The sequence below is a fragment of the Pseudomonas sp. KnCO4 genome (genome assembly GCF_045344305.1).
In the GTDB taxonomy this organism is placed as follows: domain Bacteria; phylum Pseudomonadota; class Gammaproteobacteria; order Pseudomonadales; family Pseudomonadaceae; genus Aquipseudomonas; species Aquipseudomonas anuradhapurensis.
In genome coordinates this window covers 5,149,343-5,602,731 of the sequence record NZ_CP174199.1, presented here as the reverse complement: position 1 = coordinate 5,602,731, position 453,389 = coordinate 5,149,343, and the positions used below count along the sequence as shown (strand labels likewise).

Sequence of the window (453,389 nt, the reverse complement as noted above, 5' to 3'; positions counted from 1 at the left end):
TACCAACTGCGCGAAGGCCGCCGCCTGATGGCCCAGGGCGTGACCCTGCGCGATCCGGCACGCTTCGATGTTCGCGGTGAAGTGACCGTCGGCCGTGACGTGCTGATCGACATCAACGTGATTCTCGAAGGCAAGGTTGTCATCGAGGACGACGTCCAGATCGGCCCGAACTGCGTGATCAAGAACACCACCCTGCGCAAGGGCGCGGTGGTCAAAGCCAACAGCCACCTCGAAGGCGCCGTGATGGGTGAGGGCAGCGATGCCGGCCCGTTCGCCCGCCTGCGCCCGGGCAGCGTGCTGGAGGCCAAGGCCCATGTGGGTAACTTTGTCGAACTGAAGAACGCGCACCTGGGCGAGGGGGCCAAGGCTGGCCACTTGACCTACCTGGGCGATGCGGAGATCGGCGCACGCACCAACATCGGTGCCGGTACCATCACCTGCAACTACGATGGCGCCAACAAGTTCAAGACCGTGATGGGCGAAGATGTCTTCATCGGTTCGAACAATTCGCTGGTTGCGCCTGTGGATATCCAGGCGGGTGCGACCACTGCAGCCGGCTCGACCATCACCCAGACTGTCGAGGCTGGCGACCTGGCGGTAGCACGTGCCCGCCAACGCAACATCTCGGGCTGGAAGCGGCCGGAGAAGATCAAGAAGAGCTGAGTTATACACAGCTGATTCGGTCGAGAGCCGACTTATGTGAATAAGTCGGCTTTTTTGTGGGCGGCCCATCCATTTTGGATAGGTTTTGCACAATTCCTGTAGGAGCGGCTTCAGCCGCGAACACCAGCAAAGCCGGTGCCAGCCACAGGTGGATCTTCGCAGGCGAACCCACTTCCAGCGGTTGGCTATTTATCTTGGGCTTTTATCCACAGCTTGACGAACCGCCCATCTTAGGTTTTGATTGCAAGCATTATCTTTCGAATCGAAACTTAAGCGCGCATGTCGAAACGAAACACACCGCAACGGCGACACAACATCCTGGCACTGCTCAGCGAGCAGGGCGAGGTGAGTGTGGACGCGTTGGCCAAGCGTTTCGCCACCTCGGAAGTGACCATTCGCAAGGACCTGGCCGCCCTCGAAACCAACGGCCTCCTGTTACGCCGTTATGGTGGCGCAGTCCCGGTGCCGCACGAGCTGCTCGCAGAACCCGCCCAGCCCGTGTCTTCCTATAAAAAGGCCATTGCGCGTGCCGCCGTCGGCCGTATTCGTGAACATGCACGCATCATCATCGACAGTGGCAGCACCACGGCGGCGATGATCCCTGAACTGGGGCGCCAGCCTGGCCTGGTGGTGATGACCAATTCGCTGAACGTCGCCCGCGCCATCTGCGACCTGGAACATGAGCCGGTGCTGCTGATGACGGGCGGTACCTGGGACCCCCATTCCGAATCGTTCCAGGGCCAGGTGGCCGAGCAGGTATTGCGTTCCTATGATTTCGACCAGCTGTTCATCGGTGCCGATGGCATCGATCTCGGCCGGGGTACCACCACCTTCAACGAGCTGCTCGGGCTGAGCCGGGTCATGGCCGAAGTCGCCCGAGAAGTGATCGTGATGGTCGAGTCGGACAAGGTCGGGCGCAAGATCCCCAACCTTGAGCTGCCCTGGGGCAGCGTGCACACCCTTATTACTGACGAACGCCTGCCCGCAGCGGCACGCGAACAAATTCAAGCCCGCGGCATCAACCTGATCTGCGCCGCGATCAGCCAGGAGCAATAAACCATGTGTGGAATCGTTGGTGCCGTCGCCGAACGCAACATCACAGCCATCCTGATCGAAGGCCTCAAGCGTCTTGAGTACCGCGGCTACGACAGCGCCGGCCTGGCCGTGCTCACCCAGAACGGTGAACTGCAGCGCCGCCGCCGTATCGGCAAGGTCAGCGAGCTGGAAGCTGCGGTTGCCGCCGAGCCACTGTCCGGGCAGCTGGGCATCGCCCATACCCGCTGGGCTACCCACGGTGCGCCGACCGAAGGCAACGCCCACCCGCACTTCTCCAGCGACACGGTGGCGGTGGTACACAATGGCATCATCGAGAACCATGAAGAACTGCGCGAGGAACTGAAGGGCCTTGGCTACGTCTTCACTTCGCAGACCGATACCGAAGTCATCGTCCACCTGATCCATCACACCCTCAAGCGCGTTCCCGACCTCACCGATGCCCTCAAGGCCGCGGTGAAGCGCCTGCATGGCGCCTACGGCCTGGCGCTGGTCAGTGCCAACCAACCCGACCGCCTGGTGGCGGCACGCAGCGGCAGCCCGCTGGTCATCGGCCTGGGGCTGGGTGAAAACTTCCTGGCCTCCGACCAGTTGGCGCTGCGCCAGGTCACCGACCGCTTCATGTACCTCGAAGAAGGCGATATCGCCGAGATCCGCCGTGACCAGGTGAGCATCTGGGACCAGGCCGGGCACAAGGTACAGCGTGAGACCGTGCAGTACCACGAAGGCGCCGAAGCGGCCGACAAGGGCACCTATCGCCACTTCATGCTCAAGGAAATCCACGAGCAGCCAAGCGTAGTGCAGCGCACCCTGGAAGGCCGCCTAGGCAAGGATCACGTCATGGTCCAGGCCTTTGGCCCACAGGCTGCCGAGCTGTTCGCCAAGGTGCGTAACGTACAGATCGTTGCCTGTGGCACCAGCTATCACGCCGGCATGGTGGCCCGCTACTGGCTGGAAGAACTGGCGGGCATACCTTGCCAGGTGGAAGTAGCCAGCGAATTCCGCTACCGCAAGGTTGTAGTGCAAGCGGACACCCTGTTCGTCTCCATCTCCCAGTCCGGCGAAACCGCGGACACCCTGGCAGCGCTACGCAACGCCAAGGAGCTGGGCTTCCTGGGTAGCCTGGCGATCTGCAACGTAGGCATCAGCTCGCTGGTGCGTGAATCCGACCTGACCCTGCTGACCCTGGCCGGCCCGGAAATCGGCGTAGCCTCGACCAAGGCCTTCACTACCCAGCTGGTTTCGCTGATGCTGCTGACCCTGGCCCTGGGCCAGGTGCGCGGTACCCTGCAAGCCGGTGTCGAGGCCGAGCTGGTGGAGGAGCTGCGCCGCCTGCCGGCCCGCCTGGGCGAAGCGCTGGCGATGGACGCCATCGTCGAGAAGACCGCCGAGCTGTTCGCCGACAAGCATCACACCCTGTTCCTGGGCCGTGGTGCCCAGTACCCGGTGGCCATGGAAGGAGCGCTCAAGCTCAAGGAGATCTCCTACATCCACGCCGAAGCCTATCCGGCGGGCGAACTCAAGCACGGCCCGCTGGCCCTGGTAGACAACGATATGCCAGTGGTTACCGTGGCGCCGAACAATGAACTGCTGGAAAAGCTCAAGTCCAACCTGCAGGAGGTGCGCGCCCGTGGTGGCGAGCTGGTGGTGTTCGCCGACGAGCAGGCCGGCATGAGCAACGGCGAAGGTACCCACGTGATCAAGGTACCGCACATCATCGATGCCCTGGCGCCGATCCTCTACACCATCCCGTTGCAGCTGCTGTCGTACTATGTGGCAGTGCTCAAGGGCACGGATGTGGACCAGCCGCGTAACTTGGCCAAATCGGTAACTGTGGAGTAAGGCGCTGCAGTTTCTGCAGCTGTTGGTTTCTGATAACTGAAGCTGTCGCAAAGGGAGGGAGCCACCCGTGGCTCCCTTCGGCGACAAGCACTTCCTGCCTCTGTTGCGCTCGCCGCAACCCGCTTCGCCTCTCGTCCACGCCTTTTCCAATAGCTCGTCTCCTGCCACAGCGTCCTGTTGGCGATAGCTTTTCACCTGTCAAAGCCGCCTGGGCCCGATGCCGGCGACACGCTATAGCACTAGCAAATCAGCGGCAGTGCCAGCTGGGAAAGGGGATAGGTGTCTAATTAAGTCACAGCAGAGGCGCAATTAAAGCGTTTGTAAGCTTGTGTGCTTCACGCCAATCTAAAGGTCGCACCTCTGTGGGGGCGATGGTGGCTGCGCTGTCACAGCCTGCAGCTGTCACTGCACGTGGTCGGTACTGGCTCGTTGTTAACCGGGGCTGCTTGGCAGTACAGGTTGTGGACGCCCGGAAGCTGTTGAGTTGATTGCCAGGAGGCACCTTGCATGGCCAGTTATGGACTGTTTCTCATCCTCGCGACCCTTACCGTATTGAGCCCCGGCCCCGGGGTGGTGCTGACCCTCTCCAATGCCCTGCGCCATGGCTGGAGCGGTGCCCTGCCGGGGATCCTCGGTATCGCCTTGGGCGCTTTCATCGTCGCTGGGCTCTCGGCCAGTAGTGTGGGGTTGGTTCTGGCGACCTCGGCAACGGCGTTCACCGTACTCAAGTACGTCGGCGCGTTGTACTTGTTGTACTTGGGCGTGAAGATGTGGCGTACCCAGCGCTTCATCCCGGAGCTCGCCGTGACCGCCACGCAACCCTGGCGGCGCTTCGTCGAAGCGTTGTCGATCCAGCTGCTGAATCCCAAGGCCGGATTCTTCTTCCTGGCGGTGTTTCCGCAATTCATCAGCCCGCAGGACAACTACTACCGGCAGTTCTTCCTGTTGGTTTCGTCCTATGCCTTGCTCGTCGTGTTGGTGCACACCGGCTACGCGCTGATGGCCAATGGCGCCAGGGGCTGGTTGTCGACCAACCGTGGCGCGCGAATCGTTGGCAAGCTCTCCGGAATCACCTTCTTTTGTTTTGGTATTCTGATGGCGTCGGCTAGCAAATAAGACGCTGAATGGAACTTATCCGAAAGTCGCAATCTATATGTCACATGCGACACGTACCTTGGTCGTAATCGCGATAGCCACGACAAACGGATAAACAGAGTTCCAGCATCCTCATTGACTTACATTTTGATATCTCCGACTATCACGCCTGCGCGGTAATCCGAGGCTCACTATTTTTTGAGCAACAACTCTAAAATGATTTGCACGGCGCAATGGCTTTGCCAATTTATCGCGCCGTTAGAAACGGCAGGAACACGACATGGACAGTCGAAACCGGGACGCAGCCACGACATGCGATAAAAACCACCCCATCAAATACCTGCACGACGAGCTGCAGCTTCAATTGTGTGATTTGAAAGATTTGAAATATGCGTACTACGCCGCTACTCATAATCGCAATGTAGAGCCGATTATCATTTCAAATTACCCCCCGAACTGGGTTAAAAGCTATAAAGACAACAAGAGCTACCTGATCGACCCAATCATCAAGCATGGGCTGAGAGAGATCACACCCTTCTCCTGGCACGAAGCCCTTGCCAACAGCGGTCCCGAAGGCGTGGACTTTTTCAGGCGCGCTACCCGTTATCGAATCTGCTCGGGTACCACGTTTACCTTGCGCGATGCGTCCGGGACCTTCTGTGCCTTGAGTGTGTGCGATGCGGGTTCGCAAGTAGATTTTGATCGGCGTATGGCCAAGCAGCAAAGCCAGCTGCAAATGCTGCTGATCAAATTTCATAGTTGGCTGATGACCTCGCGCACAACGGATCAGCTGTTTTCCAGTGCAGCCGATGGGCCGCTTTCCACCCGCGAACTGGGCGTGCTGCAACTGGTCATGCGCGGCAAGACCTACCGCGAAATTGCCACGGACTGTGGAATTTCAGAGCGTACAGTGAAATTCCACATGTCGAACATTTCTGGCAAATTGCAGGTCGGCAACGCCAAGCAAGCCGTCTACGAGGCCAAGCGACAGGGCATCATCTGATCAGGCGATGTGGTTGTCGGATACATCGTGCAACTGCAGGCTCAATGGCCACTGCTGGGTCTGCAGTGATGACAACGGTTGCTTGCGCGCAATGCTTTCGAGCAGTCGCAGGCGGTTGGACGAACTGATCGGCATGTCCAGCAAATGCACCGTCTCACCCGGCGATGCTTCGCCGCTGTCGAGAATCTGGTAGTGCCAGCCGGCCTGTCGAACGATGCGCGCCATGGCATCGCTGACCACGGTGACGATCGATTTCAAGCCGGTCAGTTCGCCGTGGTCATGCATGCTGAAAAGCAACATTTCGGTCAATGGCAAGTGCGCCAGGCCCAACTTGCGTGAACGCGTCTTATCGACGAAGAAGCGGCTGGATTCAGCCATCAAGGCCCGCTTGGGCGGTGTGCAACTGAAGAACTCGCGGAAGGGACCTTCAACCATATAAGGGTGCAGCGTGTTGATCAGGCGCAGCCCCGCCAACGGTATGCCTTGGCAAGTGCCAACCAGATACGTCGTGTTCCAGTTGTCATATTCATCCAATTCAATGCCATTTCTCACCGTGACTTTCCAATTAAGGCGATCACAGAAGACATGCTTGCGTAAGCCGTACAACTCGGCAACCCAGGGATGTGGGTCACGACGGTATTCAATCTTGTGAAAGTCGATAGTTATCATATTGGGCTGTTCCCTTGCCTCAGGTATGGCGGTCGCGTGGGCGTTGGTATACAGCATGCCCTTCGAACTACAACCTGCTGATTCTATCAACTGTCGGCGCTGAGCAACCTGTACTTAAGTGCATGCAGCCCGTCGGTATTTCGGCAAATACCGAGCGCCTGTACCTAGATACAGTTGTTGCCATCGCAGAATTGGGCACACTTCCCGGGTCGTTGTGTAGGACGCCAGTTTTCACAACTTACAAGACGTTATTTGCCAGGCACACGGTTGCGATGGGTATTGATAACCCTCGTACGTTCGGCCCTGGCAGTTAGCGCCTGCACTCAATGCCGCCCTTGTTCATACAAGGGTTGTCACGCCAGCACATCAATCAGGGAAGACCATGGAAAAGCCAGCCTCTCCAGCACCTCGCCGCGTCGTCGTTACTGGTTACGGTGCGATCTGCTCGCTCGGCCAGAATGCCGATGCCATCTGGGACGCGATGATGGATTACCAGATCGGCTATCGTCTGCACCGTTTTGATGACCCGACTATCCATGCGCGCTTCTTCGGCTTCATCGACGACTTCGGCCGCGAAGCCATGCGGCCGTTCTCGAAGAAGATTTCCAAGATGTTGCCTCTGTTCGCCAAGTACAGCTTGGTGGCGGCCCATGAAGCACTGCACATGGCTTATGGCGACACACCACTGGATGACGTGGTCGCACCGTTCGACCGTGGTGTCGTTCTCGGCACCGGTTGGGGAGGGCTGGACACGGCGAACTTCAACAACAACGAATACTGCCAACAAGGCATTTCCACCTCGTTCGCCACGGTCATGTCGATGTGCAATGCGGCGACGGCGGCCATCACCATGAACTGGAACATGCGTGGTGTTCAAAACAGCCCGGTGGCAGCGTGCGCAACCGGCACCATCGCCATTGGCGAAGCTTATGAAGCGATTCGTGCCGGTCGCGCGAAAATGATGATCGCCGGTGGCAGCGAATCGTTGAAAGAGCAGTTCAACGTCTGGTCGATCGACGTCATCCAGGCTCTGAGCAAAGAGCAGGAAAACCCGCGCCTGGCTTGCTGCCCGTTCAGCAAAGGGCGAAGCGGTTTCATCCTTTCCGAAGGCGCGGCGGTACTGTGCCTTGAGGATTATGAGCTGGCCAAGGCCCGCGGCGCCAAGATCCTTGGCGAAATCACCGGCTACGCCAACTACTCGGACGCTTTCGACATGACGGCCCCGGCCGAGGACATGCAGGCTCGCGTGCGGGTGATCCAGGAAGTATGCCGGCAAGCCAGTGTCGATGCGCCGCGCATCGACTACATCAACTTGCATGGCACCTCCACACCGCTGAACGACGTCAATGAAGCCCGCTCCATCAAACTGGCGCTGGGCGAGGCTGCCCATGGCATTCCGATGTCCAGCACCAAGTCGTACACCGGCCACCTGATTGGTGCAGCAGGTTCGATGGAAGCGATCTTCTGCCTCAAAGCCATGGCCCGTGGCACGATCCCGGCAACCATCCATCTGGATGAAGCCGATCCTGAGTGCGACCTGAACTTCGTACCCAACGAGCACTTGCACGGGCAGCAGCTGGACAACGTGCTGAACCTGAGCTTCGGCTTCGGTGGCGCCAATGCCGGCATCATGCTGCGCAAGGTGCATTGATCATGCAGTGGCAATTTGGCCCTGAACAGATCGAAGCGTGGGCTGATCTTTCCGGCGATCGCAACCCTATTCACTTTGACCTGGAAGCGGCGCGGCGCATGGACGCCGAGGATGTCGTGGTGCACGGCATGCTGGCGCTGCTGCCAATCAAACATCAAATGGGGCGTGCCGCCGACGGCCGCGATGAAGACTGGGTACAGTTCAAGGCGCTGCTGAAGGCGCCGGTTCTGCGCAATCGCCCTGTCGCGCTTTCCACCCGCCCGCGCAGTGCAAGCACGGCATTCACGCTGCGTTCCAAGAACAGTGACAGCGAGCACGTGCTCGGCCATGTTTCGCAAGTTGCGCCGCCAACGTGGGCGTCGAAATCCCCAGGCTTCGCCCTTGACCGGGAATATGTCGAGGCTTGGCTCACCCAGTTTCGTGAAGGGTTGGGCAAGGATCTGGATGACTGGGTGGCACTGGATGCGCTGATATTTTCCCACTTCATCCGCAACCATCTGGGGGTGATCTTCGAGCGCCTGTCCGGGCAATTTGCCCAACGCCAGGTTCCTGAGCGTATCGAGGACATCACCAATCATTTGGTCGTGCAGACCAGTCACCAGATCACGTTCTGCACGCAACTGCGTTCGTTGGGCAGCTTGCAGTCCGATATCAGCTGCGAGATCGACAACATTCTCTTGATTGAAACACCAGGCAAGGCCGTCGGCACCCTCGACCTGGGAGTCGTCGTCGGCGGCCGCCATGTAATGACCATAACCCTCGGCTTGATGATTAAAACCGTTCTCACCCCCACTGGAGCGAAACAATGACCACTGTTGACCAAGTATTCACCATCGTTCGTGATCTGATCCTGGACCTCAAGGATGTCGATGAAAGCGAAGTGACCCTCGATACCACCATTGAAGCGATGGAGTTCGACAGCCTGGACTTCGTCGAGATGCAGGTGGTCGTGCAGAAGAAGATCGGCGTGGCGATCAACCCGGATTCGTTCGTCACCCGCAAGATCGCCACGTTGCGCCAGCTCTGTGAATTCATCGTTGAGCTCAAGGAATCGACTGCCGTCGAAGCCTGAGCCGCTGGACCCAATTCATGGAGGAGCAGGAAATGTCTACGCTGAACAATAGTGTGCTCGCTATTTCCCCGGCGAGGGAGTCGAAGGTTCGCAAGTTAAGCGAAGTGTCGCATCACAAGACGATGGACCACGCGACCGTACTGCCATGGGACCAGGACATCGATCGAAGCCTTTACCCCAAGGATCCCGAGCATCTGTGGATCAATGGAACACGCTATTGCGAAGGCTTGAGCGACGCCCAGAAGCTGGAACTGGCCTGGCTCGAGACGGGCCGTGACATTTCCATGTTCATCTGGCTCGAGCAGACCATTCCGCCGTTGTACATGGGCTACATCACCCAGTTCCATGACCGTATTTCGCCGGACCTGCAGGAATACCTGATGATCTTTTCCAAGGAAGAGATCGTTCACACCCTCACCTTCAAGCGCTTCATGGCCAAGGCCGGCCTGAAGATCTGGAACCCACCGGTCGGGCTCTATGAGTTGCTGACCCAGACACTGCCGAAAATGGAGCCGGCGGTCGGCGTGTTGTTCACGCTGTTGATCGAATGGGTTGCCGAAATGGGCGCCATGCACACCTCCCAGGGCGCAGCGGTAGAGCCGATGACCCGCACCCTGTTCCGTGAGCATCACTATGACGAGGCTCGGCACATCGCCTTTGGCCGCTGGATCAGCGAGTCCTTCTTCGAAACTGCCAGCCGTGAATCGATCGACCAGGTCAAAGCCATGAGCCGGAAAATCATTCCGGCGCTGATCGACATGTTCACCTACAACCCCGAGATCGCGTTGCACACTTCCTTCGAGTTCCCGATTGCAGTGGATGACAAGGCGAAGATCGAAGAGGTCTGGCGTTCACCGAACAATGCTCGACTGAACGACGCCCGATTCACCGAAATTTACGCCTGGATCGACAAGTTGGGGCTGCGGCAATGAGTTCTTCGACCTGGGACGCGATCTTCGTGGGTACCGGGATCACGAGCCTGGCCTGCGCGGCCATGCTGGTCAAGCGTGATCGCGGTGCACGCGTCCTGATGCTCGACAAGCATATTGTGGTTGGGGGTTATGCCTCGACGTTCAGCCGGCCCAAGCAATCGGCGATCTTCGATTGCAGCCTGCACAAGCTCAGCGGCATGGCGGAAGGCGGCAACCTGATCCGCATCCTGCGGGATCTGGGCCTTGAGGATGAACTGAACCTGGTCTACCCCAACGACTATTTCTGCGCCTACCAGAACGGCACGGCGCTGCCATTGGCTAACGATGCCGACCAGGTCGAACGGCAATTGATCGAACGGTTCCCTCATCAGGCAGAGCCCTTGGTGACCTTTTTCACTCAGGTACGCACCTATGGGCGCAACGGCTACTACCAGTTCCAGATGCTCGATGGCAGTTTCGAGCCTGACATGGCGCAGTTGCGCTGGGCCCATCGTAACCTCAAGCACAAGACCGTGCGCGAGGCGTTGCACGAGTTGTTCGATGACCCCTACCTGATTGAAATACTGGCAGCCCCTGGCATTTATGTCGGTGGCTACTCGGAGGACCTGGGCTACCTGTATTACCTGCACGTGGTGTATGCCACGCTCAATCGCGGTAACGCCTACGTTGCAGGCTCGTCCCAGCGCCTGTCCGACCTGCTGGCGCAGCAGGTCGAACAGGCCGGGGGCAAGATCATGCTCAGTACGCCTGTAGAAGAAGTGACCACCGACAGCAAGGGCAACGTCACGGGGGTACGCACCCGGGCCGGTGAGTTTCATGCGCCACAGGTGTTCATCAATACCTCACCCCATTACGCGGTGGAGCACTTGTTCCAGGCGGATGTGGACCTGACGAGCACCCGAGAGAAACTAGCCGCGTTGAAGCCGGCACGCTCGACCACCACGGTGTACCTGACCACCGATCAAGCACCCGCAGAGCTGGGGCTGCGGCATAGCGAGTCGATGCTGTTTGCTGCAGACCCCGCGTTGGCAGCCGAGCTGCGGATCAACGCCGAGCGCAGCGGTTTTCAGCCAGAGCTCTGCGAACAGGCCTTCTGGGCCATGTCGCCGATCGAGGTCACCAACTATCACGCCCTGGCACCCGCTGGCGGCAAGGTCGTGTGTATCAACGTGCTTGATTCCATCGCCCATTGGCCTGCCCGGCGTACGGCGCAATATCGCGCGAAAAAGCAACGCGCGTGTGAGGTGCTGGTGGAGCGGCTGCTGGTTCAGGTTCCTCAGCTGCGTGGCCACATTTTGCATACCGAAGTGGCTACCCCGCATACCTATGTGCGCTTCACCAACAACACCGATGGCTCTGGCTACGGGGCGATGGTGGGTACCGACCTCAAAGGGCATGTCTTCCACCATGGCTTCCCGGTGCAGGGCGTGCAGTTTCTCAGCGCTTGGGTCGCGGGCCCAAGTTATGAAGCCGCCTTTGGCTATGCCGAGATGAAAGCCAGGCAATGGAGACGGGCATGACAACGCATGCACACTCGCCCAGCTGGTTTGGGATCGCCGTTTCCAAACTGTTCATTCGCGTGATGTTCAGGCAGGTACAAGGGTGGAAGCGCGACGTGCCCAGCCGGGCCGAGGGCTTCGTCGAGACGGCCAGCGATGGCAGCAAGCTGGAAGGGGCGGTATTGCTGGCCAACCCGGCCAAAGCCAAGGGTGTCGTGCTGCTGTGCCATCCGTTCTTGAAATATGGCATGCATTACTTTTTCGAGAACGGCATCGATCAGGCCTTCCTGGAACAGGGCTACCACGTCGTTGCCTTCAACTTCAAAGGCTTCGGGCGCAGCACCATCGGTGGTCATGCATTCGCCGATGACGTCTTGTCCATTGCGCGAAAGATCGCACGGGAATACCCAGGCCTGCCGATTCACCTGGTCGGCTGCTCATTCGGTGGCTACCACCTGTCACATGCCTTGGCACGTGACGCCTCGCCCTTCACCTCGGCCGTCCTGGACAGTGTGCCTGTCTCGGTTCGCAGCTATTTCACGCGTGGTCCGTTGCGCCTCGCCATGCGCTGGATCAGCGGGAGCCGTCTGGCAGTGCCTACCGGTACCTGTGCGATCGACCATTCCCTGAAGCATGTTCAGCACCTGCCAATTGCCTACTTCTACGGGTTGAGTGACCGCTATATCCCAGAGGCGAGCGTGGCAAGGCTGAGCCTGGATTGCACATCCCTGCATGTGGTCGGCTTCGAAGCGTGTCGCCACCTGGAAAACCACAAGAAGCATCGGGATCAGTACTTCCAGGAGATCTTCGCGTTCTTCGCCCGTGCTGAATCTCATAAACCCGTTGTAACGGCCTGACTACGGGCTCTTTGACTTAAGGAAACAGAACATGGATGTCCAACAGCTCGGCAAAGGCAAGTGGATACTCATCAGCGGCGGTACCCGCGGTATAGGGCGCGCACTTGTGCAACACCTGTCGCGTGAAGGTTATGAAGTTGCGTTCACCTATCAGTCCTCCGCTGACGCTGCTCGCCAGCTCGAACAGGAGGTAGCCGCCAGCGGCGGCCGTGCGCATGGGCATGCCTGTGACGGTCGGGACTTCCAGTCGGTCAGTTCATTGTGCGAACAGTTGGTCAACGATCTCGGCGGCCCCTATGGCTTGATCAACAACATGGGCGTGACTGGCGACCAGCTGCTGTTCAACCTCGACGTCGAGCGCTATCGCGACGTGGTTGCGACCAACCTCGACTCGGCGGTTTATTTCAGCAAGTCATTGGTCCCGGCCATGGCTGGTGAACGGCGGGGCAAGATTTTGCACATGTCCTCTGTCAGTGGCGTCAAGGGAAACAAGGGCCAGTTGGGTTATTCCGCAACCAAGGCCGCGATGATCGGGATTACCAAGACCATGGCGTTGGAACTGGCGCGCTTCAAGATCAATGTCAATGCCATTGCTCCCGGCTACATCGCCACGGACATGATCGACCAGATCCCCGATCACGTGCGCAAGTCGATCACCGACAACATCCCCCTCAAGCGCTTCGGCGAAGTGCACGAAGTTGCTGCATTGGCCAGCTTCCTGTTGTCACCGCAAGCCGACTACATCACTGGCCAGACCTTCCTGATCGACGGTGGCCTGACGGCCTGATTCGCCTTGTACAAATTGCTGTGCGGTGATGCCCGGAGCATTCATGAGTCAATCATACGATACTGTTTTTGTAGGATCAGGGCTGGGCGCGCTCGCCAGCGCCAGCCTGATGGCCCAACGGGGCCAGAAGGTCCTGGTGGTGGAAAAGCACAATATTCCCGGTGGTTACGCGAGCAATTTTCGTCGTAAAGACTTCACCTTCGATGTGTCTCTGCATTCGTTCGATGGAGTCGTCCGCGGTGCGCATTCATTCAAAGTGATCGAGGCGTGTGGCGTCGCCGACAAGGTCGAGTTTCTCCATCATCCGACGCTCTATCGCTACCGTTCACCCGATATCGACATCACAGTCGGGCATCGCGACCTGGAAGGCTACAAGCAGACCCTGTATCGCTGTTTCCCCGAAGAAGTCGACAACATCAATCGGTTGTTCGCCGAGTCCAAGCGCAACTACAAGGACCTGTGTGGCTTCCTTTATTCACCGAAACCGTTCTGGATGCGATTTGTCGCTACGCCGTTCGCCTATCCGCGGGTTCTGCGCTATGGCCATGAAACGGTGGATAAGTACTTTTCCAGGTTCACCCGCAACGAACGCCTGAAGGAAGTACTGTCGGCGCAGTGGAGCTATTACGGGCTGCCGGCGAAAGACCTGGCATTCGGCTATTTCTCGTACCCCTTCATCGACTATCTGGAAAACGGCGGCTACTCGATCAAGGGCGGCTCGCAGGCGCTTTCCTCGGCATTGGTCGAGGTTATCGAGGCGCACGGCGGCCGTGTCGAACTGGAGTCGGGAGTCCAGCAGATATTGGTCGACCAAGGCAGGGTCACTGGCGTCGTCACGCGCAGATCAGGGCCGGTGAAGGCCCGCAACGTGGTGGCCAATGTTTCCCCGCACGCCGTGGTGGGCTTGGCAGGAAAACAACACTTCCCCAGCAAGTACCTCACTCGGCTGGACAAGCTGAAGTTCTCGGTATCCGGCTTCCAGGTGTACCTGGGCCTGGATTGCCCACTGAGTGAGCTGGGTGTCGGCCCTGAGGAATACATCCACTTCTTCTCACCCGGGAAAACGCAGCGCGCGCAGTTCGAACATATCCAGGCCGGCGAGCTGCATCAGGACAACACCAGCTGGTCGATCAACTACTTCTCCAATGTCGACCCGTCCATGGTGCCACCTGGAAAGTCCAGCCTTGGCCTGTTCACCCTGACCGGCCCGGACGTCTGGCACTCGCTGGACAAACTGGCTTACCGCCGCAAGAAAGCCGCACTGACCGACTTGTTGATCGCTAATGCTGAGCGCGTCATTCCAGGCCTGCGCGACCACATCGAAGTTTGTGAAGCAGGCTCGCCGCGCACCATGACCAAGTTCACCCAGAACCCCCAGGGTGCGATCTACGGCTTCGAACAAACGCCTCAACAGTCCGGACTGTTCAACCGTTTTCCGCAGAAGTATCCGGTAAAGGGGCTCTACCAGGTGGGCGCCTGGACGTTCCCTGGTGCGGGCTTCATCGGAACGATGTTGTCTGCCCGCTTGTTGGTTGACCGCTACTTCTAGGCGGTGATGTGCCCGTAAATGCGACCTCGAGAGACTAACCATGACTTATGTAGTGACAGACAACTGCATCCAGTGCCGACACACCAACTGTGTGGATATATGCCCTGCAGACGCGTTCCACCTGGGGCCGAACTTCATCGTGATCAACCCGGAGGCATGCGTCGATTGTGGTCTGTGCCTGCCGGAATGCCCTGAAGAGGCGATTCTGCCGGAGAACCGCCTGGATGACGGTAATCGGCACTTCCTGGCGTTGAATGCCGAGCTTGCACAACATTGGCCCGTCCTTCTCCAGAGCATCCCTCCGCTGGGCGATTACCAGAAGTGGAGCCATCAGCCGAACAAACTTGCACACCTCGTGCGCGAAGCCGAAGCGGTCGATCCGACCCGCGACCACCATCTGCAGCACGCTTGAAGTGCCCCTGGACGAATACCCATGCAAAGCTATGACCGCTTCAAGACGCTGGAAAGCGATACCTTCGACGTGATTGTCGTGGGGGCCGGCATTGGTGGACTGACCGCAGCCGCGACCCTCGCCAATCGTGGCAAGCAGGTATTGGTGCTGGACATGCACTATGAGATGGGGGGCTGCGCCACGGTCTTTCATCGTAAGGGCAAGGATTACGAGTTCGACGTAGGTCTTCATTACATCGGCGACTGTGGCAAGGAAGGCTTGATCCCGCGTATTTTGCGCGGGGCCGGCATCGATGATGGCGAGATCAATTTTATCGAGCAGGACCCAGAAGGTTTCGAAACCCTCTGCTTCCCCGATTTTCAATTTGCCGTGCCGCGTGGGTATGAGCGCTTTCGGGAAAGGCTCATCGAAGCGTTCCCCAAGGAAAAATCCGGCATCAACCGCTATTTCAAGATGCTGCAGCAAGTCTGGGACTTCATGGGCATCCACTCCCGGCCGCTCTCCGCGCTGTGGGTGCTGCCACGTTCATGGATGCTGATGCGCCATTCGAAATCGACGGTTGCCCAGTTCCTCGACACCTGCACCCATGACCAGCGACTGCGCGCCATCCTGACCGGACAGCTCGGCGTTTACCATCAGCCTCCCAGCAGGGCGACCATGGCTGGCCACGCTGCGGTGGTCAACCACTTCCTGCAAGGGTCATATTACCCTTCGGGAGGGGGCCAGATGTTCTCTGACAAACTCGGCGCGGTTGTCGAGCGCAACGGAGGAAAGATCCTGCTGCGTTCCAAGGTCGAACGTATCCTGGTCGAGAAGGGCCGCGCGGTAGGTGTCGAATTCAGTAACAAGCATCTGGGCAAACGTACGGTCAAGGCCGATGCGGTGATCTGCAACGCCGACATCAAGCACACCTTGCTGGACTTGATCGGACGGGACCACCTCAAGGCGAAAACCGTCACCAAGGCAGAGCGTTTCGAAATGTCGCCGGCCATGGGCGTGGTTTACCTGGGCATCGATATGGACCTGAAGGCGATGGGTCTTAAAAACACCAACTATCGCATCTATCCCGGTTGCGACTATGAGCGTGCCTACCGTGAAGTGTTCGCCGGTCAATTCCCGGATGAACCGCATCTGTTCATCGGTAATGCCACGATGAAGGACCCGGACAACCCGGCCATTGCCCCGCCTGGCATCTACAACCTGCAATTGATGTCGGCAGTTCCTTCGAACCCGGAAAGCTGGGGTGTTACCCAGGCCGAGGTAGCGGATGGCAGCTATCGGAACAACCCGGCGTACCTGGCGAAAAAGGAATGGTATGCCCGGCAACTGATTGCACTGGCTGAACGGGTGATACCGGGTATGTCGCAGCATATCGTGTATCAGGAAGTCTCCACTCCGTTCTCGGTGACCCGTTTCATCGGTTCAGCCGGTGGCACATCTTATGGCCTGGCATTCACGCCCGAGTACTTCCTGCATAATCGGCCGGGTACCAAAACCGAAATACGAAACCTGTTCTTGTGTGGCGCCTCCACCCGCACCGGGCACGGGATATTTGGCGCTATGACGGGTGGTGTCGAAGCCGCTGCCGCTGTCGACGGGCGCAAGCTACGCTACCAGATCATGGATGTCGGCACGCGTGCCGAGGCCCAGGCGAGCACTTGAGCCCACCCAACCTCGGTCGATTAGGCCCTGTAGTGCATGAGGCAGCTGGCGCCGTGCAGTTCATCAAGGAGAGATGATATGTCGAATGACTACAACACCGCTTTGCTGCTGGCTGCGGGGCTTAGCCTGCTGGCGTCGATCCTGCACGTGGGGGTAATCCTGGTGGGGCCATCGTGGTATCGCCTGTTCGGCGCAGGCGAGCGTTTCGTGCGTGCGGCCCAGGCTGGGCGCTGGTATCCGGCGGTAGTAACGGCGGGTATCGCCCTGGTTCTGGCTACCTGGGGCGTCTATGCCCTGTCGGGAGCCGGAGTGGTCGATCCATTGCCGCTGTTACGGCCGGCGCTGATCGCCATTACCGTGATCTACCTGCTACGCGGGTTGCTCGGACCTTTTGCTCTGGCTGGTACCGGGCGCAGTGGCCGTTTCATCGTGGTCAGCTCGGCAATCTGCTTGTTGTATGGCCTTGTGCACCTGGTCGGGCTCATTCAAGTGTGGCAGTTGCTCAATCCGACTGGCTGATTTCGGCTGGCCAGAGCAAATCGGCAATCGCATGAAAAGGGCGAACCTCACGGTTCGCCCTTTTTTAGGCACAGCCTTTTTCGCCGCCGTCAGATCTGCATGGCCATGCCGTCGACGTTCATCGCCGCCTGGCGCAGGGCCTCGGAGCGGGTCGGGTGCGGGTGGCAGGTGAGGGCGATGTCTTCCGCCGAGGCCGAGAACTCCATGGCCACACAGAACTCGCCAATCATCTCACTGACGCTTGGGCCCACCAGGTGCACGCCCAGTACCTCATCGGTCTGGGCATCGGCGATGACTTTGGCGAAGCCTTCGGTCTCGTGATTGATCTTGGCCCGGCTGTTGGCGGTGAAGGGGAATTTGCCGACCTTGTAGGCACGCCCTTCGGCCTTGAGCTGCTCCTCGGTCTTGCCCACGCTAGCCAGTTCCGGGCGCGTGTAGATCACCCCGGGAATGAGGTTGTAGTTGACCTCATGGGGCTTGCCGGCGATGCGTTCGATACAGGCCACCGCTTCGTCTTCGGCCTTGTGCGCCAGCATCGGGCCGGAGGTGACATCGCCAATCACCCAGATACCCGGCACGGAAGTGCGGTGGTGTTCGTTGCCGAGCATGCCGCGCTTGTCGGTTGCCAGGCCCACGCTTTCCAGATTCAGCCCTTGGGTATAAGGGCGGCGGCCAATGGCGACCAGTACATAATCGGCCTGCAGGGTTTCCGTGCTGCCGCCTGCGGCTGGCTCCAGGGTCAGGTTGACCCCGTCGTTGCTGGCATTGGCCTGGGTCACCTTGCTGCCCAGCTTGAACACCATGCCTTGCTTGGCCAATGCTTTCTGCAGGGTCTTGGCGGTTTCCTCGTCGGTGCCCGGGCAGATACGGTCGAGGTATTCGATGACCGTGACCTGGCTGCCCAGGCGACGCCATACCGAACCGAGTTCGAGGCCGATAACCCCGGCACCGATGACGACCAGGTGCTTGGGTACCTGCGGCAGGGACAGTGCGCCGGTCGAGTCGATGATGCGCTGGTTGTCGATGGCCACACCTGGCAGCGGCGTAGGCTCCGAGCCAGTGGCAATGACGATGTTCTTGGCTTGCAGCGCGGTTTCACTGCCGTCCTCGGCCTTGACCACGACCTTGCCAACGCCATCCAGGCGACCCCAGCCCTTGATCCAGTCGACCTTGTTCTTGCGGAACAGGTACTCGATGCCCTTGGTCAGGCCTGCCACGCTCTCATCCTTCTGTTTCATCATCTGGGCGAGGTTGAGGGAAGGTTGCACTTCGATACCGAGGTGGGCGAATTCGCCGCCACTGGCAGCCTCGTAGAGCTCGGACGCGTGCAACAGTGCCTTGGAGGGCATGCAGCCCACGTTCAGGCAGGTGCCACCGAGGGTCGAGCGGCCTTCCACGCAGGCTACGCTAAGGCCCAGCTGGCCAGCACGGATGGCTGCGTTGTAGCCGCCAGGGCCACCGCCGAGGATCACCACGTCATAGGATTTCATGGGTTCAACTCCAGGATGAGGAAGCACGAGAGGAGCACAAGGTTAAGCTGAGATGCAAAAATTGTATACAATCTGATGTCTGGATAAGAGTAACTGATGCTCGACCATGGTCTGGTTAAAAGGAAACATCCCACGAATGAACTACTCTGATTCGGCGACGTTCGATATTCCAGGCGTCGTGGCCAAATACGGACAGGAGGGTCGTTCATGCTTGCGCAACTTCCACCGGCATTGCAGAGCCTGCATCTGCCGCTGAGGCTGAAACTGTGGGACGGTAACGAGTTCGATCTGGGGCCTAGCCCTCAGGTCACCATCCTGGTCAAGGAGCCGCAGCTGATCAGCCAGTTGAGCCACCCGAGCATGGACCAGCTAGGCACGGCATTCGTCGAGGGCAAGCTGGAGCTGGAAGGGGACATCGGTGAAGCCATACGCGTGTGCGATGAGCTCAGTGAAGCGCTGCTGACCGAGGAAGATGACGCGCCACCGCAACGGCAGGCGCATGACAAGAGCACCGATGCCGAAGCCATCTCCTACCACTATGATGTTTCCAACGCGTTCTACCAGTTGTGGCTGGATCAGGACATGGCCTACTCGTGCGCCTACTTCCGCGAGCCGGACAACACCCTCGATCAGGCGCAGCAGGACAAGTTCGATCATCTGTGCCGCAAGCTGCGCCTGGACGCCGGCGACTACTTGCTCGATGTGGGCTGTGGCTGGGGTGGGCTGGCGCGTTTCGCTGCCCGCGAATATGGGGCCAAGGTGTTCGGTATCACCTTGAGCAAGGAGCAGCTCAAGCTTGGCCGCGAGCGTGTCAAGGCAGAGGGGCTCGGCGACAGGGTCGATCTGCAGATCCTCGACTACCGTGACCTGCCGCAGGACGGCCGCTTCGACAAGGTGGTCAGCGTCGGCATGTTCGAACATGTGGGCCATGCCAACCTGGCGCTGTATTGCCAGAAGCTGTTCGGTGCCGTGAGGGAAGGGGGCCTGGTGATGAACCACGGCATCACCGCCAAGCACGTCGATGGCCGCCCGGTTGGGCGTGGCGCTGGCGATTTCATCGACCGCTACGTGTTCCCCCATGGCGAGCTGCCGCACCTGTCGATGATCAGTGCCAGCATCTGTGAAGCGGGGCTGGAAGTGGTAGACGTGGAAAGCTTGCGTCTGCACTACGCCAAAACCCTGCACCACTGGAGCGAGAACCTGGAGAACCAGCTGCACAAGGCGGCGGCCCTGGTGCCTGAGAAGACCTTGCGCATCTGGCGCCTGTACCTGGCCGGGTGTGCCTATGCCTTCGAAAAGGGTTGGATCAACCTGCACCAGATATTGGCAGTGAAGCCATACGCCGATGGGCATCACGACCTGCCCTGGACGCGTGAAGACCTTTATCGCTGACTTTCCCTGCTGCAGTGTGGGGGCGGGTTTACCGTGAATACGCCAGAGATTGTACCGGTGCATTTGCGGGCAAACCCGTTCCCGCACGCTCCTCGAAGCGCAGCAGATCTGCATCCACTCCTTACAGAATCGGCGAAATCAGCCGTGCAATCCGCATCCCCAGTTGTTGTAGCCGATGAGTGTCACGGCTGTCCTCCGCCGTGATTTCCCGAGCCTGTTCAAAGTCCTTGATCAACATGTTCTCGACCTGGTCGGCGAAGCTGCGGTCGACCGTCAACAGGGTGATTTCGAAGTTCAGGCGGAACGAGCGGTTGTCCAGGTTGGCACTGCCGATCGCGCTGATGTCGTCATCCACCAGCACTACCTTCTGATGCAGGAAGCCAGGTTGGTAGCGGAACATGCGCACCCCTGCACGTACCGCTTCGAAGGCAAACAGGCTGGAGGCGGCATAGACGATACGGTGGTCAGGGCGTGACGGAATCAGCACACGTACGTCGACCCCACGCAGTACCGCCAGGCGCAACGCGGCGAAAACCGCTTCGTCGGGAATGAAGTACGGGCTGGTGATCCACACCCGCCGGGTAGCGGAATGGATCGCTTCGATGAAGAACAGCGAACAGGTTTCCTGTGGGTCGGCCGGGCCGCTTGCCAAGGCTTGGCAAAGGACGCCGTCCTCCGGGTAGGCGTCAGGCAGGATCAGCGGCGGCAACTGGCGGGTGGCCCAATACCAATCCTCGGCGAACGACTCTTGCAGGCACGCCAGCACCGGCCCGGTGATCTGCACATGGGTATCGCGCCATGGCGAGAGCTGCGGATGCGCGCCCAGGTATTCGTCGCCCACGTTATGGCCACCGACGAAACCGAGCAGGCCATCCACCACGACGATCTTGCGGTGGTTACGAAAGTTCACCTGGAAGCGGTTGAACCAGCCTCGGCGAGTGGCGAAGGCATGGATCTGCACACCGCCTTCACGCAGGACCTGGCTGTAGCTGGCCGGCAGGGCGTGGCTGCCGACCCGGTCGTACAGGACGAATATCTGCACGCCTTCGGCAGCCTTGCGCAGCAGCAGTTGTTGCAACGCTTTGCCAAGGCTGTCGTCATGAATGATGAAGAACTGGACCAGCACCACGTCGCGGGCATTTTCGATGGCAGCGAAGATGGCATCGAACGTCGCTTTACCGTCGATCAGCAGTTTCACCTGGTTGTTGGCCAGGCAGGGCATGCGACCAAGCTTGGGCATGGCACGCAAGGCTGCGTAGCTTTCCGACTCGCGAGCGGTGAGGGCTTCCTCTACCCACGGCCGCCAGTTGAGGTTGGCCATGGCAACGTGCATTTCCTGGTTGGCCTGGCGCCTGGCCTTGATGTAGGCGTAGAACGAGCGCGCACCGAAGACCAGGTAAGGGATCAAGGTGAGGTAGGGAATGAAGAACAATGGCATGGCCCAGGCAATTGCGCCTTGGGCAGTACGCACGGTGAACAGTGCATGCAGTGCCGCGACGATACCCAGCAGGTGGACCAGGCCGAGTAGGTAACCAAAGAAGTAGGGGCTGTGGTAATCCATATGCATCCTGCTTGCCGAGTACACTTGAGTAACAGAACACGTTCCCGCTCTGCCTTGCAACCGGAAGGTGGATTTGGCGTCTAAGGCTCAGCCCGGCCCGGTTGGCCGGCTTTTTTCCAGGAGCGTTCGTCCATGAAGATTCGTCTGCCACTGTTGGCGTTGGCCCTAGGTATGAGCAGCCCGCTGGTGCATGCTCAGATGCTGCAGCCAGGCTTGTGGGAGCTGACCACCAGCAACATGCAGGTCGATGGCAAGCCGTTACCCGACATGGAGTTCATGCTCGGCCAGTTGAAGAACCTGCCACCGGAACAGCGCGCGATGATGGAAGGCGTGCTGGCCAAGCAGGGGGTGACTGTGGGTGGTAAAGGGGTGCGTTCTTGCTTGACGCCAGAGCAAGTGGCAACCAACGACATCCCGCTGCAGGACCCTAAGTCAGGTTGCACCCAGAAGATCACCGACCGCACCGGCAATGTGTGGAAGTTCCAGTTCAGCTGCCCGCGAGCACAGGGCAGTGGCCAGGCGACTTTCCTCAGCGACCGGGAATTCACAACTCAGGTGAACGGTACGTTCAACGCGTCGGGTGTGCAGCAGCGGGGCAGCATGAACACCCGCGCCGTGTGGTTGGGTAGTGACTGCGGTTCGGTCAGGCCGCGCAGCTGATATCCCACTGCCACTGGCTGGCCGCGACAGCATCGTGGGCATGCAGGCTTTCTGCATGTTCCACGCGTAGTTTGAAGGCGGTGCTCCAGTCGATTTGTCGCAACGCCTTGTGCAAACGCCGAGCGGCGTCTTCACAGAACATCAGGTTCTGGCCATTGGCCAAGGCGAAGGCTTGTTCATCGGCGCGCTTCACTGCGGTCTGTACCGCAGTCCCCAGGCTCGCCTCCACGCGATCGATCAGCTCGGTAATTGGCAACTGCTGCTGATTGCTGCGTAGCCTCACCTGGACGTGCGCGCTACTGCGTTGGCTGTGGGGTGTCGCGACGATGCCCTCGGCGCTACCAAGCCACTGCAACACCGCATACTTGTCGACTTGGTCGGTGCTGAAGTCCGCCTGGAACTGTTGCTGGATCAGTTGTCGTGCAAGCGCAGCCGAGCACGGGCAGGTCGACGAGTAGGGAACGCAAACGGATAGTTCCACGTGGAACATTTCTTTCTCAATCTTTGCATCGACCGTTACCGCATAGCTTTTCCAGCCGTGCAAGGGGCTGACCAGAGCGGGCCTTTTCAGCAGATGTTCAAAGCGCAAACGCAGATAGGCTGCAGCAGAAAGCCCGTCATGGCTGTGCAGAAAGTCAGATAACAGCTGGCGAATGACCAGTGGCGTAAGGGGCTGGTGTTCCAGAGCTTCCAGGGCAAGGTAAAGCCGCGACATGTGGATTCCACGTGCGCTGCCGTCCACCAGGCTGACGCCAGCATCCACCGTAGCAGCCGCGATGCGCCCTTCGAAATGGATCGGCAGGGCTATCCCGCACATTCCTACCCAGTTCAAAGGCAAGGTGTGTTCCTGGGCCTGTGCGGCGATGTCGGGGAGCTTGAGCTGGGTCATTTGGCATCCAAACAATTGGTAGGTCAGCGGCAGCCGGCGATCAAACTGCAATGCAGGCTGAAGCGCTGACCACTGGAGCTGGAAACACGGTTCACGGTGGTCCAGCCGATGCGGCGGCTATAACCCACCCAAGCCTCGCCATCGCTGGCCAGGCCGGTGAAAAAGGTCAGCGAGCCGTAGCGGCTGTTGGTTTGCGCCCAAAGGCGACGGCTATTGAAGTCGAAACCACGCAAATAGAACGTGCTGCCTTCACTGCGAACGCTGTAGTAATTGCCCTTGCCGTCCTGGCAGGCGAGCAGTGTCGCGCTGCGGGTACAGAGCGCCAATGGGCCACCCTGTGGCATGGCATACAGTGCCGTGGGCAGGGCGAGCAATAGCAGCACCGAGGCGCGTAGCAGATTCATTTTCATCCTTTGTCAGCACGTATTCATCGAGAACGGCTTGGCGAAATTGTATTGTTACTTTATAACATTGTGCAATGCATCGTTTCGAATGCGCTTCGCCTGAAGAGGTTTCGCCATGTCCAATCGTCTCCCTGTTACTGTGCTGTCCGGCTTCCTTGGCGCCGGCAAGAGCACATTGCTCAACCATGTGCTGCGCAACCGCGACAACCTGCGAGTCGCAGTCATCGTCAATGACATGAGCGAGATCAACATCGACGCCAGCGAGGTACAGCGCAACGTCAGCCTCAACCGTGCTGAAGAAAAGCTGGTGGAGATGAGTAATGGCTGTATCTGCTGCACGCTGCGTGAAGACCTGCTCGAGGAAGTGGCACGGCTGGCCGAAGAAGGTCGGTTCGATTACTTGCTGATCGAATCCACGGGGATCTCGGAGCCGCTACCGGTAGCCGAGACCTTTACCTTCCGCGACGAACAGGGCCGTAGCCTCTCTGACATGGCGCGGCTGGACACCATGGTCACCGTGGTCGATGGCCTGAACTTCATGCGTGATTATCAGGCGGCCGACAGCCTGGCCAGCCGTGGCGAAACCCTGGGTGAAGAGGACGAGCGCTCGATCAGCGACCTGTTGATCGAACAGGTCGAGTTCGCCGATGTGTTGTTGCTGAGCAAGATCGACCTGATCAGCCAGCATCAGCGCGAAGAGCTCATGGCCATTCTGCGTAGCCTTAACGCGCGAGCGCAGATCATCCCCATGGTAATGGGCCAGGTTCCGCTGGCGCGTATCCTGGATACCGGCTTGTTCGACTTCGAGCAGGCCGCCCAGGCACCCGGTTGGTTGCAGGAACTGCGAGGCGAACATGTACCCGAAACCGAAGAGTACGGTATCGCAGCCACTACCTGGCAGGCCCGGCGGCCGTTTCATCCACAGCGCTTTTTCGATTTTATCCACACGCCCTGGCGCAACGGCCGGTTGCTACGTTCAAAAGGCTTTTTCTGGTTGGCCAGCAAGTTCCAGGAGGCGGGGAGCTGGTCGCAAGCGGGCGGGATGATGCGTCATGGGCTGGCGGGCCGTTGGTGGCGCTTTGTTCCGCGCGAACAGTGGCCGCAGGATGTGGATAACACCGCTGCGATCCTGGAAAACTGGACAGCCGAGAGTGGTGACTGCCGCCAGGAGCTGGTGTTCATTGGGCAGAATATCGATTTCGCGGAATTATCCACAGCACTCGATGCATGCCTGTTGACCGAAGAAGAAATGGCCTTGGGACCCATGGGCTGGTTACGCCTGCCCGACCCGTTCGGTCCATGGCAGGAGGAGGCCGCAGCATGATCCCCGTACGCACACCTGTGGATATCTTCCAGGTAAGCGGCGATACACCTCAGGTGCTGACCGAGGTGCTGCAGGACGGCGTCAACCTGGCGGTGTGGCGCCGGCGCTTGCCGGCACAGCTGGAGGACTTTGCCGCGTTGGCCATCAGCCTTGGCCAGCCATTGGCGGACCAGCGCGTTATTGACGTGGACGAGCAGCGAATGCCGGTATTGACCGAGCTGTTGCGGGAAACGGCAGATTTGCACGGCTATGAAGCATTCGTTGCCGATGTGAACTGGCTGCTGGCGGCCTACACCTGCCTGGTGGGTGCACGGCGGGTCGGCTTGCGCTTGCGGGTATTGGCAGGGCCCATGTGCCCACGCTTCCATGTGGATAACGTGCCGCTGCGCTTGCTTACCAGCTACGCTGGCCCGGGCACCGAATGGTTGCCCGTGCAGGCCAATGCGTGTGTCGATTTGCGCACAGCGCAGCCGCCTGTGGATAACATTCAGCGTTTGCACGCAGGCGATGTGGCAGTGCTCAAGGGCGAGAAGTGGCATGGCAACGAAGGCGCTGGCCTGGTGCATCGTTCGCCTCCGGAGCGGCAGGGGCGACTGTTGCTCAGCCTTGACTGGCTGGCCTGACGGCGCATAGTGAGGCATTGCCATCGCCCGAAGCCACGCCATGCTGCAGAATATTCCCACCCATGTGATTGCCGGCCCGCTCGGGGCCGGCAAGACCACCCTGATCCGCCATCTATTGGCCCAACGTCCGCGCAATGAGCGCTGGGCAGTGTTGATCAACGAGTTCGGCCTGGTCGGGCTTGATGCGGCCTTGCTCAGCCGTGACGAGGACGGGATCGCCATCGGCGAGGTCGCGGGTGGCTGCCTGTGCTGCGTCAACGGCATGCCGTTCCAGGTGGGCCTGGGCCGGCTGCTGCGCAAGTCCCGGCCTGACCGGCTGTTCATAGAGCCATCCGGGTTGGGCCACCCGCTGCAGCTGCTTGCTCAGTTGCAACAAGCCCCTTGGGCTGGGGTGCTGGCGGTACAGCCGTTGCTGATGGTCGTGGATGCGCAGTCGATGGTTCGCAACGAACGGCTGGCGGAGGCGCAACAGCAGGCGCTCGATGCAGCGGAATGTATTGTCTTCAACAAGGCCGAGTCGGTAGGTGATGCTTGCAAGGCATCGATAACAGACAGGTTTCCCGGCAAGAAAGTGTTCTGGACGGTCGAAGGGCAGCTGCTCGTGTCGGACCTTCCCACTGTCCTCACCAGTGCGGCTGCCAATGCCCTTGTGGATAAACTGATCCCCGACAATAGGGTGGTGCCCCCGGCACTCTGGACAGACCCTGGCCAGCCGATCTGCCTCGCCCAGCAAGGAGAGGGAGGTTGGAGCATCGGCTGGCGCTGGCATCCCGGCCAACGATTTTATCCACAACGGCTGCTGGCATGCCTGCACGCCTGGCCATGGCGGCGTGCGAAAGGGGTTATCCACACCGTGGAAGGCTGGCAATCATTCAATGGCCTGAACGGCGACATGCCCATCTGGCAGCCCAGCGACTGGCGCCGGGATACCCGCATCGAGCTGATTTTCGACCAGCCTCAGTCGCAGCCCGCGTTACAGGCCGGTTTAAACGGATGCCGCGTCAGCTGATCAGTGGCGCCAACGGTTGTGCTCCTGGCGCCACTGCTGCATCTCGATGACATTGTCGGCGCGTGGAGGGGTCTTGATTTCGAACGGATAGGGCGCCAGTTCGATCTGCACGCTATGGGCGCCGAACTGGGTTAGGGTACCGGGGTGGCGTTGCTCACCGGTAACCGTGAATTCGAAGGCATAGACGCGCGCCAGGCGCTTGCGGCCATTGGCGTCACGGACAAAGGCGATGCGCTTGAGCGCGACGGCATCGTCGAGCAACTCGAGGTCGAGTTTGGCGCAGTGCTGCTTGACCCGCTCCAGGGCTTTTTCACGCAAACCGTGGTTGTGCCACAGCCAGGCGCCTGCCGTGGCTACCAGCATCAGGACTAAGAGGTTTTCCAGGGTCAACATTTGCATCTGCTCCAAACAGGTCGATCCAGCTTAACTGCGTCCCTGGCCTGTCGTACAGGTGGCAATCGAGTCCATACTGCGTTGCGCACAATCCTTGAAACAGCTTTGGAAATCTCCCGCATGAAACGTACTCCGCACCTGCTCGCCATCCAGTCCCACGTGGTGTTCGGCCACGCCGGCAACAGCGCGGCGGTGTTCCCCATGCAGCGTATCGGGATCAATGCCTGGCCGCTCAATACCGTGCAGTTCTCCAACCACACACAGTATGGCCAGTGGGCGGGTGAAGTGCTTGCTCCGGCGCAAATTCCTGCGTTGGTGGAAGGCATTTCCAACATTGGCGAGCTGGGCAATTGCGACGCGGTGTTGTCTGGCTACCTGGGCAGTGCCGAGCAAGGCCGGGCGATTCTGGCGGGTGTCGCGCGGATCAAGGCAGTAAACCCAAAGGCTTTGTACTTGTGTGATCCTGTCATGGGGCACCCGGAGAAGGGCTGCATCGTGCCGGCGGAAGTCAGCGAGTTCCTGCTCGATGAAGCGGCCGCCGCGGCTGACATCCTGTGCCCCAACCAGTTGGAGCTGGACAGCTTCTGTGGGCGCCGTGCGCAGTCGCTGGAGGACTGCGTGGGCATGGCGCGCAGCTTGCTGCAGCGCGGGCCGCAGGTAGTACTGGTCAAGCACCTGGCCTACCCGGGGCGGGCCGAAGACCAGTTCGAGATGCTGCTGGTGACCGCTGAGCACAGCTGGCACCTGCGTCGCCCGCTGCTGGCGTTCCCGCGGCAGCCGGTTGGGGTGGGCGACCTGACCTCGGGCCTGTTCCTGGCCCGCGTGCTGCTCGGCGACAGCTGGCTACAGGCGTTCGAATACAGCGCTGCGGCCGTGCACGAAGTGCTGCTGGAAACCCAGGCCTGCGCCAGCTACGAGTTGCAACTGGTGCGGGCCCAGGACCGCATCGCGCACCCACGGGTGCGCTTCGAGGCACAGCTGCTGACGCTTTAAATGGCGTCGGTCTTCAGGTCCTGGTAGCGCTTTTCCAGCTCCTGGCGGATCTGCCGGCGCTGCTGGCCCTGCAGGAAGCGGCGCTTCTCCTCGCTGCTTTGCGGCTGGCGGGGTGGTACCGGTACCGGGCGACGGTTATCGTCGACCGCGACCATGGTGAAGAAGCAGCTGTTGGAATGGCGCACCGAGCGTTCGCGAATATTCTCGGTCACCACCTTGATGCCCACCTCCATCGAGGTGTTGCCGGTGTAGTTGACCGACGCCAGGAAGGTCACCAGTTCACCCACGTGTACCGGCTCGCGGAAGATCACTTGGTCGACCGACAGGGTGACCACATAGCTGCCGGCATAGCGGCTGGCGCACGCATAGGCCACTTCGTCGAGGTACTTGAGCAGGGTGCCGCCGTGTACGTTGCCAGAAAAGTTGGCCATGTCCGGGGTCATCAGGACGGTCATGCTCAGCTGGGCGTTTCCAGGTTCCATAGTGTGCTCACGGTGAGGTTGCGCTGAATCGGGCGAATGGGGCCGTTGGGGATCGTTATCTGAAGACACTTCTTTTCCCCTCATTTGAATTAGCCGTCCTGCTACGGGACGCTGGCTGACGCGCCATCGTCACGCTGATCATGCCATCAGCGGCGCTTTTCCTGCCGATCTGTTTCTGCATATTGCACCGGCTTTTTGCGGCGGAGTGCGATGTTAACCTGACCATGCCCATGCAACATGGCCACATTCTGCATCCACAACAGTATGAACGCGCTGCTCGCAAAAGGCTGCCCTGGTCGAGGAGCGGTCTGCTCTGGCACCCGCCAAAGGACGAAAAAAGGGAGTATCACGCCATGCATGCCATCAGCTTCATCCAGGACCTGGCAGTGATCATGCTGGTCGCTGGCGTGGTCACCGTTGTCTTTCACCGCCTCAAGCAACCTGTCGTGCTGGGTTACATCGTCGCCGGTTTCATCATCGGCCCGCACACGCCTCCGTTTGGCCTTATTCACGATCAAGACACCATCAAGACCCTTGCCGAGCTGGGTGTGATTTTCCTGATGTTTTGCCTTGGGCTCGAGTTCAGCCTGCGCAAGCTGTTCAAGGTCGGCGCTACCGCCTTTATCGCAGCGTTCCTGGAAATCGTGCTGATGATCTGGATCGGTTTCGAGATCGGCCGCTGGTTCGGCTGGAACACCATGGATTCGCTGTTCCTGGGGGCCATCCTGGCAATTTCCTCGACCACCATCATCGTCAAGGCGCTGAATGACCTGAAAATGAAGAATGAGCGCTTCGCCCAGCTCATCTTTGGCGTGCTGATCGTCGAGGACATTCTCGGCATCGGCATCATTGCCTTGCTGTCGGGCATCGCCGTCAGCGGTACGGTCAGTTCGGGCGAGGTGTTTTCCACCGTGGGCAAGCTGTCGCTGTTCATGATCGTCGCGCTGGTCATCGGCATCCTGTTGGTACCGCGGCTGCTGGCTTACGTGGCCAGGTTCGAGAGCAACGAAATGTTGCTTATTACCGTGCTAGGCCTGTGTTTCGGCTTTTGTCTGCTGGTTGTGAAGCTCGAATACAGCATGGTGCTGGGCGCGTTCCTGATTGGCGCGATCATGGCCGAATCGCGCCAGCTACTGGCAATCGAGCGCTTGATCGAACCGGTACGCGATCTGTTCAGTGCCATCTTCTTCGTCGCCATCGGCCTGATGATCGACCCTCTGGTGCTGGTCAACTACGCCTGGCCGATCGTGGTGATTACCCTGGCAGTGGTGCTGGGCAAGATGCTGTCCTGTGGCATGGGCGCGTTCATTGCCGGAAATGATGGGCGCACGTCGCTGCGGGTTGGCATGGGGCTTTCGCAGATTGGCGAATTTTCCTTCATCATCGCCGCACTGGGCATGACCCTGCAGGTGACCAGCGACTTTCTCTACCCAGTGGCGGTGGCGGTATCGGCAATTACCACGCTGCTGACACCGTACCTGATCCGTGCGGCTGACCCGCTGTCGCGCAAGCTGGGCAAGGCAGTGCCCAACCGTCTGGCGCGGGTGCTGTCGTTGTACGGCGAATGGTTGCGCAGTATCCAGCCACAGGGTGAGGGTGCCATGTTGGCGGCGATGATCCGGCGCATTCTGTTGCAGGTGGGGGTCAACCTGGCGCTGGTTATCGCGGTTTTTTTCACTGGCGGCTATTTCGCCGGGCGTATCGGTAACTGGCTCAGCGAGTGGGTCAGCGATGTCAGCCAGCAGAAAGCCTTGATCTGGGGCGCAGCATTGCTGTTGTCGCTGCCGTTCCTGATTGCCGCCTATCGCAAGCTCAAGGCGCTATCGATGCTGCTGGCGGAAATGGGCGTGAAACCAGAGATGGCGGGGCGGCATACACAGCGCGTGCGCCGCGTGATTGCCGAGGTGATTCCGCTGCTGTCGTTGCTGGTGATCTTCCTGCTGCTGTCAGCGCTGTCGGCGAGCATTCTGCCAACCAGCGAGCTGCTGCTGGTGATTGCCGTGGTGGCAGCGGTGGTGGTGGCTTTGCTGTGGCGCTGGTTTATCCGGGTGCACACACGGATGCAGATCGCCTTGCTGGAGACGTTGGAGCACAGTCGCGAGAATTCGCATTGAGCAAGGCAAGGCTCTCTGCGCCAACTTCACCGTCGTCCGAGGGGATGGAGCGGTAGCGATGTCGCCAGGCGCAGAAAGCCTGGCGATGTTAACTGCATCAATGGCACTGAGCCATAATTTTGCGACTGCGATCAGCTCTCCAGCCAGACATCCCGCGCCCAGTGCCAGACAGACTCCCAGCTGTCTTCACCGATACTTTCTTCTTCGGCATCCCACAGCACCACGGTGCCGTCTTCTTCGACACAGTAGTAGTTGTCGCCATCCTGGCACAGTGGAATAAGGTCGCGCGGCACGCCGGCATCCCAGGCGTTGGCAGCGACCTCGGGCAGGTAGGTGTGCGACTGTGGGTCGGTGACGGTCACCGGCTCCAGCGAGCCGTACACCACGTCGCTGACGGTCAGCAGAAACTCTTTGAACACGAACGGAATGTTGATGAACAGCTCTTCCTCGATTTCGACCAGCAGGTCCTCGTCGGGAAGCTCGAGCGGCACCGGCACTGGCTCATTGGCTTCACGGAGTTGTTCGATCACTTCTTCCACGGTTCACTTCCTCTGACCTAGATGACAACGCTGCGCGTTATACCCTAGTAGCCCAGTCTGGCAAAAGCAAAAACCCCGGGGCAGCCCCGGGGTTTTTTGTGCAGCACGCAGCGGTTAGCCGTTCTGACGGATACCGGCGACCAGCCAAGGCTGGTTTTCGCCGTGGGCACGGACCATGTGCCAGCTTTCGCTGAACACTTCGCCCTGGTCGAAGCGCGAGCTCTTCGACACGCCACGGAAGGTCAGGGTGGCGTCGGTGCGGTCGGCGCGGTCGTCGACACCGTCCAGTTGCACATCGAGGTTGTCGATGTAGGTGGACTGGAAGCCGTCACCCAGCTCAGCCCGCTCGCGCTTGAGGAACTCGAGCATTTGCGGGGTGACGAATTCGGCGATCTTGTCCATCTCGTTGGCGTCCCAGTGCTGCTGCAGGGCCTGGAAGTGGTTACGAGCGGCAGCCAGGAAGCTTTGCTCGTTGAACCAGGCCGGGGCATTGATCACCGGTGCAGCGGCGGCAGCAGGTGCGGCCGAACCACCGAAGATGGAAGGCTGGGCAGCTTGCGTGTGGGCTTCACGCTGCATCGGCGCGTGGCCTGGCATGGCCATTTGCGGCTGCTGCTGGCGGCGGCGCGCGGCGATGAAGCGGAACACCAGGAAGGCGATGAGCGCCACGATCAGGAAGTCCATGATCTGGAAGCCTTCGAAACCGTCACCCATGAACATGGAGGCCAGCAGACCACCGGCGGCGAGGCCGGCCAGTGGGCCCAGCCAGCGCGAAGCACCGCTGGCGGCCGGCGCGGCGCGGCCAGGTGCGGTCGGCGCGGCAGCAGGCGCAGTTGGCGTGGTTGGCGTGGCTTGACGGGTCTGGTGGATAGGCGCGGAGCCCGAGCTCTTGCCGCCGCCAAAACGCTTGGCGTTGGCGTCCAGGCTCAGCGTCAGGCCGACGCAGAGCGCCAGAGCGATGCTAAGAAAACGTTGCATAAATGGGATATCCCCTGTTGTGGATTGCACGCGCGTCATGGTGCACAGGTTCCCAGGCACATGACCAGCGACATAATGTTTCTAGCTTTTGCCTGGATATTACCAAGCTGGCTGGGACTGGCGCTTGCAGGAGCGGCCTGGTGTCGCGATGGGCTGCGCAGCAGCCCCAGGATTTCGACGTGGGCGCTGAGACTGCTGGGGCTGCTGCGCAGCCCATCGCGACACAAGGCCGCTCCTACAATGGCCGGCGCGGGTTTCAGATGGCTTCGAGCTTGGCGTAGCCCAGCATCAGCCACTTGCTGCCTTCGGCAAAATTCACCTGCACCCGTGCCTGCGCGCCGGAGCCCTCGAAGTTGAGGATCACGCCCTCGCCAAACACTGCATGTTGCACCCGCTGGCCGAGGTTGAAGGTTGTCTGCGGGATATTGGCATTGGCGAACAGGTTGCTGTTGGTAGTGGTCTTGGCCCCACCAAACGGGCGGCTGACACTGTTGGACAGGCGCACTTCCTGAACCAGCCCAGCCGGAATTTCACGTACGAAACGCGACACCTTGTTGTAGGTCTCGCTGCCATACAGGCGACGCGTTTCGGCGTAGGTCATGACCAGCTGGCGCATGGCGCGGGTGATGCCGACGTAGGCCAGGCGGCGTTCCTCTTCCAGGCGGCCGGGTTCTTCCAGGCTCATCTTGTGCGGGAACAGGCCTTCCTCCATGCCCACCAGGAATACATACGGGAACTCCAGGCCCTTGGCGCTGTGCAAGGTCATCAGCTGGATGCTGTCTTCATGCTCGTCGGCCTGGGCATCGCCTGCCTCGAGCGAGGCATGGCCGAGGAACGCCGAAAGTGGCGAGAGGTCGGCGTCTTCTTCGGTGGACTCGAAGTTGCGCGCCGCGCTGACCAGTTCTTCAAGGTTTTCTACCCGTGCCTGGCCCTTTTCACCTTTTTCTTCCTGGTGGTAGATGATCAGCCCGGACTGCTCGATGGTGGTCTGGGTCATGGTATGCAGCGGCATGTCCACAACTTTGGCAGCCAACCCTTCGATCAGCTCGATGAACGCACCCAGGGCGCTGGCGGCGCGGCCTTTCAGGGCCTTTGCCGCCAGCAGCTGGCATATGGCTTCCCACATCGACAGCTGGCTGTGGCGGGCATGCTCACGGATGGCTTCGACGGTTTTCTCGCCAATCCCGCGTGGTGGTACGTTGATCACCCGCTCGAGCGCGGCATCATTGCCACGGCCTTCGATCAGGCGCAGGTAGGCCATGGCGTTCTTGATTTCGGCGCGCTCGAAGAAGCGTTGACCGCCGTAGATACGGTAGGGAATGCGTTCGCGCAGGAGGGCTTCTTCCAGCACCCGCGACTGGGCGTTGGAACGGTACAGGATGGCAATTTCGTTGCGCGCATTGCCCTGCTTGACCAGGCCCTCGATGGTTTCCACCACGTAGCGCGCCTCGTCGTGCTCGTTGTAGGCCGCGTACAGGGTCAGGGGCTCGCCCTCGCCCATGTCGGTCCACAGCTCTTTGCCCAGGCGCCCGCTGTTGTTGGCGATCAGCGCGTTGGCCGCCTTGAGGATGCCACCGGTGGAGCGGTAGTTCTGCTCCAGGCGGATCATTTCGGCGTCAGGGAAATCGGCGGTGTACTGATGAATGTTCTCGATCTTGGCCCCGCGCCAGCCGTAGATCGACTGGTCGTCATCGCCCACCGCCATCAGGCTGTCACCGCCGCGCGCCAACAGGCGCAGCCAGGCATACTGCACGGCGTTGGTATCCTGGAACTCGTCCACCAGTACGTGGCGGAAGCGCCGCTGGTAGTGTTCGAGCAGGCCCGGATGGTCACGCCACAGGTCCAGGGCGCGTAGCAGCAGCTCGGAGAAGTCGATGACCCCGGCGCGCTCACAGGCCTGTTCGTAAGCGGTATAGACGTCGCGCATGGTCGACAGGAACAGGTCGCCACCGGCCTGGATATGCTGTGGGCGCAGGCCTTCGTCCTTTTGCCCGTTGATGAACCACTGGGCCTGGCGTGCCGGCCATTTCTGTTCGTCCAGGCCCAGCTCGCGCATCACTCGCTTGATCAGGCGCTGCTGGTCGTCGCTGTCGAGGATCTGGAAATTCTGCACCAACCGCGCTTCCTGCCAGTGTGCCCGCAACAGGCGATGGGCCAGGCCGTGGAAGGTCCCGACCCACATGCCCGCCGGGTTGATCCCCAGCAGCTGCTCGATCCGCTGGCGCATTTCAGCCGCGGCCTTGTTGGTGAAGGTCACCGACAGGATCGAGTGCGGCGATGCCTGCTCGACCTGGATCAGCCAGGCGATGCGGTGCACCAGCACGCGGGTTTTACCGGAACCGGCGCCAGCGAGCACCAGTTGACGCCCGAGCGTGGCCGCTACGGCCTGGCGTTGGGCATCGTTGAGGGAATTCAGCAGGAGGGAGAGGTCGTCTGTGTGCATCGGGCCATTCTAGGGCGCGGCAGGGGAACGGGCAAACCTCTACTGTATAAATATTCACCTTGCCAGCGGCCGTTCATCGACCTGATGGCAGGCGCCAGGCCGCCGCTCGGGCGGCCCGGCCAACCACGGTTCAGTCGATCATCTCTACGGTGCGTATTTCGCAGCGCTGCTGCGAACCGGCGCAAGTGATTTCCAGCATTTTCCAATGGGTGCCGCCCGCGCGTTCAAACGTCACGGTTTTTTCCGTCAGCACTTGCGGGGCGATCGCGCCGCTGTCCAGCAGTTGCAGCTCCAGCACTTCCCAGCCACCGCGGTGGCGTATCTTGGGTTCGACCAGCACCGGTTCGATAGCTGGGGAAACGACCGTAACGGTGCAATGGACCTTGAAGGTCCTCTCGCCGTTGACGATGTCATTGATTGCAACGAGATTGGCGATGGTAGCCATTAACTTACTCCTGTCCTGGGGTGAAAGTAACGTCAGCGCACTGTCGTCCCTTTCACCGGCCACAGGAGCAGGGTATTGCTTCAGCTATGCCAATGCCTGCCTTGCCTGGCGAGCAGGCTGTTGGCTTGCTCCGGGCCATTGGTGCCTGCCGGGTACGGTCGTGGCGCCTGGAAGTGTTCTTCGCAACCCTTGATGATCGGGTCGATCCACGCCCAGGCCGCTTCCACTTCGTCACGGCGCATGAACAGCGTCGAGTCGCCTTCCAGCACATCCAGCAGCAAGCGCTCGTAGGCCTCCCAGCGGCGGGTCTGGCTGAACACCTGGGCCAGGTTCAGGTCCAGGTCCACCGGCTCCAGGCGCATGCCCTTGCCGGGGCTCTTGGTCATCATGCGCAGGCTGATGCGTTCGTCTGGTTGCAACTGGATCAGCAACTGGTTGACCTGGCCACCCATGAACAGCTCATGGGGCACTGGCTTGAACTGGATGACGATCTGCGACGAGCGCCGTGCCATGCGTTTGCCGGTGCGCAGGTAGAAGGGCACGCCCGCCCAGCGCCAGTTGTCGATGTGCGCCTCGATGGCGACGAAGGTTTCGGTGTCGCTATCGTTGTCGACGTCCTTTTCGAAGTAATAGGCAGGCACCTCCTGGCCACCGATGCGCCCGGCGCCGTACTGGCCGCGTACGGTCTTGTCCTGCACGTCCTGGCCGGTGATGGGCTTGAGGGCGCGAAGGACCTTGACCTTTTCGTCACGCACCGCTTCGGCCTCGAACTGTGCGGGAGGTTCCATGGCCACCAGACACAGCAGTTGCAGCAGGTGGTTCTGCAGCATGTCGCGGATCGCCCCGGCGCGGTCGTAGTAAGCACCCCGGTTCTCGACCCCCAGGGTCTCGCATACGCTGATCTGCACATGGTCGACCTGGCTGTTGCGCCATACCGGCTCCAGCAGGGCGTTGGCAAAGCGCAGGGCCATGAGGTTCTGCACGGTTTCCTTGCCCAGGTAGTGGTCGATGCGAAATACCTGGTTTTCCTCCAGCACCGCACCAATCGCTTCGTTGATGGCGGTAGCCGATTGCAACGAGTGGCCGATCGGCTTTTCCAGCACGATGCGCGCTTCGGCGTCGGCCAGGCCAGCGTTACGCAGGTGGTTGGCAATGGGCACGAACAGGTTGGGGGCGGTGGCCAGGTAGAAGATGCGCGTCAAGCCGCCGGGCTCGCCCAGGTAGCGCGCCAGCCGGCCAAAATCGGCGCTTTGCGAAGCATCCATGGAGAAATAGTCGACCCGCGCGGAAAACCGCCGCCAGACATCTTCGTCGAAATCGTTGCGGGCGATCTGGGCTCGGCAATGGCGTTCGGCGAGCTTGAGATATTCGTTGCGTGGCAGGTTGCGTCGCGCCAGCGCGATGATCCGCACGGCATTGTTCAGACGGGCCTCGCGAAACAGGTGGTAGAGCGCCGGAAGCAATTTGTGCAGGGCCAGATCGCCGGTGCCGCCGAAAACCAGAATGTCGCAAGGAATAGTCAAACCACCACTCTCCACGTTCGTTTAACTGGGCGGGTTGGCGTCCATGTAGTATAACTACAAGAAAGCTACAACCCGGCCAGCCGATCATAACCGAGTCCAGCCTGTGAATCTGTTGCAACATATCGCCCAATCGCGCCACCTGCTGCGCAAATCGGAACTCAAGGTAGCCGACCACGTGCTACTCGACCCGGCTGCCGTCATGCACAGCTCCATGGCCGACCTGGCGCACAGCGTAGGTATCAGTGAACCGACCATCGTGCGGTTCTGCCGTGCCATCGGTTGTTCGGGCTTCCAGGACCTGAAGCTGAAACTGGCACAGAGCCTGGCCGCCGGGGCCAGTTTCGGTCAATTCGCCATCCATGAAGACGACTCGGTTGCCGACTACAGCCTGAAGATCTTCGACACCACCCTGCACACCTTGATGGAAGTGCGTGAGCACCTCGACCCCCAGGCGCTGCAGCAGGCGGTAACCGCCATGGCCCAGGCGCAACGTGTGGAGTTCTACGGCTTTGGCGCCTCCGGTGCGGTGGCGGCCGATGCCCAGCACAAGTTCTTCCGCCTGCTGCTCAGCGCGGCTGCCTACTCCGACCCGCACATGCAGGCGATGTCGGCGGTGACCCTCAAGCCAGGTGACGTGGCGGTGTGCATTTCCCAGTCGGGCCGCTCCAAGGACCTGCTGATTACCGCCAACCTGGTCCGTGAGAGTGGCGCCAACCTGATCACCCTGTGCCCCAGCCAGACGCCGCTGGCCGAACTGTCGACGGTCAACCTGGCAATCGACGTGCATGAAGATACCGAAATCTACACCCCGCTGACCTCGCGCATCGCCCACCTCGTGGTGATCGATGTGTTGGCCATGGGCGTAGCCATGGCGCGTGGGCCGAGCCTGGTCAATCACCTCAAGAGCGTGAAGCGCAGCTTGCGCAGCCTGCGTTTGTCGCCCAAGTCGATCAAGGCTACCGACGACTGAACGCCTGCACCGGCCCCCTTCGCGGGCTTGCCCGCTCCCACAGGTACTGCGCACATTTTGAAATCGGCGCAATCCCTGTGGGAGCGGGCAAGCCCGCGAATGGGCCGGTAAAGACAATGAAATTTCACTGTTTTGTCACCATTCCACAGTCAAACCGTAAACCACCAAGGCCAGTCTGAAACTCCCGCATCCTATCTGGGAGACAGGCAATGGCTCGTGATTACGACGGTACTTACCAACCCAGCGCCAAGGCTCGCAAGCAGCAAGAAAAGGATCAGCGTCGCATGGAATACCGCCGCGCGATCGAAAGCTATTGCGACCAACGTCAATTGCTGCGCGACCTGGTGGACTACCCGGAGCTGCAGGACCTCACGGTCTGGCAGGCATCGGCGGCAATTTCCCCGAAAAACGCTCAACCAGGCCGCTGATCAGCGCACGTTCGCTACGGATGAACGCCAGGAAGGCCAAGGCAACCGGCGACTGCCGTTTGGCCTTGGACTGCACCACGCACCAGCTGCGGTACAGCGGTAGCTCCTCTACCGGCAGCTCCTTCAGCACACCGGTGGCCAGCTCAAGGTTGACTGCATGGCGGGTGAGCAGGGCAATACCCAGGCCGGCGATCACGCATTCACGCTGGGCGTCGGCCGAGGCCACTTCCAGGGTCTGGGTGAAGTGCACACGCTTGTCCTTGAAGTATTCCTCGCAGGCCTTGCGTGTACCTGAACCTTGCTCGCGGACCAGCAGCGTATGAGGTTCCAGATCCTGCAGGCGCAGTCGTTCCAGTTTGCACAGCGGATGCTCGGGTGGCGCCACCGCGACGATCGGGTTGTTGAGGAACGGCAGAAACTCCAGGCCCATGTCCTGCGGCACCATGGACATGATGATCAGGTCGTCGCGGTTGTCGGAAAGGCGGCGGATGGCCTGGGCGCGGTTGACCACGGTCAGGGTCAGGTTGACCTCCGGGTGGCGCTGCTTGAAGGCGGCGAACAGGTGTGGCACGAAGTACTTGGCGCTGGACTCGATCGCCAGTTTCAGTTGCCCCTGGAGTGAGCCCTGCATATCCGACAGCTGCATGTCCAGGCTCTCCAGGCGGCCGAATATGTCGCGGCTGGCGCGTTGCAGGGCTTCGGCCGCTTCGGTCAGGTAGAGCTTCTTGCCTACGTACTCGAACAGTGGCTGACCGATCAGCTCTTCGAGTTGACGGATCTGTAGACTAACGGCGGGTTGTGTCAGCGCCATCTCTTCCGCAGCGCGGCTGTACGAGCGCAAATCGCACACCTCGTTGAAGATCTGCAGTTGACGCAATGTCATACGCATCAATGACTTACGCATTCTTGCCCCGCCCTCGGCAATACCTTGTTACTGCACCATAAGCTTTTACTAATACAGCGTCTAACAAATATTGATTTTTGTTTATCGACCTACAGCGCTAGGGTGAATGTGCGACTGGCCAGCGACGTCTGGTCACGCGCCGACCGGTAGAACCGGCTCGACTGTTCCTACGGCTTTGGGAAGACTCCAGTGATAAAAAAAATCCTGATCGCCAACCGAGGTGAAATCGCAGTGCGCATCGTGCGTGCCTGCGCCGAGATGGGCATTCGCTCGGTAGCGATCTATTCCGATGCCGACCGGCATGCGTTGCACGTCAAGCGCGCCGACGAAGCCCACAGCATCGGTGCCGAGCCGCTGGCCGGTTACCTGAACCCGCGCAAGCTGGTCAACCTGGCTGTGGAAACCGGCTGTGATGCCTTGCACCCGGGCTACGGTTTCCTCTCGGAAAACGCCGAGCTGGCGGAGATCTGCGCCGAACGCGGGATCAAGTTCATCGGCCCGGCCGCCGATGTCATTCGCCGCATGGGCGACAAGACCGAAGCACGCCGTACCATGATCGCTGCCGGCGTGCCGGTGACCCCCGGCACCGAGGGTAACGTTGCCGATATCCACGAAGCCCTGAGTGAAGGTGACCGCATCGGTTACCCGGTCATGCTCAAGGCCACCTCTGGTGGCGGCGGTCGAGGTATTCGCCGTTGCAACAGCCGCGAAGAACTGGAACAGAACTTCCCACGGGTCATCTCCGAGGCCACCAAGGCCTTCGGTTCGGCCGAAGTGTTCCTGGAAAAGTGCATCGTCAATCCCAAGCATATCGAGGCGCAGATCCTCGGTGACAGCTTCGGCAACGTGGTGCACCTGTTCGAGCGCGACTGCTCGATCCAGCGGCGTAACCAGAAGCTTATCGAGATCGCCCCAAGCCCGCAGCTCACCCCCGAGCAGCGTGCCTACATCGGTGACCTCGCGGTACGTGCCGCCAAGGCGGTGAACTACGAGAACGCCGGTACCGTGGAGTTCCTGCTCGCCGATGGCGAGGTGTACTTCATGGAAATGAACACCCGGGTGCAGGTGGAGCACACCATCACCGAGGAAATCACCGGTATCGATATTGTCCGTGAGCAGATCCGCATTGCCTCGGGCCTGCCACTGTCGGTGAAGCAGGAAGACATCCAGCACCGCGGCTACGCGCTGCAGTTCCGGATCAACGCCGAAGACCCGAAGAACAACTTCCTGCCCAGCTTCGGCAAGATCACCCGTTACTACGCCCCCGGCGGCCCGGGCGTGCGTACCGACACGGCGATCTATACCGGCTACACCATTCCACCGTTCTATGACTCCATGTGCCTGAAGCTGGTGGTCTGGGCGTTGACCTGGGAAGAAGCCATGGACCGCGGCCTGCGGGCCCTGGACGACATGCGCGTGCAAGGGGTGAAGACCACTGCCGCGTACTATCAGGAAATCCTGCGCAATCCCGAATTCCGTAGCGGCCAGTTCAATACCAGCTTCGTCGAAAGCCACCCCGAACTGACCAACTACTCGATCAAGCGCAAACCCGAAGAGCTGGCCCTGGCCATCGCCGCCGCCATCGCCGCCCACGCAGGCCTGTGAGGAACCCCATAATGTCCAAGAAAATTCACGTAACCGACACGATCCTGCGCGACGCCCACCAGTCCCTGCTGGCCACCCGCATGCGTACCGAAGACATGCTGCCGATCTGCGACAAGCTCGACAAGGTTGGCTACTGGTCGCTGGAAGTCTGGGGCGGCGCCACCTTCGACGCCTGCGTGCGCTTCCTCAAAGAAGACCCGTGGGAGCGCCTGCGCAAGCTGCGCGCAGCGTTGCCCAACACCCGCCTGCAAATGCTGCTGCGCGGCCAAAACCTCCTGGGCTACCGCCACTACAGCGACGACGTGGTCAAGGCCTTCGTCGCCAAGGCTGCCGTCAACGGCATCGACGTGTTCCGCATTTTCGACGCCATGAACGACGTGCGTAACCTGCGCGTGGCCATCGAAGCGGTCAAGGCTGCCGGCAAACACGCCCAGGGCACCATCGCCTATACCACCAGCCCGGTGCACACCATCGAAGCCTTCGTCAACCAGGCCAAGCAGATGGAAGCCATGGGTTGCGACTCGGTGGCGATCAAGGACATGGCCGGCCTGCTGACCCCTTACGCCACCGGTGAACTGGTCAAGGCGCTGAAGGCCGAGCAGTCGCTGCCGGTGTTCATCCACTCCCACGACACCGCCGGCCTGGCCGCGATGTGCCAACTGAAGGCCGTGGAAAACGGCGCCGACCACATCGACACCGCGATCTCCAGCTTCGCCTGGGGCACCAGCCACCCGGGCACCGAGTCGATGGTTGCCGCGCTCAAGGGCAGCGAGTTCGACACTGGCCTGGACCTGGAACTGCTGCAGGAAATCGGCCTGTACTTCTACGCCGTGCGCAAGAAGTACCACCAGTTCGAGAGCGAATTCACCGCCGTGGACACCCGCGTGCAGGTCAACCAGGTGCCCGGCGGCATGATTTCCAACCTGGCCAACCAGCTCAAGGAGCAGGGCGCGCTCAACCGCATGAACGAAGTGCTGGCAGAGATCCCGCGTGTGCGTGAAGACCTCGGTTTCCCGCCGCTGGTGACCCCGACCTCGCAGATCGTCGGTACCCAGGCGTTCTTCAACGTGCTGGCTGGCGAGCGTTACAAGACCATCACCAACGAGGTGAAGCTGTACCTGCAAGGCGGCTACGGCAAGGCCCCGGGTGTGGTCAACGAGCAGCTGCGACGCCAGGCGATCGGCAGCGAAGAGGTGATCGACGTGCGCCCGGCCGACCTGCTGAAGCCGGAAATGGCCAAGCTGCGTGCCGACATTGGTGCCTTGGCGCGTTGTGAAGAAGATGTGCTGACCTTTGCCATGTTCCCGGACATTGGTCGCAAGTTCCTCGAGGAGCGCGAAGCCGGCACCCTGACTCCTGAAGTGCTGCTGCCAATTCCTGAGGCGGGCGCAGTAGCGTCCCATAGCGGCGAAGGCGTGCCGACCGAGTTCGTCATTGACGTGCACGGCGAAACCTACCGTGTCGACATCACTGGGGTAGGGGTGAAGGCCGAAGGCAAGCGTCACTTCTACCTGTCGATCGACGGCATGCCGGAAGAGGTGGTGTTCGAGCCGCTCAACGAATTCGTCGGTGGCGGCAGCAGCAAGCGCAAGCAGGCCAGCGCCCCGGGCCACGTCAGCACCACCATGCCCGGCAACATCGTTGATGTGCTGGTAAAGGAAGGCGACATGGTCAAGGTCGGCCAAGCCGTGCTGATCACCGAAGCCATGAAAATGGAAACCGAAGTGCAGGCGGCCATCGCCGGCAAGGTCGTGGCCATTCACGTGGCCAAGGGCGACCGTGTGACCCCGGGCGAGATCCTGATCGAGATCGAAGGCTGAGATAAGCCTTCATCTACAAGCGGTTAACCTCTGGGGAGCGGATGCTCCCCTTTTTTTTAACTGTGGGGCCCCAGGTCAATCACAGGCCTCAAGGCGGGTGACCTCAGTGGGCGTCACCTGCGCAGAAGCCGGATGCTACAGCACAACCCTCAGCCTTTGCGACAGGCCTCCAGCGTTTTTACCTGGCCTGTCGGCGGTTGGTTTTCCTCGCTCAACCAGCGTTCGAATCCGGCAGCCAGCGCCGGCCACTCATCATCGGTAACCGAGTACCAGGCGGTATCACGGTTATGGTCCTTTACCACCAGGTGCTTGCGAAACACCCCTTCGTAGACAAAACCAAACCGCTCCGCCGCGCGTTTGGAGCGGGCGTTGGCGTTGTTGCACTTCCATTCCAGCCGGCGGTTACCCAACTCAAAGGCCAACTTGCCAAGCAAGTACACCGCCTCGGTGCCCTTGGGCGTGCGCTGCATGGCGGCACCGAAGGCGACGTGACCGATTTCGATGCGGCCGTGCTCGGGCACCATCGACATCAGGCTGAGGATACCCTGGGCCTGGCCGTTGGTGCGGTCGATCACGCTATAGAACAGCGGATCACGGCCAGCAGCATTACCTTCCAGCCAGCGGTCGAAGGCAGCACGTTCGGCGAACGGGCCATAGGGCAGGTAGTCCCACAGGGCAGGGTCGGCAGCCGGACCTTGCAGCATCTGCCAGAGGTCGTTGCCATGGCACGCCGGGTCGAGCTTTTGCAGACGGATAAAGCGGCCTTCGATGGGCTCGGCCCGCGGCGTAGCGGCGGGCTTCCAGTTCAATGCGTCGTTCATGTTCGGCTTACAACTCTTTACGGAATTGGATAAAGCCCGAGCGCTCGGCAACCTGCTGGTACAGGCTGATGGCGGTGGCGTTGGTTTCGTGGGTTACCCAGTACACCTTGCTGCATTTTTCAGCCTCGGCTGCAGCATAGACGTGCTCGATCAATTGGCGGCCGATGCCCAGGCCACGCTGCGTGCTGTCCACGTACAGGTCCTGCAGGTAGCAGGCATTGCCGATACTCCAGTTGGTCCGATGGTAGATGAAGTTGACCATGCCAACCGCCTTGCCATCGACCCAGGCCAGGGCTGAATGGGTCGGCTCGTTGGGGTCGAGCAGGCGCTGCCAGGTGTTCAGGCTCACCTCATCGGTGAGTTCGGATTGGTAGAAGCGCAGATAGGCGTGCCACAGGGCAAGCCAGGCAGCGTGGTCTTGGCCAGTGACGGGGCGCAGGGTAACGGTGGACATGAGGCTGTTCCTTCAGAATGGGCGCATGTGCGCTGCGAGTTGGTTATCCAGATAGTCCGGGCTGGCGCCCAGGCCTTCACGCACCCCGGCAATGTCTTGCGCCGAGCGGTTCTGGCTGAGCTTGCGCGCGCCTTGCAGGCGAGCGATGGGCAGACGGATGCCGACAATGGCACGGAGCATGCCGTCGATATAGTCGGCCGGGGCGTCAGCGACCTTCCATGGTTCGGTGCGGCCTTGTTCGTGGCGTTCGGTCAGGCGGCTGACGATAGCCAGCAGCGCCGGGCCATCGTGCAGTACTTCGGCCGTGCCATAGGCATGCACGGCCAGGTAGTTCCAGGTGGGGACCACCTTGGGGTTCTCGGCCTTGCTTGGGTAATAGCCCGGGCTGACATAGGCATCGGCGCCGGGAAACACCAGCAGGGCCTCGGCGCCTCGTGCCAGGTCCTGCCATTGGTGGTTGGCCCGGGCCAAATGGGCATAGACCGTGCCGAACTCGCCTTCACTGGTATCGATCAACACCGGCAGGTGGCTAGCCAGCAGGCCTTGCTCGCCATGGCTGACCAGTATGGCCAGGCGGGTGTCATGCATGTGCTGGTACAGGCGACCAAGGTCGTGTTCCTGATGGGGTTTGCTGTTGTACATGCCCGGTGTCCTTGTGCAATGACCCCATCCTAGGCAGGCTATTGGTTCTATGTAAGAGCCATTGTTGGCTGTTCTGATAGGTCCAATACCATGACCGAGCGCCCTTTAGTGTTGCCCTTCGACCCTGCCGGCATCGTCCTGGATCGCCGCCGCGGGCTCAGCCAGCAGCTGTACCAGGCGCTGCGTGCGCGTGTGCTCGACGGGCGTCTGAGCAGCGGCACGCGGCTGCCGGCTACTCGCGATCTGGCTGCCATGCTGGCGCTATCACGCAACAGTGTGGTGCGGGCCTACGACCAGCTGTATGCCGAGGGCTTCATCGAAAGTCGGGTGGGTGATGGCACCTATGTCAGCCAGCTGCCTAAACTATCCACACAAGTATCCACAGGGTTATCCCGGGGTTTATCAACAGGTTTATCCACAAAATTTGTAGAAGGCACTGGTAATTTATCCAGCCAGCCACGCTCCAGCGAGCCTTTGCGGCGCCTGGAAAATAACCATTTGCTACCGCCAAGAAGTGGTGCGCCGCGAGCGTTTCGGCTTGGTATTCCGGCGTTCGATTTGTTCCCGTTCGACGTGTGGGCCAAGCTGCAGGCGGGTTTCTGGCGCAACCCGGCGCCTGCGCAGCTCGGTTATGGCGACCCGGCAGGCGAGCCGCAACTGCGCGAGTTGGTCGCCGCCTACTTGCGTAGCTCGCGTGGGTTGAGCTGTACAGCTGCACAAATTGTGATCACCAGTGGTGCGCAGCAGGCGATCAGCCTTTGTGCACAGCTGCTGTTGCAGCCGGGAGACGGTGTGGCTGTGGAAAACCCAGGTTACCGGGCGGCGGGACATGCCTTTGCGTTGGCCGGTGGCAGGTTGCATGGCGTGCCGGTGGACGAGGATGGTTTGGACTGCCGCTGGCTGGGGCAATTGTCCGATTGCCGGCTCGCCTACGTCACGCCGGCCCACCAGTACCCGACCGGGGTGACCATGAGCCTGGCGCGGCGCCTGGAACTGCTGGCCTGGGCCGAGCGAAGCGGTGGCTGGATCATCGAAGACGACTATGACGGCGAATATCGCTACAGCGGCGCACCCCTGGCTCCGCTGGCGTCGCTCGACCAGAACGGGCGGGTGCTGTATGTCGGTACATTCGGCAAGATCGCCTTCCCGGCACTGCGCCTTGGCTACCTGGTGCTGCCGCCGTCGCTGGCGCAGGCGTTCAGCCAGGGCAGGGCGCTGGCGATGCGGCACTCGGAGGTCAGCAGCCAGTGCGTGATGGCCGAATTCATGGCACGGGGGCACTTCCAGCGGCATATCCGGCGCATGCGCAAGGCGGCCTTGAGCCGACGCAACGTGCTCAAGGCTGGTTGGCCTGTGGATATACCGGGCTTGGGCAGCATGCCGGAAGTGGCCGCTGGGCTGCATGTCAAGGTGGATGTGGATAACTTTGCCTTGGAACAAGAGCTGGTAGCCAAGGCTGAAGCTGTGGGGGTGGAGATGACTCCGCTGAGTAATTTCTGGCTCGCTGACAGCACCGAGCCTGTGGATAAGCGGGCAGGACTGGTGCTTGGGTTCGCGGCGGTGCCGGAGGGTGAGATTGCCGAGGCCTTGCTGAAATTACGCAAGGCCTGGCGGCCGCTTCGCGGGTAAACCCACTCCCCAAGGGGCTGCACCGCACCTGCGGCCAGCGCTCTCCCTGTGGGAGCGGGCTTGCCCGCGAAGCAGGCGACTCAGGTACCGGACTTGATCCGCGTCCAGGCCCGCGTGCGTGCCCGCTCGGCATCCCGCGCCAGAGGCTTGAGGGTATACAGCTTGGTCATCGCCTCCGCCGTCGGGTACAGGTTGGGGTTGTTGCGAATCGCCGGGTTCACTTTGTCGGTGGCATCCTTGTTCGGGTTCGGGTAGCCGACAAAATCGCTGATCGGTGCAATTACCTCAGGCCGCAGCAGGTAGTTGATGAACGCATGCGCGTCTTCCGGGTTGGCTGCATTCTTCGGAATTGCCAGCATATCGAACCAGATCGGCGCTCCTTCCTTGGGCAGGCGCATGTCCACCACTACGCCATTCTTCGCATCGCGGGCGCGGTTGGCGGCCTGGGAGAAGCTGCCGCTGTAGCCGACCGCCACGCAGATATCACCGTTGGCGATGTCCGCCATGTATTTCGAGGAGTGGAAATAGGTGATGTAGGGGCGAATTTTCAGCATCAGTGCCTCGGCCTGCTTGTAGTCGGCCGGCTTGTCGCTGTTTGGCGGCAGGCCCAGGTGCTGCAAGGCCAGCGGCAGGATCTCCGACGGCGAGTCGAGCAGTGCCACGCCACACTGCTTGAGCTTGGCGATGTTCTCTTCCTTGAAGATCAGGTCCCAGCTGTCCACTGGCGCGTTGTCGCCGAGCGCAGCCTTGACCTTGGCCGGGTTGAAGCCGATCAGCACGGTACCGTACATGTAGGGTACGGCGAACTTGTTGCCCGGGTCGTTGGCTTCGATCAGCTTCATCAGGGCCGGGTCCAGGTGTTGCCAGTTCGGCAGCTTGCTACGGTCCAGTGGCTGGAACACCCCGGCTTCGATCTGCTTGGCCAGGAACACGTTGGATGGCACCACCACGTCATAGCCGGAGTTGCCGGTCAGTAGCTTGGCTTCCAGCGCCTCGTTGGTGTCGAAGATGTCGTAGATCAGCTTCACCCCGCTGTCCTTCTGGAACTCGGTGAGGGTTTGCGGGGTGATGTAGTCGAACCAGTTGTATACCCGCAGGGTACGCTGTTCGGCCTGGGCCTGCAGGGCGCCGGTAAACAGCGTGGCGGCGATGAACGGGGCGAGCAGGTGCTTGAGTCGGACCATTTAGCGGGCTCCTGGTTGGCTGCGCTGGAAGCCTTCCAGCACATTGACTGCATTGATACCGATTTCTTCGACAGCGTAGCCGCCCTCCATCACGAACAGGGTCGGCTTGCCGAGCTGCGCGATGCGCTTGCCCATCTCCAGGTAATCCGGGCTGTCCAGCTTGAACTGCGAGATCGGGTCGTCCTTGAAGGTGTCCACGCCCAGCGAGATCACCAGTACGTCGGCGTCATAGGCTTCGATGCGCTGGCAGGCGTCCTCCAAGGCAGCGCTCCAGGCAGTCCAGTCGCTGCCGGCGGGCAGGGGGTAGTTGATATTGCAGCCTTCTCCGCGACCCTCGCCGGTTTCGTCGGCATAGCCGAGGAAGAACGGGAATTCGTCCTGCGGGTCGCCATGGATCGAAGCGAAGAACACATCCCCGCGGCGGTAGAAGATGTCCTGGGTGCCGTTGCCATGGTGATAGTCGACATCGAGGATGGCGACTTTGTGCCGGCCCTGGTCGAGAAACGCCTGGGCGGCGATGGCGGCGTTGTTCAGGTAGCAATAGCCGCCCATGACTTCGCCGGCGGCGTGGTGCCCTGGCGGGCGGCACAGGGCAAACGCCGAGTGAGCGCCCTGCTGGATGGCGGCCTGGGCGGTGAGGGCCACCTGGGCGGCGCTGTAGGCAGCCTGCCAGGTACCGGCGGTGATTGGTGCCCCGGCATCGAAGCTGTAGTAGCCCAGCTCACCGTGCAGGCCGCTGGGCTTTTTCTGGCGCAGGGTGCGGGCTGGCCAGGTGAACGGCAGCAGGTCGCCTTCCTGGCCCAATGCGGCCCAGCGCGCCCAGGCGCCTTCGAAGAAGTCCAGGTAGGCGGCGCTGTGGATGCGCAGGAGCGGTGCACGGCCGAAGTCGGTAGGGCCCTGGATGTCGCCGAGGTTGCGCTGTTTTACCTGTTCGAGCACATGGTCGGCGCGCGAAGGCATTTCGAAGCAGGGCATCAGCTTGCCGTCTATCAGCTCGCAGCGGCCATGGTGCAGGCGGTGGTCATCGGAATAGATCGTCAGCATTGTTGTTCTCCCTTGGACACTGGCGTTGGCCCATTCTCGGGTGGACGCCAGCAGGGGAGAACGACGCAAACGGCCAAAAGGGGATCGATGTGGCCAGGCTCTTTGGCCGGCTTTCCCTGTGCCGGCCCCTGCCCGGGGCACGGCTGGCGCGGTCAACCGCGAAAATGGCTGGGAGCTACACCACTCCAACGCTGGAAGGCATGGCGGAAACTGGCCGTCTCGCTGAACCCCAGCGTTTCGGCAATCCGGTAGATCGGCATCTGATTGTCGGCCAGCAGCTGCTTGGCCCGCTCGAACCTCAGCTCATCCAGCAGCTGTTGATAACTGCTGCCCAAGGCCTGCAAATGCCGACGCAGGGTACGCGATGAACAGTTCATCTGCCGCGCCAGACCCTCCAGCCCGGGCGCCGCATCCAGTTGCTGCGCCAGCAGTTGGCGGATCCGCCCCAGCCAGGCCTGGCGGCCAGTGAATTCCAGGTTCAGGCGCCGGCAACGTTCGCTCATGGCCTTGTGGGTAATCGGGTCGGCCAGCGGCAGCGGCATGTCCAGCCAGCGGCGTTCGAAAGCAAAGGCATTGGTCTCGGCGTCGAAACCGACCGGGCACTGGAATGCATCGGCATAGAGCGCGTGGTAGCTGGGCCGAGGGTGCTCGAAACGGGCGCCCAGCAGTGGCAGTGGGCGGCCGAGCAGGTCGTCGCAGATGACTTTCAGCGAAACCAGGCAGAACTCGGCGTTGAAGGCGGTCAGTGCCGGGCTGTCATGGCAATCGCTGGCGCTGAACCAGACCCGCTGGCCGTCGTCGAGCAAACGCAGCTTGAAGACTGTTCCCAGCAGTGCCGGATACTGCAACGCCAGGCGCAAGGCGTCACCCAAAGTGGCACTGGAGAGCAGGGCGTAACCGAGCATGCCGTAGCACGACACATGCATGCGCCGGCCCAGTTCCAGGCCGATGTCCTCGCGCCGGGCAACGGCGTTGGCGCACACCTGCAGTTCCTGCTGGGTGGTGATGCGCGCATCGGCATGCCCCAGGTCTGCCGGGCCGATGCCGCTGCCGGCCAACAGCGCCGACGCCTCGCAACCGTCGGCCTGGAAGACGTTGAGGATCAGCGAAACCGCGTTGAGGGTAGTCAGGTGGCTGTGCAGCATGCTGGGAAGTCCCGTAGGCCTGGGACGCATTATGGAGCAAGTTGTGTGCCGATATCCCGAAGGCTGCGCAGGAGCCCCAGAACCCGCAGGCAAAAAAAAGGCCCGAAGCATAGGCTCGGGCCTGGTAAAGGTTGAGAGGTGTCTAGTCCCTCGACCTGGTGAGACTGTTTGCAGCGGCCTGGTTACGCCTTCAGCGGTACCAGACGGGGAGCGATCATGTTTTCCGGGCGCAGGATGTCGTCGAGCATCGCGTCGTCCAGCAGCTTCTCCTCGCGCACCAGTTCCAGTACGCCGCGGCCGGTTTCCAGGGCAACGCGGGCGATACGGGTGGCGTTTTCGTAGCCGATGTACGGGTTCAGGGCGGTGACCAGGCCGATCGAGTGCTCGACCAGTTCACGGCAGCGCTGTTCGTTGGCAGTGATGCCGACGATGCAGTGCTCGCGCAGCATGTCCATGGCGCGCTGGAGCAGGCGGATCGAGTCGAAGATCTTGTAGGCGATCAGCGGTTCCATCACGTTCAGCTGCAGCTGGCCACCTTCAGCGGCGACGGTCAGGGCCAGGTCGTTGCCCATGATGGCGAAGGCCACCTGGTTGACCGCTTCCGGAATAACCGGGTTGACCTTGCCTGGCATGATCGAGCTGCCTGGCTGGCGCGCCGGCAGGTTGATCTCGTTGATGCCGGTGCGCGGGCCGCTGGACAGCAGGCGCAGGTCGTTGCAGATCTTCGACAGCTTGACGGCGGTACGCTTGAGCATGCCGGAGAACAGCACGAAGGCGCCCATGTCGGAGGTGGCTTCGATCAGGTCGGCAGCCGGTACCAGCGGTTGGCCGCTGATGGCAGCCAGGCGCTGTACGGCCAGGGCCTGGTAGCCCGGGTCGGCGTTGATGCCGGTGCCGATGGCGGTACCACCCAGGTTGATTTCGGTCAGCAGTTCCGGAGCCAGCGAACGCAGGCGCTGCAGGTCTTCGGTCATGGTGGTGGCGAAGGCGCGGAATTCCTGGCCCAGGGTCATCGGCACGGCGTCCTGCAGCTGGGTACGGCCCATCTTCAGTACGTGGTCGAACTCTTTACCCTTGGCAGCGAAGGCCTGGATCAGGCTGTCGAGGCTGGCCAGCAGGGCGTCGTGACCCAGCAGTAGGCCCAGACGGATGGCCGTCGGGTAGGCGTCGTTGGTCGACTGCGCCATGTTCACGTCGTTGTTCGGGTGCAGGTACTGGTACTCACCCTTCTGGTGGCCCATGGCTTCCAGCGCGACGTTGGCAATGACTTCGTTCGCGTTCATGTTGGTGGAAGTACCGGCACCACCCTGGATCATGTCGACCACGAACTGGTCGTGGTAGTCGCCTTTGATCAGGCGGGCGCAGGCTGCGGTGATGGCAGCATGCTTGGCATCGCTCAGGTGACCCAGCTCACGGTTGGCGTCGGCAGCGGCCTGCTTGACCATGGCCAGGGCCACGACCAGCTTCGGGTAGTGCGACAGCGGAACACCGGAGAGGTGGAAGTTGTTGGCAGCGCGCAGGGTCTGGATGCCGTAGTAGGCATCGGCAGGGACTTCAAGGGTACCAAGCAGATCTTTTTCGACGCGGAACGATGCAGCGGAGGACATGATGGATATCATCTCGATTTTGACCCGGCACATGCCGGAATGGCGCCAATCCTAGGCCTGAAGGCAATTTTGCGGCAAATGCTGTTGCACGCTAACCTATGCACAAACGGCATAGTGTTTCATGTGACGCCAATTGACATTCGAGCGTGTTCCATTTTGGTGCATGCCAGGAGATGTGCTTCGTGAACCTTGAAAGCAAGTGGCTGGAAGACTTCAGCGCGCTGGCGGCTACGCGCAGTTTTTCCCAGGCGGCAGAACGGCGTTTCGTGACCCAACCCGCATTCAGCCGACGCATCCGCAGCCTGGAAGCGGCGTTGGGGCTACAACTGGTGAACCGTTCCCGCACGCCGATAGAACTGACCGAGGCCGGCCAGCTATTTCTGGTCACGGCACGTACGGTTGTCGACCAGTTGAGCGAAATTCTTCGCCATTTGCATCATCTTGAGGGCGGGCAGGGCGAAGTGGTGCAGGTAGCTGCAGCCCACTCGCTGGCCTCGGGCTTTTTCCCCCGCTGGGTGGCCCAGTTGCGCAATGACGGCCTGAACATCGCCACCCGCCTGGTTGCGACCAACGTCGGCGATGCCGTGCATGCCTTGCGCGAAGGCGGCTGCGACCTGATGCTGGCGTTCTATGACCCGGACGCTGCGCTGCAGATGGACGCCGAAATCTTCCCGTCGCTGCACATGGGCACCACCGAAATGCTGCCGGTGTGCGCGGTGGACGCCGACGGCAAGCCGTTGTTCGACCTCGAAGGCGAGGGCAGCGTGCCCCTGCTGGCCTATACCGCCGGCGCGTTCCTTGGCCGTTCGGTCAACTTGCTGCTGCGCCAGCGCAACCTGCGCTATACCACGGTCTATGAAACCGCCATGGCCGACAGCCTCAAGAGCATGGCGCTGGAGGGCATGGGCATCGCCTGGGTACCGCGCCTGTCGATGCGTGGCGAGCTCGAACGGGGTGAGCTGGCAATCTGCGGCGGCAGCCAGTGGCATGTGCCGCTGGAAATCCGCCTGTATCGCTGCGCCCTGGTACGCAAGGCCAACGTCAGGCTGCTGTGGCGCAAGCTCGAGGGGGCGGCAATGGTTGACTCGAAAGTCAGCCAAAGCCCCGAAAAATAAGGGGTGACAGTTGGTCGCCGGGGTGCCTTAAACGCACCACCTTACGGTATACTGCGCGGCCTTTCGACCGGATGCGTCCGGTCCTGATCAGCAAACAAGCCACGCCGGCCGTCCCGCGTGGCTTGTTGTTTTTTGACGCGCCCAAGGGCGCACAAGCGAAGAGGCTCGACGATGAGTGCACTGGTTGGCGTGATCATGGGCTCCAAGTCCGATTGGTCCACCCTTAGCCACACCGCCGATATGCTGGAAAAACTCGGCATTCCCTACGAAGTGAAGGTGGTTTCCGCCCACCGCACCCCGGACTTGCTGTTCCAGTACGCCGAAGAGGCTGAAGGGCGGGGCATCGAGGTGATCATCGCCGGTGCCGGTGGTGCAGCCCACCTGCCTGGCATGTGCGCGGCCAAGACCCACCTGCCGGTGCTGGGCGTGCCGGTGCAATCGTCGATGCTGTCGGGCGTCGATTCGCTGCTGTCGATCGTGCAGATGCCTGCCGGCGTGCCGGTTGCTACCCTGGCCATCGGCCGGGCTGGTGCAGTCAATGCCGCGCTGCTGTCGGCCAGCATCCTCGGTGCCAAATACCCGCAGTACCACACGGCGCTCAAGCAGTTCCGCACGGAGCAGACCGAGACCGTGCTGGACAACCCAGACCCGCGCCAGGCTTGAGGCTCAACCCATGAAGATCGGTGTAATCGGTGGCGGCCAGCTGGGCCGCATGCTGGCCCTGGCGGGTACCCCGCTGGGCATGAACTTCGCCTTCCTCGACCCGGCACCGGACGCCTGCGCCGCGCCACTGGGCGAGCACCTGCGCGCCGACTACGGCGACCAGGACCACCTGCGCCAATTGGCCGACGAAGTCGACCTGGTCACCTTCGAGTTCGAAAGCGTCCCGGCCGAGACCGTGGCCTTCCTTTCGCAATTCGTACCGGTGTACCCCAGCGCCGAAGCGCTGCGTATCGCCCGCGACCGCCTGTTCGAGAAAAGCATGTTCCGCGACCTGGGTATCCCCACCCCGGCATTCGCCGACATCCTCTCGCAGGCAGACCTGGACGCCGCAGTGGCCAGCATCGGCCTGCCGGCCGTGTTGAAAACCCGCACCCTGGGTTACGACGGCAAGGGCCAGAAGGTACTGCGCACGGCTGAGGACGTGGTCGGTACCTTCGCCGAGCTGGGCAGTGTGCCGTGCCTGCTGGAGGGCTTCGTCCCGTTCACTGGCGAAGTGTCGCTGGTGGCCGTGCGTGCCCGCGATGGCGAAACCCGCTTCTACCCGCTGGTGCACAACACCCATGAAAGCGGCATCCTGCGCCTGTCGGTCGCCAGCCAGGCGCACCCGCTGCAGGCCCTGGCCGAGGACTACGTGGGCCGCGTGCTCAAGCAACTCGATTATGTCGGCGTGCTGGCCTTCGAGTTCTTCGAAGTCGACGGCGGCCTGAAGGCCAACGAGATCGCCCCGCGCGTGCACAACTCCGGGCACTGGACCATCGAAGGCGCCGAGTGCAGCCAGTTCGAGAACCACCTGCGTGCCGTCGCCGGCCTGCCACTGGGTTCGACTGCCAAGGTGGGCGAGAGCGCGATGCTCAACTTCATCGGTAAAGTGCCAGCTGTGGACAAGGTGATCGCCATCGATGATTGCCATCTGCACCACTACGGCAAGGCGTTCAAGGACGGGCGCAAGGTTGGCCACGCCACCCTGCGTTGCCACGACATGGCAACCCTGGAGCGCAAGATTGCCGAAGTAGAAGCCCTGATCGGCAACTGATCGAACTTCTACCCGCGGCATGCCCTCTGAAATGGCAACAAGCCAAAGCGCTGTCTAGGCTTTGGCTTGTTCCATTCTTCATTGCAGAGGGATCGCCATGGGCATCATTGGAACCATCTTCATCGGCCTCATCGTCGGCCTGCTGGCCCGCTTCATCAAACCGGGCGACGACAGCATGGGTTGGATCATGACCATCCTGCTGGGTATCGCCGGCTCCCTGCTGGCCACCTATGGCGGCCAGGCGCTGGGCATCTACCAGGCCGGGCAGGCTGCGGGCTTCCTTGGCGCCCTGGTGGGTGCGGTCATTCTTCTGGTGATCTACGGATTCATCAAGAAGCGTTGAATACTGGGTAGAATGCCCGGCAATTCTACCGAGTTGCCGAGCATTTCCATGCGTGCCTTTTTCCTCGCCCCCTTGCTGTTGGCCAGTGCCCTGGCCCATGCCGAGCTGCCCGAAACCGACTGGCTTGAGCTGATGCCCAAGTCGGACCAGAAGGCGCTCGAGCAGATGCCCGAAATCGACCACAATTCGCCGGAAGCCATGGGTACCTTTACCGCCAAGGGCGGCCTCAAGCAAAGCAAGGGCTTGCCAGCGGTGATGTACTCGACCAAGACCGTGGCGGCCATGAACGGCAAGGACATCCGCCTGGGCGGTTACCCTGTGCCGCTGGAGAGCGACGCCAAGGGCAACAGCACGCTGTTCTTCCTGGTGCCGTACCCGGGCGCCTGCATCCATGTGCCGCCACCACCGCCGAACCAGTTGGTGCTGGTGCGCTACCCGAAAGGCCTGAAGATCGATGACATCTACACACCGCTGTGGGTCAGCGGCACGCTGAAGGTGGAAAAGGTCAGCAACGACCTGGCCGATGCCGCCTATGCGCTGGATGCCCAGAAGGTGAGGGTGGTGGAGGATGCCGACCTCTGATGCCTTGCGGCGCGCCTCAGGTGACCGCGTACCCTTGTAGGAGCAGCCTTGTGTCGCGAAAGGACCGCTCAGCGGTCCCGAGTGCTTCAGATCAAAGCGCTTCGCTCGCCACTACCAGGCCAAGCGAATGGGTTGCCCCAGGTTTCAATTCCACCAGGTCATCCCACACATTCGCCGTCTCGATGCACAGCATCCGCTGCCAGCCGTCATCGGCCATGTCCGGCAACTCCCTGGCCCGCTCGGTCCAAGGGTTCCAGATCACCGCCGAACGTGACCCGCTGCTGGTCAGGGTGATCCGCCGGTTCCAGTGCGGGTCGACAATGCTCAGTTGCGGCGGGGTGGCGAGGTAGATGCGGTCAGTCTCACCGCTGAACGCCAGCGCGCCCTGCTGCTGGCGCTGCTCCCAGTCGGCCAGGGTCTCGATGTAGCCCAGCCCTTCGACACCCTCAACCCGCACTTGCCGTACATCGCTGACTGCAAAGTAGCTGTGCAGGGCCTGGCTGAGGGTGACCGGGGTATTGCCCATGTTGCGGCTGGTCAGCTTCAGTTTCAGCTCAGCGCCCAGTTCCACCAGCAACTTCAGCTCCACGTCGTGGGGCCAGTCTGGCAGCTTGCCCTGCGCTTCGGGCAGCTCGAACTCGATACGCAGCCCGTCGCCCGCTTCTTCGATGCCCAGCAGCTGCCAGTCACGGGTTCGCGCGAGGCCGTGCGCAGGTGCCTGTTCGCCGTGGTACATGGCCTGCACGGCCGGTGGGTTGCGCTGCAGGTTGCCGAACCACGGCCAGCATACCGGTACCCCGGCACGCACTGACTTGCCCTGGCGGAAGATGGCCTGGTCGCTCAGCCACAACAGCGGTGGCTGGCCAACGCACTGGTAGCTGAGGATCTGCGCGCCCTGCTGGGCGATCAATAGTTCGGCGTGGTGGCTGCTGATACGCCAGCAGTTGAGTTCGCCATGTTGCTCGCTTACGACCTGGAAGGAAGCCATTGTGTTCATCTCATTGATTGCCAGTGGGGCTTGGACCCGGGCACATGCAATGAGTTTACCGCCGGCGTGGCTCAGCGACGAGGTACGGAGCGGGTACGGCCACTGCCATCGATGGCGACGAAGACGAACACCGCTTCGGTGACCTTGCGCCATTCGCTGGACAGCGGGTCGTCGCTCCACACTTCGACCATCATCTGGATCGAGCTGCGGCCGATTTCCAGGGTCTGGGTATAGAAGGACAATTGTGCGCCAACGGCCACTGGCACCAGGAAAGCCATGCGGTCAATAGCCACCGTGGCCACACGGCCGCCGGCGACACGGCTGGCCATGGCGGTACCGGCCAGGTCCATCTGGGCGACCAACCAGCCGCCAAAGATATCGCCAAACCCGTTGGTCTCGCGCGGGAGTGCGGTGATCTGCAAGGCCAGGTCGCCTTGCGGGATAGGATCTTCTTGTTCGAGCTCAATCATGCGATGGGGCCTCTGACCCGTGACGCTTTTCGTTGGTGTGGCGCAAAGGCCGGGTAAACGATTCAGCTTGAAACATACTACGCCGATTTCGTTTCACTGGGCGGCCGTAGGGAAACTCTGCGAAACCGCCTGACAATAATGACCGGCGTTTTCGCACAACATCCCACGTTAGGAGCAACCTTTTCCTACGAATCGCCAGTATATAGAGCATAACGGCCAGCGACGACCGCGCATTCATGAATATGTGTATGGATTTTGTATCGCTTTCGGCGCAGCTCGGCAATTTGCTATCTTCGTCCGTTACCAATCCAGAAGCCGCGTGCCAAGCGGCCTGCCTGCCCCTACAAAGAGAACAATCAGCGATGACTTCCGTGCCGAGCAGTATCGAGCAGCCTTCGCGGCCGCTGACCCGCAGTGACTACAAGACTCTCTCTCTGTCCGCACTGGGCGGCGCGCTGGAGTTCTACGACTTCATCATCTTCGTGTTCTTCGCCACGGTGGTCGGCAAGCTGTTCTTCCCCGCCGACATGCCCGAATGGCTGCGCCTGATGCAGACCTTCGGCATTTTCGCCGCCGGCTACCTGGCGCGACCGCTGGGCGGCATCATCATGGCCCATTTCGGTGACCTGCTCGGGCGCAAGAAGATGTTCACCCTGAGTATCTTCATGATGGCCCTGCCAACACTGATCATGGGCCTGTTGCCGACCTATGCGCAGATCGGCCTGTGGGCGCCGGTCCTGCTGTTGCTGATGCGCGTGATCCAGGGTGCGGCAATCGGTGGCGAGGTGCCAGGGGCCTGGGTGTTCGTGTCCGAGCACGTGCCGGCGCGCAACACCGGCTACGCCTGCGGTACCCTCACGGCCGGCCTGACCGCGGGCATCCTGCTCGGCTCGCTGGTGGCGACCCTGATCAACAGCGTCTACAGCGCAGAAGAAGTGGCCGATTACGCCTGGCGTATCCCGTTCCTGCTTGGCGGTGTGTTCGGCCTGTTCTCGGTGTACCTGCGCCGCTGGTTGCACGAAACCCCGGTGTTTGCCGAGATGCAGCAGCGCAAGGCGCTGGCCGAGGAGCTGCCGCTGCGGGCCGTGCTGCGTGACCATCGTGGCCCGATCGTGCTGTCGATGCTACTGACCTGGATGCTGTCTGCCGGCATCGTGGTGGTCATCCTGATGACGCCGGCGTTGCTGCAGAGCATCTACCACATCAGCCCGACCGATTCCCTCAAGGCCAACAGCCTGGCAATCGTACTGCTCAGCTTCGGCTGCATCGGTGCTGGCAGCCTGGCTGACCGCTTTGGCGCGGGCCGGGTGTTCGTGATCGGCAGCCTGCTGCTGCTGGCGAGCTCCTGGGCCTTCTACCACAGCCTGCCGACCCGGCCCGAACTGCTGTTCCCGCTGTATGCCGTGACCGGTTTATGCGTGGGTGTGATCGGTGCGGTGCCTTATGTGATGGTCAAGGCGTTTCCGGCGGTGGTGCGGTTCAGCGGGCTGTCGTTCTCTTACAACGTGGCCTACGCGATCTTTGGCGGGTTGACGCCGATGGTGGTGACTGCGCTGTTGAAATTGAGCCCGATGGCGCCTGCCTACTATGTGGCGGGGTTGTGTGCCGTTGGTCTGCTGGTGGGGCTGTACCTGCTCGCCAACAAGCGCTGACCTGTTGCAGGAGCGGCCTTGTGTCGCGATGGGCTGCGCAGCAGCCCCGGCAATTCGTGCCGGGTTCGTCATGTCCGGGGCTGCTGCGCAGCCCATCGCGACACAAGGTGTTGCCAGGCAGCTGATGATGGCCTTTCATCCAATTGTCACATTCAAGTCATATCGTATTCATGCGGCCTGCAGATACTTGGGCCCGTTCCATCCAACACCCCCTATTCCTGCTAGGAGCAAGGCATGAAACTGAAGCGTTTGATGGCGGCCCTCACCTTTGCCGCCGCTGGCGTTGCAACCGCCAACGCGGTAGCCGCTGTCGATCCTGCAATCCCGACCTACACCAAGACCACCGGTGTTTCGGGCAACCTCTCCAGCGTCGGTTCCGACACCCTCGCGAACCTGATGACTCTGTGGGCCGAGGCCTACAAGAAGGAATACCCGAACGTAAACATCCAGATCCAGGCTGCCGGCTCCTCCACCGCGCCACCCGCGCTGACCGAAGGCACTGCCAACCTAGGCCCGATGAGCCGCAAGATGAAGGATGTCGAACTGCAGGCCTTCGAGCAGAAGTACGGCTACAAGCCAACCGCCATCCCGGTTGCCGTCGATGCCCTGGCCGTGTTCGTGCACAAGGACAACCCGATCAAGGGCCTGACCATGGCTCAGGTCGACGCCATCTTCTCGTCCACCCGCCTGTGTGGCGCCAAAGCGGAGGTCAAGACCTGGGGTGACCTGGGCGTGACCGGCGACCTGGCCAATAAGCCAATCCAGCTGTTCGGCCGCAACTCGGTATCCGGCACCTATGGCTACTTCAAGGAAGAAGCCCTGTGCAAAGGCGACTTCAAGCCTAACGTCAACGAACAGCCTGGTTCGGCTTCGGTCGTGCAGTCGATCAGCTCCTCGCTGAACGGCATCGGCTACTCGGGCATCGGCTACAAGACCGCCAGCGTCAAGACTGTTGCCCTGGCCAAGAAAGAAGGCGGCGAGTTCGTTGAAGACAACGAAACCAACGCCCTGAACGGCAAATACCCGCTGTCGCGCTTCCTTTACGTCTACGTCAACAAGGCGCCGAACAAGCCTCTGGCCCCACTGGAAGCCGAGTTCGTCAAGCTGGTGCTGTCGCAAGCTGGCCAGCAGGTCGTGGTGAAGGATGGCTACATCCCGCTGCCGGCCAAAGTCATCGACAAGACCCTGGCTGACCTGGGCCTGTCCCACGCCGGTAACGTCGCAAAGAAGTAACTGACTGAGGGGGAGGCCGGTGCTGCTGCCTGGCCTCTTCCACGAATTCCCAGCCCGAAGCCAGGCTTCCTGTGCGGCGGGCTTTCGTGCGTCACTACATTGTCATGTTTTTGTCATACGGGACCGCTAGGGTGTGCGCATGAATGATCTGGCCAACTCCACAATGACTCCAAATTCCCAGCCCGAGCGGATTGACTTCAATACGCCGGAGTTGCAACGCAAGCGCCGCATGCGCGCACTCAAGGACCGCCTGACCCGCTGGTATGTACTGGTGGGCGGGCTTGCCGTGTTGGCGGCAATCACCCTGATCTTCTTCTACCTGGCCTATGTGGTGCTGCCGCTGTTCCAGGGCGCCGAGCTGACCAGCAAGAAGGCGCTGGAGCCAACCTGGCTGCAACAGGATGCCGGCAAGCCGCTGATGATCGCGCTTGAAGAGCAGAACCTGGTGGGCATGCGCGTTTCGGACAAGGGCCAGGCACTGTTCTTCGATACCAAGACCGGTAACGCGCTCAAGCGGGTCGACCTGCCGCTGCCGGCAGGCGCCCAGGTGACCTCGATCAGTACCGACCAGCCGGGGAGCCCGCTGGTGGTGCTGGGCTTGTCCAATGGCCAAGCCCTGGTGTTCCACCACAGCTACAAGATTACCTACCCCGACAACAAGAAAACCATCGACCCGGGTATCGACTACCCGTACGGCGAGCAGCCGTTCGTGCTCGATGATCAGGGCCAGGCGCTGGATCACGTCAGCGTCAACGTCAATGGCGACGTCCTGCTGCTGGCTGGCTCCACTGGCGCGCACCTGCAGGTGGTCGAGCTGACCCGTAGCGAAAGCATGATGACCGGCGAGGTCACCACCGAGCAGAACCGCATCGAACTGCCGCAGATGACCGAAACGGTGAAGAACATCTTCATCGACCCGCGTCAGCATTGGCTGTACGTGATCAACGGCCGCGCCACTGCCGACGTCTTCAGCCTGCGCGACAAGAGCCTTAATGGCCGTTACAAGCTGTCGGACAGCGCGGACACCGAAATTACCGCCACGGCCCAGCTGGTTGGCGGCATCTCGCTGATCATGGGCGACTCCAAAGGCGGACTGACCCAGTGGTTCATGGCCCGCGACCCGGATGGCGAGTCGCGCTTCAAGCAGATTCGCAGCTTCCAGATGGGCACGGCCCCGATCGTGCAGATCGACGCCGAGGAGCGCCGCAAGGGCTTCATCGCCCTGGATGCCGAGGGCAAACTGGGCGTGTTCCACAGCACCGCGCACCGTACCCTGCTGGTCGAGCAGGCTGCCGAAGGCGCGGGCATCCTGGCCCTGTCGCCACGCGCCAACCGCATCATGATCGAAGAGGGCGGCAAGCTGCTGCCGCTGAGCCTGCGTAACCCGCATCCGGAAATTTCCTTCAGCGCGCTGTGGGGCAAGGTCTGGTACGAGAACTATGACGAGCCCAAGTACGTCTGGCAGTCGACAGCGTCCAATACCGACTTCGAGCCCAAGCTGAGCCTGTCGCCGCTGACCTTCGGTACCCTCAAGGCGGCGTTCTACGCCATGGTGCTGGCGGCGCCGCTGGCGATTGCGGCAGCCATCTACACCGCCTACTTCATGGCCCCGGGCATGCGCCGCAAGGTCAAGCCGGTGATCGAACTGATGGAAGCGATGCCGACGGTGATCCTTGGCTTCTTCGCCGGCCTGTTCCTCGCGCCTTATCTGGAAGGCCACCTGCCGGGCGTGTTCAGCCTGTTCGTGATCATGCCGATCGGCATCCTGGCAGCAGGCTTTGCCTGGAGCCGGCTGCCCGAGTCGATCCGCCTGCGCATTCCGGACGGCTGGGAAGCGGCCATCCTGATTCCGGTGATCCTGGTGATCGGCTGGTTCGCCTTGTACATGAGCCCGCTGCTGGAAACCTGGTTCTTCGGCGGCGACATGCGCCTGTGGATCACTCGCGACCTGGGCATCACCTACGACCAGCGCAACGCCCTGGTGGTGGGTATCGCCATGGGCTTTGCGGTCATCCCGAACATTTACTCCATCGCCGAAGATGCCGTGTTCAGTGTGCCGCGCAGCCTGACCCTGGGCTCCCTGGCGCTCGGCGCCACGCCCTGGCAGACCTTGACCCGCGTCGTCATCCTCACCGCCAGCCCGGGTATCTTCTCGGCGCTGATGATCGGTATGGGCCGCGCGGTGGGCGAGACCATGATCGTGCTGATGGCCACCGGCAACACCCCGGTGATGGAGCTGAACCTGTTCGAAGGCATGCGTACCCTGGCCGCCAACGTGGCCGTGGAAATGCCTGAATCGGAAGTCGGCGGCAGCCACTATCGCGTGCTGTTCCTGGCCGCGCTGGTACTGCTGATGTTCACCTTCATCATGAACACCTTGGCCGAGCTGATTCGCCAGCGTCTGCGCAAGAAATACTCGTCGCTTTGATAGAAAGGTAGCGATCCGTGAAAAAGGATTCCCTCAAAGGCTGGTTCAAGAGCGGCGCCCCAGGCGTCTGGATGAGCGGCGGCGCGGTGGCCATGGCGGTGATCATGACCGTCGGCCTGCTGGCGGTGATTGCCGTGCGCGGCCTGGGCCATTTCTGGCCGGCCGACCTTGTCCAGGCCACCTACAAGGTGCCGGGCCAGGCCGATCACGTCGTCATCGGCGAAGTGGTGCAGAAGGAGGAAGTACCCCGGGCGCGCCTGAAGGGCGCCGGCTTGCCGGTACCTGACCAGGGCCCGGAGTTCATGACCCGAGAGCTGATCAAGGTGGGTAACCGCGACCTCAACGGCAGCGACTTCACCTGGGTGGTCGGAGAGTGGCTGGTCGATGAACAGCACCCAGCCGACCTGATGGCGCTGGAGCGCCGCGAGTGGGGCAACTTCTACGGTTACCTGGTCAGCGTCAAGGAAGAGGGCCGCGTGGTCGCCGAGGGGCCTGCCGCCTGGAACGAGTTGCAGGCCCGGCTCAAGCGCGCCAACCAACTCAACAGCGAGCTGCAAAGCCTCGAGAAGAAGGACATCGGTGCCATCAACCATGGCCTTGAACGCCTGCGCCTGCAGGCCCGCAAGCTGGAACTGGACGGCAAGCTGGACGCCGCTGCCCAGGCCGACATGGACGCCGACCGCGCCGAGCTGAACAGCCGCTACAAGGCCATCGAAGAGCGCCTGACCGGCCTGCACCAGGCGTTTGCTCGTGACAGCCTGGTGGCGCGCGATGCCAATGGCCGGGAAGTGGAGATCAACCTGAGCAAGGTGGTGCACGCCATCCAGCCGAACGGCATGTCGGGCTTCACCAAGCTGGGCAGCTACTTTACCAAGGTGTGGGAGTTCCTCAGCGACGACCCGCGCGAGGCCAACACCGAAGGCGGTATTTTCCCAGCCATCTTCGGTACCGTGATGATGACCTTGATCATGGCCGTGATCGTTACCCCGTTCGGCGTGCTGGCGGCCGTCTACCTGCGCGAATACGCCAGGCAGGGCCCGGTGACCCGGCTGATCCGCATCGCGGTGAACAACCTGGCCGGGGTGCCGGCGATCGTCTATGGCGTATTCGGCCTGGGCTTCTTCGTCTACGTGCTGGGCGGCTCGATCGACCGCCTGTTCTTCCCCGAGGCATTGCCGGCGCCCACCCTGGGTACCCCGGGCCTGCTGTGGGCATCGCTGACCCTGGCGTTGCTGGCCGTGCCGGTGGTGATCGTCGCCACCGAGGAAGGCCTGGCGCGTATCCCGCGCACTGTGCGCGAGGGCTCGCTGGCCTTGGGCGCGACCAAGGCCGAGACCTTGTGGAAGATCGTCTTGCCCATGGCCAGCCCGGCCATGATGACCGGCATGATCCTGGCCGTGGCCCGCGCCGCCGGTGAAGTGGCGCCGCTGATGCTGGTGGGGGTGGTCAAACTGGCGCCGTCGCTGCCGGTGGACGGCAACTACCCGTACCTGCACCTGGACCAGAAGATCATGCACCTGGGCTTCCACATCTATGACGTCGGCTTCCAGAGCCCCAACGTCGAAGCCGCGCGGCCACTGGTGTACGCCACGGCGCTGCTGCTGGTGCTGGTAATCGCGGCCCTCAACCTCTCGGCGGTGTGGATCCGCAACCACCTGCGCGAAAAGTACAAGGCCCTCGACAGCTGAGCCTGATCGCAAGCGTGCCGCCCCATGTGGCGCGGCCCTTTGAAACGAATTGTTAGCGTATGGAGTTGACCATGCAGCAAGAATCCCACGCCCGCGGCATCGACATGTCTGCCCTGGGCCGCGACAAGCAAGGCCTGCGCCTGGCCGAAGAAACCGTGGCCATCGAAGTACCGGGCCTGAGCCTGTTCTACGGCGACAAGCAAGCGCTGTTCGACGTGCAGATGAACATTCCCAAGCAGCGCGTGACCGCCTTCATCGGCCCGTCCGGCTGCGGCAAGTCGACCTTGTTGCGTACCTTCAACCGCATGAACGACCTGGTTGACGGCTGCCGCGTGGAGGGCGCGATCAACCTGTACGGCAACAACATCTACCGCAAGGGCGAAGACGTGGCCGAGCTGCGCCGCCGTGTCGGCATGGTGTTCCAGAAGCCCAACCCGTTCCCCAAGACCATCTATGAGAACGTGGTCTACGGCCTGCGTATCCAGGGCATCAACAAGAAACGCGTACTCGACGAAGCGGTCGAGTGGGCGCTGAAGGGCGCGGCCCTGTGGGACGAGGTCAAGGACCGCCTGCACGATTCGGCCCTGGGCCTGTCCGGCGGCCAGCAGCAGCGCCTGGTCATCGCCCGCACCATCGCCGTGGAGCCGGAGGTGTTGCTGCTCGACGAACCGTGCTCGGCACTGGACCCGATCTCGACCCTGAAGGTCGAGGAGCTGATCTACGAATTGAAATCCAAGTACACCATCGTCATCGTCACCCATAACATGCAACAGGCGGCCCGGGTTTCCGACTACACCGCGTTCATGTACATGGGCAAGCTGGTCGAATTCGGCGATACCGATACCCTGTTCACCAACCCGGCGAAGAAGCAGACCGAAGACTACATCACCGGTCGCTACGGCTAGCAGCCCTGCGGCACAGGGAACCAGACGATTACTTGAAGCTTTGAGCTTCTTCGCGGAGCGAATGATGATCAACAAAGAAAGCCTTACCCATCACATTTCCCAGCAGTTCAACGCCGAGCTCGAAGAGGTGCGCAGCCACCTGCTGGCCATGGGCGGGCTGGTCGAGAAACAGGTCAACGACGCGGTTACCGCGCTGATCGAGGCCGACTCGGGCCTGGCCCAGCAAGTGCGCGAAGTCGACGAGCAGATCAACCAGATGGAGCGCAACATCGACGAGGAGTGCCTGCGCATCCTGGCCCGTCGTCAGCCGGCAGCGTCTGACCTGCGCCTTATCATCAGCATCTCCAAGTCGGTGATCGACCTGGAGCGCATTGGTGACGAGTCGACCAAGATCGCCCGCCGTGCCATCCAGTTGTGCGAGGAAGGCGAGTCGCCGCGCGGCTACGTCGAGGTGCGCCACATCGGCGACCAGGTGCGCAACATGGTCCGCGACGCGCTGGACGCCTTTGCCCGCTTCGACGCCGACCTGGCATTGTCGGTGGCCCAGTACGACAAGACCATCGACCGCGAATACAAGACCGCCCTGCGCGAGCTGGTGACCTACATGATGGAAGACCCGCGCTCGATCTCGCGGGTACTGAGCGTGATCTGGGTGCTGCGTTCGCTGGAGCGTATCGGCGACCATGCGCGCAACATCTCCGAGCTGGTGATCTACCTGGTGCGGGGCACCGATGTGCGCCACATGGGCCTCAAGCGCATGACGGCAGAAGTGCAGGGCACTGCAGTCGATGACGGCGAAAAAGCTAATGTTCCGGCTGAACCTGACGATAAATAAGGTTGCTCCCGAGCATCGACGCCCGGCCTTGGCCGGGCGTTTTCGTTTGCGGTCGAGGAGCCGGCAGGCACCCGCGAACGATGTGAAGAAGTCCCGGCGTGACCAGGTTGTAGCAAATGGCCATTATTCGGCGGTAGGCTAGCCGGGATTCAGAAGGAGTATCGATGAGTAAAGTGAATGTGCTGGTTGTGGATGACGCTCCGTTCATCCGTGACCTGGTCCGCAAATGCCTGCGCAATGCCTTCCCGGGCATGACCATCGACGATGCCGTCAATGGTCGCAAGGCGATGGCGCTGCTGGGCAAGGAAGCGTTCGACCTGGTCCTGTGCGACTGGGAAATGCCGGAAATGTCCGGCCTGGAACTGCTCACCTGGTGCCGTCAGCAGCCTGAGCTGAAAAACCTGCAATTCATCATGGTGACCAGCCGTGGCGACAAGGAAAACGTGATTCAGGCGATCCAGGCCGGCGTTTCCGATTTTGTCGGCAAGCCGTTCACCAACGAGCAATTGCTGACCAAGGTGAAAAAGGCCCTGAGCAAGATCGGCAAGCTCGACAGCGTGATGAGCAGCGGGCCGGCGCGAATCAACTCGGCGTTCGCCAACGATTCGCTGAACGCGCTGACGGCCGGCAAACCGGAAGTGGCGAAAATCACCGCCCCCGCAGCGGCGCCGGCACCTGCCAGGCCGTTGGTCAGCGCTGCTGCTCCCGCTACGCCAGCGCCTACCGGCCGTGGCCAGGGCCAGCTGCGCCTGGCCAGTGGCATGCAAGCCTGCGTGATCAAGGCGCTGAGCCTGAAAGAGGCCTTGCTGGTGGTTCGCCGTGGCGAAACCCTGCCGCAGGTGCTGGAAGGCGCCGTACTGAACCTGGAGCAGGGCGAGAACGCCGAAGTCGCGCGTCTGAACGGTTACCTGCATGCCATCGTGGCGCTGGAGCCCAAGCCCGACAGTGACTGGCTGCAATTGACGTTCAAGTTCGTCGACCAGGACGCCCAGAAGCTCGACTACTTGTCGCGCCTGATTGCCCGCGGCACTGCGCAGAAGCACTTCACCCCGGGCGCCTGACCCTCGGCCCCACGCCGCCCTCTTTGAAGGGGCGGCCATGCCTTGCGAAAGGGCTGCAAAGCAGCCCCGGCAATCGATACGGCGACGCCGATATCCCAGGGCTGCCTTGCAGCCCTTCGCGATACAAGGGCGCTGCTACAAAACGCCTGCACAGCCGTTGTGTCATCCGACCAACTGTCATACCCGCCGTAAAACTGGCTGCTAGTCTTCGACAGACCATAACTGTCAAAAAGCCACCATCATGCCTGCCCGCCTGCTGCTGTTCTGTGCACTGCTCATGGCTTCGGCGTCCAGCCTGGGCATGACTACCTACACGATCAACGATGATGGCCGTGTAACCTCCTATACCGATCGGCCTGGTCCCCGTGCCAAACCCCTGGTGCAGCGCGTGCCGATGGTCGAAATGCACGAAGGCCAGGTGCAGTTGAACGCGATAACCTTCGACGGTGGCGTCAGCTTCTCGGCCCGCAACCAATTGCATGTGCCGGTAGAAGTGGAGTTGCGGCTGGACAACCTGGTAAATGCCCAGGGCGGCAATGCACCGCGTATCGTGCGCCGGTTGTTGCCCCCGCATAGCACGCAGATGCTCAGCGTGCTCCATGGGCGGCCTGGCATGTTGCTGAACTATCGCTCAACCCTGCTGCAGGCCATGGGCGACCCGGGCAGGCGGCCCCAGGGCTTTCGCTATGCCTTCCCTTGGGTGGGCGGGCCGTTCCGTGTGACTCAGGGCCCCAATGGCCGGGTCAGCCATTTTGGGCCGAAAGGGCGTTATGCCATGGACATCGCCATGCCCGAAGGCACTACCATCATTGCGGCGCGGGAAGGGGTAGTGGTGAAGACCGAGAACCGCCAGAGCGGGCGCGGGCCGAACCCGTCGGGCAATTTCGTGCGGATTCTGCACCCGGACGGCACCATGGGTGTCTACCTGCACCTGATGCGCGGTTCGGTGGTAGTCACGGAAGGGCAGCGGGTGCGGCAGGGGCAGATGCTGGCCAAGTCGGGCAACACGGGCAACAGTACCGGGCCGCACCTGCATTTCGTGGTGCAGCGCAATGTGGGGTTGGCGCTTGAGTCGATACCGTATCAGTTCGACAGGCCGATCAACGGGTTACCGGACTTCACCGCGGGCAACCCTTGAGGTTGCCGGGCCTGCTTCGCAGGCCATCGCGACACAAGGCCGCTACGGGGGCACGCGGTCTTCTGCAGGAGCGGCCTTGTGTCGCGATGGGCTGCGCAGCAGCCCCATAGGCATCTAATCCAGCTTCAGCACCTTGGCCAGCACGATCTTCGGCCCTTTCATCTTCTTGATGATGATGCGCAGCCCTTCGACCTCCAGCACTTCTTCTTCTTCAGGCACGCGCTTGAGCGTCTCATAGACCAGCCCGGCCAACGTTTCTGCCTCGATGTGGTCAAGGTCGATGCTCAGCAGGCGCTCGACCTTGAACAGCGGCGTGTCGCCGCGTACCAGCAGCTTGCCCGGCTGGTAGGCGAGAATGCCGCGTTCGGCCTTGCGGTGCTCGTCCTGGATGTCGCCTACCAGCACTTCCAGCACGTCTTCCATGGTCAGGTAACCGATCACCTTGCCATCGGCTTCCTCGACCAGCACGAAATGCGCGCCGCCCTTGCGGAACTGCTCCAGCAACTGGGCCAGGGGCATGTGCCGCGATACGCGCTCCAGCGGCCGGGCGAGGTCGTCCAGGTCGATGGTTTCGGGCAGGTGCTCGAGTTCTGCCAACTCCAGCAGCAAGTCCTTGATGTGCAGCAGGCCGGTGAACTCCTCGCGCTCGGCGTCGTACACCGGGTAGCGGCTGAATTTGTGGCGACGCACCAGTGCCAGGATCTGCTTCAACGGCGCATGGGCGTCGATGCTGACCATGTCCTCGCGCGAGTTGGCCCAGTCGACGACCTCCAGCTCGCCCATTTCCACCGCCGAGGCCAATACGCGCATACCCTGGTCGCTCGGGTCCTGGCCACGGCTGGAGTGCAGGATCAGCTTGAGTTCCTCACGGCTGTAATGGTGCTCGTGGTGCGGGCCGGGTTCACCCTGGCCGGCGATGCGCAAGATGGCGTTGGCGCTGGCATTGAGCAGGTAGATGGCTGGGTACATGGCCCAGTAGAACAGGTACAGCGGCACGGCAGTCCACAGCGACAGCAGCTCTGGCTTGCGGATAGCCCAGGACTTGGGCGCCAGCTCGCCGACCACGATGTGCAGGTACGAGATGACGAAGAAGGCGACGAAGAACGAGATGGCCTTGATCAGCTCGGGCGTGTCGACGCCCAGGTAGGCCAGCAGTGGCTCCAGCAGGTGGGCGAAGGCTGGCTCACCGACCCAGCCCAGGCCGAGGGAGGCGAGGGTGATGCCGAGCTGGCAGGCCGACAGGTAGGCATCGAGCTGGTTGTGTACCTTGCGCAGGATGTTGCCGCGCCAGCCATGCAGCTCGGCGATGGACTCGACGCGGGTGGCCCGCAGCTTGACCATGGCGAATTCGGCGGCAACGAAGAAACCGTTGAGCAGCACCAGCAGCAAGGCAAAGATGATCATGCCGAAATCTGCGAATAACGAGGTGAGGCTGATACCAGGGGAAGGGTCCATGATGGAGTTTTTACGGGTTCCGTCTTTGAGATCGAGAGAAAAAAAGTGCCAGCTCCAGCTGGCACAGGGGGTCCAATGTAGCGGCTGGGGCGGCAAAAGCAAAGGGTGATGGTCTGGTCGCGGCCGCTGAGACGGCGGGCGCGCCCGCCAAGGGCTGCGTTGCAGCGGCGGTTTCAGCCCTTGCCGCCAGCCAATTGTGCCGGGGCAAAATGACAGGTAAAGGTGCTGCCATGCCCCGGCACGCTGCTGATCTCCAGCCTGCCGCGGTGGCGCATCAACACATGCTTGACGATCGCCAGCCCCAGCCCGGTGCCACCGGTATTCGATGCGCGGCTGGAGTCGACCCGGTAGAAGCGTTCGGTCAGGCGCGGCAGGTGCTTGGCATCGATCCCTACCCCCGAGTCCTGCACCGACAGGTGCGCGCCCTGGGCGTCGGCCCACCAGCGGATACGGATGCTGCCCTCGTCCTGGGTGTACTTCACCGCGTTGAATACCAGGTTGGAGAAGGCACTGCGCAGCTCCGACTCACTGCCCTTGAGCTTCACCCCAGGCGCCGCTTCGAGGGTAATGCGCTGGTTGCGCGGCCCGGACAGGGCCTGGGCGTCGTTCTTGATCGCCGCAAGCAAGGCATCGACCGCCACCGGCTGGTTGTCCGACGGGTAGTCGGTGGCCTCGAGTTTGGCCAGCAGCAGCAGGTCGTTGAGCAGGGTCTGCATGCGCGAACCCTGCTGGCTCATCTGCTGCAGGGCGCGGCTCCAGCGCGGGTTCACGTCTTCGACGTTGTCGAGCAGGGTTTCCAGGTAGCCGGTGATTACCGTCAGCGGCGTGCGCAGCTCGTGGGACACGTTGGCGACGAAGTCCTTGCGCATCTGTTCCAGCTGGTGGATGCGGGTCACGTCGCGCACCAGCATCAGGTGTTCGTTGTTGCCGTAGCGGGTGATATGCAGCTGCAAGCGCATACGGTCGTTGATCGGCGAGGGGATTTCCAGCGGTTCGAGGTAGTTTTCCGCCTCGAAATATTCCTTGAAGCGCGGGTGGCGGACCAGGTTGGTGACTTGCTGGCCGCCGTCCTGCGGCGTCTTGAAGCCCAGCAAGGTCTCGGCGGCGCGGTTCCACCATTCGAGGTTGCCGTCGCTGTCGAGCATGATCACCGCATCACGCAGCGCAGCGGTGGACTCCTGCACCCGGTCGATCACCGCCTGCAGGCGGCCACGCACGCGCTGGTCGCGGCGTTGCAGGTGGTAGATGCTGTCGAACACCTCGCCCCACAGGCCGTAGCCATCGGGTGGTGCTTCATCGGGTTGATGGTTGCGCAGCCAGTCGTGCAGGCGCAGCAGTTGCTTGAGGGTCCAGCCCAGGTAGAGCGCCAGGCCGATGGCCAGGCTCCAGCCATAATAGCCGCTGGCCAGCCCGCCGATGAGGCAGACCGTAATCAGCAGCAGCAGGTGGCGGATCAGGGTGGCGTGCCAGTTCTGGTTCAATTGACTGTCCTTGTACAACGACGTGCAGCTTGGCGCTTTTGAACTCGATCAGCTCTTGGTCGAGAAGCGGTAGCCGGTGCCCCGGACGGTTTGTACCAGATTTTCGTAGGCTTCACCCAATGCCTTGCGCAGGCGGCGGATGTGCACGTCGACGGTGCGCTCCTCGACATAGACGTTGCCGCCCCATACCTGGTCGAGCAGTTGGCCACGGGTATAGGCGCGCTCCTGGTGGGTCATGAAGAACTGCAGCAGGCGGTATTCGGTAGGGCCCATCTCGGCCGGCTTGCCGTCGATGGTCACGCGGTGGCTGATCGGGTCGAGCAGCAGGCCGCCGACTTCGATCGGTGCCTCGCTGTCGCTGGGGCCGGTGCGGCGCAGCACGGCTTTCAGGCGCGCAACCAGTTCGCGTGGCGAGAAGGGCTTGGTGATGTAGTCGTCAGCACCCACCTCCAGGCCTTGGATCTTGTTGTCCTCTTCGCCCTTGGCGGTGAGCATGATGATTGGAATATCGCCGGTCAGCTCGTCGCGCTTGAGGCGGCGGGCCAGCTCGATGCCGGAAGTGCCCGGCAGCATCCAGTCGAGCAGGATCAGGTCCGGCTTGCGGTCGACGATGATCGCATGGGCCTGTTGGGAGTTTTCTGCTTCCAGGCAGTCATAGCCGGCCATTTCCAGGGCAACGGCGATCATCTCGCGAATGGGCGCTTCGTCGTCGACGATCAGTATGTTCCTGCCAACCATGCTCAAAACCTCTCCTGGATACGATGTCTTGGCCCGCATTAGATAACGGAATTATTGCAGCTGTGTGACAGGCTGTTGGCCGTTCTGGCGACATTCCGTGACTCAACTAGGCTTGAAAGGGCTGTTTTTGCCGCAGCCCGAACTCAATCCCCCGAAACGATGGTGAATCCAATGACACGACATACGCTGAGCTGGATGGCCCTTTTCACTGCGCTGGCGCTACCGGGGGTGGCCTCGGCCGAGCATGCGAAGGAGAAGGGAGGCATGCTGGTCGACGCTGCCGGCATGACCTTGTATACCTTCGACAAGGATACGGGCGGCAAGTCGATGTGCAATGACGGTTGTGCCAGCAACTGGCCGCCGCTGATGGTCAAGGCCACTGACGAACCGGCCGAGGGCAAGTGGACCGTGGTGATGCGCGATGATGGTTCCAAGCAGTGGGCCTACGATGGCAAGCCGCTGTATACCTTCATCAAGGACAAGAAGGCCGGGGACATGACCGGTGACGGCGTCAAGGACGTCTGGCACGTCGCCAAGCCTTGAGATAGCCAGGGCCGCTGTGCGGCCGATCGCGACGCAAGGCCGCTCAGGAGTGCGCGGTCCCCTGTAGGAGCCGCCTTGTGTCGCGAAAGGGCTGCTAAGCAGCCCCAGAACCCTCAGCGCAATGCGTAATCCAGCACCACCCCGATAAACACCAGCATCCCCGCCCAGTGGTTGTGCAGGAACGCCTTGAAGCATGACTCCCGGTCCAGCTTGCGCGTCGACCAGTACTCCCAGGCAAAGCACGCCGCCGCGCCCAACAGGCCGAGGTGGAACCAGCCGCCCAGCTCGAAGCGGTTACCCGCCAGCAGCAGGCAGCCCAGCGACAGCAACTGCAAGGTCAGGATGATGGTGCGGTCGGCGTCGCCGAACAGGATCGCGGTCGACTTCACGCCAATCTTCAGGTCGTCATCGCGGTCGACCATGGCGTAGTAGGTGTCGTAACCCACCGTCCACAGCAGATTGGCGATGTACAACAGCCAGGCACTGGCCGGCAGTTCGCCACCGGCTGCGGTGAAGGCCATGGGAATGCCCCAGGAATAGGCCGCCCCCAGTACCACCTGTGGGTAGTAGGTGTAGCGCTTCATGAATGGGTAGCAGAACGCCAGCGCCACCGCGCCGAACGATAGCCACACCGTGCGGCTGTTGGTGCACAACACCAGCAGGAAACTCACCCCGACCAGGATGGCGAACAGCGCCAGCGCCTCGCGCGGACGGACCCGACCACTGGCCAGGGGGCGGTCGGCGGTGCGTTTGACGTGGCCGTCCACCTTGCGGTCGGCAAAGTCGTTGATGCAGCAGCCTGCGGCGCGCATGAGCACCACGCCGAGGCCGAAGATCAGCACGTTGGCCACGGTTGGTGAGCCGTTGCCGGCAATCCATACCGCCGACAAGGTTGGCCACAGCAGCAGGTAGATCCCGATCGGCCGGTCCATGCGGCTGAGCTGGATGAAGTCCCAGGCCCGCGGGTGCAAGCGGTTGAGCGACTTGAGCAGTTGCAGGTACATCAGCGGGTCTCCTCCTTGGCCGCTTGCCACAGGGCTGGCAGGAACACTTCTGCCACCAGCAGGTCCAGGCCGCCACGTTCAAAGCGTGAGCGGCGGCCCCATAGCGCCGTATGGGCGGCTTCGCCAGGCAACCAGGCCTGTGGGTAACTGCACACCTCGATGGGGTGGCGGATGAACGCCTGGTCGCAGAACAGCAACTCGCCCAGCGAGCGGCTGCCCAGGGTTTCCAGGTCCAGCCCGCCAAGTTCCAGGGCTGTGCGGCTGGCGACGCTGCGGGCGAACACCCAGGGTTGGCCGTGGCCACGCAGGTATACCTCGCGCACCCAGCCTTCGGCGCCCGCGGCGATGCCCAGGGCCTGGCATTCGTCATCGCGCAGCGGCTGCCAGCCTTCGAACAGTGGCGTGACGCTGAAGTGGTCGTCGGACAGGCGGGTCAGGCGGCGGGTCAGGGAGCCTTCGTCGAACAGCCAGTCCAGGGTGGGCTGGTCGATGCCGGTCGCCAGCTGTGAATACGGCAGCCACGCGACAGCGGCTGCTTGCGGGGATTCGTACGACACGTCGGTCTGCTTGTTACATCCAGAGAGGCGGCGAGCTTAGCATGATTGCCCCGACTGCTTGCATACTGCTGGCAAGGCCGATACAAAGCCCCCACCAATTGCGCACTGGTTCTTCGCCGGTGAACCCGTCCCTACCGGCTACCCGGCCGCTGTAGGAGCGGATTTATCCGCGAAGAGGCCCTCAGCAGAACAGTAAGCCCCAGCCCGAACCGAGGAAAACGACCTGATGAAAAAGTGGCAATGTATTGTCTGCGGCCTGATCTACGACGAGGCCGAAGGCTGGCCCGACGACGGCATCGCCCCCGGCACCCGTTGGCAAGATGTACCGGAAGACTGGCTTTGCCCCGACTGCGGTGTCGGCAAGAGCGACTTTGAAATGATCTCCATCGACTAATCGAGGAACGCACGACATGACGTCCCCTGTGGTAATCATCGGTACCGGCCTGGCGGGCTACAACCTGGCCCGCGAATTTCGCAAGCTCGATGCGCAGACACCGTTGCTGCTGATCACCGCCGATGACGGTCGTTCCTACTCCAAGCCCATGCTCTCCACTGGCTTCGCCAAGCACAAGGACGCCGATGGCCTGTGCATGGCCGAACCGGGAGCCATGGCCGAACAACTGAATGCGGAAATCCGTACCCATACGCGTATCAGCGGCATCGACCCTGGCCACAAGCGCCTGTGGGTTGGAGAGGAAGCGGTGGAGTATCGCGACCTGGTGCTGGCCTTGGGCGCCCAGACGGTACAAGCCCCCATCGACGGCGATGGCGGCGACCTGGTGTTCCCGATCAACGACCTGGAAGACTACGCCCGTTTTCGCGCCGCCGCCTGTGGCAAGCGGCGCGTGCTGATTCTGGGTGCCGGCCTGATCGGCTGCGAATTCGCCAACGACATGAGCCTGGGCGGCTTCCAGGTCGACGTAGTGGCACCGTGCGAACAGGTCATGCCTACCCTGCTGCATCCCGCTGCGGCGACGGCGGTGCAGGCCGGGCTGGAAGGCTTGGGCGTACGTTTCCACCTGGGCCCTGTGCTGGCCCGTCTTGAAAAGGTGGGCCAGGGCCTGGCGGCGCACTTGTCCGACGGCAGCGTGATCGCCTGCGACCTGGTGGTCTCGGCCATCGGCCTGCGCCCGCGCACCGATCTGGCCGCCGCCGCTGGCCTGCAGACCAACCGCGGCATCAGCGTGGATCGCCAGTTGCGCACCTCGCATGCCAATATCTTTGCCCTTGGCGACTGTGCCGAGGTGGATGGCATCAATCTGCTTTACGTCATGCCGCTGATGAGCTGTGCCCGCGCCTTGGCGCAAACCCTGGCCGGTAACCCGACGACCGTCGCCTATGGGCCGATGCCGGTGACCGTGAAAACCCCGGCCTGCCCCCTGGTGGTCTCGCCGCCACCGCAGGGCCACGAAGGTACCTGGCAAGTCGAGGGGCAGGGCAGCGACCTCAAGGTGCTCTGCCTCGATGCCGACGGCAAGCTGCTGGGCTACGCCCTCACCGGGGCAGCGGTGATGGAGAAGCTGGCGCTGAATCGCCAGTTGCCAGCCGTGATGGCATAAATAGCTGGTGTTCTGTCGGATTTATCCTGTTGTTGCCTGCACAATGGCCGCCCAGATACTGGCGCGGCCCCGGTGCACGTGCCATCCTCACTCCCGTCTGCCGCAGATTAGAGCCTGCGGTGCCTTGAGCGCTGCTCCCAGAGGCAGCACGGCATAACAACAAGAATTCCGTCAAAGAGGCTTCACTATGCGCAAACCAGAACTCGCCGCCGTCATCGCCGAAAAGGCCGATCTGACCAAGGAAAAGGCCAATCAGGTGTTGAACGCGATTCTCGACAGCATCACCGGTGCCCTGGACAAGGACACCGTGACCCTGGTCGGCTTCGGCACCTTCGAAAAACGTCATCGTGGCGCGCGTACCGGCAAGAACCCGCAAACCGGCGAGCCGGTAAAGATCAAGGCCAGCAATACCGTAGCCTTCAAGCCAGGCAAGAACCTGCGCGACAGTGTCAACGTACCCGCCAAGCCGGCCAAGAAAGGCAAGTAATCGCGTCCAGATGACGCAATGCCAGCCAAACGGGCGCCGCCAAGGCGCCCGTTATGCTTTCTGCAGGCAAAATGTTTCGAACTTGTATAAATCGTTCGGGAGAAGGATAAACTGCTCGCTTTAGTCACTTTTAGTTCGAGGCGCGTTGATGAAGTTTCGCTTTCTTCTCTGGGCCATGGGATGGTTGATGGCCCGGGCCAGCCGTAACAACCCGGCATTCCAGCAGCAGCTCAAGGGCAAGGACCTGGTGTTCCAGATGCAGACCCTGGACGGCCAGGTCGCCCGACACTTCATCGTCAGCAACGAGCGCATCAGCAGCAAGGGCGGTGCCCACCCGCAGCCGGCCTTCGCCATTGCTTTCAAGGACGCCGCCTACGGCTTTGCCACGATGCAGGCGAGCAACAAGCAGCTGGCGTTCATGCAGGGGATTCAGGACAAGCACATCCAGATCAAGGGCAATCCGGCGTTGGTGATGTGGTTCCAGGGGTTGATGAAATACCTGAAGCCGAAGAAGTAGGGCCGCAAAGCGGCCCCCATGGCCTTAATGCGGTGCGTGGAACTGCGAAGCCAGTTCACGCAACAGGTTCTCGGCCTCGAGCACCTTGTTCACGACTTCCTCGGCCTTGTCGCGGGTAATGCCCAGGCGCTCCAGCAGCTCCTCGGGAATCTCCTCCTGCGGCCCCGTGCCGATTCCCCGTGCGCGCAGCAGGCGGGTGGTCAGGCAGACCAGGTTGGGGAACGCCGAATACTCGCCATCATAGGTCGGGTCGTGCTGGAAGCGCAGCGCGGCCGCCAACTCTTCCGGCATGTCCCATAGCTTCATCAGCCAGGCACCGATCTGTTCGCGGCTGATGCCCAGCAGGTGTTGTTCGACATAGGTGTGGCACAGATGCGGGTTGACCTCCAGGTGGCGGCAGATCAGCGAAAAGTGGGGTGGGAACACATGGGCCAGCAGCAAGTAGCCAAAATTGTGCAGCAACCCGGCCAGGTAGGTCAGGCCCGCCTCCGGGCGTTCAGCTCGCGGCATGGCACGGGTCAGGCCATCGATGACCGCCGCGGTGTAGATTGACTGCTGCCAGTACGGCGTGGCCTGTTGCGGATGGTCTTTCGGCAGGCTCAGGGTCTTGCCCAGCGCCAGGCCCAGGGCCAGGTTGATCACCAGGTCGAAGCCCAGCACGCGCACGATGGCATCTTCCACCGAGCGAATCTTGTGGGTCGAGCCGTAGTAGGGCGATGCCGCCCAGCTCACCACCTGCGCTGCCAGCGCCGGGTCGGTTTCGACCACCCCGGTGATGTCGTCGATGCTGGCGTTGGGGTCTACCCGCAGCTTGATGATCTTTTGCGCGGTGTCGGCCAAAGGCGGGATTTCGATGGTTTCTTCCAGGCGTTTCTGAATGCGTCTGGCGGTGAAAGCCTGCACTGCCTGGCTGATTTCCCGGGTGTCGTCATGCGGGCGATCGAGATTGGGGCTGATGGCCTTGACCTCGATGCCGAAGCTGCTGGCGCTGGCCTTGGCCAGCATGCGCTTGAAGTGCGCGTGCTCGATTTCCAGCAACAGCCCGGTCTCGCCGGACTGGATATACACGCGTTCAGCGTCGAGCAGGCTCTTTTCGTACTGGCACGGTGAACTGGTCAATGCCGGGATACCCGGCAGGGCCTTGAGCTGGTGCTTGTCGAGCATCTGCTTCAGGCGTGCCATCGACACGGCGGTAAGCTGGCGCCCGGTCAGTTCGGCCAGGCGATTGAGGTCCAGCAGCTGACTCTGCGGGAACAGTACCAGCAAGGCGCCGATTTCGTCATCGAGCAACACGGCCTGTACCCTTGACGCCGCCGGCAGTTGCGGATGCTCCACTACCTCACGGTAGGCCACGCCGAGCTTTTCCAGCAGCAGCCTGATGACGGAGGGTGCATGTGGGGTTGCGGTGTCCAGGGCGACTTCAGTCATGGTCCGTATCCACTGATTCCTTTAAACGCGAAGTATAACCAGCCTTGGGACAAATCTGGATCCATTGTGGAACCATCGTCACACTTGGCCATATTGCTGGCCGTGGCGGAGCCAGCGGTCCAGCAGTGGGCTGACGTGGTCCGGCCAACGTGCAAGCAGGGCCTGGGCAGCGTCACGCACAGCCGGTAACAGGTCGGCATCGCGCATCAGGTCGGCGACCTTGAACTGCAGCAGGCCGGTCTGGCGGGTACCGAGCATCTCGCCCGGGCCGCGTAGCTCGAGATCTTTCTCGGCAATGATGAAGCCATCGTTGGTTTCCCGCATGATGCCCAGGCGCTCGCGGCCGATCTGCGACAGTGGCGGGTGATACAGCAGCACGCAATGGCTGACGGCACTGCCCCGGCCAACCCGGCCGCGCAGCTGGTGCAACTGGGCCAGGCCCAGGCGCTCGGGGTTCTCGATGATCATCAGGCTGGCGTTGGGCACGTCCACGCCAACCTCGATGACTGTGGTGGCAACCAGCAGTTGCAGGTTGCCGGCCTTGAACTCGGCCATGACCTCGGCCTTTTCCGCCGGCTTCATGCGCCCGTGGATAAGCCCCACGCGCAGCTCGCCCAGGGCGCTGCCCAGCTCCTCGTAAGTGCTTTCGGCGGCCTGGCAGGTCAGTTCCTCGGACTCTTCGATCAGGGTGCACACCCAATAGGCCTGGCGCCCTTCGGCACAGGCGGCACGCACCCGCTCGACCACTTCGAAACGGCGGCTGTCGGCCACCAGCACGGTGTTCACCGGGGTACGCCCCGGCGGCAGTTCATCGAGTACCGATGTATCCAGGTCGGCATAGGCGCTCATGGCCAGGGTCCGAGGGATAGGCGTGGCGGTCATGATCAGCTGGTGCGGGCACAGTTCGCCGGCCACGCCTTTCTTGCGCAGGGCCAGGCGTTGCTGTACGCCAAACCGGTGCTGTTCGTCGATGATCGCCAGGGCCAGGTGCTTGAACCTCACCTCGTCCTGGAACAGCGCATGGGTGCCGACCACCATCGGTGCACCGTTGGCGATCTGCTCCAGGGCGCTGGCGCGGGCCTTGCCCTTGAGCTTGCCGGCCAGCCAGGCCACTTCGATGCCTAGCGGCTCGAGCCAGCGCTTGAAAGTGATGTAGTGCTGTTCGGCGAGAATCTCGGTGGGCGCCATCAGCGCCACCTGGTAACCGGCTTCCAGCGCCTGCAGGGCGGCCAGCGCGGCGACCACGGTCTTGCCAGCGCCGACATCACCCTGCACCAGGCGCATCATCGGCTCGTGCTGGCTGAGGTCATAGGCGATTTCGTTGGCTACCCGCTGCTGCGCGCCGGTCGGCTGGAAGCCCAGGTTGGCCAGGTATTGCGCCTGCAGGCGCCGGGCCTTGGGCAGTACCGGCGCGCGCAGGCTGCGCAGGCTCTCGCGCAGGCGCTGCTGCGACAGCTGGTGGGTCAGCAGCTCTTCGAAGGCCAGGCGGTGCTGGGCCCAATGCTGGCCTTCGGCAAGCTCGTCGAGGTCGGCGTCGGCCGGTGGGTTGTGCAGGTAGCGGATGGCATCGTCCAGCGGGGCCAGCTGGTAGTCGCGGGCCAGTTCGGCGGGCAGCCAGTCCGGCAGGCTGCGTGGGCCGAGCAGGGCCAGGCTTTGCTGGCACAGCAGGCGCAGGCGCTGCTGGGTAAGGCCCTCGGTGGACGGGTAGATCGGCGTCAGGGTCTGCTCCACCGGTGGCGGCGGCTCGTCGCCATTCAGCGCGCGGTACTCCGGGTGGTAGATTTCCAGGCCCGAGGCGCCGGGGCGGGCTTCGCCATAGCAACGCAGGTGAGTGCCGCGCTTGAGGCCTTCCTTCTGCGCATTGCTGAAGTGGTAGAAACGCAGGCTCAGCACGCCGCTGCCGTCACCCAGGCGCACCACCAGGCTGCGGCGCTTGCCCATGGTCACGTCGGCACCGCTGACCACGCCCTCGATAACTGCGTCCTGGCCGGGGCGTAGCTGGCCGATCGGCACCACGCGGGTGCGGTCCTGATAGCGCAGGGGCAGGTGAAACAGGACGTCCTGCAGGTTTTCCAGGCCGACCTTGGCGAGTTTCTCTGCCATGGCCTCGCCAACCCCCTTGAGTACCGTGACCGGGACCTTCGACAGCTCACTCATGGCTCAGGCCGGTTGTTCCGCAGGGGCTTTGGCGACCGAGCAGAGGCGGATCGAGTCGGCGAGGATCTCGATGGCCTTCGGCCGCGGGAAGCTGGCGCGCCAGGCAATGGCCACGGTGCGGAAGGGCGCCGGTGCGGTCAGCGGGCGGACCTCGATGACACCCGGGGCGTAATGGTGACTGTGCACTGCCGACAGGGGCAGGATCGACACGCCAAGGCCCGAGGCGACCATGTGGCGGATGGTTTCCAGCGAGCTGGACTCGACCGTGGTGTGCCTGGACCCTTCGCCGCCCTTGTTCAGGGTCGGGCAGGCTTCCAGCACCTGGTCGCGGAAGCAGTGGCCTTCACCGAGCAGCAGCAGGCTCTTGTCGTTGAGCATGGCGGTGTCGATGGTCTTTTTCGCTGTCCACGGGTGGTCGGCCGGCATCAGGGCGCAGAATGGCTCATCGTACAGCGGCAGGGTCAGCACATCGGCTTCGTTGAACGGCAGGGCGATGATCACCGCGTCCAGCTCGCCGTTGCGCAGTTTTTCGCGCAGCACGTGGGTGAAGTTTTCTTCGATGTACAGCGGCATCTGCGGCGCTACGCGGTGCAGTTGCGGGATCAGGTGTGGGAACAGGTACGGGCCGACGGTGTAGATGGCACCGACCTTGAGCGGGGCAGTCAGCTGGTTCTTGCCAGCCTGGGCGAGTTCGCGAATGCCCTGGGCCTGTTCCAGTACCTTCTGCGCCTGGGCGACGATGCTTTCGCCGACCGGGGTCAGGCGTACCGCGCTCTTGCTACGCTCGAAGATCAGCACGCCAAGCTCGTCCTCGAGCTTCTTCACACCGACCGACAGGGTCGGCTGGCTCACATGGCAGCGTTCGGCGGCGTGGCCGAAGTGCTGTTCCTGGGCGAGTGTGACGATGTAGCGTAATTCTGTAAGGGTCATAACGTGCGTCCATGAAGTTGCGAGCCCAGCATAGCGGCTGCAATCGATAGACGCACGTTATCAGAGTTGCCGATTTGTGACAGAAACAAAGCCTCAGCGGCGGTCCAGCGAGTAGACGAACGGCGCCACGACTTCGATCGTGCCGTTGTTCAGCAACTCGGGTGGTGGCTTGGGTACCGTGCCGGCCCGACGGATCATTTCCAGGGTCGCTCGGTCCAGGGCGGCACTGCCTGAGCCACCGGCCATGGAGTACGACACCACCTTGCCTTCGGCGTCGACCACGAAGCGCAGGCGGTTGATGCCCTGCAGGCCGCGCCGGCGCGCGTCTTCCGGGTAGCGCTTGTACTTGGCCAGGTGGCGCAGCAGGTCGCTCTGCCAGGTTGGCAGGGCGTTGCTGTTGGCCGCAATGCTTGGTGTCGGCGCCGCGGACTTCTGCGGTGGCGTGTTGCTGGGCGGCGCATCCACCGTCTGTTCGGTCGGCGGGGCTTCCTTCGGCGGCTCAGGCTTTTTCTCGGGCTTGGGCGGCTGCGGTTGCGGCTTGGCCTTCGGCTTGGGCGGCTTGGGAATGGCGATCTTCGGTTTGGGAGCCTCGGCCAGCTTTGGCAGCGGTGGTTCCTCGACCGGTGCCGGCGGCTGCGGCGCTGCTTTCGGAGGTGGCGGTGGCGCAGGCTCCGGCAACGGCGCCAGCTCGACCATCATGGCTGCCGGGGGCAGCTCGATGGCCTCGGGTACCGACCAGTTGAGCGTGAGCAGCACAGCCACGGCATGGACACCCAGCACGAGGGCCAGGCTGCCGCCGTAACGCGCCAGATTGTGCCGCGTCTTCGTCATTTCTTGGCTGCCGTCTCGAGACCTACCAGGCCGACTTTCAGGTAGCCGGCCGCGCGCATGCTGTTCATCACTTCCATCAGGTCACCGTAATCCACGCCTTTGTCAGCCTGGAAGAAGATGGTGGTGTCCTTGTCGCCCTTGGTCTTGGCGTCGAGCATCGGGCCAAGCTGGTCGGGGGCTGGGACCTGATCGTCGCCGACGTACAGCTTCTGGTCGGCCTTGACGCTGACGAACACCGGTTTTTCCGGCCGCGGTGCCGGCTTGGCGGTCGAGGCAGGCAGGTCGACCTTGATGTCGACCGTGGCCAGGGGCGCTGCGACCATGAAAATGATCAGCAGCACCAGCATCACGTCGATGAACGGCGTAACGTTGATTTCGTGGTTCTCGACCAGGTCGTCACCACCTTCGTTGAGATGCAGGCCCATGGCTTACCCCACTTTCACCATGTGCGGGGCGGCGCGCTCGCTGCCCTGGTGGTCCAGGTCACGGCTGACCAGCAGCAGCACCTGGGCGGAGGCGTCGGACACCTGGGCCTTGTAGCCGGCGATGGAACGGGCGAAGACGTTGTAGATGACCACGGCCGGAATCGCCGCGACCAGGCCCAGGGCGGTGGCCAGCAGGGCTTCGGCGATGCCCGGGGCAACCACGGCCAGGTTGGTGGTCTGGGTCTTGGCGATGCCGATGAAGCTGTTCATGATGCCCCAAACGGTACCGAACAGGCCGACGAATGGCGCAGTGGAGCCGATGGTGGCGAGCACACCAGTGCCGCTGCTCATGGTACGGCCGCTGGCGTGTACCAGGCGCTCCAGGCGGAAGCTCACCCGTTCCTTGATGCCTTCCTTTTCCCGGGCATTGGCCGACAGGCGCATCTCTTCAAGCGCATCCTGGACCAGGGTATGGGCCAGGGTGCCCTCCTTGTTGGAGTGTTCGCTGGCTTCTTTCAGGGTGGCGGATTTCTTCAGCAGGGCGATTTCACCACGCAGGCGACGCTTGGCACCCATCAGCTCGAAGCCTTTGGCAATCCAGATGGTCCAGGTGATGATGGAGGCGATGGCCAGGCCGATCATGACCGCTTTCACCACCACATCGGCGTTCTTGTACATGCCCCAAGGCGACAGGTCGTGGGCCATGCCCAGCGAGGTGTCCTCAACCAGGGCTTCGACGCTCGGGTCTGCCGCGGTCGGGGCCTGAACCGGAGTGGCGGTAGGGGTGTCGGCCGTCGGCGCTGCGGCTGGAGCAGCGGGTGCGCTGGCGGCAGCTGGCGCGGCGGTGTTGGCGGTTGGCTCATCGGCCATGGCCACCGGGGCCAGCACCAGGCTGAGGGTCAGCGCGGCGATGGCGCGCCAGGCGCGCGACGGGGTTGGCGAAGCGGAAGGTTGAATACGTGTCATGCTGGCCGGACCTGATGAAGAAAAAGTAAGCGTTCTCCAAGGCCTCGAGGTAGGCCGAGAACAATTTGGCCGCCATTATTGCAAGTAATTCTTGTTAACAAAAGTAATCTTGTTGCTTTTTTCGCCTATGGTCTAGTCACCCATCGTGTAGCGTGGCCGGGTTGATCAAGTTGGTCTAGGGAGTTCAGAGATGTCAGACCTTTCCGTGATGGTTGTGGGTTGTGGTGATGTAGGCGGGCGTCTTGCCCGGCAGATGCTGGCGTGCGGCTGGCAGGTAAGCGGCCTGCGCCGTTCGGTGGGGCAACTGCCGGCAGGTGTTGCGCCGGTGGCTGCAGACCTGGCCGAGCCATCGATGCCACCAGCCTGGCCGCAGCGTGCGCCGGATTATTTGGTGTATTGCGTGGCGGCCAGCCAGCACGACGAGGCCGGTTACCAGGCAGCCTATGTCGACGGGCTGCGCCATGTGCTGGCCTGGTTGGCCGCACGCGGCCAGCGCCCACGGCGCTTGCTGTTCGTCTCCAGCAGCAGCGTGTATGCGCAAAAGGGCGGGGAATGGATTGACGAGCGTGCAGCCACTGAGCCTGAAGGTTATTCCGGGCGGGTGATGCTGGAAGCTGAGCGGCTTGCCTTGGCCAGCGGCATTCCGGCGACTGTGGTGCGTTTGACCGGCATATACGGCCCGGGCCGCGAATGGCTGCTCAGCCAGGTGCGCCAGGGTTACCGCGTGGCCGAAGAGCCGCCGCTTTATGGCAACCGTATTCATGCCGAGGATGCCGCCAGCCTGCTGGCTTTCCTGTTGCAGGCCGATGCCGAAGGCAAGGCGCTGGATGCCTGCTACATCGGCGTCGACGACGACCCCGCGCCGCTGGCCGATGTGGTGGCCTGGCTGCGGGATTACATGGGAGTTACCGAGTGGTCCGATGAACAGCGGGTGCGGCGGACGGGCAGCAAGCGTTGCAGTAATGCGCGGGCGCGGGCGCTGGGCTGGGCGCCGGTGTATCCGAGCTACAAGGAAGGCTACGCAGCGATCCTGGCGGGTAAAAACTAGCCCTCAGGCATGTGCGGTCCGTGTAGGAGCGGCCTTGTGTCGCGAATGGGCCGCGACGCGGCCCCAGCAATCTATGTAGTGACGCAGAAATCCTGGGGCCGCTACGCGCCCCATCGCGACACAAGGCCGCTCCTACAGGGGCGGCGCTCGGCTCGAGATAAGGCTTCAGTCCTGCTCCAGCAGCCATTGGCGCTTGCCGGCCGCCAACACGGGCATCTCATCCGGCTGCGCACGGTTCACCGCCTGGAAAATCTCCAGCTTGTCGCCATCGCGCTTGAAAATGAAGGGCGCGCCGCGCTGCTCATGCTCCAGCCACAGGCTGTCATTACTGCCACCCATGGTTGCGCAATCACCCGCCAGGCACAGGGCGAAACGGTCTGGTCCCGGCAGGCCGGTGACGTTGCCGGTATCGCTGAAGCGTACGCTGGCACCTTTGCCCTGGCCGTCGATGATCTTCCAGTTGCCACCCAGATAAGCCTGGTACAACGCCTTCTCGAAGCTGCTACCCAGTGGCGCATTGGCTGCCGCTGGCGCCTTGGCCCGCACGAAAGTCTGCTTGGCGCCTGTTTGATCGATGGCTTGCAGCTCGTCGCCATCGAGCGACAGCTGCTCGGTCTGGCCGCCCTGGAAGCTGGCCTGCCATTGCTTGTCGCTGGCCCTCAGCTGGCCGTCGACCGCCTCGAAACCATTGCTGTAGCTGGCCTGCTGGCTGGCGACGTCGAGCTTCCACTCGAACACCGGGCCGTGCTCGTCGAGCGCCTGGCGCAGGCTGTCGCCTTTGACCGCCGCAGTGATGGCCTCCTGGTTGATCCAGGTACCGTTGAAGTCTTCGGGTTTGTGGCTGGCGCAGCCGCCCAGAAGCAGGGCTGCCAGCACGAGAGGCAGTGCTTGACGCATGACGGGTAACCTTGCAGAGGAAGGGAGGGTGACGGGCAGGGCGCCCGTCACCGGGGCATCACTCGATGACCAGAATGGCGTCCATTTCAACCTGGGCGCCTTTTGGCAGCGCGGCAACGCCGATGGCGGCGCGTGCCGGGTACGGCTGCTCGAAGTAGCGGCCCATGACCTCGTTGACCTTGGCGAAGTGGCTCAGGTCGGTGAGGAAGATGTTCAGCTTGACGATGTCCTTGAACGAACCGCCAGCGGCTTCAGCCACGGCCTTGAGGTTCTCGAAGACCTGCACGGTCTGGGCTTCGAAGCCTTCGACCAGCTCCATGGTCTTCGGGTCCAGCGGGATCTGGCCCGACATGTACACGGTGTTGCCGGCCTTGATCGCCTGCGAGTAGGTGCCGATGGCGGCAGGGGCCTTGTCGCTGTTGATGACGGTCTTGCTCATGATGACTCCTTGCGGTTGGCGGACTACGTACGCATACGGGTTATGCGGACCACACCGGTCAGGGTACGCAGCTTCTTGATCACACGCGCCAGGTGCACACGGTCGTGCACGCTGACCACCAGTTGGACCACGCTGATACGGCCGTCGCGTTCGTCCATGCTGATCTTCTCGATGTTGCCGTCGGCGGCGTTGACGCTGCTGGCCAGCAGCGCGATCAGGCCGCGCTGGTGTTCCAGTTCGACACGCAGTTCGACGTTGAACTCACCAGTGATGTCCTTGGCCCAGGAAAGCTGTACGCACTTCTCCGGGTTGTGGCGGATTTCACTGATGTTGCGGCAGTTTTCCAGGTGCACGACCATGCCCTTGCCAGCTGACAAGTGGCCGACGATCGGGTCGCCCGGGATCGGCGTGCAGCACTTGGCGTAGCTGAGCACCAGGCCTTCGGTACCGCGGATCGCCAGCGGGCCTTCCGGCGCCGGCAGTTGTTCGCCTTCAGCCGACAGCAGGCGGCGCGCAACCACGTAGGCCATGCGGTTACCCAGGCCGATGTCTTCGAGCAGGTCTTCGATCAGCTCCAGGCGGTACTCGGCGAGAATCGCCTGGATGTGCTCCTGAGGGATGCTTTCCAGGCTGCTGTCGAAGCCGGTAAGCACCTTGTTCAGCAGGCGTTCGCCCAGGCTGATGGACTCGGAGCGGCGCTGCTGCTTGAGTGCGTGACGGATGTGCGTGCGGGCTTTGCCGGTGACCACGAAGTTGAGCCAGGCCGGGTTCGGCCGTGCACCCGGGGCGCTGACGATTTCCACCGTCGAGCCGCTTTGCAGCGGTTCGGACAACGGTGCCAGGCGGCGGTTGATGCGGCAGGCGATGCAGCTGTTGCCGACGTCGGTGTGCACCGCGTAGGCGAAGTCGACGGCCGTGGAGCCCTTGGGCAGCTCCATGATGCGGCCCTTGGGCGTGAACACGTAGACCTCGTCCGGGAACAGGTCGATCTTCACGCTCTCGATGAACTCCAGCGAGTTGCCGGCACGTTGCTGCAGTTCGAGGATTCCCTTGACCCACTGGCGAGCACGAGCGTGGCTGCCCTTGGGCTGCTCATCGTCGTTGGACTTGTACAGCCAGTGTGCGGCGATACCGTTGTTGGCCATCTCTTCCATTTCGCGTGTGCGGATCTGGATTTCGATGGGCACGCCGTGCATGCCGAACAGCGTGGTGTGCAACGACTGGTAGCCGTTGGCCTTGGGGATGGCGATGTAATCCTTGAAGCGACCGGGCAGCGGCTTGTACAGGTTGTGCACGGCGCCGAGCACGCGGTAACAGGTATCGACCTTGTCGACGACGATGCGGAAGGCATACACATCCATGATCTCGTTGAAGGCGCGACGCTTGCCGCGCATCTTCTTGTAGATGCCATAGAGGTGTTTCTGCCGGCCACTGACCTCACCCTCGATGCCGTCGGCGGCCAGGCAATTGGCCAGCGAGTGCTCGATCTTGGCGACGATTTCCTTACGGTTGCCGCGTGCGCTTTTCACCGCCCGGTGAATCAGCGACGAGCGCATCGGGTGCATGGCCTTGAAGCCCAGGTCCTCGAACTCCACGCGCACGGTGTGCATGCCCAGGCGGTTGGCGATGGGGGCGTAGATCTCGAGGGTTTCCTTGGCAATGCGCCGGCGCTTTTCGCCAGACAGCACCTCCAGGGTGCGCATGTTGTGCAGGCGGTCGGCCAGCTTTACCAGGATCACGCGGATATCGCGCGCCATGGCCATGGCCATCTTCTGGAAGTTTTCGGCCTGCGCCTCGGCCTTGGTCTCGAAGTTCATCTGGGTCAGCTTGCTGACGCCATCGACCAGCTCGGCCACGGTCTCGCCAAACTGTTGGCTGAGGGCTTCCTTGGCGATGCCGGTGTCTTCGATCACATCGTGCAGCATGGCGGCCATCAGGCTTTGATGGTCCATGTGCATGTCGGCGAGGATGCTGGCCACGGCCAGCGGATGGGTCACGTAGGGCTCGCCGCTGCGGCGACGCTGCCCGTCGTGTGCCTGCTCGGCATAGAAATAGGCACGCCGGACCAGGTTGACCTGTTCGGGGCCAAGGTAGGTCGACAGCCGTTCGGCCAAAGCTTCTATACCCGGCATGGGTTCACCTCCTGCCGAGGAAGAGGGCCTTGCGCCGTGCGACGTCGACCAGGCATCAATCAGACAGCCTCGTTGTTCTCGTCCTCGAACGCGGCGAACACCGGATCCTCGGTGACGATCTCTTCAGCGGCGATGAATTCGTTGGTGACGATGCCTTCGGCGATTTCACGCAGGGCAACAACGGTCGGCTTGTCGTTTTCCCACGCAACGCGTGGCTCTTTGCCGCCGGTCGCCAGCTGGCGAGCGCGCTTGGTCGAGAGCATGACCAGCTCAAAGCGGTTATCCACGTGTTCCAGGCAGTCTTCAACAGTTACGCGGGCCATGGTCTTCCTCAGTAGCAATTGCGGTGGGCGTGCAGCCCGATAATGGGCAGGCGGACTCGATAGTTTAAAAAATCACCAGCCAATAGGGAAGCGCTGTTTTGCCGGGTGGATCGGTGTGGGCTTCTTCGCGGGCATGCCCGCTCCCACAAGCCCTGCACAGTTCTCACCGCCGCCGCTTTACCTGTGGGAGCGGGCGGGCCCGCGAAAGGGCCGGAACAGACACCCTCGATGCATGAGCCTGACGATAACCTCAGAGCATCGCGTCACGCAACCGCGGGGTCAGCTCCTCGAACAGGGTCTGGACCGAGCGCAACGCCCGGCAGTCCGGTCGGGTCAGCAGCCACAGCTGTGTGTCGCAGCCGGGCAGCGGCCCGCTCAACGCGTCCACCCCAGGCAGGGCATGCACCATGTAGTCCGGCAGCGCCGCCACGCCCAGCCCGGCCGTGACCAACTGGGCGATGGTGGACATGCCGCTGCACTGGTAGCGCGGGCTCAACCCTGGATGCTGCTGGTTGCGCCAGACCACCGTGGGGTGGTCCTGCATCGAGTCGTCCGGGGCGATCCACGGCACGCTGGCCGGCGATTCGGCCAGGCGCTCGCGCCACTGCGGCTGGCCGCAGACCACATACGAGGTCGACCCCAGGTTGCGCCCGACCAGGTGCTCCGGCGGCGTGTTGGTCAGGCGCAGGGCAATGTCGGCATCACGTCGGCTGAGGTTGGCGAAAGTGTTGGAGGTACCCATTTCCAGCGACAGCGCCGGGTAGTTGGGCATGAACTCGGCCAGCGCCGGTAGCAGCAGGCTGTGCATAACCGCTTCGGTGCAGGTCAGCCGTACCGTACCGCTCACCACCTGTTCGCCACTGGTCATGGCAATGCGCGCCGCTTCCAGCGCCTGCTCGGCGCGTTCGGCCTGCTCGGCCAGGGCCTGGGCAGTGTCGGTCGGCAGGTAGCCCTTGCGGCTCTTGACGAACAGGGCCGTGCCCAGCGCCGACTCCAGCCGGCGGATCGAGCGGAACACTGTCGAGACATCGACCTTGAGCAGCTCGGCAGCCTTGGCCAGGGAGCGACCGCGTTCCAGCGCCAGGACCAGGGAAAGGTCGGCATGGGTAATCTGATATTGCATTGGTGCACGCTCTGCTTGCCGAATTGCCAATGTCTGTTGCGTTTTGGCCATTTTATAGTGAAACGGCCCCCGGGAATCAATGCGCCCGGTCGGGTAACCAATCCCCACGATGGGAAAGTGAAAAGAACAACAGCTGCAACCATCGTCGCCCGTGAGGCGCCAGCCGTATCCCCACATCGCCGCAGCAAATCATAGGATGTACAGCCATGACGTCGGTAACCCCGTGCGCCAGTTCTTCCAGCGAGATGAGTGACTTCCTCCAGGCCCATCCGGACACGCAGTACGTCGACCTGCTGATTTCCGACATGAACGGCGTGGTACGTGGCAAGCGCATCGAGCGGGCCAGCCTGCACAAGGTGTACGAGAAGGGCATCAACCTGCCGGCGTCGCTGTTCGCCCTGGACATCAACGGTTCCACCGTCGAAAGCACCGGGCTAGGCCTGGATATCGGCGATGCCGACCGTATCTGCTTCCCGATCGCGGGCACGCTGTCGGACGAGCCCTGGCAGAAGCGCCCGACCGCCCAGCTGCTGATGACCATGCATGAACTGGACGGCCAACCGTTCTTCGCCGACCCGCGCGAGGTGCTGCGCCAGGTGGTGAGCCGGTTCGACGACCTGGGCCTGGATATCTGTGCCGCGTTCGAGCTGGAGTTCTACCTGATCGACCAGGACAACCTGAACGGACGCCCGCAGCCGCCGCGCTCGCCTATTTCGGGCAAGCGTCCACAGTCGACCCAGGTGTACCTGATCGACGACCTCGACGAGTATGCCGACTGCCTGCAGGACATGCTCGAAGCGGCCAAGGAACAAGGCTTGCCTGCCGACGCCATCGTCAAGGAAAGCGCCCCGGCGCAGTTCGAAGTCAACCTGCACCATGTGGCTGATCCGCTGAAGGCCTGTGACTACGCGATCCTGCTCAAGCGCCTGATCAAGAACGTGGCCTATGACCATGAAATGGACACCACCTTCATGGCCAAGCCTTACCCGGGCCAGGCCGGCAATGGCCTGCACGTGCACATTTCGTTGCTGGACAAGAAAACCGGCAAGAACATCTTTGCCAGCGATGACCCGCTGCAAAGCGATGCGCTGCGCCATGCCATCGGCGGCGTGCTGGAGACCATGCCGGCGTCGATGGCCTTCCTTTGCCCGAACATCAACTCCTACCGCCGTTTCGGCGCGCAGTTCTACGTACCCAACGCGCCAAGCTGGGGCCTGGACAACCGCACCGTGGCCGTGCGCGTGCCCACCGACAGCAGCGACAATGTGCGCCTCGAGCACCGTGTGGCCGGCGCCGACGCCAACCCCTACCTGATGCTCGCGGCAATCCTCGCCGGTGTGCACCATGGCCTGACCAACCAGGTCGAGCCGGGCGAACCGATCGAAGGCAACTCCTACGAACAGCTGGAGCAGAGCCTGCCGAACAACCTGCGCGATGCCCTGCGCGCGCTGGATGACAGCGAAGTGCTCAACCAATACATCAGCCCGGACTACATCGATATCTTCGTGGCCTGCAAGGAAAGCGAGCTGGCCGAATTCGAAGTGTCGATCTCCGACCTCGAATACAACTGGTACCTGCACACGGTGTAAGCCCATGAGCGCAAATGCGGTCCCCTTGATCGGTGTCAGCGCCTGCCGCCAGCAGGTCGGCAAGAACCCGTCGCACACGGTAGGCGACAAGTATGTCGAGGCGGCCGGCTTTGCCGGCCTGCCGCTGATATTGCCGGCGCGTGACGGTGGCAGCGACACACAGGCGCTGCTGGCCCGTCTGGACGGCATTGTTTTTACCGGCTCGCCTTCAAATATCGAACCGCATCATTACAATGGCGCCCCCAGCGCGGCCGGTACCCGGCACGATCTGGCGCGCGATCGCCTGACCCTGCCGCTGCTGCAGGCGGCCATCGCTGCCGGGGTGCCGGTGTTCTGCATCTGCCGCGGTTACCAGGAATTGAACGTGGCCCTGGGCGGCAGCCTGCACCAGCGCGTGCAGGAGCTGCCCGGTTACCAGGACCACCGCGAACCCGAGGACGCACCCCTGGAAGTGCAATATGGCCCTCGCCACCTTGTCGGCATCGAGCCGGGCGGGTTGTTCGAGCGCCTGGGCCTGGCTGCGCAGTTCGAGGTCAACTCGCTGCACAGCCAGGGCATCGACCGCCTGGCCCCTGGCCTGCGCGTCGAGGCACGGGCCCCGGATGGCCTGATCGAAGCGGTATCCATGCCTGCGGCGCCGGGCTTCGTCCTTGGCGTGCAATGGCACCCGGAATGGCGATTTAGCGAAAACCCGGTCTCGCTGCGCCTGTTCCAGGCGTTTCGCGAGGCTTGCATTGCCTACGCAGCACGGGAGGGCGCACGGCAGAAAGCATTCTGACGTCAGCCGAAGGTCTCGGATGACTGATTCCCGGCAGCAGCTTTCAATGAGTGAAAGCGAGCCTTGTGCGCAAGGCCAGTGAAAACAATTCCAAAATCTACGGCAAATACTCATGAGCGATTACACAGAAGCCGGCCGCCCACCCGACGTGGCGACCGACGCGGGCAATACCCAGCGCAGCAAGGGCCTGGCCAAAGGCCGGCTGGGCTTGCTGGCCAGCGTGGTGCTGGGCATTTCCACCATCGCCCCGGTCTATACCTTGACCGGCGCACTTGGCCCGACCGTGCGCGAGGTGGGCGCCCACCTGCCAGCGGTGTTCATCGTCGGTTTCCTGCCGATGCTGCTGGTCGCCCTCGGCTACCGCGAGCTGAACTCGGCCGAGCCGGACAGCGGTACATCGTTTACCTGGTCGGCGCGTGCCTTCGGCCCGATGATCGGCTGGATCGGCGGCTGGGGTCTGGTCGTCGCCACCACCATCGTGCTGTCGAACCTGGCGGGCGTGGCCGTCGACTTCTTCTACCTGTTCCTCGGCCAGATCACCGGCCACCACGAGCTGGCGGCGCTGGCCGACAACCTGTTGATCAACGTGGTGACCTGTTGCGTGTTCATTGCCCTGGCGGTGTGGATTTGCTGTCGCGGCATCGCCACCACCATGACCGTGCAGTACGGCTTGGTGGCGCTGCAGTTGGTGGTGCTGATCGGTTTCGCCTTTGCCGCCTTCGACGGCGCCACCGCGCCGCCGCCGCTGGAATTCGATTTCGCCTGGTTCAACCCGTTCGGTGTCGAGTCGTTCTCGGCCTTCGCCGCCGGGCTGTCGCTGTCGATCTTCATCTTCTGGGGATGGGACACCTGCCTGACCGTCAGCGAAGAGTCGGTAGGCAGTGAAGAAGTACCGGGCAAGGCGGCCACCTGGACGGTGATGTTGATTCTCGGCCTGTACCTGTTCACTGCGATCGCCACCCTGCAGTTTGCCGGGATCAGCGAGTCTGGCCTGGGCCTGAACAACCCGCGCATCCAGGAAAACGTGTTCGCTCACCTGGCCGGCCCGGTCATGGGGCCGTTGGCGATCCTGATGTCCATTGCCGTGCTGGCCAGTACCGCAGCCTCGCTGCAGTCGACCTTCGTTGCGCCCGCGCGCACGCTCTTGGCCATGGGCTACTACGGTGCGGTGCCGCAAAAGTTCGCCAGCGTCTGCCCGCGTTCGCAAACCCCGCGCTACGCCACCATTTGCGCCGGCCTGGCCGCGGGCCTGTTCTACGTGACCATGCGTACCCTGAGCGAGAACGTGCTGGCGGATACCATTACCGCCCTGGGCATGATGATCTGCTTCTACTATTCGCTGACCGCATTCGCCTGCGTCTGGTATTTCCGCGACAGCCTGTTCGACAGCCTGCGCCACTTCATCATGCGTGGCCTGTGCCCGTTGGTGGGTGGGGTGATCCTGTCGGTGATCTTCGTGCGTACTGCCATCGACAGCGCTTCGCCAGACTTCGGCAGTGGTTCACATGTGGGCGGGCTGGGGCTGGTGTTCGTGATTGCCGCGATCATTTCGGTGCTCGGCATCGGGCTGATGATGCTGTCGCGCATGCGCGCACCGGCGTATTTCCTCGGGGCTACCCTGCGTCAGCAGGCTACCTTGCCACTGCAGGAATAAAGCCGGGGGGCGCTTCGCGCCCCTTTCGCGACACAAGGCCGCTCCTACAACAGCACGGCGTACGCCTTCCTGTGTAGGAGCGGCCTTGTGTCGCGAAAGGGCCTCGAAGAGGCCCCGGCAATCTTCAGCCGATCATTTGCTTCAGCAACGCCGCATGACGCTGTTGCTGCTTCTTCAGCACCAGGCGGTTCGAGCGGAACACCGCTTTCAAATCCTCCAGTGCCACGTCGAAATCATCATTGATGATCACGTAGTCATACTCGTCGTAGTGCACCATCTCGCTGACCGCTTCTTTCATGCGCCCGGCAATGATCTCTTCGCTGTCCTGCCCGCGGCCGTCCAGGCGCTGGCGCAAGGCCTGCTGGCTTGGCGGCAGGATGAACACCGATAGCGCCTGCGGCATCAGCTTGCGCACCTGCTGTGCGCCCTGCCAGTCGATTTCCAGGATCAGGTCCAGGCCTTGGTCCAGCACCTCTTGCAGCGCGCTGCGCGAAGTACCGTAGTAATTGCCGAACACTTCGGCGTGCTCGAGGAAATCACCCTTGGCGATCAACGCCTTGAACTCGTCATGGCTGACGAAGTGATAGTTCACCCCGTGCTGCTCGCCCGGGCGCATGGCGCGGGTGGTGTGCGAGACCGAGACGCGGATTTGCTGGTCGGCCTTGGTCAGGGCGGTGACCAGGCTGGTCTTGCCGGCGCCGGAAGGGGCCGAAACGATATAGAGGGTGCCGCTGCTGTGGTTCATGGTCGGGGTGGCCTTACTCGATGTTCTGTACTTGTTCACGCATCTGTTCGATCAGTACCTTCAGGTTGACCGCCGCTTGCGTGCTGCGTGGGTCGAAGGCCTTGGAGCCGAGGGTATTGGCCTCGCGGTTGAGTTCCTGCATCAGGAAGTCCAGGCGCCGGCCAGCAGCACCGCCACCCTTGAGCACTCGGCGCACTTCGGTGACGTGGGTGCTCAGGCGGTCGAGTTCCTCGGCCACGTCGCTCTTCTGGGCCAGCAGCACCAGCTCCTGCTCCAGGCGTTGCGGGTCGAGTTCGGCCTGCAGGTCGCCGAAGCGGTCGAGGATCTTCTGTCGCTGTGCCGCCAGCATCTGTGGCACCAGGGCGCGCAGGGTAGTGACTTCACTGGCCATGTTGTCCAGGCGTTCGTTGATCAGCCGGGCCAGCTCCTGGCCTTCACGCTGGCGCCCGGCCTTGAGTTCGGCGAGGGCTTCGTCGAACAGTGCCATGGCTTCGGCATTCAGGGCCTGCGGGTCACTGGCGTCGGCCACCAGCACGCCTGGCCATGACAGCACTTCCAGCGGGTTCAGCGGTGCCGGTTGCTTGATCAGGCCGGCCACCTCCTCGGCAGCGGCAACCAGTTGTGCGGCGCGCTCGCGGTCTACCTTCAGCGGTTTGCCGTTGCTGTCGTCGTTCAGGCGCAGGGTACATTCCACCTTGCCCCGCGACAGGCCCTGGCGCAGGCCCTCACGCACGGCGCCCTCGAGGTCGCGCAGGGCTTCGGGCAGGCGCAGGTGCGGCTCCAGGTAACGGTGATTGACCGAACGCAGCTCCCAGACCAGGGTGCCTTGGCTGCCGGCGCGCTCGACACGAGCAAAAGCGGTCATGCTGTGCACCATGGGGAGTACCTCGCGTAGATGAATGAACAGTGGGAGCCTCTCGGCTGCAAGGCGCAGGATTGTAGCGCAGTGGCGCCCTGGCGCCCAATCCAGCCATGTTACCGAGGGCGGGCTGGCGCAGCAGGAAAAGGCGACGGGCAGCGTCGGGCGCGACAATAGGCATGTCCTCCCTGGGCCGCGGGCTCTATAATGCTCGGCAGATTCAAAGTCCCAGTACAGGTATCCCAGATGAAACGTCCAAGTGGTCGCGCCGCCGATCAGCTCCGCTCGATCCGCATCACCCGCAACTACACCAAGCACGCCGAAGGGTCGGTACTGGTCGAGTTCGGTGACACCAAGGTCATCTGCACGGTCAGTGTGGAAAACGGTGTACCGCGCTTCCTCAAAGGGCAGGGCCAGGGCTGGCTGACCGCCGAGTACGGCATGTTGCCGCGCTCCACCGGCGAGCGTAACCAGCGCGAGGCCAGCCGTGGCAAGCAGGGTGGTCGCACCCTGGAAATCCAGCGCCTGATTGGCCGTTCGCTGCGCGCTGCGCTGGACATGAGCAAGCTCGGTGACATCACCCTGTACATCGACTGCGACGTGATCCAGGCCGATGGCGGTACCCGCACTGCATCCATCACCGGTGCCATGGTCGCCCTGTGCGACGCCTTGGCGGTGATCAAGAAGCGCGGTGGCCTGAAGGCCGGCAACCCGCTCAAGCACATGATCGCCGCCGTATCGGTGGGCATGTACCAGGGCGAAGCGGTGCTCGACCTGGACTACCTGGAAGACTCCGCCGCCGAGACCGACCTGAACGTGGTCATGACCAGCGCCGGTGGTTTCATCGAAGTGCAGGGTACCGCCGAAGGCGCGCCGTTCCAGCCGGAAGACTTCAATGCCATGCTCGCCCTGGCACAGAAAGGCATGGCGGACATCTTCGAACTGCAGCAGGCCGCACTGGCCGACTGAACCCAGCCAAGGAGGTGCGGGGCATGAGCGATTCCAACCTGTCGATCACCCCGCCCAATGCCGAAGTCCGGCAGTGGGCGATGTTCTGTCACCTTTCTGCGCTGCTGGGCCTGGTGGTGCCGCTCGGGCACCTGCTGGGCCCGTTGGTGCTGTGGCATCTCAAGCGCGAGCAAGACCCTTTCATCGATGCCCAGGGCAAGGAGGCGCTGAACTTTCAGATCAGCGTGACCATTGCCGGGTTCATCTGCTTCCTGCTGATGTTCGTGTTCATCGGGTTGATGCTGTTCGCCATGCTGATGGTGGCAGTGCTGGTGCTGATCATCATTGCGGCGGTGCGGGCGAATGAAGGCAAGCCGTATCGCTACCCGATGATCTGGCGGCCGATCAAATAGCCATTGGGGCTGCTTTGCAGCCCATCGCGACACAAGGCCGCTCTACAAGGAATGCATGACCCTTGTAGGAGCGGCCTTGTGTCGCGATGGGTCGCAAAGCGGCCCCAATCGGGATTTAGATGGTCAACGTCCAGTCATAGTCGACAATCAGCGGCGCATGCTGGGAGAAGCGCGGCTGACGCGGCAGGCGGGCATTGCGCACGAAGCGGCGCAGGCCCGGCGTGAGGATCTGGTAGTCGAACCGGTAGCCCAGGTTGAGCATCTCGGCCTGCTCGTTGTCCGGCCACCAGCTGTACTGGTCGCCTTCACGGCTGACTTCGCGCAGGGCATCGACGTAACCCATCTCGCCGGTGATCGCATCCATCCAGGCGCGCTCCGGCGCCAGGAAGCCCGGCGACTGCTGGCTGTCACGCCAGTTCTTGATGTCGAGCTTCTGCTGCGCCACGTAGAACGAGCCGCAGTAGATGTACTCACGACGCTTGCGACGCTGTTTGTCCAGGTACTTGGCGAAGTCGTCCATCAACTTGAACTTCTGGTTCAAGTCTTCGTCGCCGTTCATACCCGAAGGCAGCAGCAGGCTGGCAATACTGACTTTGTCGAAATCTGCTTGCAGGTAACGCCCGTAGCGGTCGGCTGTCTCGAAGCCCAGGCCGGTGATGACTGCCTTGGGCTGCATGCGCGAATACAGGGCCACACCACCTTGGGCAGGCACCTCCGCGTCGCAGGCATAAAGGAAATAGCCATCGAGCTGGAAAGCTGGGTCATCGAGTTCAAAGGCCGAGGCGCGGGTATCCTGAAGGCAGATGACGTCGGCATTCTGGGCTTGCAGCCAGCTGAGCAAACCACGCTCGGCCGCAGCCTGAATGCCATTTACGTTCACACTGATGATCCGCATAAATGGCCCCAAAAATCTCGTGCGTGTATGATACCCGAGCTCAACCCATTTAGCTAAATCCGTGGTGTCCGGGACTATCCATGCAGCCGTATCAGCGCGACTTCATCCGTTTTGCCATCGATCGCGGGGTACTGCGTTTCGGTGAATTCACCCTGAAATCGGGGCGTACCAGCCCGTATTTCTTCAATGCCGGCCTGTTCAACAGCGGTTCCGCCCTGGCCCAGCTGGGTCGTTGCTATGCGGCGGCCATCGTCGACAGCAAGATCCCGTTCGACGTGCTGTTCGGCCCGGCCTACAAGGGTATCCCGCTGGCGGCGGCGACTGCCGTGGCCCTGGCCGAGCAGCACCAGCTCGACGTGCCATGGTGCTTCAACCGCAAGGAAGCCAAGGACCACGGCGAAGGCGGCAGCCTGGTTGGCGCGCCGTTGGCCGGCGAAGTGCTGATCATCGACGACGTGATCACCGCCGGTACCGCCATCCGTGAAGTCATGCAGATCATCAGTGCCCAGCAGGCCAAGGCCGCCGGTGTGCTGATTGCATTGAACCGCGAAGAGCGCGGCAATGGCGAACTGTCGGCGATCCAGGAAGTGGAGCGTGATTTCGGTATCCCGGTCGTCAGCATCGTTTCGCTGACCCAGGTGCTGGAATTCCTCGCCGATGACCCGCAGCTGAAGCAGCACCTGCCAGCTGTCGAGGCCTACCGGGCGCAGTACGGGATCTGATCCTGGCCTGGAACTGAAAAGGCGACCTTCGCATGAAGGTCGCCTTTTTTGTGTCACTCAGTCAGTGCCGTACTTGGGCGAACGCGGCCCGTAGAGAATGCCGCCGTTCGGATGTGGCGTCAGCAGGCGGGCGCTGGTCATGCCGGCGATGGGGTAGCCGGCATCTTCCTGCACGCTGCTGACGATCTGGTTGACTGCCGCAACGATCAGCATGCCGACCAGGCCACCCTGGTTCTGCTGATTCTCCTGGCTGGACGCCGTGGCGCTGCCAGTCCACAACGTGGTGCCGGTCTTCAGGTCGACCAGCTTGGCATTGGCCGTGACGATAGTCGCACTGCTCAACACCATGTAACGGGTGCCATAGTCCGATACGGTCACATACAGCGCAGCATCGGCGCCGAAGATCTCACGCAGTTTGGGCATTGGCAGCTGGTGGATGTCGGCCGGCGTGGTCATGCCGTTCTGGCGGAAGGTCTCGTCCACCAGCGCCACGGGCATCACGTAGTAGCCGGCCTCGGCCAGCGGATAGGTGACCTGCGACAGCATGCTGTAGGTCGCCTTCACATCCGGCGACTCGTTCAGTGGGGGGAGAATCAGGATCGACTTCGGCCGGCTCTGCTTGTAAGCGGAGTAGTCGATGGTCTTGCGCTCGGCGCAGCCAGCGAACAGGGCCAGCACGCAAACGGTGGTGATCAGTTGGCTCAGGCGCTTGATCATTGCTTGGCTCCCTTGCTCGCGTTGCTCATCAGGAAGTCCATGTACGTCGCCGACTCCGGGAACAGCGCCTTCTCGGTGCGGAACTGCTGGATCATCTGGTCATCCTTGCCGAGGCTGGAATACAACAGGCCCAGCTGCGCATGGTAGCCGGGTGGTACGGCGCCGTTCTTGGCCTTGATCTTTTCCAGGTCGCGCTCCAGCGCGGTGACCTGTTCCTCTTTCGAATCGCCTTTGAGGTAGCCATACACCTGGGGTTGGTAGCTTTCCCACTGGTACAGCGGTTTGGGCGCGTTGCAGCCGGCCAGCAGGATGCTGCCCAATACCAGGCCGGCGCAGCTGCGCACGGCCGAGAGGGTGATGCTCATGTAGGAGTCCTTCCTGGAAAAATCTGTTACTGGGCCTTCGGATTCCACTGGCCGCTTTCAACTGCGTTCACCAGCTTGTTGACGGCTTCGCGCATGGCCAGGTCGAGCACCTTGCCGTTGAGCGTGGAGTCGTAGCTGGCGGTGCCACCAAAGCCGATGATCTCGCGATTGGACAGGGCGTATTCCCCCGCACCCTGGCTGGAGTAGACGACTTCCGAGGTGCTGATGTTGACGATGTTCAGCGCCACCTTGGCGTAGGCGATCTGGGTCTTGCCGCGGCCGAGAATGCCGAACAGCTGGTGGTCGCCAACCTCTTTGCGGCCGAACTCGGTAACGTCACCAGTCACCACGAAGTCTGCACCTTTCAGGCGCTGGGCCTGGCCCTTGATCGCGGCTTCCTGCTGGATCTCGCCCATGTTGTCGCGATCGAGCACATTGAAGCGGTTGGTTTGCTGCAGGTGGGTGATGAGGATGGTCTTGGCCTGGCCGCCGAGGCGGTCGACGCCATCGGAGAAGATGCCGCGCATGTAGCTGGAACGGTTGTCGAACTTGCCGACGGCAATCGGTGCGCGTACACCGCTGTAGGGGCGGCTGACGCTTTCAACCTGTTGTACGGCAACAGCGGTGGATGTTTCGGTGGCGCAGCCGGCGATGGACCCGACAGCCAGGGCGGCTGCCAGCACGAGTCCTTGTGATGCGTATTTCACGCAGTTTCTCCAGAAAAGATCAAATTGAAGCGAGGTGGCATTCTGACAGTGTTTGCCACAAAAAGCATCGCCGGCAAGCCGGCCCCCAAGCCCTGCACCAACCTCGGTCAGTGCAATCGCTGTGGGAGCCGGCTTGCCGGCGATAGGGAGTAGTGGGCTGTCAGCGCGGCTTGCGGTTGGTAATCAGGGTACCCACGCCGCTGTCGGTGAAGATCTCCAGCAGCACCGCATTCGGCACACGGCCGTCAATGATGTGCGAGCTGTTCACGCCGCCCTGCACCGCGTCCAGCGCGCACTTGATCTTCGGCAGCATGCCACCGTAGATGGTGCCGTCGGCGATCAGTTCGTTGACCTGCTCGGTGGTCAGGCCGGTCAGTACCTGGCCCTGCTTGTCCATCAGGCCGGCGATGTTGGTCAGCAGCATCAGCTTCTCGGCCTTCAGTGCCTCGGCCACCTTGCCCGCCACCAGGTCGGCGTTGATGTTGTACGACTCACCGTCGGCACCCACACCGATTGGCGCGATGACCGGGATGAAGTCGCCCTTGACCAGCATGTTCAGCAGGTCGGTGTTCACGCTCACCACTTCACCGACATGGCCGATGTCGATGATTTCCGGAGTGGTCATTTCCGGCGTCTTGCGGCTGACGGTCAGCTTGCGCGCGCGGATCAGCTCCGCGTCCTTGCCGGTCAGGCCGATGGCGCTGCCGCCGTGGCGGTTGATCAGGTTGACGATGTCCTTGTTGACCTGGCCGCCCAGCACCATCTCCACCACATCCATGGTCGCCGCGTCGGTGACGCGCATGCCGTCGATGAAATGGCTTTCGATCGACAGGCGCTTGAGCAGGTCGCCGATCTGCGGGCCACCACCGTGGACCACCACCGGGTTGATGCCTACAGCCTTCATCAGCACGATGTCACGGGCGAAGCCGGTCTTGAGCTCCTCGCTCTCCATCGCGTTGCCGCCGTACTTGATCACCAGGGTCTTGCCGACAAAGCGGCGAATGTAAGGCAGTGCTTCGGACAAAACCTCGGCTACATGGGAAGCGGCATCGCGATCGAGGGTCATGCAGGGCTCCTGTAAGGAACAGATAGTCGGTCAGAACGGCAGTTGCAGCTTAGGCTCTACCCGCAGCAACTGGGCACGGAAAACATCCTTGATACGTTGCAATTCGGCGTTGCTGTCGGCCTCGAAGCGCAGCACCAGCACCGGCGTGGTGTTGGAGGCGCGAACCAGGCCCCAGCCGTGGGCGTAGTCCACCCGCACACCGTCGATGGTGGTCAGGTTGGCTTCGCCCCAGTCGGCGTCGCGTTGCAGTGCTTCAATGATGCTGAATTTACCCTCGTCGGTCACATCAATATTGATTTCCGGCGTGGAAATATCGTTCGGGAAGGCGGCGAACAGGTCTTCGGCGCTTTGCCCGGCCTTGCTGAGGATCTCCAGCAGACGCGCGGCGCTGTAGATGCCGTCATCGAAACCGTACCAGCGTTCCTTGATGAAGATGTGACCGCTCATCTCACCTGCCAGCAGCGAGCCGGACTGCTTCATCTTCTTCTTGATCAGCGAGTGGCCGGTTTTCCACATCAACGCGCGGCCACCGTGCTGTTCGATCAGCGGGGTCAGGCGGCGGGTGCATTTGACGTCGAAGATGATCTCGGCACCCGGGTTACGCGACAGCACGTCCTGGGCAAACAGCATCAGCAGGCGGTCGGGGTAGACGATGCTGCCGGTGTTGGTCACCACGCCGACCCGGTCGCCGTCACCGTCGAAGGCCAGGCCGATGTCGGCGCCGGTTTCCTTGACCTTGGCAATCAGGTCTTCGAGGTTTTCCGGCTTGCCCGGGTCCGGGTGGTGGTTGGGGAAGTTGCCGTCGACCTCGCAGAACAGCGGGATCACTTCGCAGCCCAAGGCTTCGATCAATTTTGGCGCGATCACGCCAGCGGCACCGTTGCCGCAATCCACCACCACCTTGAGCTTCTTCGCCAGCTTCACGTCATCGACAATCTGCTGGAAGTAGCGGTCAAGGATCTCGACCTTTTCCACGCGGCCATCGGCGCGGCTCAGGTTGTTGGTCTTCAGGCGCGTCAGCAGGGCCTGGATCTGTTCATTGGCCAGGGTGTCGCCAGCAATGACGATCTTGAAACCGTTGTAATCCGACGGGTTGTGGCTGCCGGTGAGCATCACCCCGGACTTGCCAGCCAGCACGTTGGCCGCGTAGTACAGGGCCGGGGTAGGCACCAGGCCGACGTCGCTGACGTGGCACCCGGCGTCGACCAGGCCCTTGATCAGCTCTTCGACCAGCATCGGGCCGGACAGGCGGCCATCGCGGCCGACCGAAACCTGCGGTTCGCCCTGGGCCAGGCTCTGTGCACCGATGGCGCGGCCGATCCAGTAGGCGGTTTCGGCGTGAAGGGTCTTGCCGACCACGCCGCGGATGTCATACGCGCGGAAAATGCTGTCTGGTAGTGCTGCGGGTACCAGGTGGGCCATGTCGTTCATCTCTGGAAGCTCCATTAGTCAAAGGCTTTCTGGGCAGGCGCAAACTGAACGCTTGGACGGTGGTTTCGCCAGAGAGTTCGCCATCCTTGGCCTGAACGGTCATCTGTCGGCTCAGTGGCTACCAGAATGGCCGAAGCCGCCAGCGCCACGCTGGGTTTCATCGAACGCTTCGACGATGTCGAAATGGGCCTGTACCACCGGTACCAGCACCAATTGGGCGATACGCTCGCCCACCGCGATGGTGAACGCGGTGTTGCCACGGTTCCAGCACGACACCATCAGCTCGCCCTGGTAGTCCGAGTCGATCAGCCCGACCAGGTTACCCAGCACGATGCCGTGCTTATGGCCCAGGCCCGAGCGCGGCAGGATCACCGCTGCCAGGCCTGGGTCGCCGATGTAGATCGACAGGCCAGTAGGGATCAGCAGGGTCTGGCCCGGCTCGATGATGGTGTCTTCCTTGAGCAGGGCGCGCAGGTCGAGGCCGGCGGAGCCGGGGGTGGCGTACTGCGGCAGAGGGAATTCGCTGCCCAGGCGTGGGTCGAGGATCTTGGCTTGAAGAGCGTGCATGTAACTTATTGAACCTGATTGAGCCGTTCGGCGATGAAGGCGACCAGTTGCCGGGCGATCTTGCCCTTGCTGGTCTGCGCGAAGAGGGTCTGGTGCTGCTGGCGGTCGATTACGGTCAAGGCGTTTTCTTCGCTGTTGAAGCCGATGCTGGGGTTGGCCACATCATTGGCGACGATCAGGTCGAGGTTCTTGTCCTTGAGCTTGCGCGTGGCGTAGTCGAGCAAATGTTCGGTTTCGGCGGCGAAGCCGACGCTGAACGGGCGGTCGGCACGGCCGGCGATGGTGGCAAGGATATCGGGATTGCGCACCATCTGCAGCAGCATGCCGTCGCCGGTCGTAGGATCTTTCTTGAGTTTCTGCGTGGCAACGACTTCCGGGCGGTAGTCCGCTACCGCCGCCGAGGCGATGAACAGGTCGCACGGCATGGCCGCTTCACAGGCGGCGAGCATGTCCCGCGCGCTGACCACGTCGATGCGGCTGACCCGGTCGGGGGTTGGCAGGTGCACCGGGCCGGTGACGAGGGTGACCCGAGCCCCGGCTTCTGCGGCCGCTTCGGCCAGGGCGAAGCCCATCTTGCCGGAGCTATGATTGGTGATGTAGCGCACCGGGTCGATATTTTCCTGGGTCGGGCCGGCGGTGATCAGCACATGCTTGCCGGTCAGTGCCTGGCGCTTGAAGCTTTCCGCGGCACACCAGGCCAGGTCGGTGGCTTCGAGCATGCGGCCCAGGCCCACGTCGCCACAGGCCTGGCTGCCGGATGCCGGGCCGAACACCTGGATGCCACGGCTCTTGAGCAGCTCGAGGTTGGCCTGGGTGGCGGGATCGCGCCACATCGCCTGGTTCATGGCCGGGGCCACGGCGACGGTGGCGTCGGTAGCCAGCACCAGGGTGGTCAGCAGGTCATCGGCCATGCCTTGGGCCATGCGTGCCATGAGGTCGGCGGTAGCCGGCGCGATCAGCACCAGGTCGGCCCACTTGGCCAGTTCGATGTGGCCCATGGCCGCTTCGGCGGCAGGGTCGAGCAGGTCCATGTGCACCGGGTGGCCGGACAGTGCCTGCAGGGTCAGCGGGGTGATGAACTCTGCACCACCACGGGTCATGACGACGCGCACCTGCGCGCCGTGCTCCAGGAGTCGGCGAATCAGTTCGGCGCTTTTGTAGGCGGCAATGCCGCCACCCACGCCGAGAACGATGCGCTTGCGATACAGCCGCTGCATAGGCTTGCCTTTTTCCAGTGAGAGCGGGCGACGACGTTTGGGAATGCCTGCGGCAGAACGTCGCATGTACGAGGCGAAATAGATTAACACAGGGCCGAAATTGGCCGCAGCAAGGGTAGAGGGACGGGATGAATATCAGGGAGTGGCCGGCGGAAGAGCGGCCGAGGGAGAAGTTGTTGCAGCGTGGGGCGGCGGTGCTTTCGGATGCCGAGTTGCTCGCTGTACTGCTCGGCTCGGGAGTTGCCGGGCGCAATGTGCTGGACCTGGCGCGAGGGCTGCTGGCGCGGTTTGGCGGGCTCAGGCAGTTTCTTGAAGCCGATCGCGACGCTGTACTGCGTGAGCCGGGCATAGGGGCCGTTAAATATGCCCAGTTACAGGCGCTTTTGGAGATCGGCCGGCGTTATCTGGATGAGAACATCGAGCGCGCAGCGGTTCTCGAAGGCCCGGCGGCGGTACGGCGTTATCTCAAGGCCATGCTGCGTCATGAAGCCAGTGAGGTATTCGGTTGCCTGTTTCTCGATACCAAGCACAGGCCGTTGGCTTTTGAAATCCTGTTCAGGGGCACGATAGACCGGGCGAGTGTCTACCCGCGGGAGGTGGTACGGCGGGCGTTGCTGCACAACGCGGCGGCGTTGATCCTGTGCCACAACCACCCCTCGGGCAATAGTGAACCCAGCCAGGACGATGTGCATCTGACCCTGTCGTTGAAGCGCGGGCTGGCGTTGATCGATGTGCGGGTGCTGGATCACATCATCATCGGTGACGGGGAGCCGCTGTCGATGGTCGAGCATGGGTGGATTGTGGCTTAGGCACTTGTGCAGCCTGTCCCGGCCTTTTCGCGGGCTCGCCCGCTCCCACAGGTATCGCACCAACCTTGAATGTTGTGCTGTCCCTGTGGGAGCGGGCCAGCCCGCGAAGAGGCCGGTGCAGGTTTACCTGGTCACTGAGACCTTGCTGAAGTCCACCCGCCCGAACGGACTCACCTGGTATCCCTCGACGTCCCGGCGCAGCAAGGTCGCCGCCGTCGGGTGCGCCAATGGCACCCACAGCGCTTGTTGCTGGATCAACGCCTGCGCCTGCTGGTACAGCCGGCTGCGCACGCTCTGGTCATTGGTGGTGCGCCCGGCGCTGATCAACTGGTCCAGGCGGCTGTCGCAAAAGCGCGCGAAGTTGGTCCCGGACTGCACCGCCGCGCAGGAAAACTGCGGGCTGAGGAAGTTGTCCGGGTCGCCGTTGTCACCTGCCCAGCCCATGAATAGCAAGTCATGCTCGCCGGCCTTGGCGCGGCGGATCAGCTCGCCCCATTCGATCACGCGGATTTCTGCCTTGATGCCAACCTTGGCCAGGTCTGCCTGCAGCATCTGTGCACCGAGGCTGGGGTTGGGGTTGAGCAGGCTGCCCGACGGGCGGGTCCAGATGGTGGTGCTGAAGCCTTCGGCCAGGCCAGCCTTGTTCAGCAGCGCCTTGGCTTTCTTCAGGTCCAGCGTATAGCCGGGCAGGTCCTTGGCGTAGCTCCAGGTGTTGGGCGGGTAGGGCCCATTGGCGGCCACTGCGGAATCCTCGAACACCGCCTTCAGGTAGGCCTGCTTGTCGAAGGCCAGATTGATGGCCTGGCGTACCTCCGGCTTGTCCAGCGGCGGGTGCTGGCTGTTGATGGCGACAAAGGCCGTCATGAAGGCGGGGGTGGTGGCCACCTTGAGGTTGCCATCCTTGCCGGCTTCGGCAATGTCCAGTGGCTTGGGCGACAAGGCCACCTGGCATTCACCGCGCTTGAGCTTCTGCAGGCGCACGTTGGCGTCGGTGGTGATGGCGAAGATCAGCGGGTCGACCGCCGGCTTGCCGGCAAAATAGTCCGGGTTGGCGCGGTAGCGCACCATGGCGTCCTTCTGGAAGCGCTGGAACACGAACGGCCCGGTGCCGACCGGCTGGCTGTTGAGCTTCTCCGGGGTGCCGGCCTTGAGCAGCTTGTCGGCATATTCGGCGGAGTAGATCGAGGCGAAGCCCATGCTCAAGGTGGCCAGGAACGTGGCGTCCGGGTGGTTGAGGGTGAAGCGCACGGTGTTTGGCGTCGGCGCCTCGATCGCCTTGATCAGGCTGCCCAGCTGCAACGACTGGGCATGCGGGTAACCGCCCGGTGCGGTCTTGTGCCAGGCATGGGCGGGGTAGAGCATGCGCTGGAAGCTGAACAGCACGTCGTCGGCATTCAGCGCGCGGCTGGGCTTGAAGTAGGCGGTAGTGTGGAATTTCACGTCATCGCGCAGGCTGAAGTCATAGACCAGGCCGTCGGCCGATACCGTCCAGCTGGCCGCCAGGCTCGGCACCACCTTGCCTTGCTGCGCATCGAACTCCACCAGCCGGTTCATCAGCACGTCGGCGGTGGCGTTGGTGGTGGTCAGCGAGTTGTACTGCACCACGTCGAAGCCTTCGGGGCTGGCCTCGCTGCAGACGCTCAGCGGGGCAGCCTGGGCAACGCCGGCGGCAAACAGGGCACCGGCGGCGAACACGGAGTTGAACAATAAGGAAAGGGCGGCGGCACGCATGGTGGCTCCTTGGCTGTCAGTGGCCCATCTGCCAGTGCAGTCTGGAAAAGGCCTACCCTAGTGCGCCTGTCGGGAAATGACCACACCCTTTTTTACAAAACTGGCGACGAGCGGTCGACGGCTGGCCGGGCCTGCCGCTATGCTGGCCCGGCGCGCTTGGCCGGCGCCGGAAATGTATCTTCTGTTGTTGTGGCCAAGTCTTTCTGGTATAAAGCAGCGCTCTTTTCTAGGGGCTCGGCCTGTCGCGTCAGCGTATCCGGTCGGTAAGACCTCCAGAATCACGGCGCCCAGGCGCCAAAGACTGAGAGATTAAGCGGCCAACCCATGCCGGGTTGGGCATGTGGTTTTAGAGGGCTGAGTCATGTCGAGAGTCTGTCAAGTTACTGGTAAGGGTCCAGTAACCGGGAACAACATTTCCCACGCAAACAACAAAACCCGTCGTCGTTTCCTGCCGAACCTGCAGCACCACCGTTTCTGGGTTGAATCCGAGAAGCGTTTCGTGCGTCTGCGCGTATCCGCCAAAGGCATGCGCGTCATTGACAAGCGTGGTATCGACGTAGTGCTGGCCGAGCTGCGCGCTCGCGGCGAAAAGTTCTAAGGAGAACGTCATGCGTGAATTGATCCGTCTGGTTTCGAGTGCTGGCACTGGCCACTTCTACACCACCGACAAGAACAAGCGCACCACTCCGGACAAAATCGAGATCAAGAAATACGATCCGGTTGTTCGCAAGCACGTGGTGTACAAGGAAGCCAAGATCAAGTAATTGATCGGCGACCTGAAAAAAACCCGCCTCCGAAAGGACGCGGGTTTTTTTATGCCTGTCAGGGCCTCTTCGCGGGCTTGCCCGCTCCCACAGGTACATCACAGCCCCTGAGAGTAGTGAAATCCCTATGGGAGCGGGCAAGCCCGCGAAGAGGCCGGCACAGCCTCAGATCATTTCTGCTCGAACATCACATAGATCTTGCGGCACGGCTCCAGCACCTCCCAGGTGCCCCTGAAGCCGGCCGGGATGACAAACCGGTCGCCCGTACGCAGGGTCTTGGCCTCGCCGTCCTGGTCACGCAGCACCGACACGCCCTGAACGATCTCGCAGTATTCATGCTCGGTGTAGTTCACCGTCCATTGCCCCACTTCACCCTCCCACACGCCAGCGGCGAATTGCCCGCAGGGGCTGGAATAATGGTTATAGACGGCCTGGTCGGGCTCGCCCTTGAGGATTTTTTCCGCCGCCGGGCGGTAGCGTTCGGCCTCGGTGATGACTTGGGCGAAGTCGATGATGCTGGCAATGCTCATGGTTCGGCTCCTGTTGTTGTTTAATAAAATGCACATCAGTAGGCTTTTGGGGCTTCTGTGTCAAATATATTGATAGTTTGCCCGGCCTGGTTTAGGGTATTGCCTGCCAGTGTGCGCTCGTCGCCCGGCCAGAATTCTGACAACGCCTGCGAGTCCTCAGTGCGGCGTTGCACCTAAACAAGAGGAGGAGTTTCGTATGACCACCCTGACTCGTGCGGACTGGGAACAGCGTGCCCAGCAACTGAAGATCGAAGGCCGTGCCTTCATCAACGGCGAATACACCGATGCCGCATCCGGTGAAACCTTCGAGTGCCTGAGCCCGGTCGACGGACGCTTCCTGGCCAAGGTTGCCAGCTGCGACCTGGCCGACGCCAACCGCGCTGTGGAAAACGCCCGTGCCACCTTCAACTCCGGCGTGTGGTCGCAACTGGCCCCGGCCAAACGCAAGGCCAAGCTGATCCGCTTCGCCGACCTGCTGCGCAAGAACGTCGAAGAACTGGCGCTGCTGGAAACCCTGGACATGGGCAAGCCGATCGGCGACTCCTCCAGCATCGACATCCCGGGCGCTGCCAATGCCATCCACTGGACCGCCGAAGCCATCGACAAGGTCTACGACGAAGTCGCCCCCACCCCGCATGACCAGCTTGGCCTGGTCACCCGCGAGCCAGTGGGTGTGGTCGCTGCCATCGTACCGTGGAACTTCCCGCTGCTGATGGCCTGCTGGAAACTCGGCCCGGCCCTGGCCACCGGTAACTCGGTGGTGCTCAAGCCGTCCGAGAAATCGCCGCTGACCGCCATCCGCATCGCCCAACTGGCCATCGAAGCCGGTATCCCGGCAGGCGTACTGAACGTGCTGCCAGGCTACGGCCACACCGTGGGCAAGGCCCTGGCCCTGCACATGGATGTCGATACCCTGGTGTTCACCGGCTCGACCAAGATTGCCAAGCAACTGATGGTCTATGCCGGCGAATCGAACATGAAGCGCATCTGGCTGGAAGCGGGTGGCAAGAGCCCGAACATCGTCTTCGCCGATGCCCCGGACCTGCAGGCAGCAGCCGAGGCCGCTGCCAGCGCCATCGCCTTCAACCAGGGGGAAGTGTGCACCGCAGGTTCGCGTCTGCTGGTCGAGCGCTCGATCAAGGACAAGTTCCTGCCCATGGTGGTCGAGGCCCTGAAAGGTTGGAAGCCAGGTAACCCGCTGGACCCACAGACTACCGTCGGTGCCCTGGTCGATACCCAGCAGATGAACACCGTGCTGTCGTATATCGAGGCCGGCCACAAGGATGGCGCCAAGCTGCTGGCTGGCGGCAAGCGCACCCTGGAAGAGACCGGCGGCACCTACGTCGAGCCGACCATCTTCGACGGCGTGACCAACGCGATGAAGATCGCCCAGGAAGAGATCTTCGGCCCGGTACTCTCGGTAATCGCCTTCGACACCGCCGAAGAGGCCGTGGCCATCGCCAACGACACGCCGTATGGCCTGGCGGCGGGTATCTGGACCTCGGACATTTCCAAGGCGCACAAGACTGCTCGTGCCGTGCGCGCTGGCAGCGTCTGGGTCAACCAGTACGATGGCGGCGACATGACTGCGCCGTTTGGTGGCTTCAAGCAGTCGGGTAACGGCCGTGACAAGTCGCTGCACGCGCTGGAGAAGTACACCGAGCTGAAGGCGACCTGGATCAAGCTGTAATCCCAGGGGGGCTGCACGGCAGCCCCAACGATAGCCGGGTAGGCTCACGCTGCCCGGCTTCGTCGTTTCTGCTGTTCGAATTTCTGCCTGGGAGGCTGCAATGCGTTGGGGGACCTACTTCGCCGTACTGGCATCAGTGCTCAGCGTCGGGCTGGCGCTCGGCGTGAGCATGCCGTTGGTATCCTTGCGCCTGGAGGCGTGGGGCTATGGCAGCTTCGCCATTGGCGTGATGGCCGCGATGCCGGCGCTGGGTGTACTGGTCGGCGCCAGCCTGGCCAGCCGCCTGGCTGGCTGGGTCGGCGTCCCTTCAGCCATGCGCCTTTGCCTGTGGGGCGGAGCGCTGTCGATCGGCCTGGTCGCCTTGCTGCCCAGTTATCCGCTGTGGCTGTTCTTGCGTCTGCTGATCGGTATGTCGCTGACCGTGGTGTTCATCCTCGGCGAGAGCTGGATCAACCAGTTGGTGGTCGAGCAGTGGCGAGGCCGCCTGGTGGCGCTGTATGGCAGCAGCTATGCCCTCAGCCAACTGGCCGGGCCGTTGGTGCTCGGCTTTCTCGGCTCCGATGATGACTTTGGCTTCTGGGCCGCTACCGCCTTGCTACTGGTGGCACCGCTGGTTCTCCTGGGGCGTGGCGGCGCACCGAGCACCGAAGCCTGCAGTGTCACCTTCAGCGACTTGTTCGCCTTCTGCCGGCGTTTGCCGGTGATTGCCTGGGCCATCGCCCTGTTCGCCTCGTTCGAGGCGATGATCCTGACCTTGCTGCCGGTGTACTGCCTGCAGCAGGGCTTCAGTACCGAAATTGCCCTGTTCATGGTCAGTACCGTGGTGGTGGGCGATGCGGTGTTGCAGCTGCCTATTGGCGCACTGGCCGACCGTATGTCGCGACGTGCCTTGTTCACTGGCTGTGCGGTGACCTTGCTGGTGTCCAGCCTGGTCATTCCGCTATTGCTGCACACGCCACTGATCTGGCCGCTGTGGGTGCTGTTCGGGGCCAGTGCCGGGGGCTTGTTCACCTTGTCGCTGGTGTTGATCGGCGAGCGCTACCGCGATGATGAACTGGTGCGGGCCAATGCCCATGTGGCACAACTGTGGGGCATCGGCTGCCTGCTCGGGCCATTGCTGGCAGGGGCGGGAAGCCAGTGGCTCAGTGGGCACGCGCTGCCGTTGCTGATGGCGCTGGGGGCTGCGGGGTTGGTGGTGTTGACCCGGCGGCGTGGGGCTTTCGAGCCTGCATCGGCTTGATGGAACCTGGGGCCGCTTTGCGGCCCATCGCGACGCAAGGCCGCTGCTACAGCCGATATGCTATCCCCGCTAGGAGCGGCCTTGCGTCGCGATGGGCTGCAAAGCAGCCCCAAATCCGGTTACAGCATCTTTTCCAGGCCGACCGCCTTGCTGATCCAGGCATTGAACCGCCGCCATATGCCGCCCGGCTCGGAGGTCAGCATGTGCCGCTGGCCATGGTCCTCGGTCGCCCACACCAGTTTGTCGCCCACCAGCTTCACCTGGTAGCTCAACGCGGGCGCCATACCCTGCTGGGCCAGCTCGCGGGTGTACTCGGCCAGTTCCGGGCTGTCTACCAACACGCCGACCTCGGTATTCCACAGCACCGAACGTGGGTCGAAGTTGAACGAGCCGATGAAGGTCTTGCGCCGGTCGAACACGATCGCCTTGGTATGCAGGCTCGAATCCGAGCTGCCGTGGTAACTCAAACGCCCGGCGCTGGGGTCACCGGGTTGCCGACGCAGCTCGTAAAGCTGCACGCCGTGCTCAAGCAAGGCCCGGCGGTAGGGCGCATAGCCGCCGTGCACCGCCGGCACGTCGGTGGCCTCCAGCGAGTTGGTCAGCAGCTTCACCGAAGTGCCAGCGTCGGCACGGCCGGTCAGGTACAGCAGGCCCGGCTCGCGCGGCACGAAATAGGCAGACATCAGGATAAGTTCGCGATGCACGTTGGCCAGGTCCGGCGCGAGCTGCTGGCTCAGCAGCAGTTGCGGGTCCGGTTCGTCATCAGCCAGCACCTTGCTTGGTGCATCCCACAGCGCCTGGGCGTGGGCCCAGATCAGTTCGTTGCGCCACACGTCCAGGCGCGGTTGGGCTTGGTAGGCCATCAAACGGTCGTACAAGGCTTTACGTTGGGTCCTGGCTTCGGCCAACGACACTTCCAGGCGGTGGCGGCTGGCACTCAGGTCGCTGGCATCCGGGTCGTGCCAGAGGAAGTCGGTGATCGGCCGGCTGAGAGCGCTGTTCCAGTACTGGTCGAAACTGTGCCCCAACTGCTCGGCGGTCGGGCCTACCCCGAGCAGGTCGATGTCGGTGAAATTGAGGTTGGGCTCGGCATCGAAATACTCGTCGCCCAGGTTACGCCCGCCGACGATGGCCATGCTGTTATCCACCAGGAACAGCTTGTTGTGCATGCGCCGGTGCTGACGCGACAGGTTGAACAGGCGGCCTACGGCGCGCGTTACGCCGGTGCTGCGGCCCAGGTGCAATGGGTTGAACACGCGGATGTGGATGTTCGGGTGGGCATCCAGGGTGCCCATGATCACGTCCAGGCCATCGCTGGTGGTGTCGTCGAGCAGGATGCGTATGCGTACGCCACGGTCGGCAGCACGCAGCAGCTCATGCACCAGGGCGCGGGTGCTGAGGCCGTCGTGGACGATGTAGTACTGCAGGTCGATGCTGGTCTGGGCGTTGCGGATCAGTTCGGCGCGGGCGCGGAACGCCTCGTTGCTGTTGGGCAGCAGGCGAAAGCCGGAGCGGCCGCTGTACGGTGCAGCCTGGCGCAGCACCGAGCGGCCGAAGGCCGAGTCGTTGGCCGGCAGCGCCTGGCTGGTTTCGCGGGGCGTGCCGACGCTGGCGCAGCCGGCAAGGCCGAGCAGTAGCACCAGCAGCAGAGGCAGGGCTCGCTGGAGTCTCAAGGGTGAATCGTCCTGTGCAACGAAGGCTTGAAGGGTTGGACCGTAGCGGGCGGCGCAAAGTTACGCGCCCGCGTTTTCTTCATCCAGTAGACGAAGGGCGGTTTCACCGACCTTGCGCACTGCAGCTTCGATCTGCGCTGTCGGCCGCGCCGCGAAGTTCATGCGCAGGCAGTGGCGGAATTTGCCCGAGGCCGAAAAGATGCTGCCTACGGCAACCTGCACGCCTTGCTCCAGTAAAGCGCGGTTTAGCCGCAGCGTATCGAAATGTTCGGGTAATTCCACCCACAGCATGAAACCACCCTGCGGCCGGCTGACCCGCGTGCCCGGCGGGAAGTAGCGGGTCACCCAGTCGCTCATCAGGTCGCGGCTGCGCTGGTACTGGCTGCGCATGCGCCGCACATGGGGTTGGTAGTGCCCGGCGGCGATGAAGTCGGCAATGGCCAGCTGTGGTTGGCTGGCGGTGCTGCCGGTGCTGATGTACTTCATGTGCAGCACGCGTTCCAGGTAACGCCCGGGCGCCACCCAGCCTATCCGCAGGCCGGGGGCGAGGGTCTTGGAGAACGAGCTGCACAGCAGCACGCGGCCATCGTCGTCGAAAGACTTGAGGGTGCGCGGGCGCGGGTAGGTGTAGGCCAGGTCACCGTACACATCGTCTTCGAGAATGGCCACATCGTAGCGCTGGGCCAGGCTCAGCAAGGCCTTCTTGCGCGCCTCGGGCATGATGTAGCCGAGCGGGTTGTTGCAGTTGGGGGTGATCTGGATGAGCTTGATCGGCCATTGTTCCAGGGCCAGCTCCAGCGCCTCCAGGCTGATGCCGGTGACTGGGTCGGTCGGGATTTCCAGGGCTTTCATGCCCAGGCCCTTGAGGGTCTGCATGGCCCCATGGAAGCTCGGCGAGTCGACTGCGACGATGTCGCCGGGTTCACATACCGCGCGGATGCTGCACGACAGCGCCTCATGGCAACCGGTGGTCACCACCAGGTCGGCCGGGCCCAGGCGGCAGCCAGAGTCGAGCGTCAGCCGCGCCACTTGCTCGCGCAGGGCCAGGTTGCCGTGGATGTTGTCGTAGTACAGGCCTGGCATGTCCTGCCTTCGGCTCAGCTGGGCGAGGCTGCGCAGCAGTGGCTTGAGGGTGGGGCTGTCGATGTCGGGCATGCCGCGACCGAGCTGGACGACATCCTGGCGCGGCGTGCTGCGCACCAGTTCCAGCACCTGTTCCCACTGTGAAATGTCCACCGGGCGCTGGGCCGGGCGGCTGACGGCGGGAAGGGCAGGCAGCTGGCGGAGGTTGCTGACGAAGTAGCCGGACTTGGGCCGCGGCGAGACCATGCCGCTGTCTTCCAGCATGCGATAGGCCTGCTGCACGGTGCTCAGGCTGACCCCGTGCTCCACACTCAGGGCGCGCACCGACGGCAGGCGCTGGCCGGGGCGGTAGAGGCCCTGCTCGATACGGGCGCCGAGCAGCTCGGCGAGGCTCAGGTAGAGGGTCACGGCATACTCCTGCGCTGCATTGGCATAGCGACCGGTACAGTTGCGTTGAAAATACAGCATTCAGTCAGCCAGCGGCCAATTCTGTATGGGAATAATAAGGCTGTATTGGATCTGTATTGCCGGTGCTCGCAGCGCGCATGCTTTCTCCACGGTATCAATCGAACGGAGAACGCAGCGATGGGTGGCATGAGCGATGTGCGCTTGCAACTGTTGGCCAAGGAGCTGGAAGCCGGGCAGCAGGCCAAGGTGTTCAACGCGCCGCAAGGGTTGGGACGTTGGGGGCTGATGCTGCATCGCTGGCATACCCGCAGGGCGTTGCTGCAACTGACTGACGATGAGTTGCGCGACGTCGGGCTGAGCTGGGAACAGGCGCGTACAGAAGGGCGCAAACCCTTCTGGAAAGACTAGTCACCGCAGGTGCCGCTCGGTCGGTGCAGGAGCGGCCTTGTGTCGCGAAAGGGGTGCGTAGCGCCCCCAAGCCTCCAGTGTCACCGCAGGTATTGCTGGGCCGCTATGCGGCCCTTTCGCGACACAAGGCCGCTGTTACGCTTCAGATCAGCTCTTTCAGGCGATGCCACAGCATCCCCAACGCCAGCAGTGGCGAGCGCAGGTGCTGGCCGCCGGGGAAGGTGATGTGCGGCACCTTGGCGAACAGGTCGAAACGCCCGCTCTCCTGGCCGCTGATGGCCTCGCCCAACAGGCGCGCGGCCAGGTGCGTGGCATTCAGCCCATGGCCGGAGTAGGCCTGGGCGTAATAGACATTCGGCTGGCTGGCCAGGCGGCCGACCTGTGGCAGGCGGTTGGCGCCGATGCCGATCATGCCGCCCCACTGGTAGTCGATGCGGACATCGGCCAGTTGCGGGAATACCTTCAGCATCTTCGGCCGCATGTAGGCGGCAATGTCCTTGGGGTCACGCCCTGAATAATGGCAGGCGCCGCCGAACAGCAGGCGGTGGTCGGCGGACAGGCGGTAATAGTCCAGGGCTACCCGTTGGTCGCACACCGCCATATTCTGCGGCAACAGTGTGCGGGCACGCTCTGCGCCCAGCGGTTCGGTGGCGATGATGTAGCTGCCAGCCGGCAGTACCTTGCCGCCCAGTTCGCGGTTGAGGTTGTTGTGGTAGGCATTGCAGCACAGGACCAAGGTCTTGGCCCGCACCCGGCCCTGCGCGGTATGAACCTGTACTTCAGGGCCATAGTCGATGCGGGTGACCTCGGACTGCTCGAACAGCTGCACGCCCAGGCGGCTGGCCACGGCGGCTTCACCCAGGGCCAGGTTGAGCGGGTGCAGGTGCCCGGAGCCCATGTCGACCAGCCCGCCCACATAGCAGTCGGCGCCGACCACGCTGTGGATATCGTCCTTGCCGACCAGGCGCAGTTCATGGGCATAGCCCAGGCTGCGCAGTTCTTCGGCGTCTTCGGCAAAGCCCAGCAGCTCGGCAGGTTTGTTGGCCAGGTCGCAGTAGCCCCAGGTCAGGTCGCAGGCGATGGCATGCTTTTCGACCCGTTCGCGGACGATTTGCACAGCCTCCAGGCCCATCAGCTTCATGCTGCGTACGCCTTCCTCGCCGATTACCGGGGCGAACTGCTCCAGGCCATGACCGACGCCGCGGATCAGCTGGCCGCCATTGCGCCCACTGGCGCCCCAGCCGAGCTTGCGGGCTTCCAGCAGGATGACCGAGAAGCCGCGCTCGGCCAGCTCGATGGCGGTGTTCAGGCCCGAATAACCACCGCCGACGATGCACACATCGGCGTTGTGTTCGCCTTGCAGGAAAGAGTGATCGGGGTGTGGCGCGCTGCTGGCGGCGTAGTAGGAGGCGGCGTGCTGCGCGCTGTGGATCATTGGCTCGGTCCTGAAGCTGGTGGGCAAGGGGAGGAGGATAAGCCGGGGCTGTGGGGTGGGCAACCGCTTGGCCTGGCTTGCGCCGCCAGTTGTAGGAGCGGCCTAGTGTCGCGATGGGTCGCGAAGCGGCCCCAGGCTTTCAGCTTCGTGTCAGGGATGCCGGGGCCGCGCTGCGGCCCTTTCGCGACACAAGGCCGCTCCTGCAAGGCGCCGGTGAGCCTATAATCCGGCCAGGTTCCCTACGTTGTATTCAGCCATGTCCTGCAACCGCCACAAGATCCATTTCCTGCGCGAACTCATCCCGTCCTTCGAGTGCGAACCCGGCTGCCATGACTGCTGCGGCCCGGTCACCACGTCGGCAGAAGAAATGGCGCGCCTGCCGCGCAAGTCGCAGGCCGAGCAGGACGCTGCCCTAGAGCGCCTGGATTGCGTGCACCTGGGCCCCAACGGCTGCACCGTCTACGAAGAGCGGCCGATGATCTGCCGGCTGTTCGGCACCACCCCGCGCCTGGCCTGCCCGCGGGGCCGTGGCCCGGAGCAGATGATCGACCCTGCCGCCGAGCAGCTGGTCCACCAGTTCATCGCCACCACGCGCCAGGTGCTGGTCTAGCCTCAGTCCGGAATCGGCAGGCAGAGGCTCTCCTTTACTTCTTCCATCACGATGTAGCTCTTCGATTCGCGCACGTGCGGCAGCTTCAGCAGGATGTCGCCAAGCAGCTTGCGGTACGAGGCCATTTCCGAAATGCGCGCCTTCACCAGGTAGTCGAAGTCGCCCGAAACCAGGTGGCACTCCAGCACGTGTGGCAGTTTCAACACCGCACGGCGGAACTCCTCGAAGGTATCCCCCGACTTGTAGTCCAGGCTGATTTCCACGAACACCAGCAGGCTGCCCTTGAGGTGCTGCGGGTTCAGGCGGGCGTTGTAGCCCATGATGATGCCCTCGCGCTCCAGGCGGCGAACCCGCTCGGTGCATGGGGTAGTGGACAGCCCGACTTTCTCGCCCAGTTCGGTGAAGGAAATACGCCCGTCGTTCTGCAGGATACGCAGGATGTTGCGGTCGATCTTGTCCAGCTCACGCTTGCTCTGGTGCTGGGTTCGCATAGGAGATGCCCCTCCGTGAAAGGCGATTTCGCCGAGAATTCTCGCCAATAATAGGCTTTTATATAGTGAATTGCACTGCCTTCAAATTCCTATACTGCGCGCATCCATGCCATTTCAACAAAGACTGCGGTGCGCCGCGTGCGAGGAATAAAACGATGCGAGTTCTGGTACTTGGTAGCGGTGTAATCGGAACCGCCAGTGCCTACTACCTGGCCCGGCAAGGTTTCGAAGTAACGGTGGTCGACCGCCAGCCGGCGGTGGCCATGGAAACCAGTTTTGCCAACGCTGGCCAGATCTCGCCCGGCTATGCCTCGCCCTGGGCTGCACCGGGCGTGCCGCTGAAGGCCATCAAGTGGCTGCTGGAGCGCCATGCCCCGTTGGCCATCAAGCTCACCGGCGACGTCGACCAGTACCTGTGGATGGCGCAGATGTTGCGCAACTGCACCGCCAGCCGGTACGCGGTGAACAAGGAGCGCATGGTGCGCCTGTCCGAGTACAGCCGTGACTGCCTCGACGAGCTGCGGGCCGAAACCGGCATCGCCTACGAAAACCGCAGCCTGGGCACCACCCAGCTGTTCCGGACCCAGGCCCAGGTAGATGCCGCAGCCAAGGACATTGCCGTGCTCGAACAGTCCGGCGTGCCTTACGAGCTGCTCGACCGCGACGGTATTGCCCGCGTCGAGCCGGCCCTGGCTGGCGTGAAAGACATCCTGGCCGGCGCCCTGCGCCTGCCCAACGACCAGACCGGTGACTGCCAGCTGTTCACCACCAAGCTGGCCGACATGGCCACCAAGCTGGGCGTGGAGTTCCGCTTCGGCCAGGACATCCAGCGCCTGGACTTCGCCGGCGACCGTATCAATGGCGTGTGGATCGACGGCAAGCTGGAAACCGCCGACCGCTACGTGCTGGCACTGGGCAGCTACTCGCCGCAAATGCTCAAGCCGCTGGGCATCAAGGCCCCGGTGTATCCGCTGAAGGGCTACTCGCTGACGGTGCCGATCACCAACGCCGACATGGCCCCGACGTCGACCATCCTCGACGAGACCTACAAAGTCGCGATCACCCGTTTCGACAACCGTATCCGGGTTGGCGGCATGGCTGAAATCGCCGGCTTTGACCTGTCGCTGAACCCGCGTCGGCGCGAAACGCTGGAGATGATCGTCAACGACCTTTATCCTCGCGGCGGTGACCTGAGCCAGGCCAGCTTCTGGACCGGCCTGCGTCCGGCGACCCCGGACGGTACGCCGATCGTCGGTGCCACGGCGTTCCGCAACCTGTTCCTGAATACCGGCCACGGTACCTTGGGCTGGACCATGGCGTGCGGCTCCGGTCGCCTGCTGGCCGACCTGATTGCGCGCAAGAAGCCGCAGATCAGTGCCGAAGGCCTGGACATCTTCCGCTATGGCAACAGCCGGGAAGTGGCCAAGCATGAGCAGACTGCGCCGGCTCACCAGCAGTAAGTTCGCCTGTACCGGCCTCTTCGCGGGCTCGCCCGCTTCCACAGGAACACCACAGATGTTGAAAACTGTGCAGTACCTGTGGGAGCGGGCGAGCCCGCGAAGAACCCAACACCGATTTCAACCCGAACCACCATAAGGCAGCCGCCATGCGTCCCGCCCGCGCCCTGATCGACCTCCAGGCCCTGCGCCACAACTACCGTCTGGCCCGTGAACTGACCGGTGCCAAAGCCCTCGCCGTGATCAAGGCCGATGCCTACGGCCATGGCGCCGTGCGCTGTGCCCTGGCCCTGGAAGCCGAAGCCGACGGCTTTGCCGTGGCTTGCATCGAAGAGGCGCTGGAGCTGCGCGCCGCCGGTATCAAGGCCCCGGTGCTGTTGCTGGAGGGCTTTTTCGAGGCCAGCGAACTGGCGCTGATCGCCGAGCACAACCTGTGGTGCGTGGTGCACTCGCTGTGGCAGCTGGAGGCGATCGAGCAGAGCCAGTTGCACAAGCCGCTCACCGTCTGGCTCAAGCTCGACAGCGGCATGCACCGAGTCGGCCTGCACCCCAAGGATTACCACGAGGCCTACCAGCGCCTGCTGGCCAGTGGCAAGGTTGCGCGCATCGTGCTGATGAGCCACTTTGCCCGCGCCGACGAGCTGGATGCCGATGCTACCGCCCAGCAGATCGCCGTATTCGAAGCCGCTCGCCAAGGCCTGGCCGCCGAATGCAGCCTGCGCAATTCGCCCGCTGTGCTGGGTTGGCCGCAGGCACCCAGTGACTGGGTGCGCCCGGGCCTGATGCTGTACGGTGCCACGCCGTTCGAGGTGGCGCAGGCCGCGGCCGAACGCCTGCAGCCGGTGATGACCCTGCAATCGCGGGTGATCAGCGTACGCGAGCTGCCCGCCGGCGAGCCGGTGGGCTATGGCGCCAAGTTCGTCAGCCCGCGGCCGACCCGTGTGGGCGTGGTCGCCATGGGCTATGCCGATGGCTACCCACGCCAGGCGCCGAATGGCACCCCGGTGCTGGTCGCCGGCAAGCGCACGCAACTGATCGGCCGTGTATCGATGGACATGCTCAGCATCGACCTCACCGACATACCGGAAGCGACTGTCGGCAGCCCGGTCGAACTGTGGGGCAAGCATGTGCTGGCCAGCGAGGTGGCTGCCCAGGCTGGTACCATTCCCTACCAGATCTTCTGCAACCTGAAGCGGGTACCGCGGGACTACTGCGGCGAATGAAACGCTGAAGCGGACAGGTTGAGGGGCTGTGTGTTGTAAATACTGAACGGCATTGCCATGATATCGTTCACATCCACCCCCTTTTCCACCGTTTCAGGAGGCTCCAGCTTTGGACGTCGGCGAACGACTGCAAGCCATCCGCAAGCTCAAGGGCCTGTCCCAGCGTGAACTCGCCAAGCGCGCCGGGGTGACCAACAGCACCATCTCGATGATCGAGAAGAACAGCGTGAGCCCTTCGATCAGCTCGCTGCGCAAGGTGCTGAGCGGCATTCCCATGTCCATGGTCGAGTTCTTCTCGGTCGAGCTGGAACCTCAAAGCCCCACGCAGATCGTCTACAAGGCGCATGAGCTGATCGATATCTCGGACGGTGCGGTGACCATGAAGCTGGTCGGCAAGTCGCACCCGAACCGCGCCATCGCCTTCCTCACCGAGGTGTACCCACCGGGCGCCGACACGGGTGCCGAAATGCTCACCCACGATGGCGAGGAAACCGGCATCCTGCTGGAAGGCCGCCTGGAGCTGGTGGTCGGCAACGAGATCTTCATTCTCGAGGAAGGCGACAGCTACTACTTCGAAAGTACCCGTCCACATCGCTTTCGCAACCCGTTCGACCGGCCGGCGCGGTTGATCAGCGCGGCGACACCTTCTAACTTTTGATCCAGCGCAGTGCATTGATTCGGCAATACCCCTTTCCCGCGTAGGGTCGTTTCACGGCCTCCGGGTTCCCGCTATACTTTTCAGCGCTCGCCGATCCGTGGCCGCGAGCGTGATTAGCCACCATGAGGGTGTTCGCGTGAACCAAATCAAGAAGATGCTGGCCGTACCAGCAGCCGTATTCGCCCTCTGGGCAATGAGCGCAACCGCTGCGACCAAGGATGACATCGCCAAGCGCCTGGAGCCGGTCGGCCAGGTGTGTGTGCAGGGCCAGGAATGCAAGGGCATGGAAGTGGCCGCTGCCGCTGGTGGCGGTGGTGCCAAGACGCCGGACCAGATCATCGCCAAGCACTGCAATGCCTGCCATGGCTCCGGCCTGCTCGGCGCGCCGAAGATTGGCGACACCGCAGCCTGGAAAGAGCGTGCCGACCATCAGGGCGGCCTGGATGGCATCCTGGCCAAGGCCATCACCGGTATCAACGCCATGCCACCGAAAGGCACCTGCGCGGATTGCTCGGATGATGAGCTGAAAGGGGCGATCAAGAAGATGTCCGGGCTGTAAGAGTCCGCTGAATTGCACAAGGCCCGCCTGATTCTGGCGGGCTTTGTTTTTGGCGCGCCTGTGCCGGCCTCTTCGCGGCTGAAGCCGCTCCTACAAGTACAACGCCGGCCTCAAGGAGCGTGAGGCCTTGTAGGAACGGCTTCAGCCGCGAAGAGGCCGGCACAGGCAACCAATGACTTCCGGCCCGTGTCCAACCCCTGAACCCATGGATGTCTCAGGAGGCCCCGATGCACCTCTGCTCCATCGATCAGGCTGTCGAGCAGGTCCTGGCGCGCTTGCCAGCCCACATCCACATGGGCCTGCCGCTGGGTCTGGGTAAGCCGGTCGCTTTCGTCAATGCCTTGTATGCCCGTGTACGCGAGCAGCCCGAGCGCCGCCTGACCATCTACACCGCACTCTCGCTCGGCCGTCCAGCACTGGGCGATGGCCTGCAGCGGCGCTTTCTCGAACCCTTCGTCGAGCGGGTGTTCGCCGACTACGAAGAACTCAGCTACCTCGCCGACCTGCGCAACGACAGCCTGCCGCCGAACATCCGTGTCGAACAGTTCTTCATGCAGCCCGGTAGCCTGCTGCACAGCGAGTCTGCCCAGCAGGACTACGTCAGCAGCAACTACAGCCACGCCGCGCGCGATATCAACGCCAAGGGCCTGAACCTGATCGCCCAGCTGGTGGCTGCCACCCCGGAGCGGCCGGTGCACCTGAGCCTGGCGTGCAACCCCGACATCACCCTCGACCTGTTGCCGATGGTCGCCAGGCGCCGTGCCGCTGGCGAAACCATCCTCATGCTTGGCCAGGTGCATGCCGAACTGCCGTACATGCCCGGCGACGCCGAGCTGCCCATGGATGCCTTCGACCTGCTGCTCGATGAAGCCGAGCAGCGTCGCCTGTTTTCCACGCCGAACATGCCGGTGAGCACCCAGGATCATTGCATCGGCCTGCATGCCAGCAGCCTGGTACGGGATGGCGGCACGCTGCAGATCGGCATCGGTGCCATGGGCGATGCGGTAGCCGCCGCCCTGCTGGCGCGCCAGGGCGACAACGCCGGCTACCGTGCCGTGCTCGATGACCTGGATATTGGCCCATGGCAAGCGCTGATCGAACGGGAAGGGGGGCTGGGTGGTTTCGCCCAGGGGTTGTATGGCTGCAGCGAGATGTTCGTCAACGGCCTGCTGGTGCTGGCTGAGGCGGGCCTGCTGCGACGCCCGGCGGATGCGCAGGGCAGCGTGCTGCATGGCGGCTTCTTCCTTGGCCCTCAGGCCTTCTACCAGCGCCTGCGTGACATGACGCTGGAACAGCGGGCACGCTTTGCCATGACCCGCATCAGCTTCATCAACGAGTTGTATGGGCAGGAGCAACTCAAGCGTCGCCAGCGTCGCGATGCGCGCTTCATCAATACCGTGTTCGGCATGACCCTGCTCGGTGCCGGGGTGGCCGACCAGTTGGAAGATGGCCGTGTGCTCAGCGGCGTGGGCGGCCAATACAACTTTGTCGCCCAAGGGCATGCGCTGGAAGGTGGGCGCTCGATCCTGCTGCTGCGCAGCTGGCGCGAGGCGGGCGGGGAGGTGACCTCGAACCTGTTCTGGACCTATGGCCACTGCACCATTCCGCGCCACCTGCGCGATATCGTGGTGACCGAATATGGCATTGCCGACTTGCGCGGGCAGACCGACAGCGAGGTAATCGCACGTTTGCTGGCGGTGTGTGATTCACGGTTCCAGCAGGGGCTGATCGAACAGGCCAAGGAGGCCGGCAAGCTCGCCCGGGACTTTCAACTGGAAGCGCGCTTTACCGACAACACGCCGCAGCGGTTGGAAGCGATCAGGGCGAAACATGCGCGGCTGTTCCCGGAGTACCCGCTGGGCACGGACTTTACGGCGGAAGAGCGGGATTTGCTGCGGGCGCTGAACTGGTTGAAGAGCAAGTTCAAGCTGAGCGAGGTGCTGGAGCTGGGCAAGGCCGCACTGGATGCACCGGGGCCAGAGGGCTATGCGAGGCACCTTGCGCGGATGCAGCTGGACCAGCCGCAGGGGTTGAAGGAAGAGCTTTACCAGCGGTTGCTGCTGGCGGGCTTACAGGCTGCAAAATAAACGCTCGGACATACTGTCCCGTGTGGGGGCGGGTTTACCCGCGAATGCGATGGCGCATCCCAAATCGCATTCGCGGGTAAACCCGCTCCCACAGAGATCGCATAGCGGCCTTATTCGATGAAAGTCACCACGCCACCTTCCAGCGACTTCACCCGGGCCAGCGATTCAACGCGGTAGCCCTGGCTGTCCAGCTCGGCACGGCCGCCCTGGAACGATTTCTCGATGACGATGCCCAGGCCGGCTACCGTCGCGCCGGCCTGCTTGATGATCGAGATCAGTGCCTGGGACGCCTTGCCGTTGGCCAGGAAGTCGTCGATCACCAGCACCCGGTCGCTGCTGTTGAGGTGGCGCGGCGAAATGGCCACGGTGTTCTCGGTCTGCTTGGTGAAGGAATACACCGAGGCGGTCAGCAGGTTTTCGGTCAGGGTCAGCGACTGGTGCTTGCGGGCGAAAATCACCGGCACGCCCAGCTTCAGGCCGGTCATCACCGCCGGGGCGATGCCCGAGGCCTCGATGGTGACGATCTTGGTCACGCCGGCGTCGGCGAACCGGCGGGCGAACTCGTCACCGATCAGCTGCATCAGCGCAGGGTCGATCTGGTGGTTGAGAAACGCATCGACTTTGAGAACCTGATCGGAAAGCACGATGCCTTCTTCGCGAATCTTCTGGTGCAGTGCTTCCACTGTGTTTACCTCGAAACAAAGGTGGCCGCTGTACGCGGCAATAGTAAAGAGTAATGGTTGATCAGCGTTTGAGCATCGCCCGGATATCCGCCAGGGCGTTATTGCCGCGTGCCGCCTTGACCTCGACCGGCGCATCGTCCAGGCCCTCCCAGGCCAGGTCTTCCGGCGGCAGTTCATCGAGGAAGCGGCTGGGCGTGCAGTCGATGATTTCGCCGTACTGCTTGCGCTTGGCGGCGAAGGTGAAGGCCAGGGTCTGGCGCGCGCGGGTGATGCCCACGTAGGCCAGGCGGCGTTCCTCTTCGATGGTGTCGGCCTCGATGCTGGAGCGGTGCGGGAGGATCTCCTCTTCCATGCCCATGATGAACACGTAGGGGAACTCCAGGCCCTTGGAAGCATGCAGGGTCATCATCTGCACGCCTTCGGCGTTCTCTTCTTCTTCCTGCTGGCGCTCGAGCATGTCGCGCAGTACCAGCTTGCCGATGGCATCCTCGATGGTCATGTCACCCTCTTCGTCCTTTTCGAGGGTGTTCTTCAGCGCTTCGACCAGGAACCAGACGTTGCTGATGCGGAACTCGGCAGCCTTGTCGCTGGCGGTCTGCTGGCGGATCCAGTTCTCGTAGTCGATGTCGCGGATCATCTCGTGCAGTGCGGCAATCGGGTCTTCCAGGGCCACCTTGTGGCGCACCCCGTCCAGCCAGTGCTTGAAGCGCTGCAAACGCTCGGTATAGCGGGCGTCCAGGTGCTCGCCCAGGCCCAGCTCCTCGCTGGCGGCATACATCGAGATGCCGCGCTCGGTGGCGTAGTTGCCAAGCTTTTCGAGGGTGGTGGAGCCGATTTCCCGGCGCGGTACGTTGATCACCCGCAGGTAGGCGTTGTCATCGTCCGGGTTCACCAGCAGGCGCAGGTAGGCCATCAGGTCCTTGACTTCCTGGCGGCCGAAGAAGCTGTTGCCGCCCGACAGGCGATACGGCACCTGGTGATGCTGCAGCTTCAGTTCGATCAGCTTGGCCTGGTAGTTGCCCCGGTAGAGGATGGCAAAGTCGCTGTAGGGGCGGTTGGTGCGCAGGTGCAGGGTGAGGATTTCCATGGCCACGCGTTCGGCCTCGGCTTCCTCGTTCTTGCAGCGGATCACGCGGATCTCGTCGCCTACGCCCATCTCGCTCCACAGCTGCTTCTCGAACGCGTGCGGGTTGTTGGCGATCAGCACGTTGGCGCAACGCAGGATGCGGCTGGTGGAGCGGTAGTTCTGCTCCAGCATCACCACCTTCAGGGAGGGGTAGTCCTCCTTGAGCAGCATGAGGTTTTCCGGCCGGGCACCACGCCAGGCATAGATCGACTGGTCGTCGTCGCCGACCACGGTGAACTGGTTGCGCATGCCGATCAGCATCTTCACCAGCAGGTACTGGCTGGCGTTGGTGTCCTGGTATTCGTCCACCAGCAGGTAGCGCACGCGGTTCTGCCAGCGCTCCAGCACGTCGGGGTGCTCCTGGAACAGCTTGACCGGCAGCAGGATCAGGTCGTCGAAGTCCACCGCGTTGAACGCCTTGAGCGTGCGCTGGTAGTGGGTGTAGACGATGGCGGCGGTCTGCTCGCGTGGGTTGCGCGCCTTTTCCAGGGCCTCGGGCGGCAGGACCAGGTCGTTCTTCCAGGCACCGATCATGTTCTTGATCTCGTCGATGCCGTCGTCGCCGGAGTATTCCTTCTGCATGATGTCCGACAGCAACGCCTTGATGTCGGACTCGTCGAAGATCGAGAAGCCCGGCTTGTAACCCAGGCGCTCGTGCTCCTTGCGGATGATGTTCAGGCCAAGGTTGTGGAAGGTGCACACCGTCAGGCCGCGGCCTTCGCCCGGGCGCAGCAGGGTGGCGACCCGTTCCTTCATCTCGCGGGCGGCCTTGTTGGTGAAGGTCATCGCCACGATGTACTGGGCACGGATGCCGCAGTTCTGGATGAGGTGGGCAATCTTGCGCGTGATCACGCTGGTCTTGCCCGAACCTGCACCGGCGAGCACCAAAAGAGGGCCGCCGACATAGTCACGGGCTTCCTGCTGCCGGGGATTGAGTCGGGACATGCTAGAAACCGGAGGTCGCCAGAAAATAGCCGCGCATTCTAACAGGCATGCGGCCTTTATGGCGCGACCGTCTGACGTCTGAGTCAGACTTTTGTGACCGGTCCAGTATTAGTGCAGCTAATCCTAGGCACTGAAAAAAACGTATTTGCCGGTTGGGTCCGTTTCGCGCAGGATGCACGACAAAATGCGTCGGGATGTTACGCCTGCCTTTGCGCGCACAAATTTAGAAATCATTCTCATTTGTGCAGTAGCATACCCGAACTCTTCCGTTGCCCCGTGAAGCCCTAAGGAGCCCGCTTGTCCACGCCTGTCGAACCTCTGCGTTTGCTGCTGTTGGCTGATGAGCCGGAATGGACCGTATTGCTGCGCGACTGCGTGCGGGCATTGGACGGTGCTGCAGTGCTGCTGACTGCGCCCAACTGGGAGGCGGTAGACAGTCTGTTCAGCAATGACCGCCAGGCTGTCGTGCTGGCCACCCCGGCTTTGCAACCTGCACCGGGGCGCTGCGACCTGCCGACCATCCTGCTGCTCGAGCATGAGCCCGAGCTGCCACCGAGCGCGGTCAGCGATTGGCTGGTGCGCGGGCAACTCAATGCCGACAGCTTGCGCCGCTCGCTGCGCCATGTGCGTGAACGCGGCGTGCTGGTGGCCACCTTGCAGCGCCTGGCCGAGCAGGACCCATTGACCGGTATCGCCAACCGCCAGGGCTTCCAGGCCTTGCTCACCGCGCGCCTGGCCGAGAACGATGGTCGCGGCGTTGCCCTTGGCCATCTGGACCTGGACAACTTCCGTCACGTCAACGATGCGCTTGGTCACCAGAGCGGCGACCGCCTGATCCTGCAAGTGGTGGCACGCCTGAAGCAGCAACTGGAGGCGGGTGACCAGCTGGCGCGCCTGGGCAGTGATGAATTCGCCCTGCTGATCGACACTCGCCGTGACGCCAACCGCGCCGAGTGGATTGCCGAGCGCATTGTCGAAGCGTTGGCCGAGCCCTACTGGATCGACGGCGAAAGCCTGCTGTTGGGTTGCAGCCTGGGCCTGGCCCATGCACGCGTCCAGGGCGGGGCCGACCCGCTGATGTGGCACGCGCACATCGCCATGCGCCAGGCCAAGGGTAGCCAGGGCTGTACCTTCCATGTGTTCAACGAGCGCATCAACCGCAATGCCCGCAGCCTTGCCGACCTGGAGAGCGAGCTGCGTCGTGCCCTGCGCCGTGACGAGCTGGAGTTGCACTACCAGCCGCGACTGAACCTGGCCGATGGGCGCATCGTTGGCCTGGAGGCGCTGGTGCGCTGGCGCCATGCCGAGCGTGGCCTGTTGCCGCCCAGCGAGTTCGTGCCGCTGGCCGAGCAGAGCGGGCTGATCGTGCCGTTGGGCTACTGGGTCATTTCCCGTGCCCTGCGTGACATGCAGGCACTGTGCGAGGGCGGGCTGGAGCCGCTGCACATGGCGGTCAACCTGAGTTTCCGGCAGTTCCAGGACAGCCAGTTGCTGGCCACCTTGAGCCGGTTGATCATCGAGCATGGTGTCGATGCCCGCTGGCTGGAATTCGAACTGACCGAAACAGCGGTGATGCGCCGCAACGAGCTGGTACGCCAGACCATGGATGCCCTGGGGCGCCTGGGCGTGCGTTTCTCACTGGATGACTTCGGTACCGGGTTCTCTTCGTTCGTGCACCTCAACAGCCTGCCGATCACCTTGCTCAAGGTGGACCGCAGTTTCGTGGCCGAAATGGAAATGCGTGAAGAGAACCGCAAGCTGGTGCACGCCATGATCAACCTGGCGCACAACCTCAACCTCGAGGTGGTGGCCGAGGGAGTGGAGAGTGAAGAGCAGCTGGCCTTGTTGCGCGGATTCGGTTGTGATCAGGTGCAGGGCTTCCTGGTCAGCAAGCCGTTGCCGGTGGGCGAGTTGATGGAGTTCTTGCTGGATTACAGCAAGCCGAAGCTGGTTAGCCTGTGACATCGCAGGGGAGGGCTTCGCCCTCCTGTCGCGACACAAGGCCGCTCCAACATCGATCGGCGAACGCAGCCCAGGTAGGAGCGGCCTTGCGTCGCGAAAGGGCTGCAAAGCAGCCCCAACAGTCACACAGACACTGCAGACCTGTCAGGCAGCCCGGCCTTCCCCAGCAACCGCTTCATCCGCCACTCAAAACCACAGGTCAGCGCCACCGCCGCACACGCCAGCCCCAGCGCCAGGCCCCACCATACCCCCACCGCGCCACCGCCCAAGGTAAAGGTGAACAGCCAGGCGCTCGGCGCCCCCACCAACCAGTAGCACACCAGCCCGATCAGGAAGGTGGTCTTGGCGTCCTTCAGGCCGCGGATCGAACCCATGGCAATGGTCTGCATGCCGTCGAACAACTCGAACCATGCCGCCACTGCCAGCAGCTGCACCGCCAGCTGGAAGATCGCCGCGAAGGCCGGGTCGTTGCGGTCGATGAACAGCCCCACCAGCGCATCGGGCAGCAGCCAGAACAACGCGGCAAAGGCAAACATGATCATCGCCCCGAAGCCGATACCCACCCGCCCGGCGCTGCGCGCCGCCAGCAGGTTGCCGGCGCCGAAGTACAGCCCCACCCGCATGGTCACCGCGTACGACAGGCCGGTCGGCACCATGAACGCCGTGGAGACGATCTGCAGGGCGATCTGGTGCGCCGCCAGCTCGGTACTGCCCAGCACGCCCATGCACAGCGCGGCGAAGGCGAACAGGCCGACTTCCACCATGTAGGTACCGCCAATCGGCAGGCCCAGCCGCCACAGTTCGCGAAGGGCCGGCAGCGACGGGCGCGACAGGCCCTTGCGCAGCGGGTAGGCCGCATAGGCCGGGTGCCAGCGGATATACAGCGCCAGGGCGATGGCCATGCCCATCGACACCACCGCAGTGACCAGGCCGATGCCCATCAGGCCCAGCCTGGGCAGGCCGAACATGCCTTCGATCAGCGCCACGTTGAGCAGGTAGTTGAGCACCGTGCCTACCAGGCTGATGACCATCACCGGGGTCGAGCGGCCCAGGGCGCTGGTGAAACCGCGCAAGGCCATGAAGGTCAGGTAGCCGGGCAGGGCCAGCGGCAGCAGGGTGAGGAATTCGGCGGCCGAGGCCACGTTCTCGGGTTTTTGCCCGAACAGCAACAGCACCGGCTCGAGGTTCCACAGTACCAGCCCGGCGCACAGCGCCAGGCCCCAGGCCAGCCACAGACCGTTCTGCGCCAGGCGCGTGGCGCCCTCGATGTCGTTGGCACCCTTGCGGATCGCCACCAGTGTGCCGACTGCCGCGATCACGCCCAGGCAGAAGATCGACACGAACGAATAGCTCGCCGCCCCCAGGCCACCGCCGGCCAGTGCCTGCGGGCTGATGCGGGCCATCATCAGGGTGTCGGTGAGCACCATCAGCATGTGCGCCAGTTGCGAGGCGATCAGCGGCCCGGCCAGGCGCAGCAAAGCCTTGAGTTCGGTAGTGGGCGCGACGTGCATGGGACGGTCCTTCTTCCTGGGGCGATCAACGAAGGGCGATTCTGAGGCTTTGGTCAACTTTGCACAAAAGGATAAAAGCGATCGTTGGCATGAGTGTGACTCATGCATATATGCTCAGCGGTGATCCGTCCACAGCCGCGCATGGCAGGTGCCTCATGTCCCGTCAGCTTCCCCCGTTGTATGCCCTGCGTGCATTCGAAGCCGCCGCGCGGCTGAGTTCGTTCACCCGTGCCGGTGAGGAACTGTCGATCACCCAGAGCGCGGTCAGCCGGCACATCCGCACACTGGAGGACCACTTCGCCTGTCGCCTGTTCGTGCGCAATGGCCGCAGCCTGCAACTGACCGAAGCGGCGCGGGTGCTGCTGCCAGGCGTGCGGGAAGGCTTCGCCGCGCTGGAGCGGGCCTGCGATACCTTGCGTGGCGAAGACGGCATCCTGCGCATGAAGGCGCCTTCGACCCTGACCATGCGCTGGCTGCTGGCGCGGCTGAGCCGGTTCCGGCACTTGCAGCCCGGCAACGAAGTGCAGCTGACCAGTGCCTGGATGGACGTTGACCATGTGGACTTCAGCAACGAACCGTTCGACTGTGCGGTGCTGCTCAGTGACGGCGTGTTCCCGCCAGACTGGGAGGTGCGCCGGTTGTTCGCCGAACTGCTGATACCGGTAGGCGCGCCGGACCTGCTCGCGGATGGCCCCTGGGATGTGCGACGGCTGGCCGGTATCGAACTGCTGCACCCGACGCCGGACAAGCGCGACTGGCGCGCCTGGCTCGAACGCATGGGGCTCGGCGACCAGGTCTCGCTCAAGGGCGGGCAGGTGTTCGATACCCTGGAACTGGGCATGATCGCGGCCGCGCGCGGCTACGGCATCTCCATGGGAGACCTGCTGATGGTGGCCGAGGACGTGGCGCAGGGGCGCCTCAGCCTGCCCTGGCCGACCGCCGTCCCCAGTGGCATGGACTACTACATGGTATGGCCGCGCACCCGCCCGGGCGGGGAGCGCTTGCGGCGCCTGAGCAGGTTCCTGCAGGACGAAGCGGCGGCGGTGGATCTGCCCGATGTGCAGATCCTGCCGGCGCCTTGAATGGCAGACGCAAAGGTTTGCGAATATCCCGGTCCGACACTCAAGTATTCCCCGGCGACGCCGATCAAGTGGCACCAGCGTCCCGGAAGAGGGCGCGCTTCCCGACGACAACAAGCGGGTGGCCCACGTGATCAGGACGATCCCGGCCTCTTGCCAGGAGCTTGACCATGTCTCAACCGCGTGCCCGAATCGCCTCGCAACTGGGGGTTGCCCTCGCCATCGTGCTGGCGCTGGTGATTTCCGGCAGTACCCTGTTCGCCTTGCGCTCGCTGGACGATGCCAACCTCGCCACCCGCCAGGCCCACCTGGCCAGCGAGGCGCGTTTGCTGGCCGACCAGCTCGACACCTTCCACGGCTCGCTCAAGGACAATACCCAGCGCCTCAGCGGGCTGTTCGAGCGGCGCTTCGCCTCGGGCCTGTCGTTGCATGCGGGCGAGACCGTGCAGGTCGCCGGCCAGGCCACGCCTGCCCTGTACCTGGGCAACCAGCTGCTGAACAACGACTTCCAGCTGGTCGACGATTTCCAGCAGATGACCGCCGGCATCGCCACGCTGTTCGTGCGCAGCGGTGACGATTTCGTGCGCATCAGCACCAACCTGAAGAAGCAGGACGGCAGCCGCGCCATCGGTACCCTGCTCGATCGCCAGCACCCGGCCTACGCCCGGTTGCTGGCCGGGCAGATGTATGTGGGCCGCGCCGTGCTGTTCGAGCGTAACTACATGACCCGCTACGTGCCGGTGAGTGACGCCAATGGTCAGGTAATCGCCGTGCTGTTCGTCGGCTTCGACTACACCGACGCGCAGAATGCCCAGTTTGCCAACCTGGCGCGCTTCCGCATCGGCCAGACCGGCTCGTTGGCCTTGCGCGACGAGAAGGGCGCCTGGCTGGTGCCGCCGGCCAATGCCGACCAGCAGTTGTACAGCGCCACCGCCCCCTTCGCCGAAGGGCCCTGGACCGTGGTCGCGAGCATGCCGATGGCAGAAATCCGCGAAGTGACCTGGAGCGTTGGCCTGCGCCTGGCCATCGGCAGCCTGCTGGCGATGCTGCTGGCTGTTGCCGCCACGCTGTGGCTGTTGCGCCGCAAGCTGCGCCCGCTGGACGACCTGGTGCGCCAGGCAGAAGCGCTTGGGGCGGGAGACCTGGGGGCACGCCTGAGCGTGACCAGCGATGACGAGATCGGCCAGCTGGCACGCAGCTTCAACAAGATGGGTGAAGCACTGGCGACCATGGTCGAGCACATCCGTAGTGCCTCCGAGCAGGTCAGTACCCGTGCACGCTCGCTGGCTGGCCTGTCGGCCGGTGCGTGCGAAGGCATGGACCAGCAATCCGGCGAAATCACCAGCATGGCCGGCGCGGTGGAAGAGTTCAGCGCCACCTCGATGAACATCGCCGACAACATGGCCGGCACCGAGCGCATGGCCCGTGACAACGCCCAGCAGACCCGCATCGGCCGCAATGCCATGGACGAGGCGTCGCGCTCGCTGACGCAGATTGCCGAGGCGCTCGGCGGTACCGCCACGGTGATGGACAGCCTGGGCGCCCGCTCGCAGGAAATCGGCGGCATCATCAGCGTAATCACCGCCATTGCCGAGCAGACCAACCTGCTGGCGCTGAATGCCGCCATCGAGGCGGCCCGTGCCGGCGAGCAGGGGCGTGGCTTTGCCGTGGTGGCCGATGAGGTGCGGGGGCTGGCTGCGCGTACCCGCCAGGCCACGGACGAGATTTCCAGCATGATCACCAGCATCCAGCAGCAGACCGGGCACGCCATCACCACGCTGGAGCAAGGCAACCAGCTGATGCAGGAAGGCCTGGAACGCAACGACAAGGTGGCCCAGGCGTTGGCACGTATCGACGAGCAGAGCCGTGCGGCCGGTGAGCAATTTGCGGTGATCAGTACCGCCACTCAGGAGCAGAGCAGTACCGCGACGCTGCTCAGCCGCAACCTGCAGAGCATTGCCCAGGCCAACGGCGAGCAACGCGAGGTGGCCAATGAACTGGCCTCTACCGCGCGTGAACTGGAAGGTTTGGCGGCACAGTTGCGCCAGGAAGTGGACCGCTTCCGCTGAAACCGCAGGGGGCGCAGGGCGCCCCCGCAATCTGAAACCTTACATCGAACCCAGGTTCAACGCCTGCGCACAGGCCTGCAGCGACCGCCGTTCGCTTAGTGCATACAGGGCCAGCTCATCCTGCACCTGCATGCCCAGCGCTGCTTCGAACGCAGCGCGGTTGGCATTGCTGCCGTACTCGGCGTGCGCGTCGTCACCCAGGTTGGACTGGAAGATCCCTGCCGCACTCACCGGCAGGAAGTCCTCGTAAACCAGCGCTTCGTAGTGCACGTGACCCGCTTCGATCAGCCCTTCCAGGGTGCTCGGGCGGTCATGCTGGTCACGCGCGGCCAGGCCTTTCTCGGTGGCGAAGTAACGGAAATACGCCAGCCCCTGCTGGCGCATCTGCGCCAGGTCGTCCGGGAAATCGGCAAAGTTCTCCTTCAGCAGCGCCATGTAGCGTCCGGCATTGGCCTCGGCCGGCACGCCACCCAGGGCGGCCCGAGTGGCATCGAGCAGTTTGTCGTACAGCTGACGGCCTTTCGGCGTCAGGGCCGCACCGCGTTGCTCGATTTCGCCGAAGCGCGCGGTGTGGCTGCCTTCGCTGCCCTGCTGGTCGCTGAAGGCGACCTTTTCCTGCAGGGCCTTGAAACTGGTTTGACGCAGCAGGATCGGGTGGCGTCGGGTGGGCGGCCCCTCGACCACCGCCTTTGGCGGGATGCCTTTGGCTGGCATGCCGGCCTGGATCGCATCGATGTCCAGCGTGCGCGGGGTCAGGTGGTTGATGTGCGGGCCTTTGAAGGCCACCACGTCGGCGATCAGGCGGTGCTGGTCGTGCAGCTGCTGGTACTGCTCGGCAGTAACCGTGGCGTCATGGTGCCAGCGGAAGGTGTGCAGCGCTTCCTGCACGAATGCCTCGGCATCTGCGGCGTTCAGGCCACCGTCGCGTTCGCACTGGGCAATCAGTTCAAGGGCGCGGTCGGTGAAGATCTTGCGTTTGGCCAGGATGCTCTCTGCCAGTGCACGCAGCTGCGGGTTGTCGATCAGTTCCAGGCGCAGCAGCGAAGTGAACACGCGGAACGGGCTGACGTGCAGCGACTGCTCGTGCACTGCGCGGAAGGCGGTGGAGTGAACTGGCACCCCGGCGGAGCTGAGGTCGTAGTAGCCGACCGGCTGCATGCCCATCACCGCGAACAGACGGGCAATGGTTGCCAGTTCTTCAGCAGTGCCGACGCGGATAGCCCCGTGGCGCTCCTGGTCCAGCCGTTCGATCTCGCCTGTCCAGCGCAGGGCCTCGGCGACTTCAGGTTGCCGGGCCATGACCTGCTGGTTGATTTCGCTCACCAGCTCCAGCAGCGTGCCGTACAGGGGCACTTCCTGTTTGTACATGAGCGACATGGCGGCAGAGAACTGCGCGCGGATGTTGTCGGGGCTGACGAAATCGTGGGCGGGCATCGCTAGCTTCCTGGTTGGGTTCGGACGCTTACATGAAAGCGGGGAATGCACTTGGCTTACAAGCGAAAAAAAGTGGGTGTGTCATTCCTTTTTTGATCGACCTCAAGGGCCCTTTCGCGGGCATGCCCGCTCCCACAGGGTCCAGACCTTGCGCGGCCCCTGTGGGAGCGGGCTTGCCCGCGAAGAGGCCCTCAAGCCGAGAGCTGCTCGCGAATCCACTCCACCAACGCCCGCACCTTGGGCACCTCTGCTGCATGCTCGGCATACGCCAGGTAATGCGCCCCGGCACTGGGCATCGCATGGTTCCAGGGCACCACCAGGCTGCCCTCGGCCAGTTCCTTCGCCGCCAGGTAGCGTGGCACCAGCGCCACCCCGCAGCCGGACTGCGCAGCGCTCAAAGCCATATAGAACGTATCGAAGCGCGGCCCGTGGTAGGCGCTGACGCTTTCCAGGCCCAGCTCCAGAAACCATTCGTGCCACGCTTCTGGCCGCGAGGTGCTCTGTAGCAGCACCAGCTCGGCCAGTTGCCCGGCATCGACCAGCTCGCGGCCGGCCAGCAGCTCTGGCGCACACACCGGCACCACTTCTTCTCCGAACAGCTCCATGCAGGTGGCCCCCGGCCAGGTGCCCTGGCCATAGAAGAACACCACGTCTGCCGACCCCTGCAGCAAGGCGAACGGCTCCATCTCGTTGCGGATGTCGAGGTGGATGTTGCCGTGGCGTTTGCCAAACCCCTTGAGGTGCGGAATCAGCCAGCGCACGCCGAAACTCGGCTGGGTGGCTACCTTCAATATCTCGGTCTGCTCGCCGTAGGTGAGCACGTAGCGGCTGGACATGTCGACCTGGGTGAGGATCTTGTTGACCTCGGCCAGGTACAGGCTACCGGCTGGGGTCAGCTGCAGGCGGCGGCGGATGCGCAGGAACAGGTGGTGGCGCAGCATGTCTTCCAGCTGCGCCACCTGCTTGCTGACCGCGCTCTGGGTCAGGTGCAGTTCTTCGGCGGCACGGGTAAAGCTCAAATGGCGGGCTGCAGCTTCAAAGCACTGCAGGGCGGTCATGGAGGGCACCAGGCGTTTGGACATAGCGGTCTCTGCGGCTCAAATCATTACCTGACGGAATGATATGCGGAATAAAGGTCGTTTGTTGTAGCTATGTGATCGGATTAATACTGACCCACGTCATTTTTCCACCCCATCACCCGATGTAGGAGAAGCACAATGGTTGCTGGATTGCTCGAGCGCCTTGGCGTTGCTGCCGAGGCTTACACCCAGGGCGACTACCCTGTTCACACGCCGATCGACGGCAGCCAGATCGCCTCGGTGAAACTGCTCGGCAAGGCCGAGACCATCGCCCGCATCGACCAGGCGCAAGGCGCCTTCGAAGCCTGGCGCAGCGTGCCGGCCCCGCGCCGTGGCGAACTGGTGCGGCTGTTCGGCGAAGTGCTGCGTGAGCACAAGGCCGACCTCGGCGAGCTGGTATCGATCGAAGCCGGCAAGATCACCCAGGAAGGCCTGGGCGAAGTGCAGGAAATGATCGACATCTGCGACTTCGCCGTTGGCCTGTCGCGCCAGCTGTACGGCCTGACCATCGCTTCCGAGCGCCCTGGCCACCACATGCGGGAAACCTGGCACCCGCTGGGCGTGGTCGGTGTGATCAGTGCCTTCAACTTCCCGGTCGCGGTCTGGGCCTGGAACACTGCCCTGGCCCTGGTGGCCGGCAACTCGGTGGTGTGGAAGCCGTCGGAGAAGACCCCGCTGACCGCCCTGGCCTGCCAGGCACTGTTCGACAAAGCCCTGAAAGCCTTCGGCGATGCCCCGGCTGGCCTGGCGCAGCTGGTGATCGGCGGCCGTGAAGCCGGCGAAGCCCTGGTCGACGACCCGCGCGTACCGCTGGTCAGCGCCACTGGCAGCACCCGCATGGGCCGTGAAGTAGGCCCGCGCGTGGCGGCCCGCTTCGGCCGCAGCATCCTGGAACTGGGTGGCAACAACGCCATGATCCTGGCCCCGAGTGCCGACCTGGACCTGGCCGTGCGCGGCATCCTGTTCTCCGCTGTCGGTACCGCCGGCCAGCGTTGCACCACCTTGCGCCGCCTGATCGTGCACCGCTCGATCAAGGACGAAGTGGTTGCCCGCGTCAAGGCCGCCTATGGCAAGGTGCGCATTGGCGACCCACGCAAGGACAACCTGGTGGGGCCGCTGATCGACAAGCAGTCGTTCGATGCCATGCAGGGAGCGCTGGCCAAGGCCCGTGATGAAGGCGGCCAGGTGTTTGGCGGCGAGCGCCAGCTGGCCGACCAGTACCCGAACGCCTACTACGTGTCGCCAGCCATTGCCGAAATGCCGGCGCAGAGCGACGTGGTGCGCCACGAAACCTTCGCCCCGATCCTGTACGTGCTGGCCTACGACGATTTCGAAGAGGCCCTGCGCCTGAACAACGAAGTGCCACAAGGCCTGTCGTCGTGCATCTTCACCACCGACATCCGTGAGGCCGAGCGCTTCCAGAGTGCTTCGGGCAGCGACTGCGGTATCGCCAACGTCAACATCGGCACCAGCGGCGCCGAGATCGGCGGTGCGTTCGGTGGCGAGAAGGAAACCGGCGGTGGCCGTGAGTCCGGTTCGGACGCCTGGAAAGGCTACATGCGTCGCCAGACCAACACCGTGAACTATTCGCGCGAGCTGCCGCTGGCGCAGGGTATCGTGTTCGATTGATGGATTGATGCTGCATGGCCGGGGGCATGGCCCCCGGTTCGCGGGCAAGCCCGCTCCCACAGGGTCCCCATAGCGTTCGAAGCCTGGGAGGATTCTGTGGGAGCGGGCGTGCCCGCGAATGGGCTGCAAGGCAGCCCCAACAAGAACAAAATTGCTGGAGCCGGGCCATGTCCGAACTGCGTCAACAATGCTTGTGGGAACACGTCAGCCAACCGACCGTCGCCAGCCAGGCCCTGGCCGGTGAGCACAAGGCCGATGTCTGCGTGATCGGTGGCGGCATTACCGGCCTGTCAGCGGCCATCCACCTGCTCGAGCAGGGCAAGTCGGTGATCCTGCTGGAAGCCTGGAAGATCGGCCATGGTGGCTCCGGGCGCAACGTCGGCCTGGTCAACGCCGGCACCTGGATTCGCCCTGACGACGTTGAAGCCACCCTTGGCCTGCAGCAGGGCAGCCGCCTGAACAAGGTGCTGGGTGAGGCCCCGGCTGAAGTGTTCGCCATGATCGAGCGCCTTGGCATCGACTGCCAGGCGCAGCACAAAGGCACCTTGCACATGGCGCACAACGCCAGCGGCATCGCCGACCTCGAGGCCCGCCACGAACAATGGCGCCGCCGGGGTGCCGATGTGGAGCTGCTGACCGGCGCCCAATGCCAGGAATACTGCGGTACCGACAAGATCTCCGCCGCGCTGCTCGACCGCCGCGCCGGCACCATCAATCCCATGGGCTACACCCAGGGCCTGGCCGCTGCGGTGGCGCGCCTGGGCGGCAAGCTGTTCCAGCAGTCCTCGGTCGAAGGCCTGGAGCGTGACGGCGATGCCTGGCGAGTGAAGACCGCACGTGGTTCGGTGCGTGCCGACAAGGTGGTGATTTCCACCGGTGCCTATACCGAAGGCGACTGGAGCAACCTGCAGAAGCAATTCTTCCGCGGTTACTACTACCAGGTGGCGTCCAAGCCGTTGCACGGCGCTGCCGCCGACAAGGTGCTGCCGCATGGCCAGGGTTCGTGGGACACCCGCACCGTGCTCAGCAGCATCCGTCGCGACGACCAGGGCCGCCTGCTACTGGGCAGCCTCGGCCGGGTCGACAACAAGCCGGCCTGGTTCATACGCAGCTGGGCCGACCGGATCCAGAGCCACTACTACCCCGAACTGGGCAAGGTCGAGTGGGAGATGCACTGGACCGGCTGCATCGACTTCACCCCCGACCACCTGATGCGCCTGTTCGAGCCAGCGCCGGGGCTGGTGGCTGTCACCGGGTACAACGGGCGTGGCAATACCACCGGGACCGTGATCGGCCGGGCGTTTGCCGAATTCCTGTTGAAGGGCGAGGCGGGCAGCCTGCCGATTCCGTTCTCGCCGATGAAGGGGGTGAGTGCACCTTCGTTGCGCACTGCATTCTACGAGTCCGGGTTCTCGCTGTACCACGCGGGGCAATGCCTGAGGGTCGTGCTGTAAGCACTGGCGCTATCGCTGGCAAGCCAACCCCAACCGCGCGGGCCTCGGGACCTGTGCAGTACCTGTGGGAACCGGCCAGGCCTACTTGTGCAACCAGCTGAGGAAGCCGCCCTTCTTGATCGAAGCCGGCTTCTGCAACAACAGCGATTCCCGGCTCTGGCGCCTGAAGCGCTGCAACTTGCCAAGCGCTGCCTGCACCTCGCCACGTTGCACCAGGCAGCTTTTGACCTGTTCCTTGTCGATGCGATACAGCACGCAACTGGTCAACGTGCGGAACTCGGCAAACGAGTCGTCGTCGTCGATGATGCCCTCGATCCCCAAGACTTCACCCGGCCCCATGCGCCCGGCTTCCACCAGCCTGTCGCCATCGCGGATCGACGCCGACACCACGCCGCTGCCAATCACCAGCAGGTGCTCGGAATGCTCGCCCACACCCAGGATGACCTGGTCGGCCAGGTATTCCACCGCTGTCATGCGCTGGCTCAGGGCATCGCGTTCTTCATCGGTCAGCGAGCGGAACACTCGTACTTCGTCCAGCACCTCGCGCTGACGGCTGCGTGGCGCCATGGCCAGGTCCACGTTCCACATCACCCCGCTGGCCTCCAGGTGCCGGTGCGCAAGGTCGAACAGCTGGTTGCGCGCATCACCCTTGACGCCTGCGTCGGCGACGAAGCCGCTGGCCTCGTACTCTACTGATTCCAGCGTCGACGCCTTCACCGCGACCTTCGGTTTTGGCGTGGCCAGAATGGCGCTGACACCTTGCAAGGCCTTTTCCAGCGCGTCGAACACGCGCTTGGGACGCACCTTGGCCGGTACCACCACGCTGATCGATACGCCATGTACGTCGGCCGGGCGGCTGTGGTTGAGCAGCCGCGCCTTGGCTGCCACCGAGTTGGGGATCACCGCCAGGCTGCCGCTGCCGGTGAGCAGGCGGGTAGCCCGCCAGTCGATTTCCAGCACCTTGCCTTCGGTGCCATCAATCGAGATCGAATCGCCAATCTGGTAGGGCCGCGTGGTGTTCAGGATGATGCCGCTGAACACGTCGGCCAGCGTGCTTTGCAGCGCAAGGCCGATGACGATGGCCATCACCCCGGAGGTGGCCAGCAGGCCCTTCACCGGCAGCTGCAGCACATAGCCCGCCGCGGCGACCACGGCGGCCAGGAAGATCAACGCCCCCAGCACGTCCTGCAGCAAGCGCCCGCCATGGCTGCCACGGGCCACCAGCAACAGGCCGAACACCACCGTTACCGTACGCGCGCCGAACAGCCACCAACCGATGGCCAATACCGTGGCCAACAGGTTGCGCGAGACATCGTCGGCCCAGGGGGGCGGTTGCAGCGGGCTCATGCCGGCGGCTACCAGTACCGAGCTGAACAGCAGGAACAGCACCAGCCGCGCGCCGATGCGCCAGGCCCGGTGCTGGAGGGGAATGAGCTGCCAGAGCACGAGGTCGAGCAGGATCAAGGCGATGCCGAGCAGCAGCGGGTATGACTGGATGAACGCCAGCATGGAGGTCTCGGGGGCAAGGGGAGGGCTGTGGGTAGTAATAGAGCAGGTTGGCCGGACAGGCAATGGGGCCTGTGCCGGCCTCTTCGCGGCTAAAGCCGCTCCCACAGGTACTGCGCACGATTCAAATTCAGCGCAATCCCTGTGGGAGCGGCTTTAGCCGCGAAAGGGCCGGTACAGCCCACACAAAACCATCGTTCATAAAACAGAACGCTAGAGCCAAAAATCGCTATCTACCGCGAAAAAGGTCATGGTTTTAATCTTCTCCCATCAACGCGAAACACCCTACTTACTGAACGACAAAACCTTTGGGAGCAACGACCATGACCCACTTCAAATACAACCGCCTGAACAAAGACGACGCCGCTGTCCTACTGGTCGACCACCAGGCTGGCCTGCTGTCGCTGGTGCGCGACATCGAGCCGGACGCGTTCAAGAACAACGTGCTGGCGCTGGCCGACCTGGCCAAGTTCTTCAACCTGCCGACCATCCTCACCACCAGCTTCGAGCACGGCCCCAACGGCCCGCTGGTACCCGAGCTGAAAGCGCTGTTCCCGGACGCCCCGTACATCGCCCGCCCAGGCCAGATCAACGCCTGGGACAACGAAGACTTCGTCAAGGCGGTGAAGGCCACCGGCAAGAAGCAACTGATCATCGCCGGCGTGGTGACCGAGGTCTGCGTAGCCTTCCCGGCGCTGTCGGCCCTGGAAGAAGAGTTCGAAGTGTTCGTGGTGACCGACGCTTCCGGCACTTTCAACGCCCTGACCCGCGACGCTGCCCACGACCGCATGAGCCAGGCCGGTGCACAGCTGATGACCTGGTTCGGCGTGGCCTGTGAGCTGCACCGCGACTGGCGCAACGACATTGAAGGCCTGGCGGCGCTGTGCTCCAACCACATCCCCGACTACCGCAACCTGATGACCAGCTACAACGCCTTCAACGCCAACAAATAAGCCACATTCCCGGGCACCGCCAGTCGGTGCCCGGCCAGTGCAGCACACCCGTCCAATCCTCCGCCCGTCCGCCGTTGCACAGTGGATGCGGGCAAGCTCATCCCAAGGAACGCCGATGAACACCGCATTCCAAGACAACCGCAACGTGGTGACCCTGGTCATCCAGCACAAGGTCCGCGCCGCGTCGCTGGCCGCCTACGAAGCCTGGCTCAAGCGTACGGTCAGCGCTGCGCGCCGGCAGCCTGGGCACCTGGACGTCAATGTCATCCGTCCCGACGACGGCGGGCTGCACTTCACCACCGTGGTGCGCTTCGCCGACGCCAGCCTGTTGCAGGCCTGGGTCAACTCGGCCGAGCGCCAGGCACTGGTCAACGAAGTGCTGCCGTTGCTCGAAGGCGGTGACCACACCCAGGTGCATGACGACCCGGAGTTCTGGTTCACCCCACCGAGCACTCGTGCAGCGCAACCGCCGCGCTGGAAGCAGGCGCTGCTGACCTACCTGGTGATCTGCCCGATGACCCTGATCATTCCGCATCTGCTGGCGCCGCTGTTCGCGCGCTTTCCGCAGTTGGGCGGCGCCATCACCGGCAACCTGATCAGCAACCTGTTCGTCATCCTGCCCGTGGTGTTCTACATCATGCCTTGGGTAACCCGTCGCTGCGCCAACTGGCTGCGCGGCTAAGCAAGCCTTCACTTCCATATTTTCAAGGAGATACCGACATGAGCACGTTCGTTACCCGCGATGGCACTTCGATCTATTACAAGGACTGGGGCAGTGGCAAGCCTGTGCTGTTCAGCCATGGCTGGCCGCTGGATGCCGACATGTGGGATTCGCAGATGGAGTTCCTGGCCAGCCGCGGTTACCGCGCCATCGCCTTCGACCGCCGTGGCTTTGGCCGTTCGAGCCAACCGTGGAGCGGCTACGACTACGACACCTTCGCCGACGACATCGCCCAGCTGATCGAACACCTCGACCTGCGCGAAGTGACCCTGGTGGGCTTCTCGATGGGCGGTGGCGATGTCAGCCGCTACATTGCCCGTCACGGTAGCGAGCGTGTGGCCGGGCTGGTCTTGCTGGGTGCGGTGACGCCGATCTTCGGCAAGCGTGACGATAACCCGCAGGGTGTCGACCAGTCGGTGTTCGAAGGCATCCGCGCCGGTCTGCGTGCCGACCGGGCGCAGTTCATCGCCGATTTCGCCACGCCGTTCTATGGCTTGAACCATGGGCAGCAGGTGTCCCAGGGCGTGCAGACCCAAACCTTGAACATCGCGCTGATGGCGTCGATCAAGGGCACCCTGGACTGCGTGACGGCGTTCTCCGAAACCGACTTCCGCCCGGACATGGCCAAGGTCGATGTGCCGACCCTGGTGATTCATGGCGACGACGACCAGATCGTACCGTTCGAGACCACCGGCAAGCAGGCGGCGGAACTGATTCGTGGGGCTGAACTGAAGGTGTATGCCGGGGCGCCGCACGGGTTTGCCGTGACGCATGCGCAGCAGCTGAACGAGGACCTGTTGGCGTTCCTGCAGAAGTAATTGTGCCAGGCATTCGCGGGCTCGCCCGCTCCCACAGGAACGGCGCAGGCCTCAGGCCTTGTGACCTACCTGTGGGAAGCGGGCTTGCCCGCGAAGAGGCCGGCCCAGACAGCACAAAGCTTGAACAGGGCTAACCTTCTACAACCCACCGCACATCCATCCAAGCCCTGGCCTTGTACCAACCGGCATGCTCTGCAGTTGCGCCTGCCGGCGCCGCCACCAGACGGAGAAGACCATGTCCCAGGACCGCAACGACAAGACCCGTCGCCAGTTCCTCGCCACCAGCAGCGTGCTCGGTGCGGCCGGCGCGCTCTGGTCCGCATTGCCCTTTACCGGTTCCGCTTACGCATCCACTCAAGGAGGTTCCATGACCGCCGACCTGATTCTGTTCAACGGCAAACTGCACACCGTTGATCGTGAAAAGCCCACCGCGACCGCCGTCGCCATCAAGGATGGCCGCTTCATCGCCGTGGGTAACGACGCCGAGGCCATGGCCCACAAGGGCGCCTCCACGCAGATCATCGACCTCAAGCAGCGCACGGTCATTCCGGGCCTGAACGACTCGCACCTGCACCTGATTCGTGGTGGCCTGAATTACAACCTGGAGCTGCGCTGGGAAGGCGTACCCTCGGTGGCCGATGCCCTGCGCATGCTCAAGGACCAGGCCGCGCGTACGCCAACCCCGCAGTGGGTACGCGTGGTCGGTGGCTGGAACGAATTCCAGTTCGCCGAAAAACGTATGCCCACCCTGGAAGAAATCAACCAGGCCGCGCCGGACACGCCAGTGTTCCTGCTGCACCTGTATGACCGCGCACTGCTCAACCGCGCTGCGCTCAAGGCTGTTGGCTACACCAAGGACACGCCTAACCCGCCGGGTGGCGAGATCCAGCGCGACAAGTTCGGCAACCCGACCGGCATGCTGATCGCCCGCCCCAACGCGATGATTCTCTACGCCACCCTGGCCAAGGGGCCGAAGTTGCCGCTGGAGTACCAGGTCAACTCTACCCGCCAATTCATGCGTGAACTCAACCGCCTGGGCCTGACCAGCGCCATCGATGCCGGTGGTGGCTACCAGAACTTCCCGGACGACTACCAGGTGATCCAGCAGCTGGCCGACAACAACCAGCTGACCGTGCGCATCGCCTACAACCTGTTCACCCAAAAGCCCAAGGAAGAGCTGGACGACTTCCGTAAGTGGACCTCCAGCGTCAAGCTGCACAGCGGCACCGATTTCCTGCGCCACAACGGTGCCGGTGAGATGCTGGTGTTCTCTGCCGCCGACTTCGAGGACTTCCTCGAGCCGCGCCCGGACCTGCCGCAGACCATGGAGCAGGAGCTGGAGCCGGTGGTGCGCCACCTGGTCGAGCAGCGCTGGCCATTCCGCCTGCACGCCACCTACAACGAATCGATCACGCGCATGCTCGACGTGTTCGAGAAGGTCAACCGCGACATTCCGTTCAATGGCCTGCCGTGGTTCTTCGACCACGCCGAAACCATCACCCCGCAGAACATCGAACGCGTGCGCGCGCTGGGTGGTGGTATCGCCATCCAGGACCGCATGGCCTTCCAGGGTGAGTACTTCGTCGACCGCTACGGCGCCAAGGCTGCCGAGCAGACCCCGCCAATCAAGCGCATGCTCGACATGGGCGTGCCGGTGGGTGCCGGTACCGACGCTACCCGCGTATCCAGCTACAACCCATGGACTTCGCTGTACTGGCTGGTCAGCGGCAAGACCGTCGGCGGCATGGAGCTGTACCCGGAAGGTCTCAGCCGTGACACCGCCTTGCAGCTGTTTACCCAGGGCAGTGCCTGGTTCTCCAGCGAGCAGGGCAAGAAGGGGCAGATCAAGGTGGGCCAGCTGGCCGACCTGGCGGCATTGTCGCTGGACTTCTTCAGCGTCGACGAAGAAGCGATCAAGGGCATCGAGTCGGTGCTGACCGTGGTCGATGGCAAGGTGGTGTACGCCGCGGCAGAGTTCGACAAGCTCGGCCCGCCACAGGTGCCGGTGCTGCCGGAGTGGTCGCCGGTGACCAAGGTACCGGGCCACTGGCGCGTCGGTACACCATCGCTGGCGGCAGTGGCGCACCAGTGCGTCGGGCCTTGCGGGGTACATGCGCACAGTCATGAGAAGGCACGGCATTCGAATGTGCCAGTGAATGACTTCCAGGGCTTCTGGGGGGCGCTGGGTTGTTCGTGCTTCGCTTTCTAAGCTGAGCTGATGGGAAGAAGGGGCCAGTATCTGGCCCCTTTTTTTGTTCCTTCAGTGCTGGCCTCTTCGCGGGCTCGCCCGCTCCCACAGGTACACCACAGCCCTCAGGCTTTGTGCGATCCCTGTGGGAGCGGACGAGCCCGCGAAGAGGCCGGAAAAGCCAACATCAATGGTGAGCCTTGTGCTCACCTCCAGCCAACAGATGCCGGATCTTCACTTCCACCCCATCGGTCTGCAACATCCGCACTCGGGCCTCGATCTTCAACTCACCCCGAGTTACCCGGTGGTGGTGCCGCAAATGCTCCAGCCACGACTCTTCAAAAAAGAACTCCAGCCACACTGCCGGATCGGCACTGTCGCGCATCAACCCCCAGGACAATGCGCCATTGCGCTTGCGCATCGCCTCCAGTTCCCGCGCGGCCCGCTGGAAGGCTGAGGCCTTGGCCGGTTCGATATGGTATTCGACGGTGACCATTACTGGCCCGTTGTCCTGGTCGAGGTCATCGCTCAGCACCGGCACCGGCCAGTGCAGCGACGGTGTCAGCTCTTCGGCTTCGGTTTCCGGCAGCGTCACCCTGCAGGTCAGCAAGGTGCCGAAGGCCAGCCCGCCTGCGGCCAACAGCAGGCTCAAGGTGATCGATGCATGACTGGCCAGCGTGCCCCACAGCAGCCCGCCAGCGGCCATGGCACCGAAGAAGATCAGGATGTACACCGACAACGCCCGCGCCCGCACCCAGGCCGGCACCGAGGTCTGCGCCGCCACTTGCAGGTTGGACAGCACCGCGATCCACGCCGCGCCGCTGAGCAGCATCGCCGGCAATAGCACATAAAAGTTGCGCACCAGCGCCAGGGCCAACAGGAACAGGGCATACAGCAGGCTGGCCAGCATCACCAGGCGGTCACGGCTGATGCGTTCGCGCAGGCGTGGCAGCAAGGTGGCGCCAGCCACTGCGCCGATCCCGATGGCCGCCAGCAGCAAGCCGAAATCCGCTGCGCTGCCGCGCATCTCGCCACGCACGATCAGCGGTAGCAGCGAAGTACCGGCACTGGCGCAGAAAAAGAACGCCAGCGCGCGTAGCATCACCGCCTGCAACGGCTTGGCACTGCGGGCAAAGCGCAGCCCGGTGCGCATGGCAGCAACGAAACGCTCGGCCGGCAGCAGTGGCTCCTTCACCTCGCGTTTCCATAGCAACAACACCAGGATCACGCCGGCGAACGAGACGGCATTCAGGGCAAAGGTCAGCCACGGGCCGACCAGGCTCACCACCACCCCCGCCAATGCCGGGCCGATGGCGCGGGACACGTTGATGCCGACACTGGAAAGCGCCACTGCGTTGGCCAGGTCTTGCTTGCCCACCAGCTCCGGTGTCAGTGCGCTCCACGCCGGCATCATCAGTGCCGTACCGATGCCCAGCGCCAAGGTCAGTACCAGCAGCAAGGTGACATTCATCAGCCCGAGCAAGGTCAGGGCCGCCAGCACAGCGGCCACGCCGGCCATCCACAGTTGCACCAGCAACAGGTAGCGGCGCTTGTCGACGATATCCGCCGCCGCGCCGGCCGGCAGGGCCAGGAAGAACATCGGCAGCGAGCCGGCCACCTGGATCAGCGCCACGTGCAGCGGGCTGGCCGACAGCGTGGTCATCAGCCAGCCGGCACCCACCTCATGCATCCAGGTGCCGATGTTCGAGGCAATGGTGGCGATCCACAGCATGCGGAAGGTGGTGTTGCGCAACGGGCTCCAGGCGCCTGAAGGGGATGTGCTCATGTCAGAAGCTGCCTTTGAGTGGGTATTCGATGATCAGGTAGAGGCGATCGATGTCATCGCCGGCCTGGGCCTGGTTGGCGCGGTGGCTGACATGGGAGAGCGACAGGCTCAAGTCCTTGGCGGCGCCCGACTGCACCAGGTATTTCAGGTCGATGTCGCGCTCCCAATGCTTGCCGCCCTCTCCATACTGGCCTACGTAGGCGCCGCGCGCCGGGGCGTGGCTGCCGTCGATACTGCGTCCGCTGACGTAGCGGCCCATCAGGCTCAGGCCGGGCACACCGAGGGTGGCGAAATCGAGGTCATGGCGGACTTGCCATGAGCGCTCGCCGGGGCCGTTGAAATCGGCGTACTTGATCGAGTTGGCCAGGTAGATGGAGTCGCCACCGACGAAGTCGAACGGGGTGTCGCCTTCGATCTTCTGATAGCCCAGGCTCAGCGCCTGGGCGCCGAAGCTGTACCTGGCCAGCAAGCTGTAGGCGAGGGTATCGATCGCCCCGGCGCTGGCGTTGCCGGTGTCGCGGGTCTTGTACAGGTTACCGTCCAGGCGCCAGTTGCCTTCGGCAAGGTTCAGGTTGAGATAGGCCTGGCGCCAGGTGTCCTGCAGTTGCCCGGCGTACAGCGCAGCGCCGAATGGGCTTGCGGGCGTGAAGGTGGCGCCGGCCAGGCTGATGGCGCGGTTGTCGGTACTGGCGCCGTAGCCGCTGAAATCATCATGGGTAGCGCTGTTGTCCTGGTTGTTGAAGGCGGTGAAGCGACCAGCCTGCAGGTGCCAGTCGGGCAGGCTGCGGTTCTCCAGCAACCAGCCGGTGGCGTATTCCGGGTGCAGGCGTTTGTCGGCGGTATCGAACACCGGGGTTTCCACGGTCATCTCGCCGTAGCGCAGTTGGGTGTCGCCCAGGCGCAGCTTGAGTGCGGCGCCGGCACTGGAATAGCTGGGCTCGGCACGGCCATCGCTGTCGCGCGGCAGCAGGCCGGTACCGGCATGGCCGCGGCCACCGTCGAGCTTGAGGCCGAGAAAACCGTGGGCATCGATGCCGACACCGAGCGTGCCCTCGGTGAAGCCGGAACGGATGTCGCCGATGAAGCCCTGGGCCCATTCCTGGCGGTAGTTCTGGCCGCTGGCGGAGGGCGAGCGGAAGTCGCTGTGCAGGAAATAATTGCGGCTGAGCAACGACCAGCCAGCTTCGTCGGCCTGGCTGAGCAGCGGGCAGAGGGCAAGGGTGGCGAGCAGGACGCGGCCTGGTCCGGGGTTGGCGCGGATCATGGGGGCTCCAGCGGGGATGATCCGGGACTATGGATGAAGGATAGGCCAGGGGTCTTGTAAGGGTGTGCTGGAGGGCAGGTGGGCGAGTGCCGGCTACGCCTGTTCGCCGCCAGCGGTGGCCACTACGGCGTGCGGTTTGCCGTGGCGGCCGCTGCCGTGGTGCTGCCACTGCTGGTGGACATGCTGGTGCGGGACAATCAAGCCATGTCGCTGATGGCGAACTCCTCGGCCAAGTGATCGATCAAGGCCCGTACCGAGGGCAGCAAACCGCGCCGCGACGGGAAGATCGCGTGCACGATGCCGCAGCGTGGGTGCCAACCCGGCAACAGCTCCACCAGCCGCCCGGCCACCAGGTCCTCGCGCACGGCCACCCGCGGCAAGTGCGCGATGCCCACGCCGGCGACCACGAAATGACGCAGTGCGAACAGGTCGTCGGTGACCATGCGCGGCGTATGCGGGATGACGATACTGTGGCTGGTGTCCTCACCCTGGAACAGCTCCCAGTGGTATTCGCGCTGGGCGCTGCCCCAGTGCAGGCTGGGCAGCGTGCCGAGCAGCTGCGGGTCGAAACCCTTGGGCAGTTGCTCCAGATACTGCGGCTGGCCGACCAGGCATTGGGTACTGTTGCTCAACACCTTCATCACCATGTCGGTGTTTTCCAGTGGCGGGAAGCGCACCCGCAGAGCGACGTCGAAACCTTCGTGCAGCAGGTCGACGCGGCGGTTGGTGCTCTCGATGAACAGTTCCACCTGCGGGTACTTGAGCATGTAGCGGGTCAGCATCGGCCCGACCCAGGAGTTGAGCAGGGTCGTCGGGCAGCTGATGCGTACCAGGCCGCGCGGTTCGCTGCGGTTGCGCTCGATGATTTCCGCCGCGCCCTCGGCTTCCACGCGCATGGCCAGGCAGCGGTTGTAGTAGGCCTGGCCGATCTCGGTGAGCGAACAATGGCGGCTGGTGCGGTGCAGCAGGCGCACGCCCAGGCGGTCTTCAAGGTCGGCGATGCGCCGGCTGAGCTTCGACTTGGGCATGTCTAGCGCTCGCCCGGCCGGGGCGAAACCGCCGTGCTCGACTACCTGGGTGAAGTAGTAGAGCGAGTTGAGGTCTTCCAATGATCGGTCTCCAGGCATGTGGTTGCCTGTGCTGGCCCCTTCGCGGCTGAAGCCGCACCCACAGGCGCGGCGCAGGTCCAGATCCGGCGCGATCCCTGTAGGAGCGGCTTCAGCCGCGAAGGGCTGGCACAGCCCCCTGCAAATCCATCGTTCATAAATTAGAACGCTAAAGCCAAATTCTGCTATCTACCGCCCTAACGGTGGTGATTTTAATCTGTGCCCATCAACGCGAAACACCTCGAAATGCTGAAAAATTCATAAACCCTTAGGAGCACAGACCATGAGCAAATTCACCTACAACCGCCTGAACAAAGACGACGCCGCTGTCCTGCTGGTCGACCACCAGGCTGGCCTGCTGTCGCTGGTGCGCGACATCGAGCCGGACGCGTTCAAGAACAACGTGCTGGCGCTGGCCGACCTGGCCAAGTTCTTCAACCTGCCGACCATCCTCACCACCAGCTTCGAGCAAGGCCCCAACGGCCCGCTGGTACCCGAGCTGAAAGCGCTGTTCCCGGACGCCCCGTACATCGCCCGCCCAGGCCAGATCAACGCCTGGGACAACGAAGACTTCGTCAAGGCCGTGAAGGCCACCGGCAAGAAGCAACTGATCATCGCCGGCGTGGTGACCGAGGTCTGCGTAGCTTTCCCGGCGCTGTCGGCCCTGGAAGAAGAGTTCGACGTATTCGTGGTGACCGACGCCTCCGGCACTTTCAACGCCCTGACCCGTGACGCTGCCCACGACCGCATGAGCCAGGCCGGTGCACAGCTGATGACCTGGTTCGGCGTGGCCTGCGAACTGCACCGCGACTGGCGCAACGACATTGAAGGGCTGGCGGCGCTGTGCTCCAACCATATTCCGGACTATCGCAATCTGATTACCAGCTACAACGCGCTGACTGCGGGTAGGTAACATCAAGTAACTTGATGGATGGCCTCTGCCGGAGGCCATCGTTGACTAGGGCCAAGAGTGTTGCTAGCGTTTCACCTGAGCGCGAAACCAGCTGCCATTCAGCGGTATTAGCTGGTGTAGGAACCCCGTCGATGGCTGAATCATCAGCGTCGGGTGAGACCTCCACACCCCGGCTTGAGGGTGTGTATATGAATATCAAGCACAGACATAGGGCCACTGGTGACAGTGGCCCTTTTCGTTGCTCGCCAGAAAGGTGTACCGCTTGTAAAGCAGCTTACCGTGGCGATGCTTGTTCAGTGCCTTTGCATCGCATTGCATGAAATTCCACAGCGTTTTGCCTCTATCGAGCGTCACGACCACCAGCATCTGCCGCTTGGTTTCGTAGACGCCAATGAAAGCCAGCCTGTGGGTGCGATTGGTGTAGGCGACCTGCCAGATCTCAAATGGTCCGAGCAGCGTATCCAGCGCTACTTTCACATAGCGTTCCCGGGCGTCTTGCCGCTTTTCGAAGATGTGATAGAGACAGCTCCGCTGAATCCGAACATCACCCATTGGCGTTTTGACAGTTACAACACCGGCTTTATCTGTATCCAAGCCCAGATACTGTGCAGCGAGTTCAATTGCGGAGTCATGCGAATCGGCAGCAGCCAGCTCTTCGATAGCCTGGGCACGTAATTCACGTGCAAGCGTTCTGAGGTCCGGTAGTTTTTCATCCAGCCAAGTGTTCTGGCCTTTGTTCTCGGCGATCTTCGCGACTGGGTTGTTGGGGCTCAATGCAATACCTGGCTGCGATCAGTGTCGCTGACGCGATGGCGGCAAGTGAGCCTAGGGAGAAGGGTTTCCTCGAACAATCAGACGGGGAGTGACTCGTCTTGTAGGGCGTTTCCTAAATGGGGTTCCAGCCGTCCCGCTATCGCGAGGCAAAAAAAAAGAGGGCTGAGCCCTCTTCCTATGTTTATGCGTCTTTCTTCAATCCGCATCCGAAGCAAACAACCGCTCCAACTCCACCCGCGCCTCCTTGGCCGTCTGCATCACCTTGGCCCGGTCATCGCGCACCTGCCCCTGGGCCACCAGCACCTCTTCGTCATGCTGGGTAAACCGCTCGATGCGGTCCGCCGCCTGCTCGTCGCTCAAGCCCAACCCCACCAATGCCCGGCGGGTCATCTCGAGGCTGGAGTAGAACGTCTCGCGAATCGGTTCGGCACCGGCATCCACCAGTTTGTGCACATGCTGGCGGTTACGCGCTCGGGCGAGCACTTTCAGGTGCGGGTACAGGCGTTTGACCCGCTCTGCCGTATGGATGGCGGCCTCCGGATCATCGATGGTGATGATGAAGTACTCCGCCTCACCCACCTTGGCCGCATGCAGCACCTCAGGGCGCAGCGGATCGCCATAGAACACCGGCACCTGTTCGAACATGCGCGTCATCTCGATGGTGTCCACCGACGTTTCCAGGGCAATGAACGGGATCTTCTGGGCGCGCAGGATGCGCGCGACGATCTGGCCCATGCGGCCCATGCCGACGATTACCACCCGTGGCGTGTCGGTCTGGATCTGCTTGTACTGCTCGGGCACTTCACGCACCGCTTGCGGGCGCTTGAGGGCGCGGGCGCAGCCAATCATCAGCAGCGGGGTAGTCGCCATCGACAGGGTGATGGTCATCAACAGCAGGTCGTAGGTCTGAGTGTCGAACAGGCCCTGGTCCTTGCCCAGCTTGAACACCACGAAGGCGAACTCGCCCCCTGCGGCCAGCACCATGCCCAGGCGCAGCGCACTGGCGCTGCTCAGGCCACCGGCCAGGCGGCCGACGCCGATCAGCAGCACCAGCTTCACCGCCACCAGCAACAGGGTCAGCCCCAGCAGCACCAGCGGCATCTCCAGCAGCAGGCGCAGGTTGGCCCCCATGCCGACGCTGATGAAGAACAGCCCCAGCAGCAGGCCCTTGAACGGTTCGATCTGCGATTCCAGCTCGTGGCGGTATTCCGAGTCGGCCAGCAGCAGGCCGGCAAGGAAGGCACCCAGGGCCATGGAGATACCAGCCTGTTCCATCAGCCAGGCGGTGCCGATTACCACCAGCAGCGCGGTGGCCGTGGACACTTCCGGCAGGCGCGTGCGGGCCACGGTGCGAAACACCGGGCGCAGCAGGTAACGGCCACCAACGATGACCACGGCGATGCTGGCGAACACCTTCAGGCCATGCTCCAGGCTGTCGCCACCGCTGGTGTCCGGACCACTGGCGGCCAGCAGCGGGACCAGGGCGATCAGCGGGATCGCGGCAATGTCCTGGAACAGCAGGATGGCGAACGCCAGGCGGCCGTGTGGCGCGTTGAGCTGCTTGCTCTCGGCCAGGCTCTGCAGGCCGAGGGCGGTGGACGACAAGGCCAGGCCCAGGCCAAGCACGATGGCTGCCGGTAGCGTCTGGCTGAAGCCGAACAGGGCGATGGCGCCGATCACTGCGCCGGTCAGCAGCACCTGGGCGGTACCGACACCGAACACCGCCTTGCGCATCAGCCACAAGCGCTTGGGCGACAGTTCCAGGCCGATGATGAACAGCAGCAAGACCACGCCCAGTTCGGAAATGTGCGCCACGCTCTCGGTGTCGCGGATCAGGCCAAGTGCCTGCGGGCCGATGATTACCCCGGCAAGCAGGTAGCCGAGCACGGCCCCCAGCTGCAGGCGCTTGGCCAGGGGGACGGCGAGGACCGCGGCGAGCAGGAAGATCACGGCGGTTTGCAGAAGGCTGCCTTCGTGTGGCATTGGCTCGTACTCCATGAGCTGCCGGGGCAGCGTTAGACCAGTTTGGCGGACAATTCTGGGGGTTGTGATGGAGTCGGACAATCTGCTATTGCGGAGAAACATTGTCCCGGCACAGATGACAACCTGCGGTGGTCTCTTCGCGGGCACGCCCGCTCCCACAGGTACAACACTGCCCCTGAGGCCGGTGTTATCGCTGTGGGAGCGGGCATGCCCGCGAACAAGGCAGCGCAGATCCGACTATTCACCGCCACCAAACTGCGCCCGATACTGCGCAGGCGTCATGCCAATCCGCTCGCAGAACACCTTGCGCAAATGCCGGTCACTACCAAACCCGCACTGCGCCGCCACTACCTTCAAGGGCAGGTCGGTGCCTTCCAGCAGTTTGCGCGCCCGGTCGATGCGCGCATTCTGCAGGTACTGCAGCGGCGTGATCCCGACCTCGCGCAGGAACGTCCGGGCAAAGTTGCGCCCGCTCATGGCCACCAGGTTTGCCATTTTCTGTACGGTGAAGGCTTGCTCGATATGGTCGACGATATACGCCTGCACTCGGGCAATCGGCGAATCGTCCCGTGGTACAGCCGCCAGCAGTGGCCCATAGGGTGTCTGCCCGCCCTGGCGATGGCGAGCGACCAGCAGCACCTTGGCCACTTCCAGGGCCAGCGCCTTGCCATGGTCCTCGGCCACCACCGCCAGCGCCAGGTCGATGCCAGCGGTGATGCCGCCCGAGGTAATCAGGCAGCGATCTATCACGTAGATCTGCTCGGTCTCGACCTTGGCCTCGGGGAACGCCTTTGCCAGGCGCTCCACGTAGTTCCAGTGGGTGGTGCAGCGATAGCCATCCAGCAGCCCGGCCCGCCCCAGCAGGAACACCCCGGTACAGATGGCGCCGAAGCGCCTGGCCCGGCGCACGGCCTGGGGTAGCCAGCGCTCGATCCCGGGCAGGGCGATGTCATAGGCCCCCGGGCCGCCTGGCACCAGTAGCAGGTCGACGGATTCCGGCAGGTCTTCCAGGCGCCGGTCAGCCATCACTTTCAGGCCGCATGAACCACGCACCGCTGCTGGTCCCTCGGCCAAGGTCAGCAGCCGGTACTGCCGTTCTGCCGGCAGGAACCGGTTGGCAATGGCGAATGCGTCCATGGGGCCGGTGACATCCAGCAGCAACACATCGTTGAACAGCACCATGGCCACGGTGCGGTGGGCGGGTTTTTCCTGCATGCCTCTTTCGCCTTGAATGCCGGCCACTGGCAGCGGCCGGAAGCTGAATACGAAACGCATCTTAAGGTATCGGCAAAACAGCCTGGGCCAGCAGCGCACAATTAACAACTATTCAGGTTTGGCTCAGGACTTTGTCATGCGCCGGGGGCGAGACTTCCTGCCATTGAACAGGAGAGTCGCCATGCACCCTGGGACGCCCGAAGCGCCGCTGCAAACCCCCGGCGCACTAACGCCCGCGCGGCTGCGCCGGGCCAAGGAACTGATGTTGCACAGCCCGTTGTCGATCATCGAGATCGCCGCGGTATGCAACCTCACCCGCAGCCATTTCTCCCGCGCGTTCAAAGTAGCTACCGGCCTGTCGCCCCAGGCCTGGCGCCTGCTGGCGCGCATGGAAAAGGCCAAGCGCCTGCTCGCCACCGAGGCGCCCATCACCCACGTGAGCCTGGAATGCGGCTTTTGCGACCAGGCCCATTTCACCCGCGCCTTCAGCCGTCTGGTCGGCCAGCCGCCGAAGGCCTGGCGTCAGGCGCAGGTACTTTCTTAAGCCGAAGCTATCCGCCGGTATAACCCCTGCGGAGAGTGCCGGCCCGTTATCCCAACCCAAGGAGTCACCCCCATGAGCCAACCCGATTACAAGCGCTTGAACAAAGACGACGCCGTGGTGCTGCTGGTCGACCACCAGACCGGCCTGATCTCGCTGGTACAGGATTTCTCGCCCAACGAGTTCAAGAACAACGTGCTGGCGCTGGGCGACCTGGCCAAGTTCTTCGGCCTGCCGACCATCCTCACCACCAGCTTCGAGCAAGGCCCGAACGGCCCGCTGGTGCCCGAGCTGAAAGAAATGTTCCCGGACGCGCCGTACATCGCCCGCCCAGGCCAGATCAACGCCTGGGACAACGAAGACTTCGTCAAGGCAATCAAGGCCACTGGCCGCAAGCAGCTGATCATCGCCGGTGTGGTGACCGATGTGTGCGTGGCTTTCCCGACCCTGTCGGCGCTGGCGGAAGGCTTTGAAGTGTTCGTGGTGACCGATGCCTCGGGCACCTTCAACGAGACCGTGCAGCAGGCAGCCTGGGTGCGCATGACCCAGGCGGGTGCGCAGATGATGAACTGGTTCTCGGTGGCCTGTGAGCTGCACCGCGACTGGCGCAACGACATCGAAGGGCTGGGCAACCTGCTGTCGCAGCGCATCCCCAACTACCGCAACCTGATGAACAGCTATGCGGCCTTGAGCTCGCGTTGATGCAGACCTGCGCCGGCCCATCGCGGGTTTATCCGCGAAGGGGCCGGTACAGGCTAGGCTCTGTACGAAAAGCCTTGATACTTGTTCATGCTGCGTTGAGAACAGCCTGACCTGCGTCTCAAGACTTTTCGTACAGAGCCTAGGAAGGATTCACCGGCAGGGTGAAACGAATCCGGCAGCCACCCAGCTGCGACACCAGCGCCTGCAACTGCCCGCCGTGCGCCTGGGCCACCGAGCTGCAGATCGCCAAACCCATGCCCATGCCACCGGTCTTGGTGGTATGAAACGCATCGAACACACGCTGGCGCTCGGCCGCAGCGATCCCCGGCCCGTTGTCGTCGACGCAGATCTCCACGCCATCCTCGACCAGTGCCGAGGCAATCCGCAGCATCCCATCGCTGCGATACCCCGCCAACGCCTCCAGGGCATTGGTGATCAGGTTGAATACCAGCTGTTGCAACTGCACCGGGTCTGCCATCAAGCACACCCCGGCCTGCAACTGCGTCTGCACGTCGACCCGGCTCCTGGTGGCATCGGCCGAGGTCAGGCGCACCACCTCGCGGATCAGCTCGTCCAGCTTCACCGCCTTGAGTTGCATCGGCGACTGCTTGGCCAGCGCCCGCAGCGCCCGCACGATGTTGGCGGCTCGTTCGCTGTCATTGCGGATGTCTTCCAGGCCGGCAATCGCTTCTTCCAGGTCGGGTTTGGCGCGTTTCAGCCAGCGCAGGCTGGCCGCGGCGTTGGAAGCGATACCCAGCAGCGGCTGGCTGATTTCGTGGGCGATGGATGCCGACAGCTCGTTCATCACCTGCAGGTGCGCGCTGCGCGCCAGCTCGGACCGCGAGCGGCGCAGTTCGGCTTCCATCTGGGCGCGGGTCTGGTTGTCTTCGGCCAGGCGGGTATAGAACTTGGCAGTTTGCAGCGACACCGCTGCCTGTGAGGCGAGGATTTCCAGCATGGCCAGGCGCTGGCTGCCGAACAGGTTCGGCACCAGGCGGTTTTCCAGGTACACCAGGCCGATCAGCACGCCCTGGATTACCAGTGGCAGGCACAGCACCGAGCGGGCATTGCGCGCCTGCAACTGCTGGCGGAAGGCCTCCGGGCAATCGCTGAGCGCATCGTTGAGCACCAGCGGCTTGCGGGTGCGCATGGTGGCGTTGATGACCGACAGCGGCGCCTGGGTCATGAACTTCTGGCAATTGTCCATGCTCACGTGCAACCCATCATCGTCGATGTAGGCGAGGGCGGCCATCTGGAACTCGGCGCCACTGACGATCAGCAACGCACCATGATCGGCGCCGGAGTGCTGGGTCAGGTGGCCCATCAGGGTTTCGATCAGGCCTTCGAGCAGCACTTCCTCGGACAACGCGCGCGCGGCTTCGATGCCGGCTTCCAGGTCCAGCTTGGCCTGCTGGGTGGCGCGATAGGTCTCCTGGATTGGCTGGGTGCGCAGGAACGGGTGCAGCGTCTCCAGCTGGTGCACCTTGCCGGTCGCGCCCCAGATATGGAAGCAGTCGCGGGCGATACGCAGGTGCAGGTTGGCGCCAGAAATCAGGCCGTTGGGGATGCACACCTCGGCCAGTTGTTCATGAGCCAGCGCCTGCTCATGGATGAAGCCGGCGGTGGTGGCAGCGATCTGCGCCTGGTCGAAGCAGCGGATCGCGGCCAGGCCGTCGCCTTCGAGCTTGGCGATCACGCCTTCGATCAGCAGCAGCTTGTTGCGGAAGGTGGCCGGGTTGAAGCCGGCCCAGCGGCTGAAGCGTTCACGCACGGCCTGCAGCTCGCGCAGCTTGTCGGCCTGGCAGCCGGGTGCCTCCGGGCTGCCCAGGGCCAGGCCGCGGAACAAATGGCAGTCAGCCAGGTTGATATGCGCCGGTGCTGCCCACGCGTTGTCAGCGGCCAGTGCCAGGTTGCGCATGGCCTGCGCAATATTGCCCATGTAGAAGGCGCCCATGCCGCTGAACAGGTGCTGGAAGAACCGCGTGGTGGGCGATTTCGACGAGGTGGCCGAGGCCGGGCAGGGCATGCCGCTCAGGGTGGCGACGAACGCTTGCTGAGCTTGCAGGATCTGTTCTACGTCGCGGTAGCCGTGGCGGCGCACGGTGGCCAGGCCTTGCGCCACTTCGTCGACCACTTCCGGCAGATAGCGGCCCATGAACAGCGAGTCGGAAACCAGGTGGTTGCAGGCATAGCAGCTCATTGCCAGGTCGCCGCTCAGGCGCGCCGAATCGACCGCATCCAGCGCAGTGCGGCGGGCGAACTCCATGGGCGAGGTCCAGGCACTGACTTGGTCCAGGGCCAGCAGCACGCTGGTCAAGTCGGCCTCGAAACCGTGCCGTTCGATCAGCTTGAGCGCGGCCAGGCAGCAGGCATGGCCGTCATGGTAGGCGCCGAACCGCTCGGCAATCATCACCCCATACCAGGCCATGCCGTAGGTACTGCCTGGGGCAACGCCGTGCAGCAGCGATATCTCCATGAGTTTGGCCAGGTGCAGGAAGCAGATGTCATCCTTCACGAAAAACGATGATGACAGCGTGGCCAGCAGGCTGATCGCAACCGTTACCTCCTCCGAGTCGGTGCGCGGCAGCGATTCCAGGCAATGTCGGCCTTGCTGTTCGACCAAAGCCTGTACCTGGGCATGACTGGCCTCGACCTGTTGCCAATCGACGCCCCGTACCGGGCTCATACCAAGCAAGTCCAAGCCGGACAGGGCGCTGTCGATAGCCGCCTGATAGTCGCCGCGCAGGGTTTGCAGCAGCGCCTGCAGCCGGCACGCCCGCGCCTGGTCCAGCAACGAGCGTGCGCGCTGGTGGCACTCGGTGAGGCGCGCCTCGGCGCTGCCCGTCCGCGATAGCTGGATGTCGCACTCGGTCGCCATGCAGGCGATGGCAAAGCCATGCGTGGCGCGGCTTTCCAGCGAGGCACAGTGGTGCAGCAACTGCTCGGCGGTGTGCAGATAGTCAGCGGTTTGCTCGAAGGCGCCGCCGTCGCGTGCGCGTGCTGCGGCTTCGCGTAAAAGCTGCAGGAACGCTTCGCAGTCATCCGCTGCAAACCCGCATGGGCTGGCGCGTTGCAGCTGGCTGGCGAGTTCGAACAGCACCTCGTGCAGGTGCCCTGGCCAAACCTTGCGCATGGCCAGGGCAATGCGGGCATGCAGCGAGGGACGCTCGTGCTCGGCGGTCAGCGCGTAAGCGGCTTCCATCACGCGGTCATGCGTGAAGTTCAGGCCGTTCTGGCCCGGTTGCAGGAAGCCCGCGCCAATCAAGGCTTTCAACGGTTCGCCTGGCGGCTGCGCGAGCACCTGCCGGAGCAGGCGTTCATCGCAGCGGCTGCCCGCCGCGCTGGCGACCCGCAACAGCTCGCGTTGCGCTGCCGGCAGGCGCGCCAGGCGCTGCACCATCAGGTCGGCGACATTGTCGGCGTAGCAATGTCGGGCCACGGCCTGCAGCGACCACGACCAGCGCATGGCCTGGGTGTCGAAGGTGAACAGCTGGTCTTCGACCATGGCCTTGAGGATCTGGTTGATGAAAAACGGATTGCCGGCGGTCTTGTCGTGCACCCGTTCGGCCAGCGGCAACGCGTCCTCGGTGGCGACGTGGTAGCGCTCGCCAATCAGCTCGGTCACCGCCTCCACAGCCAACGGCTGCAGGCTCAGCGTGGTGCTGCGCAGCGCTGCGGGGATGGCCAGCGGCGCGCTGCTGGCGGGCGCGTCGTTGCAGCGGGCGAAAATCAGCAACAGGTTATCGGACGCGTCAGCCAGCAGTTGGGCCAGCAATTGCCGGCTGGCGTCGTCGGCCCATTGCAGGTCGTCGAAGAACAACACCAGCGGTTGCCCGGGGCGACTGAACACCTGCAGGAATTCGATGATCGCGTGCAGTTCCTTGTGCAGCGCAAGGCGCGTGAGCTTGGCCGGTAGTTGTGGCAGCGGGCCGAGGATGAGTTGCAGGTCCGGCGCCAGTTTGCCGAGCAGGCGGCCATGGCCTTTGATGCGGCGCAGGATCTCGCGACGCAGGGTGTCGAGGTCCTGGCTGTTGGTGGCCAGCAACTGGGTAGTCAGCGCACCGAGGATTTCAACCCAGGGCGTGTAGGGCACGGCCTGGGCCAGGCTGTTGCATTTGCCGACGGCCCGGTAGCCCTCGACGTCGGCCTTGAGTGCGGCTTCGACCAGGCTCGACTTGCCCATGCCGGCAGCACCGTTGACGAGCAGTACCTGTGGCCTGCTGTCGCGGCGCATGGCCTTGAGCAGCTGGGCGATGGCTTGTTGTTCGGCGCTGCGACCATACAGGCGTGCGCGGCTGGGCGCGACCGGGTCGGCGCAGCCTGGAGTGAAGGGAGCTATGGCTTGCGTGGCGGCCCACTGCCGCTGGCAGTGAGCCAGGTCCACTGCAAGGGCGCGCGCGCTCTGGTAACGGGCGTCCGGCTCTTTGGCCAAGGCCTTGGCCAGGATCAGGCTGAGGGGGGGTGGCACGTCGCTGTTCACATCGCAGGCCGCTCGCGGCTGTACGCCGGCATGCAGCTGGCGCCAGTGCTGGGTGTCGCGCCCGGCCAGGGGCAGCTCGCCCAGCAATAGCTGGTAGAGGATTGCGCCCAGGGCATAGATGTCACTGCGGCGGTCGCTGCTGCTACCGTGCGGGCAAACCTGTTCCGGTGCCAGGTAGGCCCAGTTGCCGAGCGGGGTACCCTGTTCGCTGGTCCGCTGTGCCGGGTCGGCGCGAAAGAAGCCCAACCGTACCCGCTGCTGGGCACCCAGGCACACGTGCTCGGGCTGCAGCGCGCCGTGCAGTACATTGCGTTCGTGCGCCAGCGCCAGTGCATGGGCTGCATTCACTGCGATGTCGAGAAACGGCGTCAGCGCCACCGGGCCTTGCGCGATCAGGTCGGCAACTGAGCGGCCAGCCGGATACACCAGCAGCGGGCCTTCGGCCGAGCGCACGAATGCCGACGGGATCACCGCCCACTGCGGGTCCAGTTGCAGGCGGTAGTCACGTTCCAGGCGCTGGCAGGCAGTGGGGGCCTCGAGCGGGGCGCGCACGGCGATCCAGGCCTGGTGGGTAGCCGGGTCGCGCAGGCGGAAGTAGCTGAGCTCACCTTCCTGGCCCAGTGCGCTGATCTCGCATCGGTTCAGCCAGCCCTCATCGATTGACTGGTCGTAATCGATGGGCCTGTGGGCAAGGCGTTCATCGAGCATAGAGCACCCCCGGCTAGCGACATCCTGAGGCGCGAGTATACGCAGCGAGCCCAGCAAGGATGCGGGTTGCAGCTTGCTTGGCAGGAACGGGCACGCTGTTGTCCGTTATCGTCCCCTTGGGGCTGGCGGGCTTTTGTATAGTCCTCAAGCCAACCTATCCCTCGGGATAATTGTCTGAACGCGTACGCTGGCCTAGGCTGCCCAGGCAGCGAAAACGCCCGTGCCCGCGCGAGGAAGCCATGATCCGAATAGGCAATGCCCAGGTGTCGCTGGAGCGGCGCGAAGTCTTTGTCGACGGCAAGCCGATCCTGCTGGGGGGGCGTGCGTTCGAGGTGCTGGCCACTTTGATCAGGGCCAACGGCCGGGTCGTCGGCAAGGAAGAGCTGTTCAGCCAGGTGTGGGCCGGCACGGTGGTCGAGGACAATAACCTGCAGGTGCAGGTGTCCTTGCTGCGCAAGGCCTTTGGTGACCGTGGGCTGATCCAGACCGTGCCGCGTCGAGGTTATCGCCTGGCCGCCGAAATCAGCCTCGAAGTGCCAGGCCAGGTGATGAGCAAGGCATTGCTGCGCAGCGTGGTCGAGACCGTCGAGCCGCTTGGTGAGCGCTTGGAGGTGCCGGTGCTGGTCGTGGATGACGACCCGTCAGTGCGCACTGCTCTGGGCCGCCTGTTGCGCTCGCAGGACATCCCGCATCACTTGTTTGCCAGTGCCGAGGCGTTGTTCGAAGCCTGCCTGGAAACGCCCTGTGCCTGCCTGCTGCTGGACATGCACCTGCCCGGCACCAGCGGCCTGGAGGTACAGGAGGCACTGCGCCGTCTGGCGTTGCCCTGGCCGATTGTGTTCATGACTGGCTTCGGCACCATTCCGATGACCGTCCAGGCCATGCGTGCCGGGGCGGTGGAATTCCTGACCAAGCCGTTCGAGGAAGACCAGTTGCTGACCCTGTTGCAGGCGGTGCGCAGCCGTGCCGTGACCGAGGGACGCAAGTGGCACCACGCGCGGCAGGTCGAGGAAAAGTACCAGCGCCTGACCCAGCGTGAACGCCAGGTGTTCTCGCTGGTGGTCGGCGGTTTGTCGCACAAGCAGATCGCCCGGCAGATCGGCACCAGCGAGGTGACCACCAAGGTGCACAAGAAGAACATCATGAACAAGATGCAGTCCCGCTCGCTCGTTGAGCTGGTGGCCATGCACAACGTCCTCGGAGCACGACCTGAGGGCCTGGGCGGCGCATGAGCAGAGGGGTGTGCATCGTCGACGACGATGCGTCGGTGCGTAAAAGCCTGGCCAACCTGCTGCGTTCGGCGGGCTTCGAGACCCTGACGTTTGCCGCGGGGGAAGCCTTCTTGGCATCGCCACTGGCGGGCGAGGCGGGGTGTGTGTTGCTGGACCTGAAGATGCCGGGCATGAGCGGGCTGGAGGTACAGCGTGAGCTGGCGCAGCGGAGCTGGCGCTTGCCGGTGATCTGCATGTCGGCGCACTGGGATGATGGCTCGGTGCAGGCGGTGATGGGCCAGGGGGCGCTGACCTGCCTGGGCAAGCCGTTTTCTGAAGAGGTGTTGCTCAAGGCGGTAGAGCAGGCACTCGCCGCTAGCCGATGACGCGCGGGCTCCGCACCAATACTGCAGTCGACTCAGCACACCTGCACAATCAATTTAATGACAATCCCTTCTTTGAAGGCCGCTCTCCTGTTGAAGTAATGGCTCAGGGCGACCTAATTTCTATCTACGAAACGTTCAAGCGCATCCAGCGTCTGGAATGGCTCGCTCAGCCTTGAGCGTGTGGTTCAAGATTGTATACCTAAGGTCGGTATCCAGGCTTAAAACTGACATATACACTTCAATTGCAATTGGTTAGTTTAGCATCAGCAGTATTGGGTGCCGCATATCTGCCATCGCGTTGATGGCTGCTTAATTCCTGCTTCTAGATTGTCTCGGGTTTAAGAATAAAGGCTTGATATGAGCGATAGAGTGGTGAAAGCTGCAATGCGCTCGATCAATAGAAGTTGTCGATCACTTGCTCCTCAGAATAAGTTAGTTGCGAGGAATTTATTGATATTAAAGGTGAGGTGATTAGTCGCCCTGCCGATGTTCGCCTCCTCGGTTTGCCGTCTACCACGGCAGGCTAAAGCGCGGGGTTTACAAGTTGGCTGCCACTCGTCGACTAGTGGAAGAAAACCTAGGAATCGCTGGAGAAATACTGGACAAAAAGCCACCATAAGCGATAATCTTACGCATGGCTTAGTGCAATGGCTTTTTACTGCTTAGCACTTTAAATGGAATGGAGTCCTAAAAATGTTAGCTCGCAATGATTCAGCCTGTTAGTTGTACTGCTTAGGGCAAGAATTGGTTTCATGAGTTGACGACTCTGAGAAACAACCTTATGGCAGGGCATATCAAATGGCGAACGGAAAAATACTTAGGCAGCTCTTAAAGGCGGGGGCGATCGGAGACCAGGCGGCGTTCCGCCGTGCCTCTGAAGCTATTATCGAAGAAGAGCGCCAAAAGCAGCATCACTTACTTGCAAACGATTTAGAGCAAATCCTCTATGGCGGGGATATGCATATTCAGTCTGCCCGAAAGCCCCAGTTTGCTGCAGACATCCCCGTAGACAAGGAGCGTGGGCTCCCTTTGCTCGACATCAGACCTCCCAAGCGATCGCTGGAGGAGATCATTCTCCCCGAGAGCAGTGCGTCGATGATCGAGGAAATGCTGGAGGAACATCGCCGATCAGACGTGCTGCGCAGCTATGGCATGAAGCCGTCAGGCAAAGTGATTTTCTTTGGCCCGCCCGGATGTGGTAAGACCTTGGCTGCGGAGGTCATTGCCTTCGAACTGGATCGTCCGCTTGCCATTGTCCGTCTCGATGCGTTGGTCTCCTCTTTCCTGGGTGAGACAGCAGCCAATTTGCGGAAGGTTTTCGATTTCATCGCCAAACATCAATTGGTCGTTCTTTTTGATGAGTTTGACGCCATTGGGAAAGAGCGCGGCGATAGCGGTGAGCACGGTGAGCTCAGGCGCGTAGTTAATGCCGTTTTGCAGATGATGGATGCCTATGACGGGCAGAGCCTGATCCTGGCGGCAACCAACCATGAAAATATTCTCGATTCGGCAATTTGGCGTCGATTTGATGACGCTATTGAGTTTCCGCTGCCCGATCGTAAACAACTGACAGCATTGTTGCAGCTCAAGCTGCGGGGTATTCGCCGCCAGTTCGAGCTAGATGACGCCGAATTACTGAAAGAATTCGATGGCAAAAGCGGTGCGGATGTTGAACGTGTTGTTCGGCGGGCTGTTAAGCGTATGATATTGCGGAACCAAGAGTTCCTTACCGTCAAAGAGCTGCGTAATGCACTGGTGCGAGAGGGACTTCGAAAGCACTAAACCGCTGCTATCAAGGATGATGAATTGGCAACTTACAAGCACCTCAGCTTCGAGCGCGAGAACCTGGACAACCGCCGTCGGACGAAAAATCCGCCTAAGTTCACCAAGCGTGATGACCTGCGCGGTCATGGGCAGAAGCTCAATGGTTACTTCGCAACAGCGGCAGGTCTCGCAGCGAAGCAGCACAAGTCTGCTGAGAATTCCCCGTTTGTGTTCAAGCTGCAGTACGACGGGGCCCTGACCTTCGAGAATCTCCAGAAGCATGGGTTGGAGTTCATCAGTCAGGAAGGCAAGCAGGTTTGCGTGGTGTTCGCGACTGAAGCGGGCTTGGCCATTTTCCAAGACCACCTAAGCAGGCTGGGCGTGCTCGGACAGAGTGTCAGCTACAAGCAGATCCTTGAGGCCATTGAGGTTATTGATGCGTGGTCTGCCGAGGACCGAAAGAGCTGGGCCTTGCGCAACATTGGCCTGCCAGATGACGAAACGTTCAAGCTGGATGTAGAGCTGTGGCCGCATCATGTAGCCAATCACCCTGCACGCATTCGCCTTTGCGCAGCATTTGAGAAGTGGCTGGGTGAGGTCGACATTAAGACTATCCACAAGCTAAATTTCGACAGCCTGGTGATGTACCGCGTCGAGGTAAACAATGCTCACGCGGAGATGTTGCTGGAGCATAGTGACGTGCGCTTGGTCGACCTAATTCCTCAGACCGGTATTTCCTATCCCCAGCTGAACCGCGACATTGTCGACATTCCAGCGAACATCCCGCGGCCTCCTGAAGATGCGGCGCGTGTTTGTATCCTCGACAGCGGTATCAATACCAACCACCCACTGCTCCGTTCGGCCATAGCGGAAAGCGAATCGTTCGTTGCTGATCAGGACGCCTTCGACGAGGCCGGCCATGGCACCGCCGTGGCCGGCATTGCACTTTATGGTGATGTGGAGGCATGCGATCGAAGCAACTTCTGGCATCCCCAGTTCTGGCTGTACAACGGCAAGGTCATGCGCAAGTGTCCAGACACCAGCAATGCCGTGTATGACGAGCACACGGTAGAGGCGACGTTGACAGAGGCGGTGGAGCACTTCGTAGATCTGGGGTGCCGGATCTTCAATTTGTCGTTGGGGAACAGTAATGCCCCCTACGACGGAACACACATCCGAGGCCTGGCCTATATCCTCGATGTGCTCGCTCGCAAACACAACGTGCTATTCGTCGTTTCAACCGGCAATTTCACCGGTTCTGAGGAGCCGCCGGTGCCCTTGAACAGCTGGCGGGAGGAGTACCCCGAATATCTCTTGCACGAGCGCAGCGTCATCATTGACCCTGCACCTGCGTTGAATGTGCTCACCGTGGGCAGCATTTCCCGACATGACGCCACTTTCGATAGTCAGCGACATCCTGAAATCCACCAGCTGTCGCCCGCATCGGAGAACCAGCCTTCGCCGTTCACCCGGCATGGCCCATCAGTAAAAGGCGCTTTGAAGCCTGAGCTGGTAGCCCATGGCGGTAACCTGGCGTGTCCGGTGCATTACAAGGATCAGCAGTGGAAGACCGATATGCGCGGTCTGGGCGTGCTGACCATGAACCATCAGTTCCAAGGCAATACGCTGTTCAAGGAAATCAGTGGTACTAGCTTCTCTGCTCCTTACATCACTCACCTGGCAGGTCGGCTGCTAAACGAATACCCAGAGGCTTCAGCCAATCTTCTTCGAGCAATGCTTGTGAACCATGCCTCGCTGTCGAGTGAGGTGGAAAGCACCTTCTCTGACGAGATGCGGAAGGGATACAAAACCAACAAGGCCACCTACAACCGTGAGATTTCTCGTGATGTCGGCGGATACGGACAGGTGAGTGAGAGCGACTTGTTCAGATCCTCGGATCAGTGCGTGGTGTTGATGTGTGAAGAAAGTATTGAAAAGGACTCGTGTCAATTTTTTGAGCTGCCGCTTCCTGCTACCTATCTCCGTAAGACCAGGGGGCTAAGGGAATTGAGCGTCACTCTGGCGTATTCGCCAGCTGTGCGAACTACACGTCTGGATTACCTAGCAACTCAGATCAGTTTCCGTCTGGTCAAGGGGGCTTCACTGGATGAGGTGGAGGCCTACTTCAACAAGGACAAGCAAGACGAGAATGAAACCCGTAGGGATGATGCCGAGCAGAACCGAGATATCTCCGCTCAGTTGAGAAGCCGCGGCACCGTGCAATCGTCCAGATGGACCTTCAAGCAGCGCAACCCTACGGAGAAATGGTTTGTCGTCGTGATCCGTCAGGATCGAGAGTGGAACCATCAGGACGTTCTAGACAAAGAGCCCTATGCGCTTGTGGTGACGGTAGCTGACCGCGACAACGAGCAAGCTCAGCTGTACACCGAAATCCAAGCCCAGCTCGCGTTGCAGCTTCAGGCACGGGAAGAAGCGCGTCAGCGGGCGGCATTGTAGGCACTCTACGCGGCTCAACGAATAATCATTAAAGCTTGCCCTGCACTGACCTCGGCGCTTGAACTATCTGGTATCGTGATCTTCAGTTCGACCATTCGGCGTCCCGTTGAGGGGTGGTGTGGGGCTACTCGTTCGGCGAGTAGCCACATAAGCTCGGGGTTGGTCGCATTAATTTCGATTTTCACATATATTTCGAAAACATATATCTGCTTTAATTGCTTATCATGTAGGTTGAGATCGTGGCGTATCCAGACTATTACGTTTCTGCTGTCAATTATAATAGTGACAATACTCATATTCAAAGCTGAGGGTGCATGCCGTCAATCAGGAGAATGGCAACTTCAATGTCGGCAAGTTTGAGGACTTGACCCGTCCCCAGGTGATCGAGTTAATTCGCAAGAAGTAAGCCTTTACCACCATCGTCAAGAAAGATAATAAATGGAGCTTGGGGGCCAAGCTCGAGATTATTTCAGTTACTACTGATTACCTGAAAACAAAGAACGACAGCTCGACCAAGGACAATCTTAAGAACCTGCCGACGATCTAGCTGCTCCATGTTGCTTTTGGTCATCAGGGCTGAGTGCCTTGATGACCTCTGTCGATCGCCACCCTTTACCCTATGGTAGAAACTGAGGTGCGAAGACCACCGTACGGTATTGACCTCCAACGGTGCTCGACTTATTACCCTGCGGGCTGATGCAATATTCCTAATTGGAATTCATTTCGACCACCGCATTTGTTACACACCCAATGCACACCTTGAGAGAATTCTCGAGGGTAAATAGGCTTTGGGTGACCGCAGCCAGGATTTGGACACGGTATTTCTTCTGTGCGAGCATCCACTTCGAATCTACCGTCCAGTGTGCGTCTGATGGCGTAGCTAGCCATACACCTAAAGCAATCAGCTATTACTTCATCCTTGTCTCGGGGTATTCTCTTGCGAATACGTGCGTTGCACTCGCCGCAGTCAAAGCTGGAGAATATTCCAAGCGTGCTGTTGAAAACTTGAGAAGCTAGGACCTTATCGAGGTCTCTCGAAACTTCCTCACACCGCTTGCGTACTATCTCAGGGCTAGGGATTGATTCTGAAAGGGTTTGCTTTATTGAGGGTACATGCAAAAAACTACCCAGCGCGTCGTAGTGCCGCCTGATCGCCTTAATGTTAAATACAACTTCTTTCCCCAAATTGTGTATCACCTCAGGTTTTTCCCCTGGGGACGATTCAATTCCAAAGCTGATTGTACTGTCTGAATCTGCAGTCGGATCAATCTCCAAAAGAACGGCCATAACCTTCTTGGGCTGCCAGGTCTCATACTCTTTGGGTGGGAACTCGCTTTTGTAGGCAGAAGCTCTGTCGTAAGTGACGGCTTCGATCGCCATGCGGAGCTCAAGGGCGGCATATTTCAAACGATGATCTTCGTTGCTGGCGAGTTCAGACTGCGCCGACGCCAGCGCTATCCTTGCCCGAGATCTGTAGGTGCTCATGGAGACACTCCCTTCAAGACACGCTCGCAGCTTCCAACGCTGCCATTGATTTCCGCTCAACGTATTGCAGCCGAGCTTTTTTATCAACCGGTACGATGGAAACATCAGGAACGATGACTTCGTCCCATTCCTCATCGAGCCCGCGTACTGACATGACTAAAGCGCAACGATCCCGCAGCTTCGTTCGGTACGCAGATAGCCGCAATCAAGCCAGCCGTGAGTGTTTCCTGAGTGAGATGGCACAGGCCTTGCTGAGTAGAGCGTTTTCTAGTCGTTAGGTTAATGGCGCCATGTAAGCGAGCACTCTTTGGTGAGAGCGCCATTATAGATAACCCATCACTGATGTAGATTGCTGCGCTTACCTTTTTCGAACTTCTCCTGACTTACTTCGGAAGTGTCTGGCTTCGATGCTTTCGAGCCTAATGATATAAGTGGGCTATATAGTATGTGGCTTGATGGCTAGACGTAGCAGGTCCGCTAGTGGTATTAGCTATGAAAAAATTTCGCTTATTAAAAGTCCGATATTAATAGGTTGCCACCAGTGCGGGGTTTTATTAGTATTTGCTGGTTTTGGTATAAATTTAATTAAGTTAAAGGATAAGGGAAATGAAGGAGTCGCGAGCTCAAGGGAGCGATCTGCTAAATGAGAAACGTGTATTGCAAGAGCTCAGGTCGTTGCTTCCTAGGTATCTGGAGCATCTTAAGACTGAAGGTGAGCCAGGCTATTTAGGTTCATTTTACATATTTGAGGAAAGTGAGAGGCTGCATGATGCATTGTTCTCAACTGAATATGCCAGGAGGCACTTAGACTGGGATTTTTTCCAGAGCACGCTCTATGCCGTTATCTATCATGAAGAAATTCATGATGCTGCTGAGATCGTTAGTCGAATGGTGGCTATTCTTGAAGCCTCTAAAGAGTCGCGGGACTGGATAGTGATTAATCCCATAAAAACAAATCCAGTATTTACAATGTTCCGGAAGCAGCCATGGGCGGGAGTAAAGAAATTCGGAAGATTTCATTTGATCCCATCTACAACCACCCCTAAGGAGCTAAAGTCAAGGCTAAAAAAGGTATATGGGGTTAACGATGTGTGCCCGAGAAGCTTCGCATATCAAAGCGATGACGGGAAAAGTGATTCGGCGTTGAAGAAACTACCGATGTTGACATTTGAGGTGCACGGATCTGAAGACGCCCGGGATGAAAACGCTGAGTCAAAACAAAGCTATTTCTTCAGCTTGCTTGAGTTATATGGGATTCTGAGCGGTGGGCGGCGTTACCCCTGGCCTAACGGACCAAGACCAGTTGATCATGCATTTTTCATTGGGAAAAATGGCGGTGAGATAGATCGAGCAACATTGGATTTTCGCTGCATCCTAAGTGCTGATCTTTCTGATGATTTCTTTAAATATCTCAAAAGTCACCATTTTGAAGATTTTTCCAATCATGTATTTTTCCGGAGCGACAAGGTCTTCTCGAGAATAAAAAGCGCGCTATATTTTTTCATGAAAGGTATGAACTCTGGTGATAAGGTGCTAGAGTTTGTTAGCTATGTAATTGCTCTCGAAGCTTTGTTCTCAAGAGACAAAAATACGCCAATAAAAATTACGCTAGCAGAGTATACAGCTCTTCTGTGCTATCCGAAGTCTAGGCGTTTAGCGATGCACGACAAAATAAAGGATATATATGATGTTCGCTCAAAACTAGTTCACACTGGAAGATTTAGACTGGAGCACTCAATGATAGATGAAAGTAGAGAGATTGCTGCAACAGCCATTTACCATTACTTCAGACTTTATAAAAAGCTATTAGATGCCCAGCGCCCCATCGATATCGAGAAGCAATTGTTTGATCACTTGAGGGATTTGCGTCTAGGCATTGCCTGAACACGTCCACCCTCAGTCAGCGCAGACATTGCTTGTCTGTGCTGATTTCAATCTCCAGATGTGCGGTATGAAGCTTTTTCCAGTGCAATGAATGTCGATCTAAAGAGCACATCCTAATCCACTAGCAACGAGCCGCACTTCACCTTTAAACACAGGTGTCGCAGAAGCGTCCTCGGCAATCTGAGCCCAAGGACGTCATCTGCTTTTGCCGTCTTGAGGTCAACGCCGGGGCTGGGTGTTGCGGAAATCCGAGACCGCCTTTTGGTATCCCATCCTGATTCCCATATTCACCAGCTCAGCGGAAAGCACGTTGAAACCTCCCGCTTGCGCTACGCGCACATTGGCTGCTGCGGCTCCGAAAATTACACGGCCATCTGGCAAAGAAAGCGGTGCATAGAAGTCGAATGCATCGGACATGGCTGACTCCTGATAAGTACACAGTCGGTGGTAGATACCGCCGAAACGGTATCTCATAAGCATAGACGCCGTTTCAACTGCGGGGCCGGGTTACGACGATCTGCTACCTCAATTCCTTTTCAGGGGCTGAGTTTCTTCAGGAGGCACGCAGTGCCGACTCATCGGAACCTAGTATTTCAGTCGCATTTATTTCGAAACATTCGCATTTAATTCGAAAGCCGACAGAACCCGAAGCGTGCCCGTACCGACTGATGTAGAGCCGTTTGCCACTGCAGAACACACCAATTAAGGCGCGGCATTAACGGCGGAACGGCCGGGCCGCGCGTGCGTTTTGTCCACCAGCCGCTCCAGAATGGAACGCTGGCAGCCTTTTCGCACACGGCACATCGCTTCGACTCAGTCGTCGTAGTGGTAGCGGCATTGCAGGATGGTGAGAACCTCAGCCTCGTAGAAGTAAACCAGGCGGTGCTCTTTGGTGATGCGGCGGGACCAAAAGCCGGTGAAATCGCCCTTGAGGGCTTCTGGCTTGCCGATTCCCTTGAAGGGATTGCGGCGGCATTCTTCGATCAGGCGGTTGATGTTGTCCAGAATCTTCGCATCGGCCTGCTGCCAGTGGCAGTAGTCCTCCCATGCTTCATCCGTAAACTTCAAGCCTGCGCTGGTGCGGGCGTTATCTTTGTTGCTCTGTTTCTGCTTGCTCATTGGTGATCAGTTCCTTGGTTACGGCTCGGCCGGCCTGGAGCTGGGCAATGGAAGCGCGAAGGCGTGAGGCATTCTTGGACGAGGCCATTAGGTGTAGGGTCTCGTTCATCCCGTTGTAGTCCTCCAGAGAGAGCATTACGACAGGCTCGCCACGCTGGCGCGTGATGATAGCGGGCTCGTGATCCCGGCAAACATCATCCATTGTCTGCTTCAGTTCGGCGCGAGCCTGGCTAAAAGTCAGTACGTGCATTTGTTAATCCTCGGCTGCTTACTTGCCAGCCAGATTGATCCCCCAGTAGAAGCCTGCATAGCAAGGCTACGGGGGAGGCGTTTCAAATGGCGCAATTCCCGCGTCCAAGGACATGCGGGAGGGCCGTGAAAAAATCCTTTAAACAATATTGGGCTGAAACTCCCGTCAGACTCTGACCGGATCCCAGTATTGGCGCATTCTCCTTAGCGACAGATGAATTGTACAAAAGGTTGTACCATCCCGTCAAGGGCCGGTATGAAATAGCTCTTGACATCCATGTCACTGACCGGTACCAGCCTTGGTTGCCTTCAGCTGGATAGTCCTACAGCAACTGCCGCACATAACCCGTAGTGCCCCCGATCGCGTTTGCTTGAGCGGCCGCCACACGGGCACTTGTTGCCCTCCAAGAACCTGGCCACCGCTGCGTTGATGGCCGCACTGTTGTTGCGCCTGGGCATTCCGTGGCCCAGTGCCTTGGCCACACGTTTGTAGTCCCGGCGTATCCATGCGCCGTCGGGTTCGTCAGCCAAGCCGTCACCGATCATGTCGCCCAGCTTGATCAGGTCTTTGCGGCCCTTGCGCTTCGGGTCGGGTAAACGCACCCTCAACCAGTTCCGTCGTTTTACCGGCCGAGCCGAAGGCCTGTCGATCACCTTCGAGGCGCACCTGCTGGGGTCGAAGGTCGAATACGACGAAGAAGCCGGCACCCTGATCATCAAGGGCGTGCCAACCCAACTGGTTGACCAGATCAAGCGCCACGCAGGCTAACCAGGTCCTCGCGCTTTGCGAGAGCTCCTCTCAGCTCAAGGACACCGGCGCGCAAGGGCCGGCGGTTCACATGGGTACCCTCGTCCGCACCTACATGTTCTCGATCAACTTCCGGGGGCCTGTGCGCCACATGCGGACGGTGGGTATACGCATCGTTCTTCGAGTTTGCGTGAATCCAGGGCTGCAAATAAATGCTGGCGCGCGCCGAGCGACACTGCCACATACCCCACAGCGACCAGGGCTTAGAAAATCTAGTACCGACCCTGGTTGATGGCCATTTAGTGGCTAGTCTTGTCTGAAGTCGAAGCGGGGTTCAGCCCAGGGGGTTGAAATGGCTGCCTTTGGACATCTGAGTAACTCTATTTGGCTCGCGGGCCTGGTCCTGTTCGGAAGTGCTGCTATTGCCGACCCTCAATCCGCACCTGAGCCAGATTTGGCGAGGCTGCCAGCATGGGCCCAAGAGAAGATTGCTCCCACCAAACGGGCGCTAGTCATTGGCATCAATGACTACGTCTATGCAAAGGACCTACGAACGCCTAAGTATGATGCGGAGCAGATGGCCGCAACGCTTAAGACCCTGGATCCCAACATTACGTTGACGCTGCTCACACAAGGCCCGGGCAGTACCTTAGGTCGTGATGAGCTGCTTGATCAATTCGAGTTGTTCCGTGACAGCCTTCGTCCTGGAGACATCGCCGTTGTGTACTTCAGTGGCCACGGGCTTGAGATAGGTGGCATCAACTACCTGGTACCGGCCAACGCTGATGTGAGTCTGGCAACCCAGGAAACCGCTGTCTATATCAGCCTGCCTTACCTAACAGACCAGATTCAGGGTACTGGGGCAGCGATTTCTTTGTTCATCCTTGACGCCTGTCGAAGCAACCCGTTCTCTGCGCCAGCAGCTGATGATGACCTTCTCGACTTGCAGGCCCCTCCTGCGCCCTTGCCCGCAGTTAACCTCACTCCACACCGGTACCTCACGCGCAAAACCCCAGGGCCCGGTGTCCCACGAACCGACTTTCTGGTGTTCTTTGCGGCTGAGGCCGGGAGACCAGCTTACAGTGTATTCCGCGACGACCCGGCGCAAGTCCCCAGCATATTCACCCGCAAGCTCTTGAGGCTGCTGGCCAAAGAGAAAAAGCCTGTGGCAACAGTTTTTGGGGTAACCGCAGCTGCTGTCGCGAGGATGACCGAATACCAACAAACCCCATTCGTCGCCAGCAACACAGGCGGCGAAGTGATGTTCCGAGATAATCAAAATCTTGCAAGAGATGAGTTGGAGGACTGGTTCAATACGGTTATTGACGCTCCAGACAACGAACTCATCTCTAGCCTACCGGAGTTCCTCGACAAATACCCAGCAGGTCCATTCAGTGCGGCCGCGCGTAAAAAGCTGGCTCTATTGGAGTCGTCACGTGTTGCGTATTCACCAACGGTCGTAAGCATCGAGCGTGATGTTGGGTGGTTGGGCGGTTCTTTGCAGACCCCCGCACTGGTGAGCAAGCAGAACACGACGGCTTTTGCTGGTTATGACGTGAACGTGAGGAACGCTCCTAGCGCGGCTAACTCCGAAGTTCTCACCAGCCTCAGAAAAGGTCAGCAAATTGAAGTATTGAGTGGCAAAGCGCCAAGAGGGTGGGCCCAGGTCATGTTGGACGATGGCCAGGTCGGATATGTCGGCAGTGTTTCGACGCAGAACAAGGTTGCCGAATCAATAAGTCTCCCTGCTGACCAGCTGCCAGGACCGGCGGAACTAGCGACGATTAACGAATGGCGTACGCAGCTCAAAACTGGCCAGTCCCGTATCGAGATCAACGTGGGCAAGATCACTAGCGACGACCCGACCCGGGTGAAGCGCGGACCATTTACCCAAGGATTGCGAATCCGAGCAAAACTCATGGCACAGGGGGTGGATCGTTCATTCCTGACGCTTCGTCTGCACAGTGAAGAGGTTCCTGCAGATACCGTGAACATCAGTCTGATGAAGGAAGGCACACGATGAGTGCAAGGGCGGTTGTGGTGGCGCTGCTACTCATGAGCCCAGGCACGTTCCTGAGGGCCGACCCTCCACAAATCACTGGTTCGGAACCGTTGCGCAATCAGTACCTGCAAGATCGCTACGGGGTACAGCTGTTTGAAGAGAAGATCATCGGCGGAGCAGTAGCGAAGCTTGGTGACGACGAGTGGCAGGTTGCCCTGATTGACGGTTCTAACCTCGGTCCCGATCGACGTCCGTTCTGTGGCGGTGTGCTGGTTGCCGATATGTGGGTGCTCACTGCCGCCCATTGTGTCGACAAAAGATCCACTCCGGCTCAGATCAGTGTATTGGTTGGCGCAATAGACGTTGGTCCGGACGGGGGAGCGAGGCGCATCGAGGTACGGGAGATCCTGAAACATCCCCGCTATCTTCCCGGCAAACCTCCGCTCCATGACCTGGCTTTGCTTCGGCTCGCGTCTTCTGCAACCGGGCTTCATTCAAAGCCAATAAAGCTCCTGCCTGAGGCACATGAGGTAAAGGCATTGGCAAGGGCGTCGCCGGCGAGAGTCACTGGGTGGGGCGTGATTGCTAAAGGCGACCGAACTGGGGTACGCGAGCTTCGCTACGTGAATCTGACGATCGTAGACAATCAGACCTGCAACGATCGCACGGGCTACAGGGGCAAAATTACCGACGCCATGGTATGTGCTGGCTTTGCGGATGAAGGCGACCCACAAGACTCCTGCCAGGGAGACAGTGGCGGGCCTCTAACCGTTCGAGTATCGAGCGACTCCTATCTGGCAGGCATCGTCTCTTGGGGCGACGGCTGTGCGATTAAGGAGCGGCCGGGAGTTTATGCGAGGGTTGCACGCTACAGCACGTGGATTGCTGACTGTCAGGACGGTAGAACTTCCTGTACTCAGAGTTACAGCGCGCGCGACCTCCAAGGTGAAGAACGAAAAGTATCGCTGTCAACACAACAAGGGGTAGGACGATGAAAGCGAAAAGCGCTCTAACACTCTTTGGGGCGACGCTGTTAGCAGGGTGCTCACACCAAACTCCGCAGGTCATCAGTCAAGCCGGGCCCGTCTCGGAATTGCAGGTTTCAATCGGTAAGTGCATGACCGCGCCTCCAGCAGAAGAGGGCACCAGGGTCCTCGGGGAAGCGATAGCCAAAGTGCTCATCAGCTCGGGAGTCAATTATCTTGGCCAGGCCGCGGCTAAGGCAGGGGAGGCCAAAACATGGTCAATTCAAGGCACCCGCAACTTCAAGGCGCCAGCCGCAGAGTTTCCTCAGTGTATTCAAGTCGTACGAGGTCGGTTCCACACGGAGGGGCCAGCTGCAGCGGGATGGGCGCTGCCGCCAACTTCCAAGTGGCCTGCCGATACGAAGTCGCAATTCGATCAGCGTGGCATTTACCTGGCAGCAATGCCGGACTTTCTCTTTGAGGCGCAGGTTGTTCCATCTGCGGACAACAAAGCGTTTGCCGTTCGGCCAGCGATCGCGACGTATCTGTCACCAATCGCAACGCGTTTTCTGCGCCCAGGCAAAGAAAGGAACATCGCACTGTTCTTTGCCATAACACCACCCGGCACCAAACCAACCATGGAGAACAATCCGAGCGCCACCGTCCTGGTTGGCGCCATGGAGCCCTGGACCACGAGAAAGTATGCAACCGACAGCGAACAATCCAGTGTTTATGAATCGCCCTGGTTCACGATTGGAACCGACGATACCAACAAATCGCTGACGCTGACCGTCTTAATGACTGAGACACAGGGCGAACAGGCATTCCTGAAGTTCATTGGGTCGGTGTTGACTGAACCGACTGTCGTGGCGGCGGCCAATGCCGATGCGCAAGATCGATTCATACCCTCTGTGCACCGCGCCAATCAGGCCGCAGACGATCGGGTAAAAATTGATGCTGAGCAAGCACGGGATGCTGCATATGCGGTGTACGCGGAGAAAATTACCGCATGTGCCAATGAACCAGACGTTGCCGCTCGGCGTACATTTGCGAGGGAGGCGAAGGTTGCGATGGGAGACTACGTCAAAGCTGAAGAAGGTTTACTGTCACCGAAAGGGGCTATTAGCTGGGGACTAATCGACACGATAAAGGTCGAGGGGGACTCCGCCGCTCTGCAGGCGCGGTGCAAAGCATTGGCTGGAAAACTCGCGAAGTAAGCCTGTGCTGGCGCGGGCTGCTCGGGATGGCCACCGGCAAAGCGCCAGCAGCTTTTGAAACCCACTCCGAGCAGTTTGCCTCTTAACGAACAACGCGTCGCCGCGGTGGTGGGATCAACCCGTACATTCTGGTGGGGTGTACTTGGCGGAGATCCAGAGCTCATTCACCAGGATGCTTGTCCACGTGATGTCGTGCCCGAAGACTCGATTCTCTTTGACTGGCGGCCGGTTGCTGAACTCCCCAAAGCGGTCGTTGCTGATAATGAATGCGTTCGGTGATTGGGCGAGCTCCACGATTGTTTCGTCCGCCGATTTTCCTCGAGCTACGCGATAGCATTCTACGGATGGAGGGAGCTGCGCTTGAACGGCCTCCCAGCTGAGCTGAAGCTTTCCCGTGATGCCCGGATCGAAGACTACTATGATCTCGCTGGCTGGCCAGGACTCTTTGAGGGCTGGAATCAGCGCAATTAGGGCGCTCAGTCCGATGAATCGCTGGTTCTTTCCGCGTCCGCTATTGCACAGGTTGTTACCATCGATCACCAGGCGCTCAATGATGCGTGAGTCGCGCTGCAGCAGCGTCTGCAACCGTTCTTCCGCCTTGGCCAGCTCACGATTCAGATCAGCGACCTGGCTGGACTTCTGCTGGTAGGCCCGGGCTGTGTCCTGAAGGCCGAAGTAGCGCCGGCACTGCTCCTGGATCTGATGACGTTCGACCGAGCGCGGTCGGGCACTCTGGTACTGCTGATCAAAACGAAGAGCCTCAGCCAAGCCCTGTTCGGCCTCGCGCAGCCGTGCCCGAAACTCGTCCCGCTTGCGCAGCGGTCCACTCAAATGCTCATCAAACCGCTTCACCTCCGCAGCCAACTTCTGAACCTCAGGCTCAAGACGGGCGATCTGCGATCTGTATGTCGCGTAGTCAGTGTCCGTCTCCAGCCAGTTCAAGGTTGAAAGGAACTGCAGATCATATCGAAGGGTGGTTGCTAGCCCCTGCTTGGCTGCAATCTCTGCCTCCAGCTCTTTGATCCTGGCCAAGAACTTGGCGTGCTTTGCTTTGTCCGCCTCAGACACACTGTCTTGCTGATAGCGCTTCCCGGTTACGCTATCCAAGAATCGATCCAACAGGGAACGGTGCTGCCGCAGCATTTGTTTGACCAACTGCGGGCCGAGCAAGAGGGTTTGCGCAGCAGTAACCAGGTGGTCTCGCTCGCGGGTAATGACCTCAAGCGTTGCCTGGGTGACTTCCAGGGTGCGTCTGACCTTGGCTTCGTCAAAGCGGTGTAACAGCCCATAAAGATCATACTGCTCCTGTAATCCCGAAACCGCTGACGCAAGCGCACTAACGGCCAGTTCGTGTTGAGCTCGGTATGGGTTCAGATCGTCCATTGCGACTCCATGATGCAGGCGATGACTGTACTGCGCAGGTGCTGCCGGAACCAAGCCGGCCAGGTTGCGGAATCGCATTGTACTTGACCCTTCGTTTGCATGCTGGGGCCGGGGCAATGGAGGGCCATTTCTGGGGCGGCTGATGAGTGTTGCGCTGGAGGCGTGGCGTACCATCGCGGTGTACGCCGGTCGACGCTACCCAGAACACGGTGGATGTTGTTAACTGCTCGGCTGGCCAGAATTAGCCCAGGCGTTATGTTGATTGGCCTACGCCAAACAACTCTGGAAGCACCATGACCGATTCTATTTGCGTACCCACCCCTGACGAGCGAGTGAGCGCAGCGTTACTCTTCGCGACAATCCGCAATCACCTACCGGCTACCGCATCCAGCGGCGAACGTGTGGCAGCTACTGAGCGAATCGATGCACTAGTACAGCACGTCCGCGGGTGCCTTGAGTCAAATGGACCGTTGCCACTGCAGCGGTTAGCACCCTAGAAATTGTTCCGCCGCTTGTGCCAGAGCATGGAGTGTCAGGCCATCGCGGATGATCCACGTTTCATCGACGACAGCTCGCGCACCGCGAACGAAGCGGCACGGCGCGGGGTCCCTTTACAACCACATTGAAAGCAACCAGGCGCTGCTCTTCGACCTCATCGAGGGATGCATGAGCGATCTGCTATGCCTCACTCGGTTAAAGCTGAAGGCCGCACAAGGCACGCGCGCCCGGCTGCGTGCATTCGTGAGTGCGTTCATCGAACTTCAACAGAGCGAACGCAAAAGGTTGCAACTGGTGCTGCGTGAAGCGCGCAACCTGACGGCAGAACACTATCGCCTCCATGCCGCGATGCGCGATGAATATACCCAGCACCTGACCGCCATCATCGCGTCGACCTTGCTCCACCGAGGCATCGATAGCTCTGCGACAAGATTCTTCTCCAACAGGGTCATCGGCATGCTCGAAAGCCTTTGCGACTCGCAGGACCTCGACGCGACTCTGTCTCAACAGCAAATTATTGAACAACTCACCGAGATGATCTTAGGCGCCACGTCCAGATTGGAACCCATTCGTCGGCCAACCGCCGGCACTTCGCCGGCGGCCCGGACGAGTGTTCGCGCGGCAGTTCAAGGGCAGTGAGCCGAATGAGAAACATCACTTACATCGGCACCGATGAAGGTCACTTGTATGAAGTTCTCGTATTCATAAAAGTTTAGAGTTAGCGAACACATAAGCTCAGCACCGGTTTTTACGACGCATGGGGCAACCCGAAATCTGAAACACGGTTGCCCCATGGGTCCCTAGGGTGTCTGGCTGACCTAGCGAGAGACGGCAGCTCTCATACGGATTCACCGTTAGCGAGGCGGCTGAATGAGGGCGACGTAGGTGCAGAGAAGGGTGATGAGGATGCTTGTGAAGGTGATTGTGTTGGCGTAACTGGAGAGGAATGCTTCCATGTTGGTTTTTCGGTAAGGGCACCTTGAAGATTGCCTAGGTTAAAAAACCTTTTCAAGCTCACGATTAGGTGTGGGCTAAAGCATAACCGGCCCGAAAGCAGACGCTTTGAATGACGGATGTTGTGGTCGCTTTGCGGCCCATCGCCGGCAGGCCCCAGGTAAAGCGCAGCCCTGACAAGCTAACTGCTCCCCGGCCGGTACTGCAGGGCCTCGGCCAGGTGCGCCCGGCCAATTGCCTGGCTACCATCCAGATCGGCCAGGGTTCGCGCCACCTTCAGCAAGCGGTGCGCCGCGCGCAACGACAGGGTCAGCCGTTCACACGCACTCTCCAGCCAGGCCTGGTCTGCCGCTGCCAGTCCGCAATTGCGGCGCAGCCCCTCAAGGTCGAGAAACGCATTGGCGCATCCCTGCCGTTTTTGCTGGACATCCCGTGCCTCGGCAACCTTGGCGGCGACGTCGGCACTGGTTTCACCACAAGGCTGGTTATTCAGCGTGGTGCTCTCGCGGGCCACGGTCAGGTGCAGGTCGATACGGTCCAGCAACGGCCCGGACAGCTTGTTGCGGTACCGCGCGATCTGCTCGGTGCTGCAGCGACAGCGCCCAGTGGGATCCCCCAGGTAGCCGCAAGGGCACGGATTCATTGCCGCCACCAACTGGAACCGGGCGGGGAAGCGCACCTTGTCGCGGGCCCGGGCAATCACGATCTCGCCGGATTCCAGGGGCTCGCGCAGCACCTCCAGTACCCGCCGCTCGAATTCCGGCAACTCATCCAGAAACAGCACACCATGGTGGGCAAGGGTGATTTCGCCCGGCTGCGGTCGGCTGCCGCCACCGACCAACGCCGGGCCGGAGGCCGAGTGGTGCGGATGGCGAAAGGGCCGCTGCGGCCAACTGCTCAGCGGTGTATGGCCACTCACCGAGCGGATCGCAGCCACTTCCAGCGCCTCGTGCTCGTCCAGCGGCGGCAGCAGCCCCGGCAGGCGGCTGGCGAGCAAGGTCTTGCCGGTGCCGGGTGGCCCGGTGAACAACAGGTTATGCGCCCCGGCCGCGGCCAGCAGCAATGCACGCTTGGCGGCCAGTTGGCCTTGCACCTCGCTGAGGTCCGGGTAAGGGCGTTGCTGCAGTATCAGGCCGTTGGCGGCATAGGGCGGCAGTGGTACCTGGCCGTTCAGGTGGGCGACCAGTTCCAGCAGATGCCCCACCGCATACACCACCAGCCCGCCAGCCAGGCTGGCTTCCTCGGCGTTTTCCCGCGGCACCACCAGCGCCCTGCCTGCGTCGCGTGCTGCCAGCGCTGCGGGCAGCACGCCCTGGACCGGGCGCAGCTTGCCAGACAAAGCCAGTTCACCCAGGCATTCAAGTTCGGTTAGCGGAGCGATTGGTACCTGGCCATCGGCAGCCAGGATGCCCAGGGCGATGGCCAGGTCGTAACGCCCGCCATCCTTGGGCAGGTCGGCGGGTGCGAGGTTCTGGGTGATGCGCCGTGGCGGGTAGTTCAGCCCGGAATTGACGATGGCGCTGCGCACCCGGTCCTTGCTTTCCTTGACCGTGGTTTCCGGCAGGCCGACCAGGGTGAGATGGGGCAAGCCATTGGCCAGGTGGGTTTCGACGCTGACCGCTGGGGCCTGTACGCCCACCTGGGCGCGGCTATGGACGAGGGCTAGGGACATGGACGCTCCGTTGTCGCTGGAAAAGGCCGCTTCCTGCGGCTTTGCAAGCATAGCGAGCGCCCTGCAGGCCAGCGCAGGAAGTGTGCTTCCGGGTTTTGCGAGGCAGGTTTTTTCGCGGACTTTGACGCGCTGCAGAGAATGGATCCAATCACTTTGCGCAAGTGCCAGGTATGGCTTAGTGTTATTGGGCAACAGCGGTTGCCATGGGATGGCACCGCAGCTTCCTTCAAATGGACTTGAGGTGGTGCTCTCGTGCAAACGCTAACCCGCACGCGACAGGTAATCCGCGACCTGGTGCAGGCCAACGCATTCGTTGAACTCAACCGCTTTTTCGACACCCTCGAAGGGCAATGGCGGCAAGCCCCGCCCGGTGAATTTCCCCTCTATTTGGCAGCTGTCGAAGGGCCCCTGCTGACCGACCTGGACTGCCAGGGTGACAGGGCCCTGAGCCAGGTGCTCAAGGCGTGGATCGACGCCTGCCCCAAGGCTTATCACCCCCAGGTGGTGATGGGCTTGCACTGCTTCCAGCGGGCTTGCCAGGTGCAGGAAAGTGGCAGGCACAACGCGGCGCGTGCGCTGGCCATCGAGCAGATCTGCGAAACCGCGACCGCGCACCTGCTACGGGCCCTGGGCCGTTCCACCCAGCCCGTGGCAGCAGCCATTGGCATGCTGCATATTTGTGCCCGGTTTCGTGAACCGGGCTGGCTGACCGAACTGTTCCAAGGGCAGCCGGCGCGCTACCGGCCCAGCGCCCACGCTGATGTGGAAGTGCAAGAAGCCGTGGCCCCGATTCTGGTAAAGCACGGGTTGCAACCGTTGGCCGAACTGCCGCAGGCATTGCCAGCATGCCTGGGCTGGCGAGCCGCACGCGAAAGCCAGGACCCTCGCTATTACTGGTTGCGCCATGCGCTGGCTGCGCGCCCCGGTTGCTTCGAGGCGGTTCAGGCCTTGGCTATGTACCTGCAGCCCCGACCGGGTACCAGCCCGGATGCCATCGAGTTGCTGGCCAATGGTCCGCTGTGCGAAGCGTGGGACGAGACCATGCGTAATGCGCTACGTTGGATGCCTGTCGAAGAGCGGCTGACGCTGCCCCATGCTGATCAATTGCAAGCCATTGCCGAGTGGCAGCAACTGTTCGAAGCCTGGTCACAGCGCCCGCTGAGGCCCAGGGAGCGTGCCGTCCTGCTGGGCTGGCGCGGGGCGTTGCACAGCCGGGTGTTGCAAGACCCCTCTGGCGGCATGCGTGACATCGCCGCGAGCCTGGCGTGCCAGGCCGATCTCGCGTCCATTCCGGCCATGGGAGAGCCTTTTCGCTGTCTGGTCGAACTCATACTGCTGAACGGCATGACCGACGAAAAACAGCTGTTACGCAGCGCCATCGAGCAGCTGTGCGAGGGCCGCTCGCATGCAGCCGCCTGCGCATTGCGTGCTGCCGGGCACCGCTTCGGCCTGTGGGGCTTGCCACGTTCCGACGAACAGGCCAAAGCCTGGGTACAGATTGCGGTAAAGCGCCAGCGTGCGGGCCGGGCACCGGGTTTCGGAGTGCTCGATGTGGCACGACTGCTGTGGGCGGGTAACCGGCATGAGGTGGCCTGCTATCTGTACGAACGTTTTGCCGAGCTGAACCTGCCAGGGGCGGCCCTTGCACTGTACGGCTTGTATCACGGCGAGCTGGGCGACACCCCTGAGCAATACCTGGATGACGAGGCGGCCCGGCACTGGCTGCAGCGCGCCGTGGAGGCGGGCAGCCGACTCGCCAAGTACGAACTGGCCCGCCTGCGCATGGAGGGCGATGAAGACCTCAACGATCGCGATGCGATGCTGGCGGTCCGGCATTTGCTGGTCGACGCACTGGGCAACGCGCAGACCAATGCACAAGCGCGTTTGCACCTGGGGATCTTGTTGCGTCAGTTTGGCGCGCCGCAGGAGCGGGCCGAGGCGGTCGCCTACCTGCTGAGCCTGGTCGAGCACCCCGACCCATGGATTGCCGGGCGCGCCAGCGCCGAGCTGGGGCTGGCCTGGATGCAGGGGCGCGGCACCCGTAAACAAAGCCGTTTTGCCGCCATCGAATGGGTGAACCGGGCCGCCACCTTGCAGCCGGGGGATTCGGCCATCGGCGCAATCCAGGCCGAGATCCTCAATTCACGCAACCGGGTGAAGACCTTGTTCACCCAGTGCGGTGCGGCCTTGTTCCGCGGCACCCTGCACGCCAGCGAGCTGCCGCCCGTGTGAACGGTGCAGCCTGGAGGGGTTCAGGCGCGCACGTAGACCCAGGCAGTCAGGCCCGAGGCGAGGGTGACGGCGATGCGCTTGTAGTCAGCGACTTCATAGCGGTCGGCAGCCGCCAGCTCTTCTTCGCTGATCTGGAAGACCATGCCGGCGACGCTGTCGTCGGCCTGGCTGCTGGGGGACACGATGGGGTGGTGGGACTTGCCGCTGGTCGCCAGCACGGCCGGGTCGGTAATTTCGACCCAGTCCTGCCGGTAGCCAGGCATCCGGTCGGCCTGGCCGGTCAGCTCGCGGCCGAAATTGGCCAGTTGCACGGCCTTGTCCTGCAAGGTGCCGTAGGAGAACAGCAGTACCGGGTATGCGCTGGAGGGCTGCATTCAGTTGTCCTGTGGGTTCGGGTTCAGCCGTGCTTCCAGCTCGGCTACTTGTTGTTCCAGGGCTTCGAGGCGGGCACGGGTGCGCGCCAGCACGACCATCTGGCTGTCGAATTCATCGCGGCTGACCAGGTCCAGCTTGCTGAAGGCACCTTGCATCAGCACCTTGAACTGGCTTTCCAGTTCGGCACGAGGCTGGGCGGTATCGCTGCTGAACAGGCGCGAGGCCTGGTCACTCAGGGCGTCGAGTAGGGCTTTGGGCGCGAGCATGGTTCGGCTGTCCACTGATACTGGGAAATGGCCGGCAGTGTAGCACGCACAAACCGGGCCTTTGAGTGGACGTTGGGCAGTGCTGCAGGAACGCGCGGTTGCACATTTTTCGAGCAAGGCGGCGAACCGCTACGCACCGAATTTGTGCATGTTTCCGGTGCTGGCGACTGGCCAATCCCCACTTGTTCCCATAAGCCGCTGTTTTCTCGTGGCTTGGTAGAACTGGCAAGCTTTCTGCAAAGACCACTACGAGCCATGCACTGATGCGGTTCTTTGTGACCAGGCAGTGCGCATGCGGAGCCGGATGCCGACGACGCGTTACAAAGCCAACTGCTGCGCTTAGACTTGAGACGGGTTTGTTTTCCTGGGGCAAGTCCACCAAATCGGGAGAGAGTTTCATGAAGCTAGTCACAGCCATCATCAAGCCGTTCAAGCTGGACGACGTGCGCGAGTCGTTGTCGGAAATCGGCGTGCAGGGCATCACCGTCACCGAAGTCAAAGGCTTCGGTCGGCAGAAAGGCCACACCGAGCTGTATCGCGGTGCTGAATATGTGGTCGATTTCCTGCCCAAGGTGAAGATCGATGTCGCCATCGATGACAAGGACCTTGATCGGGTAATCGAAGCCATCACCAAGGCAGCCAACACCGGCAAGATCGGTGACGGCAAGATTTTCGTGGTGAATCTGGAGCAGGCGATCCGAATCCGTACCGGCGAAACCGATACCGACGCGATCTAAGCAGCAAAAAAAGCCTCACCAAACCCAACGCCCCAGGAGAAAACAACATGACTCTGCGTAAGATCGCAGGGCTAGGAGCCCTATTGTCCCTCGTAATGCCCGGGCTTGCCCTGGCAGAGGAAGCTGCCCCAGCGCTGAACTCCGGCGACACCGCCTGGATGCTGACCGCAACGGCGCTGGTGCTGTTCATGACCATTCCAGGCCTGGCCTTGTTCTATGGCGGCATGGTGCGTTCCAAGAACGTGCTGTCGGTGATGATGCAGTGCTTTGCCATCACTGGCCTGATGAGCATTCTCTGGGTCATCTACGGCTACAGCATGGCCTTCGATACCAGCGGTATGGAAAAGGGCGTGCTCAACTTCAATTCCTTCGTCGGTGGCTTCTCCAAGGCGTTCCTCAGCGGCGTCACGCCCGGGAACCTGACCTCGGCCACCGCGCTGTTCCCCGAGGCGGTGTTCATCACCTTCCAGATGACCTTCGCCATCATCACCCCGGCGCTGATCGTCGGTGCCTTCGCCGAGCGCATGAAGTTCTCCGCGATGCTGGTGTTCATGGGTATCTGGTTCACCCTGGTCTACGCGCCGATCGCCCACATGGTCTGGAGCGGTGACGGTGCGCTGATGTGGGACTGGGGCGTACTGGACTTCGCGGGCGGCACCGTGGTGCACATCAACGCCGGTGTTGCTGGCCTGGTCTGCTGCCTGGTGCTGGGCAAGCGCAAGGGCTACCCGACCACCCCGATGGCCCCGCATAACCTGGGCTACACCCTGGTAGGCGCGGCCATGTTGTGGGTTGGCTGGTTCGGCTTCAACGCAGGCTCGGCCGCTGCCGCCAACGGTACCGCCGGCATGGCCATGCTGGTGACCCAGATCGCGACCGCCGCTGCCGCACTGAGCTGGATGTTCGCCGAGTGGGTCGGCCACGGCAAACCGAGCGCCCTGGGTATCGCTTCGGGCGTGGTCGCCGGCCTGGTCGCGATTACCCCGGCTGCCGGTACCGTGGGCCCGATGGGCGCCTTGGTGATCGGCCTGGCCGCAGGTGTGATCTGCTACTTCTGCGCCACCAGCCTGAAACGCAAGCTGGGCTATGACGACTCGCTGGATGCCTTCGGCGTACACGGCATCGGCGGTATCGTCGGCGCCATCCTCACCGGCGTGTTCGCGGCCCCGGCACTGGGTGGCTTCGGTACCGTGACCGACATCGGCATGCAGGTCTGGATCCAGGCCAAAGGCGTGATCCTGACCGTGCTGTACACCGCCATCGTCACCTACGTGATCCTCAAGGTGCTGGATGTGGTGATGGGCCTGCGGGTCAACGAAGAAGAAGAGTCGGTCGGCCTCGACCTGGCTCAGCACAACGAACGCGGCTACAACCTGTAACCGCGGCGCAGTAAAAAACTTGCCCGGCTTGCCGGGCATTTTTTTTGCCAGGTTTTTAGCATTTCGCGTACGGCAAACGGTTTATTCGCTACGTTTGCGACGTGGGCATAAAACTTACAAAACGTAGAGCGTTCAGGGTGCTTTGCTTTTTCTTCTGGCGCGCTAGAATGCGCGCCGAAGGGTGTTTGACAGTTGTCCGCACGCTTCGCCAGCCTTTGCTAGGCTTGCCAATAGCGAGTGGCCAGCAGGGGCTTATGGATTTGTCAGGTCCTGCCAGGAGCAGGGTCTGCTGGGTACCGCCTCCCATCAGGAGCGCCGACCCTAGGGCAGTGGCCTTACCACGGCCAGTTGAATTTTCACTGGTGGCTGCCGGTCTACGGCTGCACTGGTCTATAACTAACCTGCTTTTCGCAAGTCATGAGGTAGAACATGAGCGACGACGATCTGGAAAATGATGACCTCGAAGTAGGCGACGAAGACGAGGCTGATGATGGCCTCGAAGCTGCGGCTGATGATGTCGCTGAAGATGCCGGCGATGATGACAGCAGCCCGGCACCCACTGCCAAGGGCAAATCCAAGGCGGCCGTCTCGGTAGACGAGATGCCGAGCATGGAAGCCAAGCAGAAGGAACGTGATGCCCTGGCCAAGGCCATGGAAGAGTTCCTCGCTCGCGGTGGCAAGGTTCAGGAAGTCGAGGCCAACGTGGTCGCCGACCCACCCAAGAAGCCGGACAACAAGTACGGCAGCCGCCCTATCTGAGTGGCTGATCGTCAAGAAGCCCGCCGTCGCTGCGGGCTTTTTTGTGCCTGTTTCACAGCGTGTTCCGTGGCCCCTGTAGGAGCGGCCTTGTGTCGCGATAGGGCCGCAAAGCGGCCCCAATCAATTCATGTTGCGAAGCTGAAACCTCGGGGGCGCTGCGCACCCCTTTCGCGACACAAGGCCGCTCAGGGGGCGCGAGGTGCCGTCTGTCAGCGCCAGCGCGCGAGCACGTCGGGTAGCTGCGACAGGCGCTGGATCTCGGCATCGGGCGCCTGCTCGCCGACCCAGGCCTTGCCCTGCGGGTTGAACCACACCGCCCGCAGCCCGGCGCGCTGGGCGCCGGCGATGTCGTCGCCGGGGTGGTCGCCAATGTGCACGGCGGCACTGGCCTGCACTTCACCACGGCGCAGCGCCTCCAGGAACGGCGCCGGGTCGGGCTTGCCGATGCCGAGGTCTTCGGCACACAGGGCAAAGCGGAAGTAATCCGCCAACCCCAGCCGGCTCACGTCGGCGTTGCCGTTGGTTACCACACCCAGGGTGTAGTGGTGACGCAGGATCTCCAGCACCGGCTGTACTTCCGGGAAGATCTCCACCTGGTGGCGGGCATGCAGGAACACTTCGAAGCCTTCGTTGGCCAGCGCCTGCGCCTGCTTCTCGCTGTAGCCGACCTCTTCCAGGGCATGGAACAGCACCCGTCGGCGCAGGGCGCTGATACGGTGCTTGAGGCCAGGCTCGGCCTGCACCAGGCGCTCGCGGATGGCGAACAGGTGTTCCACCGGCACGCCACCGAGGATCGGGGCATTGGCTTCGAGCCAGTCGCGCAGCACCACTTCTGCGCTGGCAATCACCGGTGCGGTGTCCCACAGCGTGTCGTCGAGGTCGAAGGTGATCAGCTTGATGCTCATGAGTCTGTGCCTTTGCTGCGTTTGGCCCGAGGGTGGGCGCTGTCATACACCGCGGCCAGGTGCTGGAAGTCCAGGTGGGTGTAGATCTGTGTGGTGCCGATGTCGGCATGGCCGAGCATCTCTTGCACCGCGCGCAGGTCCTGGGACGATTCCAGCACATGGCTGGCGAAGGAATGGCGAAGCATGTGCGGGTGCAGGTGCTGGCCCAGCTCGCGCTCGCCAGCCGCCTTCACCCGCTGCTGGACTGCCCTTGGGCTGATGCGGTTGCCCTGGCGGGTAATGAACACCGCGCGGTCGCGCGGGTTGCCGATGCCTCGCAGGCGGTACCAGGCCTGCAGCGCTTCGCGGGCCTTGCGACCTACTGGCAATACGCGCGTCTTGCTGCCCTTGCCCAGCACCTGAACCAGGCCGGCGGCGAGGTCGAGGTGATCGAGGTCGAGGTTGGTCAGCTCGGACAAGCGCAGGCCCGACGAATAGAACAGTTCGAGCATGGCCTGGTCACGGCGAGCGATGAAATCGTCGTCGACGCCACCATCCAGCAGCTGCTGCGCGCGGTCGGTGTCCAGGACCTTGGGCAACCGGCGTTCACCCTTGGGCGGGCTCAGGCCGCTGGCCGGGTCGTGCTGGCACAAGCCCTCGCGGTTGAGATAGCGGTACAGGCCGCGTACTGCCGACAGCAGCCGCGCCAGGCTGCGCGAGGACTGGCCATGATGGTGCTGGCGGGCGATCAGCTGGCGCAGTTGCTGGATCTGCAGTGCCGGCCAGCCGGCAATGCCATGTTCCTTGCAGTAGGCAACGACCTTGTCCAGGTCGCGGCGGTAGCCCAGCAGGGTATGCTCGGACACCTGGCGCTCGTTGCGCAGGTGTGCGCAATAAGCCTCCAGCTGGCGTTCCATCAGCGTACCGGGCGCAGCGGCTGGGTGACGCGCGGCACAACGCGGCCAAGCACTTCGGCGATATAGCCAAGGAACAGGGTGCCGACGCTGCTCTTGTAGTGTTGCGGGTCGCGGCTGCCGATTGCCAAAACCCCGTGCAGGCCTTGATATTCCAGGGCGGCGACGGCGCTGGAGCCCACTTCCCGGCGCTGTTCTTCACCAAACAGGAAGGCCAGCTCGTGCTCGCGCAGGTTACCGCTGACGGTCTTGCCGCCGCCCAGCAGGGCGCCGATGGCCTGCTGCGCTTCGGCATTGCTGACCCAGCGCCCGACCGGTGCAACGTTATCGCCGAACAGGATCAGGCTGACGAAGGGCACCTGGAACTCCTGGCGCAGGCTGTCTTCGACCGCCATTACCACTTCCTCCAGGCTGCCGGCATCGAGCAGGTCGAGGATCAACCGGCGGGTCTTGTCGAACAGCCGGTCGTTGTCACGGGCCACGTCCATCAACTGCGACAGGCGGTGACGCATTTCGATGTTGCGATCGCGCAGCAGCTTGAGCTGGCGTTCCACCAGCGACACGCTGTCGCCGCGTTGGTGCGGGATGCGCTGCTCGAGCAGCAATTCATCGTGCTCGGCGAAGAAGGTGGGGTGCGCGCGCAGGTACGCGACAACCGCATCGGCATCGAGCTCGGCGGACTGCTTGGGTACAACCTGGGGCTGATCGGTCATGGCGGTTACTCGCTTAGAGACGAACCTGTCCTTCGTATACGCGTACGGCCGGGCCAGTCATCAGCACCGGTTTGCCGGGGCCGGCCCATTCGATGTGCAGGCGGCCACCGGGCAGGTCGAGGGAAACCGGGGAATCCATCCAGCCCTGGCTGATCGCTGCCACTGCGGCGGCGCAGGCGCCGGTGCCGCAAGCCTGGGTTTCGCCCGCACCGCGCTCCCACACGCGCAGGTTGGCGCGGTGACGGTCGATGACCTGGAGGAAGCCGGCATTCACCCGCTGCGGGAAGCGTGGGTGGTTCTCGATTTTCGGCCCCAGCTGGTGCACAGGCGCGCTACGTACATCGTCGACCCGCAGCACGGCATGCGGGTTACCCATGGACAGGGCGGCAATCGGATACACCTGGCCGTCGACTTCCAGTGGGTAGCTCAGCGCCTGCTCGTCGGCGACGAAGGGAATGTCCGCAGGGGTGAAGCGTGGCGGACCCATGTCGACACTGACCTGGCCGTCGTTCTGCACGTCCAGTTCGATGATGCCGCTCTTGGTTTCCACGCGGATGCGCTTTTTCGCGGTCAGGCGCTTGTCCAGCACGAAGCGGGCGAAGCAGCGCGCACCGTTGCCGCACTGCTCGACCTCCGAGCCGTCGGCGTTGAAGATGCGGTAGCGGAAGTCCACTTCCGGGTTGTTCGGTGCCTCGACGATCAGCAACTGGTCGAAGCCGATGCCGGTGTGGCGGTCGCCCCACTGTTTGGCGTGCTTGGGCTGGATGTGCGCGTGCTGGCTGACCAGGTCGAGGACCATGAAGTCATTGCCCAGCCCATGCATCTTGGTAAAACGCAGCAGCATGGGCTTACTCCGGCAGCAGGCTTTCGCCAGCGTACAATTCGGCGATGGTCTCGCGGCGGCGTACTTCGAAGGCCTGGTCGCCGTCGACCAGGATTTCAGCGCAACGGCCGCGGGTGTTGTAGTTGGAGCTCATGACAAAACCATAGGCGCCCGCGGACTGAACGGCCAGCAGGTCACCTTCGGCCAGGTTCAGCACGCGGTCCTTGGCGAGGAAGTCACCGGTCTCGCAGATCGGCCCGACCAGGTCGTAGGCACGGCCTTGGCCTTCACGCGGGGTGACCGCGCTGACACCCATCCAGGCCTGGTACAGGGCCGGGCGGATCAGGTCGTTCATCGCCGCATCGACGATGGCGAAGTCCTTGTGTTCGGTGTGCTTGAGGTATTCCACACGGGTCAGCAGAACGCCGGCATTGGCTACGATGTAGCGACCCGGCTCGAACACCAGGGCCAGGTCGCGGTCGCCGATGCGCTGGCGGATGGCCTTGATGTAGTCGGCCACCAGTGGCGGCTGTTCATCGCGATAGCGCACACCGACACCGCCGCCCAGGTCCAGGTGGCGCAGGTGGATGCCACATTCGGCCAGGCGGTCGACCAGCACCAGCAGGCGGTCGAGGGCGTCAAGGAAAGGCTCGACGCTGGTCAGCTGCGAACCGATGTGGCAGTCGACCCCGACCACTTCCAGGTTCGGCAGCTGCGCGGCGCGCACGTAGATGGCCTCGGCGTCGGCGATGGCGATGCCGAACTTGTTTTCCTTGAGGCCGGTGGAGATGTACGGGTGGGTGCCAGCGTCGACGTCCGGGTTGACCCGCAGCGAGACCGGGGCAACCTTGCCCATCTCGGCGGCCACCACTTGCAGGCGTTCCAGCTCGTCGGTGGACTCGACGTTGAAGCAGTGCACGCCGACTTCCAGGGCTCGGCGCATGTCCTCACGGGTTTTGCCAACACCGGAGAACACCACGCGGTCGGCGCGGCCGCCAGCGGCCAAGACGCGCTCCAGCTCACCGCCGGAGACGATATCGAAACCGGCGCCCAGGCGTGCCAGTACGTTCAGTACGCCGAGGTTGGAGTTGGCCTTGACCGCGAAGCACACCAGGTGCTCGGTGCCTTGCAGGGCGTCGGTGTAGCTGCGGTACTGGGCTTCGATGTGGGCGCGCGAATACACGTAGGTGGGGGTGCCGTAACGTTCGGCAATGGCCGACAGGCCCACGCCCTCCGCGAACAGCTCGCCGCCGCGGTAGTTGAAAGCGTTCATCTGGTTTCCTTACTGCGCTGGCGACTGCTCGGGCTCGGGCTGCAGCTCGGGTTGCTGCTCTTCCTGCGTCGGGGCCGGCTTGGCTTTTGGCTGGTGCTGGTGCGACTTGTGCGCTTTGCCGTTATCGCCGTCTTCAGGCAGGTACAGTGGGCCCTTCTGACCGCAGGCCGAAACGAGGCAGGCAACAGCGACCAGCGCCGCGAGGGAGGAAATCAGGCGCTTCATGGGTGAAATCCTTAGAAATATGCAGTATTGCGCCCGAGTATACCGAGCGACCGACGGCTTGCCTATGCAAGGGCAGGCCCGCCGGGCGGGCTATTCTTGGTGCTTGCCACGGCCCTTTCCCAAACCCAAAGGCACTGCGCTGGGTTCGAGTTCGTGCCGCTGCAGGCACGGCTAAAACTTTGCATTCGGCGGCAAGCGCCCGTATCTTGCCCGGCATGCCAGTAACGCAGCCAATTTCGAGGTTCCTGCAATGAGTTTGAGTGAAGCGCGTTTCCATGACCTGGTCGACACTACCCAACAGGCCTTGGAAGACCTGTTCGACGAGAGTGGCCTGGACCTGGACATGGAGAACTCCGCTGGCGTCCTGACCATCAAGTTCGACAACGGCAGCACGCTGATCTTCAGCCGCCAGGAGCCGCTGCGCCAGCTGTGGCTGGCCGACCGTTCCGGCGGTTTCCACTTCGACTATGACGAAGACAGCGGCAAGTGGGTGTGCGAGAAGAGCGATGAATTGCTGGGCGAAATGCTCGAGCGCATCGTCTGGGAACGGGCCGGCGAAAAGCTGGATTTCGACGAGATCTGATATGAGCGACACCCAGGCCCGGCCGCCCAAGCCGCTCTACAGCAATGTCAGCCCCGCCGTGCCGTCGCCGTGCATCAGCGTGTGCCGGTTGGACGAGCAGCGTATTTGCACGGGTTGCCACCGGCATGTCGAGCACATCCGCGAATGGCGTTCAGCCGATGACCAGCGGCGCCGGCAGATCTGCCGCGAAGCCCAGGCCCTGCGCGACCAGGCTAAGGCACACTGATCGCAAGGGCTTGAGTATTTACCCGGCTGTGGTAGTGTCGGGTTCTGCGTCGCTGACGCAACGCCATTACAAACCCCGCCCTTGGGCGGGGTTTTGCTTTATCTGCACGATGAAAACCGCCTGTTCAAAGGAGTCTGACTGGATCATGAGCACCAAGCCTTCCCTCATCCTCACCCGATTGGACGTACAACGTCTGGAGCGTCTGATCGACAGCCTCGACGAGAATACGCCGGGTGTGCTTGCCTTGATGGGCGAGCTGGACCGCGCCGAACAGGTGGTCGGTCACGAGGAAGTGCCAGCTGGGGTGGTGACCATGAATTCGCGCGTGCACTGCCGCGAGGAAGCCAGTGGCAAGGACTACCACCTGACCCTGGTGTACCCCAAGGATGCGGGGCCTGAAGGCAGGGTCTCGGTCCTGGCGCCGATTGGTTGCGCCTTGCTGGGATTGTCGGTGGGCGAGCAGATCGACTGGCCTGCACCGGGGGGCAAGACCCTCAAGCTGAAGCTGCTGGAGGTCGAGTACCAGCCAGAAGCGGCGGGCGATTTTGACCTGTAAGGCCCGGGTGCTTTCATCAGCCCATGGTGGGCTGGGTGGGAGCGGGTGAGCCCGCCCCCACAGCTACCGCAATGGGTCATTCGCCCAACACTTGCTCCAGGCCCTCGTTCAACGCCTGCTCCAGCTCCCGCTTGTAGCGCAGGTACAGCTGCGTCGACCCGAGCTGGTCATCCAGCAGCTCGGACAAGTCCAGGTCAGTGATATAGCACCGGTAGTGCCTGTTGCCGCGCCGCTGCCCAATGATCTGCCGGGCGACCACCGCATACAGCTGCTCGCCATGCTCCAGTTCGGAATATTCCTGCTGGTCGCAGTACAGTGTCACATGCGCAGCACCCGCCACCCCGGCCTGGATAATGGCCTGCACCTCGTAGTAGGGCTGGTCGTTACCTTCGGGGGCCGGGCGCGGCTCGCTGCTGCGCGCCTTGCCTGGGCCGGAGGGCAGCAGTTGTACGTAATGGATATCCAGGGACGCCGGCCGCAGGGTGTCCATCGGTAACCGGGCATCGCGGCGCATCACCACCGAACGCAGAAAACGCTGCAGCGGCAACAGCAGATGCGCTTCGTCATGCAGCGGCAGGCGTTGTTGCCACAAGGCGTTGTATTCATCCAGCACATACAGTTCGGCCCAGCTCCCCTGCAGGCGGTAGAACACCTGGATGCAGGCTGGCTGGCCCTGTTCCAGGACCAGGCGCAGGTCGTGGTCCTGCAGGGCGTTGGCGTCCAGGTACAGCGGGCTGTAGCTGCTGCGCTCTTGGCCCAGGTACGCCAGTAATGCCTCATGCTCGGCCAGGGTTGTCAGGCTGACGTGCCCGGCCAGCAACTCAAGCACATGCGTATGCTGGGCAACCTGCAGCAGGTAGCGGTGCTCAAGGCCCTGGTCCAGCAGAAGTTGCACCGTGTCGAAGACTTCCTCCACGCGCTGGGCGATGGCCTGGGCGCGGCTCTGGCAGAAACAGCGCACCCGCAGCCGTGGCCGCTGGCCGTGCAGCACCGGGCTGTTGAGGAAGTCGCGCAAGCAGCGCACCAGCGCATGTTCGCCGTCATAGCGCTGGACCAGCACTTCGTTCCAGCTGTTGAGGGTGACCTGGTCCAGGGTCAGCACCAGGTTCTCGCGCACCCCGGCATAGCTCAGCGAGTCGGTGCGCTCGGTGGTCATCAGGATGTTCAGGTCGCGGTGGTGACGCAGCGGGTCGATGGCGACGTTGACCAGCAGCAGTATCTCGTCGGCAACACTGGGCTGCAGCAGGCGCACCTCGCTGACGATCGGCAAGGGCAGGGGAATGCTCTGCTGCAGGCAGCCCACCAGGTTGAACAGCTCGATTTCGCTGAGGTCGCTGACGCCGGGGTGCAATGCCAGGCGTGTACTGCTGTCGATCACCCCGTTGCGGTGTGCCCAGGTCAGCAATTCGATCAGCTCGCGGCAGCGTTTCAGCGGGCTGAAATGCTCCACGTCATGCGTGCTCAGGTTGCCGGTGTACAGCCCCCAGTGATGGCTGCCGGGCTCCTTGCGGTTGGGCGCCTGGACCAGCGTCAGGGTGCCTTCGGCGAGGTCCGGGGCGATACCGGGGTTGATCAGTTCGACCTTGCCGGCGCGGCGCTCGAACGCTGCGTACAGGCGTCGGCCCAGCACGTTGAGGTCGCGCTGGTCGGCGCGGCTGCTGGCGTTCTGGGTGCGGGCGAACTGGCTGAGAAAGCGGTAGCTGTGGTTCAGTTCGGCTACCAGGTCACGGCGCTCCACGGCGACTTGCTGGACTTTCCACTGGCTGCGGCTGTCCAGCAGTGCCAGCTGGCGCCTGTCCCAGCCCCATTCGTCGGTCAGGCGCTGCAGCAGCCGGCGTTGCCAGCCAGTGGTCCGGGACGGGTCGCTGAGCTTCTTGTTCACCTTCAGGTACAGGCTGCGGCGTACCAACTCCAGGCGGGCCCGCTCGCCACGCTGCAGCAGGTAGTGTTCGATGCGCCGATAGACCATCACGTAGGGGTCCAGCTCGTCGAGGTCGAGCTGGTTGGCGAACACGGCTTGCTTGTAGTCCAGGCTCAGGCAGCGCACGGTAGGATGTTCGCTGGCATAGGCCTCGGTCAGCAACAGCTTGAGCAGCGACTTGTAGGGCGAGTCGATGCCCTTGAACAACTGCCACAGGCCGGCCCCGACGAACTCGCCAGGCGGGATGCTCGCCAGGCTGCCGAGGTCGAGGGCGTCCTGGCTGCGGATGAAGCGCTTGGACAGCAGGGTCTGGGTGTAGCTGTGGTAGTGCTGTTCCTGGTAGACCGGCACCAGCCACCACAACGGCGTGCGCCCGGCCAGCCAGATGGTGGTGCGGTAGAACTCGTCCAGCAGCAAGTAGTGCTGGGTCGTACCGCAATCGTCGGAGCCGAGCTGGCCGTCGCGTTGGCCCTGGGCGAAACCTTGTGTGTCGATCAGGAAGAAATGCGCCTCGGCGCCCAGGCTTTCTGCCCATGCCTCCAGCAGCTGGCATTTGCGCCGCAATTCGCCCAGCAACTCGTCGGCCAGGCCGGGGGCATGGCACACCCACAGGTCCATGTCGCTGTGCTCGGCCTGCGCCAGCGAGCCCAGGCTGCCCATCAGGAACAGGCCATGGATCGGGCGCGGCGGGTTGCCGTGGCGGGCCTTGTAGGTGAACGAGCGGGCCAGGCGCTGGGCCTCGAGCACCAGCTCGGCGCTTGGTTCGTAGCCTGATACACCGGCCGGGGTGCTGCCCGACACATAGCCTGGCAGCAGCGGATGGTTCACGTGGAACAGCAGCGGCAGCAACGTCAATACCTGTTGCTGGCGCGTCGACAGGCCTTCCAGTGCCCGCTGCAGCCGGCCCTGGTTAAGCCGCAGGAACCGCGCACGCAATGTCGCCAGGACTTTGCGGTCGATGCCTTCGTCCAGGTCGGGGCGGATTTCATGAGGGTGGTTCATTGCGCACTCGGGCCGGCCAGTGGAGCTGTGGCGAGTGTAGCCTGAGGGATCGGCGCTGGATAAGCGCCAATTGAAAGATTGACGTCATTTTGCCAGCGCGCACGGGTGGCAAGCTCCAGCTTTTCCTGCCGTTGAGGCATGATGGCTGCCTTGAATGAATGACGAGGTTACCCGATGCGTGTCTGGATCGATGCCGACGCCTGCCCCAAGGCGGCCAAGGATCTGGTCGTCAAGTTCGCCCTCAAGCGCAAGTTCGAAGTGGTCATGGTCGCGGGCCAGGCTGTGGCCAAGCCGGCGTTCGCCATCGTACGGCTGATAGTGGTACCCAGCGGCATGGACGCGGCGGACGATTATCTGGTGGAGCACGCCGTGCCTGGCGAACTGGTGATCTGCAGCGACGTACCGCTGGCCGACCGCCTGGTGAAGAAGGGCGTGGCAGCGCTGGACCCGCGTGGGCGCGAATTCGACGAGCGCAACATGGGTGACCGGCTGGCGGCGCGCAACCTGTTCACCGAACTGCGCGAGCAAGGCCAGGTGGGGGGAGGGCAGGCGCCTTACGGCGAACGCGAAAAGCAGGCGTTTGCCAATGCGCTGGACCGGATCATTGCCCGGCTTTCCAAGGCCTGAGGCGTACGCGCCCTGCGTAGGCGCGGCCTTGTGTCGCGATCGGGCTGCAAAGCAGCCCCAGCGTTATCTGCGTTGCAGCTGTAATCGAGGGGCTGCTACGCAGCCCGATCGCGACACAAGGCCGCGCCTACACCGGGCGCGCCAGCAAGAACCTATTCGTGCGCCAGCTCCAGCACCCGATCCACCAGCTTGTAGATGCCGCCAGCCGCCTCGCTGATCGACTTGGCCTCCATGTACGCCGGGGTGGTGACCAGCTTGCGCTGGGGGTCCTCGACGATATCGTGCACATCGCATTGTTCATGGGTGCCGCCCATCTTCACCACGGCCGCCGCAGTGTCTGCGTCGGTACCGATGGTGCAGACCACGCCCGGCCCGTAGATCTTCGCTGCCAGCGCCGGCGATATGCAGATCAGGCCAACCGGCTTGCATGCGCTGGCGAAGGCTTCGGCCAGTGCCAGCACGTCCGGGTTGACGCTGCAGTTGGCGCCTTCCACGGCAAAGTTGGAGAGGTTCTTCGCCGCACCGAAACCGCCCGGCACGATCAGCGCATCGAAGTCCTCGGCCTTGGCTTCGCGAATGTCCTTGACCTGACCGCGGGCGATACGTGCCGATTCCACCAGTACATTGCGCGACTCGGGCATCTCTTCGCCGGTCAGATGGTTGATCACCTGCAGCTGCGCAATGTTGGGCGCGAAGCACTGCACCTGCGCACCGCGCTGGTCGAGGCGCAGCAGGGTGATCACGCTTTCGTGGATCTCGGCGCCGTCGTAGACGCCACAGCCGGAAAGAATCACCGCTACTTTTTTTGTCATGCTCATTACTCCAGTGTCGAGGCGCTAAATGTCCTCTAGTTTGGCAGATGTCGCCATAGGGGTTCTGGCGCACGCGGCCTAATCTTGGTGGATAACGCCTGAGTTCGTGCCCATGGACCTGATATTGCTGGCCGTGCCGTTCTTCTTCGTGCTGATCGCCGTGGAACTGGTAGCCGACCGTGTGCGTGGCCAGCGCAATTTCACCCTGGCCGACTCGATCAACAGCCTCAGCACCGGCGCACTGTCGACCAGCACCGGGCTGCTGACCAAAGGGCTGGGGCTGCTCACCTATGCCTTCGTCTTCGAGCACCTGGCGCTGCTGCGCTTGCCGTCGCAGGCCTGGTGGGTATGGTTGCTGGCCTTTGTCCTGTACGACTTCTGCTACTACTGGCTGCACCGTCTGGGGCACGAGCGCAACGTGCTGTGGGCTGCGCATTCGGTGCATCACCAGAGCGAGGAGTACAACCTCACCACTGCACTGCGCCAGACCAGCAGCGGTTTCATCTTTTCCTGGATCTTCTACCTGCCGCTGGCGCTGGTCGGGGTGCCGCCAGTGGTGTTCATCACCGTGGCGTCGCTCAACCTGTTGTACCAGTTCTGGGTACATACCCGGCATATCGCCAAGCTTGGCTGGCTCGAGTGGGTGTTGATCACGCCATCCAACCATCGCGTCCACCATGCGCAAAATCCTGCCTACTTGGATCGCAACTACGGCGGCGTGTTCATTCTCTGGGACCGTCTGTTCGGCACCTTCAAGGAGGAGGACCCGGCCGAGCCGGTAGTGTTCGGGGTGACTACGCCGCTGGCCAGCTGGAACCCGCTGTGGGCCAACCTGCAGTTCTATGCCCAGCTCTGGCACGACGCCCGGCGTGCCGACAGCGTGTGGGACAAGCTGCGCATCTGGTTCATGCCCACGGGCTGGCGCCCGGCCGATGTGGCCGCCCGCTATCCGCAGGCCAGGCAGGACCTGGCGCGGTTTCGCAAGTTCGCAGTGGCCCTGGGGCGCCCGCAGCAGGCCTACGTGGCAGCGCAGTTCGTGGTTTACGTGGCGTTGGGCAGCTATCTGATGGACGTGGCCGAGCGCGTGCCAGGCGCCGCGCTGGTGCTCGGCTGGGTGTTGATGGCGTTTGGCTTGTTCGTGCTGGGTGCGCTGCTGGAGAACCGGCCGTGGGCCACGCGCCTGGAGCTGCTACGGCTGCTGGCCACTGTGCCGGCGCTGTACCTGGCCGGCGCCCTGGGCCTAGCGGTGGTCGTGCCGTTGGCCTGGCTCGTGCTCGTGGCTTATTGCCTGCTCAGCTTCTGGGGCCTGGGCCTGGCCCGCCGCCTTGCGCTCCGCACGCAAGGTCCGGAAGCGTCGGCGCAGCCATAGCAGGCCGCCCAGCGCCAGCAAGCCACCCAGCACCCATAGCTCGTAGCGCTTCACGTTGCCCAGCAGGCCTTCGAGAATGGCGCCGAAGTGGTACGCGGCGGCGCCCAGGGCCACTGCCCAGATCGCCGCGCCCAGGCCGTTCAGCAGCAGGTAGCGGCGCGGCGGGTAGCCCGACAGGCCGATGGCCACCGGCATGACCGTGCGCAGGCCATAGACGAAGCGGAAACTCAGCACCCAGATGTCGGGGTGGCGGCGGATGTGGTCCAGTGCCCGGTCGCCCATTGCCTGCCAGCGCGGTTTGCGGGCCAGGATCCTGCGCCCATGGCGACGGCCCATGAAGTACCACAGCTGGTCGCCGGCATAGCTGCCGAAAAACGCCACCAGGCACACCAGGTTGATGTCCATGTAGCCGCGGAACGCAAGGAATCCCGCAAGCACCAGAATGGTCTCGCCTTCAAAGAAGGTGCCTAGAAAAAGGGCGAAGTAGCCGAAATCCTGCAGGAATTGTTGAAGCATTTTCTGAGGTGCTGGCGAAATGAACGCGCAGCCTACCCCTTCGCGCGCATTCGTGAAAGTGTCCAAATGTGTCTCGACGTGAACATTTCCTACACGGAGAATGCCGGAAGGCACGCGCCACGGCTTGCCCTGCTGTGTAACACAGGCGTCATAATGGGCGCTTATCTTGCCGCTCAATTGATGATAGGGCGTTAACGTCCTCAGGAACGCCAGATGAATAATGAAGTGCTAACCCCTGTCGCGATCAAGGATGCTCAGGAACTCCCCGAAGAGATGGTGCAGACCCCGCCAGACCTGCCGCCGGCGCCCCAGCCCGTGGTAGAACCGGTGGCCCCGGCGCCTGCGCCGGCCCCGGCGATCACCGTCCCCGGCCTGGACGACAGCAGCCTGTACATTCATCGCGAACTCTCGCAGCTGCAGTTCAACATCCGCGTACTGGAACAGGCGCTGGATGAAAGCTACCCGCTGCTCGAACGCCTCAAGTTCCTGCTGATCTTTTCCAGCAACCTCGACGAGTTCTTCGAGATCCGCGTCGCCGGCCTGAAGAAGCAGATCAATTTTGCCCGGGAACTGGCCGGTGCCGACGGCCTGCAGCCGCACCAGGCATTGGCGCGCATCAGCGAGCTGGTACACAGCGAAGTGGAGCGCCAGTACGCGATCCTCAATGACGTGCTGCTGCCAGAGCTGGAAAAGCACCAGATTCGCTTCATCCGCCGCCGTTATTGGACACCCAAGCTCAAGACCTGGGTGCGCCGCTATTTCCGCGACGAAATCGCCCCGATCATCACCCCGATCGGCCTCGACCCGACCCACCCGTTCCCGCTGCTGGTGAACAAGAGCCTCAACTTCATCGTCGAGCTCGAGGGGGTCGACGCCTTCGGCCGCGATTCCGGCCTGGCGATCATCCCGGCACCGCGCCTGCTGCCGCGGGTCATCCGCGTGCCGGAAGAGGTGGGTGGCGCAGGGGACAACTATGTATTCCTGTCGTCGATGATCCACGCGCACGCCGACGACCTGTTCCAGGGCATGAAGGTAAAGGGCTGCTACCAGTTCCGCCTGACCCGCAACGCCGACCTGGCGCTGGATTCCGAAGAGGTCGACGACCTGGCCCGCGCGCTGCGCGGCGAGTTGTTCTCGCGTCGCTATGGCGATGCCGTGCGCCTGGAAGTGGCCGATACCTGCCCGAAACACCTGTCGGACTACCTGCTCAAGCAGTTCAGCCTCAGCGAAAGCGAGTTGTACCAGGTCAACGGCCCGGTCAACCTCACCCGCCTGTTCAGCATTACAGGCCTGGACAGCCACCCCGAGCTGCAATACACGCCGTTCACCCCGGCGATCCCCAAGCTGCTGCAAAACGCTGACAACATCTTTAGCGTGATCGGCAAGCAGGACATCCTGCTGATGCACCCGTTCGAGTCGTTCACCCCGGTGATCGACCTGCTGCGCCAGGCGGCCAAGGACCCGCACGTGCTCGCCGTGCGCCAGACCCTGTACCGCTCCGGTGCCAACTCGGAAATCGTCGACGCGCTGGTGGACGCGGCGCGTAACGGCAAGGAAGTCACTGCGGTGATCGAATTGCGTGCGCGTTTCGACGAAGAATCCAACCTGCAGATGGCCAGCCGCCTGCAGGCCGCCGGTGCGGTGGTGATCTACGGTGTGGTCGGCTTCAAGACCCACGCCAAGATGATGCTGATCCTGCGTCGCGAGCACGGCGAGATCGTGCGCTATGCGCACCTGGGAACCGGCAACTACCACGCCGGCAACGCCCGCCTGTACACCGACTACAGCCTGCTGACCTCCGACGACGCCCTCACCGAGGACGTCGGCAAGCTGTTCAGCCAGCTGATCGGCATGGGCAAGACCCTGCGCATGAAGAAGCTGCTGCACGCGCCGTTCACCCTGAAGAAGGGCATGCTCGACATGATCGCGCGGGAAACCCAGTTCGCCCTCGAAGGCAAGCCGGCGCACATCATCGCCAAGTTCAACTCGCTGACCGACGCCAAGGTCATCAAGGCGTTGTACAAGGCCAGCCAGTCGGGCGTGAAGATCGACCTGGTGGTGCGTGGCATGTGCTGCCTGCGCCCAGGTATCCCGGGGGTATCGCACAACATCCAGGTGCGCTCGATCATCGGCCGCTTCCTCGAGCACACGCGGGTGTTCTACTTCCTCAATGGCGGCGAAGAGCAGATCTACCTGTCCAGCGCCGACTGGATGGAGCGCAACCTCGACAAGCGTGTCGAGACCTGTTTCCCGGTGGAAGGCAAGAAGCTGTTGCTGCGGGTGAAGAAGGAGCTGGAAGGCTACCTGACCGACAACACCCACGCCTGGACCCTGCAGCCAGACGGGCGCTACGTGCGCAGCACGCCGACCGGCAACCAGAACCCGCGCAGTGCCCAGGCGACCCTGCTGGAACGCCTGAGCAACCCGGTACTCAACGTACGCTGAGGACGAAGCCGACCCGGGCCAGCCACTCCGCCTCGTTGGCGAAGTCGGCCTGGGTCAGCTGGTTCTGTTCCAGCCAGCCTTGCGGGAACACCACGTCCAGGCAATCGCCGGCAGCCTTCAGTTCCACCTTCGGCATCTGTTGGTTGCCGCGGATGTGGTGGAACAGGATGGCGAAGCGCAGCAGCACGCACAGGCGCAGCAGCTTGACCCCTTCCTCGCCCAGTTCGGCGTATTTGTCCTTGGGGATGTTGCGGCGGTGGCCGCGTACCAGCAAGGCCATCATCTGCTGGTCCTCGCGGGAGAAGCCCGACAAGTCTGAGTGCTCGATCAGGTAGGCGCCGTGCTTGTGGTAATGGTAGTGGGCGATGTCCAGGCCGATCTCGTGCACCTTCGCCGCCCAGCCCAGCAGGTCGCGCCAGTTTCCGTCCTTCAGGTCCCAGGCATCGGCGACCTGGTCGAACGCGTGCAGTGCCTTGCGCTCGACGCGTGCAGCCTGGCCCTGGTCCACGTGGTAGCGCTCCATCAGCGAATTCAGGGTGCGCTCGCGCACGTCTTCGTGGTGGTGGCGGCCCAGCAGGTCGAACAGCACACCCTCGCGCAGGGCGCCGTCGCAGTGGTCCATGCGCTGCAGTTCCAGCGCATCGAAGATCGCCTCGAGAATCGCCAGGCCGGCCGGGAAGATGGCCCGGCGGTCGGGTTTGACGCCGTCGAAGTCGATCTTGTCGACCTCACCCAGCTTGAACAGCTTGCGCTTGACCCAGGCCAGGCCCTCGGCATTGACCTCGCCATTGCCCAGGCCACCGGCCTTGATGGCTGCGCCGATGGCGCGGATGGTACCGGACGAACCGATGGCCTCGTCCCAGGTCAGGCGATGCAGGGCGTTCTCGATGCTCATCAGTTCCAGGCGCGCGGCGGTGTAGGCCTGGGCATAGCGGGCCGGGGTGATCTTGCCGTCGCGGAAGTAGCGCTGGGTGAAGCTGACGCAGCCCATCTGCAGGCTTTCGCGCAGCAGCGGCTCGAAGCGTTGGCCGATGATGAACTCGGTACTGCCGCCGCCGATGTCGGCGACCAGGCGTTTGCCCGGTGTATCGGCCAGGGTGTGCGACACGCCGAGGTAGATCAGGCGCGCTTCTTCACGGCCGGAGATGACCTCGACCGGGTGGCCGAGGATGGCTTCGGCGCGCTGGATGAATTCGTTGCGGTTGCGCGCTTCGCGCAAGGCGTTGGTACCGACGATGCGCACCGAGCCGGCGGGCATGCCGTTGATCAGCTGGGAAAAGCGCTTGAGGCAGTCCAGGCCCCGTTCCATGGCTTCTTCGCTGAGCTTGCGCTCGTCGTCGATGCCGGCGGCCAGCTGAACCTTCTCGCCGAGCCGCTCGAGGATGCGGATTTCGGTATGGTGGGCCTTGGCCACGACCATGTGAAAGCTGTTGGAGCCAAGGTCGATGGCGGCGATCAGGGACAGGTTCTTCGCGATGGTATGCGGCATGATCTGGTTGTTCTCGGTCGTTAACCCGGCAATCGTGCCACGATAGCAGGCTATCGCCAACGCGTGGCATACAGCCGTTGAGCAGGCCTTGATGCAAGGCAATGTGCCAGTCGATGCTATGACACTGGCGTGACAGTTTCGATTCGTGGCGTCTTGCACAACTATAGTTACACTCAATCGTCCGCGGCTTCCTGTAGGAGTCGGGTGCGGCTATGATGGGCAACGTTTTTTATTGCTTACGACCTTGGAGATTTCCATGAGCGACAAAATCAAACACGTCACCGACGCCAGCTTCGAAGCCGATGTACTGCAGGCTCAGGGTCCGGTGCTGGTCGACTACTGGGCTGAATGGTGCGGCCCATGCAAGATGATCGCTCCGGTTCTGGACGACATCGCTGCCACCTACGAGGGCAAACTGACCGTCGCCAAGCTGAACATCGACGAGAACCAGGAAACCCCGGCCAAGCACGGCGTGCGTGGCATCCCGACGCTGATGCTGTTCAAGAACGGCAATGTCGAGGCCACCAAGGTCGGCGCACTGTCGAAATCGCAGCTGGCCGCGTTCCTCGACGCCCACCTGTGATAGCAAAAAGCCCCGCGAATGCGGGGTTTTTTTTGCCTGCAAAGGTCTGTGGCGGTACGATTTCCACCGTCAAAACCACTAGACGTCGAAAAAAGCAAGTGTTACATTCGGCCTCGCACTGCTTCTCCAGTGCCCTCTACACGCCGTCGCCGAAGCATCCCTAATTCGAATCAGTACGCGATCCTGTCGCCATCTAGCGGCGCGGCTTCATTAAGCCAGAAGCTTAATTCTCCCTTCTTACATGATTACGTCATTCCCCTTATGAACCTGACTGAACTCAAGCAAAAGCCGATTACCGATCTTTTGGAAATGGCCGAACAGATGGGCATCGAAAACATGGCCCGTTCGCGCAAACAGGACGTGATTTTCGCCCTGCTGAAGAAGCATGCGAAAAGCGGCGAAGAGATCTCGGGTGACGGCGTGCTGGAGATTCTCCAGGATGGTTTCGGTTTCCTGCGTTCGGCTGATGCGTCCTACCTGGCCGGCCCCGACGATATCTATGTCTCGCCCAGCCAGATCCGCCGCTTCAACCTGCGTACCGGCGACACCATCGTCGGCAAGATCCGCCCACCGAAGGAAGGGGAGCGTTACTTCGCCCTGCTGAAGGTCGACACCATCAACTTCGACCGCCCGGAAAACGCGAAAAACAAGATCCTGTTCGAAAACCTGACGCCGCTGTTCCCGAACAAGCGCCTGAAGATGGAAGCCGGTAACGGCTCCACCGAAGACCTGACCGGTCGCGTCATCGACCTGTGCGCGCCGATCGGCAAAGGCCAGCGTGGCCTGATCGTGGCGCCGCCGAAGGCCGGCAAGACGATCATGCTGCAGAACATCGCGGCCAACATCACCCGTAACAACCCCGAGTGCCACCTGATCGTCCTGCTGATCGACGAGCGCCCGGAAGAAGTGACCGAAATGCAGCGCACCGTGCGCGGCGAAGTGGTTGCCTCCACCTTCGACGAGCCACCAACCCGCCACGTGCAGGTTGCCGAGATGGTGATCGAGAAGGCCAAGCGCCTGGTCGAGCACAAGAAGGACGTAGTCATCCTGCTCGACTCCATCACCCGTCTGGCGCGTGCCTACAACACCGTGATCCCGAGCTCCGGCAAGGTACTGACCGGTGGTGTCGACGCCCATGCCCTGGAGAAGCCGAAGCGCTTCTTCGGCGCCGCGCGTAACATCGAGGAAGGCGGCTCGCTGACCATCATCGCTACCGCGCTGGTCGAAACCGGCTCGAAGATGGATGAAGTGATCTACGAAGAGTTCAAGGGCACCGGCAACATGGAACTGCCACTGGACCGTCGCATCGCCGAGAAGCGTGTGTTCCCGGCCATCAACATCAACCGCTCGGGTACCCGTCGCGAAGAGCTGCTGACCGCCGACGACGAACTGCAGCGCATGTGGATCTTGCGCAAGCTGCTGCACCCGATGGACGAAATCGCCGCCATCGAGTTCCTGGTCGACAAGCTCAAGCAGACCAAGACCAACGACGAGTTCTTCCTGTCGATGAAGCGCAAGTAAGCGTTTCAGGCCAGGCAGTAATTGGGGCCGCTTCGCGTCCCTTCGCGGGCACGCCCGCTCCCACAGGTTCTGTGTGATCCTTGTGGAAGCGGGCGTGCCCGCGAAGGGGCGCGAAGCGGCCCCAATGCATTTTTGCCCCCAAACAGAGCCCGAACGGCGCTACACTCTGCACCCCGACCGATACGGCCAACATGAGGCTCCTGCATGCAGTATCGCGACTTGCGCGACTTCATCCGTGGCCTGGAACAGCGCGGCGAGCTCAAGCGCATCCAGGTTCCGATCTCCCCAGTGCTGGAAATGACCGAGGTCTGCGACCGCACCCTGCGCGCCAAGGGCCCAGCGTTGCTGTTCGAAAAGCCCACCGGCTTCGACATCCCGGTGCTGGGCAACCTGTTCGGCACGCCGGAGCGCGTGGCCATGGGCATGGGCGCCGAATCGGTGGCGGAACTGCGCGAAATCGGCAAGCTGCTGGCCTTCCTCAAGGAGCCCGAGCCGCCGAAGGGGCTGAAGGACGCCTGGTCCAAGCTGCCGATCTTCAAGAAAGTCGTGTCGATGGCGCCAAAGGTGGTCAAGGATGCGGTGTGCCAGGAAGTGGTGGTCGAGGGTGACGATGTCGACCTCGCGGCGCTGCCGATCCAGCACTGCTGGCCGGGCGACGTCGCACCGCTGATCACCTGGGGGCTCACCGTCACCCGCGGCCCGAACAAGGACCGTCAGAACCTGGGCATCTATCGCCAGCAGGTGATCGGCCGCAACAAGGTCATCATGCGCTGGCTCAGCCACCGTGGCGGCGCCCTGGACTACCGCGAGTGGTGCGAGAAGCACCCCGGCCAGCCGTTCCCGGTCGCCGTGGCCCTGGGGGCGGACCCGGCAACCATCCTTGGCGCGGTGACGCCGGTGCCGGATACCCTGTCGGAATATGCCTTCGCCGGCCTGCTGCGTGGCAACCGTACCGAGCTGGTCAAGTGCCGGGGCAGCAGCCTGCAGGTGCCGGCCACCGCCGAGATCATTCTGGAAGGGGTGATCCACCCGGGCGAGATGGCCCCGGAAGGCCCGTATGGCGACCACACCGGCTATTACAACGAAGTGGACAGCTTCCCGGTGTTCACCGTCGAGCGCATCACCCACCGGCAAAAACCGATCTACCACAGCACCTATACCGGCCGCCCACCGGATGAGCCGGCGATTCTCGGTGTGGCACTGAACGAAGTGTTCGTGCCGATCCTGCAAAAGCAGTTCCCGGAAATTGTCGACTTCTATCTGCCGCCGGAAGGCTGTTCGTACCGCATGGCGGTGGTCACCATGAAAAAGCAGTACCCAGGCCACGCCAAGCGCGTGATGCTGGGTGTGTGGTCGTTCCTGCGACAGTTCATGTACACCAAGTTCGTTATTGTCACCGACGATGACATCAACGCCCGCGACTGGAACGATGTGATCTGGGCCATCACCACACGCATGGACCCCAAGCGTGATACGGTAATGATCGACAACACGCCTATCGACTACCTCGACTTTGCGTCGCCGGTATCGGGGCTGGGGTCGAAGATGGGCCTGGACGCCACGCACAAGTGGCCGGGCGAGACGACACGCGAATGGGGGCGGGTCATCGTCAAGGACGAAGCCGTTACCCGCCGTATTGATGAGCTGTGGGATCAGTTGGGAATAGATTGATGCAGGTAACGTTGCAGCCGTCCGGGGCGGTGCTGGCGCTCGAACCCGGGGAACGGATCCTGGATGGAGCGCGGCGGCTGGGCTATGACTGCCCGAACAGCTGCCGCAATGGCAATTGCCATGTTTGCGCCGCGTTGCTGGTCGAAGGCCGGGTTCGCCAGGATGGCGAGGTCCGTGACCATGGTGAGCTGTTTACCTGCATAGCCGAGCCGCTGGAGGACTGTGTGTTGCTCTGGGATGGTGTGCTCGCCCTGGGCGAGCTGCCGGTGCGCAAGCTGGCGTGCAGCGTCAGTGAATGCGTCGAGGTGGGTGGCGATGTCTGGCGTGTGCGCTTGCTCGCGCCAGCCGGCAAGCCGCCGCGCTATCACGCTGGGCAATACCTGATGATCGAGCGCGACGGCGGCAAGCAGGCAGCGTTTTCGCTGGCTTCCGCCCCTCATTCCGGGCGTGAGCTGGAGTTGCATGTGCTGGCGCGCGAGCCCAGCGCCGAGCAACTGATTGCCCAGCTGCAGCGCGACCGCCTGGCGCGCATCGAAATGCCGTTCGGCGACACCCACCTGGCCGAGCTGCCTGACGGGCCGCTGGTGCTGATCGCGGCAGGCACAGGCATGGGCCAGATGCACAGCCTGGTCGAGCATTGCCGGGCGCAGGGCTTCCGCCACCCGGTGCACCTGTACTGGGGCGTGCGCCGGCCCGAGGATTTCTACCAGATCGAGCATTGGCAAGAATGGCAGCGCCTGCCCAACCTGTTCCTGCATCAGGTCGTCAGCGACCTGTGCGGCTGGGAAGGCCGTTGCGGCATGCTGCATGAGGCGGTCTGCGAAGACATTGCCGACCTCAATACCGTGCATGTCTATGCCAGCGGCTCGCCAAACATGATCTATGCCACGCTCGATGCCTTGGTCGAAGCTGGCATGGACGCACACCGCATGCGTGCGGATGTGTTTGCCTACGCCCCGCGCGGTTAATAACCGAAGTTTCAAAGTGTGGGTATAAGGCGGTAATTGTTACCGCCTTGGCTAATAACTTTCACGTCGCCTGGAATAATAATTCCCAATCGTCGGAATGCCCGATGAAAATTTCGACATATACTTGAGCTGACGCACCGGTCTGTCTTAGGTTAGGCATGTCTCCCGTGCGGGAGCGGGTTTGCCGGCGACAGGGCCGGCACAGGCGGTATGCCACGACTGCCTCGAATGGTTTTTCGCTACATGCGTAGTTCACAGGGAATTATGGCGGCAGCTTATGTCGGCACTTGAAAGTTCGTCCTGGAAAGTTACTTATCCTCCCTCGCTCGACTTCGGTCAGCAATTGACCCACGAGCAACTGTACAACTCCATGCAGAGCACCATGTCTCGCCATCAGGGTGGGCCGGTGTGGCTGTTTGCCTATGGTTCCTTGATATGGCGACCGGAGTGCAACTCGGTGGAGCGTCAGCGTGCTCGGGTGCACGGTTACCATCGCGGCTTGTATTTGTGGTCGCACGAACACCGCGGCACGCCGGAAACCCCTGGGCTGGTATTCGGCCTGGACCGGGGTGGTTCCTGCAGCGGCTTTGCCTACCGGTTGGATGAAAGCAACCTGGACGACTCACTGATGGCCCTGTGGCAGCGCGAAATGCCGTACCCGGCGTATCGGCCGCACTGGCTCAACTGCCGGCTGGGTGATGGCAGCAAGGTGCAGGCGCTGGGCTTTGTGCTGGAGCGGCACCTGCCGTGCTATGCCGGGAACTTGCCCGATACCTTGCTGAGCCAGATCCTGGCCAATGCCAAGGGGCGCTATGGCACTACCCGTGACTATGTCGAGCAGACCTTGAATGCCCTGCGCAGTCACCAGATGCCCGATCGCAACCTCGAAGCGCGGTTCCGCCGCTGCCATAACCTGCGGGAAGTTTGAGTAGTCGGGGCCGCTTTGCGGCCCATCGCGACACAAGGCCGCTCCTCCAGGGCAATGCGTGACCCTGTAGAAGCGGCCTTGTGTCGCGATGGGCTGCGCAGCAGCCGCAAAATCAGTGAGCCAGCACCACCAACTTACCCACAGCCTGCCGCTGCCCCAGCCTTTCAATGGCCGCGCCCGCCTCAGCCAGTGGATAAGTCTGCGACACCAGCGGCTTCAGCTTGCCTTCGGCATGCCAGGCAAACAGTTGCTCGAAGTTGGCCGCATTGTCCTGCGGCTGGCGTTGCGCAAACGCCCCCCAGAATACCCCCAGCACCGCGGCGCCCTTGAGCAACACCAGGTTGGCTGCAAGCTGCGGAATCGTCCCGCTGGCAAAGCCCACCACCAACAGCCGGCCATTCCAGGCCAGCCCGCGCACCGCCTGCTCGAACAGCTCACCGCCCACCGGATCATAGATCACGTCCACGCCCTGGCCGCCGGTCAGGCGCTTGATCTCGTCACGCAGGCTGGCCTGGCTGTAGTCGATCAGTTCATCGGCGCCGGCCGCCTTGGCCACGGCCAGTTTCTCCGCATTGCTGGCCGCCGCGATCACCCGTGCGCCCATGGCCTTGCCGATTTCCACCGCCGCCAGGCCGACCCCACCGGATGCGCCCAGTACCAGCAGGGTTTCACCTGCCTGCAGCTGGCCACGCTGGCGCAGGGCATGCATGGAGGTGCCGTAGGTCATGCCGAATGCTGCAGCGGTGGTGAAGTCCATGCTCGCCGGCATCGGCAGCACGTTGTAGAACGGCACCGCCACCTGTTCCGCGAACGCCCCCCAGCCGGTGAGCGCCATGACCCGGTCGCCGACCTTGAAGGCGCCGGCCTTTTCTCCGACCGCAGCCACCACGCCGGCTGCCTCGCCGCCGGGGGAGAACGGCAACGGTGGCTGGAACTGGTACTTGCCTTCGATGATCAGGGTGTCGGGAAAGTTGACCCCGGCAGCCTGCACATCCAGCAGGATCTCGTTCTTCTTCGGTACCGGGCTGGCCACCTCTTCCAGCACCAGGTCACGCGCCGGGCCCAGGGTTTTGCACAACACAGCTTTCATCGGGGCTATTCCTTTGCGGGTAGTGGCCGATAAGTGTAGGAGGGCCGCCTGAGCGGTCAACGAGCATGGCCGGTCCTGATGGCGTGGCATAAGCCCAGGCTTGGGTTTGAGCGGAGTGCTGGGTAAGCTGGCGACAACTGTATTGAGGAGCGAATTCGTGAAAGCGTGGATCTTGATGGTGCTGGCGCTGCTGCTGCCGGCTGCGGCCATGGCCGAGGAAGCCAAGGAAGGGGCGCCCAAGGTCGCCTACATCAGCCTGAGCCCGCCCTTTGTCGGCAACTATGCCCTCGACGGCAGCCCGCGGCTGCGCGTGTACAAGGCCGATGTGGCCCTGCGCGTGACCGGCGACGAAGCGGCCAAGGCGGTGAAGCATCACGAGCCGCTGATCCGCAACCAGTTGGTGGCGCTGTTTACCCAGCAATCGGTGGAAAGCATGAGCAATGTCGAGGCCAAGGAGCATCTGCGCCAGGAAGCGCTGAAGCAGGTGCAGCAGGTGATGGAGGCGGAAGAGGGCAAACCGATCGTCGAAGACCTGCTGTTCAACAACCTGATCGTGCAGTGACCTGCAGCCCACGTCGCTCGTGTTCGCGGGCCAAGCCCCTGCCATAGGGGCTTGCAAGCCTGGCGCTCAGTTCAGGACGCCAGGCTACGGCGAAACCGTGCCAGCGCCACGCTGAAGAACACCAGGCCGATCACCGCCAGCGCCAGGATGTCCGGCCACACCACTGTCCACCCGGCATCCCGGAACAGGATCGCCGCGCCAAGGCTGACGAAGTGCGTCGATGGCGATCCCTGCATCACCCATTGCAACCATTGCGGCATGCTGTCCAGTGGTGTGCTGCCGCCGGACAGCAACAGCATCGGGATGATCACCGGGATCGCCAGCAGGCCGAACTGCGGCGTCGAGCGTGCCAGGGTGGCGAGGAAGATGCCCAAGGCCGTACTGGCGAACAGGTACAGCGCCGTCACCGCCAGGAACAACCCCATCGAGCCGGACAGCGGCACGCCCAGCGCACCCTTGACCACCACCACCAGCGAAATCCAGGTGCAGATCACCACTACCAGCGCATTGCTGGCGATTTTCGCCAGCATGATTTCCAGGGCGGTCAGCGGCAGCACCAGCAGGTGGTCGAGGGTGCCATGTTCGCGCTCGCGCAGCAGTGCGGTGCCGGTGAGGATGATCGCCAGGATGGTGATGTTGTTGACGATCTGGATCACCGCCAGGAACCAGCCACCCTCCAGGTTGGGGTTGAACAGGGCCTTGGCATTGATCGCGATCGGGCTCTGGGCGTCCGCCCGCTGGCCGTACTCGAGCAGCTCGCGTTCGAAGATGCGGCCGATATAGCCGGCGCCCATGAACGCCTGGCTCATGGCGGTGGCATCGACGTTGATCTGCAGCTCCGGCGAGCGCCCGGCCAGCAGGTCGCTCTGGAAGTTCACCGGCACATTGATGACGAAGGTGTACTGGCCGCTGTCCATGGCCTGGTCCAGGCGCTCCGGGGCCAGCGGCACAGCGGGCTGGAACTCGGGCGGTTGCAAGGCTTCGCTGAGCTTGCGGGACAGCAGGCTGTGGTCTTCGTCGACCACCGCGACGCTGGCATTGTGCACGCCAATCACCGAACCGGCTGCCGGCATGTAGATGGCCACGCTGAAGGCGTACAGCAGGAATAGCAGCAACACGCTGTCATGGCGCAGGCTGGTCAGTTCCTTGAGGCCCAGGCGCAGCGTGTGGCTGAAGCGCGACATGTCAGGCCTCCTGCTTCTTCAGCATGGCCAGGCTGAGGCCGGTGAATACGGCGAAGAAGCCCAGCAGGATCAGGCACTGCGGCCACAATTCGCGCAGGCCCAGCGCCTTGGTGAAGGTGCCCACCGCAATATCGAGAAAGTAGCCCGCCGGGAACAGCTGGCCCATCACTGCCGCTGCACCGTCCAGCGACGAGCGTGGCACGATCAGGCCGGAAAACTGGATGGTCGGCAGGCTGGTGATGATCATGGTGCCGAGGATGGCGGCGATCTGGGTGCGAGTGAAAGCCGAGATCAGCAGGCCCAGGCTGGTGGTTGCCAGCAGGTAGGCCACGCCGCCGCAGGCCAGGGCCAGCACACTGCCCTTGAGCGGTACGGCGAACAGCCAGCGGTTCATCGCCACCAGCAGCGCCAGGTTGACCAGGCTCACGGCCAGGTACGGCATCTGCTTGCCGAGCAGGAACTCCAGGCGGGTGAGCGGTGTGGCATAGAAGTTGGTGATGGCGCCAAGCTCTTTCTCGCGGACGATGCCCAGCGCGGTAAGCATGGCCGGGATGAAGGCCAGGATCAGGGCCATCACACCCGGGCCGATGGCATTCACGCTGACCACGTCCTGGTTGTAGCGAAAACGTGTTTCCAGGCGCACCAGGTCCTGGCGTGGCTGGGGCTGTTTGCTGGCCTTCGCCAGCTGTTCGAGGTTGGCCTGGTGCACGGCTTCCACGTAGTTGCGGCTGGTTTCGGCGCGGAACGGCATGCCACCGTCGAGCCAGGCGGCCACCACCGGTTGGCGGCCAGCATACAGGTCGCGGCCAAAGCCGGGCGGAATTTCCAGCGCCAACTTGATCTCCGAGCGCTGCAGGCGCTGGTGCATGTCGCGGGAATCGCGGATCGGCGGTTGCTCGGCGAAATAGCGCGAGCCACGGAAGGCTTCGAGGTAGGCGCGGCTTTGCGGGCTCTGGTCTTGATCGTGGACGGCGAAGGCGAGGTTTTCCACATCCAGCGAAATGCCATAACCGAAGATCACCATCATGAACATCGCGCCCAACAGGGCGAAGGCCAGGCGTACCTTGTCGCGCAGCAGTTCCTTGCCCTCGCGGCTGGCCACGGCCAGCAGGCGCCGCAGGCTGAAGCCTCGGCGTAGCGCCGGTGCAAGCGTGGCGGCCTGCTCCAGCACGGTGCTGTCGGTGGCCGGCGGGGCCGGCTCCTGGGCGTGTTCCAGGCAGCGCACGAACGCGTCTTCGAGGGTGTCGCCCTGGTACTGACGCTGCAGGGCATCCGGCGTGTTGCAGGCCAGTACCCGACCGGCGTGCATCAGCGAGATGCGGTCGCAGCGCTGCGCTTCGTTCATGAAGTGGGTGGACAGGAAAATGGTCACGCCCTGCTCGCGTGACAGCTCTACCAGCAGGCGCCAGAAGTCGTCGCGGGCGGCCGGGTCGACACCGGAGGTGGGTTCGTCGAGGATCAGCACTTCCGGGCGGTGCAATACCGCGACAGCCAGCGACAGGCGCTGGCGCAGGCCGAGGGGCAGGGCACCGGATGGCTGGTTGGCAATGGCGCCGAGGTCGAAGCGCTCGATCAGTTCATCGATGCGTTGGGCGCTCTCTGCCTTGGGCAGGTCGAACAGGCGCGCATGCAGGGTCAGGTTCTGCCGTGTGCTGAGTTCGCCATACAGCGAAAAGCTCTGCGACATGAAACCGACCCGCTTGCGCGTGGCCAGGTCGCTGGCATCCACCGGGCGGCCGAGCAGGCTGGCGCTGCCCTCACTGGCCGGCATCAGCCCGGTGAGTACCTTCATGGTGGTGGTCTTGCCGCAGCCGTTGGAGCCGAGAAAGCCGAAAATTTCCCCGCGGCCAATGGCGAAACTGACTTTGTTCACCGCCGTGAAGTCGCCAAAGCGCAAGGTCAGGTCGTGGGCTTCGATCGCCACCGGGCCGTCAGACGCCGGGCGTGGCGGGATGACCAGCGGCGGGTGTTGCGCCTTGCCCGCACCCTGGTAATGGGTGAAGGCATCGTCCAGCTTGCCGCTGGGGGTGGCCGCAGCCAATTCATGGCTAGGCCCGGCGGCCAGCAGGCGGCCGCCATCGAGCATCAGGCAGTGCTCGAACTGTTCGGCTTCTTCCATGTACGCAGTGGCCACCAGCAGGGTCAGTTGCGGGCGTTGCGCGCGAACCTGTTCGACCAGCTCCCAGAAGCGCCGCCGCGACAGCGGGTCGACGCCAGTGGTCGGCTCATCGAGGATCAGCAGGTCCGGCTCGTGGATCAACGCGCAACACAGGCCCAGTTTCTGTTTCATCCCGCCTGACAGCTTGCCCGCCGGGCGCTCGGCGAAGCGCTGCAGGTCGGTGGCCTGCAGCAGGTTGGCCATGCGTTGCTCGCATTCGCGGTGGCCGAGGCCGAACAGGGTGGCGAAAAAGCGGATGTTCTCGCTGATCGACAGTTCCGGATAAAGGTTGTTGCCCAGCCCTTGCGGCATGAACGCCACTTTGGGGTACAGCGCCGCGCGGTGGCGCCGCTGACGGATCGAACCACCCAACACCTGCAGTTCGCCCTGTTGCAGGCGCTTGACCCCGGCGATCAGGCCCAGCAGGGTCGACTTGCCAGCCCCGTCCGGACCGATCAGCGCGCAGCGGGTGCCAGCCGGCAGGCTGAAGCCGAGGGTGTGCAAGGCCGCCCGGTCGCCATAGCAATGGCTGATGCCTTCGGCCAGCAGTGCCGGGGCGTTCATTGCAGGTTGGCCGGCCAGTCCACCTCAGCCGTGCGTACATAGCCGGCACCTGGCATGCCCGGTTTGGCCTGCGGCACGGCGCCCGGGTCACTCAGGCGCAGTTTGACCCGGAACACCAGCTTCTGCCGTTCGTCGCGGGTTTCCACCTGTTTGGGGGTGAACTGGGCCTTGGCGGCGACGAAGGCTACCTTCGCCGGCAGTGCCCGCTCGGGCAGGGCGTCGAGCACGATGCGCGCCTGATCGCCGACGGTCAAGCGGCCGCTGGTGGAGGCTGGCAGGTACAGGTTCATGTACTGGTCGCTGGGGTCGATCAGCATCAATACACGGCCGCCGGCACCCAGCACTTCACCGGGTTCGGCCAGGCGCAGTTGAATGATGCCGTTGATCGGCGCGCGCAGGCTGCTGTCGTCAATTTCGCTGGTGAGCTGCGCCACCTGGGCTTCGGCAGCACCGATGGCAGCCTTGATGGCGGCCAGCTGGGCGCGAGCGGCGACCACCGCTGCGTTTGCCGTGTCGAAGCGCGCCTGTTGCTGGTCAAGCAACTGCTGGCTGGCGTATTTACGCTGGAAAATCTCGCGCACACGCTTGAGTTCCTGGCTGGCCAGCAGCAGCTCGCTCTGGCGCAGCTGTACGCTGGCCTGGGCGGCGGCATAGTTTTCCCGGGCGCGCAGCACTTCGGCTTCGGCCTGGCTGCGTTGGGCTTCCATGGTGCGCGTGTCGATACGTGCAAGCAATTGCCCGCGGGTTACCTTGTCACCTTCATCGACCAGTACTTCGGCCAGGCGGCCGGGGATCTTGCTGGCGATTTGCACTTCGGTGGCTTCGAGGCGACCGTTGCCCATGCTCAGGCCTTCGGGCAACTGGTCGTGCAGCGACTTCCAGTACCCCAGCCCAGCGGCTGCCGCAAGCAGGGCGAGCAGCGCGGTGGCGAAGATTCTGGGGGCGTATCGGTTCATCGTTCTGCATCCTTGCGGTCATGCACACTGCATCATGGCCTGCGGCCATGGGTGGTGTGTTGATATTGGTCAAATCCATGACGGGGCCTGCCCCGCAGCCCCACTTGGTTTATGACCTTAGCCGCAGTTTCAACGCAAAGCGACAATCACCGCCCATTGCTCCGCAGTCACCGGCATCACCGACAGGCGGCTGCCCTTCTGTACCAGCGGCAGTTCGGCCAGGCCGGCCTGCTGTTTCAGCCAGCCCAGTTCCAGCACCCGTGGCAGCGTCTGCACATGGGCCACGTCCACCGCGCTCCACGGGTTCTTTTCCGGTGTGGCCTTGGCATCGTGATAAGGGCTTTGCGGGTCCAGCGCGGTTGGGTCCGGGTAGGCCGCACGGGTGATTCTGCCAATGCCGGCGATGCCCGGTTGCGGGCAGCTGGAGTGGTAGAAGAAAAATTCGTCGCCAACGCTCATGGCCCGCAGGAAGTTACGTGCCTGGTAGTTGCGCACGCCGTCCCAGCGCGCTTCGCCGAGGCGGCCAAGGGCTTCGATGGAGAGCTCGTCGGGCTCGGATTTCATCAGCCAGTAGGCCATGGAGGTGCTCCTGAAAAGGTTTGAAATAACCTGTTGCACGAAACCGACAGCCGGTTGACGTCAAGGTTTGCGTGTAGACGCAGGTTGTCGGAAAATGCGCCCCGATAAAAGCACGATGCTCCGGCGGTACCCAGAAAATCGCCGAGCGCTGGTCAGTTTGCCGGGGGGGCAATCTTCGATGAATCAACGCAACAAGCCAGACTTGCTGTGGGTCTTGGTGTTCATTTTCGGCCTGGGTGTGGTCACTACCGGTTATGCGCAAGGGTTCTGGGAGCGCAAGCTGGACAACGCCTACCAGATGCCGGTCGACGCCAGCCAGCCACAACGTTGATCCCCCTCGCTGGCGCCCTTCAACGTGGCGCCAGGTACCAGCCGCGGTCCGAGACCGTGCCCTGCAGTGGCACGTCCCAGCTGGCCTGCGCCAGCCGCTCGACCTTCTGGCATTCATGCGCCAGCCCTAACAGCAATGGCTTTTTCCAGGTCTGGCGACGCGCCTGGTAGGCCAGGCTGCGATCATAGAAGCCGCCGCCCATACCCAGGCGCCCGCCCACTTCATCGAAACCGACCAGCGGTAGCAGGATCAGGTCCAGCGACCAGATCGGGCGCTGGCGCTTGCGCTCGGTGACTGGCTCGGGAATGCGAAAGCGGTTGGGCTTGAGTTTTTCGCCCGGTTCGAAGCGCTGGAACACCATTCGTGTGCGGGGCCAGGCGTGGAGTACCGGCAGGTAGACACGCTTGCCACGGCGCTGGGCCTCGCGCAGCAGCAGGGCAGGGTCGATCTCGCCGTCATTGGGCAGGTACAGGGCAATGTGCCGGGCCCGGCGGAATAGTGGGTGTTGCGCCAGCTGGCGGTACAGGCCGACAGCGGCCTGGCGTTGCTGGGCCGGGGTGAGGGCGCGGCGGGCATTGCGCAGCAGGCGGCGAAGCTGGGGGCGGGTGAGCGGCGCGGTGTCGGTCATGGCACGAGCGGTCCCAAGTGTGTTGGCCGACATGGCCGACCAAAACGAATTGCCCGCCGGTAGAGGCGGGCAAGAGAATTCAGGCTCCCCGATAAGACCGCTATCGGTGTAGCCCTTGAACCCGAAAGTTCAAGGTGGAGATTGCAGGGGGCGTTAAGGCTTTCCGTCGGGCGGACATGCACACCGGCCCCAGCGTGCAACCCCCGTGGTTGTGCGTATCGGCTCAGGGACATAACCGACTGGCGCATCCCCCAGGGAGTGGCGCCAGTATACCAACCTCAGCCGATTTTGGTATCCGCATCGTCGGACAGCGCCTGATCGACTCGCTCCAGCAGGTCGCGCACCTGTTCGCGGGTGGTACCACCGGCCGGCGCATCATTGCGGTCTTCCTGGCGGTGCAGCATTTCGTGGGTGATGTTCAACGCGGCCATGACCGCGATGCGGTCGGCGCCGATCACCTTGCCGCTGCTGCGGATCTCGCGCATCTTGCCGTCCAGGTAGCGCGCCGCGCTGACCAGGTTGTTGCGCTCTTCCGGCGGGCAGATGATCGAATATTCCTTGTCGAGGATCTGCACGGTGACGCTATTGCTTGAACTCATGAGTCTTGCTCCAGAGCCTTGAGGCGTAAAATCATCGACTCGACCTTGCGCCTGGCGATCTCGTTCTTTTCGATGAGGTGGGCGCGCTCTTCGCGCCAGGATTTTTCCTGAGCTACTAGGAGTGCATTTTGCCGTTTTAGTTGCTCGACGCGTTGGATCAGCAACTCGAATCGGCTCATCAGTGCCTGCAGGTCGTTCTCTTGCGTGGGTTGCACTCGATTCGCTCCGTCGTTGACTCACCGTGGCGATGATGATGCCTCTCGCCGGGCGGCGACGGCCAGTGCCGATGGTCTTGGCGCGCCTGCCGGTGCTAGGATACAAGGTCTCCATTCTAGTCATTGCGCCGTCTGGCGCCTAGCTGCCCATGCCCAATACCCAATCGCCTTACGTTGCCTTCGCCATGCTGCTGTCCAGCAATGGCCATCCTGTCACCCCGGCCGAACTGCACGGCCTGCTGATCGGCCGCAGTTGCGCCGGTGCCGGCTTCGACGCCGAAGGCTGGCTGGCCGATGCCGCCCAGCTGCTGGAAACCGAACCTGGCGACACTGTGCGCAATGCCCTTGTCGGCCTGCAGGAAATGGTCAAGGGCGAGCTGACCAGCGACGACATGGCGATCGTCCTGCTGCTGCCTTCCGACGACGCTGCCCTGGGCGACCGTGCCACTGCACTCGGCCAGTGGTGCCAGGGCTTCATTACCGGTTTCGGTCTGAATGCCGGTGGCAAGGAGCTGTCCGACGAGGCCAAGGAAGTGCTGCAGGACCTGGTGGCCATTTCCCAGGTCCAGGAAGCCCTCGAAGAGTCCGAGGACGGCGAGAGCGACTACATGGAGGTGATGGAATACCTGCGTGTGGCGCCGCTGCTGCTGTTCTCCGAGCTGGCCAAGCCGGCCGCCCCCGCGCCCAAGCCATCGCTGCACTGATCAACCGGGGTAGTCTGCCCATGAGCCACATTCCCAAGGCCGAATATGCCCGTCGGCGCAAGGCGCTGATGGCGCAGATGGTCCCCAACAGCATCGCCATCCTGCCCGCCGCGGCGGTTGCCATCCGCAACCGCGACGTCGAGCATGTGTACCGCCAGGACAGCGACTTCCAGTACCTCAGCGGCTTCCCCGAGCCGGAGGCGGTGATCGCGCTGATCCCGGGGCGCGAGCATGGCGAATACGTGCTGTTCTGCCGTGAACGCAACCCCGAGCGCGAGCTGTGGGACGGCCTGCGTGCCGGCCAGGAGGGCGCGGTGCGCGACTTTGGCGCCGACGATGCCTTCCCCATCACCGACATCGACGAGATCCTGCCGGGCCTGATCGAAGGCCGCGAGCGGGTCTACAGCGCCATGGGCAGCAACCCCGAATTCGACCGCCGGCTGATGGACTGGATCAACGTGATCCGCTCCAAGGCACGCCTGGGCGCCCAGCCGCCGAACGAGTTCGTTGCGCTGGATCATCTGCTGCACGACATGCGCCTGTATAAATCAGCGGCGGAAGTGAAAGTGATGCGTGCTGCTGCAGACATCTCGGCACGGGCCCACGTGCGGGCCATGCAGGCCTGCCGGGCCGGGCTGCATGAATACAGCCTGGAAGCCGAGCTGGACTACGAGTTCCGCAAGGGCGGGGCGAAGATGCCGGCCTACGGCTCGATCGTCGCGGCCGGGCGCAATGCCTGCATCCTGCACTACCAGCAGAACGACGCGCCGCTCAAGGATGGCGACCTGGTGCTGATCGATGCCGGCTGCGAGATCGACTGCTATGCCAGTGACATCACCCGTACCTTCCCGGTCAGCGGGCGGTTTTCACCCGAGCAGAAGGCCATCTACGAGCTGGTGCTCAAGGCCCAGGCGGCGGCGTTTGCCGAAATCGCCCCGGGCAAGCACTGGAACCATGCCCACGAGGCAACCGTGCGGGTGATCACCGAGGGCCTGGTGCAACTGGGCCTGCTCCAGGGCGAAGTGCAGGCCTTGATCGACAGTGAGGCCTACCGCGCCTTCTACATGCATCGCGCCGGGCACTGGCTGGGCATGGATGTGCATGACGTGGGCGAGTACAAGGTTGGCGGCGAATGGCGGGTGCTTGAACCCGGCATGGCGCTGACCGTCGAGCCGGGCATCTATATCGGCGCCGACAATCAGGCCGTGGCGAAGAAGTGGCGCGGCATCGGTGTAAGAATCGAGGATGACGTGGTGGTGACCAGGCAAGGCTGTGAAATCCTGACTTCGGGCGTGCCGCGCACGGTCGCCGAGATCGAGGCGCTGATGCAGGCTGCGCGCAAGGACGTCGCATGAACCGGGTGAATCTGGCGATCATCGGTGGTGGCCTGGTCGGCGCAAGCCTGGCCCTGGCCCTGCAGGCCGGGGCCAAGGCGCGCGGCTGGAAAATCCTGCTGATCGAGCCGTTCGCCCCCGGCGACAGCTTCCAGCCCAGCTATGATGCGCGCTCGTCGGCGCTGTCGTTCGGCACCCGGCAGATCTACCAGCAGTTGGGCTTGTGGCAAGCGATCGAGCGCCGCGCCGAGCCGATCCGGCAGATTCATGTTTCCGACCGTGGCCGCTTCGGCGCTACCCGCCTGGATGCCCAGGAAGAAGGCGTGCCGGCGCTGGGTTACGTGGTGGAAAACGCCTGGTTGGGCCAATGCCTGTGGCAAGGCCTGGACACTGAAGTGGTGAGCTGGCGCTGCCCGGCGGAAGTGACCTCGATGCAGGCGATCGAAGGTGGCTACCGGCTGATGCTGAACGACGACACCCAGCTTGAATGTGACCTGGCGGTGCTTGCCGACGGTGGCCGCTCCGGCCTGCGCGAACAGCTGGGCATCCATGTGCGTCACACGCCTTACCAACAAAGCGCGTTGATCGCCAATATCACCCCGGGCGAGGCCCACGGTGGCCAGGCCTTCGAGCGTTTCACCGAAGCCGGCCCCATGGCCCTGCTGCCGCTGCCGGAAAACCGCTGTGCGCTGGTCTGGACCCGCCAGGGCATGGATGCGCGGCGCCTGGCCGATATTGACGAGCGCCACTTCCTGCGCGAGTTGCAGGCGGTGTTCGGCTACCGCCTGGGCGCGCTGCGCCAGGTTGGCGCGCGGCACCTCTACCCGTTGTCGCTGATCGAGGCCGAGGAGCAGGTGCGGCCGCACCTGGTGGTGCTGGGCAACGCCGCGCACAGCCTGCACCCGATTGCCGGGCAGGGTTTCAACCTGTCACTGCGTGACGTGCAGGCGCTGGCCGAAGCATTGCTGGCCGGCCCGCAGCGGCCTGGCGACCTGGCCACCCTGCAGGCTTATCAACAGCGCCAGCGCCTGGACCAGGCCCTGACCATCGGTTTTTCCGATCAGGTTACCCGCCTGTTCGGCAGCAGCCAGCCGTTGCTGGCCGCCGGGCGCAACCTCGGGCTGCTCGGGCTCGACCTGCTGCCGCCGGCGAAAAGCTGGTTTGCCCGCCAGGCCATGGGCCTGGGCACCCGCGCCGATTCGCGGGGGCAGGCATGACCGCTGATGCACGCCGGCTGGCGCGCCGCGCGCGCCTGTTGCGCTGGCGCCTGAACCTGTTCCCGCCGCACCTCGGCGCCGGTATCCGCGTGCAGCACATCAGTGCCGACCTGCGCAGCGTCAAGGTAGCGATGAAGCTGACCCGCTGGAACCGCAACTACGTCGGTACCCAGTGCGGCGGCAGCCTGTACGGCATGGTCGACCCGTTCTACATGCTGCTGCTGATCGAGCAACTGGGGCGTGACTATATCGTCTGGGACAAGGCCGCCAGCATCGATTTCATTTCACCGGGCAAAGGCCCGGTGTATGCCGAACTCCACGTCGATGACGCGTTGCTGGACGAGATTCGCCAGCAGACCGCCACTGGCAAGAAGTGCCTGCCGCGACTGCAGGTCGATATTCGCGACGGCGCCGGCGAGCTGGTGGCGCGGGTCGATAAAACCCTATATGTGCGGCTCAAGCCGCAAGCGAGGCTGGCGTAAGGCATGGAAATGCGCGCAGATCTGTTGATTGTCGGTGCCGGTATGGTCGGCAGCGCCCTGGCCCTGGCGTTACGCCACAGCGGCCTGCAAATCCTCTTGCTCGACGGTGGCCCGCTGGCGGTCAAGCCGTTCGATGCCCAGGCCCCGTTCGAACCGCGTGTCAGCGCGCTGTCGGCGGCCAGCCAGCGCATCCTCGAACGCCTGGGCGCCTGGGATGGCATTGCCCGGCGGCGCGCCACGCCCTACTCGGACATGCACGTATGGGACGGCAGCGGCACCGGCCAGATTCACTTCTCGGCCGCCAGCGTGCATGCCCAGGTGCTTGGCCATATCGTCGAGAACCGGGTGGTGCAGGATGGCCTGCTGGAGCGCCTGCATGACAGTGACATCGGCCTGCTAGCCAACGCCCGGCTCGAACAACTGCGCCGTTCGGGCGATGAATGGCTGCTGACCTTGGCCGACGGCCGCCGGCTGCGCGCGCCGTTGGTGATCGCGGCCGACGGCGCCAACTCGGCGGTGCGCCGTCTGGCTGGCTGCGAAACCCGCGAGTGGGATTACCTGCACCATGCCATCGTCACCAGCGTGCGTTGCAGCGCCGGGCACCAGGCCACGGCCTGGCAGCGGTTCACCGATGAAGGGCCGTTGGCGTTCCTGCCGTTGACCCGCGATGGCCAGCAGGACTGGTGCTCGATCGTCTGGTCGACCACGCCGGAACATGCCGAGCAGTTGATGGCATTGGATGAAGCGGCCTTCGTGAAGGCCCTGCAGCAGGCTTTCGAGGGGCGCCTGGGGGATGTCCTGCAGGCCGACCCGCGGGTGTGCGTGCCGTTGCGCCAGCGCCACGCCAAGCGTTATGTGGATGAAGGCCTGGCCTTGATCGGCGATGCCGCACATACCATTCACCCGTTGGCCGGGCAGGGGGTCAACCTGGGCTTCCTCGATGCTGCTGTGCTGGCCGAGGTGCTGGTCAACGCCTGCGAGCGTGGCGAGCGGCTGGCGGATGTGAAAGTACTGAGCCGTTACGAGCGCCGACGCATGCCGCACAACCTGGCGCTGATGGCGGCGATGGAAGGGTTCGAGCGGTTGTTCCAGGCCAACCCGTTGCCGTTGCGCTGGTTACGTAACACTGGCTTGAAGCTGGTGCAGCAGATGCCGGAGGCCAAGGCGCTGTTCGTGCGCCAGGCGCTGGGTTTGACCGGTGATCTGCCGGATCTCGCCAAGGCCTGAGATTGCTGGAATCTGTGGGAGCGGGCATGCCCGCGAAACAGGCAACGCGGTGTATGGCACCGGCTTTGCCGGTGTTCGCGGGCATGCCCGCTTCCACAAGAACCTCGCAACTGTTATCCCTCTGCAACATCCAGTAACGGCTAGATGGATGAGCCGGAAAATGGGATTCACTACCATTTGCGCCTCTCATACGATCCGAGGAGCGCTTTCCATGTTGCCACGCAAGCCCCTACTGGCCGCCCTGGCCCTGACCCTGTTCGGCGGCACTGCCCAGGCGGCGGACGAAGTGGTGGTGTACTCCTCGCGCATCGACGAGCTGATCAAGCCAGTGTTCGATGCCTATACCGCCAAGACCGGGGTGAAGATCAAGTTCATCACCGACAAGGAGGCCCCACTGATGCAACGCATCAAGGCCGAGGGCGACAACGGCGTGGCCGACCTGCTGCTGACCGTCGATGCCGGCAACCTGTGGCAGGCCGAGCAGATGGGCATCCTGCAGCCGATCCAATCCGACATCATCGACCGCAACATCCCGCCGCAGTACCGCGCTTCGTCGCACGACTGGACTGGCCTGAGCCTGCGCGCGCGCACCATCATCTACTCCACCGAGCGGGTCAAGCCGGAGGAGTTGAGCACCTACGAGGCCCTGGCCGACAAACAGTGGGAAGGCCGCCTGTGCCTGCGTACGGCGAAGAAGGTGTACAACCAGTCGCTGACTGCCACCCTGATCGAGACCCACGGCGAGGCGAAGACCGAGCAGATCGTCAAAGGCTGGGTCAACAACCTGTCCACCGACGTGTTCTCCGATGACAACGCGGTGATCCAGGCCATCGAGGCCGGCCAGTGCGACGTGGGCGTGGTCAACACCTATTACTACGGCCGGCTGCACCAGCAGAACCCGCAACTGCCGGTGAAGATCTTCTGGCCCAACCAGGGTGACCGTGGCGTGCACGTGAACCTGTCCGGCATCGGCCTGACCAAGCATGCGCCACACCCGGAGGCGGCGAAGAAGCTGGTGGAATGGATGACTACTGAAGAGGCGCAGAAGCTGTTTGCCGACATCAACCAGGAGTTCCCGGCCAACCCCAAGGTCAAGCCATCGGACGAAGTGGCGGCGTGGGGCAGCTTCAAGGCCGACAGCATTCCGGTGGAGATCGCCGGCAAGCGCCAGGCTGAAGCGATTCGCTTGATGGACCGGGCTGGCTGGAACTAAGCGCCAGGCTTTATCCTTTCGGGGCCTATCAGGCCTTTTCGCGGGCACGCCCGCTGCCACAGGTTGGCCACTGCCTTTGACGCATGTGCGCTCCCTGTGGGAGCGGGCATGCCCGCGAACGACCGCAAGGCGGTCGCAAATCATCCACAGAGACATTCCACTTGCCGCACACCGCCCAACGCCGCTGGTACCTCCCGGTGGCCCTGATCGCCGCCCTGGTGCTCCTGCCCCTGAGCGTGCTGCTGCTGTCGTGGCAGTCGATCGACCTGCAGATCTGGTCGCACCTGCTCGACACCCAGATGAGCCGCCTGCTGGGCAATACCCTGACGCTGGTGGTGGGCGTGGGCATCGGCGTCACCTTGCTGGGTGTCAGCCTGGCCTGGCTGACCAGCCTCTGCGAGTTCCCCGGTCGGCGCTGGCTGGACTGGGCGCTGATGCTCCCGTTCGCCATCCCTGCCTACGTGCTGGCATTCGTCTTCGTCGGCCTGCTGGACTTCGCCGGCCCGGTACAAAGCGCCTTGCGCGAGCTGTTCGGGCCAATGCGCCTGCCGCGGGTGCGCTCGACCGCTGGGGTGATCGTCGTGCTGGTGCTGGTGTTCTACCCCTATGTCTACCTGCTGGCGCGCAGCGCCTTCCTGGCCCAGGGCAAGGGCCTGATGGAAGCGGCGCGGGTGCTTGGGCTGTCCCCGCTGCAAGCATTCTGGCGCGTGGCGCTGCCCATGGCGCGGCCGGCGATCGGCGCCGGGATAGCCTTGGCGTTGATGGAAACCCTGGCGGATTTCGGCGCCGTGGCGGTGTTCAACTTCGACACCTTCACCACCGCCATCTACAAGACCTGGTACGGCTTCTTCAGCCTGTCCAGCGCAGCCCAGCTGGCCAGCCTGCTGTTGTTGGCGGTGATGCTGGTGCTGTACGGCGAACGCCGGGCACGCGGCGCCAGCCGCAGCGGCAACGAGCGACCGCGCGGGCAGGCGCTGTACCACCTGCGTGGGATCAAGGCGTTGCTGGCCAGTGGCTGGTGCCTGCTGGTGTTCGCCTGCGCCTTCGTCATCCCGCTGCTGCAACTGCTGAGCTGGTTCTGGCAGCGCGGCCGGCATGACCTGGACGAACGCTACGTCGGCCTGGTGCTGCACACCCTGTACCTGGGCGGCTTGGCGGCGCTGGTCACGGTGAGCGTGGCGCTGCTGCTGGCCTTTGCACGGCGCCAGGCACCGACGAATGCCATCCGCGCCGGGGTCGGCCTGGCCAACCTGGGCTATGCCTTGCCCGGTTCGGTGCTGGCGGTATCAATCATGCTGGCCTTCAGCTACCTCGATAACCAGCTGGTCATCCCGCTGTCCAGCTGGCTGGGCGGGGCTGGCAAGCCACTGTTGCTGGGTAGCCTTGCTGCGTTGCTGCTGGCCTACCTGGTGCGCTTCATCGCGGTGGCTTACGGGCCGCTGGAAAGCAGCCTGGAGCGTATTCGCCCGTCGCTTCCCGAGGCATCGCGCAGCCTGGGTGTCGGTGGCATGAGATTGTTTTTCAAGGTGTATCTGCCGCTGCTGGTACCGGGTGCCCTCAGCGCCGCCTTGCTGGTGTTCGTCGACGTCCTCAAGGAAATGCCGGCCACCTTGCTGATGCGCCCGTTCGGCTGGGACACCCTGGCCGTGCGGGTGTTCGAGATGACCAGCGAGGGTGAGTGGGCACGTGCATCGCTGCCGGCACTGAGCCTGGTGCTGGTGGGGTTGCTGCCGGTCATCGGCCTGATTCGCCGTTCGGCTCGTCGACCCGGTCACAGTCACTGAGGGTGTCAGCCCGCGCCCTTGCGGCTACAATGCGCGGCACTCGCGCGGCGGGTCCTACACAAGAAGAGCTGACGACCCAACGTCATCGACCGCCGCCGCTTCGCCACGCCCGGAAGGAGAAACCCATGGGACAGCGCACGCTTTTGTACGACCTGCACCTGGCGCTGGGCGCCAAGACGGTCGATTTCGGTGGCTGGGACATGCCCCTGCACTATGGCTCGCAGGTCGAGGAGCACCATCAGGTGCGCAGCGATTGCGGGGTGTTCGATGTGTCCCACATGACCGTGATCGATGTCGACGGCAGCGACGCCACTGCCTGGTTGCAGCGCCTGCTGGCCAACGACGTGGCCCGTCTCGACGATATCGGCAAGGCACTGTACAGCCCGTTGCTGCAGGAGCAGGGCAAGGTCATCGACGACCTGATCGTCTACCGCACCGAAACCGGCTACCGCCTGGTCACCAACGCCGCCACCCGGGCCAAGGTACTCGATTGGCTGGCCGCACAGCGTGCCGGTTTTGCCGTGGACTTCCGGGTCCGTCCCGACCTGGCCATCCTTGCCATCCAGGGCCCGCATGCGCGTGAAAAGGTCGCCGCCCTGCTCAGCCCCGCGCGCGCCGCGCTGATTCGCGAACTGCGCCCATTCGAGGGCATTGCCGAAGGCGACTGGTTCATTGCCCGCACCGGGTATACCGGTGAAGACGGCCTGGAGATCATCCTCCCTGGCGAGCAGGCGGTGGCCTTCTTCAACGACCTGGTCGGCGCCGGTATTGCCCCAAGCGGCCTTGGCGCCCGCGACACCCTGCGCCTGGAAGCCGGCATGAACCTGTACGGCCAGGACATCGACGAAGCACACACACCACTCACTTCCAACCTGGGCTGGAGCATCGCCTGGGAGCCCGCCGAGCGCAACTTCATCGGCCGCGCCGGCCTGCTGGCGGAAATCGAACAAGGTGTACAGGAAAAACTGGTCGGCCTGGTGCTGGAAGAGCGTGGTGTACTGCGTGCCCACCAGGTGGTTCGGGTGGCAGGGATTGGCGAAGGGGAGATCACCAGTGGTAGTTTCTCGCCTACGCTGAGCAAGTCCATTGCCCTTGCACGCGTACCCATGGCCACCGGCGACCGGGCCGAGGTGGAAATTCGCGGTAAGTGGTACCCGGTGCGGGTGGTCAAACCGACCTTCGTGCGCCACGGCAAGATCCTGATCTGATCAAATTTTAACCGGCGGGCGTACCGCTGAGCCAATCGAGGAATTCAAGACATGAGCGATATCCCTAGCGACCTGCGTTTTGCCGAAAGCCATGAATGGGCCCGCCTGGAAGCCGACGGCACCGTCACCGTGGGTATCAGCGACCACGCCCAACAAGCCCTGGGCGACGTGGTGTTCGTTGAACTGGCCGAGGTCGGCAAGGCGTTTGGCGCTGGCGACGCCGCCGGTGTGGTCGAATCGGTGAAGGCCGCTTCGGACATCTATGCCCCAGTGGGTGGTGAAGTGATCGCGGTCAACGAAGAGCTGGCTGACAGCCCGGAACTGCTCAACGAAGCACCTTACGAGGCGTGGATCTTCAAGCTGAAGCCAAGCAACCCGGCCGAGCTGGACAAGCTGCTGGATGCTGCAGGCTACAAGGCTGCCATCGGCGAGTAACTGCAGGATCCTTGGGGCTGCTTCGCAGCCTTATCGACACCAGGCCGGTCCTGCAGGAAATCGCTAGGAGCGGCCTGGTGTCGCGATAGGGGCGCAAAGCGCCCCCGGCAGTCGCCAGGCGAAAACAAGTTTCCCCGCACAATCGGCAATCCCTTCCTAGACTTGTAAGTCTCCATGAGAGCTGGCCTAGGAAGAGAGCGTCGTCATGTCCCAGTCGCCATCCCTGCATCAACTGCAAGAGCCCAACCCTTTCCTGCGTCGCCACCTGGGCCCTGATGCTGCAGAGCAGCAGGCCATGCTCAATGCGCTTGGCGTTGCCAGCCGCAGTGAGCTGATCGAGCAGACCGTACCGCCAGACATCCGTCTCGATCACCCGCTCGACTTGCCCGCTGCGCTGGACGAACAGGCCGCCCTGGCCAAACTCGCCGGCTACGCCGCACAGAACCAGGTCTGGACCAGCCTGATCGGCATGGGCTACCACGGCACCATCACGCCCACGGTCATCCTGCGCAACGTGCTGGAAAACCCTGGCTGGTACACCGCCTATACCCCCTATCAGCCCGAAATCGCCCAAGGCCGGCTGGAGGCGCTGCTGAATTTCCAGCAGATGGTCATCGACCTTACCGGGCTGGCCCTGGCCAATGCCTCGCTGCTCGACGAGGCTACTGCTGCCGCCGAAGCCATGGCGTTGGCCAAGCGGGTGGCACGCAACAAGAGCAATGCCTTCTTTGCCGACGAACATTGCCACCCGCAGACGCTGTCGGTGCTGAAGACTCGCGCTGAAGGCTTTGGCTTCGAACTGATCGTCGACGCTGTGGATAACCTTGGCAAACATGCGGTATTCGGTGCTTTGCTGCAGTACCCCGACACTCATGGCGAAGTACGCGACCTGCGCCCGCTGATCGACCAGTTGCACAGCCAGCATGCATTGGCCTGCGTGGCGGCGGACCTGCTCAGCCTGGTGGTGCTGGCGCCGCCTGGGGAACTGGGTGCGGATGTGGTACTGGGTTCGACCCAGCGCTTTGGCGTACCGATGGGCTATGGCGGCCCTCATGCAGCCTATTTCGCCTGTCGCGACGACTACAAGCGGGCCATGCCGGGGCGCATCATCGGCGTGTCGCGTGATGCTCGTGGCAACACCGCCCTGCGCATGGCGCTGCAAACCCGCGAGCAGCATATCCGCCGCGAAAAGGCCAACTCCAACATTTGTACGGCACAGGTGCTGCTGGCCAACATCGCCGGCTTCTATGCGGTATACCATGGCCCAGAAGGCCTGCAACGCATTGCCCAGCGCGTGCATCGGTTGACCTTCATCCTGGCCGCAGGCCTCGAAGCCAAGGGTATCCGGCGGTTGAACCAGCATTTCTTCGACACGCTTACCGTGGATGTCGGTGGCGCCCAGGCGGCCATCATCGAAAGCGCCGAAGCCGCGCAGATCAACTTGCGTATCCTTGGCCGCGGGCGTTTGGGCGTGAGCCTTGACGAGACCTGTTCGGAGCAGACGGTGCTGCGCCTGTTCGACATCTTCCTGGGCGTGGACCACGGCCTGGACATTGCCGCACTCGACCAGCTCGCCCTGCCCGAAGGGATTCCAGCGAGTTTGGTGCGGCGCACGCCGTTCCTTACGCACCCGGTGTTCAACCTGCACCACAGCGAAACCGAAATGCTGCGCTACCTCAAGCAGCTGGAGAACAAGGACCTGGCGCTGAACCAGTCGATGATCCCGCTGGGCTCGTGCACCATGAAGCTCAACGCCACCAGCGAGATGATCCCTATCACCTGGCCGGGCTTTGCCCAGTTGCACCCGTTTGCCCCGGCCGCCCAGGCTGCCGGCTACAAGGCGATGATCGACGAACTGGAAAGCTGGTTGTGCGCCATTACCGGTTTCGATGCCATCTGCATGCAGCCCAATTCCGGTGCCCAGGGTGAATATGCCGGGCTGATGGCCATCACCCGCTACCACCGCAGCCGTCACCAGCCGCAACGCACCTTGTGCCTGATCCCGTCCTCAGCCCACGGTACCAATCCGGCTTCGGCGCAGATGGCTGGCATGGAGGTGGTGATCGTTGATTGCGACGACCATGGCAACGTTGACCTGGCCGACCTAAAGGCCAAGGCGCACGCCGCTGCAGACCGCCTGTCGTGCCTGATGATCACCTACCCGTCGACCCACGGCGTATACGAAGAGGGCATTCGCGAAATCTGCGAAGTGGTGCACCAGCACGGTGGCCAGGTGTACATGGATGGCGCCAACCTCAACGCCCAGGTGGGGCTGGCGCGCCCGGCGGATATTGGCGCCGACGTTTCCCACATGAACCTGCACAAGACGTTCTGCATACCCCACGGCGGTGGCGGCCCCGGCATGGGCCCGATCGGCATCCGCGAGCACCTCAAGCCGTTTGTCGCCAGCCACCCGGTGGTGCCGGTACCCGGCCTGGAGCCGAACAACAGTGCAGTCAGTGCCGCGCCCTGGGGGAGTGCGAGCATCTTGCCGATCAGCTGGATGTACATCGCCATGATGGGCCCGCAGCTGGCTGACGCCAGCGAAGTGGCGATCCTCTCGGCCAACTACCTAGCCAGCCAGTTGAGCGGCGCCTTCCCGGTGCTCTACCGTGGGCGCAACCAGCGGGTGGCGCATGAATGCATCCTCGACCTGCGGCCGCTGAAGGCACTGACCGGCATCAGCGAAGAGGACGTGGCCAAGCGCCTGATGGATTACGGCTTCCATGCGCCGACCATGTCTTTCCCGGTGCCGGGCACGCTGATGGTCGAGCCGACCGAGAGTGAGTCGAAGGCCGAGCTGGACCGGTTCGTCGAGGCGATGCTGGCGATTCGCGCGGAAATCGGCGAAGTGCAGGAGGGTAACTGGCCAGCGGAGAACAATCCGCTCAAGCATGCGCCGCATACGCTGGCTGACGTGCTGGGGGTGTGGGACAGGCCCTATAGCCTGGAGCAAGCGGTGGCGCCCAGTGCCCACGTGCGCCAGCACAAGTACTGGCCGGCTGTGAACCGGGTCGACAACGTCTATGGGGACAGGAATCTGTTCTGTGCTTGTGTGCCGGTGGAAGCTTATCGCTGAGGCCGGGGGCCGCTTTGCAGCCCATCGCGACACAAGGCCGCTCCTACAACGACCGCGAAACCCTGAACTGCGCCCCTGAGGTTGGATTTTTTGTCCAACAAAAGGGGGCGCACCTCAAGCGTGTAGGAGCGGCCTTGTGTCGCGATAGGGGTGCCAAGCACCCCCCAAGGATTTATTCGGCTACCGCGTTCTTGGCCAGAATGGCATTGGCCAGTTCCATGTCGGTGGCCTGCAGGCCTGGGTGCTCCGCGCGGGCCTGACGAATTGCCGCTTCCAGGAACGGCCCACGGATTGCACCCTCGCTGGCCACGAAGCTGCCAGCGTCATCCTGCGCCGCCATCACCAGCTTGTGGTCCCCCGAGGTCAGGTAGCTGGATGCCGTGGTAGCACCGGTGGTCATCACGTTACGCCAGAAGGTATCGGCCATGGCCGAGCCAATAGGCAGCGAAAGCAAGGCAGCAGCGGCGATGGCGGTTTTGAGACGCATGTTGAAACACCTCGAAAGGGGTGGCGGTTGAAGATGCGCGGTTGGATTTACGGTAAAGAGGTAAGTTCCTTGAATACAAGGCGTTTTTACCTATGAACAGACCCGTAGCACTTCCTCCTGTCGGGTCTGCCCGCTGGCCACCTTGGCCTCCCCGCAAGCGCGCAAGTCGAGCAGGCCATCGGCCTTTGCCTGGCGCCGCAGGCTGGCCAGATCGCTGCCTGGGCCTATCTGTGCACGCAGGCTGTCGCTGGGTACCAGCAGCTCGAACAAGCCGGTGCGGCCGTGGAACCCGGTACCCCGGCAGGTGCGGCACGGCTGGCTGCCGGGCGCCGTCAGTGCGCCGCGGCAATCGGCGCACAAGGTACGCACCAGGCGCTGGGCCATCACGCCGGCCAGTGTTGCCTTGATCAGGTAGTCGGCTACGCCCAGCTCCTGCAGGCGGGTGATTGCACTGCAGGCGTCGTTGGTATGCAGGGTGGACAGCACCAGGTGGCCGGTCAGCGCTGCCTGTACCGCCACCAGGGCCGTTTCGCGGTCGCGAATTTCGCCGATCATGATGATATCCGGGTCCTGGCGCAGCAGGGCCCGTACACCGTTGGCAAAGCCCAGGTCCAGGGCGGGCTGCACCTGCAACTGGTTGAAGGCAGGCTCCAGGCGTTCGATTGGGTCCTCGATGGTGCACAGGTTGACTTGTGGCGTGGCCAGCAGCTTGAGGCTGGCGTATAGCGTGCTGGTCTTGCCGGAACCGGTCGGGCCGGTGACCAGGATAATCCCCTGACGCTGCTGCAGCAGGCTTTGCCATTGCGCCAGTTGCGGCCCTTCCAGGCCAAGGCGATCGAAGCCCTCCTGCAGCTGTTGCGGGTCGAACAGGCGTAGCACCAGTTTCTCGCCGAATGGGGTCGGCAGGGTCGACAGTCGCAGCTCCACCTCGGCGCCGCCAGGCAGGCAGCTTTGCAGGCGGCCATCCTGCGGCCGGCGTTTTTCCGCGACGTCCATGCGTGCCAGATGTTTCAGGCGGCTGACCAGCGCCAGGGTGACCCCGGCCGGGAACGCATACACGCAGTGCAGCAGGCCGTCGATGCGGTAGCGCAGCTGGCCTTGGTCACGGCGGGGCTCCAGGTGGATATCGCTGGCGCGTTGTTCGATGGCGTACTGCAGCAGCCAGTCGACGATATGCACGATATGGGCGTCGTCGGCGCTGGCCTCGGCCTGGCGCTTGCCCAGTTCCAGCAGCTGCTCGAGTTCACCGAGGCTGGCCGACTGCTGGTTTTGTGCGCCCTTTACCGACTGAGCCAAGCGGTGCAAGGACTGCCCTGCCTGACGAATCTGCAATGGGCTGGCCAGCACGCGACGTATCGGTCGGCCCAGGCTGCGGGCCAGGTCCGCGTACCAGTCGTCCTGGTACGGCTGGGCACTGGCGACTGTGACACCGGTGTCGTCGGCGGCGATGATGAGGATGCCATGGCGCTGGGCGAAGGCAGGGGAGATCAGGCCGCTGATCTGCGTCAGGTCGAGTTGCAGCGGGTCGATGCGCAGATAGGGTTGGCCGACCTTGTGAGCCAGCCATCGGCAAAGGCCGTCCAGGTCCAAGGCTTGGCCGGGGTGCTGGCGGTCCTCCAGGCTGCAGGCAGCGATTTGCTCCAGCGGGTGGCTGATGGGGTGGCTGGCGGCGTGTTCGAGTACTTGCAGGGTGTCGTTGGCGTGCAGATGCTGGTCGGCGAGCAGGGCTTGGAGCACGCGCCTGAGGTCGAGTGCCGGGTTGTCGGGGGTGTGCATGGGGGCGTCCGTGCCTGATGAGGAAGTGCTGATCAAGGCTAGCCGGGCAGCGGAAGGTTATCGGGAGCGAAAGGTTTCGGGATTTTGCTGTGCCTATCCTGGCCCTGCCGCCGGCAATAGGGCGGGTAACTGCTCACCCAATCGCCAGTTCCAGCCGCTGCAGGTTGGTCAGGCTCACCTCGCCCACGCACACCAGGTTGCGCAGCTTCTGCGCGATCACCTCGGCCCGATGCCAGCTCAGGCCACCGATGCCGACCTCGATATCCAGCCAGTCATCCTGCTGGCTGACCTGCACGCTGTGCGGGGTCAGGAATTGCAGGGCAAACAGGTTGAGCACCCGGCACAGGCTGTCAGGCTCGGCTTCGGCCTGCAGGCGGTAGTGCACGGTGCTATGGGCGTTGGTGGCGGCCCAGGCGTCGGTACGGGGTTGTGCGTTCATGCTGGTCTCCGCAGATGTGGGAGAAATTCTTGCACGTTGGCAGGGGCATTTTTTCGCTATGATTCAAGCGATTCGCTGTGTTGGCGAATAGAAGTATTCGTGAATTCAATTTATGGGGAATAATCAATGCACAGCGAGCTGGACGCCTACGACCGCCGTATCCTCGAACTCTTGCAGGAGGACGCTTCGCTCTCCAGCGCGCAGATCGCCGAACGTGTGGGGCTGTCGCAATCGCCGTGCTGGCGACGCATCCAACGCTTGAAGGAGGAGGGGGTGATCCGTGGGCAGGTGACGCTGCTGGACCGCAAGAAGGTCGGCTTGAATACGCAGATCTTCGCCGAAGTGAAGCTGAATGCTCATGGTCGCTCCAACTTCACCGAGTTCACCGAGGCGATCCGCGGGTTTCCGGAGGTGCTGGAGTGTTATGTGCTGATGGGCTCGGTGGACTTTCTGCTGCGGATCGTCACGTCGGATATCGAGGCTTATGAGCGGTTCTTCTTCGAAAAGCTATCGAACGTGCCAGGGATTCAGGAGGTGAACTCGATCGTGGCGCTGTCAGAGATCAAGTCCACCACCAGCTTGCCGCTGTCGCGGTGAAGCAGTTGCAAGCCCGTTGACGCTATCCCCTGTAGGAGCGGCCTTGCGTCGCGAAAGGGGTGCGAAGCGCCCCCACGATGCTGATATCGCCGGGGCCGCGTCGCGGCCCTTTCGCGACGCAAGGCCGCTCCTACAAAGGCTGCATGTGCCTTCAGAAGGGCTCAAGCCTTGAGCAGGTGTTTCCAGCCGCGGCTCTGATCAACAACCCTTGCCTGTTCCACACGGGCTTCCAGCACCTCGTCGCTGATCGGCTGTTCGGCGAGCTCGTGCAGCTTCTTCAGGTCGCCGTACAGGCGGTCCATCTGTGGTGCCTCCAGCACCTGGCGGGCATGGTGCAGCCAGGCCAGCAGCTGCTCGATACGTGGCAATTGCTCGGCCAGGTCTTCCGGGCGCTGGGTGTACAGCGGCAGCTTCAACGCACGGCCCTCTTCACCCAGCAGGTGTGCCAGCCAGCTGGCCAGTTGCGCCTTGCCCTGGCGCTCGCCACGGCCCTTGCGCTCCACGGTCCAGGCACGCGCCAGCAACCAGCGCGAGGTTTCCAGCGAGAACTGGCCCCAGCGCACGTCCTCCAGCTCTTCGGCGAACTGTTCGGGGGCGGCACGGCGAATGTCTTCGTCATCGTTGCCAGCCTGCACCAGTGGGCGCCAGTCTTCCAGCAGCGCGTCGAGGCTGCTGCGCAGCTCGCGGGTAGTAGCGCGTGGGGCGGCCTGGCCCAGGCTGGCGGTAAGGGCACGCAGCTCGCTCAGGCACTCGACCCAGTCCTGCAGCAGGCGCCAGTGGCCGTTGTGGCGGTACTGCTCGGCCAGGCGCTGGCTGCTGCCCAGCAGTTGCCAGGCCAGTGCCGCATAGGCATCGTCCACAGCAGTTTCGGCTTCCAGCTCGGCGTGTGGCAGGCCCAGCTCGTAGCTGTCCGGCTCCAGCAGGCGGTAGCCGCGCTCCGCCTTGCTGATGTCGCAGGGCATCAGCGGCAGGCTGGCGGCCAGCTCGGCAGCCAGTTCCAGCAGGGCCTGGGGCTCACCTTCGCGCAGCTCCAGTTCCAGTTCGCAGATCTCTTCCTTGCGCTTGCCGGCGATCACGAAGCCTTGGTCCAGCGCCGCCTCGATCACCACCTTGCTCTTGCCGCGGCCCCAGGCGATTTCGGCGTATTCACGGCTGAAGTCGGTGGTGAACAGCGGTTTGATGGTTTTCTTGTCGAGGTTGGCCAGTTGCTCGGGCCAGCAGGTGGCGTCGAGCTTTTTCAGGTCGAGCTTGACCTTGTCCAGCGGCCATTCGTATTCATTGCGCTCGGACAGGCCGGCAACGCTCTGGCCGCGGCACTTGAGGGTCTGGATGATGGCCTCGCCGTCGCGGCGCAGGCGCAGGGCGACACGGGCGGCGGAAAGCTCGCGCTCGGGGGTGTCGAAGTACTGGTTGAGCAGTTCGCGGGTCTGCCAGCCGGACTTGTTGCGCTTTTTCAGCAGAGGGTGCTCGCGCAGGGCGGCAAGGGTCTCGCGGCTGGCGCGGAGCTTGAGTTCGGTTTCTTTGTGCATCACAGGCTCGAAAGAGGGGCGTGGTTGGCGGAGAGTCTACAGCAGTCGGCCGCCAACGGTTTATTCCAGACAGCGGATAGTCCTATGATGGGGCACGTTTCCGAGGAGTACGGGCATGCCGTTGCCAACGTTGAAAGACCAGTTTGCCGCCTTGATTGCCGCGCCCTCGGTCAGTTGCACCCAGCCCGCACTGGACCAGTCCAACCGCCAGGTCATCGACCTGCTGGCCGGCTGGCTGGGCGACCTTGGCTTCACCTGCGACATCCGCCAGGTCAGCCCCGGCAAGTTCAACCTGCTGGCCAGCCGTGGTAGCGGCCCAGGCGGCCTGGTGCTGGCGGGGCACAGCGACACCGTACCGTACGACGACCAGCTGTGGGCCAGCGATCCGCTGAAGCTGACCGAAGTCGATGGCCGCTGGGTCGGCCTGGGCAGCTGCGACATGAAGGGCTTCTTCGCCCTGGTCATCGAAGCGCTCATCCCGCTGCTGGAGCACGACTTCAAGCAGCCGCTGCTGATCCTGGCCACCTGTGATGAAGAAAGCTCGATGTCCGGGGCCCGCGCCCTGGCCGAAGCCGGCCAGCCGCTCGGCCGGGCGGCGGTGATTGGTGAGCCCACCGGCCTGCGGCCGATCCGCATGCACAAAGGCATCCTCATGGACCGCATCGATATCCTGGGGCGTAGCGGTCATTCTTCGGACCCAAGCCTGGGCCGCAGCGCCATGGAGGCCATGCACGCGGTGATGGGCGAATTGATGGGCCTGCGCCAGCAATGGCAGCAACGCTACCGCAACCCGCAATTCAGCGTGCCGACCCCGACCCTGAACTTCGGCTGTATCCATGGCGGCGACAACCCCAACCGCATCTGCGGCCAGTGCGCCCTGGAATTCGACCTGCGCCCGCTGCCGGGCATGGACGTGGAACAACTGCGCGCGGCCATCGGCGCCAAGCTGGCGCCCGTGGCAGAGCGCTTCGAGGTGCGCATCGACTATGCGCCGCTGTTCCCGGAGGTGCCGCCGTTCGAGCAGGCTGCCGACGCCGAACTGGTGCAGGTAGCGGAGCGCCTCACCGGCCATCGCGCCGAAGCGGTGGCGTTCGGCACCGAAGCACCTTATCTTCAGCAACTGGGCTGCCAGACCATCGTGCTGGGCCCTGGCGACATCGCCTGTGCCCACCAGCCCGGCGAATACCTTGAAATGTCACGAATCGAGCCTACCGTGCGTCTATTGCGTGACCTGATCCGGCATTATTGCCTGAACTAAACGCCAACCGAGTTGATTCGTTCCTGCCTAGAGGAGACCGCGCGTGACCGCAAGCCTGTTCCGACGATGATCCTGAACGCCCCCGTATCGCCGTTCTCCGTCCACTTATCCACAGGCCCTGTCATGCCCGACTACGTCAACTGGCTGCGTCATGCCTCCCCGTACATCAATGCCCATCGCGACTGCACCTTCGTGGTCATGCTTCCTGGCGATGGGGTGGAACACCCTAATTTCGGCAACATCGTCCACGACCTGGTGTTGCTGCACAGCCTCGGCGTGCGCCTGGTCCTGGTGCATGGCTCGCGCCCGCAGATCGAAAGCCGCCTGGCCGATCGTGGCCTGACCCCGCACTACCACCGTGGCCTGCGCATCACCGATGCCGCTACCCTGGACTGCGTGATCGATGCCGTCGGTGCCCTGCGCCTGGCCATCGAGGCACGCCTGTCGATGGATATCGCCGCTTCGCCGATGCAGGGTTCGCGCCTGCGCGTGGCCTCCGGCAACCTGGTCACGGCGCGGCCGATCGGTGTGCTCGAAGGGGTGGACTACCACCACACCGGCGAAGTGCGCCGGGTCGACCGCAAAGGCATCAGTCGCCTGCTCGACGAGCGTTCCATCGTGCTGCTGTCGCCGTTGGGCTATTCGCCAACCGGGGAGATCTTCAACCTGGCCTGCGAAGACGTGGCCACCCGCGCCGCCATCGAGCTGGGTGCCGACAAGCTGCTGCTGTTTGGCGCCGAGCCGGGCCTGCTGGACGAGGACGGCAAGCTGGTGCGCGAGCTGCGCCCACAGCAGGTTGCCCCGCATCTGCAGCGCCTGGGCAGCGACTACCAGGCCGAACTGCTGGATGCTGCCGCAGAAGCCTGCAAAGGCGGGGTAGCGCGCAGCCATATCGTCAGCTATGCCGAGGACGGTGCCCTGCTGACCGAGCTGTTTACCCGTGGCGGTGGCGGTACGCTGGTGTCGCAGGAGCAGTTCGAAGTGGTGCGCGAGGCGAGCATCGATGATGTCGGCGGCCTGCTGGAACTGATCAGCCCGCTGGAAGAGCAGGGCATCCTGGTGCGCCGTTCGCGCGAGGTGCTGGAGCGGGAGATCGAACAGTTCAGCGTGGTCGAGCGCGAAGGCATGATCATCGCCTGCGCGGCGTTGTACCCGATTGCCGATTCCGACGCCGGTGAGCTGGCGTGCCTGGCGGTGAACCCGGAGTATCGCCACGGCGGGCGCGGCGACGAGCTGCTGGCGCGAATCGAGGGCCGGGCGCGGCAGGCGGGGCTCAAGACCCTGTTCGTGCTGACTACGCGCACCGCGCACTGGTTCCGCGAGCGCGGGTTTGCACCGAGTGGCGTGGAACGGCTGCCGGCAGCGCGGGCTTCGCTGTACAACTACCAGCGCAACTCGAAAATCTTCGAGAAGCCGCTGTAAGCCTGTATTGGCCTCTTCGCGGGCTCGCCCGCTCCCACAGGTACACCGCAGGCTTCAAACCTTGTGATTACCCTGTGGGAGCGGGCAAGCCCGCGAAGCAGGCGACACCGATCTCAAAAGAGAACGCCGCCCTTGGGGGCGGCGTTTTCGTTTACACGGTATGCAGGTACCAGTTGTACTCGAGGTCGGAAATCGAATGCTCGAATTCCTCCAGCTCGCTCTCCTTGCACGCGACAAAAATGTCGATGTACTTCGGATCGATGTACTTGTTGAGGATTTCGCTGTCGTCCAGCTCGCGCAGTGCATCGCGCAGGTTGTTCGGCAGGCTCTGCTCCAGCTGCTCGTACGAGTTGCCTTCGATCGGCTCACCCGGCTCGATCTGGTTGGTCAGGCCATGGTGCACGCCAGCCAGCACGGCAGCCATCATCAGGTACGGGTTGGCATCGGCACCGGCCACGCGGTGCTCGATACGCACGGCATCCGGCGAGCCGGTTGGCACGCGCAGGGCCACGGTGCGGTTGTCCAGGCCCCAGCTTGGCGCGTTCGGTACATAGAACTGCGCACCAAAGCGACGGTACGAGTTGACGTTCGGGCACAGGAACGCCATGGACGCGGGCAGGGTCTCGAGCACACCGCCGACAGCGTGACGTAGCGCGGCGTTCTGCTCGGGATCCTCGCTGGTGAAGATGTTGTTGCCATCTTTGTCCAGCACGGAAATGTGTACATGCAGGCCGTTGCCTGCCTGGCCCGGGTAGGGCTTGGCCATGAAGGTGGTGTCCATTTCATGGTCGTAGGCGATGTTCTTGATCAACCGCTTCAGCAGTACGGCGTAGTCGCAGGCCTTGAGCGGGTCGGCAACGTGGTGCAGGTTGACTTCGAACTGCGCCGGGGCGCTTTCCTTGACGATGGCGTCGGCCGGGATGCCTTGTTCCTTGGCGCCTTCAAGGATGTCCTGCAGGCAGTCGGCATATTCGTCGAGATCGTCGATCAGGTAGACCTGGGTCGACTGTGGGCGTTTACCCGAAATAGGCGAGCGCGGTGGCTGCGGGCGGCCGTTCACGTTCTCCTGGTCGATCAGGTAGAACTCCAGCTCGAACGCGGCACAGATGGTCAGGCCCATCTCGGTGAACTTGCTCACCACCTGGCGCAGTACTTCACGCGGGTCGGCGAAGAACGGCTCGCCTTCGAGCTCGTGCATGGTCATCAGCAGCTGGGCGGTCGGGCGCTTCTGCCAGGGTTCGTTGGAGAGGGTGCCAGGGATCGGGTAGCAGATGCGGTCAGCATCGCCGATGTCCAGGCCAAGCCCGGTGCTCTCGACGGTGGAACCGTTGATGTCCAGGGCGAAGAGGGAGGCAGGCAGGTTGATGCCTTTCTCGTAAACCTTGTGGAGGCTGGTGCGCTCGATGCGCTTGCCACGCACCACACCATTCATATCTGCAATCAGAAGGTCAACGTAGAGAACCTCAGGATGTTCCTTAAGGAACGCGTTCGCTTCGTTAAGCTGAACGGCACGCGGGGGTACCGACATGATGCAACACCTTTGTTGTTAAAAATATCAATCAAGGGGGGCTTGCAGGTCCAGTCAATCGAAAACCCAAACTGATGTCAAGCCAACCCCATGATGCCCTGAAATGGCTCATCGACGGCAGATTTGCTGCATATCGGGGCAAGCCATTATCCGCTATTTCCCGCACGAAGGGCTATCTCCGACGAGCCGTGTTTTATTTTTTACGGAGGTGTTGTGTAAAAAAATGAACAAGGCTAAGCTCGGTCTCAACCCAGAACACAATAATACGAGGGTCACATGGTCCGCTTGCCGCGACCTGAAAGCACTGCCTGCGCAGTGCTATCGGGTACCTCCGTCAATTTTGCAAGCTTCGTCAATGGCGTGGCCGCCATGGCCGCAATAATTGACGTTTGGCAGCCCCGGACTCGCCCTCGCAGCGGCTTGCCGCCCTTCGTTTCGTCTTCCTGCCCTTCGAACTCATTACGGATGCACCTGTTTCCAGTGTATCCACTGTGGCTCTGCGCGGGGGTTTTTGCTTTAGCAATCTACTCCATCCAGAATCAGTGCGCGGCCCACCTTACCTCCTGAGGTATTTATGAGTAACAACCTCGACCAGCTCACCGATTGGTTGAAAGAGCACAAGATCACCGAAGTCGAATGCATGATCAGCGACCTGACCGGCATCACGCGCGGCAAGATTTCGCCCACCAACAAGTTCATCGCCGAAAAAGGCATGCGCCTGCCCGAGAGCGTGCTGCTGCAGACCGTGACCGGCGACTACGTCGACGACGACATCTATTACGAACTGCTCGACCCGGCGGACATCGACATGATCTGCCGCCCCGACGAGAAGGCTGTGTTCCTGGTGCCGTGGGCCATCGAGCCGACCGCGCAGGTTATCCACGACACCTACGACAAGAAGGGCAACCCGGTCGAGCTGTCGCCGCGCAACGTCCTGAAGAAAGTCCTCAAGCTCTACGCTGACAAGGGTTGGCAGCCGATTGTCGCGCCGGAGATGGAGTTCTACCTGACCAAGCGTAGCGAAGACCCGGACTTCCCCCTGCAGCCCCCGGTAGGCCGTTCGGGCCGCCCGGAAACCGGGCGCCAGTCGTTCTCGATCGAAGCCGCCAACGAATTCGACCCGCTGTTCGAAGACGTCTACGACTGGTGCGAACTGCAGCAGCTGGACCTGGACACGCTGATCCATGAAGACGGCACGGCGCAGATGGAGATCAACTTCCGTCACGGCGACGCCCTGCACCTGGCCGACCAGATCCTGGTGTTCAAGCGCACCATGCGCGAGGCTGCGCTCAAGCACAACGTGGCCGCCACCTTCATGGCCAAGCCCATGACCGGCGAGCCTGGCAGTGCCATGCACCTGCACCAGAGCGTGGTCGACCTGGCCACCGGCAAGAACATCTTCAGCAATGAAGATGGCAGCATGAGCGAGCTGTTCCTGCACTACATCGGTGGCCTGCAGAAATTCATCCCCGAGGCGTTGCCGCTGTTCGCGCCCAACGTCAACTCGTTCCGCCGCTTCCTGCCCGACACTTCGGCGCCGGTGAACGTGGAATGGGGCGAAGAGAACCGCACCGTCGGCCTGCGCGTGCCGGACGCCGGCCCACAGAGCCGGCGGGTCGAGAACCGCTTGCCAGGCGCCGACGCCAACCCCTACCTGGCGATTGCCGCCAGCCTGCTGTGTGGCTACATCGGCATGGTCGAAGGCATCGAGGCCAGTGCGCCGGTGCAGGGCCGTGGCTACGAGCGCCGCAACCTGCGCCTGCCGCTGACCATCGAGGACGCCCTGGAACGCATGGAAAACAGCCGCGCGCTGGTGCAGTACCTGGGCAAGAAATTCATCACCGGCTACGTCGCCACCAAGCGCGCCGAGCACGAGAACTTCAAACGCGTCATCAGCTCCTGGGAGCGTGAGTTCCTGCTGTTCGCTGTCTGATCAACCCTGAGGCCGCCCGCGCGGCCGCCGGAAACTGGAGAGGCACATGAGCGTCAACAACCCGCAAACCCGTGAATGGCAGAACCTGAGCGGCGAGCACCACCTGGCACCCTTTTCTGACTACAAGCAGTTGAAGGAGAAGGGGCCGCGCATCATCACCAAGGCGCAAGGTGTGCATTTGTGGGATAGCGAGGGGCACAAGATTCTCGACGGCATGGCCGGCCTGTGGTGCGTGGCGGTGGGCTATGGCCGTGAGGAACTGGTGCAGGCGGCAGAAAAGCAGATGCGCGAGCTGCCGTACTACAACCTGTTCTTCCAGACCGCCCACCCGCCGGCGCTGGAGCTGGCCAAGGCGATCACTGACGTGGCGCCGGCAGGCATGACCCATGTGTTCTTCACCGGCTCCGGCTCCGAAGGCAACGACACCGTGCTGCGCATGGTCCGCCACTACTGGGCCCTGAAAGGCAAGCCGCAGAAGCAGACCATCATCGGCCGTATCAACGGCTATCACGGCTCCACCGTGGCCGGTGCCAGCCTGGGCGGCATGAGCGGCATGCACGAGCAGGGCGGCCTGCCGATTCCTGGCATCGTGCATATTCCGCAGCCGTACTGGTATGGCGAAGGCGGCGACATGACCCCGGACCAGTTCGGCGTGTGGGCGGCCGAGCAGCTGGAGAAGAAAATCCTCGAAGTTGGCGAAGACAACGTCGCTGCCTTCATCGCCGAGCCGATCCAGGGCGCCGGCGGCGTGATCATCCCGCCGGACAGCTACTGGCCGAAGGTGAAGGAGATCCTGGCCAAGTACGACATCCTGTTCGTCGCCGACGAAGTGATCTGCGGCTTCGGCCGTACCGGCGAGTGGTTCGGCTCCGACTACTACGACCTCAAGCCAGACCTGATGACCATCGCCAAGGGCCTGACCTCGGGTTACATCCCCATGGGCGGTGTGATCGTACGTGACAAGGTGGCCCAGGTATTGAGCGAAGGTGGCGACTTCAACCACGGTTTCACCTACTCCGGGCATCCGGTGGCGGCAGCGGTGGGCCTGGAAAACCTGCGCATCCTGCGCGACGAGCACATCGTCGAGAAGGCGCGCAGCGAAGCGGCACCGTATTTGCAAAAGCGTTTGCGTGAGCTGCAGGACCACCCGCTGGTGGGCGAAGTACGCGGCCTGGGCCTGCTCGGTGCGATCGAGCTGGTCAAGGACAAGGCGACCCGCAGCCGTTACGAAGGCAAGGGCGTAGGCATGATCTGCCGCACGTTCTGCTTTGAAAACGGCCTGATCATGCGTGCGGTAGGTGACACCATGATCATCGCGCCACCGCTGGTCATCAGCCACGCAGAGATCGATGAACTGGTGGAAAAGGCGCGCAAATGCCTCGACCTGACACTCGAAGCGATTCGCTAAGCGTTTGCTAGTCTAGCGGTGTGACATTAAGTGGTTACAAGGCCTTGCTTTCCTTGAAACAGAGCCTTGTAACTTGCCAGACTAGCGGTTGTTTCAGTCGCCGCGCGCTCTGCACCGTAGGTCCTGGCTACTGAACAGATGGCTAAATAAAAATTCCGGAGCATTACGCATGAATAAAATGGGCAAGACGTTGCTGGCCGCAGCCCTGATGGGCGCCATGGCCACCGCTGTTCAGGCTGAAGACAAGGTGTTGAACGTCTACAACTGGTCGGACTATATCGCGCCAGACACCATCGCCAAGTTCGAGAAGCAGACCGGTATCAAGGTCAAGTACGACGTGTTCGACAGCAACGAAACCCTCGAGGCCAAGCTCCTGGCTGGCAAGTCGGGTTACGACATCGTGGTGCCGTCCAACAACTTCCTGGCCAAGCAGATCAAGGCTGGCGTGTACGAGGAGCTGGACCGCTCCAAGCTGCCGAACTGGAAGAACCTCGACCCGGACCTGCTCAAGGCCGTTGGCGATGCCAGCGACAAGGACAACAAGCATGCCTTCCCGTACATGTGGGGTTCGATCGGCATCGGCTACAACCCGGATAAGGTCAAGGCCGCGCTGGGCGTGGACAAGATCGATTCGTGGGATGTGGTGTTCAAGCCTGAGAACATCGCCAAGCTCAAGAGCTGCGGCGTGAGCTTCCTCGACGCGCCGACCGAAATGCTCCCGGCTGCGCTGCACTACCTGGGCAAGCCGACCGACAGCACCAAGAAGGAAGACCTGAAGGCCGCCGAGGAACTGTTCCTCAAGATTCGTCCTTCGATCACCTACTTCCACTCGTCCAAGTACATTGGCGACATGGCCAACGGCAACATCTGCGTAGCGGTCGGTTACTCGGGTGACCTGGAGCAGTCCAAGGCCCGTGCCCACGAAGCCGGCGACAAGGTCAAGGTCGAATACATCATTCCGAAGGAAGGTGCCGGTACCTTCTACGACATGGTCGCCATCCCCAAGGATGCCGAGCACAAGGACGCTGCCTACCAGTTCATGAACTTCCTGATGCAGCCGGAAATCATGGCCGAGATCACCAACGCCGTGCGCTTCCCGAACGGCAACGCTGCCGCCACCCAGTTCGTGGACAAGGAAATCACCAGCGATCCAAGCATCTATCCGCCAGCTGAAGTGAAGAAACAGCTGTATGCCATCGCTGCTCCTGAAGCCAAGGCCCAGCGTGACATCACCCGTAGCTGGACCAAGATCAAGTCGGGCAAGTAAGCCCGATGCAGCACCTCTGGGCCGGGGTACCCGGCCCAGAGCCAGTAAAAGGCAATTGATGATTGCGGCATCGAAGCTGCGAAGGTAAGTTGCGCGCCGGTTTTGCGTGTGCGGCAGCACTGTCGCTACCCAGGCACTGATTGTAAAGGAGCACCCACTTGTCCATTTCTGTATTCCGCAAGGCCTTGATGGCTGGTGCGGGCCTGACGCTGGCATGCAGCGTCCAAGCGGCGCCTACGGTGCACTTCTACAACTGGTCCGACTACATCGGCCCGACCACACTCGCGGACTTCGAGAAGGCGACGGGCATCAAGCCCGTGCAGGACGTGTTCGATTCCAACGAAACCCTGGAAGGCAAGCTGCTGGCCGGCAACACCGGCTATGACGTGGTGGTGCCATCCAACCATTTCCTCGGCAAGCAGATCAAGGCGGGCGCGTTCCAGAAGCTCGACAAGAGCCTGCTGCCCAATTACCCCAACCTCGACCCGGCGTTGATGAAGCGCCTGGAAAAGAACGACCCGGGCAACCAGTACGCGGTGCCATACCTGTGGGGCACCAACGGCATCGGTTACAACGTCGACAAGGTGAAGGCCGCGCTGGGCGTGGACACCATCGACTCCTGGGCGGTGCTGTTCGAGCCGGAGAACATGAAGAAGCTCGCCAAGTGCGGCGTGGCGTTCCTCGACTCGGCTGACGAAATGTTGCCGGCGGTGCTCAACTACATGGGGCTGGACCCCAACAGCAGCAACGCCAAGGACTACCAGGCGGCCGAGAAGAAACTGCTGGCGGTTCGCCCGTACGTGACCTACTTCCACTCGTCCAAGTACATCACCGACCTGGCCAATGGCGATATCTGCGTCGCGGCGGGGTTCTCGGGTGATGTGTTCCAGGCCAGGACCCGCGCCGAAGAAGCGAAGAAGGGTGTGCACCTGGCCTACGCCATTCCCAAGGAAGGCGGCAACCTCTGGTTCGACGTGCTGGCGATTCCCAAGGACGCCAAGAATGTCAAAGAGGCGCATGCCTTCATCAACTATTTGCTGAAGCCTGAGGTTATCGCCCAGGTCAGTGATTACGTCGGTTACGCCAACCCGAACCCCAAGGCTGGCGACCTGATGGACCAGGCCGTGAGGACTGACGCCGCGGTTTACCCACCGCAGGAAGTGCTGGACAAGATGTTCGTGAATGCAGAGTTGCCACCCAAGGTGCAACGGCTGATGACCCGCAGCTGGACCAAGGTCAAGTCGGGCAAGTAAAAATCCAGGCCCGTGGCGGCACCTGCAGAGCAGGCCACGCGGGCACAAAAATCTTGTTGGGAGTTTCACTCATGGCAGTTGCCTCCGGTGCCTATAAAAAAGCCCTCGAGGGTGGCCAGCAACCCAAGCAGGTGCTGGTCAAGATCGACCGGGTCACGAAAAAATTCGACGAAACGGTAGCCGTGGACGATGTGTCCCTGGAAATCCGCAAGGGTGAGATTTTCGCCCTGCTGGGTGGCTCCGGTTCCGGCAAGTCGACCTTGCTGCGCATGCTGGCCGGCTTCGAGCGCCCGACCGAAGGGCGGATTTTCCTCGATGGCGTCGACATCACCGACATGCCGCCCTACGAGCGGCCGATCAACATGATGTTCCAGTCCTACGCGCTGTTCCCGCACATGACCGTGGCGCAGAACATCGCCTTCGGCCTGCAGCAGGACAAGATGCCCAAGGCCGAGATCGACGCCCGCGTGGCCGAGATGCTCAAGCTGGTGCACATGACCCAGTATGCCAAGCGCAAGCCGCACCAGTTGTCTGGTGGCCAGCGCCAGCGCGTGGCCCTGGCCCGCTCGCTGGCCAAGCGCCCCAAGCTGCTGCTGCTCGACGAGCCAATGGGCGCACTGGACAAGAAGCTGCGTTCGCAGATGCAACTGGAACTGGTGGAAATCATCGAGCGCGTAGGCGTGACCTGCGTGATGGTGACCCACGACCAGGAAGAGGCCATGACCATGGCCCAGCGCATTGCCATCATGCACCTGGGCTGGATCGCCCAGATCGGTTCGCCGGTAGATATCTACGAAACCCCCACCAGCCGCCTGGTGTGCGAGTTCATCGGCAGCGTCAACCTGTTCGACGGTGAAGTGGTCGACGATGCCGAAGGCCACGCGATCATTGCCAGCCCCGAGCTTGAGCGCAAGATCTACGTTGGCCATGGCATCACCACCTCGGTGGAAGACAAGCACATCACCTACGCCCTGCGCCCGGAAAAGATGCTGGTCACCACCCAGCAACCGACCTGCGAGCACAACTGGTCGCGCGGCAAGGTCCACGACATCGCCTACCTTGGTGGCCACTCGGTGTTCTACGTCGAGCTGCCGAGCGGCAAGATCGTCCAGTCGTTCGTGGCCAACACCGAGCGCCAGGGCACCCGGCCGACCTGGGGCGATGAAGTGTACGTGTGGTGGGAAGACGACAGCGGCGTGGTACTGCGGTCATGAAACCTCGCAAGCTCAAGCGAGCCTTCCAGCGCATCATCCCGGAGGGGCGGCACCTGGTGATCGGCGTGCCGTTCATCTGGCTGTTCCTGTTCTTCATGCTGCCGTTCTTCATCGTGCTGAAGATCAGCTTCGCCGAAGCCGACGTGGCGATCCCGCCCTACACCGAGATCTACAGCTACGTCGAGGACAAGGTCCAGCTCGTGCTCAACCTGGCCAACTATGGCCTGCTGACCGAAGACGAACTGTACATTTCGGCCTACCTGGGTTCGCTGAAGATGGCCTTCTTCAGCACCCTGCTGTGCCTGTTGATCGGCTACCCGATGGCCTATGCCATTGCCAATGCCAAGAAGGAAACCCAGACGGTCCTGCTGTTGCTGATCATGATGCCGACCTGGACTGCGATCCTGATCCGCGTCTACGCCTGGATGGGCATCCTCAGCAACAACGGCCTGCTCAACGGCTTCCTGCTGTGGACCGGGCTGATCGACCAGCCGCTGCAGATCCTCAACACCAACCTGGCGGTGTATATCGGCGTGGTCTACTCGTACCTGCCGTTCATGATCCTGCCGCTGTTCGCCAACCTGGTGAAGCACGACCCGAGCTTGCTCGAAGCCGCTTCCGATCTGGGTTCGAGCACCTTCAACAGCTTCTGGAAGATCACCGTGCCGTTGTCGAAGAACGGCATCATCGCCGGTTGCATGCTGGTGTTCATCCCGGTGGTGGGTGAGTTCGTGATCCCGGAACTGCTTGGCGGCCCGGAAACCCTGATGATCGGCAAGGTGCTGTGGCAGGAATTCTTCAACAACCGTGACTGGCCGGTGGCGTCCGCGCTGGCGGTGGTGATGCTGGCGATCCTGATCGTGCCGATCCTGCTGTTCAACCGCAGCCAGGCCAAAGAAATGGAGGGCAGGGCATGAAGCGCTTCAGTTTCTCCAAGCTGATGCTGGTGCTCGGCTTGCTGTTCATCTACCTGCCGATGCTGATCCTGGTGATCTACTCGTTCAACGCCTCCAAGCTGGTGACCGTGTGGGGCGGCTGGTCGGTGAAGTGGTACGTCGGCCTGCTCGACAATACCCAGCTGATGGGTTCGGTGATGCGCTCGCTGGAAATCGCCTGCTACACGGCGGTGGCGGCGGTGGCACTGGGTACCCTGGCGGCATTCGTGCTGACCCGGGTCACCCGCTTCAAGGGCCGCACGTTGTTCGGCGGCCTGGTCACCGCACCGCTGGTGATGCCCGAGGTGATCACCGGTCTGTCGCTGTTGCTGCTGTTCGTGGCCATGGCACAAATGATCGGCTGGCCGCAGGAGCGCGGCATCGTCACCATCTGGATCGCCCACACCACGTTCTGTGCGGCGTATGTGGCGGTAGTGGTGTCGGCACGCCTGCGTGAGCTGGACCTGTCGATCGAAGAAGCGGCGATGGACCTGGGTGCCAAACCGTGGAAGGTGTTCTTCCTGATCACCATCCCGATGATCGCGCCGTCGCTGGCGGCGGGCGGCATGATGTCGTTCGCGCTGTCGCTGGATGACCTGGTACTGGCCAGCTTCGTCTCCGGCCCGGGTTCGACCACCTTGCCGATGGAAGTGTTCTCGGCGGTGCGCCTGGGTGTGAAACCGGAAATCAACGCCGTGGCCAGCCTGATCCTGCTGTCGGTGTCGCTGGTGACCTTCCTGGTCTGGTACTTCAGCCGCCAGGCCGAAGAGCGTCGCCGCAAGGCGATTCAGCAGGCGATCGAAGAGGGTGCGGCAGCCAACGCTTCGCAGCCGCAGGTCAAGCGCCCAGTGCAGGTTACGGCTTCGGCCTGACCCGGCCCTTTCGCGGGCTTGCCCGCTCCCACAGGGACTTCACAACCTTCAGGCTTGTGATAATCCCTGTGGGAGCGGGCAAGCCCGCGAAGGCCCCGACACCGATTCAAAGCCAGACTGCATCCCAGTGTGGATAGTCCCCGACACTCCTGACCAATCCAGCCCTCAAGGGATTGGCAACAATGTATCGGGCTACATGCACCACACTTTCCTCCCGCCGCAGCGCATGGTCGTGGTAACCCGGTTGCCATATCGGGTTGTGCCTGACACCTGCCTTGCGCAATGCAATGGCAGTGCGTGATTTGAATTTGCGCATCAGTGTTCCCAATGCCACTTCTTTCAGTTCGATCAGCCAATGCAGATGGTCAGGCATTACTACCCAGGCCAACGACCGGCAATCCTGAATGTCATCTGACACCCGCAGGTGTTTGACCACCAGGCGAGCATGCTCGAAGTCATGGAACAGTGGCAGCCGCAGGTGTGTTTTGGTGGTCAGCATGTAGAGCCTGCCTGGCTCGGAAAAGCGCCCACGGCGAAGCAGGTGGGATTCGGCTAACGGCATTTTGATCTTCCCTGAAATTGAACCTCCCTTTGAAAGTAGTGGCTGAAGCGGGGTGGCAGGGTGGTTGATGATTTCTGAATATGGCTGAAGCATGTGGTTGGCTGTGCAGGCCCTTTCGCGGGCTTGCCCGCTCCCACAGGGAAAGTGCATGCCTTGAGACTTGCGCTGTACCGGTGGGAGCGGGCAAGCCCGCGAAGAGGCCCGCACAGGCGCTGAAAATGCCGAACTGATCCTCGTCAGTGCTGTTTATCGAACCCTGAACTACGCTGACAGTCGCATCCCACAAATCATTTGTGCGCAAGCAAGGAGCCTGCATGACGTTGTTGCGTCCGCTGTCGGTCATTTGCCTGGGGCTGTTGTACCTGCTCACGGGCTGTAGCAAGGAAGAAGTCCCCGAGACACTGCCCCGGGTGGGCGTGCAACAGGTCCAGCCGACCGACTTCGCCGCCAGGGTCACCTTGACCGGCGACGTACAGGCACGCGTACAGACCGACCTGTCGTTCCGCGTCGGCGGCAAGATCATTTCGCGTAGCGTCGATGTCGGCGACCACGTCAAGGCCAACCAGGTGCTGGCGCGCCTGGACCCGAAAGACCTGCAGAACAACGTCGACTCGGCCAAGGCCGAAGTGTTCGCCGCCCAGGCGCGGGTCACCCAGAGCAGCGCCGCTTTCGTACGCCAGCAGAAACTGTTGCCCAAGGGCTACACCAGCCAGAGCGAATACGACGCCGCCGAGGCCGCCCTGCGCAGCGACCAGAGCGCACTCAAGGCCGCCCAGGCGCAATTGGCCGATGCCAATGAACAACTCAGCTACACCGCCCTGGTTTCCGAAGCCGATGGCGTGATCACCGAGCGCCAGGCCGAGGTTGGCCAGGTGGTGCAGGCGACCATGCCGATCTTCAGCCTGGCTCGCGACGGCGACCGCGATGCCGTGTTCAACGTCTATGAGTCGCTGCTGGTGGCACCGCCCAGTGATGCCGGGGTGATCGTCAGCCTGCTGGACGACCCCAAGGTAAAGGCCCATGGCTTCGTCCGCGAAATCACTCCGACGGTGTCCGCGCAAAGTGGCACGGTACAGGTCAAGGTCGGGCTCCGGGACGTGCCGCCGGCAATGCAGCTGGGCGCACCGGTAACCGCCACCACCAATGCCGAGGGGCGGCCCAGTATCGAGCTGCCGTGGTCTGCCTTGACCAAGGCACTGCATGAGCCGGCGGTGTGGGTAGTGGGTGAGGGCGACAAGGTGGAACTGCGCAAGGTCGAGGTCAGCCGTTACCTCACCGGCCGCATCGTGGTCGCTCGTGGCCTGAAGGGTGGCGAAACCGTGGTAGTCAATGGCGGGCAGTTGCTGCACCCCGGCATGCAGGTACAGAAGATCGATGCCAAGGCCAAGGGGGGTGAGCTATGAAGCACCTGCTGATGATGATGTCGGCCGGCATGCTGTTGCTCGGCTGCAGCAGCGAGGACGAAGCGCCAGAGCCGATTCGGCCGGTGCTGTCGGTCAAGGTCGAACCCCAGGTGCAATCGCAGCTGGGCCGCTTTGCCGGCTCTATCCAGGCGCGGTTCGAAAGCACCCTGGGTTTTCGTGTGTCCGGGCGCATCGCCCGGCGCTGGCTGGATGTGGGCGCCCAGGTGAAGCCGGGTGACACCCTGGCCACGCTCGACCCCACCGACCAGCAAAACCAGTTGCGCGCCGCCGAAGGCGACCTGGCCAAGGTGCAGGCACAGTGGATCAACGCCCAGGCCGATGCGCGTCGCCAGCAGCAGCTGTATGACCGCGGCGTTGGCGCCCAGGCCCAGCTGGATATTGCCCAGACCAACCTGAAAACCACCAGCGCCGCATTGGAGCAGGCGCGCTCGGCGGTCAGCCAGGCCCGTGACCAGCTCGACTACAGCACCCTGCGTAGCGACCACGCTGCGGTGATTACCGACTGGAAGGCCGAAGCCGGGCAAACCGTCACCGCCGGCCAGGCCGTGGTGACCCTGGCCCGGCCGGACGTGAAGGAAGCGGTGATCGACCTGCCGATCGGCCTGGCCGAGCAGTTGAACAAAGGCCTGACCTTTACCGTTGCCTCGCAACTCGACCCGACCATCAACACCACGGCCAGCCTGCGCGAACTGGAACCCCAGGCCGACGCCACCACCCGTACCCGCCGCGCCCGCCTGAGCCTGGCCAGCACACCCGCGGCGTTCCACCTGGGCACGGCCATCAGCGTGACCCTGAGTTCGGCGGTGACGCCACGCAGCGAGTTGCCGTTGAGCGCCTTGCTCGAGCGTGATGGCAAGACCCAGGTGTGGGTGATCGACCCGCAACAGAAAACCGTGGCCACCCGCGACGTGGCCCTGATCGACCGCACCGACCAGAGTATCGTCCTGACCTCCGGGGTACAGCCTGGGGAGCGGGTGGTGACGGCGGGCGTGAACAGCCTCAAGCCTGGCCAGAAGGTCACCTTCGACGAGGATGCGCAATGAAAGGAAGCTTCAACCTGTCCGACTGGGCACTCAAGCATCAATCGTTCGTCTGGTACCTGATGTTCGTTGCGCTGCTGATGGGGATCTTCTCCTACTTCAACCTGGGCCGCGAGGAAGACCCGTCGTTCACCATCAAGACCATGGTGATCCAGACCCGCTGGCCCGGCGCGACCCAGGACGAGACCCTGTACCAGGTCACCGACCGCATCGAGAAGAAGCTCGAGGAACTCGACTCGCTCGACTACACCAAAAGCTACACCCGCCCGGGTGAATCCACGGTCTACGTGTACCTGCGCGACACCACCAAGGCCAAGGACATCCCGGAAATCTGGTACCAGGTGCGCAAGAAGATCCAGGACATCCGTGGCGAGTTCCCCGCAGGTATCCAGGGCCCGGGGTTCAACGACGAGTTCGGCGACGTGTTCGGCTCGATCTATGCGTTTACCGCCGATGGCCTTACCCTGCGCCAGTTGCGCGACTACGTGGAGCAAGCGCGGGCCGAGGTGCGCGACGTACCCAACATCGGCAAGATCGAGCTGGTCGGCACCCAGGACGAAGTGCTGTACCTGAACTTCTCGACCCGCAAGCTGGCAGCCCTGGGCATCGACCAGCGCCAGGTGATGCAAGCCCTGCAATCGCAGAACGCGGTGACCCCGGCCGGGGTGATCGAGGCCGGCCCGGAGCGCATTTCCGTGCGCACCACCGGGCAGTTCGCCTCGGAAAAGGACCTGCAGACCGTCAACCTGAGGATCAACGACCGTTTCTTCCGCCTGGCCGACATCGCCGACATCGAGCGCGGCTACGTCGACCCACCCTCACCGATGTTCCGCTACAACGGCCAGACGGCGCTGGGCCTGGCTATCGGCATGAAAGCCGGGGGCAACATCCAGGTGTTCGGTGCGGCACTGAAAAAACGCATGGACCAGGTGATCGAGGACCTGCCGATAGGCGTCGGGGTGCATACCGTTTCCGACCAGGCCGTGGTGGTCAAGCAGGCAGTCGGCGGCTTCACCAGTGCGCTGTTCGAGGCGGTAGTGATCGTGCTCGGGGTGAGCTTTGTCAGCCTGGGGGTGCGCGCCGGCCTGGTGGTGGCCTGCTCGATCCCGCTGGTGCTGGCCATGGTCTTCGTGTTCATGGAATACAGCGGTATCACCATGCAGCGTATTTCGCTGGGTGCGCTGATCATCGCGCTGGGCCTGCTGGTGGATGACGCGATGATCACCGTGGAGGTCATGGTCACGCGGCTGGAGATGGGCGAGAGCAAGGAGCAGGCGGCGACCTTCGCCTATACCTCCACGGCGTTCCCGATGCTCACCGGCACCTTGGTCACCGTGGCCGGGTTCGTGCCCATTGGCCTCAATGCCAGCTCGGCGGGCGAATATACCTTCACCCTGTTCGCGGTGATTGCCGTAGCACTGCTGGTGTCGTGGATCGTGGCGGTGTTCTTTGCCCCGGTGCTGGGTGTGCATATGCTCAGCAGCAACCTCAAGGCCCATGATGCCGAGCCTGGCAGGCTCGGCCGGGCCTTCGAGCACGGCTTGCTGTGGTGCATGCGCAACCGCTGGCTGACCATCATCGGCACCGTGCTGCTGTTCGCCCTGGCGATCTTCTGCCAACGCTTCGTGCAGAACCAGTTCTTCCCGTCCTCGGACCGCCCGGAAATCCTCGTCGACCTCAACCTGCCGCAGAACGCCTCGATCGAAGAGACGCGCAAGGTGGTCGACCGCTTCGAGGCGCGGATCAAGGACGACCCGGACCTGGTGCACTGGAGCACCTACATCGGCCAGGGCGCGATCCGCTTCTACCTGCCACTGGACCAGCAACTGCAGAACCCGTATTACGCGCAGTTGGTGATCGTCAGCAAAGGCTTCGAAGAGCGCCAGGGCATGATGGCGCGCCTGCAGAAGATCCTGCATGAGGAATTCGTCGGCATCGGCACCAACGTGCAGTCGCTGGAAATGGGCCCGCCGGTGGGCCGGCCGATCCAGTACCGGGTCAGCGGCGCCAATATCGACGAGGTACGCAAGCATGCCATCGAGCTGGCCACCTTGCTCGACCAGAACGAGCACATTGGCGAGATGATCTACGACTGGAACGAGCCGGGTAAGGTGCTGCGGGTGGAAATTGCCCAGGACAAGGCGCGTCAGCTGGGCTTGTCGTCGGAAGACGTGGCCAATGTGATGAACAGCATCGTCAGCGGCGTCCAGATCACCCAGGTCAACGACAACATCTACCTGGTCGACGTGGTTGCCCGCGCCCAGGACAGCGAGCGCGGCTCGCCGGACACCCTGCAGAACCTGCAGATCCTCACGCCCAACGGCACCGCGATCCCGCTGCTGTCGTTCGCCACCGTGCGCTACGAGCTGGAGCAGCCGCTGGTGTGGCGCCGTGACCGCAAGCCGACCATCACCATCAAGGCCTCGGTCAATGGCGACATCCAGCCCACCGACCTGGTGGCCCAGCTGAAGCCGAAGATCGACGAGTTCGCCAGCAAGCTGCCGGTGGGCTTCGAAGTGGCTACCGGCGGTACGGTGGAAGAGAGTGCCAAGGCGCAAGGGCCGATCCGCAAGGTGATCCCGCTGATGCTGTTCCTGATGGCGACCTTCCTGATGATCCAGCTGCACAGTGTGCAGAAGCTGTTCCTGGTGGTCAGCGTGGCACCGCTTGGGCTTATCGGCGTGGTGCTGGCGCTGGTGCCCACTGGCACCCCGATGGGCTTCGTGGCAATCCTCGGCATTCTCGCGCTGGCGGGCATCATCATTCGTAACTCGGTGATCCTGGTGACCCAGATCGACGAGTTCGAGGCCCAGGGCTTGTCGCCGTGGGATGCGGTGGTGGAGGCCACCAATCACCGGCGCCGGCCGATCCTGCTGACCGCGGCGGCGGCGAGCCTGGGCATGATCCCGATCGCCCGCGAGGTGTTCTGGGGGCCGATGGCCTACGCCATGATTGGTGGGATCATCGTGGCGACCCTGCTGACACTGTTGTTCCTGCCAGCGTTGTATGTGGCTTGGTACAAGATCCGCGAGCCACAGAAAAACTCCTGAAACCCTACAGCAAACCCTGTGGGAGCGGGTTTACCCGCGAATGCGATGGTGGAGCCGCTGCCGCATTCGCGGGTGAACCCGCTCCCACAGGGGCTTCTGTCGCTTTCAATATCGCCTTCTGGTTTGGTTATATAAACATTCTTAAACAGTATTTTTAAGAATAACCTCGCCTCACTACTATTGCCTCAAGCCAGGCGTAATTCCCCTTCAAACCTCAGCCCGGCAACTTCATTCCAAGGAGAACGAGCATGAGTGCATCTCTGCGTAGCATCGACGGTCAGGACGAAGCCACCATTCTGCGGGAAATCCAGAGCGCCCTGCGCGACCTGCGTTTCGGTGCGGTGGAGATCACTGTGCACAACGCTCAGGTCGTACAGATCGAGCGCAAGGAGAAATTCCGCCTGCAACAGCCCGGCAACAAGACCGGCTGATCGCCTACCCCTCCAAAACTAGAAGAATGCCAATCGGGAGCTTCACCATGTCCATCCGCCGTTATGCGCTCGCTGCCCTGGCCAGCGCTGTTTTTGCCGGTTCCGCCATCGCCAAGGACTACGAACTGCTGAACGTGTCCTACGACCCGACCCGTGAGCTTTATCAGCAATACAACGCCGAGTTCATCAAGCACTGGCAACAGGCCCACCCGGGCGACACGGTGAAGATCCAGCAATCTCACGGCGGCTCGGGCAAGCAGGCCCGTGCGGTGATCGACGGCCTGCGCGCCGACGTGGTGACCCTGGCCCTGGCGGGCGACATCGACGAAGTCGCCAAGCTTGGCAAGACCTTGCCCGCGGACTGGCAGAAGCGTCTGCCGGACGCCAGCACCCCGTATACCTCGACCATCGTGTTCCTGGTACGCAAGGGCAACCCGAAAGGCATCAAGGATTGGGGCGACCTGGTCAAGAAGGATGTGTCGGTGATCACCCCCAACCCGAAAACCTCCGGCGGCGCCCGCTGGAACTTCCTCGCCGCGTGGGCCTATGGCCTGAAGACCGGGGGTAGCGAAGACAAGGCCAAGGCCTACGTGCAAGAGCTGTTCAAGCACGTACCAGTGCTGGATACCGGTGCCCGTGGCTCGACCATTACCTTCGTCAACAACGGCCAGGGCGACGTGCTGCTGGCCTGGGAAAACGAGGCCTTCCTGGCGCTGAAGGAAGACGGTGGCGCCGACAAGTTCGAAATCGTCGTGCCATCGCTGTCGATCCTGGCCGAACCGCCGGTGGCGGTGGTCGACAAGAACGCCGAGAAGAAGGGCAACACCGAGATCGCCAACGAATACCTCAAGCACCTGTACAGCCCGGCCGGGCAGAAGATTGCGGCCGAGAACTTCTACCGCCCGCGTGACGCCAAGGTGGCGGCCGAGTTCGGCAAGCAGTTCCCGAAACTGGAGCTGGTGACTATCGACAAGGACTTCGGTGGCTGGAAGACTGCACAGCCCAAGTTCTTCAATGATGGCGGTGTGTTCGACCAGATCTATCAGGCACAGTAAGCGCCACGGAAAAGCGGGGGCCGCCTGGCGGCCTTTCGCGACGCAAGGCCGCTCCTGCGAGGAATACGCGATCTTCTGCAGGAGCGGCCTTGCGTCGCGAAAGGGCTGCAGGGCAGCCCCAGGATTCACAAGCCTGCACCGGCCCGGGATCGATCCCGGGCTTCGTGCGTTCAACCAGGGATATTTATGTCACGTCGCATTTCCCCCGTCATACCCGGCTTCGGGCTGACGCTGGGCTACACCTTGGTGTACCTCAGCCTGATCGTGCTGATACCGCTGGCCGCCATGTTCGTGCATGCCGCGCAGCTGACCTGGGAGCAGTTCTGGAATGTCATCAGTGCACCGCGGGTGATCGCCGCGCTCAAGCTGAGTTTCGGCACCGCCCTGTTCGCCGCCATCATCAACGGCCTGATCGGCACCTTGCTGGCCTGGGTGCTGGTGCGCTACACCTTCCCCGGGCGCAAGGTCATCGATGCGATGATCGACCTGCCATTCGCCCTGCCCACCGCCGTTGCCGGCATCGCCCTGACTGCCCTGTACGCGCCTTCGGGCTGGGTCGGCCAGTTCGCCACCGACCTGGGCTTCAAGATCGCCTACACCCCGCTGGGCATCACCCTGGCCCTGACCTTCGTCACCCTGCCGTTCGTGGTGCGCACGGTACAACCGGTACTGGCCGACATCCCGCGCGAGGTCGAGGAAGCCGCTGCCTGCCTGGGCGCCAAGCCGCTGCAGGTGTTCCGCCATGTGCTGGCGCCGGCGCTGCTGCCTGCCTGGCTCACCGGCTTTGCCCTGGCCTTTGCCCGCGGTGTGGGCGAGTATGGTTCAGTGATCTTCATTGCCGGCAACATGCCGATGAAGACCGAGATCCTGCCGCTGCTGATCATGGTCAAGCTCGACCAGTACGACTACACCGGCGCGACCTCCATCGGCGTATTGATGCTGGTGGTTTCCTTCATCCTGCTGCTGCTGATCAACCTGCTGCAGCGCCGCATCGAAACCCCTTGAAGGAGGCCGGCATGTCCAGTTCAACCCTGAATGCAACCGCCGCCGCCAACGCCGCCCGCCGTGGCAGTGCGACTTCGCGGCGCATCCTGATCAGCCTTGGCTGGCTGGTATTTGCGCTGTTTCTGTTGCTGCCGCTGGTGATCGTGGTGTCGCAGGCGCTGAAGAACGGCTTTGGCACATTCTTCGAGGCGATCCTCGAGCCGGATGCGTTGTCGGCCTTGAAGCTGACCCTGATCGCGGTAGTCATTTCGGTACCGCTTAACCTGGTGTTCGGCGTCAGCGCCGCCTGGTGCGTGAGCAAATACACCTTCCGTGGCAAGAGCCTCCTGGTCACCCTGATCGACCTGCCGTTCTCGGTGTCGCCGGTGATCGCCGGCCTGGTGTACGTGCTCATGTTCGGCGCGCAGGGCCTGTTCGGGCCGTGGCTGCAGGACCACGATATCCAGATCGTGTTCGCCCTGCCGGGCATTGTCCTCGCCACCATCTTTGTCACCGTGCCGTTCGTGGCCCGTGAACTGATCCCGCTGATGCAGGAGCAGGGCACGCAAGAGGAGGAGGCTGCGCGCCTGCTCGGCGCCAATGGCTGGCAGATGTTCTGGCATGTGACTTTGCCGAACATCAAATGGGGCCTGATCTACGGCGTGGTGCTGTGCACCGCGCGGGCCATGGGCGAGTTTGGCGCCGTGTCGGTGGTGTCGGGCCATATTCGCGGCGTGACCAACACCTTGCCGCTGCACGTGGAGATTCTCTACAACGAGTACAACCACGTGGCGGCCTTCAGCGTGGCCAGCCTGCTGCTGATCATGGCGCTCTTCATCCTGCTGCTCAAGCAGTGGAGCGAGAACCGTATTAACCGCCTGCGCCACAGCGCCGCGGAGGAATGATTCATGTCGATCGAAGTTCGTAACGTCAGCAAGCGCTTCAACAGCTTCCAGGCACTGGACAACATCAACCTGGACATCAACAGCGGCGAGCTGGTGGCCCTGCTAGGCCCGTCCGGCTGCGGCAAGACCACCCTGCTGCGCATCATCGCCGGGCTGGAAACCCCCGACCAGGGCAATATCGTGTTCCATGGCGAAGATGTGTCCGGCCATGACGTGCGTGACCGCAACGTCGGTTTCGTGTTCCAGCACTACGCCTTGTTCCGCCACATGAGCGTGTTCGACAACGTCGCCTTCGGCTTGCGCATGAAGCCCAAGGGCGAGCGCCCGAGCGAAAGCAGGATTGCCGAAAAGGTGCATGAGCTGCTGAACATGGTGCAGCTGGACTGGTTGTCCGACCGCTACCCCGAGCAGTTGTCCGGTGGCCAGCGCCAGCGGATCGCCCTGGCCCGTGCGCTGGCGGTGGAACCCAAGGTGCTGCTGCTGGACGAACCGTTCGGTGCGCTGGATGCCAAGGTGCGCAAGGAGCTGCGCCGCTGGCTGGCGCGCCTGCACGAGGACATCAACCTGACCTCGGTATTCGTCACCCACGACCAGGAAGAAGCCATGGAAGTGGCCGACCGCATCGTGGTGATGAACAAGGGCGTGATCGAGCAGATCGGCTCGCCGGGCGAGGTGTACGAGCACCCGGCCAACGATTTCGTCTACCACTTCCTGGGTGACTCCAACCGCCTGGCCTTGAGCGAAGGGCACCATGTGCTGTTCCGCCCGCACGAAGTGTCGCTGTCGCGGCACGAGACCGAAGGGCACCACGCTGCGGAGGTGCGTGATATTCGTCCGCTGGGCGCTACCACGCGGGTGACCCTGAAGGTGGAAGGGCAGAGCGAGCTGATCGAGGCCGAGGTGGTCAAGGACCACGACAGCCTGACCGGGTTGGTGCGCGGCGAAACATTGTTCTTCCGGCCGAAGGTCTGGCAGAAAGTGGCGGATATCTGAGCCGCCTTCGAACAGGAGAAACCCGGGCGTCGTCCCGGGTTTTTCATGCCTGGCGGGTGGCCGGGGCCGTTGCGCAAGCCTGAAAATCCATGCATTGCGCGCATATTTTGCATGCGCCAGACGCACCGCTTTATCCCGGCCCCGGCCACAGCCCACGGAATTCGCGGCTTCGAAGCCATCACAGAAAACGCATATTCGTTTGCATTCTAAGCATAATTTCAAACATTCCTTTAAGGGATAAGGGCCCTGGTTCCATGATTCAGCCACACCCTGAATCGAGACCCTGGGAGTTTTATCAATGGGTAATGTCCAGTCGGCCATGAAGGCCTACGACCAGCCATGGCGCACCGCTCCGGGTGACCTGGTCGAGCTCGGGCGCACGCTTCGCCTCCCGCTCGGCCGGCTGCGCCTGCAACGCACGCCGGTCAGCGGGCTGAAGCACCGCGACAAGCTGGCGCTGGGCCTGCTGGCGCTGGCGCTGCATGCTGCGGTCGCCTACTGGATCAGCCGGGTGCCAACGCCGGAGCTACCGGTGGTGCCGCCGCAGGTGCCGCCCATGACCATCGAATTCGCCGCGCCGGCTCCACCTGTGGTCGAGCCTCCGCCACCCGCGCCGGCACCGCCCGTGGTCCAGCCGCCACCGCCTCCGGTGGTCGACGAACTGGCCAGCAAACCCAAAGCCAAGCCCAAACCCGTGCCCAAACCGGTGGTAAAGCAACAACCCAAGCCACAGCCCAAGCCGCTCGAAGCTGCGCCGCCGGTCCCGGTAGCCGCCCCGGCGGCGCCGGCACCTGCGTCTGCCGCGCCGGCCCCGATAACCCCGGCATCGGCGAACGCCGCGTACCTGAAGAATCCGGCGCCGGAATATCCGCAGTTGGCCCAGCGCCGTGGCTGGGAAGGCAGCGTGCTGTTGCGCGTCGAGGTGCTGCCCAGCGGCAGGCCCGGACAGATCCAGGTCCAGAAGAGCAGTGGCCGCGATGCCCTCGACGCCGCCGCGCTGGCGGCGGTCAAGCGCTGGAGTTTCGTTCCGGCCAAGCAGGGCGACGTGGCCCAGACCGGCTGGGTCAGTGTGCCGATCGATTTCAAGCTTCGCTAATTTCCGCAGAACACAGGAAGACATCATCATGAGCCTGCTGGCATCCCCTCTCGAATCCGTTGAAAGCGCAGTCATCTGGCTGTTGATTGGTTTCTCTGTCGTCACCTGGGGCCTGGCCCTGGTCAAGGCCGTGCAGTTCGTGCGGTTGAAGCATCAGGACAAGCGCTTCCAGCAGCAGTTCTGGGCCGCCTCGAGCCTGGACTCGGCCGCCGAACCCAGCCACGAACTGCCGGGCCCGGCTGCACGCGTGGCCCAGTCCGGCTACGCCGCCATCGCCGTGGGCGATACCCAGGCCAGCGACTTGAGCCACGCCATCAACCATCAGGACCGCCTGGAGCGCGCGCTGCGCCAGCAGATCGTGCGGGAGCGCCGCTCGCTGGAAACCGGCCTGGCGGTGGTCGCCAGTATCGGCAGCACGTCGCCCTTCATCGGCCTGTTCGGCACCGTCTGGGGCATCATGGAAGCACTCAAGGGCATCAGTGCGGCCGGCTCTGCCAGCCTGGAAACCGTCGCCGGGCCGATTGGTGCGGCACTGGTGGCCACCGGTGTAGGGATTGCCGTCGCGGTACCGGCGGTGCTGGTCTACAACTATTTCCTGCGCCGCCTCAAGCTCACTGCTGCCGACCTCGATGACTTCGCCCACGACTTCTACAGCCTGGCGCAGAAGAGTGCCTTCCGCGTACTGGTGCACCCAACCGTGCACGCGCACCAGGGCGGCTTCACCCAGCCAGTGAAGGAGGCATCCTGATATGGCCTTCTCGACCCAGGATACTGACGAAGTCCTCAGCGAAATCAACGTTACGCCCTTGGTGGACGTCATGTTGGTGCTGCTGGTGGTGTTCATCGTCACCGCGCCGCTGCTGACCAACGCGATCCCTGTGAACCTGCCCAAGACCGAGGCCGTGGCGCCGGTGGAGCAGAAGGACCCGCTGGTGGTCAGCATCGATGGTGACGGCAAGCTGTTCATCAACAAGGACCAGATTCAGCCAGATCTGCTGGAAACCAGCCTCAAGGCCGCCAAGGACCAGGACCCGGAAGTGCGTGTGCAGCTGCAGGCCGACGACGGTGTCAACTACGGCGAAGTGGCACGGGCCATGGCGGCGATCGAACGTGCGGGTATCAGCAAGCTGGCGGTGATTACCGCGCGCTGAACCCCGGCAATCTTCTTCAGGCAAGTGCTTAGGGGCCATATCTCTTGGCAGGGGATGGCCCTTTTTTTTTTGCCCTGCGCGATCCCGTGTAGGAGCGGCCTTGTGTCGCGATGGGCCGCAAAGCGGCCCCCGGACCAGCAGCTGCGGTTCGTCAGGAAAATCCGGAAAGCAGATTTGGGGCCGCTTTGCGGCCCATCGCGACACAAGGCCGCTCCTACAAAGGGACTGCATCAGTACTGAATTTTGGTTATTAACAAATAGCTTCTTATTCCTTTACCGGTATAACTGTCGCCCTATACTGGTCGCCAAGCACGCAAAACCCACTGGAGGCGTCCCCATGCGCAACGAGTCGATCCGTTACCTGATTGTGCCGGGCTGGCAAGGATCGCCAGACAATCATTGGCAAAGCCACTGGCAACGCACCCTGCCCAACAGTGCGCGGGTCGAGCAGCATGACTGGCTGACCCCGCAGCGCCAGGATTGGGTGCAGGCGCTGGAACTGGCGATCGCTGCAGAGCGCTCGCCGGTGATCCTGATTGCCCACAGCCTCGGCTGCGTCACGGTCGCCCATTGGGCCGCCCAGGCCAGCCCGGCACTGCTGCGGCGGGTGCGTGGCGCCTTGCTGGTGGCACCGGCGGATGTCGAGCGGCCCAGTTGCGCACCCGCCTTGCGCAACTTCGCGCCGATCCCGACCGAGGTTTTGCCGTTCCCCAGCCAGGTAGTCAGTTCGGACAACGACCCGGCCGTGAGCGTGCCACGGGCGCTGTACCTGGCCCAGGCCTGGGGCGCCGAAGCAGGGCTGCTGAGCAACGCCGGGCATATCAACGTCAAGTCCGGCCATGAGCGCTGGGAACAAGGTTTCGCTTACCTGTATCGCTTGCAGAACCGGGTCGAGCAGCGCGCTCTGCGCCGCGCCTGATCGCCCTGACTGTCTACCGTTTGCCGACGCCCGGCCATTGCAGGCCAGGGGCGGGAGTTCGTCATGACTTTTCAAAACCCGTTTGGCCAGCCGTTGCTGACTTTCCCCGAACTGGACAAGAGCCCGCTGAGCATTCGCGCCAAGGCGCTGGTGTTCATCGACCCGCGTTCCCAGCAGTTGCGTGAGCAACTCGAGCGCCTGGCACCACAGCCCCTGCCGGTGCTGATCCGCGGTGAAACCGGCACCGGCAAGGAACTGCTGGCCCGGCAGATCCATCGCGCCAGTGACCGCGGCGGGTTGTTCGTGTCGGTCAACTGCGCGGCCATCAGCCCCAACTATGCCGAAGCCGAGCTGTTCGGCTACAGCGCCGGCAGCCATGGCGGTACGGCCAGCAGCCGCGCCGGCTGGTTCGGCTCAGCCAACGGCGGCACGCTGTACCTGGACGAGATCGCCGACTTGCCGTTGGCGATTCAGGGCAAGCTGCTGGCCGCCCTGGAAAACCGAGAGGTCACACGGGTCGGTGCGCAGCAGCCGCAACCGGTGGATGTGCGCCTGGTGGCCGCCAGCAGCATCGACCTGGCCCGGGTCGTGCGCGCAGGGCGCTTCAACGAGCGCCTGTACCAGTACCTGCGCGAAGGGGGGCTGGAGCTGCCGCCGTTGCGTGAGCGGCCAGGCGATATCCTGCCACTGGCCGAATACTTCGTGGGCATCTACAGCGTGCGCCTGCAACGGCCGGTGCCGCTGGTGAGCGAGGCCGCGCAACAGGTGCTGGAAGCGCACCTGTGGCCAGGCAACACCCGCGAGCTGGAAAATGTCATCCACTTCGCCTTGCTGGTGAGCGAGGGTGAGGAAATTGTGCCGGAAGACCTCGATTTAGCCAGCCCGGCGCGCTAGACGCCGCTAATGAACAAAGTGACTGATGGCAGTTTGTTTTTGGAATAAGCAGCTAATTAAAAGATATTTTTGCGGAATAAAAAATCTAGGTATCGTCCACTCCACGCCCGCTGATGAACCGGTTGGGCACCCGATTCGCCATCGTCGATGGCCAGACCAGAACAAGGACCACCATGAAGAAGACCCTGCTGACCACTGCCCTGGCCGCTGCCCTGTCGTTCGCCGGCCTGGCTGCTGCCGCCGAGAAACTGGTGGTTGCCGCCACCCCGGTACCGCACGCTGAAATTCTCGAGCTGATCAAGCCGACCCTGGCCAAGGAAGGTGTCGACCTGCAGATCAAGGTATTCACCGACTACGTGCAGCCAAACGTGCAGGTTGACCAGAAGCGCCTGGATGCCAACTACTTCCAGACCCTGCCATACCTGCAGAACTTCAACGAAGGCAAGGGTACCCACCTGGAAACCGTGATCGGTGTTCACGTCGAGCCGTTCGGTGGCTACTCGAAGAAGGTCAAGAACCTGAGCGAGCTGAAAGAAGGCGCCACCGTTGCCATCCCCAACGAGGGTAGCAACAGTGGCCGTGCCCTGCTGCTGCTGCAGAAGGCTGGCCTGATTACCCTGAAGGACCCGAAAAACGCCCTGGCCACGCCCAAGGACATCGCCGAGAACCCGAAGAAGCTGAAGTTCCGCGAGCTTGAATCGGCCATGCTGCCGCGCGTGCTGGACCAGGTCGACCTGGACATGATCAACACCAACTACGCCCTGGAAGCCGGCCTGAACCCGGCCAAGGATGCGCTGGTGATCGAAGGCAGCGACTCGCCATACGTGAACTTCCTGGTCGCCCGCCCGGACAACAAGAACAGCGAAGCCATCCAGAAGCTGGCCAAGGCCCTGACCAGCCCGGAAGTGAAAGCTTTCATCGCCAAGAAGTATGAAGGTGCCGTACTGCCGGCGTTCTGATCCGCAGCCGTATGGAAAAAACGCCGACGCATTCGTGTCGGCGTTTTTGTTTCTGCAGGGTTGTCACAGGCTCTGCCGGCGATAGGCGGCAAAGCAGCCCCGGAAAGCTCACGGGTTGCGCGGCAGCCAGTTCAGCAGGAATTCATTGACCACCCGTGGGTTCTCCAGGCTGGAGATATGCCCGGCGGAGGGGATCTGCGCCGCCAGGCAACCAATGAGCTGCGCCATTTCGATGGACTCTGCTGGTGGCCGTGGAATGTCCTGGTCGCCACAGACCACGATGGTCCGCTCGCTGGCCAGCTCACCCAGCCGTGACAGCAGGTCCGGTCGGCCAAAAATCACTCGCCCCAGCGGATCGAGGCTTTGCCGAATAACTTCGGCACTGCTCGCCTTCAGTGCTGCCCGGAAGCTTTCCCGCACCTGCGGCACCGTCTGCCCGCCCGCGTGGAAGAAGATCGGCACGACGATATCCAGCAAGGGTTCCGGGAACATGCCTGCGCCACTGGCCGCATCCAGCAAGCCAAAATACTTGAGCCGGGTCGCCTCCGGTTCGGCGCCGAGGTAGGTATCCATCAATACCAGGCGGTCGACCCGCTGGGGGTGCTCCAGGGCCAGCTGCGCGCCCCACATGCCACCGACCGACAGGCCGACCAGGTGGCATTGGCCGATATCCAGGGCATCCAGCAGCGCCAGGTGCTGGCGGGCCAGGGCGCTCATGTCGGTGGTCGTGGCGGGTGGAGCGTCGGAGCCGCCGTGGCCCCACAGCTCGGGCACGATGACGCGAAAGTGCGGCGACAGGGCCTCGATCTGTGGCTGCCACATGTCGGCGGACCATAGGTAGCTGTGGCCGAGCAGTACCGGGAAGCCCTGGCCCTGGTCGACGTAGCTCATCCGGGCGCCGTCGATTTCGATGAAGTGTCTTTGCATGGAGTGGGTCTCGGCTGGAGGACTGTAGAGTATTTGAAATTGTCGGGGCCGCTGTGCGGCCCATCGCGACACGAGGCCGCTGCTACAGGGTGGGCGCGGAAGCAGACCCTCACGGCCCTGGCACCAATCGCAAGGTGCTCTGCGCTGGAATCACGCCCATCTGCGCCCGTTGGTACTGCCCCTGCACATAGCCCTCGGCCTGGTCCGCGTAATGCCCGTCGAATGGCACGCCACTCTGCCCGACTGGGTTGCTGGTCAACGCCTGCCCAGCATCGGCAAAGTCGATCAGCCGCCGCGTAGACGGCCCATAAGTCACCGGCCAAGGCGCCGGCCCAATCTTCGCCGAGAGGTTGTTCGGTACCTCATGGGTACCCGGCGCGGCGAACGGGCCGACGTTGAACAGCAGGTGCAATGGCTTTTTTACCCCAAGCGGGTGGTTGTGGGTCAGGGTGTGAGCCTTGCCCCACTGCCAGCTGGCCGGGTCGTTGCCCAAGGTGTCGCGCAGGTGCTTCAGGCTGTGCTGCCAGGCCGTGCGCACGATGGCGGTACGGTCGCTGCGCTGGTTGTCACCACGGCTGTTCCACCAGGGCGAATCGGCATCCGCCGCCAGGCGCGGCAGCGCGGCGTCGATGGCGCGGGTGCTGATCAGCACCGGGAACCAGGTATCGCCCAGTTCGTCATGCAGTGCGGCGAACGCCAGTTCGTAGAGGAACTGGTTGAACAGCGTGGCGCTGACCGAATCCAGCGGGTAGTCACCCGTCCAGGCGGCCAGTTGCTCCACCAGCTCCTTCTCTTCGTCACCCTCGGCCACCGCGCGCAGTGTTGCCAGCAGCGGGGCAAGGGTACGCGGGCCATAATCGCTGGCGGTGTCCAGCTGCAGCGCCTGGCTGTTCTGCGTGTCCCACTTCACTTCGGGGTTGGCCAGCTGGTTGTCGAGCTGACGGCCACGGTCCGGCAGGTTGTAGTAACCCGGTATCGGCACCCCTGATGGCGGTTGGTAATTGGCTGACACGATATAGCCGCGCGCCGGGTTCTCCTGCTGCGGGTTGACGCTGAAGGGGTAGAAGCCGAGCTTGTTGGCCTGGGCGCTGGCGCCGTCGAGAATGAAGGCCGGGTCGACCCCGTCGGGGCGGATCGGCAGCTGCGCCGCCGCCCACCAGCCAATGTCGCCTCGGGCATTGGCCCAGACGAAGTTCAGCCCAGGCGCGTGCACCTTGGCGGCGGCTTCGCGCATTTTGCCCAGGGTGTCGGCGCGGTTGATCTGGTAGAAGCCATCGAGCAGCGGGTTTTCGGTTTCCAGGAATGCCCACCACATGGCGATCGGCGTGGGCCCGGCGGTGGCGCCCAGCACGTCGTTGACGATCGGGCCGTGGGGTGATCGGCGCAGGCTGAGGGTCACCGGCGCTGCGCCTTTCACGGCGACCTGCTGCTCGCTCTTCTCCAGCGCCTGCCATCGGCCATCGATCATGACCTGGTTGGCGTCAGCCGGGTTGGTACGTTCGGCAATCAGGTCGATGTCATCGTTCTGGAACATGGTCAGGCTCCAGCCGAAGTCGTGGTTGTGGCCGAGCAGGGCGAACGGGTTAAGTGCCTGGAAGTAGCCGTACAGGTTGAAACCGGGCGCCGACAGTTCGGCCTCGTACCACACCGCCGGCACGGCGAAGCCGATATGCGGGTCGCCGGCCAGCAACGGCTTGCCGCTGCGGGTACGGCTGCCGGATACGGCCCAGGCGTTGCTGCCTTCGAACTGCGGGATGCCGGCCGCGCCGAGCGCCTCATGGCTAAGGCGGGCGAGCGCCTCCAGGCTGTGCCAGTCGGCAGCGGCCAGCGGCGTGCCTAGCGCGCCTTCGGGCTGCCAGCCAAGGTCGAAGATACCCAGGTACTCAGGGCCCAGCTGGTCGCGGATATAGGTCAGTGCCGGCTCGGTACGAAAGGCGGCGGCGAAACTGTAGGCCAGGTAGCCGGCAATGCTCAGGGTATCTTCGGCAGTGAATGGGCGCGGGGTGATACCGAGCAGGTCGAACTCGACGGGCTTGGGGTGGCTGGCCTGCCAGCGGTTCACACCGTCGAGGTAGGCCTGCAGGGCCTGCCAGGCAGGGGCCTGGCGGTCCTGACGCGCGGCCATCAGGGCGGCCTGTTCGCGAATGCGCAGGCTGCGGAACAGGGTGTCGGTGGGTAGCAGCTTGTCGCCCAGCACCTCGGCCAGCTCGCCACGGGCCAGGCGGCGCAGGATCTCCATCTGGAACAGCCGGTCCTGGGCATGCACATAGCCCAGCGCGCGGTACAGGTCTGCCTCGCTCTGCGCCTGCAGGTGCGGCACGCCGCGGGCGTCATAGCGCACGCTGACCGGCGCCTGCAGGCCGGCGATGGCCACTTCGCCCTCGCGTTGCGGCAGTTTGCCCTGCACGTACCAGTATCCGGCGCCTGCGGCCACGGCAACCGCTACGGCCAACAGGGTCAGGCTGCGCTTCATTCAGGCTCCTTGTGCATTCAAGCGAAAAATGTGGTCCGATCATGGGCGGATTCGCGAACAGAGCATAGTCCCAGGAAGGAGTTTCCATGTCCCTCAGCGAAAAACAGAAAATGCTTACAGGCCAGCTCTATCATGCCGGTTGCCCCGAGCTGCAGGCCGAACAGATCGCCAACAAGCACTGGATGCACCGTTACAACAACAGTGTCGAATTGCTCAACGACGCACGGCACGGGCTGTTGGCCGAGCATTTTGCCCAGGTTGGCGAAGGCGCGGTGATCCGCCCACCGTTCTATTGCGACTATGGCTACAACATCAGTGTCGGTCGCAATACCTTCATGAACTTCAACTGCGTGATTCTCGATGTGTTGCCGGTGCGGATCGGCGACGACTGCCAGATCGGCCCCAACGTGCAGATCTACACCGCCGATCATCCGCTCGACCCGGAGGTGCGACGCACCGGGTTGGAGAGCGGGCGGCCGGTGATCATCGGCAACAACGTGTGGATTGGTGGTGCAGCGATCATCCTGCCGGGGGTGACCATTGGCGATAATGCCGTGGTGGGTGCCGGTAGCGTGGTGGCTCGGGATGTGCCGGCGGGAGCGACGGTTGTAGGTAACCCGGCGCGGGTGCGTCAACCGCGCCAAGGGCAGTAGCAGCCCAGCGCAAGAGTATTCGAGGCGTTCACTTGGCGGCCGTTGAGCAGGGCCTTGAGGATGGGCTCGATGAAGCTGTTGCTGGCGTTGCACACCGCCCCTTCGCTGTATGGGCCGAAGTAAGCCAGGCGGCCTTGGCTGTCCCAGATGGCAACGGCCGGAGAGGCCGGCAGCTGCTCGCTGCCGGGCAAGCTGGCGATGGGCTGCAGGCTGCTCAGGTTGGCTGGCAACTGGCCATGGCTGCCGGGCTTTTGCAGTACATGGAAGACCACCCCTTGCGCGGCGAACTGGCTGACCAGTTCGCCCAGGTGCTGCTGGTTACCGACGTTGCACGGGCAGGTCGGGTCCCAGAAGTGCACCACGCGGATCGGCCCGGGGCCGGCCAGCTCGGCGGGCAGCTGCAGTTGGCTGCCGTCGAACAGTGTGGCCTGGTTGTCGAACGGACGCAGGTAACGGGCCTGGAAGGTGCTGTAGGCCTGCCAGAGAATGGCGGCCCCGACCAGCAGGGCAATTGCTGTGCACAGCGGTTTGATGATCCGGTTGTTCATGAAGTTCTTCCGCGGTCCCCTTGTAGGAACGGCCTTGTGTCGCGAGAGGGCCGCAAAGCGGCCCCGGCAATATCAGCCTGATGCCCAAATCCCGGGGGCGCTTCGCACCCCTATCGCGACACAAGGCCGCCCTACAAGGTTCGGTGCTGGTCGTTCGAAGCTGAGCAAGCTTGCCACGATGCCGGCCAGAGCTGAATATCGCAGATCAATACTTGCTTCGCTTTGGATGTAACGATGCCCGCTGCCTTTCACCCCGACCTGCTGCGCACCAGCCTGGCACCGTTGACCGCGCGTCAGGCGCTGTCGGCACAGGCCCTGGAATACCAGCGCTTCTATGGCCTGAACCTGTCGGCGCAAAGCTGGCTGGGCGGCTTTCAGGCCGCAGGCTTCGATCTGGTCGGGCAGGCCTGGTTACCCGAGCAGGCCAACGCGACGCTGTTCCTGCTGCACGGTTACTACGACCATATGGGCCTCTATCGGCATGTGATCGAGTGGGCGCTGAAACAAGGATTCGCCGTCATCAGCTGCGACCTGCCCGGGCATGGCCTGTCCAGTGGCGAGCGGGCCAGCATCAGTGATTTTGCGCTGTACCAGCAGGTGCTGGAGGCGTTGTTCGAACAGGCGCGCATGCTGCAACTGCCACGCCCGTGGCATTTGTGCGGGCAGAGCACCGGTGCTGCGATTGCCGTGGACCACCTGTTGTACCAGGGCGCGCAGAGCCCCATCGATGGCCAGGTCATCCTGTTGGCACCGCTGGTTCGGCCCTGTTCCTGGCGCTGGTCGAAGTTGAGCTACCGTGTGCTGCGCCACTTCGTCAATGGCATCGAACGGCGCTTCAGCGAGAACACCAACGACCCAGCCTTCCTGCCGTTCCTCGAAGCTGACCCGCTACAACCACGCCGCCTGCCAACGGCCTGGGTGGGAGCCCTGATCGCCTGGGTCAAACGCATCGAGGCCGCCCCGTGCAGCACGCGGCGGCCATTGATCGTGCAAGGGCAGGCGGATGGCACGGTGGACTGGCCGTACAACCTGGAAGTGCTCAAGGCCAAGTTCGCCGAACCGCAGGTCCTGCTGTTGCCCGAAGCTCGCCACCACCTGGCCAACGAGCTGCCGGGCATTCGCCAGCGCTATTTCGACTTCATCGACCAGCGCCTGGGCTGATCACTCCAGGTCGCTGCTGCTCTGGCCCACTGCCAGGCCTGCGCGCACGGCGGCCAGGGCGGCCTGGTAGTAGGCCTTGCCGTCAGGCGATTCGGCAAAGGTGGCGAACTCTTCCAGCTCGGCGTCGGAAAGGTCGCGGTAGACATACAGCAGGGTGTTGTTGAGGTCTTCGCCGATCTGGCTCATCAGGCGCTGGCGCTGGCCGTCGAGCAGGCCCTGGGCCTGGCCGTTACCGAACAGGCCGGGGATCATCGAACTGAGGCTGTCGGCTGCCACGCCCGCAATGGCCAGGCTGACTTCGGCGCCGGCCTCGCGCGCCGGCAGGGCCTGGGCCAGGTGGCCGATGATCAGCAGGCGGTCATCGCTGGCCTGGATCTTCGGCAGGCCTTTGGCGTTTCTGGCCAGTTCATCCTTGCGTGTGGCCTTGAGTTCGGCCGCCACCACCTTGCGCCCCAGCGGCGACTGGAAGAACGCCAGCGCCGGCGCCGGGTTGGCCAGGGTCGCACGCAGTTTTGCCTGGGCGCGACGGTCCACGGCCTGGGCCTGGAAACGCTGGTTGCTGTTGTTGACCAGCGCCTGGTACACGACAGGCGGCAGACTGTTGCGGTAGCGTTCCTGGGCAGCGGTCAGGGCATCGTTGAAATGGGCGCGCTGGTCGGGCCAGCCGGCGGCCTTGTACAGCCGATCCAGGTTGTCTGCCCAGACAGGCACGGTGCAGATCATCAGCAGAATCAGGGAAAACAGACGGCGCATTCAGGACTCCTGTCGGCAGGCGGCTATTGTCCTTGGCCCGGCGCCGGTTTGTCGAGATATCCGCGTACTTGTCAGCCAAGTGGCGCTGTGCGGCGGCATGGCTAATGGATATGATGCGCGCCATGCATATTACCCCTGAACACCCGATGCTCGCGGCCGTCGTCGACGATCTGGCCACCCATGGCTGGTCGCAGCAGGCGCTCTTTCTGCCTGCCGACCTGGTGCGCGCGCTGGCAGCCGAATGCCGGCGCCGTGATGCCGAAGGCGAACTCAACCCTGCCGGGGTTGGGCGCGGTGTTGCCCAGGAGGTGCGCGAAGCCATTCGCGGCGACCAGATCCAGTGGGTCGACCCCGGCCAGGGCGAGGCCTGCGACCAGTACCTGGCCGCCATGGACCAGCTGCGTCAGGCCATCAACCGGGGCCTGTTCCTGGGCCTGGAAGATTTCGAGTGCCATTTTGCCCTGTATCCGCCAGGGGCATTCTATCGCCGGCACCTGGACCGTTTTCGCGACGATGACCGGCGCATGGTGTCGGCAGTGCTGTACCTGAATGAAGGCTGGCAGCCGCAGGACGGTGGCCAGTTGCGCATGTTCCTGGCGGACGGTGTCGAACACGATGTGCAACCGGTGGCGGGTTGCCTGGTGGTGTTCCTGTCCGGTGAGGTGCCGCACGAAGTGCTGCCGGCCGGGCGCGAGCGGCTGTCGTTGACCGGCTGGTTCCGGCGCCGTGGCAATGACCCGTTCTGAGTTGCCCAAGGTGCTGGTCAGCGCCTGCCTGCTGGGGCAGCCGGTGCGTTATGACGGCTGTACCAGTGGCCACCCCGAGCTGTTGCAGCGATGGCAGGCCGAAGGGCGTGTGGTGCCGTTGTGCCCTGAAGTGGCAGGCGGCTTGCCAACCCCTCGGGCGCCTGCAGAAATACCGGGCGGGCAGGGCGCAGCGGTGCTCGACGGTGACAGCCAGGTGCTGACGGTGAGCGGTGAAGATGTCAGTGCGCAGTTCATTGCCGGGGCGCAGCAGGCGCTGGAACTGGTGCGCCGGCATGGCATCCGCGTGGCGGTGCTGAAGGCCGGCAGCCCTTCGTGTGGTAACCGCTTGACCTACGACGGCACGTTCAGTGGCGTGAAGGTGGCCGGGGAGGGGGTGACCACGGCGCTGCTGCGGCGGGCTGGGGTGCAGGTGTTCAGCGAGCTGGAGCTGGAACTGGCGGAACAGGCGCTGGCTGGGCTTTCAGTTTAAGCCGGCGCCGGCGACCAAATACCTTACTGCCCGGCTGCAGTAGTCGGTGCATCCCCGAACCACTTCTGCTCGAGTTCGGCAGTCCGCCCGCTGTCCTTGAGCCGCTGCAATGCGTTGTTCAGCGCACTTTGGAACGCCGGGTTGTCCTTCTGGAACGGGATCACCAGCTGTTTCTCGCCAAACGGCTGGCTTACATCGAGCGCACCATCAGCCTTGGGTGTTTCACCCGGCGGGGTCAGGGCAATGTCGTACTTGCCACTCTCCACGCCCGGCAGAACCTCGGCTGCGGGGGCTTCGATGAATTCGGCGCGCAGGTCCAGCTCCTTGGCCAGGTCCTGGCCAAACTCCACCTCGAAGCCGGTCAACTGGTCGTTTTCCTTGAAGGCGTATGGCGAGTTGCCGGCCTGCACGGCAATACGCAGTTCGCCCCGGTCGGCAACTTCGTCTATCAGCTCGGCCTGTGCCAATGGCGTAATCAGCAGCGCCAGCAGTAGTCCAATGGTCGAACGCATGAAAGCCCCTTTTCTTCTTGGCAGGTGAATAACGCCCGCCACGCCTTTTTTCCTCGCCGTGGTCGAGCGCAGCCTATGACCTTGAAGCTTCGGCGATGTTTGACCGTGACGGAAATATTTCTACCTGTCGATGTGAACATATGGGCGTCCATATCAACTAAGGTGAATTACCGCCGCCGTTGGATCGCAGGCGGGGGCCAACAAGTGAATCACAGGAGAAGTGAATGAACAGCCTATTTTCGCGTGCTGCCGTTGCGGGTCTGCTGATGGGAGCATCGGTGCTGGCCAGTGCCGCAGATGCATTGAAAAGCCAGGAGCCGCCCAAGGAGGCCAAGGTCTTCATCGTTTCCCCCGCCGATGGCGCCACGGTCGAAAAGACCTTCACCGTCAAGTTCGGCATCGAGGGCATGGCACTCAAGCCTGCCGGTGACCACACCCCGCATACCGGCCATCACCACCTGCTGGTGGATGTGGACAAGGAGCCGGTGGCCGACATGCCACTGCCCACCAGCCTGATGCCGGAAAAAGGCGTGGCGCTGCCGGATGGGCCGCAGGTGCTGCACTTCGGCAAGGCGCAGACCGAAACCACCATTACCCTGACCCCGGGCAAGCACACCCTGCAGCTGATTCTGGGTGACCAGTACCACGTGCCGTTCAAGCCAAGTGTCGAGTCGCAGAAAATCACGGTTGAAGTGAAATAAAAAAAGGGAGGCCATCAAGGCCTCCCTTTTTCATGTCACCCGCAAATCAGAACAGGACGCGCGAGCGGATGGTGCCCTTGACCTGTTGCAGCTTCTCTTGCGCCAGGTCCGAGTACTCGGCGTCGACGTCGATTACCACGTAACCGACCTTCTCGTTGGTCTGCAGGAACTGGCCCGAGATGTTGATGCCGTTCTCGGCGAAGACCTGGTTGATCTCGCTGAGCACGCCTGGGATGTTCTGGTGGATGTGCAGCAGGCGGTGCTTGCCTGGGTGCGCCGGCAGGGCCACTTCCGGGAAGTTGACCGAGGACACCGAGGTACCGTTGTCGCTGTACTTGACCAGCTTCTCGGCCACTTCCAGGCCGATGTTGGCCTGTGCTTCGGCGGTGGAACCACCGATGTGCGGGGTCAGGATCACGTTGTCCAGGCCACGCAGCGGGCTTTCGAACTCCTCGTCGTTGGAGCGCGGCTCGACCGGGAACACGTCGATGGCGGCGCCGATCAGGTGCTTGTCCTTGATCGCGGCGGCCAGGTGGTCCAGCTCGACCACGGTGCCACGGGCGGCGTTGATCAGGATCGAACCCTTCTTCATGGCACGGATTTCCTTCTCGCCGATCATCCACTGGGTGGAAGGCAGCTCAGGCACGTGCAGCGAGACGATGTCGGCCAGGCCCAGCAGTTCGTGCAGGCTGGTCACCTGCACCGCGTTGCCCAGCGGCAGCTTGGTCAGCGGGTCGAAGAAGTACACCTGCATGCCCAGGCTTTCGGCCAGGACCGACAGCTGGGTACCGATCGAGCCGTAGCCGACGATGCCCAGCTTCTTGCCGCGGATCTCGAACGAGTTGGCCGCGCTCTTGATCCAGCCGCCACGGTGGCAGGAGGCGTTTTTCTCCGGGATGCCGCGCAGCAGCAGGATGGCTTCGGCCAGTACCAGTTCGGCCACCGAACGGGTATTGGAGTACGGTGCGTTGAACACGGCGATACCGCGCTCGCGGGCAGCTTCCAGGTCGACCTGGTTGGTGCCGATGCAGAAGCAGCCAACCGCGACCAGTTTCTTGGCGCAGTCGAAGATCTCTTCGGTCAGCTGGGTGCGCGAACGAATGCCGATGAAGTGGGCATCGGCGATCTTTTCCTTCAGCTCGGCTTCCGGCAGCGAACCAGTGAGGTATTCGATGTTGGTGTAGCCGGCGGCCTTGAGGGTATCGACCGCGTTCTGGTGCACACCTTCAAGAAGAAGGAACCGGATCTTGCTCTTGTCGAGAGAAGTCTTGCTCATCTGCGTAAACCTGTATCCCGGAGAAAAAATGGCGAGGGGTGATGCCAGGCGCCAGGGCTGCCTTAGCATGAACAGCGGGAGGGCTATGCTAGCATACGCGACACAATCTGAGCTTATCCCGACAGGTGAAGAGTGCTCAGGGTGACTATGAATAAGTCGAGAGTTCCAGCGATGACCCATCCCGCTGTAATTGATGAACTGATGACCTTGGTCGACCCTGGCAAGGTCCTGACCGACGCGGCTTCCCTGGACGCCTATGGCAAGGACTGGACCAAACATTACCCACCGGCACCCAGCGCCATCGTGTTCCCCAAGACGGTGGAGCAGGTGCAAGCGATCGTCCGCTGGGCCAATACCCACAAGGTAGCGCTGGTACCCTCTGGCGGGCGCACCGGGCTTTCCGCGGGAGCCGTGGCGGCCAATGGCGAAGTGGTGGTTGCCTTCGACTACATGAACCAGATTCTCGGCTTCAATGCCTTCGACCGCACCGTGGTTTGCCAGCCGGGGGTTATCACTGGCCAGTTGCAGAGCTTCGCCGAAGCGCAGGGCCTGTACTACCCGGTGGACTTCGCTTCCAGCGGTTCAAGCCAGATTGGCGGCAACATCGGCACCAATGCCGGCGGGATCAAGGTGATTCGCTACGGCATGACCCGCAATTGGGTGGCCGGGCTCAAGGTTGTCACCGGCAAGGGCGAGCTGCTTGAGCTGAACAAGGGCCTGGTCAAGAACGCCACCGGCTACGATCTGCGCCAGTTGTTCATCGGCGCCGAAGGTACTTTGGGCTTCGTGGTCGAAGCTACCATGCGCCTGGACCGTGCACCGCGCAACCTTACTGCCATGGTGCTGGGTACCCCGGACTTCGATTCGATCATGCCGGTGCTGCATGCCTTCCAGGGCAAGCTGGACCTGACCGCATTCGAGTTCTTCTCCGACAAGGGTCTGGCCAAGATCCTGGCGCGCGGCGACGTGCCGGCACCGTTCGAGACTTCCTGCCCGTTCTATGCCCTGTTGGAATTCGAGGCCAGTACCGAAGAGGTGGCCAACGAAGCCTTGGCCACCTTCGAACATTGCGTCGAGCAAGGCTGGGTGCTGGACGGCGTGATGAGCCAGAGCGAGACCCAGCTGAAAAACCTGTGGAAGCTGCGCGAATACCTGTCGGAAACCATCTCGCACTGGACGCCATACAAGAACGACATTTCGGTAACCGTGGCGAAGGTTCCGGCGTTCCTGCGTGATATCGACGCGATCGTCGCCGAGCATTACCCAGATTACGAAGTGGTATGGTACGGCCACATCGGCGACGGCAACTTGCACCTGAACATTCTCAAGCCCGAGCACATGAGCAAGGACGAGTTCTTTGCCTCGTGTACCAAGGTCAACAAGTGGGTGTTCGAAATCGTCGAGCGCTACAACGGCTCGATCTCCGCCGAGCATGGTGTGGGCATGACCAAGCGCGACTACCTGGGCTACAGCCGCTCAGCCGAGGAAATCGCCTGCATGAAGGCAATAAAGGCCGTGTTCGACCCTAACGGCATCATGAATCCGGGTAAGATCTTCGCACCTGAATAAAAAGCAGTATCCAGAGGAGTCGGCCATGAGTTACCAGCACCAGTACGTAGACGGCACGCGCATTCACTTCCCGCTGGGCAAGGTGGTGTGTATCGGCCGTAACTATGCCGAGCATGCCAAGGAACTGGACAACCCCATCCCCACCGAGCCGCTGCTGTTCATCAAGCCGGGTAGCTGCGTGGTACCGGCCGAAGGTGGCTTCAAGATCCCGACCGAGCGTGGTTCGGTGCACTATGAGGTGGAAATCGCGGTGCTGCTGGGCAAGCCGCTGTCGGCACACCCGACCGAGGAAGAGGTACTGGACGCGATTTCCGGTTATGCCCCGGCGCTGGACCTGACCTTGCGCGACGTGCAAGCCAAGCTGAAAGAGAAGGGCCTGCCGTGGGAACTGGCCAAAAGCTTCGACGGCGCCTGTGTGCTGCCGCCGTTCGTGTCGGCTGCCAGCTTTGACGACGTGAGCGACATTGCGGTGCGCTTGACCGTCAACGGCGAAGTGCGCCAGGACGGCAACAGCAAGATGATGCTCAACCCGATCGTGCCGATGATTCAGCACATATCGGCACACTTCTCGCTGCAGGCGGGGGACGTGATCCTCACTGGCACCCCGGCGGGCGTGGGACCGTTCAGTGTCGGTGACGAAGTGGTACTGGAGCTGCCAGGTGTGAGCCGCTTCGAAAGCCGGGTGCTTTGAGCCGGAACCGTATCGCCTTCTTCGCGGGTAAACCCGCGAAGAGGCCAGACCTGTTTACCGATTTTTCACACCCAATCCGGATAATGCGCGGATCTACGCCCATTTCACCAGGAACCTCGCATGCCATCTCCCTCCAGCGCCCCGGCAACACCCAAGCGCCGTTTCTACCTGCGCTGGCCCTTCGGCCTGGCCGTGGCGGCGCTGGTCGGCTATGGCGTGGCGGTGGCCATGCATTGGGATGACCGTGGCGCGCTGTGGGTCAAGGAAAGCTTCGAAAGCACCGCCGAACGCAGCGAAAGCGTGTGGCTGCCGAATTACCGGGTCGACATCGATGCCAAGCCGCTGCCGGGCATGGTGGATGACGAAGCCTCCGACGTGGCATTCAACCCGCGCACCCGCACCCTGTTCGCCGTGATGGGCAAGAACCCGTTCCTGGTCGAGCTGAACCTGGATGGCGATGTACTGCGCAAGATCCCGCTCAACGGCTGGAACAATCCAGAAGGCATTGCCGTGCTCGAAGACGGCTACCTGGCGATTACCGATGAGCGCCTGCACGACCTGACCGTGGTCAAGGTGGATGCCCAGACCACCGCGCTGAACCACGATGACTTCCAGAGCCACGACCTAGGCCAGTCGGTGAAGAGCAACAAGGGCTTCGAAGCGGTTGCCTGGGACCCGCTACGCCAGCGCCTGGTCATCGGCGAGGAGCGCCCACCCAAGCTGTATACCTGGAACACCGATGGCCGTAGTCCGCTCACGGGTGACAAGCAAGCGTTGCCCAGCGATGAGCTGGACCTGCGCAACCTCTCGGCGCTGAGCGTCGACCCGCGTACCGGCCATCTGCTGGTGTTGTCGGCCGATTCGAACATGCTGCTGGAGCTGGACGAGCAGGGCCAGCAAGTCAGCTTCATGACCTTGCTGGGCGGCTTCAACGGCCTGCAGGACACCATCCCGCGCGCCGAAGGGGTAGCCATGGACGACCAGGGCAACCTGTACATGGTCAGCGAACCGGCGTTGTTCTATCGCTTCAGAAAGAACTGAGCCGAATATCAGAATTTTCTGATGCTGGCCTTAAGCTTTATTTCAGTTGTTCATGGTTAGATTCGCCACCCCTATGTCGAGTCTGTACGCATGCGCCGTTTTGTTCGCCCCGCTCTTGTCATGGCCGTTGCCGGCCTGTTCCTGCTCGGTTGGGCCGGGCAGGAGTTCCGCCTGTTCGAGCGTGCCTGGTTCAACCTCAAGACCTGGTGGCAACCTGCGCAGCAGAGTATCGGCCTGGACCGCTACCGGGTGGTGGTCGAGGCGCAGCCGGTCGAGGGGTTGGACGATGACCTTTCGGCGCTGACCTACGACCCCGACCGCAAAACCCTGTTCACGGTTACCAATGCCCGTTCCGAGCTGATCGAGCTGTCGCTGGACGGTCGCATCCTGCGCCGGGTGCCGTTGACCGGCTTCGGCGACCCGGAAGCCGTCGAATATGTGGGGCCGAACAGCTACGTCATCACCGATGAGCGTCAGCAGCGGCTGATTCGCGTACGCCTTGACGACGACACCATGTTCCTCGACGCCGGCGATGCCGAGCAGCTGACCTTGGGCATAGGCCGGAACGGCAACAAAGGCTTCGAGGGGCTGGCCTACGATTCCGCCGGCAAGCGCTTGTTCGTGGCCAAGGAGCGCGATCCGATGCTGATCTACGAAGTGCGTGGTTTTCCGCATGACAACCCCGAACAGCCTTACGCGGTACACGTGGTGCAGGACAGCAAGCGCGATGCACGGCTGTTTGTGCGCGACCTGTCGAGCTTGCAGTTCGATGAGCGCAGTGGGCATTTGCTGGCGCTGTCTGACGAGTCGCGGCTGGTGCTGGAACTGGATGTGGAAGGCCGGCCGCTGAGCACCCTGTCGTTGCGCAAGGGCTTCCAGGGGTTGCAGGCGACGGTGCCGCAAGCGGAGGGGATTGCGATGGATGAGGCGGGGACCATCTACCTGGTCAGTGAGCCGAACCTGTTCTATGTGTTCAAACAGCCAGCGCAGTGAGCAGGTGGGGCTGCTTTGCAGCCCATCGCGACACAAGGCCGCTCCTGCAGGAAATTGAGCTGCGCCCCAGATGTTGGACACCTGTCCACCATCTGGGAATTTTCATGAGCCCATCGAGGCACAAGGCCGCTTCTGCAGGAAATCGCCTACCCCTGTAGGAGCGGCCTTGTGTCGCGAAACGAGGGCGAAGCCCTCGCCGCAGGTTACTCGGCCTTGAGACTTTTCACGCCTTCAGAGGTGCCCAGCAGCAGCAAATCTGCCGGCCGTGCCGCGAACAGGCCGTTGGTTACCACGCCAACGATGGCGTTGATCTGCGCTTCCAGTTCTACCGGGTTGGTGATTTGCAGGTTGTGCACATCGAGGATCACGTTGCCGTTGTCGGTGATCACGCCCTCGCGGTACACCGGGTCGCCGCCCAGTTTGACCAGTTGGCGCGCCACGTGGCTGCGAGCCATGGGTATCACTTCGACCGGCAGCGGGAACGCACCCAGTACCGGCACCAGCTTGCTGGCATCGGCGATGCAGATGAAGGTCTTGGCCACGGCGGCAACGATCTTCTCGCGAGTCAGGGCTGCGCCACCGCCCTTGATCAGGTTCAGGTGCGCATCGCTCTCGTCGGCACCGTCCACGTAGAACTCCAGTTCGCTGACGCTGTTGAGCTCGTAGACCGGGATGCCATGGCCCTTCAGACGCTGGGCGGTGGCCTCGGAGCTGGCGACCGCGCCGTCAAAGGCGGTCTTGTGCTGAGCCAGGGCGTCGATGAAGAAGTTGGCGGTCGAACCGGTACCGACGCCGACAACGCTCTTTTCATCCAGCTTGGGCAGAATGAAGTCGACAGCGGCCTGGGCGACGGCCTGTTTGAGTTGGTCCTGGGTCATGCGGGCTCCGAGAGGGGCAGGGCGGTTTTGAAAAGGAGCCTAGTATAACGGCTCGCACGGCTTTGCTGTGGTCGCCCGACGTAGCGCTGGGGTAGACTCCAAGCCCTTGTCCCGCGGCCCAGTGATGCATTCCCGATGCTCGAACAGTACGTCAAGAAGATCCTCACCTCGCGCGTCTACGACGTTGCGGTCGAAACCCCGCTGCAGAGCGCCGGGCAGCTGAGCAAGCGTCTGGGCAACCAGATCCTGCTCAAGCGCGAAGACCTGCAACCGGTGTTCTCGTTCAAGATCCGCGGCGCCTACAACAAGCTCGCCCAGCTGAGCGCGGAAGAGCTGGCCCGTGGCGTGGTCACCGCCTCAGCCGGCAACCACGCCCAGGGCCTGGCCCTGGCTGCGCGGGAAATGGGCATCAAGGCTACCATCGTGATGCCCAAGACCACCCCGGAGATCAAGATCGAAGGCGTGCGTTCGCGCGGTGGCAAGGTGGTGCTGCATGGCGACACGTTCCCCGAGGCACTGGCCTATTCGCTGAAGCTGGTGGATGAAAAGGGCTTCGTCTACATCCACCCCTATGACGACCCGCATACCATTGCCGGGCAGGGCACCGTAGCCATGGAGATCCTGCGCCAGCACCCTGGCCAGCTGGACGCGATCTTCGTGCCCGTGGGTGGCGGCGGCCTGATCGCCGGGATTGCCGCCTACGTGAAATACCTGCGTCCGGAAATCAAGGTGATCGGCGTCGAGCCGGACGACTCCAACTGCCTGCAGGCGGCCATGGCGGCCGGCGAGCGCGTGGTGCTGCCACAGGTCGGGCTGTTTGCCGACGGCGTGGCGGTGGCCCAGATCGGCCAGCACACCTTCGATATCTGCCGTCACCATGTGGATGAGGTGGTGACTGTCAGCACCGATGAGATCTGTGCCGCAATCAAGGATATCTATGATGATACCCGCTCGATCACCGAACCTGCCGGTGCGTTGGGTGTGGCTGGCATCAAGAAGTACGTCGAGCTGTACGGCGTGACTGGCCAGACCTTGGTGGCCATCGATTCGGGGGCCAACGTCAACTTTGACCGCCTGCGCCATGTGGCCGAACGTGCCGAGCTGGGTGAAAAGCGCGAAGCGATCATCGCCGTGACCATCCCGGAACGCCCGGGCAGCTTCAAGGCCTTCTGCGAGGCCATCGGCAAGCGCCAGATCACGGAATTCAACTACCGCAAGCATACCTCCGACGAAGCGCACATCTTCGTTGGCGTGCAGACCCACCCGGAAAACGACCCGCGCGCGGCATTGGTACAGCAACTGACCGAGCAGGGCTTCCCGGTAACCGACCTGACCGACAACGAGCTGGCCAAGCTGCATATTCGCCACATGGTCGGCGGGCATTCGGCGGGTGCCAGCGACGAAATGGTCCTGCGCTTCGAGTTCCCCGAACGGCCGGGGGCGCTGTTCAACTTCCTCAACAAGCTGGGCGGGCGCTGGAATATCTCGATGTTCCACTACCGCAACCACGGCGCGGCTGACGGGCGTGTGGTGGCGGGGCTGCAGGTGCCGGAGGACGAGCGCCACCTGGTGCCGGCGGCACTGGCGAAGATCGGCTACCCGTACTGGGACGAGACTGACAACCCGGCTTACAAGCTGTTCCTGGGCTGAGCAGCTAAGCTGGGGCTGATGGCCCTTTCGCGGGCTCGCCCGCTCCCACAGGTACTGCGCAGGCTTCAGCGCCTGTGATATCCCTGTGGGAGCGGGCAAGCCCGCGAAGAAGCCTGCACGGAATCGCCTGTTCAAGGACAACCGAGACATGGATCACCTGACCACTCTCAAGACCCTGCACATCGCTGCCACCGCCCTCCTGCTGCTGGGCGCCCTGGGCCTGGCGATCTGGACCGTACGCGCCCGCCGCCAGGGCGATACCGAGGCCTACGCCAAGCTGTTGCGTCGACCGCTGGTGTTCGTCTGGCTGGTGATGGGCCTGTGCCTGGTGAGCATGCCATTTACCGGCTGGTGGCTGGTGCACCTGGTGGGCTGGCCGCTGGGGCAGGCCTGGGTGCTGGCGTCCAGCGTCATCTATATATTCGGCGCGTTTGCCGTGTGGTGGCTGCTGGTGCGGCTGAACCGGCTGCGCAAGGCCGAGGTGGTGGGGTTGCGTTTTACCTTGGCGCTGGCGGTGTTCAGTGGGGTCTGCTTCCTGTCCATCGCCGGGCTGATGGGCGCCAAGCCCGTTTGAAGGCCGTGTGCTCGTTGTGCCTCAATCGCGCAACGAGAGCACCGGCCAGCCGCGTTTCTCGGCCTCGGCCCGCAGGTTCGGGTCCGGGTCGACCGCCACCGCCTGCGTTACCCGCTGCAACAACGGCAGGTCGTTCATCGAGTCGCTGTAAAAGCAGCTGTTCTCCAGGTTGAAGCCGTTCTCCAGCATCCAGCGTTCCAGCCGCGTCACCTTGCCTTCACGGAAACAGGGTATATCGGTACTACGCCCGGTATAACGGCCATCACGCATCTCGCATTCAGTCGCCAGCAACACGCGAACCCCCAGGCGCCGGGCAATCGGCGCGGTGACGAAGCGGTTGGTGGCGGTGATGATCACCAGCTGGTCGCCCGCTTCACGGTGCTGCTCCAGCAAGGCCAGCGCCTTGGGCAGGATGATCGGCTCGATGCAATCGCGCATGAAGTCGCGGTGCCATTCGTCGAGCTGGGCCACGGGCGTTGCCGCAAGTATTTCCATGGAAAAGGCCAGGTAGGCCTGCAGGTCCAGCGTGCCGTTCAGGTAGTTCTGGTAGAAGGCATCGTTGCGTTGCTTGTAGGCAAGCGGGTCGACGATGCCGCGCTCGCACAGGTAATCACCCCAGGCATGGTCGCTGTCGCCACCGAGGAGGGTATTGTCCAGGTCGAATAAAGCCAGGCGCATCGCGGTCACTCGCATCAGCCACAGGGTAGGCCCGCAGAATACGGAGTTTTCACACGGCTGCACATAAGCTTTGCGGGCGCGTTGCTGCGCTCGCAAGCTTTGTGGAACAATGCGGTGACATGCGTTTGCGAGGTTGCTGCCGTGATCGACCCGGATGGTTTTCGCCCCAATGTCGGAATCATTCTCACGAATGATGCCGGGCAGGTGCTATGGGCTCGACGGATCAACCAGGATGCCTGGCAATTTCCCCAGGGTGGCATCAACCCTGACGAGACGCCGGAAGACGCCCTGTACCGCGAGCTGAACGAAGAAGTTGGCCTGGAACGCGATGATGTGGAAATTCTTGCCTGCACCCGTGGCTGGTTGCGTTATCGTTTACCTCAGCGACTGGTACGTACGCATAGCCAGCCGCTGTGCATCGGCCAGAAGCAGAAGTGGTTCCTGCTGCGCCTGGTCAGCAACGAACAACGGGTGCGGATGGACCTGACCGGCAAGCCGGAGTTCGACGGCTGGCGCTGGGTCAGCTATTGGTACCCGCTGGGCCAGGTTGTGACATTCAAGCGCGAGGTCTACCGACGCGCCCTGAAAGAGCTAGCACCGCGTCTGCTGACGCGCGACTGACGACGGAGTTCGACCCCGAGCCATGCTCAATACGCTGCGCAAGATCGTCCAGGAAGTAAACTCCGCCAAAGATCTCAAGTCGGCGTTGGGGATCATTGTCTTGCGTGTCAAGGAGGCCATGGGCAGCCAGGTCTGCTCGGTCTACCTGCTCGACCCGGAAACCAACCGCTTCGTGCTGATGGCCACCGAAGGCCTGAACAAGCGCTCCATCGGCAAGGTCAGCATGGCCCCCAACGAAGGCCTGGTTGGCCTGGTCGGTACCCGGGAAGAGCCGCTGAACCTGGAAAACGCCGCCGATCACCCGCGTTACCGCTACTTTGCCGAAACCGGCGAAGAGAAATTCGCCTCCTTCCTCGGTGCACCGATCATCCACCACCGCCGGGTGGTCGGGGTATTGGTCATCCAGCAAAAGGAGCGGCGCCAGTTCGACGAGGGCGAGGAAGCCTTCCTGGTCACCATGAGCGCGCAGCTGGCCGGGGTTATCGCCCATGCCGAGGCGACCGGCTCGATCCGCGGCCTGGGCCGTCAGGGCAAGGGCATCCAGGAAGCGCGCTTCGTCGGTGTGCCGGGCTCGCCTGGAGCCGCCGTGGGGCGCGCGGTGGTGATGCTGCCGCCGGCTGACCTGGAAGTGGTACCGGACAAGACCGTCGATGACATCGACGCCGAACTGAGCCTGTTCCAGAACGCCCTCGAAGGCGTGCGCGACGACATGCGCAAGCTGTCCGCCAAGCTGGCTACCCAGCTGCGCCCGGAAGAACGCGCGTTGTTCGACGTGTACCTGATGATGCTCGAGGACGCGGCCCTGGGCGGTGAGGTGACCGAAGTCATCAAGACCGGCCAGTGGGCCCAGGGCGCGCTGCGCCAGGTGGTGGGCGAACACGTCAACCGCTTCGAGCTGATGGACGATGATTACCTGCGTGAGCGCGCCTCCGACGTCAAGGACCTTGGCCGGCGCCTGCTGGCCTACCTGCAGGAGGCCCGCTCGCAGTCGCTGGTGTATGCCGACAACACCATCCTGGTCAGTGAAGAGCTGACCCCGGCGATGCTCGGCGAAGTGCCGGAAGGCAAGCTGGTCGGCCTGGTCTCGGTGCTGGGCTCGGGCAACTCTCACGTCGCCATCCTGGCCCGTGCCATGGGCATCCCCACGGTGATGGGCCTGGTCGACCTGCCCTATTCCAAGGTCGACGGCATCGAGATGATCGTCGACGGCTACAAGGGCGAGGTGTTCACCAACCCCAGCGAAGTGCTGCGCAAGCAGTACAGCGATGTGGTCGAAGAGGAACGCCAGCTGGCCCGCGGCCTGGATGCCCTGCGCGAACTGCCGTGCGTTACCCCGGATGGCCATCGCATGCCGCTGTGGGTCAACACTGGCCTGCTCGCCGATGTGGCCCGTGCCCAGCAGCGCGGTGCCGAAGGGGTGGGCCTGTACCGCACCGAAGTGCCGTTCATGATCAACCAGCGCTTCCCCAGCGAGAAGGAGCAGCTGGCCATCTACCGCGAGCAGCTGGCGGCATTCCACCCGCTGCCGGTGACCATGCGCACCCTCGACATCGGCGGCGACAAATCGCTGTCGTACTTCCCGATCAAGGAAGAAAACCCGTTCCTCGGCTGGCGCGGTATCCGCGTCACCCTCGACCACCCGGAAATCTTCCTGGTGCAGACCCGCGCCATGCTCAAGGCCAGCGAGGGCCTGAACAACCTGCGCATCCTGCTGCCGATGATCTCCGGCATCCATGAGCTGGAAGAGGCCCTGCACCTGATCCACCGCGCCTGGGGCGAAGTGCGCGACGAAGGGACCGATGTGCCAATGCCGCCGGTGGGCGTGATGGTGGAAATTCCTGCGGCGGTGTACCAGACCAAGGAGCTGGCGCGGCAGGTGGACTTCCTCTCGGTCGGTTCCAACGACCTGACCCAGTACCTGCTGGCCGTAGACCGCAACAACCCGCGTGTGGCCGATTTGTACGACTACCTGCACCCGGCGGTGCTGCAGGCGCTCAACACGGTGGTGCGCGACGCCCACGGCGAAGGCAAGCCGGTGAGCATCTGTGGCGAGATGGCCGGTGACCCGGCGGCGGCGATCCTGTTGATGGCAATGGGCTTCGACAGCCTGTCGATGAACGCCACCAACCTGCCGAAGGTGAAATGGATGTTGCGCCAGGTGAACCTGAGCAAGGCCAAGGAGCTGTTGGTGGAAGCCCTGAGCCATGACAACCCGCAGGTTATCCACAGCTCGCTGCAACTGGCCCTGAAGAACCTGGGGTTGGCGCGGATGATCGGGCCAGAGGCCAATAAGACCCTCTGAAATGCCGGGGCCGCTTGGCGGCCCTTTCGCGACACAGGGCCGCTCCTGCAGAGCATGCAATTGCCCAGGGATACGCGCCCCCTTGTAGGAGCGGCCTCGTGTCGCGAAAGGGCTGCAAAGCAGCCCCCTTGGCCCTCAAACCATAAGATCAACTTCCCCCAGGTGCCCCCCAAGCGGCCCGAAACTGCGCTCAACCAGCCGTCTTCTGCCCTGATCATCGACTAACAGCACGGTACTCGCCCGCGTGCCATAGTTCTGGCTGGCAATGAACACACTCGACAGCAGTTTCTCGGTCGCCAATCCCACCCCGGTCTCCGGCAACTCGCCTTCCGGCGCAGGTTCGGCATCGGCCAGCAAGGCCAGCAACCGCTGCGGGTCTGCCGTCTCCAGCAAACCCTGCAGCCCGCTGCGCGCCTTCACCAGCTTCGGCCATGGCGTATCCAGCCCGGCATTGGATAACCCGTACACCCCGGCCTCGAGCAAGCGCGGTGCGGCCTCTCGCGCATGCAGGTAGCCAAGCTGTCGGCCATCGCCCACCAACAGGTTGAACCCCGAATACTGATCACTACGGCTGGCCACCTGATGCAGATAGGCCTCGACCCCCAGCTCACCCTGCAGGTAGGCGGCTACCAGCTCGCCGCGTGAGCGTGGACCCAACGGTTGCCGTGGGTCGCGGATATTGGTCAGCGCCGCGAAACGCCCTTGCGGACCCACCCCCAACCAGGTTCCGCCGGCCTCCAGGTCGCGCCCGGCATACACCCCTGGTGCGTCTTCCCAGGCTGCCAGGGCCTGGGTAGGGCGCGCATAGAACTCGTCGCGGTTGGCCGCCACCACCAATGGCAGGGCATGCCCTGGTCGCCAGGCGAATACGATCAGGCACATCGTTCGAGCCTCTGTGTGTTTTTGCCACTGTACCCACAGCGGTGGGGCCGATCCACCCTGACACAGACTTCACTAGAGCGCCGAGCCCGGCTTCCGTTACCATGCCGGATTGTTTCTTGGGGGAAGACGAATGGAATTCGTGCTCTATCTGGTGTTGGGCGCCTGTGCCGGTGTGCTGGCCGGGTTGTTCGGTGTGGGTGGCGGCATCATCATCGTGCCGGTGCTGGTGTTCAGCTTCACCTTGCAGGGGTTCGATGCCTCGGTGCTGACTCATCTGGCGGTCGGCACATCGCTGGCAACCATCGTCTTCACCTCGATCAACGCCGTGCTCGAACATCACCGCAAAGGCGCGGTGCAATGGCCGATCTTCGCCTGGATGACCCTGGGCATTCTCATCGGCGCCGGTATCGGCGCCAAGACCGCCTCGCTGATCCAAGGGCCGCTGCTGCAGAAGATCATTGGCGTGTTCGCCCTGGTCATCGCCGCCCAGATGGCTCTGGACCTCAAGCCCAAGGCCAGCCGTGGCATCCCCGGCAAACCCGCGCTGGTCGGTGCCGGTGGGGTGATCGGCTGGGCCTCGGCCATTTTCGGCATTGGCGGTGGTTCGCTGACCGTGCCGTTCCTGACCTGGCGCAGCCTGCCCATGCAGCAGGCGGTGGCCACGTCCTCGGCCTGCGGCCTGCCGATTGCCGTGGCCAGTGCCCTGAGTTTCATGCTGCTGGGCTGGAATGAGGCGCACCTGCCGGCTCATAGCCTGGGTTACGTGTACCTGCCGGCGCTGGTCGGCATTGCCGTGACCAGCATGTTTTTCGCCCGCTTCGGCGCGCGCCTGGCGCACAAGTTGTCGCCACGTTTGTTGAAGCGCCTGTTCGCAGCCTTGCTGTTCTGCGTCGGGCTCAGCTTTCTGATTTGAACCGAGAGGAAGTTCCATGCTGCCTTACCCGCAGATAGATCCCGTGGCCGTAGCCATCGGGCCGCTGAAAATCCATTGGTACGGCCTGATGTACCTGGTCGGCATAGGTGGTGCCTGGCTGCTCGCCTCGCGCCGGCTGAACCGCTTCGACCCCACCTGGACACGCGAAAAGCTCTCCGACCTGGTGTTCTGGCTGTCGATGGGGGTGATCGTCGGTGGCCGGCTGGGCTATGTGCTGTTCTACGACCTGCACGCCTACCTGGCCAACCCGACATTGATCTTCGAGGTCTGGAAAGGCGGCATGTCGTTCCACGGCGGCTTCATCGGCGTGATGCTGGCGGCCCTGTGGTTTGGCAAGCGCAACAACAAGTCGTTCTTCGAGCTGATGGACTTCGTCGCCCCGCTGGTGCCGATCGGCCTGGGCGCCGGGCGTATCGGCAACTTCATCAACGCCGAGCTGTGGGGCAAGCCGACCGATGTGCCGTGGGCGATGATCTTCCCGCCGTTCAGCGACCCGGCGCAGCTGCCACGGCACCCGTCGCAGCTGTACCAGTTCGCCCTCGAGGGCGTGGCGCTGTTCGTCATCCTCTGGCTGTTCTCGCGCAAGCCGCGGCCAACCATGGCGGTGTCGGGCATGTTCGCGTTGTTCTACGGCATCTTCCGCTTCATCGTCGAATTCGTCCGCGTACCGGATGCCCAGCTCGGCTACCTGGCCTGGGGCTGGCTGACCATGGGTCAGATTCTGTGCGTGCCGATGATCCTGGCTGGCCTCGGCCTGATCTGGTGGGCTTATAATCGCAAGCCCACGGCGAAACCCGCCTGATTAATCCCACGGCAGGGGCGATCCTCCTGCCGTTCTTGCTACAGGTAAGCCATGAAACAGTATCTGGACCTGGTCCGCGACGTCATCGAAAACGGCACGCTGCAGGGCAACCGCACCGGCATCCGCACCATCAGCCTGCCGGGCGCCATGCTGCGTTTCGACTTGCAGAAGGGCTTCCCGGCCATCACCACGCGCAAGTTGGCGTTCAAGTCGGCGATCGGCGAAATGGTCGGTTTCCTGCGCGCTGTGAAAAACGCCGGTGAATTCCGTGAACTGGGCTGCAAGGTGTGGGACCAGAATGCCAACGAAAACGCCCAGTGGCTGGCCAACCCGTTCCGCCAGGGCCAGGACGACCTGGGCGAGATCTACGGCGTGCAGTGGCGCCAGTGGCCGGGCTACAAGCGCATCCCGCTGAGCAACCCGGCGGCCATCGAGATGGCCGAGCAGGCAGGCTTCCGCCGCATTGCCCAGGACGAGGAGGACGGGGTCGCCTTCGTCATCCTGTACAAGGCCATCGACCAGGTGCGTCAGTGCCTGGATACCATCGCCAACGACCCGGGCAGCCGGCGCATCCTGTTCCACGGCTGGAACTGCGCGCAGCTGGACGAAATGGCGCTGCCGCCATGCCACCTGCTTTATCAGTTCCACCCGAACGTGGAGACCCGGGAAATTTCCCTGACCCTCTACATCCGCTCCAACGACCTGGGCCTGGGTACCCCGTTCAACCTCACCGAAGGCGCGGCGCTGCTGTCGCTGTTCGGCCGCCTGACCGGCTACACCCCACGTTGGTTCACCTACTTCATCGGCGATGCCCATGTGTATGAAAACCACCTGGACATGCTCAACGAGCAGCTCAAGCGCGAGCCGCTGGCAGCGCCGAAGCTGGTGATCAGCGACCGCGTGCCGGCGTTTGCCGAGACTGGCAAGTATGAGCCGGAGTGGCTGGAGAAGATCGAGCCCAGCGATTTCTGGCTGGAAGGGTATGAGCACCATGCGCCGATGACGGCGCCGATGGCGGTCTGACTGATCGCTATTGCCTGAACTGGCCTATTCGCGGGCACGCCCGCTCCCACAGGGACCGCGCCGCACCTGAAGGCTGCGCTGTACCTGTGGGAGCGGGCGTGCCCGCGAAGCTTTTTGGGCTCAATGCCCGTGACTACGCCCCACATGCGAATGCTCGGTATCCGGCACCGATACCGCCCCGTTCGTTTCCAGTTGCTGCAAGATCGCGCACTCAGCCCCCTGTGCATTGCAGCGCCGCCGTAGCTCCACAAGCTGTTCCTGCAGCGCCACCAACCCATCGATGCGTGCCTGCACATGATCGATATGCTCGTCGATCAGCGCATTGACGCTGCCGCACGAATCGTCGGGGCTGTCGCGCAGGCGTAGCAGGCTGCGGATTTCATCCAGAGTCATGTCCAGGGTGCGGCAGTTGCGGATGAAGGTCAGCCGTTCGACATGGGCCTGGGTATACAGCCGGTAGTTACCGTCGCTACGCGCCGGCTCTGGCAGCAACTGTTCACGCTCGTAGTAGCGGATGGTTTCCACAGCGCAATCGGTGGCCTTGGCCAGTTCTCCGATTTTCATCACCCAATCTCCAGCAAATGGCTTGACCCTATAGTGGCTACAGGGTGTTCACTTGGCAACAGGCGCAAATCAAGGACGCACTCATGAACCAGCCTGTCAGCCACGAACATAAGCATCACCACCACGCCCACAGCTGCTGTGAAGCCTCCGCCGCACCTGCCAAGGTGCAGGTCAGCGCGCAGGCCAGCAGCCACGCCCAGCTCAGCCGTTTCCGCATCGAGGCCATGGACTGCCCCACCGAGCAAACGCTGATCCAGGACAAGCTGGGCAAGCTGGCGGGCATCGAGCAGCTGGAATTCAACCTGATAAATCGCATACTCGGCGTACATCACACCCTGAACGGCACTGCCGAAATCGAGCAGGCCATCGGCAGCCTGGGCATGAAAGCCGAGCCGCTTGGCAAAGCAGATGAAGGCACCCGCAGCGCGCCTCAATCGGCCAAGGCCCGCTGGTGGCCGCTGGCATTGTCGGGCGTTGCCGCGCTCGCCGCCGAAATCGTGCACTTCTGGGCGCTGGCACCGGAATGGCTGGTGGCAGCATTGGCGCTGGCGGCAATCCTGGGCTGTGGCCTGGGTACGTACAAGAAAGGCTGGATCGCCCTGAAGAACCGCAACCTCAATATCAACGCGTTGATGAGCATTGCCGTGACCGGTGCCGTGCTGATCGGCCAGTGGCCGGAAGCCGCCATGGTGATGGTGCTGTTCACCGTCGCCGAACTGATCGAAGCCCGCTCATTGGACCGGGCACGCAATGCCATCGGCGGCCTGATGCAGCTCGCCCCGGACATGGCCACCGTGCGCCAGGCCGATGGCCAATGGCACGAAACGGAGGTGCGCGAGGTGGCCATCGGTGCCTTGGTGCGGGTACGCCCCGGCGAGCGCATCGGCTTGGATGGCGAAGTGACCAATGGGCAGTCCAGCGTCGATCAGGCGCCGATCACCGGCGAAAGCCTGCCGGTGGAAAAGGCGGTTGGCGACAAGCTGTTCGCCGGCACCATCAACCAGGCGGGGGCGCTGGAGTTTCGCGTCACCGCCGCTGCCGGGCAATCGACCCTGGCGCGGATCATCAAGGCGGTCGAGGAAGCCCAGGGCGCGCGGGCGCCGACCCAGCGTTTCGTCGACCGCTTCTCGCGCATCTACACCCCGGCGGTGTTCGCCATTGCATTGGCCGTGGCGGTAATACCGCCGCTGTTCCTGGCGGGCGGCTGGTCCGACTGGGTCTATCGCGCCCTGGTGCTGCTGGTGGTGGCCTGCCCGTGTGCCTTGGTGATTTCAACCCCGGTGACCATCGTCAGCGGCCTGGCCGCCGCCGCACGCAAAGGCATCCTGATCAAGGGCGGCGTGTACCTCGAGGGCGGCCGCCATCTGGACTTCCTGGCGCTGGACAAGACCGGCACCATCACCCATGGCAAGCCCGTGCAGACTGATGCCAAGGTACTGGAGCCGCTGTTCGAAGGCCGTGCCCAGGCCCTGGCCGCAAGCCTGGGCGAGCGTTCGGACCACCCGGTGTCGCGCGCCATCGCGCAGTTCGGCAGGCAACAAGGCCTGGCCCTGGCCGAGGTCGAAGATTTCGCGGCCCTGGCCGGCCGTGGCGTACGGGGTACCATCGCCGGCGAGGTCTATCACCTGGGTAACCACCGCCTGGTCGAAGAGTTGGGGTTGTGCTCGCCGCAACTGGAGGCCCAGCTGGATGCGCTGGAGCGTCAGGGCAAGACGGTGGTGCTGCTGCTCGATCGCTCCGGCCCGCTGGCCTTGTTCGCCGTGGCCGACACGGTCAAGGACAGCAGCCGCCAGGCCATCGCCGAGCTGCATGAATTGGGCATCAAGACGGTCATGTTGACTGGGGACAATCCGCATACCGCCCAGGCCATCGCTGCCGTGGTCGGCATCGACCGCGCCGAAGGCAACCTGCTGCCCGGCGACAAGCTGCAGAGCATCGAAACGTTGTACGCCCAGGGCCACCGGGTGGGCATGGTCGGCGACGGCATCAACGATGCGCCGGCGCTGGCCCGTGCCGAGATCGGTTTTGCCATGGCGGCGGCCGGTACCGACACCGCCATCGAAACCGCCGACGTTGCGCTGATGGACGACGACTTGCGGAAAATCCCGGCCTTCGTCAGGCTGTCGCGGCAAAGTGCGGCGATCCTCATGCAGAACATCGTTCTGGCGTTGGGTATCAAGGCAGTATTCCTGGCGATCACCTTTGCTGGCATGGCCACCATGTGGATGGCCGTGTTCGCCGACATGGGCGTCAGCCTGCTGGTGGTGTTCAACGGCTTGCGCCTGTTGCGCAAATAAGAGGACGTGCATGCTGAGTTCGGAGCTCAAAGCCTTCTACATGGTGGCCCGCCTGGGCAGCATCACTTTGGCGGCGAAGAAGCTCGGGCTCAGCCAGCCCACGGTGACCACGCAAATTCGTAACCTGGAAAGCCAGTACGCGGTGGAGCTGTTCTACCGCGGCGGGCGGCGCCTGGTGCTGAGCGAAGAGGGCGGGCGCCTGCTGCCGATGGTCAAGGCGCTGTTGCAGCAGGAGGCCGACATCGAGTTCGAACTGCGTAACAGCGGCCAGGCCCAGGGCAGCTTGCGCATTGCGGCCACGGCGCCCTACTACATTCTCGACCTGGTGAAGATCTACCGTGAACGCCTGCCGCAGGTGGAGGTGGCAGTGGAGATCGGCAACTCGCAGCAGGTGCTGGAGATGCTCGAGGAGTACCGGGTGGATATCGCCGCTTCGTCGCAGCTGGTGGAGGATACGCGGCTGGTGCGGCGCGTGCTGGGTAGCGATCCGTTGGTGGTGGCGGTGCACCGCAACCATCCGCTGGCCCATCACCAGGCGGTTTCGATCGAGGCGCTGGCCGGGCATTGCCTGCTGCTGCGCGAGAAAGGCTCGACCACGCGCAAGCTGACCGAGCAGATGATGCGGGAAGCCGGGGTGGCGGCCGGGACGTTACTGGAAATCGGCAGCCGTGAGTCGATCCGCGAAGCGGTGTTGCGCAATATCGGCATCAGCGTGATTGCCCGGCACGAAGTGCCGCACAACCCCGAACTGCGGGTGCTGGCGCTGGAAAACGCGCCGGTGATGCACGAGTACCTGTATTGCCTGAAAGAACGGCGCCAGGCCAGGTTGCCGGCCGCTTTCCTGGGGGTGGCACAAGAGGTGGCGGGTTCGCGTTTCTGATTCGAGACCAGCACAGCCTGTAGGCGCGGCCTTGTGTCGCGAAAGGGCTGCAAGGCAGCCCCGGGATTTCAGCTTCACCGCAAAAAATGCTGGGGCTGCTTCGCAGCCCTTTCGCGACACAAGGCCGCTCCTACAAAAATCTGCCTATACCACTATCAGCGGCTTTTGCCCTGAAGCCACACAACCTTCGCATAGCCTTCCTAGCATGGCCCCATCTCTTCGATGAGGCCCTGCCATGACCCCCACCACCTCCGGCGCACCGATGAAAGTGCGCAACATCCACAAGCGCTTCGGTGCCTTCACCGCGCTCAACGATGTCTCGCTGGACATCAACGCCGGCGAGCTGGTGTGCCTGCTGGGCCCGTCCGGCTGTGGCAAGACCACCCTGCTGCGCTGCATCGCCGGCCTGGAGCACCAGGACAGCGGCACGCTGTTCATCGGCGAGCGCGATGTCTCCGCGCTGCCACCCCAGGCCCGGGACTACGGCATCCTGTTCCAGTCCTACGCGTTGTTCCCCAACCTGACCGTCGAAGCCAACATTGCCTACGGGCTGGCCGGCAGCGGCCGCGATCAGGCCCGCCAGCGGGTAGCCGAGATGCTCGAACTGGTAGGCCTGGTCGGTAGCGAGAAAAAGTACCCTGGCCAGCTCTCCGGTGGGCAGCAACAGCGTGTGGCCCTGGCCCGCGCGCTGGCGCCGTCGCCCTCTCTGCTGCTGCTCGACGAGCCGATGTCGGCGCTGGATGCCCGGGTGCGTGAGCACCTGTGCAGCGAATTGCGCCAGTTGCAACGCCAGCTGGGCATCACCACGCTGATGGTCACCCACAACCAGGACGAAGCCATGCTGATGGCCGACCGCATTGCGGTGATGAACCACGGCCGGGTCGAGCAGTACGCCACCCCGCAGGCAATCTACGACCAGCCCACCACGCCATTCGTTGCCGAATTTGTCGGCCAGGGTAACTGGTTGCCGTTCCAGCGCAGCGGCGACAGCCATGCCCAGGTGGGTGGCATGAACATGCGCCTGGCGCCGGGTGCGGCCCAAGCCAGCAGTGGCCGGCTGTTCTGCCGCCCGGAGGCGATCGCGGTCAACCCGCCGGTAGCCGAAGACAACCTGTTCCCGGCGTTGATCCGCGAGATCACCTTTCTTGGTAACCGCTGCCGCATGCGCTTCGAGCTCAAGGCCCTGCCAGGCCATGCGCTGCTGGCCGAACTGGCCCCCGAGGCCATGCCACGGCTGGGCTCGCAGGATATCTGGGTAGCGCTGCCGCCACAGCGCCTGCAGGTGTTTGCCTGAGATGGCCGCGCCAATGTCCCTGCCGTTGCCTAAGGCTCAAGCTACACCGTGTGCAGGTGTTGCCCGGGGTGACCGGCTGTTCGTCGTCGGCGGCAAGAGCCTGCTGCTGATCCTGCTGCTGCTGGCGGTGCTGATGCCGCTGCTGGCAATCTTCTGGCGTGGCTTCAGCGCCGAAGCGGGCCAGGGTGGCGGCCTGGTGGCGGCAGGCGAGCTGTTCGCCAGTGCCAACTTCCACTGGTTGCTGGGCAATAGCCTGGCGGTCGCTTTCACCGTCGCGGCCATCGTGGTGCCACTGGCCTATCTGTTCGCGTATGCGTTGCAACGCACGCTGATCCCGGCCAAGGGCCTGTGGCGGGGCATTTCCCTGTTACCGCTGCTCGCGCCGTCGATGCTGCCGGCCATTGCCCTGGTCTACCTGTTCGGCAACCAGGGGCTTCTGCGCGGGTTGCTCAGCGACAATATCTATGGCTTCTGGGGCATTGTGCTGGGCGAAGCCATCTACACCTTCCCACATGCGCTGATGATCCTGCTGTCGGCCCTCTCGCTGGCCGATGCACGCCTGTTCGACGCCGCATCCAGCATGGGCGCCGGGCCGTGGCGGGCCTTTGTCAGCATCACCTGGCCGGCCACGCGCCAGGCAGTGTTCGCGGCGTTCTGCCTGGTGTTCACCCTGACCATCACCGACTTTGGCGTACCTGTCGTGGTTGGCGGTGATTACCAGGTGCTGGCGCTGGAAGCCTACAAGGCCGTGGTCGGCCAGCAACAGTTTGGCCGTGGTGCGTTGATCGGCATGGTGCTGCTGGTGCCGGCGCTGTTGAGCTTTTCCGTCGACGCCTGGCTGCGCCGGCGCCAGGGCGAGGCCATGAGCGGTCGTGCCCAGGTGTTCGAGGCAAAGCCGTCGCGGGCCCGCGATGCCTGCTTCCTGGCCATCGTGCTGCTGGTGTGTGCGGCGTTGCTGCTGGTGATTGGCATGGCGGTGTATTCGTCGCTGGTTACCTTCTGGCCCTACAACCTGTCGTTGTCGCTGCGTCACTACATGTTCGAGGACACCGCCGGAGGCGGTTGGCTGGCCTATCGCAACAGCGTGACCATGGCCATCGGCACTGCGCTGATCGGCAGCCTGGTGATCTTCACCGGTGCCTACCTGATGGAGAAGACCCAGGGCCAACGCCTGCTCAACCAGGCGCTGCGCTTGCTCAGCTTCATCCCCATGGCGGTGCCGGGCCTGGTGCTGGGCCTGGGCTACGTGTTCTTCTTCAACCTGAACGGCAACCCCCTGCACGTGTTCTATGGCGGCATGGGGCTGTTGGTGGTGTGCACCATTGCCCATTACCTGACCACTGCACAGATGACCGCGACCACCGCGCTGCGCCAGCTCGACGGCGAGTTCGAGGCCGCCGCGCTGTCACTCAAGGCTCCGCTGTACCGGCACTTCCTGCGGGTGACCGTGCCGATCTGCCTGCCGGCGCTGCTGGATATCATCCGCTACCTGTTCGTCTCGGCGATGACCACCGTATCGGCAGCGATCTTCCTGTACAGCCCCGACACCATCCTGGCTGCCGTCGCCGTGCTGAACATGGACGACGCCGGCAACGTCGGCGGTGCCGCCGCGATGTCCACGCTGATCCTGCTGACCAGTGCTGGCGCTTCACTGTTGCTGGCCGCAGCCTCACGCGGCCTGCTGCGCCGCTCCCAAGCCTGGCGCCAACGCGCCGCGACCGTCTGACCTGTAAGGAACCTACCCATGCACAAGCACCTTGCACTTGCCGCTGCTGTCTCCGCCGTGTTCAGCCTGCAGGCTTCGGCCGCGGCCACCCAGTTGACGGTCTACACCGCGCTGGAAGCCGAACAGTTGAAGAGCTACAAGCAGGCCTTCGAACAGGCCAACCCGGACATCGAGATCAAGTGGGTCCGTGACTCCACTGGCATCATCACTGCCAAGCTGCTGGCCGAGAAAGATCGCCCGCAAGCTGACGCCGTATGGGGCCTGGCGGCATCGAGCCTGGCCGTCCTCGACCACAACGGCATGCTTGAAGCCTATGCACCCAAGGACCTGGACAAGATCGCCACCAACTATCGCGATGCTGCCAACCCGCCAGCCTGGGTCGGCATGGACGTGTGGGCTGCCACTCTCTGCTTCAATACCATCGAGGCCGAGAAGCAGGGCCTGAGCAAGCCGGTCAGCTGGCAGGACCTGACCAAGCCCGAGTACAAGGGCAAGATCGTCATGCCCAACCCGGCCTCGTCCGGCACCGGCTTCCTGGATGTCAGTGCCTGGTTGCAGACCTTTGGCGAGCCGCAGGGCTGGGCCTACATGGATGCCTTGCACGAGAACATCGGCCAATACGTTCATTCCGGGTCCAAACCGTGCAAGCTGGCGGCGGCGGGCGAGTTCCCGATTGGCATCTCGTTCGAGTACCCGGCCGTGCAGCTCAAACGCCAGGGCGCGCCGCTGGACATCGTGCTGCCGAAGGAAGGGCTGGGCTGGGAGATCGAGGCGACCGCAGTGATCAAGGGCTCGCCGAAGGCGGATGCGGCCAGGCGCCTGGCTGATTTCTCGGCCAGCCCGGCGGCCATGCAGCTGTACAAGGAGAACTTCGCCGTGCTGGCCGCGCCGGGTATCGCCAAGCCGCAGACCGAACTGCCGGCGGACTATGAGCAGCGCCTGATCAAGAACGACTTTGCCTGGGCCTCGAAGAACCGTGACCAGATCCTGGCCGAGTGGCGCAAGCGCTATGACGGCAAGTCGGAGAAGGTGGCCCAGCAGTAACCTGCACCGGCCCCTTCGCGGGCAGGCCCGCTCCCACAGGAATAGCGCACATGTCAAGGAATGTGAGATGCCTGTGGGAGCGGGCATGCCCGCGAAGAGGCCAGACCTGCCCACTCAAAATTGTGAAACCAGCGCCTCCAACTGCTCCTGCCGCTCGGCCTGATTCAGCTTCGCCCCAGGGTTCAACGTGGACCACTGCGGATGCGCTCGCGCCTTGCCCAGCGCCTCCGGCAACTTGCCCTCCCGCCAGGCCTTCTCATCCAGTTCGCCCAGCCGAATGCTGTCCTGCGCTGCATGCCCTCGGTTTTCCAGCGCCACCATCAACTGCTGCTGACGCAAGGCCAACAAGCGCAACACGGTATCGTCCACCGTCAGTTCGCGCTTGCCTTTGAGCTTGCCCATCAATCGTGAACCATAGTTGCGCGCCGTCTGCAGCGCGCCGCCGGCAATCGCCCCGGCCAGGGCGGCAGCCCCCAGTGTCAGGCCGCCGACCAGCAGGTCCACCCCGGCACCCGCCGCAGCACCGGCGGCCACACCACTGCCCAGGCGCACGCCCAGCAGCTTCAAGGTTTCGGGGTTGAACAGGTCATCGCCCCAGCGGCCATTCAGCAGCGGCAGGTCGCTGGCATGGGCATCCTCGCGGCGAAAGGCATACAGCTTGAGCAACGCTTCGACACAGCGCTGTTCGCGCTGGCGTACCTCTTGCCGCAGCGCCTCGATGGCCCGGGCCTCGGCCGCCGGCTCGGCCTCGACACTTCGCCGGCAGGCGGCGCAGTCCAGCAGCAGTTCGGCGATCAGGCGCTTGCCGCTGTGCCGGCGAGCCAGGCGCTGCGCCTGCTGGTCGTCGATCAGCCGCTGCAAGGCCGGGCGGGCGTTTTCCAGCAGTAGCGCCAGGCTTTCGTACAAGCGGCGCTCGCCATCCTCTGGCGGGGCCACGCTGTCGAACCGCACCAATGCGTGAAGGCCAAGGCGGGCGAGGGCTTCACGCCATTGCGGCTCGCGATGCGCGTGGCTGGCGACGAAGTTGAGCACCGGTAGCAGCGGCTTGCCGCAGCTGGCCAGTACCTCCAGCTCGTCGCGGTACTTGGCCAGTACCGGCTCGCGGGCATCGATCACATACAGCCCGGCATTGCTGGCCAGCAGCTGGCGCAGCACCTTGGCCTCCTGTTCGAAACGCTGGCGCGCTTCGCTGCCCTGCAGAAAACGCTGCAGACGGTCGGGGCCGTCGAGGCGCTCGCCTGGGCGGTCCAGGCGTTCCAGGTAATCGAGCAGGGCGATGGCGTCTTCCAGGCCAGGGGTGTCGTACAGTTCCAGCAGGGGCTCACCGTCTACCGACAACCGCGCCCCTTCCACATGGCGGGTGGTGCTGGGGCGGTGGGATACCTCGCCGAAACCAACGTCACGGGTCAGGGTGCGCAGCAGCGAGGTCTTGCCGACGTTGGTGTGGCCGACCACGGCCAGTTTCAGGGGCTCAGTCATGGCCATGCTCCAGCCAGGTCAGTGGCGACGTATCGGCATGTGGCAAGCCAAGCCGGTCGAGGGCTTCGTGCCAGTCACCCAGGCGCTGCGCGTCCAGGGCCTGGCCCGGTGCGGCCTGTAACAGCCAGATGCGGGTTGCGCCGGCATTGCGCGCCAGTTCGGCGAGCAACGCCAGGCTGCCACGGTCGGGTGAGCGGCGTGGGTCGCAGGCAATGGCCAGGCGTGCCGGGGGGAAGCGGCTGAGCTGCTCCAGCAGCCGGTTACGCGATTCACGGCTATCGAGCACACCGGCATCGGTCACGCTTTTCGGCAATGCGGGTGGCCAGGGGCGCTGGTCGTCCAGTTCCAGGCCGACCAGCAGTGCGCCGCTGCTGCCGCTTTCCAGCTGGCCGGCGGTGAACGCCGGCAATGCATCGGGCGCGGCGTCCTGTACGCCGATGCGTTCGCTGCGTGGCATCAGCGCTTCACGCAGCTGCGCGTAGCCGGGCAGGCTGAGGTCCAGCGCCAGGCGCTCACGGCCCTGGCGCCAGCGCCACAGGCACAACCCGACCAGCAGCAGACGCGGCAGCAGGCCATAAACCAGCACCACGCCGAGCAGCCAGCTGGCCCAGGCCTGCCGTGCCAGGTCCAGGGCCGGCAAGCTGTCGCCGCTCGCGCGGATCATGCCCTCGTCGGGCACGGCGAAGCCCAGCAGCGAGGGCAGGGCGCCCAAGGCCTGGGTCAGGTGGATGAACGGGTCGGCAGCGAGCAGGGTGGTTTCCCAGACGAAGCCATAGCGGCGGGTGGCCAACAAGGCCAGCAGCATGCCCAGCGCGCTGATCATCGCCAGCAGCCACAGCCCGTGCACCAGCAGGCCGAGCAACCAGCGGCTGAGGCGCTGACGCTGCAACAGCACCAGCAGTGCCGGGGCCAGGTGCGTGGCCCTGGCGTCACGGGCGAAGCGTTCGCTCAGCCACAGCCACAGGCGGCCCAGCCCGGCGCCATATTCGCCGCTGGCGGCAAAGCCAATGGCCCAGCCCAGCAGCATCAGCAGGTCAAGCCCGAGCAAGCTGCCCAACGCCCAGAACACATTTACCGGGCGCTGCCCGTCACCGAGGGCCGCCAAGGCGAGCCCCGCGCCGCTGAGCACGGCCAGTATCAGCAAGGCCAGCAGCGCCAGGCGCGCGCCCTGTTTCCAATGACGCAGGGCGACGCTCATGCCGTCGCGTTCAGCCAGGAACAGTGCACGGGTTTCAATGCGGGTCGCCAGGTCACCTCCCGCTTGGCGCGCACGGCGGTTGGCTTCCTGGTCCTCCAGGGGGCCGGCATGGTCCTCGCGCAGGCGTACCGCTTCGGTGAGCCAGCGCTTGTCCAGGAAAGTCGGAGCAGTCACAAGGTCTTCCATTGCACAGGTCAGGGCAGAAGCATAACCCACACGCCCGATGCTATCCTCGCTGGCATGAATACATCACTCCCCCTCAGCCTGATCGCGGCGCATGCCGAAAACCGCGTGATCGGCATCGACAACTCCATGCCCTGGCATCTGCCGGGGGATTTCAAGTACTTCAAGGCCACCACCCTGGGCAAGCCGATCATCATGGGGCGCAAGACCTGGGACTCCCTGGGGCGGCCGCTTCCCGGGCGCTTGAACATCGTGGTCAGCCGCCAGGCAGGGCTGGAGCTGGCCGGTGCCGAGGTGTTTGGCTCGCTGGAACATGCCCTGGTCCGCGCCGAGCAGTGGGCGCGTGAGAACGGTGTCGATGAACTGATGCTGATTGGTGGGGCGCAGCTGTATGCGCAGGCGCTGGAGAAGGGGCTGGTCAGCCGGATGTACCTGACGCGGGTGGAACTGGCGCCGGAAGGAGATGCCTGGTTCCCCGAGTTTGATCAGGGGCAGTGGCAGCTGGTGTCAAGCGAGGCGCAGGCTGAGGAAGGTAAGCCTGCGTACCACTTTGAGGTTTGGGACAGGGTTTGAGATTCTGGGGCTGCTTTGCAGCCCATCGCGACACAAGGCCGCTCCTACACCGGGTACGCGTTTCCCTGTAGGAACGGCCTTGTGTCGCGACAGGGGCGCAACGCGCCCCCCCGGCAATCGGTCAGGAATGACTCAATTCGGCATGCTCATCGCCGGCCAGCACATCCTTGTCGGTCTCTTTCAGCATTTGGCTGGTCACCACGCCCGCAGTCATCGAACCGTTCACGTTCAGCGCCGTACGGCCCATGTCGATCAGCGGTTCGACCGAAATCAGCAACGCCACCAGTTCCACCGGCAAGCCCATGGCCGGAAGCACGATCAATGCGGCGAACGTCGCCCCGCCACCCACGCCTGCCACCCCTGCCGAGCTCAGGGTAACGATGGCCACCAAGGTGGCGATCCACAGCGGGTCGAAGGTATCGATGCCCACCGCAGGCGCCACCATCACCGCCAACATGGCAGGGTAGAGGCCGGCGCAGCCGTTCTGGCCGATGGTGGTGCCGAACGAGGCGCTGAAGCTGGCAATCGACTGCGGCACGCCCAGGCGGCGGGTTTGCGCTTCGATGTTCAGCGGAATGCTGGCGGCGCTGGAGCGGCTGGTGAAGGCGAAGGTCAACACCGGCCACACCTTGCGCAAGAAGCGCAGCGGGTTCACACCGCTGGCGGCGAGAATGACGCCGTGCACCACGAACATCAGTGCCAGGCCCAGGTACGACACCACCACGAAACTGCCCAGCTTGACGATGTCTTGCAGGTTCGAGCTGGCTACCACCTTGGCCATCAACGCCAGCACGCCATACGGGGTCAGCTTCATCACCACCCGCACCAGGCGCATCACCCAGGCCTGCAGGGTGTCGATGGCCAACAGCGCACGCTGGCCCTTCTCGGCATCGTCCTTGATCAGCTGCAGCGCGGCCAGGCCGAGGAATACGGCAAAGATCACCACGCTGATGATCGAGGTCGGTTTCGCCCGTGCCAGGTCAGCCACCGGGTTGCTGGGGATGAACGACAGCAGCAGCTGCGGGATGTTGAGGTCGGCGACCTTGCCGGCATAGTCATTGTGGATGACCTGCATGCGTGCGCTTTCCTGGGCGCCTGCCACCAGGCCTTCGGCGCTGAGGCCGAACAGGTTGGTCAGGACGATGCCGATCAATGCCGCGATGGCAGTGGTCAGTAGCAGGGTGCCAATGCTCAGCACGCTGATGCGGCCCAGCGACGAGGCATTGTGCAGGCGCGCCACGGCGCTGAGGATCGAGGCGAAGATCAGCGGCATGACGATCATCTGCAACAGGCCGACATAGCCGTTGCCGACCAGGTCGAGCCAGCCGATGGTGGCCTTGAGCACCGGGTGGCCTGCGCCATACAGCGTGTGCAGGCCCAGCCCGAAAACCACGCCCAGCACCAAGCCCAGCAGGACTTTCCTGGCCAGGCTCCAGTGGCTGCGGCGGGTTTGCGCCAGGCCCAGCAACAAGGCCAGGAATGCCAGCAGATTAAGGGACAGCGGCAGGTTCATTGAAGCTCCAGCGGTAGAAGGCAAAAGAGGTATCGCCTCTGTGAGCGATTGCGAACGGAAATGCTAACAGCCTGAAAACAAACGAATTTATACGCATATGGAATGTGCATAGTCGTTTATGGAATAACACGCTGTCGCGGATGGCAATGAACGCGGCGTTTGCAGCTGCATGAGGGTCGTTATGAAAGGCCGTCGACGGCGGATGTTGCACTAGCGTTTCGGGGTCATTTCAGGAGATTCGTAGATGAAATTTGCTCCGAAAGCTGTCGCTGCCGCCTTGTCCCTGCTGTTCAGTATCGAAACCTTCGCCACCGAGCTCAAACACTGGCCGGCCGAGGCCGCCAAGCAGCTCGACAGCCTGATCGCCGCCAATGCCAACAAGGGTAACTACGCGGTGTTCGACATGGACAACACCAGCTACCGTTACGACCTTGAAGAGGCCTTGCTGCCATTCATGGAGAACAAGGGCCTGCTGACCCGCGACAAGCTCGACCCCTCGTTGAAGCTGATGCCATTCAAGGACACCGCCGACCACAAGGAAAGCCTGTTCAGTTATTACTACCGGCTGTGCGAAGTCGACGACATGGTCTGCTACCCGTGGGTAGCCCAGGTGTTCTCGGGCTTCACCCTGCAGGAGCTGAAGGTGCAGGTGGATGAGATGATGGCCTCCGGCAAGCCGATCCCCAGCACCTACTACGAAGGCGACCAGGTCAAGACCATCGAGGTGCAGCCGCCCAAGGTCTTCACCGGCCAGACTGAGCTGTACAACAAGCTGATGGAGAACGGTATCGAGGTCTACGTGATTTCCGCCGCCTCCGAGGAACTGGTGCGCATGGTCGCGTCCGACCCCAAGTATGGCTACAACGTGAAGCCGGAGAATGTGATTGGTGTGAGCCTGCTGCTGAAGGACCGCGCCAATGGCCAGCTGACCACCGCGCGCAAGCAGATCACTGCCGGGCACTACGATGCCAAGGCCAACATCGGGCTGGAACTGACCCCGTACCTGTGGACCCCGGCCACCTGGATGGCCGGCAAGCACGCGGCCATCCTGACCTATATCGATGAGTGGAAGAAGCCGGTACTGGTGGGCGGTGATACGCCAACCAGCGACGGCTACATGCAGTTCCATGGCGTGGACGTGGACAAGGGCGGTATCCACCTGTGGATCAACCGCAAGGCCAAGTACATGGACCAGATCAACGGGATGATTGCCAGGAATGCGGCTGCGCAGGCCAAGGAAGGCTTGCCGGTGACGGCGGACAAGAACTGGGTGGTCGTGACACCGGAGCAGATTCAGTAAGCCTTGGGGCTTGTCCCGGCCTCTTCGCGGCTGAAACCGCGAAAGGGCCTTGCAGGCAGAAAAAACCGGCGCTCAGGGCGCCGGTTCTTTTTTTTCTCTGTCAGGCCTCAAAGCCCTTCCAGCATCGCCTTGTTACGCACAGCGCCCTTGTCGGCACTGGTCGCCAGCAGGGCATAGGCCTTCAGCGCGGTGGTCACCTTGCGTGGGCGCACTTCGGCAGGCTTCCAGCCCTTCTTGTCCTGCTCGACGCGGCGTTGGGCCAGTTCTTCGTCGCTGACTTGCAGGTTGATCGAACGGTTGGGGATGTCGATCAGAATCTTGTCGCCGTCGCGCACCAGGCCGATGGCGCCGCCAGCAGCGGCTTCCGGCGACGCGTGGCCGATCGACAGGCCCGAGGTACCGCCCGAGAAGCGGCCGTCGGTGAGCAGGGCGCAGGCCTTGCCCAGGCCTTTGGACTTCAGGTACGAGGTCGGGTACAGCATCTCTTGCATGCCCGGGCCGCCTTTCGGGCCTTCGTAGCGGATGATCACGATGTCGCCGGCCTTCACTTCGTCGGCGAGGATGCCGCGCACAGCGCTGTCCTGGCTCTCGAAGATCTTCGCGGTGCCTTCGAACACCAGGATCGATTCGTCGACACCGGCGGTTTTCACCACGCAGCCATCCAGCGCGATGTTGCCATACAGCACGGCCAGGCCGCCTTCCTGCGAGTAGGCATGCTCGACGCTGCGGATGCAGCCCTCGGCGCGGTCCAGGTCCAGGCTCGGCCAACGGGTCGACTGGCTGAACGCGGTCTGGGTCGGGATGCCGGCAGGGCCTGCCTTGAAGAAGGTGTGCACGGCTTCGTCATCGGTCTGGGTAATGTCCCATTTGGCGATGGCTTCTTCCATGCTGCGGCTGTGCACGGTCGGCAGGTCGGTGTGCAGCAGGCCGCCACGGGCCAGCGAACCGAGAATGCTGAAGATGCCGCCGGCGCGGTGCACGTCTTCCATGTGGTACTTCTGGATGTTCGGCGCCACCTTGCACAGCTGCGGCACTTTGCGCGACAGGCGGTCGATGTCGCGCAGGTCGAACGCCACCTCGGCTTCCTGGGCAGCGGCCAGCAGGTGCAGGATGGTGTTGGTCGAGCCGCCCATGGCGATGTCGAGCATCATGGCGTTCTCGAACGCCTTGAAGTTGGCGATGTTGCGCGGCAGTACCGACTCGTCGTTGTCGCCGTAGTAACGCTTGCACAGCTCGACGATGGTGCGGCCGGCCGTGAGGAACAGCTGCTCGCGGTCGGCGTGGGTAGCCAGGGTCGAGCCGTTGCCCGGCAGGGCCAGGCCCAGGGCTTCGGTCAGGCAGTTCATCGAGTTGGCGGTGAACATGCCGGAGCACGAGCCGCAGGTCGGGCAGGCGCTGCGCTCGTATTCGGCGACCTTTTCATCGGAGGCCGAAGAGTCGGCCGCGATGACCATGGCGTCGACCAGGTCCAGGCCATGGCTGGCCAGCTTGGTCTTGCCGGCTTCCATCGGGCCGCCGGAAACGAAGATTACCGGGATGTTCAGGCGCAGCGCGGCCATCAGCATGCCGGGGGTGATCTTGTCGCAGTTGGAGATGCACACGATGGCGTCGGCGCAGTGGGCGTTGACCATGTACTCCACGGCGTCGGCGATGATCTCGCGGCTTGGCAGCGAGTACAGCATGCCGTCGTGGCCCATGGCGATGCCGTCATCGACCGCGATGGTGTTGAACTCCTTGGCCACGCCACCGGCGCGTTCGATCTCGCGGGCGACCAGCTGGCCCAGGTCCTTCAGGTGCACGTGGCCAGGGACGAACTGGGTGAACGAGTTGGCGATGGCGATGATCGGTTTCTTGAAGTCTTCGTCCTTCATCCCGGTAGCGCGCCACAGGGCACGGGCGCCGGCCATGTTGCGGCCTTGGGTGGAAGTCTTCGAACGGTAATCAGGCATGAAACACTCCTGGCGGCTTAATCAGGTCACAAAAAGGGGAGTGAGCTTCTCTGGTCCTTTGTACCGCAGGCCGGTTGCCACTGGCACGGATGGGGCCGGGGACTGCGCGGGATCGCCGCGTGCCTGGCCAGAGCTCATAAACCCGCCGGGGATGACTGGCGATGAATAGGCCGATTCTACACCGCTGGCGCGGCGAGGGAATGAAGATGTGACTTGGCGGTGGCGTCGGCCTGCTGGCCGAAGCATTTGATTGCGTCGTGAGCAGGCAGTCCAACGTCCCTCAAGCTGCCAGGGCCGGCATGCAGCACTGGCAGCTATGTCGTGCTATCGAACAGGTTTAACAAGCGCTCTTGAGCCTTCCACCATGACCCAGCGTAAATTAGAAGCATGGGTAAGCGAACCGTTGCGCACAAGGGCTACGAGTTTGAATGTGCTCATGTAGACAAGGAGTGGCCCTGGTAGCGCTAGCTCTACTCGATTTGTATATTCATGAATGAGGGTGCTGGTAATTGCATTATGTATTTTCGAGCTATTCAGTGCGAGCAGGAAAAGTTCATCGCCCTCGCTGAGGGCAGAGCCGAAGTCCACCGTGAATGGAAAGGTTTGGTCGCCATTCTCTATCCGATCCATAAGGTCAGGATTGCATAAGCCTGTATCAACCAAGTGAACGGGGGTGGGCGACGAAATTCGGGCCTCGCTGATGAAGCTGAGGGAAGGGGATGTGAAGACTTTGTCTTCACGAATAACTTGATAAATGACGTAGACTTCGCCGCCGCTTGTGTGGCGAGACGTTTCCTTGTCGATGCTGAATATGACAGGCTTGCTCGTGTCCTCGATTTGAGTCTCCAGGATGATACTTGAAGATGGATAGGAACCTACCAAGAAGAGCCGGACTTTATCGGTTTTTTGTGCCTCCGGAAAGGTGGGGATCGTTACGCTAAAGCCATTTTCCACTGCCTCCCAAGGGAGGGTGCCCTCACGGACATCCTCCACTACAGGCAGGTAGAATCTGGCGCCGAAATCATATTGTGAAGTGGGCGGATCTATTTCGGGGAGGCTGCTATTTAGGTATGCCAGGGTAACGGATCTTCCATGAAACTCAGCTAGTCGTTCGGCTGGATATACATGCTCGATGGGTTTTCCAATGTGTTCGGATTGTATGAATAAATGGCTGTTTTCGCTCGAGAAATTACTCTGTAGTTGCATTGAGATGTGGTCGCCGAGTTTAAAAAGTTCCGACCATGGGATGATGACGGTAACGCCTGCGTTCAGCGCTTCGAGAGGTACGAAATTTTCGTTGTTGGCTTCTTTGAGTGTTGCAGCATCCAGGGCATTCTTATTTGTGAGATTGGTCATGGTAGTGATCTCCAGACGTGCATCTATAAGAAGCTGTATTGGAGTGCAGTGGCATGATGGAAACAACTGGCAAAAATGCTAGGTGTACACCTGTCTGCAAGTCACATGATGGTGAGTCGGTCTCGGCTAAGCGAGCCGAGGCCTTGACATGAATCGCCCGATTTCACGCTGCTGGCGCGGCGAAGGAATGAACATGTGTCCCGACGGTGGTTTCGAGCAAATTGCCGACTGCAGGTAAGGCGCTTCTGAAACCTCCTGTCACAGCCAGCGGGCCGCTGGTAACCTCGATTGCCGACGCTGCGGGGGGGTATTCGGGATCGCCTCGCAAGTGCTGGATATCTGACGAGCACGCAGGGGTGGGCCAGCCCACCCCGTGCAGTGGGTCAGCTGTTTGGCAGCAACCGGCAGGTAATGCTCTTGATGTAGCGGGTTTCGGCGATCGCCGGGTGCACCGGGTGGTCCGGGCCCTGGCCGCCGCGTTCGAGCAACTGCAGGTTGCGGTCCAGGTGGCGAGCGCTGGTCAGCAGGATGTTGTGCAGGTCATCTTCAGGCAGGTGCATCGAGCACGAGGCGCTGACCAGGATGCCGTCCTTGGTCAGCATGCGCATGGCCTGTTCGTTCAGCCGGCGATAGGCCGCTTCGCCGTTCTTCAGGTCTTTCTTGCGCTTGATGAAGGCGGGTGGGTCGGCAATGATCACGTCGAAACGCTCTTCAGCGGCCTTCAATTCACGCAGGGCCTCGAACACGTCGCCTTCGATGCAGGTCAGCTTCTCGCTGATGCCGTTCAGTGCGGCGTTGCGCTCCACGCCATCGAGGGCGAAGCCCGAGGCATCGACGCAGAACACTTCGCTGGCGCCGAAGGCACCGGCCTGCACACCCCAGCCACCGATGTAGCTGAACAGGTCGAGCACGCGCTTGCCTTTCACGTACGGTGCCAGGCGGGCACGGTTCATGCGGTGGTCATAGAACCAGCCAGTCTTCTGGCCTTCACGCACCGGGGCTTCGAACCTGACGCCGTTCTCTTCCAGCGGCACCCAGTCCGGCACTTCGCCGTAGACGGTCTCGACATAACGCTGCAGGCCTTCGGCGTCACGCGCAGAGGAGTCATTCTTGAACAGGATGCCGCTGGGCTTGAGCACCTGCACCAGGGCTGCAATCACGTCGTCCTTGTGGGCTTCCATGGTGGCCGAGGCCAATTGCACCACGAGGATGTCGAAGAAGCGGTCGACCACCAGGCCTGGCAACAGGTCGGAGTCGCCGTAGACCAGGCGGTAGCACGGTTGCTCGAACAGGCGCTGGCGCAGCGACAGGGCCACGTTCAGGCGGTGCACCAGCAGCGACTTGTCCAGCGGCAGCTTGGCATCGCGCGACAGCAGGCGGGCACAGATCAGGTTGTTCGGGCTCAGTGCAACGATGCCCAGCGGCTTGCCGTTGGCTGCCTCGAGAACGGCCTGCTGGCCGGCCTGGAAGCCCTGCAACGGGGTCGCGGTGACATCGACTTCGTTGCTGTAGACCCACAGGTGGCCGGCGCGCAGGCGGCGGTCGGCATTGGCTTTGAGGCGAAGGCTGGGCAGGGACATGACGTCGCTCCGGAAAAAAGAGCGGGATTATAGCCTGTCTGCCTGTCTATCGGTGTCAGGCTCGACAAACTGCGGCCTCATCGCCGGCAAGCCAGCCACCCCATGGGCTGCACCGCCTTGACGGCGTGCGCCTTACCTGCGGAGGCTGGCTTGCCAGCGATGAGCCCGCTAGCGGCAATCAGGCCGCCAGTGCCTTGATCAACTGTTGGCTGAACGCCGGAATGTCATCGGGCTTGCGGCTGCTGATCAGGTTGCCATCGACCACCACTTCTTCATCCACCCATTCCCCCCCGGCATTGCGAATGTCGTCCTGCAGGGTCTTGTAGCTGGTCATCCGCTTGCCCTTGACCAACCCGCATGACACCAGCAACCAGCCGCCGTGGCAGATCACCGCCAGCGGCCTGCCGGCCGAGTCGTGGCTTTTCACCAGTTTCTGCGCGGCAGGGATGAGCCGAATCGTGTCAGAATTTTGCACGCCGCCGGGCAGCACCAAGGCATCGTAGAGGTCCAGGTGGGCGCCTTCGAAGGTGGCATCCACGGCGAATTCATCCGCCGGCCGGTCATGGTTCCAACCCCGTACAGTGCCTTCCCGGTCGCTGAGGATATCCACGACCGCGCCGCTCTGTTCCAGGGCTTCGCGGGGCCCGGTCAGCTCCACCTGCTCGAAGCCATCGGTGACCAGAAAGGCCACGCGCTTGCCATTCAGTTCCGCACTCATGGGCCTTGCTCCTTTTTCGATGGGTGTGAAAAAAGAGGCCCGTGGCGCTCAAGGAAAGTTCCGGCGTTACGATTCAGTGGTTGGTCCCTTGCCGGTCTAGAAGGTTAGAATCGCCCGTCCCGAACGAGTATGCACGTATGTCCCAGGAACTCAGCGCCGAACAGATCCAGCAAGCCTTGCAAGGCATCACCATCCCGCCGCAACCGCAGATCATGGTCGATCTGCAGTTCGAGCAGTACATGCCTGACCCGGACCTGGAAACCATCGCCAAGCTGATTTCCCAGGATCCGGGCCTTTCGGGCGCCTTGCTCAAGCTGGTCAACTCCCCGCATTTCGGCCTTTCCAACAAGATTGGTTCGATCCAGCGCGCGGTGAACCTGCTGGGCAGCCGTTCGATCATCAACCTGATCAACGCCCAGTCGATCAAGGGCGAAATGAGCGACGAGACCATCGTCACCCTCAATCGCTTCTGGGACACTGCCCAGGATGTGGCGATGACCTGCCTGACCCTGGCCAAGCGCACCGGCATCCAGCCTGCGGACGAGGCCTATACCCTCGGCCTGTTCCACGACTGTGGCGTGCCGCTGATGCTCAAGCGCTTCCCGAACTACATGGAGGTGCTGGAGCAGGCCTATGCCACGGCCGATGAGGAAACCCGGATCGTCGACACGGAAAACCGTGCTTTCAACACCAACCATTCGGTGGTCGGCTATTTCACCGCCAAGTCCTGGCGGCTGCCCGAACACCTCAGCGCGGCCATCGCCAACCACCACAATGCCCTGGCGGTGTTCCGCGACGAAAGCTCGCGCAACACCCAGAGCCAGCAGAAGAACCTGCTGGCGGTGCTGAAGATGGCCGAGCACATCTGCGCCTCTTACCGGGTGCTGGGCAACCAGTCGGTAGACCACGAGTGGCGCGTGGTCGGCCCGCTGGTGCTCGATTACATCGGCTTGTCGGAATACGATTTCGAAAACCTCAAGCAGAACATTCGCGAGTTGGGCGGGCACTGACACATGCCGGAATTACCCGAGGTAGAAACCACTCGGCGCGGTATCGCGCCGCACCTGGTGGGCCAGCGCGTCAGCCGGGTGGTGGTGCGTGACCGGCGCCTGCGCTGGCCGATTCCCGAAGACCTGGATGTGCGCCTGTCGGGGCAGCGCATCGTCAGTGTCGAGCGGCGCGCCAAATACCTGCTGATCAACGCCGAGGTCGGGACCCTGATCAGCCACCTGGGCATGTCGGGCAACCTGCGCCTGGTCGAGCTGGGCTTGCCGGCAGCCAAGCATGAGCACGTCGACATCGAACTGGAATCGGGGCTGATGCTGCGTTACACCGACCCGCGCCGCTTTGGCGCGATGCTGTGGAGCCAGGACCCGCTCAACCACGTACTGCTGCTGCGCCTGGGCCCGGAGCCGCTGACCGATCTGTTTGACGGCGAGCGGTTGTTCCAGCTGTCCCGCGGGCGCTCGATGGCGGTCAAGCCGTTCATCATGGACAACGCCGTGGTGGTGGGGGTGGGCAATATCTACGCCACCGAGGCCCTGTTTGCCGCCGGCATCGACCCCCGCCGCGCGGCAGGCGGGATCTCACGGGCGCGCTACCTGAAGCTGAGCATCGAGATCAAGCGGGTGCTGGCGGCGGCGATCGAGCAGGGCGGTACCACCTTGCGCGATTTCATCGGCGGTGATGGCCAGCCGGGGTACTTCCAGCAGGAATTGTTCGTGTATGGGCGGGGCGGGCAGCCATGCAAGGTGTGCGGCACGCAATTGCGCGAGGTCAAGCTGGGGCAGCGGGCCAGCGTGTATTGCCCGCGTTGCCAACGCTGAGGCGTTTCGCTGTAGGTGGTAGGAGCGGCCTTGTGTCGCGATGGGGCGCGCAGCGGCCCCGGCAACTTCTGCAGCTGAGCTGAAATTCCTGGGGCCGCTGCGCGCCCCATCGCGACGCAAGGCCGCTCCTACAGGTGCCGCGCAGGCCGGTGGGTTCAGGCCTTGCCGGTAATCCGGCGATACTTGGCCATCAGCTCTTCTTCGGTTTCCGGGTGCGCTTCATCCAGCGGGATGCAGTCGACCGGGCAGACTTGCTGGCATTGCGGCTCGTCGTAATGGCCCACGCACTGGGTGCACAGGTTAGGGTCGATCACGTAGATCTCTTCGCCTTGGGAGATGGCCTCGTTCGGGCACTCGGGTTCGCAGACGTCGCAGTTGATGCAATCGTCGGTGATGATCAGGGACATGGGGACTCCGGCCGGGGCTCAGCGCCCGGGCATGTTCAACGCAGTGGGCACAATTGTGCCGCATTCGCGCCCGCAGTGCACGCGGGCGCGACAATCAGCTGTCTGGCTTACTTCCGGAAGCGTTCGGTCAGCGCGTCGGCCACCACCGGGTGGACGAATTTGCTGATATCACCACCCAATGCGGCGATTTCCCGGACCAGGGTCGAGGAAATGAACGAATAACGCTCCGAAGGGGTGAGGAACAGGCTCTCGACATCAGGAGCCAGTTGCCGGTTCATGTTCGCCAGCTGGAACTCGTACTCGAAGTCGGATACCGCCCGCAGGCCGCGCAGGAACACGTTCGCGCCCTGTTCCTTGGCAAAATGCGCCAACAGCGAGGAGAAGCCGATGACTTCGACATTGGGCAGGTGCTTGGTGACCTCACGGGCAAGCTCCACCCGTTGTTCCAGCGCGAACAGCGGGTTTTTCTTGGGGCTGGCTGCCACAGCGATGATCACGTGGTCGAACAGCCGCGAGGCGCGTTCGACCAGATCGCCATGGCCTTTGGTAATGGGGTCGAAAGTACCCGGGTACAACACTCGGTTCATCGCGTCATCCTGGCTGGAGTGCGTTGGGGAGTCGGATGGTAGCGCAGCGACTGCGCCCGGCCAAGTCATGCGGCCGGCTGATGGCACTATAGACAGGGGCCGTGTTCGTTGTCATGCGCTGTGTGCCAGGCGGGCAATCAGGGCCTCGCTGAGCCTGGCGCTGATGGCATACACCGACAGCTGCGGGTTGGCGCCGATGCTGGTGGGGAACAGCGAACCGTCGTGAATCGACAGGTTTTGCAACTGGTGATGGCGGCCCAGGCTATCGCATACCGCCTGGCGCGGGTCCTCGCCCATGGCACAACCGCCCATGACGTGGGCGCTGCCCAGGCGCGTGCGGAACGGCTCCAGGCGCAAGCGGTCGATCATGGCCAAGGCCTGTTGCAGGCTGGACGCGGCACTGGCATCGCTGTGCACGGCGGTGACCTGGGTGGCGCCGGCGGCGAACTGGATTTGCGCCATGCTGCGATAGGCGCGGCGCAAACCGTCGTACAGATAGTCAGTGAGCGGATAATCGAGCACGGGTGAGCCATCGCCGCGCAGCTCCACGGTGCCGCCCTGGCTTTGCGGGTGAAAGCCATCGCGCAGTAGCGCCAGCATCACGTGGGTATGTGGCAGCTCGGCCATGCGTCGGGCATTTTCCTCGCCGTATCCGCCCAGCAGGGTGCTGGCTAGGGCCGGGTGCAGTGGCGGTACCTCCAGCTTGTAGCCAATCGGGCCATCGACGCCGCCTTGCCATTGGAAGTGGTCGCTGTAGACGGACTGCGGGGCGCCGTAATAGGGGTCGATACGCTCGTTGAAGCGGGCCGCGCTGAAGTTCACCAGGTGCAGGAAGGTCCGTTTGCCCAGGCGGCCGTGCGGGTCGGGCGCGGCGGACCGCAGCAGCAGCGCCGGGCTGTTGATGCCGCCACCGGCAATCACGTAGTGACGGGCGCGAATGCGCACAAGGCGGCCTGTAGGGTGTAGGCCCTGGCTGTCCAGCGCCTGGCAGGTCAGGCCGAGGATGCGTTCGCCGTTGTGCTCGAAGCGCTCGGCCCGGGCCAGATAGAGCAGCTCGCCGCCTTGCTCGAGGGTGGCGGGAATGCGGGTCACGAGCATTGATTGCTTGGCATTAACCGGGCAACCCATGCCGCAGTAGCCCAGGTTCCAGCAGCCGCGCACGTTGCGCGGGATCACTGCCCAGCGGTAGCCCAGCTGCTCGCAGCCACGGCGCAACACGTCGTTGTTGGCATTCGGTGGCAGCGCCCAGGGAGTGATGCCCAGCTCCTGTTCGATGCGTTCGAACCACGGGCGCATCTGGGCTTCGCCCAGGCCGCTCACGTTGTGCGCCGAAGCCCAGTGCGCCAGCGTCTGGGGCGGGGTGCGAAAGCTCGAGGTCCAGTTCACCAGCGTGGTGCCGCCCACGGCCCGGCCCTGAAGGATGGTAATGGCGCCATCCTTGCTCATGCGGCCCAGGCCTTCCTGGTACAAGCTGGCGTAGGCTTCGTTTTCCAGCAGGTGGAAATCGCTGCTGGTCTTCAGCGGGCCTTCTTCGATCAGCAGCACCTTGAAGCCGGCGGCACTGAGCATCTGCGCGCTGGTAGCACCACCGGCCCCGCTGCCGATCACCGCAACATCGGCCTCCAGGGTGAGGTCTTGCTCCAGGCGCGAGGCGTCGTGGGTAATCCAGCCACGCTCCAGGCCTTGGCGAAACGGGTCAGGTACAGGCATCTGCGCTGCTCTTCGTTGTCAGATCTTCGGTGGGCCCGGGTAGCCGCAGGCGGCCCAGGATTCAGGGCGTTCATACCAGGCCATCTGCAGCAATTGCAGCAGCGAGGCGTGCCCCATGCGTAGCAGGTTGAGTGAGCTGTCCTGCCAACGCTGCAGGAAGGCCCTGACTTGCGCGGGGCTGGCTTGTTCCCAGGCACCCCAGATTCCCGTCAGCGGGCCGCGAGTCAGCGGCAGGCTGAGCACGTCGAACAGTTGCCGGGTGAGCTTGAGCATTTCTGGCGACAACGCCGACAGCTTGTGGTCGAGGCTGTGCAGCACCAGTGTCTCGGTGGCCTGCGTGCCGGCCAGTACTACCGGGATCAGCGCACCCAGTAGCGGCAGGTCACCGTCGCGCAGGATGTCGTAGCCGGTCGCGGCGGTTTCGGCGCGGCAACCGACCAGGCTGGTGCCGGCCAGCACGAGGCTGGCACCCAGGCTGAAACGCAACAGTTCGCGGCGGTGCATGGGCTGCCCCTCAGCGGATGAACAGCTTGTAGACCAGGCGTTGCAAGGCTTTGCCATAAGGCGGGTAGATCAGCCGTGCGGTATTGAGGCGTTGCTTGGCCAGCACCGCCTTGGCCTTGCTGAAGGTCAGGAAGCCGTCGCGGCCATGGTAGTGGCCCATGCCCGAAGGCCCGATGCCGCCGAATGGCAGGTCGTCCTGAGCCACGTGAAGCAGGGTGTCGTTCAGGCACACACCGCCGGAATGGGTGTGGCGCAGTACCTGCTCCTGGCCAGCGCGGTCATAGCCGAAGTAGTACAGCGCCAACGGGCGCGGCCGTTGGTTGACGTAGGCCAGCGCCTGCTCGAGGTCGTCGTAGGGCACCAGCGGCAGCAGTGGGCCGAAGATCTCGTCCTGCATCACCTGCATGTCGTCATGCACCCCCAGCAACAGGTGTGGTGGCAGGCGCCGGCCCTGGCGGGTTTCGTCGGGGTACAGGTCGAGCACCTGCGCGCCTTTGGCGCGGGCATCGTCCAGCAGCCGTTGCAAGCGCTGCAGTTGGGACGGGTTGATGATAGCGGTGTAGTCGGGGTTGTCGGCGATGCGCGGGTACAACCGGCGCACAGCCCGCTGGTAGGCGTCGCTGAAGGCTTGCAGCCGCTCGCGCGGCACCAGCACATAGTCGGGGGCGACGCAGGTCTGGCCAGCGTTCAGCGTCTTGCCGAAGGCGATGCGCTCGGCGGCGCTGTCCAGCGCTACGTCAGCCGAGACAATCGCCGGTGACTTGCCGCCCAATTCCAGTGTGACCGGGGTCAGGTTGTGTGCCGCAGCCAGCATCACCAGGCGCCCCACGCTGGTGGCGCCGGTGAACAGCAGGTGGTCGAAAGGCAGGCGAGCAAAGGCCTGGCCTACCTCGACCTCGCCGAGCACCACGCTGACCAGGTCACTGGGGAACACCCGTTCCAGCAGCTGTTTCAGCGCCAGGCCCGTGGCCGGTGTGGCTTCGCTGAGCTTGAGCATGACCCGGTTGCCGGCTGCCAGGGCGCCGGTCAGCGGGCCGATGGCGAGGAACAGCGGGTAATTCCACGGCACGATGATACCGACCACGCCCAAGGGTTGATAACGCACCTGCGCGCGGGCCGGCTGGAAGGCCAGGCTGACCCGGCGCCGGCTGGCGCGCATCCAGCGTTGCAGGTGCTTTTCGGCGTGGCGCAGGCCCTGCACCGAAGGCAGCAGTTCGGCCAGCAAGGTCTCGTCGGCGCTGCGCCCTGCAAAATCCTGGGCGATGGCATCGATCAACTCCGTCTGACCGGCCAGCAAGGCCTGGCGCAGGCTATTCAGCCATTGCCGCCGCTGCGCTGCGGGTGGCAACGGGTTGCCGGCAAAAGCCCGACGCTGGGCAGCGAACATCGCCGCCAGGTCGGTGTCGGATTGCACAAGAGGCAGGGCGCTAGGCGTATTCATGGCAGCGTCGAGTCCGGGCCGGAAATCCCTAGAGCCTATACTCTAATTCGGCCGATGGTGGGACTTTTTTCGCGCTTTCGGGCGGTGCACTCCACCCTCGATACGCCGTAAGATGACCTTTTGATGAAGCCCGCAGACTGGGAGCCGAGCATGGCGCCGCGCATGAAGACCCGAGAGCGCATCGTGCAGAACAGCCTGGAGTTGTTCAACCAGCAGGGTGAACGCAGCGTCAGTACCAACCATATTGCCGCACACATGGAAATCTCACCCGGTAACCTGTACTACCACTTCCCCAACAAGCAGGCGATCATCGCCCTGTTATTCAGCCAATATGAGGAACTGGTGGACAGCTTCCTGCGCCCACCGCAAGGCCGCACGGCGACCGTGGAGGACAAGCGCTTCTACCTCAAGGCCCTGCTGGCAGCGATGTGGAACTACCGCTTCCTGCACCGGGACCTGGAGCACCTGCTGGACAGTGACCCGGAGCTGGCGGCCCGTTACCGACGCTTTTCCGAGCGCTGCCTGCGCCAGGGCCAAGCGATATACCGTGGCTTCGTCGAGGCGGGCATCCTGGCCATGACCCCTGCACAAATCGAATCGCTGACCATCAACGCCTGGATCGTGTTGACCTCCTGGGTACGGTTTCTCAGTACCACGCGGGAGCATTCAGCACACCTGGGGGAGGAGGCATTCAAGCGCGGCGTCTACCAGGTGCTGGTGCTGGAGCTTGGCTTCGTCACCGATAATGCCCGCAATGCCGTGGATGCCCTGTGCCAGGAGTTCCATGTACCGTTCAACCAGGCCCTGGAGCAGTAGCTGGGGCCCAAGTGCCATTGATCAGGAGATTGTCATGCCCCTTGCGCAATTGATCACCCCGCAGCAGTTGGCCGAGCGTCTGGGCTCGCCCAAATTGGTGATACTCGACTGCCGCTTTGCTCTGGAGGATGTGGACTATGGCCAACGCAGCTATGCCCAGGGGCACATTGCCGGGGCGCATTTTGCCGATCTGGAGCGTGACCTGAGCGGGCCGGTGAGCAAAGGACGCACCGGGCGCCACCCATTGCCCGATGCGCGCCGGCTGGTCGAACGCCTGCGCGAGTGGGGCCTGGACAATGACAGCGAGGTGGTGCTGTACGACGACGGCCCCGGTGCCTTTGCCGCCCGGGCGTGGTGGCTGCTGGCCTGGCTGGGCAAGCGCAGCGGTGTGGCAATCCTCGACGGCGGGCTGAAGGCCTGGCATGCGGCACACCTGCCGCTGAGCCTCGACCCGCCAGCCAAGCGGGAAGGCACCTTCGCAGGTGAGCCGGACGCCAAGCTGCTGATCGATGCCGGGCATCTGGCCAAGCGCTTGGGTGCAGATGACCTGACTTTGCTCGACGCGCGTGCCTTGCCGCGGTTTCGCGGGGAAGTGGAGCCGATCGACCCGGTGGCGGGGCATATCCCAGGCGCCCAGTGCGCAGCGTTCACCGACAACCTGGGGGCTGACGGGTGCTTCCTGCCGGCGGAGCAGCTCAGGCAGCGCTTTGCCGAGAAGCTGGCGGGGCGTGCGCCGGAGCAGCTGGTTGCCTATTGCGGATCAGGCGTGACCGCCTGTCACAACCTGTTTGCCCTGGCCCTGGCGGGGTACCCGCTGGGCAAGCTGTATGCCGGATCGTGGAGTGAGTGGATCAACGACCCGGCGCATGGCGTAGCGACTGGCGAATAAGCAGTACCGGCCTGATCGCCGGCCTGTTGGCGATCAGGCCGGTACTGCTCTACTGGCCTTGCAACAGCCATTGCGGAATCCGCCGTTCCAGGTAATACCCCGGGTTGCGCAGGCTGCCATCGACGAACCCCACATGGCCACCCCGGCTGTGCAGTTCAAAACGGGTCTGCGGCGCCAGTTCACGCGCCGTGGGCAGGCTGTGGCCTGAAACGAATGGGTCGTCGCTGGAATGGATGATGAGTGTCGGCGTGCGGTTGCGGCCGAGGAAAAAATGGCTCGATGAACGGCGATAGTAGTCGTGCGCGTCGCGAAAGCCGTTCAGCGGTGCAGTGACCTTGCCATCGAAGTCCCAGAAGGTGCGCAGCTTGCCCAGTGGTTCCAGCCGTTGCAGCGTTGCCAGCCGCTCATGCAGGCCGTTGTCGTGAAAGTGCCGCTGCTTGAGTTGCACGTACGCCAGCATCTCGCGCATGAAATGTGCCTGGTACACCTTCGAGAAACCCTGGCCGATACGGTCAGCGCAGTGGTCCAGACGAAACGGCACCGACACCGCCACTGCGGCTTCCAGCTGGCTGGCCACGCCACTTTCGCCCAGGTATTTGAGCAGCACATTGCCCCCCAGCGAGTAGCCCACCGCGTACAGCGGTGCCAAGGGGCGCATGGCTCGCAGGTGGCTGACGATTTCTGCCAGGTCTTCGCTGGCACCGGAATGGTAGCTGCGCGGCAGCAGGTTGGGTTCGCCCGAACAACCACGCCAGTTCACCGCCACGCTGGCCCAGCCGCAGCCTTGCAACGCTTGCTGCAAGCCTTTGACGTAGGGCGAATGCGATGAGCCGGTCAACCCGTGCAGCACCAGTACCAGGGGAGCATGGGGTTGGTGCGGGCCGTGCCAGTCCAGGTCGATGAAGTCGCCATCGGCCAGCCACAATCGTTCGCGGTTGCGCGGCAGGTCGGGCAGCTTGCGCCACAGAGGCCCCCACAGGGTTTGCAGGTGAGGGTTGGACAGGCCGATGGCCGGGCGGAAGGTGGCGCTGGAGCTGGGCATGCTGGGCGACTCGTGATGTGCCTGCCTAGAGTGCCATGAAACAGCGCCACTGTACCTGCGCTATTGGTCGGTAGGCGGCAGCGGTTGCTGCTCGACGCCGGGGCCGACACTCACCAGTACTTTTTGATTGGGGTCAAGCCGGCGGCGCATGACCGAGCGAACTTCCTCCGCTGTGATCGCCCGGATGCGCTCGACGTAGGTGTTCAGATGATCGGCGGGCTGGCGTTGATGGGAGATCTCGCTGAGCAAGGCTGCCAGGCTCTGGTTTTGTGCAGCGGCACGCAGCAGGTCCCCGGCCAGCCGCTTGCAGGCAAACTGCAATTCCGCCTGGCTTGGCCCTTCGTCAATGAACTCACGTAGCAAGGTTTCCACCAGCGCCTGGGAAGCTTGGACGTATTGCGGCGCGATTTCCCATTCAACGGCAAACAATCCTCCCGCGCTGAGGGGCACTATCGTGCTGTGGATACCGTAGGTCAGGCCGCGACGATGGCGCAGTTCCATCATCAGACGAGCCTCGTAACCCCCCGCGAAGACTTCGCTGGCCAATATCAAGGGCAGAAACTCAGGGTCGCTGGCCGGCACGTTCATCGGCAGGGCTAGCACCGTTGCGCTGCTCGCACCGGGCTGCTGGATGTTGATCGTTGCGCTGGTTACCGCCGGTACGGCAGGCAATTCAGCGGCTGTCCAACCTTGCGGCAGGGCCTGGCTGATCCGCTGAGCGATGGCTTGGGCTTCGCTCAAGGAAAGGTCCCCTACCATGACCACCTCAAGATTGCTGGCAGCATAGGCGCGTTGATGGAACCGGCGAAGATCATCCACGGTTACCGATTCTATACCCTGCGGGGTACTGCCCAAACGATTGCCATAAGGATGGCCACTGAACATATGGCGGAACGTCTCGTTGCGAGCCTTTACGCCAGGCTGCCGTTCGCGCGAGGTATTCAGGTTTAGTAATTGTGGTTTTATCTTTTCCAGGGCAGGCGGCTGTAGTGCCGGGTTGGCGACGAGATCGATGAACAGCTCCAAGGCCGCGTCGAGCCTCGTGGGGTCGGCAAGGCTGCGCAAACTGAGCGTGGCATGCTCCAGGCGTATCTCTCGTTCGGTAATTGCGCCGAGGCGTTCCAGCTGCTCTGCATGTTCGGTAGCTGTATGCCTTTGGCTGCCCTCTTCAAGCATGTAGAACGTCAGGGCCGCCAGGCCTGACTGATCGGTATCCTGGCTGGTGCCAGCCCTGAAACGCAGTACGACATCGACAATAGGCAGCCCATGGACCTCGATGAACTTTACCGCTGTGCCGCTCATCGTGGTCCAGGAGCGGACCGGCGTGTGCAAGGTTTCGAAGCTGTCCAGGTCAAGGCCTTGGGTGGACTGCAAGTTGCTACCGATGCTGCTGGCTACGGCTGGCTGCTGGGGGAGGGAGTCATGCATGAGCGCTCTCCTTGGAATGCATGAAGGTCATGGTCGCTCGCGATTCGGTAAGGTAGTCATAGGCGGCCTGGCCCACCTGTTCGGCTGTTACAGCCTCTATGGCTTGACGTTCGTCATCCAGGGCAACCGGGTCCAGCCCGCAGGCTGCCTGCTTGCCGATGGCAAAGGCCTGTCTGTCGATGGCGTCTCTTTCAAACATTTGCCTGGCCAGCAGCCGTGCCTTGGCTCGCTCGAGGTCTTGTTTGGCGGGCGCGGCCTGACGAAACGCGCCGATCTCGAGCATCAGTCGTTCGGCTGCGGCTTCCGGTGCTACGTGCGGGCTGCAGAAGGCGTAGAGGGCAAACATGCTGTCGCCGCGTTGCCAGGGTTCATAGTCCGCACGCAGGCCCTGAAGTAGCGGCTCTTCCTGCACCAGCAGCCGTTTCAGCCTGCTGGCCTGCCCATCGGCAAGGATTTCAGGCAGCAACCGCAGCGCATAGGCTTGTGCATCCGAACCTGCGGTGCATTGACTGGGCAGGTTGAAACCGAGGAGTGCACCGGTATAGAGGCCTGGCAGGCGCAGCGTTTGTTGGCGCCTGGCCAGGGTAGCCGGCGCCATTGGTACCTGTTGCTGGGGAATACGGTGGGCAGGTATTTCAGCAAAGTACCGAGTCACGAGTGCTTGCAGTTGCGCCAGGCTGATGTCGCCGGCCACCGCCAGTGTGGAGTTGTTGGGGTGGTACCAGGTTCTATACCAGGTTCGTGCTGCTGCCGGGGTTATATGCTCGAGATCTGCCTTGTGGCCGATCACCGGCGAGCCATAGCCGAAATCACCATAGGCCAGCAGGTGATGATGCTCCAGCGCGAGCGCCAGAGCATTGCCATCGACATTTCTGCGCCGTTCGGCCATCACCACGGCCAGTTCCCTGGCAAAAGGTGTATCGCTGAGGGTGGCGCTGGCCATGACATCAGCCATGGCCTCGAGGGCGACTGCCACCCGGCTGGCCGGTAATGTGATCGGGAACACGGTGGCATCCCAGCTAGTGAATGCATTGGGATTGCCGCCCAGGCGAGTCATGAGCGCCGAATACTCGCCCGGCGCTAGTTTGCTGCTGCCTTCGAAAAGCAGATGTTCCAGGGCGTGAGACAGGCCTGTGTGGCCCTGCGGTTCATAACTGGACCCGACGTGATACCAAAGCTGCGCACTGACCAGCGGAGCGCGATGGTCTTCACGCAGGTAGATGCGCAAGCCGTTGTCGAGGCTGAATGAACGCACCGCGCTCGCTACTGCGGGCGGAGAGGAACGATCGGTCATGGTTGAAGTGCTCCTGCAATAAGAAGGAGCAGCTTCAACCAGGCGGCGGATGGCTTGGCGGTAACTAAATACGGCAGCCTGCGGTTAGCCGGTCAGCCCCGCTGCCAGAGTGCGTAGTACACCTGGCCGGTTTTCTTCTCGCGGTGCAGGCGCCAGTTACCGGGAAGCTGCAAGGTCGACGGCGCGGTTTCGCTTTCGGTATAGACCCAGGCCTGTTGATGCAGCCACTGGTTCTGCTCCAGCAGGTTGCAGGTATTGGCCAGCAGGTCCTGATGGAACGGCGGATCGAGGAACACCACGTCGAACTGCTGCTTGGCCGGGTTCTGCAGGTAGCGCAGGGCATCGGTCTGCAGGATCTGCCCGCGTGGGCAGCGGAGGATTTCGAGGTTGTTCTTCAGGTTGGCGATGGCGGCCGGGTTGCTGTCCAGCGCCACGGCGTCCTCGGCGCCGCGGGACAAGGCTTCGAGCACCAGGGCGCCGCTGCCGGTGAAGGCGTCGAGTACCCGGGCGCCTTCAATATAGGGCGCCAGCCAGTTGAACAGGGTTTCGCGCACACGGTCGGGTGTTGGCCGCAGGCCTTCGCCGTCCGGCACCGCCAGGCGGCGGCTGCGCCACTCGCCAGCGATGATGCGCAGGTGGCCCTGGCCCTTGCTCTGGCCCGGTTGCGGGCGGGCGGGAGGGGTGGATCTCGGCATTAGTGCTCCGGTACCCCGAGCGCTTGCTCGGAGGGTTTGTCAGTAGGTGCTGGCAGCGGCTTTTGTGGCACTTTCGGGCCAACGGTGACCATCACCAGTTTATCCGCTGACAGGTGTTTGTTCATGGCTGCCCTGACCTGTTCGACGGTGAGCGCCTGGGACTGCTGCATGAAGTCCTCCAGCCAGGTCAGCGGCAGGTTGTAGAAACCAATGGCACCCAGCTGGCCAACGATGCTGGCATTGCTGGCATTGGACAGCGGGAAGCTGCCGGCCAGCTCGCGCTTGGCGTCGTCCAGCTCCTGCTGGGTGGGGCCGGTCTTGAGGTAGTCGGTGAGAATGCCTTGCACCAGCTTGAGCGTACCTTCGCTGAGCTCGGCACGGGTTTGCAGGTTGATCATGAACGGGCCGCGGACCTGCATCGGGCTGAACGCCGAGTATACCCCGTAGGTCAGGCCACGCTTTTCACGCACCTCGCTCATCAGCCGGGTACCGAAGGCCCCACCACCGAGGATCTGGTTGCCCAGCGACAGCGCTGGCCAGTCCGGGTCCTGGCGGTCGATACCGAGTGTCGCCAGCATCAGGTGGGTTTGCGCAGTCGGGAAGTCAATGTGGTTCAGGGTTGCATGCGTTTCAGTGGGTTGGGGCGGTGCTGGCAGCGCCGGGCCCTTGGGCAGGCCTGCAGACACTTGGGCAGCGATGCTTTCGGCTTCGGCGCGGCTGAGGTCGCCGACCAGGGCGATGACCGCATTGCCGCCGGTGTAGGCCTTGGCATGGAAGGCACGCAGTTGTGCCAGGCTTATCCCTTTGATGCCTTCGGCAGTGCCGTCGCTTGGGTGGGCATAGGGATGCTCGCCGTAAAGGTTGGCGAACAGCGCCTTGCCAGCGATTTTGCCGGGGTTCTGCTTATCGTATTCGAAGCCGGCCAGCATCTGGTTCTTGATGCGCTTGAGCGCATCTTCCGGGAAGGTCGGTTTGCCGGCCACCTCGGTAAACAGCTTCAAGGCTGGTTCACGCTTGTCCTTGGCGCTGAGGCTGCGCAGCGAGGCCACCGCCATGTCGCGGTAGGAGCCGTTGCCAAAGTCTGCGCCCAGGCTTTCGAAGCCTTCGGCAATCGCGGTCACGTCCTTGCCGGCCACGCCTTCGTTGAGCATGGCGTTGGTCAGGGCGGCCAGGCCTGGCACGCCGCCATCCTGACTGCTGCCGGCGGCGAAAGTGACACGCAGGTCGAACATCGGCAGCTCGCGGGCTTCGACGAACAGCACCCGCGCGCCTTCGGCGGTATTCCAGTGCTGGATGTTGAGCTGGCGCCGGCTGGGCGCCTTGCCATCCAGCTCGGCCAGCGACTGCAGGGTGTTGGCCGGGCGTGCGGCGTTGCTTTCGGCCTTGGCGAGGTCGTCGGCCATGGCCGGGCCGGCCAGCACGGCCGCCAGCGCCAGGGCACGGATGCCGATGGTCAGCAGGGTTGGGCGCGGGGCGTGGCGGTCACTCATGAGCGGACTCCTCGGGCAGTACATGGGCAACGCTCAGGCGTTCGCGGGTGAAGTAGGTGCGCGCTGCGTTCTGGATGTCTTGCGGAGTAACGCGCTCGAGTTCGTCCAGTTCGCTGTCGATCAGCTTCCAGGACAGACCGACGGTTTCCAGCTGGCCGATGGTGGTGGCCTGGCTGCTGATGGAATCACGGTCGTAGACCAGGCCGGCGATGACCTGGGCACGCACGCGCTCGAGTTCCTCGGTGCTCGGTGGGGTGGTCTTGAGCTCATCCAGCAGCTGCCAGATGCCCTTTTCCACGTCTGCCAGGGACTTGTGCTTCTGCACGTTCGGTGTGGCCGAGACCAGGAATAGGCTGTCGCCGCGGGTGAAGGCGTTGTAGCTGGACGACGCGCCGGCCACCAGTTCCTGGCCACGTTCCAGGCGCGCCGGCATGCGCGCGCTGTAGCCGCCGTCGAGCAGCGCCGAGATCAGGCGCAGGGCATGCACCGTGCGCGGGTCCTTGGCCGTGGCCAGGCCGGGGACGTTGAAACCGTAGATCAGGCTGGGCAGTTGCGTGCGTACGTGCAGGGTCAGCTGGCGCTGGCCGGGTTCGGCCAGTTCCAGGGGCAACTTGGCCGGCGGCACGGCACGCCTGGGGATGCTGCCAAAGTACTTCTGCGCCAGGCCCTTGACCTCGTCGACGGTGACGTCGCCCACGACGACCAGGGTGGCATTGTTGGGGGCGTACCAGGATTCATACCAGTGGCGCAGTTCCTCGACCTTCATGCGCTCGAGGTCGGCCATCCAGCCGATGGTCGGCGTGTGATAGCCGCTGGCCGGGTAGGCCATGGCGCGGAACAGCTCGAAGGCCTTGGCGTTGGGCTGGTCGTCGGTGCGCAGGCGGCGTTCTTCCTTGATTACCTCGATTTCGCGGCTGAACTCGTCGGCAGGCAGGCGCAGGCTGGCCAGGCGGTCGGCCTCCAGCTCCAGGGCCACCGGCAGGCGGTCGCGGGCCAGCACCTGGTAATAGGCGGTGTAGTCATCGCTGGTGAAGGCGTTTTCCTCGGCACCGATGTCCCGCAGGATGCGCGATGCCTCGCCAGGACCCACCTTGGCGCTGCCTTTGAACATCATGTGTTCCAGCGCGTGGGACAAGCCGGTCTGGCCCGGGGTTTCGTAGCTGGAGCCAACCTTGTACCAGATCTGCGAGACGGCCACCGGGGCGCGATGGTCTTCGCGCACGACCACTTTCAGGCCGTTGTCGAGGATGAACTCGTGGGTGGGTTGCACATCGGCGGCAAAGGCTGCGAGCGGCAGGCAGAGCGTGCCGAGCAACAGGCCTGCGGCACGGCGGGCTAGAGCATTCATACGGTGTTTAACCTGTTCGGCGGCCCGCTGGGTTTAGCGTCGGCGGGCCAGGAGGTGCTAGGATACTGATCCGGTTGCCTGGCGACCATGCCTGTCGCCGTTCTGGCCCACAGGACATCAAGACAAAACGTTGCGCATGAACCAGCCGGCTTCAAGATAGTCTGTTCTGCGTAGAGAGAATTCCCGATGCGCCGTAGCTGGCCCATCGCTACCCTGAGATAGCCGTCTTCCATGTTTGGTTCCAACGACGACAAAAAAGCACCGGCCGAGGCTGGTGAGAAGAAAGGCCTGTTCAGCTGGTTTCGCAAGAAGCCGCAGCAACCCGTGGGGGCGGGCTCGCCCGCGAATGAAACCCACGCCGTCGAGCAGCCTGCCGCCGCTCCGGTAGAGGCCCCTGCCGGCGAAGCGCCGCAGGCCACAGAGCCCGCTCAGGCCGCTACGGCCCCAGCGCCGGTCGAGCCACAGCAGGTCGCCGAAGCAGCCCAACCCCCGGTAGCCCAGGCGCCGGCACCCGAACCGGTCGCTTCGCAGCCATTGCAGGCCCCCGAGCCTGAGCCGGTCGCTTCCCAGCCACTGGTGGCACCTACGCCGCAGCCGGTTGCGTCGGTACCCTTGCAGGCGGCTCCGGTCGAGCCTGCTGCGGCCGTGGAACCTGCTGCGCCGGTCAGCAACCTGATACTGCCGGTTGCCGAAGAACCTGTGGCGTTGGTACCGGACCTGGAGCCGAAGGCCCCGCCTGCCATTCCGGAACGTCCTGCGCCAGAACCCGTCGCTCCTGTGGCTGCGGCCGCAGCGCCGGTCGAATCTGCACCTGCACCTGCACCGACCGAGCAGGCCAAGCCCGGCTTCTTCGCACGCCTCAAGCAGGGCCTGTCGAAGACCAGCGCCAGCATCGGCGAGGGCATGGCCAGCCTGTTCCTGGGCAAGAAGGTCATCGATGACGACCTGCTCGACGAAATCGAAACCCGCCTGCTGACTGCCGACGTCGGCGTGGAAGCGACCTCGACCATCGTCCAGAACCTGACCCAGAAGGTCGCCCGCAAGCAGCTGGCCGATGCCGATGCCCTGTACAAGTCGCTGCAGGAAGAACTTGCTGCGCTGTTGCGCCCGGTCGAACAGCCGCTGGTGGTCCAGGCGCAGAACAAGCCCTACGTGATTCTGGTGGTTGGCGTGAACGGTGCCGGCAAGACCACCACGATCGGCAAACTGGCGAAGAAACTGCAGCTCGAAGGCAAGAAAGTGATGCTGGCCGCCGGTGACACCTTCCGTGCCGCGGCGGTCGAGCAGTTGCAGGTGTGGGGCGAGCGCAACCAGATCCCGGTGATCGCCCAGCACACCGGGGCCGACTCTGCCTCGGTGATCTTCGACGCCGTGCAGGCCGCCAAGGCCCGTGGCGTCGATGTGCTGATCGCTGACACTGCCGGCCGCCTGCATACCAAAGACAACCTGATGGAAGAACTGAAGAAGGTCCGTCGGGTTATCGGCAAGCTCGACGCCGAAGCGCCGCACGAAGTGCTGCTGGTGCTGGATGCCGGCACTGGCCAGAACGCCATCAGCCAGGCCAAGTACTTCAACCAGAGCGTCGAACTGACCGGCCTGGCCCTGACCAAGCTGGACGGCACCGCCAAAGGCGGGGTGATCTTCGCCCTGGCCAAGCAGTTCAAGCTGCCGATCCGTTTCATCGGTGTCGGTGAAGGCATCGACGACCTGCGCACCTTCGAAGCCGAGCCGTTCGTCAAGGCTCTGTTCGCCGAGCGAGACTGACCATGATCAGATTCGAACAGGTTGCCAAGCGTTATCCCAATGGTCATGTGGGCTTGCATGAGCTGAGTTTCCGGGCGCGCCGGGGCGAATTCCTGTTCGTCACCGGCCATTCGGGGGCTGGCAAAAGTACCTTGCTGCGTCTGCTGCTGGCCATGGAACGCCCGACCAGCGGCAAGCTGATGCTGGCCGGGCAAGACCTGGGGCAGATCAGCAACGCACAGATCCCGTTCCTGCGTCGGCAGATCGGCGTGGTATTCCAGAACCATCAGCTGTTGTTCGACCGCACGGTGTTCAACAACATCGCCTTGCCGCTGCAGATTCTCGGCTTGTCCAAGGCCGAGGTCGCCAAACGCGTGGATTCGGCCCTGGAGCGCGTGTCGCTGGCCGACAAAGGTGAGCTGTTCCCGGCCGACCTGTCCACCGGCCAGCAACAGCGGGTGGGTATCGCCCGCGCCATCGTGCATCAACCGGCCCTGCTGCTGGCCGACGAACCCACCGGTAACCTCGACCCGCGCCTGGCTGCGGAGATCATGGGCGTGTTCGAGGACATCAACCGCCTGGGCACCACGGTATTGATCGCCAGCCACGACCTGGCACTGATTGCGCGCATGCGCCACCGCATGCTGACCTTGCAGCGCGGCCGCTTGATCGGCGATGGGGAGGCCGGGCAATGACCACTACACGCACACCGAAAGTTTCCGAGCGGGTTGCGCCGAAACCGGCCGACCCGCAGCCGGTAAAGAAAAAACACGGAGATGACGATGACGGCCCGGATTTCCGCACGCTGCTGCATGCCTGGCTGGAAAGCCACCGTGCCAGCCTGGCCGACAGCCTGCGCCGCCTGGGCAAGCAGCCGATCGGCAGCTTCTTCACCTGCCTGGTGATGGCGGTGGCGCTGAGCATGCCCATGGGGCTGTCGCTGCTGCTGAAGAACGTCGAAAAGCTTGGAGGCTCGTGGCAGCGCGCCGCGCAGATTTCGCTGTACCTCAAGCTCGATGCCGGCAGCCGCGAAGGCGAGGCGCTGCGCGACGAGATCAAGGGCATGCCAGGCGTAGCTGACGCGCTGTATGTCAGCCGCGAACAGGCGCTGGAGGAATTCCAGCAGCAGTCCGGCCTGGGCGAAGCCCTGCGTGAGTTGCCCGACAACCCGCTGCCTGGCGTGGTCGTGGTGACCCCCACCGAGGTCGACAAACCGGCGCTGGAAGCCTTGCGTCAGCGCTTGTCCGAGCTGCCACGGGTAGAGGTGGCGCAGCTCGACCTGTTGTGGGTCGAGCGCCTGGCGGCGATCCTCAAGTTGGGTGACCGTTTCGTCTTTGGCCTGGCTGTGATGCTGGTTGCTGCCTTGCTGTTAGTAATCGGTAACACAATTCGGCTACATATTGAAAACCGCCGCACCGAGATCGAAGTGATCAAGCTGGTCGGGGGCACCGACGCCTACGTGCGCCGGCCTTTCTTGTACATGGGGGCCTTGTATGGCCTGGGCGCAGGCCTGTTGGCATGGGGTATCCTGGCGTTTGGCCTGAACTGGCTGAACGAGGCGGTAGTAGGGCTTTCCGGCCTGTATGGCAGTGACTTCGCCCTAGGCGGGGTACCGGCGTCCGATGGTCTGTCGCTCTTGATCGGAGCGGTGCTGTTGGGGTATATCGGTGCATGGATTGCAGTCGCCCGCCACCTGAACGAGCTGGCGCCGCGATAGTTTTTGTATGCCAGCATTGACAAATTCTTCACTATGGAACTTGTACCGTCGTTCCAGGTCAATGTTGGCAGCGCCCACAAGGTGCGAGTTTGGTAAGTCGGAGGTTCTTGAATGACCACATCGTTGCAACCTGCCTATGCCCTGGTACCCGGTGCAAACCTGGAAGCCTACGTGCACACGGTCAACAGCATTCCGCTGCTGACGGTCGAGCAGGAGCGTGATCTGGGCGAGCGTCTCTATTATGAGCAGGATGTCGAGGCCGCTCGCCAGATGGTGATGGCCCACCTGCGTTTCGTCGTACATATCGCCCGTAGCTACGCCGGCTACGGGCTGGCCCAGGCCGACCTGATCCAGGAAGGCAACGTCGGCCTGATGAAAGCCGTCAAGCGCTTCAACCCGGAAATGGGTGTGCGCCTGGTGTCGTTCGCCGTGCACTGGATCAAGGCGGAGATCCACGAGTTCATCCTGCGCAACTGGCGCATCGTCAAGGTGGCCACCACCAAGGCCCAGCGCAAGCTGTTCTTCAACCTGCGCAGCCAGAAGAAGCGTCTGGCCTGGCTGAGCAACGACGAAGTGCACCGCGTGGCGGAGAGCCTGGGTGTCGAGCCGCGTGAAGTGCGCGAGATGGAAAGCCGCCTGAGCGGCCAGGACATGGCCTTCGACCCGGCAGCGGAAGCTGACGACGACAGCGCCTTCCAGTCGCCTGCGCACTACCTGGAAGACCACCGTTACGACCCGGCGATGCAGCTGGAGGATGCCGACTGGAGCGACAACTCCACCAGCAACCTGCACGAAGCGCTGCAAGGGTTGGACGAGCGTAGCCGCGACATTCTGTACCAGCGCTGGCTGGCGGAAGAGAAGGCCACGCTGCATGAGCTGGCGGACAAGTACAGCGTTTCGGCTGAGCGGATTCGCCAGCTGGAGAAGAATGCGATGAACAAGGTCAAGGCATTGATCGCTGCCTGATCGAGCCCTGACTGCAAGGAAAGGCCGCTGGCCCAGATAGGGTGAGCGGCTTTTTTTTGCGCAAGCCTTGAGGGCCTCTTCGCGGGCGCGCCCGCTCCCACAGGTACTGCACAGGCCTCAGGGGTAATGCTGGCCATGTGGGAGCGGGCGTGCCCGCGAAGAGGCCCTCAAGGCTTGCGCGAAGTGTCGAGCTGCATCAGGTAGCTGGGCCCACCCAACTGGCTCATCTGCCGCCGAATCCATCCGGCCCGGCTGGCCACATAGGCACTGGGCCGGCTGGCGCTCCACTTGATCGGGCTTGGCAGCACTGCCGCCAGCTGCGCCGCCTGCTGGCGGCTGAGGCGGCTGGCATCAATGCCAAAGTGGTAACGCGCCGCCGCCTGGGCGCCGAACACGCCCTTGCCCCATTCGGCGCTGTTCAGGTAGACCTCGAGAATGCGTTCTTTCGACCAGAACAGCTCGATCAGCGCGGTGAACCAGGCCTCCAGCCCTTTGCGCAACCAGCTGCGCCCGGACCACAGGAACAGGTTCTTGGCCACTTGCTGGGTCAGGGTGCTGGCACCACGAATGCCGCCGCCACGCTCGTTGTAGGCCAGCGCCGCCTGGATGGCCGGAATGTCGAAGCCCCAGTGGTTGGCGAACTTCTGGTCCTCGCCAGCGATGACCGCGACCTTGAGCTCGTCGGAGATGTTCTCCCAAGGCTCCCAGTCCCGCTGCAGGTCGATCGGCTCGCCATTCACCCAGGACTGCACTTTGCGCTCGACCATCAGCGCTGTGCCGGGTGGTGGCACCCAGCGGAACGCCAGCACCAGCACGATGCTGCCGGCAGCGAACCAGAGCAGGGCACGGGAGAGGCGGCGAAGAAGGGTTGGCAGCATGGCGATGGCTTGGCCGTACGGGTGGAAGGGGCCATTATACAGACCCGATCCAAGGAGTCGTCCCATGCTTCGCAGCTTCCTGATGCTTGCCGCCTTTTTCGGCTTTACCGGTGTCGCCTTGGGCGCTTTTGCGGCTCACGGCCTGAAAAGCCGGCTGACAGCCGAATACCTGGCAATCTTCCAGACCGGTGTGACCTACCAGCTGGTGCACGCCCTGGCGATCCTCGCTGTCGCGGTGCTCTCGGCCCACCTGCCTGGGCGCCTGGTCGGCTGGGCGGGCGCGCTGTTTGCCCTGGGCATCGTGCTGTTCTCCGGTAGCCTGTACCTGCTCACCCTCAGCGGCCTGGGCAAGCTCGGTATCATCACCCCGCTTGGCGGGCTGTGCTTCCTCGCCGGCTGGTTGTGCCTGGGCCTGGCGGCGTGGCGGCTGGGCTGACCGAGTGGTCCACAATCGCGACTAATGGCGCGCGCCGCCCTTGGGTTGCAGGGTGGTTCGGCGCTAGAATGCGGGCCCCCCAAAGCACAATGGTGGCCGTGCGCATGCGCATTCAACTGAACGGTGAACCTTACGAACTGCCCGCTGGCGAATCCGTCGCGGCCCTGCTGGCCCGCCTGGAACTGACCGGGCGCCGCGTCGCGGTGGAGCTGAACCTGGATATCGTGCCGCGTAGCCAGCACGACACTACGCTGCTGAATGAAGGCGACCAGGTCGAAGTGGTCCACGCCATTGGTGGCGGCTGACCGCGGCCCGGCGGTTCACCTGCAAGCCCTGCAACCTTTTCCCGAGGAACAACCATGAGCAATGTTCGCAGCGACAAGCCCTTCACCCTGGCCGGGCGTACTTTCCAGTCGCGCCTGCTGGTCGGTACCGGCAAGTACCGTGACATGGAAGAAACCCGTCTGGCCATCGAGGCCTCGGGTGCCGAGATCGTCACCGTTGCCGTGCGCCGGACCAACATCGGCCAGAACCCGGGCGAGCCGAACCTGCTCGACGTGTTGCCACCGGACCGCTACACCATCCTGCCGAACACCGCAGGCTGCTACGACGCGGTCGAGGCCGTGCGCACCTGCCGCCTGGCCCGCGAACTGCTGGATGGCCACAACCTGGTCAAGCTGGAAGTACTGGCCGACCAGAAAACCCTGTTCCCCAACGTGATCGAAACCCTCAAGGCCGCCGAAGTGCTGGTCAAGGACGGGTTCGACGTGATGGTGTACACCAGCGACGACCCGATCATCGCCCGCCAGCTGGCCGAAGCCGGCTGCATCGCGGTCATGCCCCTGGCTGGCCTGATCGGTACCGGCCTGGGTATCTGCAACCCCTACAACCTGCAGATCATCCTGGAAGAATCCAAGGTACCGGTGCTGGTCGATGCCGGCGTGGGCACTGCTTCCGACGCCACCATTGCCATGGAAATGGGTTGCGAAGCGGTGCTGATGAACTCGGCCATTGCCCACGCCCAGCAACCGGTACTGATGGCCGAGGCCATGAAGCACGCCATCGTCGCTGGCCGCATGGCCTACCTCGCCGGCCGTATGCCGAAGAAACTCTATGCCAGCGCCTCCTCGCCGCTGGAAGGTCTGATCAAGTAAGAGCCCCTGATGACTGAATCGCACGATACGCCGAGCACCCCTGACGGCGAAGCCCGCCCGCACCGCCGCATCAAGAGCTTCGTGATGCGCGCCGGGCGCATGACCGAAGGCCAGCAACGTGGCCTGGAGCAGGGCGGCCCGCTGTACATCCTGCCGCTGGCCGACAGCCCGGTGGACTACGACCAGGTGTTCGGCCGTTCGGCCCCGCGCACCCTGGAGATCGGCTTCGGCATGGGCCATTCCCTGCTGGAAATGGCGGCTGCCGCGCCGGAGCAGGATTTCATCGGTGTGGAAGTGCACCGCCCGGGTGTGGGCGCGCTGCTCAACGGCGTGCTGACCCAGGGGCTGAAGAACCTGCGGGTGTATGACTGCGATGCTATCGAAGTGCTGAACCGCTGCGTGGCGGACAACAGCCTCGACCGGCTGATGCTGTTCTTCCCCGACCCATGGCACAAGGCGCGCCATCACAAGCGCCGCATCGTCCAGCTGGAGTTCGCCGAGCTGGTACGGCGCAAGCTCAAGCCGGGTGGCGTGTTCCACATGGCTACCGACTGGGAGCCGTATGCCGAGTACATGCTGGAAGTGATGAGCGCTGCCCCGGGCTATCGCAACCGTGCGGCCGACGGCACCTATGTGCCACGCCCGGAAGAGCGCCCGATCACCAAGTTCGAACGCCGTGGCGAGCGGCTGGGGCATGGGGTTTGGGACTTGAAGTTCGAGAAGGTGGATTGATTGGCCACTATGGCCTTTCCATGTGAAAAAAACCGCCTTGAAAAGGGCGGTTTTTTTGCGACGGGCTTGAACAGGCCGGCTGACAACCATGGCCTCACAGGCATGGTCACGTTGCAACAACCGTAGGAGCGGATTTATCCGCGATGCGCCGCGCGGGCGGCGCTCGATGTCCGCCCCGGCACAACAGCAACGGCTTGCGCCCGCTGCCTGCAAACCACCATCGCGTTGCGCCGGTATGGATTGGCTCAGCCGCGCCGATCAGCCACCACCCCAATCAGCACCAGCACCACCAGCAACACCGGCGCCAGCGCATAGTTGTTGAACTGGCCCAGCCCCTTCACTACCCACGGTGTGGCATAGATCAACGCCGCACCACTGCCGATCATCACCAGCAAGGCCATGAATGGCACGCGCAGGGCGCCGGCCAAACCGCCCAGGCGCTGTTCCACCCAGCCTTTGATATCGGTGCCGAACAGCACCAGCAGGCAGCCTACCAAGGCCAGCGAAATCTCCGACAGGTTGCTGCGGCTCCAGCGGGAAACCGTCGCGAGCAGATCAAGTACCAGATCCATGGGTCATCCTTAGCTCAAGAAATACTGCAGCAGGTCATTGAGGAACAGCTGGCCTCGTGGCGTGGCCACCAGTCGATCCGCTTCGACCTGCAAAAGGCCCTTTTGTTCGGCGGCGCGCCGCGCTTCGCGCAGCTGTTCCAGAGGCAACCCGGTGCGCTGGGTGAACAGTTCGGCCTCTACACCCTCAGTCAGGCGCAGGGCATTCATCAGGAACTCGAACGGCAGTTCGTCGACCGGCAGCAGCTTCTCGCCGGCCTTGAACGGCTTGGCCAGGTTCAGGTAGTCCTTGGGCAGGCGGGTTTTCCAGGTGCGCAGGATGCGCCCGTCGGCGAAGGTCAGTTTGCCGTGGGCACCGGCACCGATGCCAATGAAGTCGCCAAAGCGCCAGTAATTGAGGTTGTGCCGCGCGGCGCGACCAGCCTGGGCATAGGCGGAGACTTCGTACTGGCGGAAGCCGTGCTCGGCCATCAGCGCTTGGCCGGCCTCCTGGATGTCCCAGAGGATGTCGTCCTCGGGAAGCTCCGGTGGCTGGTTCCAGAACACCGTGTTCGGCTCTACCGTCAGCTGGTACCACGACAGGTGCGTGGGCCCCAGTTCGATCGCCTGGCGCAGGTCGCCCAGCGCGTCGTCCAGCGACTGCTCGGGCAGGCCGTGCATCAGGTCCATGTTGAAGTTGTCGAAACCGGCGGCACGCGCCATGCCGGCGGCGCGGACCGCTTCATCGCCATTGTGGATGCGCCCCAGCGCCTGCAGCTTGGCTGGCTGGAAGCTCTGCACACCGATCGACAGGCGGTTGATGCCGGTTTGCCGGTAGGCCTTGAACTTGTCCTGCTCGAACGTGCCCGGGTTGGCCTCCAGGGTGATTTCGATGTCTGGCGCAAACGCAATGCGTTGCTCCACGCCTTGCAGCAGCCGGCCGAGGGCATCGGCGCTGAACAGGCTGGGCGTACCGCCACCGAAGAAGATCGAGCTGATCGGCCGGCCTTGCACCGCGGCCAATTCCTGGTCGAGGTCGCTCAGCAGGGCTGCGACATAGGCATCTTCTGGCAGATCAGGCCCGGCGGCGTGGGAGTTGAAGTCGCAGTAAGGGCATTTGCGTACGCACCACGGGATGTGGATGTACAGCGCCAGCGGCGGCAGGCTGGTGAAACCCGCCACGCCGGGGGTGGACAGCGTGTCGATCATGCCAGGCCCAGACGTTGACGCAGCAGGGCCATGGCGCGCGCGCGGTGGCTGAGCTGGTTCTTGTCCGCAGGGGCCAGTTCGGCGCTGGAACAGCCGCGCTCCGGTACCCAGAACAGCGGGTCATAGCCAAAGCCGTGCTCGCCGCTGGCCTCGAACATGATGCGCCCGTGCCACAGGCCTTCGCACAGGATCGGCAGCGGGTCGTCGGCATGGCGCACCAGTGCCAGCACGCAGACGAACTGCGCACCGCGCTCGGCTTCGGGCACATCTTTCAGGGCCTCGAGCAGCTTGGCGTTGTTTGCTGCATCACCCTTGCCATCGGCATAGCGCGCCGAATAGATGCCCGGTGCACCACCGAGGAAGTCCACTGCCAGGCCGGAATCGTCGGCCAGGGCCGGCAAGCCGGAAATGCGTGCGGCATTACGTGCCTTGAGGATGGCGTTCTCGACGAACGACAGGCCGGTTTCTTCCGGCTCCACCTGGCTGAACTCGCCGATCGAGCGCAGCTGCACGGACGCGCCGAGCATGGCCTGGAGTTCCTTGAGTTTGCCGGCGTTGTGGCTGGCCAATACGAGTTGCTGGAAATTCATCATTCGCCTGGGAACACTTCCTGGTTGAAGCTGAGGGAATTGCTGATGCCGCCGGTTTCGATGTTGAGGTCGAAGGTGACGGTCTCTGCCTGGTCGATCTTGAACTGGGCGATGTAGTACACCGCGCCTTGCTCGTTGATCTGCTTGAACGACAGCGGGCTGCTGCGCCCGGTCAGGTCCTTGACCGTGCCGCTGACCACCGCCATGGCGGGTTTGTTGGCGCGCAGCACGGCAATGTTGAGCACGCCCTGGTTCTTGCTGCGTACCAGGCCGGTGGCTGCAGCCACCGCTGGTGTCAGCATGCTCGAGGTGAAGGCGCTGTAGTGCACCGTCACGTCGCCAAACACTTCCTTGCGCTCGGGGCGGGCAGCATCGGCAGCCAGTGCCGGCAGGGCCAGGCACAGGCTGATCAGGAACAGGGCTAGGCGACGCATGGGGTGGTTCCTCCGCTGGGCGTCAGACAGCGAGCTGGTGCTCTTGCAGGCCCGGGCTGCTGACGCGGTAGATACCGATCTCACCTAGAAGATTAGGCCAAAGCCGGCCACCCCACCCATTACGGTGCAAGTGGTCGACAGCCAGGCGGTCAAGCACCCTGGCCTTGCGTTCGTGCACCAGTTCCTCGAAGTCGGCAAAGGTGCAGAAGTGGATGTTCGGCGTGTTGTACCAGGTGTACGGCATGAAGTCCGACACTGGCATGCGGCCCTTGGTCGCCAGGTACCAGCGGCAACGCCAGTGGCCGAAGTTGGGGAAGGTGATGATGCACTGGCGGCCCACGCGCAGCATCTCGTCGAGGATGCGGTCGGGGTACTCCACGGCCTGCAGGGCCTGGGTCATGATCACCACGTCGAAGCTGTTGCTGGCGAAGTTGCCCAGGCCCTTGTCCAGGTCCTGTTCGATGACGTTGACGCCCTTGGCCACGCAGGCGGCGATGTTGTCAGCGTCGATCTCCAGGCCGTAGCCGGTGACCTGCTTGCGGTCACGCAGTGAGGCCAGCAGTTCGCCGTTACCGCAGCCCAGGTCGAGTACCCGGCTGCCGGCGGGAATCCAGTCGTGGATGATTTCCAGATCGGCTCTCATGCTGTCCTCAGATGGCAATGCGGTTCATGTAGTTCGCGAAACCCTGCATGTAGCGAGGCGTGGGGATCAGGAAGGCATCGTGCCCATAGGGCGAATCGATCTCCAGATAGCAGACGTTCTTGCGTGCGGCCATCAAGGCGTTGACGATTTCGCGCGAGCGGGCCGGCGAGAAGCGCCAGTCGGTGGTGAACGACATGATGCAGTAATCCGCCTTGACGTGGGCCAGGGTGGCTGCCAGGTCGCCGCCATGCGCAGCAGCCGGGTCGAAGTAGTCCAGCGCCTTGGTCATCAGCAGGTAGGTGTTGGCGTCGAAACGCCCGGAAAACTCTTCGCCCTGGTAGCGCAAGTAGCTTTCGACCTGGAATTCGACGCTATGGAAGTCGTAGTTGAGCTTGTCGCTCTTCAGCTCACGGCCGAATTTTTCACCCATCGAGTCGTCCGACAGGTAGGTGATGTGGCCGACCATGCGCGCCAGCATCAGGCCACGCTTGGGGATCACGCCCTGGTCCTGGAACGAACCACCGTGGAATTCGGGGTCGGTGAGGATGGCCTGGCGCGCCACCTCGTTGAAGGCGATGTTCTGTGCCGACAGCTTGGGCGCCGAGGCGATATCGACACAATGGCGCACGCGCTCGGGGTAGCTGATGGTCCACTGCAGCGCCTGCATGCCGCCCAGGCTGCCGCCGACCACGGCAGCCCATTGCTGGATGCCCAGGCGTTCGGCCAGGCGCATCTGGCTGTGCACCCAGTCTTCCACGGTCAGCACCGGGAAATCCGCGCCATAGGGCTTGCCGGTGGCCGGGTTGATGCTGCTGGGGCCGGTACTGCCGTTGCAGCCGCCCAGGTTGTTCAGGCTGACCACGAAGAAGCGGTTGGTGTCGATCGGCTTGCCCGGGCCGATGCAGCTATCCCACCAGCCCGGCTTGCGATCGGTGGCGGCATGGTAGCCAGCGGCATGATGGTGGCCGGACAGGGCATGGCAGATCAGCACGGCGTTGCTCGCGCTGGCGTTGAGGCTGCCATAGGTCTCGTAGACCAGTTCATAACTGGCCAGCGAGCGGCCACAGGCCAAGGCCAGCGGTTCATCGAACCGGGCTGTTTGCGGTACTACCAGACCGACGGAATCTTCGGGAAAGACAGTGGACATCGACCCTGCTCACGCTTGACGGAGGCGTCAGTCTAAAGAGCGCTACCCCCAGCGGCAAGCACAGGCTTGCCACTGGAAGCAACCAGGGCCGGGGGCGGCTCAGATCATCCGCCACAGCTCTTGTGGCATGCTGGCGTAGGCGGCCAGCGGCGGCATCACGAACGACTGGATCACCTGGATCGCGAGGAAGGCGAAGATCGGCGAGATGTCCATGCCGCCCAGGTTGGGCACGATGCGGCGGAACGGTGCCAGCACCGGTTCGCTGATCTGGTAGGCCAGCTCGGCGGCCGGGTTGTGGCTGTTGGGGGCGATCCAGGAAACGATCACCATGACGATCATCGCCACCCAGAAAATCTTCAGGAACAGCGAGGTGATCCCGATGATCGCCCACATCAGCAGGTGCAGGATGTCGCCGAAGGTACCGTAGGTCACCATCAGCACGAAGCCCATCAACAGCGCCTGGATGACCACCGACAGTAGCAGCGACGAGGTGTCCAGCCCGCCGACACTGGGGATGACCCGGCGAATCGGCTTGAGCAGCGGCTGGGTGGCGCGTACCGCGAACTGGCAGAGCGGGTTGTAGAAGTTGGCCTTCACCAGCTGCAGCACGAAGCGCAGCAGGACGATCACCAGGTACAGGCTGACCAGGGTTTGCACCACGAAGATCGCGGCGCCGGACAGTGCATTCATCTGGAACTCCTTATTTGCCCAGTTGTTCGGCCAGCTCCGCAGAGCGCGTGGCGGCAGCCTGCAGGGCCTGCTCGACGATGGCTTCGAAGCCGCTGGCCTGGAACGACTTGATCGCCGCTTCGGTGGTGCCGGCGGGCGAGGTGACACGGCGGCGCAGCTCGGCGGCATCGACATCGCTGGCGACCGCCATGCGCGCAGCGCCCAGGGCCGTCTGCAGGGTCAGCTGGGAAGCGGTTTCGCGTGGCAGGCCGAGTTTTTCCCCCGCCGCGGTCATGGCTTCGATCAGCAGGAAGAAGTACGCCGGGCCGCTGCCGGAAACAGCGGTCACGGCGTCCAGTTGCTGCTCCTGCTCCAGCCACAGGGCGGTGCCCACGGCCGACAGCAGTTGCTCGGCCTGCTGGCGCTGTTCGCTGGACACCTGTGCAGTGGCATACAGGCCGCTCACGCCTTGGCGCAGCAGGGCAGGGGTGTTGGGCATGCAGCGTACCACCGGGCGCGCGCCAACCCAGCTTTGCAGGCTGGCGCAGGTGATGCCGGCGGCGATGGAAACGATCAGCTGGCCGTCCTGCAGGTTGGGTTGCAGGGCCTGGCAAACGGCTTTCATGACCTGTGGCTTTACCGCCAGCACGATGACGTCGGCGCCGTCGATGGCTTGGGCGTTGTCCTCGAAGGTATCGATGCCGTGTTCGGCCTGGATGCGGCTGCGGGTCTCGGCGCCCGGGTCGCTGGCGCGGATCTGCGAGGCGTCCAGGCCCTGGGCACGCAGACCACCGATCAGGCTGGCGGCCATGTTGCCGGCGCCGATAAAGGCAATACGTGTCTTGCTCATGTCAGGTCCTTGTTGGAAAGAGTGAGTAAAGCATGGGATCAGGCGTGGCCGCTGTAGTCGCGGGCACCAAACAGGGCAGTACCGATACGCACCCACGTCGCGCCCTGGGCAATGGCGGCTTCCAGGTCGTGGCTCATGCCCATGGACAGCGTATCCAGGCCAAGCCCGAGGTCTTCTTGCAGCTTGCGCAGGGTAGCGAAGGCAGCCTCCTGGGCGGCGCGGTCAGCGGTGGGTTCGGGAATGGCCATCAGCCCGCGCAGGCGCAAGTTGGGCAGCGCGGCTACTGCCTTGGCCAGGGCCGGCAGGTCGGCTGCTGCGCAGCCGGACTTGCTGTCTTCGCCGCTGACGTTCACCTGCAGGCAGATATTCAGCGGCGCCAGCCCGGCAGGGCGCTGTTCCGACAGGCGTTGGGCGATCTTCAGGCGGTCCACGGAATGTACCCAGTCGAAATGTTCGGCGATGGCTTTGGTCTTGTTCGACTGAATGGGGCCGATGAAGTGCCAGATCAAGGGCAAGTCGCTGAGTGCCTGCTGCTTGTTCAGCGCTTCCTGTAGGTAGTTTTCCCCCACATCGCGCACGCCAGCGGCGTGGATTTCACGGATGGCGCTGGCGGGCTTGGTCTTGCTCACAGCCAGCAACTGGACGCTGGCCGGATCACGCCCGGCAGCCTGGGCAGCGCTGGCGATACGGGCGGAAATAGCGGAAAGGTTGTCTGCTAGGGTGGACATGGACTGATGCCGGCGGCTTTAGGGTTTGCGGCATTCTACCTACTTGCAGGCCTTTGGGGAGTCTCATGGATGTGACCGACCTGTTGGCCCTGGCCGTGGATGCGGGGGCTTCCGACCTGCACCTGGCGGCGGGCCAGACACCGATGCTGCGCCTGGATGGGGAGTTGCAGCGCGTGGCTCTGCCGACCTTGAGCCCGGACGCGTTGATCGAGGGCATGACACCCATGCTGGATGAAGCCCGGCGCCGACAGTGGACCCAGGGAGATGAGCTGGACCTGGCGCTGGAGTTGCCGGCACTGGGGCGCTTTCGGCTGAACCTGTTTCGCCAGTTGCATGGCCCTGCGGCCACCTTCCGCCTGATCCCGGGGCGCATCGCCACGCTCGATGAACTCGAGCTGAGGGAGGTGTTTCAAGCTGTTGCGCAGTGCAGTGATGGCTTGATCCTGGTGGGTGGGCCGACCGGCAGCGGCAAGTCCAGCACCCTGGCGGCGCTGCTCGACCAGCTGAACCGTGAGCGGGCACTGCACATCATCACCCTCGAAGACCCTGTCGAAGTTATCCACAATAGCCAGCGCAGCCTGGTCAACCAGCGAGAGATCGGCCGCCATTGCGGCGGGTTTGCCCAAGGGCTGCGCAGTGCCCTGCGTCAGGACCCGGATGTGATCATGATCGGGGAGCTGCGCGACCTGGAAACCATTCGCCTGGCCTTGCGCGCGGCGGAGACCGGGCACCTGGTGCTGGCGACCGTGCATACGCGTTCGGCGGTGAACAGCGTTGACCGGTTGGTGGAGGTGTTTGCGGCCGAAGAGAAGCCGCTGGTGCGGGCGATGCTGGCCGAGTCGTTGCGCCTGGTGGTGGCGCAAATATTGGTCAGGCGTGCGGGGGGAGGGCGGGTTGCGGCGCGTGAGGTGCTGGTGGTTACGCCAGCGGTGCGTAACCTGATTCGGGAAGGGCGTATGGCGCAGTTGTGTTCGGTGATGCAGGCGGGTGGTGCGGACGGGATGCGGACGATGGAGGGGGCGATGCGAGGACTGAGGGAGCGAGGGCTGATTGAGGACTTGTAGTGGCTGTACCGGCCCCTTCGCGGGCACGCCCGCTCCCACAGGTATGGCGCTGCCCGCGAGAGCGACGCGGTACCTGTGGGAGCGGGCGTGCCCGCGAAGAGGCCAATACAGGAGAGCGCCGATCAGATCAGCGCTTGGCCAGGTTCAGTTGCTGCTGTTCTTTTGGCAACACTCGCTTGGCTACTACGTAATGCTGCTGCCAGTAAGGCTTGCTCAGGGTGTCGATGCTCACCCGCTTGCCACGACGCGGGGCATGGATGAAGCGGTCATTGCCCAGGTAGATGGCAACGTGATTGACCCGACGGCTCTTGATATTGAAGAAGATCAGGTCGCCCGGTTTGAGGTCGCCCTTGGCCACCTTGACCCCGTGGCCTTGGGCCATGGCGTTGGAGGTGCGCGGCAGGTCGACGTCGGCGACATCGTTGAAGGCGTACTTGACCAGCCCGCTGCAGTCGAAGCCTTTCTTCGGGCTGCTGCCGCCCCAGACGTAAGGGGTGCCGAGCACATTCACCGCACGGCTGAGCACATCACTGCTCTGCTTCGGCGACATGGCAATGGTTGGGCCGCTGCTGCGGCTGCTGGCGGCATTGCTCGGGCGGCTGCGCAGCGTGGTTTGCTTGACCGGTGCGTGTCTCACCGAGGCATTGCTGGTGTAGCCGGTGAAACCATTGGGAAGACGTTGCTCACGATTGGTGGCGTGGGCGGCCAGGGGCAATAATAGGCAGAGGGTCAGCCATGTCTTGAGTAAAGGCGGCATAGATGAAGCTCTTATGAATAGTTGTGTGTTGGGCGCGCAACTTTATAACAGCTTTTTGATCAATCTTTGATCCGTTGGTCGATTGTCCGGGTGCCGTACGTCGGCCTGCGACGGGAAAGTCACATTTTTTTTTAGAAAATTTTCGGATAACCCGCGGGAGCTATGCATGAACAGTTATCAGGGAGCGCCGTTTCACGATACCCACAGCAAGACCATCGGCTACCTGTTGTGGATTTTCGGCTTCACCGGGTCGCATCGCTTCTACTACGGCAAGCCCGTGACCGGCACCATCTGGTTCCTGACCCTGGGCCTGCTGGGCATTGGCTGGTTGATCGACCTGTTCCTGATCCCGTCCATGGACCGTGAAGCCGACTTGAGGTTCCAGTCCGGGCGCATCGACTACAACATCGCCTGGATCCTGCTGACCTTCCTCGGGGTGTTCGGCCTGCACCGGTTGTACCAGGGCAAGTGGGTGACCGCGATCATCTACTTCTTCACCGGCGGGCTGTGCCTGGTGGGGGTGCTGTACGACTTCTGGACGTTGAACAGCCAGGTGTCCGAGCGCAATGCGGGACGGGCTTGAGGGCCCTGGGGCTGCTTTGCAGCCCATCGCGACACAAGGCCGCTTCTACAAAGATCGGATAAACCCTGTGGGGTTGTCGCGGTCTCTGTAGGAGCGGCCTTGTGTCGCGATAGGGGCGCAAGGCGCCCCCACAAGCAGGTTATTGGCGGGTTTGCCGCTGTTGCAGCAACAGGTTGCTGAAACCAGCCCCGGCCAGCTGCTTCTGCGCCCCGGTCAGCTGCTCGCGGTTGCTGAACGGGCCGACCATGACGCGGTACCAGGTTTCGTCCTTGACCGTGCCCGACTCCACCTTTACCGCCTGGCCCAGCAGGATGATCTGCGCGCGCACCTTGTCGGCGTCAGCCTGCTTGCGGAACGAGCCAGCCTGCAGGAAGAACTGCGTGGTCGCCGCTGGCTTGATCACCGGTGGCGCCGGCGGCGGGGTCTGGCCCATCAGTGCCGCCTGGGCCCGCGCCGTGTCGATCTTCGCCGCTTCGGCAGGGGTCACCGGCGTCACCGGTTGCGCCGGGACGGGCGGTGTTTTCTCGGGCACGGCTTCCGGCGGCACGATCACCTCGGTCTCCGGCAGCAGGGTATAGAAGTCATACTTCGGCTTCACCGGCTGCTGCGATGCGGCTTGTGTCGTCTTGCCGGCTTCGGCCACTTTTTCCGGCTTCTGCTGCTCGGGCTTGGCCCGCTTGATGTCGTCGCCACCAGGCTCGAGCTTCATCAGGAACACGATGAACGCGCCTACAGTCAGGCCGACCGCCAGCCATACCCAACCGGGAATCGGCTGCTTGGCCGGCGCCGTCTGACGGCTGGCGCCGCGTTTTGGGGCAGGTTTTTTCTTGGCAGCCAACTTACATGCGCTCCAGGGTTTCCAGGCCGAGCAGTTCCAGACCTTGCTTGAGGGTGCGGCCAGTCAGGGCCGCCAGGCGCAGACGGCTCTGCTGCTGTTCTGCAGTTTCGGCGGCGAGGATCGGGCAGTTCTCGTAGAAGCTGGAGAACAGCCCTGCCAGGTCGTACAGGTAGCTGCACAGTACGTGCGGCGTGCCCTTGTCGGCCACGTTGTTGAGGATTTCGCCAAACTGCGCCAGACGCGCGGCCAGGTCCTGTTCGTGCGGGGCCTGCAGCACGATGTTGCCTTCGACTTCGTCAAAGCCCTTGCCCAGCTTGCGGAACACGCCGGCCACGCGGGTGTAGGCGTACAGCAGGTAAGGCGCGGTGTTACCTTCGAAGTTGAGCATCAGCTCGAAGTTGAAGCTGTAGTCGCTGGTGCGGTGCTTGGACAGGTCGGCGTACTTCACCGCGCCGATGCCCACTACTTCACCGATGCGGCGCAGCTCCTCGTCGGCCAGGCTCGGGTTCTTTTCCTTGACCAGCGCGTAGGCGCGCTCCTTGGCCTCGGTCAGCAGGTCGATCAGCTTCACGGTGCCGCCATCACGGGTCTTGAATGGACGGCCGTCGGCGCCGTTCATGGTGCCGAAGCCCATGTGTTCCATCTGCATCGGGTGGCCGACGAAGCCTGCGCGGCGTGCGACTTCGAACACCTGGTTGAAGTGCAGGGCCTGGCGCTGGTCGACGAAATACAGGGCGCGGTCAGCCTTGAGCACGTTGCTGCGGTAGCGCACGGCGGCCAGGTCGGTGGTGGCGTACAGGTAGCCGCCGTCGGCCTTCTGCACGATCACTGGCAGCGGCTCGCCTTCGCTGTTCTTGAACTCCTCGAGGAATACGCACTGGGCGCCCTGGTCTTCGACCAGCAGGCCCTTGGCCTTGAGGTCGGCCACCACGTTGGCCAGGTCGGCGTTGTAGGCGCTCTCGCCCATCACGTCGGCCATGGTCAGCTTGACGTTGAGCAACTCGTAGGTCTTCTGGCAGTGCGACAGCGAGATGTCCTTGAAGCGTGTCCACAACGCCATGCAGTCCGGGTCGCCAGCCTGCAGCTTGACCACCAGGCCGCGCGCCCGGGTAGCGAACTCTTCGGACTCGTCGAAGCGCTTCTTGGCGGCACGGTAGAAGTTTTCCAGGTCCGACAGCTCGTCGCTGGTGATCGGGTTTTCTTCCAGGTAGGCCAGCAGCATGCCGAACTGGGTACCCCAGTCGCCCACGTGGTTCTGCCGGATCACCTCGTCGCCGAGGAATTCCAGGACCCGCGCCACGCTGTCACCGATGATGGTCGAACGCAGGTGGCCGACGTGCATTTCCTTGGCCAGGTTGGGTGCCGACATGTCGATCACCACCTTCTGCGCAGGGCCGGCCTTGCGTGCGCCCAGGTGGGCGTCGGCCAGTGCGGCATCCAGGCGGTTGGCCAGGGCGGCGGTATTCTGGAAGAAGTTGAGGAAGCCGGGGCCGGCGATTTCGACCTTGCTGACATCGGCGCTGGCGGGCAGGGCGTCGATGAGTTTTTCCGCCAGGTCGCGTGGTTTCATGCCGGCCGGCTTGGCCAGCATCATGGCGATGTTGCTGGCGAAGTCGCCGTGGGTCTTGTCCCGGGCGTTTTCCACCTGGATCGCCGGCGACAGCCCTTCAGGCAGCACACCGTCGGTGACGAGTTGGGTGAGGGCTTGCTGGATCAGCTGGCGAATGGTGTCTTTCATGGGGATCTCTTTTCGACCGCAAGCGCGGTGGGGCGCTTGGATGCGCAGGTGGAAAAACTGGACATTATCCGTGGCTGGGAGCGGGTTGCCAACCTTTGGGTCCGTTTTGCGGCCCTTCGCGACCCAAGGCCGCTCTCCCACAGGGTGGCGCGATCCCGCTGTAGAAGCGGCCTGGTGTAGCCATGGGCTGCAAAGCAGCCCGGTATCAGTAAAGGTCTACCGGGTCGACATCCAGCGACCAGCGCACCTGGCGCCCGCTCGGCATCTGCTCCAACACTAGCAACCAGGCACTGATCAGTCGATGCAAAGGCGCGCGGGTATTGGCCTGTATCAACAGTTGCGCGCGGAAGCGCCCGGCCCGCCGTTCCATGGGCGCCGGCACCGGCCCCAGCAGCTCGATGCCCGCCAGGCGCTGTTCGGCTACCAGGCGCTCGGCAGCGGCGCAGGCCTCGTCAAGGAAGCCTTCGGCCTGCCCTGGCCGGTGCGCTTCGGCGCGCAGCAGGGCCAGGTGCGAGTAAGGCGGCAACCCTGCAGCCCGACGCTCCTGCAAAGCCTGCTCGGCAAACGCGAAGTAGCCTTGTTCGGTCAGTTGCACCAGCAGCGGATGGTCGGCCAGGTGAGTCTGGATGATGACCTTGCCAGGCTCTTCGGCGCGCCCGGCACGCCCGGCCACCTGCACGATCAGTTGTGCCATGCGCTCGCTGGCGCGGAAATCACCAGAGAACAGCCCGCCATCGGCGTCGAGGATGGCCACCAGGGTCACCCGTGGGAAGTGGTGGCCCTTGGCGAGCATCTGGGTGCCGACCAGGATGCTCGGCTGGCCACGCTGGATGGTGCTGAACAGGTTGTGCATGGCGTCCTTGCGCGCCGTGCTGTCGCGGTCCACGCGCAGGATCGGGTAATCCGGGAACAACACCTTGAGGCGCTCTTCGGCCCGTTCGGTGCCGGCACCGACCGGGCGCAGGTCGACGTGGTTGCATTGTGGGCACTGCTGCGGCAGGCGTTCGTCATAACCGCAATGGTGGCAGCGCAGCACGCCGGAACGCTGGTGCACGGTCATGCGCGCGTCGCAGCGCGGGCATTCCGACAGCCAGCCGCAGTCGTGGCACAGCAAGGTCGGGGCGAAGCCGCGGCGGTTGAGGAACACCAGCACCTGCTGGCCGGCCTCCAGTGTCTGCCGGATGGCCTGCTGCAACGGGCCGCTGATGCCACTGTCCAGCGGCAGGCTTTTCACGTCCAGGCGCAGCATGCGCGGTGGCCGTGCGCCGCCGGCGCGCTGGTTCATGCGCAACAGGCGGTAGCGCCCGTTCAGGGCGTTGTGCAGGGTTTCCAGCGACGGCGTGGCCGAGCCGAGCAGGATCGGGATGTTTTCCTGGTGGGCGCGCACCAGCGCCAGGTCGCGGGCGTGGTAGCGCAGGCCTTCCTGCTGTTTATAGGAGCCGTCATGTTCTTCGTCGATGATGATCAGGCCGGGGTTTTTCATCGGCGTGAACAATGCCGAGCGGGTACCGATGATGATGTCCGCCTCACCGTCGCGGGCCGCCAGCCAGGCATCGAGTCGCTCGCGGTCATTCACCGCCGAATGCAGCAGGGCGATGCGGGCGTTGAAGCGCTGTTCGAAACGCGCCAGGGTTTGCGGGCCGAGGTTGATCTCCGGGATCAGCACCAGCGCCTGCTTGCCGGCTTCCAGGGTTTCCCGGATCAGTTGCAGGTAGACCTCGGTCTTGCCGCTGCCGGTCACGCCAGCCAGCAGGAACGCGGCGAAGCCGCCGAAGCCTTCGCGCACGGCGTCAAAGGCTTCGCGCTGCTCGTCGTTGAGCGGTAGTTCGGGTTGTGCCAGCCAGTGCTCGTGGCGCAGCGCCGGCAGGTGGCGGCGCACCTCGATCTGCACCAGCTCCTTGGCCAGCAGCAGGTCGAGGCTGTCCTTGTTCAGGTTGAGTTTGGCCAGCAGGCTGTGAGCCACGCCGTGCGGGTGCTGGGCCAGGGTCTTGAGGGCGTCGCGCTGGCGTGGGGCACGGGCGATGCGCGGGTCTTCCAGGCGGGCGCCGGGGGCGACGTGCCAGAAGCGCTCCTGGCGCATCTCGGCAGGTTCGCCCTGACGCAGCAGCGTTGGCAGGGCCCAGCTCAGGGTATCGCCCAGGCTGTGCTGGTAGTACTGGGCAGTCCACAGGCACAGCTTGAACAGCGATGGCGGGATCGGTGACAGCGGGTCGAGCAGGGCGCTGGCCGCTTTCAGCTTGTCTGCCGGCACTTCGCTGTGCTCGCAGACCTCCACCAGCACGCCGATCATTTCGCGGCGGCCGAACGGCACGCGGATACGCATGCCCGGGGCCAGGGCCTGGCGCGCCATGCTCGCCGGTGCCTTGTAGTCGAACAGGCGACGCAGCGGGGAGGGCAGGGCAAGGCGCAGGATGACGTCGGACACGCGGAAAGTCTCGGAGGGCGTTTCAAGAACTGGCGAGCCTAGCAGACGACGGTCGGTGCAAGCGACAACTTGCACTGGCGCGACGCTCTGGTATTATTCGCCGCCTAATTACGTGCGGTATTCAACAATTGGTGTTGGGTGGCGGCACGCAGCTCGAGGAAGTGACCATGAAAGCAGATATTCATCCGAACTACGAAGTAGTTGCAGTCACCTGCAGCTGCGGCAACAAGTTCGAAACTCGTTCGACCCTGGGCAGCACCCTGGCGATCGACGTTTGCAACCTGTGCCACCCGTTCTACACCGGTAAGCAGAAAGTCCTGGACACCGGTGGTCGCGTACAGAAGTTCGCCGATCGCTTCGGTATGTTCGGTACCAAGAAGTAATCATGCGCATGGCGAACCCCTCGGGTTTCGCATTGCTGCAAAAAAGGGCGCCCCTCGTGGGCGCCTTTTTTATGTCTGTCATCTGGCACCTTCCGGCCCAGGCGTTCTGCCCGCTGCCGGACAGGCCGCAGCAGGTGGCGGTGCGCCAGGTGGTGGATGGCGATACCTTGCGTCTGGTCGATGGCCGCAGCGTGCGGCTGATAGGCATCAATGCTCCGGAAATCGGCCGTAACGGGCGTAGCAGCGAACCCTATGCAGAGGCCGCCAAGCGGCGCCTGCAGGTATTGGTCAAGGCCAGTGACAGGCGTGTCGGTTTGGTGCCGGGCATCGACAGCAAAGACAAATACGGCCGAACCTTGGCGCATATCTACGCCAGCAATGGCGACAATCTCGAAGCGCAATTGCTCGGCGAGGGTTTGGGCTATCGGGTGGCGGTTGCCCCCAATGTGCGCCTCAGCGCTTGCCACCAGCTGGCCGAGCAGGCGGCGCGCAAGGCCGGCGCCGGCCTGTGGCGACGCTCGCCAGTGCTGCGTGCCGAACAGCTGCGGCAGTCCGGTTTCGCCGTTGTCGCTGGCCGTATCCAGGCTGTGCAGCGCAACCGTGGCGGAGTTTGGCTGAACCTGGACGATACCGTGGTGCTGCAGGTTCCCGCTCGTCTGCAACGCAACTTCCCCGCCAGCTTCTTCGATAACCTCAAGGGACGCCAGGTCGAAGCGCGCGGCTGGGTGCTGGATCGTTCCCGCAAGGGCAGCCTCAAGCCAGGGCAACGGCGCTGGGTGTTGCCATTGACCGATCCAAGCATGTTGGAACGTATTTCAGGCTAAAAGTTGTAGACATTTCGCTATTGGATTGTACACACTGTCAGGCGTATGCCCCGTGGGTTATAGCGTAAAGTCGTAGGCTAAAGGCCTTGACACAAGTGACCGGCCAGTCTTGTGGCTCCCCGGCTCTTTGCGTATCCTCGGCGGTCCGTCAGAACAGTAAACAGCGGAATGCCCACCATGTCAGACCTGAAAACCGCCGCTCTCGAATATCACGCCCAACCTCGTCCGGGGAAACTGAGCGTCGAACTTTCCAAGCCCACTGCCACCGCCCGTGACCTCGCCCTGGCCTACAGCCCAGGTGTTGCAGAGCCGGTGCGTGAAATCGGCCGTGATCCAGAGCTGGCTTACAAATACACCGGCAAGGGCAACCTGGTTGCGGTGATTTCCGATGGTACTGCCATCCTCGGTCTGGGCGACCTCGGCCCGCTGGCCTCCAAGCCGGTCATGGAAGGCAAGGGTGTACTGTTCAAGCGTTTCGCCGGTATCGACGTGTTCGACATCGAAGTGGAATCGGAAAGCCCGCAGGCGTTCATCGACACCGTTCGCCGTATCTCGATCACCTTCGGTGGCATCAACCTCGAAGACATCAAGGCGCCAGAGTGCTTTGAAATCGAACGCACCCTGATCGAACAGTGCGACATCCCGGTGTTCCACGATGACCAGCACGGTACCGCCATCGTCACCGCGGCCGGCATGATCAACGCCCTGGAAATCGCCGGCAAGAAGCTGGAAGACGCCAAGATCGTCTGCCTGGGTGCTGGCGCTGCCGCCATCTCCTGCATGAAGCTGCTGGTGAGCATGGGTGCCAAGGTCGAGAACATCTACATGATCGACCGCAGCGGCGTGATCCACGCTGGCCGCGACGACCTGAACCAGTACAAGGCGCAGTTCGCCCACGCGACCGACAAGCGTACCCTGGCTGACGCGCTCAACGGTGCCGACGTGTTCGTCGGCCTGTCGGGCCCGAACCTGCTGAGCGCCGAAGGCCTGAAGTCGATGGCCGCCAACCCGATCGTGTTCGCCTGCTCGAACCCGGACCCGGAAATCTCGCCAGAGCTGGCTCACGCCACCCGCAGCGACGTGATCATGGCTACCGGCCGTTCCGACTACCCGAACCAGGTCAACAACGTACTGGGCTTCCCGTTCATCTTCCGCGGTGCCCTGGACGTCCGCGCCAAGCGCATCAACGAAGAAATGAAGATCGCTGCCGCCATCGCCCTGAAGGACCTGGCCAAGCTGCCAGTGCCGAAGGAAGTCTGCGAAGCCTATGGCGTCGAAGGCCTGGAGTTCGGCCGTGAGTACATCATTCCGAAGCCGCTGGACGCCCGCCTGATCACCGTCGTTTCCGACGCCGTGGCCAAGGCTGCCATCGAGTCCGGCGTAGCGACCCTGCCGTATCCGAAGCACTACCCGCTGACCAGCGTGGATGATGTGTTCAACGGCTGATTGCAGCTGAGCGACACAAAAAAGCCCCGGCTCGCATGAGCCGGGGCTTTTTGTTTGCCGTCCCGATGGGCGCGGCCCCTGTAGGAGCGGCCTTGTGTCGCGATGGGGCGCGCAGCGGCCCTACGATGGCAACTTCGCCGCCGCTACCGCCGGGCCGCTGTGCGGCCCTTTCGCGGCACAAGGCCTGCAGGGAGGCGGCCTGACCGCGCTGTGCGTCAGAACAGATCCATCGGCGCCGCTTCATCCGCCGGCAGCGGGCTGCCCGGCGCCGCTCCGGTACCCAGTTCGTCCACCGAAGGCGGCGAATCCTCGGCCTTGAACAGCTCGAAGTAGGCATTTGGCGTGCTGGGCGAGGCGGCGCGACCGCTGACCGGGTCGACGCGCAGGCTGAGGATGCCTTCCGGCTCGGCAGGCGCATGCTCAGGCTTGTCCTTGAGTGCCGCACCCATGAAGCTCATCCAGATCGGTAGCGCCACGGTGCCGCCATACTCGCGGCGGCCAAGGGTTTCGGGCTGGTCGAAACCGACCCACACGGTGGTCACGTAGTCGGCGTTGTAGCCGGAGAACCAGGCGTCCTTGGACTCGTTGGTGGTACCGGTCTTGCCGGCCAGGTCGGTGCGGCCCAGGGCCAGCGCCCGGCGGCCGGTGCCGCGCTTGATCACGTCCTGCAGCATGCTGGTGAGGATGTAGGTGGTACGCCCATCGATGATCTGTTCGGCCACGGCTGGCGCCTGCGGTGCGGTGTTCGCCTGGCTGAAGGCAGGGGGGGCCTCGCCCGGCATGGCGGCGGTGCTGATCGGCTGTTCGGCTGCTGCCAGGCCAGCATGGTCCTCGGCACCCTGCGGTACGCGCGGCGGGTTGGCGGTGAACAGGGTTTCGCCGCTGCGGCTCTCGATACGCTCGATCAGGTACGGGGTTACCTTGTAGCCGCCATTGGCAAAGGTGCTCCAGCCAGTGGCGATCTCCATCGGGGTCAGCGTAGCGGTGCCCAGGGCCAGCGACAGGTTGCGCGGCAGGTCCTGCTTGTTGAAGCCGAACTTGGCAATGTAGTCGATGGTGCGGTCCACGCCCATGGCCTGCAGCAGGCGGATCGACACCAGGTTACGCGACTTGTACAGGGCCTCGCGCATGCGGATGGGGCCGAGGAAGGTGTTGGTGTCGTTCTTCGGTCGCCAGACCTTGTCCAGGTACTCGTCGACGAACACGATCGGTGCATCGTTGACCAGGCTGGAAGCGGTATAGCCGCTGTCCAGGGCAGCACTGTAGATGAACGGCTTGAAGCTCGAGCCCGGCTGGCGCTTGGCCTGCATGGCGCGGTTGTAGTTGCTCTGCTCGAACGAGAAGCCGCCAACCAGCGCACGGATGGCGCCGCTGTAAGGGTCGAGGGTAACCAGCGCGCTCTGTGCGCCAGGCACCTGGCTGAATTTGAGCTTGCCGTCCTCCAGGCGCTGGACGCGTACCAGGTCGCCGACCTGGGCGACATCCGCCGGTGACTGCGGCGCACGGCCCTGGGCGTTGCTGTTGATGAACGGGCGGGCCCATTTCATGGTATCCCAGGCCACCAGTTCTTCCTGGCCGCTACGGGTCAGCACCTTGAGGCCGGCCTTCTCGACCTGGGTGACGATGGCCGGCTCCAGGCCGCCCAGCATGCGCTGCTTGCCCAGTTCCTGCAGCCAGGCCGCCTGGGTGCGGCCAGGGAAGCGTGCCTCCGGCCCGCGGTAGCCGTGGCGCTCGTCATATTCGGAGAGGCCGTTGAGGATGGCCTTGTTGGCCATTTCCTGCATGTCGCTGGGCACCGTGGTGGTGACGCGGAAGCCTTCGGTGTAGGCGTCGCTGCCATAACGGCCGACCATTTCGGCGCGGGCCATTTCGGCGATATAAGGTGCATTAACTTCTGGCGCGGGCACGTGGTAGCTGGCATTCAGCGGCTCGGCCAGGGCAGCCTGGTAACTGGCCTCGTCAATTTTGCCGAGCTTGTACATGCGGCCGAGGATCCAGTCGCGGCGCTCCTTGGCGCGCACCGGGTTGGCCAGCGGGTTGAAGCGCGACGGGGCCTTGGGCAGGCCGGCGATCATCGCCATCTGCGCCAGGCTCACATCGCGGATCGACTTGCCGTAGTACACCTGCGCAGCGGCGTCGATGCCGTAGGCACGGTTGCCCAGGTAGATCTTGTTCACGTACAGCTCGAGGATCTCGTCCTTGGTCAGCTCACGCTCGATCTGCAAGGCCAGCAGGATCTCGTTGGTCTTGCGCGAGAAACTGCGCTCGCTGGTGAGGAAGAAGTTCTTCGCCACCTGCATGGTGATGGTGCTGCCGCCGGTCTGGATATGCCCGGTTTTCACCAACTGGGTCGCGGCGCGCATCAGGCTGCTGGGGTCGACACCGTAGTGATTGAGGAAATTGTCGTCCTCGGCTGACAGAAGCGCCTGGATGAACTGTGGGGGAATTTCCGCGAAGCGGATCGGCGAGCGGCGCATTTCGCCGAACTCGGCAATCAACTTGCCATCGCTGCTGTACACCCTGAGGGGGATCTGCAACTGGATGCTTCTGAGCGATTCGACCGAGGGCAGGCTGGGGCTAAGATACAGAAACGCACCGCTCACACCGAGTACGAGCGCGCAGATGACTGCGACGGAAGACCACCAGAAGAACTTCAGCAGGCGTATCAAGGCTTTTCGGTGTCCAGGTTGGGAGTGGATTGCACGCAGGTCCGGCGGACCAAAAAACGCTGGGCATTATAAGCATTTTTTAGCCTTTCCGGGTTACCGGTCAGGCTGCCCGTCGCCTCGATGCGCAGGCGCGGCCCGGTGTTGGCGCGGGGTTGCGACAGATCGTTGCGACAGACGACAAGGAAGCCACCATGCTAGGACGCTTCGGCAAGGATGCGGGTTCACTCGTGGGGGTGGAAATAGCCCCTGATACCGTTCGGATCGTACAACTGCAACGGCGCAACCGGCGCTACCGGGTGCATGTCTCGGCCCAGGAGCCGTTCGAAGCGCCGGTCGGCCAGGATTGGCTGGCAGAGCCGGAGGCCGTGGTGGCTGCCTTGCGCCGCGCCTGGCGTCGCAGCGGCCTGGGGCAACGCCGGGTAGCGCTGGCATTGCCCGCCAACCTGGTGATTTGCAAGCTGTGCCAGCTTGCGCAGGGTCAGGACGAGGCGGACATGGAGGCGCAGCTGCTGGCTGACGCAGAGCGGCTGTTTCCATTTCCGCTGGAAGACCTGGCCCTGGATTTTCAGGTAATGGGCGGCTCCCGCGCTCAGCCAGGCTGTGTCGAAGTGATGGTGGCGGCGTGCCGGCAAAGCGCGATGGCGCCCCTTGAAGCCATGGTCGAGGACGCCGGGTTGCAGCTGGAGGCCGTGGAGGTCGACAGCATTGCCCTGTGCCGCCTGTTGCCACAGGGCAGCCTTGAGGGCGCGGCACTGCTGCGTATCGATGTGCACGGCACAACGCTTTATGACTGGCAGCCGGGGCGACTGCAGCAACGTCGGGATCTGCAAGTGGCTGAGGCTTGCATGAAGGAGCAGTTGCCCGAGTGCCTGCAGGCGCTGCTTGCCGATGGGCCGCGGCCGGCATGCCTGTGGGTGGCCAGCAGCTCACCCATCGAACCGGGCTGGCTGCAAAGCCTGAGTGCCCGATTGCACGTGCCCTGTCGGCTTCTGCCTGGCTTGGCCGGCCTTGAGCAGGTCGATGGCTCGATGCTGCTGGCTTGCGCCCTGGCCCTCGGTGGGGTGCAGTCATGATGCGCCTGAACCTGCTGCCCTGGCGGGAGCGGCAGCGCCAGGCCGGGCTCCGGCGTCTGCGCCGACAATTGGTCGCTGGCGCAGTGCTGGCCTTGTGTGCAGTGATGCTGGTCGACCAACTGGCCCGTCAGCGCGGCCAGCAGCAAGCGTTGGCCCACGACCTGCGTCAGGCAGCCCTTGCGGCGCTACGCGAACAACTGCAACCGCTGGCCGATGTGCGTGAACTGCATGAAACCCTGCTGGCCCGGGCGATGACGCTGGAGAGCCTGCGTGCCCACCAGGATGTGTTGGCCGGCGTGTTCGCGGACCTTGAGGGGGCGTTGCCGCAAGGAATCCAGTTGCTCGATCTCAGCCTTGAAAACGGCCGCCTGCAAATGACCGGGCTGGCCACCTCCGGTGCCGTGGTCGCGCAATTCATGCGCGACCTGGACCGCTCGGGGGTATTGCTCGGGCTGGAGCTCAAGCGCATCGAGAGCCTGCCGGGCGGCGATGAGTTTGTGCTCAGCGCCCGTGTTTCGGCGTTCTGGTCATGAAGCCTGCGCAGGTGCTGGCCTGGCTGACGGTGGTCAGCCGCGCCCGCCGCTTCCGGCTGCTGGCGCCAGGGCTGGTGGCGGTGGCGGTATTCGGCCTTGGCTGCGCGATTCGTCTGCCGGCAGTGTTGCAACAGCAGGCGCGGGAGGATGCCCGGCACGTCGCGTTGGCTGAACAGCAGGCAGCCAGCGCCGCGCACCTGGCCGAACTGGAGCAGTTGCAGGCTTCCGTGGCGGTTGCCGAACTGCGTTTGCAGGAGGCGCACTGGCAGCTGGCGGCCGGCGAAGGCATGAGTGATCTGCTCGAGCGCCTGGCAACGTTGGGCCATGCGCACGGCTTGCTCATCGAGCGGGTCGTTGTACATGAGGAGGAACAACAGGCTGGCTTTCGCAAGGTACCGCTGGAGCTACAGATGGTGGGGCGCTACGCAGCCTTGCGCCAGTGGCTGGACGACTGGTTCGGCCAGGCACGCGTGTTGCGCAGTGGTGACCTGCGGCTCGCGGTGGCCGATGGCCAGCCTGGCCTGCTGCGCCTGCAGTTGCGGCTTGATACCTATCAGGCGCTGGCACCCACAACGGCACCCGCTGTGCTGGCGCAAATGCCGGCCCGGGCTGCGACGGTAGTGCCGGCAATCGATCCGTTTGCCTCCGGGGCGTCGCGGTTGCCGAGCGCTGGGCTGGGCAGCGTGCCGCTGGCGCAGGTGGAAATGGTCGGCAGCCTGTCGCGCGGAGCTGCGCACGAAGCACTGCTGAGGGTGGCTGGCAGGCTCTATCGAGTGCGCCCGGGCGATCGGCTGGGGCGCGACCAGGGGGTAGTGACGCAAATCGACCAGCGTCAGGTCGAAATACGTGAGCGGGTGTTCATGGCAGGAAGCTGGCACGAACGCACGGCGCTCCTGACTCTCGCAACCCGCCTGGGCAAGGAGGCCCCGGACCAGGATGAAACGATTGATGAAGTTGGTGCTGGCAGCCCTGCTGTCGATTCCACTGGCGTCGGCAACGCCGTATCAGGGTGAACCGCTGTCGCTGAATTTCCAGGATGTGGAGGTGCGCGCCGTGTTGCAGGTGCTGGCAGATTATGCCGGCGTGAACCTGGTAGCCAGCGATGCCGTACAGGGCAACGTCACCTTGCGCTTGCATGATGTGCCGTGGGACCAGGCGCTTGACCTGGTACTGCGCAGCAAGGGCCTGGCCCGGCGCCAGGAAGGCAATGTGCTGCTGGTGGCGCCTGCCACCGAGCTGGCCACGCAGTCGTTCGATACCCGTGTGGGGCAGGCGCTGGAGGCGCAGTTGCAACCGCTGCGCCGCGAGTTGCTGCCCATCCACCATGCCAAGGCTGCCGAACTGGCGGAGTTGCTCATGGCAAGCCTGGCGGATGATGGCATCCTTGCCGGGCAGGGCAGCCTGAGTGTCGATGAGCGCACCAATACGCTGGTGCTGCACCAGCCTGCCGAGCGTCTTGCCGAGTTGCGGCAACTGGTGGCGCAGCTGGACGTGCCGGTGCGTCAGGTGGTGATCGAGGCGCGTATCGTCGAGGCCAACGTCGATTACCAGAAGAGCCTGGGGGTGCGCTGGGGTGGGCCGCTGTACCTGGAGGACCCGCAGCCGGGCAAGGACCTGTTCGTCGACCTTGGCCTGGAGCGTGCCGGCAGCAGCATCGGCCTGGGCTTGCTGCGTGGGGGCGTGCTGCTCGACCTTGAGCTAAGCGCCATGGAAAAGAGCGGCAACGGCGAGATCATCTCGCAGCCCAAGGTGGTTACCGCCGACAAGGAAACGGCCAGGATCCTCAAGGGCACCGAGGTGCCATACCAGGAAACCAGCAAGAGCGGCGCCACCTCGGTAGCGTTCCGCGAAGCCTCGCTGTCGCTGGAGGTGACCCCGCAGATCACCCCGGACAACAAGGTGATCATGACCGTCAGGGTGACCAAGGACGAGCCGGATTACGTCAATGCCTTGAACGACGTACCGCCGATTCGCAAGAACGAGGTCAATGCCAAGGTGCGCGTGACGGACGGCGAAACGATCGTGATCGGTGGCGTGTACTCGACTTCGCAAAACAATGTGGTCGACAAGGTGCCATTTTTCGGCGATCTGCCGTATGTTGGGCGGCTGTTTCGACGCGATGCATTACAAGAGAAAAAATCCGAGCTGCTGGTCTTCCTGACTCCGCGTATCATGAGTGACCAGGCGATTGCTGTGAGTCGTTGATTCTGTGCGAAATTTGATACTTGTGGGGCCCATGGGTGCTGGTAAAAGCACCATCGGACGCCTATTGGCCAAAGAGCTGCGCCTGCTGTTCAAGGATTCCGACAAGGAAATCGAACTGCGCTGCGGCGCCAACATCCCGTGGATTTTCGACAAGGAAGGCGAGCCGGGTTTCCGTGATCGCGAACAGGCGATGATCGCCGAGCTGTGCGCACTCGACGGCGTGGTACTGGCCACCGGCGGTGGCGCGGTGATGCGCGAAGCCAATCGCCAGGCGCTGCGCCGCGGTGGCCGGGTGATCTACCTGCATGCTTCGGTGGAGCAGCAGGTTGGCCGCACCGCGCGCGATCGCAATCGCCCCCTGCTGCGCACGGCCAATCCCGAGGCAACCTTGCGCTCCTTGCTGGAGACCCGCGACCCGCTGTACCGCGAAATCGCCGACCTGGTGGTGGAAACCGACGAGCGGCCGCCACGCATGGTGGTGATCGATATTCTCGAGCGCTTGCAGCAGTTGCCGCCCCGTTAACCCGGGACTATTCTCGGCCACCAGCGCCGAGGCGAGGTTGAACGTTACCGCGTGGGCCGCCCCAACGGCGCCGCGCCCAAGCACATTGTGGGGATACATGCAGACACTAAAGGTCGACCTGGGCGAGCGTAGCTACCCGATCTACATTGGCGAAGGCCTGCTGGACCAGCCCGAGCTGCTGGCACCGCATATCGCCGGGCGGCAGGTAGCCATCGTTTCCAACGAAACCGTCGCGCCCCTGTATCTCGAACGCCTGAGCCAGACCCTGGGTCCCTATGCGGTATTGCCGGTGGTGTTGCCCGATGGCGAAGCCCACAAGAATTGGGAAACCCTGCAACTGATCTTCGACGGCCTGCTGGCGGCGCGCCACGATCGCCGCACCACCGTGGTTGCCCTGGGTGGCGGTGTGATCGGTGACATGGCTGGGTTCGCCGCCGCCTGCTACCAGCGCGGTGTCGATTTCATCCAGGTGCCGACCACGCTGTTGTCCCAGGTCGACTCCTCGGTAGGCGGCAAGACCGGTATCAATCACCCGCTGGGCAAGAACATGGTCGGAGCCTTCTACCAGCCCAATGCGGTGCTGATCGATACCACCACGCTGAAGACCCTGCCGGCGCGCGAGCTGTCCGCCGGCCTGGCCGAAGTGATCAAGTACGGCCTGATCTGCGACAAGCCGTTCCTCGCCTGGCTCGAGGATAATATGCAGGCGCTGCGTGCCCTCGACCCGGCAGCGCTGACCGAAGCCATTCGCCGCTCCTGCGCGGCCAAGGCTGCGGTGGTGGGGGCTGACGAACGCGAGTCGGGCGTGCGTGCCACGCTGAACCTGGGGCATACCTTCGGGCATGCCATCGAGACCCACATGGGCTATGGCGTGTGGTTGCACGGCGAAGCCGTGGCGGCGGGCACGGTGATGGCCCTGGAAATGTCCATGCGCCTTGGCTGGATCAACCAGGCCGAGCGCGATCGCGGAATCCGCCTGTTGCAGGACGCAGGTTTGCCGGTGGTGCCACCACAGGAAATGACCCCGGCGCATTTCATGGAGCACATGGCGGTCGACAAAAAGGTGCTCGACGGTCGTCTGCGTCTGGTGCTGCTGCGCCAGATGGGCGAGGCCGTAGTCACCGACGACTATCCGAAAGAGATTCTACAGGCCACGTTGTCGGCGGATTACCGCGCGATCGTGGCCCAGCTTTGAGGTTGTGACAGCGCAATGACCAGTTTGCATGCCGATGAGGCCTTTCTCGACCATTACCAGTTGAGCCACGATCCGTTCGCACCCCGCGTGCCCGGCTTCAAGTTCTTCCCGGCCCAGCGCAAGCCCGTGCTCGGCCAGTTGCACCATCTGGCGCGCTACAGCCAATTGATGCTGGTGGTCAGCGGCCCGCTGGGCAGCGGCAAGACCTTGCTGCGCCAGGCCCTGGTGGCCAGTACCAACAAGCAGGCGGTGCAGAGCGTCGTGGTGTCGGCCCGGGGCGCCAGTGACGCCGCCAGCGTACTTGGCCAGGTCGCACAGAGCCTGGACGTGGCGCAGCCTGAAATGCAGGCGATCCTGGCCAAGGTGGTGCAGCTGGCACTGACCGGCCAGGAAGTGTATCTGCTGGTGGACGATGCGGAACAACTCGACGAGTCGGCACTCCAAGCGTTGCTGGAATTGGCCGCTGGCGTACCGGAGGGGCGTCCGCATGTGTTCCTGTTCGGTGAGCCTTCGCTGATTGCCGGGCTGGATGAGCTGAATATCGAGGAAGAACGCTTCCATATCATCGAGCTCGCCCCCTACAGCGAAGAAGAAACCCGCGAGTACCTGGAGCAGCGCCTGGAAGGCGCTGGCCGGGGCATCGAGGTGTTCACCCGCGAACAGATCGTCGATATCCATGAAAACTCTGACGGTTGGCCTGGCAACATCAACCAGGTCGCCCGTGACACTTTGATCGAAGCCATGATCGCCAGCCGCTCGACGGCCAAGCGACCATCCATGGGGTTCAAGATGCCTAAAAAACACGTGCTCGCGCTGTCCGCTGTGGTCGTGGTCGCCGTTGCGGCCGCGGTATTGATGCCTAAGAAAGGTGACAAGGCGCCTGCCGAAGCGCCCGTCGCCCAGGCCCAGTTGCCACTGGGTGAAGGCCAGGGCAACGCTGGCAACCCAGCCATCGAGTTCTCGGGTTCGTCCCAGCCGATGCCGCTGCCACTGGTTGGCCAGTCACAGCCGGTAATGCGCGAGCCGCTGGCCCAGGCCGCAGGCATGGGCGAAGGCGAAGAGGGCAGCCCGGCCGGTGATACCGCGCTGCAGCCTGGCAACCCGCCGCCTACCGTGACCACCATCGCGCCGCCGCAAGGCGTGCAGGCAGGCCCGGCGCCGATACCTGCCCAGCCTGTCGCCGTTGCCCCGGCGCAGCCGGTTCAGCCGGTGCAGTCACAACCGGTTGCGCCTGCGTCCAAGCCTGTTGCAACCCAGCCTGCCAAGACGGTTGCGCCTGCCAAGCCTGCCCCGGCGCCGACCCAGGTCGCGGTGGCCAAGCCGGTCGCCAAGCCTGTCGAGAAGCCAGTGGCGGGTGGCAGCGGCAACAGTGGCTGGTACGCCGGGCAGAAGCCAGGCAATTACGTGGTGCAGATCCTCGGTACCAGCTCCGAAGCGTCGGCCCAGGCCTTCGTCAAGGCGCAGGGTGGCGACTATCGCTACTTCAAGAAAAACCTCCAGGGCAAGCCGCTGTACGTCGTCACCTACGGCAACTTCGCCAGCCGCGATGCTGCGGTTGCGGCAATCAAGAACTTGCCAGCGAAGGTCCAGGCTGGTAAACCTTGGCCACGTACCGTCGGCAGCGTTCAACAAGAGCTTGCCACGGCTCGCTGATTACCTTCCGGGCGGCAACACCCCGCTGCCCAGTTGCTGAGCGATTACAGAACTTCGACTAGCCTGCTGCGCCTGAGCGCGGCAGGCTTTTCTGTCCCAGACTGCCGGCCACAAGCCCTTACTTGCAGTCATGGCTGAAACGCTTCAGACTCAAGCCAAGCCGCTATCACGGCGCATGGCGTAAAAACATTCAAAATTGCGACATAAATTTTCAATGGTGAGACATGAAAATTTGTGAGCATCGCTGTCGCTGTGCAACAATGGTTTTCCATGGCCACCGCAAAAAAGCTGGCGTTTGATCGGCGTGGATGGTAAGTGGTTGTTAAAAAAAGAGATTTGCCTCCGTTGAGAGGTGAACCTGGTGAGAATGTGTCTATGAAAACAGGTCTGTACCATCCCGAAGAATTCAAGGACAACTGTGGTTTTGGCCTGATCGCCCACATGACGGGCGAACCGAGCCACCACCTTCTGCAAACCGCCATGCAGGCATTGACTTGCATGACTCACCGCGGCGGCATCAACGCCGACGGCAAGACCGGTGACGGTTGCGGCCTGCTGATGCAGAAGCCCGATCAGTTCCTGCGTGCCGTGGCCCAGGAGCATTTCGCCGTCGAGCTGCCCAGGCAATATGCCGTCGGCATGGTGTTCTTCAACCAGGACCCGGTCAAAGCCGAAGCTGCGCGGGCCAACATGGACCGCGAAATCCTCGCCGCCGGCCTCAAGCTGGTCGGCTGGCGCAAGGTGCCGATCGACACCAGCGTACTCGGCCGCCTGGCCCTGGAGCGGCTGCCGCAGATCGAGCAGGTGTTCATCGGCGGCGAAGGCCTGAGCGACCAGGAATTCGCCATCAAGCTGTTCAGCGCCCGTCGCCGTTCGTCGGTGGCCAACGCCCACGATGTCGACCACTACATCTGCAGCTTCTCGCACAAGACCATCATCTACAAAGGCCTGATGATGCCGCGCGATCTGGCGGCGTTCTACCCGGACCTGGGTGACGAGCGCCTGCAAACCGCGATCTGCGTGTTCCACCAGCGCTTCTCCACCAACACCCTGCCGAAATGGCCGCTGGCACAGCCATTCCGCTTCCTCGCCCACAACGGCGAGATCAACACCATCACCGGCAACCGCAACTGGGCCATGGCCCGTCGCACCAAGTTCGCCAACGACCTGATCCCCGACCTCGAAGAACTCGGCCCGCTGGTAAACCGCGTAGGTTCCGACTCTTCGAGCATGGACAACATGCTCGAGCTGATGGTTACCGGTGGCATCGACCTGTTCCGTGGTGTGCGCATGCTGGTACCGCCAGCCTGGCAGAACGTCGAGACCATGGACGCCGACCTGCGCGCCTTCTACGAATACAACTCCATGCACATGGAGCCGTGGGATGGCCCGGCCGGTATCGTCATGACCGAAGGCCGCCACGCGGTGTGCCTGCTCGATCGCAACGGCCTGCGCCCGGCGCGCTGGGTGACCACCAAGAACGGCTACATCACCCTGGCGTCGGAAATCGGCGTATGGGACTACAAGCCAGAGGACGTCATCGCCAAGGGCCGGGTCGGCCCGGGGCAGATCTTCGCCGTCGACACTGAAACCGGCCAGATCCTCGATACCGATGCCATCGACAACCGCCTGAAGTCGCGCCACCCGTACAAGCGCTGGCTGCGTCAGCACGCCACGCGCATCCAGGCGACGCTGACCGACGACCAGGGCGTGGCCAGCTACGACGCCGACCAGCTCAAGCAGTACATGAAGATGTTCCAGGTCACCTTTGAAGAGCGTGACCAGGTGTTGCGCCCGCTCGGTGAGCAGGGCCAGGAAGCGGTCGGCTCGATGGGTGACGACACGCCGATGGCGGTGCTGTCGCAGCGCGTGCGCTCGCCTTACGACTTCTTCCGCCAGCAGTTCGCCCAGGTGACCAACCCGCCGATCGACCCGCTGCGCGAAGCGATCGTCATGTCGTTGGAAATCTGCCTCGGCGCCGAGCGCAATATCTTCCAGGAGTCCCCGGAGCACGCCTCGCGGGTGATCCTCAGCTCGCCGGTCATCTCGCCTGCCAAGTGGCGCTCGCTGATGAACCTGGAGCGTGAAGGCTTCGACCGCCAGCTGATCGACCTCAACTATGAAGAGAGCGTCGGCCTGGAAGCGGCCATCCGCAATATCGCCGACCAGGCTGAAGAAGCGGTGCGCAGCGGCAAGACCCAGCTGGTGCTGAGTGACCGCTACATCGCCCCGGGCAAGCTGCCGGTACATGCGTCGCTGGCCGTCGGCGCGGTGCACCACCGCCTGACCGAACAGGGCCTGCGCTGCGACAGCAACATCCTGGTGGAAACCGCTACCGCTCGCGACCCGCACCACTTCGCCGTGCTGCTGGGCTTCGGTGCCTCCGCCGTGTACCCGTACCTGGCCTACGAAGTGCTGGCCGACCTGATCCGCACCGGCGAAGTGCTGGGTGACCTGGACGAAGTCTTCAAGTACTACCGCAAGGGCATCTCCAAGGGCCTGTTGAAGATCCTGTCGAAGATGGGCATCTCGACCATCGCCTCGTACCGCGGTGCGCAGCTGTTCGAAGCCATCGGCCTGTCCGAGGAAGTGGTTGGCCTGAGCTTCAAGGGCGTGTCCAGCCGCATCAAGGGTGCGCGCTTCGAAGACCTGGAAAGCGACCAGAAGCTGCTGGCTGCCGAAGCCTGGAGCGCGCGCAAGCCGATCCAGCAAGGTGGCCTGCTGAAGTTCGTCCACGGTGGCGAATACCACGCTTACAACCCGGACGTGGTCAACACCCTGCAGGCTGCGGTGCAGCAGGGCGACTACGCCAAGTTCAAGGAATACACCACGCTGGTCGACCAGCGCCCGGTGTCGATGATCCGCGACCTGCTGAAGGTGAAAGTGGCTGACCAGCCGCTGCCGCTGGAGCAGATCGAGCCGCTGGAGGCCATCCTCAAGCGCTTCGACTCCGCGGGTATTTCGCTGGGCGCGTTGTCGCCAGAGGCGCATGAGGCGTTGGCCGAGGCCATGAACCGCCTGGGTGCGCGCTCCAACTCCGGTGAGGGCGGTGAAGACCCGTCGCGCTACGGCACTATCAAGAGCTCGAAGATCAAGCAGGTGGCCACCGGCCGCTTTGGCGTGACCCCGGAATACCTGGTCAATGCCGAAGTGCTGCAGATCAAGGTTGCCCAGGGCGCCAAGCCCGGCGAGGGCGGCCAGCTGCCAGGCGGCAAGGTCAACGGCCTGATCGCCAAGCTGCGCTACGCGGTGCCGGGTGTGACCCTGATTTCGCCACCACCGCACCATGACATCTACTCGATCGAAGACCTGGCCCAGCTGATCTACGACCTCAAGCAGGTCAACCCGCAGGCCCTGGTATCGGTCAAGCTGGTCGCTGAAGCCGGGGTCGGCACCATCGCCGCCGGTGTGGCCAAGGCCTACGCTGACCTGATCACCATCTCGGGTTACGACGGTGGTACCGGTGCTTCGCCGCTGACCTCGATCAAGTACGCTGGCGCCCCGTGGGAGCTGGGCCTGGCCGAAACCCACCAGACACTGCGCGGCAACGACCTGCGTGGCAAGGTCCGGGTACAGACCGACGGTGGCCTGAAAACCGGCCTGGACGTGATCAAGGCGGCCATCCTTGGCGCCGAGAGCTTCGGCTTCGGTACTGCACCGATGATCGCCCTGGGCTGCAAGTACCTGCGCATCTGCCACCTGAACAACTGCGCTACCGGCGTGGCCACCCAGAACGACAAGCTGCGCAAGGACCACTACATCGGCACCGTCGACATGGTGATCAACTTCTTCACCTTCGTCGCCGAAGAAACCCGTGAATGGCTGGCCAAGCTGGGCGTGCGCAGCCTCGGCGAGCTGATCGGTCGTACCGACCTGCTCGATGTACTGCCAGGCGACACCGAGCGCCAGCAGTACCTCGACCTGTCGCCGCTGCTGGGCAGCTCGCACATCCCGGCGGACAAGCCGCAGTTCTGCGAAGTGGACAAGAACCCGCCGTTCGACAAGGGCGAGCTGGCCGAGAAAATGGTCGAAATGGCCATGCCGGCCATCCGTGACCAGGCCGGTGGCGAGTTCAGCCTCGACATCTGCAACTGCGACCGCTCCATCGGTGCCCGCGTGTCAGGCGAGATCGCCCGCCTGCATGGCAACCAGGGCATGGCTGCAGCGCCGATCACCTTCCGCTTCAAGGGCACTGCGGGGCAGAGCTTCGGCGTGTGGAACGCCGGGGGCCTGAACCTGCACCTGGAGGGCGATGCCAACGACTACGTCGGCAAGGGCATGACCGGTGGCAAGATCACCATCGTGCCACCAGCCGGCAGCCCGTTCGAAACCCAGCACAGCGCCATCGTCGGCAACACCTGCCTGTACGGGGCCACTGGCGGCAAGCTGTTCGCTGCCGGTACCGCGGGCGAGCGCTTCGCTGTGCGTAACTCTGGCGCCCACGCGATTGTCGAGGGCACTGGCGATCACTGCTGTGAATACATGACCGGCGGCTTTGTCTGCGTGTTGGGCAAGACCGGTTACAACTTCGGTTCTGGCATGACTGGCGGCTTCGCCTACGTGCTCGACATGGACAATACCTTCGTCGACAAACTCAACCACGAGCTGGTGGAAATCCAGCGGATCAGTGGTGAAGCGATGGAGGCCTATCGCAGCCACCTGGCGCGAGTTCTTGCCGAGTACGTCGAGGAGACCGGCAGCGAGTGGGGGCGTGAGCTCTCGGAGAACCTGGACGACTATGTGCGGCGCTTCTGGCTGGTCAAGCCGAAGGCGGCCAACCTGAAGCAACTGCTGTCCAGCACCCGTGCCAACCCGCAGTAACAACAGCTGCAAGTGACGGCCCCGTGCGCGGGGCCTGTCGTGCTCAAGTGATCGTCTTGCAGCTTGCAGCCTGAGGCTGGCAACTGCGGTAAAGAGGTTTTGAAAAATGGCTGAACGTCTGAACAACGACTTCCAGTTCATCGAAGTGGGCCGCAAGGACCCAAAGAAAAAGCTGCTGCGCCAGCGCAAGAAGGAGTTCGTGGAAATCTACGAGCCGTTCAAGCCGCAGCAGTCCGTGGAGCAGGCGCACCGCTGCCTGGGCTGCGGTAACCCGTATTGCGAATGGAAGTGCCCGGTCCACAACTTCATCCCCAACTGGCTGAAGCTGGTTTCCGAAGGCAACATCCTGGCAGCGGCCGAGTTGTCGCACCAGACCAATACCCTGCCGGAAGTGTGCGGCCGCGTATGCCCGCAGGACCGCCTGTGCGAGGGCGCCTGCACCCTTAACGACGGCTTCGGCGCGGTGACCATCGGCTCGGTCGAGAAGTACATCACCGACACCGCCTTCGCCATGGGCTGGCGCCCGGACATGTCCAAGGTCAAGCCCACCGGCAAGCGCGTCGCCATCATCGGCGCCGGCCCGGCCGGCCTGGGCTGTGCCGATGTGCTGGTGCGTGCCGGGGTGACTCCGGTGGTATTCGACCGCAACCCGGAAATCGGCGGCCTGCTGACCTTCGGCATTCCCGAGTTCAAGCTGGAAAAGACCGTGCTCAGCAACCGCCGCGAAGTGTTCACCGGCATGGGTATCGAGTTCCGCCTGAACACCGAGGTGGGCAAGGACGTGACAATGGAGCAACTGCTCGCCGAGTACGACGCGGTGTTCATGGGCATGGGCACCTACACCTACATGAAGGGTGGTTTCCCCGGTGAGGACCTGCCGGGCGTGCATGACGCGCTGGACTTCCTGATCGCCAACGTCAAACGCAACCTGGGCTTCGAGAAGTCGCCGGAAGATTTCGTCGACATGCAGGGCAAGAAGGTGGTGGTGCTCGGGGGTGGTGACACCGCGATGGACTGCAACCGTACCTCGATCCGCCAGGGCGCCAAGTCGGTGACCTGTGCCTATCGTCGTGACGAGGCGAACATGCCGGGTTCGCGCCGTGAGGTGAAGAACGCCAAGGAAGAAGGCGTGAAGTTCCTCTACAACCGCCAGCCGATCGCCATTGTCGGTGAAGACAAGGTCGAAGGCGTGAAGGTGGTCGAGACCCGTCTGGGCGAGCCGGATGCGCGTGGCCGCCGCAGCCCCGAGCCGATCCCGGGTTCGGAAGAGATCCTGCCGGCCGATGCCGTGGTGATCGCCTTCGGCTTCCGCCCAAGCCCGGCGCCGTGGTTCGAGCAGCACGGCATCCAGCTGGACAGCCAGGGCCGCGTGGTGGCACCGGAGAAGGGCAAGTTCAAGCACCAGACCAGCAACCCGAAGGTATTTGCCGGGGGCGACATGGTGCGCGGTTCGGACCTGGTGGTGACGGCGATCTTCGAAGGGCGTACTGCTGCCGAGGGGATCCTCGACTACCTCGAAGTCTGATGGCACATAGGGGCCGCTTTGCGGCCCATCGCGACGCAAGGCCGCTCCTACAGGGGATCGCATATGTCCTGTAGCAGCGGCCTTGTGTCGCGATGGGCTGCAAAGCGGCCCCAAAGGCTTTTTTGTATACAAGATTGCTTGATCCATGGCATCCAATAGACAAAACGCATGGCCCTGACCGTGCCTTTTGCGCTGGCGTCTGAGAAAATGCCCGCACTTTTTTTCCGGATGCCGACATGACTGCCCTGAAGAACGATCGTTTCCTGCGTGCACTGCTCAAGCAACCCGTAGACGTCACCCCGGTGTGGATGATGCGCCAGGCTGGCCGCTATCTGCCGGAGTACCGTGCCAGCCGCGCCAAGGCCGGTGACTTCATGAGCCTGTGCATGAACCCGCAGTTCGCCTGCGAGGTCACCCTGCAGCCGCTGGACCGCTACCCGCTGGACGCGGCGATCCTGTTCTCGGACATTCTCACCATCCCTGACGCCATGGGCCTGGGCTTGTACTTCGAAACCGGCGAAGGCCCGCGCTTCAAGAAGGTCATCAGCACCCCGGCCGATATCGAAGCGCTGCCGATCCCCGACCCACAGAAAGACCTCGGCTATGTGATGGACGCGGTCAGCACCATCCGCCGCGAGCTCAACGGCCGCGTGCCGCTGATCGGCTTCTCCGGTAGCCCATGGACCTTGGCCACCTACATGGTCGAAGGCGGCTCGTCGAAGGACTTCCGCAAGACCAAGGCTATGGCCTACGACAACCCGCAAGCCCTGCACCTGCTGCTGGACAAGCTGGCGCAGTCGGTGACCAGCTACCTCAACGGCCAGATCCTCGCCGGCGCCCAGGCCGTGCAGATCTTCGACACCTGGGGCGGCAACCTGTCGGCGGCGGCCTATCAGGAATTCTCCCTGGCCTACATGCGCAAGATCGTCAGCGGCCTGATCCGCGAGCACGAAGGGCGCAAGGTGCCGGTAATCCTGTTCACCAAGAATGGCGGCCTGTGGTTGGAAAGCATCGCCGAAGCCGGTGCCGATGCGCTGGGCCTGGACTGGACCTGCGAAATCGGCGATGCCCGGCGCCGCGTGGGTGACAAGGTGGCGTTGCAGGGCAACATGGACCCAACCGTGCTGTACGCCAAGCCCGAGGCCATCCGCAAGGAAGTCGCGCGGATCCTGGCCAGTTACGGTCACGGCACGGGCCACGTGTTCAACCTGGGCCACGGCATCACCCCGGAAGTCGACCCGGAGCACGCAGGCGTCTTCATCAATGCCGTGCATGAGCTGTCGGCGCAATACCATCAGTGAACTGATCGCTGAAAGCCAAAGCCCGGCCAAGTGCCGGGCTTTTTGTTGCGTTAAGTTTTAATTCAGCGATCGTCGCTAATCTGGTCCCATCGAAACCAAACAGGACCTGATCCTCATGAAAACCCGCTACCTCGCCCTGATCCTCGCACCGCTGTTCAGCACTGCCACCCTGGCTGCCGGCTACACCGGCCCCGGTGCCCAGTCGGTTACCACTGTTGCCGCCGCCAATGATGCCGCCGATGACACCCCAGTGGTACTGCAGGGTTTTGTGACCAAGAAGATCAACAACGATGACAAGTACGAGTTCAAGGACAGCACCGGCACCATCACCGTGGAAATCGATGATGAAGACCTGCCGCAGACGCCGTTCAATGACAAGACCCGGGTCAAGCTGACGGGTGAGGTGGAGAAGCACCTGATGAGCCGGGAAGTGGATGTGGATCTTGTGGAAATCGTCAACTGATCCCCGGGGGAGCCTGCAAATGTGCAGGCTTCCGACTGTGTTGGCGCTTGTGCTTTGGATTGAGCACAAGGGAGGGTTTCCTCGGCGGGCAATTTGTTCCCGTTTCTCTTTACAGACAGGTCACCAGGCGTTCGGCTTTCGACGTGACCAGTTTTATCTGACGGCGGGCGATTGTGCCGGCGAATACTGTTCAGCCTACAGTGAACAGTTTTCAAAGGCACAACTCATGAACTTACCAGACGTGCGCAACCGCCCTTTTGGATTTTTTTCAATACCAACGCTCAGCTGTCTTTTATACCTGGCGATAGCATTTCAGGTGTCCACTGCATATGGCGCCCTGCCGCCCGAGTGGGAGCAGATTGGTGAAATCCGCCCGCAATCTGATCTGGATATAGGTGATCAGGTGCGCGCCCTGGCGCTGACAAACAGCACCATTCGTGAAAAACACTCTGCGATCATTTCGATAACTGAAGATAGCGACAGGCGCAGTGGCAACTGGTCGCGCAAGCTCGCGCAGCGCATCAATGCAGTCAATTCGGGTTTCCCTATCCGCGCAGGGCAATTGAGCGCCAGTGGAAGCATCCAGCCAGTAGCCGGAACAAACGCAATCTATGCAGGCCCTGAAGCGGTTGTTAATGGCTTTGAGCTGATTGTGGTGAGGGCACCCGACAGGGCGGTGAAGCCGCAGGGTATTCAGCCCTTCTATGGCATTGACGAGGGCAAGACTAGCGTGGGCTTTACTGTAACAACCGATCGTCCGATCTACATGACTGCGACCTTGCTGAACCAGCGCGGCGTCTCGGTAGGTTCAACCACCGAATGGGTGGATACGCGTACCAAGTCCATTTCCCTCGATGCGCGCAGTGCGCCAGGAACCCATACCCTGAAACTGCAGGCCGTGCATGACTCGCTGTGGGTTATCGACGAAAAGCGTTTCGTGGTTGAAGTGATACCTGCAGCGGGCGAACGCTATGATTTCATCTTTCCAGCCGCACTGTCCGGCTACCGGTCGGGCACTCGAGTTTTGCAACCCAAGACAGGTGATATCTACGAGTGCAGGCCATTCCCGCGCGAAGGTTGGTGCAGGAGTTATTCACACAACGACAGCCAATATGAACCGGGTATCGGTGAAGCATGGCAGGAGGCCTGGATCAGACGTTGATGTGTTTGCGGCAGGCGGGCTGCCCTGGCAGCCACCCGTCGGTCAGGCGCTCTTGGGCGCAAGCCTGCTCAGGCGCAGGGCCACCAGCAACGCCACCGCCAGCAAGCTGCCAATGAACAACCCGATCCCGTCCCAGCCCCACTGGTGCCAGAAGAACCCACCCGTGGTACCCGCGACACTCGACCCTGCGTAATAGCTGAACAGGTACAGCGACGAAGCTTGCCCCTTGGCTTTCAGCGCCCGGCGACCGATCCAGCTGCTGGCCACCGAATGTGCGCCAAAGAAGCCGAAGGTGAATACCAGCATGCCCAGGATCACCGCCACCAGCGGGCTGGCCAAGGTCATCAGCAAGCCACTCGCCATCACCACGATACTGGCCCAGAACACCCTGCGCCGGCCCAGCTTGTCGGCCAAAGCGCCGACCTGCGCCGAGCTGTAGATGCCCGACAGGTACACCACCGACAGCAAGCCGACCAGCGCCTGGTTCATATGGTAGGGCTCGGCCAGCAGGCGATAGCCGATGTAGTTGAACAGGGTGACGAAGGCGCCCATCAACAGGAAGGCTTCAAGGAACAGCCAAGGCAGGCCGGCATCCTTGAAGTGCATGACAAAGCCATCCAGCAGGCTACGCGGGTTCATTGCCTGTGGGCGGAAGTTGCGCGATTCGGGCAGCACTTTCCAGAACACCAGCGCGGCTACCAAGGCCATGCCACCGATGGTCAGCATCGCCGTATGCCAACTGACGAAATCGATCAGTACACCCGTGATCAGGCGCCCGCTCATGCCGCCAATGGCATTGCCGCCAATGTACAGGCCCATGGCCAGGCCGATGTGCTGCGGGTGGATTTCCTCGCTCAGGTAGGTCATCGCCACTGCCGCCAGGCCGCTCAGCGACAGGCCGACCAGAGCGCGGGTGGCCAGCACCAGCTCCCAGCTCGGCATCACCGCGCTGGCCAAGGTGGACAGGGCCGCGCAAGCCAGGGCAAACACCATCACCGGCTTGCGGCCGATGCGGTCGGAAATGGGCCCTGTAATCAACAGGCCGAACGCCAGCATCGCCGTCGCTACCGACAGCACCAGGCTGCTTTGCGCTGCGTTGATGGCAAATTCCTTGGACAGCAGCGGCATCATCGGCTGTACGCAATACAGCAGGGCGAAGGTGGCGAAGCCGCCGCTGAACAGTGCCAGCACAGTCTTCAGGAAGGCAGGCGTGCCCTTTTCGATCCACATGTCGTTCAAGGGGGCGGGTTTCGGCTCTGCAGGAAGGGGCGCTACGGCAGTTTTCACGGGCGGGGACCTCTGACGCAATGAAAAAATCATATAGCTGGCTAATGATTAGTTCCAATATATTGTTCGACCTATTTAAGATGTTTAGCGACTTGTTCGGAGCCGATCATGGAACTGCGCCACCTGCGGTACTTCATTGCCGTGGCCGAGGAACTGCACTTTGGCCGTGCCGCCCAGCAACTGGGCATCTCGCAGCCGCCCTTGAGCCAGCAGATCCAGGCGCTGGAGCAGGAACTGGGCGCGCGGCTGTTCGAGCGCACCAACCGGCGGGTCGAGCTGAGCGAGGCGGGGCGGTTGTTCCTCGACGAAGCCCGCCAGGTGCTGGCGCAAGTGGAAAAAGCCGCCGATGTGGCCCGACGTGCGCAGTTGGGCGAGCTGGGCGAAATGAAGATCGGCTTCACGTCCTCGGCCCCGTTCACCTCGAAGATTCCCAAGGCCATCCATGCGTTCCGTCAGCGTTTCCCGGCGGTGCACCTGAACCTCAGGGAAATGAGCAGCCGCGATGTTGCCGAGGGCGTTTTCGATGAATCCATCGAGGTAGGGCTGATGCGGCCGATGCCGCTGCCGGAAGGCCTGGTCGCCACCGAGCTGTTCAGCGAGCCGCTGGTAGCGGTGATCAACGCATCGCACCCGCTGGCCGAAGGTACCGAGCATGGCCTGCACATGACGGCGCTGGCCCATGAGCCGTTCGTGTTCTTCCCGCGCAGTTATGGCAGCGGCCTGCATGCGCAGCTGGTGAGCCTGGCGCGGCAGGCGGGCTTCAGCCCGCACTTTGCCCAGGAAGCGGGGGAAGCGATGACCATCATTGGCCTGGTGTCGGCAGGGTTGGGGGTTTCGGTACTGCCGGCCTCCTTCCAGCGCATGCGCATCGAAGGCGTGGTGTACCGCACCTTGCTCGATGACGGGGCGATGACTGCGGTGTGGCTGGTACAGCGCGAGCGCGGCAGGTCGGCAATGGCCAAGGCCTTTGCCGAGTTGCTCACCGGGCAGTCCTATGATTGACGACCTGCAGGGGTGAACGGCAAATGGCACTGGCCATTGCTGCGGCGCCGCCACATACTCGGGCATTCGTTGAAACACGGAGGTCAATCATGCGGCGCGTGGTGTTCAATCAGAAAGGTGGCGTGGGCAAGTCGAGCATCGCCTGCAACCTGGCGGCGGTCAGTGCCAATGAAGGCTACCGAACCCTGCTGATCGACCTGGATGCCCAGGCCAACTCGACCCAGTACCTCACCGGCCTCACCGGCGACGACATTCCCATGGGCATCGCCGATTTCTTCAAGCAGAGCCTGTCCAGCGGGCCGTTCAGCAAGAAGAACAAGGTAGATATCTACGAAACCCCATTCGACAACCTGCACGTGGTCACCGCCACTGCCGAGCTGGCCGACCTGCAGCCGAAGCTGGAGGCCAAGCACAAGATCAACAAGCTGCGTAAGTTGCTCGATGAACTGGACGAGGATTACGAGCGGATCTATATCGATACCCCGCCGGCGCTGAATTTCTATGCGGTTTCCGCGCTGATCGCCGCCGATCGCGTGCTGATTCCCTTCGACTGCGACAGCTTCTCGCGCCAGGCCCTGTATGGCCTGCTGGCCGAGATCGAAGAGCTCAAGGAAGACCACAACGAAGACCTGGTGGTCGAAGGCATCGTGGTCAATCAGTTCCAGTCCCGCGCCAGCCTGCCGCAGCAGATGCTCGATGAGCTGCTGGAAGAGGGCCTGCCGGTGCTACCGGTGTACCTGGGCAGCTCGGTGAAGATGCGTGAGTCGCACCACGCCAGCCTGCCGCTGATTCACCTGGAGCCCAGGCACAAGCTGACCCAGCAGTTTGTCGAGTTGCACGATTTGCTTGAGGAGAATGGCTGAGGATCTTCAGCGCTTATGAGACCGAGCGCCGCCCGCGCGGCGCTCGATCTCATTGGCGCCACCTTGCGTAAGGTGTTCGCCTGGTTGCCCTGATGCAGTCCGAAGCGGAACAAATGTTTCACCGCGATAGAGCGATATGAAAATGCTCATTACCCTATCCCAGCGGAGCCCTAAACCCCCTGGCTACGCAGCCATTCCAGCAACGACTGGAGTGGAAACGCCCCGGCTTGGCGGCTGATCTCGCGACCGTTCTTGAACAGGATCAGGCTGGGAATCGAGCGGATGCCCAGTTGTCCGGCGAGGTTGCGGTTGGCCTCGCTGTCGAGCTTGGCCAGGCGGCAGCGGCCGCTTAGCTGGCGCGCGGCCTGTTCGAAGGTCGGGGCGAAGGATTTGCACGGGCCGCACCAGTCGGCCCAGACGTCGACCAGCAGCGGCAGGTCGCCCTTGATCTGGCCGGCATAGCTCGCTTCGCTGAGTTCGAACGGGGCGCTCAGCAGCACGTCCTGCTTGCAGCGGCCGCACTTCGGGGCCTCGCCCAGGCGCCCGGCGGGCACGCGGTTGAGGCCATTGCAGTGGGGGCAGGGGATTACCATGGGTTCGGACATGTCATTTCCTTGAGATTTTGCGGCTGCTCTGCAGCCCATCGCAGCACAAGGCCGCACCTGCAAGGATACGCGTATTCCTGTAGGAGCGGCCTTGTGTCGCGATGGGCCGTAAAGCGGCCCCAGGATTCATGATGAACAGCTGATTTCCAGGTGCTTGCCCCACTCCGGCGGCCGTTCGGCGTAGGCCTGCATCCCGGCTTGCTCTTCAAATGGCTTGCTCAGCACCTGATGCAACCGCCGTACTTCACTGTAGTCTCCCGCTTCGGCCGCCTCGATGGCTTTCTGCGCCAGGTAGTTGCGCAACACGTACAGCGGGTTGACCGCATGCATCCGTGCCCGACGCCCTTCGGCATTTCCGGTTTCGCGCTCGCAGCGGGCCAGGTAGTCGGCCGACCAGGCATCGAAACCGGCCAGGTCGACGAAGTCGTCGCGCACCACTTTCAGCGCTTCGGCTACCGGCTTGTCACCCAGCTTGCGGAAGAACAGGTTGTAGTCCACGCCACCGCTCTGCATGCGCTGCAACAGGCGTTCGACCATCGCCATGTCGTCGTCCTCGGCAGTGGTCAGGCCCAGGCGGCGGCGCATCAGGTCGAGGTAATGGGCCTGGTAAAGCGGCAGGAACAGCCCCAGTGCCTCTTTCAGCGGTTCCACTTCGATCACCGTGGTCAGCGCCTGGGCCAGGGCACTGAGGTTCCAGTGAGCAATCGGTACCTGGTTGGCATAGCTGTAGCGGCCACGGTCGTCGGAGTGGTTGCAGATGAAGTTGGCGTCGAAATCGTCCAGGAATGCGTAAGGGCCGAAGTCGAAGGTGATGCCGAGAATCGACATGTTGTCGGTGTTCATCACGCCGTGGCAGAAGCCGTAGGCCTGCCAGCGGGCAATCAGCTCGGCGTTGCGCTCGACGATGCTGCGGAACATGGCCAGGTAGGGCTGCTCGGCATCACGGCATTCGGGATAGTGCTGGTCCAGCACGTGGTCGATCAGCACGCGCTGTTGTTCAGGCTGTTTGGTGTAGTAGAAGTATTCGAAGTGGCCGAAACGCACGTGGCTGTGCGCCAGGCGGGTGAGCATGGCCGCGCTTTCCCGGGTTTCACGCCACACCGGGGTGCTGGAGCCGATGACGCACAGTGCCCGGCTGGTGGCGATGCCCAGGGCGTGCAGCGCTTCCGAGGCGAGGAACTCGCGAATCGATGAGCGCAGCACGGCGCGGCCGTCACCCATGCGCGAATAGGGCGTCTGGCCGGCGCCCTTGAGGTGCAGGTCCCAGTGCTCGCCGGCGTCGTTGAGTACTTCGGCCAGCAGCAGGCCGCGGCCATCACCCAGCCGGGGGTTGTACGAGCCGAACTGGTGGCCGGAATAGACCATCGCCCGTGGGTCGGCCTGGTCCCACAACTTGTGGCCGCTGAACAGCTCGGCGAACAGGGGCAGTTCGGCCTGCGCTGGGTCGAGGTCGAGCAGGGCCATGGCCGACTCGCTCGCTACCACCAGGCGTGGCTCGGCGATGGGATCGGGGAGCACCTGGGTGGAGAACGCGTCGCCCAGGCGAGCGAAGCGGTTGTCGAAGGTGAGTTGGTCGAGGGCTTTCACGGGCTGCTCCTGGAAGTCGGTGCCATTGGGGCCGCGTTGCGGCCCATCGCCGGCAAGCCAGCGCCCAGCGAAGGTGTGTGGAGCCTGAGGGCAACACAGTTCTGGTGGGCGCTGGCTTGCCGGCGAACGAGGGCGAGGCCCTCGCAGGCATTCTGGGCGTTCATGCCCTATGGAGTCCACTTACACCGGCTGAGTGCCATCCGATTTTGGCTGCTGCACCGGCACCAGCTGTTGCTTGCCGCCTTGCTGGTCCATCAGGAATACCTCCACCTGGCGTACCGAGATCTTGATGTTGTGCGCCTTGAACTCGCGGTTGATGTAGCGGTTGATTTCGTCCAGCGTCGGGTTGCGGTCGCCCAGGTCGCGTACGTGCATGCGCAGTTCATGGTCCAGCGAGCTTTCGCCGAAGTTGAGGAAATACACGATCGGCTCCGGGTCCTTGAGTACCCGTGGGTTCTCATGGGCGCCCTTGAGCAGCAGCTCGCGCACCAGGTCCAGGTCGGAGCCGTAGTCGATGCCCAGTTTCAATGTCACCCGGGTGACCGTGTCGGTCAGCGACCAGTTGATCAGCTGGCCGGTGATGAAGGTCTTGTTGGGGACGATGATGTCCTTGCGGTCGAAATCGGTGATGGTGGTGGCGCGGATGCGGATCTTGCTCACCGTGCCCGAGAGGTTGCCGATGGTGATGGTGTCGCCGATGCGCACCGGGCGTTCGAACAGGATCATGATGCCGGAAATGAAGTTGGCGAAGATCTCCTGCATGCCGAAGCCCAGGCCCACCGACAACGCAGCTACCAGCCACTGCAGCTTGTCCCAGCTGACCCCCAGGGTCGACAGGGTGCTGACGATGCCGACGCCGACGATGGTGTACGACAACAGCGTGGTGGTGGCGTAGGCGCTGCCCTGGGCCAGGTTCAGGCGTGACAGTACCAGCACTTCCAGCAGGCCCGGCAAGTTGCCGGCCAGGGCAAAGGTGATGCCGACGATGACCAGCGCGCCAAGCAGGTCGCCGAGGCTGATCGGCACCATGCTGGCGGCGGCGCCGGCGCCACTGGTGTATTCGTAGAGGACGAAGTTGTTGAGGTAGGCGAACACCGAGATCAGGTCCGACCACACCCAGTACAGGCCGGCGATGAAGCCGCCGAGCAGGGCCAGGCGGATCAGGCGCAGCGACTGCTGGTTGACCTGTTCGATGTCCAGGGTCGGCTCTTCGGTGATGACTTCGCCATCCAGCCCCTCCTTGGCTGCCGCCCGCTTGCTCAGCGCGCGTTGGTAGGCCAGGCGCCGTGCCGCCACCGACAGACCGCGCACGAACGCGGCCTCGATCACCAACCAGAACAGCAGCAGGTAGAGGGTATAGATCAGCCTGTCGGTGAGCTTCAGCGCGGTGTAGTAGTAGCCGAAGCACACGGCCACGAACAGGGCGATGGGCAGTGCCGTGAAGGCCACGCCCACGGCCTTGCGGAACAGCGAGGTGTCGCGGTGTGCCGGGCTGCTGAGCAGCAGGCGGCTGAGCAGCCAGGCCATCAAGGCATAGCAGGTCAGCACCACGCCGATGCCCAGCACGTCGTCGGCCAGGGCCGATGGCTGATGTTCGGCCACGGCCACCACGCCGACCAGCGCCAGCACCACGGTGCCCAGGCGGCGTACCCAGCCGCGCAGGAACTCGACCTGCGGCTTGTGCCAGCGGAAATGGATTTCCGCCACGCCACCGGGGGCGAGGATGCGGTAGGCGGTGTAGAACACCAGCCAGGCCTGGGCCAGCTGCCAGAGGGCGGCGCCGAGGTTGGCGTTCTGCCCACGGGCGTCGATCTGCAGGGCATAGCTGCACAGGGCCAGGCCCAGGCTGACCGGCATCGCCAGCAGGATGTTGATGAGGATCGCTTGCGGTGTATGCCACTGGCTGTCGCGACGGAAATGGCCGATGTCCTGGTGCACCTTGCCCAACCGCTGGTACAGGTACTTGCGCCGCCACAGCAGGGCGCCGATCACCAGCAGCAGCGGCAGGAACAGCAACGGGCGTTGGCTCAAGCCGTCGGCCAGTTCCTTGAGGCTCGAACCCCAGGGCAGGCTGGCCACCTGGTCGGCGAAGCGTGCCGGCACCAGGCTCAGCCATTCCCAGTCCAGTGGCTTGTTGCTGGGAATCCAGAACATTTGCTCTTCGAGCGTGGTGCGCAAGCCTTGGGCAGTGCCGAGCAGCTGCTTCTGGTTGAGCTGCAAGGTGATCGATTCGTTGAGCAGTGCCGACAGCTCCCGGCTGAGGCGTTCGAGCAGGTCGACGCGGGTAATCATCACCTCCAGCAGCGCCTTGCGCAGCTGAGGGGTAACCTGCTCCTGCGGTTGGCCGGCCAGCAGGTTGTCGACGTACGCGGCGGGGCTGCTCATCTGCTCGCGTTGCTGGTTCACTTCGAACTGGTAAAGACGGATATCGGCGATCTGGTCAGCCAGGTCGCGGTCGACTTTCAGGTGCGGCAAGGCCTGCTTTTGCTTGTAGAGGATCTTGGACAGCAGCAGGCTGCCCTTGAGCACGCTGATCTGTTCGTCCAAGGCCTGGTCGGCCTGGGTCAGGCTGTCGAGCTGCTGCTTGCTGCGCAGGTTCTGTTGGGTCAGCTCGTTGAGGCGGTCGGTGCTCTTGAGCAGGTAGTCGGACAGCTTCAGGTTGGCAGCGCTTTCGTTGGCCAGCAGGGTGCTGCCGCCGGCTTTCTGCGCTTCGATCGACTGCTGGGTAACCGCCTGCTGCGACTGGGCCAGGCGCTTTTCGTTGATCAGCGTTTGCAGGTCCTGGATTTCCTGCTCCATGCGTGTGGCGCGTTCGATCAGCAGGTCATGACGGGCATTGCCCAGGTCCTGCAGCAGGCCGTTGCCGGCCAGTTCCTGACGGCGCAACAAGGTCAGGGCATTGAGCGATGCCAGCTCGGCATTGAGTTTGTTGCGTTGGTCGCTGTTGAGTGGCTTGCCGTTTTCCTTGCCGCTCTTGAGGCTGAGGTTGATCTGCTGGGTACGTGTCTGGTTGTTGCTGATTTCTGCCTGAGCCCGCTCTGGGCGTGTCTGTGAGTTGATGATCAGGCTGTTGGCATCCGACAGTGCCTTTTGCAGTTCGCCTTGTTGCGTACTGCGCTCGCTGAGCATCTGCTCCAGCTGTGGCACGTTCAGGGTGGCGTAGCGTTGGGCCACCGGCAGGGGCTTGCTGGCCTTGAGCTTGATCAGCTCGCGCTGGCTGTCGGCGGTTTCCTTGGGCGCGCCAGCCAATTGCTGCTTGAGTGCCTCAAGCTTCTTTTCGCTGTCTTCCTTGCTGAGCAACAGTGCCAAGGTCTGTTCCAGCACCTGTTGCTGGGCCTTCTGCTCCGGTGTCAGTTGTGCAGCCTTGGGGTCGGCCTCTGCACCCTTGGGCTGGGAAATCTTGTTCAGGCTGCTCTGGATGCTGGTCGTGGTGGGAAGCTCGGCCGCGCCAGCGGCGAACGAGAGAGACAAGCACAGCCCGAGCAGGGCTGTGCGAAGGTACACGCGCAGTGACATAGGCAGACTACTTGTGGATCCGGCAGAAACGAAGTTTAGAGGAACAATCCTGGTCCGGGTCGCGTTCCTTCGGGGAATCTGACGCCTACTTTCTGAATCTTGTTCCCGTCCATGGTGGCCACGGTCCAGATCGTGCCATGCCATTCGACCTGGTCACCTACTACTGGAGCGCCTCCGACCTTCTGTCGGATGAACTGCGCCAACGGCATTTTCGCATCCAGGCCATCGAGTTTCAGGCCGTACAGCGCCGCCACCGCACCCAGCTCGGCATCGCCTTCGAGTACGAAGTCGCCGAAGAAACGCAAGTCCAGGCCGCGTTGCGGCGCCTGGCTGAACAGTTTGCCCAGGGCTGGCAGGTTGTGCTCGTGGCCGATCACGCAAAGCATGTCGCCCACTTCCAGCACGGTGCTGCCCGACGGGTGCAGCAGTTGCTCGCCCCGGAACAGTGCGGCGATGCGCGTGCCTTCGGGCATTTTCAGCTCGCGCAGGGCGGCGCCAATGCACCATTTTTCCGCACCCAGGCGGTAGACGAACAGTTCCCACTCGCTGGTCAGGTGGACTTCCAGCGCAGAGCGGGAGATCGGCGCCGGGTCGGGCGGTACGGTCACTTTCAGCAGCTTGGCCATCCACGGCAGGCTGGTGCCTTGCACCAGCAGCGACACCAGCACGATGAAGAACGCCAGGTTGAAGAACAGCTGGGCGTCCGGCAGGCCGGCCATCAACGGGAATACCGCCAGGATGATCGGTACCGCACCGCGCAGGCCAACCCAGGAAATGAAGCCCTTTTCACGGCCATGGAAGGCCTTGAATGGCAGCAGGCTGGCGACCACCGACAGCGGTCGCGCCACCAGGATCATCCACAACGCCAGGCCCAGCGCAGGCAGGGCGATGGGCAGCAAATCATGCGGCGTGACCAGCAAGCCCAGCACCAGGAACATGCCGATCTGCGCCAGCCAGGCCATGCCATCGAGCATGTGCAGGATGCCGTGGCGGCTGCGGATCGGCTTGTTGCCCAGCACCAGGCCGCACAGGTAGACGGCAAGGAAGCCGCTGCCGTGCAGGGCGTTGGTCAGCGAGAACACCACCAGGCCGCCAGCGATGACCAGGATTGGGTACAGGCCGCCGGCCAAGTTGATGCGGTTGACCAGTTGCAGCATCAGCCAGCCACCGCCCAGGCCCAGCAGCCCGCCGATGCCGAACTCGCGCAGCAGGTGGGTGAGCAGGCTCCAGTGCAGGCCGGTCTGGCCGCTGGCGATCATGTCGATGAGGGTGACGGTGAGGAACACGGCCATCGGGTCGTTGCTGCCCGATTCGATTTCCAGGGTCGCGGTCACCCGCTCGTTCAGGCCTTTGCCACCGAGCAGCGAGAACACCGCCGCAGCGTCGGTGGAGCCGACGATCGCACCGATCAGCAGGCCCTGGATCAGGCTCAGGTCGAACAACCAGGCGGCGACCATGCCGGTAAGGGCGGTGGTGATCATCACCCCGACGGTGGCCAGCGACAGCGCTGGCCACAGGGCCACGCGGAAACTCGCAACCCGTGTACGCAGGCCACCGTCGAGCAGGATCACGGCCAACGCCAGGTTGCCCACCAGGTAGGCGGTCGGGTAGTTGTTGAAGATGATGCCGCCACCATCGACACCGGCGATCATGCCGACCGCAAGGATGATGACCAGGATAGGGATGCCCAGGCGCGACGACAGCGAGCTGACCAGAATACTTGCACCCACCAGCAATGCGCCGATCAGGAACAGGCTGTTGATGGTGCTTGCATCCAAAGGCAGGTACTCCGGGAACCGCGGGGGGAGGGGACTTGATAGCATGTCGCTAGCAGGTCGCGTGCCAAATGATTCTAACCTGATGAATTGGCAGCCTGTAAAGCGTTTCTGCAGATGAAAAAAAGACACCGCGGTGGGTGCCTTTTCATCGTGGGACGTTTGCGAGGGCTTTGCCCTCGATCGCGACACAAGGCCGCTCCTACAAGAGAACGCGTGCCCTTTGTAGGGGCGCCTGGTGTCGCGAAAGGGCCGCAAAGCGGCCCCAGCTCCGTCAGGCCTGTTTCACCTCACGCAGCGGCTTGCCCTTCACCGGTGCACCATTGGCCACATAGTACTTGGCGGTGCTGCGCGGCAGCGGCTTGCGGCCACGGATCTTGTCCGAGATTTTCTCGGCGATCATGATCGTGGTGGCGTTGAGGTTGCCGGTGATGATGATCGGCATGATCGACGCATCGACCACACGCAGGCCTTGCATGCCGTGCACGCGGCCTTCGCCGTCGACCACCGCCATGTCGTCGGTGCCCATCTTGCACGAGCAGGACGGGTGGAAGGCGGTTTCGGCGTGCTCACGGATGAACTTGTCCAGTTCCTCGTCGGTCTGCACGTGCGCGCCCGGGCTGATCTCGCGGCCACGGTACGGGTCCAGCGCCGGCTGGGCCATGATTTCGCGGGTCAGGCGGATGCCGTCACGGAATTCCTGCCAGTCCTGTTCGGTCGCCATGTAGTTGAACAGGATGCTTGGGTGCTGGCGCGGGTCCTTCGACTTGAGGCGGATACGGCCGCGGCTGGGCGAACGCATCGAGCCCATGTGCGCCTGGAAGCCATGTTCCTGCACGCCGTTGGAGCCGTTGTAGTTGATGGCCACCGGCAGGAAGTGGTACTGGATGTTCGGCCATTTGAATTCAGGGCGGGTACGGATGAAACCGCCAGCCTCGAACTGGTTGCTGGCGCCGATACCGGTGCCGTTGAACATCCACTCGGCGCCGATCGCCGGCTGGTTCCACCACAGCAGCGACGGGTACAGCGACACCGGCTGGGTGCAGGCGTACTGCAGGTACAGTTCCAGGTGGTCCTGCAGGTTTTCACCAACGCCCGGCAGGTCGTGCACCACCGGGATGTCGAGGCTTTCCAGCAGGGCGCGCGGGCCGACGCCGGAACGCTGCAGCAGTTGCGGCGAGGCGATGGCACCGGAGCTGACGATCACTTCCTTGCGGGCGCGGGCTTCGACGCGCTCTTCGCTGTCGCCGACCAGGTAGGTCACGCCGATGGCGCGCTTGCCGTCGAACAGTACGCGGTCAGTCAGGGCGTGGGTGACGATGGTCAGGTTCGGGCGCTTCTTGGCCTGGTCCAGGTAGCCACGGGCAGTGCTGGAACGGCGACCGTTCTTGGTCACGGTGCGGTCCATCGGGCCGAAGCCTTCCTGCTGGTAGCCATTGAGGTCTTCGGTACGCGGGTAACCGGCCTGTACGCCGGCTTCGACCATGGCGTGGAACAGCGGGTTGTTGCCGGCTTTCGGCGTGGTCACGCTGACCGGGCCGTCGCCGCCGTGGTAGTCGTTCGGGCCGATGTCACGGGTTTCGGCCTTGCGGAAGTACGGCAGGCAGTCCAGGTAGGTCCAGTCTTCCAGGCCTGGCAGTTCTGCCCAGCCGTCGAAGTCCATGGCGTTGCCACGGATGTAGCACATGCCGTTGATCAGCGACGAGCCGCCCAGGCCCTTGCCACGGCCACACTCCATGCGGCGGCCATCCATGTGCGGCTCTGGGTCGGTCTCGTAGGCCCAGTTGTAGCGGCGGCCCTGCAGCGGGAAAGCCAGGGCGGCCGGCATCTGGGTGCGGAAGTCGAAGCGGTAGTCGGGGCCGCCGGCTTCCAGCAGCAGTACAGTGACGCCGGCGTCTTCGGTCAGGCGGGTCGCCAGGGTGTTACCGGCCGAGCCGGCACCGACGATGATGTAATCGTATTCTTTGGACATGAAAGTACCCTCATGTTGGCGGTGATCAGGGAGCGGAAACGCCCGTGCGCAGCGGCACGGGCGTGGCTAGACAGGGTTTAGAAAACCGAGTTGTAGCCGCCCAGCTCGACCTGGACCGACTTGATGCGAGTGTATTGGGCCAGCGAGCTGATGCCGTTCTCACGGCCGACGCCCGATTGCTTGTAACCACCCACCGGCATTTCGGCTGGCGATTCGCCCCAGGCGTTGATCCAGCAGATACCGGCTTCCAGCTTGTGGATGATGCGGTGGGCGCGGCTGATGTCGTTGGTGCACACACCGGCGGCCAGGCCGTACTCGGTGTCGTTGGCACGGCGGATGACTTCTTCTTCGGTTTCGTAGGTGAGGATGCTCATCACCGGGCCGAAGATCTCTTCCTTGACGATGGTCATGTCGTCGGTGCAATCGGTGAACACGGTCGGGGCGACGAAGGCACCCTTGGCGAAAGCACCTTCGGTCATGCGCTCACCGCCGCACAGCACGCGGGCGCCTTCTTCCTTGCCCTTGGCGATGTAGCCGAGCACGCTTTCCATGTGCTGGAAGCTGACCAGCGGGCCGAAGTTGGTGTTCTCGTCTTCCGGGTTGCCAGCGCGAATGCGTGCAACGCGCTCGACGATCTTGGCTTCGAAAGCCGCCTTCATTGCCGCCGGGATGAACACGCGGGTGCCGTTGGTGCAGACCTGGCCCGAGCTGTAGAAGTTGGCCATCATGGCGATGTCGGCGGCCTTGTCCAGGTCGGCGTCGGCGCAGATGATCAGTGGCGACTTGCCGCCCAGCTCCATGGTGACTTCCTTGAGCGACGAGCTCGAGGCGCTGGCCATGACCTTCTTGCCGGTGGTGGTGCCGCCGGTGAAGGAGACTTTTTCGATGCGCGGGTGCTCGGTCAGCCAGGTGCCGACTTCGCGGCCGCTGCCGGTGAGCACGTTGAACACGCCGTTCGGCAGGCCGGCTTCGGTGTAGATCTCGGCCAGCTTGAGGGTGGTCAGCGAGGTCACTTCCGACGGCTTGAAGATCATTGCGTTGCCAGCGGCCAGGGCCGGGGCGGATTTCCACAGGGCGATCTGGATCGGGTAGTTCCACGCGCCGATACCGACGGTCACGCCCAGCGGCTCGCGGCGGGTGTAGACGAAGGACGACTCGCGCAGCGGGATCTGCTCGCCTTCGATGGCCGGTACCAGGCCAGCGTAGTATTCCAGCACGTCGGCACCGGTGACGATGTCGACGTAGCGGGTTTCCGAGTACGACTTGCCGGTGTCCAGGGTCTCCAGCATGGCCAGCTCGTCGTTGCGCTCGCGCAGGATGTCGACGGCGCGGCGCAGGATGCGCGAACGCTGCATGGCGGTCATCGCGGCCCAGACTTTCTGGCCGCGCTCGGCGCTTTCGACGGCCTTCTCGACGTCGGCCTGGGTGGCACGTTGCACGTGGGCGAGGACTTCGCCGGTGGCCGGGTTGATGGCTTCGAAAGTGGCATCGCTGCCAGCGTCGACGTAAGCGCCATCAATGTAGAGTTTTTGCGTTCCGAAACGGGCCATAGTGTCCTCGCAAGTGCAGTGTGTGGTTGGCTGCGCGTCACGCTCCTGCCGGGTCGACAAGTGCCGTGCGTGCTTGATCAGCAGCCTGGTCGTTGGTGTCCAGGGTGTGCTGTTTAGCCAGTTGTAGTTCCATGTATTCGTAAGCAATCCGTATCGCCTGGTCGGTGTCGAATGCATCACCCGACAGGGCCCCACGCAGCCACAAGCCGTCGATCAACGCCGCCAGGCCGCGGGCTGCCTTGCGCGCATGGTAGAGCGGCAGGGCGCGGCGGAACTGGCAGCACAGGTTGGAATACAAGCGGTGGTCGTTGATCCGCTGCAACCTGTGCAAATCGGGCTGGTGCATGCTGGAAGCCCAGAAGGCCAACCAGGTTTTCATTGCCGGGCCGTTCACCTGGCTGGCATCGAAGTTGCCCTCGATGATCACTTTCAGGTGGGCGCGCGGGCTGTCGTCCGTCAGGGCCTGGCGACGTGCTCGAACACCTTCGTTGAGCATGTTCATGATGTATCCCATCGTCGCTGCGATCAGGCCGTTCTTGTCCCGAAAGTAGTGACTGATGATGCCGTTCGACACACCGGCCAAACGGGCAATCAGCGCAATGCTGGCATCTCCCAGTCCGACCTGATCGACTGCCTGCAACGTGGCTTCGATCAACTGCTGGCGGCGGATGGGTTGCATACCGACCTTGGGCATCTTGCTATCTCCTCAGGCCTGCGAGCAGGCGACAGGCGCTGACTCGGCGAAGGCCAGTCTATTTTGTTTTGATTGAACGTTCAATCAATAAAGAATAAGCTCTGCGACAATTTGTGCCATTGACAGTTTTTCAGGCGGTCTAAGAAGCACGGATTGACACCCCAGGAAATCGCGTAACCCCCGGAATACAAGGCGTTGACGGGCATGAGCGATGCGAATGCAGATTCTGCCGTGCGCTCATCGAGCCTGCGGCAGGCCCTTGGAGCGGGCGGGGTGGGCTGTGGCTAATGCGCGCACCTCGACCGAGGCGTGGCAGTGGCGACGGGCCACCTGTCTGATTTTTTGCAACGTATCGATTCGGGATCACGGTTTCCAGGGTGCCTTTTATAACACCTGACGCAGTGGGGATATTCCACCAATTGCTCGGGAACACTGATTAGCCTCCATAGCCGCACTGCCCGGAGCATTCGTGCAATGAGTTCTGCCTCACTTACCAAACCCCCCGCCGAGAGGGTCCGGGTCAACCGCGTGGTGTTCTTCACCTCCGCGCTGATGATCCTTGTTCTGACTGCCTTGCTTATCGCTGTACCCGAAACTGCCGGCCAGGTGCTTGGCGTGGCCCAGAAGTGGCTGACGCGCACCTTTGGCTGGTACTACATGCTGGTGATCTGTGGTTACCTGCTGTTCGTCGTCTACCTGGCTTTCTCCGACTACGGCAAGCTCAAGCTTGGCGGCAAGGACGACGAGCCCGACTTCAGCTATGGTGCCTGGGCCGGCATGCTGTTCTCCTCGGGTATCGGTATTTCGCTGCTGTACTTTGGCGCCTCCGAGCCGCTGGACCACTACTTCAACCCACCGGAAGGTACCTCGGCCAGCCTCGAGGCCGCGCGCCAGGGCTTGCAGCTGACCTTCCTGCACTGGGGCCTGCATGGCTGGGCAATCTACGCCCTGGTCGGCCTGGCCGTGGGTTACTTCGCCTACCGTCACAACCAGCCGCTGGCCCTGCGTTCGGCGCTGTACCCGCTGGTGGGCGAGCGTTGGGTCAAGGGTGCTGCCGGCAACGCCGTGGACATCTTCGGCATGTTCGTGACCCTGCTGGGCCTGGTGACCAACCTGGGCATCGGCTCGATGCAGGTGGCCTCCGGCCTGGAATACCTGTTCGGCATGGACCACAGCAAGACCAACCTGCTGGTGGTGATTCTGGTCATGGCCGGGGTGGCCACCGTGGCGGCGGTCTCGGGTGTGGAAAACGGCATTCGCCGCCTGTCCAACCTGAACATCATGCTGTTCAGCGGCTTGCTGATCTTCGTGCTGCTGGGTGGCGAAACCCTGTACCTGCTCAACGGCTTCGTGCAGAACATTGGCGATTACCTCAACGGTATCGTGCTGAAGACCTTCGACCTCTACGTGTACGAAGGCTCGGGTGACAAGTCCGAGCGCTGGCTCGGCCTGTGGACCGTGTTCTACTGGGCCTGGTGGATTTCCTGGGGCCCGTTCGTAGGGATGTTCATCGCCCGTATTTCCAAGGGCCGCACCGTGCGCCAGCTGGTGATGGGCGTATTGCTGATCCCGCTGGGCTTCACCCTGGCCTGGTTGTCGATCTTCGGCAACACGGCGCTGGACCTGGTAATCAACCAGGGTGCGGTGGAACTGGGCAAGACAGCGCTGGAACAACCGTCGATGTCGATCTACCAGCTGCTGGAATACTTCCCGGCAGCCAAGATCGTGATCGGTGTGGCGGTATTCGTCGGCTTCGTCCTGTTCCTCACCCCGGCCGACTCCGGCGCGGTGATGATGGCCAACCTGTCCTGCAAGGGCGGCAAGGTGGACGAAGACGCCCCGCACTGGATGGTGGTGTTCTGGTCGGTGGTCATCACCCTGGTCACCATCGGCCTGCTGTTCGCCGGTAATTTCGAGGCCATGCAGACCATGGTGGTGCTGGCGGGGCTGCCGTTCTCGGTGGTGCTGGTGCTGTTCATGTTCGGCCTGTACAAGGCGATGAAACAGGACGTGGTGGTCGAGCAGGAGCGTGCCGAGCTGGCTGCCCGTGGCCGTCGCGGCTTCAGCGAGCGCCTGACCCAGCTGGAGCTGCAGCCGACCCAGGCGGTGGTGCAGCGCTTCATGGACAAGCACGTCAGCCCGGCGCTGAAAGATGCCGCCGCGCAGTTGCAGACCCTGGGCTTCGAGGTGGAAACCCGTGTTGGCCAGTCGCGCAACCTGATGGGCCTGCGGGTGATGATGGAAGAGGGTAACCCGTTCGTCTACGAAGTGAGCCTGGACGGCTACCTGGCGGCGCCGAGCGAAGCACCCGTGGAAGGCGAGCCGGAAGTCCGCCAGCGCTTCTATCGAGCCGAGGTGTACCTGCACGATGGCAGCCAGGAGTACGACCTGATGGGCTTCGCGCCGGAGCAGATCGTGCGTGACGTGCTGGACCAGTTCGAAAGCCACCGGCAATTGCTGGCGCGCGTCTACAGCTGATAGCGGTGCTGTAAGGCAAAAGGCCTTGCTCTGTGGAGCAAGGCCTTTTTGTTTGCGCTGAGCACTATGTAACGCGATGAGGCGCCAGGCGTGTTGCAGCCTCCTGGTTTTTCACGGAGGCATGCGCGACATGAACAGTACCTACAACCGCACGTTCGATTTCAAACAGGCTGTCGCCAGGCAATTCGCGGGCCGGCCAAGCCTGCGCCAAGTCGCCAGCGAAGAGCTGCTGAAAGTGATGCTGGTCGAATTGCCATGGCTGGTCGACGTGACGCCCGCGCTGTCAACCGGCGAGCCGTTGGTACTCGACAGCCCCGACCCCGACACGCCGCACTGGACCACCCAGCCTTTGCTCGAACGGGTGTTGCAAGCACTGCTGGACCCTGAGTTGCTGAGCATCGAACCCTTGGCAGACGGGCGGCATTACAACCTCGGGCTTACCGGCGCATATCGTTTTCCAGGGTCTCGCAACGAACTGGATACCCGGCGGTTGGAGGGCCTGTCGCCCGCGTTGAATGAATTGGTGGCGTGCTTGCCACAACGTTTTGCCGAGGCCCAGCTCCGCTACTGGGCGGCTGAAGGTAGTTCGGGCGTGAGCCGCGACCGCTGGTTGCAGCTGTTGCTTAAAACTGCCCTGCTGCGCGGGTTGCCCCTGCAAGGCCTGGACAAGCAGGAGCAGGCCTGCATTCGCGGGCTGATCCGCGCCGGTGCCGACCAGCCGCCGGTATTTTTCGTTCAGGCGCAACTGACCCGTGCCGGGCTGCAATACGATGAGCCACTGTGCCACTTGCTGGTGCTCGGCGAGTGGGATGAGCGGCAGGTCGTGTTGTGGTGCGCGCCGTCGGGCGTGGTGCGCAGCTTTGCCTCGCTGGCCGCATTCGGTGACGCTCTGCGCGATGAGCTGGCGCAACGCTACACCTTCGAGCAGATGAGCTGGCAGCGCTACCCTGTCGAGGGTAACGTGTTTGCCCTGCAGGTTTCCCTGCTGCTTGAAACGCTGTTCCACAGGGTTGACCAGGTGCGCTGCAGCGGGCTGAAGGACATTGCGCATCTTGAGCAGCGTTTCGCTCAACTGAGTGATCTTTCGTCGTGGTTTGTCAGTTACGATAACGACACGCCTGCGGTTGGGCTGCCATTGGGTTTGCGCGCCAGTACTGCCCAGGACAGTTTTGCCTGGTGCGCCGCGTTACTGCAGATTGCGGTGTGCCAGCTCGACAGCGACGGTGTCGCTGCGCTGGACGGCGTCCAGTCGCTGCAGGCGTTCACCCGGCAGCAACTGGCGCAGCAAATCAGCCAGGATTACGCAGATGACGTTTCACCAGACGACTTGCTATTGGACCTGTACCAGGCGCAAGGCGTACCGGGCGGTGCGGCAACCGGTACCGGCGGGGGGGAGCCGCTGACATTCGCCGGTCGCAAGAGCCTCTGCGAGTTTGCCATCGGCAACCTGACGTCCCTCAAGGGGGCAAGCATCGAGCAGGTTCACCGCCGGGATGGCAGCCCCGCGCCAAGCTGGCTGACTGCCGATGTGGCCAGGCAGCTGGTGGCCAAAGTGGATATTGGTTGCCATTACCCGAACTATGTCGCCACCCAGCTGGACGATCCTGCCACGCGTGCGGACCGGGTCAAACGGTTTGCTCTCGAGTGGCGCAGCGCAATGCTGGCCAGCGCGGTCACCGCCAAGCTCGATCGCAAGGTCTCGGAGGCTGGGCTGCAATGCGTGGTTGATTTCTGCGCCGGGCATGTGGACCCGGAAACACCGCGCATGACGCTGCTCCCCCTGGCATTCAAGCGCAGTTCGACGTCGCGGCTAAGCGACCAGGTGCGCGGCATGTACATCCTGTTTTGTGCCGAGCCGTCACTGGTGCTGCTGTATCGCCCGTTGTTCCGCCAGGACACCCTGCGTGAATATGCCAGCCTTGCCGCCTTGCTGGAGCATGTGCGCACGTCGCCGTTGTTGCAGACCAGCATCGTTGACTGGATGGACCCGCAGGTTCGTTCCATCTATCAGAACGGTGGGTTCAAGGAGCCGCACATCGCCGTTATCGGTATCGATTTCTACACGGCGCCGGCAACACCGGAACCCGCCAGCCTGGCTATCGGGTACTGGCGCAACAACCTGGACGAGAGATTCTACAAGGCCAACCGCGACCTGCTCGTGGAGCTTGCCGACGAGCAATCGGTATCCAATGCCGAGAACCGTTGGCGGACACTTGGCGAAGGCGCCTGGCTGCTGTTCGATGTGGTGACGCTGCTGATTCGTGGCCCTGTGGCTTCGGTGGCCTGGCTGGTGCAACTGTTGGGCGCATTGGAAAACGACCTGCAGGCACTTGAGCAGGGTGACGAATTCGGCCGTTCGGCCGCAGTTGTCGACTTGATGCTGAACATCGGCATGGCGTTGCTGCATACGGGCAGGAAGGGAGAGGCCCCCACGCTCCATGAATTACCAGGAGCAGATGCTTTCGAAGGGCCTGGTGCGCAACGTGGGGCCTTTGCCGAGATTACTGTAGCCCCTGTGCAGACGACTGTAGCCGCCGGCGCAGCGCTGCCCGGTCGCTGGCAAGATCTGGCCTGGCGGGGGCAGAATGGTTTCAACTTCTACTCCTCGGCACAGCGCAAGGCACTCCGGGCGATGCGTTCCAGTGTCTCGCTCGACGGCCTGGAACCGTTGAGCCGCGGGCCAGCTGCCGGTTCGTACCGTATCGATGACAAGTATTACGTGGCCATGGCTGGGGATGTCTATCAGGTCGGGCGATTGCAAGTTGGCATGCTGATAGTCGGGCCCGACGGCACCTTGGGGCCGCGGCTGAAACTTGAAAATGGCGCGTGGCGTGTTGATAGCGGGTTAGCCAACTTCGGCGGCATGAATCAAAGCGCTACATCGGGCTGGCTGGCAAAGCGGTTCCAGAAGTTGCATGAAAAGATCAATGAACTGGACAAGCGAGCCATCAGTGCGAGACAGGCGTTTGGTGAAAAAGCCACGAACTCGCTGAAAACCAAGAAAGAGCTGCAAACCTTGAAAAACCTGAGGGAAACGGCTGCCGCCAAATTAGCCTCGCTGCCGCAGGGTGATGCAGCTGCACAAATGCAGGATCTGCTGAAGCTGTACGATGAGCGCATTGCCAAGAAGGAGCAGGACAGCCTCCAGGCGATAGACCTGTCTATTCAGGAACTGGAGGCCGCAGTCCGTGCCGAACAGGAACTGCTGCCTTTGCTGACGAGCCTCAAGGAACCGAAATATGCCAGTGAACGGCAGAAGGGTAGCTGGGATGCCATTCTCTCACAGCATGAGACGAATGTTCGCGAGGGCCTGATCCGCGACACCGATTTCGTCATCACCGAGTTGTGGAACCTCGTGGATTACCCGCAACTCGTCGAAATGCAAAAAGCTCTAGATGGGCGGCCAATTGCTGAAGTTTCAGAATTGTACCGGCAGTTTCGCCGCAGGCTGGGAATCGTCGTCGACCTGCAGGCGCGCATACTGCAGGGCTTTGAGCAGCTCGATCATGTGTTGGCTGGTACCGATGCGGGATTGGCGATTACCAGTGTGGCAGGGAAACCTCCTGCCACCGTTGCGCAATTGATTGCCTCGCGTAGCGTCAGCACGGTTCAACTGCGTTTTCACCAGGTAATGAACCTGGCTGACCTTACCCTGCACCTAGACAGCGAGACTGGGCAGGAAACGCTTGCCGGCTACCGGGAAGAGCTGGCGAGCCAGAGCTTGCGAAATGCGGCTGACGCCCACGGTGAGTTGGATTTTGCCAACCTGCCGGCGCAGGACCGGATCGTCATCCTGCAGGAAGCCTGGGATGAATATTCCGCCGCACTGTTCAACAGTGACCGAATTCTCAACGAGGGCAGCGAGCTGATCGAGCCTGCCATGCTCGAGCGATACCGAGAGCAGCTTGGCAAGCTCAAGCTGGATGCGGGTAGCCGCCTGGTCGAGGCGGTTCGCGAGCAGGATGAAGGCATCGTGCCGGTCAGGCGTTCGCCCTATCAGGTGTCCAGCAAAAAGCAAAAGGTGGTACGCAATAAACAAGGCCAGTTGCTGATCGGTACCGAGATTGAAGGAGAGCCACTGCTTGAGGTGCGTGAGGGAGTAAGCAATGTATTACTGGCCACGTTCGAGAAGGTAGGGGGCGAATGGCAAGAGCGTGTGGAGGAACAACCTTCACCGGCTGAAGCGTCATCGCCTGGTGACTTGGCCATGTGGGTACAGTCACTGCTGGACGACGGCAAAGCGCTTAGGTTGAAGGCCGAGTCGTACGTTGCAAACGATATCAAAGATTCCGTGCTTATCGGGTTGTTCGACCGGCAGCTGAGAAAGCTCGACCAGGCTGCCAGTACGGTAGGCGATGCGGGCGGCAACAACGCGTTGCTCAAAACTCTGGAGAAAGAAGCGGATGAGTTGCGCACGGATAAAAGGCTCAAGCTCACCAGGCTTTACACCGACACCAATTATCCCTCTGCCGAAGCCCTGGCTTTCCTCCATGCCGAGAACCTGATCGAGGTGGTATACAACGAACGGCGAACCATGCAGAACAACAGTGCATTTGACGAATACAAGGTGCTGCGCTTGCCGGGCAAGCGTAATCTGTGGGCTGCGCATTTCCATTTAGCCTCGCCTAGCGCTGTCGCCACAGATTTCGTCGTCGGCCACCTGAAGACCTGGAGCCAGCGCCGCATGAGCAACTACCAGGCTGCACAGGCGGGCCAGCGGCTGCACCGTGGCAAGCTCACGCTGGAGCAGGCCCAGGGGATCATCCCTTTCCAGTGAGTGGTAACCGTTGAAGGGCTTTCTTCAGTGGTTGGCGTAGCGTCCATTCTTGCCATGCCCCGGCATGGCAAGATTGCTGCGTACGGCAATCATCTGCCTGAGCCTGATCAGTTCGATTCCCTGGCTTTCCAGCCGTGGCAGCTCGTGCTCCAGCACTTGCAGCGTCTGTGGGTAGGGGTGCCCGATCAGCACCGCTGAGCCTTGCTTGCGAGCGAGGCTGATGCCTTGCCGAAGCTGCCCGGCAATGGCTTCGGTGGTGCGCACGTCGTCGAGAAACACATCCCGCGAGACATGCGCCAGGCCTTGTGCCTGAGCTTCGGCAGCGGCCACCGTGGCCGCACTGGTGCGGCTGTCGACGAAGAACAGATGGCGCCGTTGCAGCTCGCCCATCAGCCAGGCCATGGGCGCGCGCTGGGCTGTCATGCGGCTGCCCATGTGATTGTTGATGCCTGCAGCGTAGGGCACCTTGGCCAACGCGCTGTCCAGGCGCTGCGCCAGCTGTTCGATGGGGAGGCCAGGGTGCCAGGCATAGGGCCCGTCGGCCGGGTCCATGGGCATGTGCAGGATGACCGTCTTGCCGGCCTTGTGTGCCTGACGGGCGAAGTCGGTGGCATGCGGGGTGTCGGGCATGATCGCCATGGTCACCGGCCCGGGCAGGGCCAGGGTGCGGCTGTCGCGTTCGGGGCTCTGGCCCAGGTCGTCGATGATGATGCTCATGTAGGCCTTGCCGGCCGGTGCCGCGTGCGCGACCCCGGCCAACAGACAGAACAACAGACACAACAGATAACGCATGGGGTGGGTCAGTCGCCCTTGGTGATGTTCAGGCCCTTGAGCAGGCTCAGGGCCTGGCTCAGCTGGAAGTCGTCATCCTGTGGGCGCTCCTTGCGCTTGCCGCTGCCGGTCGGGCGGTCGGCGCCGCCGTTGCCGTTGCCCAGGTGGCCCTGCAGGTCGGCTTCCTTGAAGTTGTCGGTGTCGGCTTCGGCAGTGAGCTTGGCCGGGCGTACTTCGATGTCGGGGACGATGCCCTGGGCCTGGATCGAGCGACCATTGGGGGTGAAGTACAACGCAGTGGTCAACTTCAGGGCACGGTCGTTGGCCAGCGGCAGCACGGTCTGCACCGAGCCTTTGCCGAAGCTGTCGGTGCCCATCAGCACGGCGCGTTTCTGGTCTTGCAGGGCGCCGGCGACAATTTCCGAGGCCGAGGCGCTGCCGCCGTTGATCAGCACCACCAATGGCACGCCTTCGCTGGCGTCGGCCGGGTCGGCCGAGAAGCGCAGCTCGGAGTTGGCGATGCGGCCCTTGGTGTAGACGATCAGGCCCTTGGTCAGGAAATGGTCGGCCACTTCCACCGCCGACTGCAGCACGCCACCGGGGTTGTTGCGCAAGTCCAGCACTACACCACGCAGCTTCTTGCCGTTGTCCTTGCGCAGCTTGGCCAGCGCCTTGCCCACTTCGTCGCCAGTCTTGACCTGGAACTGGGTGATGCGAATGTAGCCGTAGTCGTTTTCCAGCAGCTGGCTCTTCACGCTCTTGACCTGGATGACAGCACGGGCAAGGGTGACGTCGAACGGGGTACCGCCATCGCGCACCAGCGTCAGGGTGATCTTTTCACCGACCTTGCCGCGCATCTTGTCGACCGCCTCGGTCATGGTCTGGCCACGGGTCGGGGCGCCGTTGATCTTGACGATCAGGTCGCCCGCCTGCACGCCGGCACGCGAGGCCGGGGTGTCATCGATGGGCGAGACCACCTTGATGAAGCCGTCCTCCTGGCCCACTTCGATACCCAGCCCGCCAAACTCGCCGCTGGTGCTTTCCTGCAGCTCCTGGAAGTCCTCGGGGCCGAGGTAGGCCGAGTGCGGGTCGAGGTTGCTGAGCATGCCCTTGATGGCGTTTTCCAGCAGGGTCTTGTCGTCCACCGGCTCCACGTAGGCCGCCTTGATGCGGTCCATGACCTCGGCGAAGGTACGCAGCTCCTCAAGCGGCAGCGGGGCCTTGGCGGTCACCTCGGTGGCCGGTACCGCTGCCGGCTTGGCCGGCTCTGCGGCAGTAGCCAGGGGCGCGCCCACCGCCAGGGCGATGGACAGGGCCAGCTGGGTGAGACGAGGCGAGTGCAGCATGTCGAACGAACTCCTGATCCTGTAGGCGCTCCCTGCGGAGCATCGGCGTGGCCCGTGGGCTACGCCGTAGAAATTTGACTACTTTTCGTACAGAGCCTAGCCCCGGCACCATTGCGAAGGGTCGGTAGGCCGGCCCTGCTGGCGAATGGCGAAATACAAGCCGGCAGCATCCTGGCCGCCGCTGTCGCCAACGGTGGAAATGGCTTCGCCGGCCTTGACGATGTCACCGGCGCTCTTGAGCAGGCTCTGGTTATGCCCATACAGGCTCAGGTAACCGTTGCCATGGTCGAGGATGACCAGAAGCCCGGCACCGCGCAACCAGTCGGCGAACACCACGCGCCCGCCGTGCACGGCACGTACCTGGGTGCCCGGGCTGGCGCTGATCATTACCCCGTCCCACTTGGCACGGGCATCGCTGCCGCGGGCATCACCGAAGCGTGCCAGTAATCGACCATTGACTGGCCAGGGAAGTTTTCCCCGTGCAGCAGAAAATGCGCCACCGTAGCTCGCGCCGTCGCTGGAAACCATCGGGCCCAGGGTGGTGCGGGCTTTTTTCGGTGGCTCTGCGGGTTCGCTGTCTTGCTCGCGCGCGGCGGCCGCAGCCAGGGCTTCCTGCTGGCGGCGTTTTTCCGCCTCCTGCTGGGCCAGCAAGGCTTTCTTGCGCGCCTCTTCGGCCTCGCGGGCCTGGCGGGCAAGGGTTTCCTCGATGGTCTTGAGTACTTTGGCCAGGTCGGCCTGGTCCTGCTCGCGCGACTGCAGCTTCTGGTCGCGGTCCTTCATGTCGCTGTTGAGCTTGGCCAGTACCTGCTGGCGTTTGCCACGCTCGGCTTCAAGGGCCTGGCGGCGGCTGTCGAGATCGGCGCGCTGGGCCAGCAGCTGCTCCTGCTGGGTGGCAATGTCCTTCTCCACGTTGGCCAGCTGGCGCAGGGTTTCGTTGAAGGTGCGCAGCTGCTCCAGGCGCGCCTTGCTCAGGTAGTCGTAGTAGGTGAGGGTGCGGGCAAACTTCTCGGGGTTCTGCTGGTTGAGCAGCAGCTTGAGATATTCCTCACGGCCATTCTGGTAGGCCGAACGGGCCTGGATGGCAATCAGTCGTTGCTGTTCAACGCGGGCGCTCTGGAGTTTTTTTTTCTCGGTATCAAGGCGCTCCAGCTCGCCCTCGGTCTTTTTTAGTTCTTGCTGCAGCGCCTCCACCTGCTTTTCGAGGTTGCCGATATCGGTCTCGGTAGCTTTGAGGTCCTTCTGCACACCGGCCTTTTCTTCCTGGAGCTTGCTCAGCGTCTTCTTGAGCTCGGCAATATCCTGGCGGGTGGCGTCCAGTTGCTGCTGGGTCTGTGCACGCTCATCGGCAAAGGCCGGACTGAGCAGGCAGGACAGGGCTAGGAGGATCAGGGCGCGAAGCATGGGGTTTGGCGTACCAAGGATGGAGACTGGCCTAGTATGCCCGCGTGGGCGTGCAAAAAAAACGCCTCGCTGCGGGTGCAGGGGGGCGTTTGTCTGGAATTCATGTGGAAGGGGGCTGCTGTGCAGCCCCCAGGCGCACGATCAGGCGTCCACCAGGATTGAAGTACCGGTCATTTCCACTGGCTTCTCCATCCCCAGCAGCTTCAGCATGGTCGGCGCCACGTCGGCCAGCACGCCGCCATCACGCACTTTCAGGTTGCGCTTGCCAACATAGATGAACGGCACCGGCTCGGTGGTGTGCGCGGTGTGCGCCTGGCCGGTGCTTTCGTCTTCCATCTGCTCGACGTTGCCGTGGTCGGCGGTGATCAGTGCTTCGCCACCCACCTTGTCCAGCGCGTCGACGATGCGGCCGACGCAGCCATCCAGGGCCTCGACAGCCTTCACTGCCGCCTCGAATACGCCCGTGTGGCCAACCATGTCGCCGTTGGCGTAGTTGACCACGATCACGTCATAGCGTTGCTGCTCGATGGCTTCGACGATGCGGTCGGTCACCTCCGGCGCGCTCATTTCCGGCTGCAGGTCGTAGGTGGCGACCTTCGGCGACGGGATCAGAATGCGCTCTTCGCCTTCGAACGGCTCTTCGCGGCCACCGGAGAAGAAGAAGGTCACGTGTGCGTACTTCTCGGTTTCGGCGATGCGCAGCTGGGTCTTGCCGTTTTTCGCCAGGTACTCGCCCAGCACGTTGTTCAGGCTGGCCGGTGCAAAGGCGGCAGGTGCCGGGATCTTCGCCGAGTACTGGGTGAGGCCGATGTAGGCTGCCAGCTTGGGCAGGCGGGCGCGCGGGAATTCGTTGAAATCGGCTTCGACGAATACACGCGATAGCTCGCGGGCACGGTCGGCACGGAAGTTCATGAACACCACGGCGTCGCCATCTTCGACCTTGACCGCATCGCCGATGCGCGTGGCTTTCACGAACTCGTCGCTCTCGTCACGGGCGTAGGCCGCTTCCAGGCCTGCCAGGGCGGTGTCGGCGGTGTACTCGGCAGCGCTGTCGACGATCAGGTTGTAGGCGGCGCTGACGCGGTCCCAGCGGTTGTCGCGGTCCATGGCGTAGTAACGGCCAATGAGGCTGGCGATGCGGCCCTTGCCCAGCCTGGCGAAGGTGGCGTCAAGCAGTTCGATGGACGATTGCGCGCTGCGTGGTGGCGTGTCGCGGCCATCGAGGAAGGCGTGCAGGTAGATCTTTTCGGCGCCCCGTTGCGCAGCCAGTTCGGCCATGGCAACCAGGTGGTCCTGGTGGCTGTGCACGCCGCCGTCGGACAGCAGGCCGAGAATGTGCACGGCCTTGCCGGCATTGGCTGCCTTGTCTACCGCAGCGGTCAGCACCGGGTTTTCGAAGAACTCGCCGTCGCGGATGGCCTTGGTTACCCGGGTGAAGTCCTGGTAGACGACGCGCCCGGCGCCAAGGTTCATGTGGCCGACTTCGGAGTTGCCCATCTGCCCGTCCGGCAGGCCGACATCCATGCCCGAGCCGGAAATGAGGCCATGCGGCTGGCTGGCGCGCAGGCGGTCATAGACCGGTGTATTGGCGGCGTAGATGGCGTTGTATTCGGGGCTTTCGCTGTGGCCGAAGCCATCCAGGATGATCAGGACCAGGGGTTTGGGCGTACTCATCAATCAAACTCACGGTTGTTCAAAGATGATAAAGACACGCATTTTAGGGCAAATACGCCAGCGGCGGCGAATATTCGTCCCATCCCCCGACCGGCGCGCACGGGCTGGCAGGATGAAGGTGGCTTTGCCGCCGGCCCGTCGGGCTTTGGTGGTAATAAGGGGCTGTGTATACTGGCCGACATTTTCAATCGCCTGGAACACCGCTGATGGTTGCTCACCTGATTCAATTCGCGACAGATCACTACATCCTGGTTGCGATCTTCGTTGTTCTGCTGGTCCTGCTGCTGCTCAATGAAATCCGTCGTGGCGGCCAGAGCTTGAGCAATGGCCAGCTGACCGCTCTGGTCAATGCTGACAAGGGCCTAGTCCTCGACATCCGCCCGTCCAAGGAATACGCCGCAGGTCATATCGTCGGCGCGATCAACATTCCGCAGGACAAAGTGGTCAACCGTCTGAGCGAGCTGGAAAAGCACAAGGCCAAGACCCTGATCGTCGTCGACGCCATGGGCCAGCAGTCGGGTGCTGTCTGCAGCGAGCTGCTCAAGGCTGGTTACACCGCCGCCAAGCTGAGCGGTGGCGTTTCCAGCTGGAAAGCCGATAACCTGCCATTGGTGAAGTGATATGAAGCCCGTCATCGTCTACTCCAGCGACTACTGCCCCTACTGCATGCGCGCCAAGTACCTGCTCGAGAGCAAGGGCGTGGCCTTCGAGGAAATCAAGGTCGACGGCAAGCCACAGGTTCGTGCCGAGATGAGCCAGAAGGCCGGCCGCACATCGGTGCCGCAGATCTGGATCGGCAGCACCCATGTCGGTGGATGCGATGACCTCTACGCCCTGGAGCGCGCCGGCAAGCTCGACGCGCTGCTGGCGGCCTGATTTGCCCAGCATTCAAAAACATTAGGATAAGGACCTGCCATGACTGACCAACAGACCAACGGCGCTGCTGCAGAAGACAACAGCCCTCAGTTCTCCATGCAGCGCATCTATGTGCGCGATCTGTCGTTCGAGGCCCCGAAAAGCCCGCAGATCTTCCGCCAGTCCTGGGAGCCGAGCGTAGCCCTGGACCTGAACACCAAGCAGAAGGCCCTGGAAGGCGACTTCCACGAGGTGGTGCTGACCCTGTCGGTCACCGTGAAAAACGGCGAAGAGGTTGCGTTCATCGCTGAAGTGCAGCAGGCCGGTATCTTCCTGATCAAGAACCTGGATGCGGCTTCGATGAGCCACACCCTGGGCGCGTTCTGCCCGAACATCCTGTTCCCGTACGCCCGTGAGACGCTGGACAGCCTGGTGACCCGCGGCTCGTTCCCGGCCCTGATGCTGTCGCCGGTCAACTTCGATGCCCTGTATGCGCAGGAAATGCAGCGCATGCAGGAAGCCGGCGAAGCGCCGACCGTGCAGTAATAGCTGCCGGTATCAGGAAAGCGCCTCTCGGGGCGCTTTTTTGTTGCCTGTGCCGGCCCTTTTCGCGGGCGCGCCCGCTCCCACAGGTAGGGCGCCGCTTTCAAGTGTTGCGCTGTACCTGTGGGAGCGGGCATGCCCGCGAAAAGGCCGGTACGGGTGCAAGATCAGCTCCCGGCGAACCCGTTCTGCCGCCACGCCTCATACACCGTCACTGCCACGGTATTGGACAGGTTCAGGCTACGGCACCCTGGCCGCATCGGCAGGCGCAGGCGCTGTTCGCCCGGCAGGCTGTCCAGCACCTCGGCTGGCAGGCCTCGGCTCTCCGGCCCGAACAGGAAGGCATCGCCCGGCTGGTAAGCCACTTCGTGAAACGGCCGCGAGCCCTTGGTGGTGAACGCGAACAGCCGTGGGTTGCCGAGGCTTTCCAGGCATCCGGCCAGGCTCTCGTGGCGCTTGAGCGTGGCATACTCGTGGTAATCCAGCCCCGCGCGTCGCAGGCGCTTGTCATCCAGTTCGAAGCTGATGGGCTCGATCAGGTGCAGGTCACAGCCGCTGTTGGCGCACAGGCGAATGATGTTGCCGGTATTCGGCGGAATTTCTGGTTGAAAAAGGATGACGTGAAACATGCACGGCTCCAAGCGTGAAGATGACGGGCATTCTACCCCTGAACCTGACGTGCGTTCGAAAGCGTTGCCGCGGGTGATGCTGTCGCTGGCGATTGTCGGGGTAATGGTGGGGCTGATGATCGGCCGCCTGACCGCGCCCGAGGAACGCGAACTGCAGCAGGTGCAGGTGGTACAAGATGGCCTGGAGCTGTGGTTCAACGCCGAGCCCCAGCTGCACGGTGAGAATGTCGAGGGCACGGTGGCGTTGCTGTTCCAGGCTCAGGGCAAGGGCCAGCAGGGGCAATTGAGCCTGCAAGGCAAACCGGTGAGCTGGAAAGTGCAGAGGAGCAAGGAAGGCTTGCTGCTGACGGTGGTCGCCGCGCGCCCTCTGCGCGGCGAATGGGCCGGTGCAGAGGACGCGGGGCGCTGGCGGGTGCAGGTGAAGCTGCACGAATAAAAGAGGGGATTTCCCGGCCTGCCTGTACCGAGGTCCCCAAAACGGGCGGTGTTGCGAATAAAAGAGGGGTTCACCCGGCCTGCCTGTACCAGGGCCCCCGAAACTGGGTATGTATTGCTTATTGCAGGGGCCGTGCCAAGTTTGAAGAGCCCGCGAATACTGGGCTTTCATGGGGATTTGGCCGGTTTTGAGGGGATTTGTGCCTTCGGGAGGTGCATCGGGCACAGGATCGGTGCATCGGGGGCTGAAATGGCTGGGGCCGCTGCGCGGCCCCATCGCGACACGAGGCCGCTCCTGCAGGAGAATGAGCTGCGCCCCAGATGGAGGACAGTTGGCCAACATCTGGGGCGCAGCTCAGAACGCGATCAATTGTAGGAGCGGCCTTGCGTCGCGATGGACTGCGCAGCAGCCGCAAAGATCGAAGGGGTTATACGCTGGTCAGTGGTCGTCACCCTCTTCATCATCGCCACCCGCCACGTTCATCCCCAGCTCCTTGATCTTGCGTGTCAGGGTATTGCGCCCCCAACCCAGCAGCAGCGCCGCGTCGCGGCGACGCCCGGCGGTATGCTTGAGCGCCGTCTCGATCATGATCCGCTCGAAGCTCGGCACGGCGCTGTCGAGCAGGTTCGACTGGCCACGGGTCAGCGCCTGGTCGGCCCACTGGCGCAGCGCCTGTTCCCAGTTGGTGACCGGTGCAGCATCCTGCGGCAGGTTCAGCAGCTCGGGCGGCAGGTCGCCGATCAGCACCTCGCGGCTGGAGGCCATCACGGTGATCCAGCGGCAGGTGTTCTCCATCTGGCGCACATTGCCCGGCCACGGCAGATTGCGAATGAACTCTTCTGTTTCCGGCTTCAGGATCTTCGGCTCGACCGCCAGTTCCTGTGCGGCACGGGCCAGGAAGTGACGGGCCAGGGCCGGTATGTCTTCGCGCCGGTCGGCCAGCCGCGGGATGTGGATGCGGATCACGTTCAGGCGGTGGAACAAGTCCTCACGGAACTTGCCGGCTTGTACCAGCGACTCCAGGTTCTGGTGGGTGGCGGCGATGATGCGCACGTCGACCTTGACCGGCACGTGGCCGCCCACGCGGTAGAACTCGCCATCGGCGAGGACCCGCAGCAGGCGGGTCTGGGTGTCGGCGGGCATGTCGCCGATCTCGTCGAGGAACAGCGTGCCGCCATCGGCCTGCTCGAAGCGGCCGCGGCGCAGGTTGGCTGCGCCGGTGAAGGCGCCTTTCTCATGGCCGAACAGTTCCGATTCCATCAGGTCCTTGGGAATGGCGGCCATGTTCAGGGCAATGAACGGTGCCGCCGCGCGCGGGCTGTGGCGGTGCAGGGCATGCGCCACCAGCTCCTTGCCGGTACCGGATTCGCCATTGATCAGCACGGTGATGTTGGAGTGGCTGAGGCGGCCAATGGCGCGGAATACCTCCTGCATCGCCGGTGCTTCACCGATGATCTCCGGGGTGCGCGCAAGGTTCTGTGGCACGTCCAGCCCTTGTTGTTCCTGGGCGTGCTGATTGGCGCGTTTCACCAGCGAGACCGCTTCGTCCACGTCGAATGGCTTGGGCAGGTACTCGAAGGCGCCGCCCTGGTACGACGCCACGGCGCTGTCCAGGTCGGAATGGGCGGTCATGATGATGACTGGCAGGCGCGGATGCTGTTCGCGAATCTGCGCCAGCAGGTCCAGGCCGCTGGTGCCGGGCATGCGGATATCGGAAATGATCACGTCCGGTTGCTGGCGTGCCAGGCGGCCCATCACGCCGTCAGCGCTGTCGAAGCTCTGGGTGGTCATGCCTTCCTGTTGCAGGGCTTTTTCCAGGACCCAGCGGATGGAGCGATCATCGTCGACGATCCATACGGTTTCACTTCGGCTCATGAGGCGGTGGCTCCTTGTTCCAGAGGCAGGTAGATCGAAAAGGCGGTGTGGCCTGCATGGCTTTCACACTCGATCAGGCCCTGGTGCTGGCTGATGATGTTCTGGGTAATGGCCAGGCCCAGCCCGGTACCGTCCGGGCGGCCGCTGACCATGGGGTAGAAGAGGGTGTCCTGCAGTTCCGGCGGGATGCCGGGACCGTTGTCGATGATTTCCACGCGTGCCACCAGGCGATGGCGCACGTGGCCGATGGTGAACTGGCGCAGGGCCCGGCTGCGCAGGGTGATGCGGCCCAGGCGCAACTCGTTCTGCGAACTGATTGCCTGCATGGCGTTGCGCACGATGTTGAGCACGGCCTGGATCATCTGCTCGCGGTCGATCAGCACGTCCGGCAGGCTGGGGTCGTAGTCGCGCACCAAGGCGATGCAGCCCTGGCTTTCCGCTTCGACCAGGCTGCAGACCCGCTCCAGTACTTCGTGAATGTTGGTCATGGCCAGCGACGGCAACTTGTTCGAACCGAGCATGCGGTCGACCAGGTTGCGCAGGCGGTCGGCCTCTTCGATGATCACGTTGGTGTAGTCGCGCAGGCCTTCCTCGGGCAATTCGCGCGCCAGCAGCTGGGCGGCGCCGCGAATGCCGCCGAGGGGGTTCTTGATTTCGTGGGCGAGGCCGCGCACCAGCATCTTGGTGGTTTCCTGCTTGCTCAGCTGGGCCTCTTCCTTGGTGATGCGCAGCAGCCGGTCACGCGGGTGTACTTCGAGCAGCAGCAGGGTCTGGCCCAGGTGCAGGATTGGCGTTACCGCGTAGTCGACGGTGATGGTCTGCCCGGTCAGCGAAGTGAGCTGCGCTTCGCGCTTGGTGAATGGGTGCGCCTGCTCGACTGCCTGGCGCAGTGAGCTGAGAGCCTCGCTCGATTCGGTGAACAGCTCGCTGATGAACTGCCCGTGGCTGCGCTGCCCACTGACCGCCAGCAGCATTTCCGCAGCCGGGTTCATGTATTCCAGGCACAGCTCGGCATTGAGCAGTAGCGTGGCAGTGGTCAGGTTGTCCAGAAGCAGACGGTGCTGTGCATCGCTGATGGTCATAAGGCGTCGTTGACCTCTTTTGGCGCTTGTCGACGATGGCTGTGGCCAGGGCCGGACGCGCTGTGGAATCCGCTGATGCAAGCAAAATGCAAGAAACAAACCAAGGCTCCGAAAAGAAGCGGATTTTGCCTGTCAGCGCCCAGAATTGCGCTAATTCGGGCCAGAATGCCTTGATTTATCGGTTCTTGTGACCTGTTTTGGGCGACGGCAGCGGCGGTTGGTACACATTAATGCACCAATATGGAGCATAGAGGAATTTGGAGCCTGTGGGCTCGTGGGTGCGCGCAACAGATCCGCTGCCGGCGACTCAGCCTGCCGCAGGCGTGGCCGTTCCCTGTTCCGGCACCCGTTGTGGGCATTGTTCCGCTGGCGTGAAGGGCGCGATACCTGTGGCGCTGGCATAGAACACCAGGATTTCGGCGGGCGCTTCTGCAGTGTGCCCTCGATGCAGGCCGCCTACGATCTCGGCCAGGGCATCGCCTGCATTGAGCATTACCCGTATGCCAGCAGCGTTTTCGACTTCGATCTGTCCAGCGAGCAGGTAGCCGGCATTGGGGGCCAGGTGGCAATGCCAGTCCATGGTCGTGCGCGCAGGTATGCGGATCTTCATCAGCGACAGTTCGGGGCGACCGCTGGGGTAGGTCGTGTAGGGTGTCTGGTCCCAGGCCACTTGCGTGCGCAGGAGGGTCTTGGCTTCTATCGCGTCCGCTTGTGCCGGGGGGGTGTCGCAACCTGCGATGAACAAGGCAGTGAGCAGGAGTAGTGCTGTGCGCATGGCAATCTCCTCGTTTCAGGAGAGTGGATTGTGCGGACTCAGCGATGGCCTTGTTTGTAGGAAGCATCTGAATCGGTGGGGCTTGAAACAAAAACGGCCTTCAGGAGAAGGCCGTTTCCGGTGAGCTCATCGACGCAGGCGCGCCGATCAGATCAGCAGCTGTAGTACAGCTCGTATTCCAGCGGGTGTACGAAGGTGCGGACCTTGATCTCTTCTTCGCTCTTCAGCTCGATGAAGGCATCGATGAAGTCGTCGGAGAACACGCCGCCCTTGGTCAGGAACGCACGGCCTTTGTCCAGCTCTTCCAGGGCTTCTTTCAGGCTGCCGCAAACCTGTGGGATGTCCTTGGCCTCTTCAGGCGGCAGGTCGTACAGGTTCTTGTCGGCCGCATCGCCTGGGTGGATCTTGTTCTGGATACCGTCCAGGCCGGCCATCAGCAGGGCCGCGAAGGCCAGGTATGGGTTGGCCGATGGGTCCGGGAAGCGTGCTTCGATACGGCGGGCTTTCGGGCTGCCGACGTAAGGAATACGGATCGAGGCGGAACGGTTGCGGGCGGAGTAGGCCAGCATTACCGGGGCTTCGAAACCTGGGACCAGACGCTTGTAGGAGTTGGTCGACGGGTTGGTGAAGCCGTTCAGGGCCTTGCCGTGCTTGATGATACCGCCGATGAAGTACAGGGCGGTGTCGGACAGGCCGGCATAGCCTTCGCCAGCGAAGGTGTTCTTGCCGTCTTTCCAGATCGACATGTGCACGTGCATGCCCGAGCCGTTGTCGCCATACAGTGGCTTCGGCATGAAGGTGGCGGTGCGGCCGTAAGCGTCGGCAACGTTGTGCACCACGTATTTCAGGGCCTGTACTTCGTCAGCCTTCTTCACCAGGGTGTTGAACTTGACGCCGATTTCGTTCTGGCCGGCAGTCGCCACTTCGTGGTGGTGGACTTCGACGGTCTGGCCCATTTCTTCCAGTGCGTTGCACATGGCAGTACGGATTTCGTGGTCGTGGTCGAACGGCGGGACTGGGAAGTAGCCGCCTTTCACGCCCGGACGGTGGCCCTTGTTGCCGCCTTCGATGTCAGCGCCGGTCATCCACGAGCCTTGCTCGGAGAAGATCTTGAACATCGAACCGGAGATGTCCGACTGGAACTTCACTTCGTCGAAGATGAAGAACTCTGGCTCGGGACCGGCGAATACGGTGTCACCGATGCCGGTGCTCTTCAGGTACTCTTCGGCGCGCTTGGCGATGGCACGCGGGTCACGGTCGTAGCCCTGCATGCTCGACGGGTCGACGATGTCGCAGGTCAGGATCAGGGTCGGTTCTTCGGTGAACGGGTCCAGTACGGCAGTTTCGTCGACCGGCATCAGGATCATGTCGGAGGCTTCGATGCCTTTCCAGCCAGCGATGGAGGAACCGTCGAACATCTTGCCGACTTCGAAGAAGTCGTCGTCCAGCGCATCACGCGCCGGCATGGTCACGTGGTGCTGAGTGCCTTTGGTGTCCGTGAAACGCAGATCAATCCACTTGACGTCATGATCTTTGATGAGTTGAACCGACTTCGACATGTTGTCCTCCGGATGGTCTAGGGCGCGGTGGGCCGCTGCCCTGGAAAAAGGGTGTTGCCGGGCGCGGATAGTCGGCCAAGCGTACCTGCCTCACAAGGGAGCAAATTGCATGCCAGTGCCCGAAAATGGCGAGTGCGGGATAAAAAGGGGCGTTTGTAGGCATCTGCCAGGCTTGGAACGAGCGAGCGTGCACTCTTAGGAGGCAGAAATTCAGTGTAGAGCACCAAACAAGTGCACGGCGTAACGTGCGTGCTTTGTTTGAGGGCCTCATCGCGGATAGATCCGCTCCTACCGGGTGTGCGCTCGCGAAGAGGCCGGCACAGGCGCCGCAAATCCTGCTTCGTGCATTTATCTGAAAGCTTCTGATCAAAAGTTGGTCAAATCCTGAGCAATTTCCGCTATAATTCGCGCCCCTCATTTTCGGCAGGCCCTGCGCGCGCTGTTAACCAATGAAACTTATCGTCAAAGTCTTCCCAGAAATCACCATCAAGAGCCGGCCGGTGCGCAAGCGCTTCATCCGCCAGCTCGGCAAGAACATCCGCAACGTGCTCAAGGACCTCGACCCTGAGCTCGCGGTGGAGGGTGTCTGGGACAACCTCGAAGTGGTCACCCGCGTCGAAGACGAGAAAGTCCAGCGCGAGATGATCGAGCGCCTCACCTGCACCCCGGGTATCACCCATTTCCTGCAGGTAGAGGAGTACCCCCTGGGTGACTTCGACGACATCGTTGCCAAGTGCAAGCACCACTTCGGCCACTTGCTGGCTGGCAAGCACTTCGCCGTGCGCTGCAAGCGCGGTGGCCACCATGACTTCACCTCGATGGACGTCGACCGCTACGTCGGCAGCCAGCTGCGCCAGCAATGCGGCGCCGCCGGTATCGAGCTGAAGAACCCGGATGTACTGGTGCGCATCGAAATCCGCGACCAGCGCCTGTACGTCATCCATAGCCAGCACAACGGCATCGGCGGCTACCCGCTGGGTGCCCTGGAGCAGACCCTGGTGCTGATGTCCGGTGGCTTCGATTCCACCGTGGCGGCCTACCAGATGATGCGCCGTGGCCTGATGACCCATTTCTGCTTCTTCAACCTCGGCGGCCGTGCCCACGAGCTGGGCGTGATGGAAGTGGCCCACTACCTGTGGAAGAAGTTCGGCAGCAGCCAGCGCGTGCTGTTCATCAGCGTGCCGTTCGAAGAAGTGGTCGGCGAGATCCTCAACAAGGTCGACAACAGCTACATGGGCGTAACGCTCAAGCGCATGATGCTGCGTGGTGCGGCCCATATGGCAGACCGCCTGCAGATCGATGCGCTGGTGACCGGCGAGGCGATTTCCCAGGTGTCCAGCCAGACCCTGCCGAACCTGTCGATCATCGACTCGGCCACCGACAAGCTGGTGCTGCGCCCGCTGCTGGCCAGCCACAAGCAGGACATCATCGACCAGGCCACCGAGATCGGCACCGCCGACTTCGCCAAACACATGCCAGAATATTGCGGCGTGATCTCGGTGAACCCGACCACCCATGCCAAGCGTCACCGCATGGAGCATGAAGAAAAGCAGTTCGACATGGCCGTGCTGGAGCGCGCCCTGGAGCGGGCCAAGTTCATTTCCATCGACCACGTGATCGATGAGCTGGGCAAGGACATCGAAATCGAGGAAGTGACCGAGGCGCTGCCCGGCCAGATCGTCATCGATATTCGTCACCCCGATGCCCAGGAAGACCAACCCCTGGTGCTGGACGGTATCGAAGTCCAGGCCATGCCGTTCTACGCGATCAACAGCAAGTTCAAGCACCTGGATGCCAACCGCCAGTACTTGCTGTATTGCGACAAAGGTGTGATGAGCCGTCTGCACGCACACCACCTGCTCAGTGAGGGACATGCCAATGTGCGTGTTTATCGTCCGGCATAAGACGCCAGGGCTGTATGGCGGCAGCATCCGCCATCGCCCTCCCGACCATCGGGCCCGCTGAGCCTCAAAGCGTACATATTCGCCGCCTACACTGGCGGCAACCGAATCCTCTGATCGAGATACAGTTGTGATCGAAAATCTGCGTAACATCGCCATCATCGCCCACGTTGACCATGGTAAAACCACCCTGGTCGACAAACTCCTGCGCCAGTCCGGCACCCTGGAGCGTAACGAGCTCAACGACGAGCGCGTGATGGACTCCAACGACCAGGAAAAAGAGCGCGGCATTACCATCCTGGCGAAAAACACCGCCATCCGCTGGAACGACTACCGCATCAACATCGTCGACACCCCCGGCCACGCCGACTTCGGTGGCGAGGTTGAGCGTGTAATGTCGATGGTCGACTCGGTGCTGCTGCTGGTCGACGCCCAGGACGGCCCGATGCCGCAAACCCGCTTCGTGACCAAGAAGGCCTTCGAAGCCGGCCTGAAGCCGATCGTGGTCATCAACAAGGTCGACCGCCCAGGTGCGCGTCCTGACTGGGTTCTGGACCAGATCTTCGACCTGTTCGACAACCTCGGCGCCACCGACGACCAGCTGGACTTCCAGGTTGTCTACGCCTCGGCCCTGAACGGCATCGCCGGCCTGGACCACACCAACATGGCCGAAGACATGACCCCGCTGTACCAGGCCATCGTCGACCACGTACCGGCCCCGACCGTTGACGTCGACGGCCCGTTCCAGATGCAGATCTCGGCACTGGACTACAACAGCTTCCTCGGCGTGATCGGCGTTGGTCGTATCGCCCGCGGCCGCATCAAGCCGAACACCCCGGTCATCGCCATCGACACCGAAGGCAAGAAGCGCAACGGCCGTATCCTGAAGCTGATGGGCCACCACGGCCTGCACCGTGTCGACGTCGAAGAAGCCACCGCTGGCGACATCGTCTGCATCAGCGGTTTCGACGAGCTGTTCATCTCCGACACCCTGTGCGACATGAACCACGTCGAAGCGATGAAGCCGCTGACCGTTGACGAGCCAACCGTTTCGATGACCTTCCAGGTCAACGACTCGCCGTTCTGCGGCAAGGAAGGCAAGTTCGTCACCAGCCGTAACATCAAGGAACGTCTGGACAAGGAGCTGCTGTACAACGTTGCCCTGCGCGTTGAAGAAGGCGACTCGGCTGACAAGTTCAAGGTTTCCGGCCGTGGTGAGCTGCACCTGTCGGTACTGATCGAAACCATGCGTCGTGAAGGCTTCGAGATGGCTGTAGGCCGTCCTGAAGTGATTATCCGCGAGGTGAACGGCGTCAAGCAGGAACCGTACGAGAACGTCACCATCGACATCCCTGAAGAATCGCAGGGCAAGGTCATGGAAGAAATGGGCCTGCGTAAAGGCGACCTGACCAACATGGCGCCGGATGGCAAGGGCCGTGTACGTCTGGAGTACAACGTACCTGCTCGTGGCCTGATCGGTTTCCGTAACCAGTTCCTGACCCTGACCAACGGTGCCGGCATCCTGACCTCGATCTTCGATCGCTACGACACCATGAAGCCAGGCCATATGTCCGGCCGCCTGAACGGTGTACTGGTATCGATCGAGACCGGCAAGGCGCTGACCTACTCGCTGGAAACCCTGCAGGCGCGTGGCAAGCTGTTCATCGAACACGGCCAGGACATCTACAACGGCCAGATCATCGGCCTGAACAGCCGTGACAACGACCTGGGCGTGAACCCGACCAAAGGCAAGAAGCTCGACAACATGCGTGCTTCGGGCAAGGACGAAGTCATCGCCCTGGTGCCGCCGGTTCGCCACACCCTGGAACAGGCCCTGGAATTCATCCAGGACGACGAGCTGTGCGAAGTCACGCCGAAGTCGATCCGCCTGCGCAAGAAGATCCTGGACGAAGGCGAGCGTACCCGCGCAGCCAAGAAAGCCAAGGCTTGATCGTCTAGCTTGAGCTGAAAGAAACGCCCCTGGTCGCAAGCCCAGGGGCGTTTTTGTTTACGCGGCGGAAGCTCTTGTAATCCTTCTCTCAAGCCTATGTAAGTTGCGTCTATTGAGGCGGTCGGCGCCTTGTGAGCCGCCCCAGAGCCTCATAACGTGAAGTGCTTTCTTGCCCAGGAAGCATGCTCATGAAGTATCGATTTGCACTGGCCATCCCTTGTCTGCTGGCCAGTTTCCATGCCAGTGCCCTGCAGGACTGCAGCGGCCTGCATCCGCAGAAAGTCGTCCATTGCCATATCGGCAACGTGCGGCAGGCGCCATTGGAGTACACACTGCTCGAAGAGGCTTCCGGGCCTGGCTACAGCTTCCGGCGTTTGCAGATGGTCTCCCAGTCATGGGCCCCCGCTCCGGTGCTGGCACCGCGCCATTGGGAGCACGATGTCGAATTGCACAGGCCACTGGATGCCGTGCCTGGCAAGGCTTTGCTGGTGGTGAACAACGGCGTGCGCCACGGGCCGGCGCAGACCCCGGACTATACGCGCGAAGTGCTCCGCGAGTTGGCCCTTGAAACGCGTACCGCGGTGGTCATGATCAGCGACGTGCCCAACCAGTATGTGACCTTCGATGACGCCGAAAAGCCGCTGCGCGAGGACGACGCCGTGGCCCATACCTGGGCGCATTCGCTGCGAGGCGCTGCGCCGGAGCTGCCACTGCATGTGCCGATGGCCGCTGCGGCAAGCCGGGCGATGGACCTGGCCGAGCTGGAGTTGCGAAAGCAAGGGCTGACGGTCGAGCGCTTCATCATCACGGGTGCCTCCAAGCGCGGTTGGAGTGCCTGGCTGACGGCATTGGCCGATGAGCGGGTGATGGCCATCGTACCCAGTGTCATCGACATCGCCGACACCGCAGACATGCTCACGGGGCTGCGCATGCGCTATGGCGGCCACTGGCCGCTGGCGCTGTGGCCCTACCAGCAGGCCGGCGTGCTGCAGCAGCTGGGTAGCCCCGGTTTCGACCGGCTGATAGCGATGATGGACCCGATGCAGTACCTGAACGAGCCAGGGCAGCGCCTGGCCATGCCCAAATACCTGGTTTCTGCCAGCGGCGATGATTTCTTCGCCCCGGACCCTGTGACCGATTATCAGCAGCGCCTGCCCGGCCAGACCAGCCTCAGGGTATTGCCGAACTCAGACCATGGCGGGGTGCGCAAGGCGGTACTCAGCACCCTGGTGCCGGCGATAGCGCGCTTGCGCGATGGCGTGCCTCTGCCGAGCGTGCAGGTGTCGGCGAACATGCAATCCGGGTATCTCGACGTCGACCTCTCCGAACCGCCGGTAGCGGTGAAGGTATGGACGGCGAGCAACCGCCGCGACCGCGACTTCCGCTATGCCTGCGGGGTGCGCTACCAGTCCGAGACGCTCGTTCCTGCGCAACACTTCACCTTGCAGCGCGTGCCACCGGCAGAGGGCTGGCAGGCACAATTTGTCGAGGCGAGGTTCGCGGACGGCTTCATTGCCACCAGCGCGGTGAATGTGTTGCCACGGACTTCTCCCGACCATCCGCCAGCACAACAGGGAGGCGCGTGCAGAAGCTTCCCTGCTGACGCAAAGTGAAGGGCTGGCCTGCCTGCGTAAAGCTACGCCGGCGGGCGCCTAGCGTGTGGCCGCCTTGGGCTTGTAGGCACAATACCCCGGGCGCGGACCGATCTTGGGATGGTTGCGGCAGGTGTCCGGACGCTTGTCGTAGATGGTGCACAGGCGGCTCTTGCGGTCCAGGTACAGGCAGTCGTCGTTGCTCATCCGGGTCAGGGTGAAGATCCCCGACTTCTGGTTGAAGCGTTCGATGATGCCTTCCTTTTGCAGGCGCTTGGCGATGTTCTTCGGTGGTTCGTCTTTTTCGAACTCGTCGACCACGCCGATACGGATCAGATCCTTGATCTTCACCTCCACTGGCAGGGTGCAGCAGGTCGAATGGCAGCCATGGCACATGTTGCTGGTGTAGCGCTGCCAGGTCTCCAGGCGGTCGACTTCGGCCGCGGCGATCAGGGTCGTTTTCATCGTTATGGGGGTGCATCACGGTCTTGTGGCGCGCGATCATACCGGAATTGTTCAATTTATGAACAACCTTTTGCCGGAATCGCAGAGTGGGCATGAAAACTGCGAACGGTAACTGTCACTCCCTGTCGAAGGGTCTAGGCTCAAAAGTCTCCCTCCGTTTTCGTCAACTTGCCCGAGGATGCCGCATGTCCCAGGAACCCAAAGCTCGTGACGCCGAGGTGGCCGAATTTCGCGCCGCTGTACTGGACAAGCTGACCTACGCGGTTGGCAAGGACCCGGAGCATGCCTTCGACCACGACTGGTTCGAAGCCATTGCCCTGGCCGCCCGCGATCACATGGTCGACCATTGGATGGACCACACCCGGCAGGCTTATCGCCGCAGCCAGAAGCGGGTCTATTACCTTTCCCTCGAATTTCTCATCGGCCGCCTTTTGTATGACAGCCTGAGCAACCTGGGCCTGCTCGACATCGCCCGCGACGCCCTGGAAGGGTTGGACGTAGACCTGGAGCGTATCCGTCTGCTCGAACCCGATGCGGCGCTGGGCAATGGCGGCCTCGGCCGCCTTGCGGCGTGTTTCATGGAGAGTATGTCGACCCTCGGTATTGCTGCCCACGGCTACGGCATCCGTTATGAGCACGGGCTGTTCCGCCAGGCCATGGTCGATGGCTGGCAGCAGGAACAGACCGAGAACTGGCTGGATTTCGGCAACCCCTGGGAATTCGAGCGCGCCGAGGTGATCTACCCGATCAGCTTCGGCGGCAGCGTCGAAACGGTGCATGACACCCACGGCCAGCAGCGCCAGGTGTGGTGGCCGGGCGAGACCGTGCGGGCGGTGGCCTATGACACGCCAGTGGTCGGTTGGCGCGGGTCCAGCGTCAACACCCTGCGCCTGTGGCGTGCGCGGGCGCTGGAAGAGCTGCACCTGGAGCGCTTCAACGCCGGTGACCACCTTGGCGCGGTAGCCGAGGTGGCCCGGGCCGAAAGCATTTCGCGGGTACTTTACCCGGCCGACAGCACCGAGGCCGGCCAGGAGCTGCGGCTGCGCCAGGAGTACTTTTTCGTCTCGGCGTCGCTGCAGGACCTGCTGCGTCGTCACCTGAACATGCATGACAACCTGCTCAACCTGCCCGACGCGGCGGCTATCCAGCTCAACGACACCCACCCGTCGATCGCCGTGGCCGAGCTGATGCGGCTGCTGGTCGACCAGCATGAAATCCCCTGGGATACCGCCTGGGAGCTGACGGTGGGTACCCTGGCCTACACCAACCACACGTTATTGCCCGAAGCCCTGGAAACCTGGCCGGTGGCGCTGATGGAACGGATGCTGCCGCGGCACATGCAGATCATCTACCTGATCAACGCCTACCACATCGATGCACTGCGAGCGAAAGGCCTGCACGACTTCGATGTGCTGCGAGCGGTATCGCTGATCGAGGAAGACAACGGCCGCCGGGTGCGCATGGGCAACCTGGCATTCCTCGGCTCGCACAGCGTCAACGGGGTGTCGGCACTGCACAGCAAGCTGATGAAGAGCACGGTATTCGCCGAGCTGCACAAGCTCTACCCGCAGCGGATCAACAACAAGACCAATGGCATCACCTTCCGCCGCTGGCTGTACCAGTCCAACCCGAAACTGACGGCCATGCTGGTCGAGGCGCTGGGCCCGGAGTTGCTGGACGACCCGGAAGGGCGCCTGGCCAACCTGGTACCGTTCGCTGAAAAAAGCGGTTTCCGCAAGCAGTTCGCTGCCCAGCGGCTGCACAGCAAACGTGCACTGGCCAGCATCATCCAGGACCGCCTGGGCGTCACGGTCAACCCCGAGGCGTTGTTCGACGTGCAGGTCAAGCGCATCCATGAATACAAGCGCCAGTTGCTCAACCTGCTGCACACCGTGGCGCTGTACCAGGCCATGCGCAACGACCCGGGCACCGACTGGGTACCGCGGGTCAAGATTTTCGCCGGCAAGGCCGCCGCCAGCTATCACCAGGCCAAGCTGATCATCAAGCTGGCCAACGACATTGCCCGCGTGGTGAACAACGACCCGACGGTGCGCGGCCTGCTCAAGGTGGTGTTCCTGCCCAACTACAACGTCAGCCTGGCCGAAAGCATCATCCCGGCAGCCGACCTTTCCGAGCAGATTTCAACCGCCGGTTACGAAGCGTCCGGTACCAGCAACATGAAGTTCGGCCTGAACGGCGCGCTGACCATCGGCACGCTGGACGGCGCCAATGTGGAAATGAGCGAGCAGGTCGGGGCCGACAACATGTTCATCTTCGGCCTCACCGCGCAGCAGGTGGAAGCGCGGCGGCGCTCCGGTGACTTCGGTGCCAGTGCGGCGATTGCCGCGTCCAGCCGTCTCAACGACGTGCTGCAGGCCATTCGCAGCGGGGTATTCTCGCCGGATGACCCGTCGCGCTACAGCGCCTTGATCGATGGGCTGGTGGCCTATGACCGCTTCCTGGTGTGTGCCGACTTCGATGCTTACTGGGATGCCCAGCGCCGGGTCGAGGAGTTGTGGCACAAGCCGCAGGAGTGGTGGCGCATGGCGGTGCTGAATACCGCGCGGATGGGCTGGTTCTCGTCGGACCGGACCATTCGCGAATATGCCAGCGAGATCTGGAAGGCTCTGGACTGATTCAAGCTTGTACCGGCCCATTCGCGGGCACGCCCGCTGCCACGCAGAACGCATGGGGGCGGGCGTGCCCGCGAATGGGCCCACAACCAGACCATCGGCCTGGCGCACGCTGAACTACCGACCTATTGTGCCGTCTGAGAGCCGTGGCGAGTCTCATCACTCGCTAGCCCGCAACTCTCCCTGTAAACTGCGGGGATTTTTATCCCCCCAATCCTTTCGGAGCCATACATGTCCCGCGTTACCCTGAGTCGCTATCTGATTGAGCAGACCCGCAGCAACAATACCCCTGCCGATCTGCGCTTCCTGATCGAGGTGGTGGCGCGTGCGTGCAAGGAAATCAGCCACCACGTGTCCAAAGGCGCCCTGGGCGGGGTGTTGGGCAGCATGGGCACCGAGAACGTGCAGGGCGAAGTCCAGAAAAAACTGGACGTGATTTCCAACGACATCCTGCTGGAAGCCAACGAGTGGGGTGGCCACCTGGCTGGCATGGCATCCGAAGAAATGGACAACGCCTACCAGATCCCGGGCAAGTACCCGAAAGGCGCTTACCTGCTGGTCTTCGACCCACTGGACGGCTCGTCCAACATCGACGTCAACGTGTCGGTCGGCACCATCTTCTCGGTACTGCGTTGCCCCAACGAGTACCTGAGCCAGAATGAAACCCTGAACGAAAAAGCCTTCCTGCAGCCAGGCACTCAGCAGGTCGCCGCCGGTTATGCCATCTACGGCCCGCAGACCATGCTGATCCTGACCCTGGGCAACGGCGTCAAGGGCTTTACCCTGGACCGCGAGCTGGGCAGCTTCGTCCTGACCCACGAAAACATCCGCGTGCCGGAAAGCACCGCCGAATTCGCCATCAACATGTCCAACCAGCGCCACTGGGAAGCGCCGGTTCAGCGCTACGTGGGCGAACTGCTGGCTGGTGAGACCGGCCCGCTGAAGAAGAACTACAACATGCGCTGGATCGCCTCGATGGTGGCCGACGTGCACCGCATCCTCACCCGTGGCGGCCTGTTCATGTACCCGCGTGATGCCCGCGAGCCGAGCAAGCCGGGCAAGCTGCGCCTGATGTACGAAGCCAACCCGATGTCGTTCATCATCGAACAGGCCGGCGGCGCCTCCACCAACGGTTACGAGCGTATCCTCGACATCCAGCCAGAGAGCCTGCACCAGCGCGTGTCGGTGATCCTCGGCTCGAAGGAAGAGGTCGAGCGCGTCACCGCCTACCACAAGGAGTAAGTCATGCTCGCACCTTGGCAGCCGTTGCTGGAGTGGTGGTTCGGTTGGGGCACCAGTCCCCAGGCCGTGGCTGACGAGAAGAGTACGCTGTGGTTCGGCAAGCATCATGATGCCGAGGCCCATGCGCTGTTTGGCGAGCTGGTCGAGCACGCCCTGGCCGGCGGGCTCGACGAATGGCAGCAAAGCCCGCAGGGTTGGCTGGGCCTGCTGATCCTGCTGGACCAGCTGCCGCGCATGATCTATCGCGATACGCCACGGGCCTTCGAAGGTGACCGGCGTGCCCAGGTAGTGGCCATGCAGGGCTTGCAGAAGGGCTGGGACTACCAGCTGCTGCCGATCCAGCGGGTGTTCGTGCTGCTGGTGCTGGAGCATGCCGAGGTGCTGGACTGGCAAAACCTGTGTGTCGAGCGCTACCGGATACTGCTGGACGAGCAGCCTGAGGCGAACCGCCGGCTGTTCGAAGGCTTCCTCGACTATGCCGAGCAGCACCAGCGGGTAATCGCCCGATTCGGGCGCTTTCCGCACCGCAACCTGGTGCTGGAGCGGCCCAGTACCAGTGAAGAAATGGATTTTCTGCTGGAGCCCGGTTCCAGGTTCTGAGGCCGTGGTGCCTGCTGCGCCTGCCGTCACGATGAAAGGCCGCGTCTATTCAGATGCGGCCTTTTTCTATACGTAAAAGACTATTTCTTTGTGATTAATCGCACAGTAGTGGCCATCCGACCAATGGTGTAGCGGAAAGGGGGGGCGGGCAGGGAACCTGGGAGGGTTTTTTCCGTCGAAGGTCACTGCAGGCCACTCGCCTGTATCCCCTGTCCAGGAGTGTCCTTCATGTCGTTGCGTTCCCTCGCCCTGTTGTCGCTGTGCGTCGTCCTGACTGCCTGCAGCAAGATCAATCAGGAAAACTATTCCAAGATCAAGGCCGGTATGAACAAGGCCGAGGTCGAGCAGTTGCTCGGCACGCCGACCGAGTGTTCCGGCGCGTTGGGCATGAGCAGCTGCACCTGGGGGGACGAGAAGAGCTTCATCAGCGTGCAGTACGCGGCTGACAAAGTGCTGATGTATTCCGGGCAGGGCCTCAAATGAGGCGCCTGTACCTGCTGATGGGGGTATGCCTGGCGTTGCTGCTGGGCGGCTGTGCTGGTTCGGTACACGACCCGCTGGCGCCGAAAACCGCTGGCAACGTCGACCTCAAGCGCTACCAGGGCAAATGGTACGAGCTGGCACGCTTGCCGATGCGCTACCAGGAGGGTTGTGAGCAATCCGAGGCGCACTACAACCTCAGGGTCGATGGCAGCCTGGGTGTGCTCAACCGTTGCCGCACCATGGGTGATGAATGGCTGCGTGCAGAAGGGCACGCGAACATTCAGGAGCCGGGCCACACCGACAAGTTGTGGGTCGAGTTCGACAACTGGTTCACCAAGCTGGTGCCAGGCGTGGCCAGGGGCGAGTACTGGATTCTGTATGTGGACGAGCGTTATCGCACGGCAGTGGTTGGCAGCCCGGACCGCAAGCACTTGTGGCTCCTGTCGCGAACGCCGACGCTACCGGCCTGGGAGCGCGAGAACCTGATGTCCCGGGCACGGCAGCAGGGGTATGACACCAGCCGCTTGATCTGGCGCGCTTCGGACCAGCAGATCGTCAAGATGCATTGAATGGCTGGGGCCGCTTTGCGGCCCATCGCGATACAAGACCGCTCCTGCAGGGGGCGGGATCACCTGTAGGAGCGGCCTGGTGTCGCGATGGGCTCCAAGGCAGCCCCAATACATCTACCCCAACAGCTGGCGCAACACCCCGGCAAACGCCCGCCCGCTTGCCTCTTCCTGCGCATGTCGCCCCTGGCGCACCACCCACTGCCCGTTGACCATTACATCGCGCACCTGCCGATCACCACCAGCAAACAGCCAGCGGTTGAGAATGGCATCACCCTCGGCTGTGGCGATGTACGGATCCTGCCCATCGAGCACCAGCCAGTCGGCACGCTTGCCCACCGCTAGTTCCCCGACTGCCTGCCCCAGCGCCTGCGCGCCACCGACCAGCGCGGCGTCATACAACGTGCGCCCGACCATCGGCTGGTCGCCGCGATACAAGCGGTTGCGCCGCTGGTCTCGCAGCCGCTGGCCGTATTCCAGCCAGCGCAGTTCCTCCACCACGCTCAGCGACACATGGCTGTCGGAGCCGATGCCCAGGCGACCGCCCTGGGCCAGGTAGTCCACTGCCGGGAAGATCCCGTCGCCCAGGTTGGCTTCAGTGGTCAGGCACAACCCGGCCACTGCGCCGCTGCGTGCCATGGCGCTGACTTCATCCGGCTCGGCATGGGTGGCATGCACCAGGCACCAGCGCCGGTCCACGTCTACATGCTGGTACAGCCACTGCAACGGGCGCTGGCCGCTCCAGGCCAGGCAGTCATCGACTTCCTTCTGCTGCTCGGCGATGTGGATATGTATCGGGCATTGCTGGTCGCTGGCTGCCAGCACTTCGGCAATCTGCCCAGGCGTTACCGCCCGCAGCGAGTGGAAGCACAAACCCAGTTGCTGTGCCGGTTGGCCGGCCAGCAGCGGGGCCAGCTGTGCTTGCAACTGCAGGTACCTTTCGGTGGAGTTGATGAAGCGCCGCTGGCCGTCGTTCGGCGCCTGGCCGCCAAACCCGGCATGGCTGTACAGCACGGGCAGCAGGGTCAGGCCGATGCCGCTGTCGGCTGCGGCCGCGCTGATGCGGCGGGACAGCTCGGTCGGGTCGGCATAGGCCTGGCCGGCCTGGTCGTGGTGCACGTAATGGAACTCGGCCACCGAGGTGTAGCCGGCCTTGAGCATCTCGATGTACAGCTGGCGGGCAATCACCTGCAGTTGCTCCGGGCTGATCTGGCCGACCAGGCGGTACATCAGGTCGCGCCAGGTCCAGAAGCTGTCGTTGGGGTTGCCAGCCACCTCCGCCAGGCCCGCCATGGCCCGCTGGAAGGCATGCGAGTGCAGGTTGGGCATGCCTGGCAGCACAGGGCCGCCAAGGCGCTCTGCGCCTTCGCCACTGGCATCGGCTGCGATTGCCGCCAGAGTGCCGTCGGCGGCTACCTCGAAACGGACATTGTGGGCCCAACCGGTGGGCAGGAGGGCACGTTCGGCGTAATAGGCGGGCATTGCGCTATCCTGTTATTGTTCAGCTTGTATATACATATACAGCCGTTTGCCTGCCGGGTAAACTCCGGCAAGCTACCATCAATCTATTCGCACAAGGATCAAACGCCGTGCCGACACCTTCTGTTTCCGCGCTGGTGGCCCAAATGGGCGAGGGCCCGGCGCCATTGTACGCCCGGGTCAAGCAGATGATCGTCCAGCAGATCGAGAATGGCAGCTGGCCGCCGCACCACCGCGTGCCTTCCGAGAGCGAGCTGGTCAGCCAGCTGGGCTTCAGCCGCATGACCATCAACCGCGCATTGCGCGAGCTGACCGCCGAAGGGCTGTTGGTGCGCATGCAGGGGGTCGGCACCTTCGTTGCCGAGCCCAAGACCCGTTCGGCGCTGTTCGAAGTCAACAACATCGCTGACGAAATTGCCGCCCGTGGCCACCAGCATAGCTGCCAGGTGATCACCCTGGCCGAGGAGGCCGCCGGCTCCGAGCGCGCGCTGGCCCTCGATATGCGCGAAGGCCAGCGGGTGTTCCATTCGTTGATCGTGCATTACGAAAATGGCGTCCCGGTGCAGATCGAAGACCGTTACGTCAATGCACAGATCGCCCCGGACTACCTCAAGCAGGATTTCACCCGGCAGACGCCCTACGCCTACCTGTCCCAGGTAGCGCCGTTGACCGAAGGCGAGCACGTTGTCGAAGCCATTCTCGCCGAGCCTGACGAATGCAAGCTGCTGCAGATCGAGCAAGGTGAGCCGTGCCTGCTGATTCGCCGCCGTACCTGGTCCGGTCGCCAGCCTGTCACGGCCGCGCGGTTGATCCACCCTGGTTCCCGTCATCGCCTGGAAGGACGTTTCAGCAAATGAGCCAACTGCAACGGTTGCATGCCAAAGACTACCCGCGCATGCCGTGGAAGAACGGTGGTGGGTTCACCGAGGAAATCACCCGGGATGCCGGTGACGGGCTCGAAGGCTTCGGCTGGCGCCTGTCAATCGCCGATATCGAGGCCTCCGGTGGGTTCTCTACCTTTGCCGGTTACCAGCGCATCATCACCGTGCTGCAAGGCGATGGCATGCGCCTTACGGTAGATGGCCAGCCCAGCCGGCCGCTGGTGCCCTTCGATGCCTACGCGTTCAGCGGTGAAAGCCAGGTGAGCTGCGCGCTGCTGGGCGGGGCGATTCGCGACTTCAACCTGATCTACGCACCACTGCGTTACCGTGCGCGGCTGCAGTGGTACCACGGTGGCAGCCGGCTGTTCAGTGCCGCCGGTACCGTGCTGGTGTTCAGTGGCCAGGCGCAATTGCAGGTGAGTATCGACGGCCAGCTGCAGCCGGCGCTGGGGCTGTATGACTGCTTGCAACTGAGCGGTAACGACCACCTGCTGGAAGTGGAAGTGCTCGGACGTTGCTGTGTCATCGAGCTGACTGCGCTTTCGTAATACCTGCCGGCCCTTCGCAACCCGGCGAAAGGGCCGCGCCGCCCCACCAAGAGTTACCCGGTAACGCCCCGAAAAGGTCTCGCCTGTTACCGAATGCCCCAAGATGGCGCAATGCCCACGGGCTCTCATCTTCCTTATCAATCGCCTCGCCAGGTTTTTTCCATTTCCTGCAGCCCTTGCGCCATGCGGCCTGCAACGCCATGAGCCGGCCCATGAACAGGCCCTGCGAAGCAACTTGGCCGTTCAATTGCATATGCTTGTATGTACAAGTAAAGCCAAGTAGGCGAAAGTGGATAGGCCGTCCACTTCGCACTGTACAGACCGCACCACTGGCCCGCCGATCGCGTCGGGTTTTGGATAGATCGCTCGAGGAGCACTTTTCGTGACTGACAACAAGCTGAACAAATTCCGTGACGTCGAGATCCGCGCCCCGCGTGGCAACAAGCTGACCGCCAAGAGCTGGCTGACTGAAGCGCCGCTGCGCATGCTGATGAACAACCTCGACCCGCAGGTTGCCGAAAACCCGAAGGAACTGGTGGTGTATGGCGGCATTGGCCGCGCCGCACGCAACTGGGCTTGCTACGACAAGATCGTCGAGAGCCTGACCCAGCTGAACGACGATGAAACCCTGCTGGTGCAGTCGGGCAAACCGGTCGGTGTGTTCAAGACCCACGCCAACGCCCCGCGCGTGCTGATCGCCAACTCCAACCTGGTCCCGCACTGGGCCAACTGGGAGCACTTCAACGAACTGGATGCCAAGGGCCTGGCCATGTACGGCCAGATGACCGCCGGCAGCTGGATCTACATCGGCAGCCAGGGCATCGTCCAGGGCACCTACGAAACCTTCGTCGAGGCTGGTCGCCAGCACTACGGGGGCAGCCTCAAAGGCAAGTGGGTGCTGACCGCGGGCCTGGGCGGCATGGGCGGCGCCCAGCCACTGGCAGCGACCCTGGCCGGCGCCTGCTCGCTGAACATCGAATGTCAGCAGAGCCGTATCGATTTCCGCCTGCAGACCCGCTACGTCGACGAGCAGGCCCACGACCTTGATGACGCCCTGGCGCGCATCGCCAAGTACACCGCCGAAGGCAAGGCGATTTCCATTGCCCTGCACGGCAACGCCGCCGAGATCCTGCCGGAACTGGTCAAGCGCGGCGTGCGCCCGGACATGGTCACCGACCAGACCAGCGCCCACGACCCGCTCAACGGCTACCTGCCGGCGGGGTGGACCTGGGAGCAGTATCGCGACCGTGCGCAGACCGAGCCGGCCGCCGTGGTCAAGGCCGCCAAGCAGTCGATGGCCGTGCACGTGCAGGCCATGCTCGACTTCCAGAAGCAGGGCGTGCCGACCTTCGACTACGGCAACAACATCCGCCAGATGGCCAAGGAGGAAGGCGTTGCCAATGCCTTCGACTTCCCAGGGTTCGTGCCAGCGTACATCCGCCCGCTGTTCTGCCGCGGTATCGGCCCGTTCCGCTGGGCCGCGCTGTCCGGCGACGCCGAGGACATCTACAAGACCGACGCCAAGGTCAAGGAACTGATCCCGGACGACGCCCACCTGCACCGCTGGCTGGACATGGCCCGCGAGCGCATCAGCTTCCAGGGCCTGCCGGCCCGTATCTGCTGGGTTGGCCTGGGGCTGCGGGCCAAGCTGGGCCTGGCGTTCAACGAGATGGTGCGCAGTGGCGAGCTGTCGGCGCCGATCGTGATCGGCCGCGACCACCTCGACTCGGGTTCGGTTGCCAGCCCCAACCGCGAGACCGAGGCCATGCAGGACGGTTCGGATGCCGTGTCCGACTGGCCGCTGCTCAACGCGCTGCTGAACACTGCCAGCGGCGCCACTTGGGTTTCGCTGCACCACGGCGGCGGCGTGGGCATGGGCTTCTCCCAGCACTCTGGCATGGTCATTGTGTGTGACGGCACCGACGCGGCGGCCGAGCGGATCGCCCGCGTGCTGACCAACGACCCGGCCACCGGGGTGATGCGTCACGCCGACGCGGGTTACCAGATCGCGATCGATTGCGCCAAAGAGCAGGGTCTGAACCTGCCGATGATCACTGGCTGATAGTCCCCAGGGTGCTGCGGGCAGAGCCACGCAGCACCTTTGCGGACCCAGCTTTTTTCTTGCAAGGACTGCCGAATTCCACTTTCAAGTTTGGGAGCGTCACGCAATGAAAACCAACAAGACCTTGCTTGCTTCGCTGTTCGCCCTTGGCCTGCTCGGTACTGCCGGTAGCAGCCAGGCCGCTGGCTGGTGCGAGTCTGGCAAGCCGGTGAAGTTCGCCGGATTGAACTGGGAAAGCGGCATGCTGCTGACCGACGTGATGCAATTCGTGCTGAAGAATGGCTACGGCTGTGCGACCGACAGCCTGCCGGGCAACTCCATCACCATGGAAAACGCCCTGGGCACCAATGATATCCAGGTATTCGCCGAAGAATGGGTTGGCCGCAGCGAGGTCTGGAACAAGGCCGAAGCCGCCGGCAAGGTGGTCGGTGTCGGCGCTCCGGTCGTAGGCGCGGAGGAGGGCTGGTACGTGCCGCGCTACGTGATCGAGGGCGACGCCAAGCGCAACCTCGAGGCCAAGGCGCCGGACCTCAAGCGCGTGGCCGACCTGGCCAAGTATTCCAGCGTGTTCAAGGACCAGGAAGAGCCCAGCAAAGGCCGCTTCTACAACTGCCCGGCCGGTTGGACCTGCGAGCTGGACAACACCAAGATGCTCAAGGAATACGGCCTGGAGAGCAGCTACACCAACTTCCGCCCCGGCACCGGCCCGGCGCTGGATGCTGCCGTGCTGTCGAGCTACAAGCGCGGCGAGCCGATCCTGTTCTACTACTGGACTCCCACCCCGCTGATGGGCCAGGTCGACCTGGTCAAGCTCCAGGAAAAAGACGGCGTGGACAAGACCGTGTCGATCAAGGTCGGCCTGTCCAAAGCCTTCCACGACGAGGCGCCGGAGTTGGTCGAGGTGCTGCAGAAAGTCAACTTGCCGATCGACCTGCTGAACCAGAACCTGGCCCGCATGACCAAGGATCGGATCGAGTCGCCCGCGCTGGCCAAGGCGTTCCTCAAGGAACATCCTGAAGTCTGGCAGGCCTGGGTCAGCGAAGAGGCTGCCAAGAAGATCAACGCGGCGCTCTGAGCGTCCTCAGCTGATGAGTGGAACCTATGTTTCCTGACAACCTGACATTCTCCATCGCCGACTGGGTCAACGGCTGGGTCGACGCCCTGGTGACCAACTATGGGGATGTGTTCCGGCACATCTCCGACACCCTGCTGTGGGCGATCGTCAGCCTCGAAGGCGCGCTGCGTGCAACGCCGTGGTGGTTGATGCTCGGCGTGGTGGCAGTCATCGCCTGGCACGCTACCCGGCGTGTCCTGCCGACCCTGGTGATCACCGGCCTGCTGTTCCTGGTGGGCGCTGTCGGCCTGTGGGACAAACTGATGCAGACGCTGGCGCTGATGCTGGTGGCCACGCTGATCTCGGTCCTGGTGGGCATCCCCCTGGGCATCCTGTCGGCGCGCAGCAACCGCCTGCGCGCGGTGCTGATGCCGCTGCTGGACATCATGCAGACCATGCCCAGCTTCGTGTACCTGATCCCGGTGCTGATGCTGTTCGGCCTGGGCAAGGTGCCGGCGATCTTCGCCACGGTGATCTACGCTGCGCCACCGCTGATCCGCCTGACCGACCTGGGCATTCGCCAGGTCGATGGCGAAGTGATGGAAGCGATCAACGCCTTCGGTGCCAACCGTTGGCAACAACTGTTCGGCGTGCAACTGCCGCTGGCGCTGCCGAGCATCATGGCCGGTATCAACCAGACCACCATGATGGCCCTGTCGATGGTGGTGATCGCCTCGATGATCGGCGCCCGTGGCCTGGGCGAGGACGTGCTGGTCGGTATCCAGACCCTCAACGTCGGCCGTGGCCTGGAAGCAGGCCTGGCCATCGTGATTCTCGCGGTGGTGATCGATCGCATTACCCAGGCCTATGGCCGGCCACGCCATGAGGTGAGCAAATGAGCATGCAGTCGATCAGCAAGATCGAAGTGAAAAACGTCTTCAAGATCTTCGGCGACCGTGCCGACGAGGCCTTGCAGTTGATCCGCAACAACCACGGCAAGGACCAGGTGCTGGCGCAGACCGGTTGCGTGGTTGGCGTCAATGACCTGTCGTTGTCCATCGGCAGTGGCGAGATCTTCGTGATCATGGGCCTGTCCGGTTCGGGCAAGTCGACGCTGGTACGCCATTTCAACCGCCTGATCGACCCCACCAGCGGGCAGATCCTGGTCGATGGCGAGGACATCCTGCAATACGACATGGATGCCCTGCGCGAATTTCGTCGGCGCAAGATCAGCATGGTGTTCCAGAGCTTCGGCCTGCTGCCACACCGCAATGTGCTGGACAACGTCGCCTATGGCCTGAAGGTGCGAGGCGAGAGCAAGCAGCTGTGTGCCGAACGCGCCCAGCAGTGGATCGAGACCGTCGGCCTGAAGGGCTACGAGAAAAAGTACCCGCACCAGCTGTCCGGCGGCATGCGCCAACGCGTCGGCCTGGCACGGGCGTTGGCAGCGGATACCGACATCATCCTCATGGACGAGGCGTTCAGCGCCCTCGACCCGCTGATCCGCGCCGAAATGCAGGACCAGTTGCTGGAACTGCAGAAAACCCTGCACAAGACCATCGTGTTCATCACCCATGACCTGGACGAGGCCGTGCGCATCGGCAACCGCATCGCCATCCTCAAGGATGGCCGCCTGATCCAGGTCGGCACGCCGCACCAGATCCTCCACGACCCGGCCGACGAATATGTCGACCGCTTTGTCCAGCGCCGCGCGGTCGCGGTATGAGAGGCAGCATGTCGCAGGTCGATACGGTCATTCTCAGCGGCGCTGCACTGCGCTGGCAGGACATCGCTGCGGTCGCCCGCCAGGGGGCACGCCTGGAGCTGGCCCCGCAGGTCTGGGCGCGCATCGACAATGCCCAGGCGATCGTTCGCCATATCGTCGCCAGCGGTGAGCGCGCCTATGGCGTGAACACCGGGCTGGGCGCGCTGTGCAATGTGTCGCTGCAGGGCGAGCAGCTCAGCCAGCTGTCACGCAACACCTTGCTCAGCCACGCCTGTGGCGTTGGCCCGGCGCTGGCTGATGATCAGACCCGGGCGATCATCTGTGCGGCCATCTGCAACTACAGCCATGGCAAGTCCGGTATCCAGCGCAGTGTGGTCGAGGCATTGCTGGCATTGCTCAACCACGGCATCACGCCGCAGGTGCCGGCACAGGGCTCGGTAGGCTACCTGACCCACATGGCCCATGTCGGCGTGTGCCTGTTGGGCATCGGCAAGGTCAGCTACCGGGGGCAGGTTGTCGATGCCGCCCAGGCCCTGGCCGATGAAGGCCTGGCGCCGGTACAACTGGGTGCCAAGGACGGCCTGTGCCTGGTCAATGGCACGCCGTGCATGACCGGGCTTGCCTGCCTGGCCCTGGACGATGCCAGCCAGCTGCTGCAATGGGCCGACGTGATCGGTGCCATGAGCTTCGAAGCGCTGCGCGGTCAGATCGACGCCTTCGACCCCGAGATCATTGCCCTCAAGCCACATCCCGGCATGCAGGTGGTGGGCGCGAACCTGCGGGCGTTGCTGGCCGACAGCGAAGTGATCGCCGCCAGCAAAGGCATCCGTACCCAGGACGCTCTGAGCATCCGCTCGATCCCCCAGGTGCACGGCGCCGCCCGCGACCAGCTGGTGCATGTGGTGCAGCAGGTCGAGGCCGAACTCAACGGCGCCAACGACAATCCGCTGCTGCTGGGCACGCCGGACGACTTCCGGGTGGTTTCCCAGGCCAACCCGCACGGCCAGTCGGTGGCCCTGGCGGCCGACCTGCTGGCGATTGCCATGGCCGAGATCGGTGCGATCGCCGAGCGCCGCCTGGACCGCCTGGTCAACCCGCTGGTCAGCGGCCTGCCGGCGTTTCTGGTCAGCAACCCAGGGGTCAATTCGGGGATGATGATCGCCCAGTATGTGGCCGCCTCGTTGTGCGCGCAGAACCGCCAACTGGCGCAACCGGCAGTGCTCGACAACTACGTCACTTCCGGGCTGCAGGAAGACCATCTGAGCCTGGGCACCAATGCCGCGCTGAAACTGCACCAGGTGCTGGAGAACTGTTTCCAGATTTCGGCCATCGAGTACCTGCTGGCCGCCCAGGCATTCGAATTCCTCAACGGCCAGCGCTTCGGCGTTGGTACCCATGCCGCTTGGCGCCTGCTGCGTGAGCAGGTGCCGGCGTACCTGGAAGACCGCTGGCTGGCGCCGGACATCGCCCGCGCCGCCGCGCTGCTGAAATCTTCGCCCGCGCCGCAGCCTGTGCTGCCGGCCGCGCACTGAACAATAGAAAGGAGACGTTACGTGGAAGCCCTGAACCTTATCCCCGGCCAGCTGACCCTGGCCCAGTTGCGCCGCATCCACCAAGCGCCGCTACGCCTGAGCCTGGATGCCAGCGCCGCGCCGGCCATCGACGCCAGCGTTGCCTGCGTCGAGCAGATCATTGCCGAAGACCGTACCGCCTATGGCATCAACACCGGATTCGGCCTGCTGGCCTCGACCCGCATCGCCAGCCACGACCTGGAAAACCTGCAGCGTTCGCTGGTGCTATCCCACGCTGCCGGTGTCGGCGCGCCGCTGGACGATGACCTGGTGCGGCTGATCATGGTGCTGAAGATCAACAGCCTCAGCCGTGGCTTTTCCGGTATCCGCCGCAAGGTCATCGACGCGCTGATAGCGCTGGTCAACGCCGAGGTCTACCCGCACATTCCGCTCAAGGGGTCGGTGGGCGCCTCCGGCGACCTTGCCCCGCTGGCGCACATGTCGCTGGTACTGCTCGGCGAAGGCAAGGCGCGCCACAAGGGCCAGTGGCTGCCGGCCACCGAAGCCCTGGCGGTCGCCGGCCTCGAGCCGCTGACCCTGGCCGCCAAGGAGGGCCTGGCCCTGCTCAACGGTACCCAGGCTTCCACCGCCTATGCCCTGCGTGGCCTGTTCCAGGCCGAAGACCTGTATGCCGCGGCCATTGCCTGCGGCGGCCTGAGCGTCGAGGCGGCGCTGGGCTCGCGCTCGCCGTTCGATGCGCGTATCCACGAAGTGCGTGGCCAGCGTGGCCAGATCGACACCGCTGCCTGCTTCCGTGACCTGCTGGGCGATTCCAGCGAAGTCTCGCTGTCGCACAAGAACTGCGACAAGGTCCAGGACCCGTATTCGCTGCGCTGCCAGCCGCAGGTCATGGGCGCCTGCCTGACCCAGCTGCGCCAAGCCGCCGAAGTGCTGGGCATCGAGGCCAACGCCGTGTCGGACAACCCGCTGGTGTTCGCCGCCGAGGGTGACGTCATCTCCGGCGGTAACTTCCACGCCGAGCCGGTGGCCATGGCCGCCGACAACATCGCCCTGGCCATCGCCGAAATCGGCTCGCTCAGCGAGCGCCGCATCTCGCTGATGATGGACAAGCACATGTCCCAGTTGCCGCCGTTCCTGGTGGAAAACGGCGGGGTCAACTCCGGCTTCATGATCGCCCAGGTCACCGCTGCCGCCCTGGCCAGCGAGAACAAGGCCCTGTCGCACCCACACAGCGTCGATAGCCTGCCGACTTCGGCCAACCAGGAAGACCACGTGTCGATGGCCCCGGCTGCCGGCAAGCGCCTGTGGGAAATGGCCGAGAACACCCGCGGCGTGCTGGCCATCGAATGGCTGGGCGCCTGCCAGGGCCTGGACCTGCGCAAGGGCCTGAAGACCTCGGCCAAGCTGGAACAGGCGCGCCAGGCGCTGCGCAGCGAAGTGCCGCACTACGACCGTGACCGTTTCTTCGCGCCCGATATCGAAAAGGCCGTGGAACTGTTGGCCAAGGGCTGCCTGACCGGCCTGCTGCCGGCGGGTGTGCTGCCAAGCCTGTAATGCCCTGGGGCCGCTGTGCGGCCCCTTCGATCTCACGACCACAAAAACAACTCAAGGACGTGACATGCAACAAGCTCAAGCTCTCAAGCGCGGCCTGTCAGCCCGCCATATCCGTTTCATGGCCCTCGGTTCCGCGATTGGCACCGGGCTGTTCTACGGCTCCGCTTCGGCCATCCAGATGGCCGGACCGGCCGTGCTGCTGGCCTACCTGATCGGGGGCGCTGCCGTGTTCATGGTCATGCGCGCGCTTGGTGAAATGGCCGTGCACAACCCGGTTGCCGGCTCGTTCGGCCACTACGCCAGCACCTACCTCGGCCCCATGGCCGGCTTCATCCTCGGCTGGACCTACGCCTTCGAGATGGTCATCGTCGCCATTGCCGACGTCACCGCCTTCGGGATCTACATGGGCTTCTGGTTCCCGGAGGTGGCCCGCTGGATCTGGGTGCTGGGCATCGTCTTTGTGATCGGCGGGCTCAACCTGTGCAACGTCAAGGTATTTGGCGAGATGGAATTCTGGCTGTCGCTGCTCAAGGTCGGCGCCATCGTGGCGATGATCCTGGCTGGCCTCGGCATCATGGCCTTCGGTTTCAGCCAGGCAGGCAGCGCGCAGGCGGTGGGTATCGGCAACCTGTTCGAGCACGGCGGCTTCATGCCCAACGGCGTGGGTGGCCTGATCGCCTCCTTTGCGGTAGTGATGTTTGCCTTCGGCGGCATCGAGATCATCGGCGTCACCGCCGGTGAGGCCAAGGACCCGCAACGCGTGATCCCCAAGGCGATCAATGCCGTGCCGCTGCGCATCCTGCTGTTCTACGTACTCACCCTGCTGGTGCTGATGTGCCTGTACCCGTGGCCGCAAATTGGCAGCCAGGGCAGCCCGTTCGTGCAGATCTTCAGCAACCTGGGCATCGGTTCTGCCGCCGCGGTGCTGAACATCGTGGTTATTTCCGCCGCGATCTCGGCCATCAACAGCGACATCTTCGGCGCAGGCCGCATGATGTATGGCCTGGCCCAGCAAGGCCACGCCCCGCGCGGCTTCGGCAAGTTGTCCAGGCATGGCGTGCCGTGGATGACCGTGGTGGTGATGGGCGCCGCACTGCTGATCGGCGTGCTGCTCAACTACCTGATCCCGGAAAACGTGTTCCTGCTGATCGCCTCGATTGCGACCTTCGCTACCGTATGGGTGTGGCTGATGATCCTGCTCACCCAGGTGGCCATGCGCCGCAGCATGAGCCGCGACCAGGTGGCCCAACTGCAATTCCCGGTACCGTTCTGGCCTTACGGCCCGGCCATGGCCATTGCGTTCATGGTATTCATCTTTGGTGTGCTCGGTTACTTCCCCGATACCCAGGCGGCGCTGCTCGTCGGCGTGCTTTGGGTGGTGTTCCTGGTGGCGTCCTACCTGCTGTGGTGCAAGCCGCGCGCCGGGCAGGGCCAGCCGGCAGCGGAGCCGGCCGAGCTGCACCGCTAGCAAAGGAGATTGTGCATGACAACCCTCTGGCAGCACTGCCATGTGGCAACCATGGCCGAGGGCCGTTACTCGGCCATCGAAGACGCGGTCATCGTCACCCGTGACGGGCTGATCGAATGGATCGGCCCGCGCGCCGAGCTGGCGCCAGTCGAGGCTGAACACACGGTGGACCTGGGCGGCGCCTGGGTCACCCCCGGGCTGATCGACTGCCACACCCACGCGGTGTTCGGCGGCAACCGCAGCGGCGAGTTCGAGCAGCGTCTGCAGGGCGTGAGCTATGCCGAAATCGCCGCCCAGGGTGGTGGTATCGCCAGCACTGTGCGGGCGACCCGCGCGGCCAGCGAAGACGAGCTGTTCGCCAGTGCCCGTCAGCGGGTCCAGGCGCTGATGCGCGATGGCGTGACCACTATCGAGATCAAGTCCGGCTACGGCCTGGACCTGGCCAACGAACGCAAGATGCTGCGCGTGGCCCGGCGCCTGGCCGACGAACTGCCGCTGACGGTGCGTAGCACCTGCCTGGCGGCGCACGCCCTGCCGCCGGAGTACGCCGCTCGGGCCGACGACTACATCGCCCACATCTGCGACGAAATGCTGCCGGCCCTGGCTGCCGAAGGCCTGGTGGACGCAGTGGATGCCTTCTGCGAGCACCTGGCGTTCTCCCCAGCCCAGGTCGAGCGGCTGTTCATCAAGGCCCGCGAGCTGGGCCTGCCGGTCAAGCTGCACGCCGAACAGCTGTCGTCGTTGCATGGTTCCAGCCTGGCGGCGCGCTACCAGGCGCTGTCGGCCGACCATCTGGAGTTCATGACCGAGGAAGATGCCATCGCCATGGCCAAGGCTGGCACGGTCGCCGTGTTGTTGCCGGGGGCGTTCTACTTCCTGCGCGAAACCCAGTTGCCGCCGATGGACGCGCTGCGCCGCCACGGGGTGAAGATTGCCCTGGCCAGCGACCTCAACCCCGGCACCTCGCCAGGGCTGTCGCTGCGGCTGATGCTGAACATGGGCTGCACCTGCTTCCGCCTGACCCCGGAAGAAGCCTTGGCCGGCGTTACCTTGCACGCTGCCACGGCGCTGGGCCTGGGCGCTAGCCACGGCTCGCTGGAAGTGGGCAAGGTGGCCGACTTCGTCGCCTGGCAGATCGAACGCCCTGCCGACCTGGCCTACTGGCTGGGCGGTGACCTGCCCAAGCGCGTGGTGCGCCTGGGCCGGGAAATTCCCAATTGAGTGAGACGCGATGGACAAGGTACTGAGTTTTCACCAAGGCCACCTGCCGCTGTTGATCAGCATGCCGCATGCCGGCCTGCGCCTGAGCGACGCCGTGCGCGACGGCCTGGTCGAGCCGGCGCGCAGCCTGCCGGACACCGACTGGCATATCCCGCGGCTGTACGATTTCGCCCGCGAGCTGGGCGCCAGTGTGGTAGCCGCTGAGTATTCACGCTTCGTCATTGACCTGAACCGGCCGGATGACGACAAGCCGCTGTATGCCGGCGCCACCACCGGACTGTACCCGGCCACGCTGTTCGAGGGCGAACCACTGTTCCAGCCCGGCATGCAACCGACAGGCGAAGAGCGTGCGGCCTATCTGGAGCAGATCTGGCGCCCTTATCACAGCACCCTGCGCCGTGAGCTGGACCGGCTGCGCGAGCAGTTCGGCTACGCCTTGCTGTGGGATGCCCATTCGATCCGTTCGCGGATTCCGCACCTGTTCGACGGCAAGCTGCCGGATTTCAACCTGGGCACCTTCAACGGCGCCAGTTGCGATGCGGAACTGGCCGAGCGGTTGCAAGCGGTATGTGCCCAGGCGCAAGGCTACAGCCATGTGCTCAACGGGCGCTTCAAGGGGGGGCATATCACCCGTCATTACGGCGACCCGGCCAACCATGTCCACGCGGTACAGCTGGAGCTGGCGCAAAGCACCTATATGGAGGAAACCGAGCCGTTCACCTACCGTGAAGACCTGGCCCGGCCGACGCAGCAGGTACTGAGGGGGTTGTTGCAGGCACTGCTGGCGTGGGGCGCTGAGCGGTACGGGCGGTAGACTTCGGCGCTTGAAAACGGCGACGCGATGCAGGGCATGCGCGTCGCCAGGCAGCAGGGGTCAGTTGCCAGCGTCGCTGTTGATCTGCGCGAGGGTAAGTTCGCGCAGCAGCTCTTGCTCTTCGTGGTTCTTGTCTTCCTGCAGGCCTTGCTGCAGGTTCAACTCATCCTGAAGCGGGTGGTCCATGCTGGCCAGCTCGAGTACGCGCAGACGGTAGCGTGCCTCTATTTCGGCAAAGCGATCGGCATGTTCGGCGCGCAGGCGCGTGGTCCAGTCGCTGTTCGCCAGCATGTAGTCGACCAGTGCATCGCTCAGCTCACGCTGGCGGACCTTGTCCAGTACGCTGGACAGCTCACCGCGCGCCAGGTTCGCTGCACCGCGAAAACGCATGCTGTCAGCGATCGGTAGGTCCAGCTCCTTGGCCAGGTCGCGGCGGTAGGCCAGTCTCACCGAGACTATGTCTCCCGAGCCAGTCCGGTGTTCGGCCAGTTCCTCCAGCTGATCGATCCGGAACAGCTGCAGCAGGCGCCGACGCAGCGCTTGCAGCGTATCGCCTGCGTCGACCAGCAAGTGCTGGTTCATCAGATACAGTTCGATGTTGTTGAAGGTCTGCAATGCACCGTCATGGCAGGTCTGCGCCCCGGTCACAGGGTGGGGCAAGCCTTCCTGGGCGATCTGCTCCATCGTTGCGCGTTCTACCTCGTTGCTGAGCGCCGCCACCAGCATCAGGCGTACCCGCTCGCAGAAGGTGTTTCGCGTGTTCGGGTCGACATAGGGCGCAGCATTGTGCAAGCGGCCCACCAGGCGCAGCAGGTCGCTGCCCTCCAGCCGCTGCCAGCAGTCCTGCAGTGCTTCGTTCTGCGCCTCGTTGCCCAGCAGCCAGTCCTCCAGCCTCGGCGTATCGTCGCCCAGCAGAGGAAAGTGCGGGTGGTCGAGTGAGCCTTCACTCGAAGAGTTGACCAGTTGCAGGTTGCCTGGGATATCCAGGGCGAAGGAATAACTGTGCTGGCTGTCCGAAAATGCCCTTACGCGCAGGATGGTATCGAGCGGCAATGGGTTATCGAACAGGGCGATCGACGAGATCGGCATCGGGTTGTTCAGGTTGGACAGGATGTGCTCGGGCAACTCGCTGATGTTGTTCGAGCTCAAGTCCAGCAGTTCGAGGGGCAACAGGCTGTCACACCAGCTTGGCCAGGCCTGCAGGTTCATGTTGGTCAGCGCCAGTGATTGCAGGTTGCGCGACAGCTGTGCGGGCACCTGACTGATGCTGCCCGCGCGGTTGCCGGACAGGTCTATCGAGGTAAGGTGTTCCAGGCGCGCGAAGATGTCGAGCATGGACTGGTCGACCTCCAGGTCCATGTTGCGAAACTCCAGGTAGGTGAGTTGAGGTACCCGCGCCAGGGCAGAGGTCAGCGCAGGGGTAGCTGCCTGGTGGGCATCGATGGTCAACCGGGTGACATTGGGAAAGCGGCGCAGCAGTTCGTCGAGCTGCGAAGCGCTGCCACGCAGGCGAGTCAAGCTCAGCGCTCGTACGCGCTCGCCGAAGAAGGCCGGCAGCCGCCGGGGGAAGTGTTCGATGGCCACGTCCTCGAGTTGCAGGCGCAGGTACTGCAGCCCCCGCTCCTGTTGTTGCCAGAACTCACTGATCGCGGCCTCGATGCGCTGCCTGTCCGCCAGTGCCTCCTGGGTCAGTGGGTTGCTCGAACTGGAGGCGTGGGCCCAGCCATCGATTGCGTCCCGCATCTGCTGGCGCTCGCTGCGGATACGGCTGAGTTGCTCACTGAGCGCGACGGGCTGGTCAATGGCGATTCCGGACAGGTCGACGCCCTCGGTAAGCAGCAAACGCTGCAGGTCGTTTGCATTGATGCTGTTGCCCTGCAGCGAAATGACGGGCGGGGTGGCCAGGGTCGCTGCTTCATTGAGCAGAAACGCGGGCAAGCCCCGGAGATTGTTGTCGCGCAGGGACAGGTGGCCAATGCGGCCGAGGGCATCGCTGCCAATGCCGATGGGCCATTGTGACAATTGCATCTGGTTCAGCCCCAGGTAATCGAGGGTCAGCTCGTGAAAGCTGGGGCTGTTGTTCTGCGCCAGCCGATTGCCGCTCAAGTCCAGATAGCGCAATTGGCCAAGCCCGGACAACAGGTTCAGGTCGCTCTCGGACAGCGCGATGTTCTGATTGGTCAATGTCAGGCGTTGCAAGCGTGGCAGGCTCTCGGTGATGGTCGGCACACTGAACACGAAGGACGAGGGTGTTGCCCTGGGGTCGTAGGGGCGACTGATCTCCAGTGACTCGATGTTTCGCATCTGACCGAGCAGGCGTTGCAGCAGGCGCTCGTTCTGCGCCCAGCCTGCCAGCGATCCTGATGGCAGGTCGACCAGGCTCAGGTTACGCACCCGGGTGGTGAAGAAGTCGGGCAGGGTCAGGGGGATATCGGCCATGGGGACGCGGGTAATACGCAGCTCGGCAGCACGTTCGGCAGTTTCGTCCAGCGCGATGTCGTGCCAGTGCTGCAGGATCGACTCGCGCAGGCTGTCGTAGTCGCGTGCTGCCTGGTCGGTTGCCGGTGATATGGCTTCGCTCCAGTCATCCAGCCGGCTTTGCAGTTCGTTGCGCTGTTCGAGCAATGCCTGCAGATGCTCGAGCACTTGCGGCGGTGTACGGCTGCGGGAAAGATCGCGCAGAATCTGCTCTGCCGAGCGGCCGGTACGGGTGGCCAGCCCGGTCGCCTCGACGGCCTCGAGCAGGCGTGCGCGGCTAATGCCTTGTGCAGCTGCGCCGCCGCCACTGAGCGGGTAGCCCAGGCGGCCATCGGCCAGGCGCATGGGCGAGCGGTAACCGGGGCGCACCGGCTGCATGCGCAGCAGCGCCCTCAGCGCCGGGCGGGGGAGTAACGGGCTTTCCTGGACCAGCTGCTCTAGCGCCTGCTGGTCGGCAATCTGCATTTCCGTCATGGCTGCTGGCAGAGCCTGGTACAAGGCCGCGTAAAGGCTGGGGTAAAGGTTCACCACTGCACCCGGCTGGCTATCGTCGTGAACGATGTACCCGGCCTCGGCATGGGTAATGGTTTTGTACGGGTGACCCTCCAGCGGGCCCAGCTCATAGTCCTGTGCCGGCCAGGTCAGACGCTGCAGCAGCCGCACTCGAGTTGCAGCGGGCCAGCCCGGTAGCTGCGCCAGGGTGTGTACGATCAGGCGGTCGCTGTCCCAGTTCGCCACGCAGGCCAGGTACAGCCCTTCGTAGGCTCGGGCCAGGCGGATCTGTTGCTGGTAGACGCGAATTTCTTCGTTGAGGCGCAGTGACACCTTGCCGTTGCCGAGCATCTGCAGCTCGTTGCTGTCGGCGGCGCGGGCCAGTTCATTGGCCACCACTGCTGGCAACCGTGGGTAGGCCCGCTGCAGGGCCTCGGCACCCGGCGCGGGTGCGATCGGCAGGGCGCTGTAGGCCCTGTGGAATTCGGCAGGTCGCGTGCTGGCGCCAGGGCGCAGGCGGAGGGTGTCGTCCAGCCTGAATCGCTGCAAGGTGTCTTCGAGCAATGCCGGCAGCCGCTGGTTGGTCGCCAGGGCCCGGCGCAGTTGATCTTCGTCGCTGCCGCTGATGGCAACGATGCGCTCTAGCGTCGCCTCGTCGAAATGCGCGTTCAAGTGGCCGATACGGCGCAGCAACTGTGTGCCTGTCCAGCTCAGCGGCCGATCCGTTCCGAGCAGCCACGCGCCGGCGCCGTTATGCCGCAAGGGTGGTTGATAGCGGCCAGGGTCTTGCGGATGTTGCAGGCGGTATTCGCCGGTTGCTGGTTCCTGCCTGACAATGTATTGGTCGCCCTGCACAACCAGCCAGTGCCTGCCATTGTGCTGGCGCAGGCCGAGCGCGTCCGCCTCCAGGCCTGCGGGCAGCGCCTCGGTGCTGCGGTACGGGGCAAGGTCAGGTTTCCACAGCCTGACCTGGCCATCGGGCATTTCCACATCGTCCAGTTCCTCGATGAACGACGGCGTTTCAACGGGAATACGCTCTACTTCCGGTTGTTCCTCGTCGGCGTCATCAACTGCTGGCGCCTCCGCTGCGCTGCCGGCTGCGCCGCCCTGGGCTTCCCTCAAGGCCTTGGCCGCCGCGCTGAGGGCCGCCATGATCGCCACATTTTCGATGACATCGACCAGGTAGCCATAGGCAATGTCGCGTTCGTCGTTTTCCCAGGCTTCGATGCCGTCATACACCTCGAAAGCCAGCTGGGCCACACACACAGCCAGCATCGCCTCGCCCAGCCCCGGCACGAAGAAACCGGCGATGTTCAGGCCGGTGAGTACACGCCCGGCTATCAGTTCCCGGTGCGCCTGCGCGGTGCGCCGGTCGACGATTTCGGTCGGCACGGCATGGAACAGCGCATCCTTTTCATGGCGCTGGGCTTTCTGAAACGCCATGACACCCTGGAATGCGTGGCTGAACGGTGTGGCTACGGGATACAGGGTGGCATGCGGGTCGGCAACAGGCTCACGGACCCCTCGGATACTCCAGCCCAGCGGGGTGAGCCGGTCCCTCAGGCGGGCCGTGATCGAGGCTTTGTCGCGGTCGGCGATGTGCTTGTCCAGATAGTGGATATCGGCCTGCAGCCGTTCCCCGAGCTCGGCCATCAAGGCTTCCTGGCTGGCGAACTCCTTGAGCGGCAGCAGGCTGTCTTGCGGGATGTACAGGGCCACGGCCTGATGATCGACGGCGTGCAGGGTGATGAGCACCACGCCGGTCAGTTCCGCCTCCCACAAGTCGAGCAGGCTGAAGGTTACAGCCGAGCGGGGCGACGGCGCCTGGTCAAGGGGCGCGGCAAGGGCAGCGGTGTACAGTTGTTCGCTGATATCGCCCTTGAGCCGGGCGAAATGCAGGGCCTGCCTGAACGCCGAGACTTCGGCGCGCCCCAGGGTTTCATAGACGGCCAGTGCGGCTTCGTCGGCCTCTGCTTGCGGCATGCCCGCAGGGTAATAGATGGCATGCAACTGCTCGTGGTACTTGCCGCCGATATCGAGGGTACGGCACAAGTCGGCGAAAGCTTCGGCGGGGATTGCCACGGCATTGGTGATCGGCACCGTGCCCATGAAGCGGCGGTGGTCGAGGATCACCGACTTTTCCAGCAAGGCGCCGGGCACGTCCATGCCATGCTCTGCCGCGGCGTCCTGGTCGAAGTTGTGCAACGCGCAGTGGAGCAGCGAACGGGTGGCCCGGTCGATCGCCTGACGGCTGCCGATGGCATTGCTTGGGTTGATCAGGCGGGCGTCGACCAGGTAGGTATTGCGTACGTCCAGGTCAAGCCCGAAGCGCTGCCGGATGGCAGCGGTGAGCGTTTCGCTGGCGTAGGTCTCCAGGTCTGGTAGCTGCTCGAACAGTTTGTGCACCTGCGCCTGATGCTCGCGATGCCGGCCGTGTTCTTCCTGCCATGCTCTGGCGATGTCCGGTTGTCGCTGGATCGCTGCCGACAGCCAGGCGGGGGCCTGTTGCCAGTTGCGCATCGTGCGGTGGGTTTCGGGCGGGGCAAGCTTGAGCCAGGCGGGGATCTTGCGTTCGATGGTGGCGTAGTGAACGCCGGGCTGGGAAATCGCTGGGTTTGGCATAGCGGCGGCCTCGCTTGATAGGGCAACGGACTATCACCGGGGGGCCTGGCCCGTGTGGGGTAGATATGTCTGCCGCTGCACAGCGGACGTATCAGCGAGGACGGTGCTGAAAGCGCAATTCAGGTTTATGATGGCCCACGGCCGAATAATCCTCACACGGAGTGCGCAATGCAGACCCTGTACCCGCAGATCAAACCCTACGCCCGGCACGATCTGGCCGTGGAAGCGCCGCATGTGCTGTATGTCGACGAAAGCGGCTCGCCAGAAGGTCTGCCGGTGGTGTTCATTCACGGTGGCCCGGGGGCTGGCTGCGATGCCCAGAGCCGCTGCTACTTCGACCCGACGCTGTATCGCATCATCACCTTCGACCAGCGCGGCTGTGGCCGCTCCACGCCACATGCGAGCCTGGAGAACAACACCACCTGGCACCTGGTCGAGGACCTGGAGCGTATCCGCGAGCACCTCGGCATAGACAAGTGGGTGCTGTTCGGCGGCTCGTGGGGTTCTACCCTGGCCCTGGCCTACGCCCAGACGCACCCCGAGCGGGTGCACGGCCTGATCCTGCGCGGCATCTTCCTGTGCCGGCCGCAGGAAATCCATTGGTTCTACCAGGAGGGCGCCAGCCGGTTGTTCCCCGACTACTGGCAGGACTACATCGCGCCCATCCCGCCGGAAGAGCGCGGCGACCTGGTCGCGGCTTTCCACAAGCGTCTGACCGGCAACGACCAGATCGCCCAGATGCATGCCGCCAAGGCCTGGTCCACCTGGGAAGGCCGCACTGCCACCCTGCGTCCCAATCCGCTGGTGGTCGACCGCTTCTCCGAGCCGCAGCGGGCCTTGTCGATCGCCCGCATCGAATGCCACTACTTCATGAACAACGCGTTCCTCGAGCCGGACCAGCTGATCCGCGACCTGCCGAAGATCGCCCACCTGCCAGCAGTGATCGTGCACGGTCGTTACGACGTGATCTGCCCGCTGGACAACGCCTGGGCGTTGCACCAGGCCTGGCCGAACAGTGAGCTGAAGGTGATCCGCGACGCCGGCCACGCGGCTTCCGAGCCCGGCATCACCGATGCCCTGGTGCGGGCTGCCGACCAAATGGCCCGACGCTTGCTCGACCTGCCCCTGGAAGAAGCATGAAGGGCCTGTTGCAGCGCGTGCGTGGCGCACGGGTCGAGGTGGCCGGGGAAATCGTCGGCGCCATCGACCAGGGGTTGCTGGTGCTGGTGGCGGTCGAACCTGGGGATTCGCCTGAGCATGCCGACAAGCTCCTGCACAAATTGTTGAACTACCGGGTATTCAGCGATGAGCAGGGCAAGATGAACCTGTCGCTGAAAGATGTTGGCGGCGGGCTGTTGCTGGTTTCCCAGTTCACCCTGGCGGCGGATACCCGCAATGGCATGCGTCCAAGCTTTTCGACGGCGGCGCCACCGGCCCTTGGCGCCGAGTTGTTCGACTATCTTGTGCAGCAGGCCAAGGCCCGGCATGGCGACGTGGCGAGCGGGCAATTCGGCGCGGACATGCAGGTACACCTGGTCAATGATGGCCCCGTAACATTTATGTTACAAATATGAGGTCGAAAAACCCCCTGTTCACAGGAAAACAAGGGGTTTTGTACGATAAATAGTTGTTCCAGCCTGATGCGTTGTAACGCGACCTGCTGGATAATCGCGCGCTGCATGGACCTGCGTTCGCAGGTTCGTTTCACTTTGACTCGAGCATGGTCTGGATCCGTTTGGGGAATCATTACGCCCTCACGGGGTCCGAACAGTGCTCGCCAACCCGGCATTTGTCGCTGGCCGTTGGTTTCATGATCTGTTTTCGGCGAGGGTTGCTCGTGATTGTTAGTCCACAAAAAGCATCAAGAATCCCCGGCAACGGGCTGCGCAAGGCTCTGATGGCCAGTGTGGCACTGGTCGGCCTGATGAGCGCGGGCCAGCTGTGGGCATTCAATCTTGACGATGTTGCAGCCAAGGCAAAGGATCTGGCCGGTCAGAAGTACGAAGCCCCCAAAAGCAACCTGCCGGCAGTGTTCCGCGACATGAAGTTCGCGGATTACCAGAAAATCCACTTCCTGCAGGAAAAGGCCGAGTGGGCCAAGGACAAGACCCCGTTCAAGCTGTCGTTCTATCACCAGGGCATGCACTTCGACACGCCGGTGAAGATCAACCAGGTCACCGCCACCAAGGTCGAGGAAATCAAGTACGACCCGAGCCGCTTCGAGTTCGGTGACGTGCCGCACGACCCGGAAACCACCAAGAACCTGGGTTACGCCGGTTTCCGCGTGTTGTATCCGATCAACAAGGCCGACAAGCAGGACGAGATCATGACCCTGCTTGGCGCCAGCTATTTCCGTGTGGTCGGCAAGGGCCACGTGTACGGCCTGTCGGCGCGTGGCCTGGCCATCGACACCGCGCTGCCGTCGGGCGAGGAATTCCCACGCTTCACCGAGTTCTGGGTGGAGAAGCCCAAGCCGACCGACAAGCACTTGGTGATCTACGCGCTGCTCGACTCGCCGCGCTCCACCGGCGCCTACAAGCTGACCCTGCGCCCTGGCAACGACACCGTGGTCGACGTGCAGTCCCGCGTGTTCCTGCGTGATCACGTCAGCCGCCTGGGCATCGCCCCGTTGACCAGCATGTACCTGTTCGGCCCTAACCAGCCGTCCAAGGTCCTCAACTATCGCCCGGCCCTGCATGACTCCGAAGGCCTGTCGATCCATGCTGGCAATGGCGAGTGGCTGTGGCGCCCGCTGAACAACCCGAAACACCTGGCCGTGAGCAACTTCAGCGTCGAGAACCCGCGCGGGTTCGGCCTGATGCAGCGCCAGCGCGCCTTCAGTGACTACGAAGACCTCGACGACAACTACCAGAAGCGCCCGAGCGCCTGGATCGAGCCGAAGGGTGACTGGGGCAAGGGTACCGTCGACCTGGTCGAAATCCCGACCGCCGACGAAACCAACGACAACATCGTGGCGTTCTGGAGCCCGGAGAAGCTGCCTGAGCCAGGCAAGCCGTTCGAGTATGCCTACCGCCTGCACTGGACCATCGACGAGCCGAAGTTCCAGGCCCCCGAGCTGGGCTGGGTCAAGCAGACCCTGCGCTCGACCGGTGACGTCAAGCAATCCAACCTGATTCGCCAGCCTGACGGCAGCGTGGCCTTCCTGGTCGACTTCGCCGGCCCGGCGCTGGCGGCCTTGCCGGAAGACACCGCCGTGCGCAGCCAGATCAGCGTCGGCGACAACGCCGAGGTGGTCGAGAACAACCTGCGCTATAACCCTGAGACCAAGGGCTGGCGCCTGACCCTGCGGCTGAAGGTCAAGGAAGCCAACAAGTCGACCGAAATGCGTGCCGCGCTGGTGCGTGACGTGCCGGTCGAAACCACCAAGCCTGCCGCGGAAGCCAAGCAGGACAAGGCTGCAGCCAAGCATGCCAAGGCCGACAAAGCCGCCAAGGCCGAACAACCTGCCGCCGATGCGGCGCCCACCAACGGGACCCCGGCCACCACCGAGAAGGTGCTGACCGAGACCTGGAGCTATCAGTTGCCTGCCGATGAGTAACTCAAGCGCAAGGCCGGAATCGCTGCGCGAATACCTGGCCCACCTACCACTGAGCGACGAGCAACGGGCGGAACTCGCCAGCTGCACGTCCTTCAGTGAGCTGCACCAACGCCTGGCGGCCAACCCGGCCGCCAGCTCTGCCGAGGCCGTGCAGGCCTCGGTGGGCCCGCGCCTGACCGTAGGCAGCGCCGCCGAGCTGGAAGACGCCGAGATGCTCGGCGTCGACAGCAGCGGCCGCCTGTGCCTGAAGATCGCTCCGCCGATCAAGCGCACCAAGGTCGTGCCCGAGCCATGGCGCACCAACATCCTGATCCGCATGTGGCGACGCATGACCGGCCGTGCCAATGCGCCGCAGCCGCCCAAGCGCGAGCTGCCGCCGGCGCGCTGGCGCACGGTCGGTTCGATCCGCCGTTACATCCTGCTGGCGCTGATGATCGGCCAGACCATCGTCGCCGGCTGGTACATGAAGGGTATCCTGCCGTACCAGGGCTGGTCGTTCGTGGACTTCGACGAAGTGGCCAACCAGCCGCTGTGGGACACCGTGGTGCAGGTGTGGCCGTATGCCCTGCAAACCTCCATCCTGGTTCTGTTCGGCATCCTGTTCTGCTGGGTGTCTGCAGGGTTCTGGACCGCACTGATGGGCTTCCTCGAGTTGCTCACCGGGCGCGACAAATACAAGATCTCGGGGAGCAGCGCCGGTAATGAGCCGATCGCGCCCGAGGCGCGCACCGCGCTGGTGATGCCGATCTGCAACGAGGACGTGCCGCGGGTGTTCGCCGGCCTGCGCGCGACGTTCGAGTCGGTAGCCGCCAGCGGCAACCTCGACCGTTTCGACTTCTTCGTGCTCAGCGACACCAACGACACCGACATCGCCGTGGCCGAGCAACAGGCCTGGCTCGATGTGTGCCGCGAAACCAAAGGTTTCGGCCGCATCTTCTACCGCCGCCGCCGGCGCCGGGTGAAGCGCAAGAGCGGCAACCTCGACGACTTCTGCCGTCGCTGGGGTGGCGAGTACAAGTACATGGTCGTGCTCGACGCCGACAGCGTCATGAGCGGCGAGTGCCTGAGCAGCCTGGTGCGCCTGATGGAGGCCAACCCGGACGCCGGCATCATCCAGACCGGGCCGAAAGCCTCGGGCATGGACACCCTGTACGCGCGCCTGCAGCAGTTCGCCACCCGCGTGTACGGCCCGCTGTTCACTGCCGGCCTGCACTTCTGGCAGCTGGGCGAGTCGCACTACTGGGGCCATAACGCGATCATCCGCATGAAGCCGTTCATCGAGCACTGCGCCCTGGCGCCGTTGCCGGGCAAGGGCGCGTTCGCCGGTGCGATCCTGTCCCACGACTTCGTCGAGGCCGCGCTGATGCGCCGTGCCGGTTGGGGCGTGTGGATCGCCTACGACCTGCCGGGCAGCTACGAAGAATTGCCGCCGAACCTGCTCGACGAGCTCAAGCGTGACCGCCGCTGGTGCCACGGCAACCTGATGAACTTCCGCCTGTTCCTGGTCAAGGGCATGCACCCGGTGCACCGCGCGGTGTTCCTCACCGGGGTGATGTCGTACCTGTCGGCGCCGTTGTGGTTCCTGTTCCTGGTGCTGTCGACCGCGCTGTTGGCGACCAACACGTTGATGGAGCCGCAGTACTTCATCGAGCCGTACCAGCTCTACCCGCTTTGGCCGCAGTGGCACCCGGAGAAGGCCGTGGCGCTGTTCTCCACCACCATCGTGCTGCTGTTCCTGCCCAAGCTGCTCAGCGTCATCCTGATCTGGGCCAAGGGCGCGACCGAGTTCGGTGGGCGGATCAAGGTCACCCTGTCGATGCTGATGGAGATGCTGTTCTCCATGCTGCTGGCGCCGGTGCGCATGATCTTCCACACCCGCTTCGTGCTGGCCGCGTTCCTCGGTTGGGCAGCGACCTGGAACTCGCCGCAGCGTGACGACGACTCCACGCCCTGGAGCGAAGCCGTGCGCCGCCACGGCCCACAGACCTTGCTGGGGATTGCCTGGGCGGCGCTGGTGGCCTGGCTGAACCCGAGCTTCCTGTGGTGGCTGGCGCCGATCGTCGGTTCGCTGGTGCTGTCGATCCCGGTTTCGGTGATTTCCAGCCGCACCCGCCTGGGCCTGGCGGCCAAGGACGAGAAGCTGTTCCTCATCCCCGAGGAGTACGCCACCCCGCAGGAGCTGCTGGCGACCGACCAGTACACCCACGAAAACCGTTGGCATGCCCTGCATGACGGCTTCGTGCGCGCTGTGGTCGACCCGCGGCAGAACGCCCTGGCCTGCGCCATGGCCACTGCCCGTCACGGCCAGGCGGCACCGATCGAGGCGCTGCGTGCCGAGCGTGTGGCCAAGGCGATGGAGGTCGGGCCGAAGGGGCTGGACCTCAACACCCGCCTGGCCCTGCTCAGCGACCCGGTGGCGCTGAGCCGCCTGCACGAACAGGTGTGGGCCGAGCACAACGCGGCATGGATCGATGTGTGGCGTGCGTCGATAAAGAACGACCCGCATTCGCCGCTGTTGCCGCTGCATCCGGAGAATGAAGGCCAGCCGGCACTCGTCGGCGCCTGATCGGGCCTCTTCGCGGGCACGTCGGATCGCCGCACCGCCGCTCCCACAGGTACTGCACAGCCTTTGAGGCATGCGCTGTACCTGTGGGAGCGGCGGTGCGGCGATCCGACGTGCCCGCGAAGCTTTTAGGGCCTTGCCTCGATTTTGGCCAACAAAGTCCCCCCGAGCTCTAGGTCCCCGGGCCGCCATGCGTTAGCATCCCTCTCCGATATGCCGCATCGGCCAGTACGGCCGTGCCAACAATAAGATTCGCTACTTTTCTTGTTAGGGGACCTGGTGATGATCAAGAAATACCTTTCGCGACTGCTGGTCGGTGTCACCGCCCTGGTCGCGGTGACTGCGGCCCAGGCGGGGGCCATCGATGACGCGGTCAAGCGCGGCACCCTGCGGGTGGGCATGGACCCGACCTACATGCCGTTCCAGATGACCAACAAGCGTGGCGAGATCATCGGCTTCGAGGTCGACATCCTCAAAGCCATGGCCAAGTCCATGGGCGTCAAGTTCGAGCCGGTCTCCACCGCCTATGACGGCATCATCCCGGCCCTGCTGACCGACAAGTTCGACATGATCGGCAGCGGCATGACCCTGACCCAGGAACGCAACCTGCGCCTGAACTTCAGCGAACCCTTCATCGTGGTCGGCCAGACCCTGCTGATCCGCAAGGAGCTGGCGGGCGAGATCAAGTCGTACAAGGACCTGAACAACGAAAAGTACCGCCTGACTTCCAAGCTGGGTACCACCGGTGAAATGGTCGCCAAGAAGCTGATCGGCAAAGCCAAGTACCATGGCTATGACAACGAGCAGGAAGCGGTAATGGACGTGGTCAACGGCAAGGCTGATGCCTTCGTCTACGACGCGCCTTACAACGTCGTCGCCGTGGACAAGGCCGGTGCCGGCAAGCTGCTGTTCCTCGAAGAACCCTTCACCTACGAGCCGCTGGCCTTCGGCCTGAAGAAAGGCGACTACGACAGCATCAACTTCATCAACAACTTCCTGCACCAGATCAAGAACGACGGGACCTACGATCGTATTCACGACAAGTGGTTCAAGAACAAGGACTGGCTGAAGGAAATGGAATAAGGCCCAGGCCACAAGCCCGGCTTTATGACCCCGACGCGCAGGCAAACCCTGCGCGTTCGCATTTACGGAAGTACCCCACGTGATCAAACACAAGAAAGCCCAGTGGCCCTGGCATGGCCTGACCGCCCTGGTCCTGGTGGGCCTGGCGTTCAGCCTGTACCTGGCCACCTCGATGATTTCCTACGAGTGGCGCTGGAACCGCGTACCGCAGTACTTCGCCTACAAGGCCGAGGAAGCCCAGCGCGCCGCCGGTTACGGTACCGTGCAGGACATCGTCATATCAGGTGACAGCGCTCGCGTCACGCTGAAGGACGAGAACGGTGACGAGCAGGTGCTCGACGTGGCCAAGGACAGCCTGCAACTGGCCCGTGGCGATGATGTCGCCGAAGGCGACCAGGTTGGCGTTACCCGCCACTGGGCCGCCGGCCCACTGGCCTGGGGCCTGTGGACCACCCTGTGGATTTCGGTGGTGTCCGGTGCCCTGGGCCTGGTCATCGGCCTGTTCGCCGGCCTCTGCCGGCTGTCCAGCAACCCGACCTTGCGTGACCTGTCGACGGTCTATGTCGAACTGGTGCGCGGTACCCCGCTGCTGGTCCAGATCTTCATCTTCTATTTCTTCATCGGCACTGTGCTCAACCTGTCCCGCGAGTTTGCCGGGGTCGCCGCGCTGGCGCTGTTCACAGGTGCCTACGTGGCCGAGATCGTGCGTGCCGGTGTGCAATCCATCGCCAAGGGCCAGAACGAAGCCGCCCGCTCGCTGGGCCTGAATGCGGGCCAGTCGATGCGCCATGTGATCCTGCCGCAGGCCTTCAAGCGTGTGCTGCCGCCGTTGGCCGGCCAGTTTATCAGCCTGGTCAAGGACACCTCGCTGGTCTCGGTGATCGCCATCACCGAACTGACCAAGAGTGGCCGCGAGGCCATCACCACCTCGTTCTCGACCTTCGAGATCTGGTTCTGCGTGGCAGGCCTGTACCTGTTGATCAACCTGCCGCTGTCGCACCTGGCCAGCCGGCTCGAGCGGAGGCTTGCGCAAAGTGATTGAAGTCCGTGACCTGCTGAAAATCTTCGACACCCGTGGCCATGTGGTCCGCGCTGTGGATAACGTCACCACCCAGGTCGCCAAGGGCGAAGTGGTGGTGGTGCTCGGCCCGTCGGGTTCGGGCAAGTCGACCTTCCTGCGTTGCCTCAACGGCCTGGAGCATTTCGACGAAGGCCATGTGGCCATCGACGGCCTGCAACTGGCCGACCCGAAGACCGACATCAACGCCTATCGTCGCGAAGTCGGCATGGTGTTCCAGCACTTCAACCTGTTCCCGCACATGACCGTGCTGGAAAACCTGTGCCTGGCGCAGAAGGTGGTGCGCAAGCGCAACAAGGCCGAGCGCGAGGCCAAGGCCCGGGCGCTGCTGGAGAAAGTCGGCATTGCGCAGAAGGCCAACGAATACCCGTCACGCCTGTCCGGCGGCCAGCAGCAGCGGGTGGCGATTGCCCGTGCCCTGGCCATGGACCCGAAAGTGATGCTGTTCGACGAGCCGACTTCGGCGCTGGACCCGGAAATGGTCGGCGAGGTGCTGGACGTGATGAAGACCCTCGCCCAGGAAGGCATGACCATGGTCTGCGTCACCCACGAAATGGGCTTTGCCCGCGAAGTGGCGGACCGCGTGCTGTTCTTCGACCATGGCAAGTTGCTGGAGGACTCGCCGCCAGCGGCATTCTTCGCAGCGCCGAAGGACCCGCGCGCGCAGGCCTTCCTGCGCCAGGTGCTGTAACCACCGGGGCGCTTTGCGCCCCTTTTCGCGACACAAGGCCGCTCCTACCGGTAAAAGCGCGCGACCCTAGGGGAAATCGCGATCACCTGTAGAAGCGGCCTTGCGTCGCGAAAGGGCTGCAAGGCAGCCCCGGCAATCTCAAATGCTGAACCGTCTCACCATCCCTCGCAGCTGTTGCCCCAACTGCTCCAGCTCCCCGCTCGAAGCTGCGGTCTGCTCACTGGCCGCGCTGGTCTGATCCGACACGTCCCGCACATTCAGCACGCTACGGTTGATCTGTTCGGCAACCACGCTCTGCTCTTCGCTGGCCGTGGCGATCTGCTGGTTCATGCCCTGGATGTTCGACACCGTGTCGGTAATCTGGCTCAGCGCATGCCCGGCCCGGCGGCTCAGCTCCACGCTTTGTTCGGTCAGGCTCTTGCTGTTGTCCAGCAGGCGGGTCACTTCGTCGGTGCCGTTGTGCAAGCTGTCGATCAGTTGGCCGATTTCTTCGGTCGCGGTCGACGTGCGCTGGGCCAGGCCACGGACTTCGTCGGCCACCACGGCAAAGCCGCGCCCGGCCTCACCGGCCCGCGCCGCTTCGATCGCCGCATTCAGGGCCAGCAGGTTGGTCTGTTCGGACACCGACTTGATCACATCGAGGATGCTGCCGATGCGCTGGCTTTCGCCGGCCAGGTGCTGCATGGCCGCCAGGCAGTGGTCCATCTGCCCGGCCAGCTGTTCGATCCGGCCGATGGCCTCGGCCACCACCTGGTCGCCCATCTGCGCCTGCTGGTCGGCATTGGTCGCAGCTAGCGAGGCCTGTTCGGCGTTCTGCGCGACTTCCTGCACCGTGGCGCTCATCTGGTTCATGGCGGTGGCCACCTGGTCGGTTTCCTCGCGCTGCTGGTTGATGCGCAGCTTGGTATCCTCGCTGCTGGTGGCCAGCTCCGAGGCGGCCTGCGACAGTTGGCCGACCCCCTGGTCGATACCGCCGATCAGCTCGCGCAGGCTCAAGGTCATGTCGCGCATGCTGCTTTGCAGCTGGCCCATCTCGTCACGGCGCTGCACGGCTTCGACCTGGCTCAGGTCGCCCTTGGCGATGCGCGCGGCCACGGCCAGGGTCTGGCGCAGCGGCTGGGTAATCTGCAGGGTGATCAGCCAACCGGCCACGACACCCACCAGCAGCGCCAGCAATGCCACGCTGGTCAGCAGCGAGCGGGCGGCCAGGGCTTCGCTGTCGCGTTGCTCGACCTTGCGCTTGCTCAGTTCCAGGCTCACGGCACGCAATTCGTCGCCCATGGTTTCCAGGTTGTTCTGCAGTTGCTCGACGCGCACGGCGGCACGGCGGTACCGGTCCAGGCTGGCCCGGTACTTGGCCAGTTCGGCCCCAGGCTGTTCGCTCAGGGCGCGGGGCAAACCCAGCGGGGCAAGGCCTCTGAGCAATTGTTCCAGGCTGCTGCCAGCGGCATCGAGGGCGCTGTTTCCAACCTTGGCGAAGTCCTCGACGGGAGAAAAGGTGTAGGCCGGCACCAGGCTCTGCTGGTTGGCGCCGTCGATGTGCCGGCTTACGGTGTCCATCAGGCCGAGTACGCCTCTTTGCTGGCTATCGGCACCCATCCTCAGCAAGGCCTGGGTCTGCAGTTCGTCGATCGCATCGTTGAGTTTCTGCTCCTGGGCCTGCATGGCCTGGCGCAGGGCAATGCGTTCAGCGACGCTGCGTTGCAGTTCGCTGAAGTCGTCGTGCAGGCGCTGCAGCAAGGCCAGCTTTTCGCTGAGTATCTGCCGTGACTCGTCGACGTTGCTGCGTTGCTGCAGGGTGGTCAGCCTGTCGTTCAGCTGGTCGAGGATGCTGGTTATCCGCGATCGGCTGGTGTCATCGTTGAGCACACGGTAGGTGATGCGCTCTGCGCGCAGGTCCTTGGTCAGGTCGTTGATCAGGCCGATCTCGCTGAGTTGCTGGGAGCGCACGATAGCGCCATCCAGCGCGCGCCAGCCGCTGATCGTGGTGGCCAGGGTAAGCAGCAGCACCACGGCAAAGCCGAGGGCCAGCTTGGCACCGACACTGATGTTGCCGAGCTTGCGGTTGAGGTAGCCGAGCATGGTGAGTCTCCGTGCAGTTGGGGGAGGGGTGCGGGCGCATTGCCAGCATCACACCCCTGCCAATCGGCAGCGGAGCTGTAGGACTTGACCTGATAATCAGGTAGGAAATTTCGCCTCAGCAGGTAGGAATGATGTGCCTGTGCTGGCCTCTTCGCGGGTAAACCCGCTGCCACCGGTACTGCACTGCCCTTGAGCGCGGTGGTATCCCTGTGGCAGCGGGTTTACCCGCGCAGAGGCCCGCACAGGCAACCCATTGTTCAAGTCAGAGCCTGAACCGCCCGACCAACCCCTGCAGGTGGGTACCCAGCCGCGCCAGCTCCACGCTCGAGCTGGCCGTCTCTTCACTGGCTGCCGAGGTCTGATCGGAAATATCCCGCACATTCATCACGCTGCGGTTGATCTCCTCGGCCACGGCCGTCTGTTCTTCCGCCGCCGTGGCGATCTGCTGGTTCATCGCCTGGATCGACGACACCGTCCGGGTGATGGTTTCCAGCGAGCTGCCGGCGCGGCGGGTCAGTTCGACGCTGCTGTCGGTCAACTGGCGGCTGCTGTCCATCACGCTGGCCACGCGCTGGGTGCCGCTTTGCAGGCCGGCGATCAGCTCTTCGATTTCTTCGGTGGATTGCTGGGTTCGCTGGGCCAGGCTGCGCACCTCATCGGCAACCACGGCGAAGCCACGCCCGGCCTCGCCGGCACGGGCCGCCTCGATCGCCGCGTTGAGGGCCAGCAGGTTGGTTTGCTGGGCCACCGACTTGATGACATCGAGCACGCTGCCGATCTTGTCGCTCTCGGCCTTGAGCTGGTTCATCGCTTCGCTGGAATTGACCACTTCACCCGCCAGGCGCTCGATCTGCGCCACCGCTTCGCCCACCACGCGGTCACCTTCGCGGGCCTGCTGGTCGGCCATCAACGCGGCTTCCGAGGCCTGCTCGGCATTGCGTGCCACTTCGTGCACGGTGGCGGTCATCTGGTTCATCGCGGTCGCCACCTGATCGGTCTCGACCTTCTGGTTGTTGACCCCGGCGCTGGTCTGTTCGGTTACCGCCGACAGTTCCTCGGCGGCGCTGGCGATCTGCGTGACACCATCGCCGATACCGCTGATCAGTTCGCGCAGGCCCTGGGTCATGCGCTGCATGCTGGCTTGCAATTGGCCGAGTTCGTCGCGGCGTTGTACCTGCTGCTGCTGGGTCAGGTCGCCACTGGCCACACGTTCGGCGGCGTGCAGGGTCTGGCGCAGTGGGAGGATGATCTGCCGGGAAATGCTCCAGGCCGCCAACAGGCCCAGGGCCAAGGCCAGCGCAGTGGCCAATGCCAGCAGGCTCTTGGCCTGGGCGGCGCCGGCATCGCGTACCTCGGTTTGCGAAGCGGTCATCGCCTGGCTGGTCTGCAGCAGCACCGTGCCGTGGGCGACCATGTTTTGCAGGGCCTGCTCAGTGGCGGCCTGGGCAGTGCCAAACTGGGTAAGCGCATCGCGGTAGCCGGCCATGGCGGTGGCGGCATCGTCCAGGCTGGCGGCATGTTCTGCAGACACCTTGGCCGGCAGCGCGCGCAGCTCGGCCAGGGCCTGGTCAATGGCTTTCAATGCCGTTTGCTGGAAGTCGGCGTTCCCGCTGTAGGTGTAGCCGCGCACCTGGAAGCGCGCCTGCTGCAGCAATGCGCTCACTTCCACCGCATGCTGGTACTGGCTGATATCGCCGCCCTGTTGCAGCGCGCGTTGCACTTTGCCGACCAGTTCCGTGGCCTTGTCGGCGGTGTCGCCAAGCGCACCACGGCTGGCCTCGCGGCGCTGGCCGGCCTGCTTCAGCTCGCCGAATGCCTGCTGGTAGCCGCGCACGGCCTCACGCTGCTGCTCCAGCCGCTGGCGGTCGGCAGGCTGCTCGATCTGGGTGAGCATCAGTTGCACCTGGCGGTCGAGATTGGCCAAGGCTTTTTCCAGCTCTGCCACCGAGGCGTCGTCACGCTGGCGTTGGTATTGCTGGCGGGCGATGCGCAGTTCCTGGGTATATTGCTGGATGAGCGAGATGTTACCCAGCTTGTCGCCACGGTTGACGATGCTGTCCATGCCGTACCAGCCAGTCAGGGTAATGGCCAGGGTCAATAGCAGCACCAGGCCGAATCCCAGCCCCAGTTTGCGACTGACGCTCACGTTGCCCAACGATTGGGCGATCCATTGATACATGTGAAACTCCCTGGCCGGCTTGGCAGCACGATATCTGTTGTTGTTGCCAAGGCCATCGGCGCGGGGGAGGGAAACTTTATGGGTAAAAGTTGACTTGTTTGTCAGAATATTCGCGCGAGCAAGGCTGTTACCGCAGTCTCTACCCGCAGGATGCGCTCACCCAGTTGCACCGGCGCCAGGCCGGCCTTGCCCAACAGCTCCACTTCGTAGGGGATCCAGCCGCCCTCCGGGCCGATGGCCAGGGTCACCGCTTGCTCCACGGCACGCGGGCAGGCAGGGTAGGGCCCAGGGTGGCCGACCAGGCCCAGGGTGCCCGCGGCGATGGACGGCAGGCGGTCCTCGACGAACGGTTTGAAACGCTTTTCGATGATCACCTCCGGCAGCACCGTGTCGCGCGCTTGTTCCAGGCCGAGGATGAGGTTTTCGCGGATGCTGTCGGGGTGCAGGAAGGGCGTTTGCCAGAAGCTTTTCTCGACCTTGTAGCTGTTTACCAGGATCAGCCGCGGTACGCCGAGGGTGGCCACGGTCTGGAACAGCCGACGCAGCATCTTCGGGCGGGGGACGGCGAGCACCAGGGTCAGTGGCAGCTTGGCCGGTGGCTGCTGGTCGAAGGTGACTTCCAGTTCGGCTTGGTGGGTTTCCAGGCGCACCACCGTGGCCTTGCCCATCAGGCCGTTGATACGGCCCACGCGCAGGTTGTCGCCCACCGCCACGCGGTGGATTTCCTGCATGTGGGTGAAGCGCCGGTCGGCAAGAATGACACGGTCGGCCGCGACGAAGTCGGCCTCTTCAAGGAGCAGCAGGTTCACGGTTGGGTCGCTGGTGGCTGGTCGTTATGGTCGTTGGTGGCGTGGGCTTCGCTGCGCTTGCGGATCAGGCTGCCGCACAGCACACCGATCTCGAACAGCAGCCACATGGGCACCGCCAGCAGGGTCTGGGAGAAGATGTCCGGCGGGGTGAGGACCATGCCGACTACGAAACAGCCGATGATCACGTAGGGGCGGATCTTCTTCAGGTACTTCACGTCGACCACGCCGATCCACACCAGCAGTACCACCGCCACCGGGATCTCGAAGGCCACGCCGAAGGCGAAGAACAGCGTCATCACGAAGTCCAGGTAGCTGGCGATGTCGGTCATCATCGACACGCCTTCCGGCGTAGCGCTGGCGAAGAAGCCGAATATCAGCGGGAACACCAGGAAATAGGCGAAGGCCATGCCGGCGTAGAACAACAGGATGCTCGACACCAGCAGCGGGATGGCGATGCGCTTTTCATGACGGTACAGCCCGGGTGCGATGAAGCCCCAGATCTGCTGCAGGATGAACGGGATCGCCAGGAACAGCGAGACGATCATGGTCAGCTTGAACGGTGTCAGGAACGGCGAAGCAACGTCGGTGGCGATCATCGTGGCATTGGCCGGCAAGTGTTCGCGCAGCGGTGCGGAGACCAGGGTGTAGATCTGCTGGGCGAAGGAGAACAGCCCGGCAAAGATCAGGAAAATGACGGCAACGCAGCGCAACAGGCGCGTACGCAGTTCGGTCAGGTGCGATACCAGTGGCATCGGCTGGTCGTGTTCCGGGTTCTCGCTCATGGGGCTCGCGGCGGTTGTGGCGGGTCGGCAGGGGTGGCCGGGGCGGCAGCGGCGTCCACCGGCCGGGGCTCGAGCCCGGCAGGAGGCTGCACGGTTGCAGTGGTTACGGGCGGCTGGGCCGGTGGGGTCATCGGGTTGAGGATGCGCTTGGCTTCCTCTTCCATCTGCAGGATGTGTTCGTTGTGCAGCTGGCGACGGATCTCGTCGGCGCCGATTTCACGCTCCACTTCCATCTTGATGCTATTGAAGCTGCGCTTGAGCCGCCCGATCCACAGGCCTGCCGTGCGCGCGGCACCGGGCAGGCGCTCGGGGCCGAGCACCAGCAGGGCGACCAGGCCGACGAGCAGCAGCTCGCTGAAACTGATGCCGAACATGGGTCAGTCTTTCCGCTGCGGCTCTTGGACCGGCTGGGCCTGGCCTTCGATGGTGTGGCCCTGGCTCTGCTGGGCGTTGTTGTGCACGGGCGGAACGGGCTGGGCAGGCGGTGGGGTGTGCTCGGCCGGCTTGTTCTCTTCTTCGCTCATGGCCTTGCGGAAGCCCTTGATCGACTCGCCCAGGTCGCTGCCGAAGTTCTTCAGCTTCTTGGTGCCGAACACCAGGACCACGACGACCAGCAGGACGATCCAGTGCTTCCAGTCAAAGATACCCATTTCGTACTCCTGAAAAATGTGTGTACAGCAAATCGATCCGCCAACACGGTCCCTGTGGGAGCGGGCATATCGAGGCGTCGAACCGCCGCGAACACCGGCGTAGCCGGTGCCATGCACCGCTTCGCATTCTTCGCGGGCACGCCCGCTGCCACAGGCGCCCGTCAGGCAGTAGGCGTTCGTGCGGCCTTCTCATCGTGCCCGGACAGCCCGAAACGGCGTTCCAGTTCATCCAGCACGGCTTGCGGGTGCTGGCCCAGTGCGCTGAGCATCACCAGGCTATGAAACCACAGGTCGGCAGTTTCGTAGATGACATCGCTGTAATCCTTGCTGAGCGCGGCGTCCTTGGCGGCGATGATCGTCTCTACCGATTCTTCGCCGAGCTTCTCGAGAATCTTGTTCAGGCCCTTGTGGTACAGGCTGGCCACGTAGGAGCTGTCGGGCGCCGCTTGCTTGCGTTCTTCAAGCACTTCGGCCAGGCGATTGAGGGTGTCGCTCATGTCAGTGTCCTGCGCTGTAGATGGCATCCGGGTCCTTCAGGACCGGGTCGACGGTTTTCCACTGGCCGTCTTCGAAAACACGGTAGAAGCAGCTTTCACGGCCGGTATGGCAGGCGATATGGCCCAGTTGCTCGACCATCAGGATGATCACGTCGGCATCGCAGTCCAGGCGCATTTCATGCAGCTTCTGCACATGCCCGGACTCCTCGCCCTTGCGCCACAGCTTGCCACGCGAACGCGACCAGTAGATGGCGCGTTGTTCGGCGGCGGTCAGGGCCAGCGATTCGCGGTTCATCCAGGCCATCATCAGCACGCGTCCGGTCTTGTGGTCCTGGGCGATCGCCGGTACCAGGCCTTCGCTGTTCCACTTGATCTCGTCCAGCCAGTCTTTCATCGTCGACTCCAAAGCGGGCCCGCTCCTGTGCCGGGCCCTTTGCGCTAGTGTGCCAGCCATGCGCGCGGCTGGCTATTGGCGCACGATCAGGTAAAGGCCCGCGGCCAGCATCAGCCAGGCTGGCCAGGCGCTTGGGGCGGCCAGGCTGGCAGCCTCGGCGGCGCCGGCGGCGAGCACCGCGCCGCCACCCAGCAGGCCGGCACCGAGCAGGCGCAGCGGCCAGCGGTCGCCCTGGCGGCGACGTTCGGGCAGTTGCGGATCGTGCAGGTGCGGTTGTGACAGGCGTTCGAGCACGTCGCGGGCCATGTCGGCCAGGTGCGGCAGCTGTTCGACCTGGCTGTGGATGTTGCCCAGCACGGCTTTCGGGCTCATGCGGTCGCGCATCCAGCGTTCGAGGAAGGGCTTGGCGGTGCTCCACAAATCCAGGTCGGGGTACAACTGGCGGCCCAGGCCTTCGATGTTGAGCAGGGTCTTCTGCAGCAGCACCAGCTGCGGCTGCACTTCCATGTTGAAGCGCCGGGCGGTCTGGAACAGGCGCATCAGCACCTGGCCGAAGGAAATATCCTTTAACGGTTTTTCGAAGATCGGCTCGCACACGGTGCGGATGGCGGCCTCGAACTCGTTGACCTTGGTGTGTGCCGGTACCCAGCCAGAGTCGATGTGCAGCTGTGCGACGCGGCGGTAGTCACGCTTGAAGAAGGCGATCAGGTTACGTGCCAGGTAGTCCTGGTCCTCGTCCGTCAGGCTGCCGACGATGCCGCAGTCGATGGCGATGTATTGCGGGCTCCAGGGCCGGACCGTGCTGACGAAGATGTTGCCGGGGTGCATGTCGGCATGGAAGAAGCTGTCGCGGAACACCTGGGTGAAGAACACCTCCACGCCGCGCTCGGCGAGCATCTTCATGTCGGTGCGCTGGTCGGCGAGGGTGGCCATGTCGGTTACCGGGACGCCGTAGATGCGCTCCATCACCAGCACCTTCGGCCGGCACCAGTCCCAGTACACCTGCGGCACGTACATCAGCTCGGAGCCTTCGAAATTGCGCCGTAGCTGGCTGGCGTTGGCCGCTTCGCGCAACAGGTCGAGTTCATCGTAGATGGTCTTTTCGTAGTCACCGACGATTTCCACCGGGTGCAGGCGGCGGGCGTCGGCAGAGGCACGCTCGGCGCCTTTGGCGATCAGGAACAACCAGGCAATATCGGCGGCGATTACCGGCTTGAGGCCCGGCCGGACCACCTTGACCACGACCTCTTCGCCGCTTTTCAGGCGGGCTGCATGAACCTGGGCCACCGACGCGGAAGCCAGTGGCTCCACGTCGAAGCGGCTGAATACCTCACCCACCTTGGCGCCGAGCTGTTCCTCGATCAAGGCCACGGCCTGTTGCGGGTCGAATGGCGGTACACGGTCTTGCAGCAACATCAGCTCGTCGGCGATGTCGGTTGGCAGCAGGTCGCGGCGGGTGGACAGCAACTGGCCGAACTTGATGAAGATCGGCCCCAGGTCCTGCAGGGCCAGGCGCAGGCGTGCGCCACGGTTGAGCTCGGACGGCTTGCGTGGCAGCCAGCGCCAAGGCATCAGCAGGCGCAGGCTCATCAGCCACCAGGGCAGCGGGTAGTCGAACAGCAGGTCATCCAGCCGGTACCGGATGACCACGCGCTGGATGCGGAAAAGACGGCGGACGGCGAGCAGCTTCATGCGTTATCGCTGGTATCAAGGGATCGGGAAAGGCGCTTGATGCGCGCCTCGAGGCGTTCGGTATCGAGCTTGAGGGCATCGAGTTCGCTGAAGGCGGCTTCGGCTTCGCGCTTGCCGACCAGGGTGCGGGACTCTTCTGCCAGGTATTCGGAAAGGTTCTGGCTGAAGCGCGCCAGGCCCTGACGGGTCCAGCGTGCACGCAGGCGAACGTGGCCGGCGAGCATCGCCGTGGCAACCGGGCCGAGCCAGCGCTGCAGCTCGTGTTCCCAGTCCAGTTCCAGGTCCTGCAGCACCCCGAACAGGTCGAGCAGCACGGCACTGTCACCATGCAGCTCGACCTGCGGGCTGTGCAGCACGGCAGTCTTGTCCCTGGCCAGGGCCAGTTGCGCCAGGCTGCCGGCAGGGGCGCGCAGGCTGCAGTCGACCTCGCCCTCCCAATGGGCAGCCAGCATCAGGCCCTCTTCATCGGGCAGGATGAACACCTGTAGGGCCGGTTGGCGGCAGTCGATCTCGATGACCTTGCCTTCCAGCGCGGCCAGCCGCGGCAGGGCCGTGCTGTCCATGCGCAGGACGCGGTTCAGGCCATGTTCGACGCTGGCGAACAACCCGGCCAGCAGCATCAGGGCTTGATTCCCCGGTGCACGGCAACGATGCCGCTGGTCATGTTGTGATAAGTGACGCGGTCGAAACCGGCGTCGACCATCATGGCCTTGAGGGTTTCCTGGTCGGGGTGCATGCGGATCGACTCGGCGAGGTAGCGGTAGCTGTCGGCATCGTTGGTGATCAGCTTGCCGGCCAGGGGCATGAAGGCGAACGAGTAGGCGTCGTAGGCCTTGGACATCAGCTTGTTGGTCGGCTTGGAGAACTCCAGCACCAGCAGGCGGCCGCCCGGCTTGAGCACCCGCAGCATCGAGCGGATGGCTTCGTCCTTGTGAGTGACGTTGCGCAGGCCGAAGGCGATGGTCACGCAGTCGAAATGGTTGTCGGGAAATGGCAGCTTCTCGGCATCGGCCTGGACGAACTCGATGTTGCCGGCCACGCCACGGTCGAGCAGGCGGTCACGGCCAACCTTGAGCATCGATTCGTTGATGTCGGCCAGCACCACCTGCCCGGTCGGGCCGACCAGGCGCGAGAACTTGGCCGCCAGGTCACCGGTACCGCCGGCGATGTCCAGAACGCGGTTGCCGGCGCGTACGCCCGACAGCTCGATGGTGAAGCGCTTCCACAGGCGGTGCATGCCGCCGGAAAGCACGTCGTTCATCAGGTCGTACTTGGCCGCCACCGAGTGAAACACTTCGGCGACTTTCTTCGCCTTCTGGCTTTCAGGGACGTCCTGGTAACCGAAATGGGTGGTGGGTTCGGCTTGGTCGCCTTTGCGCTGGTCGTTCATATCGCTTCACCGGAAAAAATTACCGCCATTCTAGGGCGAACGGGCGGATTTGTCTTGGCGGGGTGTGCCAGTGGGCAGGGGCGGGCATAATGCTGATTATGTCTTCATCTTCAGGAACACCTGCATGACTCAGATCAGCGTCGAACGTAAACATTCCCTCGGCCGCGATGCCGCCCGTGCCAAGGCCGAGGCGCTGGTAGACAGGCTGGTCCGGGAATACGACCTCAAGGCCACCTGGAACGGCGACCGGGTCGACGTGGCACGCAGCGGTGCCAACGGCAGCGTGCACATCGGCGAGGACAGCATCCGCGTGGAACTGAAGCTGGGCATGATGCTGTCGATGATGAGCGGCACCATCAAGGGCGAGATCGAGCGGGCACTGGACAAGGCCCTGGCCTGAGGCCAGGGCTGTCGACGGCAACGGCTGGCTGTCACTGGTCCGGGAACGGAATCAGGCCTTCCACCTGCTCCAGGCGCAAGTCGCCTCGGTAGATTTGCAAGCGTTCTGCCGCGCTGCTGGCTTCTTCCATCCGCGCATCACGGGCCTTGCCTCTCGGCTCCCAGAATTTCAGATGGCCTTTGGCAAAGCCGCGGGCCGGTGCATCCGCGCTCCGATAGTGGAAGTGCGCCTCCCAGAGCACCGCCTGCGGCGCCTGGACGTCCCTGATCTGGTACACGTCGAGATAGTCATCGGGCTTGCTCAGCGCCTTGCGTATCGTGCTCCGGGCAATTTGCAGGCGGTGCTGCTCGCTGAGGTAGCGTAACGCCCTGGCGTCCGGGTGACGGGTGTTCAGGTAGGCATCCGTGAGCAGGCGATGCTTTTCCGCCGTGAGCGCTTCAACGGCCTCGGTCAGTTGGTTGACCTGGTCGATGTCTTTTGGTTTGTCGCTGCTTGCCAGTTGCTGCGCAACCTCGCGCATGTCCTCTATCTGCCAGTCCATCAGGTCGGCCAGGCTGTTCGGCTCGTCGGTATAACGGGCGGCGATTGCCAGGCGTTTGTCCTTCTGTGCCAGCAGGCTGGCTGCACGGTGGCGCAGTTGGCTCGTGTCCGGTTGCGCGGGTGGCTGCTGAGCAGGTAGCTCGAACCATACGCCGTCCCGTTGTTCATACTTGCCGGCGGGCTGTTGAGTGAGCGGGTTGTGCTGGGTTGCCCGGTTGCCTTCCTGCGCTTGCTCTACCAGTACCGAGCGGCCGCGAGACGTGCGTATCACTGTGCGCCGGCCTGCCCTGACCTGGTGGGTGATACGCGCTGGTAGCGGCGGCGCGCTGGTGTCGATGCCGGCCAACGCTGTGCTCAGCTCGGTTTCGGTCAGGTGCACCAGGGTCTGGAGCTGCTCGACATAGTCCTCAAGCATGGCCGAGTCGATGGCGGGGTGCTGGAGCGATTGCAGGTACCAGGCTTTGCCCAGTACGGCTCGGTACTCGCGCAGTGCGTCGTTGAGAACGTCAGCCTGTTGCTGGTACGGCAGGTTGGCTGCGGCCAGGCCATCATGGCTCCATAGCATCGAGGACAACTGCGGGTCACAGAGGGCGTCTTGCAATGGCAGCAGTTCGGCTGCGGTTTCAGCGGTCAGCTGGCTTTTGTCCAGCGTCAGGTAGGCCATGTCGCTGAGGGCCTGCGCGCGTACGATCAGGGTTGAATAGGGGCGCCGCTTGATGGCTTGGTCGATTTTGCTTTTCTTGTGTTCGAAACGGACCCGGTTGTCGTCCAGGGCAAGCGGCAGTGTCTCGTCGAGCCGTTCGCTGACCACCAGAATACGCCGAGCGACATCGAGCGCATCGCGGGTTGCCTTGCGCATCTCGGCATACCGCGACAGCTGCTCCTGGCCCACCGGAAAATTGTGCAGACCACGGGAAAGCTCCCGCAGGCGCTCATGATTCGGTAGCTCGAACAGGCGCCGGAGCAGTAGCATGTCGTTGTCGATGACGGTTTCGGTCCACTCGCTGTAACTGCGTTCGATGCGGCCTGCGCGGTCGTATCTGGCAAAGCGCGGTTCCAGCATCTGTCGGAACGCATCGACGTTTTCTTTCAGCGCCGTGGCCTGCTTTTCCAGAAACAGGCTCACCCCCTTCAGGTCGAGCAAATGACGCTCGCGCAATGCCAGCAATTGCTGACGTTGCTTCTGGAGGTGTTCTGGCAGTGCGTTGCGCTGGGTTTCGGGAAGGGCCTGGTAAGCCTTGTTGAACGCTGCTGCCAGGTCATCATAGGGCTGCAGCTTCTGGCGGCTTTTCTCCATGAGGGGTTCCAGCCGGGATAATGCCGTTTGGTTCGCCTTGGTGGTGGCGAGCAACTGTTCGTATGCCTGGCGGTTGTGCGAGCGGACCTGTTCGGTATTGGGCATGCCGCCGGCCCCTGAGACGTTCAGTACCCATTCGTCATTCCAGCGGGTCAACCACGGGCCACGGCTACGTTCGCGTCCGACGATGTGGTAGCCATCATCGGCACCACCCCATTGCGCAACCCATTCGCTGCGGCTTTCGTCCGGGCCGATGATTTGAACGCCGCCCCAGGTCTGCTGCACTTCGAAGGCGATGTCGGCAAGTTTCACGTAGTACCGCTGGTCCACCAGGTACAGGCCGCGCAGCTGCCCCGTGGTCAATGGCGTATGGCCCTGCAGTGACTGCGTGGCCTGCAGCTTGCGCAGCGCCTGGAGCCCGTCCGGTGTCAGGTTGGCCAAGCGTTGATTGGCACTCCAGCTGTCTATCCTGATGGGCTTTGGTTTTGCCTCTGTCACGGGTTCGGCCCACGCTCGCTCCTTTATCGGTTCGGCCGCTTGCGCAGCTGCTGTGTTGCGCTCGGCAGGTTCGCTGAAGCGTACTGCCACAGGTGTTTCAGTTGCGGATGTGGCATGCGCCACGCGGTGGGCCAGCAACATCGCCAAGTTGCTCAGCAGGTCGGTGGCTGCCGCAATCCGCTCATCGCGACCGCCATCAGCCAGTGTGTCCAGGTCGTCCTTGGCCGCCGACAGCGCTGCAAACAGCCACGCCACGTTGGCC

The 453,389-nt window shown here is 63.0% G+C and carries 396 protein-coding genes, 1 other RNA gene and 6 pseudogenes (2 of these 403 running past the window's edge); 227 read left to right on the top strand and 176 right to left on the bottom strand.

Annotated elements, in window-relative coordinates; translation table 11 throughout:
- The 5 genes from glmU to ACJA3S_RS25775 form a co-directional block, all read left to right on the top strand.
- Positions 1-663, top strand: the 3' portion of a protein-coding gene (gene glmU, locus ACJA3S_RS25795; protein WP_406820451.1) for a bifunctional UDP-N-acetylglucosamine diphosphorylase/glucosamine-1-phosphate N-acetyltransferase GlmU. The gene continues 705 nt to the left of window position 1, outside the view; the window shows 663 of its 1,368 coding nt (coding positions 706-1,368); its start codon lies beyond the left edge, outside the window; the stop codon is at positions 661-663.
- 279 nt (positions 664-942) lie between these two features.
- Positions 943-1,719, top strand: a complete 777-nt coding sequence (locus ACJA3S_RS25790) for a DeoR/GlpR family DNA-binding transcription regulator (protein ID WP_170033976.1) — start codon at positions 943-945, stop codon at positions 1,717-1,719.
- 3 nt (positions 1,720-1,722) lie between these two features.
- Entirely contained in the window at positions 1,723-3,558 is a 1,836-nt protein-coding gene (glmS, locus tag ACJA3S_RS25785; RefSeq protein WP_406820450.1) for a glutamine--fructose-6-phosphate transaminase (isomerizing), read from the top strand.
- 507 nt (positions 3,559-4,065) lie between these two features.
- Positions 4,066-4,674 (top strand): LysE family translocator, encoded by a 609-nt coding sequence (locus ACJA3S_RS25780; protein WP_406820449.1) that lies wholly within the window; start codon positions 4,066-4,068, stop codon positions 4,672-4,674.
- Between the two features lie 259 nt (positions 4,675-4,933).
- On the top strand, positions 4,934-5,656 hold the full coding sequence (locus ACJA3S_RS25775; protein ID WP_406820448.1) for an autoinducer binding domain-containing protein: 723 nt from the start codon (positions 4,934-4,936) through the stop codon (positions 5,654-5,656).
- On the opposite strand, the gene ACJA3S_RS25770 is transcribed toward ACJA3S_RS25775, so the two are convergent.
- Positions 5,657-6,325, bottom strand: coding sequence for an acyl-homoserine-lactone synthase (locus ACJA3S_RS25770; RefSeq protein WP_406820447.1), 669 nt, complete (start codon positions 6,323-6,325; stop codon positions 5,657-5,659). It lies immediately after the preceding gene.
- Between the two features lie 382 nt (positions 6,326-6,707).
- Between ACJA3S_RS25770 and ACJA3S_RS25765 the strand changes: the two genes are divergently transcribed.
- The 11 genes from ACJA3S_RS25765 to ACJA3S_RS25715 all read left to right on the top strand — a co-directional run bounded on the left by ACJA3S_RS25765 (position 6,708) and on the right by ACJA3S_RS25715 (position 17,265).
- The gene (locus ACJA3S_RS25765) at positions 6,708-7,976 is read left to right on the top strand and encodes a beta-ketoacyl-[acyl-carrier-protein] synthase family protein (RefSeq protein WP_406820446.1); all 1,269 of its coding nucleotides are present in this window, start codon (positions 6,708-6,710) and stop codon (positions 7,974-7,976) included.
- 2 nt (positions 7,977-7,978) lie between these two features.
- Complete coding sequence (locus ACJA3S_RS25760) at positions 7,979-8,785, top strand: MaoC/PaaZ C-terminal domain-containing protein (protein WP_406820445.1); 807 nt, start codon at positions 7,979-7,981, stop codon at positions 8,783-8,785.
- On the top strand, positions 8,782-9,048 hold the full coding sequence (locus ACJA3S_RS25755; RefSeq protein ID WP_170033962.1) for an acyl carrier protein: 267 nt from the start codon (positions 8,782-8,784) through the stop codon (positions 9,046-9,048). The genes ACJA3S_RS25760 and ACJA3S_RS25755 overlap by 4 nt, the downstream gene beginning before the upstream one ends.
- 32 nt (positions 9,049-9,080) lie before the next feature.
- On the top strand, positions 9,081-9,980 hold the full coding sequence (locus ACJA3S_RS25750; protein ID WP_406820444.1) for a diiron oxygenase: 900 nt from the start codon (positions 9,081-9,083) through the stop codon (positions 9,978-9,980).
- Positions 9,977-11,500 carry a phytoene desaturase family protein gene (locus tag ACJA3S_RS25745; protein WP_406820443.1) on the top strand — a complete coding sequence of 508 codons (1,524 nt, stop codon included), beginning with the start codon at positions 9,977-9,979 and terminating at the stop codon, positions 11,498-11,500. Before ACJA3S_RS25750 ends, ACJA3S_RS25745 begins: the two co-directional genes overlap by 4 nt.
- Entirely contained in the window at positions 11,485-12,336 is an 852-nt protein-coding gene (locus ACJA3S_RS25740) for an alpha/beta hydrolase (protein ID WP_406820442.1), read from the top strand. Before ACJA3S_RS25745 ends, ACJA3S_RS25740 begins: the two co-directional genes overlap by 16 nt.
- A gap of 31 nt (positions 12,337-12,367) precedes the next feature.
- Positions 12,368-13,123 carry an SDR family NAD(P)-dependent oxidoreductase gene (locus tag ACJA3S_RS25735; protein ID WP_170033955.1) on the top strand — a complete coding sequence of 252 codons (756 nt, stop codon included), beginning with the start codon at positions 12,368-12,370 and terminating at the stop codon, positions 13,121-13,123.
- Positions 13,124-13,166: 43 nt separating this feature from the next.
- Positions 13,167-14,672 (top strand): phytoene desaturase family protein, encoded by a 1,506-nt coding sequence (locus tag ACJA3S_RS25730; protein ID WP_406820441.1) that lies wholly within the window; start codon positions 13,167-13,169, stop codon positions 14,670-14,672.
- A gap of 40 nt (positions 14,673-14,712) precedes the next feature.
- A complete protein-coding gene (fdxA, locus tag ACJA3S_RS25725) occupies positions 14,713-15,084 on the top strand; it encodes a ferredoxin FdxA (RefSeq protein WP_406820440.1) in 372 nt (123 codons plus the stop codon).
- 21 nt (positions 15,085-15,105) lie between these two features.
- The gene (locus ACJA3S_RS25720) at positions 15,106-16,746 is read left to right on the top strand and encodes a phytoene desaturase family protein (protein ID WP_406820439.1); all 1,641 of its coding nucleotides are present in this window, start codon (positions 15,106-15,108) and stop codon (positions 16,744-16,746) included.
- A gap of 78 nt (positions 16,747-16,824) precedes the next feature.
- A complete protein-coding gene (locus ACJA3S_RS25715) occupies positions 16,825-17,265 on the top strand; it encodes a hypothetical protein (protein WP_406820438.1) in 441 nt (146 codons plus the stop codon).
- A gap of 89 nt (positions 17,266-17,354) precedes the next feature.
- Here the strand turns inward: ACJA3S_RS25715 and lpdA are convergent, their stop codons facing one another.
- Positions 17,355-18,755, bottom strand: coding sequence for a dihydrolipoyl dehydrogenase (gene lpdA, locus ACJA3S_RS25710; protein ID WP_406820437.1), 1,401 nt, complete (start codon positions 18,753-18,755; stop codon positions 17,355-17,357).
- Between the two features lie 207 nt (positions 18,756-18,962).
- Between lpdA and cfaB the strand changes: the two genes are divergently transcribed.
- Positions 18,963-20,147, top strand: coding sequence for a C17 cyclopropane fatty acid synthase CfaB (gene cfaB, locus ACJA3S_RS25705; RefSeq protein WP_406820436.1), 1,185 nt, complete (start codon positions 18,963-18,965; stop codon positions 20,145-20,147).
- Positions 20,148-20,268: 121 nt separating this feature from the next.
- On the opposite strand, the gene cls is transcribed toward cfaB, so the two are convergent.
- Positions 20,269-21,708: a cardiolipin synthase gene (cls, locus tag ACJA3S_RS25700; RefSeq protein WP_406820435.1), complete on the bottom strand. Its 1,440-nt coding sequence runs from the start codon at positions 21,706-21,708 to the stop codon at positions 20,269-20,271.
- A gap of 132 nt (positions 21,709-21,840) precedes the next feature.
- Here cls and ACJA3S_RS25695 point away from each other — a divergent pair, with 132 nt between their 5' ends.
- Positions 21,841-22,368, top strand: a complete 528-nt coding sequence (locus ACJA3S_RS25695; protein WP_406820434.1) for a DUF3617 domain-containing protein — start codon at positions 21,841-21,843, stop codon at positions 22,366-22,368.
- Here the strand turns inward: ACJA3S_RS25695 and folE2 are convergent.
- Together folE2 and ACJA3S_RS25685 are read right to left on the bottom strand one after the other, a co-directional pair.
- Entirely contained in the window at positions 22,352-23,257 is a 906-nt protein-coding gene (gene folE2 / locus ACJA3S_RS25690) for a GTP cyclohydrolase FolE2 (protein ID WP_406820433.1), read from the bottom strand. The genes ACJA3S_RS25695 and folE2 overlap by 17 nt on opposite strands.
- Positions 23,258-23,280: 23 nt before the next feature.
- Complete coding sequence (locus ACJA3S_RS25685; protein WP_406820432.1) at positions 23,281-23,661, bottom strand: glutamine synthetase; 381 nt, start codon at positions 23,659-23,661, stop codon at positions 23,281-23,283.
- Between the two features lie 115 nt (positions 23,662-23,776).
- On the opposite strand from ACJA3S_RS25685, the gene zigA reads away from it, so the two are divergent.
- From zigA to ACJA3S_RS25670, 3 genes are read left to right on the top strand one after another with little or no spacing between them, the layout of a single operon-like run.
- Complete coding sequence (zigA, locus tag ACJA3S_RS25680) at positions 23,777-24,985, top strand: zinc metallochaperone GTPase ZigA (RefSeq protein WP_406820431.1); 1,209 nt, start codon at positions 23,777-23,779, stop codon at positions 24,983-24,985.
- On the top strand, positions 24,982-25,608 hold the full coding sequence (locus ACJA3S_RS25675; RefSeq protein WP_406820430.1) for a DUF1826 domain-containing protein: 627 nt from the start codon (positions 24,982-24,984) through the stop codon (positions 25,606-25,608). The genes zigA and ACJA3S_RS25675 overlap by 4 nt, the downstream gene beginning before the upstream one ends.
- Positions 25,609-25,648: 40 nt before the next feature.
- Positions 25,649-26,617, top strand: coding sequence for a CobW family GTP-binding protein (locus ACJA3S_RS25670; RefSeq protein ID WP_406820429.1), 969 nt, complete (start codon positions 25,649-25,651; stop codon positions 26,615-26,617).
- Here the strand turns inward: ACJA3S_RS25670 and ACJA3S_RS25665 are convergent, their stop codons facing one another.
- Positions 26,618-27,010 (bottom strand): DUF3301 domain-containing protein, encoded by a 393-nt coding sequence (locus ACJA3S_RS25665; protein ID WP_406820428.1) that lies wholly within the window; start codon positions 27,008-27,010, stop codon positions 26,618-26,620.
- 120 nt (positions 27,011-27,130) lie between these two features.
- On the opposite strand from ACJA3S_RS25665, the gene pdxY reads away from it, so the two are divergent.
- On the top strand, positions 27,131-28,003 hold the full coding sequence (gene pdxY, locus ACJA3S_RS25660; protein ID WP_406820427.1) for a pyridoxal kinase PdxY: 873 nt from the start codon (positions 27,131-27,133) through the stop codon (positions 28,001-28,003).
- Here pdxY and ACJA3S_RS25655 read toward each other — a convergent pair.
- Positions 28,000-28,485, bottom strand: coding sequence for an acyl-CoA thioesterase (locus tag ACJA3S_RS25655; RefSeq protein ID WP_009683536.1), 486 nt, complete (start codon positions 28,483-28,485; stop codon positions 28,000-28,002). The two genes, pdxY and ACJA3S_RS25655, sit on opposite strands and share 4 nt — an antisense overlap.
- Positions 28,486-28,838: 353 nt before the next feature.
- On the opposite strand from ACJA3S_RS25655, the gene ACJA3S_RS25650 reads away from it, so the two are divergent.
- Positions 28,839-30,599 carry a cation:proton antiporter gene (locus tag ACJA3S_RS25650; protein WP_406820426.1) on the top strand — a complete coding sequence of 587 codons (1,761 nt, stop codon included), beginning with the start codon at positions 28,839-28,841 and terminating at the stop codon, positions 30,597-30,599.
- A gap of 131 nt (positions 30,600-30,730) precedes the next feature.
- On the opposite strand, the gene ACJA3S_RS25645 is transcribed toward ACJA3S_RS25650, so the two are convergent.
- The 5 genes from ACJA3S_RS25645 to zwf form a co-directional block, all read right to left on the bottom strand.
- Complete coding sequence (locus tag ACJA3S_RS25645) at positions 30,731-31,138, bottom strand: SMI1/KNR4 family protein (RefSeq protein WP_406820425.1); 408 nt, start codon at positions 31,136-31,138, stop codon at positions 30,731-30,733.
- Positions 31,139-31,252: 114 nt separating this feature from the next.
- Entirely contained in the window at positions 31,253-32,116 is an 864-nt protein-coding gene (locus ACJA3S_RS25640; protein ID WP_406820424.1) for a Tim44 domain-containing protein, read from the bottom strand.
- A gap of 256 nt (positions 32,117-32,372) precedes the next feature.
- Positions 32,373-34,559, bottom strand: a complete 2,187-nt coding sequence (uvrD, locus tag ACJA3S_RS25635) for a DNA helicase II (protein WP_406820423.1) — start codon at positions 34,557-34,559, stop codon at positions 32,373-32,375.
- A gap of 130 nt (positions 34,560-34,689) precedes the next feature.
- Positions 34,690-35,004 (bottom strand): hypothetical protein, encoded by a 315-nt coding sequence (locus ACJA3S_RS25630; RefSeq protein WP_406820422.1) that lies wholly within the window; start codon positions 35,002-35,004, stop codon positions 34,690-34,692.
- 80 nt (positions 35,005-35,084) lie between these two features.
- Positions 35,085-36,527 carry a glucose-6-phosphate dehydrogenase gene (gene zwf, locus ACJA3S_RS25625; protein WP_406820421.1) on the bottom strand — a complete coding sequence of 481 codons (1,443 nt, stop codon included), beginning with the start codon at positions 36,525-36,527 and terminating at the stop codon, positions 35,085-35,087.
- Positions 36,528-36,630: 103 nt separating this feature from the next.
- Here zwf and hexR point away from each other — a divergent pair, with 103 nt between their 5' ends.
- Together hexR and ACJA3S_RS25615 are read left to right on the top strand one after the other, a co-directional pair.
- Entirely contained in the window at positions 36,631-37,497 is an 867-nt protein-coding gene (gene hexR, locus ACJA3S_RS25620; RefSeq protein ID WP_011536461.1) for a transcriptional regulator HexR, read from the top strand.
- Positions 37,498-37,706: 209 nt separating this feature from the next.
- Positions 37,707-37,925: a PA3496 family putative envelope integrity protein gene (locus tag ACJA3S_RS25615; protein ID WP_170033889.1), complete on the top strand. Its 219-nt coding sequence runs from the start codon at positions 37,707-37,709 to the stop codon at positions 37,923-37,925.
- Here the strand turns inward: ACJA3S_RS25615 and ACJA3S_RS25610 are convergent.
- Complete coding sequence (locus tag ACJA3S_RS25610; protein ID WP_406820420.1) at positions 37,867-38,829, bottom strand: LysR family transcriptional regulator; 963 nt, start codon at positions 38,827-38,829, stop codon at positions 37,867-37,869. The two genes, ACJA3S_RS25615 and ACJA3S_RS25610, sit on opposite strands and share 59 nt — an antisense overlap.
- 189 nt (positions 38,830-39,018) lie before the next feature.
- Between ACJA3S_RS25610 and ACJA3S_RS25605 the strand changes: the two genes are divergently transcribed.
- Together ACJA3S_RS25605 and oadA are read left to right on the top strand one after the other, a co-directional pair.
- On the top strand, positions 39,019-40,434 hold the full coding sequence (locus ACJA3S_RS25605; RefSeq protein WP_016712746.1) for an acetyl-CoA carboxylase biotin carboxylase subunit: 1,416 nt from the start codon (positions 39,019-39,021) through the stop codon (positions 40,432-40,434).
- 11 nt (positions 40,435-40,445) lie between these two features.
- Positions 40,446-42,254 (top strand): sodium-extruding oxaloacetate decarboxylase subunit alpha, encoded by a 1,809-nt coding sequence (gene oadA / locus ACJA3S_RS25600; RefSeq protein ID WP_170033883.1) that lies wholly within the window; start codon positions 40,446-40,448, stop codon positions 42,252-42,254.
- A 149-nt stretch (positions 42,255-42,403) separates the two neighbouring features.
- On the opposite strand, the gene ACJA3S_RS25595 is transcribed toward oadA, so the two are convergent.
- Genes ACJA3S_RS25595 through ACJA3S_RS25585 form a run of 3 tightly spaced genes read right to left on the bottom strand, consistent with a single transcriptional unit; the run spans position 42,404 to position 44,171 of the window.
- A complete protein-coding gene (locus ACJA3S_RS25595; RefSeq protein ID WP_406820419.1) occupies positions 42,404-43,075 on the bottom strand; it encodes a GNAT family N-acetyltransferase in 672 nt (223 codons plus the stop codon).
- A gap of 7 nt (positions 43,076-43,082) precedes the next feature.
- On the bottom strand, positions 43,083-43,529 hold the full coding sequence (locus tag ACJA3S_RS25590; protein ID WP_406820418.1) for an N-acetyltransferase family protein: 447 nt from the start codon (positions 43,527-43,529) through the stop codon (positions 43,083-43,085).
- Between the two features lie 12 nt (positions 43,530-43,541).
- Entirely contained in the window at positions 43,542-44,171 is a 630-nt protein-coding gene (locus tag ACJA3S_RS25585) for an FMN-binding negative transcriptional regulator (protein ID WP_406820417.1), read from the bottom strand.
- A gap of 90 nt (positions 44,172-44,261) precedes the next feature.
- Here ACJA3S_RS25585 and ACJA3S_RS25580 point away from each other — a divergent pair, with 90 nt between their 5' ends.
- Complete coding sequence (locus ACJA3S_RS25580) at positions 44,262-45,800, top strand: PLP-dependent aminotransferase family protein (RefSeq protein ID WP_406820416.1); 1,539 nt, start codon at positions 44,262-44,264, stop codon at positions 45,798-45,800.
- An 80-nt stretch (positions 45,801-45,880) separates the two neighbouring features.
- Here ACJA3S_RS25580 and ACJA3S_RS25575 read toward each other — a convergent pair whose 3' ends face one another.
- The 4 genes from ACJA3S_RS25575 to aspA form a co-directional block, all read right to left on the bottom strand.
- Positions 45,881-46,984, bottom strand: coding sequence for a polyamine ABC transporter substrate-binding protein (locus ACJA3S_RS25575; protein ID WP_406820415.1), 1,104 nt, complete (start codon positions 46,982-46,984; stop codon positions 45,881-45,883).
- Positions 46,985-48,028, bottom strand: a complete 1,044-nt coding sequence (locus ACJA3S_RS25570; protein WP_406820414.1) for a histone deacetylase family protein — start codon at positions 48,026-48,028, stop codon at positions 46,985-46,987.
- Positions 48,029-48,180: 152 nt separating this feature from the next.
- Positions 48,181-49,173 (bottom strand): AraC family transcriptional regulator, encoded by a 993-nt coding sequence (locus ACJA3S_RS25565; RefSeq protein WP_406820413.1) that lies wholly within the window; start codon positions 49,171-49,173, stop codon positions 48,181-48,183.
- Between the two features lie 182 nt (positions 49,174-49,355).
- Positions 49,356-50,780: an aspartate ammonia-lyase gene (gene aspA / locus ACJA3S_RS25560; RefSeq protein WP_003260072.1), complete on the bottom strand. Its 1,425-nt coding sequence runs from the start codon at positions 50,778-50,780 to the stop codon at positions 49,356-49,358.
- 182 nt (positions 50,781-50,962) lie between these two features.
- On the opposite strand from aspA, the gene ACJA3S_RS25555 reads away from it, so the two are divergent.
- From ACJA3S_RS25555 to ACJA3S_RS25535, 5 genes are all read left to right on the top strand, one after another.
- The gene (locus ACJA3S_RS25555) at positions 50,963-51,895 is read left to right on the top strand and encodes a LysR substrate-binding domain-containing protein (RefSeq protein ID WP_170033868.1); all 933 of its coding nucleotides are present in this window, start codon (positions 50,963-50,965) and stop codon (positions 51,893-51,895) included.
- Positions 51,896-52,066: 171 nt separating this feature from the next.
- The gene (purE, locus tag ACJA3S_RS25550; protein ID WP_170033866.1) at positions 52,067-52,558 is read left to right on the top strand and encodes a 5-(carboxyamino)imidazole ribonucleotide mutase; all 492 of its coding nucleotides are present in this window, start codon (positions 52,067-52,069) and stop codon (positions 52,556-52,558) included.
- Between the two features lie 10 nt (positions 52,559-52,568).
- The gene (locus tag ACJA3S_RS25545; RefSeq protein WP_406820412.1) at positions 52,569-53,651 is read left to right on the top strand and encodes a 5-(carboxyamino)imidazole ribonucleotide synthase; all 1,083 of its coding nucleotides are present in this window, start codon (positions 52,569-52,571) and stop codon (positions 53,649-53,651) included.
- Between the two features lie 97 nt (positions 53,652-53,748).
- Positions 53,749-53,994 carry a GlsB/YeaQ/YmgE family stress response membrane protein gene (locus ACJA3S_RS25540; protein WP_003260079.1) on the top strand — a complete coding sequence of 82 codons (246 nt, stop codon included), beginning with the start codon at positions 53,749-53,751 and terminating at the stop codon, positions 53,992-53,994.
- 48 nt (positions 53,995-54,042) lie between these two features.
- Positions 54,043-54,576, top strand: coding sequence for a DUF3299 domain-containing protein (locus ACJA3S_RS25535; RefSeq protein WP_170033862.1), 534 nt, complete (start codon positions 54,043-54,045; stop codon positions 54,574-54,576).
- 91 nt (positions 54,577-54,667) lie between these two features.
- Here ACJA3S_RS25535 and ACJA3S_RS25530 read toward each other — a convergent pair whose 3' ends face one another.
- Positions 54,668-55,564: a D-hexose-6-phosphate mutarotase gene (locus ACJA3S_RS25530; RefSeq protein ID WP_406820411.1), complete on the bottom strand. Its 897-nt coding sequence runs from the start codon at positions 55,562-55,564 to the stop codon at positions 54,668-54,670.
- Positions 55,565-55,635: 71 nt separating this feature from the next.
- On the bottom strand, positions 55,636-56,034 hold the full coding sequence (locus ACJA3S_RS25525) for an acyl-CoA thioesterase (RefSeq protein ID WP_003253317.1): 399 nt from the start codon (positions 56,032-56,034) through the stop codon (positions 55,636-55,638).
- Positions 56,035-56,396: 362 nt separating this feature from the next.
- Here ACJA3S_RS25525 and ACJA3S_RS25520 point away from each other — a divergent pair, with 362 nt between their 5' ends.
- The 8 genes from ACJA3S_RS25520 (at position 56,397) to ACJA3S_RS25485 (ending at position 66,974) form a co-directional block, all read left to right on the top strand.
- Complete coding sequence (locus tag ACJA3S_RS25520; RefSeq protein ID WP_406820410.1) at positions 56,397-57,686, top strand: MFS transporter; 1,290 nt, start codon at positions 56,397-56,399, stop codon at positions 57,684-57,686.
- 234 nt (positions 57,687-57,920) lie between these two features.
- On the top strand, positions 57,921-58,919 hold the full coding sequence (locus ACJA3S_RS25515; protein ID WP_406820409.1) for a phosphate ABC transporter substrate-binding protein PstS: 999 nt from the start codon (positions 57,921-57,923) through the stop codon (positions 58,917-58,919).
- Between the two features lie 139 nt (positions 58,920-59,058).
- Positions 59,059-61,347 carry a phosphate ABC transporter permease gene (locus ACJA3S_RS25510; RefSeq protein ID WP_406820408.1) on the top strand — a complete coding sequence of 763 codons (2,289 nt, stop codon included), beginning with the start codon at positions 59,059-59,061 and terminating at the stop codon, positions 61,345-61,347.
- Positions 61,348-61,418: 71 nt separating this feature from the next.
- A complete protein-coding gene (gene pstA, locus ACJA3S_RS25505) occupies positions 61,419-63,035 on the top strand; it encodes a phosphate ABC transporter permease PstA (RefSeq protein ID WP_200626612.1) in 1,617 nt (538 codons plus the stop codon).
- Positions 63,036-63,106: 71 nt separating this feature from the next.
- A complete protein-coding gene (gene pstB, locus ACJA3S_RS25500) occupies positions 63,107-63,940 on the top strand; it encodes a phosphate ABC transporter ATP-binding protein PstB (RefSeq protein WP_406820407.1) in 834 nt (277 codons plus the stop codon).
- A gap of 64 nt (positions 63,941-64,004) precedes the next feature.
- Positions 64,005-64,775 (top strand): phosphate signaling complex protein PhoU, encoded by a 771-nt coding sequence (gene phoU / locus ACJA3S_RS25495; RefSeq protein ID WP_170033850.1) that lies wholly within the window; start codon positions 64,005-64,007, stop codon positions 64,773-64,775.
- A gap of 164 nt (positions 64,776-64,939) precedes the next feature.
- Entirely contained in the window at positions 64,940-65,836 is an 897-nt protein-coding gene (locus tag ACJA3S_RS25490; RefSeq protein ID WP_406820406.1) for a response regulator, read from the top strand.
- Positions 65,837-66,077: 241 nt separating this feature from the next.
- On the top strand, positions 66,078-66,974 hold the full coding sequence (locus tag ACJA3S_RS25485) for a M23 family metallopeptidase (protein WP_406820405.1): 897 nt from the start codon (positions 66,078-66,080) through the stop codon (positions 66,972-66,974).
- A 114-nt stretch (positions 66,975-67,088) separates the two neighbouring features.
- Here ACJA3S_RS25485 and ACJA3S_RS25480 read toward each other — a convergent pair whose 3' ends face one another.
- The 3 genes from ACJA3S_RS25480 to phoB form a co-directional block, all read right to left on the bottom strand.
- On the bottom strand, positions 67,089-68,429 hold the full coding sequence (locus ACJA3S_RS25480) for a hemolysin family protein (protein WP_406820404.1): 1,341 nt from the start codon (positions 68,427-68,429) through the stop codon (positions 67,089-67,091).
- Positions 68,430-68,602: 173 nt separating this feature from the next.
- Positions 68,603-69,928: a phosphate regulon sensor histidine kinase PhoR gene (gene phoR, locus ACJA3S_RS25475; RefSeq protein WP_406820403.1), complete on the bottom strand. Its 1,326-nt coding sequence runs from the start codon at positions 69,926-69,928 to the stop codon at positions 68,603-68,605.
- A gap of 30 nt (positions 69,929-69,958) precedes the next feature.
- Entirely contained in the window at positions 69,959-70,648 is a 690-nt protein-coding gene (phoB, locus tag ACJA3S_RS25470) for a phosphate regulon transcriptional regulator PhoB (RefSeq protein WP_003253341.1), read from the bottom strand.
- A gap of 171 nt (positions 70,649-70,819) precedes the next feature.
- On the opposite strand from phoB, the gene ACJA3S_RS25465 reads away from it, so the two are divergent.
- Positions 70,820-71,191, top strand: coding sequence for a hypothetical protein (locus tag ACJA3S_RS25465; protein ID WP_406820402.1), 372 nt, complete (start codon positions 70,820-70,822; stop codon positions 71,189-71,191).
- Between the two features lie 113 nt (positions 71,192-71,304).
- On the opposite strand, the gene ubiA is transcribed toward ACJA3S_RS25465, so the two are convergent.
- Both ubiA and ACJA3S_RS25455 read right to left on the bottom strand, forming a co-directional pair.
- Complete coding sequence (gene ubiA / locus ACJA3S_RS25460) at positions 71,305-72,195, bottom strand: 4-hydroxybenzoate octaprenyltransferase (protein WP_170033838.1); 891 nt, start codon at positions 72,193-72,195, stop codon at positions 71,305-71,307.
- Positions 72,195-72,752 (bottom strand): chorismate--pyruvate lyase family protein, encoded by a 558-nt coding sequence (locus tag ACJA3S_RS25455; RefSeq protein ID WP_406820400.1) that lies wholly within the window; start codon positions 72,750-72,752, stop codon positions 72,195-72,197. The genes ubiA and ACJA3S_RS25455 overlap by 1 nt, the downstream gene beginning before the upstream one ends.
- A 226-nt stretch (positions 72,753-72,978) precedes the next feature.
- Between ACJA3S_RS25455 and ACJA3S_RS25450 the strand changes: the two genes are divergently transcribed.
- From ACJA3S_RS25450 to ACJA3S_RS25435, 4 genes are all read left to right on the top strand, one after another.
- Positions 72,979-73,146 (top strand): rubredoxin, encoded by a 168-nt coding sequence (locus tag ACJA3S_RS25450; protein WP_406820399.1) that lies wholly within the window; start codon positions 72,979-72,981, stop codon positions 73,144-73,146.
- A gap of 16 nt (positions 73,147-73,162) precedes the next feature.
- Positions 73,163-74,311, top strand: coding sequence for an NAD(P)/FAD-dependent oxidoreductase (locus tag ACJA3S_RS25445; protein ID WP_406820398.1), 1,149 nt, complete (start codon positions 73,163-73,165; stop codon positions 74,309-74,311).
- A 187-nt stretch (positions 74,312-74,498) separates the two neighbouring features.
- On the top strand, positions 74,499-74,798 hold the full coding sequence (locus ACJA3S_RS25440) for an HU family DNA-binding protein (protein ID WP_114169522.1): 300 nt from the start codon (positions 74,499-74,501) through the stop codon (positions 74,796-74,798).
- Positions 74,799-74,946: 148 nt separating this feature from the next.
- The gene (locus ACJA3S_RS25435; protein WP_406820397.1) at positions 74,947-75,315 is read left to right on the top strand and encodes an SCP2 sterol-binding domain-containing protein; all 369 of its coding nucleotides are present in this window, start codon (positions 74,947-74,949) and stop codon (positions 75,313-75,315) included.
- 24 nt (positions 75,316-75,339) lie between these two features.
- Here ACJA3S_RS25435 and ACJA3S_RS25430 read toward each other — a convergent pair whose 3' ends face one another.
- From ACJA3S_RS25430 to exbB, 6 genes are all read right to left on the bottom strand, one after another.
- Positions 75,340-76,743 (bottom strand): HDOD domain-containing protein, encoded by a 1,404-nt coding sequence (locus ACJA3S_RS25430; protein ID WP_406820396.1) that lies wholly within the window; start codon positions 76,741-76,743, stop codon positions 75,340-75,342.
- 78 nt (positions 76,744-76,821) lie between these two features.
- A complete protein-coding gene (gene recG, locus ACJA3S_RS25425; protein ID WP_406820395.1) occupies positions 76,822-78,900 on the bottom strand; it encodes an ATP-dependent DNA helicase RecG in 2,079 nt (692 codons plus the stop codon).
- A gap of 3 nt (positions 78,901-78,903) precedes the next feature.
- Positions 78,904-79,830, bottom strand: coding sequence for a hydrogen peroxide-inducible genes activator (locus ACJA3S_RS25420; protein ID WP_087500924.1), 927 nt, complete (start codon positions 79,828-79,830; stop codon positions 78,904-78,906).
- A 93-nt stretch (positions 79,831-79,923) separates the two neighbouring features.
- A complete protein-coding gene (locus ACJA3S_RS25415) occupies positions 79,924-80,661 on the bottom strand; it encodes an energy transducer TonB (RefSeq protein ID WP_406820394.1) in 738 nt (245 codons plus the stop codon).
- Complete coding sequence (exbD, locus tag ACJA3S_RS25410) at positions 80,658-81,086, bottom strand: TonB system transport protein ExbD (RefSeq protein ID WP_406820393.1); 429 nt, start codon at positions 81,084-81,086, stop codon at positions 80,658-80,660. Before exbD ends, ACJA3S_RS25415 begins: the two co-directional genes overlap by 4 nt.
- A 3-nt stretch (positions 81,087-81,089) precedes the next feature.
- The gene (gene exbB / locus ACJA3S_RS25405; RefSeq protein WP_406820392.1) at positions 81,090-82,052 is read right to left on the bottom strand and encodes a tonB-system energizer ExbB; all 963 of its coding nucleotides are present in this window, start codon (positions 82,050-82,052) and stop codon (positions 81,090-81,092) included.
- A gap of 190 nt (positions 82,053-82,242) precedes the next feature.
- Here exbB and ACJA3S_RS25400 point away from each other — a divergent pair, with 190 nt between their 5' ends.
- The gene (locus ACJA3S_RS25400; RefSeq protein ID WP_406820391.1) at positions 82,243-83,100 is read left to right on the top strand and encodes an SDR family oxidoreductase; all 858 of its coding nucleotides are present in this window, start codon (positions 82,243-82,245) and stop codon (positions 83,098-83,100) included.
- 165 nt (positions 83,101-83,265) lie between these two features.
- Here the strand turns inward: ACJA3S_RS25400 and ACJA3S_RS25395 are convergent, their stop codons facing one another.
- The 5 genes from ACJA3S_RS25395 to ACJA3S_RS25375 all read right to left on the bottom strand — a co-directional run bounded on the left by ACJA3S_RS25395 (position 83,266) and on the right by ACJA3S_RS25375 (position 88,014).
- Entirely contained in the window at positions 83,266-83,997 is a 732-nt protein-coding gene (locus tag ACJA3S_RS25395; protein WP_406820390.1) for a hypothetical protein, read from the bottom strand.
- A 58-nt stretch (positions 83,998-84,055) separates the two neighbouring features.
- Positions 84,056-84,436, bottom strand: coding sequence for a RidA family protein (locus tag ACJA3S_RS25390; RefSeq protein WP_009684531.1), 381 nt, complete (start codon positions 84,434-84,436; stop codon positions 84,056-84,058).
- Between the two features lie 23 nt (positions 84,437-84,459).
- Positions 84,460-86,568, bottom strand: coding sequence for a bifunctional GTP diphosphokinase/guanosine-3',5'-bis pyrophosphate 3'-pyrophosphohydrolase (gene spoT / locus ACJA3S_RS25385; RefSeq protein ID WP_170033812.1), 2,109 nt, complete (start codon positions 86,566-86,568; stop codon positions 84,460-84,462).
- Between the two features lie 59 nt (positions 86,569-86,627).
- Positions 86,628-86,891: a DNA-directed RNA polymerase subunit omega gene (rpoZ, locus tag ACJA3S_RS25380; RefSeq protein WP_003253383.1), complete on the bottom strand. Its 264-nt coding sequence runs from the start codon at positions 86,889-86,891 to the stop codon at positions 86,628-86,630.
- Between the two features lie 250 nt (positions 86,892-87,141).
- A complete protein-coding gene (locus tag ACJA3S_RS25375) occupies positions 87,142-88,014 on the bottom strand; it encodes a LysR family transcriptional regulator (protein ID WP_013974798.1) in 873 nt (290 codons plus the stop codon).
- 245 nt (positions 88,015-88,259) lie between these two features.
- Between ACJA3S_RS25375 and ACJA3S_RS25370 the strand changes: the two genes are divergently transcribed.
- The 3 genes from ACJA3S_RS25370 (at position 88,260) to ACJA3S_RS25360 (ending at position 92,035) form a co-directional block, all read left to right on the top strand.
- Complete coding sequence (locus ACJA3S_RS25370) at positions 88,260-89,603, top strand: glutamine synthetase family protein (RefSeq protein WP_372241591.1); 1,344 nt, start codon at positions 88,260-88,262, stop codon at positions 89,601-89,603.
- A gap of 4 nt (positions 89,604-89,607) precedes the next feature.
- On the top strand, positions 89,608-90,381 hold the full coding sequence (locus ACJA3S_RS25365) for a gamma-glutamyl-gamma-aminobutyrate hydrolase family protein (protein ID WP_186684018.1): 774 nt from the start codon (positions 89,608-89,610) through the stop codon (positions 90,379-90,381).
- A 112-nt stretch (positions 90,382-90,493) separates the two neighbouring features.
- The gene (locus tag ACJA3S_RS25360) at positions 90,494-92,035 is read left to right on the top strand and encodes an APC family permease (RefSeq protein ID WP_406820389.1); all 1,542 of its coding nucleotides are present in this window, start codon (positions 90,494-90,496) and stop codon (positions 92,033-92,035) included.
- 124 nt (positions 92,036-92,159) lie between these two features.
- Here ACJA3S_RS25360 and gmk read toward each other — a convergent pair whose 3' ends face one another.
- Positions 92,160-92,780 (bottom strand): guanylate kinase, encoded by a 621-nt coding sequence (gene gmk / locus ACJA3S_RS25355; protein ID WP_406820388.1) that lies wholly within the window; start codon positions 92,778-92,780, stop codon positions 92,160-92,162.
- A 13-nt stretch (positions 92,781-92,793) separates the two neighbouring features.
- Positions 92,794-93,657: a YicC/YloC family endoribonuclease gene (locus tag ACJA3S_RS25350; RefSeq protein ID WP_406820387.1), complete on the bottom strand. Its 864-nt coding sequence runs from the start codon at positions 93,655-93,657 to the stop codon at positions 92,794-92,796.
- Between the two features lie 228 nt (positions 93,658-93,885).
- On the opposite strand from ACJA3S_RS25350, the gene rph reads away from it, so the two are divergent.
- Together rph and ACJA3S_RS25340 are read left to right on the top strand one after the other, a co-directional pair.
- Entirely contained in the window at positions 93,886-94,608 is a 723-nt protein-coding gene (rph, locus tag ACJA3S_RS25345; RefSeq protein WP_406820386.1) for a ribonuclease PH, read from the top strand.
- A gap of 23 nt (positions 94,609-94,631) precedes the next feature.
- On the top strand, positions 94,632-95,000 hold the full coding sequence (locus ACJA3S_RS25340; RefSeq protein WP_186671858.1) for a DUF4870 domain-containing protein: 369 nt from the start codon (positions 94,632-94,634) through the stop codon (positions 94,998-95,000).
- 115 nt (positions 95,001-95,115) lie between these two features.
- On the opposite strand, the gene ACJA3S_RS25335 is transcribed toward ACJA3S_RS25340, so the two are convergent.
- Positions 95,116-95,895, bottom strand: coding sequence for an exodeoxyribonuclease III (locus ACJA3S_RS25335; RefSeq protein WP_003253401.1), 780 nt, complete (start codon positions 95,893-95,895; stop codon positions 95,116-95,118).
- 80 nt (positions 95,896-95,975) lie between these two features.
- On the opposite strand from ACJA3S_RS25335, the gene pyrE reads away from it, so the two are divergent.
- On the top strand, positions 95,976-96,617 hold the full coding sequence (pyrE, locus tag ACJA3S_RS25330; RefSeq protein ID WP_406820385.1) for an orotate phosphoribosyltransferase: 642 nt from the start codon (positions 95,976-95,978) through the stop codon (positions 96,615-96,617).
- A 57-nt stretch (positions 96,618-96,674) separates the two neighbouring features.
- Here pyrE and ACJA3S_RS25325 read toward each other — a convergent pair whose 3' ends face one another.
- The 7 genes and pseudogenes from ACJA3S_RS25325 to coaBC form a co-directional block, all read right to left on the bottom strand.
- Positions 96,675-97,334: a DUF799 domain-containing protein gene (locus tag ACJA3S_RS25325; protein WP_186684023.1), complete on the bottom strand. Its 660-nt coding sequence runs from the start codon at positions 97,332-97,334 to the stop codon at positions 96,675-96,677.
- Positions 97,331-97,699 (bottom strand): DUF4810 domain-containing protein, encoded by a 369-nt coding sequence (locus tag ACJA3S_RS25320; protein ID WP_186684025.1) that lies wholly within the window; start codon positions 97,697-97,699, stop codon positions 97,331-97,333. The genes ACJA3S_RS25325 and ACJA3S_RS25320 overlap by 4 nt, the downstream gene beginning before the upstream one ends.
- A gap of 26 nt (positions 97,700-97,725) precedes the next feature.
- Positions 97,726-98,406, bottom strand: a complete 681-nt coding sequence (locus tag ACJA3S_RS25315; protein WP_186684027.1) for a CsgG/HfaB family protein — start codon at positions 98,404-98,406, stop codon at positions 97,726-97,728.
- A gap of 160 nt (positions 98,407-98,566) precedes the next feature.
- Positions 98,567-99,472 carry an acetylglutamate kinase gene (gene argB, locus ACJA3S_RS25310; RefSeq protein WP_170033798.1) on the bottom strand — a complete coding sequence of 302 codons (906 nt, stop codon included), beginning with the start codon at positions 99,470-99,472 and terminating at the stop codon, positions 98,567-98,569.
- A gap of 30 nt (positions 99,473-99,502) precedes the next feature.
- A pseudogene (locus ACJA3S_RS25305) lies at positions 99,503-100,870 on the bottom strand (phosphomannomutase/phosphoglucomutase); the annotation flags it as partial.
- A 144-nt stretch (positions 100,871-101,014) separates the two neighbouring features.
- The gene (gene dut, locus ACJA3S_RS25300; protein WP_186684029.1) at positions 101,015-101,470 is read right to left on the bottom strand and encodes a dUTP diphosphatase; all 456 of its coding nucleotides are present in this window, start codon (positions 101,468-101,470) and stop codon (positions 101,015-101,017) included.
- A gap of 5 nt (positions 101,471-101,475) precedes the next feature.
- The gene (coaBC, locus tag ACJA3S_RS25295) at positions 101,476-102,687 is read right to left on the bottom strand and encodes a bifunctional phosphopantothenoylcysteine decarboxylase/phosphopantothenate--cysteine ligase CoaBC (RefSeq protein ID WP_003253409.1); all 1,212 of its coding nucleotides are present in this window, start codon (positions 102,685-102,687) and stop codon (positions 101,476-101,478) included.
- A 128-nt stretch (positions 102,688-102,815) separates the two neighbouring features.
- Here coaBC and radC point away from each other — a divergent pair, with 128 nt between their 5' ends.
- Positions 102,816-103,496 carry a DNA repair protein RadC gene (radC, locus tag ACJA3S_RS25290; RefSeq protein WP_186684030.1) on the top strand — a complete coding sequence of 227 codons (681 nt, stop codon included), beginning with the start codon at positions 102,816-102,818 and terminating at the stop codon, positions 103,494-103,496.
- A gap of 123 nt (positions 103,497-103,619) precedes the next feature.
- Here radC and ACJA3S_RS25285 read toward each other — a convergent pair whose 3' ends face one another.
- The gene (locus ACJA3S_RS25285; protein WP_406820384.1) at positions 103,620-105,227 is read right to left on the bottom strand and encodes an ABC transporter substrate-binding protein; all 1,608 of its coding nucleotides are present in this window, start codon (positions 105,225-105,227) and stop codon (positions 103,620-103,622) included.
- Positions 105,228-105,588: 361 nt separating this feature from the next.
- Here ACJA3S_RS25285 and rpmB point away from each other — a divergent pair, with 361 nt between their 5' ends.
- Together rpmB and rpmG are read left to right on the top strand one after the other, a co-directional pair.
- Positions 105,589-105,825, top strand: a complete 237-nt coding sequence (gene rpmB / locus ACJA3S_RS25280; RefSeq protein WP_003258972.1) for a 50S ribosomal protein L28 — start codon at positions 105,589-105,591, stop codon at positions 105,823-105,825.
- A gap of 10 nt (positions 105,826-105,835) precedes the next feature.
- Positions 105,836-105,991: a 50S ribosomal protein L33 gene (gene rpmG / locus ACJA3S_RS25275; RefSeq protein ID WP_003253507.1), complete on the top strand. Its 156-nt coding sequence runs from the start codon at positions 105,836-105,838 to the stop codon at positions 105,989-105,991.
- A 170-nt stretch (positions 105,992-106,161) separates the two neighbouring features.
- On the opposite strand, the gene ACJA3S_RS25270 is transcribed toward rpmG, so the two are convergent.
- Positions 106,162-106,521, bottom strand: a complete 360-nt coding sequence (locus tag ACJA3S_RS25270; RefSeq protein WP_406820383.1) for a cupin domain-containing protein — start codon at positions 106,519-106,521, stop codon at positions 106,162-106,164.
- A gap of 196 nt (positions 106,522-106,717) precedes the next feature.
- Between ACJA3S_RS25270 and ACJA3S_RS25265 the strand changes: the two genes are divergently transcribed.
- Positions 106,718-108,211 carry an aldehyde dehydrogenase gene (locus ACJA3S_RS25265; protein WP_406820382.1) on the top strand — a complete coding sequence of 498 codons (1,494 nt, stop codon included), beginning with the start codon at positions 106,718-106,720 and terminating at the stop codon, positions 108,209-108,211.
- 100 nt (positions 108,212-108,311) lie between these two features.
- Positions 108,312-109,451 (top strand): MFS transporter, encoded by a 1,140-nt coding sequence (locus ACJA3S_RS25260; RefSeq protein ID WP_406820381.1) that lies wholly within the window; start codon positions 108,312-108,314, stop codon positions 109,449-109,451.
- Between the two features lie 119 nt (positions 109,452-109,570).
- Here ACJA3S_RS25260 and ACJA3S_RS25255 read toward each other — a convergent pair whose 3' ends face one another.
- Both ACJA3S_RS25255 and ACJA3S_RS25250 read right to left on the bottom strand, forming a co-directional pair.
- Complete coding sequence (locus ACJA3S_RS25255; RefSeq protein WP_406820380.1) at positions 109,571-111,124, bottom strand: phospholipase D family protein; 1,554 nt, start codon at positions 111,122-111,124, stop codon at positions 109,571-109,573.
- A 60-nt stretch (positions 111,125-111,184) separates the two neighbouring features.
- Positions 111,185-112,615, bottom strand: coding sequence for a PLP-dependent aminotransferase family protein (locus ACJA3S_RS25250; RefSeq protein ID WP_406820379.1), 1,431 nt, complete (start codon positions 112,613-112,615; stop codon positions 111,185-111,187).
- A 177-nt stretch (positions 112,616-112,792) separates the two neighbouring features.
- Here ACJA3S_RS25250 and ACJA3S_RS25245 point away from each other — a divergent pair, with 177 nt between their 5' ends.
- The gene (locus ACJA3S_RS25245) at positions 112,793-113,023 is read left to right on the top strand and encodes a DUF1127 domain-containing protein (RefSeq protein WP_170033779.1); all 231 of its coding nucleotides are present in this window, start codon (positions 112,793-112,795) and stop codon (positions 113,021-113,023) included.
- A 142-nt stretch (positions 113,024-113,165) separates the two neighbouring features.
- On the opposite strand, the gene ACJA3S_RS25240 is transcribed toward ACJA3S_RS25245, so the two are convergent.
- Complete coding sequence (locus ACJA3S_RS25240; RefSeq protein ID WP_406820378.1) at positions 113,166-114,458, bottom strand: NAD(P)/FAD-dependent oxidoreductase; 1,293 nt, start codon at positions 114,456-114,458, stop codon at positions 113,166-113,168.
- Positions 114,459-114,714: 256 nt separating this feature from the next.
- Here ACJA3S_RS25240 and ACJA3S_RS25235 point away from each other — a divergent pair, with 256 nt between their 5' ends.
- Positions 114,715-115,068, top strand: coding sequence for a YkgJ family cysteine cluster protein (locus ACJA3S_RS25235; RefSeq protein WP_186684038.1), 354 nt, complete (start codon positions 114,715-114,717; stop codon positions 115,066-115,068).
- 2 nt (positions 115,069-115,070) lie between these two features.
- On the opposite strand, the gene dadR is transcribed toward ACJA3S_RS25235, so the two are convergent.
- On the bottom strand, positions 115,071-115,559 hold the full coding sequence (gene dadR, locus ACJA3S_RS25230) for a transcriptional regulator DadR (RefSeq protein ID WP_003258963.1): 489 nt from the start codon (positions 115,557-115,559) through the stop codon (positions 115,071-115,073).
- Between the two features lie 155 nt (positions 115,560-115,714).
- Between dadR and dadA the strand changes: the two genes are divergently transcribed.
- The 5 genes from dadA (at position 115,715) to ACJA3S_RS25205 (ending at position 121,543) form a co-directional block, all read left to right on the top strand.
- Entirely contained in the window at positions 115,715-117,019 is a 1,305-nt protein-coding gene (gene dadA, locus ACJA3S_RS25225; protein ID WP_200626557.1) for a D-amino acid dehydrogenase, read from the top strand.
- A gap of 146 nt (positions 117,020-117,165) precedes the next feature.
- Complete coding sequence (gene alr / locus ACJA3S_RS25220; protein ID WP_406820377.1) at positions 117,166-118,239, top strand: alanine racemase; 1,074 nt, start codon at positions 117,166-117,168, stop codon at positions 118,237-118,239.
- A gap of 109 nt (positions 118,240-118,348) precedes the next feature.
- Positions 118,349-118,897 (top strand): cupin domain-containing protein, encoded by a 549-nt coding sequence (locus ACJA3S_RS25215; RefSeq protein WP_144175745.1) that lies wholly within the window; start codon positions 118,349-118,351, stop codon positions 118,895-118,897.
- Between the two features lie 154 nt (positions 118,898-119,051).
- Positions 119,052-119,456, top strand: a complete 405-nt coding sequence (locus tag ACJA3S_RS25210; protein ID WP_186672959.1) for a cytochrome c5 family protein — start codon at positions 119,052-119,054, stop codon at positions 119,454-119,456.
- A 227-nt stretch (positions 119,457-119,683) separates the two neighbouring features.
- Complete coding sequence (locus ACJA3S_RS25205) at positions 119,684-121,543, top strand: acetyl-CoA hydrolase/transferase C-terminal domain-containing protein (protein WP_406820376.1); 1,860 nt, start codon at positions 119,684-119,686, stop codon at positions 121,541-121,543.
- 110 nt (positions 121,544-121,653) lie between these two features.
- Here the strand turns inward: ACJA3S_RS25205 and ACJA3S_RS25200 are convergent, their stop codons facing one another.
- Both ACJA3S_RS25200 and rep read right to left on the bottom strand, forming a co-directional pair.
- Complete coding sequence (locus ACJA3S_RS25200; RefSeq protein ID WP_289133416.1) at positions 121,654-122,226, bottom strand: xanthine phosphoribosyltransferase; 573 nt, start codon at positions 122,224-122,226, stop codon at positions 121,654-121,656.
- Positions 122,227-122,287: 61 nt separating this feature from the next.
- Entirely contained in the window at positions 122,288-124,297 is a 2,010-nt protein-coding gene (rep, locus tag ACJA3S_RS25195) for a DNA helicase Rep (protein ID WP_170033767.1), read from the bottom strand.
- A 297-nt stretch (positions 124,298-124,594) separates the two neighbouring features.
- On the opposite strand from rep, the gene ACJA3S_RS25190 reads away from it, so the two are divergent.
- Entirely contained in the window at positions 124,595-126,259 is a 1,665-nt protein-coding gene (locus ACJA3S_RS25190; protein ID WP_406820375.1) for a putative bifunctional diguanylate cyclase/phosphodiesterase, read from the top strand.
- Between the two features lie 122 nt (positions 126,260-126,381).
- On the opposite strand, the gene ACJA3S_RS25185 is transcribed toward ACJA3S_RS25190, so the two are convergent.
- Positions 126,382-127,770 carry a NorM family multidrug efflux MATE transporter gene (locus tag ACJA3S_RS25185; RefSeq protein WP_406820374.1) on the bottom strand — a complete coding sequence of 463 codons (1,389 nt, stop codon included), beginning with the start codon at positions 127,768-127,770 and terminating at the stop codon, positions 126,382-126,384.
- Positions 127,771-127,925: 155 nt separating this feature from the next.
- Between ACJA3S_RS25185 and ACJA3S_RS25180 the strand changes: the two genes are divergently transcribed.
- From ACJA3S_RS25180 to ACJA3S_RS25170, 3 genes and pseudogenes are all read left to right on the top strand, one after another.
- The gene (locus ACJA3S_RS25180) at positions 127,926-128,852 is read left to right on the top strand and encodes a LysR substrate-binding domain-containing protein (protein ID WP_406820373.1); all 927 of its coding nucleotides are present in this window, start codon (positions 127,926-127,928) and stop codon (positions 128,850-128,852) included.
- A gap of 167 nt (positions 128,853-129,019) precedes the next feature.
- Positions 129,020-130,012, top strand: a pseudogene (locus ACJA3S_RS25175) (Cache 3/Cache 2 fusion domain-containing protein); the annotation flags it as partial.
- A 45-nt stretch (positions 130,013-130,057) separates the two neighbouring features.
- Positions 130,058-130,918: a methyl-accepting chemotaxis protein gene (locus ACJA3S_RS25170; RefSeq protein WP_406822313.1), complete on the top strand. Its 861-nt coding sequence runs from the start codon at positions 130,058-130,060 to the stop codon at positions 130,916-130,918.
- A gap of 39 nt (positions 130,919-130,957) precedes the next feature.
- On the opposite strand, the gene ACJA3S_RS25165 is transcribed toward ACJA3S_RS25170, so the two are convergent.
- Entirely contained in the window at positions 130,958-132,352 is a 1,395-nt protein-coding gene (locus ACJA3S_RS25165) for a VOC family protein (RefSeq protein WP_406820372.1), read from the bottom strand.
- Between the two features lie 191 nt (positions 132,353-132,543).
- On the bottom strand, positions 132,544-133,434 hold the full coding sequence (locus ACJA3S_RS25160) for a LysR family transcriptional regulator (RefSeq protein ID WP_406820371.1): 891 nt from the start codon (positions 133,432-133,434) through the stop codon (positions 132,544-132,546).
- Between the two features lie 135 nt (positions 133,435-133,569).
- Here ACJA3S_RS25160 and ACJA3S_RS25155 point away from each other — a divergent pair, with 135 nt between their 5' ends.
- Both ACJA3S_RS25155 and ACJA3S_RS25150 read left to right on the top strand, forming a co-directional pair.
- The gene (locus ACJA3S_RS25155) at positions 133,570-135,060 is read left to right on the top strand and encodes an aldehyde dehydrogenase family protein (protein ID WP_170033753.1); all 1,491 of its coding nucleotides are present in this window, start codon (positions 133,570-133,572) and stop codon (positions 135,058-135,060) included.
- Between the two features lie 167 nt (positions 135,061-135,227).
- A complete protein-coding gene (locus ACJA3S_RS25150; RefSeq protein ID WP_406820370.1) occupies positions 135,228-136,514 on the top strand; it encodes an NAD(P)/FAD-dependent oxidoreductase in 1,287 nt (428 codons plus the stop codon).
- A gap of 81 nt (positions 136,515-136,595) precedes the next feature.
- Here ACJA3S_RS25150 and ACJA3S_RS25145 read toward each other — a convergent pair whose 3' ends face one another.
- Positions 136,596-138,023 carry a mechanosensitive ion channel domain-containing protein gene (locus tag ACJA3S_RS25145; protein ID WP_406820369.1) on the bottom strand — a complete coding sequence of 476 codons (1,428 nt, stop codon included), beginning with the start codon at positions 138,021-138,023 and terminating at the stop codon, positions 136,596-136,598.
- A 320-nt stretch (positions 138,024-138,343) separates the two neighbouring features.
- Here ACJA3S_RS25145 and ycaC (ACJA3S_RS25140) point away from each other — a divergent pair, with 320 nt between their 5' ends.
- The 4 genes from ycaC (ACJA3S_RS25140) (at position 138,344) to ACJA3S_RS25125 (ending at position 142,721) form a co-directional block, all read left to right on the top strand.
- The gene (ycaC, locus tag ACJA3S_RS25140; RefSeq protein WP_406820368.1) at positions 138,344-138,973 is read left to right on the top strand and encodes an isochorismate family cysteine hydrolase YcaC; all 630 of its coding nucleotides are present in this window, start codon (positions 138,344-138,346) and stop codon (positions 138,971-138,973) included.
- A 115-nt stretch (positions 138,974-139,088) separates the two neighbouring features.
- Positions 139,089-139,655, top strand: a complete 567-nt coding sequence (locus tag ACJA3S_RS25135) for an antibiotic biosynthesis monooxygenase (protein WP_406820367.1) — start codon at positions 139,089-139,091, stop codon at positions 139,653-139,655.
- Between the two features lie 38 nt (positions 139,656-139,693).
- The gene (locus tag ACJA3S_RS25130; protein ID WP_200626546.1) at positions 139,694-140,512 is read left to right on the top strand and encodes an alpha/beta fold hydrolase; all 819 of its coding nucleotides are present in this window, start codon (positions 139,694-139,696) and stop codon (positions 140,510-140,512) included.
- Between the two features lie 367 nt (positions 140,513-140,879).
- A complete protein-coding gene (locus tag ACJA3S_RS25125; RefSeq protein ID WP_406822312.1) occupies positions 140,880-142,721 on the top strand; it encodes an amidohydrolase in 1,842 nt (613 codons plus the stop codon).
- A 166-nt stretch (positions 142,722-142,887) separates the two neighbouring features.
- Here ACJA3S_RS25125 and ACJA3S_RS25120 read toward each other — a convergent pair whose 3' ends face one another.
- Positions 142,888-144,486, bottom strand: a complete 1,599-nt coding sequence (locus tag ACJA3S_RS25120; protein WP_406820366.1) for an MFS transporter — start codon at positions 144,484-144,486, stop codon at positions 142,888-142,890.
- 1 nt (position 144,487) lies between these two features.
- Positions 144,488-145,750, bottom strand: a complete 1,263-nt coding sequence (locus ACJA3S_RS25115) for an OprD family porin (RefSeq protein ID WP_406820365.1) — start codon at positions 145,748-145,750, stop codon at positions 144,488-144,490.
- A gap of 78 nt (positions 145,751-145,828) precedes the next feature.
- Here ACJA3S_RS25115 and ACJA3S_RS25110 point away from each other — a divergent pair, with 78 nt between their 5' ends.
- Positions 145,829-145,987 carry a hypothetical protein gene (locus ACJA3S_RS25110; protein ID WP_406820364.1) on the top strand — a complete coding sequence of 53 codons (159 nt, stop codon included), beginning with the start codon at positions 145,829-145,831 and terminating at the stop codon, positions 145,985-145,987.
- Here the strand turns inward: ACJA3S_RS25110 and ACJA3S_RS25105 are convergent.
- Complete coding sequence (locus ACJA3S_RS25105) at positions 145,948-146,859, bottom strand: LysR substrate-binding domain-containing protein (RefSeq protein WP_186684071.1); 912 nt, start codon at positions 146,857-146,859, stop codon at positions 145,948-145,950. The genes ACJA3S_RS25110 and ACJA3S_RS25105 overlap by 40 nt on opposite strands.
- A gap of 280 nt (positions 146,860-147,139) precedes the next feature.
- Here ACJA3S_RS25105 and ycaC (ACJA3S_RS25100) point away from each other — a divergent pair, with 280 nt between their 5' ends.
- A complete protein-coding gene (gene ycaC / locus ACJA3S_RS25100) occupies positions 147,140-147,769 on the top strand; it encodes an isochorismate family cysteine hydrolase YcaC (RefSeq protein WP_406820363.1) in 630 nt (209 codons plus the stop codon).
- Positions 147,770-147,964: 195 nt separating this feature from the next.
- Here the strand turns inward: ycaC (ACJA3S_RS25100) and ACJA3S_RS25095 are convergent, their stop codons facing one another.
- From ACJA3S_RS25095 to ACJA3S_RS25085, 3 genes are all read right to left on the bottom strand, one after another.
- Positions 147,965-148,543: a PBECR2 nuclease fold domain-containing protein gene (locus tag ACJA3S_RS25095; protein WP_406820362.1), complete on the bottom strand. Its 579-nt coding sequence runs from the start codon at positions 148,541-148,543 to the stop codon at positions 147,965-147,967.
- 195 nt (positions 148,544-148,738) lie between these two features.
- Complete coding sequence (locus ACJA3S_RS25090) at positions 148,739-150,526, bottom strand: monovalent cation:proton antiporter-2 (CPA2) family protein (RefSeq protein WP_406820361.1); 1,788 nt, start codon at positions 150,524-150,526, stop codon at positions 148,739-148,741.
- Positions 150,527-150,763: 237 nt separating this feature from the next.
- On the bottom strand, positions 150,764-151,741 hold the full coding sequence (locus tag ACJA3S_RS25085) for a GlxA family transcriptional regulator (protein WP_406822311.1): 978 nt from the start codon (positions 151,739-151,741) through the stop codon (positions 150,764-150,766).
- A 181-nt stretch (positions 151,742-151,922) separates the two neighbouring features.
- Between ACJA3S_RS25085 and ACJA3S_RS25080 the strand changes: the two genes are divergently transcribed.
- Together ACJA3S_RS25080 and ycaC (ACJA3S_RS25075) are read left to right on the top strand one after the other, a co-directional pair.
- Entirely contained in the window at positions 151,923-152,285 is a 363-nt protein-coding gene (locus ACJA3S_RS25080; RefSeq protein WP_170033726.1) for a helix-turn-helix domain-containing protein, read from the top strand.
- A gap of 72 nt (positions 152,286-152,357) precedes the next feature.
- On the top strand, positions 152,358-152,984 hold the full coding sequence (gene ycaC / locus ACJA3S_RS25075) for an isochorismate family cysteine hydrolase YcaC (RefSeq protein ID WP_170033724.1): 627 nt from the start codon (positions 152,358-152,360) through the stop codon (positions 152,982-152,984).
- 139 nt (positions 152,985-153,123) lie between these two features.
- Here the strand turns inward: ycaC (ACJA3S_RS25075) and ACJA3S_RS25070 are convergent, their stop codons facing one another.
- Positions 153,124-158,172 (bottom strand): AAA family ATPase, encoded by a 5,049-nt coding sequence (locus tag ACJA3S_RS25070; RefSeq protein WP_406820360.1) that lies wholly within the window; start codon positions 158,170-158,172, stop codon positions 153,124-153,126.
- 239 nt (positions 158,173-158,411) lie between these two features.
- Here ACJA3S_RS25070 and ACJA3S_RS25065 point away from each other — a divergent pair, with 239 nt between their 5' ends.
- The 4 genes from ACJA3S_RS25065 to ACJA3S_RS25050 all read left to right on the top strand — a co-directional run bounded on the left by ACJA3S_RS25065 (position 158,412) and on the right by ACJA3S_RS25050 (position 163,990).
- Entirely contained in the window at positions 158,412-159,404 is a 993-nt protein-coding gene (locus ACJA3S_RS25065) for a response regulator (protein WP_406820359.1), read from the top strand.
- The gene (locus ACJA3S_RS25060) at positions 159,401-159,769 is read left to right on the top strand and encodes a response regulator transcription factor (protein WP_406820358.1); all 369 of its coding nucleotides are present in this window, start codon (positions 159,401-159,403) and stop codon (positions 159,767-159,769) included. The genes ACJA3S_RS25065 and ACJA3S_RS25060 overlap by 4 nt, the downstream gene beginning before the upstream one ends.
- 798 nt (positions 159,770-160,567) lie before the next feature.
- Entirely contained in the window at positions 160,568-161,551 is a 984-nt protein-coding gene (locus ACJA3S_RS25055; RefSeq protein ID WP_050703253.1) for an AAA family ATPase, read from the top strand.
- A gap of 24 nt (positions 161,552-161,575) precedes the next feature.
- Entirely contained in the window at positions 161,576-163,990 is a 2,415-nt protein-coding gene (locus ACJA3S_RS25050) for a S8 family peptidase (RefSeq protein WP_406820357.1), read from the top strand.
- Between the two features lie 681 nt (positions 163,991-164,671).
- On the opposite strand, the gene ACJA3S_RS25045 is transcribed toward ACJA3S_RS25050, so the two are convergent.
- Positions 164,672-165,475 (bottom strand): hypothetical protein, encoded by an 804-nt coding sequence (locus tag ACJA3S_RS25045; protein ID WP_406820356.1) that lies wholly within the window; start codon positions 165,473-165,475, stop codon positions 164,672-164,674.
- Positions 165,476-166,081: 606 nt separating this feature from the next.
- Here ACJA3S_RS25045 and ACJA3S_RS25040 point away from each other — a divergent pair.
- Entirely contained in the window at positions 166,082-167,359 is a 1,278-nt protein-coding gene (locus ACJA3S_RS25040; protein WP_406820355.1) for a hypothetical protein, read from the top strand.
- A gap of 219 nt (positions 167,360-167,578) precedes the next feature.
- Here ACJA3S_RS25040 and ACJA3S_RS25035 read toward each other — a convergent pair whose 3' ends face one another.
- The 3 genes from ACJA3S_RS25035 to ACJA3S_RS25025 all read right to left on the bottom strand — a co-directional run bounded on the left by ACJA3S_RS25035 (position 167,579) and on the right by ACJA3S_RS25025 (position 168,728).
- The gene (locus ACJA3S_RS25035; RefSeq protein WP_152993855.1) at positions 167,579-167,776 is read right to left on the bottom strand and encodes a hypothetical protein; all 198 of its coding nucleotides are present in this window, start codon (positions 167,774-167,776) and stop codon (positions 167,579-167,581) included.
- A 396-nt stretch (positions 167,777-168,172) separates the two neighbouring features.
- The gene (locus tag ACJA3S_RS25030; RefSeq protein ID WP_406820354.1) at positions 168,173-168,478 is read right to left on the bottom strand and encodes a Txe/YoeB family addiction module toxin; all 306 of its coding nucleotides are present in this window, start codon (positions 168,476-168,478) and stop codon (positions 168,173-168,175) included.
- Positions 168,447-168,728 carry a type II toxin-antitoxin system Phd/YefM family antitoxin gene (locus ACJA3S_RS25025; protein WP_050703256.1) on the bottom strand — a complete coding sequence of 94 codons (282 nt, stop codon included), beginning with the start codon at positions 168,726-168,728 and terminating at the stop codon, positions 168,447-168,449. The genes ACJA3S_RS25030 and ACJA3S_RS25025 overlap by 32 nt, the downstream gene beginning before the upstream one ends.
- A gap of 594 nt (positions 168,729-169,322) precedes the next feature.
- Between ACJA3S_RS25025 and ACJA3S_RS25020 the strand changes: the two are divergent.
- The 4 genes and pseudogenes from ACJA3S_RS25020 to ACJA3S_RS25005 all read left to right on the top strand — a co-directional run.
- Positions 169,323-169,496, top strand: a pseudogene (locus ACJA3S_RS25020) (nucleoid-associated protein); the annotation flags it as partial.
- A gap of 331 nt (positions 169,497-169,827) precedes the next feature.
- The gene (locus ACJA3S_RS25015; RefSeq protein ID WP_406820353.1) at positions 169,828-171,498 is read left to right on the top strand and encodes a caspase family protein; all 1,671 of its coding nucleotides are present in this window, start codon (positions 169,828-169,830) and stop codon (positions 171,496-171,498) included.
- Positions 171,495-172,472, top strand: a complete 978-nt coding sequence (locus tag ACJA3S_RS25010; protein WP_406820352.1) for a S1 family serine peptidase — start codon at positions 171,495-171,497, stop codon at positions 172,470-172,472. Before ACJA3S_RS25015 ends, ACJA3S_RS25010 begins: the two co-directional genes overlap by 4 nt.
- A complete protein-coding gene (locus ACJA3S_RS25005; RefSeq protein ID WP_406820351.1) occupies positions 172,469-173,659 on the top strand; it encodes a hypothetical protein in 1,191 nt (396 codons plus the stop codon). The genes ACJA3S_RS25010 and ACJA3S_RS25005 overlap by 4 nt, the downstream gene beginning before the upstream one ends.
- Before the next feature lie 114 nt (positions 173,660-173,773).
- On the opposite strand, the gene ACJA3S_RS25000 is transcribed toward ACJA3S_RS25005, so the two are convergent.
- Positions 173,774-175,042: a hypothetical protein gene (locus ACJA3S_RS25000; protein ID WP_406820350.1), complete on the bottom strand. Its 1,269-nt coding sequence runs from the start codon at positions 175,040-175,042 to the stop codon at positions 173,774-173,776.
- A 666-nt stretch (positions 175,043-175,708) separates the two neighbouring features.
- Here ACJA3S_RS25000 and ACJA3S_RS24995 point away from each other — a divergent pair.
- Positions 175,709-176,179: a hypothetical protein gene (locus ACJA3S_RS24995; RefSeq protein ID WP_406820349.1), complete on the top strand. Its 471-nt coding sequence runs from the start codon at positions 175,709-175,711 to the stop codon at positions 176,177-176,179.
- A gap of 496 nt (positions 176,180-176,675) precedes the next feature.
- Here the strand turns inward: ACJA3S_RS24995 and ACJA3S_RS24990 are convergent, their stop codons facing one another.
- Complete coding sequence (locus ACJA3S_RS24990) at positions 176,676-178,166, bottom strand: YifB family Mg chelatase-like AAA ATPase (protein ID WP_406820348.1); 1,491 nt, start codon at positions 178,164-178,166, stop codon at positions 176,676-176,678.
- A 252-nt stretch (positions 178,167-178,418) separates the two neighbouring features.
- Here ACJA3S_RS24990 and ACJA3S_RS24985 point away from each other — a divergent pair.
- Positions 178,419-180,465: pseudogene (locus ACJA3S_RS24985) on the top strand (DUF4034 domain-containing protein).
- Here the strand turns inward: ACJA3S_RS24985 and ACJA3S_RS24980 are convergent.
- Together ACJA3S_RS24980 and ACJA3S_RS24975 are read right to left on the bottom strand one after the other, a co-directional pair.
- The gene (locus ACJA3S_RS24980) at positions 180,419-180,772 is read right to left on the bottom strand and encodes a gamma-glutamylcyclotransferase family protein (protein WP_170033709.1); all 354 of its coding nucleotides are present in this window, start codon (positions 180,770-180,772) and stop codon (positions 180,419-180,421) included. The pseudogene ACJA3S_RS24985 and the gene ACJA3S_RS24980 overlap by 47 nt on opposite strands.
- Positions 180,773-181,039: an accessory factor UbiK family protein gene (locus ACJA3S_RS24975; RefSeq protein WP_186684089.1), complete on the bottom strand. Its 267-nt coding sequence runs from the start codon at positions 181,037-181,039 to the stop codon at positions 180,773-180,775.
- A 398-nt stretch (positions 181,040-181,437) separates the two neighbouring features.
- On the opposite strand from ACJA3S_RS24975, the gene glnK reads away from it, so the two are divergent.
- The 3 genes from glnK to sutA all read left to right on the top strand — a co-directional run bounded on the left by glnK (position 181,438) and on the right by sutA (position 183,914).
- The gene (glnK, locus tag ACJA3S_RS24970) at positions 181,438-181,776 is read left to right on the top strand and encodes a P-II family nitrogen regulator (RefSeq protein ID WP_002555808.1); all 339 of its coding nucleotides are present in this window, start codon (positions 181,438-181,440) and stop codon (positions 181,774-181,776) included.
- A 47-nt stretch (positions 181,777-181,823) separates the two neighbouring features.
- Positions 181,824-183,155, top strand: a complete 1,332-nt coding sequence (locus ACJA3S_RS24965; RefSeq protein WP_170033705.1) for an ammonium transporter — start codon at positions 181,824-181,826, stop codon at positions 183,153-183,155.
- Between the two features lie 429 nt (positions 183,156-183,584).
- Positions 183,585-183,914, top strand: coding sequence for a transcriptional regulator SutA (gene sutA, locus ACJA3S_RS24960; protein WP_170033703.1), 330 nt, complete (start codon positions 183,585-183,587; stop codon positions 183,912-183,914).
- Between the two features lie 209 nt (positions 183,915-184,123).
- Here sutA and ACJA3S_RS24955 read toward each other — a convergent pair whose 3' ends face one another.
- Genes ACJA3S_RS24955 through ACJA3S_RS24930 form a run of 6 tightly spaced genes read right to left on the bottom strand, consistent with a single transcriptional unit; the run spans position 184,124 to position 188,746 of the window.
- Complete coding sequence (locus tag ACJA3S_RS24955) at positions 184,124-184,819, bottom strand: HAD family hydrolase (protein WP_406820347.1); 696 nt, start codon at positions 184,817-184,819, stop codon at positions 184,124-184,126.
- The gene (gene xerC, locus ACJA3S_RS24950) at positions 184,816-185,715 is read right to left on the bottom strand and encodes a tyrosine recombinase XerC (protein WP_170033699.1); all 900 of its coding nucleotides are present in this window, start codon (positions 185,713-185,715) and stop codon (positions 184,816-184,818) included. Before xerC ends, ACJA3S_RS24955 begins: the two co-directional genes overlap by 4 nt.
- Positions 185,715-186,425: a DUF484 family protein gene (locus ACJA3S_RS24945; protein WP_170033697.1), complete on the bottom strand. Its 711-nt coding sequence runs from the start codon at positions 186,423-186,425 to the stop codon at positions 185,715-185,717. The genes xerC and ACJA3S_RS24945 overlap by 1 nt, the downstream gene beginning before the upstream one ends.
- A 13-nt stretch (positions 186,426-186,438) precedes the next feature.
- Positions 186,439-187,269, bottom strand: a complete 831-nt coding sequence (gene dapF / locus ACJA3S_RS24940) for a diaminopimelate epimerase (RefSeq protein ID WP_186671948.1) — start codon at positions 187,267-187,269, stop codon at positions 186,439-186,441.
- A 4-nt stretch (positions 187,270-187,273) separates the two neighbouring features.
- Positions 187,274-188,521 (bottom strand): diaminopimelate decarboxylase, encoded by a 1,248-nt coding sequence (lysA, locus tag ACJA3S_RS24935; protein WP_406820346.1) that lies wholly within the window; start codon positions 188,519-188,521, stop codon positions 187,274-187,276.
- 9 nt (positions 188,522-188,530) lie between these two features.
- On the bottom strand, positions 188,531-188,746 hold the full coding sequence (locus tag ACJA3S_RS24930) for a lipoprotein (RefSeq protein WP_406820345.1): 216 nt from the start codon (positions 188,744-188,746) through the stop codon (positions 188,531-188,533).
- Between the two features lie 250 nt (positions 188,747-188,996).
- Between ACJA3S_RS24930 and cyaY the strand changes: the two genes are divergently transcribed.
- From cyaY to rnk, 3 genes are all read left to right on the top strand, one after another.
- Positions 188,997-189,329, top strand: a complete 333-nt coding sequence (cyaY, locus tag ACJA3S_RS24925) for an iron donor protein CyaY (protein WP_406820344.1) — start codon at positions 188,997-188,999, stop codon at positions 189,327-189,329.
- Position 189,330: 1 nt separating this feature from the next.
- Positions 189,331-189,555, top strand: coding sequence for a DUF1289 domain-containing protein (locus ACJA3S_RS24920; protein ID WP_170033687.1), 225 nt, complete (start codon positions 189,331-189,333; stop codon positions 189,553-189,555).
- Positions 189,556-189,700: 145 nt separating this feature from the next.
- Positions 189,701-190,111: a nucleoside diphosphate kinase regulator gene (gene rnk / locus ACJA3S_RS24915; RefSeq protein WP_406820343.1), complete on the top strand. Its 411-nt coding sequence runs from the start codon at positions 189,701-189,703 to the stop codon at positions 190,109-190,111.
- Between the two features lie 76 nt (positions 190,112-190,187).
- Here the strand turns inward: rnk and ACJA3S_RS24910 are convergent, their stop codons facing one another.
- Entirely contained in the window at positions 190,188-193,034 is a 2,847-nt protein-coding gene (locus ACJA3S_RS24910) for a class I adenylate cyclase (protein WP_406820342.1), read from the bottom strand.
- 174 nt (positions 193,035-193,208) lie between these two features.
- On the opposite strand from ACJA3S_RS24910, the gene ACJA3S_RS24905 reads away from it, so the two are divergent.
- Positions 193,209-193,661 carry a YaiI/YqxD family protein gene (locus ACJA3S_RS24905; protein ID WP_170033681.1) on the top strand — a complete coding sequence of 151 codons (453 nt, stop codon included), beginning with the start codon at positions 193,209-193,211 and terminating at the stop codon, positions 193,659-193,661.
- A 152-nt stretch (positions 193,662-193,813) separates the two neighbouring features.
- Here the strand turns inward: ACJA3S_RS24905 and elbB are convergent, their stop codons facing one another.
- Positions 193,814-194,473: an isoprenoid biosynthesis glyoxalase ElbB gene (gene elbB / locus ACJA3S_RS24900; protein WP_406820341.1), complete on the bottom strand. Its 660-nt coding sequence runs from the start codon at positions 194,471-194,473 to the stop codon at positions 193,814-193,816.
- A 112-nt stretch (positions 194,474-194,585) separates the two neighbouring features.
- On the opposite strand from elbB, the pseudogene ACJA3S_RS24895 reads away from it, so the two are divergent.
- Positions 194,586-195,164, top strand: a pseudogene (locus ACJA3S_RS24895) (sterol desaturase family protein); the annotation flags it as partial.
- A gap of 549 nt (positions 195,165-195,713) precedes the next feature.
- Here ACJA3S_RS24895 and ACJA3S_RS24890 read toward each other — a convergent pair.
- The gene (locus ACJA3S_RS24890; RefSeq protein ID WP_170033677.1) at positions 195,714-196,358 is read right to left on the bottom strand and encodes a DedA family protein; all 645 of its coding nucleotides are present in this window, start codon (positions 196,356-196,358) and stop codon (positions 195,714-195,716) included.
- A gap of 213 nt (positions 196,359-196,571) precedes the next feature.
- Between ACJA3S_RS24890 and ppk1 the strand changes: the two genes are divergently transcribed.
- Complete coding sequence (ppk1, locus tag ACJA3S_RS24885) at positions 196,572-198,803, top strand: polyphosphate kinase 1 (RefSeq protein ID WP_406820340.1); 2,232 nt, start codon at positions 196,572-196,574, stop codon at positions 198,801-198,803.
- Here the strand turns inward: ppk1 and ppx are convergent.
- Entirely contained in the window at positions 198,790-200,292 is a 1,503-nt protein-coding gene (gene ppx / locus ACJA3S_RS24880; RefSeq protein WP_186684107.1) for an exopolyphosphatase, read from the bottom strand. The two genes, ppk1 and ppx, sit on opposite strands and share 14 nt — an antisense overlap.
- A gap of 256 nt (positions 200,293-200,548) precedes the next feature.
- Here ppx and trxA point away from each other — a divergent pair, with 256 nt between their 5' ends.
- The 5 genes from trxA (at position 200,549) to ACJA3S_RS24855 (ending at position 205,963) form a co-directional block, all read left to right on the top strand.
- Positions 200,549-200,875 (top strand): thioredoxin TrxA, encoded by a 327-nt coding sequence (gene trxA / locus ACJA3S_RS24875; protein ID WP_012274768.1) that lies wholly within the window; start codon positions 200,549-200,551, stop codon positions 200,873-200,875.
- A 261-nt stretch (positions 200,876-201,136) separates the two neighbouring features.
- Positions 201,137-202,396: a transcription termination factor Rho gene (gene rho / locus ACJA3S_RS24870; protein ID WP_003253661.1), complete on the top strand. Its 1,260-nt coding sequence runs from the start codon at positions 201,137-201,139 to the stop codon at positions 202,394-202,396.
- A gap of 204 nt (positions 202,397-202,600) precedes the next feature.
- Positions 202,601-204,067: a 4-hydroxy-3-polyprenylbenzoate decarboxylase gene (gene ubiD, locus ACJA3S_RS24865; RefSeq protein ID WP_406820339.1), complete on the top strand. Its 1,467-nt coding sequence runs from the start codon at positions 202,601-202,603 to the stop codon at positions 204,065-204,067.
- A complete protein-coding gene (locus ACJA3S_RS24860) occupies positions 204,067-205,035 on the top strand; it encodes a CDP-6-deoxy-delta-3,4-glucoseen reductase (protein ID WP_406820338.1) in 969 nt (322 codons plus the stop codon). Before ubiD ends, ACJA3S_RS24860 begins: the two co-directional genes overlap by 1 nt.
- A gap of 277 nt (positions 205,036-205,312) precedes the next feature.
- Entirely contained in the window at positions 205,313-205,963 is a 651-nt protein-coding gene (locus tag ACJA3S_RS24855; RefSeq protein ID WP_406820337.1) for a gamma-glutamylcyclotransferase, read from the top strand.
- A 112-nt stretch (positions 205,964-206,075) separates the two neighbouring features.
- On the opposite strand, the gene ACJA3S_RS24850 is transcribed toward ACJA3S_RS24855, so the two are convergent.
- A complete protein-coding gene (locus tag ACJA3S_RS24850; RefSeq protein WP_406820336.1) occupies positions 206,076-207,053 on the bottom strand; it encodes an NADPH:quinone oxidoreductase family protein in 978 nt (325 codons plus the stop codon).
- Between the two features lie 157 nt (positions 207,054-207,210).
- Between ACJA3S_RS24850 and ACJA3S_RS24845 the strand changes: the two genes are divergently transcribed.
- Positions 207,211-207,615, top strand: a complete 405-nt coding sequence (locus ACJA3S_RS24845) for a flagellar basal body-associated protein FliL (protein ID WP_170033661.1) — start codon at positions 207,211-207,213, stop codon at positions 207,613-207,615.
- A 71-nt stretch (positions 207,616-207,686) separates the two neighbouring features.
- Here the strand turns inward: ACJA3S_RS24845 and ACJA3S_RS24840 are convergent, their stop codons facing one another.
- The 4 genes from ACJA3S_RS24840 to ACJA3S_RS24825 form a co-directional block, all read right to left on the bottom strand.
- The gene (locus tag ACJA3S_RS24840; RefSeq protein ID WP_406820335.1) at positions 207,687-208,799 is read right to left on the bottom strand and encodes an ABC transporter permease; all 1,113 of its coding nucleotides are present in this window, start codon (positions 208,797-208,799) and stop codon (positions 207,687-207,689) included.
- 1 nt (position 208,800) lies between these two features.
- Positions 208,801-211,521 carry a ribosome-associated ATPase/putative transporter RbbA gene (gene rbbA, locus ACJA3S_RS24835; RefSeq protein ID WP_406820334.1) on the bottom strand — a complete coding sequence of 907 codons (2,721 nt, stop codon included), beginning with the start codon at positions 211,519-211,521 and terminating at the stop codon, positions 208,801-208,803.
- Positions 211,518-212,477: an HlyD family secretion protein gene (locus tag ACJA3S_RS24830; protein WP_170033655.1), complete on the bottom strand. Its 960-nt coding sequence runs from the start codon at positions 212,475-212,477 to the stop codon at positions 211,518-211,520. The genes rbbA and ACJA3S_RS24830 overlap by 4 nt, the downstream gene beginning before the upstream one ends.
- Positions 212,478-212,606: 129 nt before the next feature.
- The gene (locus tag ACJA3S_RS24825; RefSeq protein ID WP_406820333.1) at positions 212,607-213,056 is read right to left on the bottom strand and encodes an EVE domain-containing protein; all 450 of its coding nucleotides are present in this window, start codon (positions 213,054-213,056) and stop codon (positions 212,607-212,609) included.
- A gap of 178 nt (positions 213,057-213,234) precedes the next feature.
- Here ACJA3S_RS24825 and ACJA3S_RS24820 point away from each other — a divergent pair, with 178 nt between their 5' ends.
- Positions 213,235-213,387: a hypothetical protein gene (locus ACJA3S_RS24820; RefSeq protein ID WP_170033651.1), complete on the top strand. Its 153-nt coding sequence runs from the start codon at positions 213,235-213,237 to the stop codon at positions 213,385-213,387.
- 19 nt (positions 213,388-213,406) lie between these two features.
- Here ACJA3S_RS24820 and ACJA3S_RS24815 read toward each other — a convergent pair whose 3' ends face one another.
- The 4 genes from ACJA3S_RS24815 to ACJA3S_RS24800 form a co-directional block, all read right to left on the bottom strand.
- Positions 213,407-214,015 carry a 5-formyltetrahydrofolate cyclo-ligase gene (locus tag ACJA3S_RS24815; RefSeq protein WP_186671977.1) on the bottom strand — a complete coding sequence of 203 codons (609 nt, stop codon included), beginning with the start codon at positions 214,013-214,015 and terminating at the stop codon, positions 213,407-213,409.
- 81 nt (positions 214,016-214,096) lie between these two features.
- Positions 214,097-214,276: non-coding RNA, 6S RNA (gene ssrS / locus ACJA3S_RS24810), on the bottom strand.
- Between the two features lie 17 nt (positions 214,277-214,293).
- Positions 214,294-214,614, bottom strand: a complete 321-nt coding sequence (locus ACJA3S_RS24805) for a cell division protein ZapA (protein WP_003259368.1) — start codon at positions 214,612-214,614, stop codon at positions 214,294-214,296.
- Positions 214,611-214,793: a TIGR02449 family protein gene (locus ACJA3S_RS24800; protein WP_170034340.1), complete on the bottom strand. Its 183-nt coding sequence runs from the start codon at positions 214,791-214,793 to the stop codon at positions 214,611-214,613. Before ACJA3S_RS24800 ends, ACJA3S_RS24805 begins: the two co-directional genes overlap by 4 nt.
- A gap of 185 nt (positions 214,794-214,978) precedes the next feature.
- Between ACJA3S_RS24800 and ACJA3S_RS24795 the strand changes: the two genes are divergently transcribed.
- The 10 genes from ACJA3S_RS24795 (at position 214,979) to gcvP (ending at position 227,512) form a co-directional block, all read left to right on the top strand.
- The gene (locus tag ACJA3S_RS24795; protein WP_406820332.1) at positions 214,979-215,533 is read left to right on the top strand and encodes a YecA family protein; all 555 of its coding nucleotides are present in this window, start codon (positions 214,979-214,981) and stop codon (positions 215,531-215,533) included.
- 20 nt (positions 215,534-215,553) lie between these two features.
- Complete coding sequence (gene pepP, locus ACJA3S_RS24790; protein ID WP_170033645.1) at positions 215,554-216,888, top strand: Xaa-Pro aminopeptidase; 1,335 nt, start codon at positions 215,554-215,556, stop codon at positions 216,886-216,888.
- Positions 216,885-218,084, top strand: a complete 1,200-nt coding sequence (gene ubiH, locus ACJA3S_RS24785; RefSeq protein ID WP_406820331.1) for a 2-octaprenyl-6-methoxyphenyl hydroxylase — start codon at positions 216,885-216,887, stop codon at positions 218,082-218,084. The genes pepP and ubiH overlap by 4 nt, the downstream gene beginning before the upstream one ends.
- Complete coding sequence (locus ACJA3S_RS24780; protein WP_186684121.1) at positions 218,081-218,566, top strand: DUF4442 domain-containing protein; 486 nt, start codon at positions 218,081-218,083, stop codon at positions 218,564-218,566. The genes ubiH and ACJA3S_RS24780 overlap by 4 nt, the downstream gene beginning before the upstream one ends.
- A gap of 9 nt (positions 218,567-218,575) precedes the next feature.
- Complete coding sequence (locus ACJA3S_RS24775) at positions 218,576-219,793, top strand: 2-octaprenyl-3-methyl-6-methoxy-1,4-benzoquinol hydroxylase (RefSeq protein WP_406820330.1); 1,218 nt, start codon at positions 218,576-218,578, stop codon at positions 219,791-219,793.
- Between the two features lie 211 nt (positions 219,794-220,004).
- Positions 220,005-221,006 (top strand): extracellular solute-binding protein, encoded by a 1,002-nt coding sequence (locus tag ACJA3S_RS24770; RefSeq protein ID WP_406820329.1) that lies wholly within the window; start codon positions 220,005-220,007, stop codon positions 221,004-221,006.
- A gap of 161 nt (positions 221,007-221,167) precedes the next feature.
- Positions 221,168-222,790 carry an ABC transporter permease gene (locus ACJA3S_RS24765; protein ID WP_406820328.1) on the top strand — a complete coding sequence of 541 codons (1,623 nt, stop codon included), beginning with the start codon at positions 221,168-221,170 and terminating at the stop codon, positions 222,788-222,790.
- Between the two features lie 125 nt (positions 222,791-222,915).
- Positions 222,916-223,998, top strand: a complete 1,083-nt coding sequence (gcvT, locus tag ACJA3S_RS24760) for a glycine cleavage system aminomethyltransferase GcvT (protein ID WP_406820327.1) — start codon at positions 222,916-222,918, stop codon at positions 223,996-223,998.
- Between the two features lie 51 nt (positions 223,999-224,049).
- Entirely contained in the window at positions 224,050-224,433 is a 384-nt protein-coding gene (gene gcvH, locus ACJA3S_RS24755) for a glycine cleavage system protein GcvH (RefSeq protein WP_406820326.1), read from the top strand.
- Between the two features lie 205 nt (positions 224,434-224,638).
- Positions 224,639-227,512 carry an aminomethyl-transferring glycine dehydrogenase gene (gcvP, locus tag ACJA3S_RS24750; RefSeq protein WP_406820325.1) on the top strand — a complete coding sequence of 958 codons (2,874 nt, stop codon included), beginning with the start codon at positions 224,639-224,641 and terminating at the stop codon, positions 227,510-227,512.
- A 172-nt stretch (positions 227,513-227,684) separates the two neighbouring features.
- On the opposite strand, the gene ACJA3S_RS24745 is transcribed toward gcvP, so the two are convergent.
- From ACJA3S_RS24745 to ACJA3S_RS24735, 3 genes are all read right to left on the bottom strand, one after another.
- Positions 227,685-227,999, bottom strand: a complete 315-nt coding sequence (locus tag ACJA3S_RS24745; RefSeq protein ID WP_406820324.1) for a DUF2388 domain-containing protein — start codon at positions 227,997-227,999, stop codon at positions 227,685-227,687.
- A gap of 90 nt (positions 228,000-228,089) precedes the next feature.
- On the bottom strand, positions 228,090-229,775 hold the full coding sequence (locus tag ACJA3S_RS24740; RefSeq protein WP_406820323.1) for a GspE/PulE family protein: 1,686 nt from the start codon (positions 229,773-229,775) through the stop codon (positions 228,090-228,092).
- Positions 229,776-229,908: 133 nt separating this feature from the next.
- Complete coding sequence (locus ACJA3S_RS24735) at positions 229,909-230,214, bottom strand: hypothetical protein (protein ID WP_170033623.1); 306 nt, start codon at positions 230,212-230,214, stop codon at positions 229,909-229,911.
- A 126-nt stretch (positions 230,215-230,340) separates the two neighbouring features.
- Here ACJA3S_RS24735 and ACJA3S_RS24730 point away from each other — a divergent pair, with 126 nt between their 5' ends.
- A complete protein-coding gene (locus ACJA3S_RS24730; RefSeq protein WP_043198918.1) occupies positions 230,341-230,811 on the top strand; it encodes an Lrp/AsnC family transcriptional regulator in 471 nt (156 codons plus the stop codon).
- 161 nt (positions 230,812-230,972) lie between these two features.
- On the opposite strand, the gene ACJA3S_RS24725 is transcribed toward ACJA3S_RS24730, so the two are convergent.
- Complete coding sequence (locus ACJA3S_RS24725) at positions 230,973-232,340, bottom strand: CYTH domain-containing protein (RefSeq protein ID WP_170033619.1); 1,368 nt, start codon at positions 232,338-232,340, stop codon at positions 230,973-230,975.
- Between the two features lie 115 nt (positions 232,341-232,455).
- On the opposite strand from ACJA3S_RS24725, the gene argE reads away from it, so the two are divergent.
- Together argE and argA are read left to right on the top strand one after the other, a co-directional pair.
- On the top strand, positions 232,456-233,598 hold the full coding sequence (gene argE, locus ACJA3S_RS24720; protein ID WP_406820322.1) for an acetylornithine deacetylase: 1,143 nt from the start codon (positions 232,456-232,458) through the stop codon (positions 233,596-233,598).
- A 123-nt stretch (positions 233,599-233,721) separates the two neighbouring features.
- Positions 233,722-235,020, top strand: coding sequence for an amino-acid N-acetyltransferase (gene argA, locus ACJA3S_RS24715; RefSeq protein ID WP_170033615.1), 1,299 nt, complete (start codon positions 233,722-233,724; stop codon positions 235,018-235,020).
- A 151-nt stretch (positions 235,021-235,171) separates the two neighbouring features.
- On the opposite strand, the gene ACJA3S_RS24710 is transcribed toward argA, so the two are convergent.
- Positions 235,172-236,548, bottom strand: coding sequence for a glutamine synthetase family protein (locus ACJA3S_RS24710; RefSeq protein WP_084856533.1), 1,377 nt, complete (start codon positions 236,546-236,548; stop codon positions 235,172-235,174).
- A gap of 574 nt (positions 236,549-237,122) precedes the next feature.
- Between ACJA3S_RS24710 and ACJA3S_RS24705 the strand changes: the two genes are divergently transcribed.
- The 7 genes from ACJA3S_RS24705 (at position 237,123) to ACJA3S_RS24675 (ending at position 245,430) form a co-directional block, all read left to right on the top strand.
- Positions 237,123-238,481 carry a glutamine synthetase family protein gene (locus tag ACJA3S_RS24705; RefSeq protein ID WP_170033613.1) on the top strand — a complete coding sequence of 453 codons (1,359 nt, stop codon included), beginning with the start codon at positions 237,123-237,125 and terminating at the stop codon, positions 238,479-238,481.
- A gap of 46 nt (positions 238,482-238,527) precedes the next feature.
- Positions 238,528-239,889: an aspartate aminotransferase family protein gene (locus ACJA3S_RS24700; RefSeq protein ID WP_170033611.1), complete on the top strand. Its 1,362-nt coding sequence runs from the start codon at positions 238,528-238,530 to the stop codon at positions 239,887-239,889.
- A gap of 169 nt (positions 239,890-240,058) precedes the next feature.
- The gene (locus ACJA3S_RS24695) at positions 240,059-241,156 is read left to right on the top strand and encodes a polyamine ABC transporter substrate-binding protein (protein ID WP_406820321.1); all 1,098 of its coding nucleotides are present in this window, start codon (positions 240,059-240,061) and stop codon (positions 241,154-241,156) included.
- Positions 241,157-241,314: 158 nt separating this feature from the next.
- On the top strand, positions 241,315-242,409 hold the full coding sequence (locus ACJA3S_RS24690; RefSeq protein WP_406820320.1) for a polyamine ABC transporter substrate-binding protein: 1,095 nt from the start codon (positions 241,315-241,317) through the stop codon (positions 242,407-242,409).
- A gap of 71 nt (positions 242,410-242,480) precedes the next feature.
- Complete coding sequence (gene potA, locus ACJA3S_RS24685) at positions 242,481-243,623, top strand: polyamine ABC transporter ATP-binding protein (protein WP_186672017.1); 1,143 nt, start codon at positions 242,481-242,483, stop codon at positions 243,621-243,623.
- Between the two features lie 35 nt (positions 243,624-243,658).
- Positions 243,659-244,540, top strand: a complete 882-nt coding sequence (locus ACJA3S_RS24680; RefSeq protein ID WP_406822310.1) for an ABC transporter permease subunit — start codon at positions 243,659-243,661, stop codon at positions 244,538-244,540.
- The gene (locus tag ACJA3S_RS24675; protein WP_406820319.1) at positions 244,537-245,430 is read left to right on the top strand and encodes an ABC transporter permease subunit; all 894 of its coding nucleotides are present in this window, start codon (positions 244,537-244,539) and stop codon (positions 245,428-245,430) included. The genes ACJA3S_RS24680 and ACJA3S_RS24675 overlap by 4 nt, the downstream gene beginning before the upstream one ends.
- Before the next feature lie 106 nt (positions 245,431-245,536).
- Here the strand turns inward: ACJA3S_RS24675 and ACJA3S_RS24670 are convergent, their stop codons facing one another.
- Entirely contained in the window at positions 245,537-245,992 is a 456-nt protein-coding gene (locus ACJA3S_RS24670) for an REP-associated tyrosine transposase (RefSeq protein ID WP_406822309.1), read from the bottom strand.
- 314 nt (positions 245,993-246,306) lie between these two features.
- Here ACJA3S_RS24670 and ACJA3S_RS24665 point away from each other — a divergent pair, with 314 nt between their 5' ends.
- From ACJA3S_RS24665 to ACJA3S_RS24600, 14 genes are all read left to right on the top strand, one after another.
- Positions 246,307-247,395: an efflux RND transporter periplasmic adaptor subunit gene (locus ACJA3S_RS24665; protein WP_406820318.1), complete on the top strand. Its 1,089-nt coding sequence runs from the start codon at positions 246,307-246,309 to the stop codon at positions 247,393-247,395.
- Positions 247,392-248,459 (top strand): efflux RND transporter periplasmic adaptor subunit, encoded by a 1,068-nt coding sequence (locus tag ACJA3S_RS24660; RefSeq protein ID WP_406820317.1) that lies wholly within the window; start codon positions 247,392-247,394, stop codon positions 248,457-248,459. The genes ACJA3S_RS24665 and ACJA3S_RS24660 overlap by 4 nt, the downstream gene beginning before the upstream one ends.
- The gene (locus ACJA3S_RS24655) at positions 248,456-251,506 is read left to right on the top strand and encodes an efflux RND transporter permease subunit (protein ID WP_406820316.1); all 3,051 of its coding nucleotides are present in this window, start codon (positions 248,456-248,458) and stop codon (positions 251,504-251,506) included. Before ACJA3S_RS24660 ends, ACJA3S_RS24655 begins: the two co-directional genes overlap by 4 nt.
- 248 nt (positions 251,507-251,754) lie before the next feature.
- The gene (gene oscA / locus ACJA3S_RS24650) at positions 251,755-251,937 is read left to right on the top strand and encodes a sulfur starvation response protein OscA (protein ID WP_003258557.1); all 183 of its coding nucleotides are present in this window, start codon (positions 251,755-251,757) and stop codon (positions 251,935-251,937) included.
- A gap of 47 nt (positions 251,938-251,984) precedes the next feature.
- On the top strand, positions 251,985-252,992 hold the full coding sequence (locus tag ACJA3S_RS24645; RefSeq protein WP_406820315.1) for a sulfate ABC transporter substrate-binding protein: 1,008 nt from the start codon (positions 251,985-251,987) through the stop codon (positions 252,990-252,992).
- Between the two features lie 186 nt (positions 252,993-253,178).
- Positions 253,179-253,997, top strand: coding sequence for a sulfate ABC transporter permease subunit CysT (gene cysT / locus ACJA3S_RS24640; RefSeq protein ID WP_289133489.1), 819 nt, complete (start codon positions 253,179-253,181; stop codon positions 253,995-253,997).
- A gap of 11 nt (positions 253,998-254,008) precedes the next feature.
- Positions 254,009-254,881, top strand: coding sequence for a sulfate ABC transporter permease subunit CysW (gene cysW, locus ACJA3S_RS24635; protein WP_406820314.1), 873 nt, complete (start codon positions 254,009-254,011; stop codon positions 254,879-254,881).
- 3 nt (positions 254,882-254,884) lie between these two features.
- Positions 254,885-255,874: a sulfate/molybdate ABC transporter ATP-binding protein gene (locus ACJA3S_RS24630; RefSeq protein ID WP_170033587.1), complete on the top strand. Its 990-nt coding sequence runs from the start codon at positions 254,885-254,887 to the stop codon at positions 255,872-255,874.
- A gap of 298 nt (positions 255,875-256,172) precedes the next feature.
- Entirely contained in the window at positions 256,173-256,970 is a 798-nt protein-coding gene (locus ACJA3S_RS24625) for an energy transducer TonB (protein WP_406820313.1), read from the top strand.
- 28 nt (positions 256,971-256,998) lie between these two features.
- Positions 256,999-257,718 carry a MotA/TolQ/ExbB proton channel family protein gene (locus ACJA3S_RS24620; RefSeq protein WP_406820312.1) on the top strand — a complete coding sequence of 240 codons (720 nt, stop codon included), beginning with the start codon at positions 256,999-257,001 and terminating at the stop codon, positions 257,716-257,718.
- Between the two features lies 1 nt (position 257,719).
- Positions 257,720-258,121, top strand: coding sequence for an ExbD/TolR family protein (locus tag ACJA3S_RS24615; protein WP_406820311.1), 402 nt, complete (start codon positions 257,720-257,722; stop codon positions 258,119-258,121).
- Between the two features lie 337 nt (positions 258,122-258,458).
- On the top strand, positions 258,459-259,040 hold the full coding sequence (locus tag ACJA3S_RS24610; protein WP_406820310.1) for an alpha/beta hydrolase: 582 nt from the start codon (positions 258,459-258,461) through the stop codon (positions 259,038-259,040).
- A gap of 63 nt (positions 259,041-259,103) precedes the next feature.
- Complete coding sequence (locus ACJA3S_RS24605; RefSeq protein WP_406820309.1) at positions 259,104-259,934, top strand: sigma 54-interacting transcriptional regulator; 831 nt, start codon at positions 259,104-259,106, stop codon at positions 259,932-259,934.
- 173 nt (positions 259,935-260,107) lie between these two features.
- Positions 260,108-260,893, top strand: a complete 786-nt coding sequence (locus tag ACJA3S_RS24600) for a MetQ/NlpA family ABC transporter substrate-binding protein (RefSeq protein WP_170033555.1) — start codon at positions 260,108-260,110, stop codon at positions 260,891-260,893.
- A 108-nt stretch (positions 260,894-261,001) separates the two neighbouring features.
- Here the strand turns inward: ACJA3S_RS24600 and ACJA3S_RS24595 are convergent, their stop codons facing one another.
- Together ACJA3S_RS24595 and ACJA3S_RS24590 are read right to left on the bottom strand one after the other, a co-directional pair.
- A complete protein-coding gene (locus ACJA3S_RS24595) occupies positions 261,002-261,820 on the bottom strand; it encodes an alpha/beta fold hydrolase (RefSeq protein WP_406820308.1) in 819 nt (272 codons plus the stop codon).
- A gap of 109 nt (positions 261,821-261,929) precedes the next feature.
- Entirely contained in the window at positions 261,930-264,293 is a 2,364-nt protein-coding gene (locus ACJA3S_RS24590; RefSeq protein WP_406820307.1) for a penicillin acylase family protein, read from the bottom strand.
- Between the two features lie 86 nt (positions 264,294-264,379).
- Between ACJA3S_RS24590 and ACJA3S_RS24585 the strand changes: the two genes are divergently transcribed.
- Positions 264,380-264,946 carry a sugar O-acetyltransferase gene (locus ACJA3S_RS24585; RefSeq protein WP_406820306.1) on the top strand — a complete coding sequence of 189 codons (567 nt, stop codon included), beginning with the start codon at positions 264,380-264,382 and terminating at the stop codon, positions 264,944-264,946.
- On the opposite strand, the gene ACJA3S_RS24580 is transcribed toward ACJA3S_RS24585, so the two are convergent.
- Positions 264,925-265,494: a DUF6436 domain-containing protein gene (locus tag ACJA3S_RS24580; RefSeq protein ID WP_406820305.1), complete on the bottom strand. Its 570-nt coding sequence runs from the start codon at positions 265,492-265,494 to the stop codon at positions 264,925-264,927. The genes ACJA3S_RS24585 and ACJA3S_RS24580 overlap by 22 nt on opposite strands.
- Positions 265,495-265,728: 234 nt before the next feature.
- On the opposite strand from ACJA3S_RS24580, the gene ACJA3S_RS24575 reads away from it, so the two are divergent.
- Positions 265,729-266,655 (top strand): alpha/beta hydrolase, encoded by a 927-nt coding sequence (locus ACJA3S_RS24575; protein ID WP_406820304.1) that lies wholly within the window; start codon positions 265,729-265,731, stop codon positions 266,653-266,655.
- Here ACJA3S_RS24575 and ACJA3S_RS24570 read toward each other — a convergent pair whose 3' ends face one another.
- Complete coding sequence (locus ACJA3S_RS24570; protein ID WP_406820303.1) at positions 266,656-267,408, bottom strand: DUF2059 domain-containing protein; 753 nt, start codon at positions 267,406-267,408, stop codon at positions 266,656-266,658.
- Positions 267,409-267,521: 113 nt separating this feature from the next.
- Between ACJA3S_RS24570 and ACJA3S_RS24565 the strand changes: the two genes are divergently transcribed.
- Both ACJA3S_RS24565 and ACJA3S_RS24560 read left to right on the top strand, forming a co-directional pair.
- The gene (locus ACJA3S_RS24565) at positions 267,522-268,154 is read left to right on the top strand and encodes a 2OG-Fe(II) oxygenase (protein ID WP_406822308.1); all 633 of its coding nucleotides are present in this window, start codon (positions 267,522-267,524) and stop codon (positions 268,152-268,154) included.
- Positions 268,141-268,644 (top strand): DUF523 domain-containing protein, encoded by a 504-nt coding sequence (locus tag ACJA3S_RS24560; protein ID WP_406820302.1) that lies wholly within the window; start codon positions 268,141-268,143, stop codon positions 268,642-268,644. Before ACJA3S_RS24565 ends, ACJA3S_RS24560 begins: the two co-directional genes overlap by 14 nt.
- 23 nt (positions 268,645-268,667) lie before the next feature.
- Here ACJA3S_RS24560 and ACJA3S_RS24555 read toward each other — a convergent pair whose 3' ends face one another.
- Entirely contained in the window at positions 268,668-269,156 is a 489-nt protein-coding gene (locus tag ACJA3S_RS24555; RefSeq protein WP_406820301.1) for a transporter substrate-binding domain-containing protein, read from the bottom strand.
- A gap of 224 nt (positions 269,157-269,380) precedes the next feature.
- Here ACJA3S_RS24555 and ACJA3S_RS24550 point away from each other — a divergent pair, with 224 nt between their 5' ends.
- A complete protein-coding gene (locus ACJA3S_RS24550; protein WP_406820300.1) occupies positions 269,381-269,857 on the top strand; it encodes a DUF4399 domain-containing protein in 477 nt (158 codons plus the stop codon).
- 46 nt (positions 269,858-269,903) lie between these two features.
- Here the strand turns inward: ACJA3S_RS24550 and serA are convergent, their stop codons facing one another.
- Positions 269,904-271,133 carry a phosphoglycerate dehydrogenase gene (gene serA, locus ACJA3S_RS24545; protein WP_406820299.1) on the bottom strand — a complete coding sequence of 410 codons (1,230 nt, stop codon included), beginning with the start codon at positions 271,131-271,133 and terminating at the stop codon, positions 269,904-269,906.
- A gap of 171 nt (positions 271,134-271,304) precedes the next feature.
- Between serA and ACJA3S_RS24540 the strand changes: the two genes are divergently transcribed.
- The 4 genes from ACJA3S_RS24540 to ACJA3S_RS24525 all read left to right on the top strand — a co-directional run bounded on the left by ACJA3S_RS24540 (position 271,305) and on the right by ACJA3S_RS24525 (position 275,427).
- The gene (locus ACJA3S_RS24540) at positions 271,305-272,702 is read left to right on the top strand and encodes an FAD-binding oxidoreductase (protein ID WP_406820298.1); all 1,398 of its coding nucleotides are present in this window, start codon (positions 271,305-271,307) and stop codon (positions 272,700-272,702) included.
- Positions 272,703-272,727: 25 nt separating this feature from the next.
- Positions 272,728-273,393, top strand: coding sequence for a fumarylacetoacetate hydrolase family protein (locus tag ACJA3S_RS24535; RefSeq protein ID WP_406820297.1), 666 nt, complete (start codon positions 272,728-272,730; stop codon positions 273,391-273,393).
- Positions 273,394-273,513: 120 nt separating this feature from the next.
- On the top strand, positions 273,514-274,434 hold the full coding sequence (locus ACJA3S_RS24530; protein WP_406820296.1) for an SdiA-regulated domain-containing protein: 921 nt from the start codon (positions 273,514-273,516) through the stop codon (positions 274,432-274,434).
- 90 nt (positions 274,435-274,524) lie between these two features.
- The gene (locus tag ACJA3S_RS24525) at positions 274,525-275,427 is read left to right on the top strand and encodes an SdiA-regulated domain-containing protein (protein WP_406820295.1); all 903 of its coding nucleotides are present in this window, start codon (positions 274,525-274,527) and stop codon (positions 275,425-275,427) included.
- 203 nt (positions 275,428-275,630) lie between these two features.
- On the opposite strand, the gene rpiA is transcribed toward ACJA3S_RS24525, so the two are convergent.
- Positions 275,631-276,305 (bottom strand): ribose-5-phosphate isomerase RpiA, encoded by a 675-nt coding sequence (gene rpiA, locus ACJA3S_RS24520; protein WP_170033521.1) that lies wholly within the window; start codon positions 276,303-276,305, stop codon positions 275,631-275,633.
- 135 nt (positions 276,306-276,440) lie between these two features.
- Here rpiA and ilvA point away from each other — a divergent pair, with 135 nt between their 5' ends.
- Positions 276,441-277,955, top strand: coding sequence for a threonine ammonia-lyase, biosynthetic (gene ilvA / locus ACJA3S_RS24515; protein WP_170033519.1), 1,515 nt, complete (start codon positions 276,441-276,443; stop codon positions 277,953-277,955).
- A gap of 148 nt (positions 277,956-278,103) precedes the next feature.
- Positions 278,104-278,529, top strand: coding sequence for a DUF2269 domain-containing protein (locus ACJA3S_RS24510; RefSeq protein WP_406820294.1), 426 nt, complete (start codon positions 278,104-278,106; stop codon positions 278,527-278,529).
- 21 nt (positions 278,530-278,550) lie between these two features.
- On the opposite strand, the gene ACJA3S_RS24505 is transcribed toward ACJA3S_RS24510, so the two are convergent.
- The gene (locus ACJA3S_RS24505) at positions 278,551-279,207 is read right to left on the bottom strand and encodes an HAD family hydrolase (protein ID WP_406820293.1); all 657 of its coding nucleotides are present in this window, start codon (positions 279,205-279,207) and stop codon (positions 278,551-278,553) included.
- Positions 279,208-279,348: 141 nt separating this feature from the next.
- On the opposite strand from ACJA3S_RS24505, the gene ACJA3S_RS24500 reads away from it, so the two are divergent.
- Positions 279,349-279,828, top strand: a complete 480-nt coding sequence (locus ACJA3S_RS24500) for an RNA pyrophosphohydrolase (RefSeq protein ID WP_003249017.1) — start codon at positions 279,349-279,351, stop codon at positions 279,826-279,828.
- A 22-nt stretch (positions 279,829-279,850) separates the two neighbouring features.
- On the top strand, positions 279,851-282,130 hold the full coding sequence (ptsP, locus tag ACJA3S_RS24495) for a phosphoenolpyruvate--protein phosphotransferase (protein ID WP_170033513.1): 2,280 nt from the start codon (positions 279,851-279,853) through the stop codon (positions 282,128-282,130).
- Positions 282,131-282,265: 135 nt separating this feature from the next.
- Here ptsP and ACJA3S_RS24490 read toward each other — a convergent pair whose 3' ends face one another.
- The gene (locus ACJA3S_RS24490; protein WP_406820292.1) at positions 282,266-283,012 is read right to left on the bottom strand and encodes an NRDE family protein; all 747 of its coding nucleotides are present in this window, start codon (positions 283,010-283,012) and stop codon (positions 282,266-282,268) included.
- A gap of 130 nt (positions 283,013-283,142) precedes the next feature.
- Here ACJA3S_RS24490 and ACJA3S_RS24485 point away from each other — a divergent pair, with 130 nt between their 5' ends.
- From ACJA3S_RS24485 to ACJA3S_RS24475, 3 genes are read left to right on the top strand one after another with little or no spacing between them, the layout of a single operon-like run.
- Entirely contained in the window at positions 283,143-283,925 is a 783-nt protein-coding gene (locus ACJA3S_RS24485) for a sulfite exporter TauE/SafE family protein (RefSeq protein WP_170033509.1), read from the top strand.
- Positions 283,926-283,941: 16 nt separating this feature from the next.
- Entirely contained in the window at positions 283,942-284,748 is an 807-nt protein-coding gene (gene lgt, locus ACJA3S_RS24480; protein ID WP_170033507.1) for a prolipoprotein diacylglyceryl transferase, read from the top strand.
- A 51-nt stretch (positions 284,749-284,799) separates the two neighbouring features.
- On the top strand, positions 284,800-285,771 hold the full coding sequence (locus ACJA3S_RS24475; protein ID WP_406820291.1) for a thymidylate synthase: 972 nt from the start codon (positions 284,800-284,802) through the stop codon (positions 285,769-285,771).
- Between the two features lie 120 nt (positions 285,772-285,891).
- On the opposite strand, the gene cadR is transcribed toward ACJA3S_RS24475, so the two are convergent.
- Positions 285,892-286,335 carry a cadmium resistance transcriptional regulator CadR gene (gene cadR, locus ACJA3S_RS24470; RefSeq protein WP_406820290.1) on the bottom strand — a complete coding sequence of 148 codons (444 nt, stop codon included), beginning with the start codon at positions 286,333-286,335 and terminating at the stop codon, positions 285,892-285,894.
- A gap of 83 nt (positions 286,336-286,418) precedes the next feature.
- Here cadR and ACJA3S_RS24465 point away from each other — a divergent pair, with 83 nt between their 5' ends.
- From ACJA3S_RS24465 to ACJA3S_RS24445, 5 genes are all read left to right on the top strand, one after another.
- On the top strand, positions 286,419-288,632 hold the full coding sequence (locus ACJA3S_RS24465) for a heavy metal translocating P-type ATPase (RefSeq protein WP_406820289.1): 2,214 nt from the start codon (positions 286,419-286,421) through the stop codon (positions 288,630-288,632).
- Between the two features lie 10 nt (positions 288,633-288,642).
- The gene (locus tag ACJA3S_RS24460; protein WP_406820288.1) at positions 288,643-289,512 is read left to right on the top strand and encodes a LysR family transcriptional regulator; all 870 of its coding nucleotides are present in this window, start codon (positions 288,643-288,645) and stop codon (positions 289,510-289,512) included.
- A 235-nt stretch (positions 289,513-289,747) separates the two neighbouring features.
- On the top strand, positions 289,748-290,806 hold the full coding sequence (locus ACJA3S_RS24455) for a putative 2-aminoethylphosphonate ABC transporter ATP-binding protein (protein WP_406820287.1): 1,059 nt from the start codon (positions 289,748-289,750) through the stop codon (positions 290,804-290,806).
- Position 290,807: 1 nt separating this feature from the next.
- The gene (locus ACJA3S_RS24450) at positions 290,808-292,532 is read left to right on the top strand and encodes a putative 2-aminoethylphosphonate ABC transporter permease subunit (RefSeq protein WP_406820286.1); all 1,725 of its coding nucleotides are present in this window, start codon (positions 290,808-290,810) and stop codon (positions 292,530-292,532) included.
- Positions 292,533-292,550: 18 nt separating this feature from the next.
- Positions 292,551-293,576 carry a putative 2-aminoethylphosphonate ABC transporter substrate-binding protein gene (locus tag ACJA3S_RS24445; RefSeq protein WP_406820285.1) on the top strand — a complete coding sequence of 342 codons (1,026 nt, stop codon included), beginning with the start codon at positions 292,551-292,553 and terminating at the stop codon, positions 293,574-293,576.
- 114 nt (positions 293,577-293,690) lie between these two features.
- On the opposite strand, the gene ACJA3S_RS24440 is transcribed toward ACJA3S_RS24445, so the two are convergent.
- A complete protein-coding gene (locus tag ACJA3S_RS24440) occupies positions 293,691-295,055 on the bottom strand; it encodes a GTPase/DUF3482 domain-containing protein (RefSeq protein WP_406820284.1) in 1,365 nt (454 codons plus the stop codon).
- Positions 295,048-296,439 carry a DUF2868 domain-containing protein gene (locus ACJA3S_RS24435; RefSeq protein WP_406820283.1) on the bottom strand — a complete coding sequence of 464 codons (1,392 nt, stop codon included), beginning with the start codon at positions 296,437-296,439 and terminating at the stop codon, positions 295,048-295,050. The genes ACJA3S_RS24440 and ACJA3S_RS24435 overlap by 8 nt, the downstream gene beginning before the upstream one ends.
- A gap of 54 nt (positions 296,440-296,493) precedes the next feature.
- Here ACJA3S_RS24435 and ACJA3S_RS24430 point away from each other — a divergent pair, with 54 nt between their 5' ends.
- Positions 296,494-297,009 (top strand): dihydrofolate reductase, encoded by a 516-nt coding sequence (locus ACJA3S_RS24430; protein ID WP_406820282.1) that lies wholly within the window; start codon positions 296,494-296,496, stop codon positions 297,007-297,009.
- Between the two features lie 121 nt (positions 297,010-297,130).
- On the opposite strand, the gene ACJA3S_RS24425 is transcribed toward ACJA3S_RS24430, so the two are convergent.
- A complete protein-coding gene (locus ACJA3S_RS24425; protein WP_406820281.1) occupies positions 297,131-298,522 on the bottom strand; it encodes an L-cystine transporter in 1,392 nt (463 codons plus the stop codon).
- Positions 298,523-298,766: 244 nt separating this feature from the next.
- On the opposite strand from ACJA3S_RS24425, the gene ACJA3S_RS24420 reads away from it, so the two are divergent.
- Positions 298,767-299,822, top strand: coding sequence for a haloacid dehalogenase-like hydrolase (locus tag ACJA3S_RS24420; RefSeq protein ID WP_406820280.1), 1,056 nt, complete (start codon positions 298,767-298,769; stop codon positions 299,820-299,822).
- A 107-nt stretch (positions 299,823-299,929) separates the two neighbouring features.
- Here the strand turns inward: ACJA3S_RS24420 and ilvD are convergent, their stop codons facing one another.
- The 4 genes from ilvD to ACJA3S_RS24400 form a co-directional block, all read right to left on the bottom strand.
- Entirely contained in the window at positions 299,930-301,771 is a 1,842-nt protein-coding gene (gene ilvD, locus ACJA3S_RS24415; protein ID WP_186684200.1) for a dihydroxy-acid dehydratase, read from the bottom strand.
- Positions 301,772-302,095: 324 nt separating this feature from the next.
- The gene (locus ACJA3S_RS24410) at positions 302,096-303,127 is read right to left on the bottom strand and encodes a hypothetical protein (RefSeq protein ID WP_406820279.1); all 1,032 of its coding nucleotides are present in this window, start codon (positions 303,125-303,127) and stop codon (positions 302,096-302,098) included.
- 383 nt (positions 303,128-303,510) lie between these two features.
- A complete protein-coding gene (locus ACJA3S_RS24405) occupies positions 303,511-304,707 on the bottom strand; it encodes a class I SAM-dependent rRNA methyltransferase (protein ID WP_170033449.1) in 1,197 nt (398 codons plus the stop codon).
- A gap of 178 nt (positions 304,708-304,885) precedes the next feature.
- Positions 304,886-305,425: a type 1 glutamine amidotransferase domain-containing protein gene (locus ACJA3S_RS24400; RefSeq protein WP_186684202.1), complete on the bottom strand. Its 540-nt coding sequence runs from the start codon at positions 305,423-305,425 to the stop codon at positions 304,886-304,888.
- Positions 305,426-305,616: 191 nt separating this feature from the next.
- On the opposite strand from ACJA3S_RS24400, the gene ACJA3S_RS24395 reads away from it, so the two are divergent.
- On the top strand, positions 305,617-306,435 hold the full coding sequence (locus ACJA3S_RS24395) for an HDOD domain-containing protein (RefSeq protein WP_406822307.1): 819 nt from the start codon (positions 305,617-305,619) through the stop codon (positions 306,433-306,435).
- 3 nt (positions 306,436-306,438) lie between these two features.
- Entirely contained in the window at positions 306,439-307,251 is an 813-nt protein-coding gene (gene mutM, locus ACJA3S_RS24390; RefSeq protein WP_406820278.1) for a bifunctional DNA-formamidopyrimidine glycosylase/DNA-(apurinic or apyrimidinic site) lyase, read from the top strand.
- Positions 307,252-307,406: 155 nt separating this feature from the next.
- Here the strand turns inward: mutM and ACJA3S_RS24385 are convergent, their stop codons facing one another.
- From ACJA3S_RS24385 to ACJA3S_RS24365, 5 genes are all read right to left on the bottom strand, one after another.
- Positions 307,407-307,658, bottom strand: a complete 252-nt coding sequence (locus tag ACJA3S_RS24385) for a YfhL family 4Fe-4S dicluster ferredoxin (RefSeq protein WP_013974644.1) — start codon at positions 307,656-307,658, stop codon at positions 307,407-307,409.
- Positions 307,659-307,765: 107 nt separating this feature from the next.
- Positions 307,766-308,245, bottom strand: coding sequence for a pantetheine-phosphate adenylyltransferase (gene coaD, locus ACJA3S_RS24380; protein ID WP_406820277.1), 480 nt, complete (start codon positions 308,243-308,245; stop codon positions 307,766-307,768).
- Between the two features lie 111 nt (positions 308,246-308,356).
- Positions 308,357-309,955 carry a GMC family oxidoreductase N-terminal domain-containing protein gene (locus ACJA3S_RS24375; RefSeq protein WP_406820276.1) on the bottom strand — a complete coding sequence of 533 codons (1,599 nt, stop codon included), beginning with the start codon at positions 309,953-309,955 and terminating at the stop codon, positions 308,357-308,359.
- 18 nt (positions 309,956-309,973) lie between these two features.
- Positions 309,974-310,459 (bottom strand): twin-arginine translocation pathway signal protein, encoded by a 486-nt coding sequence (locus tag ACJA3S_RS24370; RefSeq protein ID WP_406820275.1) that lies wholly within the window; start codon positions 310,457-310,459, stop codon positions 309,974-309,976.
- A gap of 10 nt (positions 310,460-310,469) precedes the next feature.
- Entirely contained in the window at positions 310,470-311,900 is a 1,431-nt protein-coding gene (locus ACJA3S_RS24365) for a coniferyl aldehyde dehydrogenase (protein WP_406820274.1), read from the bottom strand.
- Positions 311,901-312,050: 150 nt separating this feature from the next.
- Between ACJA3S_RS24365 and ACJA3S_RS24360 the strand changes: the two genes are divergently transcribed.
- Positions 312,051-312,716, top strand: a complete 666-nt coding sequence (locus ACJA3S_RS24360) for a TetR/AcrR family transcriptional regulator (RefSeq protein ID WP_406822306.1) — start codon at positions 312,051-312,053, stop codon at positions 312,714-312,716.
- 34 nt (positions 312,717-312,750) lie between these two features.
- Positions 312,751-313,605, top strand: a complete 855-nt coding sequence (locus tag ACJA3S_RS24355) for a sulfurtransferase (RefSeq protein WP_406820273.1) — start codon at positions 312,751-312,753, stop codon at positions 313,603-313,605.
- 49 nt (positions 313,606-313,654) lie between these two features.
- On the opposite strand, the gene ACJA3S_RS24350 is transcribed toward ACJA3S_RS24355, so the two are convergent.
- From ACJA3S_RS24350 to ACJA3S_RS24325, 6 genes are all read right to left on the bottom strand, one after another.
- Positions 313,655-314,647, bottom strand: coding sequence for a hydrolase (locus ACJA3S_RS24350; RefSeq protein ID WP_406820272.1), 993 nt, complete (start codon positions 314,645-314,647; stop codon positions 313,655-313,657).
- A gap of 60 nt (positions 314,648-314,707) precedes the next feature.
- A complete protein-coding gene (locus ACJA3S_RS24345) occupies positions 314,708-316,075 on the bottom strand; it encodes a M16 family metallopeptidase (protein ID WP_406820271.1) in 1,368 nt (455 codons plus the stop codon).
- Positions 316,068-317,369, bottom strand: a complete 1,302-nt coding sequence (locus ACJA3S_RS24340) for a M16 family metallopeptidase (protein WP_406820270.1) — start codon at positions 317,367-317,369, stop codon at positions 316,068-316,070. The genes ACJA3S_RS24345 and ACJA3S_RS24340 overlap by 8 nt, the downstream gene beginning before the upstream one ends.
- A gap of 92 nt (positions 317,370-317,461) precedes the next feature.
- A complete protein-coding gene (rsmD, locus tag ACJA3S_RS24335) occupies positions 317,462-318,064 on the bottom strand; it encodes a 16S rRNA (guanine(966)-N(2))-methyltransferase RsmD (RefSeq protein ID WP_186684218.1) in 603 nt (200 codons plus the stop codon).
- Positions 318,064-319,554, bottom strand: a complete 1,491-nt coding sequence (locus ACJA3S_RS24330; RefSeq protein WP_406820269.1) for a M16 family metallopeptidase — start codon at positions 319,552-319,554, stop codon at positions 318,064-318,066. The genes rsmD and ACJA3S_RS24330 overlap by 1 nt, the downstream gene beginning before the upstream one ends.
- Complete coding sequence (locus ACJA3S_RS24325; protein WP_406820268.1) at positions 319,547-320,902, bottom strand: M16 family metallopeptidase; 1,356 nt, start codon at positions 320,900-320,902, stop codon at positions 319,547-319,549. The genes ACJA3S_RS24330 and ACJA3S_RS24325 overlap by 8 nt, the downstream gene beginning before the upstream one ends.
- 231 nt (positions 320,903-321,133) lie before the next feature.
- On the opposite strand from ACJA3S_RS24325, the gene ftsY reads away from it, so the two are divergent.
- The 4 genes from ftsY to rpoH all read left to right on the top strand — a co-directional run bounded on the left by ftsY (position 321,134) and on the right by rpoH (position 325,328).
- The gene (gene ftsY / locus ACJA3S_RS24320; RefSeq protein ID WP_406820267.1) at positions 321,134-322,666 is read left to right on the top strand and encodes a signal recognition particle-docking protein FtsY; all 1,533 of its coding nucleotides are present in this window, start codon (positions 321,134-321,136) and stop codon (positions 322,664-322,666) included.
- Between the two features lie 2 nt (positions 322,667-322,668).
- The gene (gene ftsE / locus ACJA3S_RS24315) at positions 322,669-323,340 is read left to right on the top strand and encodes a cell division ATP-binding protein FtsE (RefSeq protein ID WP_056794328.1); all 672 of its coding nucleotides are present in this window, start codon (positions 322,669-322,671) and stop codon (positions 323,338-323,340) included.
- Positions 323,337-324,362, top strand: coding sequence for a permease-like cell division protein FtsX (gene ftsX, locus ACJA3S_RS24310; RefSeq protein ID WP_406820266.1), 1,026 nt, complete (start codon positions 323,337-323,339; stop codon positions 324,360-324,362). The genes ftsE and ftsX overlap by 4 nt, the downstream gene beginning before the upstream one ends.
- A 111-nt stretch (positions 324,363-324,473) precedes the next feature.
- Positions 324,474-325,328, top strand: coding sequence for an RNA polymerase sigma factor RpoH (rpoH, locus tag ACJA3S_RS24305; RefSeq protein ID WP_170033417.1), 855 nt, complete (start codon positions 324,474-324,476; stop codon positions 325,326-325,328).
- A gap of 167 nt (positions 325,329-325,495) precedes the next feature.
- Here the strand turns inward: rpoH and mtgA are convergent, their stop codons facing one another.
- Positions 325,496-326,206, bottom strand: coding sequence for a monofunctional biosynthetic peptidoglycan transglycosylase (mtgA, locus tag ACJA3S_RS24300; protein WP_406820265.1), 711 nt, complete (start codon positions 326,204-326,206; stop codon positions 325,496-325,498).
- Between the two features lie 64 nt (positions 326,207-326,270).
- Here mtgA and ACJA3S_RS24295 point away from each other — a divergent pair, with 64 nt between their 5' ends.
- The 4 genes from ACJA3S_RS24295 (at position 326,271) to trmB (ending at position 328,528) form a co-directional block, all read left to right on the top strand.
- Positions 326,271-326,642: a DUF423 domain-containing protein gene (locus ACJA3S_RS24295; RefSeq protein ID WP_406820264.1), complete on the top strand. Its 372-nt coding sequence runs from the start codon at positions 326,271-326,273 to the stop codon at positions 326,640-326,642.
- A 104-nt stretch (positions 326,643-326,746) separates the two neighbouring features.
- Positions 326,747-326,947: a sulfur carrier protein ThiS gene (gene thiS, locus ACJA3S_RS24290; RefSeq protein ID WP_406820263.1), complete on the top strand. Its 201-nt coding sequence runs from the start codon at positions 326,747-326,749 to the stop codon at positions 326,945-326,947.
- Positions 326,948-327,001: 54 nt separating this feature from the next.
- Positions 327,002-327,796 carry a thiazole synthase gene (locus ACJA3S_RS24285; protein ID WP_043208630.1) on the top strand — a complete coding sequence of 265 codons (795 nt, stop codon included), beginning with the start codon at positions 327,002-327,004 and terminating at the stop codon, positions 327,794-327,796.
- 9 nt (positions 327,797-327,805) lie between these two features.
- Positions 327,806-328,528: a tRNA (guanosine(46)-N7)-methyltransferase TrmB gene (gene trmB / locus ACJA3S_RS24280; protein ID WP_170033409.1), complete on the top strand. Its 723-nt coding sequence runs from the start codon at positions 327,806-327,808 to the stop codon at positions 328,526-328,528.
- Positions 328,529-328,773: 245 nt separating this feature from the next.
- Here trmB and ACJA3S_RS24275 read toward each other — a convergent pair whose 3' ends face one another.
- The 9 genes from ACJA3S_RS24275 to ACJA3S_RS24235 all read right to left on the bottom strand — a co-directional run bounded on the left by ACJA3S_RS24275 (position 328,774) and on the right by ACJA3S_RS24235 (position 335,346).
- Positions 328,774-329,100, bottom strand: a complete 327-nt coding sequence (locus ACJA3S_RS24275) for a DUF3392 family protein (protein ID WP_023378203.1) — start codon at positions 329,098-329,100, stop codon at positions 328,774-328,776.
- Positions 329,101-329,109: 9 nt separating this feature from the next.
- A complete protein-coding gene (hemW, locus tag ACJA3S_RS24270) occupies positions 329,110-330,285 on the bottom strand; it encodes a radical SAM family heme chaperone HemW (protein WP_406820262.1) in 1,176 nt (391 codons plus the stop codon).
- Positions 330,282-330,878 (bottom strand): RdgB/HAM1 family non-canonical purine NTP pyrophosphatase, encoded by a 597-nt coding sequence (gene rdgB, locus ACJA3S_RS24265; RefSeq protein ID WP_186684229.1) that lies wholly within the window; start codon positions 330,876-330,878, stop codon positions 330,282-330,284. Before rdgB ends, hemW begins: the two co-directional genes overlap by 4 nt.
- Positions 330,875-331,309 carry a DUF4426 domain-containing protein gene (locus ACJA3S_RS24260; protein WP_406820261.1) on the bottom strand — a complete coding sequence of 145 codons (435 nt, stop codon included), beginning with the start codon at positions 331,307-331,309 and terminating at the stop codon, positions 330,875-330,877. The genes rdgB and ACJA3S_RS24260 overlap by 4 nt, the downstream gene beginning before the upstream one ends.
- 22 nt (positions 331,310-331,331) lie before the next feature.
- Entirely contained in the window at positions 331,332-331,952 is a 621-nt protein-coding gene (gene metW / locus ACJA3S_RS24255; protein WP_186672173.1) for a methionine biosynthesis protein MetW, read from the bottom strand.
- A 7-nt stretch (positions 331,953-331,959) separates the two neighbouring features.
- Positions 331,960-333,099: a homoserine O-acetyltransferase gene (locus ACJA3S_RS24250; RefSeq protein WP_406820260.1), complete on the bottom strand. Its 1,140-nt coding sequence runs from the start codon at positions 333,097-333,099 to the stop codon at positions 331,960-331,962.
- A gap of 99 nt (positions 333,100-333,198) precedes the next feature.
- Positions 333,199-333,789, bottom strand: coding sequence for a YggT family protein (locus ACJA3S_RS24245; RefSeq protein ID WP_406820259.1), 591 nt, complete (start codon positions 333,787-333,789; stop codon positions 333,199-333,201).
- A gap of 10 nt (positions 333,790-333,799) precedes the next feature.
- Positions 333,800-334,618, bottom strand: coding sequence for a pyrroline-5-carboxylate reductase (gene proC / locus ACJA3S_RS24240; protein WP_406820258.1), 819 nt, complete (start codon positions 334,616-334,618; stop codon positions 333,800-333,802).
- A 38-nt stretch (positions 334,619-334,656) separates the two neighbouring features.
- Positions 334,657-335,346: a YggS family pyridoxal phosphate-dependent enzyme gene (locus ACJA3S_RS24235; protein WP_170033394.1), complete on the bottom strand. Its 690-nt coding sequence runs from the start codon at positions 335,344-335,346 to the stop codon at positions 334,657-334,659.
- A gap of 65 nt (positions 335,347-335,411) precedes the next feature.
- Here ACJA3S_RS24235 and ACJA3S_RS24230 point away from each other — a divergent pair, with 65 nt between their 5' ends.
- On the top strand, positions 335,412-336,410 hold the full coding sequence (locus ACJA3S_RS24230) for a type IV pilus twitching motility protein PilT (protein WP_406820257.1): 999 nt from the start codon (positions 335,412-335,414) through the stop codon (positions 336,408-336,410).
- Between the two features lie 127 nt (positions 336,411-336,537).
- On the opposite strand, the gene ACJA3S_RS24225 is transcribed toward ACJA3S_RS24230, so the two are convergent.
- Entirely contained in the window at positions 336,538-337,167 is a 630-nt protein-coding gene (locus ACJA3S_RS24225; protein ID WP_170033390.1) for a C40 family peptidase, read from the bottom strand.
- 166 nt (positions 337,168-337,333) lie between these two features.
- Between ACJA3S_RS24225 and ACJA3S_RS24220 the strand changes: the two genes are divergently transcribed.
- Positions 337,334-337,750, top strand: a complete 417-nt coding sequence (locus ACJA3S_RS24220) for an NINE protein (protein WP_406820256.1) — start codon at positions 337,334-337,336, stop codon at positions 337,748-337,750.
- Positions 337,751-337,889: 139 nt separating this feature from the next.
- Here ACJA3S_RS24220 and ACJA3S_RS24215 read toward each other — a convergent pair whose 3' ends face one another.
- The 3 genes from ACJA3S_RS24215 to ACJA3S_RS24205 form a co-directional block, all read right to left on the bottom strand.
- Entirely contained in the window at positions 337,890-338,588 is a 699-nt protein-coding gene (locus ACJA3S_RS24215; RefSeq protein ID WP_170033386.1) for an SPOR domain-containing protein, read from the bottom strand.
- 1 nt (position 338,589) lies between these two features.
- The gene (gene argS, locus ACJA3S_RS24210; protein ID WP_406820255.1) at positions 338,590-340,326 is read right to left on the bottom strand and encodes an arginine--tRNA ligase; all 1,737 of its coding nucleotides are present in this window, start codon (positions 340,324-340,326) and stop codon (positions 338,590-338,592) included.
- Positions 340,327-340,531: 205 nt separating this feature from the next.
- Complete coding sequence (locus ACJA3S_RS24205; protein ID WP_406820254.1) at positions 340,532-342,751, bottom strand: primosomal protein N'; 2,220 nt, start codon at positions 342,749-342,751, stop codon at positions 340,532-340,534.
- A 167-nt stretch (positions 342,752-342,918) separates the two neighbouring features.
- On the opposite strand from ACJA3S_RS24205, the gene rpmE reads away from it, so the two are divergent.
- From rpmE to ACJA3S_RS24190, 3 genes are all read left to right on the top strand, one after another.
- The gene (gene rpmE, locus ACJA3S_RS24200; RefSeq protein ID WP_003257833.1) at positions 342,919-343,134 is read left to right on the top strand and encodes a 50S ribosomal protein L31; all 216 of its coding nucleotides are present in this window, start codon (positions 342,919-342,921) and stop codon (positions 343,132-343,134) included.
- A gap of 2 nt (positions 343,135-343,136) precedes the next feature.
- A complete protein-coding gene (locus ACJA3S_RS24195; protein WP_406820253.1) occupies positions 343,137-343,958 on the top strand; it encodes a thermonuclease family protein in 822 nt (273 codons plus the stop codon).
- Between the two features lie 177 nt (positions 343,959-344,135).
- Complete coding sequence (locus ACJA3S_RS24190; protein ID WP_119371725.1) at positions 344,136-345,404, top strand: malic enzyme-like NAD(P)-binding protein; 1,269 nt, start codon at positions 344,136-344,138, stop codon at positions 345,402-345,404.
- 215 nt (positions 345,405-345,619) lie between these two features.
- On the opposite strand, the gene ACJA3S_RS24185 is transcribed toward ACJA3S_RS24190, so the two are convergent.
- Complete coding sequence (locus ACJA3S_RS24185) at positions 345,620-348,070, bottom strand: penicillin-binding protein 1A (RefSeq protein ID WP_406822305.1); 2,451 nt, start codon at positions 348,068-348,070, stop codon at positions 345,620-345,622.
- 194 nt (positions 348,071-348,264) lie between these two features.
- Between ACJA3S_RS24185 and pilM the strand changes: the two genes are divergently transcribed.
- The 12 genes from pilM (at position 348,265) to ACJA3S_RS24125 (ending at position 364,527) form a co-directional block, all read left to right on the top strand.
- Entirely contained in the window at positions 348,265-349,146 is an 882-nt protein-coding gene (gene pilM / locus ACJA3S_RS24180; protein WP_406820252.1) for a type IV pilus biogenesis protein PilM, read from the top strand.
- Positions 349,143-349,679 carry a PilN domain-containing protein gene (locus tag ACJA3S_RS24175; protein ID WP_406820251.1) on the top strand — a complete coding sequence of 179 codons (537 nt, stop codon included), beginning with the start codon at positions 349,143-349,145 and terminating at the stop codon, positions 349,677-349,679. Before pilM ends, ACJA3S_RS24175 begins: the two co-directional genes overlap by 4 nt.
- Entirely contained in the window at positions 349,676-350,692 is a 1,017-nt protein-coding gene (locus tag ACJA3S_RS24170) for a pilus assembly protein PilP (protein WP_406820250.1), read from the top strand. The genes ACJA3S_RS24175 and ACJA3S_RS24170 overlap by 4 nt, the downstream gene beginning before the upstream one ends.
- Positions 350,616-351,884 (top strand): type IV pilus secretin PilQ, encoded by a 1,269-nt coding sequence (locus tag ACJA3S_RS24165; protein ID WP_406820249.1) that lies wholly within the window; start codon positions 350,616-350,618, stop codon positions 351,882-351,884. Before ACJA3S_RS24170 ends, ACJA3S_RS24165 begins: the two co-directional genes overlap by 77 nt.
- Before the next feature lie 4 nt (positions 351,885-351,888).
- Positions 351,889-352,407, top strand: coding sequence for a shikimate kinase AroK (gene aroK / locus ACJA3S_RS24160; protein WP_170033370.1), 519 nt, complete (start codon positions 351,889-351,891; stop codon positions 352,405-352,407).
- Between the two features lie 97 nt (positions 352,408-352,504).
- Positions 352,505-353,602 carry a 3-dehydroquinate synthase gene (aroB, locus tag ACJA3S_RS24155; protein ID WP_406820248.1) on the top strand — a complete coding sequence of 366 codons (1,098 nt, stop codon included), beginning with the start codon at positions 352,505-352,507 and terminating at the stop codon, positions 353,600-353,602.
- A gap of 15 nt (positions 353,603-353,617) precedes the next feature.
- Positions 353,618-355,255 carry an AAA family ATPase gene (locus tag ACJA3S_RS24150; RefSeq protein WP_406820247.1) on the top strand — a complete coding sequence of 546 codons (1,638 nt, stop codon included), beginning with the start codon at positions 353,618-353,620 and terminating at the stop codon, positions 355,253-355,255.
- 375 nt (positions 355,256-355,630) lie between these two features.
- The gene (gltB, locus tag ACJA3S_RS24145; protein WP_170033364.1) at positions 355,631-360,076 is read left to right on the top strand and encodes a glutamate synthase large subunit; all 4,446 of its coding nucleotides are present in this window, start codon (positions 355,631-355,633) and stop codon (positions 360,074-360,076) included.
- A gap of 106 nt (positions 360,077-360,182) precedes the next feature.
- Positions 360,183-361,601, top strand: a complete 1,419-nt coding sequence (locus ACJA3S_RS24140) for an FAD-dependent oxidoreductase (RefSeq protein WP_406820246.1) — start codon at positions 360,183-360,185, stop codon at positions 361,599-361,601.
- Positions 361,602-361,837: 236 nt separating this feature from the next.
- Entirely contained in the window at positions 361,838-362,902 is a 1,065-nt protein-coding gene (gene hemE, locus ACJA3S_RS24135; protein ID WP_406820245.1) for a uroporphyrinogen decarboxylase, read from the top strand.
- A 115-nt stretch (positions 362,903-363,017) separates the two neighbouring features.
- On the top strand, positions 363,018-363,365 hold the full coding sequence (locus tag ACJA3S_RS24130) for a NirD/YgiW/YdeI family stress tolerance protein (protein ID WP_406820244.1): 348 nt from the start codon (positions 363,018-363,020) through the stop codon (positions 363,363-363,365).
- Positions 363,366-363,591: 226 nt separating this feature from the next.
- Positions 363,592-364,527 carry a hypothetical protein gene (locus ACJA3S_RS24125; RefSeq protein ID WP_406820243.1) on the top strand — a complete coding sequence of 312 codons (936 nt, stop codon included), beginning with the start codon at positions 363,592-363,594 and terminating at the stop codon, positions 364,525-364,527.
- A gap of 42 nt (positions 364,528-364,569) precedes the next feature.
- On the opposite strand, the gene ACJA3S_RS24120 is transcribed toward ACJA3S_RS24125, so the two are convergent.
- Positions 364,570-365,757 (bottom strand): MFS transporter, encoded by a 1,188-nt coding sequence (locus ACJA3S_RS24120; protein WP_406822304.1) that lies wholly within the window; start codon positions 365,755-365,757, stop codon positions 364,570-364,572.
- A gap of 165 nt (positions 365,758-365,922) precedes the next feature.
- Between ACJA3S_RS24120 and ACJA3S_RS24115 the strand changes: the two genes are divergently transcribed.
- Both ACJA3S_RS24115 and ACJA3S_RS24110 read left to right on the top strand, forming a co-directional pair.
- The gene (locus ACJA3S_RS24115; RefSeq protein ID WP_406820242.1) at positions 365,923-366,816 is read left to right on the top strand and encodes a LysR substrate-binding domain-containing protein; all 894 of its coding nucleotides are present in this window, start codon (positions 365,923-365,925) and stop codon (positions 366,814-366,816) included.
- 89 nt (positions 366,817-366,905) lie between these two features.
- Positions 366,906-367,679, top strand: coding sequence for a ParA family protein (locus ACJA3S_RS24110; protein ID WP_406820241.1), 774 nt, complete (start codon positions 366,906-366,908; stop codon positions 367,677-367,679).
- A 170-nt stretch (positions 367,680-367,849) separates the two neighbouring features.
- Here the strand turns inward: ACJA3S_RS24110 and trxC are convergent, their stop codons facing one another.
- The 7 genes from trxC to betI all read right to left on the bottom strand — a co-directional run bounded on the left by trxC (position 367,850) and on the right by betI (position 379,378).
- Positions 367,850-368,284 (bottom strand): thioredoxin TrxC, encoded by a 435-nt coding sequence (gene trxC / locus ACJA3S_RS24105; protein ID WP_406820240.1) that lies wholly within the window; start codon positions 368,282-368,284, stop codon positions 367,850-367,852.
- A 126-nt stretch (positions 368,285-368,410) separates the two neighbouring features.
- Positions 368,411-369,871 (bottom strand): protein adenylyltransferase SelO, encoded by a 1,461-nt coding sequence (gene selO / locus ACJA3S_RS24100; protein WP_406820239.1) that lies wholly within the window; start codon positions 369,869-369,871, stop codon positions 368,411-368,413.
- Between the two features lie 180 nt (positions 369,872-370,051).
- On the bottom strand, positions 370,052-373,387 hold the full coding sequence (mscK, locus tag ACJA3S_RS24095) for a mechanosensitive channel MscK (RefSeq protein WP_406820238.1): 3,336 nt from the start codon (positions 373,385-373,387) through the stop codon (positions 370,052-370,054).
- Between the two features lie 35 nt (positions 373,388-373,422).
- Positions 373,423-375,165: a potassium/proton antiporter gene (locus ACJA3S_RS24090; protein ID WP_170034328.1), complete on the bottom strand. Its 1,743-nt coding sequence runs from the start codon at positions 375,163-375,165 to the stop codon at positions 373,423-373,425.
- A 271-nt stretch (positions 375,166-375,436) separates the two neighbouring features.
- Entirely contained in the window at positions 375,437-377,134 is a 1,698-nt protein-coding gene (gene betA, locus ACJA3S_RS24085; protein ID WP_406820237.1) for a choline dehydrogenase, read from the bottom strand.
- A gap of 77 nt (positions 377,135-377,211) precedes the next feature.
- Positions 377,212-378,684, bottom strand: a complete 1,473-nt coding sequence (gene betB / locus ACJA3S_RS24080) for a betaine-aldehyde dehydrogenase (protein ID WP_186684284.1) — start codon at positions 378,682-378,684, stop codon at positions 377,212-377,214.
- A 37-nt stretch (positions 378,685-378,721) separates the two neighbouring features.
- On the bottom strand, positions 378,722-379,378 hold the full coding sequence (gene betI / locus ACJA3S_RS24075) for a transcriptional regulator BetI (RefSeq protein ID WP_406820236.1): 657 nt from the start codon (positions 379,376-379,378) through the stop codon (positions 378,722-378,724).
- A 531-nt stretch (positions 379,379-379,909) separates the two neighbouring features.
- On the opposite strand from betI, the gene ACJA3S_RS24070 reads away from it, so the two are divergent.
- Both ACJA3S_RS24070 and ACJA3S_RS24065 read left to right on the top strand, forming a co-directional pair.
- Positions 379,910-381,856, top strand: a complete 1,947-nt coding sequence (locus ACJA3S_RS24070; protein ID WP_406822303.1) for a BCCT family transporter — start codon at positions 379,910-379,912, stop codon at positions 381,854-381,856.
- A gap of 130 nt (positions 381,857-381,986) precedes the next feature.
- The gene (locus ACJA3S_RS24065; RefSeq protein WP_406820235.1) at positions 381,987-386,633 is read left to right on the top strand and encodes a dermonecrotic toxin domain-containing protein; all 4,647 of its coding nucleotides are present in this window, start codon (positions 381,987-381,989) and stop codon (positions 386,631-386,633) included.
- Positions 386,634-386,657: 24 nt separating this feature from the next.
- Here ACJA3S_RS24065 and ACJA3S_RS24060 read toward each other — a convergent pair whose 3' ends face one another.
- The 4 genes from ACJA3S_RS24060 to gpmI form a co-directional block, all read right to left on the bottom strand.
- Positions 386,658-387,425 carry a divergent polysaccharide deacetylase family protein gene (locus ACJA3S_RS24060; protein ID WP_406820234.1) on the bottom strand — a complete coding sequence of 256 codons (768 nt, stop codon included), beginning with the start codon at positions 387,423-387,425 and terminating at the stop codon, positions 386,658-386,660.
- An 8-nt stretch (positions 387,426-387,433) separates the two neighbouring features.
- Positions 387,434-388,750, bottom strand: a complete 1,317-nt coding sequence (locus ACJA3S_RS24055; protein ID WP_170033300.1) for a S41 family peptidase — start codon at positions 388,748-388,750, stop codon at positions 387,434-387,436.
- 96 nt (positions 388,751-388,846) lie between these two features.
- The gene (locus ACJA3S_RS24050) at positions 388,847-390,151 is read right to left on the bottom strand and encodes a murein hydrolase activator EnvC family protein (RefSeq protein ID WP_406820233.1); all 1,305 of its coding nucleotides are present in this window, start codon (positions 390,149-390,151) and stop codon (positions 388,847-388,849) included.
- A 141-nt stretch (positions 390,152-390,292) separates the two neighbouring features.
- Entirely contained in the window at positions 390,293-391,828 is a 1,536-nt protein-coding gene (gpmI, locus tag ACJA3S_RS24045; RefSeq protein ID WP_406820232.1) for a 2,3-bisphosphoglycerate-independent phosphoglycerate mutase, read from the bottom strand.
- A 203-nt stretch (positions 391,829-392,031) separates the two neighbouring features.
- Here gpmI and ACJA3S_RS24040 point away from each other — a divergent pair, with 203 nt between their 5' ends.
- From ACJA3S_RS24040 to secB, 3 genes are read left to right on the top strand one after another with little or no spacing between them, the layout of a single operon-like run.
- On the top strand, positions 392,032-392,445 hold the full coding sequence (locus tag ACJA3S_RS24040; RefSeq protein ID WP_406820231.1) for a rhodanese-like domain-containing protein: 414 nt from the start codon (positions 392,032-392,034) through the stop codon (positions 392,443-392,445).
- A 1-nt stretch (position 392,446) separates the two neighbouring features.
- Positions 392,447-392,701 carry a glutaredoxin 3 gene (grxC, locus tag ACJA3S_RS24035; protein WP_003249204.1) on the top strand — a complete coding sequence of 85 codons (255 nt, stop codon included), beginning with the start codon at positions 392,447-392,449 and terminating at the stop codon, positions 392,699-392,701.
- A gap of 39 nt (positions 392,702-392,740) precedes the next feature.
- Complete coding sequence (secB, locus tag ACJA3S_RS24030; RefSeq protein ID WP_225779571.1) at positions 392,741-393,226, top strand: protein-export chaperone SecB; 486 nt, start codon at positions 392,741-392,743, stop codon at positions 393,224-393,226.
- A 164-nt stretch (positions 393,227-393,390) separates the two neighbouring features.
- On the opposite strand, the gene trmL is transcribed toward secB, so the two are convergent.
- Positions 393,391-393,852, bottom strand: coding sequence for a tRNA (uridine(34)/cytosine(34)/5-carboxymethylaminomethyluridine(34)-2'-O)-methyltransferase TrmL (gene trmL, locus ACJA3S_RS24025; protein ID WP_170033290.1), 462 nt, complete (start codon positions 393,850-393,852; stop codon positions 393,391-393,393).
- Between trmL and ACJA3S_RS24020 the strand changes: the two genes are divergently transcribed.
- A complete protein-coding gene (locus ACJA3S_RS24020) occupies positions 393,851-394,288 on the top strand; it encodes a hypothetical protein (protein WP_406820230.1) in 438 nt (145 codons plus the stop codon). The two genes, trmL and ACJA3S_RS24020, sit on opposite strands and share 2 nt — an antisense overlap.
- A 438-nt stretch (positions 394,289-394,726) precedes the next feature.
- On the opposite strand, the gene ntrC is transcribed toward ACJA3S_RS24020, so the two are convergent.
- The 4 genes from ntrC to glnA all read right to left on the bottom strand — a co-directional run bounded on the left by ntrC (position 394,727) and on the right by glnA (position 399,579).
- Positions 394,727-396,163: a nitrogen regulation protein NR(I) gene (ntrC, locus tag ACJA3S_RS24015; protein WP_170033286.1), complete on the bottom strand. Its 1,437-nt coding sequence runs from the start codon at positions 396,161-396,163 to the stop codon at positions 394,727-394,729.
- A complete protein-coding gene (gene glnL, locus ACJA3S_RS24010; protein ID WP_170033284.1) occupies positions 396,160-397,245 on the bottom strand; it encodes a nitrogen regulation protein NR(II) in 1,086 nt (361 codons plus the stop codon). The genes ntrC and glnL overlap by 4 nt, the downstream gene beginning before the upstream one ends.
- Before the next feature lie 307 nt (positions 397,246-397,552).
- Positions 397,553-398,020: a cupin domain-containing protein gene (locus tag ACJA3S_RS24005; protein ID WP_406820229.1), complete on the bottom strand. Its 468-nt coding sequence runs from the start codon at positions 398,018-398,020 to the stop codon at positions 397,553-397,555.
- Between the two features lie 152 nt (positions 398,021-398,172).
- Entirely contained in the window at positions 398,173-399,579 is a 1,407-nt protein-coding gene (glnA, locus tag ACJA3S_RS24000; RefSeq protein ID WP_170033280.1) for a type I glutamate--ammonia ligase, read from the bottom strand.
- Between the two features lie 449 nt (positions 399,580-400,028).
- Between glnA and thiI the strand changes: the two genes are divergently transcribed.
- The 3 genes from thiI (at position 400,029) to ACJA3S_RS23985 (ending at position 405,044) form a co-directional block, all read left to right on the top strand.
- Positions 400,029-401,483, top strand: coding sequence for a tRNA uracil 4-sulfurtransferase ThiI (gene thiI, locus ACJA3S_RS23995; RefSeq protein WP_406820228.1), 1,455 nt, complete (start codon positions 400,029-400,031; stop codon positions 401,481-401,483).
- A 127-nt stretch (positions 401,484-401,610) separates the two neighbouring features.
- On the top strand, positions 401,611-403,431 hold the full coding sequence (typA, locus tag ACJA3S_RS23990; RefSeq protein WP_225779565.1) for a translational GTPase TypA: 1,821 nt from the start codon (positions 401,611-401,613) through the stop codon (positions 403,429-403,431).
- A gap of 188 nt (positions 403,432-403,619) precedes the next feature.
- Complete coding sequence (locus ACJA3S_RS23985; RefSeq protein WP_406820227.1) at positions 403,620-405,044, top strand: PhoPQ-activated protein PqaA family protein; 1,425 nt, start codon at positions 403,620-403,622, stop codon at positions 405,042-405,044.
- Positions 405,045-405,083: 39 nt separating this feature from the next.
- On the opposite strand, the gene ACJA3S_RS23980 is transcribed toward ACJA3S_RS23985, so the two are convergent.
- Complete coding sequence (locus ACJA3S_RS23980; protein ID WP_406820226.1) at positions 405,084-405,488, bottom strand: YkgJ family cysteine cluster protein; 405 nt, start codon at positions 405,486-405,488, stop codon at positions 405,084-405,086.
- A 185-nt stretch (positions 405,489-405,673) separates the two neighbouring features.
- Between ACJA3S_RS23980 and ACJA3S_RS23975 the strand changes: the two genes are divergently transcribed.
- The 5 genes from ACJA3S_RS23975 (at position 405,674) to ACJA3S_RS23955 (ending at position 411,015) form a co-directional block, all read left to right on the top strand.
- Complete coding sequence (locus ACJA3S_RS23975) at positions 405,674-408,124, top strand: glycogen/starch/alpha-glucan phosphorylase (RefSeq protein WP_406820225.1); 2,451 nt, start codon at positions 405,674-405,676, stop codon at positions 408,122-408,124.
- Between the two features lie 228 nt (positions 408,125-408,352).
- Complete coding sequence (locus tag ACJA3S_RS23970; protein ID WP_186684313.1) at positions 408,353-409,363, top strand: class 1 fructose-bisphosphatase; 1,011 nt, start codon at positions 408,353-408,355, stop codon at positions 409,361-409,363.
- Between the two features lie 3 nt (positions 409,364-409,366).
- Entirely contained in the window at positions 409,367-409,963 is a 597-nt protein-coding gene (locus ACJA3S_RS23965; protein WP_406820224.1) for a DUF924 family protein, read from the top strand.
- A 228-nt stretch (positions 409,964-410,191) separates the two neighbouring features.
- The gene (bamE, locus tag ACJA3S_RS23960) at positions 410,192-410,446 is read left to right on the top strand and encodes an outer membrane protein assembly factor BamE (protein WP_003249234.1); all 255 of its coding nucleotides are present in this window, start codon (positions 410,192-410,194) and stop codon (positions 410,444-410,446) included.
- Positions 410,443-411,015, top strand: coding sequence for a lipocalin family protein (locus tag ACJA3S_RS23955; protein WP_406820223.1), 573 nt, complete (start codon positions 410,443-410,445; stop codon positions 411,013-411,015). The genes bamE and ACJA3S_RS23955 overlap by 4 nt, the downstream gene beginning before the upstream one ends.
- 114 nt (positions 411,016-411,129) lie before the next feature.
- Here ACJA3S_RS23955 and ACJA3S_RS23950 read toward each other — a convergent pair whose 3' ends face one another.
- Positions 411,130-412,494, bottom strand: coding sequence for a formimidoylglutamate deiminase (locus ACJA3S_RS23950; RefSeq protein ID WP_406820222.1), 1,365 nt, complete (start codon positions 412,492-412,494; stop codon positions 411,130-411,132).
- Positions 412,495-412,637: 143 nt separating this feature from the next.
- On the opposite strand from ACJA3S_RS23950, the gene hutC reads away from it, so the two are divergent.
- The 11 genes from hutC to hutG all read left to right on the top strand — a co-directional run bounded on the left by hutC (position 412,638) and on the right by hutG (position 425,351).
- The gene (gene hutC / locus ACJA3S_RS23945) at positions 412,638-413,348 is read left to right on the top strand and encodes a histidine utilization repressor (protein ID WP_170034323.1); all 711 of its coding nucleotides are present in this window, start codon (positions 412,638-412,640) and stop codon (positions 413,346-413,348) included.
- Positions 413,345-413,920 (top strand): HutD family protein, encoded by a 576-nt coding sequence (locus ACJA3S_RS23940; RefSeq protein ID WP_406820221.1) that lies wholly within the window; start codon positions 413,345-413,347, stop codon positions 413,918-413,920. Before hutC ends, ACJA3S_RS23940 begins: the two co-directional genes overlap by 4 nt.
- Before the next feature lie 382 nt (positions 413,921-414,302).
- Positions 414,303-415,982, top strand: a complete 1,680-nt coding sequence (gene hutU, locus ACJA3S_RS23935) for a urocanate hydratase (protein WP_406820220.1) — start codon at positions 414,303-414,305, stop codon at positions 415,980-415,982.
- Positions 415,983-416,088: 106 nt separating this feature from the next.
- Positions 416,089-417,057, top strand: a complete 969-nt coding sequence (locus ACJA3S_RS23930) for an ABC transporter substrate-binding protein (protein WP_406820219.1) — start codon at positions 416,089-416,091, stop codon at positions 417,055-417,057.
- Positions 417,058-417,083: 26 nt separating this feature from the next.
- A complete protein-coding gene (locus ACJA3S_RS23925; RefSeq protein WP_170033255.1) occupies positions 417,084-417,935 on the top strand; it encodes a proline/glycine betaine ABC transporter permease in 852 nt (283 codons plus the stop codon).
- Positions 417,932-418,762 carry a glycine betaine/L-proline ABC transporter ATP-binding protein gene (locus ACJA3S_RS23920; RefSeq protein ID WP_406820218.1) on the top strand — a complete coding sequence of 277 codons (831 nt, stop codon included), beginning with the start codon at positions 417,932-417,934 and terminating at the stop codon, positions 418,760-418,762. Before ACJA3S_RS23925 ends, ACJA3S_RS23920 begins: the two co-directional genes overlap by 4 nt.
- An 8-nt stretch (positions 418,763-418,770) precedes the next feature.
- Positions 418,771-420,294, top strand: coding sequence for a histidine ammonia-lyase (gene hutH / locus ACJA3S_RS23915; protein WP_406820217.1), 1,524 nt, complete (start codon positions 418,771-418,773; stop codon positions 420,292-420,294).
- A 21-nt stretch (positions 420,295-420,315) separates the two neighbouring features.
- A complete protein-coding gene (gene hutH, locus ACJA3S_RS23910; protein ID WP_406820216.1) occupies positions 420,316-421,848 on the top strand; it encodes a histidine ammonia-lyase in 1,533 nt (510 codons plus the stop codon).
- Between the two features lie 64 nt (positions 421,849-421,912).
- Positions 421,913-423,316, top strand: coding sequence for an amino acid permease (locus tag ACJA3S_RS23905; protein ID WP_406820215.1), 1,404 nt, complete (start codon positions 421,913-421,915; stop codon positions 423,314-423,316).
- 15 nt (positions 423,317-423,331) lie between these two features.
- Positions 423,332-424,537: an imidazolonepropionase gene (gene hutI / locus ACJA3S_RS23900; protein WP_406820214.1), complete on the top strand. Its 1,206-nt coding sequence runs from the start codon at positions 423,332-423,334 to the stop codon at positions 424,535-424,537.
- Positions 424,538-424,547: 10 nt separating this feature from the next.
- Positions 424,548-425,351, top strand: coding sequence for an N-formylglutamate deformylase (gene hutG, locus ACJA3S_RS23895; protein WP_406820213.1), 804 nt, complete (start codon positions 424,548-424,550; stop codon positions 425,349-425,351).
- Positions 425,352-425,411: 60 nt separating this feature from the next.
- Here the strand turns inward: hutG and ACJA3S_RS23890 are convergent, their stop codons facing one another.
- A complete protein-coding gene (locus ACJA3S_RS23890; protein ID WP_406820212.1) occupies positions 425,412-430,943 on the bottom strand; it encodes a dermonecrotic toxin domain-containing protein in 5,532 nt (1,843 codons plus the stop codon).
- A 168-nt stretch (positions 430,944-431,111) separates the two neighbouring features.
- Between ACJA3S_RS23890 and pip the strand changes: the two genes are divergently transcribed.
- The 7 genes from pip (at position 431,112) to ACJA3S_RS23855 (ending at position 439,917) form a co-directional block, all read left to right on the top strand.
- Positions 431,112-432,083: a prolyl aminopeptidase gene (gene pip, locus ACJA3S_RS23885; protein WP_186672301.1), complete on the top strand. Its 972-nt coding sequence runs from the start codon at positions 431,112-431,114 to the stop codon at positions 432,081-432,083.
- Positions 432,080-432,517, top strand: a complete 438-nt coding sequence (gene dtd / locus ACJA3S_RS23880) for a D-aminoacyl-tRNA deacylase (RefSeq protein ID WP_406820211.1) — start codon at positions 432,080-432,082, stop codon at positions 432,515-432,517. Before pip ends, dtd begins: the two co-directional genes overlap by 4 nt.
- A 263-nt stretch (positions 432,518-432,780) precedes the next feature.
- Positions 432,781-434,502 carry a glucan biosynthesis protein G gene (locus ACJA3S_RS23875; RefSeq protein ID WP_218576019.1) on the top strand — a complete coding sequence of 574 codons (1,722 nt, stop codon included), beginning with the start codon at positions 432,781-432,783 and terminating at the stop codon, positions 434,500-434,502.
- On the top strand, positions 434,495-437,068 hold the full coding sequence (gene mdoH, locus ACJA3S_RS23870) for a glucans biosynthesis glucosyltransferase MdoH (protein WP_406820210.1): 2,574 nt from the start codon (positions 434,495-434,497) through the stop codon (positions 437,066-437,068). Before ACJA3S_RS23875 ends, mdoH begins: the two co-directional genes overlap by 8 nt.
- 282 nt (positions 437,069-437,350) lie before the next feature.
- Complete coding sequence (locus ACJA3S_RS23865) at positions 437,351-438,148, top strand: transporter substrate-binding domain-containing protein (RefSeq protein ID WP_186684455.1); 798 nt, start codon at positions 437,351-437,353, stop codon at positions 438,146-438,148.
- 79 nt (positions 438,149-438,227) lie between these two features.
- Complete coding sequence (locus ACJA3S_RS23860; protein ID WP_406820209.1) at positions 438,228-439,190, top strand: amino acid ABC transporter permease; 963 nt, start codon at positions 438,228-438,230, stop codon at positions 439,188-439,190.
- On the top strand, positions 439,183-439,917 hold the full coding sequence (locus ACJA3S_RS23855) for an amino acid ABC transporter ATP-binding protein (RefSeq protein WP_406822302.1): 735 nt from the start codon (positions 439,183-439,185) through the stop codon (positions 439,915-439,917). The genes ACJA3S_RS23860 and ACJA3S_RS23855 overlap by 8 nt, the downstream gene beginning before the upstream one ends.
- A gap of 138 nt (positions 439,918-440,055) precedes the next feature.
- Here the strand turns inward: ACJA3S_RS23855 and ACJA3S_RS23850 are convergent, their stop codons facing one another.
- The 12 genes and pseudogenes from ACJA3S_RS23850 to ubiE form a co-directional block, all read right to left on the bottom strand.
- Complete coding sequence (locus ACJA3S_RS23850) at positions 440,056-441,999, bottom strand: methyl-accepting chemotaxis protein (protein WP_406820208.1); 1,944 nt, start codon at positions 441,997-441,999, stop codon at positions 440,056-440,058.
- A 262-nt stretch (positions 442,000-442,261) separates the two neighbouring features.
- On the bottom strand, positions 442,262-442,966 hold the full coding sequence (locus ACJA3S_RS23845; RefSeq protein WP_406822301.1) for a methyl-accepting chemotaxis protein: 705 nt from the start codon (positions 442,964-442,966) through the stop codon (positions 442,262-442,264).
- Positions 442,967-443,164: 198 nt separating this feature from the next.
- A pseudogene (locus tag ACJA3S_RS23840) lies at positions 443,165-444,061 on the bottom strand (methyl-accepting chemotaxis protein); the annotation flags it as partial.
- A 218-nt stretch (positions 444,062-444,279) separates the two neighbouring features.
- Positions 444,280-444,987, bottom strand: coding sequence for a 16S rRNA (uracil(1498)-N(3))-methyltransferase (locus tag ACJA3S_RS23835; protein ID WP_406820207.1), 708 nt, complete (start codon positions 444,985-444,987; stop codon positions 444,280-444,282).
- Positions 444,984-445,769 (bottom strand): twin-arginine translocase subunit TatC, encoded by a 786-nt coding sequence (tatC, locus tag ACJA3S_RS23830; protein WP_170033226.1) that lies wholly within the window; start codon positions 445,767-445,769, stop codon positions 444,984-444,986. The genes ACJA3S_RS23835 and tatC overlap by 4 nt, the downstream gene beginning before the upstream one ends.
- Positions 445,766-446,143 (bottom strand): Sec-independent protein translocase protein TatB, encoded by a 378-nt coding sequence (tatB, locus tag ACJA3S_RS23825; RefSeq protein WP_406820206.1) that lies wholly within the window; start codon positions 446,141-446,143, stop codon positions 445,766-445,768. Before tatB ends, tatC begins: the two co-directional genes overlap by 4 nt.
- A gap of 3 nt (positions 446,144-446,146) precedes the next feature.
- Entirely contained in the window at positions 446,147-446,419 is a 273-nt protein-coding gene (locus ACJA3S_RS23820) for a twin-arginine translocase TatA/TatE family subunit (RefSeq protein ID WP_406820205.1), read from the bottom strand.
- A 161-nt stretch (positions 446,420-446,580) separates the two neighbouring features.
- The gene (locus ACJA3S_RS23815; RefSeq protein WP_170033220.1) at positions 446,581-446,916 is read right to left on the bottom strand and encodes a phosphoribosyl-ATP diphosphatase; all 336 of its coding nucleotides are present in this window, start codon (positions 446,914-446,916) and stop codon (positions 446,581-446,583) included.
- 1 nt (position 446,917) lies between these two features.
- On the bottom strand, positions 446,918-447,310 hold the full coding sequence (gene hisI / locus ACJA3S_RS23810; protein ID WP_013974544.1) for a phosphoribosyl-AMP cyclohydrolase: 393 nt from the start codon (positions 447,308-447,310) through the stop codon (positions 446,918-446,920).
- Positions 447,311-447,382: 72 nt separating this feature from the next.
- Positions 447,383-449,002 (bottom strand): ubiquinone biosynthesis regulatory protein kinase UbiB, encoded by a 1,620-nt coding sequence (ubiB, locus tag ACJA3S_RS23805; protein WP_406820204.1) that lies wholly within the window; start codon positions 449,000-449,002, stop codon positions 447,383-447,385.
- On the bottom strand, positions 448,999-449,622 hold the full coding sequence (locus tag ACJA3S_RS23800) for an SCP2 domain-containing protein (RefSeq protein WP_406820203.1): 624 nt from the start codon (positions 449,620-449,622) through the stop codon (positions 448,999-449,001). The genes ubiB and ACJA3S_RS23800 overlap by 4 nt, the downstream gene beginning before the upstream one ends.
- A complete protein-coding gene (gene ubiE, locus ACJA3S_RS23795) occupies positions 449,622-450,392 on the bottom strand; it encodes a bifunctional demethylmenaquinone methyltransferase/2-methoxy-6-polyprenyl-1,4-benzoquinol methylase UbiE (RefSeq protein WP_225779533.1) in 771 nt (256 codons plus the stop codon). The genes ACJA3S_RS23800 and ubiE overlap by 1 nt, the downstream gene beginning before the upstream one ends.
- A gap of 124 nt (positions 450,393-450,516) precedes the next feature.
- Here ubiE and ACJA3S_RS23790 point away from each other — a divergent pair, with 124 nt between their 5' ends.
- Complete coding sequence (locus tag ACJA3S_RS23790) at positions 450,517-450,792, top strand: polyhydroxyalkanoic acid system family protein (RefSeq protein WP_186672329.1); 276 nt, start codon at positions 450,517-450,519, stop codon at positions 450,790-450,792.
- A 31-nt stretch (positions 450,793-450,823) separates the two neighbouring features.
- Here ACJA3S_RS23790 and ACJA3S_RS23785 read toward each other — a convergent pair whose 3' ends face one another.
- On the bottom strand, positions 450,824-453,389 hold the 3' portion of the coding sequence (locus ACJA3S_RS23785) for a hypothetical protein (protein ID WP_406820202.1). The gene runs 2,159 nt beyond the window's last position; the window shows 2,566 of its 4,725 coding nt (coding positions 2,160-4,725); the start codon falls outside the window, past its right edge; the stop codon is at positions 450,824-450,826.

What these genes read in the sequence shown, in the direction of transcription:
- lgt (WP_170033507.1), top strand. Translation starts at nt 283,942, where the DNA reads ATGCTGCCTTACCCGCAGATAGATCCCGTGGCCGTAGCCATCGGGCCG.
- rnk (WP_406820343.1), top strand. Translation starts at nt 189,701, where the DNA reads ATGAGCACCAAGCCTTCCCTCATCCTCACCCGATTGGACGTACAACGT.
- ACJA3S_RS25530 (WP_406820411.1), bottom strand. Translation starts at nt 55,564, where the DNA reads ATGGCTTCCTTCCAGGTCGTAAGCGAGCAACATGGCGAACTCAACTGC.
- argE (WP_406820322.1), top strand. Translation starts at nt 232,456, where the DNA reads ATGCCGTTGCCAACGTTGAAAGACCAGTTTGCCGCCTTGATTGCCGCG.
- ACJA3S_RS25400 (WP_406820391.1), top strand. Translation starts at nt 82,243, where the DNA reads ATGTCAGACCTTTCCGTGATGGTTGTGGGTTGTGGTGATGTAGGCGGG.
- rho (WP_003253661.1), top strand. Translation starts at nt 201,137, where the DNA reads ATGAACCTGACTGAACTCAAGCAAAAGCCGATTACCGATCTTTTGGAA.
- ACJA3S_RS24525 (WP_406820295.1), top strand. Translation starts at nt 274,525, where the DNA reads ATGCGCCGTTTTGTTCGCCCCGCTCTTGTCATGGCCGTTGCCGGCCTG.
- ACJA3S_RS25685 (WP_406820432.1), bottom strand. Translation starts at nt 23,661, where the DNA reads ATGAATCTGCTACGCGCCTCGGTGCTGCTATTGCTCGCCCTGCCCACG.
- glmS (WP_406820450.1), top strand. Translation starts at nt 1,723, where the DNA reads ATGTGTGGAATCGTTGGTGCCGTCGCCGAACGCAACATCACAGCCATC.
- ACJA3S_RS24780 (WP_186684121.1), top strand. Translation starts at nt 218,081, where the DNA reads ATGACCGCTGATGCACGCCGGCTGGCGCGCCGCGCGCGCCTGTTGCGC.
- ACJA3S_RS23820 (WP_406820205.1), bottom strand. Translation starts at nt 446,419, where the DNA reads ATGGGTATCTTTGACTGGAAGCACTGGATCGTCCTGCTGGTCGTCGTG.
- pdxY (WP_406820427.1), top strand. Translation starts at nt 27,131, where the DNA reads ATGAAACGTACTCCGCACCTGCTCGCCATCCAGTCCCACGTGGTGTTC.
- ACJA3S_RS25170 (WP_406822313.1), top strand. Translation starts at nt 130,058, where the DNA reads ATGGGTGAAGCACTGGCGACCATGGTCGAGCACATCCGTAGTGCCTCC.
- ACJA3S_RS25130 (WP_200626546.1), top strand. Translation starts at nt 139,694, where the DNA reads ATGAGCACGTTCGTTACCCGCGATGGCACTTCGATCTATTACAAGGAC.
- ACJA3S_RS24165 (WP_406820249.1), top strand. Translation starts at nt 350,616, where the DNA reads ATGAAACGATTGATGAAGTTGGTGCTGGCAGCCCTGCTGTCGATTCCA.
- ACJA3S_RS25000 (WP_406820350.1), bottom strand. Translation starts at nt 175,042, where the DNA reads ATGGACGATCTGAACCCATACCGAGCTCAACACGAACTGGCCGTTAGT.
- ACJA3S_RS24705 (WP_170033613.1), top strand. Translation starts at nt 237,123, where the DNA reads ATGAGTAACAACCTCGACCAGCTCACCGATTGGTTGAAAGAGCACAAG.
- folE2 (WP_406820433.1), bottom strand. Translation starts at nt 23,257, where the DNA reads ATGACCCAGCTCAAGCTCCCCGACATCGCCGCACAGGCCCAGGAACAC.
- ACJA3S_RS25125 (WP_406822312.1), top strand. Translation starts at nt 140,880, where the DNA reads ATGACCGCCGACCTGATTCTGTTCAACGGCAAACTGCACACCGTTGAT.
- ACJA3S_RS24840 (WP_406820335.1), bottom strand. Translation starts at nt 208,799, where the DNA reads ATGTCGCGCTTCAGCCACACGCTGCGCCTGGGCCTCAAGGAACTGACC.
- ACJA3S_RS25365 (WP_186684018.1), top strand. Translation starts at nt 89,608, where the DNA reads ATGAGCGCAAATGCGGTCCCCTTGATCGGTGTCAGCGCCTGCCGCCAG.
- pstA (WP_200626612.1), top strand. Translation starts at nt 61,419, where the DNA reads ATGAGCGGCGGCGCGGTGGCCATGGCGGTGATCATGACCGTCGGCCTG.
- ACJA3S_RS24150 (WP_406820247.1), top strand. Translation starts at nt 353,618, where the DNA reads ATGACCAGTTTGCATGCCGATGAGGCCTTTCTCGACCATTACCAGTTG.
- ACJA3S_RS25675 (WP_406820430.1), top strand. Translation starts at nt 24,982, where the DNA reads ATGATCCCCGTACGCACACCTGTGGATATCTTCCAGGTAAGCGGCGAT.
- ACJA3S_RS24665 (WP_406820318.1), top strand. Translation starts at nt 246,307, where the DNA reads ATGACGTTGTTGCGTCCGCTGTCGGTCATTTGCCTGGGGCTGTTGTAC.
- ACJA3S_RS25015 (WP_406820353.1), top strand. Translation starts at nt 169,828, where the DNA reads ATGGCTGCCTTTGGACATCTGAGTAACTCTATTTGGCTCGCGGGCCTG.
- secB (WP_225779571.1), top strand. Translation starts at nt 392,741, where the DNA reads ATGACTGACCAACAGACCAACGGCGCTGCTGCAGAAGACAACAGCCCT.
- ACJA3S_RS25120 (WP_406820366.1), bottom strand. Translation starts at nt 144,486, where the DNA reads ATGAGCACATCCCCTTCAGGCGCCTGGAGCCCGTTGCGCAACACCACC.
- rpmB (WP_003258972.1), top strand. Translation starts at nt 105,589, where the DNA reads ATGTCGAGAGTCTGTCAAGTTACTGGTAAGGGTCCAGTAACCGGGAAC.
- ACJA3S_RS24980 (WP_170033709.1), bottom strand. Translation starts at nt 180,772, where the DNA reads ATGCAGCCCTCCAGCGCATACCCGGTACTGCTGTTCTCCTACGGCACC.
- ACJA3S_RS24465 (WP_406820289.1), top strand. Translation starts at nt 286,419, where the DNA reads ATGAACCAGCCTGTCAGCCACGAACATAAGCATCACCACCACGCCCAC.
- ACJA3S_RS25775 (WP_406820448.1), top strand. Translation starts at nt 4,934, where the DNA reads ATGGACAGTCGAAACCGGGACGCAGCCACGACATGCGATAAAAACCAC.
- ycaC (WP_406820368.1), top strand. Translation starts at nt 138,344, where the DNA reads ATGACCCACTTCAAATACAACCGCCTGAACAAAGACGACGCCGCTGTC.
- ACJA3S_RS24020 (WP_406820230.1), top strand. Translation starts at nt 393,851, where the DNA reads ATGCACGGCTCCAAGCGTGAAGATGACGGGCATTCTACCCCTGAACCT.
- ACJA3S_RS23955 (WP_406820223.1), top strand. Translation starts at nt 410,443, where the DNA reads ATGAGGCGCCTGTACCTGCTGATGGGGGTATGCCTGGCGTTGCTGCTG.
- ACJA3S_RS24625 (WP_406820313.1), top strand. Translation starts at nt 256,173, where the DNA reads ATGGGTAATGTCCAGTCGGCCATGAAGGCCTACGACCAGCCATGGCGC.
- potA (WP_186672017.1), top strand. Translation starts at nt 242,481, where the DNA reads ATGGCAGTTGCCTCCGGTGCCTATAAAAAAGCCCTCGAGGGTGGCCAG.
- ACJA3S_RS25150 (WP_406820370.1), top strand. Translation starts at nt 135,228, where the DNA reads ATGTCCGAACTGCGTCAACAATGCTTGTGGGAACACGTCAGCCAACCG.
- ACJA3S_RS23850 (WP_406820208.1), bottom strand. Translation starts at nt 441,999, where the DNA reads ATGCTCGGCTACCTCAACCGCAAGCTCGGCAACATCAGTGTCGGTGCC.
- fdxA (WP_406820440.1), top strand. Translation starts at nt 14,713, where the DNA reads ATGACTTATGTAGTGACAGACAACTGCATCCAGTGCCGACACACCAAC.
- ACJA3S_RS24890 (WP_170033677.1), bottom strand. Translation starts at nt 196,358, where the DNA reads ATGCTTCAACAATTCCTGCAGGATTTCGGCTACTTCGCCCTTTTTCTA.
- ACJA3S_RS25760 (WP_406820445.1), top strand. Translation starts at nt 7,979, where the DNA reads ATGCAGTGGCAATTTGGCCCTGAACAGATCGAAGCGTGGGCTGATCTT.
- ACJA3S_RS23975 (WP_406820225.1), top strand. Translation starts at nt 405,674, where the DNA reads ATGTCCCAGGAACCCAAAGCTCGTGACGCCGAGGTGGCCGAATTTCGC.
- ACJA3S_RS25735 (WP_170033955.1), top strand. Translation starts at nt 12,368, where the DNA reads ATGGATGTCCAACAGCTCGGCAAAGGCAAGTGGATACTCATCAGCGGC.
- ACJA3S_RS25585 (WP_406820417.1), bottom strand. Translation starts at nt 44,171, where the DNA reads ATGTACAACAGCAAACCCCATCAGGAACACGACCTTGGTCGCCTGTAC.
- ACJA3S_RS24220 (WP_406820256.1), top strand. Translation starts at nt 337,334, where the DNA reads ATGAACAGTTATCAGGGAGCGCCGTTTCACGATACCCACAGCAAGACC.
- ACJA3S_RS24050 (WP_406820233.1), bottom strand. Translation starts at nt 390,151, where the DNA reads ATGCTTCGCGCCCTGATCCTCCTAGCCCTGTCCTGCCTGCTCAGTCCG.
- thiI (WP_406820228.1), top strand. Translation starts at nt 400,029, where the DNA reads ATGAAACTTATCGTCAAAGTCTTCCCAGAAATCACCATCAAGAGCCGG.
- ACJA3S_RS24930 (WP_406820345.1), bottom strand. Translation starts at nt 188,746, where the DNA reads ATGAAGCGCCTGATTTCCTCCCTCGCGGCGCTGGTCGCTGTTGCCTGC.
- ACJA3S_RS24125 (WP_406820243.1), top strand. Translation starts at nt 363,592, where the DNA reads ATGAACTTACCAGACGTGCGCAACCGCCCTTTTGGATTTTTTTCAATA.
- ACJA3S_RS24175 (WP_406820251.1), top strand. Translation starts at nt 349,143, where the DNA reads ATGATGCGCCTGAACCTGCTGCCCTGGCGGGAGCGGCAGCGCCAGGCC.
- gcvH (WP_406820326.1), top strand. Translation starts at nt 224,050, where the DNA reads ATGAGCGATATCCCTAGCGACCTGCGTTTTGCCGAAAGCCATGAATGG.
- pip (WP_186672301.1), top strand. Translation starts at nt 431,112, where the DNA reads ATGCAGACCCTGTACCCGCAGATCAAACCCTACGCCCGGCACGATCTG.
- ACJA3S_RS24945 (WP_170033697.1), bottom strand. Translation starts at nt 186,425, where the DNA reads ATGACCGATCAGCCCCAGGTTGTACCCAAGCAGTCCGCCGAGCTCGAT.
- ACJA3S_RS25165 (WP_406820372.1), bottom strand. Translation starts at nt 132,352, where the DNA reads ATGCCCGCCCACGATTTCGTCAGCCCCGACAACATCCGCGCGCAGTTC.
- ACJA3S_RS25440 (WP_114169522.1), top strand. Translation starts at nt 74,499, where the DNA reads ATGCGCAAACCAGAACTCGCCGCCGTCATCGCCGAAAAGGCCGATCTG.
- ACJA3S_RS24530 (WP_406820296.1), top strand. Translation starts at nt 273,514, where the DNA reads ATGCCATCTCCCTCCAGCGCCCCGGCAACACCCAAGCGCCGTTTCTAC.
- ACJA3S_RS24740 (WP_406820323.1), bottom strand. Translation starts at nt 229,775, where the DNA reads ATGCACACCCCCGACAACCCGGCACTCGACCTCAGGCGCGTGCTCCAA.
- ACJA3S_RS25155 (WP_170033753.1), top strand. Translation starts at nt 133,570, where the DNA reads ATGGTTGCTGGATTGCTCGAGCGCCTTGGCGTTGCTGCCGAGGCTTAC.
- cls (WP_406820435.1), bottom strand. Translation starts at nt 21,708, where the DNA reads ATGGATTACCACAGCCCCTACTTCTTTGGTTACCTACTCGGCCTGGTC.
- ACJA3S_RS24905 (WP_170033681.1), top strand. Translation starts at nt 193,209, where the DNA reads ATGCGTGTCTGGATCGATGCCGACGCCTGCCCCAAGGCGGCCAAGGAT.
- ACJA3S_RS24645 (WP_406820315.1), top strand. Translation starts at nt 251,985, where the DNA reads ATGTCCATCCGCCGTTATGCGCTCGCTGCCCTGGCCAGCGCTGTTTTT.
- ilvD (WP_186684200.1), bottom strand. Translation starts at nt 301,771, where the DNA reads ATGCCTGATTACCGTTCGAAGACTTCCACCCAAGGCCGCAACATGGCC.
- ACJA3S_RS25670 (WP_406820429.1), top strand. Translation starts at nt 25,649, where the DNA reads ATGCTGCAGAATATTCCCACCCATGTGATTGCCGGCCCGCTCGGGGCC.
- gcvT (WP_406820327.1), top strand. Translation starts at nt 222,916, where the DNA reads ATGGGACAGCGCACGCTTTTGTACGACCTGCACCTGGCGCTGGGCGCC.
- ACJA3S_RS23980 (WP_406820226.1), bottom strand. Translation starts at nt 405,488, where the DNA reads ATGAAAACGACCCTGATCGCCGCGGCCGAAGTCGACCGCCTGGAGACC.
- ACJA3S_RS25430 (WP_406820396.1), bottom strand. Translation starts at nt 76,743, where the DNA reads ATGACTGAAGTCGCCCTGGACACCGCAACCCCACATGCACCCTCCGTC.
- ACJA3S_RS24560 (WP_406820302.1), top strand. Translation starts at nt 268,141, where the DNA reads ATGACCCGTTCTGAGTTGCCCAAGGTGCTGGTCAGCGCCTGCCTGCTG.
- ACJA3S_RS23920 (WP_406820218.1), top strand. Translation starts at nt 417,932, where the DNA reads ATGAGCATGCAGTCGATCAGCAAGATCGAAGTGAAAAACGTCTTCAAG.
- rep (WP_170033767.1), bottom strand. Translation starts at nt 124,297, where the DNA reads ATGTCCCGACTCAATCCCCGGCAGCAGGAAGCCCGTGACTATGTCGGC.
- trxC (WP_406820240.1), bottom strand. Translation starts at nt 368,284, where the DNA reads ATGTCCGAACCCATGGTAATCCCCTGCCCCCACTGCAATGGCCTCAAC.
- ACJA3S_RS24855 (WP_406820337.1), top strand. Translation starts at nt 205,313, where the DNA reads ATGTCGGCACTTGAAAGTTCGTCCTGGAAAGTTACTTATCCTCCCTCG.
- ACJA3S_RS25360 (WP_406820389.1), top strand. Translation starts at nt 90,494, where the DNA reads ATGAGCGATTACACAGAAGCCGGCCGCCCACCCGACGTGGCGACCGAC.
- ACJA3S_RS25730 (WP_406820441.1), top strand. Translation starts at nt 13,167, where the DNA reads ATGAGTCAATCATACGATACTGTTTTTGTAGGATCAGGGCTGGGCGCG.
- ACJA3S_RS25260 (WP_406820381.1), top strand. Translation starts at nt 108,312, where the DNA reads ATGCGTTGGGGGACCTACTTCGCCGTACTGGCATCAGTGCTCAGCGTC.
- ACJA3S_RS25590 (WP_406820418.1), bottom strand. Translation starts at nt 43,529, where the DNA reads ATGTCCACCGTTACCCTGCGCCCCGTCACTGGCCAAGACCACGCTGCC.
- dapF (WP_186671948.1), bottom strand. Translation starts at nt 187,269, where the DNA reads ATGCTGCTGCGTTTTACCAAGATGCATGGGCTGGGCAATGACTTCATG.
- mtgA (WP_406820265.1), bottom strand. Translation starts at nt 326,206, where the DNA reads ATGCTGCCAACCCTTCTTCGCCGCCTCTCCCGTGCCCTGCTCTGGTTC.
- ACJA3S_RS25450 (WP_406820399.1), top strand. Translation starts at nt 72,979, where the DNA reads ATGAAAAAGTGGCAATGTATTGTCTGCGGCCTGATCTACGACGAGGCC.
- ACJA3S_RS24435 (WP_406820283.1), bottom strand. Translation starts at nt 296,439, where the DNA reads ATGGAAGACCTTGTGACTGCTCCGACTTTCCTGGACAAGCGCTGGCTC.
- ubiB (WP_406820204.1), bottom strand. Translation starts at nt 449,002, where the DNA reads ATGAAGCTGCTCGCCGTCCGCCGTCTTTTCCGCATCCAGCGCGTGGTC.
- ACJA3S_RS24365 (WP_406820274.1), bottom strand. Translation starts at nt 311,900, where the DNA reads ATGAATACGCCTAGCGCCCTGCCTCTTGTGCAATCCGACACCGACCTG.
- rbbA (WP_406820334.1), bottom strand. Translation starts at nt 211,521, where the DNA reads ATGAACGCCCCGGCACTGCTGGCCGAAGGCATCAGCCATTGCTATGGC.
- cysT (WP_289133489.1), top strand. Translation starts at nt 253,179, where the DNA reads ATGTCACGTCGCATTTCCCCCGTCATACCCGGCTTCGGGCTGACGCTG.
- uvrD (WP_406820423.1), bottom strand. Translation starts at nt 34,559, where the DNA reads ATGCACACAGACGACCTCTCCCTCCTGCTGAATTCCCTCAACGATGCC.
- ACJA3S_RS24910 (WP_406820342.1), bottom strand. Translation starts at nt 193,034, where the DNA reads ATGAACCACCCTCATGAAATCCGCCCCGACCTGGACGAAGGCATCGAC.
- ACJA3S_RS24275 (WP_023378203.1), bottom strand. Translation starts at nt 329,100, where the DNA reads ATGGATCTGGTACTTGATCTGCTCGCGACGGTTTCCCGCTGGAGCCGC.
- ACJA3S_RS24055 (WP_170033300.1), bottom strand. Translation starts at nt 388,750, where the DNA reads ATGCTGCACTCGCCTCGTCTCACCCAGCTGGCCCTGTCCATCGCCCTG.
- ACJA3S_RS24850 (WP_406820336.1), bottom strand. Translation starts at nt 207,053, where the DNA reads ATGAAAGCTGTGTTGTGCAAAACCCTGGGCCCGGCGCGTGACCTGGTG.
- ACJA3S_RS24975 (WP_186684089.1), bottom strand. Translation starts at nt 181,039, where the DNA reads ATGCTCGCGCCCAAAGCCCTACTCGACGCCCTGAGTGACCAGGCCTCG.
- ACJA3S_RS24585 (WP_406820306.1), top strand. Translation starts at nt 264,380, where the DNA reads ATGTCCCTCAGCGAAAAACAGAAAATGCTTACAGGCCAGCTCTATCAT.
- ubiH (WP_406820331.1), top strand. Translation starts at nt 216,885, where the DNA reads ATGAACCGGGTGAATCTGGCGATCATCGGTGGTGGCCTGGTCGGCGCA.
- ACJA3S_RS25270 (WP_406820383.1), bottom strand. Translation starts at nt 106,521, where the DNA reads ATGAGCATTGCCAGCATCATCGACTTCGCCCAAGTCATCACCGAGGCC.
- ACJA3S_RS25565 (WP_406820413.1), bottom strand. Translation starts at nt 49,173, where the DNA reads ATGCTGCACAGCCACCTGACTACCCTCAACGCGGTTTCGCTGATCCTC.
- ACJA3S_RS24955 (WP_406820347.1), bottom strand. Translation starts at nt 184,819, where the DNA reads ATGAGCATCAAGCTGATCACCTTCGACCTCGACGACACGCTGTGGGAC.
- ubiE (WP_225779533.1), bottom strand. Translation starts at nt 450,392, where the DNA reads ATGAACGACCAGCGCAAAGGCGACCAAGCCGAACCCACCACCCATTTC.
- ACJA3S_RS25285 (WP_406820384.1), bottom strand. Translation starts at nt 105,227, where the DNA reads ATGCGTGCCGCCGCCCTTTCCTTATTGTTCAACTCCGTGTTCGCCGCC.
- cyaY (WP_406820344.1), top strand. Translation starts at nt 188,997, where the DNA reads ATGAGTTTGAGTGAAGCGCGTTTCCATGACCTGGTCGACACTACCCAA.
- ACJA3S_RS25650 (WP_406820426.1), top strand. Translation starts at nt 28,839, where the DNA reads ATGCATGCCATCAGCTTCATCCAGGACCTGGCAGTGATCATGCTGGTC.
- radC (WP_186684030.1), top strand. Translation starts at nt 102,816, where the DNA reads ATGAATATCAGGGAGTGGCCGGCGGAAGAGCGGCCGAGGGAGAAGTTG.
- ACJA3S_RS25065 (WP_406820359.1), top strand. Translation starts at nt 158,412, where the DNA reads ATGATCCGAATAGGCAATGCCCAGGTGTCGCTGGAGCGGCGCGAAGTC.
- ACJA3S_RS24550 (WP_406820300.1), top strand. Translation starts at nt 269,381, where the DNA reads ATGAACAGCCTATTTTCGCGTGCTGCCGTTGCGGGTCTGCTGATGGGA.
- ACJA3S_RS25750 (WP_406820444.1), top strand. Translation starts at nt 9,081, where the DNA reads ATGTCTACGCTGAACAATAGTGTGCTCGCTATTTCCCCGGCGAGGGAG.
- ppk1 (WP_406820340.1), top strand. Translation starts at nt 196,572, where the DNA reads ATGAATAATGAAGTGCTAACCCCTGTCGCGATCAAGGATGCTCAGGAA.
- serA (WP_406820299.1), bottom strand. Translation starts at nt 271,133, where the DNA reads ATGAGCAAGACTTCTCTCGACAAGAGCAAGATCCGGTTCCTTCTTCTT.
- rpoH (WP_170033417.1), top strand. Translation starts at nt 324,474, where the DNA reads ATGACCACATCGTTGCAACCTGCCTATGCCCTGGTACCCGGTGCAAAC.
- ACJA3S_RS24580 (WP_406820305.1), bottom strand. Translation starts at nt 265,494, where the DNA reads ATGAACAACCGGATCATCAAACCGCTGTGCACAGCAATTGCCCTGCTG.
- ACJA3S_RS24425 (WP_406820281.1), bottom strand. Translation starts at nt 298,522, where the DNA reads ATGAACCTGCCGCTGTCCCTTAATCTGCTGGCATTCCTGGCCTTGTTG.
- ACJA3S_RS25540 (WP_003260079.1), top strand. Translation starts at nt 53,749, where the DNA reads ATGGGCATCATTGGAACCATCTTCATCGGCCTCATCGTCGGCCTGCTG.
- ACJA3S_RS24360 (WP_406822306.1), top strand. Translation starts at nt 312,051, where the DNA reads ATGGCGCCGCGCATGAAGACCCGAGAGCGCATCGTGCAGAACAGCCTG.
- ACJA3S_RS24385 (WP_013974644.1), bottom strand. Translation starts at nt 307,658, where the DNA reads ATGTCCCTGATCATCACCGACGATTGCATCAACTGCGACGTCTGCGAA.
- ppx (WP_186684107.1), bottom strand. Translation starts at nt 200,292, where the DNA reads ATGCCGCATACCATCGCGAAGAACCTGTCCCTGATCGCCGCCATCGAC.
- ACJA3S_RS25415 (WP_406820394.1), bottom strand. Translation starts at nt 80,661, where the DNA reads ATGACGAAGACGCGGCACAATCTGGCGCGTTACGGCGGCAGCCTGGCC.
- ACJA3S_RS24570 (WP_406820303.1), bottom strand. Translation starts at nt 267,408, where the DNA reads ATGCGCCGTCTGTTTTCCCTGATTCTGCTGATGATCTGCACCGTGCCT.
- trmB (WP_170033409.1), top strand. Translation starts at nt 327,806, where the DNA reads ATGACTGAATCGCACGATACGCCGAGCACCCCTGACGGCGAAGCCCGC.
- recG (WP_406820395.1), bottom strand. Translation starts at nt 78,900, where the DNA reads ATGAGTGAGCTGTCGAAGGTCCCGGTCACGGTACTCAAGGGGGTTGGC.
- ACJA3S_RS25545 (WP_406820412.1), top strand. Translation starts at nt 52,569, where the DNA reads ATGAAGATCGGTGTAATCGGTGGCGGCCAGCTGGGCCGCATGCTGGCC.
- ACJA3S_RS24995 (WP_406820349.1), top strand. Translation starts at nt 175,709, where the DNA reads ATGAGCGATCTGCTATGCCTCACTCGGTTAAAGCTGAAGGCCGCACAA.
- ACJA3S_RS25765 (WP_406820446.1), top strand. Translation starts at nt 6,708, where the DNA reads ATGGAAAAGCCAGCCTCTCCAGCACCTCGCCGCGTCGTCGTTACTGGT.
- ACJA3S_RS24615 (WP_406820311.1), top strand. Translation starts at nt 257,720, where the DNA reads ATGGCCTTCTCGACCCAGGATACTGACGAAGTCCTCAGCGAAATCAAC.
- ACJA3S_RS24440 (WP_406820284.1), bottom strand. Translation starts at nt 295,055, where the DNA reads ATGACTGAGCCCCTGAAACTGGCCGTGGTCGGCCACACCAACGTCGGC.
- ACJA3S_RS23845 (WP_406822301.1), bottom strand. Translation starts at nt 442,966, where the DNA reads ATGACCGCCACCGTGCACGAAGTGGCACGCAATGCCGAGCAGGCCTCG.
- ACJA3S_RS23965 (WP_406820224.1), top strand. Translation starts at nt 409,367, where the DNA reads ATGCTCGCACCTTGGCAGCCGTTGCTGGAGTGGTGGTTCGGTTGGGGC.
- ACJA3S_RS24445 (WP_406820285.1), top strand. Translation starts at nt 292,551, where the DNA reads ATGCACAAGCACCTTGCACTTGCCGCTGCTGTCTCCGCCGTGTTCAGC.
- alr (WP_406820377.1), top strand. Translation starts at nt 117,166, where the DNA reads ATGCGTCCCGCCCGCGCCCTGATCGACCTCCAGGCCCTGCGCCACAAC.
- ACJA3S_RS25770 (WP_406820447.1), bottom strand. Translation starts at nt 6,325, where the DNA reads ATGATAACTATCGACTTTCACAAGATTGAATACCGTCGTGACCCACAT.
- ACJA3S_RS24965 (WP_170033705.1), top strand. Translation starts at nt 181,824, where the DNA reads ATGACTCTGCGTAAGATCGCAGGGCTAGGAGCCCTATTGTCCCTCGTA.
- ACJA3S_RS24730 (WP_043198918.1), top strand. Translation starts at nt 230,341, where the DNA reads ATGCACAGCGAGCTGGACGCCTACGACCGCCGTATCCTCGAACTCTTG.
- ACJA3S_RS25525 (WP_003253317.1), bottom strand. Translation starts at nt 56,034, where the DNA reads ATGATTGAGCTCGAACAAGAAGATCCTATCCCGCAAGGCGACCTGGCC.
- ACJA3S_RS24620 (WP_406820312.1), top strand. Translation starts at nt 256,999, where the DNA reads ATGAGCCTGCTGGCATCCCCTCTCGAATCCGTTGAAAGCGCAGTCATC.
- ACJA3S_RS25265 (WP_406820382.1), top strand. Translation starts at nt 106,718, where the DNA reads ATGACCACCCTGACTCGTGCGGACTGGGAACAGCGTGCCCAGCAACTG.
- dut (WP_186684029.1), bottom strand. Translation starts at nt 101,470, where the DNA reads ATGCACGCTCTTCAAGCCAAGATCCTCGACCCACGCCTGGGCAGCGAA.
- glnA (WP_170033280.1), bottom strand. Translation starts at nt 399,579, where the DNA reads ATGTCGAAGTCGGTTCAACTCATCAAAGATCATGACGTCAAGTGGATT.
- ACJA3S_RS25060 (WP_406820358.1), top strand. Translation starts at nt 159,401, where the DNA reads ATGAGCAGAGGGGTGTGCATCGTCGACGACGATGCGTCGGTGCGTAAA.
- trxA (WP_012274768.1), top strand. Translation starts at nt 200,549, where the DNA reads ATGAGCGACAAAATCAAACACGTCACCGACGCCAGCTTCGAAGCCGAT.
- ACJA3S_RS24540 (WP_406820298.1), top strand. Translation starts at nt 271,305, where the DNA reads ATGACCCATCCCGCTGTAATTGATGAACTGATGACCTTGGTCGACCCT.
- ACJA3S_RS25325 (WP_186684023.1), bottom strand. Translation starts at nt 97,334, where the DNA reads ATGATCAAGCGCCTGAGCCAACTGATCACCACCGTTTGCGTGCTGGCC.
- ACJA3S_RS24190 (WP_119371725.1), top strand. Translation starts at nt 344,136, where the DNA reads ATGTCAGACCTGAAAACCGCCGCTCTCGAATATCACGCCCAACCTCGT.
- hisI (WP_013974544.1), bottom strand. Translation starts at nt 447,310, where the DNA reads ATGAAAGACTGGCTGGACGAGATCAAGTGGAACAGCGAAGGCCTGGTA.
- rpmG (WP_003253507.1), top strand. Translation starts at nt 105,836, where the DNA reads ATGCGTGAATTGATCCGTCTGGTTTCGAGTGCTGGCACTGGCCACTTC.
- rpoZ (WP_003253383.1), bottom strand. Translation starts at nt 86,891, where the DNA reads ATGGCCCGCGTAACTGTTGAAGACTGCCTGGAACACGTGGATAACCGC.
- ACJA3S_RS25245 (WP_170033779.1), top strand. Translation starts at nt 112,793, where the DNA reads ATGGGTGGCATGAGCGATGTGCGCTTGCAACTGTTGGCCAAGGAGCTG.
- ACJA3S_RS24450 (WP_406820286.1), top strand. Translation starts at nt 290,808, where the DNA reads ATGGCCGCGCCAATGTCCCTGCCGTTGCCTAAGGCTCAAGCTACACCG.
- ACJA3S_RS25335 (WP_003253401.1), bottom strand. Translation starts at nt 95,895, where the DNA reads ATGCGGATCATCAGTGTGAACGTAAATGGCATTCAGGCTGCGGCCGAG.
- ACJA3S_RS24170 (WP_406820250.1), top strand. Translation starts at nt 349,676, where the DNA reads ATGAAGCCTGCGCAGGTGCTGGCCTGGCTGACGGTGGTCAGCCGCGCC.
- ACJA3S_RS25665 (WP_406820428.1), bottom strand. Translation starts at nt 27,010, where the DNA reads ATGTTGACCCTGGAAAACCTCTTAGTCCTGATGCTGGTAGCCACGGCA.
- ACJA3S_RS24660 (WP_406820317.1), top strand. Translation starts at nt 247,392, where the DNA reads ATGAAGCACCTGCTGATGATGATGTCGGCCGGCATGCTGTTGCTCGGC.
- ACJA3S_RS25135 (WP_406820367.1), top strand. Translation starts at nt 139,089, where the DNA reads ATGAACACCGCATTCCAAGACAACCGCAACGTGGTGACCCTGGTCATC.
- ACJA3S_RS24325 (WP_406820268.1), bottom strand. Translation starts at nt 320,902, where the DNA reads ATGAATGCTCTAGCCCGCCGTGCCGCAGGCCTGTTGCTCGGCACGCTC.
- ACJA3S_RS25320 (WP_186684025.1), bottom strand. Translation starts at nt 97,699, where the DNA reads ATGAGCATCACCCTCTCGGCCGTGCGCAGCTGCGCCGGCCTGGTATTG.
- ACJA3S_RS24250 (WP_406820260.1), bottom strand. Translation starts at nt 333,099, where the DNA reads ATGTCCACTGTCTTTCCCGAAGATTCCGTCGGTCTGGTAGTACCGCAA.
- ACJA3S_RS25240 (WP_406820378.1), bottom strand. Translation starts at nt 114,458, where the DNA reads ATGATCCACAGCGCGCAGCACGCCGCCTCCTACTACGCCGCCAGCAGC.
- ACJA3S_RS24700 (WP_170033611.1), top strand. Translation starts at nt 238,528, where the DNA reads ATGAGCGTCAACAACCCGCAAACCCGTGAATGGCAGAACCTGAGCGGC.
- ACJA3S_RS23950 (WP_406820222.1), bottom strand. Translation starts at nt 412,494, where the DNA reads ATGCCCGCCTATTACGCCGAACGTGCCCTCCTGCCCACCGGTTGGGCC.
- ACJA3S_RS25465 (WP_406820402.1), top strand. Translation starts at nt 70,820, where the DNA reads ATGACACGACATACGCTGAGCTGGATGGCCCTTTTCACTGCGCTGGCG.
- ACJA3S_RS24655 (WP_406820316.1), top strand. Translation starts at nt 248,456, where the DNA reads ATGAAAGGAAGCTTCAACCTGTCCGACTGGGCACTCAAGCATCAATCG.
- oadA (WP_170033883.1), top strand. Translation starts at nt 40,446, where the DNA reads ATGTCCAAGAAAATTCACGTAACCGACACGATCCTGCGCGACGCCCAC.
- cadR (WP_406820290.1), bottom strand. Translation starts at nt 286,335, where the DNA reads ATGAAAATCGGAGAACTGGCCAAGGCCACCGATTGCGCTGTGGAAACC.
- ftsY (WP_406820267.1), top strand. Translation starts at nt 321,134, where the DNA reads ATGTTTGGTTCCAACGACGACAAAAAAGCACCGGCCGAGGCTGGTGAG.
- ACJA3S_RS25395 (WP_406820390.1), bottom strand. Translation starts at nt 83,997, where the DNA reads ATGCGTCAAGCACTGCCTCTCGTGCTGGCAGCCCTGCTTCTGGGCGGC.
- zigA (WP_406820431.1), top strand. Translation starts at nt 23,777, where the DNA reads ATGTCCAATCGTCTCCCTGTTACTGTGCTGTCCGGCTTCCTTGGCGCC.
- ACJA3S_RS25010 (WP_406820352.1), top strand. Translation starts at nt 171,495, where the DNA reads ATGAGTGCAAGGGCGGTTGTGGTGGCGCTGCTACTCATGAGCCCAGGC.
- exbB (WP_406820392.1), bottom strand. Translation starts at nt 82,052, where the DNA reads ATGACACGTATTCAACCTTCCGCTTCGCCAACCCCGTCGCGCGCCTGG.
- ACJA3S_RS24485 (WP_170033509.1), top strand. Translation starts at nt 283,143, where the DNA reads ATGGAATTCGTGCTCTATCTGGTGTTGGGCGCCTGTGCCGGTGTGCTG.
- hutC (WP_170034323.1), top strand. Translation starts at nt 412,638, where the DNA reads ATGGGCGAGGGCCCGGCGCCATTGTACGCCCGGGTCAAGCAGATGATC.
- ACJA3S_RS25610 (WP_406820420.1), bottom strand. Translation starts at nt 38,829, where the DNA reads ATGCGTAAGTCATTGATGCGTATGACATTGCGTCAACTGCAGATCTTC.
- spoT (WP_170033812.1), bottom strand. Translation starts at nt 86,568, where the DNA reads ATGCCGGGTATAGAAGCTTTGGCCGAACGGCTGTCGACCTACCTTGGC.
- ACJA3S_RS24040 (WP_406820231.1), top strand. Translation starts at nt 392,032, where the DNA reads ATGGTTGCTCACCTGATTCAATTCGCGACAGATCACTACATCCTGGTT.
- aspA (WP_003260072.1), bottom strand. Translation starts at nt 50,780, where the DNA reads ATGTCCTCCGCTGCATCGTTCCGCGTCGAAAAAGATCTGCTTGGTACC.
- gltB (WP_170033364.1), top strand. Translation starts at nt 355,631, where the DNA reads ATGAAAACAGGTCTGTACCATCCCGAAGAATTCAAGGACAACTGTGGT.
- ACJA3S_RS24590 (WP_406820307.1), bottom strand. Translation starts at nt 264,293, where the DNA reads ATGAAGCGCAGCCTGACCCTGTTGGCCGTAGCGGTTGCCGTGGCCGCA.
- ACJA3S_RS25640 (WP_406820424.1), bottom strand. Translation starts at nt 32,116, where the DNA reads ATGCAACGTTTTCTTAGCATCGCTCTGGCGCTCTGCGTCGGCCTGACG.
- tatC (WP_170033226.1), bottom strand. Translation starts at nt 445,769, where the DNA reads ATGAGCGAGAACCCGGAACACGACCAGCCGATGCCACTGGTATCGCAC.
- ftsX (WP_406820266.1), top strand. Translation starts at nt 323,337, where the DNA reads ATGACCACTACACGCACACCGAAAGTTTCCGAGCGGGTTGCGCCGAAA.
- ilvA (WP_170033519.1), top strand. Translation starts at nt 276,441, where the DNA reads ATGCTCGAACAGTACGTCAAGAAGATCCTCACCTCGCGCGTCTACGAC.
- ACJA3S_RS24350 (WP_406820272.1), bottom strand. Translation starts at nt 314,647, where the DNA reads ATGCCCAGCTCCAGCGCCACCTTCCGCCCGGCCATCGGCCTGTCCAAC.
- ACJA3S_RS25575 (WP_406820415.1), bottom strand. Translation starts at nt 46,984, where the DNA reads ATGGTCCGACTCAAGCACCTGCTCGCCCCGTTCATCGCCGCCACGCTG.
- hutH (WP_406820217.1), top strand. Translation starts at nt 418,771, where the DNA reads ATGTCGCAGGTCGATACGGTCATTCTCAGCGGCGCTGCACTGCGCTGG.
- ACJA3S_RS24565 (WP_406822308.1), top strand. Translation starts at nt 267,522, where the DNA reads ATGCGCGCCATGCATATTACCCCTGAACACCCGATGCTCGCGGCCGTC.
- ubiD (WP_406820339.1), top strand. Translation starts at nt 202,601, where the DNA reads ATGCAGTATCGCGACTTGCGCGACTTCATCCGTGGCCTGGAACAGCGC.
- glnK (WP_002555808.1), top strand. Translation starts at nt 181,438, where the DNA reads ATGAAGCTAGTCACAGCCATCATCAAGCCGTTCAAGCTGGACGACGTG.
- coaBC (WP_003253409.1), bottom strand. Translation starts at nt 102,687, where the DNA reads ATGCAGCGGCTGTATCGCAAGCGCATCGTTCTCGGCGTGGGTGGCGGC.
- ACJA3S_RS24805 (WP_003259368.1), bottom strand. Translation starts at nt 214,614, where the DNA reads ATGAGTTCAAGCAATAGCGTCACCGTGCAGATCCTCGACAAGGAATAT.
- purE (WP_170033866.1), top strand. Translation starts at nt 52,067, where the DNA reads ATGAGTGCACTGGTTGGCGTGATCATGGGCTCCAAGTCCGATTGGTCC.
- ACJA3S_RS24410 (WP_406820279.1), bottom strand. Translation starts at nt 303,127, where the DNA reads ATGACCAATCTCACAAATAAGAATGCCCTGGATGCTGCAACACTCAAA.
- ACJA3S_RS24670 (WP_406822309.1), bottom strand. Translation starts at nt 245,992, where the DNA reads ATGCCGTTAGCCGAATCCCACCTGCTTCGCCGTGGGCGCTTTTCCGAG.
- ACJA3S_RS25035 (WP_152993855.1), bottom strand. Translation starts at nt 167,776, where the DNA reads ATGTCCGATGCATTCGACTTCTATGCACCGCTTTCTTTGCCAGATGGC.
- ACJA3S_RS24370 (WP_406820275.1), bottom strand. Translation starts at nt 310,459, where the DNA reads ATGCACCGCCGCGAACTGTTGCGTTTCAGCCTGGGTGCCAGCCTCGTG.
- metW (WP_186672173.1), bottom strand. Translation starts at nt 331,952, where the DNA reads ATGAGAGCCGATCTGGAAATCATCCACGACTGGATTCCCGCCGGCAGC.
- ACJA3S_RS25070 (WP_406820360.1), bottom strand. Translation starts at nt 158,172, where the DNA reads ATGCTCGATGAACGCCTTGCCCACAGGCCCATCGATTACGACCAGTCA.
- ACJA3S_RS25080 (WP_170033726.1), top strand. Translation starts at nt 151,923, where the DNA reads ATGCACCCTGGGACGCCCGAAGCGCCGCTGCAAACCCCCGGCGCACTA.
- hemE (WP_406820245.1), top strand. Translation starts at nt 361,838, where the DNA reads ATGACTGCCCTGAAGAACGATCGTTTCCTGCGTGCACTGCTCAAGCAA.
- ACJA3S_RS24600 (WP_170033555.1), top strand. Translation starts at nt 260,108, where the DNA reads ATGAAGAAGACCCTGCTGACCACTGCCCTGGCCGCTGCCCTGTCGTTC.
- ACJA3S_RS25755 (WP_170033962.1), top strand. Translation starts at nt 8,782, where the DNA reads ATGACCACTGTTGACCAAGTATTCACCATCGTTCGTGATCTGATCCTG.
- thiS (WP_406820263.1), top strand. Translation starts at nt 326,747, where the DNA reads ATGCGCATTCAACTGAACGGTGAACCTTACGAACTGCCCGCTGGCGAA.
- ACJA3S_RS25370 (WP_372241591.1), top strand. Translation starts at nt 88,260, where the DNA reads ATGAGTGACTTCCTCCAGGCCCATCCGGACACGCAGTACGTCGACCTG.
- dadR (WP_003258963.1), bottom strand. Translation starts at nt 115,559, where the DNA reads ATGCGAACCCAGCACCAGAGCAAGCGTGAGCTGGACAAGATCGACCGC.
- ACJA3S_RS24230 (WP_406820257.1), top strand. Translation starts at nt 335,412, where the DNA reads ATGGATGTGACCGACCTGTTGGCCCTGGCCGTGGATGCGGGGGCTTCC.
- ACJA3S_RS25090 (WP_406820361.1), bottom strand. Translation starts at nt 150,526, where the DNA reads ATGCCACACGAAGGCAGCCTTCTGCAAACCGCCGTGATCTTCCTGCTC.
- rpmE (WP_003257833.1), top strand. Translation starts at nt 342,919, where the DNA reads ATGAAAGCAGATATTCATCCGAACTACGAAGTAGTTGCAGTCACCTGC.
- argB (WP_170033798.1), bottom strand. Translation starts at nt 99,472, where the DNA reads ATGACCCTCGATCGCGATGCCGCTTCCCATGTAGCCGAGGTTTTGTCC.
- ycaC (WP_406820363.1), top strand. Translation starts at nt 147,140, where the DNA reads ATGAGCAAATTCACCTACAACCGCCTGAACAAAGACGACGCCGCTGTC.
- ACJA3S_RS24505 (WP_406820293.1), bottom strand. Translation starts at nt 279,207, where the DNA reads ATGCGCCTGGCTTTATTCGACCTGGACAATACCCTCCTCGGTGGCGAC.
- ACJA3S_RS25235 (WP_186684038.1), top strand. Translation starts at nt 114,715, where the DNA reads ATGTCCTGCAACCGCCACAAGATCCATTTCCTGCGCGAACTCATCCCG.
- betA (WP_406820237.1), bottom strand. Translation starts at nt 377,134, where the DNA reads ATGTCCAAAGAATACGATTACATCATCGTCGGTGCCGGCTCGGCCGGT.
- ACJA3S_RS24575 (WP_406820304.1), top strand. Translation starts at nt 265,729, where the DNA reads ATGCCCGCTGCCTTTCACCCCGACCTGCTGCGCACCAGCCTGGCACCG.
- ACJA3S_RS25210 (WP_186672959.1), top strand. Translation starts at nt 119,052, where the DNA reads ATGCTGGCCGTACCAGCAGCCGTATTCGCCCTCTGGGCAATGAGCGCA.
- ACJA3S_RS24340 (WP_406820270.1), bottom strand. Translation starts at nt 317,369, where the DNA reads ATGACCGATCGTTCCTCTCCGCCCGCAGTAGCGAGCGCGGTGCGTTCA.
- ACJA3S_RS25205 (WP_406820376.1), top strand. Translation starts at nt 119,684, where the DNA reads ATGCACCTCTGCTCCATCGATCAGGCTGTCGAGCAGGTCCTGGCGCGC.
- ACJA3S_RS25595 (WP_406820419.1), bottom strand. Translation starts at nt 43,075, where the DNA reads ATGAACGACGCATTGAACTGGAAGCCCGCCGCTACGCCGCGGGCCGAG.
- ACJA3S_RS24630 (WP_170033587.1), top strand. Translation starts at nt 254,885, where the DNA reads ATGTCGATCGAAGTTCGTAACGTCAGCAAGCGCTTCAACAGCTTCCAG.
- ACJA3S_RS25445 (WP_406820398.1), top strand. Translation starts at nt 73,163, where the DNA reads ATGACGTCCCCTGTGGTAATCATCGGTACCGGCCTGGCGGGCTACAAC.
- ACJA3S_RS25515 (WP_406820409.1), top strand. Translation starts at nt 57,921, where the DNA reads ATGAAACTGAAGCGTTTGATGGCGGCCCTCACCTTTGCCGCCGCTGGC.
- sutA (WP_170033703.1), top strand. Translation starts at nt 183,585, where the DNA reads ATGAGCGACGACGATCTGGAAAATGATGACCTCGAAGTAGGCGACGAA.
- ACJA3S_RS24815 (WP_186671977.1), bottom strand. Translation starts at nt 214,015, where the DNA reads ATGACCGACACCGCGCCGCTCACCCGCCCCCAGCTTCGCCGCCTGCTG.
- ACJA3S_RS25480 (WP_406820404.1), bottom strand. Translation starts at nt 68,429, where the DNA reads ATGGACCCTTCCCCTGGTATCAGCCTCACCTCGTTATTCGCAGATTTC.
- ACJA3S_RS25145 (WP_406820369.1), bottom strand. Translation starts at nt 138,023, where the DNA reads ATGCTGGCGTTCATCCAGTCATACCCGCTGCTGCTCGGCATCGCCTTG.
- ACJA3S_RS24510 (WP_406820294.1), top strand. Translation starts at nt 278,104, where the DNA reads ATGGATCACCTGACCACTCTCAAGACCCTGCACATCGCTGCCACCGCC.
- ACJA3S_RS25780 (WP_406820449.1), top strand. Translation starts at nt 4,066, where the DNA reads ATGGCCAGTTATGGACTGTTTCTCATCCTCGCGACCCTTACCGTATTG.
- ACJA3S_RS25115 (WP_406820365.1), bottom strand. Translation starts at nt 145,750, where the DNA reads ATGATCCGCGCCAACCCCGGACCAGGCCGCGTCCTGCTCGCCACCCTT.
- mutM (WP_406820278.1), top strand. Translation starts at nt 306,439, where the DNA reads ATGCCGGAATTACCCGAGGTAGAAACCACTCGGCGCGGTATCGCGCCG.
- dtd (WP_406820211.1), top strand. Translation starts at nt 432,080, where the DNA reads ATGAAGGGCCTGTTGCAGCGCGTGCGTGGCGCACGGGTCGAGGTGGCC.
- xerC (WP_170033699.1), bottom strand. Translation starts at nt 185,715, where the DNA reads ATGGAACGCCAGCTGGAGGCTTATTGCGCACACCTGCGCAACGAGCGC.
- ntrC (WP_170033286.1), bottom strand. Translation starts at nt 396,163, where the DNA reads ATGAGCCGAAGTGAAACCGTATGGATCGTCGACGATGATCGCTCCATC.
- ACJA3S_RS24130 (WP_406820244.1), top strand. Translation starts at nt 363,018, where the DNA reads ATGAAAACCCGCTACCTCGCCCTGATCCTCGCACCGCTGTTCAGCACT.
- ACJA3S_RS24235 (WP_170033394.1), bottom strand. Translation starts at nt 335,346, where the DNA reads ATGTCCACCCTAGCAGACAACCTTTCCGCTATTTCCGCCCGTATCGCC.
- ACJA3S_RS24775 (WP_406820330.1), top strand. Translation starts at nt 218,576, where the DNA reads ATGCGCGCAGATCTGTTGATTGTCGGTGCCGGTATGGTCGGCAGCGCC.
- ACJA3S_RS24005 (WP_406820229.1), bottom strand. Translation starts at nt 398,020, where the DNA reads ATGCGCACAGCACTACTCCTGCTCACTGCCTTGTTCATCGCAGGTTGC.
- betI (WP_406820236.1), bottom strand. Translation starts at nt 379,378, where the DNA reads ATGCCCAAGGTCGGTATGCAACCCATCCGCCGCCAGCAGTTGATCGAA.
- rpiA (WP_170033521.1), bottom strand. Translation starts at nt 276,305, where the DNA reads ATGACCCAGGACCAACTCAAACAGGCCGTCGCCCAGGCCGCTGTCGAC.
- ACJA3S_RS24825 (WP_406820333.1), bottom strand. Translation starts at nt 213,056, where the DNA reads ATGGCCTACTGGCTGATGAAATCCGAGCCCGACGAGCTCTCCATCGAA.
- ACJA3S_RS24595 (WP_406820308.1), bottom strand. Translation starts at nt 261,820, where the DNA reads ATGCAAAGACACTTCATCGAAATCGACGGCGCCCGGATGAGCTACGTC.
- ACJA3S_RS24490 (WP_406820292.1), bottom strand. Translation starts at nt 283,012, where the DNA reads ATGTGCCTGATCGTATTCGCCTGGCGACCAGGGCATGCCCTGCCATTG.
- ACJA3S_RS24725 (WP_170033619.1), bottom strand. Translation starts at nt 232,340, where the DNA reads ATGCACAAAGAAACCGAACTCAAGCTCCGCGCCAGCCGCGAGACCCTT.
- ACJA3S_RS25790 (WP_170033976.1), top strand. Translation starts at nt 943, where the DNA reads ATGTCGAAACGAAACACACCGCAACGGCGACACAACATCCTGGCACTG.
- argS (WP_406820255.1), bottom strand. Translation starts at nt 340,326, where the DNA reads ATGAAAGACACCATTCGCCAGCTGATCCAGCAAGCCCTCACCCAACTC.
- ACJA3S_RS24675 (WP_406820319.1), top strand. Translation starts at nt 244,537, where the DNA reads ATGAAGCGCTTCAGTTTCTCCAAGCTGATGCTGGTGCTCGGCTTGCTG.
- ACJA3S_RS24610 (WP_406820310.1), top strand. Translation starts at nt 258,459, where the DNA reads ATGCGCAACGAGTCGATCCGTTACCTGATTGTGCCGGGCTGGCAAGGA.
- ACJA3S_RS25570 (WP_406820414.1), bottom strand. Translation starts at nt 48,028, where the DNA reads ATGCTGACGATCTATTCCGATGACCACCGCCTGCACCATGGCCGCTGC.
- ACJA3S_RS25485 (WP_406820405.1), top strand. Translation starts at nt 66,078, where the DNA reads ATGCCTGCCCGCCTGCTGCTGTTCTGTGCACTGCTCATGGCTTCGGCG.
- ACJA3S_RS24830 (WP_170033655.1), bottom strand. Translation starts at nt 212,477, where the DNA reads ATGAACCGATACGCCCCCAGAATCTTCGCCACCGCGCTGCTCGCCCTG.
- ACJA3S_RS23970 (WP_186684313.1), top strand. Translation starts at nt 408,353, where the DNA reads ATGTCCCGCGTTACCCTGAGTCGCTATCTGATTGAGCAGACCCGCAGC.
- ACJA3S_RS25580 (WP_406820416.1), top strand. Translation starts at nt 44,262, where the DNA reads ATGACCGAGCGCCCTTTAGTGTTGCCCTTCGACCCTGCCGGCATCGTC.
- oscA (WP_003258557.1), top strand. Translation starts at nt 251,755, where the DNA reads ATGAGTGCATCTCTGCGTAGCATCGACGGTCAGGACGAAGCCACCATT.
- ACJA3S_RS23905 (WP_406820215.1), top strand. Translation starts at nt 421,913, where the DNA reads ATGCAACAAGCTCAAGCTCTCAAGCGCGGCCTGTCAGCCCGCCATATC.
- ACJA3S_RS23815 (WP_170033220.1), bottom strand. Translation starts at nt 446,916, where the DNA reads ATGAGCGACACCCTCAATCGCCTGGCCGAAGTGCTTGAAGAACGCAAG.
- ACJA3S_RS24745 (WP_406820324.1), bottom strand. Translation starts at nt 227,999, where the DNA reads ATGCGTCTCAAAACCGCCATCGCCGCTGCTGCCTTGCTTTCGCTGCCT.
- ACJA3S_RS24770 (WP_406820329.1), top strand. Translation starts at nt 220,005, where the DNA reads ATGTTGCCACGCAAGCCCCTACTGGCCGCCCTGGCCCTGACCCTGTTC.
- ACJA3S_RS23925 (WP_170033255.1), top strand. Translation starts at nt 417,084, where the DNA reads ATGTTTCCTGACAACCTGACATTCTCCATCGCCGACTGGGTCAACGGC.
- trmL (WP_170033290.1), bottom strand. Translation starts at nt 393,852, where the DNA reads ATGTTTCACGTCATCCTTTTTCAACCAGAAATTCCGCCGAATACCGGC.
- elbB (WP_406820341.1), bottom strand. Translation starts at nt 194,473, where the DNA reads ATGACAAAAAAAGTAGCGGTGATTCTTTCCGGCTGTGGCGTCTACGAC.
- aroB (WP_406820248.1), top strand. Translation starts at nt 352,505, where the DNA reads ATGCAGACACTAAAGGTCGACCTGGGCGAGCGTAGCTACCCGATCTAC.
- bamE (WP_003249234.1), top strand. Translation starts at nt 410,192, where the DNA reads ATGTCGTTGCGTTCCCTCGCCCTGTTGTCGCTGTGCGTCGTCCTGACT.
- ACJA3S_RS24735 (WP_170033623.1), bottom strand. Translation starts at nt 230,214, where the DNA reads ATGAACGCACAACCCCGTACCGACGCCTGGGCCGCCACCAACGCCCAT.
- exbD (WP_406820393.1), bottom strand. Translation starts at nt 81,086, where the DNA reads ATGGGCCTGCATCTCAACGAAGGTGGTGACGACCTGGTCGAGAACCAC.
- ACJA3S_RS25745 (WP_406820443.1), top strand. Translation starts at nt 9,977, where the DNA reads ATGAGTTCTTCGACCTGGGACGCGATCTTCGTGGGTACCGGGATCACG.
- argA (WP_170033615.1), top strand. Translation starts at nt 233,722, where the DNA reads ATGCCCGACTACGTCAACTGGCTGCGTCATGCCTCCCCGTACATCAAT.
- ACJA3S_RS24400 (WP_186684202.1), bottom strand. Translation starts at nt 305,425, where the DNA reads ATGAGTGCGGAACTGAATGGCAAGCGCGTGGCCTTTCTGGTCACCGAT.
- ACJA3S_RS25655 (WP_009683536.1), bottom strand. Translation starts at nt 28,485, where the DNA reads ATGGAACCTGGAAACGCCCAGCTGAGCATGACCGTCCTGATGACCCCG.
- ACJA3S_RS25615 (WP_170033889.1), top strand. Translation starts at nt 37,707, where the DNA reads ATGGCTCGTGATTACGACGGTACTTACCAACCCAGCGCCAAGGCTCGC.
- ACJA3S_RS24355 (WP_406820273.1), top strand. Translation starts at nt 312,751, where the DNA reads ATGCCCCTTGCGCAATTGATCACCCCGCAGCAGTTGGCCGAGCGTCTG.
- ACJA3S_RS23940 (WP_406820221.1), top strand. Translation starts at nt 413,345, where the DNA reads ATGAGCCAACTGCAACGGTTGCATGCCAAAGACTACCCGCGCATGCCG.
- ACJA3S_RS25535 (WP_170033862.1), top strand. Translation starts at nt 54,043, where the DNA reads ATGCGTGCCTTTTTCCTCGCCCCCTTGCTGTTGGCCAGTGCCCTGGCC.
- grxC (WP_003249204.1), top strand. Translation starts at nt 392,447, where the DNA reads ATGAAGCCCGTCATCGTCTACTCCAGCGACTACTGCCCCTACTGCATG.
- hemW (WP_406820262.1), bottom strand. Translation starts at nt 330,285, where the DNA reads ATGATCGACACGCTGTCCACCCCCGGCGTGGCGGGTTTCACCAGCCTG.
- coaD (WP_406820277.1), bottom strand. Translation starts at nt 308,245, where the DNA reads ATGAACCGAGTGTTGTACCCGGGTACTTTCGACCCCATTACCAAAGGC.
- ACJA3S_RS24475 (WP_406820291.1), top strand. Translation starts at nt 284,800, where the DNA reads ATGAAACAGTATCTGGACCTGGTCCGCGACGTCATCGAAAACGGCACG.
- ACJA3S_RS25160 (WP_406820371.1), bottom strand. Translation starts at nt 133,434, where the DNA reads ATGTCCAAACGCCTGGTGCCCTCCATGACCGCCCTGCAGTGCTTTGAA.
- ACJA3S_RS24330 (WP_406820269.1), bottom strand. Translation starts at nt 319,554, where the DNA reads ATGAGTGACCGCCACGCCCCGCGCCCAACCCTGCTGACCATCGGCATC.
- ACJA3S_RS24820 (WP_170033651.1), top strand. Translation starts at nt 213,235, where the DNA reads ATGAATCAACGCAACAAGCCAGACTTGCTGTGGGTCTTGGTGTTCATT.
- ACJA3S_RS24375 (WP_406820276.1), bottom strand. Translation starts at nt 309,955, where the DNA reads ATGCCTGTACCTGACCCGTTTCGCCAAGGCCTGGAGCGTGGCTGGATT.
- ACJA3S_RS25005 (WP_406820351.1), top strand. Translation starts at nt 172,469, where the DNA reads ATGAAAGCGAAAAGCGCTCTAACACTCTTTGGGGCGACGCTGTTAGCA.
- ACJA3S_RS25740 (WP_406820442.1), top strand. Translation starts at nt 11,485, where the DNA reads ATGGAGACGGGCATGACAACGCATGCACACTCGCCCAGCTGGTTTGGG.
- ACJA3S_RS25490 (WP_406820406.1), top strand. Translation starts at nt 64,940, where the DNA reads ATGAGTAAAGTGAATGTGCTGGTTGTGGATGACGCTCCGTTCATCCGT.
- gcvP (WP_406820325.1), top strand. Translation starts at nt 224,639, where the DNA reads ATGTCCCAGTCGCCATCCCTGCATCAACTGCAAGAGCCCAACCCTTTC.
- ACJA3S_RS24555 (WP_406820301.1), bottom strand. Translation starts at nt 269,156, where the DNA reads ATGCGTTCGACCATTGGACTACTGCTGGCGCTGCTGATTACGCCATTG.
- ACJA3S_RS25720 (WP_406820439.1), top strand. Translation starts at nt 15,106, where the DNA reads ATGCAAAGCTATGACCGCTTCAAGACGCTGGAAAGCGATACCTTCGAC.
- cfaB (WP_406820436.1), top strand. Translation starts at nt 18,963, where the DNA reads ATGCTTGCGCAACTTCCACCGGCATTGCAGAGCCTGCATCTGCCGCTG.
- ACJA3S_RS24060 (WP_406820234.1), bottom strand. Translation starts at nt 387,425, where the DNA reads ATGCGTTATCTGTTGTGTCTGTTGTTCTGTCTGTTGGCCGGGGTCGCG.
- glnL (WP_170033284.1), bottom strand. Translation starts at nt 397,245, where the DNA reads ATGACCATCAGCGATGCACAGCACCGTCTGCTTCTGGACAACCTGACC.
- ACJA3S_RS24430 (WP_406820282.1), top strand. Translation starts at nt 296,494, where the DNA reads ATGAATACATCACTCCCCCTCAGCCTGATCGCGGCGCATGCCGAAAAC.
- ACJA3S_RS24195 (WP_406820253.1), top strand. Translation starts at nt 343,137, where the DNA reads ATGCGCATGGCGAACCCCTCGGGTTTCGCATTGCTGCAAAAAAGGGCG.
- proC (WP_406820258.1), bottom strand. Translation starts at nt 334,618, where the DNA reads ATGAGCAAGACACGTATTGCCTTTATCGGCGCCGGCAACATGGCCGCC.
- pstB (WP_406820407.1), top strand. Translation starts at nt 63,107, where the DNA reads ATGCAGCAAGAATCCCACGCCCGCGGCATCGACATGTCTGCCCTGGGC.
- ACJA3S_RS25340 (WP_186671858.1), top strand. Translation starts at nt 94,632, where the DNA reads ATGAGCGATTCCAACCTGTCGATCACCCCGCCCAATGCCGAAGTCCGG.
- ACJA3S_RS23790 (WP_186672329.1), top strand. Translation starts at nt 450,517, where the DNA reads ATGACTCAGATCAGCGTCGAACGTAAACATTCCCTCGGCCGCGATGCC.
- ACJA3S_RS25030 (WP_406820354.1), bottom strand. Translation starts at nt 168,478, where the DNA reads ATGAGCAAGCAGAAACAGAGCAACAAAGATAACGCCCGCACCAGCGCA.
- hutI (WP_406820214.1), top strand. Translation starts at nt 423,332, where the DNA reads ATGACAACCCTCTGGCAGCACTGCCATGTGGCAACCATGGCCGAGGGC.
- ACJA3S_RS24065 (WP_406820235.1), top strand. Translation starts at nt 381,987, where the DNA reads ATGAACAGTACCTACAACCGCACGTTCGATTTCAAACAGGCTGTCGCC.
- ACJA3S_RS25185 (WP_406820374.1), bottom strand. Translation starts at nt 127,770, where the DNA reads ATGCACGTCGCGCCCACTACCGAACTCAAGGCTTTGCTGCGCCTGGCC.
- ACJA3S_RS24285 (WP_043208630.1), top strand. Translation starts at nt 327,002, where the DNA reads ATGAGCAATGTTCGCAGCGACAAGCCCTTCACCCTGGCCGGGCGTACT.
- ACJA3S_RS24260 (WP_406820261.1), bottom strand. Translation starts at nt 331,309, where the DNA reads ATGCGTCGCCTAGCCCTGTTCCTGATCAGCCTGTGCCTGGCCCTGCCG.
- ACJA3S_RS24295 (WP_406820264.1), top strand. Translation starts at nt 326,271, where the DNA reads ATGCTTCGCAGCTTCCTGATGCTTGCCGCCTTTTTCGGCTTTACCGGT.
- ptsP (WP_170033513.1), top strand. Translation starts at nt 279,851, where the DNA reads ATGCTCAATACGCTGCGCAAGATCGTCCAGGAAGTAAACTCCGCCAAA.
- mscK (WP_406820238.1), bottom strand. Translation starts at nt 373,387, where the DNA reads ATGTCACTGCGCGTGTACCTTCGCACAGCCCTGCTCGGGCTGTGCTTG.
- cysW (WP_406820314.1), top strand. Translation starts at nt 254,009, where the DNA reads ATGTCCAGTTCAACCCTGAATGCAACCGCCGCCGCCAACGCCGCCCGC.
- ACJA3S_RS25520 (WP_406820410.1), top strand. Translation starts at nt 56,397, where the DNA reads ATGACTTCCGTGCCGAGCAGTATCGAGCAGCCTTCGCGGCCGCTGACC.
- ACJA3S_RS24605 (WP_406820309.1), top strand. Translation starts at nt 259,104, where the DNA reads ATGACTTTTCAAAACCCGTTTGGCCAGCCGTTGCTGACTTTCCCCGAA.
- ACJA3S_RS25025 (WP_050703256.1), bottom strand. Translation starts at nt 168,728, where the DNA reads ATGCACGTACTGACTTTTAGCCAGGCTCGCGCCGAACTGAAGCAGACA.
- ACJA3S_RS23930 (WP_406820219.1), top strand. Translation starts at nt 416,089, where the DNA reads ATGAAAACCAACAAGACCTTGCTTGCTTCGCTGTTCGCCCTTGGCCTG.
- ACJA3S_RS25040 (WP_406820355.1), top strand. Translation starts at nt 166,082, where the DNA reads ATGAAGGAGTCGCGAGCTCAAGGGAGCGATCTGCTAAATGAGAAACGT.
- ACJA3S_RS25375 (WP_013974798.1), bottom strand. Translation starts at nt 88,014, where the DNA reads ATGCAATATCAGATTACCCATGCCGACCTTTCCCTGGTCCTGGCGCTG.
- phoB (WP_003253341.1), bottom strand. Translation starts at nt 70,648, where the DNA reads ATGGTTGGCAGGAACATACTGATCGTCGACGACGAAGCGCCCATTCGC.
- ACJA3S_RS24345 (WP_406820271.1), bottom strand. Translation starts at nt 316,075, where the DNA reads ATGCATGACTCCCTCCCCCAGCAGCCAGCCGTAGCCAGCAGCATCGGT.
- tatB (WP_406820206.1), bottom strand. Translation starts at nt 446,143, where the DNA reads ATGTTCGGCATCAGTTTCAGCGAGCTGCTGCTCGTCGGCCTGGTCGCC.
- ACJA3S_RS24795 (WP_406820332.1), top strand. Translation starts at nt 214,979, where the DNA reads ATGCCCAATACCCAATCGCCTTACGTTGCCTTCGCCATGCTGCTGTCC.
- ACJA3S_RS25390 (WP_009684531.1), bottom strand. Translation starts at nt 84,436, where the DNA reads ATGAGCAAGACCGTCATCAACAGCGACAAGGCCCCTGCCGCCATCGGC.
- betB (WP_186684284.1), bottom strand. Translation starts at nt 378,684, where the DNA reads ATGGCCCGTTTCGGAACGCAAAAACTCTACATTGATGGCGCTTACGTC.
- ycaC (WP_170033724.1), top strand. Translation starts at nt 152,358, where the DNA reads ATGAGCCAACCCGATTACAAGCGCTTGAACAAAGACGACGCCGTGGTG.
- ACJA3S_RS24245 (WP_406820259.1), bottom strand. Translation starts at nt 333,789, where the DNA reads ATGAATGCACTGTCCGGCGCCGCGATCTTCGTGGTGCAAACCCTGGTC.
- ACJA3S_RS24420 (WP_406820280.1), top strand. Translation starts at nt 298,767, where the DNA reads ATGAAATTTGCTCCGAAAGCTGTCGCTGCCGCCTTGTCCCTGCTGTTC.
- ACJA3S_RS25630 (WP_406820422.1), bottom strand. Translation starts at nt 35,004, where the DNA reads ATGGCTACCATCGCCAATCTCGTTGCAATCAATGACATCGTCAACGGC.
- ACJA3S_RS24710 (WP_084856533.1), bottom strand. Translation starts at nt 236,548, where the DNA reads ATGTCGGTACCCCCGCGTGCCGTTCAGCTTAACGAAGCGAACGCGTTC.
- mdoH (WP_406820210.1), top strand. Translation starts at nt 434,495, where the DNA reads ATGAGTAACTCAAGCGCAAGGCCGGAATCGCTGCGCGAATACCTGGCC.
- ACJA3S_RS24405 (WP_170033449.1), bottom strand. Translation starts at nt 304,707, where the DNA reads ATGTCCCTGCCCAGCCTTCGCCTCAAAGCCAATGCCGACCGCCGCCTG.
- ACJA3S_RS24115 (WP_406820242.1), top strand. Translation starts at nt 365,923, where the DNA reads ATGGAACTGCGCCACCTGCGGTACTTCATTGCCGTGGCCGAGGAACTG.
- ACJA3S_RS25510 (WP_406820408.1), top strand. Translation starts at nt 59,059, where the DNA reads ATGAATGATCTGGCCAACTCCACAATGACTCCAAATTCCCAGCCCGAG.
- gmk (WP_406820388.1), bottom strand. Translation starts at nt 92,780, where the DNA reads ATGAACCACAGCAGCGGCACCCTCTATATCGTTTCGGCCCCTTCCGGC.
- ACJA3S_RS24535 (WP_406820297.1), top strand. Translation starts at nt 272,728, where the DNA reads ATGAGTTACCAGCACCAGTACGTAGACGGCACGCGCATTCACTTCCCG.
- pepP (WP_170033645.1), top strand. Translation starts at nt 215,554, where the DNA reads ATGAGCCACATTCCCAAGGCCGAATATGCCCGTCGGCGCAAGGCGCTG.
- ACJA3S_RS23890 (WP_406820212.1), bottom strand. Translation starts at nt 430,943, where the DNA reads ATGCCAAACCCAGCGATTTCCCAGCCCGGCGTTCACTACGCCACCATC.
- ACJA3S_RS25350 (WP_406820387.1), bottom strand. Translation starts at nt 93,657, where the DNA reads ATGGTGCACAGCATGACCGCTTTTGCTCGTGTCGAGCGCGCCGGCAGC.
- ACJA3S_RS24695 (WP_406820321.1), top strand. Translation starts at nt 240,059, where the DNA reads ATGAATAAAATGGGCAAGACGTTGCTGGCCGCAGCCCTGATGGGCGCC.
- ACJA3S_RS24140 (WP_406820246.1), top strand. Translation starts at nt 360,183, where the DNA reads ATGGCTGAACGTCTGAACAACGACTTCCAGTTCATCGAAGTGGGCCGC.
- rsmD (WP_186684218.1), bottom strand. Translation starts at nt 318,064, where the DNA reads ATGCCGAGATCCACCCCTCCCGCCCGCCCGCAACCGGGCCAGAGCAAG.
- ACJA3S_RS25715 (WP_406820438.1), top strand. Translation starts at nt 16,825, where the DNA reads ATGTCGAATGACTACAACACCGCTTTGCTGCTGGCTGCGGGGCTTAGC.
- lpdA (WP_406820437.1), bottom strand. Translation starts at nt 18,755, where the DNA reads ATGAAATCCTATGACGTGGTGATCCTCGGCGGTGGCCCTGGCGGCTAC.
- ACJA3S_RS23800 (WP_406820203.1), bottom strand. Translation starts at nt 449,622, where the DNA reads ATGCTGCTGGCCGGGTTGTTCGCCAGCGTCGAACATGGCCTGAACCGC.
- ACJA3S_RS24225 (WP_170033390.1), bottom strand. Translation starts at nt 337,167, where the DNA reads ATGCCGCCTTTACTCAAGACATGGCTGACCCTCTGCCTATTATTGCCC.
- ACJA3S_RS23985 (WP_406820227.1), top strand. Translation starts at nt 403,620, where the DNA reads ATGAAGTATCGATTTGCACTGGCCATCCCTTGTCTGCTGGCCAGTTTC.
- ACJA3S_RS25695 (WP_406820434.1), top strand. Translation starts at nt 21,841, where the DNA reads ATGAAGATTCGTCTGCCACTGTTGGCGTTGGCCCTAGGTATGAGCAGC.
- ACJA3S_RS24860 (WP_406820338.1), top strand. Translation starts at nt 204,067, where the DNA reads ATGCAGGTAACGTTGCAGCCGTCCGGGGCGGTGCTGGCGCTCGAACCC.
- ACJA3S_RS25420 (WP_087500924.1), bottom strand. Translation starts at nt 79,830, where the DNA reads ATGACCCTTACAGAATTACGCTACATCGTCACACTCGCCCAGGAACAG.
- ubiA (WP_170033838.1), bottom strand. Translation starts at nt 72,195, where the DNA reads ATGTACCTGCAACTGCTCAAGTCGCTCAACCGCTTGCACCCGCGGGCC.
- rph (WP_406820386.1), top strand. Translation starts at nt 93,886, where the DNA reads ATGAAACGTCCAAGTGGTCGCGCCGCCGATCAGCTCCGCTCGATCCGC.
- lysA (WP_406820346.1), bottom strand. Translation starts at nt 188,521, where the DNA reads ATGAACGCTTTCAACTACCGCGGCGGCGAGCTGTTCGCGGAGGGCGTG.
- rdgB (WP_186684229.1), bottom strand. Translation starts at nt 330,878, where the DNA reads ATGATGAATTTCCAGCAACTCGTATTGGCCAGCCACAACGCCGGCAAA.
- ACJA3S_RS24110 (WP_406820241.1), top strand. Translation starts at nt 366,906, where the DNA reads ATGCGGCGCGTGGTGTTCAATCAGAAAGGTGGCGTGGGCAAGTCGAGC.
- ACJA3S_RS24920 (WP_170033687.1), top strand. Translation starts at nt 189,331, where the DNA reads ATGAGCGACACCCAGGCCCGGCCGCCCAAGCCGCTCTACAGCAATGTC.
- ACJA3S_RS24990 (WP_406820348.1), bottom strand. Translation starts at nt 178,166, where the DNA reads ATGTCCCTAGCCCTCGTCCATAGCCGCGCCCAGGTGGGCGTACAGGCC.
- pyrE (WP_406820385.1), top strand. Translation starts at nt 95,976, where the DNA reads ATGCAGCCGTATCAGCGCGACTTCATCCGTTTTGCCATCGATCGCGGG.
- pilM (WP_406820252.1), top strand. Translation starts at nt 348,265, where the DNA reads ATGCTAGGACGCTTCGGCAAGGATGCGGGTTCACTCGTGGGGGTGGAA.
- ACJA3S_RS25435 (WP_406820397.1), top strand. Translation starts at nt 74,947, where the DNA reads ATGAAGTTTCGCTTTCTTCTCTGGGCCATGGGATGGTTGATGGCCCGG.
- phoU (WP_170033850.1), top strand. Translation starts at nt 64,005, where the DNA reads ATGATCAACAAAGAAAGCCTTACCCATCACATTTCCCAGCAGTTCAAC.
- ACJA3S_RS24800 (WP_170034340.1), bottom strand. Translation starts at nt 214,793, where the DNA reads ATGAGCCGATTCGAGTTGCTGATCCAACGCGTCGAGCAACTAAAACGG.
- ftsE (WP_056794328.1), top strand. Translation starts at nt 322,669, where the DNA reads ATGATCAGATTCGAACAGGTTGCCAAGCGTTATCCCAATGGTCATGTG.
- ACJA3S_RS25045 (WP_406820356.1), bottom strand. Translation starts at nt 165,475, where the DNA reads ATGAGCACCTACAGATCTCGGGCAAGGATAGCGCTGGCGTCGGCGCAG.
- ACJA3S_RS25180 (WP_406820373.1), top strand. Translation starts at nt 127,926, where the DNA reads ATGTCCCGTCAGCTTCCCCCGTTGTATGCCCTGCGTGCATTCGAAGCC.
- ACJA3S_RS24120 (WP_406822304.1), bottom strand. Translation starts at nt 365,757, where the DNA reads ATGTGGATCGAAAAGGGCACGCCTGCCTTCCTGAAGACTGTGCTGGCA.
- dadA (WP_200626557.1), top strand. Translation starts at nt 115,715, where the DNA reads ATGCGAGTTCTGGTACTTGGTAGCGGTGTAATCGGAACCGCCAGTGCC.
- ACJA3S_RS24455 (WP_406820287.1), top strand. Translation starts at nt 289,748, where the DNA reads ATGACCCCCACCACCTCCGGCGCACCGATGAAAGTGCGCAACATCCAC.
- ACJA3S_RS25055 (WP_050703253.1), top strand. Translation starts at nt 160,568, where the DNA reads ATGGCGAACGGAAAAATACTTAGGCAGCTCTTAAAGGCGGGGGCGATC.
- ACJA3S_RS25085 (WP_406822311.1), bottom strand. Translation starts at nt 151,741, where the DNA reads ATGCAGGAAAAACCCGCCCACCGCACCGTGGCCATGGTGCTGTTCAAC.
- ACJA3S_RS24460 (WP_406820288.1), top strand. Translation starts at nt 288,643, where the DNA reads ATGCTGAGTTCGGAGCTCAAAGCCTTCTACATGGTGGCCCGCCTGGGC.
- hutG (WP_406820213.1), top strand. Translation starts at nt 424,548, where the DNA reads ATGGACAAGGTACTGAGTTTTCACCAAGGCCACCTGCCGCTGTTGATC.